The organism is Cobetia sp. ICG0124 (assembly GCF_004006355.1).
GTDB classification, from domain to species: domain Bacteria; phylum Pseudomonadota; class Gammaproteobacteria; order Pseudomonadales; family Halomonadaceae; genus Cobetia; species Cobetia marina.
In genome coordinates, this window is sequence record NZ_CP024893.1 from 1204018 (window position 1) to 1662829 (window position 458812).

Consider the following 458812-nt stretch of genomic DNA (forward strand, 5'->3'; position numbering starts at 1 on the left):
CCTGCCGCTGATCTATCTCTCGGCCTTCGGCTTCGTCAAGCAGCACGTGGCGATCGCCCTGTTCATGGTGGCGATGGCCTGTCTGGAGCGTGGCATGCGGCTGCCGGCGCTGGTGCTGATGCTCGTCGGCACCAGCTTCCACTACACCCTGGCGCTGTATCTGCCGTTGCTGGTGCTCTACCCGCTGCTGCGACGTGCCTATCCCTTCTGGGTCTATCTGGGGCTGCTGCCGCTGTGTTTCGTGGCAGGACCGCTGGCCAAGAGCGCACTCAGCGCGCTGGGGCTCTATGCCCACTACTTCGAGGATTTTTCCGGGGGCGGGCAGAAGCTCTATGTCATCTATCTGCTGATCTGCCTGGGGACGCTGGGACTCTGGAAGCATTTCCGCCTGTCACTGGACCCCTGGGCCTTCAATCTGATGTTCATCGGCGTGGCGCTCTACACCCTGTTCATCACCTATGGTGAGCACGTGGCCCGCGCCAGCTACTACTTCCTGCCGTTTGCCATCTTCGTCATCTGTGACGTCATCGAGCACTTCCGCGACAAGCTGCTGCCCAGTCTGATCAGCGGTGCGCTGATGATGGCGTTGTTCTTCATGTCGCTGAAGGTGGCGGCCGGCAATCAGGATCATGATTTCTTGAACAACTACCAATTCTATTTCTTGAGCGATGAAGCACTGGTGGTCGGCAATGGAGGTCAGTCATGAGCGAAGCGCTGATCTTCTCGCTGTTCAACCTGATGGCGCGTGGCCTGTCGTCCGCGGCGGGCCTGCTGCTGGCGCGAGCCGTGGCGCCCGAGGCCTTCGGGGAATATGCCCTGGCTCTCAACTATGCGGTGTTGCTGGGCGTGCTGGCGCGCATGGGCGGCAACGAGGTGCTGCTGGTCACCGAAGATGGTGCCAGTGGCGCGGCGCTGCGCCGCTGGATGGGCGTCGGCATCGGCCTCTACGCCTTGCTGTCCATCGCCTTCGCCGTGGGCATCGCGCCGCTGCTGGGGCTGTCTGCCTTCATTTTCGCCTTCTGTGCCCTGCGCGCCGGGGCGGAGCAGGTCGGCCTGCAGATGGTCAATTCGCGCCTGCAGCGTCAGGAGCGCCTGGGGCGCGTCAATCTGATGACGGTGCTGATCTCGCTGGCGGTGGCGATCGCGGTCGCCTGCGCGGCAGGTCCGGCGCTCTATCATCAGGGCGTCGCGCTGCTGACCGGCGCCGAATTCAGCGCCGAGCTGACCACGCCGTCCGGCATGTTCGGCCTGGCACCGGTGGCCACCTTCGTGATGGTCGGTGCCCTCGCGCTGGTCATCGTGATGCTGCTGGGCATGTGGCTGTCACATGACGCGGCGGCGGATGCCCGGGCGGCGGCTGCCAGCCGCGATGGCGCAAGCTCAAGTCGCCTGCCGAGCAAGGCGGACTTCGCGCGTGGACGCGGCTTTCTCTACAACAACCTGATGTCATTCGCCTACCTGCAGGCCTGGGTGATCCTGGCCGGGCTCGCCTTCGCGCCCGCCCAGGTGGCCAGTGTCTCGGTGGTGACTTCCATCGTGTTCGCGCTCTATGTCTTCCCCACCAGCCTGTATCGCTACTACCTGCCCAAGCTGACCCAGGGTGATGGCCGCCTCAAGGAATACCTGATCATCGCCAGCGGCTTCGCGCTGCCGGTGGCGGGCGGTCTGGCACTGGTGGCGCCGTGGCTGGCCGAGCACTTCCTGAGCGGCGCCTACCCGCGCCTGACCATGACACTGCGCGCCTTCGCGCTGGTCTACCTGGTGCACGCCTTCGTCACCTGCGCCTTCACGCGTCTGGCGGCACTGCGCCTGAATGGCAAGCGCCTGCTGTGCCAGAGCACCGGGGCCATTCTGGTGGTCGGTGGGGGCCTTTCGATCGCGGCGCTCAATCACTCGCTCGGCAACGCGTCCGGCGAGAGCGGCAGCCTTCTGGGCATCGACCTCTACCACCTCTTCCTGTGCGTGCCGGTCACCGCGGAGCTGGTGATGCTGGCGATGGCGATCCTCTCGAACAGCGACATTACGGACAGAAGGACGAACAGCATGGCCAAGATATGCATGACGCACGGATGGCATGACGACAACAAGGGCGACTCCGCCATCCTGATGGGCACCATCGACTTCCTCGACCAGCTGATCGATGCCGAACACGGCCGCAGCGATGTCTCCGGTGAAGGCGTGGCGAAGGCCGAAGGCCATCGCATCGATATCCTGCCCATCGATGATCAGGTGTTCGCCACCGAGCGCGGACCCTTCCGCCACATTCGTCGCCGCTACCGCGAGCGCGTCACCGTCGGTCAGCCCTTGATGCCGCCGATGCGTGACAAGCTGCGCTTCGTCACCTCGCTGCTGGGGCTGGGGGCCAAGATGGCGTTCGGCAAGCAGGGCAAGAGCGGCAACGATGTCATCGATGGTGCCGACCTGGTGGTGGTGAAGGGCGGTCATATCTTCCACAACGGCAGCTTCAAGAAGACCCTGTCTTCCTGGCTGGCGCTGATCGGCTATCTGGCGCCGGTGATGCTGGCGCGCAAGGCCGGCAAGCGCGTGCTGTTGCTGGGCCACTCCTTCGGCCCGTTCAAGACCCCGGCCCAGGAGCGCTTCTTCCTGCGCACCCTGAGCGACTGCCTGGTGGTCTCGCGTGAGGAGATCACCCACGCCATGACCCAGAAGGCCGACCCGAAGCTGCCGCATGCGCTGCTGGGCACCGACATGGCCTTCGCCATGGCCCCGCGGGCGAGCGATGAACATGCCGAGGTCAAGGCACCGGGCGGCGTGGCCTCACCCTATGCCGTGATCACCCTGCGTGACTGGTGGGGGCTGGATCAGCAGGCCTTCGCCGAGCGTGTCGAGGTGCTGTCGCGTTCACTGCTGGAATCCCGGGAGCGTCTGGGCATCGAGCGCCTGATGATCGTGCCGCACGTGCTGGGCCCGACCGATATCGAGAATGACCAGCGCATCTCCCAGCTGGTGTTCGATCACCTGCAGAAGGCACTGGCCGCCGCTGACGGGGGCCAGGAGCTCGCCACGCGCATCGAGCTGGTGCAGGGCGACCCGAGCCCGGATGCGCTGGTGGATCTCTACCGCGACGCTGAATTCCTGGTGGGCACGCGTTTCCACTCGGTCATCTTCGCGCTGATGTCCGGCACGCCGGTCTACGCGCTGTCCTACTGTGGCCCCAAGGCGCCGGGCATCATGCGTGACTTCGGGCTCGGCGACAGCGTTCAGGACATCGAGAACTTCGACCCGGCACGCATCGTGGCCGACATCGAGGCGCTGGTCGCCGACAAGGCCTTCCCGGCGCTTGCCGAGCGCGTCATCGCCGACAAGCTGGCGATCACCGCCGACATCACGCGGGACTTCCTGCGCCGCGCACCGGGACGCGCCGGTGTCTGGGGCCAGCGTGAGCTCAAGCTCAATGATGACGCCTATCCGGCGCCGACGGCTGCCAAGGCACCTGACGCGACGGACCCCGTGGCCACGGATGCTCCGGCCGCTGAGCACGCCACCCACGACAGCGCCACCCACGACAGCGAGCCTGTCGTGCGAGGAGTCTGACATGGCCCATGTCGCTCTGTTGATCCAGGACATCAGCGCCTGCGGTGGCGTCGAGAAGGTGATGCACGGCCTGGCGCGTGATCTGCGCGACAGCCATCAGGTCACGCTGGTGTCGGTGCGTGAAGGCGAGCCCTACTGGGGCCGTCTCGAGGGTGTCGAATACCGCACTCTGGGACTGCCCGCCACCGGTACGCGCAAGAACTTCCGCCACTGGGTGACGCATCTGCGTCGTCTGATGCTGGAGGCGCGCATCGAGGTGATGGTCAGCGGCTACTTCGCCTTCCATCTGGCCGCCCAGCTGGCGGCGCGTGGCACCGGAGGCCGTGACGAGGCGGGCAATTCGCGCCCGCTGACCCGCGTCATCGCCCAGGAGCACAGCGCCTATCATCACGATCGTCGCGCCAAGCGCGTCATCAAGCACCTGCTCTATCGTCATCTCGATGTCCTGCAGGTGCTCAACGAGGTGGATGCGGAATGCTGGCGGCGGCGTGGTCTGCAACCGACGGTGATCCCCAACTATCTGGATGATCTCGCGGAGCGCGAGACGCGCGCCGAGTGCGAGCGTCAGGCCGACGTGGTGATGGTGGGGCGTCTGGCGCCGATCAAGCGTGTCGATCTGGCGATCCGTGCCTTTGCCCATTCGGGTTACCGCCGCGGGCGTCTGGTGCTGGTCGGGGATGGTCCGGAACGTGAGTCCTTGCTGGCGCTGTGCCACGAGCTGGGGCTGAAGGTCTTCCAGGGCGCCAACGACGACAGCGTGCCGGATGATACCCGGGTGCTGTTCACCGGCGCGCTGCAGGACGTCTCGCGTGAGTTGCGCCGAGCCCGTCTGCTGTTGCTGACGTCCGAGCGTGAATGCCTGCCGATGAACGTGCTGGAAGCCAAGCGTGAGGGCCTGCCGTGCCTGTCACGCCCGGTGCGCTCAGGCCCGCTGGCATTGATTCGCCACGATGTCGATGGCGTGCTGAGTGCCGAAGCGGACAGTGCCGGTGAGGTGGAGATCGTGCAGGAGCTGGCGCACGAGCTGGCGCGTCTCGAATTTGACGACCATCGCCTGCTACATCTCTCGAAGGCCGCACGCGAGAGCTTTGCCCACTACAGCCGTGATGCGGTGCTGCCGGACTATCAACGCCTGATCACGCGCCTGGTGCCGAGGAGAAGGCCCATGGCTGATGTGTCCGTCATCATGCCCAACTACGGCTATGACCGCCGCCTGCATGCCGCCGTCGATTCCGTGCTGGCCCAGAGCGAGCCGGTGCGCGAGATCCTGATCAGCGACGATGCCTCACCCGATGGTGCCGCCGCGCGACTGCGCGAGGATTTCGCGGCACTGGAGACCGGCGACGTCGAGATCCGCATCCTCGAGACCGACACCAACGGCGGGCCGGGGCGTGCCCGCAACCGTGCCATCGCCGAGGCCCAGGGCCGCTACATCGCCTTCCTGGACGCCGATGATGCCTGGCTGCCGGAGAAGATCGAACGCCAGATCGCCTTCATGCAGGAGACCGGCGCCGGACTGTCCTACACCGGCTACGAGATGGTGGATGAGCAGGGCAACCATGTCTCCCACTTCGCACCGCCGGCGCGTCTGACGCGTGACGACATGCTGCGCTCCAACTCCATCGGCTGCCTGACCGCCATCTATGACGCGGGGCGCTTCGGGCGTTTCTACATGCCGACCATCCGCAAGCGTCAGGACCTGGCGCTGTGGCTGATCATCATCGGTCAGCTGGGCCCGGCGCAGGGCATGCCCGAGCCGCTGGCGCGTTACACGCGTCGCGAGAGCAGCGTGTCCTCCAACAAGTTCAAGGCCGCCGCCTACCAGTGGCGTCTGTATCGTGAGGTGCTGGGGATGGATGTGATCAGCGCCAGTCGCAACTTTGTCCATTACGCGGTGAACGGTTATGCAAAACATCGTTAACGTCAGGTGGAAGACAGCGCCCGTCGTCAGGTGCCGGAACTGACCTTCCTGATCTCGACCCTGGATGCCGGGATCTACAGCGTGCCGCGTTATGACGAGCTGCCCGGTGCCCGCTTCCTGATCGTGCATCAGCTGTCGGAAGCCCATCAGGACGAGGCGCAGCGCGATATCTTCCGCGAGTACGTGCTGGCCCATTTCGACAGCCGTTTCGAGTATCTGGCGGTCGCGGGGCGTGGTCTCTCCAAGAGCCGCAACATCGCGCTGGCGGCCTGCCCGACACGCTACGCCTACATCCTGGACGACGATGTCCAGCTGCATCCCCAGGCCGTGTCGCTGGTGATGGAAGCCTTCACCTGTACCGAGGCGGCGGCGATCAGCTTCCCGCACGTCAAGGCCTTCCCCTTGCACGAACGGGACCCGGATCGTCCGGCACCGCCGGTCGCCTTCAAGGCCCACACCCTGATGTCACTGGCTCGCGTGCGCTCGGTGGACATGGCGCTGGATCTCTGTCAGTTCCATGCCCGCTTCGATGAGCAGTTCGGGCTGGGCACCGACCAACCCTCCGGCGAGGAATTCATCGTGATGAGCGATGCCCGCCGTCAGGGCGCGCGCCTGATGCGCGCCAATCTGGGCATCGTCGCCCATGCGGGGGTCACCTCCGGCAGCGACTTCTACAGCTCGCCCGCCAAGGCGCGCACCAAGGGGCGGATGTTCGCTCGGGTCACTGGCAGTCGCTTCTCGCCGCTGGCACTGGCCTTCCTGGTTCGCAAGGCCCCGATCGCTTTCAAGCGCGGCTATCTGGCGACCTTCGTCGGCAATTTCTTCCGCTAGTCGCCCGCGCGACACTCAATGAAGATCACGATTTTCGGAAGCGGTTATGTAGGCCTGGTCACCGGTACCTGCCTGGCCGATGTGGGACATGATGTGGTGTGCATGGACGTGGACGCCGCCAAGATCGAGCGCCTCAAGCAGGGCGAGATTCCCATCTACGAGCCGGGACTCGAGAGCATGCTGCTGCGCAACGTGGAAGCCGGCCGTCTGAGCTTCACCACCGACCCCCGCGAGGCCGTCGCGCACGGCGTGCTGCAGTTCATCGCCGTGGGCACGCCGCCGGATGAAGATGGCAGTGCTGACCTCAAGTACGTGCTGGCGGTGGCCGAGAGCATCGGTGAGTACATGGATGACTACAAGGTCATCATCGACAAGTCCACCGTGCCGGTGGGCACGGCAGACCGCGTGCACGCCCGCGTGGCTGAGGTGCTCAAGCACCGCGGCGTGAGCGTGGATTTCGATGTCTGCTCCAACCCGGAATTCCTCAAGGAGGGCGCGGCGCTGGAGGACTTCACGCGTGGTGCCCGCATCGTGGTCGGCACCGATTCCGAGAAGGTGCGCGAGCGCATGCGCGAATGCTACGCCCCCTACAATCGCAATCATGAAAAGCTGATGTTCATGGATGTGCGTGCCGCCGAGCTGACCAAGTACGCCGCCAACGCGATGCTGGCCACCAAGATCAGCTTCATGAACGAGATCTCCAACCTGGCCGAGCGTCTCGGGGCGGATATCGAGGAAGTGCGCCGCGGGATCGGCAGTGACCCGCGCATCGGCTACCACTTCATCTACCCGGGCTGTGGCTACGGTGGCTCCTGCTTCCCGAAGGATGTCCAGGCGCTGGCGCGTACCGCCAGCCAGATCGGCTATGAGGCCGAGCTGCTCACCGCGGTGGAATCCGTCAACAAGCGTCAGAAGGTCACGCTGTTCGAGAAGCTGTCACGCGCCTTCGATGGCGATCTCGCCGGCAAGACCATCGCCGTCTGGGGGCTGGCCTTCAAGCCGAACACCGATGACATGCGCGATGCGCCGAGCCGCACGCTGATGGAAGCGCTGTGGGCGGCGGGCGCCAAGGTGCAGGCCTATGACCCGGAATCCATGCGTGAGACACGCCGCATCTACGGCGAGCGCGATGATCTGGTGCTGGTGGCGGATCGCATCCAGGCGGTCAAGGGCGCGGATGCGCTGGTGATCTGCACCGAGTGGAAGGAATTCCGCACGCTGGATGCCGGCTGGCTCAAGACCCAGCTGGCCTTCCCGGTGGTGGTGGATGGCCGCAACCTCTTCGAGCCGTCCGCCATGAAGTCTGCCGGCCTGATGTATTACGCGGTCGGCCGTGGCGACACCCTGGCGCTGAGCAGACAAGGAGCTTTCCATGTGTGGCATCGTTGCCGGCCTGGCTCAGCGTGACATCAGCAAGATTCTCATCGAGGGGCTGCATCGCCTCGAATACCGGGGTTACGACTCCGCTGGCGTGGCCGTGATCGACCCCGCCGGTGAACTGCGCCGTGCGCGTGCCGTCGGCAAGGTCCGCGCGCTGGAGGACGAGCTGCGTGAAGCGCCGCTGTCCGGTGCCATCGGCGTCGCCCATACCCGCTGGGCCACCCACGGGCGTCCGGCCCAGCACAACGCGCACCCGCACCTCTCGAGCGAGCGCGTGGCCGTGGTGCACAATGGCATCATCGAGAACCACGAGGCGCTGCGCCGTGAGCTGGAGCAGGAGGGCTATGACTTCACTTCCGAGACGGACACCGAGGTGGTCGCGCATCTGGTCGACCGCGAACTGCGCGCTGGCCGTGCGCTGCCGGAGGCGGTCAATGTGGTCACCGCGCGTCTGGATGGCGCTTTCGCGCTGGCGGTGATGGAACAGCAGAATCCCGAGCTGCTGGTCGGCGCCCGTCAGGGCAGCCCGCTGGTCGTGGGTGTGGGAATCGAGGAGCACTTCATCGCTTCTGACCCGCTGGCACTGCTGCCGGTCACCGACCGCTTCATCTATCTGGATGAGGGCGACATGGTGGCCATCAGCCCGAGTGGCATCCAGGTGCTGGAACGCGGCGCCGAGCAGGATGAGCTCACGCCGGTGACCCGCGAAGTGGTGCGCTATGAGCACAGCGTCGAAGCGGCGGGCAAGGGTGAGTATCGCCACTTCATGATGAAGGAGATCATGGAGCAGCCCACCGTGCTGTCGCGTACCCTGGCCGAGCGTCTCGACCCGCAGGGCGTGCGCCTGGAGGCCTTCGAGGTCTCGCGCCATTCCTTCCTGGCCGCGGATGATGGCGCCGAGAAGGGCAGGGAAGTCGTCGATGTCGAGCGACTGACGCAGCTGCTGGCCGATGTGCGTCAGGTGCAGATCATCGCCTGCGGGACCAGCTATCACGCCGGCATGGTGGCGCGTTACTGGCTCGAAGAGGTCGCCGGCATTCCGGCGCAGGTCGAGGTGGCCTCGGAGTTTCGTTACCGCGAGCGTGTCGCGGCCCCGGGCACGCTGTTCATCACCCTGTCGCAGTCCGGCGAGACCGCCGACACGCTGGCGGCCCTGCGGGATATCCAGAAGCTCAACCGCGAGGGGCCGCAGGCAGGGCATTACCTGGCGAGTCTGGCCATCTGCAACGTGGCGGGAAGCTCGCTGGTTCGTGAGTCGGATCTGTCACTGCTGACCCATGCCGGGCCGGAGATCGGGGTGGCTTCCACCAAGGCCTTCACCACCCAGCTGGTGGCGCTGATGCTGACCACGCTGGCCCTGCGCCAGAGCCGTCGACAGCCGCAGGACGAGGAAGATGACCTGCTCACGCGTCAGCTGCTGATGCGTCTCAAGGACCTGCCGCATGTCATCGAGCAATCGCTGGGGCTGAACGGGGAAATCGCCCAGTTGGCCGAGAAGTTCATGCATCGCCATCACACCCTGTTCCTCGGGCGCGGCAGCCAGTACCCGATCGCGATGGAGGGTGCGCTCAAGCTCAAGGAAATCTCCTATATCCACGCCGAAGCCTATGCGGCGGGTGAGCTCAAGCACGGCCCGCTGGCCTTGATCGATGAGGACATGCCGGTGGTGGCGGTCGCGCCGATGGATGACCTGATGGAGAAGCTGAAGTCCAACCTTCAGGAAGTCCGCGCGCGTGGCGGCCAGCTGTTCGTGTTCGCCGACCCGGAAGTCAGCCTCAAGGCCGGTGAGGGCGTGCACGTCGTCACCGTGCCGGGGGTGTGTCGCTTCCTCGCGCCGATCGTCTATGCGGTCCCGCTGCAGCTGCTGTCCTATCACGTCGCCGTGCTCAAGGGTACCGATGTCGATCAGCCGCGCAATCTCGCCAAGAGTGTCACGGTAGAGTGATCGCATGAGATGCAAGGAGTTTGCGACATGAACCCTCATGAATTCGGTTTTTGGCGACATGTCGCCTTGTTTGAATATCAGCAGCTTATTAGTCTGTGGTGAACAAGGGGGCATGAAGTGTCGCCATTTGCGGCCACATGATGTCGCTTGGTACTGTGCCGCAATGCCGAGAATCTCGGGCCCGGGCCGACCCGCAACCATGGCCTGAGTCTGGCACGTGGCCGCTATGTGCTGTTCTGCGATGCGGATGACACCTTCGTGGCCGGCGCCCTGGATACGCTCAAGGCGCAGATCGTGGCCTTCGATTGCCCGCAGGTGGTGGTGTTCCGTTATTGCCTGCAGGGGCCACAGGGAGAGCGGGAGAGCACGCCACTGTGCAGCCAGCCCCTTGAGCGCACCCAGATGCAGGCCTTCACCGATTTCATGCACGACCGCATCGTCTCCGCTCCCTGGGGCAAGGCGATCCGTGCCGATCTCGCCTGTGCCCTGAGCTTTCCTGATCTTCCTGTTTCCCAGGATGGTCTCTACAACCTCGAGCTGTTCGGTCGGGCGGCACGCGTTCTCTATCTGCCCCAGGTGCTGTATCGCTTCGACAAGCGCAGCGACGGTTCTCTGACCCGCAAGCCCTTCGGCAATCGCGAGCTGGCCCGATTTCACCGCAGCTGGCAGGTGTTCGATTCCCGCTACCGCGAGCAGTTCGCGGCCGCCCACGGCCTGGCACTGCTGGAGATTCGCGCCCTGCGCTTCGTCGGTGTGAGCTTCATCATGCGCCAGGCCATCAACAAGACCCACGACGATGACCAGGTGAGGCAGGTGGTGATGTCTCAGCTGCGCCAGTCATCCTGGGCGGCATTGCGTCAGCTGTCGTTGAAGGAAAAGGCGTTGCTGATGAGCTATGCGTTCAGTCCTTCCCTGTCCCGGCAATTGATTCGGCGGAGCCAATACGCGTCATGAGCACTCGCAAGCATATCCTGTTCTACACCGGCGCCCAGTCGCGCACCGGCGGCACCGAGCGTGCCTGCGCCGATACCGCCAACATGCTGGCGGCCAGCGGTGACTATCAGGTGGAGGTGGTCAGCGAGCATGGCCCTGCCGACAGCCCCTATCCCCTGCACGAGGATATCGTGCATGAATCGCTGTATCCAAAACGTCAGCATCTGGGGGCGCTGCGCGGCGTGCTGCTGTTCCTGCGGCTTTTCTGGATGGTGCTGCGCAAGCGACCGGACGTGGTGATCGTGGTCGAGAGCATCGGTTTCCTGCCACTCTTGCTGCCCAGCTATCTGCTGCGGCGCACGCGCTATCTCTGCTGGGAACACTTCAATGCCACCTCGGATCTCGGCGTGCCACGGCGCAATGTCGCGCGGCGTCTCGCGGCCAGGCGGGCCGATCGTATCGTGGTGCTTTCCCATGAGGACCGCGAATACTGGGAGCAGCTGCTCCCCCAGTCCAGCGAGCGTCTGAGCGTCGTGCCCAACCTCAATCCGCTGGAGCACGAGATCCTCCAGCGTCAGGCCCGGCCGCCGAAGGTGGCGGTGGCGGTGGGGCGCCTGACGCACCAGAAGGGCTTTGATCTGCTGCTGGAGGCATGGGCGGCGATTCCCGCCGAATCGCGTGATGGCTGGGTGCTGCGCATCGTCGGCGAGGGTGATGCACGCGAGGCGCTGGAGGCGCAGGCGGAGCGGCTTGGCATCACGCGCCAGATTCAGATGCCCGGCCAGTGCAGCGACATCCGGCGCGAGTACGCCGCGGCAGACCTGTTCGTGCTGTCATCACGCTTCGAAGGCTTCGGGCTGGTACTGGTCGAGGCGCTCAGCTGTGGCGTGCCCTGCATCAGCTTCGCCTGCCCGGCCGGGCCCCGCGAGATCCTCAAGCATGGCATCAATGGCTATCTGGTCGAGCAGGGCAATGTGGCAGCGTTCAGTCAGCAGCTGGGCGCCGTGCTCGGTGATGATGAAGTGCTTGCGCGCCTGCGTGCCAATGTCGATTACGGCCTGGAGCGGTTTTCGCGCCGTACCGTCGAGGCCAGTTGGCAGGCCGTGCTGGAGGGACTGGAAGCCCCGGCACTGCTACGTGTCATCTGATCTTCAGGTACGACAGCAGGAGGCTATCGCCGTGAGAATCATGCATGTCATCTCGACCCCCGCATCAGGAGGTGCCGAGGTCTACGTCAAGGACCTGAGCCTTGCCATGGTCGCGGCGGGGCACAGCGTTCATGTCACGTTTCTGGAAACCGCTGAGCAGTGCGGGCGAGATCTGGACTATGAAAGGCACTTCCTGGCCCAGCTGAGTCAGGCGGGCATCAGTCATTCGTTTCTGGGCGCCGACACGCGTCGCCGTCCCTGGCGGGGCGGCACGCGGCTGCGCGCGGAAGTGAATCGATTCGCCCCGGATGTGGTGCATTGCCATCTCTACTACGCGCTGATGTTCGCCTTCCTGCTGCCACGAAAGCTTGCGGTGATCATGACCGTGCACAGTATCGAGCTGGGGGCGCCCAACTGGCTGTTTCGACTGTTCGATCGTCGCGTCAGCGCCTATGTCGGCATCTGTCACGCCTGCACGCGCAAGCTTGCGCCGCTGGTCAGGCGGCCGGTGGTCCAGATCGACAATGCCGTCTCGGGGGCACGCCTCAAGCACAGCGGCTGGCAGATGACGGCGCTGGATACCCCGGTGAAGCTGGCAGCCATCGGACGTCTCACCGAAGCCAAGCAGTATCCCTTGATGCTCGAGAGCTGCCGCCGCCTCAAGGCACAGGGGTTGAATGTCACGCTCAGCATCGCCGGGGAGGGGCCGCTCAAGGCCGAGTTGGTCACGCAGATCCGTGACGCCGGGCTCGAGGATCAGGTCACCTTGCTGGGCAACATCTCGGATGTGGCGGGGCTTCTGGCCTCATCGGACATCTTCCTGATGTCGTCTGCCTGGGAAGGACTGCCGATCTCGCTGCTGGAAGCCACGCTGAGCGGGCTGCCGGTGCTGGTCACCAACGTCGGTGGCTGCGCAGAAGTCGTGCATCGGGTCGGCAACGGGCTGGTGGTGGATGAGCAGACGCCGGCGCGCTATGCCGATGCTCTCACCCGCCTGGTGGCTGACGAGGAGCTGCGACGCAGCTGTGCGCGCAACGCGCGACGCCACGGCGGCAGCTACCACATCAACACGGCGCTGGCCGGGCATCTGGAGCTCTACACCAGCCGGCTTACAGGGGATGACAGAGGTTATGAAGAGATCGACCAGATCGACGCTGCGGGGAGTTTCCCTGGCGATAATGCTGGCCGCCTTGGGAGGCTGTGCCTTCGCCCCTGGCGGCCATATGGACTATGAGGTCGAGACGGCGCCGCTGTCGGACCATGTCACGGTCAGCCCGATCACGCCGGCCTTGATCAGCAGTTATCGCGCACTCCCGGCTCAGACAGCCCCGGCCGATGACGCTCTGGTGGATGACATCAAGCGCTACGTCTACCGCGTGGGTGGCGGTGACATCCTGGCCATCAATCTGAGCACGCCGCTGGATCTGGCCCAGGAGACGGGTGTTCAGCGCCAGACGGTGGAAGCGCTGACCTACATCGTGCAGCCGGATGGCACGCTGTATTACCCCTACGTCGGGCGCATCAACGTCAAGGACATGACCGTGGATGAGGTGCGCGCCTCGCTGGTGCGTGGCCTGTCACGCTTCATCACCGACCCGCAGGTCAACGTCTCCGTCGCCCAGTTCCGCTCGCAGCGCGTCTATCTGAGCGGCGCGGTCCGTGAGCCGGGCTTCGTGCCGGTCACCGATGTGCCCCTGACCCTGATCGATGCCATCAGTGCCAGTGGTGGCGTCACCGAACTCGCCAATACCCACGACATCACCCTGACCCGCGACGGCCACCAGGAGCACCTGAGCCTCTATCAGCTGCTACAGCAGGGCAACATGCGTGAGAACCGCCTGCTGCACGATGGCGACGTCATCAACATCCCGGTGGCGACCGACCAGAACGTCTTCGTGCTGGGGCAGGTCCTCAAGCCCGGCAACATGCCGGTGGGCAACGAGCGTCTGAGTCTGACCGATGCCCTGTCACGCGCCGGTGGCGTGGATGAGGACCGTGCCGACCCCTCCGGTGTCTTCGTGGTCCGGGAGAACGGCCCGGACGCTGACAAGCTCGCCACCGTCTATGTGCTCGATATCTCCGATGCCACCTCGCTGATGCTGGGGGCACGCTTCCCGCTGCAGCCCAGGGATGTGGTCTATGTCACCGCGGCGCCGGTCAGCCGTTGGAACCGCGTGCTGAGTCAGTTGCTGCCGTCGGTCACCAGTACCGGGGCCTTCGTCTCGGTCATCGACGACATCGAGGGCCATCTTCCGGTGACGCTGGCCGGGACGCGACGCGTCGCCTGGACTTCAGCACCCTGCTGGCACTGCTCTGGCATCGTCGCTGGTGGTTGATCGCCAGCACCGTGCTGCTGACGTTGATCGGCATCTATGTGGTCGGCAGCCAGCAGCGCATCTATCTGGCTGACTCGCTGATCCAGATCGAAGACAAGGGCGGCAGCGCCAGCCTGCTGGGCACGCTGACGGGTCAGTCCGGAGGCCCCGAGGAGGGCAGTACCAGTGACGAGCTGGAGATCCTGGCCTCGCGGCTGGTGCTCGGGCAGGCCGTGGCGCGTGAGCGTCTCAACATCGTCGTCACACCGGTGCGCTACCCCGTCATCGGCGACTGGCTGTCCCATCGCGGAATGCGTCTGCCGGAGAGTCTCGGCGGCAATGAATATGCCTGGGGGGATGACGTCCTGAAGGTCACCACGCTGGAGCTTGGCGGCCAGTGGCAGGGACAGACGCTGACCTTGGAAGTGGTCGATGAGCAGCACTATCGCCTGCTGGACGCCGAGGGCAACCTGCTGATGCATGGCACGGTGGGCGAGAATGCGCTGTCCGGTGACATCAAGGTCTTCGTCCAGCGCATGGAGGCCAGCCCCGGGGCGCGCTTCGCGCTGACCAGCATCTCGGACCTCAGTGCCATCAACTCCATCAAGTCGCGTTTCACCGCCGAGCGCAACGGCAGCGATACCGGCGTGGTGACCCTGAGTCTGTCCGGCAGCGACCAGCAGGCCATCGTCAGCACCCTGGACACCATCACCGACGTCTTCCTGCAGCAGAACATCGAGCGCGAATCCGCCGAGGCCGACAATCAGCTGGGCTTTTTGGGTGACCAGATCCCGACGCTGCGCGGCCAGCTCGATGAGGCGGAATCCGCCCTCAACGACTATCGCCGCCGCCGCGATTCCGTGGACCTGACCGCCGAGAGCCAGCAGGTGATGGAGAACCTGGTGGGGCTGGACAACCAGCTGACCGAGATCAAGCTGCGACTGGCGGAGCTGTCGCGTGCCTACACCCATGAGCACCCGGCCTATCGGGCACTGGTGGCGCGTCGTGACTCCCTCAATCAGGAAAAGGCGCGGGTCCAGAAGCAGGCGGAACAGCTGCCGGCGGCGCAGCGCGAAGCGCTCAATCTGAACCGCAACGTCAATGTCAGCCAGGAAATCTACGTCGCGCTGCTCAACAAGCGCGAAGAAGTGCGCCTCAAGAAGGCCGGTACGGTCGGCAACGTGCGGATTCTGGATCCCGCCGTCCTGCAGCCTGGCCCCATCTCGCCGAGAACCTCGCTGATGATGGTGGTCTTCGCGATGGCCGGTTTCCTGCTGGGCGTGCTGGGCATCCTGCTGCGGCATTCCATGCGCAAGGGCATCGACAGCGCCGAACAGATCGAGTCCCTGGACCTGCCGGTCTACGCCACCATCCCGCTCTCGCCGCTGCAGCAGGGCATGATGCGTCGCGTGCGCCTCAAGGGCGAGAAGTCCGGGCGCGAGATCTATCAGGGCGTGCTGGCGACCTCGCAGCCTTCCGACATCAGCATCGAGGCGCTGCGCAGCCTGCGCACCAGCCTGCACTTCGCGCTGCTGGACAATCAGCGCAAGTCGGTGATGTTCACCGGCCCGAGTCCGGGCATCGGCAAGAGCTTCGTGAGCCTCAACCTGGCCGCGGTGAGCGCCGAGGCCGGCCAGCGCGTGCTGCTGATCGATGCCGACATGCGGCGCGGACATCTTCACCACGCCTTCCAGCGCACCTCCGAGCAGGGCGGCCTCTCGGATGTCCTCAGCGGCGCAAGTCCTCTGGAAGAGGTCATCTATCACACGCGCATCGACAACCTGGACTTCCTGGGCCGTGGGGTGGCACCACCGAATCCGTCCGAGCTCCTGATGCAGGAAAACTTTGCCCAGTTGCTGGAGCAGCTGGGAGAGCGCTATGACCTGATCATCATCGATACCCCGCCGGTACTCGCCGTCACCGAGGCGCTGATCATCGGGCGCCATGTCGGCGCGAGCCTGATGGTGGCGCGTTTCGGCATGAACCAGGTGCGTGAGCTGGAACATGCTCGCAAGAAGCTCGAGAACAACGGCATCCACGTCAAGGGCGCGATCTTGAATGCCATCGAGCAGCAGGCCGGGGATAAGCAGCACTACGGGTATTACAACTACAGCTATACCTGATGCCGTGTCGCGGCACGGCTCTCATGACGCTTGAATCACGGAGGAGATGGCACGATGAGCGGTTTACCCTTATCGATGGAGCACCAGCGTCGTTACTCGCATCATTACGAGCGCTTGATCGCCAGCAAACGCCTGCAGCTGGTCTTCGGCATGCTGGTGGTGGTGATCGCGCCGGCACTCTACCAGGCGGGGCTCAACGAGCTGGTACCCGGTGACCACGGCTGGTGGCTGACCAGCGATGCCCAATGGCACGCCATGATCGGCACGGGGGTGGCCTATACGCTGTCCATCACCGCCGTCAATCGCCTGTCGCGCCTGCCGGGGACCCGCTCCTACCTCTACGTGGTACCCACCATCGTCATCTGCTATCTGATGCTGATGCTGGCGCTGGGGGTCTTCGATCTCGACTACTCTCGTCATCAGGTCGGCCTGTCCTTCCTGCTCGCCGTAAGCCTGTGCACGGCCTACTACTACATCGACACCCATGTCCGGCGTATGCGCTTTGCCGTGGTGCCGTTCGGCAAGGCGCCGGCGCTGTGTCAGCGTCGCGAGGTCGAGTGGCTGACGCTCAAGGGGCCGGACCTCGTGGGCATGCGGCGCATCGATGGCGTGGTGGCAGACCTGCGTGCCGAGATGCCCCGTGAGTGGGAGAGCTTCCTCGCTGACTGCACCATCCACCGCATTCCCGTCTATCACGCCACCCAGGCCCACGAGATGATCACCGGCCGCGTGCTGCTCGATCACCTCTATGCCAATGAATTCGGCTCGCTGATGCCACGTGAGGATTACGAGGTCATCAAGCGCTGGATGGACTTCAGCGTGGCGCTGGTGCTGCTGCCGCTGCTGGCACCGGTGATGTTGCTGACCGCGCTGGCCATCCGACTGGACAGTCCGGGCCCCGTGGTCTTCCGTCAGCCACGCATGGGCTTTCATTGTCGTCCCTTCACCGTCTACAAGTTTCGCAGCATGTATGACGGCATGAAGGGGGCCGGCTTCACCCAGGAAGGCAGTGACCCGCGCATCACCCGGGTCGGGCGCTTCATCCGCAAGTGCCGTCTCGATGAACTCCCGCAGCTGTTCAACGTGCTCAAGGGTGACATGAGCCTGATCGGGCCGCGTCCGGAATCGATGAATCTGGCGGACTGGTATCGCAAGGATGTGCCGTTCTTCCATTACCGCCATGTGGTACGCCCGGGCATCACCGGCTGGGCGCAGGTCGAGCAGGGCTATGCCGCGGAAGTCGAGGGCATGATCCGCAAGCTTGAATACGACTTCTTCTACATCAAGCACTTTTCCTTCTGGCTGGATCTGCTGGTGGTGATTCGCACCATCCGGATCGTGATCAGCGGGAACGGGTCGCGCTAGCCGACCCTAGGAGTCGAGATCATGATCACGGTGACGCGCCCCTATTTTCCCGAGCGGAAGAATTTCGATCGTTATGTGGATGCCATCTTCCAGAGCCGCTGGTTGACCAATCATGGCCCGCTGGAGCAGGAGCTGACCCGGCGCCTGGAGACCTATCTGGGCGTCAAGCATCTGCTGCTGGTCAGCAATGGCACCCTGGCACTGCAGGTGGCCTATCGCGCGCTGGGGATCAACAACGTGGTCGGGCAGCGCGAACCCGCCGAGGTCATCACGACTCCCTTCACCTTCATCGCCACGGCCAGCAGCCTGAAGTGGGAAGGGATGCAGCCGGTCTTCGCGGACATCGATCCTGCCACCCTGTGCCTGGACCCCGCACAGGTCGAGGCAGCCATCACGCCGCGTACCCGCGCCATCGTGCCGGTGCACGTGTTCGGCAACGCCTGTGACGTGGAAGCCATCGATGCGCTGGGGGAAGAGCACGACCTCAAGGTCATCTATGACGGCGCCCATGCCTTCGGCGCGACCTACCGTGGCAACAGCCTGCTGTCGTACGGGGATGCCAGCACCCTGAGCTTCCATGCCACCAAGCTGTTCCACAGCATCGAGGGCGGCGCGATCATCTTCAAGCGCAAGGAAGACCTGGAGCGTGCCCGCAAGATGATCAACTTCGGCATCACTGGCCCCGAGTGCATCGAGGAGCTGGGCATCAATGCCAAGATGAACGAGTTCCAGGCCGCCATGGGGCTGTGCGTGCTCGACGAGATCGAGGGCAACCTCGAGAGCCGCGCGCTGGTCTGGCATGCCTATGCCCAGGCGTTTCAGGGCAACGTGCAGCTTCAGGCACGTCAGCCAGGCGTCAGCCTCAACTACGCCTATTTCCCGATCATTCTGGAAAGCGAAAGTGTCCTGCTGGAGGTGATGCAGCGTCTGGAGCGGGAAGGCTACCAGCCGCGGCGCTATTTCTGTCCGTCGCTGGAGTCACTGGCATTTCTGGGGCGACCGGCGGCAGACCTGCAGGACGCGGACTTCCAGCAGCCCGAGATCGTGCATTCCAGAGACATCGCCAGCCGTATCCTGTGTCTGCCGTTGTTCTCGGGACTTCAGGTCAGCGAGATTCTCGCCGCGGTGCGCGTCATCGTCGATCGGCATCAGAAGGCAGCCTGAACGATGAACATCGCGATCATGCAACCCTACCTGTTGCCGCATCTGGGCTACTTCCAGCTGATGCACGCCTGTGACGAATTCCTCATCTATGACGACGTCGCCTACATTCCGCGTGGCTACATCAACCGCAACAGCGTGCTGCTGGGGGGCAAGGCCCATCGCTTCACGCTGTCGGTGCCGGATGCCTCACCCAATCGGCGCATCAGCGAGCTGTCGTTCGCGCCGACCCCCCAGTCACTGTTGACCACTCTGCACCATGCCTATGCCAAGGCGCCGCATTACGCAGAGGTCATGCCGCTGCTGCAGACGATTCTCATGCATGAGGATCGCCGCATCGGGGCACTGTGCCAGTTCAGCTTCGAGACGATCTGCCGCTATCTGGGGCTCGAGTGTCGCTTCGCGCTGACCAGCGAGATGGATTACGAGCGCAGCCAGTCGGCGCAGGACCGTCTGATTGAACTTTCCCGCCAGCGCGGCGGGCGCGGCTACGTCAACAGTATCGGCGGGCGCAAGCTCTACCGGGGGGAGGCCTTCGCGCGAGGGCGAGTTCGTCGGCAGTCTCTCGATCATCGATGTGCTGATGTGGTGCTCGCCCGCCGACGTCGTCTCGCGGCTGGCGGAGTACACCCTGCTGTCGGGAGAGGAGGCGTCGCCGCGTGTCACTGACCCACAAGACGACCATCGGCATCCTGTGGAATTTCATGGATCAGCTGTTGCGCCGTGGCATGGCCAGCATCGTCACCTTGCTGCTGGCCCGTCTGCTGCTGCCGGAAGACTTCGGGCTGCTGGCCATGGTGCTGGTCTTTCTGACCATCGCCTCGGCCATGATGGATTCGGGCCTGCAGCAGGCCATCCTGCGTCTGCCGACTCTCGGCCCGCGTGATGCCAGCACCGCCTTCTTCAGCAACATCGGCTTCGGGGTGGTGGCCTATGCGCTGCTGTACTTCAGCGCCCCGTTGATTGCCGATTTCTACGCTGAACCACGACTTGTCGTGCTGGTGCGTATCGGCGGGCTGGTGGTGCTGATCAACGCCTTCGAGGTGATCCAGGGCGCGATGCTCAACCGGGCGCTGGATTTTCGCACCCGCATGAAGGCCGGCATCCCCGGCAGCGTGATCTCGGGCAGCGTCGCGGTGTTGCTGGGCTGGCTGGGCTTCGGGGTCTGGGCGCTGGTGGGCCAGATGCTGACGGCGGCCTTCGTGACCACGGCACTGATGTGGTGGTGGGGCAGCTGGCGTCCGCACCTGACCTTCGACATGGACGCCTTCAAGGCCATGTTCAGCTTCGGCTACAAGATGTTCCTGTCGCGCATGCTGGACGTGGTGTTCGTCAATCTCTACGTGCTGGTGATCGCCAAGCTGTTCGCGGCTTCGGTGGCGGGGCTGTTCTTCTTTGCGGATCGCCTCAAGGAGCTGGTGCTCAATCAACTGGTCGCCGCGATCCAGAACGTGACCTTCCCGGCCCTGGCCAGCATCCAGCATGACCCGGTGCGGCTGAAGGATGCCTATCGACGCATTCTGCAGCTGATGGTCTATCTGCTGTTCCCCGGGGTGCTGCTGATGGCGGCGCTGGCCCGTCCGCTGTTCGAGGCACTGTTCCCCGACCGCTGGCTGGACGCCGTGCCCTATCTGCAGTTGATGTGCATTGCCGCCGTCATGTATCCGCTCAGTTCGCTCAACCTCAATGTGCTCAAGGTCAAGGGGCGCTCGGACCTGTTCCTGGGGCTTGAGGTGATCAAGAAGCTGCTGATCTGCGTGGTGCTGGCGCTCACCTGGCAACACGGCGTGATCGCGATCCTGATCGGTCAGATCGTGGTGGCGGTGCTGTCCTACATCCCCAATGCGTGGTTCTCGCGAACGCTGATCGATTACAGCATCCGCGAGCAGTGCGTCGACTTCCTGCCGAGCCTGATGCTGGAATTGAGCTATTCCCAGGCGCAGGGTACCCCGGTCACGGGGGGCACCCTCGAGGAAGGGCCGATTCCGGTTCCCCCGGCACCGGCGGATGAAGCCACCATCATGGCGGACTGGGAGGGGAATCTCTCCACGCCGCGTGTCTCGGTGATGTGCTTCGCCTTCAATCACGGCGACTACATCGCGATGGCGCTGGATGGTTTTCTGATGCAGCGCACGCGGTTTCCCTTCGAGATCGTGGTGCATGATGATGCCTCCACCGACGGCACGCGCGAGATCATCGAGGACTATGCCGCGCGTTACCCCTCCATCATCCGGCCGATCCTGCAGGACGTGAACCAGTACTCGCAGCACGTGTGGCCCATCACCTTCTGCATGCCGGTGATGCGCGGCGACATCATCGCCTACTGCGAAGGGGATGATTACTGGGTCAAGGCCGACAAGCTGGCGCGTCAGGTGGCGCTGTTCGATGCCAACCCGCGTGCCACCGTGTGCTTCCACCCGGCCATCGAGTATGACGAGCATCGCGATGAGCATTCGATCATCTGCCGCTATGCCGACAGCGTCGCGCGTCTCTCCCCCGAGGCCATCATCGGGCTGCGGGGCGGCTCCATTCCGTCACCGGCGCTGACCTTCCGCCGCGTGGAGTCGCATGTGGACGCCATGCTGGAATCCTACCGTGGTGCGCCGATCATGGACTTCTTCCTGCAGGCCTACATGGCGCTGCTGGGTGAGACGCTCTATTACGAGGATGCCGCCTGCGTCTATCGTCGCAACGCCAAGGGCTCCTGGACCTCCCAGCAGCAGGATCATGAGGTCGAGCAGCGCTACCAGCGCGACATGCTGGCCGCCATCGACACCTTCTATGGCGCCACGCGCACGCTGCCGGAAGCCGACACCCTGTATATCCCGCTCTATCACTACTTCAAGCAGTACGTGATGGCGCCCGGCACCACCCAGCAGCGCCTCGCCAACTTCCGCCGCGGGCACGGAGGCAGCGGCATGAACTATCGCAGCTACGGCGATCTGGGCCGTGACATCGCCAGTCAGATCTCACGCCTGCAGGCAGGGGACTTCGACCTGATCGTCGGCATTCCGCGCAGTGGCATGGTGCCGGCCTACATGATCAGCGCGATGCTCAATCGCGCCTGTACCGATCTCGATACCTTCCTGGCGGATGGCGTGCCCGGCAAGGGCATCACGCGCAAGTTGCGCGAGCGCCTGGGCCTATCGTCGCGTGCTGCTGGTGGATGACAGCCTCAACAGCGGTGCCTCGCTCAAGGCCTCCCTGGCGCGCATCCCGGCGGATTGCCCCTGCGAGATCATGACCTGCGTGATCTACGCCAACCCCGGGGTCACCAATGAAGTGGATCTGGCGCTCGTCGAGCTCGAACACCCGCGCGCCTTCCAGTGGAACCTCTTCCACCATCCGGCACTGGAGGATGCCTGCGTGGATATCGATGGCGTGCTGTGTCTCGATCCTTCTCCCGAAGACAACGATGACGGCCCGCGCTATCGCAGATTCCTGCTCGAGGCGACCCCGCTGCATCTGCCCACCTACCGGGTGCACTCGCTGGTCACCAACCGTCTCGAGAAGTACCGCCCCGAGACGGAGGCCTGGCTTGCGCGCCATGGCGTGACCTATGAGCGACTGATCATGCTGGATCTGCCGAGCAAGGAAGCGCGACTGAAACTGGGCTGTCATGCCAGCCACAAGGCCGGCTATTACCGCGAGTCGGGCTGTCGGCTGTTCATCGAGAGTGAAGTGGGGCAGGCCAGCAGCATCGCGCAGATGACCGGCAAGCCGGTCTACTGCGTGGATGCCCAGCAGATGGTCAACCCCGAATGGCTGGCCATGCTGAAGTTGCAGCGTGGCAAGTGGATGACACGCCAATGCAAGCGTGGCATCCGCCGGGTGATGAAGCTGCTGCCGGCTTCCTGGGAGCGTCAGGCACGGGGCGTCTTCCAGCGAGTGGCATGAAACACCGACGTCAGGGACTGAGCCGTTTCATGGAAGCCATACTGCTCGACCTGCCCAATCTGCTCGTCTGTCTGGTACTGGTGATGGTGGGCTTCGTGCGCGGGTGGGTGACCCGCAACGTCGCGATCATCCTGAGTCTGAGCAGCCTGGTGCCTTACCTACTCAACAATGTGCTGTTCTCGCCGGAATACATGCCGGACCAGTTCCGTTACTGGGAGCAGGTACTGGCCATGCGCAGCATGGACTGGGACTCGATGGATCACTCGCTGACCGTCTCGTTCTCCTCGAGCCTGCTGGCCCTGCTGCCATTGCCGCTGGTGGAGACGATTTCCAGTCTGGGATTCTTCAACAAGTTTCTCTACATCGGCGGGCTGATGGTCATGCTGCGCCGCGGGATCATCTCGCATGCGGTGCTGCTGTTCCTGCTCTGCTACCCGAGTCTGGTGCTCTACAGCTCGCTGAGTCTGCGCGACACCCTGGTGACGGGCTTCATGCTGGCCAGCTTCCTGCTGGCCATCGAACGGCGACCGGGCTGGGCACTGCTGATGCTGATGCCGCTGTGGCTGATCAAGTTCCAGAACATGCTGATCATGCTGGTGTTCCTCGGCGTCTACGTGGTCTACGACGTCAGCCGCCGTGGCCTTTCCACCAAGCGCTTCTGCTGGTTGCTGGTCGGTCTGGTCGCCAGCGTACTGATCATCTATCCGCTGGCGGTGGACCAGATCAACTTCTTCCGCGCGGCCATGTACATCGAGGATGGCGGCAAGAAGGAGGATGTCGAGATCATCCAGGGCTTCGGCGACTTCGTGGTCACGGGCATCCAGGGGGCGCTGTACTTCCTGATCAAACCGCTGCCCTGGGAGGCGGCCAACCCGCTGCAGCTGATCCAGGCCGGCGAGAATCTGCTGGTGGTGGTCTTCCTCGTCTGGCTGACCCTGCAATGCTGGCAGGTCCAGCGCGAGAAGACGCTCTTCTGGCTGCTGTACCTGATCGGCGCCTTCACCATCTATGGACTGGTGGTCTTCAACTACGGGACGGCAGTGCGCTACCGCTTCCCGTTCCTGGTCATCTACGTGGTCTGCATGGCCTACGACACCGGGCTGATTCGCCGCTGGCAGCAGGAACGCCGCCCGGCCTTGCTCGACTGACCAAGGATAGCCACATGCCGACATCAGATTCCCGGCCCGCCACGGTGGTGCTGGTCTCCAACTCGTCCTTCTTCCTCTACAACTTCCATCGCGGTGTCATCGAGGGCCTGCGCGACACGGGCTATCGCGTGGTGTGTCTCGCTCCTACCGATGCACACAGTGCGCGCCTGGTCGATGAGCTCAAGGTCGAGCATCGGCCGCTGGGGATGGAAGGCAAGGGCACGTCACTCGTGGGTGAGGGCAAGAGCCTGATGGCGCTGTTGATGACGCTGCTCAAGCTCAGGCCACGCTATGTCCTCAACTTCACCATCAAGGCCAATATCTACTCGGGGCTTGCCTGTCGCCTGCTCAACATCCCCTACACCAACAACGTCTCGGGACTGGGCACCGCCTTCCTCCACGACAGCTGGCTGTTCCGCCGGGTACGGGCGCTCTACGGCATCGCCAATCGCGGCGCACGCTGCGTGTTCTTCGAGAACCGGGATGACCAGGCGCTGTTCCTGCGCATGGGGCTGCAGAAGTCGACACCTTCCGTGGTGCTGCCCGGAGCGGGGATCGACCCTGAACGCTTCGCCTTCACCGAACAGCCCCAGAGCCCGCCGCTGACCTTCGTGATGGTCGCGCGGCTCATTGCCGACAAGGGCGTGCGGGAGTACGTGGCAGCGGCGGAACGCCTGCATGAGCGTTATCCCCAGGCACGCTTCTGGCTGATCGGGCCGTCGGGCATCAGCAACCGCACCGCGATCAGTGACGAGGAAATCGCCCAGTGGCGTGCGCGGGGCGTGCTGCATTATCTGGGGGAACAGCGTGATGTCAGGCCGTTCCTGGCCGAGTCCAACATCCTGGTGCTGCCGTCCTACCGAGAAGGCATGCCGCGTACGGTACTCGAAGCGGCCTCGATGGGACGTCCCGCCATCGTCAGCGACGTGCCCGGCTGTCGCAGCTCGGTGCTGCCGGGGGCCACTGGCTGGCTGTGCGAGGCCGGCAGCATCGACTCTCTCGAGCAGCACATGCAGGCCTGCCTGGAAATGCCCCGCGAGGCCCTGGAGGCGGCGGGGCTGGCCTCACGGGAGCGTATCGAGCGCGAGTTCGATCAGGCCATCGTGGTACGGGCCTATCTCGGGTGCATGCAGCACACCCTGGCGCCGCCATCGACACTCGTCGGTGGCGGGTTTTTTCTGCGCCGGAGATTGTCATGTCGCATCGCGCACCGTGCTGGCCGTCGGCCGCCTCACCGAGCAGAAGGGATTTGATGTCCTGCTGGAGGCCTGGGCCAGGGTCGCCCGTCAACATCCGGACTGGCGACTGCGCATCGTCGGCTGGGGAGAGGATGAGAACGCCCTCAAGGCTCAGGCCTGGACGCTGGGACTGAGCGAGAGCGTGGTCTTCGTCGGTCGCACCTCCCGGGTGGAAGAGGAGTATCAGCGGGCGGCGCTGTTCGCGATGAGTTCGCGCTGGGAGGGATTGCCGATGACGTTGCTGGAGGCGCAGTCCTTCGGTCTTCCCGTGGTCTCCACCAACTGCGAGACCGGCCCGGCGGAGATCCTTCAGGGCGGCAGTGGCGTGCTGGTGGATGTGGAAGATGCTGCGGCACTGGCGCGTGAGCTCTGCCTGCTGATCGAGGACGCGCCGCGGCGCCAGCAGATGTCCCTGCTGGCGCGCGAGAACGCGGCACGCTTCGATGCCGACGTCCTGTGTGACGAGTGGCAGCAGCTGCTGGCGCGCATGCTGCCCGGCCTCGCGCAATATCAGAAACGTGCCGGGGAGCAGGGTGCCAGCCAGTCAGGTAAGCCTTCGGCTAAACACTCGCTGACAAGTCGCCCGGTCACGCCCGCCAGGGTCACGCCGATATGCTGGTGGCCATAGGCATGGATCACGCGCGGCTCGTTGGGTGACGGGCCGATCACCGGCACGGAGTCCGGCAGGGTGGGGCGAAAGCCCAGCCAGCGCCGGGCTACCGGGGCATCCAGTCCCAGCACCCTGCGCACTCGGGTTTCCAGATAATCGAAGCGGGCCGGGTTGGCGGGCCCCGCAAGCGAACTCAACTCCACGGTGCCTGCCACTCGCAGACGCGGCCCTTCGGCGCCTCGCAGAGGCGTCATGTAGAAGGCACTCTCCACCGGACAGGTCGGGCGGTTGAGCGGCGAGTGCTCGAGATCGAATTCGATGTGGTAGCCACGCTCGGTATCCAACGGAATCCTGTCGCCGATCTGGCGGGCGAGATGTGCCGACCAGGCCCCGGCTGCCAGTACCACGCGGTCCGCCATCAGCCGTCTGCCGTCGGCGTACTCCAGCAGCATGCCGGAGGCCTGAGAGCTCAGGCGGGTGACCTCGGCGGTGACGAGTCGGCCCTCCTCACGCAGCGGAGCGGCCAGGGTATCGATGAACACCTGCGGGTCATCCAGATGACAGGAAGAGGGGAACAGCACGCCGCCGGCGGTATGGCCTGCCATGGCGGGTTCCAGCGCGATCAGCTCGTCCGCTGTCAGTACCTGCTGCTGGATGCCGAGCTGGTCACGCAGCCGGATATCGCCCTGTGCGGCCTGCAGGTTCTCGGCCTTGCCGTAGGCATATAGACAGCCCTTGCGCTGAATCATCCCGGCCGCCGCCGGGGCAGCGTCCAGCAGCGGCTGATAGTCCTCGTAGGTGTGACTGAGCAGACGCGCCAGCATCTCGCTGTTGGCTCGAAAGCGCGTGGCGTTGCACTGACCCATGAAGCGCATCAACCACGGCGAGAGCCTCGGCAGGCACTTCCAGTCGATGACGAAGGGGGAGTCAGGTGACAGCAGCAGTGAGGGCATGCTGCGCCAGATCTCGGGGCGAGCGATGGGCAGGCAGCCATAATCCGCGAGGGTACTGGCATTGCCGAAGGAGGTGCCGCTGGCGATGCCCTCGCGCTCGATCATCGTCACCTCGTGGCCGCTGCGCCGCAGCCACAGGGCGCAGGCGACACCGACGGCGCCCGCGCCGACCACGGCCACTTCCGTGTGTTCGCTATCACTCATCGAATGCTCACCATGTTGTCTTGTCGTTGTTGTCGGGGTGCTTGCGGTTCAGGAGCCGTTCGGCTCCTCGAAGGGCAGCGGGATGTCATCGCCACGCCGCACGGCGAAGACATTCAGCGTCATCGCCACCAGAGCGTAGTAACCCAGTATGCCAACCAGTTCGACCACGACCGTCTCGCCGAACATCGCGACGGCCTCGGCATACAGCGCATCATCGATACGCCGCTCGGCGTAGAGCGCGCGGGTGAATCGGTGGATCAGCCGCTCATCATCGCGGTCGAACTCAGGCTCCCGCTCCTCGCGCAGTGCCGTGATGACATCCGGCGAGAGACCGGCCTGCTCGGCGATCGGCGCGTGGATCTGCCATTCCGCCTGGGACTTCCACCACACCGCCGTGGTGAGAATCGCCAGCTCGCTCAGGCGCAGCTCAAGGCCGGTAGCGTAGCGGCAGAAGGCGCCGAGTCGCTGGGCGTGATTGGCAAGCTCCGGACTGTGGACCCAGGCCAGAAACGGGCCATCGAGGTTGCCGCGCGGGCCGCTGAGAATCTCGGCGATCACCTCGCGTTGGGCTGCGCTCATGCTGGCCTCATCCAGTTCGGTCAGGCGCGATGTGATCGCCATGAAAGTCACTCCATTCAAATCCATTCAAAGATCGTGGGGTAGGCAATGCGCCTGCAGCTGAGCCGTCACAGGCTGGCAAGGGTGGTGTCGATGGCACGCCCCAGCCTGTCGGTGATCTCGTCCAGATGTGAGTCTTCCAGCATGAACGGCGGCGCCAGCAGGATGTGATCGCCCTGGCGGCCATCCAGGGTGCCGCCCATCGGGTAGCACATCAGGCCTTCGGCCATGGCGGCCTTCTTGAGGCGTGCGTGCAGCTTGAGGGCAGGGTCGAAGGGGCGCTTGCTGTCGCGATCCGCCACCAGCTCAAGCCCCTGGAAGAGACCGCGACCGCGGATGTCGCCGATGTGAGGATGGTCCGCGAAGCGCTCGTTCAGGCGTGCCTGCAAGCCATTGCCCAGCCGCGTGACCTGCGCCAGCAGCTCGCGGGACTCGATGGCCTGCTGGACGGCCAGTGCCGCGGCACAGGCGGTGGCATGGCCGATGTAGGTATGGCCGTGCTGGAAGAAGCCGGAGCCATTGGCGATGGCGTCACGAATGCGCTGGCTGACCAGGGTCGCGCCGATCGGTTGATAGCCGGCGCCCAGCCCCTTGGCGATGGTGATCAGGTCCGCCGTGACACCTTCCTGCTCGGCGGCGAACAGGCTGCCGGTGCGTCCCATGCCGCACATCACCTCGTCGAGAATCAGCAGCACGCCGTAGCGGTCACAGACCTCGCGGATGCGCGTGAAGTAGCCCGGCACCGCCGTGACGGCCCCCAGGGTGGCACCCACGACGGGCTCTGCCACGAAGGCCATCACGTTCTCACCGCCCAGCCGCAGGATTTCCGCCTCAAGCTCGGCGGCGAGACGCACGCCCATCGCCTCGGGCGTCTCGTCGGGTTGCTGGTCCCGATAGGCGTAGCAGGGGCTGACGTGACTGACGTTGATCAACAGCGGCTCGAACTGCTGGCGGCGCCAGGCGTTGCCGCCAGTGGCCAGCGCGCCCAGCGTATTGCCGTGATAGCTCTGGCGCCGCGCGATCAGATGCTTGCGCTGGGGCTGGCCGATCTCGACGAAATACTGGCGGGCCAGCTTGAGTGCCGCCTCGACCGCTTCCGAGCCACCGGAGACGAAGTAGACGGACTCTAGCCCCTCGGGGGCGCGCTCGATGAGGAAGTCGGCCAGCTGCTCCATCGGCTCGCTGGTGAAGAACGAGGTATGCGCGTAGGCCAGTCGGCTGACCTGCTCCTTGATGGCCTGCGCCACTGCCTCGTCGCTGTGGCCCAGGCATGACACGGCAGCGCCACCGCTGGCATCCAGATAACGGCGACCCTCTCGGTCGACGATGTAGGGACCATCGCCCTGCACGGCGGTGGGGTAGTCCTGATGGAGATTGCGATGGAAGACGTGGCTCATGGGGGCTCCGTGGGGCGGGTGCGCGAAGGCGTAATGCAAATATGTAGTGCATTTGTCGTTTGTGCAATCAATAATTGCATACGGTCGTTTGTGCCTTCGGACTCGACCCGCCAGAGATGCTACCGTTGCCGCCATCTGTCCTGTCCCTTGCCAAGGAGGCATCCCATGCCCCCATCCTCCCGAGCCCCCGGGCCCGCATCCCCTGACTCGCCGCCGGAGACCCTGGAAGGGTTGAAGCAGCTGCTGGTGGCGATCGATCGTCGTGAGGTGGAGATCCGCCTCGGGGCGAGTTCCCGGCGTGTGCTGGCCGTGCTGATCGAGTCCCCGCAACGCACGGCGGTGTCTTCCATCAGCCAGCTGGCGGAGATGACCGGCGTGAATGCCTCGACCTTCTCGCGTCTGGCGCAGCGCCTGGGTTACGAGGGCTTCAGCCGGTTTCAGGCTGTCTTCCGTCAGGCCGTGACGGATGGCCAGCATTTCTACAGCGCCCAGGCGGCGCAACTCTCGTCACGTGATGCGGATAGCACCGCCATGGCGCAGCTGGCGCGGTTGGGGCGACAGGAAAGCGCCAATATTCTCGGCATGTTGGAGAGGGTGGACGCCGCGGCCTTCGAGGCCGCGACCACCTTGCTGGCAGAAGCCCCGCGCGTGCGCCTGCATGGCATGCGCCAGTTCAATTCCTTGGCACTGTTCATGGCCTATGGACTTGGCATGCTGCGCCCGGACGTGGCGCCGCTGGATGCCAGTCGTCAGGGCGTGGCGGATGCGCTGGCCCAGCTGGCGGCCGGCGACGTGCTGGTGGTGGCCAGCTGCTTCCCCTACACCCCAAGCGTGGTGGCCTGCGCCGAGGTCGCGGTGAAACGCGGAGTCGTGGTGATCGCGTTGACCGATTCGGCCAGCTCCCCGCTGGCGCCGCTGGCGCGCCACAGTTTCCATGTGCCCAATCACAGCCTCTTCTACAGCAACAGTATGAGCGCCTTCATGTTTCTCGCCGAAGGCCTGCTCAGCGAGGTGGCCAGCAAGCTGGGAGCGGCAGGCGTGGCCTCGCTCAAGCAGCGCGAGGCGATCATCACGGAGCTGGGAGGCGCACGTCGCTGATAGGCATGTGCAGGACCAAAGAGGGGCCTGAAGAAATTGGCGTGATTCCTGCAAAACGACTGAGATGAAATGACATCTGTCAGTGCAAGGAATCACCCATGAGTCGCGAATACCGTTACACCCTGGGCAGTCAGGTCCATCGCTTCGCCAGTCTGGCCGAGCTGATGGCCAAGGCGACCCCCGCCCGCTCCGGAGATCGCCTTGCTGGCGTGATCGCGGAAACCGCCGAGGAGCGAGTGATCGCTCAGCTGTGTCTGGCCGAATTGCCCCTCAAGACCTTCCTGAACGACGTGCTGATTCCCTACGAACAGGACGACATCACCCGCCTGATCATTGATGAGCATGATCCGGTAGCCTTCCTGCCGATCGCCCATCTCACCGTCGGCGACTTCCGCAACTGGCTGCTGAGTGATCTCGCGACGCCTGCGGTGCTGGCGCAGGTGCGTGCCGGCATCACCCCGGAAATGGCTGCGGCGGTCAGCAAGCTGATGCGCAATCAGGACCTGATTCTGGTCGCGAAGAAGTGTGAGGTGGTCACGGCCTTTCGCAATACCATCGGCAAGAGCGGCCATCTCTCCACGCGCCTGCAGCCCAACCATCCCACCGATGATGTCACCGGCATCGCTGCCAGCATTCTCGATGGCCTGCTCTACGGCAACGGCGACGCCGTGATCGGCATCAATCCGGCCACCGACAACGTGGCCCAGAGCATCAAGCTGATGCGTCTGATGGATGAAGTGATCCAGAAATACGAAATCCCCACCCAGTCCTGCGTGCTCACCCACGTCACCAACACCATTGAATGCATCGAGCAGGGCGCTCCGGTGGATCTTGTCTTCCAGTCCATCGGCGGCACCCAGGCCACCAACGAGAGCTTCGGCGTCGAGCTTTCCGTGCTGGCGGAGGCGCAGCAGGCCGCGCTGTCACTCAAGCGCGGCACGGTGGGCGACAACGTGATGTATTTCGAGACCGGCCAGGGCAGTGCGCTGTCCGCCGATGCCCATCACGGCCTGGACCAGCAGACCTGCGAGGCACGCGCCTATGCGGTGGCCCGCAAGTACTCGCCGTTGCTGGTGAACACCGTGGTCGGCTTCATCGGTCCCGAGTATCTGTTCAATGGCAAGGAGATCATCCGCGCGGGGCTTGAGGACCACTTCTGCGGCAAGCTGCTGGGCCTGCCGATGGGCTGCGACATCTGCTACACCAATCATGCCGATGCCGACCAGAACGACATGGATACCCTGCTGACGCTGCTCGGGGTGGCGGGCTGCAACTTCATCATGGGCATCCCCGGCTCCGATGACATCATGCTCAACTATCAGACCACCTCCTTCCACGATGCTCTCTATGCACGACGGGTGCTGGGCCTGGGCCCGGCGCCGGAATTCGCCGCCTGGCTCGAGGAGATGCAGATCTTCACCGATGTCGCCCAGCAGAAGCTGCCCGCTGACATGCCGTCCTGCTTTGCCGATTCCCTGCGTCAGGTATCCGGAGGTGATGCATGAGCCATGACTCTTCCCCCAGTGATGCGCGAATCGCCCGCCATCGTCACGCCCAATGCCTGGCAGTTGCTGGGACAGTTCACGGATGCGCGCATCGGCCTGGGCCGCGCCGGCATCAGCCTGCCGACCCAGCGCTCGCTGGAATTCCAGCTGGCGCATGCCCGCGCGCAGGACGCCGTCCATCTGCCGCTGGAGATTCCCCGACTGATCGAGGATCTCAATCAGCTACCTGCACTCGAGAACGCCCCTGACCTTCAGCGCCTGCACAGTCGCGCCGTGGATCGCACCACCTATCTGCAACGCCCCGACTATGGGCGACGTCTCGATGCGGCCTCGTGTGAGCAATTGTCCAGCCTCGCACCGGAGCCTGCGGATCTGGCCATCGTGATCGTCGATGGGCTGTCGTCTCTGGCGGTCCAGAACAACGCCGCGCCCTTCATCGCGGCATTGCTGGAAACGCTTGCCGAGGAGGGTCCGGATGCCTGGACGCTGTCACCCATCAGCGTGGTGGAGCAGGGACGGGTCGCGATCGGCGATGAAGTCGGTGAACTGCTCAGGGCGCGGGCGGTGCTGGTGATGGTCGGCGAGCGCCCCGGTCTCAGCTCACCGGACAGCCTCGGCCTCTATCTCACCTGGCAGCCGCGCGTCGGACTCAGTGATGCCAGTCGCAACTGCATCTCCAACGTGCGCCCGGCAGGGCTCGACTTCGCCATGGCCGCCCAGCGGCTGCATTACCTGCTGCGCGAGGCCCGCAAGCTCGGCCTCACCGGGGTGGGGCTCAAGGACAGAAGTGGTGACAACTCGCTGGAGAGCGGGGGCGGTATCCAGAACTTCCTGCTGTCCTGACGGGATGGCAGCGCATCAGCGGGAATCTCCCGATCCAACAATGACAAATGCTTGACGGAATCAAGGCGGCACCATGACTCGCGACACGAATCACGACATGAATCACGACACCAACGAGCAGGACTATCTGGCCAGACGGCAGTTGAAGAAGGGCACGGCGGGCTGGATTCTGCTGGCGGGACTCGGGGTCTCCTATGTGATCTCCGGCGATTTCGCCGGCTGGAATTTCGGTATCGCGGAGGCGGGCTGGGGCGGCTTCGCGATCGCGGCGCTGCTGATGGGCATCATGTATCTGGCGCTGGTGCTGTCGCTGGCGGAAATGTCAGCGGCGATACCGGCCGCCGGCGGCGGTTACAGCTTCGCGCGTCAGGCCATGGGCCCGGCTGGCGGCTATCTCACGGGCCTTGCGGTATTGATCGAATATGCGCTGGCCCCCGCAGCCATCGTCATCTTCATCGGCAGCGCGGTGGAGTCGCTGCTGGGCATCAATGGCCCGATCATCTACGCCATCTTCTACCTGATATTCATCGGTATCCACCTGGCGGGGGTTGGCGAGGCGCTCAAGGTGATGATGGTGATCAGCGGCCTGGCGGTGTTCGCGATCATCGCCACCGCGGTCGCGCTGATCGGTGACTTCGACAGCAGTCGCCTGTTCGACATCGCGCCGACGGATGCCTGGGGCGCCAGCGATTTCATGCCCAATGGCTGGTATGGCATCTGGGCCGCGCTGCCCTTCGGCATGTGGCTGTTCCTGGCCGTGGAAGGGGTGCCGCTGGCGGCAGAGGAATCGCGCAACCCGGCCCGTGATGTCCCGCGTGGCATCATCGGCGCCATGCTGTTTCTGATGTTCACCGCCGTGCTCGTCGTCTTCCTGCTGGCCGGTGCCGCCGGTGCCGAGGCGATCGGCAGCAGTGCCGTGCCGCTGGTGGATGCGCTGAACGCGACCGGCAGCGAAGGGTTGGCGACGCTGGTCAACGTGCTGGCACTGGCCGGGCTGGTGGCCTCGTTCTTCTCGATCATCTACGGCTACAGCCGTCTGGTGTTCGCGCTGTCACGGGCCGGCTATCTGCCCAAGACGCTGTCGCTGACCAGCAAGCGCAAGGCGCCGACCTGGGCGCTGGTGGTGCCGGGCATCTTCGGTTTCCTGGTCTCGCTGACCGGTGAAGGCGATCTGATCCTGGGCATGGCGGTGGTGGGGGCGACCGTCTCCTACGCACTGATGGCCGCCAGCCACATCCTGCTGCGCCTGCGCCAGCCGCAGATGGCGCGCCCCTATCGCACGCCGGGTGGCATCGTGACCTCCTCCATCGCGCTGGTGCTGTCGCTGATCGCGCTGACCGGGGTCTATGCCTTTGACCCGCGCGCCTTCAACTACACTCTGGTGCTGTTCGTGGTGGGCATCGCCTACTATGCCATCTTCAGCCGCCATCAGCTGGTGGCGAAGACCGCCGAGGAAGAGTTCGCGCTGGTGGCCAGTGCCGAGAGTGATCTCGCGGCCAGCTGATTCGCTCAGACAGACCCTTGCTCAGACAGACCCTTTAGCAAAGACGACAACGCCCGCCATGGCTGACCATGGCGGGCGTTGTCGTCTCTAGTTGATGGGCAGGATCCGATCAGAAAGGATACTGCGCCAGAAATTGCTGCGCGGCGGCGGCGGGGTCCTCGGCACAACACAGCGCCGAGACCACGGCGAGGCCGTCAGTGCCGCTGCTCATGACGTCTCCCGCATTGGCCAGCGAGATACCGCCGATGGCCACCGTCGGCAGCGGGCTTGAGCGCACCAGCTGGGTGAGTCCTTCGATGCCCAGCGGTGCGGCGTGATCGGGCTTGGTCGCGGTGGCATAGACCGGGCCGAGGCCGAGGTAGTCGATGCGCTCGACATCGACGGCCTTGAGCTGCTCAAGCGTCTGGACCGACAGGCCGATCAAGGCATCCTCGCCCAGACGGCGACGCGCCTCGACCGGGTCGCCATCGCTCTGGCCGATGTGCAGGCCATCGGCGCCACTGGCCAGCGCGACCTCGATGCGGTCATTGATGATCAGCGGCACCTCGTACTCGTCCAGCAGCGCCTTGAGGCGGATGGCCTGGGCGATCATCTCCTCGTCGCTGGCGTGCTTGTCGCGCAGCTGCACGACACTGACGCCGCCGCGCACGGCGGCCATCACGGTGGCTTCCAGGCCGCGCTCGGCGCACAGCGCGGGGTCGGTGACCAGGTAAAGGGATAGATCAAGTGACATCGGTCAGCTCCAGACGAGAGGCAAGCAGGGTGGAATCGGCGTCGAGAGTATACAGGGCATCCAGGAAGCGTGGCACGAAGCTGCCCGGGCCCTCTACTGACTGGCCCGCCGTCTCACCGGCTTCGGCGTAGCAGGCCAGCGCGGCGGCGGTGGCCTGCAAGGTGTCGTCATGTCCGTCGAGTGAGGCGCGAGAGGCGGCGAGGAAGGCGGCGACCACGCTGCTCAGTGCGCAGCCCATGGCGGTGACGCGGCCCATCAGCGCATGGCCGCCCTGAATCGTGATTTGCCGCTGGCCATCGGTGACGACATCGACGTGGCCGGTCATCGCCACCACGCAGTTCTGCGTGCGCGCCAGGGCGACCGCGGCCCGGCTGGCGCGCTCCAGCGCATCCTCACCGTCATCGCCGCTGTCCACGCCACGGCCCTGATTCATCTCGCCGGCCAGCGCCAGCACTTCGGAGGCATTGGCACGTATCACGCTGGGGCGATATTCCAGCAGCGCGCGGCACGCGTACTGGCGCAGGCTGGAGGCGCCGATGCCGACGGGGTCCAGCACCCAGGGTTTGCCATCGCGGTGGGCGCACATCGCCGCCAGCTGCATGGCCTCGATCCAGCTGGGCGACAGGGTGCCGATATTGATCGACAGCGCCGCACTGATGGCGGAGATCTCCTGGATCTCCTGCTGCGCATGCGCCATCAGCGGCGAGGCCCCGATGGCCAGCAGGGTATTGGCGGTCGGGGTCATGGCGACATGGTTGGTGATGTTGTGCACCAGCGGGGTGGTCTGACGCAGACGGCGCAACGCGTTGCCGGGGGAGTGGGATGGCGATGTCATCATGGAAGCTCGTGGTGAAAGACAGGGACCCGGTAGTCATCGAAAGTCGCGCAAAGGGTAATAAATAACATCATGGTTCTATAAACCTTGACGACAAGTCCATAAGATACAGGGTCTTACGGTCTTTTGTGTACGAGTCATCAGTCAAGGGTCATGCAGTGATACGCACAGGTCATCGCGGTAGCGTCAGCAATTCGAGCAGCAGTCACTCAAATATCGCTAGCAACAGCAGCACGAGTAGCATCAGCAAGAACACGCGCGGCCGGCAGCCCTCTGATGGCTCTCGGCTTGAGCGGATTGTCAGGCGGGTGGTGACGGCGCTGGCAGTCCCCGTGCTGTTGGGCGCTGCGGCCACCAGTCAGGCGAATGCGGTGATTGCCAGCTGGAATCTGAAGCATGCCGGCTGGAACAACGGCAAGCATCTCGAGCAGGTCGCGGCGGTGGCCAGCCACATGGATCTGATCGGCCTGCAGGAGGTGATGAAGGAGGAGGTCGTCAGCGAGCTCGAGCAGCAGCTGGAGGCCCTGACCGGCGACGAGTGGGACAGCCTGGTCAGTCATGCGGTGGGGCGCAGCACCTATACCGAGCGCTACGCCTATCTGTATCGCGACAAGACGATCGCCTATCAGGGCGGGGCTACCGTCTATCTCGATCCCGAGGATGTGTTCTCGCGCGAGCCGCTGCTCGCCACCTTCGTCGAGAAGGACACTGGGCGGGCCTTCAGCGCCGCCAACGTGCACATCGTCTATGGCGACAGCAAGGCGGATCGCTCGCCGGAAATCCGCGCGCTGGCGGATATCTATGACCTGATGAAGGAAATCTCGCCCGGCACTCCGGCGATCATCATGGGCGACTTCAACATGGCACCGACCGAGCCTGCGTGGGGAGATCTGCGTACCCTCGGCCTGCGCCCGTTGATCACCGAGGGTGCGACGACGCTCTCCAAGACCGATGGCCGCTATGCCTCGCTCTACGACAACATCTGGTATGTGCCGAGCGAATGGCCCAAGGCCAATGGCGATGTGTTCCGCTTCCCGGACTATCTGGGCATCAGTCATGAGACAGCGCGTGCCGATGTCTCGGACCACGCCCCGATCTATCTGTCGGTGACCGGCGAGACACTGGCGTTGCTACCGCTGGAGGGTGGCCAGCCGCAGGCAGCCGGGGCAGAGGTCGCCTCACACGAAAATGACGAAGCCAGCCATCACGCAATCCAGGTGATGGCTGGCTTCGTCGTATTGAGGCTGGTGGGCAGTTTCCCCGGTGCCGCCTGAGGTCAGCTCAGATACTTCTCGAACCAGGCAAGGGTTCTGTCCCAGGCGAGCTTGGCGGCCTGTTCGTCATAGCGTGGGGTCGAGTCGTTGTGGAATCCGTGGTGGGTGCCGGGGTAGAGGTAGGCCTCGTAGGTCTTGTCGTGTTCCTTCAGCGCGGCTTCATAGGCGGGCCAGCCAGCGTTGACGCGCTCGTCATGCTCGGCGTAATGCAAGAGCAGCGGCGCCTGGATGGCGGCGACTTCCTCGGCGCGTGGCTGGCGGCCATAGAACGGCACGGCGCAGGCCAGTTCCGGATAGGCGACGGCGGCTGCATTGGAGACGCCCCCGCCGTAGCAGAAGCCGGTGATGCCGATCTTGCCGGTGGTGCGATTCTCGGCCATCAGGTAATCGATGGCGGCAAAGAAGTCGTTCATCAGCTTTTCCGGGTCTACCTGTGCCTGCAGCTCCTTGCCTCTGGGGTCGTTGCCGGGATAGCCGCCCACCGAACTGAGGCCATCCGGCGCCAGCGCGACATAGCCGGCCTTGGCCACACGCCGCGCGACATCCTCGATATAGGGGTTCAGGCCGCGGTTCTCGTGCACCACCACCACGCCGGGCAACGGCCCGCTGGCATTGGCCGGTGTCACTCGATAGGCGCGCACCTCGCCGTGGCCTTCGGGAGAGGGGTAGGTGATGTACTCGGCCACGATGTCGGGGTCGGTGAACTCGACCTGTGAGGCCAGCGCGTAGTTCGGGCTTAGGCTGGCCAGTATCGAGGTGGCCGTCATGCCCGCGACGGCAAAGGCTGCCGCGCGATCCAGAAACTGGCGGCGGGTGATCTGGCCATGCACATAGCCGTCATACAGCTCCAGCAACTCGGGGGCAAAATCCTTTGCGGTCAGGCGGGTCATGTCAGACTCCTGAGGAGGCCACATGTCCAGGACACGCATGGTGACCCAGTTCGGTATGGGCACTTCCATTCGCAGCCAGAACTACACCGAGGCGGCGGCCCGCGGGATTCGTGATGCCCTGTGGCACAACTCCCTGAATGTGGCGGATGCCTTCGGCTTTCCCAAGGAGGCGATGCTGATCGAGGTCGAGATCGGCGTGCAGCAGCCCGACAAGGTCGACAGTGACGCCCTGCTGGGGATCTTTCCCTATGGCCAGCCCAGCGTGAAGGTGGTCAAGGGCGGGTTAGACGTGGCCAAGCCGGATGGTAGCGGGGTGAGCGTGATCGCCAATGTCGCCCTCATCGTGTCGTTTGACATGCTGGCGAGCGGTACCCCGCCATCCGTCAGGAGGTCAGGCATGAGCGAGCAGCGCATCATTCTCGAGATGGGCACCGGCAATGATCTCTACGGAGAGGACTACACCAAGGCCGCCTGCCGCGCAGTGCAGGATGCCCTGCATCATTCCTCCATCGTGCTGTTTCAGTCCCTGGGCATCGACCATCGTCAGATGCGTGTCGAGGTCACCATCGGCGTACAGACACCGGAGGCCGTGGATGTGGATGCCGTGACACGCGAGTTGCCACGCGGGCGCGCCGAGGTCACGGTGGTGCACGGTGGGCTGAATGTGCATGATGAGGCCAATGGCCAGACCCATGTCATCGCCTCGGCCGCCATCGCGGCAATGCTGGAGATCGAGCACGACGACTGGCAGCTGTGCTCGCCATAGGCGTCCCGAGTGGTGACGTGAGTGATCACCGACATGCCGATGCGCACCTTGTCGAAGTCGGGTTGATCGGGGTCAAACGCGATCTTGACCGGCATGCGCTGGGTGATCTTGGTGAAGTTGCCGGTGGCGTTCTCGCTGGCCACTGCCGAGAAGGCGTTGCTGGAGGCCGGTGCGATGCTCTCGACATGACCGTGGAAGGTCTTGCCCGGCAGGCTGTCCAGCGTCATCTCTACCGGCTGGCCCGGCGCCATCTCGGCCATCTGGGTCTCGAGATAGTTGGCGACCACGTAGGCTTCCTTGTGTGGCACGATGGCCAGCAGCGAGGAGCCCGGCTGCACGTACGCACCGACACGCAATGAGCGCTGGGTGACGATGCCATCCTTGGGGGCGCGGATGGTGGTGTAATCGACGTTCAGCGCTGCCTGCTCAAGCGTGGCGCGCGAGCGCTCGACCTCGGCGCGGGCCTCGACGCGTTGAGCCTGCAGGACACCGATCTGTTTCTCGGCCGAGCGCTGAGCGGCCTGATACTGCACGAGTCGTGCCTCCCAGATGCCCTGTTCCTCATCGGCCTTTTCCTTGTCCTGCTGGGAGGCGGCATTGGTCATGCGCAGGCTGCGATAGCGTTTGGCATCATTGCGTGCGTAACGCAGTGACGCCTCGGTCGCCTTCACTTCGGCGAGGGCTTGCTGCACCACCGCGCGCTGACGTTCGATGTTGGCGTCCAGATCTCCTACCGCCGCCTGACTGGCGGCGAGATCCGCCTGGGCGGAATGCAGGGAGGCCTGGTAATCACGGTCGTCCAGCGTGGCCAGTATCTGCCCCTCGTGAACCACCTGGTTGTCTTCCACCCGTACCGTGTCGATCTGGCCGGCCACCCGTGGGGTGACCATCACGCTATCGGCACGCACGTAGGCGTTGTTGGTGGCCTCGCGGCCATCGTGACCCTTCCAGTAGAGCGCTGCATAGAGAATCAGCAGCAGCAGGGCCAGTCCGCTCAGCAGCAGAGTCGTGCGTGTCTTGTTCATGGCAGTATCGTGTGCAGGTGCCGGTTGCGGCGGGTAGGCGCGCACCGGCAACACCATGACCAGCACCAGCAGGGCCACCACGAAGGGAATGATGGCGAGGTAGGCATCCGCGTAGCTCATCACCGCGGCCTGCTCGGAGAGGCGCGTGGCGATATCGCGCGCGGCGTCCAGCGGGATGAGGCCGGCAGGCTGATTGCCCTGCAGGCCCAGCGCCTCGCTCAGGCGGGTCGAATGCAGGGCATCACGCTGGACGATGAAGCTGCCATAGACGGTGGCGGCCACCACCGTGAACAGCGCCCGCAGCGAGTTGACCATCGCGGTGGCAAAGGGGCCGTCCAGCGGACTGATGGCGCCGGTGGCATTCATCAAGAGCGGCACGACCACCATCGGTTGGCCCAGGGTATTGAGCACCTCGATGAGCAGGAAGTTGTCACGGTTCCAGTCGCTGGTGAGCTGCGAGCCCAGCAGGCAGCTGATCAGGATCAACACCAGGCCCGTGGCCATCACATAGCGGCTGTCGATGCTCCTGCGGTTGATCAGTGTCGCCACCAGCGGTGCCAGCACGAGCTGCGGCAGAGCCATGGTCAGCATCACCGGGAACAGCTGCATGGGGCGATAGCCCTGTACCTCGCCCAGGAAGGCGGCGGGAATGGTGCCGGCGGCCAGGGTCAGGAACATGAAGGTACACAGGGTGAGAATGCCGAAGGCGAAGTTGCGATGGGCCAGGAGCTGCAGCTTGTAGAGCGGCAACGGGTGGAACCATTCATGGATCAGGAAGGCGGCGAAGGCCAGTCCGCCCGTGCCCAGCAGGGCGATGATCACGGGGGAGTTGCCCCAGTCGAGACGCTCGCCCTGGGTCATGCCGGCCACCAGAGCACAGAGACCGGTGACGCCAAGCAGGGCGCCGAGCCAGTCGAACTGCTTGAGGCGCTCCAGCTTGAGCGGGTCCTGTGGCAGTCCCCAGGACACCAGCGCCGCCGCGATGAGACACATCGGCGCGGTTTCCCAGAACACCAGATTCCAGTCGCCCAGGTCGCCATAGAGCGCGGCCAGCGGTGCCGACAGATAAGGGCCGAAGGTGGCCGTCATCGCATAGGCCGACAGGCCATAGAGCTTGCTGTGCCACGGCAGAAAGCGCAGCGCCGACATCATCAGCAGCGGCAGGATGCTGCCGGATGCCAGCCCCTGGGCAACGCGCAGCCCCGCCATCAACGGGAAGCTGTCGGCCAGTGGCACCAGAAGCGAGAACACTGCCAGTGACAGGCAGGCACCGATGGCGAAGCGGCGCAGGCTGAAGGTGACGGCCAACCAGCCGGCCAGCAGCATCATCGAGACTTCAGCGGCGCTGTAGAGGGTGGTCAGCCAACTGCCTTCATCATGGGAAAAGCCGAAATGACCGATCACATCCGTCAGCACCGTCTGAGTGACTCGCTCGCCGACACCGGACATCAGCGAGGCGAGCAGGATACCCACGAGGCCGAGAGCGATTCGTAGATTGAAGGGTTGAGCAGCAGCCACTGGCAGGTTCTCGTGACCACACGTGAAGGCGGTGGCGTACAGGTCGTGGCCAGGGTCGCGGCGATTCTCAAGAGCCTGGAAGGCAATGAGCGGGGCATGAGTCTGGGGGAGATCGCGCAGCGCAGTGAGCTGCCGCGCTCCACCGTCAAGCGGCTGGTGGACGCGCTGGCGCAGGAGGATCTGCTGGAGATTCATGGGCATGGCGGTATCCGGCTGGGGTCTGCCTTGATGCGACTGGCGCGGCATAGCCAGCTCGACATCACCACGCACGCCAAGTCATTTCTGGAAGCCTTGAGTGTCACCACCGAGGAGACGGTGGTGCTCTGCAGCCTGAGCGGCAACGAGTTGCTGATACTGCATTCCGTATTGTCCCCGCAGCCCCTGCGGGTATCGCCGATGGCCGGCAATTTCCTCTCACTGCACGCGACGTCCAGTGGCAAGGTCCTGCTGGCACACCTGCAGGACGCGCAGGTCAAGCACTTGCTGGGAACCGCGCTCACGGCTTACACGGAGAAGACCGCGAACATGCCCGAGCTGCTCGAGCAGCTGGCGGAGATTCGTCGCTGCGGATACGCATACGACGCCGGTGAGCACACCCGCGGGGTCGCGGCCATCGCCATGGGTCTCGAGACCAGTCAGGGGCATTACGCCATCTCGGTACTGGGACCGGAATGGCGCATTGCCAGCCGGCATGACGAGATCAAGACGGCCCTCGGCCAGACCCGTGACGAGATGCTCAAGACGTTCCGGTCGCTGGAGTGAAGACGTCTCAGGCGTGTCGGGTGGCGATCAGGTGATCGGCCAGGGTCATCAACTCATCGGCCACATGGTCCGGTGTCGGGACATTGCTTGCCGGCAGCACGGCATTGTGCGGACGCGTCAGGAGTGCACCCTGCATGCCGGCTGCCTGGGCGCCGATGGTATCCCAGACGTGACAGGCGACCATGCACATGTCATCGAGCTTGACCTCGAGTTGCTCGGCCACGTGCTGGTAGGTCGCGGGCGCCGGCTTGAACTGTTCCACGGCTCCGACACTGAAGTGCTGCTCGAAGGCCTCGCTGATGCCGGCCTTTTCCAACGGTGTCGGTGAGGCACCGGCGGGAGAGTTGGTCAGGGTCACCAGACGGAAACCGGCCTGCTTCAAGCGCTCAAGCGCCGGTGCGACGTCGGGGTGAGCCGGCATCTCGGCCATGCGCGACTTGAGCTCATCGATATCGCTGTCCTTGAGCGTGACCTGATGGATATCGGCGACCATCTTCAGGACACCCACGCCAAGCTCACCGAAGGGGGTATAGCGATGCGCAAGCGTCATGGTCTGGGAATACAGCACCAGTTGCGCGAACCATTCACGCAGCACGCCTTCATCGCCGAAGACGCGCCCGAACAGCGGTGAAAGGGTGGTGATGTCGAGCAGGGTCTCGTTGACGTCGAATACCAGAACGGAGACGGGCTTTGGGGTGGACATGAACACTCCTGGGTTCTGATAGGCACCGGCGGCATAGGTCATTTCATAGCTGTGGCTGTAGACCTCGAGGATGTTGCCGAACGGGTCTTCCATGTAGACCATGCGGAACGGCTTCTCGCCCGGGAAGTACTCGCGTACCGGCATGCGCTGCTTGCCGCCGGCGGCCACGATGCGTTCGGCCAGCCCTTCGACGTCCGGGTCCTGAACGCAGAAGTGGAAGATGCCGGTCTTCCAGTACTCGAAGTTGTTCTCCGGCGTCTCGTGGTTCGGGAATTCGAAGATCTCGACCCCGATACGATCACCGGTGGACAGGTGGGCGATGCGGAAGCTGCCCCAACCCGGACCGAAGACATCGCTGCACATCACGCCGATGGCGGAGTCGTCTTCGGTGATGGTGGTCGGCTCCATCACCACGTACCACCCCAGTACCTCGGTATAGAACTTGACGGCGGCTTCCACATCACCGACGGACAGGCCGATGTGGGAGAAGGTGCGCGGATACGGTGTGTGCTTTTCGCTGCTCATGATTCACCTCGTGAAGGGAGTCGTGAAGGGAATTGGCTCAGTCACTGTCTGCGTGACGTTGGATGCCATCTTGGGTGTCATGAGCAATAATGAAAACTACGTAGCTGTTATGATAGTGATAAGAGTTCGTTATGGCGGACCGGCGTCGTCGCCGAGGAGCCGACATGCTGCAACCCCAGTGGTTACGTACCTTCCGCACTCTGGTGAGTGTCGGCAATTTCACGCGCACCGCAGAGCAGCTCGATCTGACCCAGGCCGCTGTCAGCCAGCATGTGCGACATCTGGAAACCCAGCTGGGCAAGCTGTTGATTCGACATCCTCGCAAGCTCGAGCTGACACCGGCCGGCCATGCGTTGCTGGATTACGCGCGCGAGATGGAGACGGCGGAGCAGCGCCTGGCCCAGCGCCTGGCCGGCAATGAAGACAGTCACGGGGATATTCGGCTGATCACGCCGGGTAGCATCGGACTGGCGCTTTACCCCCGCTTGCTGGCGCTGCAGCAGGCGTCACCCGGTCTCAATATCCATCATCGCTTCGCCCCCACGCGCGAAGTGGTGGAGTCAGTGCTTGAGAATCGCTTCGAGCTGGGCATCGTCACCCAGAAGCCGGATGACCCGCGCCTGAGCGTGACGGAGCTGACCCGCGAGCCACTTGAGCTGGTGGTGCCGGCGGGTGTCGAGATCCATGACTGGCGCGATCTCGAGACGTTGGGCTTCATCGATCATCCCGATGGCCAGGACATGGCGTCACGACTGCTCAGTCGGCGTTTCCCGGGCAATCCGGGCGTCCGCTCATTGCCGCGCAGTGGCTCCACCAATCAGATCAGCCTGATTCTGGAACCGGTGGCCTGCGGGCTGGGCTTCAGTGTCGTGCCTCGCCATGCCCGTGAGGCCTTCCAGAATCCTCAGGCCATCAAGGTGGTGGCACCCGCAGACGGGGATGTCGAGGTGGTGGATACGCTGTGGTGGATCACGCGGGCGGAGTGGCCGCTGTCAGCGCGCGCCAGACGGGTTCAACCAGCGGGTGATGGGCTGGATCACGGCGCTGTTGGGATGGCGGACACTCATGCGATAGCCATGACGGTCACGCGAGATATGCGGCGTCAGGGCGATCAGCGAGCCGTTGTCGAGCAGGTCCTGAATGACGTGACTCCAGCCCAGCGCGACTCCCTGATGGTTGACGGCGGCGTTCAGCGTCAGCGGGAAGTTGTTGAAGGGAAAGGCCTTGTCGAGACGCGGTACCGGCAGTCCCGCATGACGACACCAGGTGGCCCAGTCCAGCCAGCGGCTATCGCGCATGTCCAGATGCAGCAGCGTGATGCGCGACAGCGCCTCGGCATCCAACCCCTTCTCCAGCCCATGACGCCGCGCGTAATCCGGGGAGCAGACAGGAAAGGCGCGCTCCGCGACCACCAGCGTATCGCGATGATCGCCCGTCAGCGGCGGGCCGAAGCGGATCGCGATATCGGCCTGCTGCATCTGCGGGTCTTCATCGCGATCGATCGGCAGCAGCGTGAAGTGACACTCCGGAAAGGCCTGCTCCAACCGCTCCAGCCGCGGGCGCAGCCAGACGTGGGCGAAACCGGCACCCGCGGCGATGGTGATGCGCGGTGTCGGCTTGTGCACCTTGCGACGTGCTTCCGTGACGGCGCTGCAGACCTGGCCAAGTCCGCCTGCCAGTTCGGTATGGAAGGTCTCGCCGTAGTGGTTGAGGATCAGCCTGCCGCCCTGGCGATCGAACAGCGGATGGCCCAGGTGCTCCTCCAGCGCGCGGATGCGCTGGGAGATGGTGGGCTGGGTGGTATCCAGCTCATTGGCCGCAGCCGTCATCGAGCCCAGGCGAACCGTCACGTCAAAGGCGACCAGCCCGCGCAGGGAGGGCAGGTCATCCAGAGGGCTGGCGGTATCGTCTGGCGCAGGGGAGCGTGTCTTTCGGGCCGGCACGGGAGTCCTCGCTGTGATGCACTGTCACGGCGATCCTGTCCAGGCAAGAGCGCCGCCTTGTATAGGCGGCACTTATACGCGACGCAGCGAGTGACATCAACGCTCAGCCCGGCGAATCAGGGCGCGAGGTCGCACCTGATCCTGACCAGGGTCGCACCTGTTCCTGTTGGAGGGCGTTCCTGAGCTTACTGAGTGCCGCGCTCGGCAATTCGCGCATGCCAGGCCGCGATGCTCTCGTCGGGATACTCGGCGTGATGGGCATCACGCGCCTCGTGCGCGACTTCCACCCAGTTGGCCTTGCTGTCGAGCATGATGTGGACATGCTCCGGTGGCACGGGCAGCGGGGTGTCGATCGCCCCCGCCTGCGGGTGGATCAGTTCTGGCCAGCGGGCATCGTAGAGCCACAGTGCACTGCCGCAGTGCTTGCAGAAATGACGTTCCGCCGGGCTTTCGACCCCGTCGATCACCGCGTGATAGATCGAGATGTGCTCGCGGCCTTCCACCTTGAGGGTGCCGGCGTCGCCCGCCAGGTTGATCGCATGGCCGCCGCTGCCTGCCGTCTTGCGACAGATCGAGCAGTAGCAGCGCTGGTACGGGTAGGGATGCGGCGACTCAAGCTGGAATGTGACGGCCTTGCAGTGGCACGAACCTTCAAGCTGCATGAGAAATCCTCCTTGTGATGCCCTGCCTGCCCGGCAGGAGATTCTCACATCGCCAGCGCATAGACATAGACCTCGAGCTCACGATTGTCGTCGAGAATGACGGTGGTGACGCGACGCTGATAGATGGGGCCCTCGAAGTCATCGAGAGCGTCCCAATGCTCGGGCAGCTGCGGTGAGGAAAAGACGTGGCCGCGTATCACCTGCCCCGTGTTGTCGACCACCAGCCCGGGGAAGTTGTGCTCGGTACCCTGATCGCTGTTCTCGAGTCGGCCGCGCAGATAGGCCGGGCGCCATTCGCCATCGATGTTGGCGATGACATGTTCGTTGAGTCCGCCTGGCCCCAGCGGGCCATAGATGAAGAGGTGTTCCATGTGTCTGCCTGTCGGGTCGGGGAGGGGGAATGCGTCTCAAGGAGCGAGACTGCCGCATCATCAGGGACAGTCTTCATGGATACTTGCCTTGCCCCACGATGATGAAGGCTGAGTGGCGAGGTTCAACCCCCTGTTGGCGTGGTGCGCTCAACGCAACGCCCACAAACCACATTGCCCCCACTGGGCGGGCCAGTGGGGGCAATGGTCAATCACAGGAGTGGAGCAGGTCAGGCGCGATTCATGCGCCCGCCATCCACACGTTCAGACGCGGCTGTCGAAACCGCCGGCGGGCTCTTCGCCGATCACGTCCGGATCGAAGGGCTTGCGTGCGAAGACGCGACGCAGAGCCGGCTCGAAGTGCTCCAGCGGCGGGGTCGGATAGTCGGGGTCGAAGGCCGCCTGATCATAACGCTCGCAGAAATCCACACACTTCTGATACCAGGGGTGATCCTTGTAGATCTCGCGCTCGTTGCGGTCTTCGCCGTAGAAGTGACCGTAGTAGAACTTCTGGAACAGTCCATGGTGGTGGATGATCCAGGTGACCTCGGCACGCACATACGGGCGAATGATGGCGGCGGCCAGCTGCGAGTGATTGTAGGGCGCCAGCTCGTCACCCAGGTCATGCAGGAGGGTCGCGACGACGAGATCATCATCGCCACCGTCGGCTTCGGCACGTGCCGCTGACTGCAGGGAGTGCTCCAGACGGCTGACCTTGTAGCCGCTCAGACCATCATCGAGCTTGCGCAGGGCAAGCTTGAGGCGCTCCACCAGCCCTTCATTGAACTGATCCTCAAGACGCTCGAGCAACGCATAGTCTTCTGCGGTGCCGTCCTTCATCTGGGTGAATGAAACCTGATCCATTACGCCATTTCCTCACGGTTTTCTTGTTGTGCCTGCTGCTGACGCTGACGCATCAGGGTCGTGGCGAAGCGCTCACGCGGGCCGTCGCTGTCCATGTAGCAGCCCTGCAGGTGACGATGCCCCTCATTGGTGTCGAACGCCGTACGGCCATGCAGCACGCGGGTGTTGTCGAACATCATCAGCTCACCGGACTCGAGCTGGAAGCGAATCTCGTTGGCCGGGTCCTGGAACAGCTGTCCAAGACGCTGACGGGCCTGATGGTAGCGGCGCGTGTTCTCCAGCGACATGTGCGGCAGATGATCAAGACGCGGGCTGTAGTTGACGCCGATCGGCTCACCATCGGCGCTCTCACGGATCACGCAGCGACGGGTGGTCAGCTCGGTACCGGCATCCAGGAAGCGGAAGCCCACCGGGGTGGTGCGCAGCAGTTCATAGCCTTCCGGCATCTCGGCCTTGAGCTGCTTGAGCGCATTCAGGCTGTCGACCAGCGTGGACAGGCCGCCAGTGGTCTCGTTGACCAGGCAATGCAGCATCTGGATGCCCGGCACCGGATCACGATACGGATTATCGGTGTGCGGTCCAAGTGCCACGCTGCGATAGGCCAGATCGTTGCCGGTCGGGCGCGAATACACCTCGAAGTAGCTGCCGAAGTTGGTGTCCTTCACGTAACCGAAGTGACCGGCCACTTCCAGAATGCGCTCCGGATCGGTCGGCACGTTCTGCACGATGATGTAGCCAAAGCGCAGATAGGCCTCCAGTGCCTTCTGGAAGTCCTCATTGTTGCCCATCTTCTCCCAGTCGACGCGCTGCGCCTGCTGATCGATGCCCGCATCCCAGCTCTCGGCCTTGGGGAACGGCGTGATGCCCTGCAGCTCATGCGCCAGCAGGGGGAGGTCATACACCTCGCAATGCCCGTCACTGAAAGTGAATTCCACGTGCGTCTCATCGACCGGGCGCGCCGCGGTCAACTCGAGATTGACGTCGATGGCATGCGAATCGAACAGACGCTGGGTGGTGACTTCATCGAGCTGCTCCGGGTCCTGGGTGCGCTCGCGCAGCCACAGCGGGCTGACCGGCTCGAGGCCTTCAGCGGTGATCAGGTTCAGTGACAGCGGCGACTCGCTCAGGCTCAGCGGCAGCGCGTCGGACAGGGCATTGGTCAGGGACATGCAGGCATCTCTCCATTAGCACGGTTGTATATCGTGGCCATTATGGGAGCGAGGCATGGGACCTAAGTAGGGGGTGAGTGTTATTGGAGGGTATGCATTTTTCTTATGGAGCCATCCCGTAGCTTCCTGGAGTCTGACGCTATCAGTCATATGTCAGCGGGTTTGCGGAGAAGGGGTTGGATGAGGTTCGGGTGTTCATGGCATTCGTTCCCCCAGAATGCCTGCGCGCTGGATGATCTCCGGCACAGACGCTTCCTGACGATGCGCCATGATATGCACGCCACTCACACCCTCGATCTCACGCAACTGCTGGATCATCTCGATGCAGATGTCACGGCCTTCCGCCTTTTGATTCTTGGCACCCTTGAGGCGTTCGATCACCTCGTCCGGGATATGCACGCCGGGGACATGGCGACGCATCCACTCGGCGGTACGTGCCGAGGCCAGCGGGCCGACGCCGGGCAGGATGAAGCATTTTTCCACCAGGCCCAGATCACGAGCGCGATGCATGAAGTCCTGAAAGCGTGGGAGGTCGAAGCAGTACTGTGTCTGGATGAACTGAGCCCCGGCGGCGATCTTCTTGGCCAGACGATGAGGGCGAAACGCGAAGGGCGGGGCGAAGGGGTTGGCGGCGGCGCCCAGAAATACCTGAGGCGCAGAGGTCAGTGACCGGCCGCTTGCGAAGGCGTGCTTGTCACGCAGTCCGGCGACGATTTCCAGCAGCGACAGGGAATCGAGGTCGAACACCGGCTTGGCCTCGGGGTGATCCCCGACCTGCACACCATCGCCGGTCAGACACAGCAGGTTGCGGATGCCCAGCGCCGAGGCCCCCAGCACATCGCCCTGGATGGCGATGCGGTTTCTGTCACGACAGGAGATCTGCATCACCGTCTCATGGCCTTCGCGGGCCAGCAGGGCACACATCGCCACGCTCGACATGTGGCAATTGGCGCCCGAGCCATCGGTGGCGTTCATGGCATCGACATGGCCGGCAAACAGCTGCGCGCGTGCATGGACGTCCCGTGGGTCAGCCGAGTCGGGAGGCGCCAGCTCGGCGGTAACGGCGAACTGACCGCTTCTGAGCACTCGCTCCAGGTGACCGACGTTGCCATGGCGCTCGGCAGGTGGCGCCTGGGTGTTGTCCGGGATAGTGAGTCTGGAGGTCATTTCAGGCTCTCTCGACGCTCAGCGGCTTGCCGAGCCACACGCAGCCAGGATGAAGTGCCCTGCAGGCGGTGGTCCACCGGCAACTGCACGACCTGGATCGCGTCGCTGTCCTTCATTCGCTGGCTGCCTTCCCAGGCTTCCACCCAGACACAACGCTTGTCCGGTTCGACTTCACAGTTGCCATTCTGCATGACACCGCCGCAGGGACCGTTGCGCAGATTCTTGGGGCAGTTCATGGAGCAGGACATGCCGGTCGAACTCAGAATGCACTGGCCACACATCTGACAGTCAAACAGCAAACCCTTGCAGGCTTGCTCCAAGCTGGCGACGGGCTTCTCGGCACGTGCGTAACCGACAGACTTCCACAGCGGCTGCAGTTTGATGATCACCGGCTCGACGGCCCGATAGGTGAGCTCCAGCAGTCGCGCGTAACGTGCGGCCCACAGACGAATCGAATACACGCATGCCTCCTGTCAAACACTGGCGGGGGTAACGCCATGGGCGTTCTGGAGCGCTATCTTCGCATGGCCGCCACCCGGGCCGACATCCCGTGGGCGACAGCGTCACTATCGAAAGGCGCACAATAAGCGGGAGAGGCATCGTTGCTTGGCTGAAGCCAAAAAGCCTCCGTAGCCCTGAAAGCCCCCGAAACCTAGAAAGACGCCGGAGCATTCGCTGCTCCGGCGTCTTTTTGTGTCTACGTGATGTCTTCTTTCGCTGCTTTCATGGTGTAAGGCCCGCGGCCTGCATGAAGCGTCGCAGTGTTAGAGAGACGAGGCCCAGCGCGCTGACGCTGCCTCCCCAGATGACCACCAGCCAGCCGACTTTGCTGAGCCAGCTGGCCGGGCGCGCAGGCGTCCCGGATGGCTCGATGCTGGGCCTGGCTGTGGGGGCGTGCAGTGGCACTGAATGTGACTCGCGTGTCGGGGATGTCATGTCAGTACCTCTCAATGGTAGCCATCGGTGTGACGGACCTTGCCCTTGAACACGAAGTAGCTCCACGCCGTGTACACCAGGATGATCGGCAGGATGAAGAGCGTACCGACGAGGGCAAAGCCCTGGCTCTGTGGCGGAGAGGCCGCTTCCCAGATCGTCACATGACCGGGAATGATGTCAGGCCACATGCTGATGCCGAAACCGCTGTAGCCCAGGAAGATCAAGGCCAGCACCAGCAGGAAAGGCTGGGCATGATATTCAAGGGCGACGGCGCGGATCAGCGCATAACCGGCCAGTACTACCAGCACTGGCACCGGCAGGAACCAGAACAGCTGCGGCAGCGTGAACCAGCGCTCGGCGATGGCGGGGCGCGCCAGCGGAGTCCACAGACTGACGGCCGCGATCATGATCAATACCCACAGCGTCAGCGGGCGCGTCAGGGCAAACATGCGCGCCTGGAGAATGCCTTCGGTCTTCATGATCAGCCAGGTGCTGCCGAGCAATGCATAGGTGAACAGCAGCGCCACACCGCAGAACAGCGGGAAGGGTGACAACCAGTCCAGCGAACCGCCGCTGAAGTGAACCCCATCGAAGGCGATGCCCTGGATGTAGCCTCCCAGTGCGACGCCTTGACTGAAGGTGGCCAGCACCGAGCCGCCCACGAAGGCCTTGTCCCACCAGTGGCGACTCGCGTCCGAGGCCTTGAAGCGAAATTCGAAGGCGACACCGCGGAAGATGAGGCCGATCAACATGGCGACAAGGGGAATGCTCAGGGCTTCCAGCAAGACGGCGTAGGCCAGCGGAAAGGCTACAAATAGCCCGGCGCCGCCCAGCACCAACCATGTCTCGTTGCCATCCCACACGGGGGCCACGGTATTCATCATCACATCGCGGTCCACCTTTTCCTCCACCCACGGGAAGAGAATGCCGATGCCCAGATCAAAGCCGTCCATGATCACATACATCATCAGGCCGAACAGGATGATGCCCGCCCAGATGACAGAAAGGTCGATACCCATAGCGTTCATCGCTCCGGTCAGTGAGTGGTGCCGTCGAGAGATTCCTCGATGGCCGACAGTGGGCGGGATGGCGTGCGTGGCTTGCCGGGGCCGCCGCTGGGGGCGTGGCTGTCATCACCCGCCGGCCCTTTCTTGATCAGCTTGAAGAGGTAGTTGATCCCCGTGCCGAAGACGATGAAGTACACCGTGACAAAGGCCGTCAGGCTGATGCTGAGGTGAACGGCGCTGTGGGCAGAGACGGCATCTTCCGTTCTCATCAAACCGTAGATCACCCACGGCTGGCGGCCGACTTCGGTGGTGAACCAGCCCGCGAGTATCGCGATCAGACCGGCCGGCCCCATGGCGACGGCCAGCCTCAGCCAGCGCCGCGAGATAAAGAGCCTACCCTTGCGAGCCAGATAGACACCCGAGAGGCCGAGCAGAATCATCGCAAGGCCCAGGCCAACCATCAGGCGGAAGCTCCAGAACACGATGGTCGAATTGGGACGGTCCGCGGCGGGGAAGTCCTTGAGCGCCGGTACCTGCTTGTCGATGTCATGCATCAACAGCAGGCTGCCGAGAGCCGGGATCTCGAGCGCGAAGCGCGTCTCTTCGCGCTGCATGTCGGGCACACCGAACAGGATCAACGGCGTCGGTTCCCCATGGCTGTTGTCCCAATGACCTTCGATGGCCGCGATCTTGGCCGGTTGGTGCTTGAGCGTATTCAGGCCATGCATGTCGCCGACGAAGGCCTGCAGCGGGGCGGTCACCATCAACATCAGCACCGCCATGACCAGCATCTTGCGCACTTCCGGGGTGTCGCGTTTCTTGAGCAGCAACCAGGCGGCGGAGGCAGCGACGAACAGCGAGGTGCTCAGGAAGGAGGCCAGTGCCATGTGGGCCAGGCGATAGGGGAAGGAGGGGTTGAAGACGATCGCGAACCAGTCGACCGGCACGACGATGCCATCAATGACCTCGTGCCCCTGTGGGGTCTGCATCCAGCTGTTGGACGACAGGATCCAGAACATCGAGACCAGGGTGCCGAGTGCGACCATGCAGGTCGAGAAGAAGTGCAGGCCGCGACCGACGCGATTCCAGCCAAATAGCATCACGCCGAGGAAGCCGGCTTCGAGGAAGAAGGCGGTCAGCACTTCATAGGTCAGCAGTGGCCCGGTCACGCTGCCGGCAAAGGCCGAGAAACCGCTCCAATGCGTGCCGAACTGGTAGGCCATGACCAGTCCCGACACCACACCCATCGCGAAGTTGACCGCGAATATCTTCGACCAGAAATGATAGAGATTGCGGTAGACCTGTGTGCCTGTCTTCAACCACATGCCTTCCAGCACCGCCAGATAGCTGGCGAGGCCAATGGTGATGGCCGGGAAGATGATGTGAAACGAGATGGTGAAGGCGAACTGTATCCTGGCCAGGTCGATGGCCTCGGTGCCGAACATGGCAATGTCTCCTGAGTAGGCGGCAAGGGGGACGGCCCTGCCTGAATCTTCGCCGCTACTCTAGGGAGCCGCCTGATCCCATAACAGGCTCAGTTGTGCGAGAAAAAACCATATCAGTTGCGAGCTGAACCTTGGCTTGGCGTGAAATGCCCGTGAGCCAGTCAACCCGCCAGCCAGGCGGTATGGCAAGAATCCAGCAAGGCGAGCCGGACAGGAGGGGCCTCATCGCCCTAGGCGGCAGGCCCCGCCATGGCGGGCTCTGGCGCACTCTGCAGGGGCACACATGCGGCATCAGGGCAGGCAATCAAGGTGAGTAAAACGGTGCGCAATCAAGGCGTGGCAAGCGGCTCTCGAGCGAGTGATATGCACCGCAAAAGACTGTTTTGACGCAGCGGATAACGCGTGAAGACTGTGTGGCAAGGCGGCAGCAAGGACTGCGGTATTTGCGCGCACTCATGCGCACATACTCAAGGCGCTTCTCGCATCCTGCATATCGCATATCGCATATCGCATACAACCTGAGTGGTCCGCGTGTCAGGCTGCCTTGAGCAATTCACCCAATGTTTGCATGGCGCGCTCTGACGCCGCGTCCCACGGGTGGCCGTAGCTCAAGCGAATGCAATGCTTGAAGCCCTGGGTGGCCGAGAAGATGGGCCCCGGCGCCAGGCTGATGCCGTGGGCCAGTGCCTGCTGAAACAGGGCCAGCGAGTCGATGTGCTCGGGAAGCTCGCACCACAGGAAATAGCCCCCGTGGGGATGGGTAACGCGGGTGTCTGCAGGGAAGTAGCGATCAATGGCTGCCAGCATGGCCGTCTGCTGGGTCTCGAGCGCCAGGCGTAGCTTGCGCAGGTGGCGGTCGTAGCCGCCATGCTGGAGGTAGTCGGCCAGGGCCACCTGGGCAGGCAGCGATGGCGAGATGGTCGTCATCAGCTTGAGGCGCGAAATCTCCCGGGTATGCCGCCCCGCGGATATCCAGCCCACCCGATAGCCCGGCGCCAGGCACTTGGAGAACGACCCGCAGTGCATCACCAGGCCCTCGACATCCAGCGCCTTGACGGGCTGCGGGGGCGACACCTCGGCACGTTGATCGAAATAAAGCTCCGCGTAGACATCATCCTCCAGCATCGGCAGCTGATGACGGCAGAGCAGCGCATACAGTTGCGCCTTGCGCGCATCGCTCAAGCTGGCCCCCAGCGGATTCTGCAGATGGCTCATGAACCAGCAGGCCTTGATGGGCAGCGTCTCCAGACGATTCTCGAGCACCTCGAGATCGATCCCGTCGCGCGGGTGTACCGGAATTTCCACCGCGCGCAGCTTGAGCCGCTCAAGCACCTGAAGCGTGGCATAGAAGGCCGGCGCCTCGATGGCGACCAGGTCCCCGGTCTGGGTGACACATTGCAGGCCAAGATTGAGCGCTTCCATGGCGCCATTGGTGATCACCAGCGCCTCTGTCGGCAGCTGCATGCCGTTGACCATGTAGCGCTGAGCGATCTGTCGGCACAGGTCAGGATGGCCTGTGGTCATGTCGGAGATCACGGCATGCGATGACAGCTGGCGCAGCCCACGCGTCATGCTGGTCGCAAGCCGCGCGAGCGGAAAGAGCTCCGGGCTCGGGAAGGCAGAGCCGAAGGGCACGGTGTCGTTGTCGCGCAGTGAGCCCAGCACCGAGAACACCAGTTCACTGACGGCGACATCGGAAGGGGCTTGCTGCTGCAGGGCGACATGCGGCTCATCAAGTATCCGTGAGGCATTGTCGCGCACGAAATATCCCGAGCGCGGCCGCGCACTGATCAATCCCTGATTCTCCAGCAGGTAATACGCCTGGAAGACGGTAGAGGGGCTGATGCCATGCGCCTTGCTGGCCTGACGCACCGACGGCACGCGCTCACCCGGCGCGAGAATGCCGGTTCGAATCAGGTTGGAGATCTCGGCGGCAAAGCGTTCATAACGCTTCATGAGGGCTTTCCTGGAGGAGTCGGGGAGGCAAGGAGCTGGCACATCAATTGCACTACCTCAGTCGGGATAACAAGTACAACAAGATACGAGGGAATGTCGTGAACAAGAAAATTGCTGCCGCAATGCTGTCCGCCTGTGTCGGTTTCTCGCTGGCCAATGTCGCCCAGGCGGAAGAGGGGCCGATCAAGGTCGGCATCCTGCATTCACTGTCCGGCACCATGGCGATCAGTGAATCGACACTGAAAGACACCATGTTGATGCTGATCGAGAAGCAGAACGAGAAGGGCGGGCTGCTGGGACGCAAGCTGGAGCCCGTCGTGGTCGACCCGGCCTCCAACTGGCCGCTGTTCGCCGAGAAGGCGCGTGAACTGCTGGCGCAGGACAAGGTCGACGTGATCTTCGGCAACTGGACGTCCGTCTCGCGCAAGTCGGTGCTGCCGGTGGTCGAGGAGCTCAACGGCCTGCTGTTCTATCCGGTGCAGTATGAGGGCGAGGAGTCCTCGGAGAATGTCTTCTATACCGGGGCGGCGCCCAATCAGCAGGCGATTCCGGCAGTGGATTATCTGATGAACGATGTGGGCGTGGAGCGCTGGGTGCTGGCAGGCACGGACTATGTCTATCCGCGTACCACCAACAAGATCCTGGCCGCCTACCTCAAGTCTCACGGTGTGGCCGACGAGGATGTGATGGTCAATTACACGCCCTTCGGTCATTCCAACTGGCAGTCCATCGTCTCGGACATCAAGTCCTTCGGCAGCGCCGGCAAGAAGACGGCCGTGGTGTCCACCATCAACGGCGATGCCAACGTGCCGTTCTATCGTGAGCTGGCCAACCAGGGCATCGATGCCGAGGACATTCCGGTGGTGGCCTTCTCGGTGGGCGAGCAGGAGCTCTCGGGCATCGATACTGCACCGCTGGTCGGGCATCTCGCGGCCTGGAACTACTTCATGAGCGTGGACAGCGACACCAACTACGACTTCATCGATGAGTGGATCGCCTACACCGGCAAGGAAGATGCGGTCACCAATGACCCGATGGAAGCCCACTACATCGGCTTCAACATGTGGATGGAAGCCGCTCGCAAGGCAGGCAGTGTCGAGGTCGATGCGGTCAAGGACGCCATCATCGGCGTATCCGTTCCCAACCTGACCGGCGGCTACGCCACCATGATGCCCAACCATCACATCACCAAACCGGTGCTGATCGGCGAGATCCAGGACAACGGCCAGTTCTCCGTCGTCTGGCAGACCCCCTCCACCGTGGCAGGCGATGCCTGGTCGGACTATCTGGAAGGTTCCAAGGACCTGATCAGCGACTGGCGCAAACCGATGGAGTGCGGCAACTACAACGTCGTGACCCATTCCTGTGGGGCTCAACAGAACGTCGCCACGCAATGAGGCGTAGCACGTTCTGAGAGTGAGGCGGCGCGCATGTGAGCCTGCGTGCCGCCTCGCTGAGTGTCAGTCTCCGAGGTCGCGACGCCCTCGGAGACTGATGACGCCTTCGCGCGTTCACCATGGATGGCCTTCTTGATGTCTATCTCCGTTGCAACGATGTTCCGCTGGTGCTGGCAGAGGATGCTGCTGATCTGTCTTCTGTCATTCCCCCTGTTTGCCGCTGCCCAGTCCGAATCCGCGACTGGGCAGTCAGCGCGTCTGTCTGACGGCGCTGCCCAGACCTTGCTGACCCGACTTGCCGAGGCGCGCAATCCCGCCAAGCCGGCCGTGATCGATGAGATCGCCGTGAGCGGCGATGAGCGCGCGCGTGGCTGGCTGGAAGCCTTCTCCTCAAGCAAGCTGGCTCGCCTCAAGAGCGGCGAGCGCTTCCTGATCATCGACAGCAATCGCGGCCGCGAATGGGCCGTTTCCGACGCCCTGTCCGGCGACTCCGCCGGCAAGGTCTCGCGGCGTGAGCTCGAGACACTGCGCAGCAACAACTCGCTGCGTGGCCATATCGATGGTGTGTTGTCGATGATCGACCTGTTGTCCCCGGAGGCCGAGGTCCGGCTCGCGGCGGCGCGCGGCCTGCGCGGCAGTGTCGATGAGACCATGGCCGAGCGGCTGCCAAGCCTGATCGAGCAGGAAGCCGATGCTGATACCCGCGCCACCCTGGCGGAGGCGCTCGCCATCCAGCAGCTGGAAGCCAATGGCGACCCTGCGGCGCTGGAGACGCTGTCCGGCAGCCTGAATGCCGCGGCGATCGCCGCCATCAATGGTGCCGCGGCCAGTGATGACCCGCAGCTGGCCAAGGCCGCCCGGGTAGCACTGGCCGGTATCGAGCAGAAGCTCAAGCTCAACAGCGGGCTCGAGACGCTCTACTTCGGCCTCTCGCTGGGCTCGGTACTGGTGCTGGCTGCCATCGGGCTTGCCATCACCTTCGGTGTCATGGGCGTGATCAACATGGCGCATGGCGAACTGATCATGCTGGGCGCCTACACCACCTGGGGCATGCAGCAGCTGCTGCCCGGGCAGCCGGGGCTGGCACTGCTGCTTTCCATTCCCGCAGGCTTTCTGGTCGCGGCGGCGGTGGGCGTCATCATCGAGCGCAGCGTCATCCAGCACCTCAAGGGGCGTCCGCTGGAGACCTTGCTGGCCACCTTCGGCATCAGCCTGATCCTGCAGCAGCTGGTGCGTACCACCATCTCGCCCCTGAATCGCATCGTGGTCACGCCGGAGTGGATGAGCGGCTCGCTGATGATCAATGAGGCGCTGTCATTGACGCTCAATCGCCTCTACATCATCGGCTTCGCGCTGTTCGTGTTCGCCGGTTTGATGCTGATCATGCGCCGCACCCGTCTCGGGCTCGAGGTGCGGGCGGTGACCCAGAACCGTGCCATGGCGCGCTCGATGGGCATCAAGGCGACGCGTGTCGACATCATGACCTTCGCACTCGGCTCCGGCGTTGCCGGCCTTGCCGGTGTCGCGCTCTCGCAGATCACCAACGTCGGGCCGAACCTGGGCCAGAACTACATCATCGATTCCTTCATGGTGGTGGTGTTCGGTGGGGTCGGCAATTTGTGGGGCACGCTGGTGGCCGGCATGTCGCTGGGGCTGCTCAATCAGTTCCTCGAGCCCTGGGCGGGTGCGGTCCTCGCCAAGATCGTGGTGCTGGTGTTCATCATCCTGTTCATTCAAAAGCGCCCGCGGGGACTCTTCCCGCAGAAGGGCCGCGCCGCGGAGGGTTGATCCATGCCTGATTCACGTTCCTGGCTGGCGCGCCCCTTCACGGAGCGCTCCACCCAGATATTCCTGGCAGTCCTGACACTGTCGGTACTCGCGGTCACGCTGCTGCATGTGCTGCTGCCCGAGAGTAACCCGTTGCATGTCAGCACCTTCACCGTCACCTTGCTGGGCAAGTACCTGTGCTATGCGCTGCTGGCGGTGGCGGTGGATCTCGTCTGGGGCTACCTGGGCATCCTCAGCCTGGGCCACGGGGCCTTCTTCGCGCTGGGCGGTTACGCCATGGGCATGTACCTGATGCGCCAGGTGGGCGACCGCGGCGTGTATGGCAATCCGGAACTGCCGGACTTCATGGTCTTCCTCAACTGGCAGGAGCTGCCGTGGTTCTGGCAGGGCTTTGACATGCCCGGCTTCGCCTTCCTGATGGTGCTGCTGGCACCGGGGCTGCTGGCGCTGGTGTTCGGATTCCTGGCCTTCCGCTCCCGCGTCACCGGTGTCTATCTCTCCATCATCACCCAGGCGCTGACCTTCGCCTTGATGCTGGCGTTCTTCCGCAATGAGATGGGCTTTGGCGGCAACAACGGCCTGACCGACTTCAAGGACATTCTCGGCTTCGATCTGCGCACGGATGCGGTACGCATCGCGCTGTTCATCGCCAGCGGTGTGGCGCTGGGACTCGGTTATCTGCTGTGTCGCGGCATCGTCGGTTCCAAGCTCGGACGCGTGAGCATCGCCTGTCGCGACGCCGAGGCGCGCACGCGCTTTCTGGGCTATCGCGTCGAACGTGTCCAGCTGTTCATCTTCGTGGTCTCGGCGATGCTGGCCGGAGTGGCGGGAGCGCTGTATGTGCCGCAGGTCGGCATCATCAATCCCGGCGAGTTCTCGCCGCTGTTCTCCATCGAGGTGGTGGTGTGGGTGGCGCTCGGCGGCCGCGCGACGCTCTACGGCGCCGTGCTGGGCGCGCTGATCGTCAATTACGCCAAGACGGTGTTCACCGGCATCATGCCGGACGCCTGGCTGTTCGCTCTCGGCGGTCTGTTCGTGCTGGTCACCGTGCTGTTGCCCAAGGGCATCGCCGGCCTGTTCGCCCAGCGTGGCTGGGGCAGGCGCTCGTCGTCAGGAGGCCACGGCATGAGCCTGTTGAAAGAGATGGCCACGCGGGATCGCGTGTTCGACTTCCTGACCCCACGTGTCTCGCCGGTGGATGTGACCCACGGGCCGATCCTCTATCTGGAGGATGTCAGTGTCAGCTTCGATGGCTTCAAGGCGATCAACGACCTCAACCTGACCATCGACGATGGTGAGCTGCGCTGCATCATCGGCCCCAACGGCGCCGGCAAGACCACGATGATGGACATCATCACCGGCAAGACGCGCCCCGACAGTGGCTCGGTGTGGTTCGGTAGCCGCCACGATCTGCTGCACATGAGTGAGCCCGAGATCGCCACCCTGGGCATCGGCCGCAAGTTCCAGAAGCCCACCGTCTTTGAGGCGCTCAGCGTGTTCGAGAATCTCGAACTCGCGATGGCCACCGACAAGCGCATCTTCCCGACCCTGACCGCGCGCATGACCGGCGAGACTCGGGATCGGATCGAGGAAGTGCTGCAGACGATTCATCTCAAGGAATGGCATGCGCGCGAGGCGGGCATCCTGTCCCACGGCCAGAAGCAGTGGCTGGAGATCGGCATGCTGTTGATGCAGAAACCGCGTCTGCTGCTGGTCGATGAGCCGGTGGCCGGCATGACCGAGCAGGAGATGGAGCGCACCGCGGAGCTGCTGACCAGCCTGGCGGGACGCCAGTCGGTGGTGGTGGTCGAGCACGACATGGGCTTCGTGCGCTCCATCGCGCGCAAGGTCACGGTGCTGCATCAGGGCTCGGTACTGGCGGAAGGCAGCATGGATGAGGTATCGAGCGACCCCAAGGTCGTCGAGGTCTACCTGGGAGAGAGTGACGGATGACGCAAGCGCAGGACATCCCGGCGAATGACGTGGCGCCGCTGCTGAGCATCGAGTCGCTCAATCAGTTCTACGGCGAGAGTCATACGCTGTGGGATCTCACGCTGGAGATTCCCGCCGGCCAATGCACCTGCGTGATGGGCCGCAACGGTGTCGGCAAGACCACCTTGATGAAGTGCATCATGGGTGAGGAGAGTGTCCGTGACGGCAAGCTGCTGTATCGCCGGCGAGCGTGGGAGCCGCTTGATCTGACACGCCGCAAGCTCGAGGAGCGCGCCCGCCTGGGCGTCGGCTATGTCCCCCAGGGGCGTCAGATCTTCCCGATGATGACGGTGGAAGAGAACCTGCGCACCGGCCTGGCCGTACGTCGTGATGGACTGCGTCAGATTCCCGAGCGCATCTATGAGCTGTTCCCCGTGCTCAAGGAGATGCGTCACCGGCGTGGGGGTGACCTGTCCGGCGGCCAGCAGCAACAGCTCGCCATCGGCCGCGCGCTGGTGATCGAACCGCGCCTGCTGATCCTCGATGAGCCCGGCGAAGGCATCCAGCCCAATATCGTCGCCCAGATAGGCGAGGTCATTCGGCGCCTGATCAAGGAAGACGGCCTGACGGTGCTGCTGGTCGAGCAGAAGCTGCCCTTCGCGCGCAAGTACGCCGATCGCTTCGTGATCATGGATCGCGGCCGGCGGGTGGCCGAAGGCGAGATCGCGGCGCTGTCCGATGAATTGATCAAGCAGCACCTGACCGTATGACCATCCAGCGCATGATTTCCGCAGACGGCGCGACGGATGTCGCGTCCGGCGACACCCGCGATGGCGCAGGCCCCATCACGCGACTGACGCGTCGTCGTCATCACGGCCCGCTGCGCGTGCAGCGCCCGTTCTATCCGGAAGGCCGCCACGGATGCTGCCATGTCTATCTGCTGCACCCTCCCGGCGGGCTGGTCAGTGGTGATGCGCTGCATATCACGGCAGAGATCGAGGAAGGCGCGCAGGTGCTGTTGACCACGCCGGCGGCGGCCAAGCTCTACAAGGCGGATCGCAACGGCGTGGCCTGGGGCCAGCATACGCATCTCAAGGTCGCCGACGGCGCCACGCTGGAATGGCTGCCTCAGGAGACGCTGGCCTTCAATGGCTCGCGCGGCGAGCAGACCACCACCCTCGAGCTTGAGGGCAATGCTCGCTGTCTGGGCTGGGAAGTGCTGGCACTCGGCCGGCCCGTCGGTGAGCTGCCCTTCGTCAGCGGCCATCTGGAACAACGCTTCCGCCTGACGCGTGACGGTAAGCCAGTGTGGATCGAGCGCCAGTCGCTGGACCCGCTGCATCCGCGCTTCATGGGGCGCTGGGGGCAGGGCGGCTGCAGTGTCCAGGCCACGCTGTGGGCGGTGGGACTTAACGATGAGGCGGCGGCCATCGAGGCCCTGCGCGAGGCGATGCCTGCCACTCCGCGATGGGCGGTGACGCGCCGCGAGGGCGTGTTGCTGCTGCGCTATCTCGGCCATGAACGCAACGAGGCCTGGGCACTGTGCCAGCAGGCATGGCAGATCCTGCGCCCGATGATGACGGGGCTTGAGGCACAGGTGCCGCGTATCTGGCTGACCTGACCTCGAGAGCCCCCACGCAATGACAACCACAAGAGCCACGACATGGAACTGACGCCAAGAGACAAGGACAAGCTGTTGCTGTTTACCGCAGCACTGCTGGCCGAGCGCCGCAAGGCCAAGGGCCTCAAGCTCAACTATCCGGAATCCATCGCGTTGATCAGCGCCGAGATTCTGGAAGGCGCACGCGAAGGATTGAGTGTGGCTGAGCTGATGGGGCGCGGGGCAGAGGTGCTGACCCGTGATGACGTGATGGAAGGCATCGCCGAGATGATTCCCGAGGTGCAGGTCGAGGCGACCTTCCCGGATGGCACCAAGCTGGTGACCGTTCACAACCCCATCGTGTGAGGTGAGCAATGATGATTCCCGGTGAATATCAGGTGGCGGACGGCGAGATCTCTCTCTGTGAGGACCGCCTGCGCACCACGCTCTCGGTCGGCAATCGCGGCGACCGACCGATCCAGATCGGCTCGCACTATCACTTTGCCGAGGCCAATCCGGCGTTGGTGTTCGATCGCGAGGCCGCCCTCGGACAGCGCCTGGACATCGCCTCCGGAACGGCGATTCGCTTCGAGCCCGGGCAGACGCGTGACGTCACGCTGATCCCCTTCGCCGGCAGTCGCCATATCTATGGCTTCCGTGGCGAGGTGATGGGACAGCTCAAGGATGACGGCAGTGTCGAGCGCTGAGCGAGTGACAACCTTTCCGTCAAGGCGTCAGGCAATGGCGCCGACAGGCATTTATCTTGGAGCTCATTCAGAGACTGCGGCTCAGGGATCAGAGACTGCGGCTCAGGGATCAAGAGGCAACCCATGAAGATAGCGCGACAGGCCTATGCCGACATGTACGGCCCGACCACCGGTGACCGCGTGCGTCTGGGCGACACGGCACTGTGGATCGAGGTGGAGAAGGACTTCACCCACTATGGCGAAGAGGTGAAGTTCGGCGGTGGCAAGGTGATTCGCGATGGCATGGGCCAGAGCCAGCGCGCTGATGAGAGCGTGATGGATACCGTGATCACCAATGCGCTGATTCTGGACTGGTGGGGCATCGTCAAGGCGGATGTCGGTCTCAAGGCCGGGCGCATCGCGGCCATCGGCAAGGCCGGCAATCCCGACACCCAGCCTGACGTGGATATCGTGATCGGCCCGGGCACCGAGATCATCGCCGGCGAGGGCAAGATCCTGACTGCCGGCGGTGTCGACCCGCATATCCACTTCATCTGCCCCCAGCAGGTGGAAGAGGCGCTGATGAGCGGCATCACCACCATGCTCGGCGGTGGGACGGGGCCGGCCACCGGCACCAATGCCACCACCTGTACGCCGGGGCCGTGGCATATCGGCAAGATGCTGCAGGCGGTGGATAGCCTGCCGATGAACATCGGCTTTCTCGGCAAGGGCAATGCCTCGTTGCCCGAGGGGCTGGAGCAGCAGATAGAGGCCGGCGTGATCGGCCTCAAGCTGCATGAGGATTGGGGCACGTCGCCGGCCTCCATCGACAACTGTCTGACAGTCGCCGATGCCTACGACGTGCAGGTGGCGATCCATACCGACACCCTGAATGAATCAGGCTTCGTCGAGGATACCCTGGCGGCCTTCAAGGACCGTTGCATCCACACCTTCCACACCGAAGGCGCCGGTGGCGGCCATGCGCCGGACATCATCACCGCCTGTTCGCGGCCCAACGTGCTGCCGTCCTCCACCAACCCGACGCGTCCCTACACCGTCAATACGGTGGATGAGCACCTCGACATGCTGATGGTCTGCCACCACCTGGACCCGAGCATTCCCGAGGATGTCGCCTTCGCCGATTCGCGTATTCGTCGCGAGACCATCGCCGCCGAGGACATCCTGCATGACCTGGGTGTCATCTCGATGATGTCCTCGGATTCCCAGGCGATGGGCCGCGTGGGCGAGGTGATCTGTCGTACCTGGCAGACGGCGCACAAGATGCGCGAACAGCGCGGCCTGCTGGCAGAAGACAGCGAGCGCGGCACCGACAACTTCCGCGCGCGTCGCTATATCGCCAAGTACACCATCAACTCGGCCATCACCCATGGCATCGCCCATGAAGTCGGCTCCATCGAGGTCGGCAAGCTGGCGGACCTGGTGCTGTGGTCGCCGGCATTCTTCGGAGTCAAACCGGCCTGCATCCTCAAGGGCGGCATGATTGCCGCCGCACCCATGGGCGACCCGAATGCCTCGATTCCTACACCGCAACCGGTGCATTACCGGCCGATGTTCGGCGCCTTCGGCAAGGCGGCCAGTGCCACGCGCCTGACCTTCGTCAGTCAGGCGGCGCTCAAGGCCGGTGTCGGGGAAGCGCTGGGGCTCGACAGTCCGCTGTCCGCCTGCCGCGACGTGCGTCAGGTGCGCAAGTGCGACATGAAACTCAATGACGCCTGCCCGGAGCTCAAGGTCGACCCCGAGACCTACGAAGTCTTCGCCGACGGTGAGCTGCTGACCTGTGAGCCAGCCAGCGAGCTGCCACTGGCCCAGCGCTACCACCTGTTCTGAAGGCCTGTTCTGAGGGCCTGTTTCAAGTGCCTGTTCTGACTCCCTATTCGAGATTGACGCCATGATGGAACTGATACATCGCCTGCCAGACGCCAGTGGATCAGGCGACCCAGCGAGCGCTCACACCGAGGCAGAGCCTCTGGATATCTTGACTCTGCCGCTGGAGCTGCGCATCCGTGGGCGGCTGCGTGCCACCACGGACGGCGGGCGCGAGGTCGGCCTGTTTCTGGATCGCGGACCGGTGCTGCGTGACGGCGATCGGCTGGCCTCGCGCGAGGGCGAGGTAATCTGCATCCGCGCCGCGGATGAGCCGGTAGTGACTGCCCACATCGCCGCCGGGCGTCCGATGGCGGCGCTCTGCTATCACCTGGGCAATCGCCATGTGCAGCTGGCGATCGGCATGCAGGATGAAGGGACCGACACGGAAACCGGCTGGGTGCGCTTCCCGCCGGATCACGTGCTGGAAGCGCTGGCCGAGCGCCTTGGCGCGACCCTCACCCATCACGAGGCGCCCTTTGATCCTGAGTCGGGCGCCTATGCCCAGGCGGGACAGGGGGCTCATTCTCACGATCATGGTCATTCGTACGGGCATGAGCACAGCCACGATCATTCTCACAGCCACGCCCATGAGCACACGCATGAGCACTGATGCCATGGCGAGCCTGCCGGCTCAGGAGGACCTGGCACTGCTGGGGCTCCTGCAGCTGGTGAGTCCGGCCTTGCCCATCGGTGCCTTTGCCTGGTCCCAGGGGCTGGAAAGTGCCTTCGAACTGGGGTGGGTCACTCAGGAGCAGGAGCTTGGCGAGTGGATCGATGGCGTGCTGGAAGACGGGCTCGGCCGTTGCGAACTGCCGTTGCTGGTGCGCCTGCAGCAGGCATGGGCCGAGGAGGATGCGGCGGCGCTCAATGAGTGGGATGGCTGGCTCAAGGCGACACGCGAAACCGCCGAACTCAGCGATGAGGACGCGCGTCTCGGGGCGGCGTTGCTGCGCCTGCTCAGAAGCCTCGCGCTTGAACCACCAGCGGCGCTGATGCCCGAGACACCGGGCTACGTCACGGTGTTCGCCTGGGTGGCGCATCAGCGTGGGGTGCCACTGCGCCAGACCTTGATCGGCTTCGCCTGGGCCTGGCTGGAAAACCAGCTGGCGGTGGCCTGCAAGGCCATGCCGCTGGGGCACACCGCCGCGCAGCGCCTGACCGAGCAGTTGCGACCCCGCGTGGTGGAGGTTGTCGCACAGGCGCTTGAGCGCCCGGATGCAGCGCTTGGCCCGATACTGCCGGGGCTGGCACTCGCCTCCGCCCAGCACGAAACCCAATATTCCCGTCTGTTCAGGAGTTGAGTGAACGCCGCCTGTCCTGAGGCGGCGGCGCCTGAACCGACCGACACGAACGCCTGATATCTCACGAGAAAGGAAGCTGTCATGAAGCATTGTCTACGCGTAGGAGTGGGTGGGCCGGTGGGCTCCGGCAAGACGGCGCTGTTGCGTCAGCTGTGTCTGGCCCTGCGCGATCACTACGACATCGGGGTGGTCACCAATGACATCTACACCCGCGAAGATGCCGATTTCCTGCTGCGCCATGAAGCACTGGAGGCGGACCGCATTCTCGGCGTCGAGACCGGCGGCTGTCCGCATACCGCGATCCGCGAAGACGCCTCGATGAATCTGGCGGCCATCGATGATCTCCAGGCCCGCCATCCGAACATGGAGCTGGTGCTGGTGGAATCCGGCGGTGACAACCTGTCCGCGACCTTCAGCCCCGAACTTTCCGATCTCACGCTCTATGTGATCGACGTCTCGGCAGGCGACAAGATTCCGCGCAAGGGCGGGCCGGGCATCACCAAGTCCGACCTTCTGATCATCAACAAGATCGACATCGCCGAGCAGGTGCATGCCTCGCTTGAGGTGATGGACCGCGACTCGCGCAAGATGCGTGGCGAGCGGCCCTTCGTGTTCGCCAACCTGTATGACGGCGTCGGCCTGGAAGAGATCATCGCCTTCATTCTGGATCGCGGCATGCTGCCGGAGCGCCGCCCGGAAAAGCTGGCGGCACAGGCCTGACGGCGCAGCGTTTTCTGCCGCTTGCCAGGAATCCATTGTCTCCCGGTAGTCGACACATGACGGATATCGGGTGAATTCATCATCATCTTGTTCAGGAATGACACATGAAGCGTTCTCACTCCGCACTGCTGGCCACCTCGCTGCTGCTGGTGGCGACCTCGGCCTCCGCACACCCCGGCCATGATGCCCACGGACTGATGGCCGGCCTGACGCATCCCTTCACCGGGCTGGATCACCTGCTGGCCATGCTGGCCATCGGCATCTGGAGCGCGCGCCAGTCACGGGCCTTGAGGTTTGGCACGCCGCTGCTGATGGTCATCGGCATGCTGGCGGGGGCGGGCATCGCGCTTCTCAGCGGTGGACAGGCGCTGCATGCGCTGATCGCGGAGCAGGGCATCCTGCTCTCGGTGCTGGTGTCCGGTGCGCTGGTGGCGCTGCTGCTGCGTCTGCCGACTCTGGCTGGCGCCGTCATGGTGGCCGGCTTCATGGCCTTCCACGGCTTCGCCCACGCGCTGGAAATGCCCGCGGCTGGCAGTGCCATGGGTTACATGGCGGGCTTCGTGGTCGCGACACTGGTCCTGGCGTTGCTGGGCCGTGCAGTGGGTCAGCGCCTGATGGGCGTGCCAACCATCGCGTCTCGTCTGGTGGGTGGGGCAGTGATGGCCTCTGCCGTGATGATGGCGGTCTGATCGTCACCTGACATTCTGCCACAATCCCTGCCAGTCACTGTGCTGTCCGGTTTTCTGGGCGCCGGCAAGACGACACTGCTCAATCACATCCTGGCCAACCGCGAAGGGCGGCGGGTGGCGGTGATCGTGAATGACATGAGCGAGGTCAATATCGACGCCGCCATGGTGCGTGGCGCACCCGGCACAGGCAGCGAGGTGGCGCTCAATCGCGCCGAGGAGCAGCTGGTGGAGATGAGCAATGGCTGCATCTGCTGCACGCTGCGCGAGGACCTGCTCATCGAGGTCCGCCGGCTGGCCGAGGAGGGGCGCTTCGACTGCCTGGTGATCGAGTCCACCGGCATTTCCGAGCCACTGCCGGTGGCGGAAACCTTCACCTTCGAGGATGAGGATGGCCAGTGCCTCTCCGATGTCGCGCGCCTCGACACCATGGTCACCGTCGTGGATGGTGCCAACTTCCTTGCCCAGTATCGCGAGGCGCAGTCACTGGCCGAAGCCGGGGAAAGCCTCGGCGAGGACGATGAGCGCAATGTCGCCGACCTGCTGGTTGACCAGATCGAGTTCTGCGATGTGCTGTTGATCAGCAAGACGGACATGATCGAGGCAACCCAGCTGGATGAGCTGACGGCCGTGCTGCGCTCGCTCAACCCGGAGGCCGAGATTCTGCCCATGGCGCAGGGCGCCGTGCCGCTTTCCAAGGTGCTGGATACCGGTCGCTTCAGTTTCGATCGTGCACAGCAGGCACCGGGCTGGCTGAAGGAGATGCGCGGCGAGCACGTGCCGGAGACTGAGGAGTACGGCATCTCGAGCTTCTCCTACCATGCGCGCGTGCCGTTCCATCCCGAGAAATTCCACCAGCTGCTCCACGGGGACTGGTTCGGTGGCAAGCTGTTGCGCTCCAAGGGCTTCTTCTGGCTGGCCACGCGCCCGCAGTTCGCGGGGCAGTGGAACCAGGCCGGTGGCATCGCCCACTACGGATTCGGCGGCATGTTCTGGAAGGCGGTACCGAAGGTCGAATGGCCTGAAGACCCCGAGTATCTGGCGTCGATCCATGAAAAATGGCAAGAGCCCTTCGGCGACATGCGCCAGGAGCTGGTGTTCATCGGCCAGAACCTGGAGGAAGCCCGTATCCGCCAGGCGCTGGATGACTGTCTGCTCGATGACGCCACGCTGCTGGCGGGCAAGGAAGCCTGGCGTGACCTGCCGGACCCGTTCCCCGCCTGGGAATGAGTGATGGGGGGCTGTGCGGGAGGCCAGACGCGAGAGCTTTGCCGATACGCTGCTCAGGGCAAACAGCAGGGCGGCGAGACACACGATGGTCGGGCCGGTGGGGGTATCCAGCCAGTAGGCCGCCTGCAGACCGCCCGTGGTGGAAATCCCGCCGATGATGGCAGCGGTAACCGCCATGAGTTCTGGGGTGTGGCAGAAGCGGCGTGCCGTGGCCGCTGGAATGATCAGCAGCGCGGTGATCAGAAGCGCCCCGACCACCTTCAGGGCGACCGCGACCACCACGGCCAGCGACAGTGTCAGCACCAGCTGCTCGCGTCGCGGGTTGATGCCGCTGGCGCGCGCCAGGTCTTCATTGAGTGTCGCAGTGAGCAGGGCTGACCAGCGCCAGCGAAGCAGCCCGAGGACCAGCAGGCCGCCTGTGGCGATGATGGCGAGATCCGTCTTGCTGACGGCCAGGATGTCGCCGAACAGATAGGCCATCAGGTCGATCCGTACGCCAGGCAGGAAGGAGACGGCGACCAGCCCGAAGGCGAGCGAGGAGTGCGCCATGACGCCAAGCAGGGTGTCCATGGCATAGCCGCGTCCGCTGAGCAGGGTTACCAGCGTCGCCATGATCAGCGAGACGATGAGCACGCCTGCCAGCATCGAGGTGGACATCAACAGTGACAGCGCCACCCCGAGAATTGCGGCGTGGGCCGTGGCATCGCCGAAATAGGCCATGCGCCGCCAGACGACGAAACAGCCCAGGGGCGCTGCCGCAAGCGCCACGGCAATGCCTGCCAGAGCGGCGCGGACCATGAAATCGTCCAATGGTCATGTCGGTAGAAGGCGAGGGCGTCAGCGGTATCGAGTCCGAACAGATCCTGATAGGCCGGTGAGGCCATGACGCGCTCTGGCGTGCCCTGACAGCAGACGTGCCCATGCAGGCAGACGACGCGGTCCGAGGCGCGCATCACCACATGCAGTTCGTGGCTGACCATCAGCACTCCGCAGCCGAGGGTGTGACGGACACGGTCGATCTGACGATAGAAATCCGCGATGCCTCGGTGATCCAGGCCTTGGGTCGCCTCATCCAGCAGCAGGAGATCAGGCGAATCCAGCAGTGCACGGGCCAGCAGAATGCGCTGGAACTGACCACCGGAGAGACTGGCGATCTGCTGAACCTCGGCACCGGGAATGCCGGCCTGCAGGAGGGCATGCGCCACGGCATCCAGCGAGTGTCGATGTGGCAGGTTCAGGAAGCGTTCCACCGTCATCGGCAGCGTCGGGTCAAGGCTCAGACGTTGAGGGACATAGCCGATCTTGAGTCCCGGCTCTCGTTGTATCCGACCGTGCGATGGGGCAATGGACCCGATGATGCTGCGAAGCAGCGTGGACTTGCCGGACCCATTGGGGCCTACGAGGGTGACGATTTCACCGCGTTCCACCTGTAGCTCGATCTCCTCGAGAATGCGGTGCTTGCCGAGGGTGACGCAGAGGTTCTCGATCGATAACAGCGGCATGGGGAGCGGGCCCTTGAAGAATGACAACGTTGACGGTTCAGTGACCGTAAGTGTTATGTTATAACATATTGAGTCGAGGCGGTAGCGTCTCCGAACTTCCTTCCGTGTCATCGCATCTTCTGGAGAACCGTCATGCGCAATCGGTTGCTGCCCTTACTCTCGCTGCCAGTGTTGATGCTGCCCGCCGTGGCCATGGCGGAGGTGCCATCCGTCGCGGTGGACATCCCGCCGGTGCATTCACTGGTCTCGCGCGTCATGGGGGAGCTGGGCAGTCCCGAGCTTGTCATCCAGCCTGGAGCCTCGCCGCATGGCTATTCCATGCGGATCTCGGAGGCCAGGTCACTGGCCGACGCGGATATCGTGTTCTTCGTCAGTGATGATCTGACGCCCTGGCTTGCCAAGGCGCGTGCGTCGCTGGCCGCGGATGCCGACACCCTCGAGCTGATGGAAGTGCCCGGCACCCTTCATCTGCGCTACCGCCAAGGGCCTACCTTCGAAGCGCATCATCATGATGACGAGGTGTCTTTTGAACATGATGAAGCGCATGGCGATCACGAAGAGCATCACGATGGTGATCATGAAGAGCACGGTGACCATGACGATCATCATGATGGCGGACATGACGAGCATCATGAGCATGCCCACGCTGGCATGAACCCGCATGGCTGGCTGGACCCGATGAATGCGCGTCTCTGGCTGGCGGCGATCGCGGAATCGCTGGCAGCGCAGGACCCGGAGCACGCCGCGACCTATCGCAGGAATGCCCAGGCGGGCCAGCGGGAGCTCGAGACGCTGACTGAGTCACTCTCAGCGCGTCTGGCGCAGGTGCAGGGCACTCGCTATATCGTCTTCCATGATGCCTACCAGTACTTCGAGCACCGCTTCGATGCTCCGGCCTCCGGTGCCATCTCGCTAGGGGATGCCTCCACGCCCAGCCCGGCGCGCGTCAAGGAGATCCAGGCGCGCGTGGCGCGGGACAACATCCAGTGCGTCTTCCGTGAGCCACAATACAACCCGGCGTTGATCGAGAGTGTCTTCGAGGGGACCGGCGTCAAGACCTCCATCGTCTTCGAGCCGCTGGGGGTCGGGCTGCCGCTGGGCGAGACACTCTATCCGCAGCTGATCGAGCGTTTGGGGCAGGGCATCCTGCGGTGCGCCGACGCCTGAGCGTCCTCAAGAGCCTCATCCTCAAGGGAGAGCCACTGCATGCCCCATCCGACGTCCCCACCATTGACGGAACGTGACGCTGAATTCTGCATCAATGCCGCAACGCGCACGCTCGAACGCTGGGCGATCGCCGTCACGCGTGGGGAAAAGGAAACGCTTCTCTCGCTGTATGCCGAGGACGCGATTCTGGTGCCGACGGTCGCCGATGATGTGCGTGAGAATCGCCAGCAGCGGCAGGCCTATTTCGATGGTTTTCTCGCCAATGAGGCGCTGGCCTGCGAGCTGGGTGAGTACTCGCCACGGGTCAGTCGCAAGCTGGGCACCGTGGTGATCGGCGGGCATTACACCTTCGAGTATCGCGTCGCTGACGAGACGGTCACGATTCCGGCCCGCTTTCTGTTCACCTTCGAGGAGATCCTCGGCGAGTGGAGGATCACCGGCCATCACTCCTCGCGACTGGCGGGATGATCCTGCGCTGACGGCGAGCCGTCCGCGCTGTGTTCTGCCTCCCACCGGCGTGAGGAAGGCGGCACTGATGAGAGCCGCTCTGGATATCTGACGAATGACCGCAATACTCCCCGACGTTTCCCTGACCGAGCGCTCCCGTTCCCTGAGCCCCCTTCAGTGGGTGGGCATGCAGGGCATTGATCTGCCCGTGCTCATCGAGGAGGGCGATTACCGCCGTGAATTGCATGCCCGCGTGGATGCGCAGGTCGACCTGCCGATGCCGCACACCAAGGGCATTCACATGTCGCGCCTCTACCGTCTGCTGGATGGGCTGGCGGAGGGCAAGGCGCTGACCCCCGGCAGTCTGCGGAATGTGCTCGCTGCAATGGTCGAAAGTCATCATGACTGCGCCTCGCGCAATGCCCGCGTGAAGATGACGTTCGCACTGCTGGTGAAGCGTCCGGCGCTAGTCACGCCGGCACTCTACGGATGGAAGTCGTATCCCGTCACGCTGGAGGCCAGTCTGCACGAGGGCAGGTTCACGCTGCAGGCCAGTGTCACGGTTGGCTATTCCTCCACCTGTCCCTGCTCGGCGGCCCTGTCGCGTCAGCTGATCGAGCAGGCATTCCTGGAGGCTCACCGCCATGATGCAACGCTGACCCCAGAGCAGGTCGCCGAGTGGCTCACCCACCATGCCACCCTGGCCACGCCCCACAGCCAGCGCAGTGAAGCGATTGTCCGGGTCACCCTCAAGCCTGAGGCCGAGGATCTGGGACTGATCGCGCTGATCGATGCCATCGAGCAGGCCGTGGCGACGCCTGTCCAGACGGCCGTGAAACGCGCCGATGAGCAGGCGTTTGCCGCGCTCAATGGTCAGAATCTGATGTTCGTCGAGGACGCCGCGCGCCGCTTGATCAATGGCCTGGCGGTCTCACAGGGTGAGGCGCATGTCCATGTGCGGCATATCGAGAGCCTTCACCCCCATGATGCCGTGGCTTGGGGATGTGGTTTGCAAAACAGGCCAGATGTTATGGTGTAGAGCGATATATTGCGTATTTGTCTAGACAAAGGTCTATTTCTGCGCCAATTGGATTGACCCTTGAGTCGGAAGGCGTCTAAGTTCTGCTCTATCTGGTATGGTTTGCAGTCCACTTGAGGAAGTCAAGCGTCATGCCAGACGCGATACGTCCATACCCATAATCAGAACAATCAAAGGGATTCGACAATGAAGCGAGTCATGCTTGCCGCCACGCTGTTAGCCGCCGCCTTGGGTACCACGACCGCGCATGCCGAGAAGATCGTGTTTGCCATCGGGGGAAGTCCCAACAGTCTGCAGGGCCAGACCGCGCAGTACTTCGCCGATAGCCTGCAAGCCCGGCTCGGCGATGAGCATCAGGTCGAGTACTACCACAGTGGGCAGCTGGGGGATGAGCGCCAGCTGATCCAGAAGCTGCGCCTGGGTACGGTCGACCTGGCCGCGATTTCCTCGGTGATGTCGTCCGTGTCACCAAGCTTCGCCCTGTTCGACATGCCGTTCATGGTCAAGGACCGCGAGCACCTCAAGCGCATCGATGACGAGATCGTGATGACGGATCTGGCCGAGGATGCCAAGTCCAAGGGCCTCAAGCTGGTCTCCACCTGGAAGAACGGCTTCCGTCAGATCACCAACAACGAGCATCCGATCGTTGCGCCAGAAGACCTAGACGGGCTGAAGCTGCGTACCCCACAGAGCGAATGGCGGACCGGCATGTTCAACGCCTGGGGCGCCAACCCGACACCGATGGCCTTCTCGGAAGTCTTCGTGGCGCTGCAGACCGGGGTCGTCGATGGTCAGGAGAACCCGTTGTCCAACATCGATGGCGCCAAGTTCCAGGAGGTGCAGAAGTACCTGTCACTCTCCAATCATGTCTATTCGCCCATCTGGTTGACCAGCAGTCAGGCCGGCTGGAAGAAGATGCCCGAGGACGTGAAGGCAGCGATTGCCGAAGTCTCCGCCGAGACCCAGAGCTGGGCCTTCGCCAAGGGTGCGGAGCTTGATGACAAGCTGCTGGCAAGCCTCAAGGCGGGTGGCATGGCCGTCAACGAGGTGGACCGGGATGCCTTCGTCACTGCAAGTGCGCCGGTCTATCAGGCGTTCTCCGACAAGGTCGATGGCGGCCAGGCGCTGGTTGACCGGGCCATGGCACTGGCCAAGGAGTAAGTCATGAGCTCGCATTCCCATGCGGCCAAGGCAACCTTCCCCACCGAGAGTGGGGAAGGACTGACGCCCAAGGCTGACTTGACAGTGCTGGACAGAATCAACCGTGTGGTAGAACGCTGCCTTGAGGTATTTACCGTCAGCCTGCTGTTGTCGCTGACGGTGATCGTGCTGGCGGCAGTGGCCTTGCGTACCTTCGGTGGCTCCTTGCCGTGGTATGACGAGGTCGCCTCGATCAATCTGGCATGGCTCAGCTTCTATGGCGCTTGTCTCGCGGCCTTGAAGCGTTCGCACATGGGCTTTCCCGGCTTGATCACCAAGGCGCCCATCGCACTGCGCAGTACGCTGTTCATTACCTCTGAGCTAATCGTGATCGGATTCTTTGCCGTGGTGGGCTGGTTTGGGTATCAGGTGCTGGACGTGCTGGCCTGGGATGCCTTGATCGCCTTGCCGAGCATCGGCCTGGATGTCACCCAGTCGGTGATCCCGCTCAGTGCGGCACTCTTCATCGTGTGTGAGCTGCTGAGCCTGCCCCACGCATGGCGCAAGATGTGTGAAGGGGTCAACAGCGAAGAGGAAGAGATCGCGGAAGCCATCCGCCTGGCCGAGGAAGACCTCAAGGAGCACCGTTCATGACGCTACTGATCATTATCGCGGCCCTGTTCGCACTGGTGCTGATCAACGTGCCCATCGCGGTTGCCATCGGCACGGTGGGGGTCGTGGGGGTGGTGATCTTCATGGGCGTGGACGCGCTGGTGAACGTGCCGCTGACGCTCTTCAATGGCGCGACCAAGTTTCCGCTGATCGCGATTCCGCTGTTCATCCTCGCCGGTGCGCTGATGAACACGTCAGGCATCTCCATGCGGCTGATCAATCTCGTCACGGCGATGGTGGGGTTCGTGCGCGGTGGCCTGGCCATGGTCAATGTCGGGGTGTCACTGTTCTTTGCCGAGATTTCCGGCTCGGCTGTCGCGGACGTGGCAGCCACGGGGTCGGTGTTGATTCCCGAGATGAAGAAGCGCAAGTACACGCCAGAGTTCTCGGCGGCCATCACGTCATCCTCCGCGTCATTGGCGATCATCATTCCGCCGTCGCTGTCGATGATCCTGTATGGCGCCATCGCGGATACCTCCATCGTCAAACTGTTCGTGGCAGGGATCATTCCGGGCCTGTTGGGGGGATTCGGCCTGGCAGTGCTCTGCTACTACTATGCCCGCAAGTACGACATGCCGCGTGAGGCTGCCTTCTCGCTGTCGGCGCTTGGCAAGGCATTCCGGGAAGCCTTCTGGGCGCTGACGTTGCCGGTCATCATCCTGGGCGGAATCTTCGGCGGCTTCGTGACCGCCACGGAAGGAGCGGGCATCGCTGTGCTGGCGGCGCTGGTCATCGGGGGGCTGGTCTATCGCGAGTTGAATCTGCAGGTGCTGTATCGGGCGGTGATCGATGGCGTGATCCAGACTTCCGTCGTCATGCTGCTGGTCGCGACTTCAGCCGTCCTGGGGCTGTTCCTGACCGAGATGCAGCTGCCGCAGCAACTGGCGCAGGAAATCACCTCACTGACCACGGACCCGGTGGCGGTGCTGGCGTTGCTCAATATCCTGCTGCTGTTGCTGGGGATGTTCCTGCATGGTGCAGCGGCCATCATCCTGGTCGTGCCGATCGTGATGCCGCTGATCCAGCAGATCGGGATCGACCCGATCCACTTCGGCCTGATCCTGACGCTCAACCTCGCCATCGGTCAGCAGACACCCCCCGTCGCCTCGGTGCTGGCGACCTCCTGCTCGATTGCCAGAACGGACATGTGGGAAACCACCAAGGTCAATCTGCCGATGATCTTCGTGCTCTTCCTGGTGCTGATGCTGGTCACCTACGTGCCGGCGATTCCCATGAGCCTTGTCGAGCACTTCTATGGGTGAAGGGCAGTGATGGAGACTGCTCACCAGACACGCCAAGGCCGCCCTTTGAGGCGGCCTTGGCGTGTCTGAAGCCAGCAAGCGACCCCCGAGGTGCATGCCCCTCAGGCAATCCACGCTGCATCAGGCGGGGGATTTCACTTTTCCGGTCCAGCAACCGGCACGCCTTGTGCTATCTGGCGGGGGCCGGACACATGCTGTTCGGCACGGAGAATCCAGGTGACACCTCCAGGCATCAGCAGCATGCCCAATACTTCGTTGGTCAGGGGCCATTGCCATGCCAGCAGGTATCCGTAGAGCAACACACAGCAGGTCTCGAAGACGGTCATCTGCCCACCCACGGAGACCGGCAACCGCTGGGCGGAGGAGTTTCACAAGGCATTGGCAATCCACGAACCGCCCACCGACATGAAGACGACTGCGGAACCGAAAGCCCACCAGCGCTCTGATGACAGCACCAGCGGCAGTATTCGCGGCTGCAAGACGGCGACATATCGTTATTATTATATGCCGCTTTACAATTTGTCTTGCCAAACACTCAAGAAGTGATGGAACGAGTCTTGGCATTTTCGGGGCTTGTCGCATTCTGTGTATACGGTAAAGGCTTGCGCAAGGCCCCCCTCTTACTATTGCTGGGGTTTCTCTGCGTACAATTGTTTTCCTGGAGCCTGGGATTATGGCAGTACCCGCAATGGGCGATAGATGACCCAAGGCTCCAGGATCTGGCCAAATTGTTTATCTTCATCAGTGTGGCGTGGTGGTTGAACGGAAGTACACGAAATACTCTCATCGTGTGGGGACTGGCAGTCGGCGGGGTCTTGGTCACGACGCTATTTGCACCAGGTGACGACGGATGGCTCACCGGGTTTACTGGGGAAAGAGTGGGATTCGGAATCCGTAATAACCAGCATGCATCCATGTTGTTTGGGGTTTCGCTATTGGGTTTGCTCTGTTTTGCTCGTCGCTTTTGGAGCGACGGTAACGCGCGGTATTTGAGAATAGCGCTTTGGTGCCTGGCGATGGTGATGGTGGTGACTGGCATCGCCGTTGGTCAGACAAGAGCCGTCTGGCTCAGTGCAACGATTGCGAGTGGCATCGGTCTGATACTCTGGGTTATCAAGTCCGTACTGGAGGGTAGAACCAGACATTTGACAAAGTATCTCGTCACAATTTCATTATCCATAGTAATCGGGGCAGGGGTACTGGTCTCTACACTGGGAGACTCTCTCAATCATCGCTTCCATAAAGAGAGCAGTGTGATATCTCAGTTGGTAGATGGCGAAATCACGGAAGTTCCTTATACAAGCATCGGCATTCGTATCAATAGCTGGATCGCGGCGAGCCAGTGGATTGCGGAACGCCCGATGACAGGGTGGGGACCTGAAGGGCGTCAGTTGGTCATGTCGAAAACGACCTGGCTGCCAGATTGGGTACTGGCAAAATATGGCCACCTGCATAATTACTTCCTTGAAACCTGGGTCGAATATGGGATTGTTGGACTTGTCGCGATGTCTCTATTGGCATTCTGGATTGGCCGTGCCACCTGGCTCGCGTGGCGGGGTAATGCGATGCCTGATGACATTGCCTGCTTCGGCCTGATGTTCTTCATCTATTGGATGATAATCAGTAACTTTGAATCCTATAATTCATTCCCGACAGGCCTGTTTGTCCATAATCTGATTGTCGGTGGTTTGATCACGCATTATTGGCGTTGGCGTTTAAGTCACCAGACTGCGTAATCGAATCTGTAAAGAAGTATGAATAAAGCGTGTCAGAAAATTCTGGCGCGCTTTATTTTTGAATACAAGATTATTGAATGTCACCTAATATGAGCAAGAGGTGCCAGTAAGCTGAAAGGGGACGAGTGAGTCCATGCTTCTGATACGGTGCATCATTGAAATATTTATGAATAATGATCCGGGTCTCTGATTTGAGGTATCTCAAGCGGTCATCAGATAGACACGATCTGCTACGCATCACCATCTGGTGATATCCTCTAGACTTTCCTCCACTGTTGCATCGATAGATAAATACAGTGAGTGTTGGAGTAATGCAAATGAATAATTCAGTGAAAACATGAGCTGGGGAGTGGCATACGATGGAAGCGATCAATTACTGACCAAGCTAGAAGGCGGGAGGTTAAAGCCAGAAAAATATCTGAAGACTGAGACGCATTACTATCGTACTGAGAGCCGCTCTCATGATAAATAATTAACATGATCTGATGCTTGCGAGTCTGCTCTGTCCCATCCGGTGCCGGGTGCATTTCACAAGAACAGCACCGTTCCTGTCGATCCCTTGGTCGCGTCATGCCTACGATGGACACTAAGGTGATGATTATCCGATGTTTTCTTGATCTTGCACCTGCAGGAAGATGGGCTTCATTGCCCTGAATCTAGCCAAATATGACGAAAATATGTATAATCCATGAAGCTTTCAATAAAAAACCTCGCTATTTTATCCAACAGGGCACCGTGCTCTCACTACGGCGCCCTGTTTGTCGTCTGGCCTCAGGAATTGCCCCAAAATCCTGGGGCGGTAGCGTGCCTTGAAAACGGTTATTACCTATGGCACGTTTGATATGTTCCATATCGGGCATCTCAATCTCCTGAAGCGTCTCAGTGAGAGAGGTGATCGTCTGATAGTCGGTGTGTCAACTGATGAGTTCAACTTGCTGAAAGGCAAGAAGACACTGATTCCCTACGATCAGCGTGCCAAGATCGTGGAAGCGATCGATTGTGTAGATCTCGTGATTCCTGAAAACGACTGGGAGCAAAAAGTACGCGACGTCAAGGAATATAATGTCGATACTTTCGCAATAGGGGAAGATTGGAAAGGGGAGTTCGACTTTCTGCAGGAATATTGTGAAGTGCTGTATATGGAGCGCACCAAGGATATATCCACGACGGATCTGAAACGCTCACTGAAGCGGTTCTTGTCAATTCCTCATGAAGATCTCATCAAGGCTTTCGAAGTCTTGGAATTGCTCCGTAGAGATCTTGAATAATGATGATGTTACAAACGCTATGAAAGTTCAAAATCGCGTCTTGAGTGGCTATACCATGTATACCACTGAATTGGTACGCCTGGTCGATTTCTGTATTATCTTTCTGGCAGGGTTCAGTGCACACTGGTTCCATTTTGGGGGACTGGATGTTTCCGAGAGATATGGTTGGGGCATGTTGCTGGGGGGGATATTAGCTCTTCTGGTACTGCCGCATTTCAATATCTATCGTTCCTGGAGAGGACAAGTCCGCTTCCGCCTGGTATTCCAGATCATGGCCGGATACATGATGTTGGGAGGGCTGTTGGCGCTGGTCATGTTCATGACCAAGACAGGTGACAAGTTCTCCCGGCTGTGGGTTGGCTATTGGATGGTAAGTGCTACGACATACTCCATCCTGATTCGTGCGATTGCTTATCCTGTTCTCAACCATCTGCGAGCCAAGGGCAAGAACCGCAAAAGCGTCCTCTTGATTGGTGATGCCTTGACCTGTGTTGGTGCAGTGCGTCAGCTGGCCAAGATCCCGACAGCAGGCTTTGATGTAGAACGAGTCATCTTGACTGGGGGGATTGAGCATTGGGGGTGGAGCGCAATTGAGCCAGAGCGCTACCAGCCTGACCAACAGATCGTCCATCAGGAGCAGGAAGTCTGGATCTGTCTCCCATTGACGCAAGGTAACCTGGTTCGTGATATCCAGTCAGAGTTGAGCCTGACGACCTGCAATGTGCGTTACATGCCCGATATGCGTGATTTTCGCCTTATCAACCATGATGTATCAGATGTTGCCGGTCTGTTCATGCTTGATCTGAGTTGCAGTCGCATGTCGCTGGGGGCAAAGCTTCTCAAGTGGATCGAGGATCGCCTGCTGTCATTGATCATCGTGATTCTGCTGTCACCTTTATTGGCGCTTATCGCGCTATTGGTGAAATGTACCTCTGCGGGCCCGGTGTTCTATACCCAGGAAAGGGTCGGGTTGAACGGAAAGCCCTTCAAGATGCTGAAATTCCGCTCGATGCCAGTCGACAGTGAAAAGGGTGGGGTGCAGTGGGGAAATGCCCAGGCGAAACGAACTACCCTTGTGGGCAGGTTCCTTCGCAAGACCAGCCTGGATGAGTTGCCGCAGTTCCTCAACGTGCTCAAAGGTGACATGTCAATCGTGGGGCCGCGTCCGGAACGCACGATCTTCGTCGAAAAACTTCGTCACGAAATTCCTGGTTATATGCAAAAGCACATGGTCAAGGCCGGTATCACGGGCTGGGCACAGATCAATGGTTGGCGAGGCGATACGGACCTGGCCAAGCGAATTGAATGCGACCTGTGGTATGTAGAGCATTGGTCATTATGGCTGGACTTACGTATCATCATGCTGACTCTCTTCAAGGGTTTGATCCATAAACATGCGTACTGACACATTGGTGAAAGTGAAATGAATATCGAAGTCGAAAAATCCTATCGGCTTCTACGGTTTTTGAATAAACCACGCCACCCATTACTTCGTTATCCTTTGGCCTTGTTATCCGGCATTGGTGTGTGGATGTTGGGTGCGCCTCTGGCCGTAGCGGCAGACAGTATCAAGCTCGCATCGCGAAGCAATGGACTGAAAATCGTCGTGCGGCGAGGCATCTGGTTTGCGCATACCGGGTGGCTGCCAGTGTCGACCAGGTCTGATTTCTTTTTCGATATTTCTGAAGAAATGTCTACCAAGGCGGCCGACTGCCTCATTGCCTGGTTGGCTGACAACCAGCGCATCACTGACTTTGAGCGCCATATCTGGCAGGCTGATCTGCATGGTGGGAAGCTGGAAAAAGCCGATTTCTCAGAGTGTGATAATGATCGTGATACGTCTACCAGCAGTCTGGTCATCTCTCCGCAAGACTCACTCTGGCAATATGACAAATCCTTCTGCGCCAGCGTCAATCATGCATTGTCGATCATCAGCGCTGACTTGGACAATCCGACAGCAGCGCCTGTCGTGGCGCATAAGTTCCAGAAGTCAGCGCAGTCGTTTGACAAGAATGATGCCTATCGCACGATCAAGGATTGCGATAGTTTGATGGGTAGCCTTGAGTGGCCCTGGTATGTCATCAGTGGCACGCTTCTTGGAGCCGTGAGAGAACAGGATTTCCTGGGACATGACTACGATATTGATATCGGTGTCGACGCCAAGGACTTCGATATCAAGCAACTTCGAGATGCTGTTGCTGGATCCGACAATACCTGGTTCATAAAGTCAGAAAGTTATTGTACTTTCCGGGAAGTCGTATCCGAGCGTGCCGTGCGATATTCCAGATTGACTCAGCCGATACTTGTCAAACTCGTGCACCATACCGGCCTTGTCGCTGACCTTTTTGTTCATGTGCAAGAGGGGAGCGTCGTCTGGCATGGCTCCGCTATCCACCGGTGGGACAACTCGGAGTTTTCGTTGACTGACTACACCTTGGGCAGTCAGGTAGTCAAAGGTGCTGCAGATGCAGATCGTTACTTGACTGAGAACTATGGCGATTGGCGTACCCCCGTGACGCGTTTCGATTGTAGTATTGATCCTCCCAATATCCGTTATTCTCGAACTGCGCGTTCAATCACGTACTTGAGCAAGGTCATTTATCGCTATCTGCTTGACGGTGATGTCGAGAAGGCACGTCAATACCTTTCTGCACTGGAAAGCGATGGGATGATCCTCAAGCAAGACGGTGTCTATCGTTATTGTTAGAGGATCGCGAAGATTCGGCTTCTCGCATCGTGGGAAGGCTGACGGTATCAAGGATATGAATGACAGAAGCCCGCCAAATTGGCGGGCTTTTTTGTTTGTCATCGCATGACCTCCCGCTCCCCACTCACCAGTCGGCTAATGCCTTCTGCTGGAGCATGCTTGAGCTCCGGCGGGAGCAGGGCATCCGGCAGGTCCTGATAGCAGACCGGACGCAGGAAGCGGTGAATGGCGGCGGTGCCGACCGAGGTGGTGCGGCTGTCGGAGGTGGCCGGCCAGGGGCCGCCGTGCACCATGGCGTCACAGACTTCGACCCCTGTCGGCCAGCCATTGACGAGGATGCGGCCTGCACGACGCTCCAGCACTGGTAGCAAGTGGCAGGCCGCGGTGATGATCTGCCTCATCGAGATGCAGCGTGGCGGTCAGCTGGCCTTCGAGGTGCACTGCAGACCTGCTTGCAGCTGAGCGAGATCCACGACATTCGATGATCAGCGAACTTGAGCCGAAGACTTCCGCCTGCATGGCCTCATTGGCTAAGAAAGTCACTCGCCTGTGGTGCTGAACAGCTGTGTCTGACACGGGCTGGCGATGGGGGAGTCGCTTTCACCGCTGGCCAGACTAGGTGATGCCTGGGGCTGTTCGGACAGGCTCGCGACGCCACTTGGGCATAGGCCTTGTGGATGCCGGGTGTCAGCATGGTCTGGCACCGGGCTTGCCTGGATGGCAGGGATGGCCGCCTGCTTGAGGAAGCGTTCCAGCGCTGCGCCTTTCACTGCCAATACCAGGCCCGGGTTGGTGCAGAACTGCCCGGCGCCCATGTTGAGCGAGCCGACGAAGGCCTCGCCCAGCAATTCGGCGCGGGCTTCCAGGGCCGCTGGCATCAGGATGACCGGGTTGATGCTGCTCATTTCGGCGTAGACTGGAATCGGCTGCGGACGCGATTGGGCAAGCGTCAGCAGGGCGGTGCCCCCACTGCGCGAGCCGGTAAAGCCGACCGCCTGGATGCTCGGGATGCTTGACCAGTGCCTGACCGACCTCATTGCCGGGGCCGAACAGCAACGAGAAGACGCCTTCCGGCAGTCTGACAACGCTGTGGCGGCGCGAGCGACGGCGCTGACCGACCAGTTCCGAGGTACCCGGGTGGGCCGAGTGTCCCTTGACCACGACCGGACAGCCTGCAGCCAGTGCGGAGGCGGTATCGCCGCCGGCCACCGAGAAGGCCAGCGGGAAGTTGCTGGCACCGAAGACGGCGACCGGGCCAAGCGGGATCTGACGCTGGCGAAGGTCTGCCCGCGGCAGGGGAGTGCGCTCCGGCAGTGCAGGATCGACGCGCACATCCTGCCACTCACCGGCGACGCACGACACCTTGGCAAAGAGCTTGAGCTGGCCACAGGTGCGACCGCGTTCACCGTTAAGGCGTGCCTCAGGCAGGCCGGTTTCCTGCATTCCGCGCTGGGTCAGGGTATCGCCGAGTGCCTCGATCTCCTCAGCGATGGTCTCGAGGAAGATGGCTCTTTCTTCTGGCGTCCGTGGCGCGATAGGCATCAAAGGCCTGGCCGGCCAGTCGGCAGGCCGTCTTCCACATCCCCTGCATTGGCCCCCGGGTAGCCGGGTGCCAGGCGCTCTGCGGTGGCCGGATTGATGGCGTGGATCGCCTCGCCCTTGGCGAGCAGAAGCTGCGCTGTCCGATGAGCTGATGGCCGTTGAGTGTCATGGTGCCTCCTGTCTGGCATGTTGGGTGGGTCTGGCATCGTGGGTGATAGCGGCAATCGGCAGCCGATACCAGTGAATGGCGTTGTCGTGCAGAACCTGGTCGAACGCGATCTGGCGTTGGTCGTGAGACGCCGTCTGCGCAATGGCACCGGTCACCAGTGATAGCCAGTCGCCATAGCTGACCTTGAGGCCGGAGACCGGGAAGTTGCTGGCGAACAGGCAGCGACGGGGGCCGAAGACGTCCAGTACCTCGCAGAGCAGCTCGTGATTGGCGCTGGTATCCCAGGCATGCCAGGGCGTGCCCAGTTCCGAGAGCTTGACGGCGACATTCGGGTTCTCAGAAAGCGCCCGCATGCCTGCGCGCCACTGGGCGAGGCCTTCCGGCGTGCGATCCCACGGCAGGCCGCTGTGATTGAGCATGACGCGCAAGCCGGGGTAGTCCTGAAGCGTCGTGGCCGCCTCTTCGAGATGCCAGGCGGGCACGCGCAGGTCCCAGCTCAGGTCACGCGCTTTGAGCAGCGCCAGTCCCTCGCACCAGCGTGGGTCCTGCAGACTGCCGCTGGTTCCCGTTACCGACTGGCGGGTCTGAGGTGTGGCGGCGGTGACCGGCTTGGCACGCACGCCACGAAACAGCGCTGAGTCACATTGCGCGTCCAGCTGTTCGGCGCACGCCTCAGTGCCGAAGGCCGCCCAGCCGACATGCGCACTCGGCAGGCCATGAATGGCTGCTTGCTCGGTAATCCATCGCGTCTCTTTCTCAGCCTGTGGGCGTGACGCTTCGGCTTCGCAATGCACGCTGCCTACCAGTTCGAAGCCCTCAGGCACCAGACGCTTGAGATCCGCGACCTGAAAGGGCTGGCGGATCGCGGCGTAATCGCCGAGAAAGAAGTTCTCCACCGGCGAGTCTTCCAGCCAGGGATACGCCACCTGGCCATCCAGCGCCCAGAGATGGTGGTGCGCATCGATCAGTGGCTGGCTTTGTGAAGGTTCGCGCTGTATTGGGGTATCCGTCATGACTGGCTCGTGTCCTGGCAAGAAGTATCAAGTGCCCACTGACTCAGTGGTCACGCACCAACAAGCAAGACACGTCCGGCTCGGCGCGCGTCGCGAAGCTTCGGCGTACCTGACCGCTCTCCAGATCCAGCACCGCGATGCGATCCCCCTTGAGCGAGACGAAGGCCTGCTCGCCATCCGGATGAAAGCTCATCGCGATGGGAACCGCCTCAAGCTGGATGGTGCCCAGCGGTGCCAGCGTTTCATCGAACAATGACAGCGAGCTTTCGCCGTAGTTGGTGGTGATCAGGCGGCCCCTGGGGTCACGGTAGATGCGATTGGGGTCACGTCCCGTGGTCGCCGAGGCGCGCACGGTCATCGATTCGGTATCCACCGCCACGATGCTGTCGTCATCGCGATTGCTGATGAACAGGGTGCGGCCATCGGCGGACAGGCTGTTGCCTTCCGGCTTGCGGCCCGGAATCATCGCGATGGGCGCGAAGGTGGCATCGTGCGGCTTGAACTTGGTGATGGTGTTGCTGAGCAGGTTGATGCCGTAGGCCCAGTCGCCTGCCTTGGTGAGCGCGAACAGGTGAGTCTTGTAGCCCCCGGAGGACACGGCCAGGTCTGGCGTGGTCTGGGTCAGGGGCGTGTTGAACAGCAAGAGGGTGTTGTGGCCCTCGCTCATCGCATACAGACGATCCTGCTCATCGATGCCCAGCCCATGGATGCGGTAGTACGGCCAGGTGCTGAGCGTGTTGACCAGCGTGAAGGTCTCGAGATCGACCACGAACACCGAGCAGCCGCCCTGATCGCCGATGCAGTCGGCGCCGAGGATGCCGTAGTGGCCCACGAAGGCGTAGCGGCCGGTGGAATCCACCACGAACTCATGCGGGTAGTCCGGCAGGCGCAGATGGTTGAGCTCCTCGCCGCTGGTGGCATCGTAAAGGCTCAGGGTGTGCGCGCATTTCTGGTTGAGCAGCAGAACATCTCGGGACATGACATTTCTCCAATCAGCGAGGGGAGTGACAGATAGGGAAAACGAAAAAGCGCTTGTGCGTTACTGAGTCACGGCGGCCGTGGTCTTCTGCGTGCCTTGCGGCTGGGCGTTGGTCGCGACATCGGCACCGGCCTGACTGGCGACCTGAATGGCATCGATCCAGTCACGGCCATTGGCGGCGATATAGCTGTCCCAGGTGGGTAGCACGACCTGCTGGAAGGCGGCGGTATCGACGTCGGTCTCGATCTTCATGCCCTTGGCGGCCAGTTCAGTGAGAATCTTCTGCTCGTTCTTCGCGTTCAGTTCGCGCTGATAATCACCGGCCTCGCGTGCTGCGTTCACCAGCACCTGTTGATACTCCGGTGACAGGTTCTCGAAGGTGTCGTCGTTCATCACCATCAACAGCGAGGTGTAGGCCTGGTTGGTCAGTGACAGGTAGTCCTGCACTTCGTAGAAACCCGCCGACCAGACGATGCTGATCGGGTGGTCCTGCGCATCGACCGTGCCCGTCTCCATCGCGGTGTAGAGCTCACCCAGCGGCATCGGTACCGGGTTCGCGCCGAGCAGGGAGAAGGCCTCGATCAGAGACTTGTTGGAGTTGGTGCGCATCACCAGGCCATCGACATCGGCGGGAGTCTTGATCGGATGTTTCGAGTTGGTCATCGCGCGGAAGCCGACCTCCCAGAAGGCCAGGCCCTTGAGGTTGTCCTGCTTGAGCAGTGCCAGGGCATCGTCGCCGACCTTGCCGTCCAGCACCTGATAGGCCGTCTTGCGGTCCGGGAAGATGTAGGGCAGATCGAAGGCGCCCAGCTCGCCGGCTGCAGGCCCGCTGAAGTTGGGGTTGCCGGACAGCTCGATATCGATGGTGCCGCTGCGCACGCCGGCGATCATCTGCTGGTCACCGCCGAGCACGCCGTTGCCGAAGATGTTGACGGTGATCTCGCCATCCGTGCCTTCCTTGACCAGACGTTCGGCGAAGCGCTCGGCCGCCTGTTGCTGGGTATCGGTGGTCGGGGCCGCGTGGGCCAGCTTGAGCACGGTGGCTGCATGCGCGGCGCTCATTGGCGCAAGGAGAAGCAGACTGGCGAGGGAGGTCTTGAGCATTGGCGTCATGGAAAGGCTCTCTTGTCGTTGTTGTCGTGAGTCAGTCGGTCATCCAGTACAGGGGCACGGTGATGATCTGCGGGAAGGCCACGAACAGCAGCAGGATCACCACATAGGCGAGGGCGAAGGGCGCGACACCACTGACCGCCTTCTCGAACTTGAGGTTGCCGACGCTGGTGATCACGTTGAGCACGTTGCCGACCGGCGGGGTGATCAGGCCGATGGCGCAGTTGAGGACGAACATGATCCCGAAGTAGACCGGATCGATACCGGCCAGCTTGACGATGGGCATCAGGATCGGCGTGAGCACCAGAATGGTCGGCGTCAGGTCCATCACCATGCCGACCACCAGCACGATGCCCATGATGGCGAGCATCAGGATGCGCGGATCATCGGCCAGCGGCTGCAGCAGACCGGCGACCATCAGCGGCAGCTGGGCGATGCTGATCAGCCAGGAGGCGACCATCGCGGCAGCCACCAGGAACATCACGATGGCGGTGCTGCGCGCGGCCTGGGCGAGGACGGCGTAGAGCTGGCTCAAGTCCAGTTCGCGGTAGACCACGGTGGCGACGAAGATGGCGTAGACCGCGGCGACCACGCCGGCTTCGGTCGGGGTGAAGATGCCGCTCTTGATGCCGCCGATGATGATGACCGGCAGCATGATGGCCCAGAAGCTGTCCTTGAGTGCCTTGAGGCGCTCACGCCCGCTGGCCTTCTTGGTGACGACCAGATCTTCCTTGCGGGTCATGAACAGCCACATCACCACCAGGGTCACGCCCATGATCAGCCCCGGCACGATCCCGGCGAGGAACAGCTTGCCGATCGAGATGCCACCGGCGACCCCGATGATGATCAGCGGAATCGAGGGCGGGATGATCGGCGCGATGATCCCGCCGGCGGCCATCAGGCCGGAGGAGCGGCCCAGCGGATAGCCCGCCTTGCGCATCATCGGCAGCAGCATGCTGGCAAGCGCGGCGGTATCCGCGACCGCGGAGCCGGACAGACTGGCCATGACGATGGCGGCGAAGATGGCCACGAAACCCAGTCCGCCCTTGCGGTGACCCACCAGCGACATCGCCAGCGTGACGATGCGCTGGGAGAGCCCGCCACGCGACATCACTTCCCCGGCGGTCAGGAAGAAGGGAATGGCCAGCAGGGTGTAGCTGTCGGCGCCGTTGACGAGGTTCTGGGCCAGGATCTGCGAGTTGAACAGATCCAGGTGCAGCATCAGCACGATGGCACTGACCAGCAGGGCAAAGGCGATGGGGAGGCTCAGGCCGATGGCGGCCAGCAGGGAGCCGAGGAAGAGCCCGATGGTCATGGCGTGTCTCCTTGCTGATCAGATGAGGGGCTGGCGGCATTCGGTGGCGTGATGCCATGCAGGGCAAGGGGCGTCAGCAGTCGCCACAGCAGGATCAGCGACATCAATACGCCTGCCATCAGGCCGGCGAGATAGAAGACGCCGACGGGAATGCCGCTGATGGGAGAGAGATTGCGCCAGTTGAGCACCGTCTGATCGAAGCTGCCCTTGAGCAGCATCAGGCAGCAGCCGAGCATCACCAGAGTGACAATGCGATCCAGCACCCTGCGACATGCCGCCGGCAGCTTGTCGGCGAAGGTGTTGACGCTCAGGTGCTCCTGACGGATCAATGCCGTCACGGCGCCCATGAAGGTGACCCAGACGAACAGGAAGCGGGACAGCTCGACGCTGATCGAGATGCCGCTGTTGAAGCCGTAACGCAGCACGACATTGACGAAGACCAGCGCGATCATCGCCACCAGTGCCAGTACCATCAGCAGGGTGAGGGCCTTCTCCAGTCCCTTGAAGATCGTCGTGATGCCGGTGGCAGTGCGGGTAGGCGCCGTTGACGCCAGCGGGGTGGCGTGGCTTCCCCGTGACTCGGAGGATGGCGCGATGGGCGGTTTGATCGACATGGATAACGGCATCTCTTGGGTCAGTTTGTTCATGGTGTTATCCCCGAAGGAAGCATCTCGATGACGGCGCGACAGTGCCTGGTCGCCGGGACTGGTTGTGTTGACTAACGGGCGTCGGCCAGCGCTGCCTGGAATTGCGTCACCACCGCCGGGTCCAGCGCCTGGGTGTGCTGCTGGATCACCGGTGCCAGTGCCTCACGCATGCGCTGACGTTCACTGTCCGCCACCACGTTGACGGTCATCTTGTCCTGCAGCTCGCTCAGCAGTTCCTCGTTCATGGCACGGCTCTGCTCACGCTGATACAGCGTGGCTTCACGAGCGGCCTCGCGGACCAGCTGGCGTTGGGCGTCATCGAGTGACTGCATGAAGCCTGCCGAGGCGACCAGCACCTGGGCGTCATAGGCATGCGCGGTACGCGACAGGTACGTCTGGACCTCGAAGAAGCGCTTGGCGTCGATCACGGTGTAAGGGTTTTCCTGACCATCCACCGTGCGGGTTTCCATGGCGGTGAACAGTTCATTGACCGACATGGGCACAGCGTTGGCATTCAGTCCGTTGAAGAGGTCGATGTAGAGGGCGTTCTGCATGGTGCGAATCTTGAGGCCCTCGATGTCCTCGAGCGTCTCGATGGGACGGCGGCTGTTGGTCATGTGACGGAAGCCGTTCTCCCAGTACTCGAGTGCCACCAGCTTCTTGTCATCGAGGCTTGCGAGCAGGGCACGGCCGGCCTCGCCATCCAGCACCGCATCGGCGTGTTCACTGTCATCGAACTGGAAGGGCAGGCTGACGATGTTGAAGTCAGGGTTGAGGCTGCTCAGCGTGGCGGTGGAGGGCGCGGTGAAGTCCAGGGTGTTGGACTGCAGCATCGAGGTCATGTTGACGTCATTGCCCAGAATGCCGTTGGAGAACACCGTGATGGTGATCTCGCCGTCCGACTTCTCCTCGACGAGCTCCGCAAACTTCTTGGCGCCCAGTGTCTGGGGATGCGCCTCCGGCAGGCTGGTGCCCATGCGCGCGGTGATCTCGGCGTGGGCGGTGGTCGCGAAGGTCAGCATCAACCCCAGGGTGGAGACCGTCTTGAGCAGGACGTTCGTATGCTGGGCGACGCTGGTGTCCAGCGAGTAGCAGCGCACGGCGTTGTCGCAGAACAGCGCGAGTCGCTGCTCGGGACTGAGCGAACGACTGAGTGTCTTGAAGCCTTGAAACAGCGTGTCGAGAGAGGTCACCAGCCCATCGACCGGGAAGTTGCTGGCGAACATCACGCGCTGGGCCCCGAAATGACGCAGCACGCTGTCGAAGACCTCGCGGTTGTCTTCCAGACGCCAGGCCTGACCCGCAATCCCGAGACCGGAGAACTTGATCATCACCTGCGGCCAGACAGCGACCCTGGCGAGGGCGTGTGACCATTCCCGCAGGGTGTCGGGATCACGATCCCCGGGCACGCCGGCGTGATTGATCACCACTGGCATCTCGGGATGGCGCTCCAGCAGCGGCAGCAGTTCCGCCAGGTGCCACCAGGGCACCTGCAGCTCGAAGATCAGCCCGTGGCGGGCGACGTCACTGACGCCGGACTGATAACGCGGGCAGCGCAGCGAGCCGGGCAAGGCATGGGTGGCAAGCGCCGGATCGTGACGCTCCAGTGCGGCCGGCTTGTGGCGGACACCCTTGACCATCCCTGATGTGCAAAGGCTCTCGAGCTGCTCGCCGATGTCATCCTGATCCAGCCAGGCCTGGGCGATCATGGCGTTGGGCCAGCCGCTCTCGCGGGCAGTCTCCTCGATCCAGCGCACTTCCTTGAGCGCATCGCCCCGCGCCCATTCCGCCTCCATGTAGACGCACCCCAGCACCCGGTGCGCCTCGCCCGCCGCCTGGAGATGCTCGGCGGGGAGGTAGGGGCGACGGATCGCGGAGTAGTCGCCGTAGCGGAAGAGGATCATCGGCTCATCACACAGCCAGGGGTGGTAGTTCCGCGTCGGGTCCCAGACATGCATGTGGGCATCGATGATCGGCAGATCTTCCTCCTGGCGGCTGGCCAGATAACGTGCGCGCTGCTCGCCGAGTTCCGCCAGAGGCACAGGCATTACCGGAAATTGGAGTGAGTCAGAGAGCATGGCGTGCCTCCTTGCATGGGCGAGTCAGGCGAGCGTGATCAGCGCGCGAGCGCGGTGTCGATGCGATCCAGCAGCTCGCTGCCGTGCTTAGCAGTGAACTCGGCGCGTACCGGCTCGGCGACCTTGGCACGCATGCTGGCGGTATCAGGCTCACGTACGACCTGCATACCTTGCTCCTCGAGGAAGGCCAGATCGCCCTGCTCATTGTCATGATTGAGCTGACGCTGATAGCGGGCCGCTTCCTGAGCTTCTTCCTTGATCAGCGTCTGCAGTTCGGGCGCGAGGCTGTCGAACGTCTGCTTGTTCATGATCAAGGGGGCGGCGGTGTAGGCGTGTGCGGTGAGCGACAGGTGCTCCTGCACGGAGTACAGGTTGGCGGAGCGGATCAGGCTGACCGGATTCTCCTGGCCATCCACGGTGCGGGTTTCCAGCGCGGTATAGAGCTCCGCGAAGGGCATCGGGGTCGGATTGGCGCCGAGTGCCTGGAAGGCGGCGATATGCGCCGGATTCGGGGTGGTGCGCAGGGTCAGGCCGCTGACGTCATCGGCGTTCTCGACCGCGCGTCGCGAGTTGGTCAGGTTGCGAAAGCCGATTTCCCAGAAGGCCAGTCCTTCGATCTGCTGCGGCTGCATGGCGGTCAGCAGGTCCTGACCGACCTCGCCGTCCAGTACCTGATAGGCCTGCTCGCGGGTGTCGGAACAGGAAGGGCAGATCCAGCACGTTCAGCTCGCCGACTGCAGGCCCGCTGAAGTAGGGATTGCCTGAGAGCTCGATATCGATGGTGCCGCTGCGCACGCCCGAGATCATGGCCTGGTCATTGCCCAACTGGCCGTTGGGGAAGATCTTGACGGTCAGTTCACCGTCACTGCGTTCCTTGACCAGACGTTCGGCGAAGCGTTCGGCGGCCAGGTGCTGTGAGTCGGTGACCGGATGCGCATGCGCGAAGGTCAGCGAGGTGGCGGCGTGTGCGGGGCCTGCCAGCAGCAGACTGGCAAGGGCGGCGGTGATGAGTGAGGCGGTGGCGTGGCGGGTCGAGAGTGTCATGGCGAAGCCCTTTTCTCGTTATTGTCGTGATGCTTCTGATGCGTACAGGCGGTGTTGCTGGTGGTGGTGGAGGTGCTGGTACTGCTAGCACCGCCATGGCGGATAGCTGCTCCGCTTGGTTGTCTTGGGTCTCGAACGCGACGGGATTGCGCAGTGCACGCCCGAAGGCGGGCAGTTCGATCTCGAAGCGATCGCCTTCCTGCACCTTGATCTGATCAGCGAAGCTCAGGGTGGCGGTGCCGAAGAAGTGCACGTGCAGATCCCCCGGCGCGCGGAACTGGGCGTACTTGAAGTGGTGGTGTTCCAGATTGGCCAGGCTGTGGGCCATGTTGGCCTCACCGGTCAGGAAGGGCTTCTCCCACAGGGTCTGGCCGTCGCGGGTGATGCGGCTGGTGCCTTCCAGGTGCTGGGGCAGCTCGCCGATCAGCAGTTCAGGGCCGTAGCTGCAGGCGCGCAGCTTGGAGTGGGCCAGCCACAGGTAGTTGGCGCGCTCGGTGATGTGATCGGAGAACTCGTTGCCTACCGCGTAGCCGATGCGATGCGGCTGACCGTTGGCATCGTTCACGTACAGGCCGACCAGCTCGGGCTCTTCGCCGGCGTCTTCGGCGAAGGCCGGCACGCTGATCGCGGTTTCCGGTGCCACCACGATGCTGCCGTCACCCTTGTAGAACCATTCCGGCTGCGCGCCGACCTGCCCCTCGGCGGGCTTGCCGCCCTCGAGCCCCAGGCGGAACATGCGCATCGAGTCGGTGAGGCTTGCGTCATCCTCCTGGCCTGTGCGGCGGCATGCATGGCGTCGCGGGTATCGGCGCTGCCCAGGTGAGTCAGGCCGGTACCGGTAACGGTGCAGCGCGCGCGATCCGGGTGGGTGACCGGCGGCAGCAGTTCCTGGCGATCGATGGCCTGCTTGTAGTCGACCAGCGTGTGCGAGTAGTGCTGTTCGATCAGCGCGCTGAGCCCGATGCCCAGCTCGATGGCGCGAGAGGCCAGCTCATAGGTGCCGCCCGGGAAGTCGAGCAGGCGCAGCTGGTCGCGGCTTTCGACCACGGCGACCCGCGGGCCGTTGGCGGTGCGAAGTTGGACGAGTCTCATGATGGCTTCCTCACTCGATGATGTTGAACTGATCGAAGTAGTCGCTGTTCAGCTCAAGGCCCAGCCCCGGGGTCTCTTCGTCGAGGTCGATGAAGCCGTTCACCGGCTCCGGGTCGCCCTTGAAGATGTAGTAGAAGAGCTCGTTGCCGATCTCGACGTCATGCACCGGGAAGTACTCACTCATCGGGGAGGCCAGTGAGGCCATGGTCAGGTGGTAGTTGTGCATCTGGCCGGCATGCGGGATGACCGGCACGCTGAAGGATTCGGCCAGAGCGTTGATCTTGCGCGCCGCGGTGATGCCACCGACCCGGTTGGTGTCGTACTGGATGACGGAGACGGCGCGCTTTTCCAGCAGCTGGCGGAAGCCGTAATGGGTGAATTCGTGCTCACCGCCGGAGATGGGGATGCTGGTCAGCTGATTGAGTTCGGCGTAACCATCGATGTCATCGGCGATCACCGGCTCTTCCAGCCAGCGCGGCTGGAAGCGCTCGAGCTTCGGCAACATGCGCTTGGCGTAGTCCAGGTTCCAGCCCATGTAGCATTCGAGCATCAGGTCGACATCCTCGCCGATGACTTCGCGCACGGCGGCGACGCTATCCAGGTTGGCACGCACGCCCTCGACGCCGTCACGCGGGCCATAGCCGAAGCGCATCTTCATGGCGGTGAAGCCTTGATCCAGATAGGACTGGGCCTCTTCCTGCATGCCCTTGAGGTCCGTGCGGTAGAGCTTGGAGGCGTAGCAGGGGATCTTGTCCTTGGTGCGTCCACCCAGCAGCTTGAAGACCGGCTTGCCGACCGCCTTGCCCATGATGTCCCAGATGGCGATATCCACGCCGGAAATGGCGGCCATGCCGATGCCCTTGCGGCCCCAGGCGTGGGTGGAGCGGTACATGCGCTGCCACAGGTATTCGTAGTCGAAGGGGTCCTGACCGATGATCAGCGGCGCGAGGTACTGATCGATGATCGCCTTGGCGATGCGCGGGGCGAGTGCCACGTTGCCAAGCCCCACCAGCCCGTTGTCGGTCTCGATTTCCACCACCGTCCAGCCGTGGAAGCGGAAGGTGCCCATCGAGTCGCCCTTGTCCCACAGCTCGTCCATGGCGTTGGAGCAGAAGTGGGCAGTGGGGGGGACGGTGTGGCCTTTCCATTCGAAGACGCGAGTTCTGACCTTGGTGATTTTCATCGGATTATCCTTGTTGTGGATGACGTTGGCGCAGATAGGTGAGCAAGAGTGGCAAGGCGTCAGGCCGAGGCGGTCTCGAGGCGCAGCGCGCGCAGGTTGGTGCCCATGCGCTTGGCGATCGCGAAGGCATTACGGGTCGGGTTCACGTCCGCCTTGCCTTGGCCTGCGATATCGAAGGCGGTGCCGTGGGCCGGCGTGGTGATGGGGATCGGCAGGCCGCCCTGGACGGTGACGCCGGACTTGAAGCCCAGCAGCTTGATCGCGATCTGCCCCTGGTCGTGGTACATGGTCACGATGGCGTCGTACTCGCCGTCGCGTGCCTTGAGGAAGATGGTGTCAGCCGGGAAGGGGCCTTCCACGGGATAGCCCTGGGTGCGGCACTCGGCGACGGCCGGCGCGATGACATCGATTTCCTCACGCCCGCAGGTGCCGCCCTCGCCACCATGGGGATTGAAGGCGGCCACGGCGATGCGCGGCTGCTCGACACCGGCCAGTGTCAGCGAGTCATGAATCAGCTGGCTGGCGGCGATGATGCGCTCCTGAGTGACGTACTCGGCGGCATCCTTGAGCGGGATATGCGAGGAGATGCGCGAGGTCCACAGCGTCCCCAGGGTGTTGAACTCGCAGAAGTAGCCCTTGACGCCCAGCGTCTCGGCGAAGAAGTGCAATTCATCTTCATGGCCAAGGCCGCCTTTCTTCATCGACAGCTTGTTGAGGGGCGCGAAGCAGATGGCGTCGACTTCCTCGTTCTGGGCCGCTTCCAGGCAACGAGACAGCACCGCGAGGGTCGAGGCGCCACAGGCGGCACTTTCCTCGGCCAGCGTCACCTCCTGCTGTGCCACGCTCTCCACCAGCATCAATGACAGGCCTTCATGTTCACGGGCTTCCGCGAAGCTTGTGACGCGTGGCAGCTCGGTGAAGAGCCCGGCCTGGCGTTGGCCCTGCTCCCAAAGCCACTGATCCCCGACCAGCACGCTGTGGGTCTCGGCGAACTGCTCGGGTTCCGCGATCAGGCGAGCGATCAGCTCCGGGCCGATACCGGCGGGATCACCGAGGGTCAGGGCAATGACAGGGCGTGTTGCGGACATGTGGACTGCTGGTTGGTTTACCGGACCAGTTGAGATGAAAACTAGCCGAGCGCACGATGATTGGTCAAGGATTTCTCGAAAATTGCGACCATGGTCGGTTTTCTGGTGCGTCTGATTCGGTTGTCAGTTATTCTGGTATGAAATCTATACCAGTGGGGGCCGCATGAACCAGACGCCTTTCGCCTTCGAGAAAGCGCTGAAGAATCAGACCAAGAAGGAAATTCTCGCCGACAAGCTCATCGAGATGATCCTGACCGGCCTGTTGCGCGATGGGGATGAGCTGCCCAGCGAGCGTGAGCTGGCGCAGCTGTTTGAAGTGAGTCGCGAGACCGTGCGCGGGGGGCTGGCACTATTGACGGGGTATGGCCTGCTCAATGTCTCGCATGGCAGCAAGTCACGGGTGTGTGCCAGCGAGGCGGTGATCGACAGCTTTCGCAATCATCCCGCACGTCAGCAGGGCGACGAGCTCAACAATCTGGACATCGAGAGCGTCTTCGAGAGCCGTATCGTGGTGGAGTCGGCCATCGCCCGCCGCGCAGCACGGCACATCGATGCCGCGGGCCTCAAGAAGCTGGATGCCTTGCTGGACGCCCAGTCCCAGCATTTCGACTCGCCGGTGAACTTCCAGCTCTCGGATCAGAACTTCCATCAGGTGATCGCGGAGTATTCGCGCAACGAGATCCTGATCCGCTACGCCCACGAGCTCTATACCTATGCGCTCAACATTCGTCGCCAGGTCATGGCCGAGCATGGCTCGATCAAGCGCAGCTATGAAGAGCACGTACGTATCGTCGAAGCGCTGCGCGCCGGCGACCCTGACGCCGCCGAACGCGCCATGCTCTCGCATATCGACAGCGTCTATTACACGACGCGGGACAAGATGATTCCTTTCCCAATATTGCCATCAGCTCTCCCGCTGGCATCGCTCTGGCCAGCGGGGCGCCCTGGCCCGCCCACTGTGCCCCGAAACCGGTGTCGCCCTGCGATCTGGCGGCAGCGTTGAGCGCCTTGCCGGCGGCGTAGGTGAGAGGGTAGTCCGGTGGTGTGGGGCATGATGGGTCTTCCATCAGGCGGGCAAATCGATTGGCGAGAATGCGTGCGGGGCGGCCCGAGACGATCGAGGTCATGCGGGTGTCATGCGCTGCCGGCCCTGCGAGTGCGTCTCGATAGGCGGCATCGGCGCTGGATTCCGGGCAGGCGATGAAGGCGGTTCCGAGTTGGGCTGCCACGGCGCCATTCGCGAGAGCGGCGGCAATGGCCTCACCATTCATGATGCCACCTGCGGCAATGATCGGCAGGTGCGTGGCGTCTACCAGCTGCCTGGTCAGGGCGGCAGTGCTCAGCTGGGTATCCGCGGCTTTAGGATCGAACATGCCGCGATGACCTCCCGCTTCGAACCCCTGCGCCACGATGGCGTCCAGGCCGGCCCGCTCGATGGCGCGGGCTTCCCCCGGGTGGGTCGCTGTCGCCATGAGCCAGATGCCTGCCTCCTTCAAGGCGCGGATGAAATCGCGTGAGGGTAGGCCGAAGTGAAAGCTGACGACGGGTGGGCGAGTCTCCAGCAACATCGCCTGCATGTCGGGGTCATCGGCGACGCTGGTATAGAGCGTGTCGAGTCTGGCGGGGGGCGTTGCCTCGAAGGCCTGGAAGTGCGGCGTCAGCCACTCCCGCCAGGCGCTCTCGCGAGCAGCGTCATGTGTCGGGGCCGGGTGCACGAAGACATTGACGTTGAAGGGCCTGTCGGTCAGCGCTTGCAGTTCCGTGATCATCCTGCGGGCGCCGTCGGCATCCGTGGCACCGACGCCGATCGAGCCCAGCCCGCCTGCCTTCGAGACCTCGGCTGCCAGACGAGGCGTCGAGACGCCTGCCATCGGGGCCTGAATGATCGGCCACTGCATTCCCATCATGCTACGCCGCACGCAACGCCGTGTGCCACTTATGCCTTGCGCCCTCACCATTGCATTTCCTCGGGTCATCCCAACGTCTTGTTTACTGTTTATTCGAATGAGTGAATGCATTGCTCATCCTTCACCGCAACTCAACGGAAAAGGAAAGCGCCCCCATGTCCAAGTCCCATTCTTCGGCCCATAGCGTCTCCGAGATCATCACCGAATCCCTGCTCGAGGCAGGTGCCAAGCGCTGTTACGGCATCGTCGGCGATACCATCAACCATTTCACCGACGCCATCCGGCGCTCCGAGATGGAGTGGGTGCATGTGCGGCATGAGGAGGTGGCCGGCTTCGCGGCAGGGGGCGAGTCCTTCATCAGCGGGGAGCTGACGTGCTGTGCCGGCACCTGTGGCCCGGGGAGCACCCACTTTCTCAATGGTCTGATCGAGTCGCATCGCAATGGCGCACCGGTGGTGTTCATCGCCTCGCAGATCGATACCGCCGAGATGGGCGTGGGCTTCCCGCAGGATGTGGACCAGAAGGCGCTTTATTCCCAGTACAGCGTGTTCTGTGAATACCTGACCAATCCCGAGAATGCTCGCCGCATGGTGGCCATCGCGGCGCAGAAGGCGCTGGCGGAAGGTGGGGTCGCGGTGCTGATCGTCCCGGGGGACCTTTTCCCGCAGAAGCCGAAGGCCTCGCTGCCCTGGCGTGCCCACCGCTTCTCGCCGGTGATCCGTCCGAGTGAGCAGGAGCTGGCCGCCGTCGCCGAGGCGCTCAATCAGCCGGGCAAGGTGTCGATCTACGCTGGGGTCGGCTGTCAGGATGCGCAGGAAGAAGTGCTGGCATTGGCACGTCGCCTCAAGGCGCCGGTGGCCTGGACGTCGCGTGCCAAGGACTTCATCGAGCCCAACAACGAGCAGGAAGTCGGCATGACCGGCGTGTTCGGTCTGCAGGGCGGCTACGAGGCCGTCGCGGAATGTGACACCTTGCTGCTGCTGGGCTGCAGCTTTGCCTGGTCCCAGTTCTATCCGGACAAGGCCACCGTGATCCAGGTGGATCTCGACCCCGGCAAGATCGGTATCCGTCATCCGGTGGATCTCGGTGTCGTCGGTAGCGTCAAGGACACCTGCGACGCGCTGCTGACCCGCGTGGACCCGCGTGATGACAGCGGCTGGCTTGACAGCTGCCGCAAGAAATATCTCGAGGCACGCGACGAGGCCGCCGTCACCTCCGACGATGAGCATCTGATTCACCCGCAGGAGCTGACCCTGGCGCTGGACCGCCATGCCAGTGAGGACGCCGTCTTCACCGCCGATGGCGGTAGCCCCATGGTGTGGTGTCTGCGTCACATCCGCGCCAACGGCAAGCGCCGCACGCTGCCAAGTCTGATGCATGGCACCATGGCCAATGCCTACCCTCAGGGCATCGGCATCCAGAAGGCCTACCCTGAGCGTCAGGTGATCGCCATGTGCGGTGATGGCGGTCTGTCGATGCTGATGGGGGACCTGCTGACTCTCAAGCAGGAGAAGATCCCGCTCAAGATCGTCATCTTCAACAACAGCACGCTGGGCTTCGTTGAGCTGGAGCAGAAGGTCGAGGGCATCCTGGATACCTACACCGAACTCGAGAATCCCGACTTCTCGCTGGTCGCCCAGTCCATGGGGCTGTGGGGACGGCGTGTCGAGGAGAAGCACGAGCTGGATGAGGCAGTGCAGAGCCTGCTGGCCCAGGACGGCCCCGGAGTGCTGGAGGTCAAGGTCAACCGCATGGAGCTGGTGATGCCGCCGCACATCGAAGCCGGGCAGGTCGCTTCCACCGCGCTCTACTCCGCCAAGGCGGTGCTCAATGGGCGCATGGATGACGTGGTCGATCTGGTGCGCAACAACTTCACCGGGCGGTGAGTCACTTCCATACCTGTGAGGCGAAACCGCGCCAGTAGTCGTCCATGTCGCGATAGCTGGTCATGTCATACAGGCTGAACTTGCGATTGAGGCGGGCGCCACCATCACGCGTCAGCGGATTCCACGCCAGGCCGACATTGTCGCGGGTGGAGTGCATGAAGAAGGCATCCAGCGGCAGCACGATGTAGAGGCCCTTGTCGAAGCTACCCTCACCGAAGTCGTCACCGGCATCGGTGAAGGTGGCCCAGGCACCCATGCGTGCGCCATTGGCGAAGCCGCGCGAGACATCCAGCGTCACGCCGACATCTTCTGCCAGATAGCGGCCGATACTGGCCTTGGCCAGCACATCCTCGTAGCCGGTATCCCAGTAGACGCTGGCATGGCCGGTGGTGGTGGAGTAGTCGCGCAACCCGAACTGCTGGTCGAATTCGCGCTGCTTGACCCAGTTCACATCGACCCCGTAGGCCAGTGGAGAGCCCAGCGGACGATAGAGCACCTCGGCGCCGACACCGGCATACATCATCTCCAGGATGCCGCCATAGGCCATGCCGTACCAGTCACGCCCGAACTGGTGGGTGCGGGTGTACTGCAGGTTGTCGATACCAACGTCGGTCTCTTCGATATAGCGCCCGATATAGGAGCGAACCCTCGGCAGCTTGGAGTCCGAGATGTAATCGAACTTGTCGAAGTTGTCGAACAGGGTCAGCTGCGCCGAGCCGGAGAGCCAGCCGTGGCGATCGGTACGCCAGGCGGCTGAGCCGCGCAGATAGGCTTGATAGAGATAGCCATCCGGGCCGCCGATGTTCTGGTTGAGGCCGGGGGAGAAGCCGGCGCTCCAGCGATCATCGGGATTCTCGAGCAGCACCTTCTCACCCGGGTAGCGCGCGGCACCTTGTGCCTCGTCACTGTCGGGTTCGGTGGCGGCCAGCGCATAGACGCCATGGGTATAGCGCAGCTGCTGGCGGGCGTCGTGACCGGCGTTGACGATATCGGCACGCTGGTGGACATCTTCGCGGGTATCCAGGCCGCCGGAGCGCAGGCGGTAATGGAAGCTCTCGAAATAGTCATCCAGGCGGTTGTGCAATACGCGGTTGGCACGCCCTTCGGCCTGTGCGGTCGAACGGAAACGCGTACTCTCGCCGCTGACGATCAGCGCCGTACCTTCGCGGGACAGGCTATCGACACGAATGCCGGATTGCGCCTGGATCTCGCGGGACAGCTCAGGCCAGCTGACCTGGTTGCGTGAGGGGGCTTTTGCCTGCAAGGCCTCCGGCGGGCGATCCAGCTTGGCCTGGGAGAGCCCAGCGAGATCCACCCCGAAGTTGACGCCCAGCATCGCGGTATTGCCCCGCTCCCAACCGGCCTTGAGGGTCAGGTTGTCGGTCACGCTCAGGCGAGCGCCCAGATTGATCGGGCTGTCCTGCGCTTGATCGTTGTCCTGTGGCTCGCTTTGATAGTCGTTGCCATCCAGCTCCACCATCATCACCAGCGGGTCCCACGGGGTCTGCCATTCCACGCCGCCGAACACGCCCATGTCGCCCTTGAACAGGCTGTTGAGGGAGAACTCGCCACCCTGGTCACCGCCGGTCTCGCCGCGACCGGGACGGTCGTTGTAGCTGTCGCGTATCCAGCCGATCGGGTTGGAGAGATCCCCGCGAGAGCCCAGATACCCCCAGCCCAGTCCCAGCGTGAAGTCCAGGTCATACCAGCGCTTGCTGGCGACCAGATATTCACTGCCGAACAGGCTGGTACCGCCCATGTCGCGCAGGCCGACCGCGAGCTGCGGCAGATAGCGGCTCTCTTCCCACAGGCGGATCTTGGCATCGACCCCCTTGTCCAGATAATCGCGGTCACCGGCGATGGATTCGCCATACAGACGGTTGGTGACCTCGGTATAGCGGAAGCCCACTTCCAGCCAGTCAAGCGGCTGCAGGCTGACGTTATAGCGCTGATACGGCTCGACCTGGCTGTAGGAGAAGTGGATGCTGCCCGGCTTCTGCATGCGCGCCGTCGGTGTCTGCATCAGCCCGACGCCGCCGAAATCCGATTGACCATGCCCCAGGCCGCTCAGGCGGCTCTCGACGGGCTGCGGGCCATCCAGCACGCCGGCGTGGCTCACGGGGGCCAGCATCACGCCCGCGCTGAGCAGCGCCAGCCTGCGGATGATGCGTGGCAGCGGTGCCAGACGCGGCCTGGCCTGCATGGCGGGAGAAGAGGGGAAATGATGCATGCTGTCTGCTGCCATCCTTTGCTTGCCTGAGCGCGAAGCGTGCGGCGGGTTCATGGACGCCTCGCTCATGGGGTCTCACTCTGCAGGTACTCCGGCGCCTGGGGCTGGCCCGTGATGGCATCCAGGCTGCGGCACGCCTTGCCCGGCCATTGCAGGCTCAACCATTCGGGAAGACTGCGATTGACCCAGGCTGCCGAGGGCGAGAGGCGCGGCAGATGGATCACGACACGATCCCCCGGCGCCAGCGTGTAGGGTTGCTCGTTCCAGGCGCTGATGCCGCGCTCGATCACTCGGCCGCTGAGCGTGATGACACTGGCGCTCTCGGCGCTGGTCCGTGCGCCCGGCAGGCCGGCGATGGCCTCGCGCAGGGTCAGCTCTGGCCGCCAGTCAAGCTGACGAACGCCCACGGCGCTCCATAGCTGCAGGCGTGTCTCGGGCTGGCATTGCCCGATCCAGTCATGCGTGCTGAGCGGGATATCCAGGCGCGGGAAACGCCACAGCGCGATGGGATCGATACGCCCCACCTGACGGCCGCCGATCGGCGTGCGCTTGACGATCTGCATCCAATGCTTGAGCCCGGCGGCGGGCAGACGCTCATCGAACACCGCCTGTGAACTCAGTTGACGCAATTCGAAGAACAGCCGACGCCCCAGCTGGCGGGAGTGCTCACGCGCCTGCCGAGTTGCCACGAAGGTGTGCGGCCATTCAATGCCGTGCTTACCCCTCAGTTCGGCGAGGTGACGTGACAGTGCCTCGCTGATGGTCAGCGTGTCTCAAGTGACGCCAGTACCACCATGCCCGTGTTGCCGTCGTAGCGTAGACGCAGCGACGCGTAGGGCAGGGCGCGCGCGCGCTCGGCATCGAATTGATCGCTGCCGAACACGGCACTCGCCGTCTGCCCCAGCTGCCCCTGCTCAAGCGCGGAACAGCCGCCAAGCAGCAGTGCGCCGGACACGAGCAAAGGGGCCGCCAGGCGACCCCCCATGCTGATGGATATCGAGATCATGATGATCAGAAAGTACCTGTCGTGCCGGTGGTGCCTGTCGTCCCGGTAGAACCGGTGGTGCCGGTCGTGCCCGTGGTACCTGTCGTGCCAGTCACGGTCGCCAGTGGTCGCCAGTGGTCATCCGGTGGTACCGTGCCATCGTCGGTACCGGTGGTACCTGTCGTGCCGTCACCATCGCCCGGCTCGGTACCGCCATTCGATCCGGGTTACTGCCATCGTCGGGATCGGTGGTGCCGGTCGAGCCGTCGCCGCCATCACCCGGATCGGTAGTGCCAGTCGAGCCGTCGCCATCGCCCGGATCGGTGGTGCCGGTCGAGCCATCGCCGTCACCCGGATCGGTGGTGCCGCCGTGGAGCCGAGAGCCATCGCCATCACCCGGATCAGTCGTGCCGCTCGAGTCGAGCCGAGCCATCGCCATCACCTGGATCAGTGCCGCCAGTGGAGCCGAGAGCCATCGCGCAGTCACCCGGATCAGTACCGCCAGTCGAGAGCCGTCGCCATCACCCGGATCGGTAGTAGTGCCAGTCGAGCCGCCGCCGTCACCCGGATCAGTGCCGCCAGTGGAGCCGCCACCATCACCCGGATCAGTGCCGCCAGTGGAGCCGCCGCCATCACCCGGATCAGTACCGCCGTCGCCACCATCACCCGGATCAGTGCCGCCATCGCCACCATCACCTGGATCAGTACCGCCGTCGCCACCGCTGCTTACTTCATCTTGCAGGTTTCGGGGGTTTTACATGATCAAGGTCACCATGTTTGGCAAGGGCTGTGCGCTGAAGCCGCGCCCCCGCCTGGCAATGACCACCGCGCTGTTGATTGCCATGTTGTCTACCACCGGCTGTGCCTTTGCCCCTGGTGGCAACATGGATTATCAAGCGGAAACGGCTCCCCTGGATGATGCGCTCGAGGTCCGGCCCATCACCTTTGGCATGGTAGATGCCCTGAAGGACAGTCACGGGAAGGCCCAGCGTGACAACGAGAAGCTGGAACAGCAGCTGGCCGATTACGATTACCGTATCGGCCGAGGGGATGTGCTCAACATCATCGTCTATGACCACCCCGAACTGACCATCCCGGCCGGCTCCGAGCGCAGCGCCATCGAATCAGGCAACAGCGTTCACAGTGACGGCACCATCTTTTATCCCTATATCGGGCGCGTGAAAGCGGCGGGGCTCACCGTCAAGGAATTGCGGGCCGTCATCGAGCGTCGTCTGTCCGGCTATATCGCCTCCCCGCAGATCGATGTGCAGGTGGCGGCATTCAAGTCCCAGAAGGTCTACGTCACCGGGCAGGTGGAAACCCCGGGAATCCTGCCGATCACCAATGTGCCGTTGACCATCCTCGACGCTGTCAATCAGGCAGGCGGCCTGTCGCCGCTGGCCAACTGGCACGACGTGGTACTGACACGTGATGACAGTGATGAGCACTTCTCGCTGTATGACCTGCTGCAGAACGGCGCGCTGAGCAACAACCGTCTGCTGCGCGACGGCGATGTACTGCACGTGCCGGATGTGGGCAATCAGAAGGTCTACGTGATGGGCGAGGTGCAATTGCCGGGCAGCCTGGCGATGGGCAATTCGCGTATCTCGCTGACGGATGCCATCGCTCAGTCTGGCGGTATCGATGAAGGTCAGGCAGATGCCAAGGGCATCTTCGTCGTGCGGCGCGCGGACACCAGTACCGGCAAGCTGGCGACGGTCTACCAGCTGGATGCGCGTGATTCGGCGGCCTTCGTGATCGGTGCTGAATTCATGCTGCAGCCTTCTGATGTGGTCTATGTCACAGCCGCGCCGCTCAGTCGTTGGAATCGTGTCGTCAATCAGCTGATGCCGACCTTGACCGCTGTCTATCAGGTGACGCGTTCCGCCAGTGATTTCGATGATCTGCGCAGTGACGATTGATCCGCGCCAGCCTCCTGTCTTCTTCCTCTCTACCTACTACCACTGGTTCTCACGAGAGCCGCAGCACTCGAAGGGTGTTTCATGAATCAGACCCCGCAAAATACAGCCACTGGGGCGATGTCGTCGGCTGCCACTCGCGATAACGATGATGATGCGATTGATCTGGGGCGCCTGTTCGGCATTCTGCTCGATCACAAGCAATGGATCATCGCGATCACTGGCCTGTTTGCCGTCATCGGGGTGGTCTATGCGCTGTTGGCGACGCCCATCTACAAGGTGGATGCCCTGATCCAGATTGATGATGCCCCTTCGACCAATCCATTGGCTGACGTCAATTCGATTCTGGGCAAGGAGCCGCCGTCCCAGTCCGAGATCGAGATCATCCGCTCGCGGATGGTACTTGGCCGCGCAGTGGACCTGCTCAACCTGGATGTCACCGTCACGCCGAAGCGACTGCCGCTGCTGGGAGATTTCCTTGTGCGCCGCGGGGTGGAGCGCCCGGATTTCGCCCAGGGTTGGGCAAGTACCTGGGCAGGGGAGAGCATCAGCGTCAGTGAGATGCCTGTCGATGACGCCATGCTGGGTAGCACCATTACCCTGCGTGTCGTCGATGATGCGCATTACGAGCTGATCCAGGACGGTGAGTTGCTGGGCAAGGGGCGCATCAATCAGCTGGACAGCTTTGCCGATGGTCAGCTGAATCTGCGTGTCACTGCCTTGAATGCCGCCACAGGCGCGGAATTTGAGCTGACACACATCAGCCGCATGCAGGCGATTCAAAATCTTCGAAGTACCTTCTCAGTGGCGGAGCAGGGCAAGGAAACCGGCATTCTCACGTGGTCGATGACGGGTGAGCAGCCGCGTGAGCTGCAGCGCACGCTGAATACCATCGCGGATATCTATTATTCACAGAATGTTCAGCGTCAGAGTGAGGAGGCGCGCAACAGTCTCGAGTTTCTCGATAACCAGGTACCCAAGGTGCGTGCCCAGCTCGATGAGGCGGAATCGCGCCTGAATGCATTCAGGACGTCACGTGACAGTGTGGATCTCTCACTGGAGACCCAGTCCGTGCTGGAGCGCATCGTGAATCTGGAGGCCCAGGTCAATCAGCTGGAACTGACCGAAGCCGAGATCGCCAAGCGTTATACGCCTAGCCACCCCACCTACGCGGCACTGCTCGAGAAGAAGTCTCAGCTCAAGCGCGAGATGGACAAGCTGAATGCTCAGGTGAAGGACCTTCCGGAAACCCAGCAGGAAGTGTTGCGCCTGACACGTAGTGTGGAAGTGACTCAGGCCATCTACGTGCAGCTGCTGAATAAAGTGCAGGAAATGGAGATCGCCAAGGCCAGTACGGTAGGTAATGTGCGCATCCTGGACGATGCCGGTATCTTGCCGCAGCCCGTCAAGCCGAAGAAGGCCATGATCGTGGTCATCATGACACTGCTCGGCGGCATGCTGTCCGTCGGTGTCATTCTGCTGCGTGCGGCGTTTAGGCGTGGCGTGGAATCGCCGGACCAGCTGGAAGCGCTGGGCCTGCCGATGTATGCCACCATCCCGCTTTCGGATGAGCAGGGCAAGCTGAGCCGCAAGGTGAAGCGCGCGACAGACAAGCATTCGCGCAAGATTCCCAACGGCCTGCTGGCGGAACGCAATCCTGCGGATCTCGCGATCGAGGCCTTGCGTGGCTTACGCACTAGCCTGCACTTCGCCATGCTGGAATCCTCATCCAACACCCTGATGATCACCGGCCCCAGCCCGGGGATAGGCAAGAGTTTCATCGCCGCCAACCTGGCGGCTGTCTGCGCCCAGGCCGGTCAACGCGTGCTGGTAGTGGATGCCGACATGCGCAAGGGTCACATGCACTCCATCTTCGATGAGCGCTCCGAGTGTGGCTTGAGTGACTACCTGGCAGGCAAGAAGTCGCTGGAAGACGTCATTCGCCCTGTTTCCGCGCTTGAATCACTTTCCTACGTCGCGCGTGGCATTGCGCCGCCCAACCCCTCGGAACTGCTGATGAGCGCGCGTTTCCAGGACTTCCTGACTGCGGTCAGCGAGCGTTATGACCTGGTCATCATCGATTCTCCGCCCATCCTTGCCGTCACCGATGCCGCCGTCATCGGCAAGCATGTGGGCACGACTCTGCTGGTGACGCGCTTCGAGGTGAACGCGCCCAAGGAAGTGGAAGTCTCTCTCAAGCGCCTGGCAGCTTCTGGCATTGCCGTGAAAGGCGGAATCCTCAACGCCATGGAGCGCAAGGCCGCCGGCGCCTATGGCGAGAATTATGGCTATTACAACTACAGCTATAAATGATCCCGCTGTATTCCGTCATCAGTCATATTGAATTCGAAGGGAACCAGACATGAAAGAGGTGAGCTCTACCATGGAGCATCAACGGCGCTATTCACGGCACTACGAGCGCTTGCTTGCCAGCAAGCGCCTACAGACATTCTTTGGCGTGCTGCTAGTTGTCGTACTGCCTGCCATGTACCGCTGGGGATTCGATTTCTGGAATACTTCCACCTTGGCACAATGGAATGCGATTCTGGGCACCGCCGCCGCTTTCACCTTGTCGCTGACGCTGATCAACCGCCTCTGCCAACTGCCGGGGACACGCTCCTTCACGTATGTCATCCCGACAGTTGCGGCTTCCTATACATTGCTCATCATCATCTGCGGTGTGCTGGAAGTCGAGGTGTCACGTCTGCAAGTCGGGATTTCCTTCGTGCTGGCCATCGTCTTCGGTGGGGCCTTCTATTATGTTGACAGCAAGTTGACCACCAAGCGCATGGCAGTGGTGCCCTTCGGGAAAGCACCGGCCTTGTGTGATCACCACAGCAAATCAGTGTACTGGTATGCGATGAAGGAACCGACACTGGTCGGGTTCAAGCGAATTGACGCCGTGGTTGCGGACCTGCGGGCAGATCTCCCCGAGGAGTGGCAGCGTTTTCTCGCTGACTGTACGATTCACCGTATCCCGGTGTACCACGCCACCCAGGCCCATGAAATGATTACCGGGAAGGTACTGCTGGATCACCTCTATGCCAATGAATTTGGCTCCCTGTCGCCACGTGAAGATTACGAAGTCATCAAGCGCGGCATGGACATTCTCGCCGCGTTAATCCTGATTCCTTTGCTGGCCCCTGTCATGCTGTTGACGGCACTTGCCATTCGTCTGGATAGCCCAGGCAAGGCGCTGTTCTGCCAGCCGCGTATGGGCTTCCATTGCCGTCCGTTTACGGTCTACAAGTTCCGTAGTATGTATACCGACATGAAAGGCACTGGCTTTACCCAGGAAGGCAATGATCCACGTATCACGCGCGTGGGGCGATTCATTCGCAAGTGCCGTCTGGATGAGCTTCCTCAATTGTTCAATGTCTTGAAAGGCGATATGAGCATGATCGGACCGCGCCCAGAATCCATGAGCCTCACGGAGTGGTATGAGAAGGATGTGCCGTTCTTCCACTACCGCCATGTGGTACGTCCTGGCATTACCGGTTGGGCACAGGTAGAGCAAGGGTATGCAGCAGAAGTCGAAGGTATGATCGAGAAATTGGAGTATGATTTTTATTACATTAAAAACTTTTCATTTTGGCTAGATTTGTTGATTATTGTAAGAACTATCAAAACGGTTGTTTTTGGCTCTGGGGCTAGATGATAGATGCTGGGAAAATTATTATTTTTATAATGAAAATTGCCATCGCAGGCACCGGTTATGTCGGTCTCTCCAACGCCATGCTGCTGTCTCAGCATCATGAAGTCGTCGCGTTGGATATCGTGCCGGAGAAGGTGGAAGGCCTGAACCGTGGTATCTCACCTATCGTCGATAATGAGATTCATGAGTTTCTGGCGCGTGGAGATCTGAATTTCCGCGCTACCCTCGACAAGGAAGAGGCCTACCGCGATGCCGATTTCGTGATCATCGCGACGCCGACGGATTACGATGCCACCACCAACTACTTCAACACCAAGAGTGTGGAAGCGGTGATTCAGGATGTGCGTGACATCAATCCTGACGCGGTGATGGTCATCAAGTCCACCGTGCCGGTGGGCTATACGGCTGAGGCGCGTGAGCGTTTCCAGACTCAGAATCTGATGTTCTCGCCGGAATTCCTGCGTGAAGGCAAGGCGCTGTACGACAACCTGCATCCGTCTCGCATCATCGTCGGTGAGCGCTCCGAGCGTGCCGAGGTGTTCGCCGGGCTGCTCAAGGAAGGTGCCATCAAGCAGGGTGTCGATGTGCTCTTCACTGACAGCACCGAGGCTGAGGCCATCAAGCTGTTCGCCAATACCTACCTGGCAATGCGCGTCGCCTACTTCAATGAGCTGGATACCTACGCCGAATCACATGGCCTGGATGCCAGGCAGATCATCGAAGGGGTGGGGCTGGATCCGCGCATCGGCCAGCACTATCACAACCCGTCCTTCGGGTATGGGGGTTACTGCTTGCCGAAGGATACCAAGCAGTTGTTGGCCAATTATCAGGAAGTGCCCAACAACATGATCCAGGCCATCGTCGATGCCAACACCACGCGCAAGGACTTCATCGCGGAATCCGTGCTCAAGCGCAATCCGCAGGTAGTGGGGGTGTATCGCCTGGTGATGAAGTCCGGCTCTGACAACTTCCGCGCCAGTGCCATGCAGGGCGTGATGAAGCGTATCAAGGCCAAGGGTGTGGAAGTGGTGGTGTACGAGCCGGTACTGGAAGAGGACACCTTCTTCGGGTCACGCGTCATGCGGGATCTCGAGGCGTTCAAGCAGGAAGCTGACGTCATTCTGAGCAATCGCATGGCGGAAGAGCTCGCCGATGTGGTCGACAAGGTCTACACCCGGGATCTGTTCGGCAACGATTGATTCAGAGCGCTGGTTCTTGATCGAAAATACAACGCCGCATCCTCGTGATGCGGCGTTTTCGTGTCAGTGGAGAGGACATAGGTGAAGACTTTCATGCTGCTTGCCTGATGCCAAGGAGGAGGGCAGTTGTGTCAGGCTATCCCTCCCATGGAGTCCTCAATAGCCCTCTGCAGCATGCGCCTGAGTGGCTCGTGCCATCCTTCATAGAGTCATCACTGGGTCAGGAAGGCCAGGTATGCCGTCATACGATTCCCTCGCTCGTTCAGCTTCATCCCCCATTGACGCCGATGATTCCTCGGTGACGTCGCGTCCCGTGTCCTGCGGCGTTTTCCTGTTCGGTCTGCTCAGTCTGGTCCTGCCCTCTGGCTATAGCATCGGGCCGGCACTGCTGGTGTTGCTCAGTGGCTATGGGTTGCTGCGCGAGCCGCGCACGCTGCTGCGCGCGCCTGGCAAGGAGGACGTGACCGTCATCGGCGTGATGGCGGGCCTCGCAGCCTTGTTGCTGGTGAGCATCCTGCTGCAGGGGGATGCGTGGCAGACGGCAGGCGTGCCCATCCGCCTGTTGCTGGCTGTGCCGGTGCTGTTGCTCGTGTTGTCGTGTCCTCCGTCGCTGGGGGCGATGTGGGGTGGGTTGATCCTCGGCAGCGTGCTGACCGGCAGCTGGGCGATGTGGCAGAAGCTGGTGTGGGGCGTGCACCGCGCCGGCGGCTTTACCAACACCATCAATTTCGGCGATATCTGCATGTTGATGGGGCTGATGTGTCTCGCGGGACTTGGCTGGGCCATGAGTCAGGCAGGTGCCCGGCGGCGCTATTGGATACTGGCGCTGCTGGTTGGCGGGGCGTTCGGTATCATCGGCTCGTTGATGTCGGGGACACGCGGCGGTTGGATCGGCTTTCCCTTCGCGGCCTGGGTGCTGTATCGCAGTTATGGTGAGGTGATTTCACGCCGTGTGCTCAGACTGGGCGTCTTCATGTGTGCCGGGGTGATCGCCTTGATGGTGATGACTCCGGCGACCGGTATCCAGCAACGTGTCGAAGCCGGTGTCTCGGATGTCACGAAGTACGTGGAGGACCGCAATGCCGGCACCTCTGCGGGGGCGCGTCTCGAGATGTGGCGGGGGGCTCTGCTGATGATCGCCGAGCAGCCGTGGCTGGGCAGGGGCGAGACGGGGTATGCCGAGGCGCGTGATGCGATGATCGAGCGGGGAGAGCTGAGTCGCCACGTCCAACCTTATGAGCATCCCCACAACGAGTTTCTCGACGCCTGGGTCAAGCGCGGAGTATTGGGCTTGCTGGCGTTGCTGGCACTCTATCTGGTGCCGCTGCGACTCTTCTACCGTCGCCTGGACAGCGACGACCTGACATTGCGCTCACTGGCTGTCGCCGGCGTGCTGCTGCCGCTGACCTTCCTCGACTTCGGGATGACCTGGGTGATGTTCTCCCAGGCCAGTGGCGTGATGGTCTACGCCTTCTGGCTGGCGATCGTGTGGGGCACGCTGCGCGCCCACGAGCGACGCCTCGAGACACTGCAAATTTGAGCAATCGCTCACGACTATTCACGTGGGGTGAAGGAGGCTGCTTCACCGCTCAGGAGAACTGACATGCAAGACAAGCTCAAGATCGACATCGTCTCCGACGTGATGTGCCCGTGGTGCGTGATCGGCTACAAGCGCCTCGAGAGCGCCATTCAGTCACTCGGCCTGGAAGATAGCGTCGAGATCGAATGGCAGCCCTTCGAGCTGAATCCGGACATGCCGGCACACGGCGAGAATCTGCGCGCCCATATCGAGCGCAAGTACAACACCACGCCCAAGGCCAGTGCCGAAGCACGTCGCAATCTGACCGCTCTGGCAGCCGAGGAAGGCCTGGTCTTCAATTTCTTCGACGACATGCGCATGGTGAATACCCTCGAGCTCCACGTCCTGCTCGAGTACGCCGCCGAACAGGGCATGCAGCATGACCTGATGATGCAGTTCTACGCCGACTACTTCACCTTGCAGAAGGACATGTCGGACCGCGCCGTGATGGCGGACTCTCTGGCTGCGGTCGGGCTGGATGCCACCGAAGGGCTGGCACAGCTGGACGACCCGGAGGCCCTCCAGCAGGTAAGGGCTCGCGAAGCCCATTGGCAGCAGATGGGCATCTCCAGCGTGCCGACCTTCGTCTTCAATCGTCGCAGCGCCTTGAACGGCGCCCAGCCTAAAGAGGTGTTCGAGCAGGTGTTGAGCGAACTTTCGGGAGATCAGGCTTGAGCCCGTGACAAAAACGCGGCCCCGCTGAAGAGCAGGGCCGCGTTTTTCGTTCCGGGGTCAGAGCCCTGCCTTGATGTCGCTCAGCTGCTGGATGAGGATCTCGAGGACGGCGTCCACCTGGGTTTCGGTGTGCTCGCAGGAGAGGAAGAAGCGCAGACGGGCGCTCTTCTCCGGGACGGCGGGGTGCAGGATGGGCTGGACGTTGAAGCCGGCCTCGAACAGCTGGTTGGAGAGGCGTGCCGCCACCAGGGAGCTGCCGAGGATGACAGGCACCACCGCGACCCCCAGGCTGTCGCCGACATCCAGCCCCAGCGCACGGGCGCGCGTGAGGAAGTAGCCGGAGACGGCATGCAGGCGAGCGATGCGCTGTCTGGCATCGTCGCCCTGGAGCAGTTCGAGGATCTTCAGCGACGGGGCGGCGACCTGCGCCGGCATGCCCACCGAGTAGAGGAAGCCCGGCGCGAAGTAGCGCAGCATGCTGACCAGTTCCTTGCAGCCGGCGATGTAGCCGCCGCAGCCGGACAGCGTCTTGCTCATCGTGCCCATCCAGATATCGACGTCACGCGCAGCGATGTCGAAGTGTTCCCTCAGGCCGAGCCCACGCTCCCCGAGCACGCCGAAGGAGTGGGCTTCATCGACCATCAGCCAGCAGCGGTACTGTTGCTTGAGGGCGATCAGGCGCGGCAGGTCCGGCACGTCGCCGTCCATGCTGTAGAGGCCTTCGGTGACGATCAGCACGCGCTCGAACTTGCCGCGCTGACTGCTGAGCAGGGCTTCCAGCGCGTCGGGGTCGTTGTGCGCGAAGGGCATGCGACGAGCGCCGGAGAGCTGGGCGCCGACCAGCGAGCTGTTGTGGATCCACTCGTCATGCAGGATGAGGTCCTTCGGGCCGAGCAGATAGCCCAGCGTGGACACGTTGGTGGCATGACCGCTGACGAACACCACCGCATCCTCGACCTCGTAGGTGCGCGCCACCGCCGCTTCCAGCTCGCGATGGATCGGACGCTCACCGGAGACGGCGCGTGAGGCCGACACCGAGGTACCGTAATGGGCCGCCGCCTCGGCCGCGGCCTTGATCACCTCGGGATGACGGGAATAGTCGAGGTAGTTGTAGCTGGCGAAGTTGACCAGCTCGCGCCCATCGATGCGCGTGGTGGCGCCAGCGCAGCCTTCATGCACGCGGAAGAAGGGCTCCGGCACGCCGAAGGCGGCACCGGCCTGCTGCATCATGCTCAGCTGCTGATAACCGGGCTGGCGATCGAAGCGCACGAAGTCATCGCTGATCTCCAGTGGGGCGGTTGTCCTGTGCGCGAAGATGTCGTCTTCCCGGCGGCTACTTGCTGACCATCTCGCCGCGCTCACCCTGGGGAATGGCATCGCCACCGTGCTGTTTGACCAGCTGCGCCATGGCCTGATCTTCACTGCTGCTCTCGGCGTCCTCGCCATCGGCCGCGCTCATCTTGTGCATCAGACGCTCTGCCAGACGCCACAGGGTGGCAGCCTCGCTGATCATCATCACCGGAATGCTGATGCCCAGACGCGCCTCCACCGCCGTCATCAGCTCGACCCCCATCAGCGAGTCGAAGCCCATGTCATAGACGCTCTTGTTGACGTCGATGGCGGCCACGTCGATCAGCAGAATCTTGCTCAGCTCGCCCTTGAGGATCTCGACGATGGCGGTCTGCAACGCCTCACCGCTCAAGCCCGCCAGGGCCGCGGCGATATCGTCCTGCTGCGCCTGACTGCCGTCATCGTCTCCGGCGCGCCGTGCGATCTCGTCAAAGCGCGGTGTCGCGGCCGTGGGCAGGAAGCGCGCCAGCGCTCCCCATTCCAGCTCCAGCACGCCCAGCGAGCGACCCGGCTGGCCGAGTGCCAGCGCCTGCTGATCCGAGACGATCATCTCGCCGAGACAGGCCAGGGCGTGATCCGCCATCAGCGCATCGCCGCCCAGACGATTCTTGAGCGCTTCGCGAGTCTTCTCGTTGCGCGCCAGGAAGCCGGCATCCTCGATCGCGCCCCAGCGGGCACAGGTGGCTGGCAGGCCACGCGCACGACGACTGGCGGCGAGCCCTTCCAGCCAGTGGTTGGCTGCCACATAGACACTCTGACCGGGATTGCCGAACAGCGTGGTCGCCGAGGAGTAGAGCACGAAGAAGTCCAGCGCATGCTCGGCACTCAAGCGATCCAGCAGGCGTGCGCCCTCGAGTTTCGGGGTCATCACTCGCTGGATGCGCTCGGCGTCCAGGTGACGGATCAGTGCATCGTCGATCACCGCCGCGGCATGGATGATGCCCTTGAGCGGCGCGATGGCATCGCGCTGGGTGACCACCACCTTGCCGATCTGACGGGCCTGCTGCATGTAGCGGAAGGCTTCCACCACCTGGCTGGCATCGAAGGTGGTGTAGGGCAGCGGCGCGAGGGTGCCATCCTCGAACAGCGCCATCATCTCGCGGAACAGGCGCGTGGTCAGGCCCGGGCATTCCTTCATCAACTGATCGGAGTCGATACCGAAGTAGCTCAGGTTGTTGCGGAATGGGCGCAGCCCCATCGGGGTGTTCTCGTAGAAGTCACGCTTGCCCAGCTCACAGAAGCGCCCGAAGGGCTTGAGCACGCGCAGATTCTGGACGATGGCCTCACCGGCCAGCGAGTTGAGCACCACGTCGACACCACGTGCATCCACGCTCGGATCGCGCTGCTGGCGGGCGGCGAGGTCGGCCAGGATGTCCTCCGCGAAGCCGTGGCTGCGCGAGTCATAGACGTTCTCGATGCCCATCAGCGCCAGGAAGTCACGCTTGGCGGGCGAACCGACGGTGGCGAACACCTCGGCGCCCAGCCACTCGGCGATCTGCAGCGCCGCGATGCCCACCCCCCCGGCAGCCCCGTGAATCAGCACCTTCTCGCCGGCTTCCAGACGCGCCAGATGCTTGAGGGCGTAGTAGACGGTGAAGAAGGTGGTCGGGATGGTCGCTGCCGCTTCCAGACTGACGCCCTGAGGCACGCGGGCCAGCGCGGTATCCGCGATCACCAGACGGTCGGAGAAGCTGGCGGGGCCGAAGCCGACCACCCGCTCACCGACCGCGAATTCGGCGTTGTCACCGGCGCGTGTCACCACACCGGAGAACTCGAGCCCCAGGCTCGGGCCGGAGAAGCCGTGCTCGATGGCTTCATCCGACAGCAGTCCCAGGGTGTACATCACGTCGCGGAAGTTGAGGCCGGTGGCCTCGACACGTACCTCGACGTCACCGCGTGCCACCTCGGGGAGGTGACGCGGCTGCCACTCGAGATTGCGCAGCTGGCCCGGCTGACTGAAGCCCAGACTCACGCTGCGGCGGCCTGTGCAGGGGCTGTCACCTGACGCAGGCGTGTCGCGAAGCGGGCGCCATTGGCATCCAGCACGACTTCCTGCTCGTGATCCGGGGCTTCGACTTCCTGTACCAGCGCGCTCATCAAGGCTGACGTGCTGACGACGTCGCTTCCCAGTACCGGCGTGTCCAGCAGGCGGATATCCAGTGCCTGGCTCTCGTTGGTCAGGCTGCGCGCAAAGCCCCAGCTGGCGGCATCGGCAGGCGCCGCCCATCGGCATGCCACGGTTGAGCCATTCGTCCAGGTGCAGATGCAGGCGACCTGCCGCATGCGTCAGCGGGAACTGCCCCGGATAGTCACGAACCAGCAGCTGCCAGATGTCGCGGGCCGCCGGCAGGTCCAGCGGGTGGATCTGCCAGTCGCCGCTCTCGCGGGATTCGGTCAGGCCCTGGGCACTCGCCCAGTCGAGCAGCACGCGGGTGAACAGCGGGCTGCGGCGCTGCCAGCGGGACAGCGCCTCGTGATCCAGATGCGGGGCTGCCGGATCGCCCGGCGCCGCGTGGCGCATCAGTGTCTCGTGCACGCTGGCCAGCATCAGGCTGTCGAGCAGCGGCTCCAGCTCATCACGGAAGCGGTGGCTGTCTTCCAGCGGCATCGCCTCGGCGACCAGCGATTCCAGCGCCAGGGCGGCGGCAGGGCGCGGACTCAACGGATGCGGCGCCGCCGTCAGGGCGATATCCAGATAATCGAGGTGGGCCGTGCCATCGCGACCCAGGCGCACGGCCCGGAAGCGCGCTTCCTCGGCCACGGCCACGGCGCGCCCGTCAGCATCGTACAGCTCGAAATCGGCACACAGCGAATGCGGGCCGCGCGAGCGCAGGACCACGCGGGCGGTAGTGATCTGTGAGGCACGTACCTGCTCACGCACCTGCAGACGGCCGACCCGCACCGGCACGAACGCCATGCCATCGCTGGCGGCCGTCTGGCCCTGAAGCACGCCCAGCAGCGGGATGAACAGCTGGAAGGCGCTGTCGAGCACCCCGGGGTGCAGGTGGAAGTCACCGTCCTGCATGAGCATTTCCGGGGTCAGCGCGAAGCGCGCCAGCACCTGCGGATGCGTCGACCCAGATCTGCTCGGCGGCGCGGAAGTGCGGGCCGTAGTGCAGGCCCAGCTGGGCGGCGGCCGCGATGTGGGCCTCGCGATCCAGGTCGGCGGCACGCGTGGGCAACGCCGGGGCGCGACGCTCCAGCAGACGGCCACGCGTGGCCGTAAAGGCGCGCGCTACCGCATGCAGGTTCCACTTGTCGGCATCTTCGGCGCGGGTCTCGCGGCTTTCCAGACGCATGGCACCGTTGCGGCTGTCGAGTGACAGACGCGTCAGGCGCAGGGTGGTGTCATCGAGCAGCAGCGGGGCGCGAATCTCGAAGTCCTCGAGATCCAGCACGTCGGGCAGGGAATCCTCCTCCGCGCTGGCGGCCTGCCATTCGTGGGCGGCCGCCAGACACTGCTCCAGATAGCCGGCACCCGGGAAGACGGCACTTTCGCCGACCTGGTGATCGGCCAGCCACGCGACCTTGCGGGTATCGAGCTGCGCCTCCCAGGTCAGCTGCTGCTGAGCGAGACGATAGCCGAGCAGCGGATGCACGTAATGGCGCTCCAGCAGGCGCTGGCCTTCGCTGGTGGTCTTCACCCAGCACGGCGTGCGCTGCCAGGGGTAGGTCGGCAGATCGACGAAGCGACCGGCCACCGGGAACAGACGAGTGAGATCCACCGCACCGGAGAGCAGCAGGCGGCCACGCAGGTGCTCCAGCGCCTCCAGGCCATCATGGCGGCGCTCCAGACTGGCCAGCACCTGTCCCGCCGGCGCCTCGTCACTGCGCGCCTTGAGGACATCATTCAGATAGCTGCGCAGAATCGGATGGGCACCGATCTCGACCAGCAGACGATGACGGCCAAGGCGTCCGCCTCGCTGGCGGACTGCCAGCTGACCAGACGTGTGACGGCGGCCTCGAACTGCACCGGCTGACGGATGTTCTCCCACCAGTAGCTGGCGTCCAGGCGTTCGCCTTCGATCACGCTGCCGGTGACGGTGGAGAGGAAGGGAATGCGGGTGGCGCGGGGCGTCAGCCCTTCGAGGGAGGCGAGCAGGCCGTCCTTGATCGGGTCCATCGCCGGGCTGTGGAAGGCATAGTCGAGCCCCAGCACGCGGGCGAAGGTGCCCTGTGCGGAAAGCTCGGCACTCAGGGCCTCGAGGCGTTCGCGGTCGCCGGCCAGCGTGGTGCCGCGCGGGCCGTTGATGCCAGCCAGTGACAGCGAGGCCCATTGTGGCTGTTCCAGCCACTCGCACATCTCGCTCTCACCCAGCCCCACCGCCATCATCGCGCCGCTGCCGCGGGTGCGTCCCTGATGGTGGCTGCGCTGGAAGATGACACGGGTCGCCTGCTCGAGGCTCAAGGCACCGCTGGCCCAGGCCGCCGCCACTTCGCCCACGCTGTGGCCGGTGACGGCCACCGGCTGGATGCCGCGTTCGATCAGCCATTCGGTGATCGCCACCTGCAGGGCGAACAGGGTCGGCTGGGCGATCTCGGTGGCGTCGAGGCGGTTCTCGCCGTCCTCGGCCAGACTGCCGTCCAGTTCCTTGAGCAGCTCGAAGCCATTGTACTCGCGGAAGGCCGCATCCAGTCGGGTCAGGCAGGCGCGCACGCTGGCGGATTCCTGCATCAGGGTGCGACCCATGCCGGCCCACTGACAGCCATTGCCGGAATACACGAACACCGGCCCACGCTCGCGAGTGAGGGAGGGCGCGCCGGCCGCCTTGCGCGGCGAGGCACCGTTGTCACTCTCGGCGGGCAGCGGGGCGAGGCGGTCCGCCAGGGTGATGCGCGGATGATCGCCAAGCGCAGCCTCACCGCCCAGGGTGTCGAGGTCCTCGATCAGCTGCTCCAGGCTGTCGGCACTCAGCAGCGCGCCGTGCACGTGATGCTCACGGCGGGCCGCCAGGTGCCAGGCGAGGTCGTAGAGGCTCGGGGCGGCATCGTGCGCCTGCGTCTCACGCAGGTGCTCGGCCAGCTCGCGCGCCATCTGTCTGAGCGCCTCGGGGGAGCGGGCGCTCAGGCGCAGCGGCGGCGTCTGGTCGCCGTCAGTCGTCGGTTGCGCTACCGCCGGTTCGGGGGCACTTTCCAGCAGCACGTGGGCGTTGGCGCCGCCGAAGCCGAAGGAGTTGACCCCGACCACCAGACGGCCGGAGGCCTTGAGCTTGCGCGGCTGGGTGACGATGTCGAGATTCCACTCGTCGCTGCGAATCTTCGGATTCAGGCGCTGGATCTTGATGGTGGCCGGCACCTCGCGGTGGGCGATCACACCCAGCGCCTTGGCCAGCCCCGCCACGCCGGAGGCCGTCTCCAGGTGGCCCATGTTGCTCTTGATCGAGCCGATCGGCAGCGGGCTTGAGCGCTTCTGGCCGATGGCGGCACCGATGGCGCGGGTTTCCAGTGGGTCACCAACGGCGGTGCCGGTGCCGTGGGCCTCGAGATAATCAATCTCGTCAGGCGTCACGCCGGCCAGTTCACAGGCGCGCTCCATCAGCTGGATCTGCGCGGCGGGGTTGGGCACGGTCAGGCCGGACTTGTAGCCATCGGTATTGACCACCGAGGAGGCGACGACGGCGAGGATGCGATCGCCATCGACGAGTGCCTGATCAAGGTCCTTGAGCAGGAAGATGCCGCCGCCCTCGGAGCGCGCGTAGCCATCGCCCGCCTCATCGAAGACCTGACAGCGGCCGGTCTTCGAGAGCATGGTGGCCTTGGAGAAGATCAGGAAGCCGTAAGGGTGCAGGTGCAGGCTGATGCCGCCGGTCAGCGCCATGTCGGTCTCGCCGCTGCGGATCGACTGGCAGGCCTGATGGAAGGCGACCAGCGACGAGGAACAGGCGGTGTCCAGCGACAGGCTCGGCCCATGCAGGTCAAAGGCATAGGACAGGCGGTTGGAGGCCACGCTGGAGGTGTTGCCGGTGGCGGTATTCGGGCCGATGGCGCTCAGGTCATCCGCCATGCGATAGGAATAGTCGAGACTCGCCACGCCCATGAAGACGCCACAGCGCGAGCCGCGCATCTTCTCGGCGGGAATGCCGGCGTGCTCGATGGCCTCCCAGCTCATCTCCAGCAGCATGCGCTGCTGAGGGTCCATGTTGGCGGCTTCGCGTGGGCTGATGCCGAAGAACGCCGGGTCAAAGCCCGAGATGTCGCCCAGCGAGCCGGCGGCGAAGCTGTAGCTCATCCCCGGCGCCTTCTTGTCCGGGTGCAGGAGGGAGTCCTTGCTCCAGCGGTCATCGGCGACTTCGGTCACCATGTCCTTTCCGGCCAGGAGGTCGTCCCACAGAGTGGCCTGAGTGGTGCCGGGGAAACGGCTGGCAGCGCCGATGATGGCAACGCGTCGGGTCATGAGAGGCTCCTGAACTTCTGAGTCGCGGCGCTGTGGCGAGCATGACGGGCGGTCGCCTCCAGCAGCGCACTTCCTAATGTGTCGATATTGGTGACGCGCGGGTCGCCCTTGCGGCATTGCTCGTCAGTCTTGAAAGGCCCATCGCAGTCGAGGGCCCACTCCATCAGCTCCGGGTCCTCGTCGCGCACGGTCGCCATGGTCTGGCGCGCGGTGTCGTCGGATTCCGGCAGGGCGCTGGACCAGATGAAGCCATCGGTCACGCCATTGGGTTCTCCCAGGGTCGCGTAGACCTCGGGCATGATCGGTACGTGATCCCCATAGAAACACAGCAGCCCGCCGCGCGGCAGTCTGGAAAGCGCCGTGGTCAGCTGGCCGATCATCGCATCGGCGTTCACCAGGTGACGCAGATAGATGCCGAGTTCCTGACAGTTGTCCGGCAGATCGCCGTCATGCCACTCCGACAGGCGAGCCGTGTCCAATGTCTCCAGATGCAGCGGCCCGTGATTCTCCATGGTGATCACCTGGATGAACAACGGGGTATCGCCCGCGGCCAGCAGACAGTCTTCCACCTTGGCGGCCACGGCGGCATCGCTGATGTACTGACCACACCTGTCGGCATCGCTGAAGTGCGCGATGTCGAGGAATTCATCGAAGCCCATGCGCTTGAGCACCTGATTGCGCAGATAGAAGGTGCCCGGATACGGGTGGATGCACAGGGTGCGATAGCCCAGCGCCTTGTAGCTGGCGGCCAGGTTGGAGACATCACGCCTGGCCAGCTGGTGGTAGGGGTTGAACATGTGCACGCCGAGCTGCTCGGCGGTCAGGCCGGTGAGGAAGGCCGTCTCGGTGCGCACGGTATTGGCGCCCCAGGCCGGTACGGCCAGTCGTCCGCAGGGCAGCCCCTGAGACAGGGCGGTGAAGTGACAGCGGTCCAGATTCGGCAGCAGGTCATCGCGCACCTTGGGGTAGACGCGGCGCGCATCGAAGAAGGATTCGCTCTGAACGCTCACCACGTGGGGCAGACAGCCTGGTGCATCTTCGTTGCCGACCTGCAGGGGATCGTGATCCGGCATCAGCGGGCGACGGGCCAGGCGAGCGTATGCCAACAGGTAGGCGACCATGCCGCGCTCACGCAGGTCATATTCCGGGAACAGCATGATGTCTCGAGTCAGTCGATTGCCGAGCGCATAGGTCATGGCGCCGCTCGCCAGCAGCAGGGCGATCAGCGGTACCAGCCAGGCGCCGGTGTCATCGGCGTAGCGCGCAGAGAACCCCAGTGCGGGTTCCAGCCACAGACCCGTCCCGATCGCCAGTGCGCCGGCGCAGAGGGCGGCAATCGTCAGGCCGATGCCGAAGAAGGGGATATACAGCCGGGGATGCTTGATGGCGTCGGTAAAATACTCGAAGTCCTGGCTCAGGAAAGGCTCACGCAGCGAGACGTATTTGGTGTGACTGACCTGCAGCACCACCAGCCACAGGGCATTGACGACCACCACGGAAAACCACGGGCGTTGCGTGATCAGGGTGCAGAGCGCCCAGCTCGCGCACCAATACCCCACATGGGCGAGCTGGGCGCTCCAGGACCGGCGCCAGAAGACCACCGGTGCCGAGTCCATCTGGCGCAGGATCAGATGCTCCAGCACCAGCGTGACCAGCAGCCCTGCCAGCAGCGGCCAGACCATGAAAGACACGAACGCAATGACAAACTCCATGTAATGCCGACCTCGTTAGCCCATTCAGTGAGTGTAATTGAACCATCCCAGCAGACGCTGTGAGATACCGGCTGGCAGCACGCTGAGCCACCAGCAGCCGAAATTGAGCGGGAAGGGGAAGCTGATGCGGGCCCGGTTGCGTGCCGCACCCTTGAGAATGCGGCGTGCGGCTTGCTCGGCGGGCATCTCGAAGGGTTTGGGGCCCGGCATCGCCTCGCACATCGGGGAGGTGACATAGCCGGGCATCACCACCGTCACGCCGACCCCGAACGGCTTCAGCCAGCTTCTCAGTCCTTCCCCGTAGGCCTTCACCGCCGCCTTGCTGCCGCTGTAACTCGGCGTGAGTGCCAGGCCGTGCCAGGCGGCAAGCGAGCTGAGCAGCACCAGCTGGCCGCTGCCCCGCGCCTTCATCGCCATGGCCAGATGATGCGCCATGCCGAAGGTGCCCACCACGTTGGTCTGCAGCAGGCGACGCGCATCTTCCCAGCGCTCGCCATTGCCCTGGGGGCCGATGTCGGTGTTCATGCCGGCATTGGCGATGGCGATGTCCGGCACTCCCTGTGCGCAGACCTCATCCAGCCAGGTGAAGAGTGTCTCTTCATCGCACAGGTTGAGTACCGTGCACTCCACCTCGGCACCCAGTGCGCGGCATTCGCCGGCAATGGCATCCAGCTTGCGCTGCTTGCGACCGGTGAGGATCAGCGTGGTGCCCCGGGCGGCATAGGCACGCGCGAGCGCACCGCCTATCTCGCCGGTCGCGCCCGTGATCAGCACGCGGCGCAGGGCAGGATCAGCAGCGACTCAACATCTGCTCCAGCGGTGAGCGCTCGGCACACAGTATCTTCGAGGCTCCCGTCACCGCGAGCTGCATGCCCGGCTTGCAATAGAAGCCGCCATTGAGCTGCACGGTATGGATGACGGTGTTGCGGAAGCTGCGAAACAGCGTGGTGTCCGGCTTCTCGCCCTGAGTCCAGAACTCGTGCAGGCTGCCCTGGAAGGTCAGGCCGGGCAGGTTGAAGATCGGGTCGCCCATGCAGTAGGTCGGGCAGCGATACTGCAGCGCGACATTGCCGGTGGTGCTGTTGACGGTGATCATGCCCTTGGCATGCTGCAGCAGCGTCTCGAGATTGCCGCTTTCCAGATAGACGATGCGGCCGATCACGTCATAGCGGCGCTCGAGCTCTCGGATCAGCTTCGGGTAATCCACCAGTCCCATGTCGAGCGGGTGGTTCTTGATCACCAGGCGCGCCCCGCGCGGAGCGTTCAGGGCAAAGCTCTTCATCACTCGCTGGATGACTTCCTGCATGTTGGAAAAGCGCGAATGATGACGGATCTGGGCATCGGTATTGAGCTGCAGCGGCAGCAGATAGAAGGGCGCGCCACTGTTCATCAGCTGTTCGATGCGTCCGGCATCCCGCCGCTTGTACCAGCGCATCAACGGCAGGCGCGTGGCATAGCCGCAGTATTCCTCCGCGGCATTGATGCTGTGCGGACGATAGCGCGGGAACAGCAGCGGATTGGCGGCACCGGCCAGATGATAGGTCATGTCATGACGGGCGCGCTCCCAGAAGGAGGCCTTGAAGCGCTGCGGCGTGGGCGCGTCGTCCAGTTGCCTACCGGCCTCACGGAACCAGTCGGGGTCACGCGGCAGCAGGGAGTGGCCATTGACCCCCTCGCGCTCCAGCGTCACCCAGAAGGGGCGGAAGTAGCCTTCCTCGAAGACATGGGTGCGAATCCCGAAGTATTCCGCCTTGAGCACGGCATCCCGGTGCACGGGACGACGATCCCCGAACAGCACCTGATCCGTGACGTGGTGCCTGCGCCACAGCTCGGCGATCCATTCGCCGAGGTCTTCACTCCGGCCGCGATAGGCGTAGGCCTTGTCGTGGCGCCAGTAGAAGCTGTCGCCACTGTTGAAGTTGACCTTGATGACCTCGTGCCCGTCCTGCTTCAGCTTGTGGGCAAGATGCAGGAAGAAGGGCGAGCAGACCCCTTGCAACAGCAGGAAGACACGCCGCTGTCCACCACCGGGAATGCGACGCGCGACAGAGGGGCCAGACTTCCTTGTTGCATAGGTCAGTGCCTTCCAATGAATAGCGCACGATAGCCGCGGTAGAGCCTTGTTTTCCAAGGCAGGGTGATCTTGCGGGTGCCATTTCTCAGCATGGTGCGTTGTTGTTCCAGAATCGTGACAACCGTCTCGGCGTTACAGTGATGCCCGTACACCGGGTCCACGTACAGCGGGTACTCGATCAGGGCACCCGCCACCAGCGCATCAAGACTCAGGCGCCGTGTGCGACGTTCACAGCTGACGCGATCATGGGTCAGCCCCCAGCCGGCATAGAAAGGCAGCCCGTGGGTCGTGACTTCCACTCCGCGCAACAGTGCCTCGAAGCCCGCCAGGGAACACAGCGTGTGGACATGATCGACCTGTTCGAGCAGCTGGCAGATATCGCCTGAGGTCAACACCAGGTCCTCTGGCGTGTTCTCGCCGGACATCTCCCCGCGCCGACCACCAGAGACAACGTCAGGGTGCGGTTTGTAGATCATGTAGGCATCAGGATGCAATTCCCGCGCCGCTTCCAGCAGCTCACGGTGGGTCTTGATGCCCGGGCAGGCATGACGGATCGAGGCGTCCGACTCCACCTGGCCGACCACCAGCACGATCTCGCGCTCGCCGGCCAGGGCCCGCAGGTCCGGCAGGGCGTCATGTTCTGCATTGTACTTGCTCAGCCCCAGCGCAATGATGCGCTCCCGTAGACGACGCGCCCGCGCAAGTTCGGCGTCGTCAAGCGCGTGGTGCTCAAGCCAGTCCTCCAGCGTGCTGGCACGCTGGGCATCGAAATGCATCGCCTTGTCGTCGACGATCAGCGACAGGGGGCGGGTGAGGTCCACTCCCAGGCCGACGGAGCGCAGGAAGCCGTCTTCCATCATCCAGAGCTCGCCGCCCGAAGCGAAGTTCCGACCATGGCCCCAGGAAGAAGCCGATGAACTTCTGTTTCCATCCGGAAAACTCCAGCCCTTGCCACTGTCCTGCCATGCGTGAAGCGACTCGTTTCTGGTCTGCCAGCAGCTGAAGGACCTCCTCCAGCGAAGCGCGCTCCCCGGTGTAGGGGTTGGCATAGCGTGAATACTCGAGGTACGCCGCGGCGAAGACCTGTTCCAGACGGCGTGATTCGCCGCGGCGCTCGCACGCCTGGCGATCCTCGGTCAGCCCCCAGCCGGCATAGAAGGGCAGGCCATGACAGGTCACCGTCAAGCCGGCCAGCAGTGCCTCGAAGCCCAGCTGGCTGGTCACCACATGCACGGCGTCCACCTGCTCGAACAGTGACCAGGGATTGATGTCGTCGCTGAGCAGGGTACACCCCAGTCGGCGCGCCTCTTCCACCAGATAGCCCTGCTTCTTGCCGGCGATCACATCCGGATGCGTCTTCACCCACACCTCGGCCTCCGGCTCGGCGCATGCCTCTCTCAACATGGCGAGAAAGGTCGCCTGCGTAGCCATGCCGCCTTCTATCGAGGCATCGCCAGATGTCTGGTCTACCACCAGCACACGCCGCGCCTTCGTCCTGGCGGGCAGCTGTCGCTCCGGCGCATGGTTGTACTTGCTCAGGCGCTGGTGGCGAAGACGCTGCATGGCAGTGCGGGCACGCATCAGAAGCGCCTCGTCCTGACGCTCAGGCGCCTCAAGAATCAGCTGCTCCAGGTCACTCGGCTGGCGGGCGTCGTAATAGATGCCCTGATGATCCACCACCATCGACATGGCGGGGTAGCCTGCACTTGCCAGCGTGAGTGAGCGCACGAAGCCATCTTCCAATGCGATATAGGGCAGCGCATGTCGCCGGGCATACGCGCGCGCCTGAGCCGCCGTTGCCTTGTGTCCCCATCCGACGACAACCGTTGACGCAGAGTCCGCAAATAGGGAAAGTACGCAAAGTGACGAATGAATTCAATCAAAGAAGCGGCAGGATGCCAAGGGAACATCTGTAGATGGATATTGCGCAGCACATGGATGCTGTCATTACACTCGTCGTCACGATAGGTGTGCTGGCAGGACTGATCTGGAACCGCTGGCCCGCTGAGTGGCTGATGATGGCCGCCGCCGTGCTGCTGATCCTGCTGGGTGTCATTTCTCCTACCACCTTCCTGTCCGGTTTCGCCAATCCGGGGATCATGACCATCGGCGCACTCTTCGTGGTGGCGGCCGGGGTCCAGGAGACCGGCGCGCTGCGCTGGATGCTGGAGCGTCTGCTCGGGCGTCCCACCTCACCGTCTTCCGCATTGGCACGCCTGATGCCGATCACCTCGCTGTTGAGTGCCTTCCTCAACAATACTCCCGTGGTCGCACAGTTCATCGGTCTCGTTCAGGGCTGGTGCGCGCGCATGAAGATCTCTCCCTCCCGTCTGCTGATGCCGATGAGCTACGCCGCCATTCTCTGGTGCTGGTCTACATCACCACGACGCTTTTCACCGAGATCATCACCAACAATGCCGCCGCCGTGCTCATGTTTCCGATCGCCATGACAGTGAGTGTGCAGTTGAAGGTCTCCTTTATGCCCTATGTGATTGCCATCATGTACGCGGCTTCGGCCAGCTTCCTCACGCCACCGGGGTGTCAGGGCAGCCTGATGGTGATAGGGCCCGGCGGCTACAAGGCGTCAGATTTCATGAGGATCGGGTTGTCGATGAGTCTCATCATCGGGTTGCTCTCCGTGGTTCTGAGTCCCGTAATCTGGCCCGTCGCGGGGTACCCCACGCGCGAAGTTGACCGCGCTAGAGTCGATTGCTCGCAAGGCCGGCGCCGCCATCATGGACATCTATGAGAGTGGCGACTTCACTGTCGACATGAAGGCGGATGACTCTCCGCTGACCACGGCAGACCGTGCGGCGCATGCCGTCATCGTCGAGGGCCTCAAGGAGATGGAGGCTGAGTTCGGCGCCACGCCGATCCTGTCCGAGGAAGATGCCGACATCCGCTGGGACGTGCGCAGCGAGTGGTCCCGTTACTGGCTGGTGGACCCGCTGGATGGCACCAAGGAATTCATCAAGCGCAATGGCGAATTCACCGTCAATATCGCGCTGATCGAGCAGGGCGTGCCGACGATGGGCGTCGTCTATGCCCCGGCCATCGAGACGCTTTATGTGGGTGCCCAGCAGAGTGAGGGCCAGGCGCCCATCGCCGAGAAGCAGGTCGGCGAGGGCGAGCGTCAGGCGATTTCCGTCGCTCAGGTGCCCGGTGAGCAGGACAGCTGGCGCATCGTCGGCAGCCGCACCCACCAGAGTGATGACTTCAAGGCCTTCGTCGCCAATTTCCATGCCTGTGACATCGTCGCCATGGGCAGCTCACTGAAGCTGTGCCTGGTGGCGGAAGGGGCGGCAGATCTTTACCCGCGTCTCGGCCCGACCTGTGAGTGGGATACCGGTGCGGCACATGCCGTCGTCGAGGCTGCCGGTGGGCAGGTGCTCAATGTCGAGACTCGCCAGGCGCTGCGCTACAACCAGCACGATAGCGTGCTGAATCCCTATTTCATCGTGTGCGCCAGACCGGCAGCCCCCTGGGCGTGAGGCAGGAATAACCAGCAGTGTGATCGCAAGGAATCTGTAATGACAGCATCGTCCACGGCTGAAAAACTCGGTATCACACCGGAACGTCAGACCCACCTCAAGCAGCTCGAGGCCGAGTCCATCCACATCATTCGTGAAGTGGCGGCCGAGTTCTCCAATCCGGTCATGCTCTACTCCATCGGCAAGGACTCCGCCGTGATGCTGCATCTGGCGCGCAAGGCCTTCGCGCCGGGCGTGCCGCCGTTCCCCCTGATGCACGTCAACACCACCTGGAAATTCCAGGAGATGATCAAGTTCCGCGATGAGATGGCCGCGGAAGTCGGCATGGAACTGATCGAGCACATCAATCAGGAAGGTGTCGAGGCGAACATCAACCCGTTCGAGCACGGCAGCGCCAAGTACACCGACATCATGAAGACCCAATCGCTGAAGCAGGCGCTGGACAAGCATGGTTTCGATGCGGCCTTCGGCGGTGCGCGTCGTGACGAGGAAGCTTCACGCGCGAAAGAACGTGTCTACTCCTTCCGTGACCAGTACCACCGCTGGGACCCCAAGAATCAGCGTCCGGAGCTGTGGAACATCTACAACTCCAAGATCAACAAGGGCGAGTCCATCCGCGTCTTCCCGCTCTCCAACTGGACCGAGCTGGACATCTGGCAGTACATCTATCTTGAATCCATCAAGATCGTGCCGCTCTACTACTCCGCCGTGCGTCCGGTGGTGAAGCGTGACGGCCTCGACATCATGGTCGATGACGACCGTCTGCCGCTCAAGGAAGGCGAAGTGCCGGAGATGAAGTCCGTGCGCTTCCGCACCCTGGGCTGCTATCCGCTGACCGGCGCCGTGGAATCCACCGCCGCGACCCTGCCGGAAATCATCCAGGAAATGCTGCTGACCCGTACCAGCGAGCGCTCCGGTCGTGCCATCGATCACGATCAGGCAGGCTCCATGGAGAAGAAGAAGCGCGAAGGCTATTTCTAAGGAGGCTCGCGCCGAACAGACCGGGTTCAGGGAGAATGACAGTGTCACACCAGTCAACGATGATCGCGGAAAACATCGAAGCCTATCTGCAAGGAACACGAGCAGAAAGATCTGCTGCGTTTCATCACCTGCGGCAGCGTGGATGACGGCAAGTCGACCCTGATCGGTCGTCTGCTTCATGACTCCAAGATGATCTACGAAGATCAGCTGGCCGCCATCACCCGCGATTCCAAGAAGAGCGGCACCACCGGTCATGAGGTCGATCTGGCGCTGCTGGTCGATGGTCTGCAGTCAGAGCGTGAGCAGGGCATCACCATCGATGTCGCCTACCGCTACTTCTCCACCGACAAGCGCAAGTTCATCATCGCTGATACGCCGGGGCACGAGCAGTACACCCGCAACATGGCCACCGGTGCCTCCACCGCGAGCCTGGCGATCATCCTGATCGATGCGCGCTACGGCGTGCAGACCCAGACCCGCCGTCACAGCTACATCTGCTCGACCTGCTGGGTATCCAGCATATGGTGGTCGCGGTCAACAAGATGGATATCGTCGACTACTCACAGGAACGCTTCGACGAGATCGTCGCGGACTACCAGGAGTTCGCCAAGGACCTGGAAGTCCCGGATATCCGCTTCGCGCCGCTGTCCGCACTGGAAGGCGACAACGTCGTCTCTCTCAGCGCCAATACCCGCGTGGTATACCGACGATGGCCAGCCTACGAAGCGCGTCCGCTGATGGACATCCTCGAGACCGTCGATGTCACTCGAGGACAGCAACCTGACCGACCTGCGCTTCCCGGTGCAGTACGTCAATCGTCCGAACCTCAACTTCCGTGGTTACTGCGGCACCCTGGCCGCCGGCACTGTCGTGCATCCGGGTGACAGCAGATCAAGGTACTGCCGTCCGGCAAGACCTCCACGGTCGAGCGCATCGTCACCTTCGACGGCGATCTCGACATCGCCTGGCCGGGCCAGGCTGTCACGCTGACACTTGACCGATGAGATCGACATCTCGCGCGGCGACATGATCGTGGCGGTGGATTCCGACATGGAGCCCTGCACCGCGCTTTACCGCGGACGTGGTGTGGATGCATGAGAATCCGCTGGTGGTCGGCAAGGAATACGAGCTCAAGCTCGGTACCTCCAGTGTCATCGGTCGCGTCGGGCGCATCATTCACCAGACCGACGTCAACACCATGGCGCGCAATGAAGCGGAGAATATCCCGCTCAATGGCATCGCCCGCGTGCAGGTCGAGCTGAACCAGCCGCTGGCGATGGACAGCTACCAGCGTTCGCCGCATACCGGCAGCTTCGTGTTCATTGACCGCCTGTCCAACATCACCATCGGTGCGGGCATGGTCAAGGAGACCCTGAGTGCCAGCAACATCGTGTGGCACGATATGGCGGTCACCAAGCAGCGCCGCGCCGAACGCAACAAGCAGAAGCCGTGCATCATCTGGTTCACCGGCCTGTCCGGCGCCGGCAAGTCCACCGCCGCCAACGCGCTGGAGCGTCAGCTGTTCGCCATGGGCTACAACACCTACCTGCTGGATGGCGACAACGTGCGTCACGGCCTGTGTGGGGATCTTGGCTTCAGTGAATCTGATCGTACTGAAAATATTCGTCGCATTGGTGAAGTCGCCAGGTTGATGGTCGATGCCGGCATGATCACCCTGGTCAGCTTCATCTCGCCGTTCCAGGCGGATCGTCAGACCGTGCGTGACATGGTCGGCACTGACGAGTTCATCGAAGTCTTCGTCAACACGCCGATCAGCGTCTGTGAAGAGCGGGATCCCAAGGGCCTGTACCGCAAGGCGCGTGCCGGCGAGATCAGTGACTTCACCGGCATCAGCTCCCCGTACGAAGCCCCGGAGAAACCGGAAATCGAGATCAACACCGGCGAGCTGACGCTGGAGCAGACCGCTCTTACGCTGGTCAGCCAACTCAAGCACTTCAACGTCATCAGTTGACGCCTTTACATCGATCATTCCCTGTTGAAGAGCAGGGAGTCTTGCATTATCAGGATATCAATATGATTTCGCCCTTTATCAAACAACATCGTGCATATGCAATACGGCTTACTGCAGCAGCAGGCATGGCTCTCATTCTCTCAGGCTGTGCGACTTCTTATCCGGCCTCCAGCGGCGCTGGCAGCACCAACCTGGCCAACCTCACCGGTGCTGCGTCACTGCCGGCGGATGTCTCGTCATTTCTCGACAGCTCTGCCCCCGGTAGCGTGATCGCCGTGCCTACCAGCCCCTGGGGCAGCGATGTCGAAGTGGTCGCCCATGAGCGCTACTTCGCCGCCAGTGGGCGTATCTGTCGCGAGTTGACGGTCTCCAATGCGCGTGACCTGCCGAGCAAGGAGCTGGCCTGTCGTACCAGCAACGAGGGCAAGGCCGGCGAGGGCACCTGGGTGACCCAGCGGCTGGTGACCGGCCTGCTGGAAGAGGCGCGCTGAGAGGTTTTTTTTTGCACTACGAGGGGCCTAGCCCAATGACAATTTCCAGATTCTTGCTCCGGGCCGGGTGCCTGGTGGCGGTAGCGTGCCTGAACGCCAGCCCTGCTATGGCAGCCGGCCTGGACAGCGGTTCCATCCTGTCCAGCAATGACCAGGCATCCAGCATTCCGCAGAAGACGGGCGGCGTGGAAGATAAGGCCCGTGCAGATTATCGCTCCGGCACTTATGGGCCGGTGACAGAGCAGGCACCGCAGGACCCAGACAGCCTGCCGCCATTCGGAGAAAACCTCTTCAGCGGCGGCTTCCGAGGCGTGATGGCCGATGGCCTCAACAGCAGCTATACCATCAAGCCAGGTGATCAGATCACCCTGCGCGTCTGGGGTGGTGTCGAGATGGAAAAGGTGCTGCCCGTCGATGCGCAAGGCAACATCTTCCTGCCGGGTATCGGCCCGGTGATGGTGCAGGGCACCACCAATGCCCAGCTGGACGGCAAGGTACGCGCGGCCATCCAGGAGGTGTATCCGGAAAATGTCAGCGTCTACACCAACCTGCAGGGCGTGCAGCCGGTGGGCGTCTTCGTCACCGGGTATGTCAAGAATCCGGGCCGTTATGCCGGCACCCCGAATGATTCCATGCTGTATTTCCTTGATCAGGCCGGCGGTATCGACCAGGCACTCGGCAGCTACCGCAAGATCATGATCAAGCGCAACGGCCGCGTCATCAATACGGTCGATCTCTATGACTTCCTGATCAACGGCGAGATCGCCCGTCCGCAGTTCCGCGATGGCGATACCGTCGTCGTCGAGGAGCGTGGCCCGGCCATCAGCGTGGTGGGAGATGTCGAGCGTGACTATCGCTATGAACTCACCGACTCGCGCCTGAGCGGGGAAGACGTGCTGAACCTGGCGCGCCTCAAGTCCGGTGTCTCGCACGTGCTGCTGCGCGGCTCGCGCTCCGAAGGCCCCATCTCGCGCTATCTGCCGGTGGCGGAATTCCGTGGCGCTGACGTACGTGCCGGGGATGAAGTGCTGTTTAGTGCCGACCAGCGCGACGAGACCATCGTCGTGCAGCTGGAAGGCAGCTTCTATGGCCCCTCACGCTATGCACTGCCGCGGGATGCTCATCTGGGCGAATTGCTCAACGCCGTCGGCGTGCCGAAAGGACTGACCGACTACCAGAGCGTTTCCATTCGTCGTGAGAGCGTCAAGGAACAGCAGGCGCAGGCACTGCATGATAGCCTCAAGCGTCTTCAGGCCACCTATCTTGGCGCGTCTTCCTCGACCACCGAAGAATCCGAGCTTCGTGTCCAGGAAGCCGCGATGATCGAGAAGTTCGTCGAGCAGGCCAAGAAGGAAGAGCCGACCGGACGACTGGTCGTGGCACGTGACGACGGCAACATCGCCGATGTGCGTCTGCAGGACGGCGATGTCATTACCATCCCGGAAGTCAGCGATTCCCTGCTGATCAGCGGCGAAGTCGTGGTGCCTCAGGCCGTGGTCTACACCCAGGGCATGACGGTGATGGACTATATCAACAGTGCCGGTGGTTTCACCCAGCACGCGGATGAAGACCAGATTCTGGTCGTGCGCCAGAACGGCGCCGTCCGCCGTGCCGAGGAAGTCGAGCTGCGCTCGGGTGACCAGATTCTGGTACTGCCGGAACCGCCGACCAAGAACCTGCAGCTGGCCACCAGCATCACGCAGATTCTCTATCAGGTCGCCGTTGCCACCAAAGTTGCGATAGACCTTTGATCATGGCCAATGACATGAACAGTGGCGAGATTCGTCAGTGTCGGCAGGCAGATACCTTGACCCGTCGCCGGGTGATGTCACCGGAAAATGTTGAAGCCTTGCCGGAAATGCAGGCCTTGATGCGTGACAGACGATTCCGCCGTCTCATGCGTTACTGCAGTGGTCATGCTCGCCAGCCCATCATGCATCTGGAGCGCATCCACAATGGTGTACTGGAAAGTCACGAGCGCGATCCTCAGAAATCACTGCACGTGGATACCTTCCAGCCCACCATGAAGTTCTGGCTATATCTGCAGGATGTGAATGGCACGGAAAGGCATTATTCTCGCGGGTGGTTCGGGTACACGGCTGCACCCGATCACGCTCGGCGTCTCCAAGCAGTTGTTGCCCATCTATGACAAGCCGATGATCTTCTATCCGGCCTCGGTACTGATGCTGGCGGGAATTCGCGACATTCTCATCATCTCGACGCCTGAAGATCTGCCGCAATATCAGCAACTGCTGGGGAGTGGAGAGCAGTATGGCGTGCACTTCGAATACGCCGTACAGCCCAGCCCGGATGGCCTTGCTCAGGCGTTTCTGATCGCCGAGGACTTCATCGGGGAAGACGATGTCTGCCTGGTGCTGGGCGACAATATCTTCCATGGCCCCAATTTTACCGGCCAGCTCAAGCACGCGGCGTCACGTGCTTCCGGGGCTACCGTATTCGGGTATCTGGTTCAGGACCCGGAACGCTTTGGTGTCGTGGAGTTCGACGAAGAGGGTCGGGCGCTGTCCATCGAGGAGAAGCCAGCTCATCCTCGTTCTCCCTTCGCGGTGACGGGGCTGTATTTCTACGACAACGATGTCGTGGAAATCGCCAAGCAGGTCAAGCCTTCTGCGCGCGGCGAACTGGAGATTACCTGCATCAACAATGCCTATCTGGAACGTGGGGATCTGCATGTCGAGCGCCTCGGCCGTGGCTTCGCGTGGCTGGATACCGGTACCCACGATAGCCTGTTGGACGCAGGGCAGTACGTGCAGACCATCGAGCATCGTCAGGGACTCAAGATTGCCTGTCTGGAAGAAATTGCCTGGGGTAATGGCTGGATCAGCGATGAGGAGTTGCAGGTGCTGGGCCAGCGTCTCAGCAAGACGGGCTATGGGCAGTACTTGCTCAAGCGTCTTGAGGACTAACGCATGTAACACGTTGATTACCTCCGCTACATGTTGGCAGCATTCGGGTGGTGTCTGGCTCAGAATTCATTAAGCTCAGAGGAAGCGTCCCAGAGACAATGTGTGCTCTTTCGCGCGCTTGCCTCCCTTTTTGGCCTCCGGGCCAGACGCGCCGGGACCATGAATGCCTCGTGTAAAGGAGACTGTCATGACCGCCTTCCCGACAACCCCACGCTGGATCGTACTCAGCGATGATGCTCTGGCACTGGAAGACATCTATTTCTTCCTGCCTGCCATGGGCGCCTTGCGCAAGGAAGGCACTCGCGTCGAGCGTTTCGAGACGCGTCGCTGGAAGTTCTCGCCCAGGCTGGCTCAGGCGCGCCTCGGCGGTGCCTGTCTGCTAATCGCCCGCACCCTGGGTGAGGAGTGGATCGAGATGCTGGAGGCTCACCGCGAGCAGCATGGCCGCATCTGCTATCTGCTGGATCATAGTTGCAGCAACGCCTGCTGGCGCTGGCGGATGAGGTGGTGGTGGTCAGCGAGCAGTTGCAGACCGCTCTGGCGGGCCTGCATCCCAAGGTCAGCCTGCTGACGCCGCCGCTGACAGGGGCGCTGCCGGACCTTCGCCATCTCGACAGTCAGGATTGGTGCATCGGCTTTCATGGCACCCTGGCGCATCGCGACGATATCGTGGCGCTGGCACCGGTACTGCGCGATATCCAGACGCGTCACGACGATACCGAGGTGGAGTTGATGATGGGGCGTCATCTGCCGCTGGCGCTGAGTGACATTCCGCGCCTCAAGTCCATGGAGGCGTTGGGCTGGGAGGCTTTCCAGGACTATTGCTCGCGGCGGCGGATCGCCATCGGTCTCGCGCCCTTGATGGCGGATTCGGTCAATCACGACATGTCGTGGCGGCGTTTTCTCGATATCACGCGCATGGGCGGGGTGGGGGTCTACAGTCGTCGCGCTCCCTATCATGAGCTGATCGAGGATGGCGTCGACGGCCTGCTGGTCGGGGATGACCCGGCAGAGTGGCTGGCGGCGCTGGAGCGTCTGTTGAGTGATCGGGATGCCACCCGCGCCATGGCGCACAACGCCCAGCACAAGGCCCATGAGGTGGGGGACCCCCTGCGAGTGCTGGATTTCTGGCGGGCCCGCAGCACGATGGCCCCGACACGCTCAGAAGGATGTCGCACTGGAGAACTCCCGACGGCTGGCAAGTCCCGCGGTCGAGCGCAATCGTGACGTGATTCTCGATGTCTTGCGTGATGTCCTCGCCGAGCGTGGTCAGGTGCTGGAGCTGGCCAGTGGCAGCGGCGAGCATGCCGTGCATTTCGCGCGTGGTCTGCCTCACCTTGAGTGGCAGCCCAGTGACGCCAGCCCACGTGCACTGGAGTCGATCGCGGACTGGTGCGAAGAGGTCGGATTGGCCAATCTCAAGGCTCCCATCACGCTGGATGTGCTGGCCGAGTGGCCTGAAGTGGCCTGCGATGCGCTGGTGGCGATCAACCTGATCCACATCTCTCCGTGGCGCGTCACGTCCGAGTTGATGGCACGGGCAGGGCGACTCCTCCCGGTGGGCGGCGTGCTGTATCTCTACGGCCCTTACAAGCGAGAAGGTCAGCACACGGCACCCAGCAACGAAGGCTTTGATATCCAGCTCAAGAGCCGCAATCCGTTGTGGGGCGTGCGCGATCTGGAAGCCGTGATCGAGGAAGCGAAGCGTAACGGCCTGACGCTCGACAGGGTGGTCGAGATGCCGGCCAACAATCTGAGTGTCGTCTTTCGGCGCTAGAACTTGAGGTTGCGCTCAGTTGGCGGTCAGGAGAGCGCCCGCGAGCGTCGGGTTCCCGCTCGGTATCATTCCAGTCGATCACGTGACTGATGATCTTCCAGCCGGCCTTGCGGGCGGCCTTTTCGGCCTGAATGCGCGCTTCCACCCGGGAGATGCTGTCGGTCTGCACCGTGAAGGGCTCTTCCATTGCCAGACGTTTCTGCTTGACGCCCAGCGTCACTCTGAGTCCCTTGAGCGGAGTGGTCGTCTTTCTGGCGCGTGGTGCCTCAGGGCGAACGCGCGGCGAGGTGCCGGGAGAGGTTGAGCCGGCGGGGGCAGTAGAGGAGCGGACATATCGCTCCAGCTCACGCTTCATGTTTTCTTCGAATTGTTGGATGGTGGTATCACTCATATCAGCAGTCTCATTTCAACACGCATGACGGGCAATGAGTCGTGAGATGTCGGTCAATGGCGTAGACCCGGTAAATTCAAATCTGACGGTGCCCAGGGCGGAGGAGAAGATCGTGAGCTCCGAGTCGAGGTCGAAGGTACCGGAGGTTTCAATCGAGAAGGCGTCAATCTTCCTGTAAGGGAGCGAGGTGAAGTCCTTCTTGCTCCCGGTAAGGCCCTGCACATTCACCGCTATGACGCGCTTGGTGGTAAAGATGACCCCATCACGCATTGATTTGTAGGCCGCGACAATCTCTTCCCCTTCACACAACAACGCTTCCACCTTTTCTGCGTATTCGGCGTGTGGCTTGAGCTTGAACACGCCCTTGTTCTGGAAGTCGATCATGGAATTCACTCTACCGGCCAGACATTGGCCAGGCTCTGCAATGCCGCCTGAACGCTGGGATCAGCGGCCTTGTCACGGCGCCATACCACGCTGAGTGCGCAGGGCAGGCGGGTGTCCGGCACGATATTGAGCCCACGCTCCTGACGCTCGGCCAGCGCCAGCACATCACGCGCCAGTGACAGCCCGACCCCCGCGCGTACCAGGTCCAGCATGCAGACTTCCTGATCCACCTGGGCGACGCGATGCAGCGTAGCCTCCACGCCGCGCATGGCATGTGCCAGCAGGCGGGAATGTACCGAGTTGGGGGGCGTGACGATCCACGGCAGGGCCGCCAACGAGGCCCAGTCGGTCGCGGTCAGCCGCGATGACCAGCCCGCCGGTGCCAGCACGTAGTACTCGAACAGCGCCAATTCCCGGTAGTCGAGGGCGCTGTCGCCCGGCCCTTCTCCCGGTGGGGCGAGATAGAAGCCGATTTCCAGCTCATCCTGCTTGAGTGCCTTGAGCACACATCCACTCATGCCATGTTGCAAAGACGTCTCGATCCCGGGTGCCTGTGCCAGCAGATGCCGCAGGAAACTGCCGAGACGAATGAATTCCGGGTCGATGATGGTGCCGATGCGCAGGGTGCCACGCAGGGTGCTGTGCAGGGCAGAGGCAGCCTGCTCGAACTGGCGGGCGCTGGCCAGCGTGCTTTCGGCGCTGGAGAGCAGTGCCTGACCATCGGCGGTCAGCTGCAATCCGTGGGGGTGACGATCAAACAGAGAGAGGCCCAGGCTTTCCTGAAGCTGTTTGAGCTTGAGGCTGACGGCAGGCTGGGTGAGGTGCAAGGCCTCGGCGGCTCGTGACACGCTACCGGTGCGCGCCACGGTGACGAAGGCGTGAAGACGGGACAGATCCTGCATCAACGCCAGCGGAGACGATTCACGCCATGACCACGCCCCAGCAGACCATCGCCCATTTCATCAACGGCCAGGTGACCCAAGGTGACTCCAGTGCCACACAGGATGTCTTCAATCCCGCCACCGGCCAGGTGACCGGCCAGGTCGCGCTGGCACGCGACAGCGACATCGATGCTGCCGTGGCGGCCGCCGACGCCGCCTTCCCGGCCTGGGCCGACACCCCGCCGATTCGTCGTGCCCGGGTGATGTTCAAGTTCCTCGCGCTGCTCAACGAGCACAAGGACGCGCTGGCGGAGGCAATCACCCGCGAGCACGGCAAGGTGTTCACCGATGCCCAGGGCGAGGTGGCACGTGGCATCGATATCGTCGAGTTCGCCTGCGGTATCCCGCAGTTGCTCAAGGGTGACTTCACCGACCAGGTCAGCACCGGCATCGACAACTGGACGATGCGCCAGCCGCTGGGCGTCGTCGCCGGTATCACGCCGTTCAACTTCCCGGTGATGGTGCCGATGTGGATGTTCCCGGTGGCCATCGCGGCAGGCAACTGCTTCGTGCTCAAGCCGAGCCCGCTGGACCCCAGCGCCTCGCTGATGATGGCGGACCTGCTCAAGCAGGCGGGCCTGCCGGATGGCGTCTTCAACGTGGTGCAGGGCGACAAGGATGCCGTCGAGGCGCTGATCGATCACCCCAAGGTGCGCGCACTGTCCTTCGTGGGCTCCACCCCGATCGCCAACCTGATCTATGAGCGTGGCGCACGCCTCGGCAAGCGCATCCAGGCGCTGGGTGGCGCCAAGAATCACATGGTGGTGATGCCGGATGCCAACCTCGACAAGGCGGTGGATGCCCTGATCGGCGCGGCCTACGGCTCCGCCGGCGAGCGCTGCATGGCGATCAGTGTGGCGGTGCTGGTGGGCGATGTGGCGGACACCCTGGTGCCGCGTCTGGCCGAGCGTGCCCGCGAGCTCAAGATCAAGGACGGCATGAACCTGGACGCCGAGATGGGCCCGATCGTCACCCGCCAGGCGCATGAGCGTATCTGCGGGTATATCGAGAAAGGCGTCGCGGAAGGCGCCGAGATGATCGTCGATGGGCGTGAGTTCACCGGCAATGACATCGGCGGCGACAGCACTGAAGGCTTCTGGATGGGCGGCACGCTGTTCGATCACGTCACGCCGGACATGACCATCTACAAGGAAGAGATCTTCGGCCCGGTGCTGGCCTGTGTCCGCGTGCCGGACGTCGCGACCGCCATCCAGCTGATCAATGATCATGAATTCGGCAACGGCGTGAGCTGCTTCACCGAGAGCGGCAGTGTCGCGCGTGAATTCGGGCGTCGCATCCAGGTGGGCATGGTCGGCATCAACGTGCCGATTCCGGTCCCGATGGCCTGGCACGGCTTCGGCGGCTGGAAAAGCTCCCTGTTCGGGGATACCCACGCCTACGGAGAAGAGGGTGTGCGTTTCTATACCAAGCAGAAGTCCATCATGCAGCGCTGGTCGGATTCCATCGATGCCGGTGCCGAATTCGCCATGCCGACGGCCAAGTAAGTCGCTCACACTTTCGGTCATCTGCACCGGCATCATCAGCATCGTCGCCATCTGTATTCCTGCCATTGGAAAGTATACGCCAGCTGTCTGGAGAGGGACGCGCCATGTCAGACAACAAGAACAATCAGCATCGACCCCCGGGGGGCGAGCAGGACGCTCGCCCCGTCAAACCGGGAGACGATCTGCCGGAATTCGATTTCATCATCGTGGGGGCCGGTTCCGCCGGCTGCCTGATGGCCAATCGCCTCAGCGCCAACCCTGACCACCGCGTGCTGCTCATCGAGGCGGGTGGGCGCGACAACTATCACTGGATTCACATTCCGGTGGGCTACCTGTACTGCATCAACAATCCGCGCACCGACTGGCTGTACCGCACCGAGCCGGACAAGGGGCTCAACGGACGTTCGCTGATCTATCCGCGCGGCAAGACGCTGGGGGGATGTTCCAGCATCAACGGCATGATCTACATGCGCGGTCAGGCGCGGGATTATGACCACTGGGCCGAGGTGACCGGCGACAGCGAGTGGCGCTGGGAGCAATGTCTGCCGGCCTTCATGCGCCATGAGGATCACGCGCGCCTCGACGAGGGCGGGGATGCCGGCCCCGAGCATCGCCAGTTCCATGGTCACGGTGGCGAGTGGCGAGTCGAGCGGCAGCGCCTCAACTGGGAAGTGCTGGACGATTTCGCCAGTGCCGCCGAACAGGCCGGCATCCCGCGCACCGAGGACTTCAATCGTGGCAGCAACGAAGGGGTGGCCTATTTCGAGGTCAATCAGCGTTCCGGCTGGCGCTGGAATACGGCCAAGGCCTTTCTGCGTCCGGCACTCAAGCGCGGCAACCTGACGCTGTGGCACTCCACCCAGGTCAATCGTCTGCTGTTCGCGGGCGGCGAGCAGGGCGCAGGGGATGGCACAGGAGCTGGCACAGGGGCGGACGCAGTGAAGGACGCCTCCAGTCTGCGCTGCACAGGGCTGCAGGTCGTGCGTGATGGCAAGCTCATCAACCTCACGGCGAAGCGTGAGGTCGTGCTGTGTGCCGGCGCCATCGGCTCGCCGCATCTGCTGCAGGTCTCGGGGGTCGGGCCCAAGGCATTGCTGGAGCAACATGGCGTCGAGGTGGTGAAGGACCTGCCCGGCGTCGGCGAGAATCTGCAGGACCACCTGCAGATCCGCTCGGTCTACAAGGTCACCAATGCCAAGACCCTGAACGCCATGGCCAGCACGCTGCTGGGCAAGATGGGCATCGGCATGCAGTACCTGTTCAAGCGTTCCGGGCCGATGAGCATGGCGCCATCGCAGCTGGGGGCTTTCACGCGCAGCAGCGAGGACTACGCCCATCCCAATATCCAGTATCACGTCCAGCCGCTGAGTCTCGAGGCCTTCGGGCAGCCCTTGCATCCCTTCCCGGCGATCACCGCGAGTGTCTGCAATCTCAACCCCACCAGCCGTGGCTCGGTGCGTCTGCAGAGCGCCGACCCGCGCCAGGCCCCGGCGATCGCGCCCAACTACCTGAGCACGGAGGAAGACCGCAAGGTCGCGGCTGACTCGCTGCGGGTCACGCGGCGCATCGCCTCCCAGCCGGCCTTCGCGCGCTACCAGCCTGAAGAGATCAAGCCGGGGGTCGAGTACCAGAGTGATGACGAGCTCGCCAGGCTCGCCGGCGATATCGGCACCACCATCTTCCATCCGGTGGGCACCACGCGCATGGGGCGCGCGGATGACCCGATGGCGGTGGTCGACAGTCGTCTGCGTGTGCGCGGTATCCAGGGATTGCGGGTGGCAGATGCCGGCATCATGCCGACCATCGTCAGCGGCAATACCAACTCGCCGACCCTGATGATCGCGGAGAAGGCCGCTGGCTGGATTCTGGCGTCTGCTGTCAGTACCGATTTGGCCGAGCCACTGCCGAGATCGGCCTGACAACGGCCATCTTCCTCCACCCATATCACGGCCTTGCCGATACGCCATGCATGGAGACCTTGCGATACGCCAATCGCAGGGAACTCCCCGTGTCTCAACACCGAACCGCATAACCACAATAACGGTGATCAACATGAGCAGTTCTGCGCCCAAGGCGGCTTCCGGTAGCGAAAGCCAGCCACGCGATTCCCGCGCCTCCCACACGGCCCGCGACGAGATTGACTGGCGGGTATTCCTGCCCTCGGTGCTCGTCATCGCCGGCCTGATCATTCCCATCATCCTGTTTCCTGAGTCCGGTGAGGCTGCCGATCAATACGGCCTTCGCCTTCGCGACCGGCAATTTCGGCTGGCTTTACCTGCTGGCGGGCTTCTCCGTGGTCGTGTTCCTGATCGGTCTGGCGTTCAGCCGCTACGGCAATGTCCGTCTGGGTGGCCCGCAGGACACGCCGGAGTTCTCGTATTTCAGTTGGGTGGCGATGATCTTCGCCGGCGGGATCGGCATCGCCATCGTCAACTGGGCGTGGGTCGAGCCGATCTACTATTTCACCGGCCCTCCCTATCGACGTCAAGGCCGGCAGTCGATGCGGCGGCCGAGTGGGCGCTGGCCTATGGGCAGTTCCACTGGGGGCTGACGCCCTGGGCGTTCTACTGCCTGCCGGCAATTCCCATCGCCTATTCCATGTATGTGCGCAACCGCCCGGGCGTGCGTCTTTCCGTGGCCTCAAGCGGCGTGCTCGGCAAGCGTGCCGAGGGGTGGTGGGGCGTGCTGCTGGATGCGGTGGTGGTATTCGGCATCGTCGGCGGTGTCGGCACCTCACTGGGACTGGCGGTGCCACTGGTTTCACGGCTGGTCAGCTGCATCTGCTCGGCATCGAGCCGTCCTTCGCGCTCAATCTGGGGGTGCTGCTGCATCTGGACGGCGATCTTCTCGGCCAGCGTGTGGTTCGGCTTGGCCAAGGGCATCAAGATTCTCTCCGACATCAACGTGATTCTGGCCATCGTGCTGCTGGCCTTCACCTTCATCGCCGGTGCCATCGCTGTTCATGGTCGAGGGCTGGGTCAACAGTCTCGGCACCATGCTGTCGAACTTCGTAACCATGAGTCTGTGGACCGACCCGGTGGGCGATTCGACCTTCTGGAAGGATTGGACCGTCTTCTACTGGGCCTGGTGGATCGCCTACGCGCCGATGATGGGGCTGTTCGTCGCACGCATCTCGCGGGGACGCACCATTCGTGAGCTGATCATCGCTGAGCTGGTGTTCGGCTCGCTGGGCTGCTGGGTGTTCTTCGCGGTCTGGGGTGGCTATGCGCTGGATCTGCAGGTCAGTGGCACTCTGGATGTCGCGGCCGTGCTCGAGCGACGGCGGTATCCCCGGTGGCGGTGTCCGCGATTCTCGCCGACGCTGCCGTATCTCAGAGCTGATCACCGCAAGCTTCATCCTGCTGTGCTTCATCTTCCTCGCCACCACCCTGGACAGCTCGGCCTATGTGCTGGCGTCGGTGACCACGCGTGAGCTCTCTGGCTATCAGGAGCCCAGGCGCAGCGTGCGTCTTGATCTGGGCCTTCCTGATCGCCGGTGTCGGGGTGGCATTGATCCAGTTGGGCGGCCTCAAGGCGGTTCAGACTTCCACCATCGTGGTCGCGCTGCCGATGATCCCGGTGCTGTTCATCCTGACCTGGTCGCTGGTGCGCTGGTTGCGCCAGGACTTCGCGCGCAAGGTGCTGGAACCGCATCTGGTGCTGGAGACCCCCAGCCCGCGCGATGACGCCAAGCCTCGCTGAGTGCACTTTTTCCTGTCTCTCTCAACACATGACGCTCACCGGGGCTGACGCAACCCGCATGCCCCCCGGACAGAAGGACCGCACCGATGACAATCCACTCCGAAACCCGCCTGCCGCTGACTGACGTCAAGGTCATCGATTTCGGTCAATACATGGCGGGCCCGGCCGTCGCCATGATCCTCGCCGACCTGGGCGCCACCGTGGTTCACGTCGACCCGCCCGGCGGGCCGATGTGGCAGTCGCCGGCCAACGCCACGCTCAATCGCAACAAGCTGATCGTCTCGCTGAACCTCAAGTCAGAGGAGGGCGTCGAGCAGGCGCTGGCGCTGATCGAGGAGGCCGACATCGTGATCGAGAGCTTCCGCCCCGGGGTCATGAAGCGGCTGGGCATCGATTTCCAGGCCCTGCGCGAGGAGCGCAATGAGCTGATCACGCTGTCGATTCCCGGCTTTGCCTCCAATGACACCCTGCGCCGCGACTGGCGCGCCTTCGAGAGCGTGATCGCCGCCAACTCCGGCGTCTTCACCGACATGGGCCTCAACCGGGTGCTGATGGGCATCAACCCGTCCTTCTCGCCGCTGCCGCTGGGCTCGGCCTACGGCACCATGCTGGCGGCCTCCTCGGTGGTACTGGCACTGCAGGCCCGCGAGCGGACCGGCATGGGCGACGAGATCGAGGTGCCGCTGGTCTGCGCGCTGATGGAAGGGCTCTGCTACAACTCGATCAAGATCGAGGGCCTGCCGGAGCGCTACAAGACCCAGCGCGAAAAGGAGATCGAGCGTCGGCGTATCGAGGGCCAGCCGATGAATCTCGACTACGACGAGCTGCAGGAGCTGCTCGATCCCTTCTATCGCAGCTACAAGTGCAAGGATGGCCGCATGTTCTATGTGGTCTGTCCGAGTCACCGCGAGCACGCCAAGCGCTGCCTGAAGGTACTGGGCCTCTACGATGAGCTGGTCGCCGAAGGCATGAGTGAGGAGCCGGATACCTATCGCCCGAGCAGCGAATGGCAATCCGACATGTCGCTGGGCGTCTATCCGTTGCCCAAGTCCTGGGCGGACCATATCGCGGCGCGCATGAAGGAAGTCTTCCTCACGCGCACCTCCAAGGAATGGGAAAAGATCTTCGGTAAGGGCAAGTTCCCCGGCGCGCCGCAGCGCTGGCTGCAGGAGTGGATCCACGATGACCACGCCGAGACGGCGGGCCTGATGGTCGAGGTCGAGGACCCGGAATTCGGGCTGATGATCCAGCCCGGCCCGATGGTGTGGATGGCCGACAGCGGCCAGGAGATGTTGACGCCAAGGCCGCGGCGCTGGGTGAGCGTCACCCATGCACTGTCGGTGCTGACCCGCATCGAGACCAAGCTGCCACGGGTGCGGGCACGCAATGCCCGCGATGGCTGGCTGGAAGGCGTCAAGATTCTGGACCTGTGCAACGTGATCGCCGGGCCGCACTCGGTGGCGTATCTGGCGCGCTTCGGTGCCGAGGTCATCAAGGTCGACCCGGCCAAGCCGTTCTATGACTGCTGGAATACCGTCATCTTCGGCCTGTCGCACATGCGTTCCAAGCGCTCGCTGCTGACCGACGTCAGACAGCCCCGCGGGCGCGCCATCCTGGATGAGCTGATTCGTCAGAGTGATGTGGTGGTCTGGAATGCCACCGACCGGCAGGTGGCCTCCATGGGGCTGAGCGAGGAGGCCATGCGTGAGCTCAACCCGGACGCCGTCTTCTGCCAGTTGGACTGCTTCAGTGGCGTGCTGCCCGGGCCGCGCACCAATTACCTCGGCTATGACGATCTGGTGCAGGCCACCACCGGCATCATGCTGCGCTTCGGCGGCAGCATGGATACCCCTGAAGAGCACGCCCACGTCGGCACCATCGATGTCATGTGCGGCTTTGGCGCGTCGCTGGGGATTGCCACCGCGCTGTATCGCAAGCTCAAGACCGGCCGCACCTCGCGCATCAAGACCTCGCTGTCGGCGTTGAGCGGTCTGGCACAGCTGCCGTTCTGCTACGACTATGAGCGCCGCAGTCTGTTTGATGAGCCCTCCGGTCGTGAGGCGACAGGCTATGATGATCTGGCGCGTTTCTATTCAGCCTCCGATGGTATCCTGCTGGTCAGTGCCTATGAGTCGGAGCTGGAGAAATTCCGCAAGGTCGAGGGATTGGAAGAATTGCCGGAAATCCCGCGTGAGGAGCGTGCCGCCTACCTGGCACCGCGTTTCATCAGCGCGCGAGCCAATGACTGGGTCGAGCGACTGCAGGCGGCGGATATCGCCGCGGCCGTGTGCGAGAACCTGGAGACATTGCGCTCCTACAACGTCCACCCGGCTGGCGAGCGGACCGGGATCGATGCCGGCAGCTATTCGTTCTCGGTCTACTCGGACCACCCCAGCGGTCACGAGATCACCCAGCTTGACCCCTACGCCATCCGTCCACGGCGTGGGCGCATCTACCCGCTGTCGCCGGCCGAGAAATACGGCGCCTCGACTCGCTCAGTGCTCAAGGGCCTTGATCACAGCGATGAAGAGATCGACCAGTTGATCGAGGAGGGCGTGGTGTCCGAAAGCTGGAGCGAGGAGTACCTGCCAAGCTGATCCCGCCATACGGTACCTGTCCACCGAGGGCCGCCGGCTGAAGGCAGTCGATAGCGCCCTGGACGTTCAAACGCCTCATCTCGTGATTCACGAGGTGGGGCGTTCTTGTGACTCAGCACGTCAGCCATTGCTGATCGCTCAAGGCCGACTCATCTGACTCTGAGCTTGCATGGGTCAGCTCGAGCCAGGTGCATGAGAAGTGCTCAAGCGCTGAGTGTCTTGTGACACGAGGTGAACGTCGAGGCTTCTGCTCATGAGAGTGGCGCATCGGCTGGCGAGACCCTCGCGATGCAAGGGCGGAAAGACTGCCGCGTCAGGTGCTGGCTTCTGCGGGACAGTCGCCGCTCATGAGCGTTTGAGACCCACAGGCCGCCGACATTGACGTGTCGGCGGCCTGTTCACGTCTGGCGGAAACTTGGTCGAAGAAGGCGCAAGGAAGGCGCGAGAAGAGGGCAGGAGGGGGGAGTGTGCAGCGCAAGATTGATGAATGAAATTCATGTGTGAATGAGAAAATACCGTGTCGCGATTCATGCTCCCCGCGGTTGCCGGGAAAGTATAATGCGCGTGGAATAAAAAAATGTATAATACCGCGCTCTTTTCATTACGAAAAATTATTGAACACAGCGAACTGCCCGAGCAAGAGCGACGTCTCGCCCCTCTTGCTCGGGCTTTCTCACTAAGGTGGTAGTCGTGCAAGAAGCCGTTCCCCCCGCCAGTGATGGCGATCATCTGGACCCCCGTGTCTTCATTCCCGCCGTATTGGTCATCCTGGCCTTCATCGGCCCCGTCATCCTGTTCCCGGAGGCCAGCACCGCTGCTGATCAATGCCGCCTTCGCCTTCGCGACCGGCAAGTTCGGCTGGCTGTATCTGGTGGCCGGTCTGAGCGTCGTCGGATTTCTCATCTGGCTGGCATTCAGCCGCTACGGCAACGTCCGTCTGGGTGGGGCAGAAGACACGCCCGATTTCTCCTACTTCAGCTGGGTGGCGATGATCTTCACCTGCGGGATGGGGATCGCGATCGTCAACTGGGCGTGGGTCGAGCCGATCTACTATTACACCTCGCCGGCCTATCGACGTGGCGGCCAAGAGTCGATGAGGCCGCGGAGTGGGCGCTGGCCTTCGGTCAGTTCCACTGGGGGCTGACGCCGTGGGCCTTCTATTGCCTGCCGGGTCTGCCGATCGCCTACTCCATGTACGTCAAGAAGCGTGATGGCGTGCGTCTGTCCGTCGCCTCGCGCGGCGTGCTGGGCCGCCATGCGGATGGCGCCTGGGGCGTGCTGCTGGATTCCATCGTCGTGTTCGGGATCGTCGGCGGCGTCGGCACCTCGCTGGGGCTGGCGGTCCCGCTGGTCTCGCAGCTGGTCAGCGGCATCTGCTGGGCGTTGAGGCCAACTTCGGACTGGAAGTCTGGCGGTACTGCTGCATCTGGACGGCGATGTTCTCGGCCAGTGTCTGGTTCGGCCTGGCCAAGGGCATCAAGATTCTGTCGGACATCAACGTGATTCTGGCGATCTTCCTGCTGGCCTTCACCTTCATCGTCGGTGACATCGCAGTTCATGGTCGAAGGCTTCGTCAACAGCCTCGGCAAGACCCTGGGCAACTTCATCCCGATGAGTCTGTGGACCGACCCGGCGGGGGATTCCACCTTCTGGAAGGACTGGACCGTCTTCTATTGGGCCTGGTGGATCGCCTACGCGCCGATGGTGGGGCTGTTCGTGGCGCGTATCTCGCGCGGCCGTACCATCCGTGAACTGATCATCGCCGAGTTGGTATTCGGCTCGCTGGGCACCTGGGTGTTCTTCGCGGTGTGGGGCGGTTACGCGCTGGACCTGCAGATCAGTGGTGCGCTGGACATCAAGGCGCTGCTGAGATAGCGGCGGTATCCCCGCTGGCGGTGGAAGGCATCCTCGCAGACCCTGCCGTATGCCAGAGCTGGTCACGGTGGCCTTCATCCTGCTGTGCTTCATCTTCCTGGCGACCACGCTGGACAGCTCGGCCTACGTGCTGGCCTCGGTGACCTCACGCAAGCTGTCCGGGTATCAGGAGCCCAAGCGCTGCGTTCCGCTTGATCTGGGCCTTCCTGATCGCGGCCGTCGGCGTTGCGCTGATCCAGTTGGGTGGCCTGCAGACCGTGCAGACCTCGACCATCGTGGTGGCGCTGCCGATGATTCCGGTGATGCTGATTCTGGCACTCTCCATGCTGCGCTGGCTCAAGAATGACTTCCCCAAGGAAGAGCTGAATCCGGTGCTGGTCATCGATGACATGCCGGCGTTCCAGCGCAAGTCGAAGAAGGCGAAGCGCCAGGCGTAGTGGCTGGAAACCACGCCACAGTCCTTGCTTTAGAGTGGAAGTGATTGGTGCTGATTCTGCATCATGTTAGTTTTTCGCTATTTCAGGGTTAGCTATTATTTATTTTTGCTATGGGAACTTCTCGCGAATACTCCTCGCCTCGTTACTCCCTGATTTGACGAGGAATTTCCGAGATGCTGAGCGTACGTTTTCCCATGAAGACCCTGACAGCCGTGATGGCGCTGGGGCTTTCTGCAAGCAGTCTGGCGCAGCAGGAAGTGATGACACGTTCCAATGGTGCGCCGATCGGCAACAACCAGGACTCCCTGACCGCTGGTCAGAATGGCCCGACATTGCTGCAGGATCACCACCTGCTGGAAAAGCTGGGGCACTTCGAGCGTGAGCGCATTCCGGAGCGCGTGGTTCACGCGCGCGGTATCGGGGCCTACGGTGAGTTCCGTGCCACCGCGGATCTGACCGACCTGACCGTCGCGGCACCTTTCCAGGACAAGGGCCAGGTGACGCCGGTCTTCGTGCGTTTCTCCAGCGTGATCAACAGCAAGGGCTCGCCCGAGACTCTGCGCGACCCGCGTGGCTTCGCCGTCAAGTTCTATACCGACCAGGGCAACTGGGACATGGTCGGCATCAACTTCCCGGTGTTCTTCATCCGCGATGCGATGAAGTTCCCGGACATGATCCATGCCCTGAAACCGGACCCGCGCACCAACCTGCAGGACCCGAATCGCTACTTCGATTTCTTCAGCCATATCCCGGAAAGCACCAACATGCTGACCTATCTGTACTCACCGCTGGGCGTGCCTGCCAGCCTGCGTGAGATGGATGGCTCCGGGGTCCACGCCTTCAAGTTCGTCAATGGCGAAGGCGACTGGAAATACGTGAAGTTCACCTGGAAGTCGCGCCAGGGCAACCATGGCATGTCGCCGGAAGAGATCGCCAAGGTGCAGTCCACCGACTTCAATCACCTGACGGATGATCTCTACACCCATCTGGACGAAGGCGATGACCCGGTCTGGGATCTCTATATCCAGACGCTGGACCCCAGACAGCTGAACAGCTTCGACTTCAACCCGCTGGATACCACCAAGCTGTGGCCGCAAGACCTGATCCCGGCACGCAAGGTCGGTGAGCTGACGCTGAATCGCGTCCCGGACAACTTCTTCCAGGAAACCGAGCAGGCGGCCATGTCGCCGGCCAACCTGGTGCCGGGCATCGAGCCGTCGGAAGACCGCATGCTGCAGGGGCGCCTGTTCGCCTACGCCGACGCCCAGCGTTACCGCCTGGGGGCCAACTACTCTCAGCTGCCGGTCAACGCCCCCAAGGTGGCGGTCCACAACAACCATCAGGATGGCGCGGGCTACTCCGCTCCGCGTTCCGGCTCCATCAACTACCAGCCGAGCCGCAACGCCGACTCGCTGGTGGACGACAGCCAGTACGAATACAAGCGTTACACCCTCAATGGCACTACCCAGCAGCAGCCCATCGGCAAGGAGCAGAATTTCGCTCAGGCCGGGGAGCTGTACCGCTCCTTCTCCGAGGAAGATCAGGATGACCTGATCGAGGTGCTGGGTGGGGATCTGGGCAAGGTCAAGAACGACGAGATCCGCAACATCATGGTCAGCTACTTCTATCAGGCCGACCACGAATACGGCGAGCGTCTGGCCAAGGTCGCTCACGTGGACATGGACGATGTCGAGGAGCTGATCGACGCGGACGAGGGCATGGACATCATGGATGCCGCGCGTGAGGGCGACAACGCCGCCATCGAACGCTACCACGACCAGGGCGGAGACCTGTCGATCACGGAATCCCACGGCTATACGCCGTTCATCATGGCTGCCTACTACGGGCATACCAGCACTCTGGCCCTGCTCAAGGGGTATGGGGTGGACGCCTGTGCCGTGGATGAAAGAGGCAGCAATGCCTTCATGGGCGTGGCCTTCCGTGGGCATGTCGAGACGGCAGACTGGCTGTTGGCCAATACCGACTGTGATGTGAATCATCGCAATGCCAGTGGCCAGACGGCGCTGATGATGGCCTCGCTGTTCGGGCGGGAAACCATCATCAGGCATCTACTCGATGCCGGGGCCGACCCCGGAATTGCGGATCAGCAAGGCAATACCGCCGAATCTCTGGCCGCCGCTCAGGGCCTGTCACGCATCGTCACCCTGGTGAAGTTCAACCTGTAAGGCGTGCAGAGATCTCTCTGATCAGCGCCGGAAGCTCGCGTGCACTGCGCATCTTCAGTGCCCCGGAGGGCGTGCCGAGGCCGTCCTCATGGTGGGCGAAGTGGATGACATGCATCCCGGCATCCAGCCCGGCTTTCACGCCGACGGCGGCGTCATCGATCACCACACAGCGCTGCGGCGCGAACCCCATCTGCTCGGCGGCGAGGCGATAGAGGCGTGGGTCCGGTTTCCAGACGCCCAGGGTGTAGGCACTGAATATGTGGCCGTCAAAGAAGCGCGCCAGCCCGGTGGTATCCAGTGCCAGGCGTACCTTGCGTTCCGGCCCGTTGGTGACCACGCCGCAGGGGTAGCCGGAGAGCTCCGCCAGTGCCTGAGGCATGCCGGGCATGGCCGTGAGGCGAGCCGTCATCAGGTCCTCGAGGGTGGCACGCATGTGGGCCTCCATAGAACCCGCAGGACCGGCGCAGTCAGCTGCTGCAGGTATCCGCAGCGGGGAGTGACATGCTGGAGCGAGTCAAGGTGCTGGAACAGGAGACGGCCCAGCGCATGGCCGGTGATCTCGGTGATGAGGAGATCGCGGCCTTTCTGAACACGGCGACTCGCATGATGGACAACGTCTCCGCATGCGGGGATTTCAGTGCTGATGTGCCCAATGGCAACGACGACAGGAGTGCGTGAGATGGCCAAGCCCGCGATGCGAGACCTCGAGGTGATTCGTACCCAGCGTGTCACCGAACACATGTTGCGCGTGACGCTGGGGGGCGAGAATATCGGCTCCCTTCCCGAAGGCCAGGAGAGTGCCTACATCAAGCTGGTCTTCGCGCGTGGGGAAGGTGAGCGACCGATGATGCGCACCTACACCATTCGTCATCAGCGCGCGACCGAGATCGATGTCGATTTCGTGCTGCATGAAGAGGCAGGCCCGGCGTCTGTCTGGGCGGCCAGTGCCAGGCCGGGTGACAGCATCACCATCGGCGGCCCGGGGCCCAGGAAGTTGATCAACATGGCGGCCGACAGCTTCCTGCTGGCGGGTGACATGACGGCGTTGCCGGCGATCAGCGTCAATCTGGCCGAACTGCCGGTGGATGCCCGAGGACACGCCATCATTGAAGTGCCGGATGCGGCTGACATCCAGACGCTTGAGCACCCGCCGGGAATCGAGCTGCACTGGCTGATCAACCCGCAGCCAGACCCGGAAGGCCAGCCGCTGCTGGAGAAGGTTGCCTCGTTGCCGAGACTGGAAGGTCAGATCTCTGTCTGGGCGGCCTGTGAATTCGGCAGCATGCGTGCGCTACGTGCTCACCTCAAGCAGGCCTACGAGATTCCCAAGTCCCACTTCTATGTCTCGAGCTACTGGAAGATCGGTCAGTCAGAAGATGGTCACAAGCTGGCCAAGCAACAGGACGCCGAGACCGAGCAGGCGGACTGACACCTCAGAAGCGGTAGCTGGCACCCAGCCGGATGTCACGACCTGGCTCCAGCATGCTGTCGCCACTGCTGAGCAGGTAGCTGCTGTGATCGCTGTAGCGCTTGTCGAACAGATTGTTGACCGCCAAGGTCAGAGTCAGATCCTGCCAGGCGGCCGGTGTCCACTGGGCGCGGATGTCGTGCGTCACGTAGCCCGGCTTTTCCTCATCGCCTTGTGCCACGCGCTCCAGGCGCTCCACCGCATTGAGGGTGTAGCCCAGCGTGATGTCGTGGTGCGCAAGACGGTACTGGTGATCCCAGGTCCACTTGTCGCCGGTGGAGGCACCGATGTTCATCTCGTCACCCAGCGGGTCGCCATCGTTGTTCTTCATCACCACCTTGGCGTAGCCCAGGCGGGTGTCATAGCCACCGACTCCCCAGTTCACGCTGGCTTCATAGCCACGACTCTCGACGTCGCCATCCAGGTTGTAGAGCACCGCCGGATCACTGCCGCGATCATAGGCCTGGTAGTTCTCGATATCGGTATGAAAGCCGGTCAGCGCGAAGCCGAGGCGATCGCCCTGGGTCAACGCATCCTGCTGGTGCCAATCGAGACCGATCTCGCGCTGGCGAGCGCGTTCCGGCTCCAGTCCTTCCGCGATGGTGACGTCATCCCCGATCAGGATCACTTCCCGCGCCTTGGCACCCCGGATGGCCTCGCCGTAACCGGCATGCAGGGTCAGGTTGTCAGTGGCATCGACACTCAGAATCGCGTTGGGGGAGACCTCGCTGCCACTGACGCTACCGGCCTCGCCGTAATCGCTGTCGTAGTCATCCAGGCGCGCGCCAACGGACAGAGCCCACGGGCCCAGTGTCATGCGGTTCTGGGCGTAGACCCCCAGGTTGCGTGAGGTGTCTTCGTTGTTGGGGCCAGAGCTGCCTGCGTCATCGGAGCGACGGGTGTCCTGATCATAGAAGTCCACGCCGGTCGTCAGGGCATGCGCCACATCACCCGTCTTGAGGCGGAAGGTGTTGCGAACATCCGCGCCGAATTCGCGGGAGCGGCTGGTGCTGCCACTTTCGACACGATCCAGTTCCTGGGTGGTGTGATAGAGGGTGGTCTTCGTATCGATCAGGTCATTGCCCGGGTGCCAGGCGTGATTGACGGTAAAGGTCTCACGCTCCATTTCCTGATAGGTCGGCTGCTGGCTGCTGAAGCTCGGCATGTGAGGGCGTGTGAAGTAGGTGCCGTGATCGGTCGTGCGCTCGGCACTGATGCGCAGGTCCTGATCATTGACGTCCAGCAGAGACATCTTGAGCAGGTAGCCGCGCTGCTGGCCTGCGGTCTGCTCCTGCTCACCGCCACCGCCGACCTCATAATCATCGCTGTTGCGACCACTGACATATCCCATCAGACCGAGATTTTCTCCCAGACGACCATAGAACGCCGTGGTGCCGGAGGTGGCGTCCGCCGCGCTCTCGGTACCGACGGAGACGCGCGCCCCCATATCCTGACCGGGCTTGAGCAGATCCTGCGCATCCTTGGTCTCGAAGCGGAGGCTGCCGCCAAGCGCCCCCGGGCCATCATCCGCCGTCGCAGGGCCGGTATCGACTTCCGCCTGCTTGAGCAGGGCAGGGTCAATGGTCAGTCGGCCGGTATGGTGGAAGAGATAGCCACCCTGACGCGCGCCATCGATGGTGACGTTCAGGTTGGTGTCTTCCAGTCCACGAACATAGACCTTCTGGCCGATGGCGATGCCGCCACCGACACTGACCCCCGGTTCGGCACGGAAGAGGTCTTCCAGGTCACGAGCCTGGCGTTCTTCGATCTCTTCGGCGCTGATCACGACATTCTGTTCAAGACGGTCTTCGCTGACGACAAGCGTGGACATGTCGCCGGCGAGCGCATGGCTCGTGGCGCCGAGAGTCAGTGTGCTGGCGGAAAGGACGGCGGCGGTAAGCGGATGGAGACGGAGATGCACGTGGATTCCCTTGCTTGTTCAGCCCGTCGAGCCTGCCTTCTCGGGGGCCGCCTGCTTCAACTGCACCGGCTTGCGGATACCGAGGAAGTAGACGAAGACCACCGTCAACACGACGAAGAACAGACTGTCCGGCGTGGTGATGAAGGTCATCGGGTTGCCGTTGGAGAGCGTCAGCGCGCGGCGCAGGAACTCTTCCAGATTCGGGCCGAGAATGAAGCCGAGCAGCAGCGTGATCACCGGGTAATCATGCTTGCGCATCAGGTAGGCGACGATGCCCAGCACCAGAGTCATCATCATCTGGAACACGGAGTAGGTGGCCACGAAGCTGCCGACGACGGCCAGCAATGCGATGGCGCCGTAGAGCACGTCCTTGCGGATGGTGACGATGCGCAGGAAGTAGGGCCCCATCAGATAGAGCGTCAGAGGAATCAGGATCAGGGCGCTGAACAGCAGCGAGGCCAGCATCGGCGCGATCAGTCCGGATTGTGACGCCATCAGTTGCGGCCCCGGCTGGATGCCGTTGATCACCAGTACGCCCAGCACGATGGCCGTGACCGGATCGCCCGGAATCCCGAAGGTCAGCATCGGCACCAGAGCGCCACCACAGACGGCATTGTTGGCACTTTCGGCGGCGGCGATGCCCTGGGGATTGCCCTTGCCGAAGCTCTCGGGCTTCTTCGAGGTGCGCACGGTTTCCACGTAGGCGAGGAAGCCGCCCATCGAACCGCCTGCGCCGGGCAGGGTGCCGACCATGTAGCCGATCAACGTCGACTTCAGATAGCAGCCGATGCCGATCTCGCGAATGGCGCTCAGCGGCGGAATGAAATCACGACGCTTGAGCTGTTGGCTGGCCTTGAGCTGCTGGCGGATGGCGGCGTCCTTCTTGCGATTGCCGACCTGGATCAGCAGCTCGCTGATGGCGAAGGTGCCGATGATGACCGGCATCAGGTCGATCCCGGCAGTCAGCTCACTGATGCCGAAGGTGAAGCGCGCCAGTGGCTGCATGGCGTCCAGCCCGATCGTCGCCAGCATCAGGCCCAGGCAGGCGGTGATGCCGGCCTTGCGGATGTTGCCGCGCTGGGCGACCACGATCACGATCAGCGCGAAGGCGATCAGCGCGCACTTGCCGGTGGTCTTGACCAGCAGTGAGGCCTCGGCGATGAACGGTGCCAGCACGATCAACAGCAATGCGCCGAGGCTACCGCCGACCATCGAACCGAAGGAGGCATGACCCAGTGCCAGGGCACCTTCGCCACGCTGTTGCATGGGATAGCCTTCCAGTGCCGTCATCATCGAGGAGGGGGCACCGGGGATGTTGATGGTGGTGGCGGTGATGCTGCCGCCACACATGCCGGCCATGTAGATGCTGGCACACGCCATCAGGGCGGTAGTCACGTCCAGGCTATAGGTCAGCGGCAACAGCAGGGCGAGCGCCAGGGTGGCGGTCAGGCCCGGAATGGCCGAGAAGATGGTGCCGATGACGAAGCCGGCGACCACGTAGAACAGGATGACCGGGTCCAGCAGCAGGGCGAAGCTTGAAAATACCTGAGCGATGAATTCCATGCGTCATCCTCCACTCGTGGCGACGAGAGCGGACAGCTCGAAGGTCGGCAGGTGGACATTGAAGAGTTGTTCGAAGAGCAGATAGCCCAGTGCGGAGATGGCGCAGGCGATCAATGCCTTGCTGATCCATTTCTCACGCCCCGAGAACAGCAGCATCACGCTGAAGACATAGAGCGCGGACGCTAGCAGGTACCCCAGGTGCGAAAACGCCAGGATATAGAGGGCGGTCACCAGCATCAGGCGCAGCGCCGGTGAGAACAGCGGTGCGCTGGCGTCGCCGTCGGTCGTGGAAGACTCCTTGCCGTCATCCGCTGCAGCGCCGCGGCTGGCGCGGTGCTGGCTGACCAGCTGGGCCACGCAGAGCACGAGCGCGATGCACCCGATGAGGGCAGGGAAGAACGAGGCCGTCAGACGGCCATTGTCCAATGGCGGCGCCATCTGGAAGGCGCTGATCAGATAGAGCGCACTGACGGCCGTCATGACCAGCGTCAGCGGTGTCGCCCCGCTGATCAACCAGTGGCGTCGGGGAGGGGAAGCGGATGAGGACATGACAGAATTCCTTGGCGGCGCCCGTTGCCGGACGCCGCTTGACGATGGAAGTGAAGGAGGACGGGTAGACGTCGAGTGGCATCGACACTCAGTGGTGCCGCTTGCCGGCACGTCTACAGGCCGAGTTCATCCATGGCGGTGAAGGTCTTCTGTTGGTAATCCTCGATCCAGGCATTGACCTCATCGCCGCCCAGCCAGCTGGGCGTGACGCCGACGCCCGTGATCCACTTCTGGAATTCCGGTGTCTCGTAGGCCGTGTGGTAGGCATTCTCCAGCGTGCTGACTACCTCATCCGGCGTGCCCTTGGGCACGGCCAGCACGATGAAGCTGCCGGTTTCCAGATTGCCACCCAGTTCACTCATCGGCGGCACTTCCGGGTAGGCGGGGTTCTGCTCTGACGAGAATTCGACGATGCCCTGGGCATCCCCGGATTCCAGAATGCCGGAGAAGTCTCCCAGGCTCGAGATGGCACCGTCGATCTCGCCGGACAGCAGTGCCTCGGCTTCGGCGGTGGAAGAGCCCGGATAGGTGATGACATTGAATTCGACACCGGCTGCGGCTTCCAGGCGGCGAACTGCCAGGTAGGGGCCGGAACCTCGCGGAGCGACACCGATACGCACGGTACCGGGGTTGGCGCGTGCCGCCTCGATCAGCTGCTCATAATTCTCGTAACCGGATTGCTTGGATACCACGATGGCGTCCGCTTCCTTGGTGATGCGAGCGAAGGGAATCATGCGGTCCAGCGAGTAGCCGGGCACCAGGTTGCCGCGAGGCAGGGTGATGATGCTGTCATAGGTCATCACGCCGACGGTATGGCCATCCGGACGGGCCTTGCTGAGTTGCATCAGGCCGGTGGCGGTGATGGCACCCCCGATGTTCTCGACGTAGATCGATTTCGGCAGGTCCTGCTCGGCCAGGTTACTGATCTTGCGGCTGATGGCATCGGCGCCGCCGCCGGCGGGCCACGGCACGATCAGTCGGATGTCACGCACCGGATAGTCGGCCTGGACACCGGTGCTGACGAAGGGCGAGGCCGCGACCATGCCGGACAGGGCAATCGGGGCGAGCAACGCCAGCAGTGAACGGGAGCGGGACGGGTGTCTTGGCGATTGTCTTGACAGAGCATGGCACGACTCCAGTGTTGTTATGGTTGTGGTCACTCGATACGCATTGATGCAGGAGGGGCGGTGGACGACAGGCCGGCGTGACCTGTCGTCCGGGGCTACCGTGGACAAGACGGTATGGGCGACATGCAGATTACTGCTTGGCTGCCATGTAGCGTTCGAATTCTGCGCGGGCCTCGTCCGTCGGCGGATACAGGCCGATCACGGGCGTGCCGTTACGGACTTTCTCCAGCACGTAATCTTCGAAATCTTCCATCTGACTGGCTTCCTCGGCGATCTCGTCGGCCAACTCAAGCGGGATGACCATCACGCCATCGGCGTCGCCCACCAGCACGTCGCCCGGGAAGACCGGCACGCCGCCGCAACCGATCGGCACCTGCAACTCTACTGCATGGTGCTTGGTCAGGTTGGTCGGGGCGCTGGGCTTGGCGCAGAAGATCGGCAGGTTCATCTCGGCAGCGGCGCCGGAATCCCGGATGCCGGCGTCGGAGACGAAACCGGCGCACTGACGATACTCCAGGCGGGTCAGCAGGATGCTGCCAGCACTGGCGGCCGAGGCATCCTGACGGCAGTCAGACACCATGACATGCCCGGACGGGACGGTTTCCACCGCCAGGCGCTGCGGGTGCTTGGGATCGCGGAAGGCGGCGACGGTGTCGATGTCTTCGCGTGCCGGGATATAACGCAGTGTGAAGGCCTGGCCCACCATGTGAGTCGTCTTGCGGTTCATCTGCACCACGTTCTGGATGAAGGTGTTTCGCAGGCCACGCTTGAAGAGCAGGGTGTGCAGAGAGGCGGTGGAAGCGCGCATCAAACGCTCGCGGGTCACGGAGGAGAGCTCGGCGTAGCTGGCGTGCTCGGTAGAAGTAATGGCAGTCATATGGCGTCCGTCGTCAGTCTATGGGTAAGGAGGCTCGGCTCTCGGCAACGTGCCTGGCCAGAGTGATCAGTCGACACGTGCGTCTGATGGGGTTTCCGAGATCACTATAGGGGGCTTGAGATGACTGATCAAACAAATATTGACAACTTTGGATGATCAATAAGTCTAGTGTCGGAAGCGAAAATGGCACTCATCACCATGGCTGACCGGCATGGCACGCGAAGGACGTCGTGGGGCACGCGCCTTTTTGACCGTCAAGGAGATGACATGGAAGCGACATGGCGCTGGTTCGGTCCCGAGGATCCCATCACGCTCGAGGAAATTCGTCAGACTGGCGCGACAGGTATCGTCACGGCGCTGCATGAGATACCCAATGGCGAGGTCTGGCCGTTGGCCGCCATTCGCGAGCGCAAGGCGCAGATCGAGGCGGCCGGTCTCAGGTGGTCGGTGGTCGAGAGCATTCCGGTGCATGAGAGCATCAAGCAGGCAGCGCCCGGCAGTGATCGCCATATCGCCAATTACCAGCAGTCGCTGCGCCATCTGGCGGAGTGCGGCATCACCACGGTGTGCTACAACTTCATGCCGGTACTGGACTGGACGCGCACCGATCTCGCCTGGCAGCTGCCGGAAGGTGGCACGGCCCTGCGCTTCGATCAGGATGCCTTCGCAGCCTTTGATCTCTATCTGCTGGAGCGCCCCGGTGCCGAGCGCGAATACACCAGCGAGGAGCAGCAGGCCGCGCGGCAGCATCTCGAAACACTGGATGATGCCGGTCGCGAGAGGCTGATCCGCACCATCATTGCAGGACTGCCCGGTGCAGAAGAGGGCTACAGCCTGGCGGAATTCCGCGCCGCACTGGCAGCCTATGACGGAATTGACGCCGCGCGCCTGCGCCAGCATCTGGCCACCTTCCTCAAGGCCATCGTGCCGGTGGCGGAAGAGGTCGGCATTCGACTGGCCATTCACCCCGATGATCCGCCACGGCCGATGTTTGGCCTGCCGCGCGTGGTCTCGAGCATGGTGGATGCCGACTGGCTGCTGGGTGTCGTGCCCAGCCCGGCCAATGGCCTGACATTCTGTACCGGCTCCTACGGTGCCAATCCGGATATTGATCTCAGCATCATGGCGCGCCGCTTTGCCTCTCACATCCACTTCGCTCATCTCAGAGCCACCGGGCGTGACAGCGAGGACAAGCGCTCCTTCCATGAAGCACAGCATCTCGAGGGGGATCTGGACATGGTGGAGATCATCCGTGTGCTGGTGGCAGAAGAGCGCCGCCGCCTGGCGTCTGGTGGAGCCCCCCTGCCGATGCGCCCGGACCATGGCCACCACATCCTGGACGATGCACGCCGCGAGACCCGCCCGGGGTACCCGCTGTATGGGCGCATGAAAGGGCTGGCGGAAATCCGTGGCCTCGAGATGGCGATCCAAAGACTGGCGCTAGACGAAATCAGGGGCGATCAGGCGCGGGATCGCAAGCACGAATTCCGGGAACAGGATCATCAACACGATCACGGCCAGCATCACGCCCAGGTACAGCATGGTGGTCGCCATGGCCTTGAGCAGGGGGATGCCGCCGATCTTGGCGGAAATCATCAGACATAGGCCGTAGGGCGGCGTGATCAGCCCCAGGCCCAGCGCCATGACGCCGATGACACCGAACTGCACGGGGTGCACGCCTGCCGCCATCGCCAGCGGGTAGAAGATGGGTGCCATGATCGCCATCGCGGGCAGGGCGTCCATGAAGGTGCCGATCACCAGCAGCACGATGGTCATCACGATGAGCAGCACGGTCGGGTCCGTGATGCTGACGCCCGCCATCAGCTTCGGCGGAATCTGATAGAAGCTGATCAGATACCCGAAGATGGCCGCGCCCACCAGACTGAACAGCGACAGCGAGCACAGCCTGACGGTGTCGGTGGAGGCATTGAGCAGCTTGGTGAGATCCAGCTCGCGATAGATCACGAAGCCCAGCACCAGTGCGTAGACCACCGCGATCACCGCGGCTTCGGTCGGCGTCACGATGCCCAGGGTGATGCCGCCGATGATCACGATCGGAATCCCTGAGGCCAGCAGACCATCCTTGCCGGAGCTTGCCAGCTCCTTGAGGGTGGCACGCTTGCGTACCGGCACGTTGTAGCGGCGCACGTAGCGGGTATTGAGCAGCAGCTGAGCCACGCCGATCATCACGCCGGGCAGAATGCCGCCGAGAAACAGGCCGGCGATCGACGTGTTGGTCAGCGCACCCCAGACGATCATGTTGATCGACGGCGGGATGATGGTGCCCATCACGGAGGACGCGGCAGTGACCGCGACGGCGAAGCTGACCGGATAGCCTTCGCGCTTCATGGCCGGAATCAGTACCGTGCCCACGCCGGCACTGTCAGCGGTGGAGGAGCCGGAGACCCCGGCGAACAGCATGCTGACCAGCACATTGACGTGAGCCAGCGCACCACGGAAGTGGCCGACCAGTCGCATGCACAGCGTGATCAGGCGGTCGGTGATCCTCGCGGCATTCATCAGGTTGCCGGCGAGCAGGAACAGCGGCACGGCCAGCAGCACGAAGGAATCCATGCCGTTGTACATGCGCTGGAACATGATCCAGTAGGTCAGACGCGGGTCCAGCAGGATCAGCGTGGTCGCCGTCAGCACCAATGCCATGGCGATGGGAATGCCGATCACGATCAGGATGCCCAGCACGCCGAACAGCAGCCAGGGCATCAGGTAGAGCCAGTCCATTGGCATCATGGCAGTGTTCTCCGGTCAGTGGCGTCATGCGCATGGCCGGCGATGACGGGGGACAGGACGGCCTGCGTCTCCTCCGGCGTCGCCAGTTCTTCCGCCTCGTTGGGCGTATTGAGTGCCGCCTCCATGGCGGTCATGCCGTAGAGCCAGGCATGCAAGAGTCGCTGCAGACTGAACAGCACGATGAAGACGCCACTGACGGTGAACACCGAATAGACGTAGATCATCGACAGCCCCGAGGCCATGGCACTGCGGCGCAAGCCCGACAGCGCGAAGTCCTTGCCGTGGACGATGAACAGTACCCCCAGCAGCAGGCAGGCGAGATCACGGATCCAGCGCGTGACGAGGTCGGCGCGACTGCCGCGAGGGAAGGCTTCGAGCACGAAGTGATCGGCATGCAGCACCCCGACGGCGGTGCCCAGCATCACCATCCACTGGAAGGCGAAGCGGCTGAATTCCTCGGTCCAGAACAGGCGAGGCAGGAAGGCCAGGTTGCGACTGGCGATCTGATAGATGATGAAGACGATGAAGCTTGCCAGCAGCACCAGCAAGACGAGATAGAGCAGACGTTCGAGCGTCCGGTTCAGGCGTGAGAGCCCTGCGAGCACAGAAGGCATGGCACTGTCCTCTCAAGAAGAGTGCGAGGGAAGGGCGCCCCGCCTGACATGCCTTATCTGACGGCGCGTACCTTGTCGTAGATGTCCTGCAGACCCATCTCGGCGATCACTTCCTTGAGCGGCTCGGCGACGATCTCCTGCATGCGCTCACGGTCGATCTCATGCAGCTTGGCACCCTGCTTCTCCAGCTCCGCGAGGGCTGCCGCGTCCTGCTCCAGCTGCACCTTGCGGGCGTAGGCCGCCGCTTCGTGCGCGGATTCCATCAATGTCTGCTGTTGCTGCTCATCCAGGTTGTCCCAGGACATCTTGGACATGGTCAGCAGGCGCACGGTGATGTCGTGCTCGGACAGCGCGATGTTGGGGGCGACTTCGTGGAAGCGCATGCGCAGTGTCCATTCCGGCTCATTGAGCAGGCCGTGGATCGCGCCCAGCTGGATGGCGGTGTAGATCTCCTTCCAGGCCACCACGCTCGGTTCGACCCCGAGTGCCTGCCAGGCGACGATCAACGGCTTGGTCGGATTGGTGCGCAGCTTGAGGCCCTTAAGGTCATCGAGTGAGGTGACTTCGCGCGAGCTGACGATGTGACGCTTGCCGCCACCGAAATAGGCCAGCACCTTCACATCGGTCTCGTCACTGATCTTCTGGGCGATTTCTTCCCCGACCTCGCCATCCAGCACCTTCTGCCAGTGGTCGACATCGCGATACAGGAACGGGATGGTGAACACGTTGGCGGTGGGCGAGAAATCCGTGATCAGCCCGGGGCTGACGATGGACATGTCCAGCGCGCCGGCCATCTGCTGCTCGAACATCTCGGTTTCATGGCCCAGTACCGAGTTGCCCATGATGGTCATGGTGATGTCGCCATCGGTCTTCTCGGCGAGCAGGTCTCGCAGGCGCTCGGCGCCGAGCTGGTAGGCGGTATCTTCGGTGCCGGCGTGGCCGAAGCGCAGCTCCATTGCCTGGGCGCTGGCCGAGAAGCCGAGCGTGGCGCCCAGCAGGGTGCCGGTGGTGGCCGCGACGGCCAGCCCCTTGCTCAGCCCTCTGGACAGTCGGGTGCCCACAGGTGAGCGCTGGGAAATGGCAGGGGTGGACGTAGTTGGATTGATCCAATTCAGCATGATGGCGTTTTCCTTGGCGTTGTTTGTTGTTGTGCCTTGCGTCTTTCTGTCTTTCCGTCTTGCAGTTTTGGCGTCAGTCCGGGCGAGGCATCTCGACGATGGCGTCGTCAGGACTCCCGCAGGAGCGGCGTATCTTGAGTTCCGGCGGCATGATGACGCTTTCTCGCTCGCCGCCGGGATTGGCGATCCGTCGCAATGCCAGTCGCGCCGCCTGCTCCCCGATGGCGTAGGGGTGCGTGGCGATACTGGTCAGGGGCGGGTCGCCCAGTTCGGCTTCCTCGACATCATCGGTGCCGATCACGGCACAGTCGCGACCGGGTTCCAGCCCCATCTGGCGCAGGCCCAGCATGGCACCGAAGGCCACGAGGTCGTTGTGGCAGACCACGGCCGTCGGGCGAGGGCTTTCCTGCATCAGGGTCTTGATCAGCTCATGGCCGACGCGCCGCGTCACGCCATTGCCGCGCACCAGGCGGCGATAGCTCAGGCCGTGATGATCCAGCGCGGCCTGATAACCCAGCCAGCGGTCATGACTGACCGAGTGGTCCGCGCCGCCGATGAAGGCGATGCGCTGATGGCCCAGGCTGACGAGGTGATTGACGGCCATCTCGGCCACGCGCCGGAAATCGGTACCGGCGTAATCGAAGGGCGGGGCGTCCAGATAGCGCATCACCTGGATGCAGGGCATGCCCCAGTCGGCCAGTTGATGGATCAGGTTCGGGTCTGAGTGTTCGGCGGGGCACAGCAACAGGCCATCGACACGATGTTCACGCATGCGCTCGATGAAGCGCTGCTGACGCTCAGGGGAATCCTCGCTGTTGGCGAGAAATGACACATAGCCTTCCTGATGCAGGGCGGCATCGATCCCCGCGACCATGGAGCCGAAGAAGGGGTTGGCGATGTCATAGACCACCACGCCCAGGGTCGCGGTGCGGCTGCCGCGCATGGCGGCGGCGCCACGGTTGTAGACGTAGCCCAGTGTCTTGATGGAGTCCTGGACCTTCTCGCGGGTGCGTTTCGCCACCAGCGGGCTTTCGCGCAGCACCAGCGAGACCGTGCTGCGCGAGACCTTGGCATGTGCCGCGATATCCTGAAGCGTGATGCTGCTCGAGGCGCTCTGTGATGACGGGACCTGTGATGACGGGGCCTGCGATGACACCGGTCTACCGGCGCGTCCAGCTGGCTTCATTGACCGCACTCAGCGGCGATTTCCCCGCCAGTGCCAACAGCAGGTTGTCCAGCGCACGTTGCGCCATGGCGCGGCGTGTCTCGTGGGTGGCAGAGCCGATGTGCGGCAGCGCCACGACCTGTGGCAGGCGCGTCAGCGGTGAACTTGCCGGAAGCGGCTCCTGCTCGAAGACATCCAGCCCGGCGCCGCGGATACCGCCACGCTCGAGACACTCGATCAAGGCCGCTTCATCGATGACACGCCCGCGGGCGATGTTGATCAGGATGGCGCTGGCGGGCATCAGTTCCAGCTCGCGTCTGCCGATCAGGCGTTCGGTCTGCTCGCTGAGCGGGACGGTGACGCAGACGAAATCGCTGGTCTTGAGCAAGGTGTCCAGTTCGACGCGGCTCGCGCCCAGTTCGCTCTCCAGCGCAGGCTTGGGGGAAGCATTCGAGTACTGGACCCGCATGCCGAAGCCGAGTGCACCGCGCCGCGCGATCGCCGCGCCGATACGGCCCATGCCCACCATGCCGAGTGTCTTGCCGTGCACGTCCGTACCGAAGTGAGGCGGTGTGAGGCCATGTGTCCATTGGCCGTCGCGCACCATGTTGGCCAGCTCCACCGCGCGTCGTGCCGTGGCCATGATCAACAGGAAGCCGACATCGGCAGTGGTCTCGGTCAGCACGTCCGGGGTGTTGCACAGCAGGATGCCGCGCGCGTCCATCGCCTCAAGCGGGTAGTTGTCATAGCCCACGGAGACCGTGCAGATCACCCGCAGAGCGGGGGCGGCATCCAGCAGCGCTTCCGTGATCCTGTGTCCAGAGCAGATGAGTCCGTGGGCATCGTGCAGGGCGTCGTGCAGTGCCGCATCCAGCGCCTCGGCGCTGTCATGCCCCTCCAGCAGCACGACGTCATGCCGCTCGCGCAGGGTGGCCATCTGCTCATCATCCAGCGCCTTGAGCACCACGACCTTGCGGCGGGTCACGCACTCGTCAGCGTCACTTGTCATATGGCTGCTACCTCGGGCCGAGTAGTGCTGTGCATGCATCCTTGCCTCCTTGAGAGCGTGGGCGATGAACTGACCTGACGGCATCACCCGCTTCGAGCGCCTTGAGCGTCGCGCGATCCGGCAGGCCCTCCATGTCCCCCCGCACCTGAACGGCACGGCTGCCGAGCAGATTGGCGCGATGCATGGCGTCTTTCGGCGAGAGCCCTTCAAGCAGTGCGCTGACGACACCTACCGCAAAGGCATCGCCTGCCCCCACGGTATCGACGACCTTGTCGACCCTCAGACCCGGGACGCTGAAGGCGGCTTCCTGGCCGCCGATCATCCCGCGGTAATAGCTGCCCTCAGGGCCCAGCTTGATGATGACGGCCTTGGCGCCTTGCTCGAGATAGTGGCCGGCGATGGCCTCAGGCGTCTTCTGGCCGGTCAGTCGCTCGCCTTCCGCAAGCCCCGGCAACACCCAGTCGGCGCGGCTTGCCAGCTGATTGAGGGTGTCGCGCATCTCCTGCTCGCTTGACCACAGGGTAGGGCGCAGATTGGGGTCGAAGGAGATGCTGGCACCGGACTGGCGGGCCTGTTCGAAGAGATGGAACGATAGTTCACGACAGCTGGGGGAGATGGCTGGCGGAATGCCGGTGGCATGCAGGTGACGCAGGGCGCTGAAGTCGATGCCATCGGCGTCACTGGCATTCATGCGGCTGGCGGCGCTGCCCTGACGGAAATACTCGACATGCGGATCTTCCCCCTGGCTGGCGCGTGCCTTGAACATCAGGCCGGTAGGGGCATCGCCGTCGCGGGTCAGGTGGCGACAGTCCAGCCCGTTGTCTTCCAGGGTCTGGCGCAGATAGCGCCCGAGGCTGTCGTCGCCCACGCGGCTCAGCCAGCCGACATGAAATCCCAGCCGGGCGAGGCCGATGGCCACGTTGGTATCGGCGCCGGCGATGCGTCGCTCGTAGTGCGAGACCTGTGCAAGATCGCCCTCGCTTTCGGCGACCAGCAGCGCCATGGCTTCGCCAAAGGCGAGGATTTCCAGTGGCGAGGAAGAAGAGAATGAGTATGGCGTCGATGACGCGTTGGCTTGCTCAGACATCATGGCGTGTCCTGTGTAGTTGGAGCCGTTCCTTGTGCTTGTCCTGCATGACGACACGGCTGGCGAAGCCGCGCCGTCATGGAAATGGTGCCGTCACGCAGGGTCGGGCTCAGCAGTGCCTCAGGCAGATCCTGATAGCACACCGGACGCAGGAAGCGTTCGATGGCCGCGCTGCCCACCGAGGTGGTGCGGCTGTCAGAGGTTGCCGGCCAGGGGCCACCGTGGACCATCGCCTGACAGACTTCGACACCCGTCGGCCAGCCATTGGCGAGAATGCGACCGGCGCGACGCTCGAGCACCGGCATCAGGGTGCGGGCGGCGTCGATGATCGGCATCGTCCAGGTGCAGGGTGGCGGTCAGCTGGCCTTCCAGGTGCTCTGCAGACCTGCACGCATCTCGTCCAGATCCGCGACAGGCGATGACCAGCGAGCTGGCACCGAAGACTTCTTCCTGCAATGCGGATTCACTGGCAAGGAAGTCGCTCGCCGGTGGTGCGGAACAGCGCGGTCTGACACGGACTTGCGTTGTCGCCATCCAGTGCGCCGCTGCGCAGACTTCCTGATACCTGGGGCAGGGCGGAGAGCTTCTCCACGCCACCCCGGCATAGGCATCGTGGATGCCCGGCGTCAGCATCGTCTGGCACGGCACTGGCCGCGACATTGTCGGGACGGCGGTCTTGAGGAAGCGCTCCAGCGCTTCGCCTTCGAGGGCCAGCACCAGTCCCGGGTTGGTGCAGAACTGGCCGGCGCCCATGTTGAGCGAGGCGATGAAGGCCTGTCCCAGCCCTTCGGCACGGGCTTCCAGCGCGGCCGGCATCAGCAGTACCGGGTTGATGCTGCTCATCTCGGCGTAGACCGGGATCGGCTGAGGACGTGCCTGGGCGGTCTTGAGCAGTGCGGTACCGCCACTGCGTGATCCGGTGAAGCCCACGGCCTGAATGCGCGGGATCATTGACCAGTGCCTGACCCAGGGTGTTGCCGCTGCCGTAGAGCAGCGAGAAGACGCCTTCCGGCAGGTTGACAACGCTGTCACGGCACGCTGGATGGCGCCGACCGACCAGCTCGGACGTCCCCGGGTGAGCGGAGTGTGCCTTGACGATGACCGGGCAGCCAGCCGCCAGTGCCGAGGCGGTATCGCCACCGGCCACCGAGAAGGCCAGCGGGAAGTTGCTGGCCCCGAAGACGGCGACAGGGCCGAGGCCGATGCGACGCTGGCGCAGGTCGGCGCGCGGCATCGGGCTGCGTTCCGGCATGGCCGGGTCGATGCGCACATCCAGCCACTCACCGGCGACGCACGACGCCATGGCGAACAGGCGCAGCTGACCGCAGGTACGGCCACGTTCCCCTTCCAGACGAGCCCGCGGCAGGCCGGTTTCCTGAAGGGCGCGCTCGGTGATCTGCTCGCCGATGGCCTCGATTTCCTCGGCGATGGTCTCGAGGAAGGCGGCGCGGGTTTCAGGCATCCGTTTCCCGGAAGCCGTCAAAGGCGTCGTGTGCCAGCTGGCAGGCCAGCTCCACCTCACGGGCACCACCGGCCGGATAGCCCGGCGCCAGGCGCTCACCGTTGGCAGGATTGATGGCGTGTACCGGCTTGCCGTCGGCCAGCAGACTCTGCGCTGTCCGATGATCTGGTGGCCGCGCAGTGTCGTCTGATCGGAAGGTGACATAAGGCGTCTCTCTTTTCGTGGGGCGTTCTTTTCGTGGGGGCGGTATGCCTCACGGGCACATCTGGCCGCCATTGATGTCGATCACCTGGCCCGTGATGTAGCCACTGGTGGCGTGGGAGGCGAGGAACAGGAAGGTCGGTGCACATTCCTCGGAGGTGCCGAAGCGGCCCATGGCGATGCTGCCGGCGATCTTGGCACGCAGCTCTTCGCTCTTGTCGGCGTGGAAGACGGTATCGATGGTGCCCGGCGACACGATGTTGAAGCGCACGTTGTCCTTGGTGAATTCCTTCACCCAGTTGCGGTGCAGGTTGTGCAGCATGGCCTTGGTGCCGCCGTACAGGGAGGCGCCGAGACCACCGCCCTCGCGACCCGCGATGGAGCCGGTGCTGATGACGCTGGCGGTGGTGCCGGAATCCTTGGCGGAGGCCTTCAGATGCGGCATGGCATATTTGGTCGTCATGATCGCGGAGCGCAGGTTCAGGTCCATCACCAGGTCGAAGGCGGCATCATCCAGGCTCTCGAGTCCGGCACGCACGCCCAGGCCACCAGCGTTGTTGACGAGCACGTCCATGCCGCCGAAGGCCTTGGTGAAGTCCTCGACCAGGGCGGCGCAGCCTTCGCTGGTGGACAGGTCGCGTGCGAAATATTCAAAGCGGGCACCGGTGGCTTCCATCTGGGCGATGGCGTCGCGAGCGGCGTCATCCTGCTGGCGGCTGTTGATGCCGACCACTGCCCCTTCACGGGCGAAGGCCACGGCGGCTGCCAGACCAATACCCTTGGTGGAGCCGGTGATGAGGACTTTCTTCTGCTTGAGATCGGTGAACATGTGGGATTCCTGACGGTGGAAAGCCGTACGCTCTTGGAGGCGGCATGGCGAATGAAAGGTGGAGGAAGTTGCGGCGAGCATTGGCTCCCTCTCGGCACGAGTCACCTTAGCCCAGGCAGACACGATCGACAAACAAATAATTACAACTGGCGAGTAGTGCTTTAGTGCAGTTCATTGCGGCCATTGGATAAGGGTCTCGCTAGCCCGGTTCGGCTATCCTAGAGGTAGATCCCGTCAGACCCCCACGACAGCCAACCCTTACCTCCCTCCTGATGCTCATTTTTGGATTGGTCTAAAGTTCAAGTTGTCATAACTTGTAAAATTCGTGCATCCCGCTGACACTGATCTCAGTGCCTGGGGCAGCCAACGCCAACCTTCATGACGGCTGTCCCACGCTGCAATGCCGCAACAGACATAGCCACGCAACGCCTCCATAACAAGACAACGAGAGAGTCTTCGCCATGCGTAAATTGTCACAAGTCCTCTGCGCCTCCGTGCTGACCCTGTCCGCTTCCGCGGTGATGGCAGCCGACTATCCCTACAAGCCCATCACGCTGATCGTGCCATGGTCTGCCGGTGGTGGCAGCGATGCGGTCGGCCGTCAGCTGGCGGCGGGTCTTCAGGAAGAGCTCGGTCAGCCTGTCAATGTGGTCAACAAGACCGGCGGTTCCGGGGTGGTGGGTCACATGTCCATGAAGATGGCGCGCCCCGACGGTTACACCCTGGGGCTTGGCACCGCAGAGATTGCCACCTACCAGCATATCGGTACCGCGCAGCTGTCCTATGAGGACTTCACGCCCATCGCGCTGCTGAATCTGGATTACGCCTCCTTCACGGTGAACGCCGATTCCGAGTGGAAGACCCTGGATGATGCGCTGTCGGCGCTGAAGGCCAATCCGAGCGATTACACCGTCTCCGGCTCCGCGCCCGGGGCTGCCTATCATCTGTCCTTCGCCGGCTTCCTGGATCAGCAGGGCATCAATCCGAATGACGTGACACTGGTGCCCAGTGAAGGTGCCGCGCCGGGTCTGCAGGAGCTGGCAGCCGGTGGTGTGGATATCGTGTTCTCCTCGCTTCCGGAAATCGAGTCCATGCGCAAGTCCGGACGCGTCAAGGCGCTGGCGGTGCTGGCCAATGATCGCGTCGATTCCTTCGAGGATGTGCCTTCTGCCAAGGAGCTGACCGGCTCCGAGTGGAGCCAGGGCTCCTGGCGTGGCCTGGTCGGGCCGAAGGGGCTGCCGGAAGAGGTGACCGCACGCCTGTCGGAAGCCACCGAGAAGGTCTGGAAGTCCGAGCAGTTCCAGGACTTCATGTCCGGTCGCGGTTACGGCACCGTCTGGGAAGATGCCGAAGGTTTCCGTGCCTTCATGAAAGATCAGGATGAGAAGAACGCTGCCACCATCGAAAAGCTGGGCCTGGCCAACTGAACGCGCGGGTCGCCGTGAGCGTCTGCCATTCAGCGTGTTCGACCGTTTCTTCCTGAGTCTTCATGAGTAACCGCACATGCGTACCAACGACAAGGTCACGGGTGTGGTGACGGCAGCCTTTGGGGCTGCCGTCATATATGCCTCCCTCGACTTGAAGAACCTGCCGCGCCAGGAATATGGGGCCGGTACCTTTCCCACGGTCATCGGCGCACTGCTGATGCTGTTCGGAGCCATCCTGCTCGTCCGTGGGCTGCGCAATCGTGAAGTCTGGTTTGCCTGGCAGCACCCTGTGCCGCTGATCACCTTCATCATGACATTGGCGGCCATCTGCGCCTCCATCGTGGCCTATATCTACCTGACGCCAGTCATCGGTTTCCCGGTGGTGTCCTTCGTGCTGCTCACGTTGCTGCTCTATGCCTTCCATCATCGTCGCTGGTTGCCTGCCGGGGGTATCGCGCTGGTGGCCACGGGAGTGATCTGGGAAGTCTTCGGGCAATTGCTGCACGTTCCGCTTGAGCTGGGCCTGCTGGAAAAGGTGATCTACTGATGAGTGACTTACTGCAAGCCGCCACGATGGTGTTCACGTGGGAAGTGATGCTGATCATTCTGGCAGCCTCCCTCTTCGGGCTCTTCATGGGCGCCATCCCTGGCCTGACGGCCACCATGGCCACGGCACTGCTGGTGCCGGTCACCTTCTTCATGGAGCCGCTGCCGGCCATCGCCGCCATCGTGTCCGCGACTGCCATGGCCATCGTGGCCGGCGACATTCCCGGGGCGTTATTGAGGATTCCCGGCACACCAGCCTCGGCGGTCTATACCGAGGAAGCCTATGCGATGGGCAAGCAGGGCAAGGTCGGGCTGGCACTGGGGCTGAACGTGACCTGCTCGATGATCGGTGGGGTGATCGGGGTGCTGATCCTGGCCTTCTTCGCGCCGCGCATTGCCGAGTTCGCCATCCAGTTCACCAGTGACGAATATTTCTGGCTGGCGCTGCTGGGGCTTTCCTGCGCGATCCTCGTCTCCGGCAGTGACCCGCTCAAGGGCGGGATCTCGATGCTGGCGGGTCTGGTCATCGCGATGGTGGGCATGGACAGCGTCTCGGGTCAGATGCGTTTCACCTTCGGCAACTATGACCTGCTGGCCGGTATCTCCATTCTGCCGGTGCTGATCGGACTGTTCGCGATTTCCGAGCTGATCCGTCGCATGCCGGAAACCCGCAATACCGCGCCGCTGGTGCCGCCCGTCATCAAGCGTCCCTTCGAAGGCGTTGGCGCAGCGCTCTGGAAATACAAGGGCGGTGTCGTTCGCGGCGGTGCCCTGGGGACCGTGATCGGGGCCTTGCCGGGCGCCGGTGCCGATATCGCGTCCTGGATCAGCTACGCCGTGAGTCGCAAGCTCTCCAAGACACCGGAGAAGTTCGGCAAGGGACATCCGGAAGGCCTGGTCTCGGCCAGTTCCGCCAACAATGCCTCGTTGTCCGGTGCCTATATTCCGGCCCTGGTCTTCGGGATCCCGGGGGATACGGTCACGGCGATCATCATCGGCGTCCTGATGACCAAGGGCATCACGCCGGGTCCTGACGTCTTCGTCGACCAGGCGCCGTTGGTCAATGCCATCTTCATGGTCTTCGTGCTGGCCAATCTGCTGCTGTTGCCACTGGGCTTCATGGCGATTCGCGGGGCGCGACACATCCTGTCGATTCCCACCGGTATCCTGTTCCCGCTGATCCTGATGTTCTGCATCGTCGGGGCGTTCGCAGCCAACAATGCGATGTTCGATATCTGGATCATGCTCGGTATCGGCCTGGTGGGCTTCTTCATGGCCGAGAACGACTTCCCCGTCGGGCCGATGATTCTGGCGGTGATTCTGGGGCCGATCGTCGAGAGCAACTTCATGCGCTCGATTCTCAAGTCCAATGGGGATCTGACGGCCTTCGTGGATCGTCCCATCGCCATGGTGCTGGCGATTGCCGCAGTGGCGGTCTGGACCATGATCATCGTCAACGGGGTGAAAGCAGGGCGTCGAGTACCGCAGACACCGGCATCGGAGCTCCCTCAGGATGCCTGAGCTGCCCCGTAGCCTTTCCTCATGCGGCAGGGTTTCCGGTAGAATCGCACACCATCTGACATGCCTGAAGGTGGACCAAGAGTGATGAGAAAGGGCGACATGACACGATGAGTGACGCAGCCAAGCATTCACTGTCGTTGGTGGTCTACGAGAAGATACTCGCCGCCATCATCAGCGGTGACTATCCCGTCAACAAGAAGCTGCCGACCGAGGCGCGCCTCTGCGAGCTGTATGAGGTATCCCGCCCGGTACTGCGGGATGCCCTGGCGCGTCTGCGCGAGGACAATCTCGTCGTGTCGCGGCGAGGGTCTGGCAGTTTCGTCATCAATCGGCCTGACAGTGCCGTGCTCGAGTTCGCTCGGATCTCCAGCATCGCCGACATACAACGCTGCTTCGAGTTTCGCACCAATGTCGAGGCCAGTGCGGCGGGCCTCGCCGCGCAGCGGCGCACGCCAGAGCAGCTGGAGCACATACGTCAGCGTTTCGAGGCCATCAATCAGGCCAACCTCAATCATGATCGCGCCTCCGAGGAAGACTTCGAGTTCCACCTCGCGATTACCGAAGCCGCCAGCAATCACTACTACGCCACCGTGCTGCGTTCGCTGAATCAGAGCATCAAGGAAGGCATGAACTTGACGCGCGGTCTGTCACTGCGTGCCTCCGAGGAGCGCCTGCGGATCGTCCAGGATGAGCATCAGGCGATCATCGATGCGATCGCCGGCAAGGATTCACCCGCCGCGGAAAGCGCCATGCGTGCCCATCTCGAGGGGGCGCGTCGGCGTATGTTCGAGGGGGTGCACACGCCCTAGTCTCACAGGGGGCGGGCGCTCCACCTGCCAGCCAGCGCCGTGCGACCGCGAAGGCGCGTGGCAGGTTGCGGCACCAGGTCAGCTCTCCCGTGCGCTTGCGAATGCCGGCCCGGCGCAGCTTAACGATCAGATGGCTGGGGAGCCCCGACAGGACCAGCGCCACGTGCTGGTGGCGCATGTCATCGATCAGTGACTGCAGAGCGACGATGGCCGTGCCGTCCATGCTGGGTACATCGGCCATGTCGAGAATCACGATCTGGACCTTGTCATCGACCAGGCGCAGCGAGGTCAGTGCCTTTTCCGCCACGCCGAAGAACAGGGGGCCGTCGATGTCATAGAGCGCAATCGCTCGGGTGTCTTCTCCCCGGGCATGCGTCTGGCGTGGAGGATCGCTCTCTGGCTCATCGTTCTCTGGCGTGTCTGTCTCTGGCATGTCAATGATCTGACGGGTCTGGGTGAGCTGCATCATGCGGCGGATGAACAGCGCCGCCGCCAGGCCGATGCCAACCGCCACCGCCAGTACCATGTTGAACAGCACGGTAAGGCCGAAGCAGATCAACAGGATCGCCACGTCACCACCGGGGGCAGAGCGCAAGGTATGCACGAAGTGACGAGCCTCGCTCATGTTCCAGGCGACGATGAACAGCAAGGCGGCCAGTGTGGCCATCGGCACTTTTCCCAGCAGTTCCGCCAGCGCGATCACCGCCAGCAGCACCACCGCGGAATGCACCACGGCGGCCAGCGGTGAGCGGGCACCACACCGGATGTTGGTGGCCGTGCGAGCGATGGCGGCGGTGGCGGTGATGCCTCCGAACAGCGGCGCCACCAGGTTGCCCAGCCCCTGGCCGATCAGTTCGGCATCCGGATCATGGCGTGTCCTGGTCAGTCCATCAGACACGACCGAGCACAGCAGGGATTCGATGGCGCCCAGCATGGCGATGGCGATGGCAGGCCCCAGCAATGCGCGGATCAGGGTGAAATCCAGTGGCAGTGGATATCCGTCCGCTCCGGGCAGGTGCCAGGGGGCCAGAAATGCCGGGGCAATCGGAGGGATGCCATTGCCACTGTCGTTCAGCGTTTCCCAGCTGAAGCGTGAGGCAATGGTCTGCACCAGCATTTCATGTGAGTCATCGCCCAGGCCGTGATTGACGGCGTAGGCGGCAAGTGCCCCGACGAACAGGCCCACAAGCGGCGCGGGAATCGGGAGGTGAAGTCGCGGCCATAGCAGCATGACCACCAGCGAAAAGACCCCGATGGACAGTTCGAAAGGATTCAGTGTCGGCAGGGCGGCCAGAATCTGACCGACGTTCTCCACGAAGTGCTCGCCGAGCTGACCGACACTCAGCCCCAGGAAGTCAGGCACCTGCAAGACAGCAATCACGACGGCGATACCCGCGGTAAAACCCAGCACGACGGGATAGGGCACGAACTGGATGAGTCGCCCCATGCGCGCCAGCCCCAGCATGACCAGTATGGCGCCCGCCATCATGGTGGCGATCAGCAGGCCACCGAGCCCGTACTGCTGAACGATGGGGAACAGGATCACCACGAAGGCCGCTGTCGGGCCGGAGACGTTGACGCGTGAGCCGCCCGTGATGGCAATGATCGCCCCCGCGACGATGGCCGTGTACAAGCCATGCTGTGGTGCGACGCCGGCGGCGATGGCCAGTGCCATGGACAGCGGCACCGCCACGGTGCCGATGGTCAGCCCGGCCAGGATATCCTGGCGGAGATCGGTGAGGCCGTAGCCTGAGTGCCAGGCGGAGCGCAGGCCGGTGGCGATGCGGGGGAGGCGCATGGGAGAGCGCTTGGGGGTCATGGTGGTGGGTCCTCGCGGAGGGAGACGCTACGCTGACTCTGGTGCTGGCACGATCTCATGATAAAGAGATGGTAAAAACATTAACATGTCATTGGCATGTTCGTCATCCGCCCCCCAGTGTCAGAGAGCTGGCCTGTCGGGATTGGCTTGTCTGTACCGGACCCTCGGTATTACCATCAGATGTTAATGGTTTCGGGAGAGCCGAGGATGGAAAAGAAGACCGCACGTCTGACCCTGATGATTGACCCCCACAAGAAGCAGGCCTTCGAGCAACTGTGTGCCACGCAGGACCAGACGCCCTCTCAGGTCGTTCGTCAGTTGATCCGCGAGTATCTGCAGGCACATGGTGTCGAGTACGCCTCCCAGCCCGGGCGTCCGCAACCGCCATCTTCCTGAAAGAACGGGTGTGAAGGGCTGCGCTGACGCAAGAGACAAGAAGCCCCTGACAGGCGAACCTGTCAGGGGCTTTCACGTTCATGGGCCAGGCCATTCACCCAGCTCTCTCAGATAGGCGAGATCATTGGCAGAACCTGACTGGTGACAGGCTGCGCGCGTAGTCCGGCAGGGGCTCGCCTGCCACCATCCGGGCCACGATATCCCCTGTCTCGGCCGAGAGTGTCAGGCCCAGATGGCCGTGCCCGTAAGCGAGAAGCAGGCCGGGGCAGCCAGGCATTTCGCCCACTACCGGCAGGCCATCGGGGGTGGAGTGGCGCACCCCCATCCAGTGGCGGGCGACGTCGAGGGGCTGACCGAAGAGTGTCTCGCCCCATCGTGTGAGGGCTTGCCAGCGCTGTGGCGAGGCGGGGCGCGACGGCGCACAGAACTCGGTGGTGCCCGCCAGGCGAATGCCTTCCGCCATTGGCGAGGCGTAGAAGTGATGCGCCAGCCAGCCTACCGGGCGTGAGAGTGGCAGCTGGGTGGCGAGTTCGATGTGATAGCCGCGCTCACTGACCACCGGCAGACGCTTGCCGAGTCCCGCCAGTAGTGTGTTGCTCGCGATACCGGCACAGACCACGACATGCGGGACCTCGTGGGAGGTGGTGGCGGTGTCGATGTGCCAACCACCACTGGTCAGCGGCGTGAGGGCGTCGACCTGCTGCGCCGTCCACTCAAGGCCACCTTCTTCCAGCTGTACGAAGAGTTGGTGGCTGAGTGACAGCGGGCTGGTGAGGTGGCGGGTGTCAGGGAAGAACAGGCCGCCTGCCAGCCCCTTCGGGTTGAGCGACGGTTCCATGTCCCGCAGCTGGCTCGCGCCCAGCGCCTGACATTCGACCCCGTCACGGCGCTTGGCCTGGGCCATCTTCTCCAGCGCCGGCGGGGTGATGGCGGTGTCGCGCTGGATCTGCAGGCAGCCTGTCTGGCTGGCCAGCGCAGTGGTGGCTTTGGTCTGCAGGTCATCGATCAGGGCATGCTGACGTTCGACGGCATTGGCCAGCAAGGCAATCAGATCTGCCTTGTGGCGCTGGAAATTGGTGGGCGTTGCCGCCTTGAGGAAACGCCAGCCGAAGTCCGCCAGGGCGGGGGTGTGGCGCAGGGCGATGGCAAGGGAGGGCTGCCTGCTCAGCAGGTGGCCCGGCAGCTGGCGCAGTGTGTCGCCGCTGGCCATCGGCGAGGTGGCGTAGTTGGCGATCAGACCGGCGTTGCCGAAGGAGGTGCCTTCACCGACGGGATTCGGGTCATACAAATGAACGTGATAGCCACGTGCCTGCAAGGCGCGGCAGGTCGCTAGGCCGATGATGCCGGCGCCGATGACGGCAATGCTGTCGTGGCTCGACACTCGGGCGGCGGGGGATTGCGGGGTCATCGCGCGTACTCTCTTTGCCGGTCATGCCGGGCGGATTGCCCGACATGATCAGCGTGATGAAGACGGTGTGAGGGTCGTGACAGGGCCATGACAGAGCTTGGAAAGCCTTGGTCGAGCGGCACAGACCCTGCCGATGGCTCAGTTGTCGCGGTAGAACTTCCAGGAGGCGATGGCGATGACCACGGCGGTGAGGATGCTCAGCAGACAGATGGTGTAGAGAGTGAATCCGAACATGGTCAGGTCCTCAGGAGTGGGTGGGCTGGATCGGGGCGTTCTTGCCGTTGTGGTCTGGCGCCGCGTTCAAGAACTGGTAGACGAGGGTGAAGACCACGATATTGACGATGACGCCAGCAATCAGTGGGGTGAGCCCGGTGAGGGCTTCCAGTTCCAGGCCACTCCATTTCCACATGCTGGTGGCCAGGGCGCCGGCGATCATCGCGGCCACACCAGCACGCTTGCAGCGAATCCTGAACAGCACGGCGAAGATGAACGGCAGCAGGATGGTCGGCGCCCACAGGGCGTAGCTCAGCAGCAGCGCATCGATGATCGAGGTGGCGTAAAGCGCGAACACGATGGCGCCCAGGCCGATGGCCAGATTGACGCCGCGCTCGATCCACAGCTGTTGCTTGCCGGACATGGCGGGGTTGATGAAGGGCTTGTAGATGTCGGTGACGAAGATGACCGCTGCCGAGTTCAGATAGGAATCCGCCGTTGACATCACCACCGCCAGCAGTGAGGCCAGCACCAGCCCGGTCAGCCCCAGCGGCAGAGCGTCGCGGATCAGTTCCGGCATGGCCTGATCCGGCGAGATCTGCGGATAGAGCACCAGCGCGATCAAGCCGATGGTGGAGCTGACGGCATAGAACAGCAGACCGAAACCACCGGCCAGCGAGTAGCCGATCCTGGCATGACGGGAATCCGGTGCGGACAGGGCGCGCTGGGTGTAGGGCGGGACGAGGGTCTCGCCAAGCAGGAAGGCGATGAAGATGCTGAGGAACATCGGCGGCGTGTAATCGCCCATGAGGCTGAAGTGCTCGCTGGGGAGCGCGGCGATCAAGGCCTCGGGGCCACCGATCTTGTCGAGCCCGACGATCATGGTGATGGGCAGGAAGACCGCTAGCATCACGAACTGCACCACGTCAGTCTGGATCACGGCCCACATGCCGCCGGCCGTGGAGTACACCAGTACCACTGCCATGCCAATCAGGATGCCGGTGCTGATCTCGATGCCCAGGATGGCATTGAAGACGGTGCCGATGGCCAGCGCCTGGGCGCCGAGGATGCCGATGCAGAAGATCAGCGAGAAGATGCCGGTCAATAGGCGAGCGCTGCGACCATAGTGATGCGCCATGATGTCGCCGACCGTCTGTGCCCCTGCATAACGCTTGAGGCGTGGCGCGATGTAGAGGCCCGCGATGATGGTGGCGATGGGGAAGGCGGAGGCCGCGAACATGAAGGCGTAGCCTTCGTCGAAGGCCTTGCCGGCGCGACCCATCGAGGCACCCCCGCCGAGGAAGGAAGCGGCGAGCGTGGCGAACAGCACCGGCCAGATGATCTTGTTGCCGGCGACAGCGAAGTCGGCACTGCTGGATGTCTTCCTGGCACTGCGATAGCCGATATACAGCAAGATGGCGAAATACAGCAGTAGCCCCATGAGGTCGATCGTGTGCATTGTCTGTGGCCCTTTGTTGTTGGTTATGAGGGTCTGGTCAGCTTCCTCCCGCTGGGGGTATAAGCACAACTAAAGGCTGTCTATTAAGTCATAAGAACAATTTAGAGCCTATTCACGAGAGGCTAGTCTTGAGCATCCAGTCCCAAGCGTCCGCCCCGCCACAAGAGCCCAGTTGTCATGAAACTCAGACATAACCTGCGTCAGTTGCAGATCTTCCAGGAAGTGGTGCGCACGGGCAGTCTCTCCCAGGCAGCGCGTCGGCTTGGCTTGACGCAACCGGCGGTGAGCACGGCGATCGCCAATCTGGAGAGTGACGTCGGGTTTCTGCTCTTTCGCCGCAACCACTATGGCACCCAGTTGACACCGGAAGCCGTCCATCTGGCGGAGGGTGTCGACAAGGTGCTGGCATCGGTGGGGCATCTGGATGAACTGACGGATGGTCTGCGTGATGGTCACGCCGGCAAGCTCACCGTGGCCTCGATGCCGGGGCTTTCGCCGACGGTGATGCCTCGAGTGATGTCACGCTATCTTGCCGACTTCCCCAGGAGCCGTCTGTCGCTGCAGACGTTCAGTTCACGCAAGATCGCCGAGTGGGTCGCCGAGGGCCAGTTTGACCTCGGGGTCATCGAGGCAGACGCCGCGGTCGAGGAGCTGGTGCTGGAGGAGTATCAGCTCTGCATGGCACTGGCCGTGCCTGCCCACAGGATCTGGCCGGGGAAACCATCATCACGCTGGATCAGCACCATCAGAGTACCTTGAAGCTAGCGCGTGCCTTTCAGCAGGCAGGCATGACGCTGCAGGCAAGCATCGAGACGCATCTGTTTCCCTCGGTCGCGATGCTTGTCAATGAAGGGATAGGCATTGCCTTGATCGATCCGGTGACGGCGGAGGCGATGCTGGCGCGGCGCGATTGCCAGCTGCGCGTGGTGCCATTCGCGCCGACCATCAACCTGGATGTCGCGCTGGTCACCTCGCGTTTTCATCCCGTCTCGCGTCAGGGGCAGCGCTTCATGCCCTATCTGACGGCGGAGCTTGCTGCCTGGCAGCAGCGCTCTCACTTACACCGCGGTTCTCGGCACCGTGCGCTGCCAGTCACGACGATGGACTTCCCTGTCATCTTCCCAGGCGATCTGTTCGGCTTCGAGATAGAAGTTCTCGGCATCACAGCGCATGCGGTAGTGACTCTCGACACGGATGTCGAACTGGCCCGGGGTGGTCTCGCCCAGCGCCGTGTCGCGCCCGTGCTGATCGCGTCCGGCGCGGTAGTGCCAGACGATCTCGGCACGCGTGCGATCGGCGTCTTCCGGATGCGTGGTATAGCGCTCGGTGCAGCGATGCTCGACACGCATGCCGGTATCCTCGAAGGTCATCGCCCCCAGGTCATCCGCGACGATGGTAGTGATTTCTCCGGTCGCCACGTCCTCGACCACGCTCCGGCTGGGCTTGGCCTCGCGCTGCTCGCTGATGTTGGCCGGTGGCGCGGACTCCGGTGCCTCGAAGGGATTGGCCACGGCCTCGCCGGTGAAGACCGGCAGCGCGAGTGACTGCAGGCCCGGCTGCAGGGTCAGTGCCGCACGCCTGGCCGCCGGCCATACCATCGGGAAGTTGGCGGTCGCGAGCGCCACGCGCAGACGGTGGCCGGCCGGAATCCGGTAGCCCGCCATGTCCAGTTCAAGCTCGACCTCGATGGGCTCGCCCGGTACCAGTGTCTGCGGATTGTCGTGATCGCGCAGGGTGAGGTTGAGCACGCCGTAGGTGATGCGTGCGACCTGACCATCCGGCTGCACGTCACTCAGGCGCACTGCCAGCTGGCCGCAGGCCTGGTCACTGGCCAGCGTCAGCGTGACCTTGGGCTTGCCGAGGATATCCAGCGGCGCTTCGAGCGGTTCACTGTCAAAGCACACGGCCAGCGCATCATCGAGACGCTGGTCAGCCGGCAGGTCAGGCCCGAACCAGATGGCGCAGTACTCGCCCTGATGACGGCCAGCAGTGAGCGGGGAATCCACCACGACCGGCCTGGCCAGTGGCTGCTGGCCCTGGCGTGCATTGTCGCTCAGGCCTGACTCGCTCAGAGACATCTGATGCATCTTGACATCGCTGGCCGGCCAGCCATCCGTCTGCACCCAACGCCCCGGACGCTCGGCATACATCGTCTTCGGCGGCAGGGAGTCCTGCAGGTAGAAGGTGGCGGACGGCTCGTCCATCACGCCGTTTTCCTCACCCTTCAGCCAGTGGTCCCACCAGCGCAGCGCTTCCTGCAGGAAGCCGATGGCCGGATTGGGCACCGCGAAGTGCGGATACTTGTGAATCCACGGGCCGATCAGCGCCTTGCGCGGGCAGCTCAGGTTTTCCATCATCCGCCCGACGGTGTTCTTGTAGGCATCTCCCCAGCCACCGATGGTATAGACCGCCGCTTCGATATCGGCGTAATTGGTGTTGATGGAACCCTGTTTCCAGTACTCGTCGCGGTGCTGATGCGACAGCCAGGTCTCGGCCAGCAGCGGCATCTCGTCGAGACGCTCCTGCCACATGGCGCGCCACTCATCACCCACCAGACGCGGGTCCGGCGGGGCCGCGGAGAAGCTGAGCATGGTGGCGGCCCAGGCCAGGTTCTCGTTGAGAAGGCACCCGCCCTTATAGTGGATGTCATCGGTGTAGCGGTCATCGGTGGAGCAGAGGGTGATGATGGCCTTGAGCGGTTCCGGCTTGTGCGCCGCCAGCTGCAGCGAATTGAAGCCGCCCCAGGAGATGCCCATCATGCCGAGCTTGCCGGTACACCACGGCTGATTGGCGATCCAGTCGATCACCTCCAGCGCATCGGACTGCTCCAGCGGCAGATATTCATCTTCCATCAGTCCATCAGACTCGCCATTGCCGCGCATGTCGACGCGCACTGAGGCATAGCCGTGGCCAGCGAAGTACGGGTGGGTGAGCGCATCGCGCGGGGCGGTGCCGTCACTCTTGCGGTAGGGCAGGTATTCGAGAATGGCCGGTACCGGCGCCTGTTCCGCCCCTTCCGGCAGCCAGATGCGCGCGGCCAGTCGGGTGCCGTCCGAGAGCGGAATCAGCATGTGTTCGATTTCGCGGACGGGATACGGGAAGTCGGTCTTGACCTGCATTATTCTAGGCTGGCACCGTAACCGAAGCTGGCGGCCGGTTCGGCGGCGGTCTCGACCCACACGCTCTTCACTTCGCTGTATTCGCGCAGCGCATCCAGCCCGGAGGAGCGGCCATAGCCACTCTCGCCGTAGCCCCCGAAGGGGGAGCTGACGTGAATGGTCTTGTAGCCATTGACCCAGAAGGTACCCGCGCGCACCTGACGCGCCACGCGGTGGGCGCGCCCGACATCACGCGTCCAGACGGCACCGGCCAGCCCGAAGCGACTGTCATTGGCGATGCGGATGGCGTCGGCTTCCTCCTCGAACGGTATGGCGACCACGACCGGGCCGAAGATCTCCTCCTGCGCGCAGCTCATGGCGTTGTCGCCCAGCAGCACCGTCGGCGCGACATGATAGCCGCCGGTGTCCGGGATGGGGTCTGCTGAGCCATCCGCCAGGCGAGCGCCGTCTTCAAGAGCACCAGCCAGCATCGACGTCACATGCTGGTATTGCTTGGCGTTGTTGATCGGGCCGATCTGGGTCGCCGGGTCCTGCGGATCACCGAGCGTGAATTGCGTGGCAGCCTCGGCCAGCGCGCTGGTGAACTTCTCGTAGATCGAGGCCTGTACCAGCAGGCGCGAACCCGACACGCAGCTCTGACCAGCGCCGGAGAAGATGGCCGCCTGAGCGCCGCGCAGTGCCACCTCGAGATCGGCATCCTCGAAGACGATATTGGCCGACTTGCCGCCCAGCTCCAGCACGCAGGGAATGCAGCGCTGCGCCGCGGCGGTGGCGATATGGCGGCCGGTGGCGGGGGAGCCGACGAACACCACCTTGCGGATATCGCCCTCGGCGATGAATGCCTGGCCAATGGTATGGCCGTAGCCTGCGATGACGTTGACCAGCCCACGCGGCACGCCGGCGCGCTCGATCAACACACCGAGTGCCAGCGAGGACAGCGCCGTCAGCTCCGAGGGCTTGAGAATCACCGCATTGCCGGCGGTGATGGCCGGGGCGATCTGCCAGCCGGCGGTGAAGATCGGCGCGTTCCACGGCGTGATCTGCAGCACGGTGCCCAGCGGCTCATAGGTCACGTAGTTGAGGTGTGAAGTCGGGACCGGAATCACCTCGCCGTGCAGCTTGTCCGCCCAGCCCGCGTAGTACTCGAACATCTCGGCGACCTTGGCCACCTCGACACGCGCATCGCGAATCGGCTTGTTGGCGCTCAGCGCCTCGAGCTCGGCCAGTGTCTCGGCCTGCTCACGAATCAGGCTGCCTATCTGGTAGATGACGCGCCCACGCGCCTGGGCGGTCATGGCAGCCCACTGCGGTTGCGCCTGGCGCGTGGCGGCATTGGCCAGCGCGACCTGAGACGCATCGGCATCCGGGAAGGACAGCATCAGACTGTCATCATGGGCGTTGCGTACCTCGATGGCGTCACCCGTGCCGGTGACGAACTCTCCGCCGATCAGGCTGCTGACGACAAAACTGTCGTCATGAGATTGGCTGCTGCTCTGAAACGCCTGCATCAGCTCGGCGATGCGCTGAGCAATCGGGGAGGTCGGGGTCATGTCCTGGGTCAGCATGGCTTATTCTCCGTGGCCAAAGAGGGTCGGGTCGGTGCGTTGCACGATGGCGCAGAAGTCTTCGTTGTCATCCAGCGTCGCACTGCTCTCGTCCCAGAGCTTTGCGACGGTACTGGAGAGCGGAAGCGCCAGCCCCAGTTCTGCCGTCAGATCACTGGCCAGCCCGACATCCTTGCGCATCAGGCCCATGGTGAAGCCGGAATCGTAGGCCTTGTTGATCACCCAGCTGGGGAACATCACCTGGCTTGCGCCGCTACGTCCCGAGCCCGCATTCACGCCTTCCAGCAACTTTTCTGGGGAGACACCCGCCCTGGCGGCCATGGAGACGGCCTCCGCCGTGCTGATCAGATGACAGGCCGCCAGCATGTTGTTGGCGATCTTGGCGACGTTGCCCGCCCCACAGCGGCCAACGTGCACGCGGCTGCCGCTCATGGCTTCCAGCACCGGCATGGCGCGTGCCAGCACTTCCTCTTCGGCACCGATCACCATCGACATGCTGCCACTCGCCGCGCCCTTGGGGCCGCCGGATACCGGGGCGTCGATGAAGTCGATGTCGCGTGTCGCCAGCGCCGCCGCGACCTTGCGGCTGGTCTCGGGAGTCGAGGTAGTGGTGTCGATCACGATCAGGCCGGGCTTGCCCTGCGTCAGCAGACGGGTGGCGTCTTGATCCTCTTCCTGTGCGCCTTCCTTGCCCAGACATAGCTGCTCTACATGCTCTGCCTTGGGCAATGACAGGATCACGATATCGATCCTGTCCAGCAGCTCTGCCAGTGAATTGACCGGCGTGACACCTGCCGCGGCAGCTTTGTCACGCGCAGCCTGTGAGAGATCGAATCCGAAGACGGGGAAGTCATGGCGAGCAAGTGTGGCGGCCATGCCGCCACCCATGTTGCCCAGTCCGATGACACCGACGGTTGTTGTCATTGTGTGATTCCTGTCGTGGTGAAAGGGGGATGGTCATCCGGTGACTCGAGTATGGACAGCGCTTCTGTGTTCCAGCAATAATCCGAAATTCACTTTAATGTTGCCTTCAAGGCAATGCTGGGGGCGTGATGAGTCTGGTGCAGGAACGACGTATCAGTCATTTCCACGAGGCCGCCAGACTGGGCAGCGTGCGGGCAGCGGCGGATTTCCTGAATGTGGCACCGTCTGCGGTCAGCCGGCAGATCACCCAGCTGGAGCATGAGCTGGGCATGCCGCTGCTTGAGCGTCATCGACGTGGGGTCAAGCCGACGGAAGCCGGCGAGCGGGTGCTGGAGTACTACCGTCAGCGTCTGGCGCAGCAGGAGGTGCTGCTGGAGTCGTTGCAGTCATTGAAGGGGCTGCAGAGTGGCTCATTGGTACTGGCCATCGGTGAGGGCTTCATCGAGGGACTGGCAGGGCCCTTGAGCCGTTTTTCCGCGCGTTATCCGGGCATCGAGCTCAAGGTGAATCTATGTGGCAGCAATGAGGTGATCCGTCAGGTCGTCGAGGACGAGGCGCATCTGGGGCTGGTGTTCCATCCGGCAAGTGATCCAAGGATTCGCGCGCACGTCTCGCGCCCTCAGCCGGTGTGCGCGGTGGTCAATCCGGCGCATCCTCTGGCGCGTCAGGCGACGGCGGCTGTGCCCGAGCCACTGTCGCTGGCGGCGCTCGACGGATATGCCCTGGCGCTGCCGGAGGTGTCGTTCGGTATTCGCCAGATCGTCGCGCAGGCGGAGCATCAGGCCGGGGTGATGCTGAGCCCGACGCTCACCTGCAACGCGCTGGCGATGCTCAAGCAGTTCGCGCTGCAGGGCGGCGTGACCCTGCTGCCGGATTTCGTGGTCAGTGAAGAAGTGGCAGCGGGCAGGCTATGTCGACTGTCGCTTCAGGAAGCGCCTTTCATCACGCCGCATGTGCAACTGATCAGTCGACTGGGTCGGCAACTGAGCGTCGGTGCCGATCGACTGCTTGGCCTGCTGCGCGAGGACATGACGGCCTTCCGAGCCTCGTGCAGCCCGCGGCCTGCTCGGCATCACAGACAAGGATTCCCTCGATGGCTTCATTTCGTATTCTGACGCACCCCGAACACGGGACGCGTGCCGTCAAGATCGGCTGGTCCTGGCCGGCCTTCTTCTTCGGCCTGTTCTGGGCACTCTACAAGCGCATGTGGTTGCTGGCGGCGAGCCTGTTCGGCTTCATCGTGCTCAGCTCGGTCTTCATTCCCGCGACGATGGAAGGGCAGCTGATTTCCAATGTCCTGTTCCTGGGGCTGAACCTGACCATCAGCATGAAGGGCAATCAGTGGTACGCGAGCCTGCTGGAAACCCAGGGCTATCAAGAGCAGGCACAGGTCTCGGCGCGCAATCCCGATGATGCACTGGCCGTACATGCCAACTCGCAGAAAGCCTCTGCTGCCGATATCCGTGATTATGAACAACGCGGCACTCACGAGCAGGACCTCCCCGTGGATCACCGTGATGAGCAGGAAAACAGGCGCGACCGTAATGATGGCAGGGATGATGACGATAACGGTGATGGTGGCGGTGACGCCGGTGGCAAGGGCGGCGGCAACACCTCTGGTACCTTCATCGGCTAAGGGCCGGAACAGAAAGAGATGAGACGATGAACCTTCAAGGACGATTGACGCGCTGGAACGATGACAAGGGCTTCGGTTTCATCACGCCTGAGTCGGGGGGCAAGGATGTCTTTGCCCACATCAGTGCGTACCAGGGGCGCGGGCGGCCGAAAGCCAGTGCGCAGGTGCAGTATCAGTTGGGCATGGATGAGAACGATCGCCCACGTGCCACACGCTTTCGCACGTTTGGGGCAGGGGCTTCCACTACTTCTGCTGGAGTGGGGCTTGCATGGTTGATGCTGCTGGCCGTGATGGTCGTGCTCGGGGCAGGCTGGCAGCAGGGGCGTCTGCCCTGGATGTTGCCAGTGGCGTATCTGGGCATGAGTCTGGTGACGTATCTGGCCTATCGAATCGACAAGCAGGCCGCGACATCAGGGGAGTGGCGCGTGTCCGAGGGGAAATTGCACTTCATGGAGCTGCTGTGTGGATGGCCGGGCGCGCTGATCGCCCAGCAGAGCCTGCGCCACAAGACGCGCAAGACAAGCTACCGGCTCGTGTTCTGGTGTGTGGTGTTGATCAATATCGCGGCCGTGAGCTGGCTGACGCTCTCGCCGGATGCCGCGACCCTTCGTGACCTGCTCGGCTTTCCCGTCATGGCAGGCGAGGCCATGATCAGGTGGTCATGAACGGATGATTGAGCGGCGTTATCGATCGCATGACAACGACAAAGGGGGCCTGAACCAGGCCCCCTTTGTCGTTTTTGCTTACTGGCGTGTGCCATCAGAACGCCATCAGAACGGTGCGTAATCATCCTGTTCGGCGCTTGTGGCGACCCAGCGCTCTCTGGCAGGTATCGCCCGACGTTGCGCGCCCTGTGGCGGTATCTGGCCTCGCTCACCATACAGCCACAGCACCATGTTGGAGCGCTGGCCGCTAGTGATCGGCTGCGCGGCATGCGGCACATTACCGCGATGCAGCATGGCCGAGCCGGGCGTGAACGAGAAGCGCACTGCGTCTCCGCTCGCGGCGTCCAGAACATCCAGTTCAGAGCCCTCGAAGGTCTCGTCGGGCAGGTTCATGTTGATGTTGAGGGTCACGGACGAGGCATCAGTATGCGGCCGAATCGAGGCGTCCGTGGTGGGCTGATAGTGGATCGAGAAGCCGAAGGACTGGCTGTCGTAGCCGATGATTTCCGGGAACAGCAGCCGCGAGATCGGACGCATGTAGGTATCCAGCAGCTGCTGATAGAACGCCTGGAAACTCGGTGCCGCCAGATAGCCCTGTGAGCGACGGTCGAGCATGGCGCCGCGCCGATTGAGCACGATGCCGTAGGGCGGGCGCAGCGGAATACCGGCATCCCATGCCTTTTCCAGCAGGTTGCGCAAATCAGCAATGCGCTCGACATCGAAGAGCTGGAACTGATAGACGTCAGTAGCGACTTCTGTCATCAGCGCCTTGACGTCCGTCTCGCGCTCGGGATTCTCCCACGCCTGCTTGACGGCAGTGCGCAGCGCCTTGTCGATCAATCCACTGTCGAGGATGGCGAGGTCGTCTTGCTCAACGGCTTCCCATTCACGCCAGGCGTCACTCAGCAGTTGACGGTGGCTGTCCCAGAATTGCTGGACGGAGGGGGCGCGCCGCAGCATGGCTTCGCGGGAAGGCAGTTCGAGCTCGCGGGCTTGCTGCAAGCGGGTCTGCTGTAATAAGGCTGCCGTTTCGGTGATATGGGGCAATTTATTACGCCGTGTCTTGTTGATAAACAGGCCCCTGGAGTAAACACATTCAATATTCTATTGATGATCTCCGTACGACAGCAGGCCCGCACACAATGCGGGCCTGCTGTCGTATGTCACAGTGATACGTGGCGCTCTGTCAGCGCATCAAGCCATCCACCACGCCCAGGCCATGGAAGGCGATCATGCCGATGATGCCGGCGAAGATCACGTAGTAGAGCGTCGGCAGGATCGTCTTGCGCAGGGTGATGCCTTCACGCCCCAGTAGCCCGACGGTCGCCGAGGCGGCGACCACGTTGTGGATGGCGATCATGTTGCCGGCAGCCGCGCCGACGGCCTGGAGGGCGACCATCATGGCGCTGGAGATGCCCAGCGCGCCTGCCACATTGAACTGGAAATCCGCCAGCATCAGATTGGAGACGGTGTTGGAGCCGGCGATGAAGGCCCCGAGGGCCCCGACGCTGGGGGCGAACAGCGGATAGATGTCGCCCACGCTGTCAGCGATGAACTGCGCCATGGCCACCGGCATCGAGACCAGATCTGCCTCGTTCACGCCGGAGTTGATCAGGATGCGCACCATGGGGATCGTGAACAGCAGCACGAAGCCTGCGCCCAGAATCGTGCGGCTGGATTCCGTGACGGCGGCACTGACATCCTGCATGCGCATGCGGTGCAGCACGACGGTCAGCAGCACCACGATCACCAGGATACCGCCGGGCAGATACAGTGGTTGCAGACTGCCGGAGATGTCACTCTCGCCCAGGATACCGCTCCAGCCGAAGCTCAAGGAGGTCAGCGCTTCCTTGAGCGGCTCGATGACGCGGGACATCACCAGCAGCACTGCCAGCAGTACGTAGGGCAGCCAGCCCATGCCGACCGAGAGCGGCGTGCGGCCCTCGACGGGCTCCAGCGTCATGTCCAGCTTGCCCACCCATTCCTCGGGCCAGTGGTCAGCGTTCGGGAAGTCCCAGGTCCGGCTGGGCAGCAGAAAGCCCTTGCGCGCCGCGGGTACCACGATGGCGAGGCCCACCATGGCGCCGATCATCGAGGGGAATTCCGGCCCGAGCAGCAGGCCGGCCAGTACATAGGGCACCACGAAGCAGATACCCGCGAACAGCGCGAAGGGAGCGACTTCGAGTCCCTCGCGCCAGGAGCGATTGGCCCCGAAGTAGCGGACCATCACCGCCACCATGATGAGTGGCATGCAGATACCGATGATGCCGTGGGTAATGGCGACTTCCGAGGTGATCAACTGGAAGTAGCTGTCCCAGCTTGACCCGTTCGCGGCCAGAGCGTCACTGACGCCAGCCTTGTCGAGTCCTCCCGAGACACCGACGACGATGGGGGTGCCGACAGCACCGAAGGAGACCGGAGTGGATTGCACCATCATGCCGACCACGACGGCGGCCAGTGCCGGGAAGCCCAGTGCCACCATCAAGGGGGCAGCGACGGCAGCGGGTGTGCCGAAGCCTGAGGCACCCTCGATGAAGCAACCGAACAGCCAGGCGACGATGATGGCCTGTACTCGCCGGTCCGGGCTGATGCCGGAGAAGCCATTGCGGATCGCGGCAATGCCGCCGGAGTGCTTGAGCGTATTGAGCAGCAGCAGGGCACCGAAGATGATCCACAGGATCGCCACCGTCAGTATCAAGCCCTGCAACGATGAGGCCATGACGCGTGTGAAGGTCATGTCCCAGGCAAGCAGGGCGATCAGGGCCGTGACCACGAAGACGATGGGCATGGCAATGCGGGCAGGGATTCTGAACCCTATCAGCAAGATACCAGCCAGTATCAATGGCGTGAACGCCAGAAGCGCCATCCATGATGCATTCATGTGGAGCATGAATGGCAAAACTGGGTAGTGTGTTGGTCGTATTGGCCGCTTTTCAATGGGGGCTGACAGGTGGGATTGGCAGCTTGCTGATGTCCTGGGGCTGGGAGGCTGAAGTCATTTCCTTCTGGCGTGCCCTTGTCGGGTTCATCTGCATGCTGGCCTGGATGGTATTGCTGGGCTACCACAAGGTGCCGGCCAGGAAACCGCTCGCGTTGATGGGGTGGTCGCTGCTGGCGGGGGTAGGGGTCGCCGGCAACTTCATGTTCTATTTCACGAGTGTCAGCATGAGTGGTGTCGCCGTTGCCGCGACTCTCATGTATAGCGCGCCGATTTTCGTCTATATCACGTCATTCCTGGCCCGGGTGGAACGCCCGACACCAGTGAAGCTGATTTCCATCGTCGGTGTGATGATCGGCATCGTACTGCTGACGGGGGTGCTGCAATCCGGGAGTGGCAAGGTGACTCCCCTGGGTGTCCTGTTCGGACTTCTGGCGGGTGTGTCATACGCCATCTTCATCTTTGCCTTCAAGTCAGCCACGCGTCATGGCAGCACCCCAGGGGTATTGGCCATCGCGTTGGGCGTGAGCAGTCTGGTGATGTTGCCGTTGACGAATCTTTCACAGGCAGTGGCGGTCCCCTTCGCCGATGAACTGTGGCTGATTCTGGTATTCGGCCTGGTGGGGGGAGGGTTCTCCTTCTATTGCTATGTGATCGGCCTGAAGAATACCTTGCCGTCGGTGGCTTCCATCATCGCCATGATAGAACCGATCACGGCCACCTTGTTCGGGGTGTTCGTGTTGGGAGAAGGCATGGACATGATGCAGCTGGCAGGGATGGCGCTGATTCTCGTGGCGATCACGACCCTGAGCCTGGCGCAGAATGGCCCTGAGGTATTGCTTCGCCTGCCGTTGGGCTTGCGGGTTGGCTGGCCTGGATGAAGAAGTCATTCATCGTCAGCTGAAGGTATTTCTTCATCATGTCGCGGGCAGGCATCAGCATGCGATCCCCGAGATCAAAGTTGCCGGTCTGATGAGGTACGGAGTCCTTGACCGTGTAATTCTTGCGATAGAGGAGTTGCTCATCCTTGTCATAGAGGCAGTACACCACCTCGAAATCGGCAATCACATCGAAGTCTTCATTGGCGATGCCGAAGGTGAGCAGATTCATCGGCAGGTTCTTTGCCATCAGATAGTCGAGATAGACGGGGCCACGGTTCTCGTGGGCCTGAATCTCGACCTTGAGGCGATAGTCCTTCTCGCGGGCATCATGCGTGATTACCGAGGTGCTGGGTAACTGTTCGCGCAGCAGCAGGTCGAAATTCTTCATGGGCGGTGAAGAGGCGCGCGGCAGTTTCACGCTGCCCAGTGGGCGCATGGCCTGGGTCGCGGCACCCGAGAACAGATTGGCCTGAGGCTGGCTGTAATAGATGTCGGGGTAGAACGTCTTGTGTTCATAGGCCAGAGACTGCACCGGCTGAATGTTGGGCATATCGATCTCGGCACGCGAGGCGCAACCGGTCATCAGCAGCAGCGCGAGACCTGCCGTGGCGAATTTCAACATTGTCATGGTCAATCGAACCAGCGCTTGAGCACCTTGTCCGCGCGTGCGCGATGTTCCGGCTTGATATGGGCCGCCACGATGGCCACCGCGCCCGCCATCAAGGTGATGTCGTCGGTGTAACCTAGCAGGGGGGTGAAGTCCGGCAGGGCATCGATGGGGGAAATGAAGTAGCCCAGCGCGCCATAGATGGTGGTTCTGGCCCAGACAGGGGTATCGGAATCCTGCGCCGCGAAGTACATGCGCAGGGCGGGATTGAGTGCTGTCTGGCCGGCCTTGCGGGCGACCGACGAGACCTTGTGCCAGAAACCTTCCTCGCTGTACTCGGAGGCGTGGGCCGTGAGGGGCTCAGCTCAAGCGGGCAGGTCGAACAGCAGCGCATGCAGACCTCGCGCCTCAGCGAGAGTGGCCTCGGGTTCATGATCCAGCGTGACGGCATCCCCCGCGGACAGGGGCAGGCTCTGCTGATCCTTACCCTTCAGTGTTGCCGTCCCGTCGATGACGTGCAGGTAGTAGCGGCGCTTTGCGTCCAGTGGCAGTTCCAGTGCTGTGGGCTGCTCGTCATCCCCTTGCAGGCCGATGCGATACATCCGGGCATCCTGATTGATGGACAGGATGCCGTCCACGGCCTCTTGTGGCGGGGCGATCAACAGGTCGAGTCCCTCGCGTGCCGTGAAGGGTTGCTGCTGATAGCGCGGCGTCAGGCCCCTGGCATCCGGGGTGATCCAGATCTGCAGGAAATGCAGTGGCTGGCGAGTCGAGGGATTGTACTCGCTGTGCTCGATGCCGCTGCCGGCACTCATCAGCTGGACTTCGCCCACTCCCAGGGTGCGATGTGAGCCCATGGTGTCACGATGCTCGATGCTGCCTTGCAGCACATAGCTGATGATTTCCATGTCACGGTGCGGATGCGTCTCGAAGCCTGCGCCGGGTGCCACGGTGTCATCATTGAGCACGCGCAGTACGGAGACGCCCATGTGATTCGGGTCATAGTAGCTGGCGAAGGAAAAGCTGTGGCGGCTCTCCAGCCAGCCAAATCGAGCATGACCGCGTTCTGCCGCTGGACGTAACGTGAACATGGCAACCTCCTCAGAGTGTCGTGGTGTCTGCCGGTGAGTGAAGCAGGCTTCAGTCTTCGCGCACGGCGTTGCTGCCCGGTTGCAGTACCCGATCAAGGGACAGCTTGCCGCCGCCGGTGATCATGAGGCTGGCCGCGATGGTCAACAGGGCCAGCGCGTACTCGAAGCCGTTGTTGCTCATGAACAAGCCATTGCCGATATGCACGGTCAGGATGGCGATCAGCATCGTGAAGACCAGCACGGCAGCTGCCGGGCGCGTCAGCAGGCCGATGAGAATGGCCAGTCCGCCGAAGAATTCACCGCTGCCGGACAACAGTGCCATCAGGTAGCCGGGCTCGATGCCCATGGAGGCCATCCACTGCCCCGTGCCTTCCAGGCCATAGCCGCCGAAGGCGCCGAACAGTTTCTGTGACCCGTGGGCCATGAAGATGATGCCGGTGGGCACGCGCAGCACCAGGCTTGCGAGGCTCGTGTCAGTGGACATCAGGCGAGAGAGGGCGGACTTGAACATGAGTGGCTCCAGGGATCAGGTAAGGGGTGGATTTTCAAATCAGTGTGTCTGATCGATGGCGCTACTATAAAATGCGGTGTCACAGAAAAATAACGGAGGATTCTGGTCTGATTGATCAGAATTTTTGAACCATGGTCTCACCCATCACGCTGGACGCGCTGCGCGTACTGGATGCCATTGACCGACGTGGCAGTTTCGCCGCAGCCGCCGAGACACTGCACCGCGTGCCCTCGGCGATTTCCTACTCGGTGCAGAAGCTGGAGGAAGAGCTGGGCGTGCCGCTGTTCGACCGTTCGCGCCGCAAGGCCGAACTGACCGATGCCGGACGCCTGGTGCTGGAGCATGGGCGACGCATTCTGCTGGCCACCGATGAGATGACGGCGCTGGCGCGTCAGGCGGGGGCGGGCTGGGAGGTCGAGCTGCGTATCTGCGTCGATACCATTCTTGATCCGGACGCGCTCTATCCGCTGTTGGAGGAATTTCAGGCCATCCAGCCGCGTACCCGGGTGGTACTGGGGGAGGAGGTGATGGGGGGCGCCTGGGAAGCGTTGCATGACAACCGCTGTGATCTGGTGATCGGAGCGCCCGGCGAGGCACCGGTATCGGGGTTGTCGAGCCGAGTGCTCGGGGCGATCGAGCCGGTCTTCGCCGTGGCAGCCGACCATCCGCTGACGCATCTGCCACAGCCGCTGTCCGCCGACGCCCTGCGTGACTATCCCACCGTCATCGTGGCCGACAGTTCGCGCAGCTTGCCCGGGCGCTCTTCGGGGTTGCTGGATGGTCGCAGTGAGATCATCGTCAAGACCACAGCGCAGAAGATAGACGTCCAGCGCAGGGGGCTTGGTGTCGGCTATCTGCCGTTGCACCGGATTCGTCAATCACTGGAAGACGGCAGTCTCACGGTGCTGCCACTGGAGACGGATCGTGCGCCGATCGATCTCTCCCTTGCCTGGCGCAGTGGCCGTCAGGGCAAGGCGCTCAAATGGATTCTCCAGCGTCTCTCGGCTCCCGGCATGGGCGAGGCCTTCGGGCTGTTGCCCCGCGAGGCGCTGACGGCGGGGAGCCATCGAGCAAACGCCCTCAGTCCCAGTCGAGCACCACCTTGCCCGACTGACCGGAGCCCATGATCTCGAAGCCCTGCTGGAAGTCATCGACGCGCAATCGATGCGTGATGATGGGCGAGAGATCCAGCCCTGACTGGATCAGGCTGGCCATCTTGTACCAGGTCTCGAACATCTCACGGCCATAGATGCCCTTGATGGTCAGCCCCTTGAAGATGACCTTGGTCCAGTCGATGGCCATCTCGCCGGGGGGAATGCCCAGCATGGCGATCTTGCCGCCGTGGTTGATGACATCGAGCATCTGACCGACGGCTGACGGCACGCCGGACATCTCCAGCACTACATCGAAGCCCTCATGCATGCCGAGCTCCGCCATCACCTCCTTCAGGGATTCGCGGCTGACATTGACGGTGCGGGTCGCGCCCATCCGCTCGGCCAGTGCCAGTCGATAGTCATTCACGTCGGTGATCACCACGTGGCGAGCCCCGATATGGCGGATGACCGCCGCCGCCATGATGCCGATGGGCCCGGCACCGGTGATCAACACGTCCTCGCCGACCACATCGAAGGCCAGCGCCGTATGCACGGCATTGCCGAAGGGGTCGAAGATGGCCGCCAGGTCATCGCTGATCTCATCCGGCAGCTTGAAGAGGTTGTAGGCGGGCAGGGCGAGGTATTCGGCGAAGGCACCCGGACGGTTGACGCCCACACCCTCGGTATTGCGGCACAGATGGCGACGCCCCGCGCGACAGTTGCGGCAATGGCCGCAGGTAATGTGCCCTTCGCCGGAGACCCGATCACCGATCTCGTAACCCCGCACCTCGCTGCCCAGCGCGACGATTTCCCCCGCATACTCATGACCGGTGACCATCGGCACCGGCACGGTCGCCTGTGACCACTCATCCCACTGATAGATGTGCATGTCCGTGCCGCAGATCGCGGTCTTGCGGATCTTGATCAGCACATCGTTGTGGCCGATTTCCGGCACGGCCGTCTCGGTCATCCAGATGCCGGGTTCGGGCTTGAGCTTGGCCAGCGCCTTCATGCATCACCTCCCGTCGCAGACCCGATCACGCCCATCTCGCGGCCGATGCGCGTGAAGGCCGAGACGGCCGTGTCGATCTGCTCCGGGGTATGCGCCGCCGAGAGCTGGGTGCGAATGCGCGCTTGTCCCCTGGGCACCACCGGATAGGAAAACCCGATCACGTAGATGCCGGCCTCCAGCAGCCGATTGGCGAAGTCACCTGCCAGGCGTGCATCGCCGATCATCACCGGAATGATGGCGTGGCCGGCGCCCGCGAGGGTGAAGCCGGCGGCCTGCATGCCGGTGCGAAAGCGTTCGACGTTCTCCCACAGCTTACGGCGCGGCTCGGCGCTGTCCTCGATTCTGTCCAGCGCCTTGAGGGTCGCCGCCACGATGGGCGGTGCCAGCGAGTTGGAGAACAGATAGGGGCGAGAGCGCTGGCGCAGCCACTCGACGATGGGCCCGCGTGCGGCCGTCACGCCTCCCGAGGCACCGCCCAGCGCCTTGCCGAAGGTGGTGGTGATGATGTCGATCTGATCCATCACGTCATGATATTCGTGGCTGCCACGCCCGTTGTCGCCGACGAAGCCGGTGGCGTGGGAGTCATCCACCATCACCAGCGCGTCGTAGCGGCGGGCGAGCTCGCAGATGCCCTTGAGATTGGCGATCACGCCATCCATTGAGAAGACACCATCGGTGGCGATCAGCTTGAAGCGTGCGCCAGCCGCGTCCGCCTCCTTGAGGCGGGCCTCGAGTTCACTCATGTCATTGTTGGCATAGCGATAGCGGCTTGCCTTGCACAGGCGCACGCCATCGATGATGGAGGCGTGGTTGAGCGCATCGGAAATGATGGCGTCTTCAGGGCCGAAGAGTGTCTCGAACAGGCCACCATTGGCATCGAAGCACGAGGAATAGAGGATGGCATCGTCCATGCCGAGAAAGGCCGCGAGGCGTTTTTCCAGCACGCGATGCTGGTGGTGGGTGCCGCAGATGAAGCGTACCGAGGCCATGCCGAAGCCATCACGCTCCAGCGCCTGTTGCGCGGCCGCGATCAGCTCGGGGCTATCGGCCAGGCCCAGATAGTTGTTGGCGCAGAAGTTGATGACCTGGGCGCCTTGTCCCTCGTCTTCATCACTGGCGGAAACCTGGATGCTGGCACGCTGGGGCGAGGTGATCTCGCGCTCCTGCTTGTAGAGGCCCTCTTCATGCAGCGCATTGATCTGACGGCTGAGGTGGTCGTGGAAACTGGCTGGCATGCGTCGCTCCTGTCTGTCGTGATCCTGTTCGCTTCCGATGGACGCTGTACGCCTGGGGGAAACGTGGTGACACACACTTGTTCAGCGCTGGGTAAGTGGCACCGATGCCGGGATGGTCTGGGAGGCGCGATCACGGCGTACGCGGATCACGAAGGCGATCACCAGGGCGAAGATGCCGAAGGCGACCGGTATCGCGGCGACCGAGATCAGGCTCAGCAGGGTCTTGTAGACGTCGCCGCCCAGCCAGCTGACCACGATGGCCAGGGCGGCCATGGCGATGATCCAGAAGGCGCGTGAGCGCTTGACGGTCAGCATCTCGCAGACCAGTCCTGCCGAGTCGGCACTGGTGATGAAGAACAGCAGGATGTTGAGCGTCAGTATCACCGAGAGGATGCCGGTGGTATCGATGGTATCGATCAGCTTGAACACGTCCTCGACGCCCAGGCTGAGACTGCCGAGACCGAACACCACGAACCACAGGCACGAGAACAGAGTCGGCACCAGCATCACCCCCAGCACCATGCCACGCAGGGTACGGCCCTTGGAGATGCGCGCCACGAAGACGCCGGTGAAGATGAACCAGCCGTACCAGGCAGCCTCGAAGGCATACAGCCAGTCGGCCAGCCACGCCTTGCGCTCCGGATCACCCAGGCCGATGTCGGTGGCCATCGCCGGGTACTTGAGCAGGTATTCCGGCACCAGACGCACGAAGGTGGAAAGGATGTCGCCGGGGACGGTCAGTACCAGCACGCCGATCATCAGAATGATGGCGAACAGGGTGTTGTAGTTGCTCAGCCACTTGATGCCGCGCTTGAGGCCAGAGGCGGAGGAGATGATGGCGCATACGGCCAGCACGCTGATGATCAGGGTCGGGCTGAACTCGATGCCGACCAGCTTGACCAGTCCCTGCTGGATCGGGGTGGTCGCGTAGGTGAAGGACAGCGACAGGCCGATGACGGTGGAAACGACGAGGCTGACCAGGTTGAGCTTGCTCCACAGGCCATTGCCCAGCAGTTCTTCGGCGGGCTTGGTCATCTTCATGTTGTACATGGCATGCGCGAACAGCGCGCCGATGGCCAGATAGCCCGCCCAGGCAAGCAGGCCCCAATGATTGAAGGCATTGAGCAGTGCCATGTCGGTGCTCTGTCCGGCATCGGTATGGTACTTGGGTTCCAGCACGCCCCAGGTGAGCAGGCCGATGCCCATGCCGGTGGCAAACAGCATGCCCATCCAGCTCAGGGTGTGGAATTCCGGTTCGCCTTCACCGAAGCGCAGCTTGCCCAGCGGCGTGAAGCACACCGCGACCATCACCAGCGAGATGGCGAAGGCCGGCCAGGTGAAGATGAAGCCGAGATTGCCGATCACCGAGGTCTTGACGGTGTCGAGGGCCACGAGGAATCCCGTCGGGAAGAGGGCGGCGGCGCCGATCAGCAGCATGATGACCGCCACGGTGGCGATCGAGGTCAGGTACTTGCCCTTGGCGGAGTCTGTGTCCCCCAGGCCGCAGACGGAATCCGTGGGGTTTCTTGAACCTTTTCAGTGCGTTGCCGGATTCCTGATAGAGCGCCACCAAAAGGCCCATCGTCATTGCCACGATCACGAAGCTCATCGGCAAGGCGGCGGCCATCAGGATGGTCTGCAGTGCCTTGAGGCCGCCTGCCATCAGCAAGGTACCGGCAGCGACCGAGTCCGATGCAGATGCCCCAGAAGATGCGGTGACGCGCCAGCGGCTCCTCATCGCCCAGCGACAGGATGGTGGTGACCACCAGGGTGCTGGAGTCGGAGCTGGTCACGAACCAGCTGATCAGCAGGAAGATCAACAGCGAGGAAAGGATGACTCCCAGCACGCCGTTGCCGGCCAGGGCATCGGCGGTGGCGAACAGGGCTTCCGGCAGGTTCCAGTTGCGCACCATGCGTCATCAGCTCGCCGGTCCCCGGGCCCATGGCGGCCGTCAGCTCCTGATGCAGACCGGTACCGCCGAACAGCGCCTGCCAGAGGAAGATGATCAGCGGTGGGGCGATCAGCACGCCGAGGATGAACTCGCGCAGGGTGCGCCCCTTGGAGATGCGCGCGATGAACAGGCCGATGAACGGGGCCCAGGCCAGCCACCAGGCCCAGTAGAAGATGGTCCAGCCTTCCTGCCAGCTGCTCTCGCCCGGGGTCTGGGCGACCCAGAGTCCCATCGGCACCACGTCGCGCAGATAGGCCAGCAACGTCTCGCCGAACATGCGAGATCAACCACAGGGTGGGGCCGCCGATCAGGAAGCTGCCGACCACGAGCACCGAGACGCCGATGTTGAGCTCGGAGATGAAGCGGATGCCGCGCTTCACGCCGGAGACGGCAGATGCGATGGAGATCACGCTGATGACGGCGATCAACGCCAGCTGAGTGCCGAGCCCGGCATCCAGTCCGGTGAGGCGGTTGAGCCCGACGGCGATCTGGCTGACGCCGAGACCCAGTGAGGTCGCGATTCCGAAGACACAGCCCAGTACGCCCATGATATCCACGGCGTGACCGATGGGACCGTAGATACGCTCGCCGATCAGCGGATAGAGCGCCGAGCGCAGCGCCAGGGGCAGGTGATGGCGGTAGGCGAAGTAGGCGAGTGTCATGCCGACGACGCCATACACCGCCCAGCCATGCAGGCCCCAATGGAAGAAGGCCACCTTGAGGGCCTCGACGGCGCGGGCATGGTCCATGTTGGTAGCGCCGGCCAGACCCGCGTGCGGGTTGTTGGGGTACCCGAAGCCACCGGAGTCGTCGAAGTAGAACAGTGGCTCGGCGACCCCGAAGAACAGGATGCCGATCCCGACGCCTGCCGAGAGCAGCATCGAGATCCAGGTAAAACGCGAGAACTCGGGTCTGCTGTCCCTGGGGCCGAGTCGCAGGCTGCCCCAGGGAGACACCACCATGACCAGTGCACAGGGCGATCATGCCCACGACCAGGATGAGGTAGTAGGTGCCGAAGGTGTTCTCGATCCAGGCGCGGGCGGCGCCGAACAGGCTCGCGGAAGAGGCCTGCGGACTCAGGCCCGGCACCGACCACGAAGGCCAGCAGCAGGCCGGCAGCGGTGAGTGTCATGCCCTTGTGCATGCCCTTGAGCGGGCCGCGGGTCTCGGCGACGTGCCTTGAGCGCCATGCGCGATTCCTCGATCAGGGCGATCAGAAGACCCAGTGTCATGAGCAGAATGACCAGGCTGACCGGCAATGCCGCCGCCATCAGCACGGTCTGAAGGGCTTTCAGGCCGCCGGCCATCAGCAAGGTACCGGCAGCGACCGAGTCCGATGCAGACGCCCCAGAAGATCCGGTGGCGCGCCAGCGGCTCCTCATCGCCCATCGACAGGATGGTGGTGATGACCAGGGTGCTGGAGTCGGAGCTGGTCACGAACCAGCTGATCAGCAGGAAGATCAGCAGTGAGGACAGGATGACGCTCAGAGTGTCATTGGCCACCAGTGTATCCGCCGTGGCGAACAGCGCCTCCGGCAGGTTCCAGTCGCGGATCATGCGCCATCAGTTCGCCGGTTCCCGGGCCCATGGCTGCGGTCAGTTCCTGGTGCAGCGCGGTGCCACCGAACAGCGCCTGCCAGATGAAGATGATCAGCGGCGGTGCGATCAGCACGCCCAGCACGAATTCACGCACGGTGCGGCCCTTGGAGATACGGGCGATGAACAGGCCGATGAACGGCGCCCATGCCAGCCACCAGGCCCAGTAGAAGATGGTCCAGGCATCCTGCCAGTCGCGTTCCAGCGGCGTGCCCGCCACCCACAGACCCATGGGAATGACGTCACGCACATAGGAGACCAGCGTCTCGCCGAACATGCGTGATCAACCACAGTGTCGGCCCCCCGATCAGGAAGCTGCCCACCACGATGACGGAGACGCCGACGTTGAGTTCGGAGATGATGCGGATACCCCGGCTGACCCCCGAGACGGCAGACGCGATGGAGATGGCGCAGATCACGGCAATCAGCACCACCTGGGTGTAGATGCCGGAATCCAGCCCGGTCAGACGATTGAGGCCGACGGCGATCTGGCTGACGCCCAGGCCCAGCGAGGTGGCGATACCGAACACGCAGCCCAGTACCCCCATGATGTCGACGGCGTGGCCGATGGGGCCATAGATGCGATTGCCGATCAGCGGATACAGCGCGGAGCGCAGGGCCAGCGGCAGGCCGCGGCGATAGGCGAAGTAGGCCAGGGTCATGCCGACGATCACATAGACCGCCCAGCCATGCAGGCCCCAGTGGAAGAAGGCCAGCTTGAGCGCATCCACGGCGCGCGCATGGGTCATGGCGGTGTGGCCGGCGAGGTCCGCGTGCGGGTTGTTCGGGTAGCCGAAGCCGCCGGAGTCATCGAAGTAGAACAGCGGCTCGGCGACCCCGAAGAACAGGATGCCGATGCCGACGCCTGCCGAGAGCAGCATCGAGACCCAGGTGAAGCGAGAGAATTCGGGACGGCTGTCCGGTGCGCCGAGGCGCAGGTTGCCCCAAGGAGAGAACACCAGGGCGAGTGCACAGCCCGATCAGTCCGACGATGGTGACGAGATAATAGGTGCCGAAGGTGGACTCGATCCAGGCGCGGGCGGCGCCGAACAGACTCGCGGACGATGTCTGGGTGCTCAGGCCCGTGGCCAGGACGAAGAGCAGCAGCAGGCCCGCTGAGGTCAGGGTCATGCCCTTGTGCATGCCGGTCAGCCAGCCTGAGGTCTCGACCTGCACGCTTCTCTTTCCCTGTCACGGAGGCTCCCGCGTCATGCGTCTCGACTATTCCGGCCCCTTGCCCGAAACGATCGGATTTCTGCTGCTGCCGCGTTTTTCGATGATGGCCTTCTTCGCGGCGGTGGAGCCGTTGCGCATCGCGAATCGCATCAGCGGCAAGCCGCTGTTTCGCTGGTTGCTGATCAGTGAGGATGGCCAGCCGGTCACGGCATCGAGTGGCATGACGCTGGTGACGGATCACAGCATTCTGGATATCCGCTCGCTGCCTTCGCTTGCGGTATGCAGTGGCTTCGAGCCGGAAGCTCACCTGAATCGCGCTCTCACTGGCTGGCTGAATCGCCTCGATGCCGGTGGCTGTGTGCTGGGCGGGCTGGATACCGGGTGCTTCCTGCTCGCCGCGGCCGGGCTGCTCAATGGTGAGCGCGTCACGCTGCACTGGGAGAGTCTGCCGGCGTTTCGCGAGCGTTTCCCTGCCATCAGCACCTCGGATGAATTGTTCGAGCTGGGCGCACGGCGTTTCTCGTGTGCCGGGGGAGCGGCGGCGATGGACATGGCATTGGACGTGATTGCCCGGCGGCACGGCACGGCCCTGGCAGTCGATGTCTCCGAGCAGCTTGTCCATGACCGCATGCGGACGCGAACCGATCAGCAGCGCATGACGCTGGCGCGGCGACTCGGCACTCACAAGCGCCAGCTGGTCGATGCCGTCGCCTTGATGGAGCAGCATCTGGACACCCCCCTGTCGCTGGAGGAGCTGGCCCGACGCTGTCGCATCTCGCTCAGACAGTTGCAGCGTCTGTTCGAGCAGGAACTCGCCACGTCGCCGCGAGCCTGGTACCTGAGGCTGCGGCTGGAGCGTGCTCGGCATCTGCTCAAGGAGACGGATCTCGATATTCTCTCCATCGGACTGTCCAGCGGCTTCACGTCGAGCTCAAGCTTCTCGCGGGCCTATCGCAATCACTTCGGGCATTCCCCGCGAGCCGAGCGCTAGGGCTTCGGTAGGGCTCGCCAGCCTGATCCCCGTGTCCGCGATGGCCCACGAGGGGGATGTCTCGGAGCGACTGGCGCAGATCGCATCCCTGTTCGATGCCCGGAGCATCGTGGCTGGCCCTGAGGTGGTGGATTGCACGCTGTCCGGTGGGACCGAGACCCAGTGCTTCAGCATCACGCTGAAGAACTCGCTGGAGTCCAGCGAGATGGGCCCCTGGTGTCCCGGCAAGCTCTCGGACGGTGCCGACAAGGGGGGTATCTGGGTGCGTGACGGCAAGCAGTACGACGTGGATGGTGCCTTCATCGAGAATCTGGCCACCTTCTATGATGACCCCGAGTGGCAGCTGTTCGACGAGGCCACCGGCAAGGTTCACGTCACGGATACCAGGACGGCCTGTGATCAGGCGGCGCGGCCGGATGTGGCCGAGGCGTACCACAACTACTGCGTGGAATGCCGCACGGAATACATGGATGAGGTCGTCGAGACCACCTATGTGCTGCCACTGGTTCCCGTTGCCCGTCAGGAAGCGGCATCAGGGCGCACTCCGCCAATTCCGCGGGGAATCGCCTTCAATGGCGTCAGATTCGATGCGGCAGCGCCTCAGGATGCGATTCTTGCCGCCCATACCCTGGCGCCTTTCGATGACTGCGGAGGGCATGTGAATCTGCATGTCGGCTATCACTATCACGGTGCCAATGGCTGCAGTCCCGCGAAGGAGAACGTCGCGGCGGATGCACCGATGATCGGCTTTGCCATGGATGGTTATCCGATCCTGGCCAGACTGACCGGTGACGAGGCCGAGGAGGCAGAACTCGACGCCTGCAGTGGCCATGTCGGTGCAGGCATCGGATACCATTATCATGGCAACAGCGCCGAAAAGAACGAGATTCTGGGATGTTTCCATGGCGAGATAGGCTGCGCACTCGACTCACCGGATGCTGTCTGCACCGCAGATGACGGCCTCCCTGTTGATGGCAGGGGTGGCCCATGCCGAAGTGGTGCCGGGCCAATTCTCCACGGCCGCGCTGGTCGAGGCGCCGGAAACCGTCAGCTGTACGCTGGAGAATGGCAGCGCTGCCCAGTGCACCCGACTTGTCGTGAAGTACCAGCCTGATGACCTGGAGATCGGCCCTTTCTGCCCACCGACGCTGGATGATCAAGGCGGTATCTGGCAGTGGGATGGCCAGCACCCCGGTCTATATCGGCTGGATCGTGCCTTCTTCGAGATGCTCGATACGCTCGGATTTCATTTTCATGATGAGGACGAGACGCTTCACATCATGACGGACCTGAGCAAGCGTCAGGAAGAGGCCAACAACTGCCTCAACGTGGCGGAAGATGACAGCGTCGAGATGAGCATTCTGCTGCCTGTCGTCCCGGTGCCGGCCGACTCGCCGACGTCGCTTGGCACTGTCGCCAAGGTAGGCCTGGCACTGGATGGCGTGCCCATCTTCGCCGATGCTCCCTCGGTGCTGGATACCGGCAATCTGCCGGCATTGGATACCTGCGGCGGTCATGTGGACCCGGGTGGCTGGTATCACTGGCACGCGACGGCCACGGATATCGATAGCGTCTATGACACGCAAGGCGTGGATGCCCATTGTCAGCAACCGCAGAGCAAGAGCGCCCAGTTCGCCTATGCCTTCGATGGCTATCCGATGTTCGGCAGTGAAGACCCGACGGGCGAGGTGCCGACCGATCTCGACCGTTGCAATGGTCACTTCGGCCCGACCGAGCGTCACCCGGAAGGCGAGTATCACTATCACGCCACTCAGGAATTCCCCAACCTGCCCGCATGTCTGAAGGGTGTGGTGGCGAAGGACAACTTCACTACCAATGCCAGGATGGGGATCGGCTCTCCACGCAAGCCGGGTCAGGGCCCCATGCCCGGGGCATGTTGACGGTGCTCTTCACCCAGACAGCCAGCGCGCATGTCGATACGGATAGCGTCGGCGGCTTTGCCGCGGGCTTCCTGCACCCCCTCACGGGTCTGGATCACTTTACCGCCATGGCAGCCGTGGGGCTGTGGGGGGTGATTCTGGGGCGTCCTGCTTCCTGGCTGTTGCCGGTGGTATTCCCGATGATCATGGCGCTGGGCAGTGTGGTGGGCATCGTGGGGGTGACATTGCCCGGAATCGAGATCGGCATTGCCTTGTCGGCTTTGGTGCTCGGCGGCTTCATCGCGGGGCGCGTGCGCCTGCCGCTGTGGATGGCCTGTGCGGTGATCTCCGTCTTTGCCGTCTGTCATGGCTACGCCCATGGGGCGGAGTTGCCCCTGGCGTCTGATCCCTTTGCCTTTGCGATGGGCTTCATGGTGGCCACCGGCAGTCTGCATGCCGCGGGTATCGGCGTTGGCATCATGGCGGAGCGCTTCCGTCAGGGCATGTTGCTGCGCGGATTGGGGATTCTGACGGCACTGCTGGGTGTCTACTTTCTGGTCGAGGCATTGTCATGATGTGGCCGGAACAGTGGATGATCGGCGTTCGCGCCGTCTGTGCCAGCCCGGTGATCCTGTATCTCATCGTCACGGCGGGTCTTGTCGGAGTCGCCAGTCAGGACGGGGACACACCGCAGACACGTGATGCGGCGCTGGGGGTGGCGGTCAATGGTGTGCCCATCTATGACTACACCGGCGGCGGAGAGATGTCTCAGGATGACCTCTCAAGTTATCAGGCCAAGAATGACACCCTGGCCACCAAACAGCTGGATGCCTGTGGCGGGCACGCCGGACGCGGCGATGATTACCACTATCATGTCAAACCCGTGTGCATGATCGACAAGATGAAGAATGCCGATGACAACCCCATCATTGGCTGGGCTTTCGATGGTTACCCCATCTATGGCGATGACAACCCGGATGGCTCCCCTATCGCGATGGATGTGCTGGATGTCTGCAACGGACAGCCTGATGACACCTTCGGGTATCGCTATCACACCTCCGAACAGGCGCCCTACATCATTCAGTGTCTGATGGGCGAGGTGCCAGAGGCGAAAGACCTGCCGCGTGTTCCGCCGCTGAAGGCCGCGAGTGGCGATACGCAGGCCGACAGTCGTGGGCGGCCTGCCGGCACTCCGCCGCAAGGGGGCGTGGAAGACCTGGTCTTTACCCAGCAGGCAGACGGCAAGCGCAGCATGGATTACACCTATCACGGTGAAGCCTATTACATTCGCTATACGCCCACCGATACGCCCAATTGCTATGACTTCGAGACGCGTACCGTGACGGATGGTGGCGACGTCAAGACCGGGGAGTACTGCCGATGATTCGGGCATGGTCGAGCAAGTTATCGAGCAATCGGCAATCTGGCGGGCAAGTTCTCAAGTGCATGGCAGACGCGTCTAGCACGTGGCTTGGTCGTCGGGCTTGGTGCGATGGCCCTGGCCACACCCCTGGCCACACCGGCGCTGGCACAAGGCGACTTCACGCTCACCAGCCCTGCCTTCAATGATGATGGCTGGTTGCCGGATGACCTGAAATGCACTCGTGACGGCGGCGATGGCGTCACGCCGCCGCTGACATGGGGTGATGTGCCTGACGGCACACAGAGCCTCGCCCTCATCATGCATCACTATCCCAAAGGCACCGTCGAAGGTCGTGATGCTCCCAGCCAGTATTGGCTGCTGTGGAATCTTCCGGCAGACACCCACGCCTTGCCGCGCGGCAACCCGGCGTCGCTGGGGGATGAGGGCGCCGACAAGGACAAGAAACGTATCGGGTATACGCCACCTTGTTCACCTCCCGGTCCTGAGGGCTCATATCACGACTACACGATCACGCTGTATGCCTTGAAGGCACCGCTGGAGGCGTTGCCGGATCATGACGACATGAGCGTGAACTGGGACACGATGACCGAGGCACTGCAGGGCAAGGTGCTGGATTCCTCCTCCATCACTTTCCGTAACTGAGCAGATGATGGACGCAAGACACCCCCCATGCGCACATTGCTGACCGCCGCCCTCATTCTGGCTGCCGCACCTGCCTTTGCCGATTCACATGCCAAGGATGAGCATGCAGCAAAGCCCAAGGCCGGCCCTCAGAGTGGCACCAGACTCAAGGCCGAGGTCTGGGTCGATAACTGGTTCGAGATGTACGTCAATGGCGAGAAGGCGATGCAAGACAGCGTGCCGATCACCACGGAGCGTTCCTTCAATTCAGAAACCGCCATCATCGAGACGCAATTCCCGGTGACGATCGCCATCAAGGCCAAGGACTTCAAGGAAAATGACACAGGCCTTGAGTACATCGGCACGGACCGCCAGCAGATGGGCGATGGCGGCATGATTGCCCAGTTCCGTGATGCCAGAACAGGCGAGGTCATCGGGGTCACCAACCGCGACATGCATTGCCTGGTGGTGCAACACGCGCCTGTCGAGGCTTCCTGTGCCGATGAGAGCGACCCACAGGCAGGCGAGGGCGCCTGTGACTTCGAGGAAACCACGGTGGACGGTGACTGGACGGCCCCGGACTTTGATGACAGCGCCTGGCCGGCTGCCATCGAGCATCAGTACAGCGATGTCAGCCCGAAGGACGGCTACGACGATATCGACTGGGATGACAGTGCCAGGTTCAAGGAATGGAGCACTTATGCAGTTCATGAAGAATGCCAAGGAACTGGCGCGCAATCCGCTCGGCATCATCGCGCTGTTCATCTCGTTGATCTACGGCTTCGCGAGCCTGTTGCTGAATTCATCCGCAGACAAGCTGACAGAGGTCGAGCGTTGGCCGCTGATCGCCTTCATCGTCATCTTTCCGCTATTGGTGCTGGGCGTGTTCTATCGTCTGGTGACCAGGCATCATGGCAAGCTCTATGCCCCCGGCGATTACCACAAGGACCGCTCCTTCATGCGCACCCTGTCGCCCGCCGAACAGGAGGAGCGCCTGACGGCCGAGGTACAGGACTCACTGGGCGCGTATCAGGCCGTCTTGCGACGGATACCGATACGCCGGCCGGCCGCCTTGGGCCAGTCATCGTCGCCTGCCGGCTGGGGCAGGGCGGCAATGCGCTCCGCCACCGCTTCCGGGCAGGGGGTCGGACGACCGCCACTGATGCTCATCGCCATCAACATCTGCTCGCTGGTGGCAATCTCGCCGCCGTCGGCATCGGTCAGAGTGAACAGCACGTGCTGACGCTTGGGGTCGTGATCCAGCAGCAGGACCTTGACCTTGAGTGTCTGGCCTTCGTGCGCCTCCGCCAGGTAGCACAGGTGCGTCTCCAGGGTGTAGATGGTCAGGTCGTGTTCGCGACGACCGTCGGCATCCAGGCCCACGTGTTCCATCAGCGCCTCGACTGCCATCGAGAAGGCGCGCGCGTATTCGGCATCATTCATGTGGCCGTTGTAGTCGACCCATTCATGCGGCACCGTGATCTTGAGCAGGTCCATCAGATACGCCCCTCGAGACCTTCGGCTTCCGGCCAGTACTTGCGCGTCAGCGTCAGCAGCTCGACCAGGAAGTCATCGCGACGACGATCCAGCTCGGCAACCGGGCGACCCGCTGCCTGGTATTCGCAGCCTTCCACGACCTTGTCGATCAGCTCGTCGGTCAGCTCCGGCGCTTCGAGCTTGGTCCACGGCAGTTTCAGGGCCGGGCCGAACTGCTCGAGCATGTGACGCATGCCCGGCTCGCCGCCGGCGAGGTGGAAGGTCAGGAAGGTGCCCATCAGCGACCAGCGCAGACCACAGCCATAGACGACAGCCGCGTCGATCTCTTCGGTGGTGGCGACGCCATCGTTGACCAGGTGCAGGGCTTCACGCCACAGCGCTTCCATCAGACGATCCGCGATGTGACCTTCGATCTCGCGACGCACGATCAGCGGACGCATGGCCAGTGCTTGATAGTCTTCGCGTGCGCCTTCCAGCAGCGCCGGGGAGGTGTGCTCGCCACCCACCAGCTCGACCAGCGGCAGCAGATAGACCGGGTTGAAGGGGTGGGCGACGATGACGCGGCCCGGCGCCTTCTTGCAATCCTGCTGCAGATCGGTCGGCTTGAAGCCGGAGGTGGAAGAGCCGATCACGACGTGCTCTTCGGCCGCGGCATCGATGGCGCTGAGGATTTCCTGCTTGAGCGGCAGACGCTCCGGCACGTTTTCCTGGATCAGATCAGCACCGACGACAGCTTCCTCGAGGGTCGCGGCGAAGCGCAGGCGCTCGACGGAAGCGCCTTCCGCCAGGCCATCCTTCTCCAGTGCGTGCCAGGCGTTCTCTACGAAGGCGCGAGTGCGGGCTTCGGTGTCCGGGGCCGGATCAAAGGCGACCACGTCCCAGCCATTGGCCAGCGCGCGGGAGATCCAGCCGTTGCCGATGACACCGGTTCCTACGACAGATAACTGGCTCATGCGACACCTCCTGCGGTTTCGAGGGCTGCCACGTCGCCGGCGGTCTTGCCGGTGGACGGATCACGCAGCTTGAGGAAGGCGCGAGTCTCGGCCGGGGTCATCACGCTGGAGCCCAGGTTCTCGATGATGCCAGAGGACTTCTCGACCAGCTGCGCATTGGTCGCCATCACGCCCTTGGACAGATAAAGGTTGTCTTCGAGACCGACGCGAGCGTGACCGCCCAGCAGCACGGCCTGTGCGACCATCGGCATCTGCATGCGGCCGATACCGAAGGCTGCCCAGTTGGAGTTGGTCGGCAGCTTGTTCTTCATGGTCAGCATGGTTTCGGTGTCGGCTTCCGCGCCCCACGGAATGCCCAGGCACAGCTGGAACAGCAGGTCGTCGTCGAGCAGGCCTTCCTGCTGCAGCTGGCGAGCGAACCAGACGTGGCCCAGGTCGAAGCACTCGAGCTCCGGCTTGACGCCAGCGGCCTGCACCAGACGAGCGTGCTCGCGCAGCCAATCAGCGGTGTTGATGTAGACCATGTCGCCGAAGTTCAGGCTGCCGCAGTCCAGGGTGCACAGTTCCGGCAGCAGTTCTTGGATCGGCGCGTGACGCTCGGCCGGGGTCTGAATGTCGGTGCCCGGGCCACCACGAGTCGGGTCGTTGACGTCCGGAATCCAGTCACCGCCGCCACCGGCGGTGATGTTCATGACGATGTCGGTGTCGGCGGAACGCACGCGGTCCATGACCTCACGGAAGTGCTCGGTGGAGTGGCTGATGCCGCCGGTCTCCGGATCACGCACGTGAATGTGGGCCACGCTGGCACCGGCCTTGGCGGCCGCGATGCAGTCATCGGCGATCTGCTTCGGCGTCACCGGGACATTCGGGTTCTTGCTGGCGGTATCACCCGCGCCAGTGATGGCGCATGTCAGGATAGTCTTGCGATTCATCGTCGAGCCTCACGTGTCAGGACACTTGTCTGCGGTAAGTCGCAGCGGCCATGTCACCAGACGTCAACCTGCACGTCACGGTCGCATCGCCTCTGCGCCTTTGTTGAACACAGTGTCGTGAAGTTGGGGGTAGCGAGATGATCAGAACGCGCCGGATACTTTGCGTTTTACGTCAACCTTCAGGTACTGTCGCCGACCCGCAGCGTGAATCCCAGGTCGTGACTCTGCTCACCCACGGGCTCGCCTTGGATGCGTGCCAGCAACTTGCGTGCGGCCACACGGCCGATCTGCTCTCGCGGTGAGACGATGGTGGTGAGACGCGGGGTGACGTGCTCACCGATGGGCAGGCCATTGAAGCCGGCGATGGCGATGTCGTCCGGGATGCTCACGCCGAGCCGCGCGGCGGCGAGAATCGCGCCACAGGCCATGTCGTCGTTGGCGAAGTGGATGGCGTCGCAGTCAGGGTGGCTCTCGCGGATGCGCTCGAGCGCCTGCGCACCGCTGGTCATCTGCTGGCGCACGGGCAGGTCGAGCAGGGGAGCCTCCTCGATGCCGGCGGCGGCCAGCGCCGCGCGATGCCCGGCGTAGCGCATCGCCGCGCGATAGTCGCGATCGAGCTCGGCACCGGCGAAGTGGATCGAGCGATACCCGCGTGCCAGCAGGTGCTCGGTCATGGCGCGTCCGGCGGCGACATGATCCATCCCCACGTTCAGATCCAACCCTTCCCCCAGCTCCATGATCTCCACGATGGGCTGATTCCAGTGCTCGAGTATCTGGCGCGTCGCCTCGTCATGGCGCAGTCCCGTCACCACCAGGCCCGCGGCCGACCAGCCCAGAAAGGTACGGATCAGCTGGGTTTCACGAGCCAGATCGTAATCCGTCTTGCCCAGCAGCAGCTGATAACCGTGCGCCTCGAATTCCTCCTGGAGCCCCTTGATCACGTCGATGAACACCACGTTGGACAGCGAGGGCACGATGACCGGAATCACGCGACTGGTGGCCGAGGCCAGGCTGCCGGCAATCAGGTTGCGCACGTACCCGACCTTCTCGATGGCCGCCTCGACCTTGAGGCGTGTCGCCTCGCGCACGCTGTCGGGGCTATTGAAGTAGCGCGAGACGGTGATCGACGAGACGCCGGCTTCCCGGGCCACATCATTCAGGGTCGGCTGCATGGCCCCCTTGCGGCTGCGTCGGGATGATTCTGATTGATTAGACATTTGTCGCGTTTTCTCATCTGCCGCTTGTCGTGGCTTGGAGCCTAATCTATTAATGATGTTAGCGCTAACATGGTAGCGCTAACATTCATGGAAGTGCAGATCGATGTCGCTGAAAGAGGCCGCCTTGATCGTCACTCGGAACAGGTTCAGCGGGAGACGCCAGATGACAGCAGTAACGACTTCACCAGTGATTGGCCTTGTCGGCCTCGGCGCGATGGGAATGGGCAGTGCGCGCGCCATGCTGGAAGCAGGCCTGGACGTGATCGGCTGTGATATCTCGCCTGGTGCCTGTCAGGCGTTTGACGCGGCAGGGGGGCGCACGGTGGCCTCGCCGCTGGAACTGGCGGCCGAGTGTCAGGTGGTGGTGCTGGTGGTGGTGAATGCCGATCAGGTCGAGCAGGTGCTGTTCGGGGCCCAGGGCGAGAGGGGGCTGGCCGAGCGACTCGCGCCGGGTAGCCTGGTGATCCAGTGCGCCACCGTGGCGCCGAGCTTCGCGCGTGAACTGGAAACCCGCTTGAACGACATGCAGCTGGAGCTGCTCGACGCCCCGATCAGCGGCGGTGCCGTCAAGGCACGCAGTGGTGAGCTGTCCGTGATGTCCTCCGGCAGTGACGCGGCTTACGTCAAGGCGGAACGCGTGCTGGCAGCGATGGCAGCCAATGTCTATCGGCTGGGCGACTGCGCCGGCCCGGGCTCGAGCGTCAAGCTGGTCAACCAGCACCTCGCCGGCGTACACATCGCGGCGGCGGCAGAAGCCATGGCGCTGGGCATGAGCATGGGGATTGACCCGGACACCCTGTATGACGTCATCACCCACTCCGCGGGCAATTCCTGGATGTTCGAGAATCGCGTGCCGCACATCCTCAAGGGCGATTACACGCCGCTGTCGGCCGTCGACATCTTCGTCAAGGACCTGAACATCGTGCACAGCACCGGGCGTGAGCTGAAGCTTGCCATGCCGGTGGCGGGCAGTGCATTGCAGCAGTTCACCGCTGCCAGCGGCGCCGGCTTCGGGCGTGAGGACGACTCGGCCGTCATCAAGGTCTATCAGCGTCTCGGCAGCTTCAGCCTGCCGGCCGCGAATGATGAAGGAGCGCAGTGATGGCGATCGTACTGGGCGGAATCGCCGACGACTTCACCGGCGCGACGGATCTTGCCAACAACCTGGTACGGGCCGGCATGCGCACCGTGCAGGTGATCGGGGTCCCCCAGGATGCGCCGCAGGAAGGGACGGGGAGCGGGTTGGATCTCAGCGAAGTGGACGCCGTGGTCATCGCGCTCAAGTCGCGTAGCTGCCCGGTGGATCAGGCGATCAGTGAATCGCTGGCGGCGCTTGAATGGCTGAAAGCCCAGGGGGCTCGCCAGCTGTTCTTCAAGTACTGCTCGACATTCGATTCCACGCCGGAGGGCAATATCGGCCCGGTCGCCGATGCGCTGCTGGAGGCGCTGGACAGCACTCAGACCGCCTTCGTGCCGGCGTTCCCCATCAACGGGCGCAGTGTCTATCAGGGGCATCTGTTCGTGGGTGACCGTCTGCTCAATGACAGCGGCATGCAACATCACCCCCTCAACCCGATGACCGATGCCGACATCGTGCGCGTGCTGTCACGCCAGACGCCCCATGGCGTGGGGCTGCTCAACCACGCCACGCTGAGTGAGGGAGCGCAAGCTGCTGGTGAGCGACTTGCCACGCTGAAGGCGCAAGGAGTGCGTCATGTGGTCTGCGACAGTCTCGATGAGCGTGATCTCGAGGTATTGGCCGAGGCGCTGGTGGAGCACGCGCTGGTCACCGGTGGCTCTGGCCTCGCGCAGGCCTTGCCTGCCCAATACCGCCGCAAGGGCTGGCTTGCGCAGATCGATGATGCGGCGGTGCTGGCCCCGGCGCAGGGCGCCGCGATGGTGCTGTCCGGCAGTTGCTCGCGCATGACGCTCAAGCAGGTGGCGCACTTCACCCAGCAGCATGCCGCCTTCGCGCTGGACCCCGTCAAGCTCAACGCGAGCGATGCCCACTTCGAGGCGGCACTCGACTTCGCCCGTGAGCAACTGGCGGCGGCGGACCCCAGGCCATTTCTGATCTATGCCTCTGCCGAGCCGGAAGGCGTCAAGGCGGCGCAGGCGTCACTGGGCGTCAAGCAGGCCGGTGAACTCATCGAGTGCGCCCTGGCCAGTCTGGCCAGCACGCTGGTCGCGGAAGGGGTCGGTCGCCTGCTGGTGGCGGGGGGAGAAACCTCCGGCGCGGTGGTCTCGGCACTCGACATCCGTGAGCTGCGCATCGGCGGTCAGATCGACCCCGGCGTGCCCTGGACACAGGCACCGCACCCGGCCGCCGGCCCCTCGCGACCGGAGGCGATGCTCTCGCTGACCCTCAAGTCCGGCAACTTCGGCGGCGAAGACTTCTTTACCCGGGCATTCGATGTCCTCGATGCCATGAATCCCCGCGAGGAGACCGCATGAGTCAGTCACGGCACGACATCAACGTGTTGCGCGAGCAGATCGCCACCTACGGCAAGTCACTGTTCGACCGCGGCCTGACCATGGGCTCCAGTGGCAACATCAGCCAGCGGCTGGAGGATGGCGGCTGGTTGATGACGCCGACCAATGCCTGCCTGGGGCGCCTGGACCCGGCGCGCATCTCGCGTCTCGACGCCCAGGGCGTGTTGATCGATGGCGACGCCCCGACCAAGGAGCACTTCCTGCATCGCGCCATGTATGACGAGCGCCCGCAGTCGGGTGCCATCGTTCACCTGCACTCGACCCACTCGGTGGCGGTGTCCTGCCTGCCGGATGTGAATCCGTGTGAGTGCATTCCGCCGCTGACGGCCTATTACGTGATGCGGGTCGGCAAGCTGCCGCTGGTGCCTTACTACATGCCGGGCGACCCCGCGCTGGGCGATGCCGTGCGTGGCCTGGCCGGCAAGCACTGTGCCGTGCTGCTGGCCAATCATGGCCCCGTCGTGGCCGGAAAGACCCTGGAAGCGGCGGTCTATGCCACCGAGGAGCTTGAGGAAACCGCCAAGCTGTTCCTGCTGCTGCAGGGCAAGAACCCGCGTGGGATGACCCCGGAACAGGTGGCGGAACTCGAAGCCAAATTCGGCCGCCCCTGAGTGATGACCTCTTCGTCTGTGACATCCAAGGATCTGACATGACCCGATTGGCCGCCAATCTCAGCATGCTGTTCACCGAGCATGACTTTCTTGATCGCTTCGCGGCTGCGGCCGACAGCGGTTTTCGCGGGGTCGAATATCTCTTCCCCTATGCCTATTCCCCGGAAGAACTGCGCGCAAGGCTCGATGCACACCAGCTGTCGCAGGTGCTGTTCAATCTGCCGCCGGGCGACTGGGAGGCCGGTGAGCGCGGCCTGACCTGTCTGCCGGGCCGCGAGGAGGAGTTCCGGGCCTCGGTGGCCGAGGCGATTCGCTATGCCGAAGCGCTCGACTGTCCGCGCGTGCATGCCATGGCGGGACTGGTGCCGGAGGGTGCGGATGACGCCATGCGGGCCCGTTGCACCGAGACCTACCTCAGCAACCTGCGTTACGCCGCCGCCGAGCTTGAGAAGGTCGGCAAGACACTGCTGATCGAACCGATCAACCCGCGCGACATGCCCGGCTTCTATCTGAGTGGCCAGGCGCAGGCACGCGAGATTCTCGCTCAGGTCGGCGCCACCAACCTCAAGGTGCAGTTCGATCTCTATCACTGCCAGATCGTCGAGGGCGACCTGATCCGCAATCTGGAAGCGCAGTTCGCACACATGGGCCATGTGCAGATCGCCGGCGTGCCGGACCGTCACGAGCCGGATGTGGGGGAGGTGCATTATCCGGCGCTGTTCGCCCGGCTGGAGAGCCTGGGCTACGACGGCTGGATCGGCTGTGAATATCGTCCACGCGGTGAGACGCGCGCAGGCCTGGGGTGGGGGGAGTCCACACGATGCACGTCATGATTACCGGCGCCGCCGGATTCCTCGGTCAGCGCCTGACCGAGGCCCTGATCGACAAGGGCAGCCTGAACGGCCAGCCATTGTCACGCCTGACCCTGCTGGATCAGATCGAGGCGCCACGTCCCGAGGCGGGTTCATGTCTGGCAGCCGAACCGGCCACCTCGCTGGATATCGAGATCATCGCCGGCGACATCGCCGATGCCGAGGTGCTTGATCGCTGCCTGGCGGGCGAGCCTGCGGTGATCTATCACCTGGCAGCCGTGGTCAGTTCGGCGGCCGAGGCGGATCTGGCACTCGGCATGCGCGTCAATTTCGACGCGACTCGCCTGCTGCTGGAAGGCTGCGCGGCGCGCGGGTTGAGCGATACCCGGCTGGTGATGGCCAGTTCGGTCGCCGCCTACGGGGGCGATCTCCCCGAGACGCTGAGCGACATGACTGCCCTGGTGCCGCAGAACTCCTACGGCACCCAGAAGGCGATGTCGGAGCTGCTGATCAATGATTACAGCCGTCGCGGTCTGGTGGATGGCTGCGTGCTGCGCCTGCCCACCATCATCGTGCGCCCGGGGCGCCCCAACGCGGCGGCCTCGAGCTTCGCCTCCTCAATCCTGCGCGAACCGCTCAATGGCGAAACCGCCATCTGCCCGGTACCGACCGAGCTTGAGATGTTCGTGATGTCGCCGCGTCGCGTGGTCGCGGCCCTGATCCAGGGCGCGGAAGTGCCGGCGGCTGATTTCGGCCTCTCGCGCTGCTTCATGCTGCCGGGCATCACCGTCAGCGTCGCCGAGATGCTCAAGGCGCTGGCAGATATCGCCGGCGAGCAGGCGCTGGCCCTCGTCAAGCATGAGCCTGACCCGCGGATCACCGCCATCGTCGGCAGTTGGCCGGCGCGCTTTGACACCCGCAAGGCGCGTGCGCTGGGCTTCGTCGGCGATGCCGACCTGCACGAGATTCTCAATGCGTATCGCGACGAGAGCGCCATCGCCTAGCCAGCGTTCGGGCATCTCATCCAGGACGAGCTCGCCAGACACCTTCGCCAGACCTGCTCGTCACACCCGTACGTCAATAACAACGATCGGTGACATGCCAGACGGCAGCGCCGACACCGCACGCCACACAATAACAATCGACAGGAGCATCACCCATGACAGACGCCGCCGTCGCGGGGCCACAGGTCATCATCGGCCTGGGTATCGCCATCTTCGTCATGATCTATCTGGTTTTGAAGACCCGCGTGCATGCCTTGCTGGCCTTGATCATCGCCGCCTCTCTGGCGGGGTTGATCGGTGGCATGCCGCCCAATGAGGTCATCAGTGCCATCACCACCGGCTTTGGCAAGACGCTTTCCACCATCGGTCTCGTGATCGGCTTCGGCGTGATGATGGGGCGTGTGCTGGAGGTGACCGGTGCCGGACAGCGCATGGCCTATGCCATCCTCAATCTGCTGGGCAAGAACAAGGAAGAGGCCGCGATGGCGCTGACGGGCTACATCGTCTCCATCCCGATCTTCTGTGATTCGGCCTACGTCATCCTCAACCCGTTGGTGCGTTCACTGGCGCGCAACAGCGGACGCTCGGTGATCGGTCTGGGCATCGCGCTGGCGGCTGGCCTGATCATCACCCACTCTAGCGTACCACCGACCCCGGGCCCGCTGGGCGTGGCGGGTATCTTCGGTGTCGACATCGGTCTGATGATCGGCTGGGGCCTGGTGATCACCGCTCCTGCGCTGATCGCACTGGTGATCTACGCCCGTATCATGGGCCCGCGCATCGAGGCGATGCTGGAGTCCCAGCCGGGTGGTTTCGAAGGTAGCGTCAAGCATGACACCGACAGCATGCTGCCTGAATCGGAGCTGCCTTCCCTGCTGATGTCCTGCATGCCGATCGGCCTGCCCATCGCGCTGATCTTCCTCAACACGCTGGTCAGTGCCGTGATGGGCGATACCAGCAATGCGCTCACCAGTACCATCGCCTTCATCGGCAACCCGGTGATCGCCGTGGGCATCGGCGTGCTGGTCGCCATCTATGGCCTGATGCCGAAGACCCCCAAACAGGAAGTGTTCGATCATCTGGAAAAGGGCGTCGAGACGGCGGGGATCATCCTGCTGGTCACCGGTGCCGGTGGTGCACTGGGCTCGGTACTGCGTGCCAGTGGCGGCGGCGATTACATCGCCATGCAGGTCGCGGCACTGGGGCTTCAGCCGCTGTTGATCCCGTTCATCATCGCAACGCTGGTGCGCTTCATCCAGGGCAGTGGCACGGTGTCGATGATTACCGCAGCCTCGATCTCCGCGCCTATCCTGATGGGCATGCCGGACGTCAACATGGTGCTGGCCGCGCAGGCCGCCTGTATCGGCGCGATGTTCTTCAGCTACTTCAATGACAGTTATTTCTGGGTCGTCAATCGCATGCTCGGCGTCAAGAGCACCAAGCATCAGATGCTGGTGCTGACATTGCCGACGACACTCGCCTGGGCCATTTCCATCATCACGCTGTTGATGCTCAACGCCATCGTCGGTTGAGCCAGTCAGGACAGTCTGCTGCAACAAGAACGCCGGGCCTCATCGAGGTCCGGCGTTGCTGTAGCGGCTACACTGCGCGCCGAGATTTTTCATTCACTCCCTGTTCATATCGGAGCTTGTCTTGGCTACGCCTGACACCTCGTCGTCTTCCTCTCCTTCCTGCCATGCGTCGTCATGCCTGCCAGCTGGCGGGGCTGGAGTCTCTTGGCGGTCTTTCTGCTGTTGATCGCGCTGGGTATCTGGCCGGTGATCGGCTGGGTCAATCAGCAGAGCTCGCTGTGGGGCATGCCGTCGTTGATCCTCTGGAGCTACCTGATCATCTTCGCCTGCAGCGGGGCCATGCTGCTGGGCAATCGTCTGTTGCGAGGGCGTCACATGAGTGAGTCACTGACCCTCACGTCCTGGCAGGGCAGCGTGCCGCTGATGATGACCCTGGGCTATATCGCGCTGGCGATGCTGATCGGCTTGGGCGCGCGCGGCGGCCGACGCATGGATTCGCTGGAGCAGTGGGGCGTGGCCGGCCGCTCGATGGGGCCGATGACACTGTATCTGTTGATCGCGGCGGGCAGCGTGAGTGCCTACACCTTCATGGGCGCGCCGGGCTGGGCCTACAGCAAGGGAGTGCCGGTCTTCTATGTCGCGATCTATCTGGCCTATCTGGCGCTGGTGGCCTGGTACTTCGGGCCCAAGGTGTGGAAGTTCGGTGAGCAGTTCGGGCATGTCACCCAGGCAAGCGCGATCGCGGATCGCTATCAGAGCCCCGCACTCGGCGCGCTCTCGGCGCTGGTGATGTCGATCGCCTCGGTGGCCTATGCGGTGCTGCAGACCATCGGCTCGGCCTACATCCTGCTGGTGATGAGCGGGGGGCGTATCCCGCTGTGGGCCGGCGTGCTGCTGGTGCTTGCGGCGATCGCCGTGTATCTGTTCGTCAGTGGTCAGCGCGCCATCGGGCGTACCAATGTCTTCCAGGGCGTGCTGATGGTGGTGGTGGCATGGGTCATCGGCCTGTGGGCGGCGCACCTGGCCACGGGGGAGTGGGGCTTCAGCGGAGTGTTCGAGCGCCTCGAGCGGTCACATCCCGAGTATCTCCGCCTGCCGGGGGCGGGGGGCGACATGAGCTTCAGCTTCTGGACCACCTCGATCATCGTCTCGATGCTGTCCTTCATGCCGCCGGTGTGGACGCAATGGATGAGCGCCTCCTCCGCGCAGACCATCCGCCGCAGCGCCAGCTGGCTGCCGACCTACTACGTGGTGATCCTGCCGCTGGTGGTGGTGGGCTTCATCGGCATCTTCAGCCTGCCCGAGCTTGAGCGTGCCGATACGGTGGTGCTGGAGTACGCGATGGCCAACATGCCGGTCTGGCTGGTGGGGCTGCTGGGGGCGGGGACGCTGGCTGCCTCGATGTCCTCCAGCGAGCCCTTCATCCATTCGGTAGCCCTGAGCCTGAGTCGGGATGTGCTGCAGCCCGGGCTCAAGCTCAGTGATGCACGCGCCGGCCAATGGGCACGGTGGCTCATCTTCCCGGTGATGTTTCTGATCATCGCGCCGCTGGCCATCATCGAACCGGGCAATCTGGTGATGATCCTGCTGATCGGGCTGGGCTTTGCCTCCCAGGTGCTGCCGGCGTTTCTCGGCATGTTCTTCTGGCCGCGTGCCTCGGCCGCCGGGGTGTCTGCAGGCATCTGCGCCGGCTTTGTCGTCACGGTGCTGTTGACCATCGTCTGGCCGCATCCGCTCGGGATTCATGCCGGTTTCTGGGGCCTGATGCTCAATCTGCCGGTCTTCGTGCTGGTCTCGCTGATCACGCGTCCCGTGGACGAGGCCGTCACGCGTCGCTTCTTCCGGATTGCCGCGCCGTGGCGCTTGTGAACGATTGTCACGTTTGGCCCGCATGCCTTATTCACCGGTGTCGCCTTGTATAGAGTGTGATCATTGATTGACTGTCCTCAAGGGAGGGGGCGTGGATGAATGATCTGATGGTACAGGTGGACAGGCAGATACACCGCAACGGCGGGCTGGGTATCGATTTCCCGGACGAGATCGAGGCGCGGTTCGAGCGGGACATCCACGCAGAGCGCAGTCACAAGCTTGTCTGCATGGGGGCGGTGGCGATCAGCATCTATGTGCTGTTTCTGATCAATGACTGGCGCTTTCGGCCGGATCACATGCTGGAAGCCATCATCATCCGGGTCGGAGTGATGACGCCCATCGCGTTGCTCTGCATCTACCTGCTCAAGCGCGGTGTGACGCCGGTGTTGCGCGAGATGCTGATGACCGCTCTCGTGTGCTTCGCAATGATCTTCACGGCCCTGTTGATCCAGTTGTCAGTGTCACCGCATTCCTTTCTGGATCTGTTCGCGCTCGGGCTCATCGTGCTGGTGGGAAATGTCCTGTTCCAGCTGCGTTTCTGGTACGCCCTATGTTCCTCGGCCTTCCATTTCTGCGTGATGCTGTACCTGGTCACCGCCCATCCTGCCCCCTATGAGTCGGCAGGGTTCATGGCGTTGATGGTGTTCTTCTCCATCACGCTGTTTTCCATCATCTCCAATCTGCGCAGCGAGAAGGCCGAGCGGCTTTCCTACCTGTTGCTGCTGCGCGAGCAGTTGCGGGTCGAGGAGTTCACGGAGAAGAATGAAGAGTTCCGGCGACTTGCCTCCATCGACCCCCTGACGGAAGTCTACAACCGCCGCCACTTCGACAGCCTGGTGAGTTCCCTGATCGGCAAGCAGGTCGATCGCCGACTCCAGTACGGCGTCGCCATGATCGATGTCGATCAGTTCAAGGCCTACAACGATCACTACGGTCACGTGAAAGGCGATGTCTGCCTCAAGCGCATCGCGACGGCCATCTTCGAAAGCGTGCACCCCGATGTCGACATCGTGGCGCGTTTCGGGGGGGAGGAGTTCGTGGTGCTGCTGCCATCCTGCTCCCCGCAAGCGGCGCTGGCGCGAGCGGAGGAGATTCGCGAGCATGTCAGCGGACTGGCGCTACCGCATGCGGGCAATCCGCAGCAGGGGATCGTCACCATCAGCGTGGGGGTCTCCGCCGCTGGCAGCGGGGAGGATTACGACTTCGAGAATATCCTGAATCAGGCGGATGAAGCGCTCTATCACGCCAAGGCCAGAGGCAGGGACCGCTGCGTGCTGTCACCTCGCTCGCTGCCCGAGACCCCGGTCACCGCTGACGCCTGATGGCGTACTTCTGCATCTTAGGCATTCGGCGGGCAGCATGTCCGTCGTGATGAGCGTCTGGTCGGTGGTGACGACCAGTCGCTCGACCAGGTTGATCAGCTCACGGATGTTGCCCGGCCACTGATGCGAGGCCAGCAGTTCCAGTACCTCGGGATCGAAGTGGCGAACGCGGGCATGGCGTTGGCAGAAGTGACCCAGATAGTGGCGTAGCAGCGGGATGACCTCACCACGGCGCTCGCGAAGCGGGGGCAGCGTGATGGGGACGACGCTGAGGCGATAATAGAGGTCTTCGCGAAAGCGCCCCTCCCTCACGCGAGCGGCCAGGTCATGATGTGACGCGGTCAGCAGGCGCACGTTGGTCCGCCTGAGCTCGGTCCCTCCCACGGGCATGAAACGTTGCTCCTCGACGACCTTAAGCAGCTTGGCCTGCAGCGAGAGTGGCAGGTCGCCAATCTCGTCGAGAAACAGCGTGCCACCATTGGCCACATCCAACAGCCCCTGTTTTCCCCGGGCATTGGCACCGGTGAAGGCCCCGGGCGCATAGCCGAACAGTTCCGCCTCCAGTAGTCCTTCGGGCAGGGCGGCACAGTTGAGTTCCAGAAACACGCCGGCAGAGCGCTCGCTGTGCTCGTGAAGATAGCGGGCCAGCAATGTCTTGCCCGTGCCCGTCTCGCCCTGGATCAGGACCTTCACATCGGTGGCGGCCACGCGTTCTGCCAGCGCGAAGCAAGCGGCCGTGGCCTCGCTGGTGACGAGTTCCAGTGCCTGCTCGTCGGTACCGGCGTTGACGCTGTAGGTCTCGTGCAGGGAGTGCAGCTGGCGAAGCTGTTCCTGGGCATGCTTGGCGCGCAGCAATTCGGTGATATCACGCACGCTGGTGACGACGTGACTCAAGGCGCCATCCCGCGCGTGCATGGGCAGGCCGCTGACCAGGATCTTGCGGCCATCGTGCAGGCTCTGGACCAGAGTGACGGGCTTGCCGTCCCGGATGACCTCCAGAGAGACCGACTTGGAGATATAGCCTCTGCGCACCAGTTCCTGCATGTGCCGGCCCAGCACATCACTGCGCTTGAGCCCCGTGATGCGCTCATAGGCCTGGTTGATGGCCACGGTCACCCCGAGGGCGTCGGTGATGTAGACCCCGTCGTGCAAGGCATCCAGCACTCGCTGCACCGGAACCTCGGCCAGCAGGTCCGTGGCGGTGTCCGGTGGGCCGTCCGGCCCGGCGGCGAGGGTGCGCTGATTCGACCGGGCGAGGCGTTCCTTGCGCTCGGCGGCGGATTCCACTTCCTGGCGCGTCAAGACGCCGATCACCTCGCCGCGGGTGTCGATGACCTCGACAGCCTCCAGTGACTGACGTTCCAGCAGTGCCAGCGCCGCTTCCAGCTTGAGATCCTGTTCCACGTTCTGCATTGAGGGTTCCCCTGACAGAAGCCCCCGCGCGCTCAGGCGGCGGGGGGCCATGGGGTTACGATACGTCAATGCGAGGATGTCGTGGAAACGGTTGGCGTCACGTCACTGGCGGGAGCGTCGATATCGCCCTTGCCGATATCGCGGCTGAAGGTCTCGTCGTTTTCCCCCGAGAAGAAGCGCTTGCCGTAGATCAACAGGCACAGGGCGATCCCGATTCCGAAGGCCCAGGCGGCGCCCTTGATCACCAGAACGGCGGCGATCACGCCGGCAATGCCGAGGTCACGCTGGCTGCGGGCTTCGAGAATCCCCAGTCGTACGCTGACATAGCCCTGGATCAACAGGGTCAGCGCCAGCGCGATCCCCAGAATGGGCTGGACCAGACTGACGATGGGCAGCAACAGCAGGCCGGTATTCGTGCCCCAGCGGAAGGAGCCTGAGCCCCCGAACAGCGAGTGCATCGCCTGCTTGCCTTCCTTGTAGCGCTCGACCACGACGACCTGCATGGCGGCCCACAGCGGCCCGCACATGGTGACGTCCGGACCGAACAGGCTCATCAGCGTATTGCGGCCACCGAAGATCATGTGGGCACGGTTGGCGTCGTAGTCGATCTTCTCGTCAGGCCGTGACTCATCGGCTTCCTCGACCAGCGCCTTGGATTGCAGGACATCGCCGAACAGCACGATATAGGCGGCCAGTACGGTGGGCAGGGCGGTCAGGAACATCGACAGCGGCGGCAAGCCCACGCCAAAGACGGTGTACTGGCTGAACATGGTCACGAAGTCCGGCTGACTGAAGCCCCACTGCACGTCAGGCCAGGCGGCCTCGCCGACCAGCGGTGCGACGATGATCGCCAGCAGGATGATCGGGAAGATCCCCAGCTTGCCCAGGTTGTCCCAGAACGGATTCGAGGTCTTCAGCCTTGCGAAGTGGCGCGAGAAGATGATGTAGAACGCCAGACCCACGGCGATGCTGATGGTGATGGGATAGGTGTCGAAGCGTCCGCCTTCCTTGAAGACCACGCTGATCGCGGCCAGGCCTGCCCCCATGATGATGCCGGCCTTGATGGCCGAGGGAATCAGGTTGACCACCTTGCTGGCCAGCCCCGTTCGTCCGAGCACGATGGCCAGTATCCCGAGCATCAGCTGGAAGGCGATCAGGGCATGCACCCGCGTCTCGCCCTCGGGGAAGGTGGCCACATAGGCCATCAGCAGAGGGATGGCCGGCGTGATCCAGCCGGGAATGACCGGGTCGCCCAGCAGATGGTGAACGAGATACAGCAGCCCGTTGAGCATCACGATGGCCAGGGCGGCTTCAAACGGCATGCCCAGCAGCTCCGTCATCAGCGGGATGGCGGCGAGATCCACCGCGCACATCAGAAGCCCCTGCAGATAGTCGGGCAGCTCGAATCGGTAGTGCAGGAAGGGCAGGCGAATCTTGAAAGGCCCCAGGGCGTAGTAGGGGCTTTCCTCTCCGGGTTGGCGGGTTTTCCAGTGGCTCATGATGGCGTTCCTGTTGTTATCGTTATTCATCTTCACCTGGGGTGGAGATGGTGTTCAGCTTCACCAGGCGGCGCGATAGATGCACTCGATGTCGTGCTGGGTCAGTTGACGCGGATTGTTGCGCAGCAGGCGTTCCACCTTGACGGCATCTGCCGCAAGCGAAGGAATATCCTTTTCGGAAATGTCGAAATGGCGCAGGCCACTGGGGATGTCCACGTCTCGGCACAGCTGGTGCAGGCGCTCGACGACCAGTTCGGCCGCGGCCTCATCCTTGAGTGCATGATGCGCAGTATCCAGTGCCTCTGCGATATCCCGGAAGCGTTCGACGCAGGCCAGCGCATTCCAGCGCATCACATGCGGCAGCAGCAGGGCGTTGGTCACGCCATGGGGCAGGTGGTAGCGCCCGCCCAGCGGGTAGGCCAGGGCGTGGACCGCGCCGACCCCCGCATTGCCGAAGGCCATGCCTGCCAGCAGACTCCCCGTGGCCATGGCTTCACGCGCCTCGAGATTGCCGGGATTGGCATAGGCCTTGGGCAATGCCTTGATGATCAGGCGCATGGCCTTGATGGCCAGCGCATCGGTGATGGGCGTGGCGAAGTTGGACAGATAGGCCTCGATGGCATGCACCAGAGCATCGACGCCGCTGGCGGCAGTGACATGGCGGGGACAGCTGACCGTCAGCTCCGGGGCGACGATGGCGACGTCCGGCAGCAGGTAGTCATTCACGATACCTTTCTTCATGCGTGCTTCGGTGTCAGACAGAATGCCGATGTTGGTGACTTCGGAGCCGGTGCCTGCCGTGGTCGGCATCGCGATCAGCGGTGCACCACGCACACGGGCCTTGTCTTCCCCGAACAGGCTTTCCAGATCGCCGTCATGGGTGGCGTACACCGCCACGCATTTGGCGATGTCCATGGCGCTGCCGCCGCCCAGCGCGATCAGGCCATCGCACTGCGCCTCGAGGTAGACGCTCATGCAGTCCTCCACGATGTGCACTTCCGGCTCGGCACTGACCTCGCTGAAGATGCGGTAATGGGTCAGCTGGCCATTGGCCTTCAGTACATCGAGCTGATCCGTGATCGGCTTGAGGGTACCCGATCCCAGCACACCGGGGTCGGTGACCACCATCGGGCAGCGCATGCCCAGGCGAAGGATTTCTTCACTGAGGCGTGATGAGGCCTGTTGGCCCGTTATCAGGCGGTGGGCGGATTTGAAGCTGGCGATGCTCATGGCGATATCCTGTCCTGGATGACATGGGGAAGGCCCGGATGCGCCTGATGGTGGTGTCGTCCTATGAGCCAGAAGCGAGTGTCGACAGTGAGTCGCGTGCCGTGCTGCGTTGGCTGGCGGCCCATGGTGCCTGGCTGGGGGGGCTGGATACCGCCCCCTTCATTCTGGCGCGGGCCGGTGTGCTGGCGGGGCATCCGGTGGCGTTGCACTGGGAAAGCGTGCCGGCCTTTCAGCAGGAGTTTCCTGAGCTGGACGTCAGCTCGGCCCCTTATGAATGGCAGGGTGAGCGTCTGACCGGCTCCGGCGGGGCGGCCAGCATCGACATGATGCTGGCCTGGATCGAGCGGCTCTATGGCCCTTCGCTGGCCGATGCCGTGGGGCGTCAGATCATGCACCAGCGCTCGTTGCCGCGCAGTGTCGTGCGGGCGCTGGCGGTGATGGAGGCCAATCTTGCCCAGGCCCTGCCCATTCCGGTGGTCTGTCGGCTCGCGGGGCAGTCACAGCGCCAGCTGACGCGCCTGTTCGTGGCGCAATTCGGCGAGACCCCCAAGCAATGCTATCTCGGCATGCGTCTGGATCATGCACAGCGGGTGCTCGCCGACAGTCGGGTCAGTGTCTCCCAGGCGGCCTTTGCCACGGGATTCACCCATCTGGCGCACTTTTCTCGTGCCTATCAACAGCGTTTCGGTGAGGCGCCCAGCGTGACGGCGCGTCGCGGACTGGCCGCATGGGTATGAACTGGATAACCTGGCTGGATCTGGCCGGTGTGATGATCTTCGCGCTGACAGGCGTCGTCGTGGCCTGTCGTTCGCGGATGGACCCGATCGGCATGCTGGTGCTCGGCGCCGTGACCGGTATCGGCGGCGGCACCCTGCGTGATCTGGTGCTGGGCATCAGACCGGTGTTCTGGGTCGAGCAGCCGGTCTATCTCTGGGTGATCCTGCTCACGGTGGGCGTGGCGACATTGGGCTTTCACTACATCCACCGCCTGACGCGGGTCTTTCTGCCCGTGACGGATGCCTTCGGCCTTGCGCTGTTCACCGTGCTGGGCGCTCACAAGGCCCGCATGATGGGGGTAGAGGGCATCGTTGTCGTGGTGATGGGCACCATGAGTGGCGTGGCAGGCGGCATGATCCGGGATGTACTGGCGCGCCGCGTGCCGATGGTGCTGCGTCAGGAAATCTACGCCTCGGCGTCGCTGGCGGGCGGGATTCTCTATATCGCGCTGCTCGAGCTCGGGATGCCGCTTGCCTGGGCGACAGGCGCGGCCATCGTGATGGTATTGATGATTCGACTTCCGGCCATCTACTGGAATCTGACGCTGCCGACCTTCGCCTGGGTCATCATCCCGCCACCCAGTCGCTTCAGCTCCTGCCAGCGGGTGGTATAGCGTGAGCTGCGATGCGCGCAGCGCAGCTGCCAGGCGGCATCCGGGCGCGCGACGCCCAGACGCACGGTGCCACGGCCCATCTTCTGATTCATCGCATCCAGTGTCGCCATCAGCTGCTGGTTGCGTTCTCGTCTGGCGATATCGGCTTCGCTGTCGAGCAACGAGAGCTGCTCTCGGGGCTGGTCGATGAGGTCCAGCAGCATCACGCCTGCCTTCATGAAGCGATAGCCGCGCAGATAGATACGCTCGAGCGCCTGATGGGCGGCGGCGAGTATCTCGCGGCTGTCGCTGGTCGGTTCGGGGAGTTCGATGATGGTGCTGGGCGAGTATTGCGGGAGATCCGGGCGGTGGCGGTTGCTCTTGAGGAAGACCAGCACGGCACGTGTCTGGCTGCCCTGATGGCGCAGCTTCTCGGCGCCGCGCTGGGCGTGCTGGCGAATGGCATCCTTGAGCTCATTCATGTCATCGGTCATGCGGCCGAAGGAGCGCGAGGTCATGATGCGCTGACGGGCATCATCGGGGTCGTTCATCTCGAAGCAGGGCGTGCCTTGCAACTCGCGCACGGTGCGCTCCAGCACGACGGAATAGCGCTGACCGATGGCGCGCGGGTCCGCACAGCGCAGGTCCCAGGCGGTATGCAGCCCTTGCAGTGCCAGCCGTTCGACCAGGCGATGGCCCACGCCCCAGACATCGCCCAGCGGTGTGTCTTCCAGCAGGCGCTGGGTGCCGACTTCGGCAGGTTCCAGCACGCAGACGCCGCCGAATTCCGGCCGCTTCTTGGCGGTACGGTTGGCCAGCTTGGCCAGGGTACGAGTGGGGGCCACGCCGACACATACCGGGATGCCGGTGAACTTGCGCACATTGCGGTGCAGGGTACGACTCAGCGCCAGCATCGCGTTGCGGTCAAAGCCATCGAAGCGCACGAACATCTCGTCGATGGAGTAGGGTTCGACCCCCGCGCTGTATTCCTCCAGCACGTCGCGCACGCGCGCCGACATGTCGCCATACAGCTCATAGTTCGAGGAGAGCAGGTGGATGCGTCCCTCGCGTACCAGGGATTGCAGCTGGTAGGCCGGGGTCCCCATCTCGATGCCCAGCGCCTTGAGTTCCTGAGAGCGCGCGATCACGCAGCCGTCATTGTTGGACATCACCCCCACGGGGCGGCCTTCCAGGCGCGGATCAAAGACTCGCTCACAGCTGGCGTAGAAGTTGTTGCAGTCGACCAGCCCGATCATCGGCGCGTTCATACCGCGTATTCGTGGATGACGGAGCGCACCACCCCCCAGACCTGACACTCGAGATCGACGATGGCCACCGGCGGATACAGGGCATTGCCGGAGCACAGATACGGCCGCTGGCCGATCAGTTCGTAGCGCTTGACCACCACCTCGCCCTCGACCAGCGCCACCACGATATGTCCGGGGCGGGCGTCGATGGAGCGATCCACGACCAGGGTGTCATTCTCGTAGATGCCGAAGCCTTCCATGCTGTCACCTGCCACCGTCATGAAGAAGGTCGCTGCCGGACGCTTGATCAGCCGCTCGTTGAGATCCAATGTCCGGCCAGCGTAATCCTCGGCCGGTGACGGAAAGCCGGAAATTCCCGCACGCCCCGTGATGTGGGGGTATGGCAGCTCACATGGCGCAGGAGCGGGATGAGGGCGAGCCAACGTCTCGTGAGTGGCAAGGGGGGCAGAGGCGGATTCACTGGGGAGAGCCATGAACGAACTGACCCAACGACTGCGCACCTTCCTCAAGGTGGCGGAGCATCAGAGCTTCAATGCGGCTGCGCGTGAGCTGGAGATCGCCAGCTCCACGGCGACGCGTCACGTCAATCATCTGGAGCGACAGCTGGGCGAGCCGTTGCTGGTGCGCACCACGCGCCATGTGCGGCTTTCGCCTGCCGGTGAGCGAGCCGTGATCCGTTTCCGTGCCATCCTGGGCGAGGTGGCTCAATTGACGGATGAGCTCGAGACGCTGAGTGAGCGAGTCGCGGGACCGCTGCGCATCTCGGTGCCGTGGCGATATTCGCGCCTCTATCTTGCGCCGCTGGTGAGTGAATTCATGCAGTGCTACCCCGAGGTGGCGCTGGATATCGTCAGCAGTGATCAGCGTGTGGATCTGATCGAGGAGCAGTTCGATGTCGCCATCCGCATCGGCCATCTGGAAGACTCGAGTCTGATCGCACGGCACATCAGTGACCAGCGTTTCGTGCTGGCCGCGGCGCCGTCCTATCTCAGTGCCCAGCCGCCCATTCGTCAGCCTGAGGACCTGGAGCGGCACCGCCTGCTGACCTTCAGCTATACCACCGCCAATCATCACTGGCGGCTGGTGCAGGGTGAGCGGGAGCACCGCATCTCGGCGCGAGCACGCGCGTTGCGTACCAACAACGCCGACATTCTGACCCAGGCAGCCCTCGAGGGAGCTGGTGTCGTGGTGCAACCGCTCTGGGCCATCCGTGAAGAACTGGACCAAGGACGCCTCGTGGCGGTGCTGGAGGACCATCAGGTCACGTCGTCGGATTTCGACACTGGCATCCATGTCGTCTTCGCGCGCGAGAATCAGCACAATCCGCGCGTGCGTGCCTGGGTCGACTTCCTGCTCGCCCGCCGCGAGTGGCTGGCCGGTCGCTAGCAGGTTCTCGGCAGGTGGTCATCAGTAGAGAATATCGCTGCGGATGATGTACTTGGCACCATCGCGGATCGGCTCGCCTGCGTGCACGCAGTGCTGCGGGTGCGAGCCATGCGGGAAGCACAGCACGCCACCCTTGGGCGTTGCGACCGAGACTGTCTGGATGTCGTCCCGTGACTGGGCAGGCCTTTCGGGGTCGCGACGGCTGACCAGAAACTCGGTGCGCCCGCCGGTATAGCCATCGCTCAGGAAGATGAGGAAGGTGTACTGGCTCATCAGGCCCGGATAGGCGTCCTGGACGATCTCGCCATTGATGACGCGACTGCCCGGCCAGGCACCATCGGTATGCGGCTTGAAGAAGTCACCGGCCTCGTAGCGATAGACACGAAAGCGCGCATTGATGCCTTTTGCGCCCTCGCCCTGGATCTGCTCGGTCACCAGTGGCGCCGAGCGCGCCCAGATGACCTGATCGATGGCGTCACTGACGACCCAGTTGACGTTGTGGTTGTGGCGCACCGAACGCGGCAGGGAGACGGGCGCATCCTCCTCGAAGCCCATTTCCTCCAGGGCGGCGACGAAGTTGTCGGCCTCGGCAGGCGTCAGCACATTGAGCAGCTGGAAGGCGCCCGGGACACCCTCGACCTCCTGACGGACCACCTCTGGCGTCGCCTCGGTCTCGAAGAGGTCAGACACGTCACCGTTGTCCGTCCAGATGGGCAGGGGCGTGGGAGAGAAGCCGCGCTCGTGACTGACGGCGTAGAAGGACAGGCTCATGGCAAGACTCCTGAATGGCTCAATGCCCGCCTGTCAGGTTGAGGCCGACGATCGACAGCACGATGAGGCCGATGCAGGCCATGCGGCGAAACGAGAAATGCTCCCGCCAGAACAGCACCCCGATGATGGCGCTGACCACGGTGCCGATGCCGGAGAATACGGCATAGGCGATGCCCAGGCTGATGGTGTCCATGGCCAGATACAGCAGGCTCAAGGAGGCGCTGAAGCCCAGCGCGATCAGCAGCACACCCCGTCGGCGGCGGTGGTTGGCGTATTGATTGAAACCGGTGACGCCGACGACTTCACAGCAGCCGGCGGCGATCAGATAGACCCAATCCATGTCATCCCTCCTGCTCATTCACTGACGGTGGTCTGTGGTGTGGCACTTGCGTGAGTCCGCTTGTGGCCGGGCGCGCCGGGGGCCGTCTTGAGCACGATGATGCCGATCAGCATCAGCACCACGAAGCCCAGCGTGGACCACTGGAACTCGAGATCGAAGAACAGCAGGTCAGTCACCACCGTCCCCAGCGTGCCCAGGCCGACGAAGATGGCGTAGGTGGTGCTGGCGGGCAGTGCCCTGGCGATCTGGGTGACCAGACTCAGGCTGATGATGACCAGCAGCACCGTCAGTGCCCATTCCAGGGGAGTGTCGGCGACCTTCAGGCCCGTGGCCCAGCCGATTTCGCACAGGGTCGAGATCAGGAAATAGAGCGTGATGCGCATGGTGATCGGGCGTCCTTGTGGGGTGTCGGGGAAATGAGGCGTTCAATCGCCAGCGAAAGACATGCGTTGCATGAATGCGAGTCTATATGAGCTTTTGTTGATATTTCTGGCCATGAAAAGGCGGAGGGAGCCCCTCCGCCTGGTGCCAGCGTCAGGAGGCCAGCGGCGTGGTCGTCGCCTGAGCAGCTGACTCCTCGTCGGATGGCGCCTCGGCCTCGGCCGGCTGGGCCAGATAGGCTTCCAGCGAGTCATCCATCGCCTCAAGCCACGGCGTGTGATGTCTGGGCGCCAGGGTGCCGGTCATCAAGGAGCGATAGCCGTGATCGCGGAAGGTCATGATGTTCTCGTGCTTGTGATGCTCCCACTCGAGGAAGGTACGATTCACGCCATCGATATCGAAGCTCGGGTAGTCGGTCTCGCTGATCAGCGATTTCACGTAGTCACCCTGGAAGACGATCATCGCCTCGTCGCTATCCAGCGTTTCCTCACGCTCGCGCCATGCCTGGCTATCGGCTTGCATCGCCGCTTTCGGCTCGGCAGTGTCTGGGTCGCCGAGAATCGCATCGCGCACCCACCAGGCCTGGGCATCGAACATGTTGAAGGTGTACCACTGGTCCTGCATGCCGAGATAGAACAGGCGCGGATTCTCTTCCCACACCACGCCCTTGTAGAGCCCCAGCGGCCACATGCGGTTGGCAGTCTTGAGGCGCAGCGACTCCTCGAGGAACGGGAAGTGATGCAGATAGCCGGTGCACAGGATGATGGCATCGACTCTGCTTGTGGCTGCCGTCACTGAAATAGGCGGTATCGCGATCGACCTTCACCAGCAGCGGCTTCTCTTCCCAGTTGTCCGGCCATTTGAAGCCCATCGGGGCGGTGCGATAGCTGGTGGTGATGCTGCGCGCGCCGTATTTGTAGCACTGCGAGCCGATGTCCTCCGCGGAATAGCTGCTGCCGAGCAACAGCAGATCCTTGCCCTTGAATTCCAGTGCATCGCGGAAATCATGCGCATGCAGAATGCGGCCATTGAAGGTCGCGAGAACCGCGGGAATTCCGGCACGTTCGGAGTCGAGAAATGCCCGGAAGCCACGATGACGTGATCGAATTCTTCGCTGGTCGACCAGATCCGAGCGCCTGATCATGCACGCTGACCGTGAATTGCTGGGTAGTCTCATCGAAGGTGACCTGGCGCACCGGGCAGCCGAAGCGGATGTACTTGCGCACGCCAGCCTTCTCGACACGCCCCTTGATGTAGTCGAACAGCACGGCGCGCGGCGGGTAGGAGGCGATAGGGCGCCCGAAATGTTCTTCAAAGGAGTAGTCGGCGAACTCGAGACACTCCTTGGGACCATTCGACCACAGGTAGCGATACATGCTGCCGTGGACCGGCTCGCCGTGGGCATCCAGGCCGGTGCGCCAGCTGTAATTCCACAGACCACCCCAGTCATCCTGCTTCTCGTAACAGACAATCTCGGGGATCTCGATGCCCTTGTCGGCAGCGGATTGAAAGGCGCGCAATTGAGCCAGTCCACTGGGGCCTGCGCCGATGATCGCGATACGTTGGGTCATGGATACCATCCTGTTCTTGTTGTGTCTTGATGCGTTACCTGAGGTTTCGTGACGTGATGACGTCGAGAAACACTGACAACGAAACAGGCTAGCGAGATGTGACCTGGCTGCACATTGCTCGGAAAGGGTAGCCATAAAGGAGTACCGAGGTGTCGACGGCGAAGATGATGCCTTCCACGGCCAGTGGCGTGCCGTCAGGTGAATAGATGCCATGGCCCTTTTCCTGTACCCGGCGCACGTCGCCATCGCGGTGACGAATGCGGTAGGCAAGGGTGAAGGGCGTGTGTGCCTGGAGGGCGGCCTGTACCTGGTCCCACACGCGGTCGGCATCCTCGGGGTGGATCATGTCGCCGTAGGTGAGGGAGGGATGATCGAGCAGGTCGCGCGGGCTGAGTCCGGTGATGGCCAGGCAGCCGTCACTGATGTACTCCATCGACCAGTGGCGGTTGTTGCGCGCGCGATAGACCATCGCGGGCAGGCCCTTGATCAGGCGCGTCAGGCTGCGCAGGTTGGCGGCGTCGATCTGCTCCTGCTGCACGCGCTCGCTGATGTCATGCAGAGTGAGCGTGGCGGGCCAGGGCGAGGCCAGCGAGAGCGACTGGCTACGGACTTCACACCAGCGATAGTGGTGGTCCGGCCCCAGAATGCGCAATCGCCAGCAGTCAGGCCGCTCACGGCGTGACACGTGGCGGGCGAGCACGTCCCAGCGGGCGTGATCTGCGGGGTGCAGTGCTTCCCGCAGGCGTTGAGGGGGCGCGACCAGCTCCGTGGTCTGCCCCCGGGAGATGGCTTTAGTGATGTCTCGCTGACTTTCCGGCAGGTGTCCGCTCAGGGCCTGCCAGCCACGCGAGGCATAGAGCAGCGTGCTGTCAGCATCCACCACGACCACGGCATCACTCAGGCTGTCGAGAATCGCCTGTGCGCTGAAGGGCGAGGCAGTCGAGGCGGGCGAGGCAGTCGAGGCGGAGGCGAACTGTTCGAGAAAGCGCATCATCTCAGGCTCTCCTTTTCGGCCCGTGTCATGGCCTCTTTGGCGCTTGTCGCGTCCTCGGCGGGCGCTCGGCTGGCATCTCTCGCTAGCGTCAGCGGGTGGGCGTAGACCCAGGCGGCCAGCTCCAGTCGCGAATGCAGATCCAGCTTGCGCAGCAGATTCTTGACGTAGACCTTCACCGTGCTGTCACTGATGCCCAGCTCGCGCGCGATCAGCTTGTTGCTGAGGCCGCGCCCGATCCATTTGAGGGTATCGCGCTCACGCTCGGTCAGGCCGCGATGCCAGTCCGCCGTCTCGGCGGCGGTGCATGTTCGCGTGCCGAGCGCTGGCGGTGGTCCTGCTGCAGGCGCCTGGCCAGCAGCAGCAAGGTCTCTTCCTCCAACCCCAGCTTGCCGTCGATGACGGCCTGCAGGCGCTCGAGAATGCGTTCGGGGGCGGTGTCCTTCATCAGGTAGCCATCCGCCCCTTGCTGGATGGCATCCAGCAGGTGACGGCTGTCGTCGGAGGCGGTCAGCAGTACGACCTTGAGAGCGGCATCACGCTGCTTGAGATGGCGCATCAGGGTCAGGCCATCAAGCTGCGGCATCTGCCAGTCGACGATCACCAGCTCGGGGGCGAGGGTGGGGAGGCGCTCGAGCAGATGCGCACCATCATCGAAGTCGGCCACGACCTCGAACAGGCCACCTTCACTCAAGAGCTCGGCAAGCCCGCGCCGAAACAGCGGATGGTCGTCGACGAGTACCACTCTTGTCGGGAGTGTCTGACGTGTCGGGTGCGTCGAGGGTGACGAGGGTGTCTGTCGTGTCGCGGTCATGTGTCGCGGCGCTCCCAGCTCAGTGTCACGCGGGTACCGCCCTGGCGGGGCTGGGTGATGGCGAACTCGGCCCCGAGGTGGCGCGCGCGATCCTGCATGATGCCCAGTCCGAAATGCGCGGCGGGGATTTCGGCGGGATCGAACCCGCAGCCGTTGTCCTCGATGGTCAGCAACACCCGCGCCGCCGGCTGCGGCCCAGAGGACTGATAGAGCAGTTGCAGGCGCAGGTGGGTGGCCCGGGCATGGCGCACGCTGTTGGTCATCGCTTCCCGCACGATGAACATCACCTGCAGGGACTGGGCATCGGGGAGGTGCAGTGACTGGATGCGGTTGTCGAGCTCGAACACCATGCTGGAACGGGTCTCGAATTCCTCGATCAAGGCCTCCAGCACACAGGCAAGCGGCGCGTCTCCCCAGGTGGCGTGCGCGCCATTGATCAGTTCACGGGTCTGGCGGAAGGTGCGCCGGGCCTGGGTATGCACCTCCTCAGCCAGTGCCTGCACCTCCTGTGGCGCATGGCGGGCGGCACGTGTCAGGCGTGCGCTCTGCATCTGCAGGTAACTCAATTCCTGGGCGAGGGTGTCGTGCAGCTCCGCCGCCAGTTGTCGGCGTTCGTTCTTCAGGGCCTGCGCCACCGCTGCCTGCCTGTCTTCGGCGTGACGCGCCTGTTGCTGCTGGGCTGGGGCTGCCGGCTCTCCAAGCCACAACCAGTCATCGCCCGTCGCCCCTCTGCCCGTCTCCCCGCTGTCAGCGGCGTCCGTGAGGGCGATCAGCACGCCACCTGGCGTGCCGGCTATGCCTGACGCCTGCTGTCGGGCGCCGGGATCGCGAGCGATATCCCTGACGACTTCCTGCAATCTCTGGCGCGCAGCGGCTGACAGAGCGAGGCCGACAGGGGAAATCACCGCATGGGTCGCCTGACCGGGTGCGCGATGCACGACACTGAGTTCGCCAGAGCAAGCTTCATGCCAGCGAATGGATTACTCCTTCATGGGTACCTCTCTTGATGGATTGTCGTCGTATCTACTGAGAGTAAATTTAATTAACCATGAAGAACGTGGTGCGCGACGCAAGGGGTCATGCACCATCCAGGCACATCTGATCCAGGCTTGCCCTTCGAGCACTTCCTTCGACTGGCTCGCCTGCCATGACAACAAGAGGTATCACCAGGATGGGACTTGCAGTCGAGATACCCGCTGCCACCCCGAGCCAGCCGTATCGTTACCGAATCGCCGGCCTGGAGGTGTTGGCACTTGATCTGTCGCCCGGCGATAGCGTGCAGGTGTCATCCGTGGACGGTGCGCAGTCCTGTGAGTGGCTGGCACTGGGAGTCCGCACACTCAGGCACGCCTGGAGGCGCTGGGAGTCGCGCATTGCCCGCCAGCGTACTGGCAGCGCCTGTCAGCGGCCGGATTGCCGGCCGAGATTCGCTGGCCGCTGGAAGCGCCTGCCGCACGCCTGATTCTGCTGGCCCCCGGCAGTGACATGACGATAGAAGGAGAGCGGCTGGCCACCGAGCTTGAGGTGTCCCATTTCTGCACCGGGCTTGTGGGGCTGGAACATCTGCCGGTGCCGCTGGCGCCGATCCGCCAGGAGACGAGAGTCGCGGCGGGGACGGTCGAGGTCTATGAGGTCAAGCAGGGCGAGTGGATCCAGATCATCGATGTGGCGGGGCGTCAGTGCTCCGACTTCGTGGCCTTCGACGCCACTGCCTGGGCACAGGGCGAGGAGCTGGGGCTGGATGCCGGCGCCACGCGCAGCCTGTCCGGGCATTGCATGCCCAATCCGGGACTGTATTCGGTGTTCTTTGATCAGCACCTGCATCCGATGCTCGAGGTGATTCAGGACACGGTCGGACGTCATGACAGCTTCATGCTTGCCTGCTCGCCGCAGTATTACGAACACCACGGCTACTTCGGTCACGACAGCTGCACGGTCAACTTCAACAATGCCCTGTCGGCGTCTCATGGTATCCGACAACGTGCCAGCTGGCCGGCCATCAACTTCTTCTTCAATACCTGGGTACAGCCCTGCGGCACCCTGGCGGTGGATGAGCCCTGGTCACGACCCGGCGACTATGTGCTGCTGCGCGCCGACCGTGACCTCATCTGTGCCTCATCCGCCTGTCCGGACGACATCGACGCCGCCAACGGCTGGGTGCCGACCGATATCCATGTGCGTATCTACGCCGCTGAACATGACTTCCCCCGCGGTATCGCCTATCGCAACCGGCCCGAGGAATTGCCGCGCATGACTTTGCCCACCGCCTTCCATCCCTGCACCTCCGCCTTGACCAAGCAGTACATCGATTACCACGGCTACTGGCTGGCCACCCATTACGAGGGATGGGGGGCCAAGGCGGAGTATCTCGCCTGTCGCGAACGGGTCGCGGTGATGGATCTCTCCGCATTGCGCAAGTTCGAGGTCGCCGGACCGGACGCCGAACGCCTGTTGCAATATGCGCTGACCCGCAACGTGCGCCGACTCTCCATCGGAGAAGTGGTGTATTCCGCCATGTGTCAGGAAACCGGCGGCATGCTCGATGACGGCACCCTGTTTCGCATGGGCGAGCAGACCTTCCGCTGGATCTGTGGTGATCCGGCCAGCGGCCAGTGGCTGCGGGATCTCGCAGAGCAGCAGGGCTATCGCGTCACGGTGCGCGACTCCACCCATCAGCTGCACAACATCGCGCTGCAGGGGCCGAAGAGCCGCGAGGTGCTGGCGCCGTTGATCTGGAATGCGCGTACCCAGCCGGAGGTGGAAACGCTGGGCTGGTTCCGCTTCATGGTCGGCCGTCTGGCGGGGCCGAATGGCATCCCGCTGATGGTGTCGCGGACCGGCTATACCGGTGAGCTGGGCTATGAGATCTGGTGTCATCCGCATGACGCCCCGGCCGTGTGGGAGGCGATCTGGGCGGCCGGTGAGCCGCATGGCATCGCGCCGCTGGGGCTGAATGCCCTCGACATGCTGAGGATAGAGGCGGGGCTGATCTTCGCTGGCCATGAATTCTGCCCGCAGACGTCTCCCTACGAGGCGGGCATCGGCTTCACCGTGCCGATGAAGAGCAAGGAGGATGATTTCGTCGGGCGTGCGGCCATGCAGCGCGAGACGCCGGAATCCCGCCATCGGATCATGGGCCTGAGGGTGGACAGCAGCGAGCTGGTCAGCCATGGCGATCTGGTCTATCACGGGCGCTATCCGGTCGGGGTGATCACCAGCGCGACCCGCTCTCCCTTGCTCAACCAGTCCATCGCCATGTGTCGTCTCGCCCCGGATTTCTCAAGCCCCGGAACGCAGCTTGAGATCGGTCAGCTGGATGGTCACCAGAAGCGTCTCGTCGCCGAGGTGGTGACATTGCCTTTCCATGATCCTGAGCGTCTCAAGGTGCGCAGCTGACCGGAAAAGGAGAAAAGACGATGGATGAAAAGACGTTGCAAAGCATATTGGATATGCACCAGGCGATGAACATCGAGGTGTTCTACTGGTGGTGTACCGCCATCATGTTCCTGATCCACGCAGGCTTTCTGGCCTACGAGATCGGTGCCTCCCGTTCCAAGAATGCCCTGGCATCCGGCATGAAGAACGTGCTGACGCTGGCCTCGATCATCCCCGCCTTCTACTTCGTGGGCTGGTGGATCTACAACGCCTTCCCCAACGGGCTGATTCCCATCGAGGCTTCCGCGGCACTGCCCTGGAGCGCGAGCATGCGCCCCGACGCCGATGACATGGGCACCGGTATCTTCTTCGCGGCCTTTGCCCTGTTCGGTGCGACCACGGGCTCGATTCTCTCGGGCGCGGTGATCGAACGCATCCGCCTGGGCGCCTTCCTGTTACTGGCGGTGATTCTCGGTGCGGGTGTCTGGATCCTGGCGGGCGCCTGGGGCTGGCATCCGGATGGCTGGATGCTGCACAAGCTGGGCTACCACGATGTCGGCGCGGCGGGCGTGGTGCATGCCGTGGCCGGCTTCTTTGCGCTGGGCGTGCTGCTCAATCTGGGCGCGCGCATCGGCAAGTACAGTGACGATGGCAAGCCGCAGGTGATCGCACCGCACAACATGCCGATGACCTTGATCGGGCTGATGCTGATCATCGTCGGTTTCTTCGGCTTCCTCGGTGGCTGCATCATCTTCAACACCGGTGACATCGGCTGGACCACCATCTACGGCAATCGCACCAACCTTTCGGCCTTCGCCTTCAATACCCTGATGGGCTTCGGTGGCGGCGTGATCGGCGCCTACCTGTCCTCGCGTGACCCCTTCTGGACCATGTCCGGTGCACTGGGCGGCATCATCACCGTCGCGGCGGGGCTGGATCTCTACAACCCGGGCCTGGCCTTCGTGCTGGCGGTCACCGGTGGCGCCTTGATGCCGAAGATCGGCGCGCTGCTCGAGAAGCGTGGCCTGGACGACTCCGTCGGCGCCTTCGCGGTACATGGCTTCTGCGGTTTCTACGGTGTGGTACTGGTGGGTGTCTTCGCCGCGGGCTTCCCGAATGTCGGCGAAGGCGTGCCGGACGTCTCCTTCACCGGGCAGCTGACAGGCGCGGTGGTGATGGCAGTGACGGGCTTCGTGCCGGGTTGGGGCGTTGCCTATCTGCTCAAGAAGTTCAACCTGCTGCGCGTGCCGCCGCATGTCGAAGTGCTCGGGCTGGACCTGTTCGAAGTGCCGGCCAAGGCCTACCCGGAGAGCATGGCAACCGAGTCATCTTCCAGCGTTCCGGCACGTTCCGGTGGGGTAGTGGCAGCACCGATGGACAAGCGTCCCGATATCAGCTGAGTCGGCCGATTCGTTTTCTTTCTTCTCCAGGAGTCTTGTCATGGAAACTGTCGATACTGCGGTACATGCTGCCAACTATGCGTTCTTCTTCAGCAATTCAGGGATGGTGGCGGTCAGTCTGTTGATCGCGGCTGGCGTCTGCATCTCGTTGAGCGTCAATATCCTGCGCCATGAGAAAGCGTCATTCCGCAGCAAGAAGACCCTCTGATCTCAGGCCTTGTCAGTCGCGAGGGAGCGTTCGGCGGCTGTCTGACTGCCTGCCTGGCGGGTGTCGCGTTCGGGCTGTGCCAGGAAGGCTTCCAGCGAATCATCCATCGCGTCGAGCCAGGGCGTGTGATGGCGCGGGGCCATGGTGCCGGTCATCAGCGAGCGGTAGGAGTAGTCACGGAAGGTCATGATGTTCTCGTGCTTGTGGTGCTCCCACTCGAGGAAGGTGCGATTGACGCCGTCGATATCGAAGCTCGGATAATCCGTCTTGGAAATCAGTGACTTCACGTAATCGCCCTGGAAGCGGATCATCGATTCATCGCTGTCCAACGTCTCTTCCCGGTCACGCCATGCCTGACTGTCTGCCTGCATCGGCGCTCGCGGCTGGGCAGCGTCGATCTCACCGAGAATCACGTCACGCACCCACCATGCCTGGGCATCGAACATGTTGAAGGTGTACCACTGATCCTGCATGCCGAGATAGAACAGGCGCGGATTGGCTTCCCAGGCAGCGCCCTTGTAGAGACCGAGCGGCCACATGCGGTTGGCTGTCTTGAGGCGCAGCGGTTCATCGAGGAACGGGAAGTGATGGAGGTAGCCGGTGCACAGGATGATGGCATCGATCTCTCTTGCGGGTGCCATCGCGGAAATAGGCGGTGTCGCGGTCCACTTTCTGCAACAGCGGCTTCTCTTCCCAGTTCTCCGGCCAGGCAAAGCCCATCGGGGCGGTGCGATAGCTGGTGGTGATGCTGCGAGCGCCATACTTGTAGCACTGTGAACCGATATCTTCGGCAGAGTAGCTGCTGCCGATCAGCAGCAGATCCTTGCCCTTGAACTCCAGCGCATCGCGGAAGTCATGTGCATGCAGAATACGGCCATTGAACGTCGCGAGAACCCCGGGAACTCAGGCACGTTGGGAGTCGAGAAGTGACCGGAAGCGACGATGACGTGGTCAAACTGCTCGCTGAACGACCGTGTCCGACTGCCTGGTCATGGACGCTGACGGTGAACTGCTGGCGGGTGTCGTCAAAGCTGACATGGCGCACCGGGCAATTGAAGCGAATGAACTTGCGCACGCCCGCCTTTTCGACCCGACCCTTGAGGTAATCGAAGATGACTGCGCGAGGCGGGTATGAGGCGATCGGGTGGCCGAAGTGCTCCTCGAAGGAATAATCCGCGAACTCCAGACATTCCTTGGGGCCGTTGGACCACAGGTAGCGGTACATGCTGCCGTGGACGGGTTCACCATTTTGATCGAGACCGGTGCGCCAGCTGTAGTTCCACAGGCCGCCCCAGTCGCTCTGCTTTTCAAAACAGACTATCTCGGGAATGTCGATACCCTTGTCAGCGGCAGATTGAAAGGCGCGCAGCTGTGCCAGGCCACTCGGCCCTGCGCCAATGATCGCAATGCGTTTTGTCATGGGTATTATCCTGTTGAGACTGTAATGAGACGTCGTGTTCCGTGAACCCCGCGTTGCGGGATGTCGTGTTGACCAGGTGCTTTTTCCTCTGTAGTGGATCGCGATAATAATGAGCATTATCCAGCGCTTGGGTGGCCTGGAAAGGTAAGGAATCCAGTTGACTGGCCACCTGTCATTTCGCTGAGCCTGAGCACGGAAGGCGTATTTTTTATTGCCTTGAGAGCCATCTACTGCTCGCGGAACGTGAGGCATCCTCGCAGAAATGATGCGTCATCTCAAATGTGAGGTGTTGATTCTGAGTGCATGAAGTGTACACGATCATGAGAGTGTTTAGGCTTTAGTGGCAAGATCCTTGTGGATTGTGTACAAAAAAAGAAGATTTACGTGTTGCAATTCCGCTTGGAAAGTGGATGATTTTCTGTCTCTTCAATGCGTAATTTGTCAAACGGGTGTTGGGCTAAAATATCCTCTTTGTCAGGCAGGTTGGCGCTCGTGATTTTGAGGTGTGGAGTAAATGAGGGTGTGAGAAGGATGTGAACGTAGTGTCGGAGTAGTGAGTGGCGTGAGAATGGAGAAAGAACAGAAATCAGAAGGGAAAAGGGTGCCAGATTATCGAATGATCCTCGCTGGAGGATTTTCTAGAGGATCTGCGGGGCTATTCACTCACCAGACCAGCGACGAGGGGGAAGCGGAGGTTGATCACTCTGCATGGCGAAAGGGCGTATACTGGGCCGGTGACAGAGAGGCCACAGGAGAAGACACCATGACTCACAAACGCAAGGTGCAGGACAACGCCCTCAAGGCAGTGCTGCGTACCCCGATGTTCAAGCAGCGTGTCGTGAAGGCGCGCAAGGGCAAGGGCAGCTACCAGCGCAATGGCAAGCAACAAGGGGGTAGCGGTGGCAGTGAGGCTCCTTCAGTCGGTGTGTATTGCGCCGCTTGAAGAAGCCTCATTGCCGCACATGAACGCCGCAGCATCAGCGCTGCGGCGTTCCAGTCGGCGAAGTGCGCGTTCCAGGTCTCGGCGCGTGCGGCGTCACGGGCTTCATAGTCGGCCAGCACCGTCTCCAGTTCGCCCAGTGACTCCTGCTCACGGTCCTCGCCCAACTGGGTCAGGCGCAGGGTATACCAGGCGGTCACGCCGCCTTCCGGCGGGGCGCTGAAACGTGGGAACTCTGGCGCGGGGCATTCTCCCGCTCGCCATAGCGTGGGCAGTGACGGGTGCAGCGCCAGTGGGCGGGCCAGGCCGACGAAGTCGACGGCGCCCTGTGCCACGGCGTCTTCGGCCTGCGCCAGAGTCTTGAAGCCGCCGGTCGCCATCAGCGGCAGGGTCGTCACCTCGCGTGCACGCCTGGCGAACTCGACGAAGTAGGGGCCGCTGGCACTGGCGTCCGGCGCGGAGCTGGCGCCGGGGAAGTAGGTGCCGCCACTGATGTCGATCAGATCGATGGGCAGCTCATCGAGCGCTGCTATCACTTGTAGCGCTTCGGCTTCCTCGAAACCGCCCTCAAGTTGATCGCTGGAGTTGAGTTTCACCATGACCGGGTAGTCGTGGCCAACGGCCTCGCGCACGGCAATGATCACCTCACGCATCAGCCGCATGCGGTTGTCGAGGCTACCGCCGTAGTCATCCGTGCGCTGATTGAAGAGGGGGGACAGAAACTGGCTGAGCAGAAAGCCGTGTGCGGCATGTACTTGAACCCCGCCAAACCCGGCGTCACGAGCCAGGCGCGCCGTGGTTGCCATGGCGGCAGGCAAGGCCTTGATGGCCTCCAGACTCATGGCCTCGCAACGTAGCCCGGGGATATCCAGCGCGCTGGGGCCATGTGGCGTACTGGTCGGCGGGTAGGCCATCGCGCCGGCGTGGCCGAGCTGCAGCCAGAGGTCTGCACCGTGCTGTTGACCGCGCTGGGCCAGTTGCGTGAAGGCTGCGAGATCCGACTGCGCGTTGAGCACCAGATTGCCGGGTTTCTCGGCATGCTGGTGGTCAGGCTGTACCTCACCGACTAGTGACGCCGCTACGCCACCCTCTGCCCAGCGCTCATAAAGGCGCAGCTGTGCCTCACTGGGATGTCCCGTGCCATCACCGAGGGAATCCGACATCGCAGCCTTGACGATTCGGTTGGCGAGCACCCGGCCGCTTGGCAACGTGAAGGGCGTGAACAGGGCGGAAGCTGTCGGCTGGTCTGTCATGGGGGATGTCTCTCTCCTGGCACGGGTTTGGCACTTTACCTGACACAGAATGTGAATGTGGCACTGAATCTGTCATTTCAGGAACTGATGTCATGGTGACACGCCTTGTGACTGCTGATAATCCGTTGTGCGCGCACAGTATTCGTGAGCATATGGAACATATGAAAACGCACACAGATCTCAACATCTTTCACGCCGTCGTCGACGCTGGCACCTTCACCGGGGCGGCGCGCCAGCTTGGCATTACCCACTCGGCGATCAGCAAGCGCATCGCGCAGCTGGAGCAGCGTCTTGGTGCCCAGTTGCTGATTCGCTCCACTCGGCGGATGCGCCTGAGTGAAGCAGGCCAGCTCTATGCCCTGGAGACGCGCGAGTTGCAGGAGCGCCTGCGCCATGTCGAGCAGGAGATTGCCGAAGGTAGTGGCGCGCTCAAGGGGCGCATTCGTCTCTCGTGTTCCAACGCACTGGGGAAATTGCAGGTAATGCCGTTGCTGATGCGCTTCATGGAGCGCTATCCCGAGGTCATCGTGGATCTGACCCTGACGGATGCCGTGGTCGACCTGGTGCATGAGGGGATGGATCTGGCCATCCGCAGCACCGCAAAGCCTGAGCCCGGCCTGATCGCCAGGCGGTTGGCCACCAATCAGCGTGTCATCTGTGCATCGCCGGAGTATCTGGCAAGACATGGCAGGCCGCGCTCAGTGGCGGATCTGGCGGAGCATGTCAGCCTGATCCTGAATCTCCCCGGTGGCTTCAACGCCTGGGGACTCACGTCACTGCCCGAGATGCGCTGCGGCTTCCTCTCCAACTCCCTGGAAACCCTGCACGCCGCCTGTCTGGGAGGGCGTGGCGTTGCCTGTCTGCCGTACTACCTGATCGCCGATGACCTGGCCTCTGGGCGCTTGATCCCGCTGCTGGAAGACATTCGTGGTGACGGTGCCGATACCAGCATCTTCCTCGTCCGCCCGGAGACGTCGATTCTGCCGCGCCGGGTGAGAGTGCTGATGGATGCCTTGATCACGGGGTTTGAACGATTTACCGAGTGATTGTCTTGCAGGATTCATGACATATTGACCCAAGGAGCGACCTTGAGACTCCTGTGACGTAGATCATGGAGCGAGACATGTCACCAACGGGAAAAGATCGATTTGCGGTACTGATTGATGCAGACAATGCCCAGGCCGCCGTCTGTGAGGAATTGCTGGCGGAGATCGCGAAACTGGGAATCGCCAGCATCAAGCGCGCCTATGGGGACTGGACCACCTCCAACCTGACGCCCTGGAAGGAGCCACTTCTGCACCATGGCATTCAGCCTATCCAGCAGTTCCGTTATACCCAGGGCAAGAACGCGACGGATTGCGCCTTGATCATCGATGCCATGGATCTGTTGTATGCGGGCAATGTGGAGGGATTCTGTCTGGTGTCCTCGGACAGTGATTTCACGCGCCTGGCGACACGTCTGAGGGAAAGCGGCATGCGCGTGCATGGCTTCGGGGAAGCCAAGACCCCTCAACCCTTCGTTTCCGCCTGTGACAGTTTCCTGCATACCGAGTGTCTGCGCAGGGAGCCGGATACGCCCGCCGTGGCGAAGCCCTCGAGCAAGTCGCCTGTCGTGAAGAAGCCCCCGAGCAAGCCGTCGAGGGGGCGGCACCGATGCGCTTGATCCAGCGCTGGCGGGCGAAGCGACGCAGATTGGCCACGTTGTCCGTCTCGTCGATGATGTCCTCGCCGAGAATCGTCTCCATCACGTCTTCCAGCGTGATGACCCCCAGCCAGTTGCCGAGATTGTCGTAGACGACACACAGGTGCTGGCGCTCGCGCTGCATGCGAGCGAAGGCCTGTTCGACGTTGTCTTCGGCGTGCAGTTCGCTGATCGGGCGCATCAGGTCCTTGAGCGGAGTGGTGGGTTCGGCCTGATGCGCATCGGCGCGGTGGATCATGCCCAGTGTCCTTTCATCGGCGGTCATCACCGGGTAGCGGCTGAAGGGCCAGACCGTCAACTGGTCATTGAACTCGGCCACGGTCATCTCGGGGCTGACCGTCTGGCAGACAGGACGTGGCGTGAGCACATCACGCACCTTCATCTCATGCAGGTTGAGGATGTTGGTGATGACGCGTTGCTCATCATTTTCCAGCGCCTTCTTTTCCAGCCCCAGTTGTGCGAGCGCCTTGATCTCGCCACGCAGATCAATGTCATGCGAGTGCTTGCCGATCCGCGAGGTGATCATTTCCGACAGCCAGATCAGCGGCTTGAGCGAGATGACCATGATGTTGAGCACGCCGGGCAGCATCGGGGAAAGCTGACGCCAGTAAGTGGCACCGATGGTCTTGGGGATGATTTCCGAGGCCACCAGGATCAGCAGCGTCATGACCGCCGAGGCAACGCCGACCCAGGCCTCGCCGAACACGACGGACACCTGTGCCCCCACGCCTGTCGCACCGACCGTATGCGCGATGGTATTGAGCGTCAGGATGGCGGCCAACGGCTTGTCGATATTGTCCTTGAGGGTGGCCAGCGCCGCATGGCGCTTGGGGTGTTGCTCACGCAGGCTTGCCACATAGCTTGGGGAAAGCGACAGCAGCGCCGCTTCCAGCACGGAGCAGATGAACGAGATGCCGATGGCGATGGCGGCAAAGAGAATCAGCAGAAACATGCAGCGTGCTCCTTGGGCCAGCAGTACGTGTCGGCATCTCGAGGCGGTGCGTCAGCGGCTGAAGATGGCGCCGGAGCGTCAGCATGCCTTGCCGGAACTGGCGCGGCTTGCCTGCATGAGCGCGTCGAGTCTGCGCCAGAAGTTTCGCGAGACCTATGGTTGCTCGCTGAGCCAGTATCAGCGCGAATGTCGCATGCAGCGCGCACGTCAGGCATTGTTGCAGGGCATGAGTGTGCAGCAGGTGGCGCATCGTGTCGGCTATGCGCATGCCTGCAACTTCGCGACGGCCTACCGGCGTCATTTCGGGCTCTCGCCCCAGGCTGTGCGGGCTCGGCCGCAGCGGGCTGACTGAGCACTGCTGACCGTCAGCCTCCGTCAGGCCTTACAGGAAGGGAATCATCGGCAGTACCACGTCATCCAGCAGTCCCGTCGGATAGTGAAGATTCATGGCCGCCTGCATCCCGAGCAGGAAGACCGCGACGCCCAGGGCGAAGAGTCCCGCGAACGCCGCTGACTTGCGTGCGACGATGAGCTGGAAGCCCAGACAGAACAGCACGGCAGTGGAGACGAAGCCCAGCAGTGCGCTGACGCCGATCAGCACGAAGAAGCCGAGTACCACACCCACTGCCTTGAAGGCCGGTTGCTGGACGCGAATCATGCCGCGACGCCAGCCGTTGAAGACCACGGCGATCACCGAGACCAGCGTGATGAAGGCGGCCAGGGTCGGGAAGGCCTTGCCGAGTGGCATCAAATCCTTGACGTCGTAGAGCGCCCAGAGGCCGGCGAGCCCCATCAGGCCCAGCAGCAGGAAGTCGACGCCACCGAAACCGCGTGATTCCAGCACATCCTCTTCTGGGGACGGCGCGGTCTCGACCACTTCATGGGTCTGGCGACGACGCATGATCGCCTTGCGGATCACCGGCAGGAAGAAGGCCAGCAGGATCAGGCCGAGGATGATCAGCACGCCCGGACGCAGGAAGGCTTCGGCGCCGTGGAACTGCATGCTCTGATAGAAGTAGTTCTCGGCACCCGGTGCCAGCACGAAGCCGATCAGGAAGGCCGGACGCGACCAGCCTGCCGTCTTGAACAGCACGCCCAGCATGCCGATCATGCCCAGCGCGGCCCAGTCACCCAGCGAGCGACTGGCCTGATAGGCAGCAAACAGGATCAGCACGGTGATGGCCGGCGCCAGAATGGCGAAGGGCACACGTGTCAGCTGCGCGACCGGACGCGCCAGCATCAGACACAGGCCCGCGCCCAGGATATTGGCCAGCGCCAAAGACCATATGATGGTGTAGGTCATGTCCAGATTGGTGGTGATCATCGACACGCCCGGCTCCAGGCCCAGCAGCAACAGGCCCCCCAGGAAGACGGCGGCCGTCCCGGAGCCTGGCACCCCGAACAGCAGGGTCGGCACCATGGCGCCACAGGCACAGGCATTGTTGGCGGACTCCGGCGCGATGACGCCGCGGATGTCACCCTTGCCGAACTGGCTCGGGTCCTTGGCGGTCTTGACCGCGAAGCCGTAGGTGATCCAGTCGACCACGGAACCCGCCAGACCCGGAATGGTGCCGATCAGGCTGCCGATCCCGGCGCAGCGCGCGACCAGCCACCTGTTCTTGACCACATCCTTGATGCCGGCAGACCAGCCCTTGCCCAGGTCCGTGTTGCCGTCCTTGGCGATGCTGCCACGTCCCAGCAGCAGCTCGACGATCTCCGGCAGGGCGAAGATGCCCAGACCCAGCACGATCAGCGGCACCCCGTCGTACAGATAATCGATATCCAGATTCATGCGGTACTCGCCGGTCGCCGGCGCGGCACCGATGGCACCGACCAGCAGGCCGAGGCCGCAGGCAGCGGTGCCCTTGAACAGGTTCTTGCCGGACAGCACCGCCACCATCGTCAGACCCAGCAGCGTCAACACGAACAGCTCTGCTGACGAGAAGGCCAGTACGAGGGGGCGTGCGACGAGGATGAAGCCGGTCAGAATGATGGCACCGATCACGCCCCCACACAGGGAGGACAGGAAGGCACTGGTCAGCGCACGCGCCGCCTGGCCTTTCTTGGCCAGCGGGAAGCCATCAAGCACCGTGGCCTGTGACGCGCTGGAACCGGGGATGCCCATCAGCACCGAGGCGAAGGTATCGCCGGTCGGGATGACCGCGACCATGCCCATCAGCATGCCCAGTGCATAACCGGGGTCGAGCCCGTAGAGGAAGGGCAGCAGTAGTGCCATGCCGGCGATGCCGCCCAGGCCGGGGATGATGCCGACCAGCAGGCCGACGAAGATGCCGATCATCATGAACAGCAGATGCGTCAGCGTGAAGACGTGTCCAATGCTGGACAGGAGGGTGTCGATCATGGCGTTGCTCAACCTCTTGTTCTTCTCTGGCTTGACCCATTCGTGCTGGGTTTCGCTCAGTTGCATGGCGTCTTGCAACCGCGCCGCTGCCGCCTTGCCGACCATCAGGCCATAAGGACCGACCTTCACCGCCGCTTCCTTGAGGAACTCGGGGTCCTTGGCCATGTCACGTGCCGCCTGACGGTATTGCTCCAGCAGTGCTGGATCGACACCCTTCGGCACCAGCAGCATCTTCTGCATGGCGTAACCGGAGGCGAAGAACTTGTGGAAGATCTGATAGGCCTCGTCATCGCGTGAATGGCCTTCCTGCGCCAGATACAGCTCGGAGAAGGTCGGCAGGTCCGGGAAGGACGGGTCGCGCTCGATGTGGCCTTCGTCATCCATCACGCCGAGACTGAACAGCGGCACGGCCTGGCCGGCGTCGACCAGCGGCGTGACGTTGCTCCTGTAGGCGGAGGTGGTCTGGAAATCGAGGGCGACTTCGCCACGCTCGAAGGCCAGGCGACCTTCACCACGGCTCTTCATGCCGAAGACCGGATCAACCTGGAAGTCGAGCAGATCGAACGCCATCAGCACCGGCATCTCGAGCCCGGTCGGGTTCTGGCCGGCGAACTTCACCGTCTGGGAGGCGAGGGCCTTGAGCGCACTGGCGCTGTCCTTGCCCAGCGAGCTTGAGGCATAGACGACACCGCCTGTCGGGGCGGCGAGGATCGGTTCCCAGTCGGCATAGTCGTAACGCACGCGGCGGTCGCGCAGCATGGCCGGATACTGGGTAGAGGCCGAGGTGACGACCATCTCGTCGCCGTCATCGCCGGCACGCTTGCTGAACAGGTTGACGCCGGTGATGGAACCGCCCCCCGGCACGTTGTCGATGACGACAGCCGGGTTGCCCGGCAGGTTCCTGGTCACCCAGTTGGACATGAAGCGTGCCCAGACATCGGTGCCGCCCCCGACCCCGAAGGGTACGGTCCAGGTCAGGGTGTCAGGGACTTCCGCCGCGGCGTGCACGGCGGAAGACAGCGGCAGAAGGCCCATGACGGGCAGCATGACGGCCAGGGCGGTGGTGCGGGCATGGCGCTTGAGGGCATGGCGTTTGGGCGTAGACACGATGAGGGACATGGTCTGACTCCTGATTATTGTTGGAATGCGTTGTCAATCAGTGATGCGCTAACTGCATGGCGGCGCAGAGAGGTCATTTCATTTCAATCAAATGCATTGTAAATCAATCTTCTGCAGTGCTTTCGTCGCGCTTGTCGATCAGGCGCGTTCAGGCATTTCCAGCGAGTCCGGGAGGTTCAAGAACACCTCGCCATTCATGATCTTGCGTGCCGTGCGCAGCAGGGACACACGGCTGGGGGTCATCGGGTCGCCATCGGCGTGTTCGACCTCGACGTCCAGGAACCCGGCTGGGTGCTCGAGCTTCACCTTCTCCGCCAGAGCCCCCGGTGTCAGGGTGCCGGCGGCCAGCGCCACGCGGTTGGCCAGAGTGCCCGGGAGACTGGTCGCGACGGCCAGCGTGATGGCCCCCGTGACGGCCAGCGCGCCATGGCAGCGATGCGGCACGAAGTAGCGTGCGCACAGGGTGCCGCCCTCGGTGCGCGGAGCGGAGAGAATCACCGGCTTGGGCAGCACCGAGTCACTGACGTCACCCATGCCCATCAATTCCCCCGCCTTGAGGCGAATCTTCTCGAGGCGTGCCATCGCGTCACGGTTGGCGTCCATCTCGGCCGGCGCTTCGTTGCCTGCCCAGCCCAGACTTGCCGCTTCGATCAGTACCACCGGCGTGGCGGAGTCGAGGCAGGTCACCTCCACGCCCTCGATCACGTCGATGACCTGACCGCTGGGCAGCAGCTTGCCGGTCTTGGCACCGACAGCGCCCAGAAAGCCCAGCTTGATGGCGCTGCCGGCGCCGGGCACACCACTGATGCGCGTGTCGCCCTGGTAGGCGACGCGACCATCGGGTGTCGGGACCTGGCTGTCGATCAGGGTGCCGGTGTTGAGGTTGTGAATCCGCAGACGGGTCAGGTCACCCTTTGCCGGGATCATGCCGGTCTCGATGGCATAGGGGCCGACCGCGGCCAGCATGTTGCCGCAGTTCGGCGAGAAATCGACCTTGTCGCCCTCCACATCGACCTGGGCGAACAGATAGTCGATATCCGCTTCAGGATGCGTGGAGGGGCCGACAAGGGCGACCTTGCTGGTCAACGAATTGCCGCCGCCCAGCCCATCGATCTGCAATGCGTGGCCGGAGCCCATGACCTGGCGCAGGACTTCGCGACGGCCGTCGTCATCGGCGGGGAGGTGATCCAGACGCAGGAAGGGGCCCCGAGAGGTACCGCCACGTAGGATCATGCAAGGAAGTGAATGCATCATGTTGGAACGCGCTCCTGTCTGTTTGCGCCTTTCTGAAGCATCACAGCCGATGATCTATGCATCAAATGCAAATAAAAACTATACTGTCACCATTACACGCATTAATCCGAATAATGAATCAATAGGATAGTTGCATGCATAGATTGGAGTTTCTGGATCTGTCGGCATTTGTCGAAGTGGCCGAGAATCATTCCTTCAATGAAGCGGCGGAGCGACTGCACATCTCGCAGCCGGCCCTGTCGCGCCGTATCCAGAAACTGGAGGAAGTGCTCGGTGCAAAAGTGCTGGAGCGTACGACGCGGAGAAGTCGACTGACGCCAATTGGACGTGATTTCCTGCCAAAAGCCCGCAAGTTGCTCGAAGATTACGAATCCTCTCTGGTGGGCGTTCGCGAGCTGGCCACCCACCGCAAGGGGGTGCTGACCATCGCCTGCCTGCCCACGGCAGCCTTCTACTTCCTGCCCAGCGTGGTGCGCGAGTTCAACACCGCCTACCCCGGCATCCGGATTCGCATCCTGGATGTCAGTGCCAATGAAGGGGTCGAAAGGGTGGTCTCGGGGGAGGCAGACTTTGGTATCAATATGGTCAGTGCCCACCACCCGGCAGTGGATTTCACCTCCATCTATCGTGATCCCTTCGTGTTGGCACTGCGTCGCGACCATCCGCTTGCACAGAAAAAGCGCGTCGAGTGGAGCGATCTGGATGATGTGCGCCTGATCACCGTCTCCCGCGATAGCGGCAACCGCATTCTGCTCGACAACACCCTGCTGTCCGCCGGATTGCATCTGGACGGCTTCTACGAGGTCCAGCATCTCTCGACCTCGCTGGGGCTGGTCGAGAGCGGGCTTGGCGTCGCCATCCTGCCGTCGATGGCGATGCCCGGGCCGGAGCACGAGGTGCTGTGTCAGCGTGAGCTGCCCGAGCCACGCATTGATCGCACCATTGGCCTGCTGCGGCGTCGCGGTGAGTCGCTGTCACCGATCGCGGAGCTGTTCATCGAGATTCTGCTCAAGCGCTGGAACTGAGGCCATTGATGACGTGGATACCTGCCCAACACAAGGATGCACATGCCCATGAGTACCCGCATAGCCACTCACGCCACCTCCCGTCAGACAGCCCTTGCGCTGGGCCTGGCGCTCGGGCTTGGCAGCGCGCTGCCTGTCAGCGCAGATGAGCCGATGGCAGCCGATGACACTGGCAAGCGCGCGCCGCAGGGCGAGCACACGCTCAAGCATGAGCAGCTGGCCAGTCTGGTCGAGCAGGGGCAGGAGACATTGGCGGCAGACTTCAACGGTTTCCTCAAGCAGGTCGCGGAACGCAATCAGGAAGACAGCGCGGTTTCCGGCGCCATTGACCACTATCTGGCCGGCGAGTCGCTGGAGGGGGATGACTTCGTCAACGTCTATCGCCTGCTGGGGGTCTACAACCGACTGCAGTATGGCGATGACGTCCAGGAGCTGCTCAAGGAAATGGTCGCGATCCCGACCTTCAAGGTCGGTGAGAAACCCCAGCATGAAAACCCCGAGATCTCGCGTTTCGGTGAGTTGATCAAGGACAAGGCCGAGGCATTCGGCTTGACGTTCCGCAACGTGGATGACCGTGTCTTCGAGGTGGAGCTCAAGGGGACGGGGGAGGATGTGTTCGGCATTCTCACCCACGGGGATGTGGTGCCGGCGGACCAGGAGGGCTGGACGCTTGAGGATGGCACCCACCTGGATCCGTTCGAGGTCACCGAGATCGATGGCAAGCTGTACGGGCGTGGCACCGAGGATGACAAGGCCTCCATCGCCGCGGCGCTGTATGCCATGAAGTCTCTCAAGGAGAACGCGGTGCCGGTCAAGCGCACCATTCGCCTGATGATCGAGACGACGGAAGAGACCGGCGGTGAGGGCTTCGCCTATTACAAGGCGCACAACGCGCTGCCCGAATACAACATCGTGCTGGACAGCGGCTACCCGGCAATCACTGCCGAGAATGGCTTCGGCACCATCGATGCGCGCTTCCCGCTGGCACGCGAGCACGCGAGACACAGACGGGGCAGGCGGCGGATGGCCTGCCGGCGATCACTTCCTTCAAGGGGGGACTTGCGACCAACCAGATTCCCGAGCGCTCCGTCGCCACCCTGCACGCCAGTGATGCCGCGGGCGCCAAGGCGCTCAACCACAAGCTGGAAGCGCTTGGCAGCCGTTACGTCAACGAGCACGGCAAGGATTTCAGCGTCGCCAGTGAAGTGAAGGGCGAGGATGTCATCGTCACGGTGACGGGCAAGTCGGCCCACTCATCGGCACCGGCCAATGGCGTGAATCCGGTGACACGACTGGCGGGACTGCTGGCCACCTCCGGTATCGATTTCCAGGACAGTGCCTATGAAGATGCCGTGCACTACCTGAATGACAATTACGGGCTGGATTATCACGGCAAGCTGCTGGGCATCGCCTACTCCCATGATTTCATGGGACCGCTCAAGGTGACGCCGACCTATCTGGAGAAGGAGGACGACGCGCTGCGTGTCGCGGTCAACGTGCGGGCTCCGGCGGGCGAGAAGTCGCCTGAGGAACTCAGCCAGGTGATCAAGGAAAAGCTCACAGCCTATGCCAAGGAGCAGGGCATGGACGTGGCGCTGAACGTCGAGATTCGCGACTGGATGCTGCGTGACCCCAGCGGTGCCTGGCTCCAGACGCTGCTCAACATCTTCGGCGATACCACGGGACTCGATGCCGAACCGCGTTCCTCGGCGGGGAGCACGACCGCCAAGCTGCTGCCCAATGCGATCAACTTCGGGCCGTCGATGCCGGGCGAGACCTATACCGGACATACCTCTGAAGAGTTCAAGCGTGTCGACAATCTGCTGCTGGACATCCAGATGTTCACCGAGATGATGGCCCGCATCGGCAATCAGGATTCGCTCAAGTAATCGGGTGAGTTCGCGGGGCCGTGGTCATGTGAATCGCCTTTTGCATGGCGTATTGAACTAGCCCCTTGAACCCTGATGAAGGGGCAGTGGCGGGCGTTGTCGTCTGTGAAGGTCGCCGATCACCCAGTGCGGCCGCGCGATCTCACCTCGGGCGGTAGGGCTCGGCGGGGTGCGCGGTCGGGTAGGCGTCCATATAGGCGGTGGCTGCTTTCAGGAGATGGACGTCAGCGTGCCTGGCGCCTGCCAGCTGAAAGCCGACCGGCAGTCCCTGCGAAGTGAATCCGCAGGGGACCGAGGCGGCGGGTTGGCCGCTCAGATTGAAGGGGTACGAGAACGGCGTCCATTCCTCCCAGTCGTGCCATTGGCTGGCGGGCGGCACCTGATGATTCAGTGCAAAGGGGAGGACGGCGACGCTTGGCGTCAGCAGCAGAGGGTAGTCCTGATGGAAGCGCTCAAGCTGCTGGGTGAGCCGGTGCCTGGCCTCGAAGGCCTCGAACAACTCAAGCGAGGTCCAGTCGCGGGCACGCATGGCATTCTCGACCAGGCCGGGGTCGAGCTGTTCGCGCTGGCGGGCATCACAGCCTTTCCAGACCCCTAGCGACGCGGTGAACCAGATCTTGCGGAAGATCTCGAGGCTTGAGTCGATGGGGGGATCGACCTCCACGATCTCGGCGCCAAGCCCTGCCAGACGCTCTGCGGCGCGTGCTACCCGACTGGCGATCTCGGGGTCGACATCGGCCTGCCCGAGGCGCGGGGAGTAGGCGATCCGCAGGCCTGTCAGTGGCGTGCCGATCTCCACGCCCCAATCCTCGGGTTGTCCGCGGGTGGCGTAGGGGTCCTGTGCATCATGACGGCCGATGACATTGAGCATGGCGGCGGCGTCGCGTGGGCTGCGGGTGAGCGGCCCGATACTGGACAGGGACGCGGCCTGGGCGGGAGGCCACTGGGCTGTCCAGCCGAAGGTGGGCTTGAAGCCGAAGACACCACTGAAGGCGGCGGGAATGCGAATTGACCCACCGGAATCCCCGCCCTGATGCAGGACTCCCAGGTTCAGGGCGGCGGCGGTGGCCGCACCCCCTGAAGAGCCGCCCGGGGTCAGCGCGGTATTCCAGGCATTGCCGGTGGCGCCATGCACGCGGTTGTCGGTGACGGCCTTCCAGCCGAACTCGGGGGTATTGGTCTTGCCCAGCAGAATCGCGCCTGCCTCGCGCAGGCGCCGCACCGGAGGGGCGTCCTGCTGACAGGGCGTGGCTACCGTGGTGAGCGAGCCCTCGCGCGCCGGCATGCCGGCGACATCGGTGAGATCCTTCAGCGAGGTCGGGATGCCATCGAGCGGGCTCAGGGGCTTGCCCGCCTGCCAGCGCTGTCTGGCGTGATGCGCCGCCTCCAGCGCCGTGTCATGCGCGACATGCACGTAGGCGTTGACCGCCGGATTGAGTCGCTCGATACGGGCTAGCACTGCCTGTGTCACTTGCAGCGGGTCGAACTGGCCACGTTGATAGCCGCGCGACAGCTGCTCGGCGTCCAGGGTGGTCAGGTCATCCTGGGCGGAATGTGGCGTCAGGTCGTGGGGGAATTCGGCGTTGGGCATGGCGGCTCTCCTGCGGGTGAACGGTCAGCGCTGGTCGTCCAGGCTCTCGTGAGGCGGTTGATGCGACTCGCTGTCAGGCGGTGTCGGGCCGCCATTGGCCTTCGGACTGACCTTGGGCATCGCGATATCCGCACGCTTCCGGCGGCGCTCCTCGGTGCTGATGCCCAGGCGTTCATCGCGGCGCTTCATCAGCTCCTCGTCGATCTGGCCGTCACGGGTGAAGGCCATCATCAGTTGCGGAATCCCGTAGGGGAAGTCGTCGCGGTCGATCTGCCAGGTGTGGAAGGTCTTGCCGTAGGTCGTGACCAGATCCTCGAAGTAACTGCGCTCGGCCAGTTCCGGGATGCCCGGAGCCACCAGGATGCCGGACTTCACCTCATAGTGATGGCTGTGCCAGAGCGGCTTCTCTTCTTCGGGGAGACGCTCGTAACGTTCGGCGCTGATGATGTACTCGATCCCGATCAGACGTGCGTCGCTGCGGTTGGAATCGAAGATGACGCACTGGTGGAGATCATGTTCCAGGTGGATGCAGAAATGACTGGCTTCCACCTGGCGGCCCATGTCATCGGCGTAATGGTGAAAGCCGTTGAGGTAGGTGCTCATCGCTTCCATCGGGTACTTGCGCTGCATGACCTGCGAGGCCGCGTCCAGCACCTGGTGCTTGAGCGGATGGCCACTGCTGACCTTGCGAGCACTGTTCAGACGGCGTCCCAGAAAGAAGGCGGTCGCCGCGGCCGCGCCAGCGAGCAGGCCAGTGCCGAAGCCGCGCGTGGAGTGTGAGGCGTGATGGCATGGGGTGGACGTACGATGATGCATACTTCCTCCTGCGTGGTCGTCTCGAGTAAGTGAGAATCCCTGTCATGGAGATTGAATGAAACAGCTGATATTTGATTGTGATGGAGTCCTGGTCGATAGCGAGATCATTGCCGACGGCGTGCTCAAGGAGAAGCTGCCGCTGTGGCTGCCGGATCTCGGCACGAGCGAGCAGATCGAGCATGAGCTGGATCGCTGCCTGGGGATGATGACGCGCGACATCCTGGTGGACCTGGAAGGCCGCAGTCAGCATCGCCTGCCGGCCGATGCCCTGGAGCAGGTTCGTCTGGAGGTGGACCAGCGTCTCGCCAATGGCCTCGAGGCCATGCCGGGCGTGGTGAAGACGCTCGAGTGGATTCGCGATCAGCGCCTGCCCCTGGCGGTGGTGTCCAACAGCTCCGCCTCACGCATGAAGATCAATCTCGAGAGCTCGGGACTGCGTGGCATTCTGGACGAGATCGCCGCGGCCAATGGCGACCGGGAACTGCCGATCTTCACCTCCGATGACGTCATCAACCCCAAGCCGGCGCCCGACCTCTATCTGCTCGCCCTCAAGACGCTGGGTCGTTCCGCCGAGGAATGCCTGGTGGTGGAGGATAGCCGCACGGGAATGCAGGCAGCCGTGGCTGCGGGTCTCAAGGTCGTGGGGCATCTGGGGGCCAGCCACATTCCGCCGGGCCACGCCGAGGTGCTGCGGGATACCGGCGCCTGGCAGCTCATCAAGCATTGGGAGGAATTCAAGCAGATCCGCGTTCCCCAGGCCAGCAATTCCTCCTGAGTGAGGGAGCGCGACACCATGCCGATCATCTCATCCCCCCACTGATCCGCCCAGGTCAGCACGCCGTGACTGATGCCCCGCGATCTCATGAGGTCGCGTATCTCTCCCGTGCCCTTGAACCACAGGGCCTTGCCATCAAGGCGAGTCAGATCGGAAATGCCATGGCAGTGGTGAATGCGCACCTTGTAGATGCCATCCAATGACATGACCTCGACGACCGGCACCATGCCCTGTTGCAGGGCGCGCGACAGGGAGTCGAGCGTCATGCTGGCCTCAGCCTGCCGCTCGGCGTCGCTGGCCCTTGAAGTTCTGGGGAATCAGAGTCATGTCTACAAGGCACTGCGAATATTCGTTGGCGATAGCGCTACTCGTTTCTCGCTGGTGCGCGATCCACCTCACCGCTGTCACAGCTAACAGGGAGTAGCGATATATGACATCTGGAGGAAAGCGCGTATTCAGCGCGTCAGTCATCATCATTCTGGGTCTGGTCGCGTTGGGGGCAGGATTCCCCACCCGTTTCGGTGAATTGGCTGATCAGGCGCTTGGCGCCGTGACCAGCATGTTCGGCTGGTTCTATCTGATTTCCGTCTTTGGTTTCGTGATCTTTCTGGTCAGCCTCGCGCTGAGCAAATACGGCAAGATCCGTCTCGGGCCGCAGGATTGCCGGCCTTCCTACAGCTTCTTTTCCTGGGTCAGCATGCTGTTGGCGGCGGGGTTCGGGGTCGGGCTGGTGTTCTACGGCATGGCAGAGCCCATGCAGCACTATCTGAAGCCTCCCTTCGGTGACATGCCGGGGGAGACGCCTGAGTCCGCGCGCTACGCCATCCAATATGCCTTCTTCAACTGGGGCGTCCATCAGTGGGCCGCCTTCTCGGTCGTCGGGCTGATCATCGCCTATTTCCAGTTCAGGAAAGGGCAGGCGGGGCTGGTCTCATCGGTGCTGTCGTCCGTGACGGCCAAGCACCCCAAGGTGCGCCGCTACGGGCCAGTTCTGGATGTCTTTGCGGTGGTGGCCACCGTGATGGGGGTCGCGACGTCGCTGGGGCTTGGTGTGTTGCAGATGAATGGTGGTCTGCACTTCGTCTTCGGAGTGGAGGAGAGCTGGCAGTGGCAGTTCATCATCATGGGGGTGATGTTCTGTGCCTACATGGCCTCGACCTGGTCCGGGCTCGACAAGGGCATCAAGCGGCTGTCCAACCTCAACATGAGCATCTGCATCGCGCTGATGCTCTATGTGCTGTTCACCGGGCCGACGCTGGATATCCTCAAGACGATCACGCTGGGGATCGGCGATTATCTGCAGAACTTCATCGGCATGAGTCTGCGCATGTCACCCTATGACGGCAATGACTGGAACAGTTCCTGGACCGTCTTCTACTGGGCATGGGTCATCGCCTGGTCACCCTTCGTCGGCACCTTCGTGGCGCGTGTCTCGCGGGGACGTACCATCAAGGAATATGTGGTGGGCGTGCTGATCGTGCCGCCGCTGCTGGCCTGTCTGTGGATCGGTGTCTTCGGTGGCGCGGCGCTCAACATGGAGCTGGGCGGGGATGTCGGACTGGCTGCCGCAACGGATGCCAACATCACGTCCGCGCTGTTCGAGATGTTCGATCTGATGCCCTTCAGCAATGTGCTGTCCGTTGTCGCGATATTGCTGATCTTCGTGTTCCTGGTGACGTCGGCGGATTCCGCTTCCTATATCGTGGCGCAGATGACGGACGCCGGCTCGATCAACCCGCCGCTCTACAAGCGTGTGGTCTGGGGCGTGCTGATCGCGGCCATCTGTCTGACGCTGATCTCGACGGGCGGTCTCAAGGGCCTGCAGTCGGCCTCGGTCCTCTCGGCCTTGCCCTTCACCTTCATTCTTTACGGAATGATCGTGGTGCTGGTGAAGGAGCTGCGTGCAGACCGCCGCCAGATGCTCAGCCAGCTCTATCGCCGTCATGGCGAGACACCGGTCGGTGCGGATGTCTTCGAGGCTGATAGCCTGGCCGAGGAAGACCGCATCCGTCGTGCACCGGACGTCAAGAATCGCCGAGTGAACCCGCGCGATCATCATTGAGCCGAGCCCGGTCAACGCCTGGCGACCTCGGCGAGTATCTCGTAGCTCTTCAGACGGTCCGCGTGGTCATAGAAGTCCGAGTTGAACATCAATTCGTCCGCCTGCGTCACTTCCAGCAAGTGCTCGAGTTCGCGGTGAATGCGCTCAGGCCCACCGATGATGGCGGCTGCAAGATTCTGGCCGACCATGGCTTCCTCACGCGCTGACCAGTCCAGCGTCTCGCGGGGTGGCAAGGCGCGCGTGCTCTCACCGCGGATCAGGTTCAGGAACTTCTGTTGCTGGGTGCTGGCCAGGAAGTGGGCGCGTTCATCGCTCTCGGCGGCGATCAACGGCAGGCCGAGCATCACGTAGGGCGCGTCCAGCACCGCGGAGGGCGTGAAGTTCTCACGATAGAGCCGGATGGCCTCCAGCATGTAGCCGGGCGCGAACTGGCCGGCGAAGGCGAAGGGCAGTCCCTTTTCGGCCGCCAGGCGTGCACTGAAATCACTCGACCCCAACAGCCACAGGGGCACATGAGTGCCCTGACCCGGCATGGCCTTGACGCGCTGAGCGGGGGAGGCCTCGCCCAGGTACTGCTCAAGCTCGGCCAGCCGCTGAGGGAAGTCGTGCACGCCGGCGGAGGGATCGCGGCGCATCGCCTGCATGGTGATGCCATCGGAGCCCGGCGCTCGCCCGAGTCCCAGGTCGATGCGGTCAGGATAGAGCGTGGCCAGGGTACCGAACTGCTCGGCCACCACCAGAGGGGGATGGTTGGGCAGCATGATGCCGCCGGAGCCGACTCTCAGACGTGATGTCTTGCCGGCGACATGGCCGATCAGCACTGATGTCGCGGCGCTGGCGATCCCATCGATGTTGTGATGCTCGGCCAGCCACAGGCGATGAAAGCCCAGCGCCTCGACATGCTGGGCGAGGCTGACGCTATTGTGGAAGGTTTCGGCAACACTGCCGGTGTCTCGGATGGGGGCAAGGTCCAGCACCGAGAGCGGTATCCTGTCCAGTCGTGAGGTGGATGCTGTCGTCATGTTCGCTCCTGAAATCGCGTTGCCGTGTAGAGCATGGACAGACCGCAACGCAAGGCAGGACGCAAGGGCCGGTGGGTCACGCTGATGTGCCTGGCAGTCATCCTGCTGGGCGTCGCGCTTCAGCGGGACATCCTCGTGCTGTCACGCTGGATACCCGCGCATCATCTGCCGTGGACGCCTCTGCAACTGGGCGACCCGCCCGGCATGCTGACCGGCTGGAAGCTCTCACGACTCGACGATGACCCGGCCGCCTGTCGCGCCTTTGTCGAGCGGGAAGCCCCGCAACGGGTGACCTTTCTGCCAGATCGCCCCAGTGACAGTGGCTGTGGGCTCATCAACAGCGTGCGCATGCATGCCGTGCCCGGGGACACGGACAAGGGGCAGGGCGTTCGCTTCAACCAGTCCTTCATCGCCAGCTGTCCATTGGCCGTGAGCTGGTTGCGTTTCGAGCGCCATGGCCTGCAGACGGCGGCGCAGGAGGTGATGGGGAGTAGGGTGACGCAGGTGACCCATCTGGGGAGCTATGCCTGTCGCAATATCTATGGGCGGGAGAACGCACGTCGCAGTGAGCATGCCACCGCAGATGCGCTGGATGTCTCAGGCTTCACGCTGGCGGATGGGCGTCAGGTCCGCCTGCCACGCGACTGGACGGCACCAGAGGATGAGGATGCCCCGGGGCGTTTCCTGCGCGCCGTGCAGGACGCTGCCTGCGAGAGCTTCGGCACCGTGCTGGGGCCAGATTACAACGCGGCACATCGTGATCATTTCCATCTCGGCACACGGGGCTGGCGATTCTGCCGGTGAACACCTCGGCTGATCACCGGCGCGCAGCGCTCGGGGTTGATGCTGACCACGCGCAGGCGATGCCCATCAGGCAACACACAGTCCAGGACCTGCCAGGCACAGCCCGGGGCGCTGCTGCCGTGGCTTTCCATCAAGTGTGCACCGTGGGCCTGCAGCAGGTACCTGACATGGGGGAAGTCATCGCGATCCACCTCCAGGGTCAATTTGCGGCTGTCCGGTTGCTCTGCGCTCAACTGCAACAACAGGACGCTGGTCTGCCCATCGGGTGCGTGATGCAGCTCGAGCGTCGCGCTGGTCGCGTTGCGCAGCAATGTGGGCAGGGCGAGAGTCTCCTGGAAGAAGCGGCAGGCGGCTTCCAGATCGCGCACCTCCAGAATGGCTGGGTGCAGGGACAGGCGTTGAATCATGGGGGACGCCAGACTCGAGATGAGTCCGTCTTCTTCCACCGTGCACTGTCTCGCCTGACGGCGGCCAATGGCCACGCGGTCTTCGTGATGTTGCTGGCGCTGGCCGCGATGCTGGTGATGCCACTGGCGGCGCCACGTGTGGTGATGGTGAATGATCACGCTGTCTTCGAGAGTCCCGGTGCGGGGCATTGGGTCAGCGGGGATAGCGACTGGATCACTCGCGCGGCACGCGAGAGTGGCTCCCAGGCGCAGATCACCCACAGTTCTGCCGCCTCGGATTGCCCATTGGCCAGCATGGCCGCCTTCACGCTGGCATTGATCGCCGCCGTGCTGGTACTGATGCTGGATGAAGACCGCAACAGACACTGGAACCGCCAGCCGCGCCGGGCGAGGGTTCAGCGATATCTACCGGGCAGTATGGCGCTGGCATTTCTATGCCGGCCTGTTGGTGCTGCCGTTTCTGGTACTGCTTTCCGTGACGGGAGGCTTGTACCTGTTCCGCGATGGCATCGATCAATTCGTCCATTCCGACCTGATGAAGGTCAATACGCCAGTTACGCAGAGTGCTCAGAATCCGGCAGTGACAAGCCTGCCGTTGAGCGAGCAGGTGGATCAGGCGCTCGCGAGTCTTCCGGGCACGCCGGTGCGCGTCGTGCCGTCACCCGCCCGTGACCTGACCACGGAAGTCGATATCGTGGCAGCCGATGGCAGTGGCAAGCAGGCCGTCTACGTCAATCCTTACAGCGGCGAAGTCCAGGGGCAGATGGCCTACCGCGACAGCATCATGTGGACGGTGCGTCGTCTGCATAGTCTCGCGATCATGGGGCCGATCGGTAACGCGACGCTGGAGATCGCTGCCGGGTGGTCGATCCTGCTCGTGTTCAGCGGGCTATTTCTGTGGTGGCCGCGGGGGCAGAAAGGGGGTGTGGTCACGCTGCGGGCCACGCCGGCGCGCCGGCTGTGGTGGCGGGATCTGCACGCCGTGTGTGGCATCATCGCGGCCGGCTTCATCGTGTTTCTCGCCGTGACCGGCATGCCGTGGTCGATGGTCTGGGGGGCCAAGGTCAACGAGTTGGCCAATGGACATAACTATGGGTATCCCGATGGCGTGCGCGTGAACACGCCGATGTCGGATGCACGCCTGGTGGATCAGGAATTGACCAGCTGGTCGCTTGAACAAGCCGTTATCCCGTTATCTTCCTTGCCGGGTGACGCCGCTGATCCCATTGTCGACGAGGGTGAGCACGCCGGTCACGGCGGCTCTGTCGCAAGTTCCGCGCCGGTGAAAGCGGCTGTGCCAGTGAGCGCTGCCGCGATTGCCCACGCCGATATCGGTCTCGACGAGGCAGAACGCATCTTCGCTCGCGAGGGCCTGGCACCGGGCTATGCCATCAATCTGCCGAGCACCGCTCAGGGCGTCTATACCGGCTCCGTGTATCCGGATGCGCTGGAGCGCCAGCAGGTCGTGCATGTGGATCGCTACTCCGGCGATGTGCTGCTCGACATGCATTACGCCGACTACGGGCCGCTGGGACGGGCGCTGGAGTGGGGCATCAATGTGCATCTGGGGCAGCAGTACGGCCTGATCAATCAGCTGATTCTGCTGATGGCGTGTCTCGCGATGGTGATGATGAGCGTCGGGGCAGGCGTGATGTGGTGGAAGCGTCGTCCGGTGGGCGGTATCGGTATCCCGCCGCTGCCCATGGAGCGCAAGCGTATTGCCGGTGTCTGGGGTCTGATGATGATCATCGGGGTGATCTTCCCGCTGGTCGGCCTCTCGCTGATCGTGATGGGCCTGCTCGATTGGCTGTGGATTCGTGTCACGTCGGGGTCTGCCAGTGACGGTCGCGGCGGTATTGGCGAGCAGTGCCTCATTTGGCGTCCACGCCGAGGAGAGCTCCGTCTCGCAACTGCCTCTGATGCATGTCGAGGCCGAGGCACCCATGGCTAGCCCCATCGTCGAGTCAAGCCAGGGGCATGCCAAGGGCAATCTGGATGTCGGTGAGCTGTTGCGTGAGGTCAACGGCGTCAGTGGCTCTCGTCTGGGCAGTCATGGTGTCTCGGCCATCTTTCGGGCGCAGGGCGGTGAACGCCTGATTCAGGAGGTCGATGGGGCGCCGCTCTATCCGGCCTGCCCCGGCGGCATGGACACCACGCTGGGCTATGCGACCACCGGCAGTCAGTCGGATCTCACCCTCTACAAGGGCGCGCAGAGCGTCAGTCGTGGTCCCAGCTTTGCCGCAGGCACCGTCGAGGTGACGCGTCACACGCCATCACGCACCGACGATGACGGCGTGCATGGCACCTTGGGGGCCGGCTGGCGCAGCAATGACGATGCCACCAGCGAGAGTCTGTCGCTGACCGCCAAGCAGGGTGATGTCTGGGCCGCGCTGGACGTCGAGCATTCCGAGCGCAACAACTATGAGGACGGCAACGGCGATACCCAGTCTGGTGCCTATCGCAGCGACAACGGCAGTGTCCGTGTCGGCGCCTTTGCCACCGAGGATGTCGCCATCGAGGCGGGGATCGCTGTCGTCAGGATCGACGATGCGCGCTATCCCACCATGGATGCGCCACGCAGTGACATGGACCGCCAGTACCTCAAGCTGACCATCGACAACGTCGGGCCTTTCTCGCATACCGAATCGCAGATCAACCATGCCCGCGTCGTGCACGACATGGACAATGTCACCCTGCGTGACGTTGATGACTCCAGAGATCGAGCATGGACATGAGTTCTAGCATGGACATGAGCGACATGGCCATGTTCTCCAGCGCGACCACCGAGACCTGGTATGCCAGCACCCAGGGGGATATCCCACTGACCGTCGCCGGGCGTGACGCGACACTGACATTGGGCGCTGACGCCGAGCGTCTGGAAAGCAACGCCGACTCCCGGATGGGCATGTCGCTGGACAGCCTCTCAGACAGTCAGACCTGGCCGGATGTTGTGCGCACGCGCGGTGGGGTGTTCGCGGAGCTGGATACCACGCTGGATCAGGACAATCGTCTGGTGACCGGTGCGCGCTATGACGTCTCCCTCAGCGATGCGCGAGATGCTGATGAGGTGGTGGGCAGCAATGCCTCGGCCATCTCCGCCTGGCGGGATCAGTACGGAGAGGATGTCGAGGCCAGTCAGCGGGATGGGGAATTCAGTGCGCTGGCGCGCCTGGAGCATCGCGTCAATGAAGCGGTGAAAGGCTACGCGGCACTCAGTCGCAGCGTGCGCTTCCCCACCGCCACCGAGCGCTATTACAACCGCCAGTCCGAGACTGACGGTTGGCTGGGCAATCCCGAGCTTGAGCCCGAGATCCATCAGCAGCTTGAACTGGGCGTGGCAGTCAAGCAGGGCGCCTGGCGTTATTCGGCGGACACCTACTACAACCGGGTGCATGACTGGATCGAGCTGACCGAAGGGGACTCGCTGACCACCTATGACAATGTCGAGGCCGAGATCTATGGTCTCGAGCTCGAGGCCAGCTGGCAGCAGCATGGCTGGCGGCATTCGGCAGGCGTCGCCGCCACCCACGGCACCAACCTGAGCGATGGCACGCCATTGTCCCAGGTGACACCGTTCAATGGCTATCTGGCGACACGCTATGACGCGGATCGTTGGTGGGCAGGTGCCCGATTCGATGCGGCCGCACGTCAGTCGCGTATTTCCGGCAGTGAAGACGCGACGGCAGGCTTCGGCATCGTCGGCCTGGAGGGCGGGTACCATGTCACTGACGCCATCGAGTTGAGCGCCGGCATCTCCAACCTGTTCGACAAGGCCTACGCCTACCACGTCAATCGCTTCTACGATGATCCGCTGCAGGGCGATGTACAGGTCAATGAGCCGGGGCGTATCTTCTGGACGCACGCCAGCTGGAGCTTCTGAGGTCAGTGTCACTGCAATAGTGGACGCTGGTCGCCGCTATTCGCTAAAACGTAAGAAGCCCGCCATCGGTCATGTCACCGGTGGCGGGCTTCTTGTATTACGAGCGGGCTCGAGTGCTTTCAGCGCTCGCAACTCATCTCTCGAGCCTTCAGGCGCGGCCGACGTGCTCGCGCAGGTGCGTGCGGTAGGCCTGGGTGTAGGCTGCCAGGTCAGGATTCTTGATCACATCAGTGGCCAGATAGGTCGGAAGTGCCGACATGCCCAGGAATTCCATCGCCTTGTGCACGGGATAGTAGACGGCGTCGATGCCTTTGCCTTCGAAGAAGTTGCCCGCTTCATCAAAGGCTTCGAGGGGCGCATTCCAGGTCAGTGACAGCATGTAGCTGCGGCCCTGCATCAAGCCACCCGTGCCGTAGCCCTGGGTCGGGTTGGTGCGGTGACGGCCATCGCTGGCATACAAGGCACCATGGCCTTCTGTCAGGACATCATCGAGATACTGCTTCACGGTCCACGGCAGGCCCATCCACCAACCCGGGGTCTGATAGATGATCAGGTCCGCCCACAGCTGTTTCTCCACCTCCGCCTTGGCGTCAAAGCCTTCCACGATGACGGTTTCGCGCACCTCATGGCCCAGCTCGGCCAGCTCACCGCGTGCCAGCTCATGCAGGGTCGCATTGAGCTCGCCATTGGAATGGGCAAAGGCCTTGCCGCCGTTGATCAATAGAATCTTCATGCCATGTACTCCAGAACTGTTGGCTTTTCAGCAATGGCGCACAGCATGAGCGTTCGCAAGTCATTGATAAAGCGGCGCTGCTGTAAAACACCTTTGCTGTAGGTGCAACAATCCGGATGCAGCGTCTCTTTATGCCATGAGAATCGACGACTCGTGGATCTCTCTCACCCGCGACGCAGGCCCCCAAAATCTGGATAATGGCGCCCATCGCGTAGCCGCCTCCGGCGTGCTGGCGCCCATACTCTTCAAAGCGGTGCATCGTTCATGGAAATCAAGGTCAACTTTCTCGACAACCTGAGGCTCGAGGCGAAATTCGATGACTTCACGGTCATCACCGATCAGCCCATCCGCTACAAGGGCGATGGGTCGGCGCCGAGCCCGTTCGACTACTTCCTGGCGTCCTCGGCGCTGTGCGCGGCCTACTTCGTGAAGGTGTACTGCGTGGCGCGCAACATCCCGACCGAGAACATCCGTCTGTCGCAGAACAACATCGTTGACCCGGAAAACCGCTACAACCAGATCTTCAAGATCCAGGTGGAGCTGCCGGAAGAGCTGTCCGACAAGGATCGCCAGGGCATCCTGCGCTCCATCGAGCGTTGCACGGTGAAGAAGGTCGTCCAGACCGGCCCGGGCTTCGAGATCGAGACGGTCGACAACCTCGACGAGGACGCCCAGGCCCTGCTGATGGCGGAGCCGCCGGAAGGACAGAGCACCTGGATCGAAGGCAAGGACCTGCCGCTGGAGCAGACCATCGCCAACATGACGGGCCTTCTGAATGATCTCGGCATGAAGATCGAGATCGCCTCCTGGCGCAACATCGTGCCCCACGTCTGGTCACTGCACATTCGTGATGCCGCCTCGCCGATGTGCTTCACCAACGGCAAGGGCTCGACCAAGGAGAGCGCGCTGTGCTCGGCGCTGGGCGAGTTCATCGAGCGTCTGAGCTGCAACTTCTTCTACAACGACCAGTTCTTCGGCGAAGCCATCGCTGACAGCGAGTTCGTGCATTACCCGAACGAGAAGTGGTTCCAGCCGGGCCCGAACGACGAGATCCCGGAAGGCGTGCTGGACGATTACTGCCTGGAGATCTTCAATCCGGACGGCGAGCTGGGTGGCTCCAATCTGATCGATACCAATTCCGGGCGTGCGGACCGTGGCATCGTGTCTCTGCCGTTCACCCGTCGCTCGGATGGCGAGACGATCTACTTCCCGTCCAACCTGATCGAGAACCTGTACCTCAGCAACGGCATGAGCGCCGGCAACACCTTGCCGGAAGCCCAGGTGCAGTGCCTGTCCGAGATCTTCGAGCGTGCCGTGAAGCGCGAGATTCTCGAGCAGGAACTGACCCTGCCGGACGTGCCGCAGGAGGTGCTGGCCAAGTACCCGGAAATCGTCGAGGGCATCGAGGCACTGGAAGCCCAGGGCTTCCCGATTCTGGTCAAGGACGCCTCGCTGGGCGGCCAGTTCCCGGTGGCCTGCGTGACCTTGATGAACCCGAAGACCGGCGGTGTCTTCGCCTCCTTCGGCGCGCATCCGAGCTTTGAGGTTGCCATCGAGCGCAGCCTGACCGAGCTGATGCAGGGCCGCAGCTTCGAGGGTCTCAACGACTTCATGCCGCCGACCTTCAACTCGCTGGCCGTCTCCGAGCCGAACAACTTCGTCGAGCACTTCATCGACTCATCAGGTCTCGTCTCCTGGCGTTTCTTCAGCTCGAAGACCGACATCGAGTTCGTCGAGTGGGACTTCTCCGGCAGCAATGAAGAAGAGGTCGCCAACCTGTTCGGTATCCTCGATGAGATCGGCAAGGAATCGTACATGGCGGTGCACGAGGACCTCGGCGCGCCGGTGTGTCGTATCCTGGTGCCGGGCTATTCCGAGGTCTATCCGGTCGAGGACCTGGTGTGGGACAACACCAACATGGCGCTGGATTACCGCGAGGACATCCTCAATCTGCATCGTCTCGATGACGATCAGCTGGCGGACCTGGGCGAGCGTCTCGAAGAGAGCCAGCTTGATGAGCACATGGACATCAAGACGCTGATCGGCATCGAGTTCGACGAGAACACCATCTGGGGCCAGCTGACGATTCTCGAGCTGAAACTGATGATCAATCTCGCGCTGGGTCAGCACGAGGACGCGCTGGATCGTGTCGAGATGTTCCTGCAGTACAACGACAACACCGTCGTGCGCGGCCTCTATTATCAGGCCATGAAGGCGGTGCTGGAGATCACCCTCGACGATGAGCTGGAGCTTGAGGACTACCTCTACAACTTCCGCCGCATGTTCGGTGAAGACACCATCGCTGCCGTGGTCGGCTCCGTGCAGGGTGAGGTGCGCTTCCATGGCCTGGAGCCCACCAACATGCAGCTGGAAGGGCTGGATCGCCACCTGCGTCTGATCGAAAGCTACCAGAAGCTGCACGCCCATCGTGCTGCCTTGGCGGCCGAGCAGGCCTGATGCTCGCCTGCTGAATCCTGTGGCATGACCTGTGGCATGACCTGTGGCATGAAAAGAACGGCCCCTCACTGGATGGTGAGGGGCCGTTTTCGTTTCCGGGTGCTTGCGTACGCGTACCAGTGGCTCAGGACAGCACCTTCTGATCCTCTGCCAGACGCTGACAACACGCGATGATCTGCTCCCTGATCCAGCGGTGCGCCGGGTCCTTCTGATAGCGGCGATGCCAGCTCAGATGGAAGGGGAAGGAGGCGAAGGCCACGGGTGGCGGCACGAGAGTGACGGCGAACTGACGACAGAAATGCTGGCACAGTCCGGTGGGCAGGCTCGCGATCAACGGCGAGCGTTCCAGCAGAGAGGGCACGGCCATGAAGTAGGTGACGGCCAGCGCCACCTCACGCTTCAGTCCTTGGCCCTCAAGCTGCTTGAAGATGCCGCTTTTCAGGCGGGCATGCGGTTGAACCAGCACATGGGCGTGGTGCTCGAAATCCGCCTTGGTCATGCGGCCTTCATGATCCAGACGCTCCAATAGCGGATGCCCGTTGCCCACCAGGCAGTCGATGCCTTCCGTGATCACCTCACGCACCACCAGATTCTCGGGCGGGTCGACCTGACGCCCGAAGGCGAGATCCGTCGTGCCGCTCATCACGCCAGCCTCGCTCATGTCCTGTGACAGTCTGCGTACCTGCAGCGTGATGCCGGGGGCCTGCTCACGCAGGATCGTCGCCAGTTGCGGCAGGATCAGCACCTCGAAGTAGTCGTTGGCGGCGATCTCGAAATGACGGCTCTCGGTGGTGTGGTCGAAGTGTCGCTCGCTGTTGATCAGGCCGTCGAGATCGGTCAGCGCCGCCTCGATGGTCGGGAACAGATGGTCGGCCTTCTCGGTGGGGCGCATGCGCTGGCGATCACGAATGAACAGCGGGTCATTGAACAGCTCGCGCAGTTTCGACAGCGCCGCGCTCACCGAGGGCTGACTCAGGTGCAGACGCTCGCCGGCGCGCGTGACGTTCTGCTCGAGATACAGCGCATGAAAGGTGCGCAGGAGGTTGAGGTCGTAATTGAGCTTCATGATGACTACCAGAGCAGGCGGAGTGTCGCGGCTGCACTCGGACGAGTGAGCACTATTTGTCTGGATGATAGCAGCTATCCGGACTATCGATTATCACGATGGGAGGCTCAGGCGGTAGGGTGGTCTCAAGGACACGGCGAGAGATCAATGCGACCCACAGGAGCGATCCATGAGTGATGTGAAGCAGATGCAAGCCGAAGGAGAGAAGATTATTCTGATCACCGGTGCCTCCAGCGGTATCGGTGAGGCCACCGCACGCACTCTGGTGAAGGCCGGGCACAAGGTCGTCGTGACCGCCCGCCGCAAGGAGCGCCTCGATGCGCTTGTCGAGGAGCTGGGCAGCGACAAGGTGCTGGCGATCGCCGCGGATGCGACGGACTACGATCAGCTCGCCAAGGTCGTCGAACAGGCCGTCGCCCATCATGGCCATCTGGATGTGGCGTTCGCCAATGCCGGTACCGGCGTCAGCCAGGCTGGCACCGAGAACGGCGATCCCGAGGAGTGGAAGCGGGTCGTCGACATCAACATCAATGCGCTGCTGTGGACCGCCCACGCGACCCTGCCGCATCTGAGAGAGCGCAAGGGCCACTTCATCCTCACCAGTTCCGTGGCCGGGCGCGCCAATCATGCGGGCTCCATCTACAGCGCCAGCAAGTGGTTCGCCTACGGTTTCGGCCAGAACCTGGCGATGGAAATGGCCGAGTGGCAAGGCCGCTGCACCACCATCACGCCAGGCATGGTCAACACCGCCTTCTTCGATGAGCCCAAGCCGGACAAGCTGGACCCGCAGGATGTGGCGGATGCCGTGCTCTACGCCATCAGTGCCTCACCGCGTGCCAATATCCGCGAAGTGCACCTGGTGCCGACCTGGTGAGCCGGTTCGCTCGACAGCGTGCTTCCGCCTTCGCTGAGCACGCTTTCGCAGGACAGCTATTTGTATGAGCGATAGTGGCTATCTGGACTATCGATTATGACGATGGGAGCAGTCCACGCGAGCATCACGTGGTGACCATCACCTCGCCGACAAAATTCGTGAAGTGACCGTTGCGGGCTATCCCGCACGTAAAGGAGAGCATCATGAGCAAGGTTCTGGTGGTAGTGACATCCCACGATACGCTGGGTGACACGGGCAAGAAGACAGGCTTCTGGCTGGAAGAGCTGGCGGCTCCCTACTACGTGCTGAAGGATGCCGGTGTCGAGGTGACACTCGCGTCTCCCAAGGGCGGTCAGCCGCCGCTGGACCCGGCAAGCCAGGGCGAGGACTTCCAGACGGATGCCACTCGCCGCTTCGACAAGGACACTGCCGCTCAGCAGGACCTCGCCACCACCGCCGTACTGGCAGACATGAAGGTCGAGGACTTCGACGCCATCTTCTACCCGGGTGGCCACGGCCCGCTGTGGGATCTGACCAACGACGCCGATTCCATCCGTCTGATCGAGCAGTTCCACGCGGCCGGCAAGCCGGTCAGCGCTGTCTGCCACGCCCCGGCGGTGCTGCTGAATGCCCGCAAGCCGGATGGCACTCCCTTCGTGGATGGCGTGCATGTCACCGGTTTCACCAATGGCGAAGAAGAGGGTGTCGGCCTCACTGACGTCGTGCCGTTCCTGGTGGAAGAGGCGCTGCAGCAGAAGGGTGGCATCTATGAGAAGAAGGACGACTTCACCTCCTACGCCATCCAGGATGGGCTGGTCATCACCGGTCAGAACCCGATGTCGTCTGAAGGCGTCGCGGAACTGCTGCTCAAGAGTCTCGAGCAATATCACCCGCGCTCCACCCAGGCCTTCCAGCCGCCGTACTCGCTGATGTCCGTCATCGGTACGCCACTGTCAGCGGAGACCGAGCAGATGAAGCCTGAGACCCAGCGGCCGTCCTCGAGCTCGATCTGGCCCAGTCCCAGCGGGAAGGGGATGCCGGCGAGGAAGCTGCCGACACTGGCGATGGGCAGTGACCAGACTTCCAGCGCGATGCTGGTACCGTCCTCTGGCGCGCGCAGCATGGCCGGTTTGGCGGGTGTGGCGTCATCCAGTTGATAGAGGCGGTAGCGGGGGGCGCTGTGAGTACGGGCGACCAGGCGGGCATCGCGCTGGGTGAGCTGGTGATTGAGCGGCATGCCAGTGAGATGCGCACCGCAGACCGCGATCTCGAGCCGGCCATTCTTCGCCATCGGCAGATCGCTGTCGGCGAGGCGTGCCTGGGGACGGGCAACGGCGCTGGCCCCCAGCGGCAGCGAGAATTCCTTCTCGAGCAGCCGCGCGATGCTCAGCAGTTGCAGGTCTTCGAAGGCGGGCGCGAACAGCGTCACACCGCCGGGCAGACCCTGGCTGTTGAAGCCGACCGGCACGGCCAGTGCGCTAAGATCCAGCAGGTTCATGAAGTTGGTCCAGGTGCCCAGTTCCGAATTGACCGCGATCGGTGCCTCGGCCAGCTCCGCCTTGGTCGGCAGGCGCGGCGTGGTCGGGGCCAGCATCACGTCCACCTGCGCGAGCAGGGCATCGGCCTGACGGCGGTATTCGGCCAGCTGATAGCGGGCATCGAAGGCATCCACGGCCAGCGGCGTGGCGCCGCCGAGGGTGATCTCACGCGTGACCGGATGCAGTGCTTCGGGGTTGCGCTCGATCAGCTCGCGCACCGCGTGATAGCGCTCCGCCACCCACGGGCCTTCATACAGCAGACGCGCGGCGGCCAGCAGCGGGCTGCAATCCAGCTCGACCAGCTCGGCGCCCAGTGCCTTGCACTGACGAATTGCAGCTTCCATGTAGCCGCTGTAATCGGCGTCGGTGTGCCACTGGGTACGCGGCGGCACGCCGATACGCAGGCCGGTAAGGTCCGGCAGCACACCATAGGCCTGGCCGTGAACGGCGAAGTCATGCTCGCGCGCCCAGCGGTTGTCGGCATCGAACTGTGCGGTGACGGACAGCACGCGCGCGGCATCATCACAGCCCAGCGCGAAGATCGAGATGGTATCCAGGGTCGCGCAGGCCGGGACCACGCCGCCCGCGCTGAGCAGGCCGAGGGTCGGCTTCACGCCGACCAGATTGTTGAAACAGGCCGGCACACGACCGGAGCCCGCCGTGTCCGTGCCCAGCGCGAAGCTGACCTGGCCCTGGGCGGTGACGACGGCGGAGCCACTGCTGGAGCCGCCCGGCACATAGGCGGGGTCGAAGGCATTGGCCGGAGTGCCGTAGACCGGCAGGGCCCGCTCACCGACCAGGCCGGTGGCGAACTGATCCAGATTGGTCTTGCCTATCGGGATGGCACCGGCCGCGATCAGCTGCTTGACCACGAAGGCGTCATCGTCTGGCGTGTAGGCGAATTCCGGGCAACCGGCGGTAGTGGTCACGCCGGCGAGATCGATGTTGTCCTTGATCGCGAAGGGGATGCCGTAGAGCGGCAGTGACTCGGGCGCCACGTCGTCCAGACGCGCGAGATAGGGTTCCAGCTGATCTGCGCTCAGGCGGGTGATCCAGGCGGCGTCTTGTTCGGGCTGCGCGGCCAGCAGTTCATTCACCAGCTGGCGTGGCGTCAGCTCTCCGGCCTGATAGGCCTTGCTCAGCGCCGTGATGCTCAGGTTGTGCGGGGTATGGGTCATCATCACAGCGTCTCCTCGGAGGACAGGGTCGATTGGGCGTTGTCTGGTGCGCTGGCATCAGCGGGATCCGTGGTTTCCACGGCGGTCGACAGCACGATCAGCGGCTGGCCGGGGGCGACGCCGCTGCCTTCCTTGATCGGCAGGCGAACGACACGGCCTGCGGTGTGGGTGCGAATCTCGACTTCCATCTTCATCGACTCGACCAGCGCCACCACTTGGCCGGCCTCGACGAGATCGCCCTCGGCGACCTCCAGCTTCCACAGGCTGCCGGTGACCGGTGTCTCGATCCCCAGCTCGTCATCGCTCAGGCTGTCGGCTTCCTGCACCTCGTTGATCTGATCCTCGAAGGTGAACTGGCCGCGTGCATGCCAGTCGTCGATTTCCTGCTGGAAGGCGGCCTGACGGCGTTCACGGAAGGCATCGGTCTCGGCCTGATGCTCGGCGATCTGCGCCTGATAATCGGCGAGGCGGAAGCGGGTCTTCTCGATCTTCAGGTCGTAACGCCCCTGAGGGTGATCACGACGGATCTGCTCAAGCGCCTCATGGCTGACCGGGTGGAAGCGCAGCTGGTCGAACACGCGCAGCAGCCACGGGCTGGTGAAGTGTTCGGTGCGGCGATAGCGATTCCACATCTGCAGCGTGCGGCCGACGAACTGATAGCCGCCCGGACCTTCCATGCCATAGACGCACAGATAGGCGCCGCCGATGCCCACCGAGTTCTCCGCGGTCCAGGTGCGTGCCGGGTTGTACTTGGTGGTCACCAGGCGCTGGCGCGGGTCCAGCGGCGTGGCCACCGGCGCGCCGAGATAGACATCGCCGAGGCCCATCACCAGATAGCGGGCGTTGAGCACCGTCTCGCGCACCGCCGCCTCATCGGCGAGGCCATTGATGCGGCGAATGAATTCCAGGTTGCTCGGGCACCAGGGGGCGTCCGGGCGCACCGAGCGTTGGTACTTGTCGATGGCCTGCTGACACGCCGGGTCATCCCAGGACAGCGGCAGGTGCACGGTGCGCGCCTCGATCTCGATGTCCTCGACATCCTTGAGCGCGACTTCGGCCTGTTCGAGGTGCGTCATCAGCGTGGCGAGGGCAAGCTTGCGCGGGTCGTAATGCAGCTGCAGAGAGCGGATGCCCGGTGTCATCTCCATCAGGCCGGGCAGCGGATGCTCCTTGAGCCACAGCATCCAGGCGTGGGCGCGAAAGCGCAGCGCGATATCCAGCTCCATCTGGCCGAATTCGATCAGCAGGAATTCATCCCCGGCGCGGCGATAGACGATCTGCTCGCCGCCTTGCTCGGCGCTCAGGCGCTTGAGTACTGGGGAGTCGTCCGGACGCGGACGTTGCTCGGCGATGGCGCTCAGCGTGGTGCTGTGCGCCGCCAGAGGTGACTCCAGTGCGTCGAGCTGGCCACTGGCGAGGGCCGCGATCACGGCGTCCTGCTGCACCTCGATGGTGCGGGCCTCATCCAGAGTCAGCGCGACGAAGCGGATGCGATCACCGGCGGCCAGCTGGCCCAGCTTCCAGCGTTCCGCGCGCACCACGGTGGCCGGACACACGAAACCGCCCAGCGACGGGCCGTCCGGGCCGAGGATGACTGGCATGTCGCCGGTGAAGTCGATGGTGCCGAAGGCGTAGGCGTTGTCGTGAATGTTGGAGGGATGCAGACCGGCCTCGCCGCCGTCGGCACGCGCCCACTGGGGACGCGGGCCGATCAGACGCACGCCGGTGCGGCTGGAGTTGTAGTGCACTTCCCAGCGGTGGCCGAAGAAGGTGCTGATGTCGTCTTCGGTGAAGAAGTCCGGCGCACCGTGCGGGCCGTAGAGCACGCCGATCTGCCATTCGCGACCTGAGGTCTTGCCCTGCGCATTTGCCCTGCGCATTATCGATAATGCTAGCGCCCTGCGGGATCAGCGCCTCGGGCAGCCGGGTCAGGGCGGGCTGGGGGCACTCGGCGAGATCAGCCAGCGGCAGGGTGTCGCCACTGCGCAGGGCACGTCCGGCATGGCCGCCGAACTGGCCCAGGGTGAAGGTCGCGCGCGAGCCCAGATACTGCGGGCAGTCGATGCCACCGGCGATCAGCAGATAGCTGCGCGCGCCGGCGGCCACCTTGCCCAGGCTCAGGGTGCTGCCAGCGGCGATCTCATGCACCTGCCACAGGGCAAGGTCGTGTGTCGCGGTGTCATCGGAGCCGCCTTCAAGTGCTGGAGCGGAAAGCGTGGCGGGCAACGGCGCACCGGCCAGCACCACGCGCGTGGCGCGGTGGAAGTGCAGCGTCGGGCCGTTGAGGGTGATCTCGAGACCTGCGGTATCGGCCGCGTTGCCCAGCAGCGCATTGCCGAGACGGAAGGCGTAGTCATCGAAGGGGCCGGAGGGCGGCACGCCCACATCCCAATGCCCCTGGCGACCCGGCATGTCCTGCACGGTGGTCAGGGTGCCGGGGACGATCACTTCAAACGTCGGTGCGGCCCACTCGAGACCTTCCAGCCAGCGGGTGTAGATCTCGACATTGCGGAAGCGCGGGTCTTCCAGCAGGTGCGACAGCCACTGGCGGTTGGTCTCGATGCCGTAGAGGCGAGAGGCGGCCAGTGCCCTGGAGAGATCGCCGCGTGCCTGCTCGCGAGTCGGGGCGTGCACCATCACCTTGGCCAGCATCGGGTCGAACCACGCGGGGACCTCGAAGCCGGCCTCGATGGAGTGATCCACCCGCAGCAGGCTGTCCTCGGCGAGGGCGGCGGTCACGGCGTCATTGGCGAACTCCACCTCGGTGAGCAGGCCGCTGGAAGGGCGGAAGTCGTGCTGCGGATTCTCGGCATACACCCGTGCCTGCATGGCGTGGCCGCGGGGCGTCAGCGGCGCGACCCGCTCGCGCAGGTTGCCCAGTTCGCCGGCGCCCAGCTTGAGCATCCAGGCGACGATGTCCACGTTCCACACCAACTCCGTGACACCGTGCTCGACCTGCAGGCGCGTATTGACCTCCAGGAAGTAGAAGGCCTGACGCTCGGCGTCATAGATGAATTCGACGGTACCGGCACTGCGGTAATTGACGGCTTCGCCCAGGCGGATGGCGGTGGCGATCATGTCGTCGCGAACGCGCTCGGGCAGGTCGGGTGCCGGGCATTCCTCGATGACCTTCTGGTGGCGGCGCTGACTGGAGCAGTCGCGCTCGCCCAGCGCGATCACCGTGCCTTCACCATCCCCGAACAGCTGCACTTCCAGGTGACGGGCGCGGGCGATGTACGCCTCCAGGAAGACGCCGCCATCCCCGAAGTTGCGCTCGCCCAGACCCTTGACCGAATCGAAGGCACGGCTGAGGGAGGCGTCATCCTCACACACCTGCATGCCGATGCCGCCGCCGCCGGCGGTGGACTTGAGCATCACCGGATAGCCGATACGGGCGGCCTCGCTCAGTGCGCTCTCGACATCGTCCAGCAGGCCGGTACCGGGTACCAGCGGCACACCGGCATTCTCGGCGATGGTGCGCGCTTCGTGCTTGAGGCCGAAGGCGTGGATCTGCTCGACGGTCGGGCCGAGGAAGACCAGGCCGGCGGCGTCACAGGCCTGGATGAAGCGGGTGTTCTCGGACAGGAAACCATAGCCCGGGTGCACGGCCTGGGCGCCACTCTCGCGGGCGATGGCGATCAGCTTGTCGATGTCGAGATAGGTCTCGGCGGCGGCACCTTCGCCGAGGCTGTAGGCGTCATCGGCCTCGCGCACGAAGGGGGATTCACGATCGGCTTCTGCGTAGACGGCGACGCTCTGGACACCGAGGGCACGCAGCGTGCGCTGGATTCGGGTGGCGATGGCGCCACGGTTGGCAATCAGGACCTTGTGGAACATGACGGAGTCATCCTTCCGGCGGCGGGTCGTCCCGCCTTCAAACTGTGAGCTGCCGGTCGTCCGGTAGCCGGGCAGAGCCTTGGGGGCTGACGAGTGATGCAAGAGAGATGACATCGTCAGGTCGGCGGCTCGGCCCAGTGGCTCAGCTCAGTGGCGAGTCGCTGATGCGGATGGCGACCGGTGTCGGGTCATAGCCGTTGCAGGGGTTGTTGAGCTGCGGGCAGTTGGAGAGCAGCACGTAGACGTCACGTTCGGCGACCATCTCGACGTACTTGCCCGGGGCGGACAGGCCGTCCTCGAAGCTCAGGCCGCCATCGGCGGTGACCGGCACGTTCATGAAGAAGTTGATGTTGTGGCCGATGTCGCGCTTGGTCAGGTCGTACTTCGGGTAGCGGGCGATGGCCAGCATCCAGTTGTCACGACAGGAGTGCATGTGACGCTTCTCCAGGTCGTAACGCACGGTGTTGGACTCGCTGGAACAGGCACCGCCCAGGGTGTCATGACGGCCACAGGTATCACCGGTGATGGTCAGCAGCGCACGGCCACGGGTGGAATACAGCACCGTGCCGGTGGTCAGGTAGACCTTGCCCTGCTCGCGCACGGTGTCCATCGCGCTGTAGCGCTCGGCGGTGTCGTCGGCCGAGAAGAACAGGGTGTCGGCGGCCTGATTGCCGTGCAGGTCAGTGATGCGCAGGTGCTGACCGGCGCGCACCAGGCCGATGAAGTGATCGCCGGCCTCGACGGTGCGCTCAAGCTCGCGCGGCTGCTGTGCGGGGTCTGCGTAGCTCAGCGGGGCGTCGTCCGTCGTGGCCGGGGTGTGGGCATGGGGGTGTTCAAGCGTCGAGGTGCACATGGGATTGTCCTTTGTCCTTGTCATCTTGGGCGTCGTTTCCAGTTGCCACTAGCCCGTCGGCGTGGCGTCCGTCTGCTGTCGGGGAATGCCTCAGCCCGCCAGGTGATAGAGCTGATTGTTGGCGTAGGCGCGGGCATTCTCGGGGCGCGACAGATAGCAGGCGTCGTGCTCGTCCATCGGTGTCGCGGTGCCGAAGGTCATGTCCACGCCGCGCAGCGGATATTCCTCGGCGGGGTCCAGCGGATGCGGACAGGTGTGCAGCATGACGAGGGTGTCCATCTCGAAGCGCAGGGTGACGCTGTCGCCGGCGGCGCAGTGGTCCGCGACGTAGTGCAGGTTGGCGTCTTCATCGGCGCGCACGCGGGAGAACAGATTGAGGTTGGCGCACAGGTCGCGCTCGCTCAGGCCGTACTTGGCCATCTCGATCAGCAGGCTGTCGTGGCCGCTGGGCGTGAAGTCATTGAAGGCCTGCTGGTAAGCCTTCTTGTGCCAGCCCTTGGCGGCGAAGTGCTGCTCCATCAGGTTGCCGCTGGCGCTGTCATGCCAGCCGAGATCATCCTGGATGATGGAGGCGAAGATGCGGCCCATGTCGGAATACAGGCAGTGCCCTTCGGTGAGGCGGAAGGTGTGCTGACCCTTGAGGGTGTCCGGCAGATTGAGGCGCTCAAGCAGATCCAGCGGGTTGTACATCACCAGGCCGACATTGGCGTTGGCCTCGCGGGCGGTCAGCTTGAGCGCGCTGCCACGCGGCATGCGCATCGACCAGTGATGGCCGCCGGGCAGATGGGTCTGATACTTCGCGGTGAAGCTGGCGCGGGCGGTGGTTGCGGCATCAAGCGGTATGTTCATTGATTTGGCCTCCGGTGAGAGTGGCTTGGGAAACGGAGTGGGCTGGCGTCGTCAGCGTTTCGTGCTCGGGCGTCGGTTGGTCAGCGCTCGTTTGGACAGAGCTCGTTTGGACAGAGCCCGGCTGCTGAGACGACACCTTGGTCTTGCTGCGCTCGGTGGGCAGGTCGTAGGTGATGGTCGAGCCATAGGCCTGCGGGGCCTGCGGGTCGACACGCACCTTGTCGAACACCCAGACGCGCGAGCCCAGCTCGAACGCTTCTTTCAGGTCGTGGGTGATCATGAAGATGGTCAGCTGCTGCTCTTCCCACAGGCGCAGGATGAGCTGGTGCATGTCCTTGCGGATGCCCGGGTCCAGCGCGCCGAAGGGCTCATCCAGCAAGAGGATGCGCGGCTTCATCATCAGTGCCTGGGCGATGGCGAGGCGCTGCTGCATGCCGCCGGACAGCTCATGCGGGTACTTGTCCAGCGCGTGGGACAGGCCGACTTCTTCAAGGCGCTTCTCGGCGGCGACCCGTGCCTCGCGACGTTTGGCCCCGAACAGCTTGCCGGTCAGCGGGGCGCGCGCCAGCTCCTCGGCCATGATCACGTTGCCCAGCACCGTGAGGTGCGGGAAGACGGAATACTTCTGGAAGACGATGCCGCGGTCCGGCCCCGGCTCGCCGGGGATGGGCTTGCCGTCCAGCAGCAGCTCACCGCGCGAGACGCCTTCGGTGCCCAGCAGCAGCTTGAGGAAGGTGGTCTTGCCGCAGCCCGAGGCGCCGACCAGGGTGATGAATTCCCCGGCCTCGACGGTCAGGTTCATGCGTTCCAGCACCACTTGCTGGCCGTAGTGCTTCTCGAGACCCTTGGCGTGGATCAGGCTCATGATTGGCTCTCCTCAGCGTGGTACCAGGGGAAGGCGCGGGTCGAGACGAGCACCAGCAGACGGTCGAGCAGGAAGGCCAGCAGCGTGATCCAGGCCACGTAGGGCAGGATGACGTCCATCGCCAGATAGCGGCGCACCAGGAAGATGCGATAGCCGAGGCCGTCCTGGGCGGCGATGGCTTCCGCGGCGATCAGGAACAGCCAGGCGCTGCCGAGTGCCAGGCGCGTGGCGCTCAGAAGGCGCGGGGTCAGCTGCGGCAGCAGCACGCGGGTCAGCACCTGCCAGGAGCTGGCGCCCAGGGTCTGGGCCTTGATCAGCTGCTCATCGGGCAGGCGCAGGGCCTGATTCTGCAGGTCGCGAATCAGGAAGGGCGTGATGCCGATGACGATCAGCGCGATCTTGGCCAGCTCACCCGTCCCGAAGGCGATGAACAGGATCGGCAGGATCGCCATCGGCGGAATCAGGGACAGCACGGTGATCAGCGGTGACAGCTTGGCGCGCAGCAGTGGCAGGCCGCCGGTGAGCAGGCCGACGCTCAGGCCAATCAGCGCACTGATCAGCACGCCGGCCAGCAGGCGTTCGAGGCTGGCGAAGGTGTCGGTCCACAGCGGCAGGTCACCGGTGCGCACGTTGACCTCGGTGGCCAGCTTGGCGAAGGACTCGCCCATGGACGCGAAGGACGGCAGCAGGCGGTCGTTGGGGTTGTCGAGCAGTCGCTGGTTGGACTGCACGATGTAGAGGATGGCCAGCAGCGCGAAGGGCAGGCCACCGAGCAGCCAGCGGCCACCACGGGAGGGTGTCAGATTGATCAGGCGTTTCATGCGCGGGCTCCACGGGTGCGAACGAGAGGTGCGGTCGAGGGAGGCGGTCGGTTCACCAGCCACAGAGACAGCTTTCCTGCGGCTGGTGCGCGTCATCCACCGCGTGGCGTTACTGGCTGTCGGCCAGTGCGGCGGTGTAGCTCGGGTCGAAGCGCAGCATCACGTTGCCCTCATTGCCGACGATGCCGGCAGGCGTCTCGATGCCGATGAAGCCGGCATCCGGCGCGCCTTCGCCCAGCAGCCCCTGCGCGAAGCTGAAGTCGGCGATGTGCTGCATGGTGTCCTTGAGGCTCGGCGCATTGAAGGCGGCCACGGCCTCGGCGGGGGTGTAGTACATGTGGGTCGCGGCCAGCTGGGACTGATAGCCGGCGAGGTCGGTGCCGGCGGCATCGGCCATCTGGGAGAGCGCGGCTTCATCGCCAGCCTTCATCTTCTCCATCACCTCATACCAGGCGCCGACCAGCGCATGGCCGAAGTCCGGGTTGTCCTTCAGCGTCTGGGTATTGACGACCATCAGATCGAGAATCTCGCCGGGGATGTCGCTGGAGTTGAAGACTTCGGTATAGCCGGGCATGTCCTTGAGGGTGGCCAGCTGCGGATTCCAGGTGACCACGGCCTGGGTATCCGGGTTGCTGGCCAGCGCCACGATATCGGCATCGCCGGTATTGGTGGTGGTGAGGTCGCGCTCGCTCATGCCGACGCTGTCCAGCGCACGTGCCAACAGGTAGTGGGAGACACTGAACTGCACCAGATTGACCTCACGGTCCTTCAGGGACTCGATGGAATCGCCGTCGCGCACCATCACGCCGTCATTGCCATCGGAGTAGTCGCCCAGAATCAGCGCGGTGGAATCGACGCTGCTGGCGGCAGGGAGGGTGAGGGCGTCCATGTTGGTCATGGCGCAGCCATCGACATTGCCGGAGGTGTACTGATTGATGGACTCGACGTAATCGTTGACCTGCACCACATCGATATTGATGTCGTACTTCTTGGCCCACTTGTCGACGATACCCTGGGTATCCGCGTATTCCCACGGCATCCAGCCGGCATATACCGACCAGCACACGCTGAAGGAATTCTGCGCCATGGCCTGCGGGCTCAGCGATGCGCCAAGCAGCAGCGCGCCGGCCAGCGCGGCATGTCGGGAGGTCTTGCTGGATACGACGGATACCGCAGGGGAATCAGATGCGACAGCAGCGGATGGCGCCTGAGCGCAGGCATCCGAGAGGGAAGTCGTAGACGGGGAAAGGCGAGTGGGCTGGGTCATTGTCGTTATCTCCGGCGGAAAAAGTGAGAGGCGCCGACCTTTTCAGGCGTTGCGTCTCCCGGGCTTTTGTCCCGCCGTGTAACCCCCAGCTTGGAGGTCGAGTGCTCTCGGACCAGTCGTGACGGCTATCAGCCAGTCACCGGAACCCTAGCGCTCCATTGGTGTAGATTTTCGATTGTTGTATGCCTATCGGTGCCTCGCTGAATGTTTAGCAGAAAGCGTGCCTCCCAAGGGGTTGCCATTGCTGTGGCTCATGGTTGCGTGATCCGGCGCGTCGGTTCGTTGTGCCTCTCACCAAAGTCTTATACTTTGGTGGTGCTTTATTAGCACATACAAAAACAACGGCTTGCTCCCGATTTCCCGTGTGGCTTCACACAAGGTAAAAGGGCAGCAGCGATAGATAAAGGACACACGATGACAGACGTAGTCGAGAAGGATCTGCAGGAGTCTTCTGTGGTTCAGGCGGTTGAGAAAGGCTTTCCCTCATCGCGTTCGCGTCGTGGTGTCCTGGGCATGAGTGGGGCGGCAATTGCCGGGGCGGCGTTGGGTCGGTACCTGCCGGGGATTCCCAGTGTTTAGCTGGTCAACATAGTCGTCGAGTACCCAGGGAATCGAGAGAGGTGTGGGGTTGGCGGCAGTGCCCATCGGGCCGTTCTCCAGCAGCACCACGGCGTCCTGCTGGATGGCGGGCAGGCGGGAGGTCAGCAGATGCTCGTTGAGGCGGTCGATCAGCGGCTGGCCACCGTAGGTCAGCACGATATCGACATCGGCCAGCTCATCGAGGCGCTCGGCGCTGATCTGACCGGCAAAGCGACCCTCGACGGCGGTCTCGCTGACGAATGGCGGCGAGACCATGCCCAGCTCGTGGAAGAAGCGCACTCGGGCATCGTTGTCGTTGTAGAAGGCGATGCGGCTCAGATTGGTGGGGTCGATGTGGCTGATCACGATGATCGACTTGCCCTGGATCTCGGGATGATCCGCGATGTTCTCGGCGATCCGGGCCTCGAGACGCTCGATCAGCGCCTCACCCTCGGTGGCCATGCCCATGCCGGCACTGTCGTGGCGGATCATGTCGCGCCAGCTGGAGGACCAGCGCGGCCCCGGACGTGCCACCACCGGCGCGATCTTGCTCAGTGTCTGATAGTCGGCCTCGCTCATGCCGGAATAGGCCGCCAGGATGACGTCCGGCTGGCTGGCGGCCACCGCTTCGAAATCGATGCCATCGCCCTCGTCGAACAGCGTGTACTCGCCGGCGTCAAGCTCCTCCAGGCGCGCCTTGACCCACGGCATCATGCCGTCATCGTCGTCATCCCCGAAGGCCTGGCGCGGAAAGCCCACCGGTACCACGCCGAGTGCCAGCGGCACCTCATGATTGGCCCAGGCGACGGTGGCGATGCGCTGCGGCTTTTCCTCGATGACCGTCGTGCCGAAGGCGTGCTGGAGGGTGGTCGGGTAGTGCATGATGGCCAGGCCAATGGCGCAGGAAAGTCGTGTGAGTCGCAAGGGAGAATCCTTGACGCGCCTGTCCTCAGAAGTCGTAGGTCATGCTCAGCAGGGCACTGCGCGGCGCACCATAGAGGTACTGGCTGTAGAAGCCTTGCTGGGTGTAGTACTCCTCATCGAAGAGGTTGGAGACGTTGAGCTGGGTACTGAAGTGGTCATTGATGCGATAGCGCGCCATGGCGTTGGCCAGGAAGACATCGCCCTGACCGACCTTGGCGGTGCCGGTCGGGGTATCGGCGTCACGATAGGTGTCGCCCTGCCAGGTGCCGCCGGCGCCCAGGGTCAGGCGTGACCAGTCACCGGGCAGCTGCCAGGTGGCGTAGACCTTGGCCTGCTGGCGTGGATAGCTGGTATTGAGCTGGGTGCCATCGGAATCCTCGGCATCCACCAGCGCGTAGCTGGCGGAGAGGTTGATGCCCGGGGCGACTTCACCGGCCACTTCCAGCTCGAACCCTTCCACCACCGCGCCGTCGGATTCGGTGTAGGCCTGATCGGTAGTGCCCGCGACATAGACGCCGGGGATCTCGACGGCCAGATTGTCCTGCTCGCTGCGGAAGACGGCGAAGGACACGTCAGCGCGGTCATTGAACAGCTCGGCCTTCAGGCCCGCTTCATAGCTGGTGCCTTCCAGCGGATCGAGCAGGGCGCCATCGGGGGCGCGTTCGCTCTGGGTGTTGAAGATCTGCGTGTAGCTGGTGTACGCGGTGAGGTTGTCGGTGATATCGACGATCAGGCCGGCATAGGGCGTGAACTCGTCGTTGTACTCATAGCTGCGCTCACCGCGGTAGTTCTGGTCGATCTCCCAATCCGTCAGGCGGGCACCGAGGATCAGATGCACGGGGTCTGCCAGCGAGAAACGCGTGACGGCGTAGAAGCCTTCCTGCCTAGTCTCGGTGTCATCGCTCAGGCCCCACTCGCCCCATTCGGGCTCGGCCAGTGCCGGGTCGTCACGATCGGTGAAGCTGCCCAGCGCCGGCACGCTGCTCGCCGGAGTGCGACTCCAGATCTCGTACTCTTCCTTCAGCTGCATATAGCCGAAGCCCAGTTGATGCTCGCGACCGAACAGCTCGAAGGGACCTTCGGCGCTCAGGTTGAGGTTCTTCTGGGTCCGGTCTCCGCGGTAGTCCAGCAGATAGGAGCCGGTGGGTACCTGGCGGTTGGTGTCGTAGTAGAGGATGCCGTTGTCACGGTCCACATAGCCGCCACGGTAGTTGTAGGTCAGCCCGTAATTGGCGTCGCCGTGGCTGTAGGCGGCGGTCGCCTTCCAGCCATTGGCGAAGTAGTGGGTCAGGTCCGCGAAGCCACGCGTGTTCTCGGTGAAGAAGTGGGCCCACTCGGTATTGTTGGCGACTGACTGATCGAAATCGGTCCGCGAGCCGTCGGTGTAGTAGAGCGGCACGCCCAGATAGGCGCCGTCCTGGTCGTAGCGCTGGTATTCGACGCCGACATTCAGTTCGGTATCCGGTGTCAGTTCCGCGGCGATCACGCCGTAGAGGGTCTCGCGGTCATTCTCCACGTCATCCATGAAGCTGTCGGAGCGGTCCTTGGCGGCCACGAAGCGTACGCCGACCTTGCCGGCGTCATCCAGCGGCGTGCTGACATCCACCACACCACGGCGGCGGTCCCAGCTGCCCACGGCACCGGTCACGCTGGCGGCGGCTTCCTCCAGCGGCTTCTTGCGCACGAAGTTGACGGTGGCGGAGGGATCGCCCACCCCGGTCATCAGGCCGGTGGCCCCGCGAATCACCTCGACGCGGTCATAGATGGCGGTGTCCCACTCGGCGTCACCGAAGGGCCAGAAGCTGCTGGTGTTGCTCTGCTGACCATCGAACTGGAAATTGCGGATCGAGTAGCCACGCGACTGGAAGTTGGTGCGCGTGCCATCGAGACGATTGGAGGACACCCCTGGCAGGCGGTTGACGGCTTCCGTGGTGCTGGTGAGCGCCTCATCCTCCATCTGCTGGCGGGTCAGGAAGCTGATCGACTGCGGTGTCTCGCGCGGTGACAGCGTCAGGCCATTGGCGCGGGTGCTGGCGCCGACCGTGTAGTCACGGGTCAACTCGGTGGTGGAGGTCTGCGCTTCACCGACGATGGTCATGGCTTGTAGCTCACGCGTCTCCGTCACGGCGCGGTTTTTTGGGCATGAGTGGCGCAGCGCTTGCCGGCGCGGCCCTCGGACAGTTCCTCCCCGGCATTCCGCAGGCCTTCGCCAAGGAGGCCCCCGCGACGGCGGCCACGCTCACGCCTTCGGCCAAGGCGCCGGTGCGACTCAACTACAACGAGAATGCCCTCGGCATGGCCCCCTCGGCGCAGCGTGCGGCCTCGGCGTCCATCGCGCATTCCAATCGTTATCCCTTCGCCCACATGGGCAAGTTGCAGTCACTGGTGGCGACGCATCACAAGGTGACCCCTGAAAGCGTGCTGTTCACGCCGGGCTCTTCCGATGCGATTCGGGCCAGCGTGCTGGCGCATGCGACTCCGGACACTCAGCTGGTCATCCCGGAACTCACCTACGGCGATGGTGCCTTGTACGCCGGCTTCTATGATCTGGCGATCAACAAGGTGCCATCCTCGCGTGAGGACTGGTCGTTCAAGCTCTCCGACATGCAGCAGGCCGTGGCGGACCACGCCGGCCCGTCCATCGTCTATCTGGTGAATCCCAACAACCCGACCTCGACCATCATCTCCAGCGATGCGCTCTACGCCTGGGTCAATGCCAGCCGCTCCGACACGTTGTTCATCATCGATGAGGCCTATGCCGAATTCGTCAATGACCCGGCCTTCCGCTCCGCGGACAGTCTGGTGGCGGGGGGCGCGAAGAACGTGCTGGTGCTCAAGACCTTCTCCAAGATCCACGCCATGGCGGGACTGCGGGTCGGCTATGCGGTGGGCGATGCCGAGCGTCTCGAGCATGTCTCGCATTACGTGGAAGATGACGCCATGACATTGTCCTACCCCGGGGTCATGGCGGCGACGGCCTCGATGCAGTCACCGGAGTTTCTGGCCCACAGCAAGCAGAGCAACGACGAAGCGCGTGCCATCTTCACCGCGACGCTCGATGAGCTGGGCTGGGAGTATCTACCCAGTCAGACCAACTTCGTCTTCCATCGCATTTCCAGGCCGCTCAAGGAATTCCAGGCGGACATGAAGGCGCGTCATGTGCTGATCGGCCGTGCCTTCCCGCCGGCAGACGGCTGGTGTCGCATGTCGCTGGGCACCCCGGCGGAAATGCACTACGTGTCAGCCGTGTTGCGCGAGCGATGACGATCTCCTCATCGGTGGCAATGATGTAGATGCCGATGCGTGACTCGTCACTGCTGATCTTGCGTTCATGGCGTGCATTGGCATCGGCGTCCAGCCTGGCCCCCAGCCAGCCAAGCCGCGAGATGATGAGCTGGCGCACCCGTGAGGAGTTCTCACCGATTCCGGCGGTGAAGACGATGCTGTCGAGGCCTCCCAGGGCGGTGGCGAGAGCCGCGATTTCACTGGCCGCTCGGTAGCAGAAGAGCGCGATCGCGGTGCGGGCCTCGGGCGCGGCATGTGCTTCAAGCTCTGCCATGTCATTGCTGATGCCCGAGACACCCAGCAGCCCGGATTGCTCGTAAAGCAGCTGTGAGACGTCCCGTATCGACATGCCCAGCGATTCCAGCAGATACAGCACGACACCAGGGTCCAGTGAGCCACAACGCTGTCCCATCATCAGTCCTTCCAGCGCAGTGAACCCCATGCTGGTCGCGACGCTCCTTCGCTCGCGCATGGCACACAGGCTGGCACCATTTCCCAGGTGGGCAGCAATGACGTCACCTCTGTCATGGCAGCGCATCCGTATGGTGGCTGAGATACAGCTGCGCCAGGGCGCAGGAGGCCAGACGGGCCAACAGGCTATCGGCGCGACTGGTGAGGATGATCGGTACGCGCGCGCCCAGCACGATTCCGGCGGCATCTGCGCCCGCCAGGTAGATCAGCTGTTTGGCGATCATGTTGGCGGCCTCGAGATCTGGCGCTATCAGGATGTCGGCATCACCGGCCACGAGAGACTGAATGCCTTTTTCGCTGGCTGCCTTGGCCGAGATGGCATTGTCGAAGGCCAGTGGACCATCGAGCAGCCCGCCGGTGATCTGGCCGCGATCCGCCATCTTGCACAGCGCAGCCGCATCCAGCGTGGAGGTGATGTGCGGATTGACGGTTTCCACGGCCGAGAGCAGCGCGACCTTCGGCAAGGCCACACCGAGGGATTGCATGAGGTCGATGGCGTTCTGAACGATATCGCGCTTGTCGATGAGGGACGGATAAATATTGATCGCGGCGTCCGTGACCAGCAATGGCTTGGGATAGGTCGGAACATCCAGCGCATAGACATGGCTGATGCGGCGTTCGGTCTTGAGCCCCAGATGGCTGTCGACCACGGCCTCCATCAGTTCATCAGTATGCAGCGACCCCTTCATCAAGGCGCCGACCGTACCGGAGCGAACCAGTGCGACTGCTGCCGCCGCTGCGGCGTGACTGTGAGGGACATCAATGATGTCAATACCGTCAAGCGACAGCTCGGCGGCGCTGGCGGCAGCCTCGATCTTCGTCCGAGGGCCGATCAGGATGGGCACGATGATCTCGCGGCCTGCAGCTTCCAGCGCACCGGTCAGCGACAGGGCATCACAGGGATGCACCACCGCCGTCACAATGGCGGGCAACTCACGTGTCGCGGCAATCAGGCGGGCATATTGCGCACCCTGCACATGCAGGTGTACCTCCGGCAGTACCACGCGCGGGCGGCGGATCTTCCTGTCTGGTGCGATGACGCGCGCTTCGCCCTCGATGACGATCTTGCCGTGCTGGTTGGTGCAGGTGCATGCCAGCACCAGTCGTCCCCGTGGCAGCTTGGCATTGACGGCAATGCGCACGTCTATCGTGTCGCCGACGCGCACCGGCGCCTTGAAGGAGAGGGTCTGGTCGAGAAATATGGTGCCGGGACCGGGAAGCTCGGTACCCAACACTGCCGATATCAGTGCGCCGCCCCACATGCCATGGGCAATGACGCCATGGAACATGGCAGAGCTCGCAAACTCCTCATCCACGTGCGCGGGATTGACGTCACCGGACATCACGGCAAACAGCTGGATATCTTGAGGCTTCAGTGTCCGGCTGAGCGTGGCGCTGTCCCCGACCCTGATCTCGTCATAGGTGCGGTTCTCGACATATTGCAGGCTTTCTCAGGTTTGCAGGACATAGCTGCCGGGGGCGTCGCACAGGGCAACGTAACGTCCTGTCGAAGCCCCCATCGGTGGCGGAGAGACAGGTGTGCCGGAATGCCCATCGAGCCAGCTCGCAAAGGCTGGCCACCATGAGCCGTCCTGCGGCGCCACGTCGGCAAGCCATTCGTCAGGGTCTCGGAAGGCAGCATTCGCCGCGGTATCGGCGATACGGAAGTGGCGATGTTGATGGCCAGGCTCAGAGACGATCCCCGCATTGTGGCCCCCGCTGGTGAGCACGAAGGTCATGTCCACATCGACGAACAAGTGAAGCTTGTAGACCGAATGCCAGGGGGCGACGTGGTCGTCCTCGGTACCGACTGCGAAGATCGGTGCGCGGATGTCCGAGATGCTGATCGCCTTGTCACCGACGTGATAGTGGCCCTCTGCCAGGTCGTTGTTCAGGAACAAGCGGCGCAGGTATTCCGAGTGCATGCGCGCTGGCATGCGGGTGGCATCCGAATTCCAGATCATGAGGTCGAAGGAATGACGGCGTTGTCCCAACAGATAGTGCTTCACTGCTGGCGTCCAGATCAGATCACGTGCACGCAGCAGGGCGAAGGTGCCGGCCATCTGGTCGGAAGACAGGTAGCCCTTGTCTGCCATCATGTCCTCGATCAGCGTGACCTGTGAGTCGCTGATGAAGAGGCGCAGTTCACCGGCCTCGGTGAAGTCGACCTGCGCGGCCAGAAGGCTGACCGAGGCCAGGCGATCATCTCCGTCACGGCTCATCGCCGCTGCGGCGATTGCCAGCAGCGAACCGCCAAGGCAATAGCCGACCGCGTGCAGCCTGGAGGCCTGGGTAATGGCCTGTATGGCGTCGACGGCATCCATGATGCCCAGTCGGCGGTAGTCATCCATGCCGAGGTCGCGCTTATCGGCGCCAGGATTGGTCCAGGACAGCATGAATACGCTGTACCCCTGTCCCACCAGGAAACGGACGAACGAGTTTCCGGGCGAAAGGTCGAGAATGTAGTACTTCATGATCCAGGCCGGCACGATCAGTATCGGCTCGGGGTGCACGCTACCTGTGGTCGGCGTGTACTGGATGAGTTCGATCAGTGCATTGCGGAAGATGACCTTGCCGGGCGTGACTGCCAGGGTATGTCCCACCTCGGGGGGAGGCATACCAAGGGCCGTATGCCAGATCGCCATGTTCCCTCTGAGGGCTGATTCCACCAGGTTGAGTTGCTTGCCCGGGGAAATGGCCAGGTGTATCGCCCAGTCCATCCAGGCCTCACCAAGCACTGACGGCGCCAGTCCCAGCGTGGATCTGGCAACGCCTGCGTGAACGATGCGGTCGATCGTCTCATAAAGGGTTGGCGCCGGTGCCAAGCTCGATGATTTCAGCGGTAATGGATTCTTGTCGTACCTGGCGCAGCGTGGCCTTGAAATCCTCCAGTTCACGTTCGATCTGAGTGGCTGCCGAGGTCATGGCCTCCATGCGCGCTTCATTCTCGGCCGCAAAGGCGTGCAGTGCGGCCTGACAGAGACGCGCATGTTGATGCTCCTGTCCCAGGCGCGTGACAAGCTGCTCGCGGGGCAACTGCATCAGCGAAGTCGCGCGTCGACAGCGTATCCAGCAGTCCGGCATGCAGGGCGCTCAGCAGTGCGACCTCGTCGATGAGACGCAGCGGTTGATGTTGAGGCTGGCGGAGAATCGCGCGAATGCACTCCCCCCTGCGAAGCTGGTCACGCACGTGACCATCCGGCATGCCGCCGAAACGCGTGAAGACTTCGAGTTCCAGAAATTGCGCGTAATCCAGCCGCAGCGTACCCGCGGCCTTGCGCAGTACTGGCGCTTGGGTCTTGCCGCCGACACGACTGACGCTCAAGCCGACATCCACTGCGGGTTTCTGTCCTTGATGGAAGAGCGCGGCGTCCAGCACGATCTGGCCATCGGTGATCGAGATCAGGTTGGTCGGAATATAGGCCGATAGATTGCCGGAGTCGGTTTCCGCGATGGGCAGCGCGGTCAGCGAGCCGCCGCCCTTGGCAGGAGATAGCTTGGCGGCGCGTTCCAGAAGGCGAGCGTGCAGATAGAAGACATCCCCCGGATAGGCCTCGCGGCCGGGTGACTGGCGTGTCAGCAGCGCAATCTCGCGGTGGGTGGCCGCATGCTTGGAAAGATCATCGATCACGATCAAGGCATGCTGGCCCGTGTCGCGGAAATGCTCCGCCATCGTCATGCCGGCATAAGGGGCAATCCACTGCAGGCCTGGCGCCGAGGCCGAGCCTGCGACCATCACGATGCAGCGCGCAAAGTTGCCCTGAGAGGTCAGCGCATCAATGGCACGTCGCACGCTGGACGTCTTCTGGCCGACCGCGACATACAGACAGATCATGTCACTGCTGCGCTGCGCGATCATCGTATCGATGGCCAGCGTCGTCTTGCCGGTGGCGTGATCACCGACGATGAGTTCGCGTTGGCCGCGGCCGAGGGCGAACAGCGTATCGACGGCAATGATGCCGGTCTGTACTGGCTCGGTGACCAGATCTCGCTCGATGATCGACGGTGCCGGGCGCTCGATGGGCCCTTGAGCAGGGCGCTGCGCTCTGCCGCGATGTTGGCATGCGCCGCGTTCAATGAGGCAAGACGTCTGTCCGCCTCGGTGTGCGCGTCATCGGCGGCGTCGAGCGTGGCCTGTGCCGTTGCGCGGCGCTGCTCGATGGCCTGTGAGACAGGCTTCCACAGCACGCGCGAGAGCAGCCAGATCAGGATGAGCACGTTGAGTGCCTGCAACCCGATTCCCCACCAGTCGATAGTCATCAGTTCACGCCAGCAATGGGTTGGCAAACAGCAGCAACAACGCGATCACCAGGCAGTAGATAGCAGTGGTCTCTATCATCGCCAGGCCAACGAACAGCGTACGCGAGATCGTATTGGCGGCCTCCGGCTGGCGAGCGATGGCGTCCATGGCGGCGGCCACGGCACGGCCCTCCGCGAGCGCTGGCCCTATGGCGCCGAACGCCACGGCAAATGCTGCGGAGATGACACTGGCAAAGGCGATCCAATCCATCATGAGTTCTGCGCGGCCTTCCTCGACCGTCGAGGCAATGAAGACCAGCGCCAGGATGGCGAAGATGTAGGCCTGTACCAGACCGGTCAGAAGATCCAGCGCCATCAGGGGAATCGGTACCAGCAGTCCTGCCAGTGATGCGACGATTCCGATGACGAAAACGCCACTCATCACATTGCCGAACAGGCGGACGAACATGGAGAAGGTACGGGTGAGACTCTCCAGAATGTTCAAGGGAATCATCACCACATTGGGCGCCGCGAACGACTTGAGATAGCCCTTGACGCCTGCGCCCCGAATGCCGAACCAGATGATGGACACGAAGACGAGCAGGGCCAGCGCGGCATCCGTTTCCATCTGGGCAGTCGGAGGTTCGACCCCGGGGAGAAGCGATGACAGGTTGGCGACCAGGATGAACAGGAACAGCGTGCCGATGAAACTGCGATACGGTGTTGGCTCAACGCCACTGGTCTCACGGATCTGCACATCGAGAGTCGATACCAGCAGCTCCAGTGCTGCCTGGCGTCTATCGGGTATCAGGGTCAGGCGGCGTGTCAATGTGACGCAGCGCATTGAGTTGGAGGCGCATGCTCTCGACGTGCTCCGTTCGCTGCGTATCGGCATCGGCGCGGAAACGGGCCAGTACCTCGCTGTCCAGCGTGTCCAGGTCATCACCCAATACGGCTTCTCGGGTGGCGATGTGGATCTCGCCGCGACTGACATTCAGCACGCCGCCTCGGATGGCGCAGAAATGCTGGGACTCGCCTTCACGCCAGCTGAGCGCCGAGATTTCCAGCGCTGTCAGGAATTCGCTGTGGCCCGTGAGGATGCCGAAGCTGCCACTGGCATCCTCGGCGCGCAGGCTGTCGATCTGTCTGTCAGCGATGAGGGTCAGTGGCGTCACGATGATGAGTCTCATGCTTGTGGCGTGCCTCCTCCAGCGTGCCGACCATGTACAGCGCGCTTTCCGGCCAATCATCTGTCTCGCCGGCGAGAATGGCTCGACAGCCTGCCAGAGTCTCGGTGAGCGCCACACTGGCGCCGGGTGTGCCGGTGAATGCCTCCGTGACCATGAAGGGCTGGGTGAGGAAGCGTTGCAGTCGCCTGGCACGGGTGACGATCTGACGATCGGCGGCACCCAGCTCCTCGACCCCGAGCAAGGAGATGATGTCGGCCAGCTCTCGAAAGCGGGCCAGCGTTCGGCGCACGGTATCGGCCGTCTCGTAGTGGATGTCGCCGACGACCAGTGGGTCCAGCAGCATCGATGAGGAGTCCAGCGGATCGATGGCGGGATAGAAGCCCTCTGCCGCCATGGCGCGCGAGAGCATGATGACGCAGTCCATGTGGCTGGAAATGGTGGTGACGGCTGGGTCGGTAAAGTCATCCGCCGGCACGTAGACGGCTTGAATGGCCGTGACTGCCGACCCGGCAACAGACGCGATACGCTCCTGCAGGGCAGCGACTTCACTGGCCAGTGTCGGCTGATAGCCCACGCGTGACGGCAGCCTGCCCAGCAGGCTCGAGACCTCCGCGCCGGCCTGTACGAAACGGAAGACGTTGTCCATCAGCAGCAGCACGTTGCGATGCTGTTGATCACGGAAATACTCGGAGATGGCCAGTGCTGTCATGGGCACACGCCAGCGAGCGCCTGGTGGCTCGTTCATCTGGCCATAGACCAGCACGCTGCGCGCCAGTACGCCGGACCCTGCCATTTCGGTCAGCAACTCATGACCCTCGCGTGAGCGCTCTCCAATGCCCGCGAAGACGGAGATTCCTGCATATTTCTCGACCATGGCGCGTATCAGTTCCATGACCAATACGGTCTTGCCCACCCCTGCGCCGCCAAACATGGCCGCCTTGCCGCCCTGTGCCATGGGCATCAGCAGGTCGATGACCTTGATGCCGGTCTCGAACATTTCGCTGGCCCCTATCTGCGATTCGAGCGGTGGGGCCGTGGCATGAATGGAGCAGCGTGGTGTGTCACCGGGCAGGGGCGGGCCGTCATCACGTGGCTCACCCACCACATCCAGCAATCGCCCGAGCACGGCTTCGCCGACCGGTACGCGTATGGGGCGACCTGATGCCTGTACTGCGACGCCCCGTGCGAGCCCCGCCGTGGATTGGAACGCTACGGCACGCAAGGTGGTCACGCTAAGGTGACTGTGCACCTCGAGTATCAATGTCGTCGGCTTGCTCCACTTCACGATGAGCGCCGAATTGATGGGTGGCAGTTCCACGGCCTCAAAGGTGACATCCACCACTCGTGAGGAGTTGCCCATGGAACTGGATCCCGTGATCCTGTCGCGAATACAGTTCGGATTTGTCGTGTCATTCCACGCCGTCTTTCCGGTGTTCACCATCGGATTGGCTTCCTATGTCGCCTTGTTGCACGGTCTTTATTACAAGACCGGCAATGCCGCCTGGGACCGACTTGCCGCCTTCTGGGTGAAGGTGTTCGCCGTCGTGTTCGCCATGGGGGTGGTCTCGGGCATCGTGATGGCCTTCCAGTTCGGCACCAACTGGAGCAACTTCAGTTATGCCAGCTCCAACTTCATCGGGCCGATGCTCAGCTATGAGGTGGTGACGGCGTTCTTCCTTGAGGCAGGCTTCCTCGGCGTGCTGCTGTTCGGGCGTGGCAAGGTGCCGGAAGGGATCCATCTGTTCGCGGCCCTGATGGTGGCGCTGGGCACCTTCATCTCCGCCTTCTGGATTCTCTCCACCAACAGCTGGATGCAGACACCGGCGGGAGTGGAGATGGTGGACGGCCACTTCTTCGTCAAGGATTGGGCCGCTGCCATCTTCAATGCCTCCCTGCCGTATCGCTTCGCCCACATGGCGATCGCCTCCTTCCTGACCGGTGGCTTCGTGGTGGCGGGGGTGAGTGCCTGGTATCTGCTGATCGGGCGCGATGTCGACGCCAACAAGCGTGCGCTGTCCATGTGCATGTGGCTGCTGCTGGTGCTGGCACCGGCGCAGGCGGTGGTGGGTGACATGCACGGCATCAACACGCTGGAGCATCAGCCGACCAAGGTCGCCGCGATGGAAGGCAACTGGGAGACCCAGTCGGGCGCGCCGCTCCTGCTGTTCGCCTGGCCGGACAAGGAGGCGCAGATGAACCACTTCGAGATCGCGATCCCGAAGCTGGCCAGTCTGATCCTGACCCACGACCCCGATGGCGTGGTGCCGGGGCTCAAGGAGGTCGCACCTGACAAGCAGCCGCCGGTGTGGTTCGTGTTCTGGTCGTTCCGCGTGATGGTGGCGATGGGGCTCTTGATGATCGCCGTGGCCTTCATCGGTGTCTTCCTGCGCCGCGATGGCAAACTCTATCGCTCGCGCCCCTTCCTGCAGACGTTGCGTCTGATGTCCATCGCGCCGTTCTTCGCCGTGCTGGCGGGGTGGTTCGTGACCGAGGCCGGGCGCTCGCCGTGGCTGGTCTACGAGATGATGACCCAGCAGGAGGCCGTCACGCCGTCACTCACCGGCTGGATGGTGCTTACCACGCTGATCGGCTATTTCCTGGTCTATCTGGTGGTCTTCGTGACCGGCAGTTACTACCTGACCCGCGTCATCCGTGGTGGCATGCAACCGGAACTGCCCCATGACGATGTCGAGACCGCGATGCGCCCGCTGTCCGCCGCGCACGAGAGTCTGGACGATGATGCCAGCCGCACGGTAAGGAGTTGAGCTGATGGAAATGATCAATCTGACAATGATCTGGGCGCTGATCATCGGCTTCGGCGTCATGATGTACATCCTGATGGATGGCTTCGATCTGGGGGTGGGCATCCTGTACCCTTTCGCACCCGATGAGCACGCCCGTGACGTGATGATGAACTCGGTCGCGCCCATCTGGGACGGCAACGAGACCTGGCTGGTGCTGGGCGGGGCCGGGCTGCTGGCGGCCTTCCCGGCGGTCTACACCATCCTGCTGCCGGCGCTGTATCTGGGGGTCTTCCTGATGCTGGCGGGGCTGATCTTCCGGGGGATCGCCTTCGAGTTCCGCTTCAAGTCCTCGCGCAATCGTCACTGGTGGAACATCGCCTTCAGTGGCGGCTCCTTCCTGGCGACCTTCTGTCAGGGCGTGGTGGTCGGCGCCTACATCCAGGGCTTCGCCACCGAAGGGCATGTCTACGTGGGCGGCGCCTTCGACTGGCTGTCACCGTTCACCGTGATCACTGGGCTTGCGCTGGTGGCGGGGTATGCGCTGCTGGGCGCCACCTGGACCATCATGAAGAGCGAGGGTGAGGTACAGGAATGGGCCTATCGCATCACGCCGAAGCTGCTGATCGCCGTACTGGTGGGCTTCGCGGTCATCAGCCTCTACACCCCGTTCGTGGATGAGTATGTGCGGGAACGCTGGTTCGACCATCTGGGCGTGTTCTGGGTCTTCCCGGTGCTGGCGCTGTGCTGTGCGGCGCTGATCTGGCGGGCGGTCAACAAGCGTCAGGAAGGGCAGCCCTTCGTCGCGACGCTGGGACTGTTCCTGTTCACCTATCTGGGGCTGATCTTCAGCAAGTGGCCGTATCTGGTGCCGCCGGACATCACCCTGTGGGACGCGGCCTCCGCGCCGGAGTCGCAGCTGTTCCTGCTGCTGGGCGTGCTGTTCGTCATTCCGATGGTGCTGGGCTACACCGCCTGGAGCTACTGGGTGTTCCGCGGCAAGGTACAGGGGGTCGGCTATCACTGAGCAGGCAGATGGCTCCGACAGCAGGCGACGCGAGAGCGTCGCCTGCTCGGGTTTTCGGCCTTGTCCGGGGTCGTGGCGGGTATCCTGACGGTCGCCCAGCTGGTACTGACGGCCTGGGTGATCACCGAAGCCATCGAGCATCCCGAGTCATTGGGGGCGCTGTGGTGGCCCTTCATCGGCCTGCTGGGGTTGCTGGGTGCGCGGGTGCTGGCGAGTGGTGGTCAGGAGCTGCTGGCCCAGCGTGCCAGCCAGCGACTGCGACAGGCCATTCGTGGCGAGGTACTGACGGCACTCGAGACGCTGGGGCCGGTGCGCGCCGCCCAGTATCACAGCGCCGATCTCGCCCAGCGCTGGGTGGAGCAGGTGGAGGCCCTGGAAGGCTACTTCGCGCGCTTTCATGTGCAGATGCGTCTGGTGGTGATCACGCCGCTGCTGATTCTGGCCATCGTGGTCAGTCTGGACTGGCTGGCAGCCATCCTGCTGGCGCTGACCGCGCCACTGATACCGCTGTTCATGGCGCTGGTCGGCATGGGGGCCGAGTCGCTCAATCGTGACCAGTTCCAGGCGGTCGCGCGGCTGTCGCGCCACTTCGTGGATCGCGTGCGTGCCATCACCACCTTGCGCCTGTTCGGGCTGGGGGAGCTGGCGACCCGCGAGGTGACGCTGGTGGCCGATGACTACCGCAAGCGCAGTCTGCGCACCTTGCGGCTCGCTTTCCTGTCATCCGCGGTGCTGGAGTTCTTTGCCTCGGTCTCCATCGCCGTGGTCGCCATCTACATCGGCTTCGGCCTGCTTGGTGACATTCCCATCGGGCCGGCCGATGAGCTGACCCTCTTCAGTGCGCTGGTGATCCTGCTGCTGGCCCCCGAGTTCTTCCAGCCGCTGAGAACCCTGTCCCAGTTCTACCATGACCGCGCCTCGGCGCTGGCCGCCTCCGAGACGCTGATGGAGATTCTCGAGGCTGCCGACATGACGCCGCCTCGGCGAGCTGATGTGTCTGACGGATGTCTGTCTGAGCCACCCCGAGCGCGGGCAGGTACTGGGCCCGCTGGAGCTGGCGCTGAGGCAGGGCGAGGTGCTGGTCGTCAGCGGGGCCTCCGGGGCGGGCAAGTCGACGCTGCTGCAGGTGATGGCCGGATTCGTCGCCCCGGACAGCGGGCAGCGTCAGATAGCCCCCGCCACGCGTCTGGCCTGGATGGATCAACGTCCGCTGCTGATGCAGGGCAGTCTCGCCGACAATCTGCGTATCACCGCGCCGCAGGCCAGTGACGCCGAGATCATCACCGCGCTTGAGCGCGCAGGGCTCAAGGCCGAGCTTGCCGCCTTGCCGCAAGGCATCGCGACACCGCTCGGCGAAGGCGGGCGCGGGCTGTCCGGTGGGCAGGCACAGCGGCTGGCGCTGGCGCGGGTGTTTCTGAGCGATGCCTCGCTGGTGCTGCTCGATGAGCCCACCGCCAGTCTGGATGCCGAGACGGAACGTTATCTGATCGCGGGCTTCGAGTGGCTGAGCGCTCAAGGGCGGACCCTGGTGATCGCGACCCACCATCCGGCGCTGATCGCCATGGCAACGCGCCATCTGGCGCGAGGCGCTCACGCGTCTGGCCCCCTGGTGGCGCCTGCATGATCAATACCGTCGCCGTCTGATACTCGGCGTGGTGCTGATGATGATGACGGCCTGTTCGGCGCTCGGCCTGCTGGCGGTTTCCGGCTGGTTCATCACCGCCTCCGCCCTGACGGGGGCTGCGCTGGCCGCCGGTGCGGGCATGACGCTGGATGTCTACACCCCGGGCAGCGGCATTCGGCTGTTCGCCGTCTCGCGCACCGTGTCGCGCTATCTGGAACGGCTCTACAACCACGACACCATCCTGCGTCTGCTGGCCAGCCTGCGCGGCACTGCCTTCGCCGCACTGGTGACGATGGACCCCGCGCGGGTGGCGGCGCGGCGTTCCAGTGACTGGCTCAATCGCCTCACCGCGGATATCGACACTCTGGATGCGCTCTACCTGCGTCTGGCGGCTCCGCCACTGATGGCGCTGGGCCTGATCGCGGTGCTGGTGGCGCTGGTCGCTGTCTGGCTGCCGACAACGGCGGCGTGGCTGGCGGGGTTCCTGGTGCTGGGCTGGGCCTGGCTGACGCTGGGGCAGGCGCGCTGGGGGCTGGTGGCCAGTCGGCGGCGCGTCACGACATTGGAGTCGTTGCGCTCGGCGCTGATGGAGACGTTGCGTGGTCAGGCGGAGCTTGAGGCCTATGCGGCGCTGGGCAGTGCCCGTCAGCGCCTGGATGAGATCGAGACCTGCCTGTTGAGAGATCAGTGGCGACTGGCGGTGATCACGGCCATCGGCAATGGCCTGGCCAGTCTGGTGATCGGCCTGTCGTGGTTGCTGTTGCTGGCGGCCGCCATGCATCAGTCCCAGTCAGGGGCGAAGTCCGGGTTGGCGATGCGCTCACCGCGATCCAGTTCGGCGATCTTCGCCATGTCTTCACCGGTCAGTGACATGGAGAAGGCCTCGAAGTTGCTCTTGATGTTCTTCGCCTTGGTGGAGGACGGGAAGGTGACGATGTCCTGCATCTTGAGCCATGCCAGGGCGATCTGCGCCGGGCTGGCGTCATGACGTTCGGCGATGGCCTTGAGGGTGTCATCGTCCATCACCTTGCCGACTGCCAGCGGCATGAAGGCAGTGACTTCGATGCCCAGCTCGTGGCACTTGTCGATCACCTTGCGGTTTTGCAGGAACGGGTGGACCTCGACCTGGTTGGTGAGCAGCTCGTCACGCCCCACGATGCCCACGGCACGTTCCAGCTGTTCGCAGGTGAAGTTGGACACCCCGATGTGGTGTGCCTTGCCCGCTGCCTTCAGCTTGGCCAGTACCGGCAGGTAATCTTCCATCGGCACTTCATCGTTGGGCGACGGCCAATGGATGAGCAGCAGGTCGACGTGATCGGTCTGCAGGCGTTCCAGGCTCTCCTCGACACTCTTCTCCATGTCACCCGGCACCAGGCGGTCGTGCCAGATCTTGGTGGTGATGAAGAGCTCTTCGCGCGGCACCTTGCTGTCGGCGATGATCTGTCCGACTTCCGCTTCGTTGCCATAGAACTGGGCGGTATCAATGTGGCGATAGCCGGTGTCCAGTGCGGTATTCAAGCTGTCACGCAGCGTCTCGCCCTCGAGACGGAAGGTGCCAAAGCCGGGATTCGGTAGGGTAGTCGACATGCAATAACTCCTGTTGAGTGCCTTCTGCCTTTCCGCTCATTCGTTGGCCGTGATCACGAATTTCAGCGCTCGGCGTTCGCCACGCTTCAGCTCGGCAAGGCAGGCTGGCAGCGCCGTGAATGATTCGATGCAGGGCGCCGGCTGGTTCAGGGTGCCATCGGCGATTGCTTCGAGCAGACCTTCCCCCGCCGCGACCAGGCGTGCCCAGTCCTCGTCGTCACCCGCCCAGTGCAGTGCCCCGAGTGCGACTTCGTGTTGCGAGATGGCGCGACCGAAGGCCGGCGCGGCCGCCTGCTCCAGACGGTCTTGAATGCAGACGATATGGCCGTTGGCCCCCAGGTGGCGGGTCATCTTGCGGGCGTGATCCCCATTGACGGTATCGATCACGGCGTAGACCGGGGCGTCCAGCTGCTCGGCGTCCGTCAGGGTCTCGTCGGCGCCCAGCGCCTTGAGGTCCGCGTGGCGCTTCTCGGAGGCGACGGCGATGACGTGGAAGTCGCGCTGTCGGGCCAGCTGGATCAGCCAGCGGCCCACGCTGCCGGAGGCACCGGTGATCAGCAGGCGTCGACCGGCCTTGACGGGCAGCTTCTCGATGGCGAGCCATGCGGTCAGCGCCGGGCAGGGGAAGGCGGCGGCGTCATTGAAGCCCAGGGTAACGGGCAGGCGCATCACGGCCCGCGCCGGAACCCGCAGGCGCTTGCTGAAGGTACCCGGCCCCGCCAGGGTGGTGTGGACCGCGATGCGATCTCCCGGGGAGACGTGGGTGACATTCGCGCCGCAGGCGATCACCTCACCCGAGGCATCGACCCCGGGAATCTGACCGGCTTGCCACAGCTCGCTGTCCATCGCCATGAACTTCCAGTCGACGGGATTGAGGCCGATGGCACGCGTGGCGACCAGTACCTCGTCGTCTCCCGGTGCGCCGATGTCCACCTCTGTCTGCTCGAGCGCCTCAGGCTCTCCCGGCCCCTGCCATACCCAGGCGGGCGCTCGGGTGGTGCCGTGACGGATGTCTTGCGGGGTGGTGGTTTCCGTGGAATCTGACATGGGATCTCCTTCAAGCGTGAATGGTGAATCCTTTCCGCCATGGCGGGGGCAGGTCAGTGCGACCCGTCAGCCCTCATGAAAAGTGCGGCAGCACCTCACGGCCCAGTTCCTCGAGGGTTTCCGTGAGCGGGCGGCGATTGCGGCGCAGGTGGAAGCCGATGTGATTCACTCCGGCATCCTGCATGGCTGACAGTTCTTCCATGAGGGCAAGGCGGCCACTCGACAACCCGAAGCGATGACGACGCACCGGGGCGTGAGGGTCGTCTTCCAGATTGAGGTGGATGAAACTGACGTAGGGCTTGTCGCCGGCGACCTGACGCCAGAGCGCCACGCGACGGATGTGATCCTGTGGCGTGCCCGGGTAGGCCAGCCAGCCGTCCATCTCGCGACCGATCCACTCGGGCGTCTGCTGGGAGAGCCCGGCGCTCAACAGCGGCGGACGCGTCGCGGCAGGCAGGATGGCCTGACCGTCGCGCAAGGCGTCGTCCGCCTGGCCCTTGATGATGTCCACCGCGTGGCGGAAGGCGGCACCGCGGGTGGAGAACTCCTCACCGAACAGCGGGTATTCCGCCGGTCGGTCGCCACTGGCGACGCCCAGCAGCAGGCGGTCTTCGCTCAGGGCCTGCACGCTGGCGGCGGCCTTTTTCACCAGCCACGGCTGGCGCAGCGGCAGCACCGCGGCGGCAGTGCCCAGCAGCAGGTTGTCGGTGTGACTGGCCAGATAGCCCAGATAGGTGAACAGCTCGAAGACCTGGCCGGCATCGCCGAAGGCGGGGTCGAACAGCGGCACGTCACGCAGCCAGGCGGCGCGGAAGCCGAGTCTGTCGACCTGGCCGATCAGCTCGGCATGGGCGCGCATGTCAGGGACGCCGAAGGGTGTGGAGGGGGCTCTGTCAGTGCGCACCCAGTCATTGTCCAGGGGCAGTTCGACGCCGATGGTCAGGGGGCCCTGGGTGAGGCGATCCAGCGGGCGGGTCGGGGAGATCATGGTGGACTCCTTCAGCAAGCAGGTGGGTAGACGACGGTGCCCCCGAGCCAGCAGGCTGAGCTGTCGGAATCGGGAGCACGTCGTGATGGCGGGAGGCTGCAGGGCGGATCAGGCGGTCGCGATGGAAGACGCGTGACGCTTGTCGAGGCGACCGGCCAGCAGGGTCAGCAGCAGGGCGGCGGTGACGATCAGCGCGCCGATCCAGGCGGTGTCGGTCAGGGCCATCCCGGAGACCACCTGGCCACCGACGATGGAGCCCAGCGCGATACCGATGTTGAAGGCCGCGATGTTGAGGCCGGAGGCCACGTCAACGGCCTGCGGCACGAAGCGTTCGGCCTGCTGCACGACGTAGACCTGCAGTCCCGGCACGTTGCCGAAGGCGAAGGCACCCCAGATCAGGATGGTGATCACGGCCGTGATCGGGTTGGCGGCAGTGAAGGTCAGCACGCCGAGGATGACGATCAGGCCACCGAAGATCAGGGTCAGGGCGCGAATCGGGCCCATGCGGTCAGCCAGCTTGCCGCCCTGGATGTTGCCGATGGCCACCGAGACACCGTAGACCAGCATGATCAGACTGATGGCGCCTTCATTGAAGCCACTGACGTCCTGCAGCAGCGGAGCCAGATAGGTGAAGGCCGTGAAGGTGCCGCCGTAGCCGAGAATGGTGATCAGGTAGACCAGCAGCAGGCGCGGATGGGTCAGCACCTTGAGCTGTTGGGCGAAGGTGGCCGGTACGTTCTTCTTGAGGTTGTTGGGCACCAGGATGGCGCTGCCGATCAATGCCAGCACGCCGAGCACCGAGACAACCAGGAAGGTGGCGCGCCAGCCGAAGTGCTGACCGATCCAGGTGCCCAGCGGCACGCCGGTGACCAGTGCCACGGTCAGGCCGGTGAACATGATGGCGATCGCACTGGCTTCCTTGTCCTTGCTCACCAGGCTTGTCGCGATGGTGGAGCCGATGGAGAAGAACACCCCGTGGGCGAGGCCGGTCAGGATACGCGCCGTGATCAGCGAGCTGTAGCTGGGTGCCTGCCAGGCCAGCAGGTTGCCGGCGATGAACAGCGCCATCAGTCCCAGCAGCACCAGCTTGCGATTGAAGCGGCCGGTCAGGGCAGTCAGCACGGGGGCGCCGATGGCGACACCGACGGCATACAGGCTGACCAGCAGGCCAGCGGAAGGCAGAGAGACGCTCAGATCCTGAGCGATGGTGGGCACCAGTCCGACGATCACGAACTCGGTGGTCCCGATGGCAAAGGCGCTCAACGTCAGCGCCAGCAGGGCAAGAGGCATGGCAGTTCTCCATCAGCAATGGGTGGGTCTTGGATGCTGTGCAGTCTGCCGTGGTTGAGTTTTGCGATAAACGGAGTGATTCGCAAAAGACCTTTGTGATTATTGAAAATATTTGCTGGCTCAGTCGTCCGTCGGCCAGACCTTGTAGATATGGTAGGGCGGCTGACCCTCGTCCTCTCCGCCTGCGAAGGGCGGCGTGCTGTCCAGCTGATTGACGGTGACATACAGCCAGCCGTCAGCGGCCATGCGCACGCCATCCGGCCAGTCGAGGCGCTCGTCGCGGACCAGTGGCGTCAGTTTGCCGTCGGCCCCCAGCACATCCAGCCCATGCTGATTGAGGTTGGTAAAGTAGTGGATGCCCCCGGCGGTATCCGCACCGTCCGAGATGGGCTTGTCGCCGACGCGCGTGATGGCGGCGGCAATGGTGTCGTGATTGGCACCTTCCCGCAGCAGTCTGGCCGGGACGCTGTACCAGCTGTGGCCGGTCATGGCACCGAAGAAGACCGTCTCGCCATCGCCGGACAAAGTGATCGGGTCGACGCCCACCTTGGCAGGCTTGCCATTGAACGGGATGTCACGGCCATCGATCTTCAGGGTGGCGTCTGGCTCGGCTTGCAGTGCGGCGTGTTGGCTGAATCGGGACGCCTCGCCGGAGGCCAGATCGACGGTGATCAGGCCCGGGTTGGCGATATCGGCCAGATACGCCACGCCGCGACTGCGATCCACTGCCAGGTCCTGCACGAAGCTGCCTTCAGGGGCGATATCAGTGGGCAGGGTCAGCTTGGTGATCAGCTTGCCCGAGGCAATGTCGAAGCCCCACAGGCGGGTCTTGCCCAGATGCAGGCCCATGTCGGTGATCCAAAGACCTCCCTGGCCGTCCTGATAGATGCCCAGCGGGGAGTCGATGGTGGCGTCGCTGTAGCGGCCGGCGTGGGTCTGGAAGGCGGGTGAGGGCCAGGCACGATAGCTGTTCTGTCCGGTGATCTCGACCAGCTGCACGTCGTGATCGCCATCCATCGGGTGAATGGTCGCGAAGACCCGTCCGGCAGGTGTCACGGCGACGTTGCCGGGACGTATCTGCATCACGGCCACCGAGCGCATCTCACCGTAGGCCGGGCCGGGTTTGAGTGATGAGGTGGTGGCGGGCAGGGTGGAATGGCCGGTGGCGCAGCCCGTCAGCAGGCCTGAGAGCAGGGCGAACACGCCCAGATATCGGGTCGAACGGACGGCGTTGTGCATCAATGCTTCCTTGTCGACCCGGCGCTGATGTGATCAGGCGTGACGCGCGATCATGGCATCGAAGTTTTCCTTCGGCTGCACGCCGGTCAGGGCTTCGATCTTCTCGCCGGACTTGAACAGGGCGATGGTCGGCAGGCCGCGGACGCCGTTCTGCGCGGCGAGATCCGGTGCATCGTCGACATTGATGGCAACGACCTTGAGGGCGTCACCCTGTTCTTCGGCGATGGATTCGACGATCGGGTCGAGCATCTTGCACGGGCCGCACCACGGCGCCCAGAACTTCACCAGCACCGGCTGCTCGCTCTCGATGACTTCCTGGGTGTAGTTGCTGTCTACCACTTGCGCAAAATCAGCCATTTGACTCTCCTGTGCACCCCTGAGGATGCGTGATTCAGATTGGCACCGCACGTGCCGGATGGGCACACACTAACGCCCCGGGACTTTCGTTCGCAAGCGCATTCTCTCATGCATCTCGCAGCCCAAGGTCTCGCGCCATCTCGCACAGCTGCGCGACTGCGGACTCCTGAGCAGCGAGCGACGCGGCCAGTGGGTGTATTACCGGCTGAGCCCCGCCATGCAGGGCTGGCGACACGCGATCCTGATGGCGGCCTGCGAGGCACAGCAGGAGGAGGTGGCGCGCTGGCGTCAGTGGCTGGTGACCATGCCCAATCGTCCCGAGCGCTGCCCTGCTCATGATGCTCCGTCCTACAGCGCTTCACTGACGCTGCCCGCTGGTCTGCCACCTCTGCGAATCGGCATCAATGGCTTCGGCCGTATCGGCCGGCTTGCGCTGCGCGCGCTGTGGAAGCTGCGCGAGGATGTCGCGCTGGATGTGGTGCGCATCAATGACCCGGGTGGCGATGCCGCGACCTTCGCACACCTGCTGGAATTCGATTCCGTGCATGGCCAGTGGTCGCCGGGCGCGGGAATCACCAGTGACGATGAGAGCGTCATCATCGATGGTCAGCGCACGGCGTTCTCCAGCCAGCGTGAGATCGGTGACACCGACTGGTCGGGCTGCGATGTGGTGATCGAGGCCTCCGGCAAGAAGAAGAGCACCGAGGTGCTCAATGCCTATCTTGAACAGGGCGTGGCGCGTGTCGTGGTCTCCGCGCCGGTCAAGGAAGCGGGCGTACTCAATATCGTCATGGGCGTGAACGATCATCTCTATGATGCCCAGACGCATCGCATCGTGACGGCGGCCAGCTGTACCACCAACTGTCTGGCGCCGGTGATCAAGGTGATTCAGGAGCAGTTCGGCATTCGCCATGGCTCCATGACCACCGTGCACGACATCACCAATACCCAGACGATTCTGGATGCGCCGCACAAGGATTTGCGCCGTGCGCGGGCCTGCGGCATGAGCCTGATTCCGACGACCACCGGCTCCGCCAAGGCGATCAGCGCCATCTTCCCGGAGCTGGAAGGCCGCCTGAACGGCCACGCCATTCGCGTGCCGCTGGCCAATGCCTCTCTCACCGACATGGTGTTCGAGCTCGATCGCGAAGTGACGGTGGAGGAGGTCAACCAGGCGCTGCAAACTGCGGCAAAAGGCGAGCTTTCCGGGGTGCTGGGGTATGAGACACGCCCGCTGGTGTCGATCGATTTCCGTACCGATTCCCGCTCCAGCATCATCGATGCGCTCTCGACCATGGTGGTCGCGGGGACCCAGCTCAAGCTGTACGCCTGGTACGACAACGAATGGGGCTACGCCAATCGCACCGCGGAACTGGCACTGAAAGTCGGCCTGGGTGATCTGACCGACCCCAGCACACAGGAGCGCTGACATGCTTGCCCGCCTGCGAGAGCTGCCCCGTGAGGTGCGTCAGTACCTGCTGGTGACGGGGAATTACTGGGCCTTCACGCTGACCGATGGCGCGCTGCGCATGCTGGTGGTGCTGCACTTCCACTCGCTGGGCTATTCGGCGCTGGACGTGGCGATGCTGTTCCTGTTCTACGAGGCCTTCGGCGTCGTCACCAATCTGGTCGGCGGCTGGCTCGGGGCACGGCTCGGCCTCAATCGCACCATGAATGCGGGGCTTGCGATGCAGCTGGTGGCGCTCGGCATGCTGCTGGTGCCGGAACCCATGTTGACGGTCATCTGGGTGATGATCGCCCAGGCGCTGTCCGGCATCGCCAAGGACCTCAACAAGATGAGCGCCAAGAGCGCCATCAAGGTGCTGGTGCCCAAGGGGCAGCCGGTGGAGGAATCGCAGAGCGCGCTGTATCGCTGGGTCGCGTTGCTCACCGGCTCCAAGAATGCGCTCAAGGGACTGGGCTTCTTCCTGGGCGGGGCGGCGCTCAGTCTCATCGGCTTCCAGGGCACCGTCATGGCCATGTGGCTGATGCTGGCAGGCGTGCTGGTGCTGTCACTGCGCAAGCTGTCGGCATCACTGGGGCAGAGCAAGGCCAGTCGCAAGCCGGCATTCCGTGAGATGTTCTCGACCTCGCGGGCGGTCAATGTGCTCTCGGCGGCTCGACTGTGCCTGTTCTCGGCACGTGACGTCTGGTTCGTGGTGGCCTTGCCGGTCTATCTGGCCGAGGTGCATGGCTGGCATTTCTGGACGGTCGGCGTGCTCATGGCCGCCTGGGTGATCGGCTATGGTGGTGTCCAGACCCAGGCGCCACGCATCACCGGTCCGCTCTCACGCCGCTTGAACGGCGCCACCGGCGTCCGCTGGGTCACGGTGTCGCTGGCGGCCGGCCTGGCACTGCTGCCGGCGCTGATGGCCAGCCTGCCGCTGGATGCGCCTCAGGCGGCCGATATCAGTGGTGCCATCCTGTTGGGGTTGGCGCCACTGGAATGGTTGATCATCGGCCTGTTGGTGTTCGGGGCCGTCTTTGCGGTCAATTCCAGCTGGCACAGCTATCTGATCGTGCGCTTCGCGCGCAGTGAAGGCGTGTCGATGGATGTCGGTTTCTATTACATGGCCAATGCCATGGGGCGTCTGCTGGGCACCTTGCTGTCCGGTTGGCTCTATCAGGCCTATGGCCTGGAAGCCTGCCTGTGGTGGTCGGCCGGATTGGTGGCGGCGAGTGCCGTGATGGCCCTTGCCTTGCCGCGATATCGGGACGTGCTGCTCACCTTCCTCACGCTGGGGCTGACCAGCTTCGGCGGGCCGATCGCGCACCTGGGCTACTTCCACGCGGAGCTGGTCCGCCGGCGCGGCTGGCTGAGTGATACGGCCTACGCCGAGCTGGTCGCGCTGTGCCAGTTCCTGCCGGGACCGGCCAGCAGTCAGGTCGGCTTTGCACTGGGCATGGTGCGTGGTGGCGGGGTGATGGGTGGGGTGCTCGCCTGGGTCGGCTTCACCTTGCCGTCTGCGCTGGCACTGCTGGCATTGGCGCTGGTGGCGGCCAGCCTCGAAGGACCGCTGGCTTCCGGGGTGATCCACGCCTTGAAGCTGGTGGCGGTGGCGGTCGTTGCCCAGGCGATCTGGGGCATGGCGCGCACGCTGTGCCCGGACCGACGGCGCGCCGGGCTGGCGCTGTTGGCCATGCTGGGCCTGGCGCTGGCGCAGAGCGCCTGGACGCAGGTCGGAGTGATCGCGCTGGGCGCGCTGCTCGGCAGCCTGCTGTGTCGTGATGACAGTGCGGCCCTTGTTCGCCAGCAGGCGGGGGCAGCGGGGCTGTCGCTGCCGGTCCCGACGCGCCTGGCTCGCGCCTGTCTGATCACCTTCTTCGCGCTGTTGATCGCGCTGCCGCTGCTGGCCTCCGGCAGTCTGGTCGAGATCTTCTACCGTGCCGGGGCGCTGGTATTCGGGGGCGGGCATGTGGTGCTGCCGCTGTTGGAGGCCTCCACCGTCGAGACGGGGCGTATCGCGGCCGATACCTTTCTCACCGGCTATGGGGCCGCGCAGGCGGTGCCGGGGCCACTGTTCACCTTCGCCGCCTGGCTGGGAGCGGGCATGGCCCAGGTGGGCGGGGATTCGGCAGTGCTCGGCGCCATCATTGCGCTGTTGAGTCTCTTCCTGCCGGGGATTCTGCTGTTGATCGGCGTGGCACCCCTGTGGGGGCGCCTGCGTGCACGGCCCGCAGCACGCGCTGCGCTCGCGGGGGCCAATGCGGCGGTCGTCGGCGTACTGGGCATGGCGCTGTATGACCCCTTGTGGACCACCAGTGTGCTGAGTCGTCTGGACGTCGTCATCGCGTTGGCGGCCTTCATCGCGCTGACCCGCTTCGCGCTGGCACCCTGGAAGCTGGTGCTGGCGATGGTGATTCTCGGGGCGGTACGTGGGGTGATGTAAGCCTCATGCCAGGCGGCGCGTGGCGGTCGTCATACCAGTGACAGCAGGGCGGTGACCAGCAGTTCGTTGTCGTAGTAGGGTGCGCTCTGCTCGCTGATCAGGCGAGTGTCGATCACGGTCAGCCCCATGCGCTCCAGCGCGGGGACAGAGACGCCGCCGGGGTAGTCGCCACGCTGACTGTCCAGCAGCACGATGTTGAGCAGATGCTCGTTGGGGCAGTCGTTGCGCGAGACATCCAGGTCCGCACACAGGGTATCGATCAGGGTCGCGACCAGTTGCTCGAGTGTCTTGCCGGTCTGCTCCGGGTCCGGACTGCAGTTGGGGATGTAGACCTTGGGACAGGGGTTGGCCAGTATCGCGCGTCCCACCCCGCTGGGCAGCAGGTTGGCGATGACGCTGGAGTAGAAACTGCCCGGCGGAAAGCAGATCAGTTCCGCGGAATCGATCAGCTGACGGTTGTTGAGGTGCAGCGCAGGGCCTCGACCAGCTGGATGCGCGCGATCGGGCTCTCCAGTGGCGCGACTTCCTTGCCGGTGATCTGGTGCTGGCCGATGATTCTGCGCCCATCTTCCAGGGTGACGGCCAGATGGCAGTCGGCATTGATGATGGCGCGCACCGTCCCGCGTACATGCACCAGCTTGGAGAACAGGAAGATGATCTGGTCGAGCTGCTCATGATGGTTCAGGTAGCCGCCGGCGATGATCAGATTGCCGATGCTGGCGCCGCGCAGATCGAAGCCTGCCGGCATGGCCTCGATCAGAAAGCCCAGCTGATGACAGATGAGCGTGCGCATGGGCTCCGCCACGGCCATGCTGAGCGGATGACGGCCCGCCGCCAGTTCCCGCAGGGTGGCCTGCAGCATCTCCGGGCGTGCTTCGGCTGGCAGACGGTGCGTGAACAACCGGTAGATCTCCGGGTGCCCCAGCACGCTGTCATCGGCCAGCGCCATCAGGCGTGAGCGAAGGTCGCCGATGGCCGGCATCGAGAAGGCGTCACGCAGCTTGGCGGAGCTGCCACCGGAATCGAAGGGCGTCACCAGATGGATGCTGTGATGGGTATAGCGCGTCAGGGTGCGCGAGATGCCCGTCAGCGCCGTGCCGCCGCTGAAGAACAGCACACGGGGGCCGACCTCCGGTGCCTTGTGATAACGCCTGACGCGTAATGGATCCGGGACCCTTGCGGTCCGACTGACCCTGACCTCTGCCATGTTGCGGCTTCCTTTTTGCCAACGCAGGCGCGGCCAGTGGCGCTGCGTGGCGATGGCTTCCAGGGTCGGGTCGGCACAGACCGCATGCGGGTGATCGACGAACTCCAGCAACGCCAGATCATTGCGTGAATCCGAATAGCCCCAGGTGAGGAGGCTGTGCCGCAAGCTTGCCATCGCGGAAGGTACGGATGCCCTGGGCGCGTCCCGTGTAGCAGCCATCCTTGACCTCCAGGCGAGTCGCCAGCGCGGCATCCAATGCCAGTCGCTCTGCCAGCGGTGCCACCAGCTGGGCTGTCGAGGCCGAGATGATCACGACCTGATGGCCCTGATCACGATGCCAGGCGATGCGCTCGCGACCCTCACGGTAGAGGCGCGGCAGCAGTTCGGTATCGAGGAAGGTGCCCACCTCGGCCTCGACCTCACTGACGGTGCGACCGGCCAGCGGGGAGAGCAGATGGCTCAGGTGCGCTTCCATGTCGAGTCGACCCGCGGCGTAGTCTGCCATCTGCTGCGCCCAGATGGCGCGATATCGCTCGGGGTCCGTGATCCAGCCCAGCTGGATCAGCCACTCGGTCCACAGTCCCGTAGCGTCGCCATCCAGCAGGGTGTCATCGAGATCGAAGATGGCCAGCCCATTTCATCCATTTGCCACCCGTGACCTGTCGCCAGTGTCGTGTGTGCCCAGCGCCTGGACTTCGTCGAGATCGGCATGCACCTGCACGCGCAGATGGTCGGGGAGCAGCTGGCGGGCACTGCGGTTGAGCACATCGACGTTGAGACGCAGTCCCTGACAATCCACCTCGTAGCGCACGATGTTGCCCAGCAATTGATGGCGCAGGATGACGCCGGGCAGCGCTGGCCCCACATTGGCCGGCAATGGCTGGAGCGGGAAGTCGTCCGGCTGCAGATAAAGCGCCTCCGGCCGCAATGCGACCTGCGGGCTATCGCACAGGTAGCCGAGCAGGGGGCGGGCAAGCTCGCTGCCGATCAGATTGTAATGGCCCATGAAGCCTGCGGCCGTGGCGTCTACCGGTCGGGTGTAGAGCGATGCTGCGTTGCCCTGCTGGAGAATGCTGCCCTGATGCATCAGGAAGATGCGATCCGAGAGCAGCAAGGCCTCTTCCTGATCGTGGGTGACGAACAGGGTGGTGAGGCCGAGGCTCTTCTGGATGTCGCGTATCTGGTCGCGCAGATGACGGCGGATGCGCGCATCCAGCGCCGAGAGCGGCTCATCGAGCAGCAGGATCTGGGGCTCGACCACCAGCGCGCGCGCCAGTGCCACGCGTTGTCGCTGGCCACCAGACAGCTGATGTGGATAGCGCTGTGCCTGGTCGGTCAGCTCCACCAGTCGCAGCACTTCGGTGACGCGGCGCTCGCGCTCCTCGGGGCGCACCTTCTTCATGCGCAGGCCGAAGGCGACGTTGTCCGCCACGCGCATGTTGGGGAACAGCGCATAGTGCTGGAAGACCATGCCGATGCCGCGCCGCTGGGGCGGCAGACGGGTGATGTCGTGACCATCGACGATGATCTCGCCGCTGTCCACGTCGTTGAGCCCGGCAATGGCGCGCAGCAGGGTGGATTTTCCGCAGCCAGAGGGCCCGAGCAGGGTGATGAACTCGCCACGGGCGATCTCGGCATCGATGTCGGAGAACACGCGCGTCTTGCCGAAACGCTTGGCCAGGCCCTTGAGCGTCAGGTACTGCTGGTCGGCGGCCTGTTCACGCAACGCGCTGGTCAGCAGGCCATCGCTGTCGTGGCGAGAGTGGGTCTGCGGCATATCGGTGGCAAGCATCAGCGGTGCCCAGGGCCAGCTTTTGCGGGCGTGGCGGGCAGACCTTCCGTCATGGCGGTGGCCAGCGCCTCCTCGGGGTCTTCTTCCGGCATCGCCTGCTCGGCAGGCTGGCGGTTGCCCAGCCAGGTCAGGATCAGGGTGAACACGAACAGCGTGATGACCAGCGCGCTGGTGAAGTGGCCGCTGGCCCCGCGAATGTTGTTCAGGTAGACCTGCAGTGTCTCGAAACGGGTGCCGACCAGCATGTTGGCGAACACGAATTCACCGGCCAGAAACGAGAAGGCCAGGAAGACGGCGATCTGGATGCCGACCCGGATATTGGGCAGGACCACCTGGAAGAAGGCCTGCAGCGGGCTGGCGCCCAGCAACTGGGCGGCTTCCATCAGCGATGCCACATCCAGCGCCCGCAGGCTGTTGGCCAGCGCTCGGTACATGAAGGGCAGCACGATGGTGAAATAGGTGGGAATCAGGATCCAGGGCGTGCCGATGATCGTCAGTGGGCCGCCGGCATATAGCTGCAGCAGGCCGACCGAGGACACGATGGGCGGCACGGCGAAGGGCAGCAGGATCAGGCCATTCATCCAGCCATCCAGACGCGGATAGCGGGTATGGGCCAGGAAGACCACCGGCACGATCAACAGCAGTGACAGGATCAGGGCGCCGACGGCGACCAGCAGGGAGCGCCCGAATGCGGCGAGAAAACGGGGGGTGGTCCACAGCTCCAGAAACCACTTCACCGTCAGGCCATCGGGCGTGAGGCTGGCGCCCCAGCGGGTGGCAAGGGCGTAGAACAGCGTGGCCACCAGCGGCAGTGCCAGCAGCGTGAAGACGCTGCCCACCACCACGCTGTAGGGATTGAGCCCGCGTAGACGGGCCATCAGGCTGGGCAGCAGCGGCTTGCCATGGCGATACGGCAGTTCAGCGGGAAGTGACATGGTAGCTCCTGCGCATGAGCCACTGCTGGATCAGCGTGACGATGACGAGAATGACCACCAGTACCATCGCCAGTGCGCTGGCCAGTTCCGGCTGCAGGAAGAGGTCGCCGGAGACCAGATTGGCGATGCGGATGGTCATCAGGTTGTAGCTGGTGTTCACCAGCGCATAGACGGTGGCATAGGCGCCCATGGCATTGGCGAACAGTACGGTGAGCGTGCCAGCCAGCGACGGCCAGAGCACGGGCAGGCCGATGTGCTGCCAGTAGGCCAGACGGTTGGCGCCGAGCAGGCTGGCGGCTTCGCGCCACTCGCCCTTGAGCGTGCTGAAGGCCGGGTAGAGCAGCAGGATGCCCAGCGGGATCTGGAACCAGGTGTAGATGACGATCAGGCCGGTGCGTGAATAGAGATTGAAGTCATCGATGATGCCCAGGCGCTCCAGCATCAAGGTCAGCATGCCGTTGGCCCCCATCAGGATGATGAAGGCGAAGGCCAGCGGCACGCCGGCGAAGTTGCTGGTCATGTTGGTGAAGGCGATCATCGCGCGCGTCAGGCCCGGCCCGCAGCGGTGCATGCTGTGACAGGTCACGGCGGCGATCGCCAGTCCCAGCACGCTGGACATCAGCGAGATCTCGAGACTGCGGCCGATGGCCTGGCGGAAGAAGGGGGAGGTGGCGATTTCCTGAAAATTGGCCAGCCCCCAGCCTGCGGGGATCTTGAAGGCGCTGATCATCACCCAGATCAGCGGGGCGATCTGGAAGGCGAAGAAGAGGATGGCGAAGGGCAGCAGCCACATCGCGGGACTGGTCAGCACTCGCCTGAGGAATGTCGGCATCACGCGTCCCCTCCAGGGCCTGCCAGCAGGGATGTGTTGCTGGCCTTGTCGTGCTCCAGTCCCAGCACGCTTGCCAGGGTGCCACAGAGCTCGCGCTGGCGAAGGTTGCGGGCGGGGCTGCGGGCGAAGGCGCTGCCGAAGGTCCAGAGCGGCACTCGGCGCTCTTCTTCGAGAAGCCCGGAATGTGAACGGTCGGCGTTCATGCCGTGATCGGCGGTGACCATCACCTGATAGCCGGCCTCCAGCCAGCAGGGCAGGTAGTCGGCCAAGGCGACATCGGCATGACGCGCCGCATTGCGATATTGCGCGGACTCACCGCCGTGGCGATGGCCGGCGTCATCGATGTTCATGCTGTGCACCAGCAGGAAGTCCGGGTCGTGACGCAGTCTCAGCATCTCGGCATCGCTGAAGACGTGGTCGTCCGGGTAGTGATCCTGCCAGTAGAAGATGCCCGCCTGGATGGCGGATTCGGGATTGTCGAGCAGTCGGTGTCTGGCTGGCACGAACGGGGCGGCGACGTAGAGTTCGCTGACCCAGTGATAGGCGGCTGCCGCGGTGCGTCGCCCCTGCTGACTGGCGAGATCGAACAGGCTCACGCCACGCGAGCGTCGCACGATGCCATTGTTGACGATGCCGGAGTCGACGGGCAGATCACCGGTCAACAGGCACTCATAGAGAGGTCGCGACATCGCTGGCAGTTCGCACTCCAGCGACTGGTACTGCCCGCGACCGGCCTCGACCAGGGCGCTCAGATAGCCCATGGCATGCCGGCCCACGGCATGGTTGAGGCCATCGAGCACGACAAGAATGACACGCTGGGACATGAAGACTCCGTGAAGCTCAAGACGGCACCGTGTGGACGGTGCCGTCTGTCAGGATGGTGCGCGCTCTATCCGCTCTGGACAGAGGCCGGGGGTCACTGCTGGTGGATCAGTACCTGGGACTGCCACTGACGCGGCAGCTGTCGGGCACTGGCTTCCCAGCCGGCGAAGTCCTGTACCGGGCGGGCATTGGCGTACTGCTCGTTGGGCAGCAGCTTGGCGGCGATGTCTTCCGGCAGGGTCAGGTGCTCGGCACGGATCGGGCGGGCGTAACCTGCCGCCAGGTTCAGCTGGCCGGCATCTGACAGGATGTACTCACGCGCCAGCTTGGCGGCGTTCGGGTGAGCGGCATGCTTGTTGATGATGGTGGCGTAGCCCGAGGTGACGGAGGCATCCGAGGGGATGACCACCTCGAAGGTGTCGCGGTTGATCTGATCGCGATAGTTGAGCGCGTTGAAGTCCCACAGCAGTGCGACCTCCACCTCGCCCTTCTCCAGGTTGGCGATGCTCGGCTCGGCCAGTGACAGGCGTCCCTGGCGGGCCAGTTCGGCGAACACTTCCAGACCCGGCGTCAGGTCTGACTCGCTGCCGCCATTGGCGAAGGCTGCGGCCAGGATGGCGTTGTTGGCCTGGGACGCCTTGCCGACCGCGCCGACGGAGACCTTGTAATCGCCATTGGCGAGATCCGCGAAGGAAGCGGGGCGCTGATCTTCACTGACGAGTGTCTTGTTGATCATCAGGGAGATGGTGCCGGTGTAGCCCAGCATCCATTCGCCATCTTCATCCTTGGCCCAGTCGGGGATCTCGTCCCAGGTGGTCGGCTTGTAGGCTTGAGTCACGCCCTGCTTGACCGCGATGGGGCCGAAGGCGAAGCCCACGTCACCGATATCTGCCGTGGCGTTCTCGCCTTCGGCCTTGAACTTGGCGACTTCCTCGGCGGAGCTCATGTCGGTATCGCTGTGCGCGATGGAATACTTCGACTCGAGGTCTGCCCAGGTGTCCTTCCAGTTGGCCCAGCTGTCCGGCATGCCGACGCTGTCGACGCGGCCTTCTGCCTGGGCGGCCTTGAGCAGTGCTTCCGGCACTTCAGCGGCACTGACGGAGGCGCTGCTCAGCAGGGTGGCCATGAGGGCCGAGACCATCAGGCCGGCGGTACGGGGCGAGGTAGCGGTGAACGACTTCAATGACAATCCTCCCAGACGGGGTAATCAACGGATGCGCCTTGTCATGATGGACACCTTGGATGACATGCAAGTGACTCGCCAGAAATCGCTCTCTTTCGTTATCTTTCAGGAACTTCGCATGCCTTCATCATCGATCGAGCCCACAGGTGACGACGCAACTTCCCTGATGCACACTGCGGATTTGCCCGTCACCGGGCTCAAGGGCAGGCTGCTGAACCATCTTGAAGCAGCGCCGCTGCATGCCTCGCAGCGTCTGCCGTCCGAGCGTGAGATGATCGAGCGGTTCGGCACCACGCGAGTCACCTTGCGAGATGCCTTGCTGCAGCTGGAAGCGGAAGGGCGAATCTATCGCGAGAACCGCCGTGGCTGGTTCGTCTCGCCGCCGCGCCTCAGGTATGACCTGCTGGCATGTCTGCCTTTTCACGAGATGGTGCATTCGCAGCAGCGGGTCGCTTCCACCGAGGTGCTGGCCGCTCAGGAAGTTCCCGCTGATGAGGTGATCGCCCAGCGTCTGGGAATTGCACGGGGTGCCGGGGTCTATCGCATCACGCGAGTGCGGCGCATCGATGGCCGGCGGGTGCTGCACGTCTGTCATCACCTGCGACGCGACTGCTTCCCCGGCATTCTTGATTTCGACCTCTCGGCGCATTCGCTGACGACGCTCTACTTTCACCAGTACGCCATTCGCATCCGGCGCGTGAGCTTCGAGCTGGCCTCCAGCGTGTTCGACGCCGAGACGGCCGTCGCCCTGAATGCGGCACCGGGTAGCCCGGCGCAGCGCATCACGCGGATCAACTTCGATCAGAATGGCCGCGCAGTGGACTGCGATGATGAACACTGGCGTCACGATGCCATCGAGTTGACGTTATCCGCCGCACCACAACGCTAGAGGGCAATCTGGGGCCTCAGCGCATCAGCAGCGTGTCATCTATCTCGCGGAAGTGATCAGCGCTGCGCATCAGGGCGAGGGCTGTGAGTGCCTCGACGCCGTAGACACGCGTCGTGACGGCATGGCGCGCTGCGACATGCTCCAGCAGCAGGGCGAAGTCACCATCGCCTGAGGCGAGGATGATCTCGTCGACGTCGGGAGCGGCTTCCATCACATCGATCGTGATGCCGACATCCCAGTCACCCTTGGCCGAGCCATCTCCTCGCTGGATGAAGGGTTTGAGCTTGACCTCGAACCCTATCTCACGCAGGCGTTGCTGGAATTGCTGCTGCTTGGGGTCACCACGGTCAATCGCATAGGCGTAGGCATGCGTGATGCTGCCCAGGGATTCCAGTTCGGCCCACAGTCGGCGGTAATCGAATTGCCGGCCAAAGGTGTCGCGGGTGGTGTAATAGATATTCTGAACATCGATGAAGACGGCGAGGCGCGTGGGCGGGGAAGCATCAGTTGCCGGCAGCGGGATTGGAGGGCTTGGTCGGCTTGTGGCCGATGATCTGACCGCTGACGCCGGATTCAATCACTTCAACCTTGCCGCCACGATCGAGGAAGGCTTGCATCTGGGCTTCCAGCGAGGCGGATGTTTCAACAGCAGCGGGTGCTTTCTTCTTGGCAGCAGTACGAGTGTTGGCCATGCGGGACTCCGTTCCGAGACGTGAGGGGTGGAAGAGCATGATAACACGACTGCGTTTTTCCTGCTTGATCGCGTCATTTGACGGCAACACCCGAAGCTACGCACTCAAGTCCGATTCCGCCGATCTGGCGCCATGGAATTTCGAGCGCCGTCAGCCGCGCCCGGATGATGTGGCCATCGAGATCCTGTATTGCGGTGTCTGTCATTCGGACCTGCACGTCGGCCGCAATGACTGGGGCTTCACCCAGTATCCCATCGTGCCGGGTCACGAGATCGTCGGGCGAGTCACCCAGGTCGGCGATGATGTCAGCCAGTACAAGGTGGGTGACATGGTCGGTGTCGGCTGCATGGTAGATTCCTGCCGTGAGTGCAGCGCCTGTCACGAGGGGCTCGAGCAATACTGCCTCGAGGGCATGACCATGACCTACGGCAGCCCGGATCGCCACGATGGCAGCCTCACGCAAGGCGGCTATTCCGACAGGATCGTCGTCAGCGAGCGCTTCGTGGTGTCCATCCCTGACAAGCTGGACCCGGCGGTGGCCGCGCCGCTGCTGTGTGCCGGTGTCACGACCTATTCTCCGCTGCGCCACTACGGCGTGAAGTCCGGCGACAAGGTCGGCGTGATCGGCATGGGTGGCCTGGGCCACATGGGGATCAAGTTCGCCAAGGCGATGGGCTGTGAAGTCACCCTGTTCACGCGCAGTGAAGCCAAGGTAGCGGAAGCGCGCGAGAATGGCGTCGATCACGTCATCGTGTCCAGCGACGATGAGCAGATGGCCGCCGCGACCGAAACCTTCGATTTCCTGCTCGATACGGTACCGGTGCCGCACGATCTCAACCCCTACCTCAATACCCTGAAGTACGACGGTACCCATATTCTCGTCGGGCTGGTACAGGAGGTGGACCCCGCACTGCAGGGCGGCAATCTGGTCATGAAGCGTCGCGTGCTGGCGGGCTCGCTGATCGGCGGCATGCCGGAGACCCAGGAAGTGCTCGATTACTGTGCCGAGCATGACATCACCTGCGATATTGAGATGATCGACATCCAGAATATCAACGAGGCGTGGGAGCGCATGCAGCAGGGCAAGGTGAAATACCGCTTTGTCATCGACATGCAGAGCTTGAAGAACGCCTGACATGCCGGGGGCTTTCGCGTCTGTCATGTCACAAAATTGTGATGGGGTGATTCCCGATCGAGGCGAAAACGCGTATAAGAACGCGATGAAAACGCCAAAGAGAATCCAGCCGCTCATAGATGACGGACTGGTCGATGAAGTGCTTCGCCCCTTGATGAGTGGTAAGGAAGCCTCGGTCTACGTGGTGCGCTGCGGAGAAGAGATTCGCTGCGCCAAGGTCTACAAGGATGCTGCCCAGCGCAGCTTCAAGCAGGCCGTGCTCTACCAGGAAGGCCGCAAGGTACGCAACAGCCGTCGTCAGCGGGCGATGGAGAAGGGCTCCGGTTTCGGACGCGATCAGCAGGAAGCCGCCTGGCAGAACGCCGAGGTGGATGCCCTCTATCGTCTGGCCGATGCCGGTGTGCGCGTGCCTCAGCCATACGGCTGCTTTGACGGTGTGCTGCTGATGGAGCTGGTCACCGACGACGATGGCAATGTGGCACCGCGCCTCAATGATGTCTCGATGTCGGCGGAGCAGGCGCGTGAAGACCACGCCTTGATGATGCATTATATCGTTCGCATGTTGCATGCCGGCCTGGTGCACGGGGATCTGTCCGAGTTCAATGTGCTGGTCGATGACTACGGCCCGGTGATCATCGATCTTCCGCAGGCGGTGGACGCAGCGGCCAACAACAATGCCAAGAGCATGTTGGCGCGCGATGTCGCCAACATCACCGCCTACTATGCGATGTTCGCTCCGGAACTTGCCCAGACTCGCTACGCTGATGAGATATGGGCATTGTTCGAGGCCGGTGACATGGACCCGGATGTCGAGCTGACGGGTCTCTTCGAGGATGACCCCGAGGCGCCGGACGTGGATGCGCTGCTCGAGAACATCATGGCCGCCATGGAAGAGGAGCAGGAACGCAAGGCGCGTCTGAAGAGTGCCGAAGACGGCGATGATGACTAGTCAGGCGGGGTCGACGGCGTGCTGCTCGGTCTCCGGGTCGTGGCGACGGTGACGCAGCTCGATGCCCTTGAGCAGATTGCGCAGGATCTGGTCCTTGCATTCGCGGTAGTGGCGATGGTCCGGCTTGCGGAAGAAGGCGGACAGTTCCGACTTGGTGATCATCTCGAAACCGGCCAGCGCCAGCAGATCCAGCATGTCATCGTCCTTGAGCTCGAAGGCGATCTTGAGCTTGCGCAGGATCAGATTGTTGTCGAGACGCTTTTCCGGTGCGGGCTGAGCACCCTCGCGCTTGCCCCGGCGCACGTTGATCAGGCCATTGAGGAAGCTGGCCAGATCGATGTCCTTGATGCGCTGCTGGGCATCGTCGTCATCGCGCTTGAGCCAGTCACTGACCTGGGCGCGGGTGACTTCGTGGTCGGCGGCGGCGAAGGTGTTGATCATGTCGCTGTCGGAGAGATTGAGTGCGTAGCGCAGGCGACGGATGATGTCGTTGTTGGTCACGGGCGTGGGTCCGGTCTTTGAGGATGTCTTGAAGTTGCGTGGCGCGCGTCTTCTGGTTCGGGGTCAGTGCCAGCTCCGTCAGCAGCGGGAAATGATCGGAGCCGAAGGCTTCCATGCGAGCCACGCGCACCACGCTGAAATGCCGGCTATGGAAGAGGTGGTCCAACGGCCAGCGCAGCAAGGGAATGCTGGCATGGAAGGTATTGAACATGCCACGGCCGACGCGTGGGTCCAGCAGGCCGGACAGTTTGCGGAACAGGCGTGTGGTGCGAGACCAGGCCACGTCGTTGAGATCTCCCGTCACGATGATGGGCTGCTCGCTCTCGGCCACGCTCTTGGCCACGATGACAAGCTCCGCGTCTCGTTCACTGGACTCCTCGTTTTCGGTCGGGCTGGGCGGCGCGGGATGCAGGAAATGAGCGCGTATGCGATCGCCGCTCTTGAGCTCCAGATGGGCATGCATCGAGGGCACGTCATCTTCGACCAAGTAGTCGATGCTGGCGTCGTGCAGGGGCAGACGAGAATAGACATGCATGCCGTAGAGGTTGTCCAGCGGGCACTTGAGCGTATGCCGGTAGCCATGCTCCGGCTCATCTCCCTCCAGGACATCCAGGCGGCTTTCCCACCAGCCATCGGACTCCAGGGTGACGAGAACGTCGGGTTGCTCGCGCCTGACGATCGCCAGCAGGGCGTCGCTGTCGTGGTTGCTGGTCAGCACGTTGGCGGTCAACAGACGCACATGACGTGCGGGGTCACTGTGCTGCGCGACGCCCGATTCACAGCGGGCGAGCCGGGTGTAGGGAATGATCCACTGCGCCTGGTAGATGAGCCCTGCCAGTGCGATGAAAGCCAGCGTTAGCCGCAGTCCTGTCGAGAGCTCGCCGACGAGAAGGTCGGCCACCAGCAGGGCCGCCCAGAGTACCGCCAGCTGCAGGCGGGGAAAGTCCATGATGCGGACGGACCAATGCCGCAGGCGCGTGAGTGGCAGCAGGGTGAAGGCTGCCATCAGCAGTGTGAGTACGCCGAGTAGCGTGGGGATCATGGGGGCTCCGGTGACAGGAATGGGGCGGGAAATCAAACGCTCAAGCGTCAGACATGGTGGCGACATGCCTGACACTCAAGTCAGGACGCTTTACTCACGAGGCAACCCGTCGCTGACGCCAGAGACGCGCGATCCATTGCCAGCGATTGATCAGCAGGGCCATGAAGATCAGTCCGCAGCCTGTCATCTGGATCAGGGTCATGCGCTCTCCGAACCAGGCCGCCGACATCAGGGCCGCCCAGACCGCTTCGAGCATCAGGATGACCGAGGCATGGCTGGGCGTGGTCAGGCTCTGTGCGTAAATCTGCAGGAAGAAACGCAGGGTGCTGGCGATCAGAGTGCTGGCCAGAAACCAGCTCAGGATGTCGAGACTGATGCCGGCCGGCCAGCTTTCGCTGATGGCCGACAGCACCAGGCAGGTGACGCCGGTGGTCATCAGCTGGATGGCCGTCAGCGGCAGGGCCGGGATATTGCGCACCAGACGCGAATTGAAGTTGAACACCAGGGCAAACAGGCAGGCAGCCCCGAAGATGAGCCATTGTGCCGGTTCGATATGAAAGCTTTCCGTAGCGCCGGGTTGTCCCATGCCCAACAGAGCGAAACCGAGCAGGGCGGTGGGCAGGGCGATCCAGGTGCTCATCGGCGGCCTGTCCTTGAACAGCAGGCGGGCGAGCACCGGTACCATCAGAATCCCGAAACTGTTGATGAACGCGATCACGCCGAGCTGCTCGGACAGTGCCACCCCCAATGACCAGCAGGCCATGGCACCGCCAAACAGGACGCCGACTCCACTGGCGCGCAGCTTGCGAGTAGTGGAGAGCTGTCTCAGCGAGCGAGCGTCGAAGATCGCCAGGATGAGGCCTGCCAGCAGGAAGCGACTGCCGATGAACAGTAGCGGAGGCATACCGGCCATGGCTTCCTTGGAGAAGATCCAGCCTGCGGCGGCGATGATGGTGACCAGCAGAAGCAACAGATCGGCCTTGAAAGGCGAGCGTGAAGGCGTCGTCTCGGTAGTGGTGCTCATGGGGCATCATGACCATGCACCTGAGGTGACCGCTGACAGCGAAAGGCGGGTCATGCTGGCGATGTGGCTGACCGGCGGGTTCATGCTGGCGGAGGTCGTCGGCGGGCTGGTGGCGGGCTCTCTGGCCTTGCTGGCGGACGCCGGCCATATGCTCAGTGATACCGTGTCGCTGGCATTGGCGTGGGGCGCGTTTCGCCTCGGACATCGCGCAGCGACCCGCAAGCTGACCTTCGGCTATGCGCGTTTTCAGGTGCTCGCCGCGTTCGTCAATGGCCTGACATTGCTGGTCATCGGGGGCGCGATCGTGATGGCTGCCCTCAAGCGCCTGTGGCTGCCGTCTGAGGTGCTGGCAGGGCCGATGCTGGCGATTGCCGTGCTCGGACTTGTCGTCAACATCGCGGCATTCTGGATATTGCACAAGGGAGATCAGGACAATCTCAATCTTCGCGGCGCCCTGTTGCATGTCATGGGCGACCTGATGGGTTCGGTGGCGGCCATCATTGCCTCGCTGGTCATCATGACCACCGGCTGGAATCAGGCCGACCCGTTGCTGTCGATGCTCGCAGCGGTACTGATACTGCGCGGTGCCTGGTCGCTGGTGAAACGCTCGGCGCATACCTTGCTGGAAGGGACACCGGAGCAACTTGACCACGAGGAAATCCAGGCGGGTCTGCTGACACTGGAGGGAGTGGATGGCGTGCATGATCTTCATCTGTGGGGCCTGACGCCTCAATCCCCGGTTGCCAGCCTGCATGTGGTGGTGGCCGATACCGGCATTCCCGGCGAGGTGCTTGAGCGGGTCCAGGCCTATCTGCTCGATACCCATGCGATCTCGCACGTCACGGTGCAGCTGGAAGGCGAAGCCTGTCTGCAGGGCTGCGTGTCTCGTTGATGCTTCTGACGCAAGACGCCCCGCTGAAAAGCGGGGCGTTGTTGATTGCAGCCCATGGGCTCTCAGTGCTTGGCGACATAGACGGTGCGGATGTTCATGAAGGCACCGAAGCCATATTCGCTTTGCTCACGACCATAGCCGCTGCCTTTGACACCGCCGAAGGGCAGTTGGGCGAAGGGCGTGGTCGGGCGATTGACGAAGCTCATGCCGGCTTCCAGCTGACGCGAGACACGCTCGCCGCGCTCGTCGTCCTTGGCCACCACCGTGCTGCCCAGACCGTAGGGGCAGTCGTTGGCGAGCTCGATGGCATGTGCCTCGTTGTCCGCGACCACCACGGAAGCGACCGGGCCGAACAGCTCTTCATTGAAGGCTGGATTGCCCTGGGTGACGTTGGTCAGCACCGTCGGCGGATACCAGGCACCCTCGCGATCCGGAATTTCGCCACCGCATTCCAGCTTGGCGCCGGCTTTGATGGCACGCTGCACCTGATCATGCAGGTCATCGCGCAGGTCCTTGCGTGACATCGGACCGATGTCGACCCCTTCGCTGAGCGGGTCATCCATGCGCATGTCCTTCACTTTCTCGATCAGACGTCTGGAGAAGTCCTCGGCGATCGACTTGTCGACGATCAAGCGCTTGGAGGCGGCACAGCTCTGGCCGGTATTGTCGAAACGTCCGGCGATGGCGAGATCCACCGCGCGCTCGATGTCGGCGTCATCCAGCACGATCAACGGATCGATACCCCCCAGTTCCAGCACGCTGGGCTTGAGCGCCGCACCGGCCTGCTCGGCGACCTTGCGGCCTGCCTCTTCGCTGCCGGTGAGAGTCACGCCCTGCACGACAGGATCATTGATGATGTCTTCGATCATCTCCGAGCCCACCGGCAGCCAGGTGAAGACGCCATCTTCGAAACCGGCCTCGTGGAACAGCTGGGTGATCAGCTCAGCGCAACCCGGAACGTTGGAGGCATGCTTCATCAGGCAGACGTTGCCACCTGCCAGTGCCGGGGTCGCGAAGCGGATGACCTGATAGAGCGGATAGTTCCACGGCATCACGCCCAGCACTGCGCCGATGGGGTCCTTGACGATCTTGGCTCTGACGGCACCCTCGACGTCGCGCTGCTCGGTTTCCATCAACGTGGGCAGGTTGTCGGCGTAGAAACGCGCGATGCTGGAGGAGATCTGTGTCTCGCTGATGCCCTGCTGATACGGCTTGCCCATCTCATGGGCGATCAAGGTGGCAATGTCCTGCTGGCGCTGATCTATCAGATCTGCCAGTGCGTGCAGACGTTTCGCACGTTCTTCCAGCGAGAGCTGACGATATTGCGGATAGGCAGTGCGCGTCTGTTCCAGTTTCTGCTGAACCTCGTCCTTGCTCAGCGTGGCGTATTCATTGAGAACCTTGTCATTGGCCGGATTGGTCGCGGTCAGTGTCTTGTTGCTCATCTTGCCTCCCTCGCAAGCCTGCCGCACGGGCTGCCGGCATGCGACAATGGCCCTCTGGTGTCCGGGCGCGGGAAAGCGTCTCCCCCCGGGCCATCGACATGAGTGCAAGCGTCACAAGGAAGAGGAAGTCAGCGTGTTCAACAATATTCTGGTGGTGTGTACCGGCAATATCTGTCGCAGTCCGGTCGGTGAGGCACTGCTGAAGCAAGCGTTGCCGGGCAAGACGGTTCACTCGGCGGGTGTGGGCGCATTGGTCGATCATCCTGTCGAACCCACGGCGGCTAGATTCGCTCTCGAGTCCGGTCTGGAGGTTGATGGGCATCGTGCGCGGCAGGTATCGGTCGAGATGTTGACGGCGGCGGATCTGATTCTGGTCATGAGCGATGGTCATCGTCGTGCCATCAACCAGATGGCCCCGCAAGTCAGTGGCAAGACGATGATGTTCGGCCGCTGGCTGGCGGGGGGGCAGGGCGAAGAGATTCCGGATCCCTATCGCAAGAGTGAAGAGGCCTTCCGGCACGCGCACCAGAAACTCGTGGACGCTGCGGCGCTGTGGGTCAAGAAACTGTCGTAACCAAGGTCCAGCTTTTGTCGAAATCCAAAAGATGACCTGTATAGTTTTTAGAGAGAGGCTAAGTGCGATGCGCTTAGTCTCTTTTTCATGTTGGTACAGTCACCATGGGACTGATCTGCGAGTACCTCTTGATCCAAGATCCTGAAATTTTGACTGTTTCAATGGATCGAATTCTCAAGCGTGGAAGGAACGTGAATTTTTGTTACGTTCCATTCGACGCAAGGCATAACGTATCTTTGTGTAACTGATAATTTCACAAATTTACAATGGTGCCCATCCATGCGCGAACTCGATCTCCAGGCTCTTGAGCCTCGTCTGTTGCTGGATGCCGCTGCCGCCGTGACCATTGCGGAGGGCGCCGATAGTCAAGGTGATCAGGTGAAGGCCACCGGCGATGGCGCCACGCTGTCGGGAACGGAGGATTCGAGCTTCAGTCTGTCGAGTCTGAGTGTCACGGACAGTGGCAATGTGGACGATGAAGGCAACGCCACGGATGAGTACTCGCTGACGCTGAATCTGGATCAGGCAGCGGCTGATGCCGGGGCAGCCTTCGATGATGGCGGCAGCAGCTCCACGTTGACCGGTACGGCTGAGGAGATCACCGCTCAGCTCGCGAATCTCGTGGTAACTCCCGGTGCGGATTACACCGACGATATCACCTTGAGCCTGAGTCTCACGGAAACCACGGACGGCGTCGTGGATCCTGACCGAGGCAGCCTCGATTTCGTCGTCACTCTGACGCCAGTGAACGATGACCCGGTATTCGGGGACAGCGGAGCGACGGTCACGGAAGCGGGGAGTTTCACCTTCTCCATCGAGGCGCTGGGTCTGAGTGACCCGGATATCGTCAGCGGTGAGCAGGACACCGACCAGCTGATCATCGAGATCGATAGCCTGCCGTCGGGCGGCTCGCTGACGTTCAATGGTTCGCCGGTAGCGATTGGTTCAAGTTTCGATGCCGACCAGCTCGGCAAGCTGATCTATACCCATGCCGGTGGCGATGTCGCCGTCGGGGACAATGACAGCTTCGCCATCACGGTGGTGGATGGCGCGGGTGGTGAGGCCTCCAATACTCTCAATATCGAGCTGATTCCTGACAATGCCGCGCCGACCATCACGGGCGACCCGCAGCAGTTCGAGGGCGAAAATGCTCGGCTTGGCCTGAGCTACACCGATGAAGAGTCCGGCCATGCCGATGCTGCCGAGAATGCCACGGTGGAGATCACCGACCTGGGCAATCTTGCGGACCGTGGCACCCTCTACCTGGATTTCGACGAGGACGGTATCGCGGATGCGGATGAAATCATCTCCAGCCCTTCGAGCGATGCCGCCAGCTTTACCGCGGACAAGCTCCAGTACCTGTCATTTGCCCATGATGGCGATGAACCGGACGTTGATGACTTGCCCAGTTTCACCCTCAGGGTGACCGACGCCGGCGGTGGCGAAGGGGCGGGAAATGAGCTTTCCAGTGACCGCACCGTCGAGATCAGCATTCTCGAGAATGACGATGACCCGACGCTGACGCCCACCACAGAGGTGCTGGATGCCACTGGCGAGGCGGTATTGATCGATGCATCTGCCCTGAACGCGATAGATCCTGACAGCACCGATGATCAGCTGAGCTACAAGATCGAGACCTTGCCGAGCTTTGGTGAGATCCAGATTCTCAATGGGACTGACTGGGTCAAGCTGCCGGTGGGTGGCACCTTCTCGCAGGCGCAGGTCACGGCGGGCGAGGTCCGCTATCAACAGACCCTCGTGGATGGCACTGGTGGCACCGCGGACGATTTCACCTTCACGTTGGTGGATTCCGAATTCAAGGCGTTTGAAGAGGCAGGAGACGCAGGGACCTGGGGCGGTACGGATTCACCGACCGTCGGCACGCTGAATTTCCTGATTGACAATGTGGCCGGTGGCCCCGGGGAGCAGCAACAGGAGACCATCTATGCCGAAAAAGTGAACAATACCGGCGTCACCGTGAGCGAAAGCACGTCCGATCCTGCTTCCTCTGCGGTGGTCATCTCAGACGCCATGCTCAAGTATGGCGCCGAGCTGGACGGCTACGTGCTGCCTGCGACCCAGATCGTCTACACCGTGACGAACATACCGACCAACGGGACGCTGTTCCTGGATGGTCAGGCGATTTCCGACTTCGGCAGCTTCACCCAGGACGATATCGATAACGGGCTGGTCACCTTCCTGCACGATGGCAGCGAAGGTCATGAGTCCAGCTTCACGTTCACCCTCCTGCCGACGGACCTCGACAAGGATCCCGCCACGCTTGACCCCATTACTGATGTCTTCACCATCGACGCAACACCCGTCAATGATGCGCCGGTCGTGGGTAACTCGAGTGTCAGTCTGCTCGAGAAGACCGATACGACGGACGGCATCGTTCGTATCACCAATCTGGTGATGTCGGATGTGGATGGCAGTCTGGAGGATCTGGTCGGCGAGGGTGAAAGTGATGACCTCTGGTTCCAGATCACCAGCACCGAACTGAGCGGAGGATCACTCGAGGTCTGGAATGGCGACAGCTGGGAGGCAGCCTCCACCGATGTCTGGTACTCCCAGGCGATTCTGACCGCACAGGCGGATGGCCAGTCAGGGGGATTGCGTTACGTCCACGATGGTGGTGAAAGTGTCGACTCCCTGAACGACAGCTTTACATTCATCGTGCGGGATGACCTGGCAGCGCCGTCTGATACCTTCGCGACGAACTCCTCTACACCGACTGACAACGGACTCGACACCAGTGTCGTGTCCAATATCGGCAACGTCACCATTGCCGTGACGCCTTTCAATGATGCGCCGTTGATCCCGCTCACTTCCGATGCTGCGGATCAGACCGTCGTCGATGCATTCGATCAATCGTCCACCTCCGCCAACAATGTGCTGACCTTGGGGGAAGGTGAGTCTTCTGTCATCGACAACAGCCTGCTGCAAGCCGTTGATAGCGACAACACCACGCGTCAGTCGACCTTCGTGATCAAGAGCCTGCCGGAAAACGGCAATCTGACGCTGAATGGCAAGATATTGCGTGTGGGTAGCTCCTTCACGCAGGCCGATATCGACAATGGTCTGCTGGAATATGTGCACGATGGCGGGGAAACTCGCGCCGACGACTTCACCTTTACCGTCAGTGATGGGCCGCTGACGACGGAAGTCGCGACGTTCAGTATCGAGATTACACCACTGAATGATTCGCCTGAGATCGCCTCAACGCAGCCATGACCGTGACCGAAGACGGCGGCTATCAGGATATCGGCACCATCACGGTGACGGATGCCGACAGCTTCGATACCGATATCACCGCCGTGCTGAGCGTCCCGAATGGCACGTTGCAGCTCACGGATGCGGGTGATGTGACTGTCAGCAACGATGGCACTGACACCATCACCCTGGTGGGAACTCAGGAAGAGCTCGCGACCGCCTTGGCAAACGTCCAGTACCAGCCGGATGCCAATGACAATGGCACTGTGACGCTGACCGTCACCGCGACGGATACCGACCTTCATGGTGACAGCACCGCTCTCACCACGGCCGCCACCTCAGATATCACCATCACTGCCGTCAATGATGAGCCGGTACTGACGGAACCCGTGTTGATGTTTCCATTTTTGATCAGAAAGGTATCTGGTCGGATGTCGCATCCGCCGCCACGCTCACCACCACCGTCAATGCCATCAATGATGCACCGGTGCTCACTGGTAGCACGGCGCCCCAAGCCTTTGCCATCTCTGTTGCAGAGAATGATGGCGCAGGCACCGGCAGTGCCGAGGTAGCGTTGGTATCAGGCGCGTCGCTTTCGGATGTCGATACTGCCTTGGTCGGCGACAACTTCGGTGGCGGCACCATCACGGTCAGCATCGATGCGGCGACGGATGCCGATGTGTTCTCGGTCGATGATTCTCTTGATGGCTTCGCCAGCGCGACTCTGGTCAACGGCACCCTGACGGTGACGCTCGACTCCGGTACCACGGCAGCTCAGGTCTCGGCATTGATCGATTCACTGACCTACCAGAACACCAGCGATGACCCCGACACCGACACACGCGCCTACACCGTGGTCGTCAATGACGGCAACAATGATGGACTGGCCGAAATCGACGGCGACTCGCTGGCCAGCAATACGCTGACCGGCTATCTGAAAGTCGTCGACAACAACGATGACCCGGTGGCCGTGGCGGATGCCGACTCAACCGATGAAGGCGTCGCGCTGTCCACCGCTGACACTACCAGTCTGCTCGACAACGACACCGACCTGGACACGCCCACTGCCGACTTCACCATCACTCAGGTGAATGGCAACACTGCCGGAGTCGGCAGCGCTGTCTCGGGCAGCACCGGTGGATCCTTCACGGTCAACGCCGATGGCACCTGGAGCTTTGATCCGGGCGCCGATTTTGATGGCCTCACTGAAGGTGAAAGTGCCGTCACCACCATTACCTATCAGGTCAGCGATGGCGAGGGTGGTGTCTCTACCGCCACTGTCAGCGTGACCGTCAATGGTGTGGATGACATTCCCACGCTGACCCCGGACACCGGCAATGTCACCGAAGACACCAATGTGTCAGCGGATGATGAGCTGACCACCAGTGGCACGCTGGATGCTGGCACCGGTGGCGACACCGGGGAAGACAAGTTCAGCGCTGAGACCGTGACCGGCACCTACGGCGAACTGACTGTCGATGCCGATGGCAACTGGACCTACAGTGCCGACAATACTCAGTCTGTCATCCAGCAGCTCAACCTGGGTGCCACCCTGACGGATACTTTGACGGTCACCAATGCGGACGGTGTCACCCAGACCACCGTCAGCATCACCATTACCGGCGTCAATGATGCACCGGTCGCTGTGGCGGATACTGGCGTCGCCATCGCCGCGGATGGCAGTTATGTCTTTGCGCCGGGCACCGACTTCGATGATCTCGCCGTGGGTGAGGCTGCGACCACCACCGTTGCCTACACCGTGCGTGATGACAACGGCGCTGAATCCAGCAATACCCTGACCATCACTGTCACCGGCGCTCAGGATGCTCCCGGATGACCAGCCGGAAGATCAATCCAATGTCGACGGTGAGGCCATCACGCCCTTCACGGTGGCTGACGCCTTCACGGACATCGATACCACCGCAACGTTGACCTACAGCGCTGATGTGCTGCCGGCTGGCTTGTCCATCGACTCCGCTACCGGTGAAATCAGCGGCACCCTGACCAGCGATGCCTCTCAGGGCGGTGTGGAGGGTGTCTACACCATCACGCTGACCGCCACGGATGAATTCGGTGCAGATGTCAGCACCACGCTGACCTGGACCGTTGCCAACGTCGATCCTGTCGCCGAGAACGATGCTGCCTTCATTGATGAAGGTGTCGCCAGCAGCGATGCCAGCGACGTCACCGGCAATGTGCTGGGCGCGACTGGTGCCGGTGCCAATGATGAGGCCGACAGTGATGGCGGTAACGATGATGATGCTCTGATCGTCAGTGGTGTCGCCTTCGGTGCAGTGCCGGCCGCGTTCTCGTCTGCGGGTGACAGTGTGTCCGGCAACTATGGCTCCGTCGTCATTCTGGACGATGGCTCCTATACCTACAGTCTCGACAACACCGATGAGGACGTTCAAGCGCTCGCGGTCGGTCAGGTGCTCAGTGAGACCTTCACCTATCAGGTATCTGATGGACAGGGTGGCTTCGATACCGCCTTGTTGACCGTCACCATCAATGGCACCAATGATGCCCCGGTCATTGCCCTGGGCGGTGATGACAGCGCGGAGCGAATCTCTGACCGAGACAGACGATACCCTCGCCACGTCTGGCACCTTGTCAGTCAGTGATCTGGATACCTCGGACAGCGTCACGCCGAGTGTCGAATCCGTGGCCACGACCGGCGATGTCGATGGCCTGAGCGATGCCGACCTGCTGGGCATGCTCTCCGTCGATGCCGATGCGATCATCGATGGCGTCAGCCAATGAGGGCACCCTGAATTGGGACTTCGATAGCTCGAGCGTCGCTGGTGAAGCCTTCGATCACCTCGCCGTCGGCGAAAGCCTGGTGCTGGATTACACCGTCCTCGTGACTGACAGCCAGGGTGCGACCGCCGAGCAGGTCGTCTCGATCACCATCAATGGCACCAACGATGCACCGATCATTGCCATCGAAGGTGATGACTCCGTTTCCGCTGCACTGACCGAGTCTGTTCTCTGCGGACAATCTGCCGGACGGAATCGCGATTGATCCGACCACCGGTGAGATCAGCGGCACGCTGTCTGCGGATGCCTCCATCGGCGGTGACAATGCTGATGGCACCTACACCGTCACCCTGACCGCGACGGATGAAAATGGTCGCCACCGTCACCACGACCTTCACCTGGACCGTGGCCAACGTCGCGCCGGAAGCCTACGACAATGTGGCGGACCTCGAAGAGGGCGTCGCGACTGGCGATACCAGCACCACCACCGGCAATGTCCTGACCGATGCGGACACCAAGGATGACGTCGATGTGCACGTCGATGGCGGCAATGACAGTGATGCTCTGATCGTCAGTGGTATCGGTGCTGGCGCCAACGCCGGGACTGACACGAGTGCCGTTGACACTGATGTGACTGGCACCTACGGCAGCATCACCATTGCAGAAGATGGCAGCTACACCTACACGCTGGACAACACCAACGCGGATGTTCAGGCGCTAGCTGTCGGGGAAAGCCTCAACGAGACCTTCACTTACCAGATCTCCGATGGCCAGGGCGGCTTTGATACCGCGCTGCTCACCATCACCATCAACAGCACCAACGACGCCCCGGTTATCGACATTGATGACGGATGACAATGCATCCGCTTCGCTTGACGGAAACCGATGCGACTCTGAATGCACGTCTGGCACGCTTGTCGGTCAGTGATGTCGATACCACCGATGAAGTGACCCCCAGCGTCGCCTCCGTCGTTTCTACCGGTGACACCAATGGCCTGAGCAATGCTGAACTGCTCGAGCATGCTCTCTGTTGATGCCGATGCCATCATCGGTGACGCCAGCCACCGAGGGTACGCTGAACTGGGAGTTTGACAGCAGCAGTGCTGCGGGCAGCAGTGTCGAAGGTGCAGTGTCGGGGGTGACGCGCTGATGCGGATGCATCTCGACTGTCTGGCAGAAGGTGAGACGCTCGAACTCGATTACACCGTGTTGGTCACCGACAGCCAGGGCGCGACGGCCGAACAGGTCGTGACCATCACCATCACCGGCACCAACGATGCGCCGGTGCTGGTGACTGACGAACAGCCGGCAGGATCAGAGCGACAACGATGGCGATACCATCACGCCGTTCTTCGTCGCGGATGCCTTCACTGACGTCGACAACGATGCCGTGCTGAGCTTACTCTGCGGACAACCTGCCGGACGGTATCGCGATTGATCCGACCAGTGGCGAGATAAGCGGCACGCTGTCTCCGGATGCCTCCATCGGCGGTGACAACGATGACGGCATCTACACCGTCACCCTGACCGCGACGGATGAGAATGGCGCCATTGTCACGACGACCTTTACCTGGGCCGTGGCCAATGTCGCGCCGGAAGCCTACGACAACGTGGCGGACCTCGAAGAGGGCATCGCAACCGGTGATAGCAGCACTACCACCGGCAATGTCCTGACCGATGCGGAACCGGATACCGATACGGATGGTGGCAATGACAATGACGGCACGCTGAACTGGACCTTCGACAGCAGCAGTGTCGCTGGCGAAGCCTTCGATCACCTCGCTGTCGGCGAGAGCCTGGTGCTGGACTTCACCGTGGTCGTCACCGACAGCCAGGGCGCAACCGCCGAGCAGGTCGTCTCAGCATCACCATCAATGGCAGTAACGATGCGCCGGTCATCGCCCTCGAAGGCGACGACAGCGCGGCCGAGTCGCTGACCGAGACGGACGATATGCTCACCACCTCACGGCACGCTCTCTGTCAGCGATCTGGATACCACCGACGAAGTCACGCCGAGCGTCACGGCCGTGACCGCCACCGGTGACACCGATGGCTTGAGCAACGATCAGCTGCTGAGCATGCTCTCCGTCGACGCCGATGCCATCATCGATGGTGTCGAGCCAATGACGGCACGCTGAACTGGGCCTTCGACAGCAGCAGTGTCGCTGGCGAAGCCTTCGATCACCTCGCCGTCGGCGAGAGCCTGGTGCTGGACTACACCGTGGTCGTCACTGACAGCCAGGGCGCCACTGCCGAGCAGGTCGTCCAGCATCACCATCAATGGCAGCAACGATGCGCCGGTCATCGCCCTCGAAGGTGACGACAGCGCGGCCGAGTCGCTGACCGAGACGGACGATATCGCTCACCACCTCACGGCACGCTCTCTGTCAGCGATCTGGATACCACCGACGAAGTCACGCCGAGCGTCACGGCCGTGACCGCCACCGGTGACACCGATGGCTTGAGCAACGATGCCGAGCTGCTCGAGCATGCTCTCCGTCGACGCCGATGCCATCATCGATGGTGTCGAGCCAACGACGGTACGCTGAACTGGACCTTCGACAGCTGCAATGCGTCGCCGGTGAAGCCTTCGATCACCTCGCCGTCGGCGAGAGCCTGGTGCTGGACTACACCGTGGTCGTCACCGACAGTCAGGGTGTGACCGCTGAGCAGGTGGTCTCAGATCACCATCAACGGCAGCAACGATGCGCCGGTCATTGCCATCGACGGCGACGACAGCGCGGAGCGAGTCGCTGACCGAGACGGACGATACGCTCTCCACGCTACACGGCACGCTCTCTGTCAGCGATCTGGATACCACCGACGAAGTGACGCCGAGCGTCACGGCCGTGACCGCCACCGGTGACACTGATGGCTTGAGCAACGATGCCGAGCTGCTCGAGCATGCTCTCCGTCGATGCCGATGCGATCATCGCCAATGCTGCGTACAGCCAATGACGGCACGCTGAACTGGACCTTCGACAGCAGCAGTGTCGCTGGCGAAGCCTTCGATCACCTCGCCGTCGGCGAAAGCCTGGTGCTGGATTACACCGTGGTCGTCACCGACAGCCAGGGCGTAACGGCTGAGCAGGTCGTCTCAGATCACCATCAACGGCAGCAACGATGCGCCGGTCATTGCCCTCGAAGGCGACGACAGCGCGAGCGAGTCGCTGACCGAGACGGATGACACCGCTGACCACCTAGCGGCACGCTGTCTGTCAGCGATCTGGACACCACCGATGACGTCACGCCAAGCGTCACTACCGTGACCGCCACCGGTGATACCACTGATGGCTTGAGCAACGATGCCGAGCTGCTCGAGCATGCTCTCCGTCGATGCCGACGCGATCATCGCCAATACCGAAAGCCAATGACGGCACGCTGAACTGGACCTTCGACAGCAGCAGTGTCGCTGGCGAAGCCTTCGATCACCTCGCAGTGGGCGAGAGCCTGGTGCTGGATTACACCGTGATCGTCACTGACAGTCAGGGCGCCACTGCCGAGCAGGTCGTCCAGATCACCATCAATGGCAGCAATGATGCGCCGGTGTTAGTGGAGGGTGCTCAACCGGCAGATCAAAGCGGTAACGATGGTGACCGCATCACACCGTTCTCTGTCGCGGATGCCTTCACTGATATCGATAACGGAGCAGAGCTCAGCTTCTCTGCTGACAACCTGCCGGACGGCCTGGTGATCGATCCGACTACCGGCGAGATCAGTGGCACGTTGTCCCCGGATGCCTCCACTGGCGGTGACAACGCTGACGGCATCTACACCGTCACGCTGACCGGCACCGACGAGAACGGTTTGGATGTCACCACGACCTTCACCTGGACCGTGGCCAACGTCGCGCCGGAAGCCTTCGACAACACCGCCGAGCTGGATGAGGGCGTCGCGACCAGCGACACCAGCACCACGACCGGCAACGTGCTCAGCGATGCGGAACCGGACACCGACATGGATGACGTCGATGTCGATGGCGGCAATGATACGGATAACGACACGGATACGCTGACCGTCAGTGGTATCGGTGCTGGCGCCAATGCCGGTACTGACACCGCCGCAGGCACGCCGGTCGCCGGTACCTACGGCAGCGTCACCATCGCCGAAGACGGCAGTTACCGTTATGCGCTGGATAATGCCAACTCGCAGCGGTACAGGCGCTGGCGGAAGGCGAGGTGATCACCGAGACCTTCACCTACGAGATCTCCGCTACGGCAGCGTCACCATCGCCGAAGACGGCAGCTACACCTACGCACTGGATAACGGCAACTCGCAGCGGTGCAGGCGCTGACGGAAGGCGAGGTGATTACCGAGACCTTCACCTACGCGATCTCCGATGGTCAGGGCGGCACCGACACGGCGCTGCTCACCGTCACCATCAACGGCACCAATGATGCGCCGGTGTTGGTCGATGGGGCGCAGCCGGCCGATCAGAGTGCCAATGACGGCGATACGATCACACCGTTCACCATTGCCGGCGCCTTCACCGACGTCGACGAGGGTGCGGAGCTGACCTACAGCGTCGACAACCTGCCGGACGGTCTGGTGATCGACCCGATCACCGGCGAGATCAGCGGCACGCTGTCAGCGGATGCTTCCACCGGCGGTGACAACAACGACGGCATCTACACCGTCACGCTGACTGGTACTGACGAGAATGGCTTGGTTGTCACCACGACCTTCACCTTCGAGATAGGGAATCCTGCGCCGCAGGCATTGGATCAGAGCGCTGACGTCTCCGAGGACCGAGAGACCACCGCTGAGGGCAGCCTGCTGGTCGATGCTGATGGCGAGCCGGTGACTGTCGATGGCGATGGCGATTCACTGCTCATTGCGAGCGTCAATGGTAAGGCCGTCGCTGACAGCGACACCGTGATCCAGGGCACTTACGGTCAGTTGATCATCGCTGCCGATGGCACGTGGAACTATGTGCTGGACAACGCGAGTGATGTCGTCCAATCCCTCGACGATGGTCAGCAGGTGACGGATGACTTCAGCTACGTGGTCAGTGATGGAGAAGGGGGCACGGCAGTCGGTGAGTTGACGATCCGAGTGGCTGGTCTCAGCGACAACATTGTACCGGAGCCCGTGGTGACGGTGGCGCCAGTGCAAGGCTTCTCTGGTAACGGTTCCCCGGCGGGCGGGGCAAGTGCTGGATCGGATGAGGGCGAAGCAACCTTCCTTCCGGAGTCTGATGGAGAGCTCTTCCAACCGCTCAGCGATTCCACCTTGGTGGATATTCCGAGCATTCAACCGGTTCAGTTGACCATCATCCTGCGTGATGTCGTGGCCAATGAATCCGTGTATGAATTTGCGCTGCCGGCGGGCGCGTTTGAAAGCACCAACAATGAAGAGATCAAGGTTGAAGCGACGAGAACTGATGGGTCGCCGTTGCCCGACTATGTCGCGTTCGACAGTGATTCCCTCAACTTCCGTGTCAATCGGGCGCTGGCCTTGTCTCTCGGCGTTGAGCGAGTCGACGTCAAGGTCATCGGTCGCGATGAGTCCGGCAACGAGGCCAGTACCACCTTTGTCATCTATCTGACGCCTGAGCAGGAAGAGGAAGAGAGCCTCGAGTATTACCGCAACCTCGCCAACGACGGTGAAGAGCAGCCGCCGGCAGAAGGGCATCAGGAAGATGAAGCAGAGCCGAGCACTGAAATCACTGGTACACCTGCTCCCGACAATGGTGAGGATCAGGCCAGCGTACCTGGTGCCGTGCCACTCTCCGAGATGCTCAAGGTGGCCGGACGTGACGGGTTCAGTCACGACCATGCAGACGTGCTGGCCGATCTGATGGCGTTGTTGAGTGATGATTCAGAAATTTCTTGATTATCGTTAACAGAATAAACCGCACCAAGCTCTCGATAGCGCGAAAGTGAGCTTATCTAATACAAGGTGTCTGCCTGCCCCATACCAAGGGGTGGGTGAACAAGAGCAAGGGAACAAGGCGATATCATGACGGGATACAACACAGCTGGATCCACCCGAGCACTGCCTGAACCACGCGGACAGGGTCGTCTCAAGACTCTGGCGACGATGGTTGCCATCAGCGCGGCAGGCTTGGCGCTGTCAGCCTGCGGCACCGTACAGCCTGAGCCTCTGGATCGTCAGGATATCGCGACCGCCATCCAGAGTGATGAGATGCTCTTCGAGCAGATGACACCGGCCATCACCGAGCCACTTGATCTCAATCACGCGATGGCGCGCGCGCTGAAGTACAACCTCGACAATCGCGTCAAGCTGATGGAACAGGCGTTGGCCGAGCAGAGCTTCAATCTGGCCAAGATGGACATGCTCCCGGTATTGGCGGCAAATGCCGGTTTCACCAGCCGCAACAATGAAGATGCCTCCTCGAGCGAGAACGTGCGTACCGGCGTGCAGAGCCTTGCCCAGTCGACCTCTGTCGACAAGGACCGTACCGATGCCGATCTACGTCTTTCCTGGAACGTGCTGGATTTCGGTGTCAGCTACCTGAAGGCCAAGCAGGAGGCGGACCGCTTCCTGATCGTCAAGAATGCCCGGCGTGACATCATGGCCAAGCTGCTTCAGCAGACGCGCAGCGCCTATTGGAAGGCCGCGGTGACGCAGAAGTTGAAGCCGCGCATCGATGCCTTGCTGATAGACACCGAAAAGGCGCTCGCCCAGCTGGATCAGATCCAGCGCGAACGACTCCGGGCGCCGTTGGATGTCCTGCAGGAGCAGCGCCAGCTGCTCTCCATCATGCGCAATCTCAAGAGCTTGCAGCGTTCCGTCGAGACTTCGCAGATCGAACTGGCCAGCCTGATCAATCAGGCCCCCAATGTCGAGATCCCCTTGCAGGCGCCGAGCCAGTTGCCGGCACTTCCTCCGTTGCCTTCCAATGACCTGGATGTGCTGGAGCGTGTCGCGCTGGCCAACAGTGGGGAATACGTCGGCCAGCTCTACAATGCCCGTATCGCGCAACGTGAAGCGCGCAAGAGCATGGTGCGACTGTTGCCGGGGCTGGAGTTCTCCTACAGCGCCAATTACGACAGCAACAGCTATCTGTACAACGATACCTGGGCACAGGCAGGGGTGAGGATCAGCTGGAATATCTTCCGTCTGTTTGCCATCGATGAGATCAAGGCTCAGAACGAGGCGCGTGATCAGATGGTGGAGGCTCGTCGTCTGGCCAGCAACATGGCGACGTTGGCCCGCGTCAATCTTGGCTGGCAGCAATACCATAATTCGCTGGAAAGTCTCAGTATCGCCCAGCGATTCCAGGCACTGGATGAGCAGATCGCGGACTTCAGCAAGCAGGCGCGGGCAAGCCGTGCGATCTCGGGGACGCAATCCCTGCTAAACCAGGCCAAGGCATTGAACTCGGTGTTGAGCAATTCATTGGCCTATGCCGATGCGCAGGATGCCTATGGAGGTTTCCTGTTCAGTCTGGGCTTCAATCCGGTGCCCGAGGATTATCAGCGTTATGACGTGGATACCCTGGCCAGCAATCTGGATGCCTCCTTCCAGCAATGGTCTGGTGGCAGTCTGCCGTTGCAGGATCCGGCCCTCTGGCTGGAAGTCCAGTCCGAGACAACCAATGCACAGGACGGTCAGGCCAGTCTCTGAACTAGCCTCCCATCTTGTTTCAACAGGGATGCTGATGATGACTGATGGGTCAGGCTCACGCCGCGGAGCAACCGACCGTTCGCGGGCAGGTCAGTGCCGTCAACTCCACCATGCTGGCAGCGCCGCTGTCGGGGCGCTTGCTGGAGGTCAATCGACGCGTTGGGGAAGAAGTGAAGCAGGGCGAGGTCCTGGTGCGTTTTGATTGCCGCTCCCTGAAGGCCGAGCGAGCGGTTGCGAGTGCGCGCCTGTCGGGGGCCAGCTCACAGTACAAGGTCAACAAGCAGTTGGCGCGTTATGACAATGTCAGCCAGCTGGATGTCGATCTCTCACGAGCGGCAGTCAATGAGGCGAGTTCTTCCGTCAAGCTCTCTGATGTCTACCTGAGCGACTGCACCATCACTGCACCCTTTGATGCCGAAGTCATCTCGCGCGTCGTCAACCCCTATCAATTCGTCTCCAATGGAGAGCCGATGCTGGAACTGGTCAGCTCCGACGAGCTGGAGATCGAAGCCGTGATACCTGCGATGTGGCTGGGGCAGGTAGGAAGCGACACGCCCATGACGTTCACCGCAGATGCGACGGGCGCCGAGCTCTCCGGCAAGATCGTCCGGGTCGTGGACAGCATCGACCCTGTCAGCCAGACCCTCAAGGTGATCGCGAGGCCGGATGCCAAGCCGGGGGTGGGTATCAAGCCCGGCATGAGTGGTGAGGTGCGCTTTCCCTCTCTGAATCCATCAGGCCTTGATGCCGAAGAGAGCGGAGAGGCATCACGATGAATCGGCGGGTCGAGATGCCAGGCAGTGTCACCACGGATCGCCTGGCCGGCCTCATCACGCTGCAAAAGCGTCTGATGAGCGCCAAGGGGCGCAAGGAGGCCGAGTATGTGCTGGTCAACGACACCGGTTATCTGTTTCCGGCGCGCCAGATATTGCTGGTTGCCAATGGCAAGCTTTCCGCTCACTCAGGCGCGACGGATGTCGAGCAGCAGAGCCCCTATCTGCATTGGGTGAGGCGAGTCCTCAAGACGTTCGAGCTTGATCGGCGTGATGTCTCCAGACGCGTCGATGACGCCTCTGCTTCCTCGCCGGATCAGCTGATGCTGCTGACGCCCGAGCGTCTCGCCGAGCGGGATGCTGCATTGGGGGCCGACTGGAGTGAATACTGGCCGCGCGAAGGTGTCTGGATTCCCATGGTCTGGCGAGGCCGGCTCGAGGGCGGTTTGTTGCTGTTGCGGGAAAAGCCGTGGAACGAGGCGGAGCAGCGACTGCTGACCCACTGGGTGCAGGGGGCTGAGCATGTGCTTGCGCGTCATGCCGGGCGCAAGCGCTCTCCGGTGGGCAAGCGCCTGCTGACGGGAGCCATCGTGGTGATGCTGGGTTTGCTGATGTTGATTCCGGTGCGACTGTCGGTACTGGGGCAGGCCGAGATCGTTCCTCAGGTCAGCAGCCTCATTCGTTCACCGCTGGATGGCGTGCTGAAGGAATTGGCCGTGGCGCCCAATGATCCGGTGGAGAAGGGCCAGTTGCTGGCCAGGCTGGACGACGCCGAACTCAAGGGACGGCTTGCGGAAGCCCGGCAGGCACTGGCCGTGGCGCAGGCGGAATATGCCCGTGCCCGTCAGCGCGCCTTCACTGATCGGGATGCCAGCGCGGAAGTGCCACTGTTGCTGGCACGAGTGGAGCAGACGCGTGCCGATGTCGACTTTCTTGAGCAGCAATTGACGCGAGTCCGTGTAGAGGCGCCTCGAGCCGGTGTGGCGATCATCGGGGATGCCAGCGATTGGGCAGGGCGGCCTGTCCAGTTGGGCGAGCGTCTGCTGGAAGTCGCCGACACTCGCGGGGCTGAGGTGGAAATCTGGCTGCCGAGTGCCGACAACATCCCGCTGCCGGAAGGCGCGAAGGTGTCCTTGTTCCTCAATGTCGACCCCTCCCAGGTCCGCGATGCCAGTCTGACGCATGTCAATTATCGCGCAGAGCTCGCACCGGACGGTGAGCTTGCCTACCGCGCGCGTGCCCTGTTGAACGATGCCGAGAACCTGCCACGCGTCGGTTGGCGCGGGACAGCCAAGGTGGAAGGCGAGCAGGTCACGCTTGGCTATTACCTCTTCCGTCGCCCCTGGGCCACGCTGCGTAGCTGGATCGGGTGGTAGATCATGATCTCTCAGACTCCCCCCCTGGCGGTATTGCGTGAGGACCTCAAGCTTCATCCCGTCGAGCAGGATCGGGATGGAAAGCGTCGCTGGTTGCTGCATGACCCGGTAGCACAGCGCTTCTACCGGTTGGGAGAAGCGGCCATCGAATTGTTGCCGTTCATACGCGGCGGCCGGGAATCGGTCGCCGCGAAGCAGGCCAGCGAGAGTCTGGGGCGTGACGTTCCCGGAGAGCAGCTGCGTGCCCTGTCGGACTTTCTGCGGCAGCACGATCTGGTGCGGGGCGATCCAGGACAGCAGGAGCGATACCAACGGCGTCTCGAATCTCGCCCCAAGGGCCTCAAGTGGTTGATGCATCACTACCTGTTCGTGCGCATCCCGCTGGCAAATCCTGATCGCTGGTTGAGTCGCCACGTCAACAAGGTACGTTGGCTGGGCAGCAAGGGCTTCTTCTGGAGTCTATGCGTGCTGTGGCTTCTCGGCGTGTGGTTGACGATTCGGCAGCTGGATACGTTCATCGCGAGCTTCTCCGCGCTGGGCGCTGTCGGAGGATGGCTGACGCTCGGGGCGGCATTGGTCTTCGTCAAGGTGTTGCATGAACTGGGGCATGCCTTCGTGGCCAAGGCCAAGGGAGTGCGCGTTCCCACCATCGGGGTGGCCTTCATCGTCGGCTGGCCGGTGCTGTATACCGACACCAGCGATGCCTGGCGCCTCACCGATGCCAAGGATCGCGTCAAGGTGGACGTCGCGGGCGTGGCGGTAGAGCTATCCATCGCGGTGCTGGCCCTGCTCAGCTGGCATCTGTTGCCCGAGGGGATGGTGCGCACTCTGTGTTTCTGGCTGGCGACGACGACCTGGATCATGTCGGCACTGGTCAACTTCAATCCCCTGATGCGATTTGATGGCTATTACCTGCTCTCCGATGCCTGGCGTCAGCCCAATCTTGAACCCCGCTCACAGGCGCTGGCACGTTGGCAGCTGCGTGAGTGGCTGTTCGGGTTCAAGGAAGTGCCTCCGGAACGTCCGCAACGTGCGTTGGTCGGCTTTGCCATGGGAGTCTGGGTATATCGCCTGCTGCTGTTTCTCGGGATCGCGTTGGCGGTCTATCACTTCTTCTTCAAGCTTCTCGGCATCGTATTGTTCGCCGTCGAGATCTGGTACTTCATCATGCGGCCAATCGTGAATGAAATTAGGCGCTGGTTCAGTGAAGGTCGCAAGCCACGTGCCAATCTGGCGTTGTTGAGGACCTGTGTGATCTTGATGGCGCTCGGCGGACTGCTGGTGTGGCCGTGGCAAGGTGAATTGGGTCTCCCGGGCTGGCTGGAGCAGCCCTCGACACGCCTCGAAGCGCCCTTTGGTGGTCGAATCAGCCTGGAGGTCGCTCAGGGAGATGATGTGACCGTCGGTGAGTCTCTGGCGGTGGTCAGTGCGCCGGAAGTCGCCCAACGGCTTGCCACTGCCAGGCGTCGCGTGCAACAGCTCGACTGGCGTCGCTCTGCCAGCGGGCTGGATCGCAGGTTGTTGCAGGAGAGTCCGGTCATCCAGGCCGATCTTGACGTTCAGCGCCAGCGTGTCAGTGCTCTGGAGGCCGAGCAGGCGACAGGGCAGCTGGTGGCCTCATTCACCGGCAAGGTCCATTCGCTCAATCCCGCCTTGAGGGAGGGCGGCTGGGTTGGAGAGGGGGAATGGGTGATGACGTTGCGCAACCCTGAAAAGGTGACGCTCACGGCCTGGGTAGAGGAAGAGGAGGTGTTGCGCATTGCACCGGATGCCAGCGCCTGGTTCTACCCCCTCGCGCCAGTGGGGGCGCCGATCGAGATGCGTGTCGTCGGCGTGGACCCCCAGTCGGCCGCGATTCTGGAGCAGCCCGAGATGGCGGTGCCCTACGGTGGGGAGTTGAAGGTACGTGAGGGAAAGGAAGGTCAGCTGGAGCTGGTTCGCAGTCTGTATCGAGTGACACTGGCGCCGGTGGATGCCGCGAAGGCACTTGCCCAGTCGATTCCCGGACGCCGCGGTGTCGTCAAGGTCAAGACTCAGGCCCGCAGTCTGTTGAGTCGGACCTGGCGTGAGGTGGTGGGGGTCTGGCGCCGCGAATCAGGCTTCTGATGCCACCAGCGGTGAAGGCTTGCCGATGGCATAGCCCTGGACGTGGTCGACCCCGATGGACGTCACGCATGCCAGTACCTCCTGGCTGCCAACGAATTCCGCGATGGTCTGCATGCCCATTTCGCGGGCCACCTCGGCGATGGCGCGCGCGATGGCGTAGGAGACACGATTGGTGTCCATGTCACGAATGAAGGCACCATCGATCTTGAGATAATTCACCGGCAGGCTCTTGAGATACCCGAAGGACGATACGCCGCTGCCAAAATCATCCAGTGCGAAGTAGCACCCCAGCTCTCCCAGAGTATCGAAGAAGGTGCGAGCATCGCCCAGGCGAGTGATGGCCACGCTTTCCGTAATCTCGAAACACAGCTTGTGGCCGGGAATCCCGCTGTCACGTACCAGGCTGACCAGCATGTCGCGGAAATTGGGACTGCTGATGGAGTGACCCGAGAGGTTGAGCGACACCCGTGTCAGGCTGGCCAGGTGGGCAGGTTGCGACTGCAGCCAGGCCAGATAATGCCGGATGACGTATTCATCGATGGTGGCAGCCAGCCCATAACGCTCTGCCGCGGGCAGGAAGGCCCCGGGGGCGATGATGCTGCCGTCACGCCCCAGCATGCGCACCAGCACCTCATAGTGCTGCTCATCAGGGGTGCCCGGCCTGGTGCGTGTGCTGGCGATGGGCTGATGATAGAGCACGAGACGTTGCGCTTCCACCGCGGCGGTGATTTCGGCGACCCAGTGCATTTCCTCCATCCGCTGAGTGACTTCGTCTCCGCTCACGCTATGACGATGCACGCGGTTGCGCCCAGCGTCCTTCGCTTCATAACAGGCGGCATCGGCAGCGCTGAGCAGATGATGCGGATCACTCTGGCCGTTGCTGATGCTGACCAGGCCGATACTGGCGCTGACGCTGAACAGCTTGTCGTCCCACATGAATCGGAAATTGGCCACGCTCTGGCGCAGTCGCTCCAGCAGCGGTTCCGCTTCGTCCAGTGTCATGCCGGGCATCAACAGACCGAATTCGTCGCCCCCGAGACGGGCCAGAAGATCCTGTGGGCGCAGATCATTGCCGATGACGTCAACCAGCTGGATCAACAGGGCATCGCCCGCGGAATGTCCGCAGGTATCATTGACGACCTTGAATTGATCAAGATCGATATAGGCGAGGCAATGTTGCGAGTGGTCCTCGCGCACGACGTCACAGAACTGCGTCAATCTGCGACGGAAGGCGGCGCGGTTCAGAAGTCCTGTCAGGCTGTCATGGTTGGCTTCATGGATCAGTCGCTGGGACATGGTGTGACTATGGGTCTTGTCGACCAGAGCGACCAGCGTATAGCCGTCCTGCACCGGGGTGGTATCGACGGAGGAGACGCTGACGTCGGCATGCACCGTGTTGCCCCGTGCATGAAGGAAGCGGCAGCGTTGGGTGAAGTGACTGATACCGCCCTCGATCAAGGCAAGGTGGCGTCGTTGCAGCGATGCCAGGTCTTCCGGCTCGATCAGTTCGCGGATGTCGCATCGTGCGGGGCAGGCAGTTCACCGTCGTGTACATGACTCAGTGACAGCCGGGTTCCCTCGGGATTCATCTTCCAGAAACTGACCTTGCGTACCTGCAGGGCATCCGCCACCTGCTGGCAGATCCATGGCATCAGGTCTTCGAGCCCAGCGCCCTCGGCATGGTGGGCGTTGCCGAGTCGTATCAGCACGGCCTGCTGACGTTCGTAGCGACATAGCTTGTCGGCCTGTGCCACGGCGGCCATGTGCTGCTGATGGATGTCGAGCAGAGAGCCGATGAAACGATAGGGCGCGTCATCACGCACCTGGAACTGCGCACGCAACTTGAACCAGCGGTAGTCTCCCTGGCGGGTGCGGATGCGCAGTTCGATGCTGAACGGGGTTTCCTGCAGGCGCTGTATCGCGAGAAGCGCCTGGAACTCTTCGCGCATCTCGGGGGCGACTCTTTCATGCAGCGCCTCGAGTCGGCTGTCCAGGGTTCCGGCGCTGTAGCCCAGCTGCATTTCCAGGCGTGGCGATATCGTCAGGCGTTCATTGCCTAGCTGCCATTCGATGATGCCATCGGAAATGCTGCGCAGTATCCAGTTGGCGCGGGTATAGCTGTCGCGCAAGGCTGCACTGAGCTGGGCACTCTGCATGAGGCGCTTCAGCGCCTCGCTGATCATTCCAGCGAGCTGATCAAGCCGCGCCAGGGTGTCATCGTCGGGCAGCGACTGGCGTGGAGAGGTGTCGAACATGCTCATGCATCCGACCACAGCGCCAGTGGCATCATGCAGTGGCAGTCCGATATAGAAGCGTATGCCATCCCCCTTCACCGAACCGGACAACGATGCCGGTCAACGTCAGCTGCTCCGCGCCATGTTGCGTGAACGAGTGCCCGGCAGTCTCAGGCTTGCCAGCAATGGCCTGCTGGCACATCTCTCGCTGTTGTTCGTCCCGGCAGGCGTCGGGGTCATGGTGCATCTGGACCTCATCGCTCAGGACCTGCTCGCCATCGCGGTGACCCTGGTGGTGTCCATCGCCGTGACGCAGTTCGTGACAGCCTGGCTGTTGCAGCGGCTGATAGATCGTCGTTCTGAATCTCGCCCCTCTGGATGCTCTCTGGGTCTATCTCAGTGCCTCTCCGCTGCTGCACCTGTTGCTGACGCTGGCGGCCTTTCTGCTGGCGACCGTGATCAACCGCCTGGCTCGTGGCGCGTCTCTTGCCCATCCGGTGCTGGTGTCGATTGCCTTGATCATCGGCTTTCTCTGGCTGACGGATACCGACTACGCGACCTATTTCGAAGGCGCCCAGTTCATTCACTTCCTGTTGGGGCCGGCGACGGTGGCACTGGCGGTGCCGCTGTTCGATCATCTTGACCGCGTCAAGCAGATGCTCTGGCCTCTGCTGACGGCCTGTTGCGTCGGTATCACCACTGCAGTGACCACCACGCTCGGTCTGGCACTGGTCCTGGGGGCGCATACACCGGTGGCGCTGAGCCTGGCACCCAAGTCGGTGACCTCGCCGATCGCCATGGGGATCGCGGAAAAGCTCGGCGGCATTCCCTCACTCACGGCAGGACTGGTGTTGTTGACCGGGACGCTTGGCTGTGTGATCGGACCGCTGATGCTGCGGCTGTCAGGTGCGCGTGATGATACCGTCAAGGGCTTTACCATGGGCCTGTCTGCCCATGGGATCGGCACGGCTTACTGCTTCTCTTCACTCAGCACCCTGGCCGGTGCCTTCGCGGGCATGTCCATGGGTCTGACGGGACTCCTGACGGCCTTCATTCTGCCGCCGCTGGTCCATCTGTTCGGGTTGTAAGCCTTGGGAGGAGACCCCATGCGCGTGCTGCTCGTGGAAGATGATCCACTGTTGGGTGAAGGTATCGGTCATGCCTTGAGTCGTGAAGGCATGAGCAGTGAATGGTTGCGGGTGGGGGGCGATGTCGTGGCCACTCTCAAGCATTCCTCCTTTGATGTCCTGGTGCTGGATCTTGGCTTGCCGGACATGGACGGTCTCGAGGTGCTGACCGCGCTGCGCCGTCGGGGCCACACTCTGCCGGTGCTGATTCTGACGGCACGAGATGATATCAGTGACCGAGTGCGTGGCCTGGACAACGGGGCGGATGATTATCTGGTCAAGCCCTTTGACATTGCCGAGCTGGTGGCCCGATTGCGCGCGCTGGTCAGGCGTCATGCGGGTCAGGCCAACGGATGCCTGCAACTGGGGGCCCTGAGCATTGATCAGGCCGGTCGTTCCGTCACCCTGGCCGGCGCCGAGGTGACGCTGGGGCGGCGCGAATTCGATCTGCTGGAGTTTCTTCTCCTCCATCCCAGTCGTGTCTTCAGTCGGGACCAGCTCGTCGAGCAGCTATACGGTTGGGATGGGGATGTGGAAAGCAATGTCATCGAGGTGCATGTGCATCATCTTCGCCGCAAATTCGGGGCCGGCGTGGTGAAGACCGTACGCGGGGTCGGCTATCGACTGGGGGAGTCCGCGTGAAGTCGATACGCAGTTTTCTGCGGCGCAGCCTCATCGGGGGGGTGATCATCGTGCTGGGGGCAGCTGCCACCTGGAGCTACTTCGATGCCCGTGAGCAGATCGATGAGCTGTTCGATGCACAGCTGGCCCAGAATGCCCGCATGCTGGGCCGCCTCTATCAATCCGAGCTGGCCTCGCTGTCGCCGGTGGCGCGTCAGCAAAGACTTCAGGAGATGACCTCGGGGCAGTTCAGTCTGCGACCGCCATCCCTGAGCTTCGCGGATGGGCACGAGAAGTCGCCCCTCGGTCATGTCTATGAAGACAAGCTGGTCTTCCAGATGTGGGATGCACTCGGTCAGCCCTTGCTGGGGCTGTCCACCCCCTCGGTCATGCTCGACTATCTGCCGTTGCCCGGTTATGCCAAGCAGCATACCGATCATCACGACTGGTTCACCTTCACGCTGTATTTCCCTGACAGCGGCATCTGGGTCACGGCCGCTCAGCGGGAAGACGTACGAGATGAATTGACGGGGCAGATCGCACTGCACAACGTGCTGGCGCTGGTGGTCGGGTTGCTGGTGATCGCCTTGCTGATCGGTGTCGCCGTCTCTCGGGGATTCCGTCCCGTGCTGCGTATCAGCCGACAGATCACCGCCCGTCAGCCCGGCTATCTAGAGCCACTTGATGCCAGTGAGGCGCCGGACGAGATTCGCGGGATGGTGGATGCGCTCAACGGCTTGCTGAGACGCTTGGCCGACACGCTCGACAAGGAACGTCGCTTCACTGCCAATGCGGCTCACGAGTTGAGAACGCCCCTGGCCGGCATCAAGGTGCATGCCCAGAATGTCGAGGCGGATGCCACCGATGAGAACTCGCGGCGTTCGGCGCGCATGATCGTCGATGGTGTCAATCGCATGACGCGTGTCGTGGAGCAACTGCTGACGCTGTCGCGGCTGGAGAGTGGTGCCGAGGTGCCGCGCAGTCACGTCGATCTCGGGCATCTGGCGCATGAACTTGCGCGGGATCTCGGCCCCATGGCACGCCAGCGTGGCGTCGGGATGTCCGTCGACGTCACGCCCGACGCGCAGTTGATCAGCCACGAGAACGGCCTCTATGTGCTGCTGCGCAATCTTCTCGACAACGCGCTGCGCTATACGCCCAAGGGGGGGAAGAGGAGACCTTCATGAGTGAACAACAGTCAGCCCCGACCCGCGTCGCCCTTGTCACGGGGACTGCCAGTGGTATCGGCGCCGCCATCATGGAAGCGATGTGCCAGGCCGGTCATCAGGTCCTTGCCGTGGATTTCAGTGACGATGGGGCAGAGGTCGCCGATAAGGCAGGCGCTGCATTCTTCAAGGCAGACCTGACGGATGGCGAGCAATGTCGGGCCGCTGTCGAGGAAGCGGTGTCACGCTTCGGTCGCCTGGATATCCTGGTCAACAATGCCGGTATCCAGCACGTCGAGCGCATCAAGGAGTTCCCGCAGGCCAAGTGGGATCAGATCATCGCGCTGATGCTGACGGCACCTTTCACGCTGATTCAGGCGGCCTGGCCGCACATGGAGAAGAATGGATATGGCCGCATCGTCAACATGGCCTCCATTCACGCGCATGTCGCCTCGCCCGGCAAGGCGGCCTATGTCAGCGCCAAGCATGGTCTGATGGGGCTGACCAGGACGGCGGCACTGGAAGGCGGCGAGAGTGGTATCACGGCCAATGCCATCTGCCCGGCGTATGTGCGCACTCCGCTGGTCGACAAGCAGATCGCCGAGCAGGCCAGGCTCAATGACATGCCCGAGGATGAGGTGATCGAGAAGATCATGCTCAAGGGGGCCGCCATCAAGCGCATGATCGACCCCGCTGAAGTCGCTGACATGGCGGTGTGGCTGGCCTCCGACAAGGCAGGCTCGGTGACGGGCTCCAGTTTCAACATGGATCTCGGCTGGACGGCACAGTAAGCCCTGCTGGCCCGAATGAAGCGCTAGCGCTTCACCGGTCGCTTCTGCAGTTTGCGCTGCAGCGTGCGGCGGTGCATCCCTAGGGCGCGAGCCGTGGAAGAGATGTTGCCGTCGTGCTCGTTGAGCACCTTCTGGATGTGCTCCCAGGTCAGGCGATTGACCGAGGGCGGGTTGTCGGAGATCTCGGCTTCCGGATCACCTCCCTCGCGCTTGAAGGCGTGAAGTATCTCGTCGGCATCGGCGGGCTTGCACAGGTAGTTCACGGCACCCAGCTTGATGGCTTCCACTGCCGTGGCAATGCTGGAGTAGCCCGTCAGCACCACGATGCGTGCTTCCGGCAACAAGGCGATCAGCTCGGGCAACAGTTTGAGGCCGGAGCTCTGTTCGAGCTTCAGATCCAGCGTGATCAGCTCGGGGCGATGGCTGCGCGCGATACTCAGCGCCTGTGCTTCGTCCCGGGCAACCTCCACGGCATAGCCGCGGCGTGTCATGGCACGTGCCGTCACCTGGCAGAAGAATTCGTCATCGTCGATGATCAGCAGTCGGGTTTCTTCGCTCATCAGGGGCTCACTTGGGCGGTCTTTGCCGCCATCAGTTCAGATAAAGAGGGAGGCGCACTTCCGTCAAGGTGCCGCCGTCTTCGTGGTTGTACAGGCTGACGCCACCACCGAAACGATTGATGGTGGCGTGGGTCAGGAACAGGCCGATGCCCATCCCCTTGGATTTGGTGGAGATGAAGGTCTCACCGAGCTGGTCCGCGACCGCCATGGGAACGCCTGCACCATGGTCACGAATGTCGATGGTGACCTCGTCATCCCGCCGTTCCAGGGTGATCTCGATGTCATCGGGGCAGGCATCCGCGGCATTGTTGAGCAGGTTCATCAGCGCCTGCTCAAGCGTGGTATCGACCAGGATCTGAGCCTTGCGGGCGGAGGCATCCACTTCGACGCTATGTTGCACATCCGGGCGTACCACCAGCCAGCGCTGCACGATTTCCTCCAGCCAGCGCGCGGCGTTGAGCGCCTGGGGCTGCTCCATGCGACGACGGTCGGCCGCGGCCACCATCGCTTGTAGGCGCTGCTTGCAGGTGTCGACCTGGCTGCGCAGCAGTGCGAGATCCTCCTCCAGCTGCGGGTCGTTCTTGTCCTTGGCATCCTCGCGCATCTCGCTCAACAGTACCGCCATGGTCGAGAGCGGGGTGCCCAGTTCGTGCGCGGTGCCGGCGGCCTGGCTGGCGACTGCCAGCACCTGTTCGCTGCGCAGAGCCGCTTCTCGTGTGGTGGACAACGCCTGGTCTCGCGTGCGCAGGGCATGAGCCATCTTGAAGATGAAATAGGTCACCAGCGATGCCGACAGGCCGAAATTCAGCCACATGCCGATGACGTGCAGACTGATGCGCCCGCCGAGTTCGTAGGTGGCCAGCTGCGGTACGGGTTCGTAGAACACCATCAGGAAGCTGTAGCAGCCCATGCCGACGGCCGCGATGATCCAGGCATAGCGCCAGGGGAGGGTGGCGGCCGCCATGGTCACCGGTACCAGATAGTAGGGCACGAAGGGGTTGGTGGAGCCGCCGGTATTGAAGAACAGCATCGTCAGACCGGCGATATCCACCAGCAGATGCAGCAGGTTCTCGGTGTCAGTGACCGGATGCGTCTGACCCAGACGCCACCAGCTGGCGACATTGACCAGGCCCATCGCGATGATGATCGAGATGACGGGGAGGACATTGAGCTGAAAGCCGATGATCTCGATCCCGAAGATGATCAGGATCAGGAAGCCTGTCCAGGTGATGCCGCGCGCGATGGTCAGACGAATGAGATTGCGGTGCGGTGTGGACAGTGGCGGCGGTAGCGGCTGATTCATGACGACTCCTGCAAGGAATGCGGCCATGATAGTGAATAAGGCCGGTAAAGTGCAGTCCTGACGGCCAGTTAGCGTCAGTGACCAGGCAATCCAGGGAGCATGGCGTTGCATGCCGGCCGGCAGCGTTTCCAGTTCGGGTATCCAGCGGGTGACGTGATGGCCGAGCGGGTCGTGCTGGCGAGCCTGCTTCATCATGTTGAAATGACGGTCCGCACGTGGATCGCGTCCCACGCCTGCCAGGTAGCGCCAGTTGCCCCAGTTGGACGCGACATCATGATCCAGCAGCTGATGTTCGAACCAGGCGGCACCCAGCCGCCAGTCCACGCCAAGATCCTTGATCAGATAGCTCGCCACGTTCTGGCGCATGCGGTTGCTCAGCCAGCCGGTGGCGGCCAGCTCGCGCATGCCGGCATCCACCCAGGGCACGCCGGTCATTCCGGCCTGCCAGCGTGCAAGCGCATCCGGTATCCCAGAAAGACCTGTCTCCCCAGCTGGCGGGTATCCCAATGAAAGTACTCCCGCCACAAGAGCTCGACGCGAATCCAGTCGCTGTCCTTGAACGCTGCCTGTGGGGTCTCGCAGAGCTCAGGCAGTGTCTTCTGGAAAGTGTGCAACCTGTCGAGTATGCGTCGTGGTGAGAGGCACCCCAGCGCCAGCCAGGCAGAGAAACGGGTCGAGAAATCTGCCCCGCTGAGGCGATTGCGGGTGGTCTTGTACTGACCGGCATGTTCAGGACTCAGATAATGCTCGAGTCTCTGCAGCGCTGCGGGCTCACCCCCAAGGAAGGCATGCTCTCCCCGCGGGTCGCTCTGCCAGTCCCTGGCTGCATGGAGTCGTCTGGCGCTGCCCTGCATGCCACGCGGCGCCTGTGCCGGCCAGCTCGGCAGTGCGCAAGGCGCCTCCATCGGAGCGGGCATGGCCTGGATATCCGGATAGGCCTTTTCCAGCTTGCGACGAAAGGCGCTGAAGGTTTCAGGGAGCTCATTGAGCGTGAAGGGCAAGTCGTCCTCGTCCAGGAGCAAGCCGCTATTGACCTGCCGCAGGCGACAGCTGGCGGCCACTGCCTGCTGCTGGCGTCGCTCCACCAGACCTGTGGCGCGTCGCGCGATGACGCCTCGGCACGCATGCTGCCTGGCGAGTTCGGGTATCAGATGCGCAGCGTCACCCTGGAGGATCAGCAGATCACTGCCCAGGGTCTGAAGCCCTGCCTGCAGGGATTCGAGGCTCTCCAGCAGGAAGCGCTGACGTGCAACGCTGAGTGGCTGCAGCCTGGCAGCATCAGGGCTGACACTGCCAATGGGCTGGAAGGTCGTCTCCGGCAGGATGTATACCACCAGCAGATGCGCCGGGTGTTCCTCGAGCGCGGCCTGCCACAGGGAGTTGTCATCGAGACGCAGGTCATCGTCCAGCCAGACAAGCCAGGTATCAGTGCTGGTCATGGTGTGTCTCCCGGGCTGCCTGACGCGCATTGCGTCGACAGCGTTGACTGCAGTGACGTACGTCTTCCCAGCAGTCCTGCCACTTCTTGCGCCATGTGAAGGGGCGCTGACAGGTCTGACACAACTTGCTTGGCAGGTGCGGTTTGCGATGCATGCGGGGACGACTCCATAAAACCAGTACGTTATTTATACCATACTTGTACGTCTCAGTCGTTGCCTGGCAGCTGATCCAATTGACGCTCCAGGGTCTGCATGGTGAGCAGCAGATCCCGGTATTGGCGTGCATTGACGGCGCTCAGCAACTCATCCTCGAAGCGCTGGGCCTCGGGGATCAGTTCGGCGAGCATGGCCTCACCCTCGGCGGTGAGGGCGAGCAACTGCGCACGCTGATCCTGCTCGCTCGGCCGGCGCAGGATCAGTTCACGGGCTTCCAGTGACTTGACGGCCCGAGAGACGCGCACCTTGTCCATATGAGTCCGTTGACTGATTTCCCGGGCCGTCAATGGCGAGCCACGGCTCAGCCAGGCCAGCAGACGCCACTCGGCGACATTGATGGCGAAGCGCTCACCATAACGGACGAACAGCGCCTCACTGGTTCGCTCTGCCAGACGGTTGAGGCGATAGGGCAGGAACTGGTCAAGATCCAGCTCGCAGCGGGGTGTGTCCTGTGGGGGTTCCCCGTCAAGGGCATCGCGAGCTTCGGGAGTGTCATCAGTGCGTTGCATCGAAAGTTACCTGACTCGGTGAGAGGGTTGGCATACTGAGTCGCATTGAAACGTTTCAGGTGAATCAGGTTACCGATGTTACCACCTTCGAGAGCGAGCAAGACAAAAGTCTAGCAATTCGGCGATTGTCAGGGTGTGGGTCTGTCTATATGGTTTCAGATGTAACCAGTTAGGGCGTTGGCGGTATGTCGTGCCGTGGATGCCCCAGATCTTCAGGAGCCGCGAGCCCACAAGGAGATGAATCGTCATGCGCGAGCGCAACGCTGAGTGCCATTATCACGCCGGTTTTCGTAATCATGTCTCCACCGAGGCGTTGCCTGGCGCCTTGCCGCAGGGCCAGAACTCTCCCCAGCGTTGCCCCTATGGCCTGTATGCGGAGCAGTTGAGCGGCTCGGCCTTCACGGCACCGCGCAGTCACAATCTGCGCAGCTGGCTTTACCGCATTCGGCCCTCGGTCGTGCAGGGCGCCTACCAGCCCATGGAGATGCCGCAGGTCGCCACTGCACCGTTGGCCGAGAGAATGCCGGATCCCAATCCGATGCGCTGGGACCCCATCACATGCTCGACAGGGGACTTTCTGGACGGCCTGATCACGCTGGCGGTCAATGGGGACGCCCAGGCGCAGCAGGGCTGTGCCACGCACCTCTATGCCTTCTCTCGCGGCATGCAGCAGCGCTTTTTCTACAATGCCGACGGCGAATTGCTGATCGTGCCGCAACAGGGTGCCATCGAGGTGCGCAGCGAGCTGGGCCTGCTGGAAGTCGCCAGCGGCGAGATCGTGGTGATTCCGCGTGGTATCAAGTTCCAGCTCAATCCGCTGGCGGGGCACGCGGAGGGCTGTCGAGGCTATGTGGCCGAGAACTATGGCGCGCCTCTCGAGTTGCCCTCTCTGGGGCCCATCGGCAGCAATGGGCTGGCCAACCCGCGTGATTTCCTCGCACCTTCGGCGCGTTTCGAGGACGAAGCCGGTGATTTCACGCTGGTGGCCAAGTTCGGCGGGCGTTTCTGGTGCGCGAGTCTGGATCACTCACCACTGGATGTCGTGGCCTGGCATGGCAACTACGCGCCCTACAAATATGATCTGGCGACCTTCAATACCCTCAACACGGTCAGCTTCGATCATCCGGACCCCTCGATCTTCACCGTGCTGACATCACCCTCGGACACTGCCGGGGTCGCCAATCTCGACTTCGTGATCTTCCCGCCGCGCTGGATGGTCGCCGAGAACACCTTCCGCCCCCCATATTTCCATCGCAATCTGATGAGCGAGCTGATGGGACTGATCCATGGTGAATATGACGCCAAGCGCGAAGGCTTCCTTCCGGGAGGCGCGAGTCTGCATAACGCCATGACCCCGCATGGCCCTGACGCTGCCACCTTCGAGGCCGCCACTCAGGCGGAACTCGCCCCCCGCTATCAGGGCAATACGCTCGCCTTCATGTTCGAGAGTCGCTATCTGTTCCAGCCCACCCCACAGGCCCTGTCGTCGAGCGCTCGTCAGCGCGACTACGGCTCGGTCTGGCAGGGGTTGGCGTCTCATTTCACTCCCCGCTTCTCAAGGAGGCAGTCATGAAATTCGCCACTCACCAGGATGGTTCCCGCGATGGAACACTGCTGCTGGTCTCCCATGATCTGACCCGCGCCGTGAAGGTCGCGGATGTCGCCACCACCTTGCAGGCGCTGCTGGAGGAATGGGCCTCGCTGGCGCCAGCGCTCGAGAAGCGTTACGCAGCGCTCAATGATGGCACCTTGGCTGATGCGTTCGATCTGGACATGAAGACTCTGCATTCGCCGCTGCCACGCGCTTATCAATGGGCAGACGGCTCGGCGTATCTGAATCATGTCCAGCTGGTGCGTCAGGCACGCGGCGCCGAGATGCCCGAGACCTTCTGGCACGACCCGCTGATGTATCAGGGCGGCAGCGACAGCTTCCTGGCCCCCAACGCCGATATCGTGTGTGTCAGTGAGGAGCATGGCATCGATTTCGAAGGCGAGATCGCCGTCATTACCGACGATGTGCCGATGCAGGTCAGTCCGGAGCAGGCCGAGAGCCACATCCGCCTTGTGATGCTGGTCAATGACGTCAGTCTGCGTGGGTTGATCCCCGGTGAGCTGGCCAAGGGCTTCGGCTTCTTTCAGGCCAAGCCGTCGTCTAGCTTCTCGCCCATCGCCGTGACGCCGGATGAGCTGGGGGATGCCTGGCAGCAGGGGCGCGTGCATCTGCCGCTGAGCGTGCATCTCAATGGTGAGACGTTCGGTGAGCCAGAGTCCGGGCCAGACATGATCTTCAGTTTCCCGCAGCTGGTGGCACATGCCGCCAAGACTCGCCCCCTGGGGGCCGGTGCGATCATCGGTTCCGGCACCGTATCCAATCCCGGCAAGGATGGCGGGCCCGGCAAGCCGATCAGCGAAGGGGGCGTGGGCTACAGCTGTCTGGCGGAGGTGCGCATGGTCGAGAAGATCCTGTTCGATGAGATTCGCACGCCCTTCATGCGTTTCGGTGATCGTATCCGCATCGAGATGTTCGATCGCGATGGCCAGAGCATCTTCGGCGCCATTGATCAGCAGGTGACGCCGTTGGACGCCTGAAGGCGGCCTCATCAGGTAGAACTTCTCAGAGACACGTCTCGGGAAGACGTCGTGTGCCGGTAAGCCTTAAGCCAACTGGGTGCGAGGCAGTGCGAAGGAGCGGCCGGCTTCCAACCGCGTCACAGGGGAGTGCAGCATGAGTTCAATGAGCCTGTATGGCTATTACCGTTCATCTACCAGCTATCGAGTAAGAATCGCGCTGGCGCTCAAGGGGATTGAGGTCGCTCAGGTGCCGGTCAACCTGCTCAAGGGCGAACAGCGCAGCGAGGAGTATCTGGCCATCAATCCCCAGGGTCTGGTACCGACCCTGATGGTGGGAGATACGGAAACATCTGCGGCCCTGACCCAGTCGCTCGCGATCATGGAATATCTGGAGGAGCGCTGGCCCACCCCGGCGCTGCTGCCCTCAACGCCGGAGGCGCGTGCGAAGGTGCGCTCACTGTGCCAGTTCATGGCCTGCGAGATGCATCCGCTCAACAATCCGCGCGTGCTCAATTATCTGACAGATTGCCTTGAGGTCACCCAGGCGCAGCGCCTTGAGTGGTATCGACACTGGGTTGCCGAGGGTTTCACACGCCTGGAAGTGTTGCTGGCGGAAAGTGCAGGGCGCTTCTGCCATGGCGATAGCCCGGGCATGGCAGATGCCTGCCTGATGCCCCAGCTCTACAATGCGCGCCGCTTCGAGTGTGAACTCGAGGATTACCCGAGGATTCTGGCCATCGAGGCGGCCTGCCAGTCACTGGACGCTTTCCAGCAGGCGCATCCTGAGCGTCAACCAGATTGTCCGGCCCCCTGATCCTGGCGATATCCAGACACTAAAGCGCCCCGATGCCTGATCGCTGGCTGCCTGCTCATCTGATGCCTGCGCGTCTGTGGCCTGTTTCGCCTCGCGCAGCTCAACTCGCGCATCGCGAATCACCTGCCAGGCGGATTGCAGGAAGAGTGCGGCGATCGCAGCGCCCAGCAGCACGTCCGGCCAGCGGGAGCCCGTCCAGCCCACCAGTATCGCAGCGCCGAACACTGAGACATTGGCGATGATGTCATTGCGTGAACACAGCCAGGTGGAGCGCATGTTGAGATCATCCGACTTGAAGCGCCACAGCAGGCCGAAGCAGATGAGATTCACGGCCAGCGCCAGCAGGGCGAAGGCGCCCATCCCGTGGGCGGCCGGTGCCACTCCATTGAGGGCTTGATAGCCTGCTTCGCCAAGGACGATCAGGCCCAGCACCAGCATCACGATGCCCTTGATCAGCGCGCTCATTGCGCGTTCACGCACACTGCGGTGCAGGACGTAGAGGGTCAGGGCGTAAACGCTGGCATCGCCGAACATGTCGAGGGAATCCCCCAGCAGCGCGGTGGAACCCAGCCACCAGGCCGCGGTGAATTCAACGAAGAACATGCTGGCATTCAGTGCCAGCAGAATCTTCAACACCTTGCCCTGAGAGGCTCTGAGCTCTGCCAGTTCGCCGGATTTGCTTTCGCAACAGCTTTTCATGGGGGGCAATGAGCATCGGTCAGCTGGCCAGCGCCTCTGACGTTCAGGCGGTGACGATCCGCTATTACGAGAAGCAGGGCCTGTTGTCTCCGACGCGGCGGGCCGCCAACGGGTATCGCGAGTATGGCAGTACGCAACTGCGGCGGTTGACCTTCATCCGCCGCTGTCGGCGGCTGGGGTTTTCGCTGGATGATATCCGCGCCTTGCTGGGGCTGGCGGATCAGCAGGCGTTGCCGTGTCATCAGGTCGATGCGCGTATCGAGGCGCAGCTGGCCGAGGTACAGCAGCGCCAGCGAGATCTCGCTGCCATGGAAGAGGAATTGCAACGTCTGACACACTGTTGTGCCGGGGGAGTGATCGCGCAATGCCGTATCGTCGAGCGCTTGTCGGCCGTCGCGGAGGCCCGCCTCTGTTGCCGAGCCTCGCCAGCCGCTACAATGCGCGCCATTCGTTTCGTTCTGCTATTCACCTAACAGTGCGCGCGGCGTGCCTCACGTCGAGCCGGATGCCTTTCAGCCCATGTCAGATTCCCAGATTGCCAAGGCGGCGGATGTTCGCCGTACATTCGCCATCATCTCTCACCCGGATGCGGGCAAGACCACCATCACCGAGAAGCTGCTGCTGTTCGGGAATGCCATCCAGATGGCCGGCTCGGTCAAGAGCAAGCGGGCCGATCGCCACGCGACCTCCGACTGGATGAAGATGGAGCAGGAGCGTGGCATCTCCGTGACCACCTCCGTGATGCAGTTCCCCTACAAGGACCGCATGGTCAATCTGCTGGATACGCCCGGGCACGAGGACTTCTCGGAAGATACCTACCGGACGCTGACGGCCGTCGACTCGGCGCTGATGGTCATTGACGGTGCCAAGGGTGTCGAGGACCGTACCATCAAGCTGATGGAAGTCTGTCGCCTGCGCACCACGCCGATCCTGACCTTCGTCAACAAGATGGACCGCGAGACGCGTGATCCCATCGAGGTAATGGACGAAGTCGAGACGGTCCTCAACATCCAGTGTGCCCCGATGACCTGGCCGATCGGCGTCGGCAAGGGTTTCAAGGGGGTCTATCACCTGCTCAATGACGAGATCCATCTCTACAAGCAGGGCCAGGGCAACCGCATCCCCGATGACGTGCGCATCAAGGGCCTCGACAGCCCCGAAGCCATTGAAGTGCTGGGCGAAGATCTCATCGAAGAACTGAGCATGGAAGTCGAGCTGGTGCGCGGCGCCTCTCACGAATTCGATCTCGAGGCCTATCGTCGCGGTGATCTGACACCGGTCTACTTCGGGACCGCCATGGGCAACTTCGGCGTACGCGAGATGCTGGATGGCTTCGTCGAATACGCGCCGCCGCCCCAGTCGCGTGATACCGATACCCGTGAAGTCACGGCCCATGACGAACGCTTCACCGGCTTCGTGTTCAAGATCCAGGCCAACATGGACCCGAAGCACCGTGACCGCGTGGCCTTCCTGCGCGTCTGTTCCGGCAAGTACGAGAAGAACATGAAGATGCGTCACGTGCGCATCAACAAGGACGTCAAGATTCCTGATGCCCTGACCTTCATGGCGGCGGACCGCTCCCACGTGGAAGAGGCCTGGCCGGGTGACATCATCGGTCTGCACAACCACGGCACCATCCAGATCGGCGATACCTTCACCATGGGGGAAGACATGCGCTTCACCGGCATCCCTCACTTCGCGCCGGAACTGTTCAAGCGGGTGCGCCTGAAGGACCCGCTGAAGATGAAGGCGCTGCAGAAAGGGCTTCAGCAGCTTTCCGAAGAGGGGGCGACCCAGGTCTTCCAGCCGTTCGACAACAATGACCTGATCGTCGGTGCCGTGGGGACGCTGCAGTTTGACGTGGTCGCTCACCGTCTGAAGGAAGAGTACAAGGTCGAGTGCATGTATGAAGCGGTGAACGTGCAGACGGCGCGCTGGATCTATTGCGATGACACCAAGATGCTTGAGGACTTCAAGCGCAAGGCCAGCGCCAATCTCGCCTACGATGGCGGCGGCTTCCTGACCTACATCGCGCCGACTCGCGTCAATCTGCAGTTGACGCAGGAGCGTTGGCCGGACATCACCTTCCGCGCCACCCGCGAGCACTGAGACGGTTATGGCCGGTTTCATGAAGGAATTCCGCGATTTCGCGGTCAAGGGCAATGTCGTCGACATGGCGGTGGGCATCATCATCGGGGGGGCGTTCACGCTGATCGTGAAGAGCCTGGTGGGTGACATGCTCAATCCCTTGATCGGACTCTTGATCGGGGGCGTCGATTTCTCCAACTTCTTCTTCGTGCTCAAGGAAGGGGCTCAGGCGGCTCCCTATGTCAGTCTGGAGGCTGCGAGGGATGCGGGGGCCGTGACACTGAACTATGGACTGTTCATCAATGCCATCATCAGTTTCGCGCTGGTGGCGCTGGCCGTCTTCGTGTTGATCCGTCAGATCAACAAGCTCAAGAAGGAAGCCGAAGAAGCGCCGGAAGAGATCACCGACAAGGACTGCCCGTACTGTCTTTCCAAGGTGCCGCTGGCGGCGACCCGTTGTGGCCATTGCACCTCCGAGCTGGCGCCGGTAGCGCCGGTGGAGGCGGCCTAGGCCATCTGTGCCAGTCACGATGGCTGACAGAGCGACATCGACAAACGAAGGGACCGGCCACCAGGCCGGTCCCTTCGTTTGTCTGTCACTGGCTGATATAGCACGATGGCAGTACGACCATCACCGGGATATTGCATGTTGATCGACAGCCATTGCCATCTGGATTTTCCCGTCTTCGCTCAGGATCGTGACGCGGTCATCGCGCGCGCCGTGAATGAGAGTGTGTCGAGGTTCGTGGTGCCATCCACCACGGTGGCCAGCTTCGCGGACGTGCTGGAACTCGTGCAGTCATCCCCGCGTATCTTCGGTGCCCTGGGGCTGCATCCCTATTTTCTGTCCGAGCATGGCGAGAGCGCGCTGGCGGCGCTTCATCAGGCCCTCGATCAGCATGCTGGCGACATCGTCGCGTTGGGCGAATGCGGCTTCGATGCGCGACTGGCCGATCATGACGCCCAATGGCAGCTGTTCGAGGCCCAGCTGAGCATGGCACGCGAATTCTCCCTGCCTGTCATCGTGCATTGCGTGCGTGCCAATGACGAAGTGGCCAAGCGGCTCAAGAACGCGCGCCTCACCCGGGGCGGCATCATTCATGCCTTTGCGGGCAGTCAGGTTCAGGCTGAGCGCTTTCTCGAGCTCGGTTTCGTGCTGGGGCTGGGCGGCAGCGTGACCTACCCGCGTGCCCGCAAACTGCGGGGAGTCGTGGCGTCACTGCCGGAGGATGGCTTCGTGCTGGAGACCGACAGCCCCGACATGCCATTGCAGGGCTTTCAGGGGCAACGCAATGAACCGGCCAGGGTGGCGGAGGTGGCAAGGAGTGTGGCATCGCTGCGTGGAGGAGAGTGCCCAGCTGCTGTGTCAGCGTCTCGGGGCGACCCAGCTGCTGGGCTATTCCGTCTCGCCGCATCCCGGTCGCAGCGAGCTGCTGCTGGTCGCCAGTCGTGGTCAGGCGCTGGAGGAAAGCCTGATGATGCCGGTGCTGGACAGAACCCTGAATGCCTTGATCATTCGTGGACTGGAGCAGGAGCGCTTGCTGCTCCAGCAGCAGGTTCTGCAGGAGCGCGAGACGGATACCGACACCGGGCTATTGAGTCGTGAAGGCATGCTGCGCTTGATCAAGCTGCGTATCGATCAGTTGGGTCGTGTCTCGGGGCTTGATGGTTTCGTGCTGATGGCATTGCGTATCGGCGGGCTGCAGGAGCTCTATGAGCATGCGGGGCCGGAGGCGGGCAATCGCCAGCTGGAGTTGCTGCAACGTCGACTGGACCCCTTGCTGGGCACATCAGGCCATGTCGCACGTCTGGAGACGGATCGTCTCTTGATCATGGTGCCACGACGGCTGCTCGAGGCCGCGCGGGGCGGCATCTGCGGCTGGCTGGATATGCTGCTGGTGGCGGTACGTCACAAGGTGTCGCTCAACGGCGAGGATATCTATCTGCTGCCCAGCCTCGGCATCAGTCGCTTTCCCGAGGATGGTGAGCAGATGGATGCGCTGGTCTACCGCTGTGAGCGCGCATTGCACGACACGCTTCAGCTCAATCGCGAGTGGCACTTCTTCGATGAAGAGGCCGAACGAGAAGTCAGGCGTCTCAAGCAGCTCGAAGCGGAATTCGTCGAGGGATTGCAGCAGGACCAGCTGCGGCTTCATCTGCAGCCGATCGTCGATGGACGGGATGGATCCCTCGTGCTTTCCGAGGCGCTGGTGCGTTGGCAGCATCCGGAGCATGGTCTGCTGGGCTCCGGCGACTTCATGCCGATCATCGAATCCGCCAACCTCGATGTGGCCCTGGGGCGCTGGGTCATCAAGGAGAGCATTGCCACCCTGATCCGTGTGCATGACGCCGGTCATGCGCTGCATCTCAGCGTCAATGTCACGGTCAGACACATGATGGACGAGCGATTTCTGGCGGATCTCAAGAGGCTGTTCCAACGGCCTGAGCTGTGTCGCCAACTGACCATCGAGCTGGTGGAGAGTCAGCTGCCGGAAGATATCCAGAGTCTGGCCATCCTCTTCCAGCGCATTCGCTCACAGGGTGTCGCCCTGGCACTTGATGACTTCGGGACCGGGTACTCGTCCCTGTCGCAATTGCAGCAACTGCCGTTCGACAAGGTGAAGATCGATCGGCAATTCGTGGTCGCGATGGATACCGACAAGGGGCGGGCGATGATTGATGCGATGCTGGGACTGGGGGAGGCCTTCCATCTGGCCGTGGTGGCGGAGGGTATCGAGACCCCTGAGCAACGCACGGCGCTTCTGGCACGCGGCTGTCATCTTCATCAGGGCTACCTCTATTCGCGTCCCCTGCCGTCCGAGCAGCTGATCCAGCATCTCAAGGCCGGCAAGCACTGGTTGCCGGTTCATGCCTTGAGCTGTTCCGGGTCACGTCGCTCCAGCGGATAGGGCAGCGGGGCGCGGTGCAAGGGCTCCCCAGTCTCGAGGGTCAGGGGGGCTTCCTCATCGCGCAGGCTCACCACCGCCAGCACTTCCAGGCTGCCATCGGCATTGTTGGCGACCCGCAGGATCTCACCCATGGCCTTGCCTTCTGGCGAGACCACCTTGCCGCCCGGCTGCGGCAGAGGAGTGACCGGCTCCGCCGTCAGGCGCTGCAGGCGCTTCTTGACCTGACCACGGAAGTGGGCGCGGGCCACGACTTCCTGACCGGTATAGCACCCCTTCTTGAAGCTGATGGCCGCCAGCGCTTCCAGGTTGAGCATCTGCGGCAGCCAGGCATCCGTCTGCTCCGAGTCCACCCACTGCAGGCCGGCACGAATGTCCTCGCGCGCCCAGTGATTCTCGTCACGGGTATTGATGCCGCCATCGAGCAGTGCCCTTTTTATCCAGCGAGACAGGAATCACGAGATGGCCAGCTTTTCCCTTACATTGATCGGTGTCGAGAGCGTCAAGGATGTCAACAAGGTCACCACTGCCTTGATGATGATGGACGGGGTCAAGGAGGCCGAGGTCGGGCGTGGCTTTGCCGAGGTCGAAGGGCAGGTGCGGTATGACGCCGTGGTCAAGACCGTCGAGAAGGCGGGTTACAAGGTGAAGTGAGCGCTCTGCTCCACGACAAGGAGGTAGTGCATGAGCATCGAGGTGATTACCCGCAAGGCTGGCAGCTTCGTCCATCGGGTTCAGGTCGCGAGCTTCGAGGAACTGCTGGTGGATGTGCCCACCGTGGTGGGTGGCGAGGACAGTGCGCCGGACCCGCACGACTACTTCGATCTCTCGCTGGGTGCCTGCAAGTCGATCACCGTGTTGATGTATGCGCGGCGCAAGGGGCTGCCACTCGCGTCCATCGTGACCACGGTGGACCGTGATGACAGTGATGAGCGTCGCGCAGGTGAGAACGCGGAGTATCGTCTGAGCGTCAGCATGCACTTCCAGGCCGAGGATGGTGCGGAACTCGATGAGGCGACGCGTCAGCGCCTGCTCGAGATTTCCGAGCGTTGCCCCATCCATCGACTGATGACCAGCACCCGGGTCAGTGTGACGAGTCGCGACCACCGTCAGTTGAAGAGCGGCATGACCGCCACCATTGAGAGCGCATGAGCAAACCATTTCGCATCAATTCCAAGTTCAAGCCAGCCGGTGATCAACCGGCTGCCATCGAGAAGCTGATCACTGGCCTGGAAGCGGGTCTTGCGCATCAGACGCTTCTGGGTGTGACCGGCTCGGGCAAGACGTTCACCGTCGCCAACATCGTGGAGCGTCTGCAGCGACCCGCGATCGTGATGGCGCCCAACAAGACGTTGGCAGCCCAGCTCTATGGCGAGTTCAAGTCGTTCTTCCCTGACAACGCCGTCGAGTACTTCGTCTCCTATTACGATTATTACCAGCCCGAAGCCTATGTCGCGTCCTCGGATACCTTCATCGAGAAGGACGCCTCGATCAACGACCACATCGAGCAGATGCGCCTGTCGGCGACCAAGGCGCTGCTGGAGCGGCGCGATGCGATCATCGTGGTCTCCGTCTCGGCGATCTACGGCCTGGGTGACCCGGATCAGTACCTGAAGATGCGTCTGCACTTCAATCGTGGTGAGCAGATCGACCAACGCGGCTTTCTCAGGCGCCTGGCGGAGCTGCAGTACACCCGCAACGACATGGATTTCCGGCGCGGTACCTATCGCGTGCGTGGCGACGTGATCGACATCTTCCCGGCGGACTCCGAGGAGCAGGCCGTGCGTGTCGAGCTGTTCGATGACGAGATCGACTCCATCCGGCTGTTCGATCCGCTGACCGGTGAAGTGGCCGAGTCGGTGCCGCGCATGACCATCTACCCCAAGAGCCACTACGTGACGCCGCGCGAGACCATCGTCGCCGCGGTCGATCACATCAAGGAAGAGCTGGTCGAGCGCCTCGATTACCTGCGCAAGCACGACAAGCTGGTCGAGGCGCAGCGTCTGGAGCAGCGTACCCTCTACGACATCGAGATGATGATGGAGCTGGGCTACTGCAACGGCATCGAGAACTACTCGCGCTATCTGTCCGGGCGTGATCCCGGCAATGCGCCGCCGACCTTCTTCGATTACCTGCCCAAGGACGCGCTGGTCTTCATCGACGAGTCCCACGTCAGCGTGCCTCAGGTCGGCGGGATGTATCGCGGTGACCGTTCACGCAAGGAGACGCTGGTCGAATACGGCTTCCGTCTGCCATCGGCGCTGGACAATCGCCCGATGAAATTCGAGGAGTGGGAAAGCATCCTGCCGCAGACCGTCTTCGTCTCGGCGACACCCGGTACCTATGAAGAAGAGCATGCCGGGCAGGTGGTGGAGCAGGTCGTCCGTCCCACGGGGCTGCTTGATCCGGTCATCGAGGTGCGCTCTGCCTCGACCCAGGTCGATGACGTGCTCTCCGAGATCAAGGCGCGCACCGAGGTCGGTGAGCGCGTTTTGATCACCACGCTGACCAAGCGCATGGCGGAAGACCTGACCGAGTATCTGGGAGAGCACGATGTTCGGGTGCGCTATCTGCACTCGGATATCGACACCGTCGAGCGCGTAGAGATCATCCGGGATCTGCGTCTTGGCAAGTTTGATGTGCTGGTCGGCATCAACCTGCTGCGTGAGGGCCTTGATATCCCGGAAGTCTCGCTGGTGGCGATTCTGGATTCCGACAAGGAGGGCTTTTTGCGCTCCGAGCGCTCCCTGATCCAGACCATCGGCCGTGCGGCGCGCAACGCCAACGGCAAGGCGATTCTGTATGGCGATCGCATCACCGATTCCATGCAGCGTGCGATAGCCGAGACGGAGCGCCGCCGTGAGAAGCAGATGGCCTTCAATGAAGAGCACGGCATCACGCCGCGTACCATCACCAAATCGGTGGCGGATATCATGGAAGGTGCCCAGGCACCGGGACGCAAGAGCAGTCGTCGCAAGGGCAACGAGCGACAGGTGGCGGAAGAGACGCCGGACTATGCGGCTCTGGCGGCTCAAGGCCCTCAGGCACTCGAGAAGGAAATCAGCCGGCTGGAAGATGCCATGTTCGCGGCGGCCAAGAATCTCGAATTCGAGGAAGCCGGTCGACTGCGCGATCAGATCAATGACGTGCGCAATCGCCTGCTCGCGCTGGGCTGACGCTACTCTCCATCCCCCAGCATTCGCGTTGCTAAAGGCATGACCCTGCGCGCCCGACGATGTCACCCATCGTCGGGCGCGTGGCGTTCAGGGCTGGCGGGTATCTGACGGGGAGGTGCCATCAGCAGGTTATCCCGTTATCTTGTCTATTGCGTTGCAGATCATCATATTGCAGCTCAGTGCATGGCTCAGGGGCAACCGGTTGCCTCGGGAGGGCGGCAGGATTGCTTTTCCTACAACCTTGGGCGTAGCCGGGGTGGGTGCAGCAATGCGACCTGATGGTGCAAGTGAAGAGGGAATTCCTGTCAACTGCGTCTTCACATACGCCAATGACTGGCTTTCATCGTCAATGCCAACGATTGTCTGGCCAGAATGGAAAGCGCAGTCTTTTTCGCTATTGGTAGGGCCTTGGCCTGCATTCATGAGCGCTCAAACGGTCGCTTTACATGCGTATTCGCTGCTGCCAATAATGCTTTCAAGGCATTCCTGGCGTCGCGAGTCGCCTGCCTGATGGCTGGCGGCGGCGGACAAGGTCAGCGAATGACAGCGATTGTCGCCAGTCCTTTTCGGGCGGCGCAATGCTGCCGCAAGGCACCCGTCAGGTCTGCCCGGCCGTAGTACAACAATAATCGGGAACAGGAATTCTCATCATGATGCGCAGGTCTCTTCTCGCTCTCGGTATCGCCGCGGCGATGTCCACCCAGGCTCAGGCAGATATCACCATCGCCATGGCAGGCCCGGTCACGGGGCCGGTCGCCCAGTACGGTGACATGCAGTTCATCGGTGCCGAGATGGCCATCGAGCGGATCAATGCCGCCGGCGGCGTCGACGGCGAGATGCTCAAGGGCGTCAAATACGACGACGCCTGTGATCCCAAGCAGGCGGTGGCGGTCGCCAACCAGATCGTCAATGACGGCGTCCAGTACGTGATCGGCCACCTGTGCTCCAGCGCGACGCAACCGGCCTCGGACATCTACGCCGAGGAAGGCGTGATGATGATCACGGCGGCGTCCACCAGTCCGACCATCACCGAGCAGGGCTATGAGCTGGTCTTCCGCACCATCGGCCTGGACTCGCTGCAGGGGCCGGTTGCGGGGCGCTATATCGCCGAGACGATCAAGCCCAAGCACATGGCCGTGATCCACGACAAGCAGCAGTACGGGGAAGGTATCGCCACCGGCGTGCGCGATACCGTCGAGGAAGCGGGTATCGATGTGGTGCTGTTCGAGGGCATCACGGCGGGTGACAAGGATTTCTCGGCGCTGATCTCCAAGCTCAAGAAGGAGAACGTCGACTTCGTCTACTACGGCGGCTATCACCCGGAACTGGGCCTCTTGCTGCGTCAGTCGCGTGAACTTGGCTTCGACGCGCCCTTCATGGGGCCGGAAGGGGTCGGGAATCCGGACATTTCCAAGATTGCCGGCCAGGCCTCGGAAGGCCTGTACGTGACACTGCCGCCGGCCTTCGAGAATGACCCGAAGAACGCGGATCTGGTCGCGGCCTTCAAGGACAAGGAGCAGGACCCTTCCGGTCCGTTCGTCATGCCCGCCTACACCGCAGTGGAGCTGATCGCCGATGGCATCAAGGGCGCCGACTCCACCGACCCCTATGATGTCGCGGAATATCTCAAGGCCAACAGCTTCGACACGCCCATCGGCAAGGTCGAATACGATGAGAAGGGCGATCTGAAGGACTTCAACTTCGTCGTCTACAACTGGCACGCCGACGGTACCAAGAGCGAAGCGGCACATTGATCAGCGGCTGATATCAGCTCCCGTCATGCCGCGTGGCATGGCGGGCCTCTCCGTTCGGTCGAGTTCATGGCGATGCAACATCGCCGTGCCTTCCCGTCGTCGTCGCGCATGCGGCATTTCCCTGACAGTTTCCGGCCACAAGCCGAACACTGTCGCGGCCAAGGGTCGTTTCAATGGAAGACATCCTCTACTTCCTGCAGCAGGTCATCAATGGCCTGACCATCGGCAGTACCTATGCCTTGATCGCCATCGGCTACACGATGGTCTACGGCATCATCGGCATGATCAATTTCGCCCACGGCGAGATCTACATGATCGGCACCTACGTGACCTTCATCGTCATCGCGGCGCTGGGCATGCTGGGCATCGCCAACCCCTTCTTTCTGATGGCGGCCGCCTTGCTGGTGGCGGTGCTGGTGTCCTGTGCCTACGGTTTCGCCGTAGAGCGGGTGGCCTATCGCCCGGTACGTGGCTCCAAGCGTCTGATCGCGCTGATCTCGGCGATCGGCATGTCGATCTTCCTGCAGAATTACATGCGTCTGGCCCAGGGCTCGCGGGACATGGCGATCTCCAGCCTGATTCCGGGCGGCTGGGAGTTCGGGCTGGAAAGCTTCGCGGTCAATCTGTCCTACATGCAGGTGATCATCTTCAGCGTCACGCTGGTGTGCATGCTGCTGCTGTCATCGTTCATCTCGCGCTCGCGCCTGGGGCGTGCCTGTCGTGCCTGCTCCCAGGATGCCGGCATGGCGCGTCTGCTGGGCATCAATACCGACATGATCATCTCGATGACCTTCGTGATCGGGGCGGCGCTTGCCGCCGTGGCGGGACTGCTGCTCGGCATGTACTACGGCGTGGTCAATCCCTACATCGGCTTCCTGGCCGGGCTCAAGGCGTTCACGGCGGCGGTGCTGGGCGGTATCGGCAGTATCCCCGGCGCGATGCTGGGTGGCCTGCTGCTGGGCGTCGCGGAGGCGCTGACCGGCGGCTATCTGTCCACGGAATACAAGGACGTGGTGGCCTTCGGACTGCTGATCCTGATTCTGCTGTTCCGTCCCTCCGGGATTCTCGGCAAGCCCGAAGTGGAGAAGATCTGATGCCCAAGCTTGCGAAACAGACTCTGAAGACAGCGGGCACCTCGCCCGCCGAGACGATTCCGCCACAGCCTTCCTATCGTCGTCCCTGGTGGTCGGCACTTGCGGCCGCCGTGTTGACTCTCGTGCTGGGTGGCTCGGTACTGGGGGTGCAGCTCGAGTCCACCGGTATCACCACCACGGTACGCTTGATGGGCATGGACACCTGGGGCTGGTTGCTGGCCGCGTCACTGGCCGTCTTCCTGCACCAGCTGGTGCGGCCACAGATCGAGGAATGGCGTGCGCGTACCCGCAAGCCATCACGTTTCCGCGTCCCCGACGTGATGAGCGGTCAGAAGCGTCAGCTGTGGATCATGCTGGCCATCGGTGCGTTGCTGATCTTCCCGTTTCTGTCCAACCGCTCGGCGGTGGATCTCGCGACCCTGACGCTGATCTACATCATGCTGGGCCTGGGGCTCAACGTGGTGGTGGGTCTCGCGGGGCTGCTGGATCTCGGTTACGTGGGCTTCTATGCGGTCGGAGCCTATACCTACGCACTGCTCAACAGCTATCTGGGCTTCAGCTTCTGGGAAGCGCTGCCCATCGCGGGGTTGATGACGGCGCTGTTCGGCTATCTGCTCGGCTTCCCCGTGCTGCGGCTGCGGGGTGACTACCTGGCCATCGTGACGCTGGGCTTCGGCGAGATCATCCGTATCCTGCTCAACAACTGGACGGAGCTGACCGGCGGCCCGAATGGCATCGCGCGCATACCCAAGCCGACCTTGTTCAATCTCGAGTTCTCGCGGCGAGCCGATGAGGGCAACATCGCCTTCCATGAGTTCTTCGGCATCGACTACGACCCGGCCTTCAAGGTGATCTATCTGTACCTGCTGGCCTTGATCCTGGTGCTGATCACGCTGTTCGTGATCTATCGTCTGTTGCGCATGCCCATCGGGCGGGCGTGGGAGGCGCTGCGCGAGGATGACATCGCCTGCCGTTCACTGGGCATGAATCCCACCGGCATCAAGCTCTCGGCCTTCACGATCGGGGCGAGTTTCGCGGGCTTCGCCGGTGCCTTCTTCGCCGCGCGTCAGGGCTTCATCAGTCCCGAGTCCTTCACCTTCATCGAGTCGGCGATCATTCTCGCCATCGTGGTGCTGGGCGGAATGGGCTCGCAGCTAGGCGTCATCCTGGCGGCGATCGCCATGACGCTGTTGCCGGAGCTGGCCCGTGAGTTCAATGAATATCGCATGTTGCTGTTCGGGCTGATGATGGTGCTGATGATGGTGTGGCGTCCTCAAGGCCTGGTGCCGCTCAAACGACCGCAGATGGAGCTCGACCGTGGCTGACGCACATGACAAGCAAGCATTCGACAATGAGGCATGACAAGCAAGCATTCGACAATGAGGCGCCAGCCGCTTCCTCACACCGCCAGGCACGCGCCGAGGGCGGGGCACCGCTGCTGGACGTACGTGATCTCACCATGCAGTTCGGTGGCCTCAAGGCCGTGGACGGCGTGACGCTTCAGGTACATCCGGGCGAGGTGGTATCGGTCATCGGGCCGAATGGTGCGGGCAAGACCACCGTCTTCAACTGCATTTCCGGCTTCTATCAGCCCACCGGCGGCGAGGTGTATTTCCAGAATCGCGCCATGCATCGCCTGCCGGGGTACCGGATCGCCCAGGCTGGCATGGTACGCACCTTCCAGAACGTGCGGCTGTTCAAGGAGATGACGGTCATCGAAAACCTGCTGGTGGCGCAGCACATGCACGCTGAGCGCAATCTTCTCAAGGGCCTGTTCAAGACGCCGGGCTATCGCCGCAGTGAAAAGGCGCTGATGCAGCATGCCGGTGACTGGCTGGAGCGTGTCGGTCTGCTCGAATTCGCCAATCGCGAGGCCGGCAATCTGGCCTATGGCCAGCAGCGGCGACTCGAGATCGCGCGATGCATGGTGGCCAGGCCACGGCTGCTGATGCTGGATGAGCCGGCGGCCGGCCTCAACCCCAACGAGACCCGGGATCTCGATGACCTGATCGTCAGCCTGACCCGCGATGAGGGCATCTCGGTGCTGTTGATCGAGCACGACATGAGTCTGGTGATGGGCATCTCGGATCACATCTACGTGGTCAATCAGGGTCAGCCGCTGGCGGATGGCTGCCCGGATGACATTCGACGCAACGATGCCGTGATCAAGGCCTATCTGGGAGAGGAATGAGCATGAGTGAGCATGTTGATGCAGTCATGCCAGAGACCGTGCCTGCCAGCGAGGCACTCGCGCCGCGGGATGCCATGCTGGCGCTCGAGCACCTGACGACACATTACGGGCCGGTGCAGGCGCTCAATGATGTCTCGCTGGCCGTGGGGCAGGGCGAGATCGTGACGCTGATCGGTGCCAACGGCGCCGGCAAGACGACGCTTTTGATGTCGATCTGTGGCGATCCGCGCCCGACCAGCGGGCGGGTGTGGTTCGAGGGCGAGGAGATCACCGGCACACCCACGGCGCGCGTGATGCGTGGCGGGCTGTCGGTGGTGCCCGAAGGTCGCCGCATCTTCACCGGCATGACGGTGGAGGAGAATCTCGCCATGGGCGGCTATTACCAGAGCAAGGAGGAGAACGAACGCAGCATCGAGCATGTGCTGGGGCTCTTCCCGCGCCTCAAGGAGCGCTTCCATCAGCGCGGCGGCACCATGTCCGGTGGCGAGCAGCAGATGTTGGCCATCGGGCGTGCCTTGATGAGTCGGCCGCGACTGTTGTTGCTCGATGAGCCTTCGCTGGGACTGGCGCCCATCGTGATCGGGCAGATCTTCGAGATCGTCGAGCAGCTGCGCGAGCAGGGCACCACCATCTTCCTGGTGGAGCAGAATGCCCATCGCGCCTTGTCGATCGCCGATCGCGGTTATGTGCTGGAACACGGTCGCGTGGTGCTGGCGGACAGCGGCAAGGCGCTGCTGGCCAATGACGAGGTCCGCCGCGCCTATCTTGGCGGCTGATTACGCCGAGAGAGGTGTCACGAATTCTTCCGGAGCATAGGCGACGCCGTCATGGATACGATAATGATCGGTAGGGCCGGAGACCTGGCAATTGCTGACGCAGGCCTGGCTGGCCGGAAGCTGGCGCAGCGGATAGCGCACACCGGATTGACACAGTTCCAGCATCTTCTTGAGCGCGCTGCGCTCACAGAAGCCGCACAGGCATTCAAGGGCATTGTCGAGACAGTCTTCCTCGCTCATGCCTGCCCCATAGATGCGCTTGTCATCACAGACCACGAATCCGAGCGCGCCGGGGGATGTGGCGGGTGTTGTCATGTCTGCTGCCGTATCAGGTACTGCACTGAGAATGTTATCAGCCATGATGAACCTCATTGGAATGGGGCTGACAGGGCGTCGATTGGCGATAGCGCGTGTTGAGGGCCAGCAGGATCGCGGCGCTTTCCGCATCAAACTGGCCACTGATGGCCCCGGGGCGAAAGTGCGCCTGAAACGCGGCGATCGCCATCCAGGGCCGCTCGGCCTCCACTGGATAACCATAGTGGGCGAGCGCCGCGATCAAGGTCTTCTCCGCGGGCAGTCCATCGCTGGCCATCTGTTGTCGAAAGCAGCTGACGTCGGCATCCCGTGGCCAGGCCCCGATGCCGGCTTCATGCAGACGGCGCCAGGGGAAGCGCGGGCCCGGGTCGGTCTTGCGGTCCGGGGCGATGTCGGAGTGTCCGACGACATCCACTGCCTTGATGTCATGGCGGTGCACAATGGGGGAGGCCAGCGCGATCAAGGCCGCGATCTGCTGCTCGTTCCAGGCCGCGAAGTGGCGATCAGGGGACCAGCGCCTTGCCACCCAGGGGCGTGAGCGCTTCGGGCCCGGCATTGACCATCTCGATGCCGATGGAAGTGTCATTGAGGTGGCCGCGTTCACCCCAATGGCTGACGCCGGCATGCCAGGCGCGGCGCGCTTCCGGCACCAGCGGATAGACGCGCGGCAGGCCGGTCGCGGGCATCGGCGACGACAGCAGATAATGCGCGCTGACGTCAGCGCCGGTGAGGCTGATCAGAGAGCCTGTGAGGTCATCATCGGTGTAATGCAGTACCAGATGGCGCACGCGAGAATTGCTTTGACTCTCGGTGCTGGCCTCCATCCGCTGGGATGTCCTGACATGCGGGTTGCAGGATTCGCTCTGCCGCCGCGTGCTCGCTTGAGGTATAATCCCGGCCACCTGACCCGGCGCCCGCCCCATGGTGGCGCGATTTCTGTCCCTGACAACAGTAATCGGCCTGACGCCCTGGGCGCCAGTGTGCCTGTCTTTTCCATCGCTTGCCCTTGAGGAGCCGATCCTGATGACCGTGATCCGCCAGGATGACCTGATCCAGAGCGTCGCCGACGCGCTGCAGTACATCTCCTACTACCATCCAAAGGACTTCATCGACGCCATGAACGCGGCGTACGAGCGTGAAGAGAATCCGGCCGCCAAGGATGCCATCGCGCAGATTCTGATCAACTCCCGGATGTGTGCCCTGGGTCATCGTCCCATCTGTCAGGACACCGGTATCGTCACCGTCTTCGTTCATGTCGGCATGAACGTGCGCTTCGAGGCCGAGATGAGCCTGGATGACATGGTCAACGAAGGCGTCCGCCGCGCCTATCTGCTGCCGGACAACGTGCTGCGCGCCTCCGTGCTGGCAGACCCGGACGGCAAGCGTGCCAACACCAAGGACAACACGCCGGCCATCATCCACCACAAGCTGGTGCCGGGGGATACCGTCGAGATCCACGTCGCGGCCAAGGGCGGCGGCAGCGAAGCCAAGTCCAAGTTCGCGATGCTCAACCCGTCCGACTCCGTGGTCGACTGGGTGCTGGAACAGATTCCGAAGATGGGCGCTGGCTGGTGTCCGCCCGGCATGCTGGGCATCGGCATCGGCGGTACCGCCGAGAAGGCGATGCAGCTGGCCAAGGAATCCCTGCTCGAGCCGATCGATATCCAGGAACTGCAGAAGCGTGGTGCCTCCAACCGCGCCGAAGAGATCCGTCTCGAGCTGTTCGAGAAGGTCAACGCGACGGGTGTCGGCGCACAGGGCCTCGGTGGTCTGACCACCGTGCTCGACATCAAGGTCATGGATTACCCGACCCACGCGGCCAACAAGCCGGTGGCGATCATCCCGAACTGCGCGGCGACCCGTCACGTGCACTTCACTCTGGATGGCAGCGGCGCGGCAGAGCTGCCGGCACCCAAGCTCGAGGACTGGCCGGAAATCACCCGTGAAGCGGGCGACAGCGTCAAGCGCGTCAACCTCGACACAGTGACGCCCGAGGAAGTGCAGAGCTGGCAGCCGGGCGACACCCTGCTGCTCAACGGCAAGCTGCTGACCGGCCGTGATGCGGCCCACAAGCGCATGACCGAGATGCTGGCACGTGGTGAGCAGCTGCCGGTGGATCTGAAAGGTCGCTTCATCTACTACGTCGGCCCGGTCGATCCGATCCGTGACGAAGTCGTCGGTCCGGCTGGCCCGACCACCGCGACCCGCATGGACAAGTTCACGCGTACGCTGCTGGAAGAGACCGGCCTGTTGGGCATGGTCGGCAAGGCCGAGCGTGGCCCGACCGCGATCGACGCCATCCGTGACAACAAGTCCAGCTACCTGATGGCGGTCGGCGGCGCCGCCTACCTGGTCGCCCAGGCGATCAAGAAGTCCCGCGTGCTGGCGTTTGAAGACCTGGGGATGGAAGCGATCTACGAATTCGAGGTCGAGGACATGCCGGTCACCGTGGCGGTCGATAGTGCAGGTGTCTCCGTGCACCAGACCGGCCCGGCCAAGTGGAAGGAAATCATCGCCAGCCGCGCCTGAAGGCCGTCACGCCGAGGCATCGTTGCCAGCGCAGCTGTGGCATAATCTGGCGACCCTGACGCCTGCAATGGAGCTGCAATGACCGCCTGGTTACTTGGCTTTCTGCTGTTGAGCAGTCACATTCTGGGTGCGATGACCGCCGTCATGGCCCTGATGTCCAGTCGTACCTCACAGGGTGCGATTGCCTGGATTCTGTGTCTGCTGACCTTCCCCTACGTCGCCCTGCCGCTTTACTGGGTATTCGGGCGTCCCCGTTTCTATGGCTATGTCAGTGCCCGCGAGGAGCGTGACTCGACGATGCGACGCGTCTTGATGCGTTTTCGTCCCAAGCTCTCCCCCTGGCTCTCGCGTCCGCTGGGCGGCAATCCCACGCACCTGGATGCCATCGAGCGTCTGGCGATGATGCCGGTGACCACCGGCAATCGCGCCAAGCTGTTGATCAATGGCGAGGAGACGTTCGATGCCCTGTTCGCGGCCATCAAGGCGGCCGAGGATTACATTCTCATCCAGTTCTTCATCGTGCGGAATGACGAGCTCGGTGTGCGACTCAAGCAGGCACTGATGAAGCGTGCCGAACGTGGCGTGCGGGTCTGTTTCCTGTATGACGAGATCGGCTCGCGCAAGCTGCCGGATGGGTACCTCAATGATCTGCTGGAATCCGGCTGTGAGGTGAGTGCCTTCAACTCTTCGCGGGGCTGGCGGCACCGCTTCCAGATCAACTTCCGCAATCACCGCAAGATCACCGTCATCGATGGCCGAGTGGGCTTTGTCGGCGGGCTGAATGTGGGCAATGAGTATCTGGGCCATTCCGAACGCTACGGCGCCTGGCGCGATACTCACCTCAAGCTGGAAGGACCCAGCGTGATGGGGCTGCAGGAGGCCTTCTGGGAGGACTGGCACTGGGCGACTGGCGAGGTGCTGTCGCTGGAGTGGGAGCCCCGCATCAGCTGTGAAGAGTGTCAGCACGTGGTGATCGTGCCTTCCGGCCCGGCGGACCGTCGCGAGACGGCCAGTCTGCTGGTTCAGCAGGCCATCCACTCCTCGGTCAGCCGCATCTGGATCACCAGCCCCTATTTCGTGCCGGACCAGGGCGTGCAGGATGCCTTGAAGCTGGCAGCGCTGAGAGGCGTGGATGTGCGGGTGATGATCCCCGAACGTCCCGATCATCTGCTGGTGTTCCTGTCGGCCTTCTCGTTCCTCTCCGACATGATTCGCTCGGGCGTGCGCGTCTTCCGCTATCAGCCGGGCTTTCTGCATCAGAAGGTGATGTTGATGGACAGTCACACGGCGACCATCGGGACGGTCAACCTCGACAATCGCTCCTTCCGTCTGAACTTCGAGGTCACCGCCTTCGTGCCGGATCACCAGTTCGCGGCAGAGGTGGAGGCCATGCTCGAGGAAGACTTCCGTCATTGTCGCGAGATCAGCTGCGAGGAGCTGGAGGCGCGGCCCATGTGGCGCAAGCTGGTGTCGCGGGCGGCCTATCTGCTGGCCCCGATCCAGTGACCCCGCGCACTGCATGAAGCACTGCATGAACCTGCCGCCTGCCGAGTTGAACGAAACTCACTCGGCAGGTCTTGTCATTCGTGGCCATTGCAGGCATCTTCTCGCTATAACTGATCGCCTGTTTATTTCTTTTTGGAATAAACTGAGAGCCTGGAGATACTTCTCTCGCCATGCATTGGAGAGGGCATCCAGGACGGCGGCTTCATGATTCCGCGCTGAGACCTGCCATGACTGTTCAAGATCTCCACGCCACGACGGTGAGTGACACTCCCTCCACGGCGCCTTCCATCGAGTATCAATTTCGCGATGACGCGGATGTGATCGCCTTTGCACGCCTGCATGTCGGCGATCAGTTGCCTGCCTTCACTATGGCCAGTGAGCTTCAGGTCGAGGAGATCGGCGATGGCAACATCAACTATGTCTATCGCGTCTGCACGCCGGACCGCTCAACCTCGGTGATCGTCAAGCAGGGGCTGCCCTGGGTGCGCATCATCGGCGAAAGCTGGCCGCTGTCGCTGGTGCGGGTACGCATCGAGGCCGAGACGCTGCAGTTCGAGGCCGATTGCGCGCCTGAACTGGTGCCGGCGCTCTATCACTTCGAGGAAGCCCGCTCGGCGATCGTGATGGAAGATATCGGCGATCACCGCAATCTGCGACACGCCTTCCTGGAGCGTGCGTCACTGCCGCAGCTGGGTCAGCAGATGGGGCATTTTCTGGCCACGACGCTCTATCGCAGCAGTGATCTGGCACTCGATGCCCACGACAAGAAGGCGCGCGTCGCACGCTTCACCAATCCCGATCAATGCAAGATCACCGAAGACCTGTTCTTCGTGGACCCTTTCTGCGATCACGAGCGCAACAGCATCAATCCGGCGCTGCGCAGCGATGCCGAAGCCCTGTGGCAGGACGCGGCACTCAAAGTGGAAGTGGCGGAGCTCAAGCAGCGCTTCCTGTCCACGCCCGAGGCGCTGCTGCATGGCGACCTGCATGCGGGCTCGATCTTCGTGCGTGAAGACAGCACCAAGGTCATCGACCCGGAATTCGGCTTCTTCGGTCCGGCGGGCTTCGATATCGGCAGCTGGCTGGCGGCGCTGTGGCTGGCAGCCTGCGCGCATACCGAACTCGAGGGTGAGGAGGGCGACAGGCGTGACTACGTGGCGCAGTTGCGTGCCCAGGCGGTCGCCAGTTGGGAAAGCTTTGCCCGCGAGTATCGTGAGCAGGCCGCCCACACGTCGGATGCCAGCTTTGCGGCACCCGGGGTGGCGGAACGATTGCTGAGCCGTATCCTGCGTGATGCGTTGGGTTATGCGGGCTGTGAGTTGATTCGTCGCACCATCGGGCTTGCGCACGTGCTGGAGCTTGAGTCGATCAACGATGATGCCGTGCGGGCGCGTGCCGAGCGCCGTGCCCTGGCACTCGGGCGTGAGCTCATCCTTGCGCGTGAGTCGCTGGAAGATCTCTCGGCGGCGGATGGCGTGGTCGCGCGTCTGCTGGGGTGAGGCATGCAGCGTCAGGGCTTTTCAATAAGAGACTTTCATGGCCCTGTCTTCCACGCCTTACAAGGTTGATCTCTCGCTGACCGACCTTGATCGTGGTGTCTACGAGACCCTGCGTTTTACCGTTGCCCGTCACCCCTCTGAAACCGAGCTGCGTCTGTGTGTTCGCCTGTTGGGCCATGCGCTGTGGTACAGCGAGAACATCGCATTCGGGCGTGGTCTGTCAGACGTCGATGAACCGGCGCTGTGGGAGAAGAGTCTGGATGGCCGCGTGCTGCACTGGATCGAGGTGGGCCAGCCGGATGCCGAGCGCCTGACCTGGTGTTCGCGGCGCACCGAGCGCACCTCGCTGCTCGCCTACGGTAGCCTGCGCGTCTGGGAAACCAAGGTGGTGCCGGCAGTGGCTGGACTGTCCAATCTGAGCATTGCCGCGGTTCCTGAGGGCGCACTGGACGCCATCACCGAATCCCTGCCACGCAACATCAAGTGGACCATGATGATCTCCGAGGGCACCATCTTCATCACCGATGACAATGGTCAGCACGAGATCAATCTGGAGTGGCTGAAAGGGGAGCGGGCCTGGCCTCACACCATGCTGATGTCGTGATCGACGATGAGTTGATCACGGCCGCTGGCCTTGGCGTGGTAGAGCGCCTCGTCGCTGCGTTGCACCCAGCTGCTGAGGGTATCCGGATGGCGCCGTTCACTGACCCCGGTACTGAAACGGATCACGCCGTGGGCCAGGGGAGACGCCTCACAGCTTTCACGCAACTGGCGATCGAATTCTCGGGCCACGGCAAGATTGCCCGGCAGCAGGATCATGAATTCCTCTCCCCCATAACGCCCGGCCTTGCCTGAGTATTCTCGGCTCAACGTCTGGATGTGCATCGAGAAGTGCGCCAGGACCTGGTCGCCGTAGGGGTGGCCGTGGGCATCATTGATCTGCTTGAAGTGGTCCAGATCACAGATCAGCAGACAGCTGATGTCGCGTCCGCTGAGGTGGTGTTCGGCGTGTTCATGGATCGTGCGGTGATTGTAGAGTCCGGTCAGACTGTCCAGTCGGCTCAGGCGTTCAAGCTTCTTTGCATAGGCGCGAGCCAGATCACGCTCCTCTCGAATGCGCTTGGCGTAACCGGCGATCACGAGGCTCAGCAGTCCGAACGCCAGGGTATAGCTGACCCCCATGTCCAGGCTGCGCATCGCGGTACTCGCGTAGGAGGAGACCAGTTGCGGGTTGGCCATCTCCCCCCACAGCAGAATCCAGGGCATCAGCATCAGGCCGCTGATGATGACGCCACGACGCAGACGGTCCGGCGGGAGAACCCCCAGCACGTAAGCGGCGGCCATGAGATAGAACAGCAGCGTCGGGCCCGAGGCGCCGTGATTGAAGACCCAGTTGCCCGGCAGCATCACGAAGGTCACCAGCGTGCAGAACAGCCAGGACATGCGGCTGAACTCCCCGTGGAAACGTGAGCGATACCACATCACCATGACCATCAGACTGATGACGGCAAGCGCCACGCTGTACGCGGGGACCGTCAGCTCCATCAGATAGTTGAAGACAGCGGAAAACAGGCCGATCAAAACGGCGGATACCAGAAACCCGTGGTGCAGAATCTGTCGTGCGGAGCCATTCTCGCCAACCAACCAGCGCCAGCTGGTGCCTACCATTTTTGCAAGACGAGTCATGGTACCTCGCGCGACGAATGACAAGAAATGTTCATATCGGGCTTTTCTTTTTGAGATCAATGCGGTACATTACGTCTCGTCTTGAGGGGGAAGCCTTTCAAGGACGAAGTCGGGACGTGGCGCAGCTTGGTAGCGCGCTGCAATGGGGTTGCAGAGGTCGCAGGTTCGAATCCTGTCGTCCCGACCAGAGGAGGTGAGAATGAAAACGGTTAACATTTACATGGAGAGTCGGTTCAACCCGGAGCGTTCCATCCTCAAGGAAAGCCTGGGGGATGGCTACGTGGCAAGGACCTGTGCGGCGCAAGCCCCCAACTTCCTGTTCGAGGTACATCAGGGACAGGACTTCGTGCTGGGGATAGAGGTCGCGGGGGCACGCAGTGCCGAATTCCTGTCGATCATCACGGAGGATTACGTCTATCAGCATCCCAGCATCGAGCCGAAGACGCTGGCGGAGTATCTCAAGAGTCGTGCGCAGCACCCGATCCGACGTCACGCGTAGCCCAGCACTCGTTGCAGTCGTGCGGCGTTGTCGGCGACCCATTGGGCATTGATTGGCCCCCAGTCCCGAATCACGTAATGACCGATGTTGTGACGTTGACCTTCCGCATGCTGGAATTCACAGACAATCTCGAGTTCGGCAAGTGCCGAGATGGTGTCCTGGGCGGTGCGCCTCGGCATGCCGGTGGCCTCGATGATGTCCGGCACGCTGTCGATCTCGTGGGCGATGAGATGCGCCACGAACAGGCGACGATAGAAGCTGGTCTGGGTCTTGCTGAGAACGGTGTCGGACATGCAGGCTCCGGAGGTCAGTGACTGAGCGTGTAGTCGATGGTGGTGACGACCCTGACCTGCTTGATATCGGGGGTATAGCTGTCGAGGTCCGAGATCGAGAAGTAGCCCTGGCTTGCATGCTTGATATGCCCCACCTGACTGCCGGAATCCTCGGCGAACTGTTGCGCGGCACGCCGTGCATCCGCGGTGGCGGCCGCGATCATCTCCGGCTTGAGAGCGGCAAGCCTCGTGAACAGGAATTCGGTGCGGTAGGCATAGTCCGCCGACAGCAGAATGCCGTCACGCACCAGCTCGCCGGTACGGGAAGCGCTCTGCTTGACGAGGTCCACCTCGGGCGAGCGCACCAGTACCGTGGCCTCGGCGCGGTAGCGCTCGTCAGGGCGCTGTGCGTTGTAGCTGTTGGCATGCAGGTCGGTTACCTGCGGTGACGTCACGCTGATCTGCTCGGACGGGAAGCCGCGAGCGGTGAGAAAGTCCCGAATCTTGCGTTCATCATCAGCCAGCGCCTCGTGCAGATCGGACAGGTGGTTGGCATTGACGCTGAAATGCAGTGGCCAGAGAGCCAGGTCTGCCTTGACGTCGCGCTCCGCCAGGCCCTTGACCGTCACCACCCGGTTGGACGCCTCCCAGACCTGTGCCGCTTCCTTGAGATAGCTGCCACTCCAGACCATCCCCACGGCCAGCAGGCCGCCCAATACCAGTGAGCTTGCGAGAGTGCGCATGTCACATCTTCCTTGAGCCGGATCAGTCCTGAACCTTGCCGCGCATCGCCTTGATCTTGCCCTTGCGAGTCTTGCTGTCGACCCGCCGCCGTTTGGCGCCCTTGCTGGGGCGAGTGGCGCGGCGTGCCTTCTGTACCTTGACGGCATCGAGGATCAGCGCCTTGAGGCGTGCCAGAGCATCTTCCTTGTTGAGTTCAAGGGTACGGTGGCTCTGGGCCTTGATGATGATGATGCCGTCCTTGCTGATGCGTTGATCCGACAGCTGCATCAGGCGTTCCTTGTAGAACGAGGGCAGGGTGGAGCGTTGCACGTCAAACCGCAGGTGGACGGCTGACGCCACCTTGTTGACGTTCTGGCCGCCATTGCCCTGAGCACGAACTCATGGATATTCCGCATCAACGCCTCGTCTATTTTCAGGTCACCATTGAAGCGGGGTCGATCCGGCAGGCTGCCGCTCGACTGGATATCGCGCCGTCAGCGGTCAGTCGCCAGATCGGATTGCTGGAAGAGGCGATGGCCGCCACGCTCATCGAGCGAACCCGTGATGGCGTACAGCCGACACGAGTGGGCGAGATGCTGCTGGACTACATTCAGCAGCGCGAACAGTTGGATCAAAGCTTCGGTGAGCGTCTGGATGCCTACCAGCGGCTGGAAACCGGCGAGATTCGCCTGATCATCGGCGAAGGCTTCGTGGGCGATCTCGTCAACATCCCCCTGCGCGCCTTCCGGGCCCAGTACCCGGGGATCACCCTCAAGGTCAATACCGGCAGCATGCAGAGCATCATCGACCGTGTGGTCGAGGATGAGGCGGATATCGGCCTGATGTACCACGAACGCGTGCACCCTCAATTGCGCTTCTGGCATTCAAGCCCACAACCGCTGGTGGCGATGATGTCCCCGGAGCATCCGCTGGCGGCGGTGAACCATGCGCTGACCCTGGAAGAGGTGGCAGCGCATCCCATGGCGTTGTGGGGCCCCACCCATGGAGTGCGTCAGCTGATGGATGACGGCTTTCGTGACGCGGGCGTACGTCCCCACATGGTGATGCAGACCAATTCCATGGAAGTGCTCAAGCAGGCTGCACGCTCGGAGCTGTGCATCACGCTGCTGCCGGCCTTCGCGGCTGCGCGCGAGCTGGAGGAGGGCGTATTGATCGCTCGTGATGTGGAATGCAGCGCCTTTCGCCAGGCACGCGCCCACATCATCACGCGGATCGGACGGCGCATGCCACGGGCCAGTCTGCAACTTCTGCGCCACCTGGAGCGCTGGATCACGGCCTTCAGTGGCCCCCGTCAGGAGTAGTTGAGCGGGAATATCGCTGAGCCAGCGATCACACAGATGATGGATGTCATCCTCATCCGCCGGGCACAGTTCGGGGGGTTGCCAGCGATCGAAGACCGCCTTCATCAACCCGGAAGGCAGCTTGAGGGTGGTCACGTAGCTGCGCGCCAGGCGCAGGTCGCGGCGCAGGGCACCGGTGGAGATACCGGAATCATAATCTCCCGGCAGCACCCAGCGCGGGAAATTCACCTCGCTGACGGCGCTGCGGCCGGCCCCCAGATTGATGGCATCGATGCAGGCGTGAGGCCGCACCCCGGCGCGATAGGCCATCGCGATCGCCTCTGCCGTGGTGATGAGATGGGCGGCGTGGAGATAGTCATTGGCCAGCACGGCCGCATGCCCACAGCCGGCATCCCCGACGTGCAGGTGGCGGGTAGCGATGGCCTCGAGCAGGGGCGTCATGCGTTGTACGGTGGCGTCATCACCGCCGACCAGCAGCGTGAGATGGCCTTCGCTCTCATCGCGAGGGTCGCGACTGGAAGCCGCTTCCAGCCAGTGATGGCCAGCCAGCCGGGTCTGCACGGCCAGCTCACGGCTGATGTTTACATCGCCCCGGCAGAGATCGACGATGACACTGCCCGGCGGTGCCAGTCGCAGCAGGCCTTCCTTGCCGGTCAGTACCTTCTGCACCTGTTGGGAGGTTGCCAGCGCCAGCAGGTAGACCTCGCTGGTGAATCAATCGCGCGTCAGCAACTCGCGCACCAGTGACGTCCAATAGCTGACCCCGATGGGGGTGGCAGCGTCGTTGAAGTCGTAGTTGGGGTTGTGCAGTGAGGCGCTGTCCTCGCCGTTGCCCAGCCAGATATAGGCGCCGGGGCACTCCTGCAGCAGATAGGCGAAGTCTTCCGAGGCCATGGAGGGCGGCAGATCGCGATGGACCTTCTGGATGCCGGGCAGTTGCGCCAGGACATTGGCACAGCGTTCGGCGTGTCCCGGAGTATTGAGGGTCGCCGGGTAGCGTGGCTGATAGTCGAACTCGACCTTGAGGCCATGGAAGGTCGCCATGGCATCGACGGCATCATGGAAGCGCTGCTGCAGGTGCGCCCGCAGTGCCGGGTCGAAACAGCGCAGCGTGCCACGCAGCTCGACCACTTCCGGCATCACGTTGAAGGCATCGCCGGCATGGAACTGGGTGATGCTGAGAATCGCGGTCTTGTGGGCCGGCGTCTCGCGGCTGATCAGCCCCTGAAGCTGGGTCACCAGCTGGCAGGCCGCCAGGATGGTGTCCTTGCCCAGATGCGGCATGGCCGCATGACAGCCATGACCGCTCAAGGTCAGGGTGAAGACATCGAAGGCCGCCATCACCGCCTCGTCATGCACGGCGGCTTCGCCCAGCGCCAGTCCCGGCCAGTTGTGCAGGCCGTAGATGGCCTCCATCGGGAACTGCTCGAACAGGCCATCCTCGACCATGCGGCGTCCGCCGCCTTCGTTTTCCTCGGCGGGCTGGAACACGAACACCACGCGCCCGGCGAAGTCCGGATCACGCGCCAGCATGCAGGCCGCGCCCAGCAGCATGGTGGTATGGCCATCGTGGCCACAGGCATGCATCTTGCCGGGTGTGTGCGAGCAATGTGAGACGGCGTTGGCCTCGGTGACATCCAGCGCGTCCATGTCGGCACGCAGACCGATGGTACGTCCCGGCCCCAGATTGCCATCCAGCACCGCCACCACGCCGGTCTCGGCAAGTCCGGTGGTGACCTCGAGACCCGCCGCACGCAGGATCTCGGCGACGCGCGCCGAGGTGCGGTGCTCCTCGAAGGCCGTCTCGGGATGCTGATGAAACTCATGACGCCAGCTGCGCAGCAGTGCCTCGTCGATGTTCTCGGGTAGTTGCATGCTGAATTCCTGTGGAAACCGGCACCCTGGAGTGCCGGCTTGAATGTGTTGAGAGGGGGGGGGAAGCAACGTGCGAAGCCCGTGTGATCAGAGCAGTGCCTGCGCCACGACCGCCGAGCCGATATAGGTGCCAGTGAAGACCAGCAGCGAGATGATCACCAGCTTCCAGCCTGCCTGGCGGAACATGCTGAACTCGCGCTTGCTCAGCGCCAGACCCGCGTAGCCGAGTACCGGCGTGACGATGGCAAGGAAGTTGACGAAGCTCAGCTGCTCGGTGATCCAGCCGCTGCCCGGGAACCATGGCAGCGTCATCAGGATACTGACCAGCGACACCCAGGCGATGGCCGGCAGATAGAAGGGCATCAGGCGAGCGACGCCAAGGCCGAGCATGGTCATCACGTAGAGGATCAGCATGCCGGGGGCGGCGTCGATCAGGCTGGCACCGTTGATGGTGTTGACCACCCAGCCGACCACACAGACCGCCGCGACCACCAGTGCCGTCTTGCCCAGCTGGTTCTCCGGGCGATCTTCAACCAGCGCCTCGGAGGCCAGCGTGGCTTCCTCGTCATTCATGGCGCCATTGTCGCCGGCTCGCTTGCGGCTGAAGAAGGTGAACAGACGCTCGGCGACCGGCAGGGCGATGAACAGGGACACGTAGAGGCCGGTGGCGTAGGTCAGCAGGTTGCTGGCGCCGGCAAAGGCCAACAGCTCTTCGCCCATCTCCGGCAGGGCACCGGCGATGGCGCCGGAACATGCCGCCACCATGCTGCCGCTGCCGACACCACACGCCATGGCCAGCGCACGCGGGTCGAAGATGTCCAGCGAGGTCAGGTAGCCCGCCATCAGCGCGAACCACAGGGTGCCGAACATGGTACCCACGACATAGACGCCCATCACGCCGACACCTTCCGGCCCCTTGAGGCCATATTTGTCGGAGATGATCGCGATATTGGGTTCCCGCGCGATGGAGTAGGTCGCGCCGATCGCCTCACGGCCCATCTTGAGCACCACGACCGCGATCGGCATCGCGATCAGCATGGTGCCCAGATTGCCCAGCTCCTGCAGGATCAGCGCCGGACCTGCCGAGATCAGTTGCTCGATGGCCGGGCCGATGGTGGAGCCGAAGCGGGCGATGAACGGCATGATCGACAGCAGGATGACCGGTCCTGCCGCCGCGCTGATCACCGGCGGGATGACGCGTTTCGTGCCGCTGAACAGGTGCGGATTGCACAGCACGGCCGCAATGAAGGCATAGAACAGGGGCAACAGCAGCAGGGTGCCGGGGCCGAGGGGGAACTTGAGGATACCGATCAGTTCGGCGCCGAGAGATAGCACCACGACCAGCAGATGCAACCGCCAGTCCAGGAGTTGAGCGAGGGGCATGTGGGACTCCGCTTGTTATTGTAGTTCAGTCGTCCGTGATCACGCGCAACAGCTCATGGCAGGCACCGAGGCTGTGATAGTCACACTTGGCGCCGGGCGAGCTCTTGAGGTCATCGAAACGCTGGTTGTCGGCATTCAGCAGGCGATACCAGGCGCCGTAGCGATGGTCGATGAAGTGCTGCCAGGCGTAGCCCCACAGGCGTTCATACCACTCGGCGTAGTGCGACTCGCCGGTGGCCTCGTTCAGCAGCGCTGCGGCCACCAGGCTCTCGGCCTGCACCCAGAAGTACTTCTCGTCGTCGCAGATGGTGCCATCCGGCGCGAAGCCGTAGTAGAGCCCACCACGTTCGCCGTCCCAGGCCAGATCCATCGCCGTATCGAACAGACGCTTCGCGGTCGGCAGCAGCCAGTCGTCATCGCGGTGACGCTTGAGCATCAGCAGCAGCTTGGCCCATTCGGTCAGGTGGCCCGGCTGGAAGCCCCAAGGACGATAGAGGTTCTTGGGGTCGTCGCGGTTGTAGTCCCAGTCGACGTTCCAGTCGCGATCGTAATGCTCCCAGATCAGGCCATCGGCCTTGGCGGCCTGACGCTGGCAGATGTTGCGGGCCAGGGTCATGGCCCGCTCCAGATAGCGTTCGTCATCCGTGGCTTCAAAGGCGGCCAGCATGGCTTCACAGGCGTGCATGTTGGCGTTCTGGCCACGGTAGTCGGATAGCGTCTGCCAATCGGCGCTGGCTTCATCGGCGTACAGACCGTGATGCTCCGACCAGAAATGCTGCTCCATCAGGGCGTGGGTCTCGTCCAGCCAGCCGCGGGCCTCCTCGATACCGGCGCGCCAGGCCGTCGCGTAGGCCAGCATCACGAACGCCAGTCCGTAGCACTGGTTGGTATGATCCGCCTCGCCTTGCTCGCTCAGCGACCACAGGTAACCACCGGTCTGCGGATCGAGATGCACCTCGCGCAGATAATCGATGCCATGACGAGTCGCGGCCAGACACGCCTGGTCACCGGTGCGCAGATATTCCATCGCGAAGTTGAAGATCATCCGCGTGCTGCTGACCAGATGACGCGCTGCGGGTGCATACACGCTGCCGTCATCACGATACGCCTGGAAGTAGCCGCCGCGTTCCTGATCCACCGCGCGCGGCAGATAGAAGTCCATGATCGAGCGGATATGCGTGTCCAGAAAGCCGCGGCTGGCGAACGTTGCCGGCATGGGCGGTACCGCCTGGCGTGACAGCGGTGCCTTCTGCGGCGCCTGCGCCAGTGGCGTGAGTTGTTGAGGCTGTTGCTGAGAAGTTTGTGGAGAGGCGTGCTGAGTCATCAGGAGACCTCCTCGACGCCGGACGCCGCCTTGCTGGCGGTGAAGCTTTCCAGCGGGTTGAGCCAGTAGAGGTCCATCGCTGCCGTCCAGGAGAAGTCGCGACCGCCACAGCCTTCGCCGGTCACCGAATTGAAGTATTCATAGTAGCCTGCCGCCGCGATGCACTGCTGGCTGGCCTGCTTGATCCGGTCGGCCTCGCGGGACATGCCATATTCCTCACAGCCGATGGCCAGCATCCAGTTGATGTGCAGCCAGCTCGGCCCGCGCCAGTAGCGCTTGGGTTCGAAGCGGGTGCTGGCCGGGTGGGTGGAGGCGACACCGAAGGGCGCCTGTTCCAGCCAGTCCTCGAGCAGGCCGCCCATGCGCTGCGCCTGGGCACCGCTGGCGACCCCGGCGAACAGCGGCAGGATACCGGCGGTGGTGACGTGCTCCAGCAGCACATTGGCACGCGCATCGCGGCTGAGGAAGCAGCCCAGCTCATCGCTCCACAGCGCCTGCACGCCTTCCTCGGTGCGCGCCAGCGACTGCTTGAGGCTGTAAAGCGCCTCGCCGTGGGTGTTGACCAGGCCAAGCCCGGCGGCATCCTCTTCGCACAGCGCGATCAGGTCGCGCGTGCCACGGTGCAGGATGGAGATCAGGCTGATGTCCTCGACGCGGTACGGGCAGTCGCGATACAGCACCTCGGCGTCGTGCTCGTTCTGCTGGAAGAACTTCACCAGATAGATGTAACGATCATATTCGTACTTGTGCGGGCGCTCGGACGGATCGACCAGCCCCGTATCGCGACGCACGTATTCGGCATCGACCGGCGGCACGCCAGCCAGCGGGCCATCCCACTGGGGGCTGTTGTCCATGCCGGACTCCCAGGGGTGATAGCTGCACACGCGGCCGGTATGTTCCGGATCACGGTCGCGGTAGAACCACAGGTGATAGCGGATGACGCCAGGCAGGGTGGCGGCCAGTTTCTCCTCGGCAAGCCGGCGGTCACGGCCTTCCTCGAACAGCAGCTTCATGACGCTGGCCAGCACCGGCGGCTGGGAGATGGCGCTGGTCGCCGGGCTGCGCTGGACACCCCAGACTTCCGGCCCCGGGAAGTAGGTTTCCGCATCCCCGTGGAAGACGATGTGCGGCACCATGCCGTTGTCCCACTGGCCTTCCAGCAGACGCTCGATCTCACGCCAGGCACGTGCCTCGTCACCGGCGGCCAGCCAGCCCAGCGCGGTGATGGCGGCGTCCCAGTTCCACTGGAAGGGGTAGAGGCCACGCGTGGGGACGGTGTAGCCGCCCAGGTCGTTGAGCTTGAGAACGTCGTGAGCGCTGAGCGCGTCGAGCTTGGCATTCATGTAAGTCGGCTCCGTTCGGGATGACAGGTTCGAAATCAAAGGTTCTGGATCAAAGGTTCTGGATCAAAGGTTCGCAATCAAAGGCTCGCAATCAAAGGCTCGGGTCGAAAGGGATCAACACGCCTCACGCCGACATCAGCTGGCCGCTGTGGTCATAGAAGCGCATCTTCTCGGCCAGCGGCCGGATGTGGATGTCACTGCCATTGGCGATCTCCAGGTCACTCGGTACGTTGACGCGCAGCATCTCGTCCCCGAAGCGGGCAGTCAGCTGCTTGTGGGAGCCCAGCAGCTCCGTGACCAGCACACGGACCGGCGCGAAGTCCTCGGTGGGCTCGAAACGCACCTCGAAGTCCTCGGGGCGGATACCGCACCTGTGGATCTGGCTGGCGGCCGGGGCGGCCTGGTGCCAGCGCGCATCCGGGGCGATGAAGTTCATCGGTGGATTGCCGATGAAACTGCCGACGAATTCGGTCGCCGGATAGTGGTAGATCTCGGAGGGCGGCGCGTACTGCTCGATCTGGCCTCCCTTCATGACCGCGATGCGGTCGGCCAGGCTCATGGCCTCGACCTGATCATGGGTCACGTAGATGGTGGTGGTGTCGGAGGCGGCGAGGATGGTCTTGAGCTCGGCGCGCATCTCCAGGCGCAGCAGCGCATCCAGATTCGAGAGCGGCTCATCCATCAGCAGCACTTCCGGTTCCATCGCCAGGGCACGCGCGACCGCGACCCGCTGACGCTGACCGCCGGAGAGCTGGCCGGAGTAGTGATCCAGACGGTCCTCGATGTGCATCAGCTCGGCGGTTTCCTTCACCTTGCGCTGGATGTGCGCTTCGCTGTCCTTGCGCACGCGCAGGCCGAAGGCGATGTTCTCCGCCACCGTCATGTGCGGGAAGACGGCGTAGTTCTGGAACACCATCGCGATGCGGCGATCCCGCGGTGCCAGTGAGGTGATCTCACGCTCGCCGATGCGGATCGAGCCGCTGCTCTCGTACTCCAGCCCCGCGATGATGCGCAGCAGGGTGGACTTGCCGCAGCCGGACGGGCCGAGCAGCACGGTGAATTCCTTGTCACGGATCTCGAGATCGATGGACTTGAGGATTTCCTGCTTGCCGAACTGCTTGCGTACGGCACTGATCTGGATGGCTGACATGGTCGGACTCCTTGGTGACCACCGTCGTCATGCATTGGCCGGTTGAAGGGCCGTACGCTAGCGGTTGGAAATGCCCCACATGCTGAACAGGTACTTGCGGATCGCGAACAGGAACAGCAGCGCCGGGACGACCAGGATCAGACCGCCGGCGTATTTGATCTCGGCGGGCGACTCGGAAAGGCTCTGGACCAGAAAGGCCGTCAGGGTGCGGTTCTCGACGGTGAGAATCGCCGAGGCGAACACCTCGTTCCACGAGATCACGAAGGCGAATACCGCAGAGGCGGTGATGCCCGGCGCGGCCAGCGGCAGCACCGCGCGGCGGAAGGCCTGCCAGCGGTTGCAGCCCATCAGCCAGGCAGCTTCCTCGAGTTCCACCGGGATGCCCATGAACAGGCTCGAGGTGATCAGCACCGCGAAGGGCAGTGCCAGGGTGGCGTGGACCATCGCCAGCCCCAGGATGGAGTCATCGATGCCCACCTGGATGAAGATGACGGCCAGCGGCAGCGCCAGCAGCGGCATCGGGAAGGCACGCGACAGGATGATGATCAGACGAAAGGCGTTCATGCCCGGAAACACGAAGCGGGCCAGCGCATACCCGGCGGGAGCGCCGAGCACGATGGCGATCACCATCGTGAAGGCGGCGGCCAGCAGCGAGTTGCCCAGCGCACTGATCACGCCCTGGTAGTGCCAGAAGAAGTCGAGGGTCTCGAAGCTCAGCGCTGGGGTCAGGGTCTTGGGCCAGCCGCTGATCTGCTCCGGGGTGCTGACACTGTTGAGCATCAGCAGGCCGATGGGCACCAGCACCCACAGCACCAGAATCGCGACACCGGCACGGAACAGCCATTTCCAGGCCATGTCATGACGGCGTGGCTTGTGTGCGCTCTGCGCCTGCGCCGGGGCCTGGGAATCGGAACGAGAAGACACGGGAGCCGGCATGATGGCCTCGGATGTCGTGGATTTCATCAGCGTGCCTCCTTCGGAACGTTGAGGAACTTGAGGTAGCAGCCGGTGATGACCACCGAGATCAGCATGATCAACACCGCGTAGGCGGAGGCGGCGCCGGTCTGCTGATAGAGGAACTGCCAGTCGAAGGTCTCGCTCATCAGTACCGGCATGTCGCTGCCGCCCAGCATCATCACCACCGCGAAGACTTCCAGCGCCAGCAGGGTGCGCAGGATCAGTGCCGACTGGATGCTCGGGCGCAGCATCGGCAGGGTGATCTTCCACAGGCGCTGCCAGTAGCTGGCGCCGAACACCTGACCGGCCTCGTCATATTCCTTGGGGATCAGCCCCATGCCCGACACCAGGATCACCAGCACGATGGCGGTGCCGCGCCAGATTTCCGCGACCACCACTGCCAGGAACAGCGCGAAGGCGTTCTGATAGTTGAGCCACGAGGTTGGCGCATCGATCACGCTGACCGCGCTCAAGAAGCTGTTGAGAAACCCGAACTGTTCCAGGATCGCCAGCCAGATGATGCCGGCGGCCAGATCGGAGATGCCCAGCGGGATGGTCCAGATGTAGAGGATGCTGTCGCGCCCCTTGTTCATCTTTGTGACCATCAGCGCCATGCCGATGGCCAGCACCAGCTGGACCGGCACCACGACACCGGTGAGCAGCAGGGTGTTCTTGAGCGAGGGCCAGAAATTGAAGTCCTGATAGATGCGCGTGAAGTTGGCGAGACTCACGCCGCCGTCAGGCTGGGTGAAGGCCTGGGCGAAGATCTCCAGAAAGGGGTAGAGGAAGAAGGCGCCCATGAACAGCAGGCTGGGGGCGATCAGGTAATAAGGTAGCCAGCGATCGTGCTTCATCTTTGCTCACCTTTGACGTTGTTGTGATGGCGTGTCGGAAGGGTTTCGTGGCACCGGGTCGGCATGACAGGGGTTGGCGTACCGTCATGGCGACCCGTCGAGGGCTCGTGTGAGCGAATTACTTGACCGGGCAGGGGCCGTCGCTGGGCGTGTCCGGCAGCCAGCAGCTGGCCCCTGCGGTGTCGATCAGCGTCTGCAGGCGTGGGGCGAGAATATCCAGCGTCTCCTCGATGTCGGCGTCGCGCAGCACGATCTGCACGAAGGCATCGCGGTAGATCTTGTTGAACAGGCCCGCCTGTTGCCCCAGGCCGCTGGGCAGCAGGGACAGCACGGCATCCTCGGCGGAAGACTGTGTCGCCACCGCCTTGCCGGACATGCGAATGCTGGCGGGCAGATCATCAGGCAATTCAGCGGTGACCACGGGGAAGAAGTTGGTGGCGCGCAGGGTGCGAATCTGGGCGTCGGGCGTCATCAGATAGCGGATCAGCTTGCGACTGGCTGCGGGGTCGGAGGCATTGGCCGGCATCGCCAGTCCTGCCACCACCGGCATGTAGCCGCGACCGCTGGGGCCTGCCGGCGCCGGGAAGGCCACGAAGTCATCGGGACGCTTGTTGAAGGCATCCTTGAGGCGCGCGGTGTGATCGAACGCCACCCATACCTCACCATTGAGCAGCGGTTCCTGCATGAAGCCGTAGGCGGTGGAGCGTGGATTGGTCACCGCCCAGATCTCGCGGAACTTCTGCCACATGGCCACGGCATCGGCGCTACGGAACTCGCGCACCACCGAATGGGTGAAGGACGGGTAGAGATAGCCTTCCAGGAAGCGGTGGATCAGCCCCTTGCGACCGGCCGGGAAGCCCAGCTTGGGCTGGCCGGTGGCGGTCTCGAGATTGCGCCCCCAGGCCAGCAGCTCGTCATAGCTCAGTGCATCGAGATCCGCGCCTTCGGGCAGGTAGGGCAGCGCCTTGCGATTGGCCGCCATGATGTAGGTGGCCTGCATCCAGGGGATGTAGCGCTGCTGCTCGCCGCCCAGCTTGCCCAGCGTCAGGTATTGCTCGCTGATGCCCTTGTCCTTGAGCGTGCTTGCCAGCGTATCCAGTGGCGCGAGAATGCCGGGCGTCAGCGAGCCCAGCTCGCCATGCAGGCCGCCGAGCAGGTCCAGCGCGCCTTCGGGACTCGACTTCTCCGCCTCCAGTCGTGACAGGAAGGTACCGGTTTCCTGCGGCATGTAATCGATGGACTCGGCGTAGGGGGCCAGGGCGATCTCGCGCATCTGCTGGGCCTCTTCCAGCGGTCTGGCCTGGGTGCTGAAGAAGGTGATGTCAGCGAGGGCGGACGTACTGCCCAGCAGCGCCAGCAAAGCGAGGGCGGTTGGCATCTTGCGCATGGAGGTCTCCCCGGTCGGGTGTTGTTTTTCTGGCGTCACGCTGACCACGTTCTGGCGATGGCGTTTTCAGATCAGGCGTTTTGCGGTCAGGCGTCTGTCGTCGTGAGGTCAGGCGATGGTTCTGTGTGATCAGGCATGTGTGCTCAGGCATGTGTGATCAGGCATGTGTGCTCAGGCAGTGGTATCGCGCAGCAGCAGGTCGTAATCGAAGCAGCGATGGCGTGGCGCGCCCTCCTGCGGGGCCAGCACCAGTTCGATCAGCGCCTGACTGACGGTCTCGAAGGAGATGTCCAGCGTGCTCAGGCTGGGCTGCTGGTACATCAGCGGTGGCAGGTTGTCCGCCCCGATGATGGCGATATCCCGGCCGGGCGCCCGCCCGCTCTCGCTGACGGCTTCCATCACGCCGTAGGCGAAGATGTCGCTGGCGCACACGAAGGCGGTGGGGGCATCGGCACTCGCCAGCACCTCTCTGGCGACCTGATAGGCGCTGGCGTAACCGTGGGGGCAGTGGCGCGAGCTGGGGGCGAGACTGGCCTCGCGCATGGCCTGCAGGTAGCCGGTCTCACGCTCCACCGCGGTATAGAGATCGCTGAAGAAGTTGAGGAACAGGATGTTGCGATGTCCCTGCTGGATCAGATGGCGAGTGGCGCGCAGGAAACCATCGGCGGCATTGATGTCGACCCAGTCGTGCTCGTCGGCGCGGCCGGTGCGACCGTGGGTGACGAAGGGGACACCGCTGTCGAGCAGGAAATCGACGCGCGGGTCCTGGATGCAGGTACGCGCCACCACGAAGGAGTCCACCTTGCCGCCATCGATGAAACGCTTGTAGGTCTCCAGCTCGTCGCGGTCTTCCGGCACCGTGGTGACGATGAGGTCGTGCTCCGGTGCGGCATCGTGCAGTGCCTGCCCCAGCGCCACCAGCAGGCGGGTGTTGAACTGGTCACGAAAGTCGCCCTGGGCGCCGTTCATGATGTAGCCCACCGAGGAGGTGCGCCCGGTCTTAAGGCGGCGTGCGCTCTGGTTGGGTTGATAGCCCACGTCGTTGGCGAAGGCCTGGACTCGTTCACGCGTCGCTACGCTGACATCCTCGAACCCCCCCAGGGCGCGAGAGACGGTGGTCACCGAGAGCCCCAGTTCAGTGGCGAGATATTTCAGCGTGATCTTCGGTGGCATGGTGCCGGGTGGGACGAACCAGGCGGCCCTGAAGTTCCTCAAGCGAGACGCCCTTGGTTTCGGGCATGAAGAACAGCACGAAGATCAGCTGCAGCAGCATCATGAAGGCGAAGAAGGCGAATACCGGCCCACCGCTGAACTGGCTGAGGATGGTGGGCATCAGCAGCGCGATCAGGGCCGCGAAGATCCAGTGTACGGAGCTGCCGAAGGACTGGCCCATGGCACGGACCTTGTTGGGGAAGATCTCGGAGATGAATACCCAGATCACCGTGCCCTGACTCATGGCGTGCGCCGCGATGAACACGCCCAGCAGGATCGGCACGCCATAGCCGCCCATGGCGGAGAAGTCCTCGAGATGGAAGGCCCAGGCGATCAGGCACAGCGACAGCAGATAGCCGGCCGAGCCGATCAGGATCAGGGTGCGGCGGCCCAGCTTGTCGATCAGTGACATCCCCAGCATGGTGAAGACCAGATTGATGACCCCGATTCCGGCCGTCGAGAGCAGGGCGGCGCTCGATTCCAGCTGCGCCTCGGCCAGAATGCGCGGCGCGTAGTAGATGATGAAGTTGATGCCGGAGAGCTGATTGAAGGCCGCGATCAGGAAGGCGAACAGGATCGGCAGACGATAGCGCCAGGCGAACAGACGGGTGTGCTGCTTGGCACTTTCCTCGCTTTCGGTGCCACGGATGATGGCGATTTCCTCGGCGATGTCGGCCTTGGGATTGATCAGTCGGATGATCTCGGCGGCGGCCGCCTCGTCATTGCGCTTGAGGATCAACCAGCGCGGGCTGCGCGGTACCTTGCAGATCATCAGCAGGTAGAGCGCGGCCGGCACGGCTTCCACCCCCAGCATCCAGCGCCAGTTCTCGCCGTCCATGAAGCCGATGAAGTAGTTGGAGACGAAGGCGATCACGATCCCGAACACCACGTTGAACTGGTAGAGCCCGACCAGCGCGCCCCGGCGCTCGCGGGGGGCGATCTCGGAAATGTAGATGGGCGCTGCCACGGAGGACGCGCCAACACCCAGACCCCCCAGCAGGCGGAAGAACGAGAACAGGTAGGGGTCGGTGGCCAGCGCCGAGCCCAGCGCCGAGACCAGATAGAGGATCCCGATCCCGATCAGGGTCGCGCGGCGGCCGAAGTGATCTGTCGGCCAGTTGCCGAAGATGGCACCGATGACCGTGCCCCACAGTGCCATCGACATGATGACCAGGCCGTGCATGAGGTCGCTGAGACCCCACTGGCTCTGCAGAGAGGTGTCCGCACCTGAGATGACAGCGGTATCGAAGCCGAACAGGAAGCCGGCGAGAGCGACCGTGATCGACCATTGAAGAATGCGTGGCATGGCGTAGCTCATCCAATGAGGCGTGAAGGAAAGACATTCACCCTTGATTGACTCAGGAGGCCGAAGGATGGCAACCCCGACACTGCAGCCCCATGTCGAGAGCTTCTTCGACGAAGACAGCAATACCTTCACGCATCTGGTGCGTGACCCGCACTCCCGGCGTTGCGCGATCATTGATCCGGTACTGGATTTCGATTACCCCGCAGCCCGCACCACCACGCAGTCGGCGGATGCCCTGCTGGCCCACATCGCGGACGAGTCGCTGGAGGTGGAATGGATTCTCGAAACCCACGTCCATGCCGACCACCTGTCGGCGGCCGCCTACCTGAAAGACAAGCTTGATTGCCAGCTGGCGATCGGGGCACGCATCCGTGAGGTGCAGGACATCTTTGCGGACATCTTCGCGGCCGAGGCGGGTTTCGCGCGTGACGGACGTCAGTTCGACCGCTTGCTGGAAGAGGGCGACAGCCTGGCCATCGGCGGGCTTGAATGCCGCGTGCTGCATACTCCGGGCCATACGCCTGCCTGCGTGAGCTATGTGATCGGTGACGCCGTCTTCGTCGGCGATACGCTGTTCATGCCCGATTACGGCACCGCGCGCTGTGACTTCCCTGGCGGTGATGCGCGCACCCTGTACCGCTCGATCCACAAGGTGCTGGCGCTGCCTGACAGCACCCGCCTGTATCTGTGTCACGACTATTCCGCCGAAGGGCGCGAGGGCTTCTGTTGTGAGACCACGGTCGGGGAGCAGCGCCAGCACAATATCCACGTGCACACCGGGATTGATGAAGCGGCCTTCGTGGCCATGCGTTCGAAGCGCGATGCCGGGCTTGGCATGCCGCGCCTGATGCTGCCGGCGGTCCAGGTCAACATGCGGGCCGGCCAGATGCCGCCTGAGGACGCCAATGATCAGGCCTATCTCAAGATTCCGCTCAATCTGCCCCCCAATGCCCACAAGGTGGTGATTCTGGGAGGAGGGGCCGGCGGGATTGCCGTGGCAGCCAGCCTGCTCAAGCGTCAGGCCGGCATGGATATCGCCATCGTCGAGCCATCGGAGCAACACAGCTATCAGCCGGGCTGGACGATGGTCGGCGGCGGGATCTTCACCCCGGAGTCCACTCGCCGGCCGATGTCCACGGTGATGCCCAAGGGCGTGCACTGGTATCGCGAGTCCGTGGTGGGCATCGACGCGGACGCGCATGAGGTCACGCTGGGGGATGGGCGCAAGCTTCGCTATGAGCGTTTGGTGGTGGCCATCGGGCTTGAGCTGGACTGGGCGGCCATCGAAGGCCTCGAAGAGACCCTGGGCAAGAATGGCGTCACCTCCAACTACCGCTATGATCTCGCGCCTTACACCTGGCAGCTTGTGCAGTCCCTGCGCAGCGGACGTGCGCTGTTCACCCAGCCACCGATGCCGATCAAGTGTGCCGGCGCCCCCCAGAAGGCGATGTACCTGTCCTGCGATCACTGGCAGCGTGAAGATGTGCTCGGTCAGCTGGAGGTCACCTTCCACAACGCCGGGGGCGTGATGTTCGGCGTGCCGGCCTATGTGCCTGCGCTGGAAGAGGCCGTGAAGGGCTATGGCATCGAGGTGCAGTTCCATCAGCGTCTGATCGCCGTGGATGGGGAAGCGCAGACGGCGCGTTTCGAGGTGGCGGCGGCCGAGGAAGGCGGTGAGCCGCAGATCGTCGAGCAGTCCTTCGACATGCTGCATGTGGTACCGCCCCAGAAGGCGCCGGCCTTGATCAAGGACTCGGGGCTTGCCAACGCCGCTGGCTGGCTGGAGCTTGAACCCGAGACCCTGCAGCACATCACCCATCCCGACATCTTCGGTCTGGGAGATATCAGCGGCACCTCTAACGCCAAGACCGCCGCGGCCGTGCGCAAGCAGGCGCCGGTGGTGGTGGAGAATCTGCTCGCGACCCTGGCCGGCGACTCGCTGGCGGCGGGCTATCGTGGCTATGGCTCCTGCCCGCTGACGGTGGAGAACGGACGCATCGTGCTGGCGGAATTCGGCTACGGCGGTGAGCTGCAGCCGACCTTCCCCAAGTGGCTCAATGACGGTACCCGCCCGACGCGCCTGGCCTGGCAGCTCAAGGCACGGGGCCTGCCGTTCATCTACTGGAACCTGATGCTCAAGGGCCATGAGTGGCTGGCGCGTCCGGCGTCACGCGATGTCTGAGCCGTCCGAGCTGACCAACGCACGCTCGCGCGGCGCGCTGGCCCGCTGGCTGCCGCTGGCGGGTTGGCTTGCCCAGTATGATCGCCAGAGCCTCGGGCGAGATCTGCTCGCGGCGGTGATCGTCAGTGTCATGCTGGTGCCGCAGGCACTCGCCTATGCGCTGCTGGCGGGGCTGCCGGCGCAGGTCGGCCTGTATGCCAGCATGTTGCCGCTGGTGCTGTATGCGCTGTTCGGCACCAGCAGCACGCTGGCTGTCGGGCCGGTGGCGATCATCTCGTTGATGACGGCGTCCGCCATCGCAGGCATGAGCGGTGCCGATGGTGCCGCGCTCTCGACGCCCGAGATGCTCGCCGCTGCGCTGCTGCTGGCGCTCATCTCCGGTGCCATGCTGGTGGCGATGGGGCTGTTGCGGTTGGGGGCGCTGGTGAATTTCATCAGCCACCCGGTGATCTCCGGGTTCATGACGGCCTCCGGTGTCCTGATCATCGCCAGCCAGCTCGGGCCCATGAGCAGCCTGCGCCTGAGTGGCGGCAATCTGCTCGAGATGGGGGAGTCGTGGCTGTCATTGCCGCAAGGGGCCGGCGTGCATTGGCCGACACTGGCCCTCGGGCTGGGCTGCTGGGCCGCCCTGACGCTGGCGCGTCGTCATCTCAAGCAGGGCCTGATGGCCCTCGGGATGCGCGAGAGCGCGGCGGGCATGCTGTGCAAGACCACGCCGATCCTCGCCGTCATCCTGTCCAGTCTGCTGGCCTGGGGGCTGCGGCTTGGCGAGCAGGGCATGGCACTGGTCGGCAGCGTGCCCGGCGGCTTGCCCACCCTGAGCCTGCCGTCCCTTGTCAGCAATGACTGGTCGGGACTGCTGGTGTCGGCGCTGCTGATCAGCGTGGTCGGCTTCGTCGAGTCGCTGGCACTGGCCCAGACCCTCGCCGCGCGTCGGCGTCAGCGCATCGACCCCGACAAGGAGCTGATCGCGCTGGGGCTCTCCAACATGGGCGCAGGCGTCAGCGGCGGCATGCCCATCTCGGGCGGGCTGTCGCGCTCGGTGGTCAACTTCGATGCCGGGGCCGCCACGCCACTGGCGGGGGCCTTCACGGCCATCGGCATTCTGCTCGCCAGTCTGTGGTTGACGGACTGGCTGGCGTGGCTGCCACGCGCGACGCTGGCGGCCATCATCATCGTCGCCACCAGCAGTCTGATCGACCTCGCGGCGATCAGGCGCACCTTCCGCTACTCGAAGGGCGATGGGACGGCCCTGATGATCACGCTGATCATCACCCTCGTGCAGGGGGTGGAGAGCGGCATCATCGTCGGCATCCTCGTGTCACTGGGGCTCTATCTCAAGCGCACCAGCCAGCCGCACAGTGCGCTGGTCGGACGCGTGCCGGGCAGTGAGCACTTTCGCAATGTCGAGCGACATGAGGTCGAGACCGACCCGGAGCTGGCGATACTGCGCATCGATGAGAGCCTGTATTTCGCCAATGCGCGCTATCTGGAAGACACCGTGCTGGCGCTGGTAGCACAGCAGCCGTCGCTCAGGCATCTGGTGCTGGCCTGCCAGGCGGTCAACCTGATCGATGCCTCCGCGCTGGAAAGTCTGGAAGTCATCAATGAACGCCTGACGGCAGCCGGGGTGTCGCTGCATCTGAGTGAAGTGAAGGGCCCGGTGATGGATCGCCTCAAGCGCTCTGAACTGCCGGCCAATCTCGGCGGCGAGATCTATCTCAGCACCTTCGATGCCTGGCAGGCACTGAGCATCCACGGCAGCCATTGTGGCCAGTGCTGCGCACGGGATGGGGTCAGCCAGACGGCTGCGGCCGGCTGATAGGAGAAGGCGCTGGTTTCATGGGAAAGCCGTGAAGAACGCCCCGCCTCGGGGATTGCCGAGGCGGGGCGTTTTCGTCATCTGATCAGGCAAGACGCTCAGCCAATACGTTCAGTCAAGTACCGGCCCGATGATGTGCTTGACCTCCAGATAGCCCGCCAGGCCCCACGGGCCCAGTTCACGGCCGATGCCGCTGCGCTTGAAGCCACCCCAGCTGGCCTGTACCAGCGGTAGCTGCTCGCTGTTGTACCACACCACGCCTGCGCGCAGACGGCGGCCGACCTGCTGGGCGCGCTTGGCATCACCACTGACCACCGTGGCCACCAGCCCGAAATCGCTGTCGTTGGCGAGGCGAATCGCCTCGGCCTCATCCGCCACGCGACGTGAGCACAGCACCGGCCCGAAGATCTCCTCACGCCACAGACGGCTTTCCACCGGGACATCGGTGTAAAGCGTCGGCGCCACGAAGTAGCCCTTGGTCGGCAGGCTGCGATGGGTATCATCGCGCAGCGCCGTCAGACCTTCCTCGCGCGCCACATTGAGATAGCCCAGCACGGTGTCACGTTGACGGGAGCTGGTCATCGGGCCCATCTGGGTCGCGGCGTCCAGCGGGTCACCCAGCACCAGCGCGTCGATACGACTGGCCAGGGCGGTGTGCAGGTCATCGGCGATGGCCTCATGCACCAGCAGGCGCGAGGTGGCGGAGCAGATCTGCCCGGCATTGAAGTAGATGCCGGCCATCACCCAGTCAGCGGCGTCGTCGATGTCGGCATCTTCCAGCACGATGATCGCTGACTTGCCGCCCAGTTCCAGTGACACCCCACGCGTACCGCAGGCCGCCGCCTGCATGACCTTCTCGCCGACCACATTGCTGCCGGTGAAGGATATCTTGTCGATGCGCGGATGACGCGTCAGCGGCGCGCCGATGCCTTCGCCATCGCCGTGCAGCAGGTTGAACACGCCTGCCGGCAGTCCGGCTTCCAGGGCGATCTCGGCCATCACCTGCTCCGGCAACGGCGTCACTTCAGACGGCTTGATCACCAGGGTGCAGCCCGCGGCGAGCGCCGGCGCGACCTTCCAGGCGCTGGTGACCAGCGGGAAGTTCCACGGCGTGATCAGTCCCACCACGCCGGCCGGCTCCTGATAGCTGTGCGCCGCATAGCCTTCGACATCATGCGCTACCACCGCGCCCTGACGGGCATCCAGCGCGCGTGCCTGCTCGGCGTAATAGCGGTAGCAGCCGATGGCGTCATCGAGATCGATCTCGGTCTCTGCGCGAATCTTGCCATTGTTGCGGCATGACATTTCCACCAGCGCTTCCCGGCGAGATGTCAGCCCCTCGGCGAAGGCCTCCAGATAGACGGCACGCTCGGCGCCACTCAGTGCCTGCCAGCCCTCGAAGGCATTGGCAGCCGCCGTGACGGCGGCCTCCACATCACGCGCATCCCCCGCCGTCACCTCGGCGATGACGGTTTCCTCGAAAGGATTGGTGACCGCCAGACGGCGCTCGCCGTGGGACTTGACCCACTCGTTGTTGATGAACTGCTGATCGAGCTTGTGCATTGAAGTAGCTGACATGGGAGTTCCTTGCCGCCACCCGGCCGCGTCGATTTCCACCAGCAGCGGGGCGCTAGCGTCGCGCTCGTCCAAGGCGACCTGCAGCGCCTGCGGTGAATCGATGGCGACGGCGGCGCAGCCGAAGCCGCGGGCCAGCAGCTGGAAGTCGGGGGCCTGGATGTCGACGCCCAGGCGCGTGACGCCGGCGTTGTCCATGAAGCGGCGAATCTCCTCATAGCCTTGGTTGTGCCACAGCACGATCACCACCGGCAGCTGTTCTTCTACCGCGCAGGCGAGTTCCGACAGCGTGAACATGATGCCGCCATCGCCGACCAGCGCGATCACCGGCAGGTCCGGGCGGCCGAGTGTCGCGCCCATCGCGGCGGGCAGGCCGTAGCCGAGCGTGCCGTAGCCGGTGGAGGCATTGAAGTAACGGCGCGGTGCCGGCTGGCTGAGCAGGTGGTTGGCTGCGTAGACCGTGGCGCAGGAATCGCCGACCCAGATGGCCTCCGGCAGCGCTTGCTGGAGGGTGTCGAACAGCGGCACGTAGGGCGCGAAGGCCGGGTCGGTCGGCAGGGCAAGCGCTTCCAGCGTCGCGGCGGTGATCTGCGCGCCGCGACGTGTGCCTTGGGGGCTGCCTTCGAGGTCAGTCAGTCGATCGGCGAGCGTCTCCAGCGCCAGGCTGGCATCGGCGACGATACCCAGCGCGGCGGCATGATTGCGCGCCAGCTGCTCGGGGTCGATATCGATGCGGATCAACTCGCCGCCGATCACGAAGCCATCATCAAACACCACGTCGTAATCGGTCTCGCCAAGCTCGGTGCCGATCGCCAGCACCACATCGGCGTCGCGCGCCAGCTCGCGTACCGCAGGCAGTGCGGCATTGGCGCCGAGATCCAGCGGGTGGGCGCTGCCGAGAAGGCCCTTGGCATTGATGGTGGTGACGGTGGGGGCATCCAGCGCCTCCACCAGTTGACGCGCGGCCTCGGGCGCGGCGACACAGCCACCGCCCAGCAGTACCAGCGGGCGCTCGGCGCCTGTCAGAAGGGCCACGGCCTCGTCGATCAGCGTCGGGTCCGGCGCGAGGCGCCCGATGCGTGAGCGCGTGACGTCATGGGTGCTACGACCGGCAGGCAGTGGAATCTCGGCATTGAACAGGTCAATGGGAATCTCGAGATGCACCGGGCCGGGGCGGGCACCTTCGAACAGCGCAAAGGCACGGGCCAGCACTTCCGGCAGCGCGGACGGGTCGAGCAGGGTGTGGCTGAAGCGCGCCACGCCCGAGATCAGCTGCTGCTGGCTCGGCAGCTCATGCAGACGCCCCTGGCCACGCCCGAGGGTGTCGGAGCGATTGACGCTGGAGATCACCAGCATCGGGATGGAGTCGGCCAGCGCCTGGCCCATCGCGGTGGTGATGTTGGTCATCCCCGGGCCGGTGATGATGAAGCACACTCCGGGCTTGCCGGTGCTGCGGGCATAGCCATCGGCCATGAAGCCGGCGCCCTGTTCATGGCGCGGGGTGACGTGGCGAATGGTGCGCGCAGCGGGATCGGCATCCGGCTCCAGGCCCCGGTAGAGTTCGACGGTATGTACGCCGGGAATACCGAAGACGGTATCGACGCCGTAGGTGTCACGCAGCAGTCGGATCAGGAGTTCAGCACAGGTCATGGCAGGCTATCCGGCAGACGGGAGCGCCGTGGCGCCCCCGGAAGTCATGAGGAAAAGGCTCGGCTCAGAACACGAAGACGTGGGCGATACCGGCGATGATCGGCAGGGTGATCAGCGTGCGCAGCACGAAGATGGCCACCAGTTCCCAGATCTTGAGCGGAATCTTCGACTTGAGCAGCAGGGCACCGATCCGATCTTGAGCGGAATCTTCGACTTGAGCAGCAGGGCACCGATCTCGGACATGTAGATCAACTGGGTCAGGGACAGGCAGGCGATCACGAAGCGGGTCAGTTCGCTGTCGATGTCCTTGGCCAGCACCGCCGGCAGGAACATGTCGGCAAAGCCGACCAGCGTCGCCGGGGCTGCCTCTGCCGCGTGGGGAATCTGCAGCAGTTCCAGCAGCGGAATCATCGGGTAGGAGAGCCAGGTGAAGACCGGCGTGAACTCGGCCAGCATCAGCGCCACGGTCCCGATGGCGATCACCACCGGCAGCAGACCGAGGAAGATGTCCGCCACGTTGAAACCGGCCGATTTCACCAGCTTGAGCGGGCCCGGCGCATGCTCGGCGCGCGCGACGGCCATGCCGAGTGAGTAACGCAGCACGCCACAGTCGCTCTGGTTCTCTTCACTGATCTGGCAGCCGACCGGCTCGTGGTAGTCATCACGCTTGCGCGACAGCGGCGGCAGACGCGGCACGATGACGGCGGCGATCAGGCCTGCGATGACGACGGTCAGATAGAAGGGCACGAACAGGTGATTGATGTTCATGAAGCTGGTGACCAGCAACGCGAAGGCGATCGAGACCACCGAGAAGTTGGTGGCGATCACCGCCGCTTCGCGCTTGCTGTAGAAGCCCTGCTCGTACTGCTGCGTGGTGATCAGCACGCCGACGGTGCCGGAGCCCATCCACGAGGCGGTGGCATCGATGGCGCTGCGACCGGGTAGATTGAAGATGGCGCGGAACGGACGGCGCACCAGGCTGCCGATGAATTCCATGAAGCCGAAGTCGACCAGCAGCGGCAGCAGAATGGCCGCGAAGAAGAAGAAGGTCAGCAGGACAGGGGCGAGATCATTGAGCATCACGCCGCCGGTGAAGGCCGCCGTGACGGCGGCTGGCCCCCACTGGAAGTAGGTCATCAGCGCGAAGATGGCGCCGAGGGCGCGCATGGCAAACCACACCGGCGCGACATCGAACAGCTCATGTGCCGCGCCCTGACGTGCCCAGTTCGGCTTGGCGAGCTTGACGAAGCCGGTGAGGATCACCGACAGACACAGCACCGCGACGGCGATGGCGGGCAAGGCGCTGCCGAGCGTGGCCTTGAGCCAATCGGCCATCAGGCCCATGCCGATGTTGATGGTGTCGCCAACGCTGAACGGCACCAGGAAGAAGCTGACGCCGAGCAGTGACGGCACCAGGAATTTCATCAGCCCCCTGGCCGTCAGCGGCACCGGGCGGGTGGCGATCAGGTCCTTCTTCGGGGACGGTGCGTGCTCCGCCGTCGGGTCGATGCTGGTTGTCATTCGGGTCACCTTGATCTTGTTGTAATGGTCAGGCTCTGATCGGTCATTGCGACTCAGTCGCGCTGTTGCACGCCCGGCAGTACGCAGAGCATCTCGTAGAGCAGGGTCGCGCCCATCAGCGCGGTGTTGCCGCTGGTGTCGTAGGGCGGGGAGACTTCCATCAGGTCACCGCCGACGATATTGAGGCCACGTGCGCCGCGCACGATTTCCATGCCCTGGGGCATGGTCAGGCCGCCGGCTTCCACGGTGCCGGTACCGGGGGCGACGGAGGGGTCCAGTCCGTCGATGTCGAAGGTGATGTACACCGGGCGATCGCCCATCATGTCTCGCACTTCGGCCATCAGCGGGGCGAGTGACTTGAACCAGCACATCTCGGCGGTTTCCACACGGAAGCCCTGCTGACGGCACCAGTCGAAGTCATCGGCGGAGTAGCCGGTGCCACGCAGGCCGATCTGCACCACGCGGTGGCTGTCGAGCAGGCCTTCTTCCTGGGCACGACGAATCGGCGTGCCGTGGGCGATGGGCTCGCCGAACATGTGGTCATTCACGTCGGCGTGGGCATCGATGTGGATCAGACCGACCGGCCCGTGCTTCTTGGCGATGGCGCGCAGCACCGGCAGGGTGACGGTGTGGTCACCGCCCAGGGTGAGCGGCACGCAATCGTGGCTGAGCACTTCATCGTAGAATTTCTCGATGATGTCCATGCTCTTGGGCAGGTGGAAGGTGTTGATCGGCACATCGCCGATGTCCGCCACCTGCAGGCTGTCGAAGGGCGCGGCGCGGGTGGCCATGTTGTAGGGGCGCAGCATGCGCGATTCATCACGGATCTGACGCGGGCCGAGACGCGCGCCCGGACGGTTGGAGGTACCGATGTCCAGCGGAATGCCGATGAAGGCGGCATCCAGGCCTTCCGCGGTTTCCTGAGCCGGCAGGCGCATCATGGTGGCCGGGCCGCCGAAACGTGGCATGTCGTTGCCGCCCAGTGGCTGATTGAATTCGCTCATCTGTCTCTCCAGGGTCTTGAGTCGCTCGCGATACGCTGACGGCGAGCGGGGTATTGTGATGGTTCGCCTGATCGCCTGGCCGGACGGTGTCATGAAAGCCGGCGATTCTCCTTGGCGCATACCCCAGCATTGCAGTAACCATGCCAACTTTCAGTCGATTGATTTTATTGGATTTTTTAAAGAGGTGGTTGTCGAGTGATTCATTTGTGGATCACTCGTGCGCCAATACTGATTCAAAAATGGATCACTGATTCATTTGTGGATCACATTCAGGCATCATCGAGAGTGTCTTCAGCGCAGTGCGAGAAAGAACTGCTGAAAGGAACTGCTGGAAAGCCCCGCCCCGATTCACAGGCTCGACCATGAGGTGCCCGCCATGTCAGAGCTCGACCACCAGATTCTCAAGACCATCATCGACACCGCCCATGACCACTACTTCGTGGTGAGCGCGGATGGCCAGGTGATGGATGTCAGCCCCGGCGCCGCGGCGGTCTATGGCATGACGCGTGAGGCGCTGTGTGCCGCCAACGTGCATGACCTGGAAGCCAGCGGGGTGCTCAAGCCCTCCATCAGCCTGGAGGTGTTGCGCACGGGGCGAACGCTCCAGATGATGCAGCTCACCGCCACCGGGCGGCGGGTGGTGGCGCAGGCGCATCCGGTATTCGTCGAGGGCAAGCTTGAGTGCGTGGTCAGCCGCTCGATGGATCTCACCGATATCCAGCTGCTGCAGCAGGAATATGCCGTGCTCCAGCAGCGCTTCACGGATCACCTGCGCCGCAACTCGCGGGGCAGTGAGCTGGGCGGGGGGAGTGCGGGGGAAAGTGATTGGGGGGCGGTGGGGAGTGCGCGCTCGGGCGAGCAGGCCGCGCGTGAGCAGGCCGAGTGCGAGGACGCCGCGCTGGAACTGGGGGAGCTACAGGTCAAAAGCCCCGTGATGCGTGAGATAGCGCTGCTGCTCAAGCGGGTCGCGCCCACCAACGCCACGGTACTGATGCTGGGCGAATCCGGGGTCGGCAAGACGGCCTTCGCCCATCAACTGCATCGCTGGAGCCAACGCGCCGACGGCCCCTTCATCGAGGTGAACTGCGGCGCCATCCCCGAAAGCCTGTTCGAGTCCGAGATGTTCGGCTATCAAGCCGGTGCCTTCACCGGCGCGGGCAACCGTGGCAAGGCGGGCCTGATGGAACAGGCCGAAGGCGGCACCCTGTTTCTGGATGAAATCGGTGAGCTGCCGCTCGCCACCCAGACCAAGCTGCTCAAGGTGATTCAGGACGGAATGATCACCCGCCTGGGCGACACCACCACCCGCCGCGCCGACTTCCGACTGGTCGTCGCCACCAATCAAGACCTCGCCGCCCGCGTGGAGCAGGGACAATTCCGCCTCGACCTCTACTACCGCATCAATGTGCTCCCCGTCAGCCTGCCCCCGCTGCGCGAACGCCGCGAAGACATTCCCGCCCTGATAGAGCAACACCTCTCACGCCTCAATCAACGTCACGGTCGTCGCAAACTCCTCGACGCTACCTTATGGCCCATCCTCATGCGCCAGAGGCGTTACTGAAAGTTTTACCACTGCTGATACCTTACATAGTGACAACTCCCTCTCAGAGCCTACCGCTGAGGGGGCGGTAGCCATGCCAATCCCGAAACTCGGCCCCAACGAAACGCTCAAGGAAGGCTTGGCACGTATCGAAGCGCAATGGCTCCAAGAGATGGCTGCCGAGTTACCCAGTACTTATGCGATAGCGAAGAGAGCAGGGATTAGTCAGCCGTCGGTAGTAAGGAAGTTGAAGCATATGTTATTAAAATAATTACCATGTGTTCCGACCTCTACTACCGCATCAGAGTGCTCCCCGTCAGCCTGCCGCCGCTGCGCGAATGCCGCGAAGACATTCCCGCCCTGATCGAGCAACACCTCTCCCGCCTCAATCAACGTCACGGTCGCCGCAAACTCCTCGACGCCTCGTTATGGCCCATCCTCATGCGCCAGGACTGGCTCGGCAATATCCGCGAACTGGAAAACTGGCTGGAACGCGCCTGGCTCAGCGCCCCCAGTGATGTCATCGACAGCGACTCAGTGAAAACACTGCTCAACACTTGTTCCACGAATAACGCTAATGGACTAGGCAATTCATTTGGCTTCAGTAATGACAAATCTAATGGAATAGGCGTTACTGAAAGTTTTCCCACTGCCGATAACTCTCATAGTCCCAATTCCCTCTCAGCGCCTGCCGCTAAGGGGGCGGTAGCTATGCCAATCCCCAAGCTCGGCCCTAACGAAACTCTTAAGGAAGGCTTGGCTCGCATCGAAGCACAATGGTTACGCGAGATGGCGGCGGAATTGCCCAGTACTTATGCGATAGCGAAGAGAGCAGGGATTAGTCAACCGTCGGTCCCTCCATCACCACCAGACTCCCCATCACCCCTTCACACAGCGGTTTGATCTCGTTGAAGCCTTCCTCGACGGTGAGGTCTGTCTTGGCTTTGGCGTAGGCGGTGCCGTCGGCGGCGGGGTGGTAGCTGGTGCAGTGCAGGCGGATCAGCTTGTCATCGAGGAAGAGGCCGTATTCGCGGGTCTGCGAGGTGATGGGCATGCCCCGGTGCCGCTGTGTCATGGCGATATCGAACCAGTAGGCCTGACGGTGATCCACTCGGGTCAGGCCGGAGTCGAGCATCTGACTGTTGATGGGCGCCCACTGGGCCAGCGTATTGGTGGAGGCCATCACCTTGAGCTGCGCATCACTGACGGTATCACCATGCAGGTCATAGATCTCGAGGATGATCATGTCGGTGCCGGTACCGGCCTGACTCTGCCACTTCTGCACGATATGCGGCAGGCGACCTTCGGCGGCAGACCACGAGGCGGGCAGGTGCAGCGCAAGGTTGATGCCAAGCGACTTGGCATGGCCCTTGGAATGGAATTCCTGGAAATAGCCGTCGTACAGTTCGTACACCGGCTCTATCTGGTACTTGGTCGCCAGCAGGAATTCCTTGAAGGGTGAGGGCAGGTATTCGCCCTCGGCACGCAGGCGGATGGCCTCGATGAAGCGGGCGGCGAAGTCGCTGGTCAGCTTGTCGGCGGTCAGTTGTGGGGCCAGTTCCTTCTGCATCTGCCGGCGAATCCCGTCGAGCACTTCGCGTGCATGCTCGCGCCCCATCAGGCTTTCGAGGTTGTCCGCGAGACGTGTGGTGATATCGGGGAAGGCATTCGCAAAGTAGGCGGAGGCAAGGTCAGCGTCATGCGCGAGTTCAGGATAGGTCTCGGCGATGCGCGCCAGCGTGATGTCCTGAGCGATGACGAAGCCGTAGGTGCTGCTCAGGGTATTGATGACCCGAGGCGTGGGGCGGAACTGTGCGGCGTCGGCGCGTGCCGAGGCACCGGGCGTCATGAGACATAAGCCCAGGCCGAGCCCGACTGTCAGGGCGGCGATTGCCAGCCCGGGAATCCCGGTAAACCGTCGTCCAGCTGCAAACGCCATGCGTGACATCCTGTCAGAGTGCGAATGTGCCAATCCTATCATCGGGGTGTGGGGACTTCTTGCTTCCCCTCCTTGATTGGAAGACTAATCATGCGGAAGTATCAGGCGGCACGTCATGCCAGACAATGACGTCCAGACAACACCATTATTCGGTTGATCTCGAGTGGACTGGCAATCGCGGCGAGGGCACCACGCATTACACCGCCTATGAGCGAGATTTCGAGGCCCGTGTCAGTGGCAAGCCGAGCCTTGAAGGCTCCGCGGACCCCGCCTTTCGGGGTAACGGTGCGCGCTGGAATCCTGAAGACCTGCTGGTGGCCTCCGTCTCGGCCTGCCACAAGCTGTGGTATCTGCATCTGTGTGCCGACGCTGGCATTCGTGTCATGACCTATCTCGATCACGCCGAGGGTACGATGCGGGAAGGCACCAGTGGCGGCAAAGGCGATCCAGCTGCCGAGTCAGGCCGCTTCACCGCCATCGTGCTGCGACCTGAGATCACCCTGGCCGCCGGCGACGATATCGCGCTCGCCCTTGAGCTTCACCATCGGGCGCATGCGCTGTGCTTCATCGCCAACTCGCTGAATTTCCCGGTCAGCTGCGAGGCGGTGATCACCCATCAGTGATGGGCAGCCCGTGTCAGAACCCGAAAGGCCACCAGAGCAATCTGGTGGCCTTTTTTGCTTTCAGCACATCAAGCGGGGGGATCAGCCGCGTGCGTTCACTTCCTCGATCAGCTGGCTTGCGCCAGTGAGGTCGGGCAGGCAGGCACCCTCGGCGATCTTTGCCAGCAGCACGTCTTCCGCTTCTTGCACCTCGATGGCGTGGGTGGCGATGGCGGAGACTTCTGAGGGGGCCATGACGATGACACCGCTCTCGTCAGCGAGGATGGCATCGCCCGGATTGACGACCACGCCGCCAATGCTGACCGGCACGTTGAGCGCGCCGCCGATTCCGGCGAAGCGGGTGGTGAGCGAGGCGACCCCGCGACTCCACACCGGGAAATGCTTGTCGCGAATGGTCAAGGCGTCGGTGGCCATGCCGTCGATCACCACGCCGGCCACGCCCAGACGTGAGGCGACCGTGGTCATCACGCCGCCCCAGCAGGCGCGGTGGCGATCGCCCTGACGATGCACGATGAGCACATCGCCCGGGCGCACCAGACGCATCAGGTGGTTGAGCAGGGTGCCATCTTCCGGCGGCAGCGAAACGGTGACGGCGGTACCGGCAATCCGTACCTGGGGCAGCATGCAGGCAATCGCCGGTTCGACGAAGCCGTGGGTGTGGAAGTGGCCGATGGTGGCCGTCTCGCACTGGGTGAGCTGTGCCAGCAGCTCCGGCGCGACCTGGTCTGGCATGTCATTGAGTTGGTACATGGAAGTCTCTCGGCGTGGTCGGTCAGATCAGGCTGGGCAGGAAGGTGGTGAGTGCCGGTACCCAGTAGAGCATCAGCATCGCGAACAGGAAGCAGATGACGATGGGCCAGGCAGCGGCGTAGATGGTCTGCATCGGGGTCGCGGGGGCGGCACCTTTTACCGCGAACAGGTTGTAGCCGAAGGGCGGGGTGAGACTGCCCACCGAGATGTTGATCAAGAACAGCGTCCAGAACCACACCGGGTCAAAGCCATACAGCTTGACCAGCGGCGCGTAGATGGGGATCACCACCATCATGAAGGCGATCTGGTCGATGAACATGCAGGCGATCAGCGGAATCAGCATCAGGATCAGCAGCATCCATACCGGGTCGAGATCCAGCCCGGTCACGCTGCTCACCAGCCCGCTGGTCGCGCCGGTGAAGCTCAACAACTGCGAGAACAGTTTCGAGCACGCCAGGATCAGGATGATCATGGTGCTGACCTTCAGCGACGACATCACCGCTTCGCCCGCCATCTTGAAGGAGAACTTGCGGTAGTAGGCGGCGACCAGCAGTGAGCCCAGCACGCCGGTGGCGGCGGACTCGGACGGTGTGGCGATACCGAGCAGGATCAACCCGAGCACGGCGAAGATGATGATGCTGAACGGCAGCATGTTGATCAGGGCGCGACGCTTCTCCTTTGCCGTGCCGCCACCGCTTTCATCGACCGGCGGCGCGCGGCGAGGGTCCAGCGTGATGCGCACCTTCACGTAGAGGATGAACAGCGCAGCCAGCAGGATACCCGGCAGAATGCCGGCGATCAGCAGCCGCGCGATGGAGACATCCACCATCGAGCCGATGATGATCACCAACAGGCTCGGCGGGATGATCGGCGCGAGACTCGCCCCACCCAGAATCAGGCCGATGGAGAGCTTGTCGTCATAGCCGCGCTCCTGCATGGTCGGCAGCGCCGAGCGGCTGAGCATGGCGGTCACGGCCAGTGCCGAGCCGGACAGGGCGCCGAAAAGGGTCGAGAGGGCGACGACGAAGAAGTAGAGGCGGCCTTTCATGCGGCCCATCAGGGCATCCAGCGAGTCGAAGATCACATCGATGGAGCCGGAGCGGAACAGCAGCTCCCCCATCAGCACGAACAGCGCGATGGTGGTCAGCGTCTCCGAGGTCATGCTGTCGTAGACACTGTTGGCGAACATGCCGAAACCGGCGGTGCCCATCAACCACAGCGTGCCCAGCACGTTGATGGTCAGGAAGGCGGCGAAGACGGGGATGCCGAGGGCGAACAGGCCCATCAGCAAGGCGATGGCCAGGCCCAGAGAGAAATACCATTCCATGACTCAGGGTCCTTTTCTGGCGTCGGTGGCCGGGCGCGGCGCGCGTGAAGGCGTGGCGCAGGAAGTAGAGGGCCGCATTGATCAACGCGTAGGCGATGAAGGAGGACACCCAGACCTTGGGGATATCGAGCCCCATGGCGGTGGTGGTGTGGTACTGGAACTGACGCAGGCTTTCCTGCAGGCAGATCCAGCCGGCCACGGCGCAGACGCCACCGGTGATCAGCGCCAGCAGGCGGTCATAGAGGGCGCGGGTGGCAGGGCTGAGGCGTTCCGGCAGCACGGTGATGGCGATATGGCCATGGGTACGAGCCAGTTCCGGCGCGGCCAGCGAGATGGAGAGGCACAGCAGGTAGGCCACCATCGCGCCGGACCACAGGGTGGGCGAATTGAAGAAATAGCGCGCGATGACTTCCAGCCAGAAGCACAGGACGATGCCACACAGGGTGACACCGCCCAGAAGGAAGCCTGCTCGCGTCACGCCGTCATGCACACGTGCAAGCAGGGTTGGCATGGTGGATTCCTTACTCGCTGACGGTGGTCAGGTGCTTCTCGATCGCCAGCTCGCGCATGGCGGTCACGGCTTCCGGCGACTTGTCGATGCCCAGCTGCCAGATACCGTCGGTGACCAGGGCATCCAGACGCTCGGCGTCTTCCGGGGCGAATTCGGTGGCCTGCATGCCAGCCTCGTTCAGTGCCTTCCATTCCTCGATCGCCAGTTCATCCAGCACCGGGACGATCTCGGTCTCCAGCTGACGGCCCTCGTCAAGCAGCACCTTCTGCTGCTCTGGGGTCAGGCTGTTGAAGGCGTTGAGGTTCATCAGCACGAAGTTGTAGGTCTGACCGAAGGTCGGCTTGGAGTAGTAGCCGGCGACTTCCTGCCAGCCCATGTCCTTGACGCCGTTCAGGCCCCAGGCCGCGCCGTCGATCACGCCACGGTCCATCGCCGAGTAGACGTCGCCACTGGACATCAGCACCGGCGTACCGCCCAGCCCCTTGGTGACATTGGTATAGGTGGGGCTGCCGCGCAGACGACGCCCGTCCAGACCCGGCGTGCCGGTGATCGGCTCCTTCAGCACGTACTGGAAACCGTGGCTGCCCAGCGGCGGAATCGCGATCAGCTTGAGGCCCAGGCCGTTGTAGTGCTCATCGACCATGTCCCACAGTCCGGATTCACGCGTCTGCTCCGGATTCACCGCCACGCCATCCATTGCCGCGCCGACGCCAGTGGTGTTGGTGTGGTAGGCGGCGTGGGTGTAGAGCAGCTGGAAGACACCGGCAGCGACAGGCTGCAGCTGCTCGAAGGGCGGCACGACGTCCGGGCCGGTCAGCTGGATGGTGAGGTCGGCGGCGTCATTGGCTTCGACTTCCTTGATGAAGCGCTGGGCGATTTCACGGGAATAGGCGGTGGTCTGGTCGTAACTGGACAGCATGCGCAGTTCGGTGGCCATTGACTGGGTGGCCGGGAGCAGTGCGAGCAGCGGGAGCAACAGAGCGGGCTTGAGGGTTTTCATAGCAGTTTCCACTTTATCGTTATTGTGTGATGGTACGTCTTCAATCTATGAGCCGCCTTGGCTGCGGTCAACGAATCATCAGCCTTTTGGGCTTTCAAATTTCAATATGCAGTATTTGCGAGATTTATGTAAGAAAACCTGTGTGTTTGGTCCAGTGACTCAGCGCGTGGCGGTGTCGGTCGCGAGGTTCAGACTCGGCTTGCGCAGCGCCAACGGCATCAGTGCCAGCGAGACAGGCAGGCCGATCATCACCGGATGCAGCCCGAAGGGATGGCCCAGCAGCTGCCAGAGAATGGCGGTGGCAAGCCCGCCCCACATCATGATCACCCCGCCGCGCGGGTCTGGCGAGCGGCGACACAGGGCCACCACCGTCGGCACCAGTACCCCGCAGACCAGCATCGCGCTGCCGAGAATCCAGATGTCCAGCAGGCGCGGGGCGTAGAGTGCCAGACCCAGCGAAATCAAGGACATGGCGATCACCGAGTGACGGCTCATGCGCAGCATGAAGGCATCATCACGGCCCTTCATGCGCGGCTTGATCACGTCATTGGCAATCGACGAGGCGCCGGCGATGAAGAACGAATCCGCACACGAGATGATGGTCGCCAGCAGCACCACGACCATGCTGACCATCAGCGGCAGTGGCAGGGTGGCCTTGATGATGGCGTAGAAGGACAGGTCCGGATTGGCCACCGCGATGTCCAGGCCCAGCCTGGCGAAGGCGCCGATCAACACCACGGCTCCACCGACCAGCAGCGTGAAGACGATGGCCACGGCGTAGCCGGTGCGTGCCGCCTTGAGGCTGCGCGCGGCCCAGAAGCGCTGCCACAGGTCCTGGCGCACGAACTGATAGGCGCCGATGGTCAGCATGTAGACCGCCAGTTCATGGCCGGAGATACCGGTCAGGCTCAGGAAGTCAGGGCTGCCCTGTGGCGTGGGCGATGCACTGATGATCTCCCAGCTGCCGCTGGCGTAGTAGACGGTGACCAGCAGGAAGAAGATGCCCAGTGTCTGCAGGGTACCGAGAATCGCATCCGACCAGATGACCGCCATCAGGCCGCCCAGCCATGTCTTGGCGGTCAGCAGCGCCCAGGTCAGCAGGATACCCACCGGCAGCGCCAGGCCGAACACCAGCTTGAGCACCGTGGCCACCGCCACGAACTGCATGCCGGTGATGGCCGCGTAGGCGCACAGGATGCTCAGCAGAGTGGGGAGTCTGACCCCCTCGCCGAAACGGCTGACCAGAAAGTCGGCCAGTGTCACCATCTCCAGGCGCCGGCCTTCGGCGTGAATCTTGCCGATGAAGAAGTACAGCGCGATGCCGGCGACGGTCATGCCCACCGGCAGCCACAGCTGGCCCATGCCGAAGGTGTAACCCTTGGAGACGAAGCCCAGCAGGGTGGAGCCGCCGACGGCAGTGCCGACAAGCGTGCAGATCAGCGGAAAGGTCGCGGTGGAACGGCCGGCGACATTGTAGTCATCATAGGTCTTGATACGGCGAAAGAAATACAGCGAAAGCCCCATCAGAAATAGGCCACATGCTATGATCATGATCGAGAGAATCTCGGTTTCTCGGCTATCGAACATTGTCATTTTTCCGCCGGGTGCGTCATTTTCTGGACAGGAATCCTCGCCATGCGACCCATCCATGACACTCTGGACTGGAACCTGCTGAGAACCTTCATCGTCATCGTTCAGGAGGAAAGTGTCAGTCGAGCGGCAGCCCGTCTCTATCTGTCCCAGCCGGCGGTGAGTCTGTCACTCAAGCGTCTGGAAGAGCGCCTCGGGCAACGGTTGATCGAACGAGACAGTCACAGCTTTCGCGTGACGGGGGCGGGGCAGGTGGTCTATCGCGAGGCCGTGGAGATCTACGCCAACGTGGCGCGTCTCGCCTCTGAGGTGGGCAACAGTCATACGGAGATTTCCGGGCATGTCTCGCTCCTTTTCATTACCGGCATCGAGTGCCGATTCCTTGATAGCGTGTTCGCGCGCTTTCATCGCTGTTTCCCCCAGGTCACCTTCTCGATCCAGGAGATGTCCAGTCACGAGGTGCAGCAGGGCCTGTTGCAGCGCCAGGGCGCTCTGGGCATCTGCCTGGCGCAGCAGACACCGGAGCCACTGATGTCCCAGGTGCTGGCGCGCCAGAACTACCGCTACTTCTGTGGTCGCATGCATCCGCTCTTCGGTCAGCAGAATCTGCCGCTGGAGGCGCTGCGCAATGAGCGTTATGTCTCCTTCGGCAGCGAGCAGCTCGATGGCGTGCTGTCTCCGCTGGCGATGTTCCGCGCCCGCGAGGGCTTGCAGGGCCCGGTGATCGGTCAATCCAGCAGCCTGCAGGAAATCCGCCGCATGGTGCTGGCCGGCTGGGGCATCGGCTGCATGCCGGAGCACATCGTGCGGCGTGAGGTCGAGGAGCAGCAGCTGTGGCCCTTGCCACCCTACGGTGGCGTGGCCGATATCGACCTGCACCTGATGTGGCACCGTGAGGCGCGTTTCAGCGCTGCCGAATCCACCTTCGTCGACTTCCTGCACAACGCGCTGGCCAAGGTGCCGCTGGGGCCGACCGACAGCTCAATAGGCCAGATTGATCCAGGTGGTCTTCAGGTCGGAGTACTTGTCCAGCGCGTGCAGTGACTTGTCACGCCCGAATCCGGACTGCTTGACGCCACCGAAGGGCACGCTGATATCGCCATCGGCGTAGCAGTTGACCCACACCAGCCCCGCCTTCAAACGCCGCGAGACACGATGGGCACGCGCCAGATCCCGCGTCCACAGCCCAGCGCCCAGCCCGTAGATGGAATCATTGGCCAGTTCGATGGCTTCTTCCTCGCCGTTGAAGCGGGTCACGCCCAGCACCGGGCCGAAGATTTCCTCGCGCATCACGGTGCTGTTCTGGCCGCCTTCCACGATGGTCGGCTCCAGATACCAGCCGCCGGAGGTGGCGTCGCTGGGGGCGATGGCGCGGCCGCCCTGATGCAGCGTCATGCCTTCCGAGAGCGCCGTCTCGACGAAGCCGAGCACCTTCTCGTGGTGGTCCGCGCTGACCAGTGCGCCCATGCGCGTGGCCGGATCGAGCGGATCACCGGCCGGCATGGCGCGGGCGCAGGCGATCAGGCGCGGCATGAAGTCATCGAAGATGGCCTCATCGACATACAGGCGGGAGCCAGCGATGCAGACTTCGCCCTGATTGATGAAGATGGCGTCTGCCGCAGCGCGTGCGGCCATGTCGAGATCCGGGCAATCGGCGAACACGATATGCGGCGACTTGCCGCCACACTCCAGCCACACCCGCTTCAAGTTGGAGTCGCTGGCGTAGCGCATGAAGCGCTTGCCGGTGGCGGTGGAGCCGGTGAAGGCCAGCGCATCGACTTCCATGTGCAGGCCAAGCGCCTGGCCCGCCACCGCGCCCAGCCCCGGCGTGACGTTGAAGACGCCCGCTGGAAGGCCGGCTTCATCGGCGAGTGCCGCCAGACGCAGCGCGCTCAGGCTTGAGGATTCGGCCGGCTTGAGTACCACGCTATTGCCCAGCGCCAGCGCCGGGGCGAACTTCCAGGAGGCGATCATCAGCGGGAAGTTCCACGGCACCACCGCTGCGACCACGCCCAGCGCTTCACGGGTAATGGTGGCGTGCACGTTCTCGCCGGTGGGCGCGATCTCGTCGTAATGCTTGTCGATGGCCTCGGCATACCAGGCCACCGAGCGCGCGGTTTCCGCCAGATCAAAGCCCAGGCTGTCGCCGATCGGCTTGCCCATCTCCAGTGTCTGCAGCAGCGCCAGCTCTTCGGCATGCTCGCGGATCAGCTGGGCAAAGCGTTGCAGAACGGCCTTGCGCGCCTGGGGTGACTGGCGCGACCACACGCCGGAGTCGAAGGCACGCCGCGCCGCCATCACGGCGCGGTCGATGTCCTGCTCGGTGCAGGCGGTGACATGCGCCAGTACGTCGCCGGTGGCCGGATTCCAGGCCGGGAAGGTATCGCAGCCGGTGCTTTCCACATAGGCACCGTCAATGAAGGCACGGGTCTCGAAGGTCAGCGCTGCCGCGCGCTGCTGCCAGTCGGCATGGGTCAGCGGGGCGGCAGTGGTCGAAGCAGTGGCAGTGCTCATTGGGCGTTCTCCGCGGTCGTGGTGTTGGCGCTGTCGGCGAGAGAGCCGCGGCTGACGACACCGGCGCGCTTGAGCATCGCCAGCAGCAGCACGTTGGCGCCGGCTTCGAGATCGGCAGGCTCGGCGTTCTCGCTCTCGTTGTGACTGATGCCGTCCTCGCAGGGCACGAAGATCATCGCCACCGGATTGATGCCGGCGATCTGCACGGCGTCGTGACCGGCACCGGTTTCCATGTCGCGGATGCTGAGGTTCAGTTCCTGACTTGCACTGCGCACCATCTCGATCAGTTCCGGCGCGAAGGGCGTCGGCGGAATGTGCTGCACTTCGATCAGCTCGATGTCCACGCGTTGCTTGTCGCTCTGGTTGGCGGCGTGATGCTTGAGGCACAGCGCCTTGAGCTGGTCGTGCATCTCGGCCATTACCGCCGGTTCCAGGTGGCGCAGGTCGACACTGAAGCGCACCTGGCCTGGAATCACGTTGCGCGAGTTGGGATGCACATTGAATTCGCCACAGGTGACGCGACCGTTGGGCTGGTAGTCATCGGCCAGCGTCAGGATGTCGCTGACCAGCGCGCAGGCGGTCTTGAGCGCATCGCGACGGTAGGGCATCGGCGTCGGGCCGGCGTGGGCTTCCTGACCGCTGACCACCACGTCGAACCAGTGCAGGCCGAGGGAGCCGGTGACGGCCCCGATGGTGATCTCCTCCTGCTCGAGTACCGGGCCCTGCTCGATGTGCTCGAAAGGCGCATTGCGACCCGGCCATAGCCGTGTCAGCGCGCCGTCGCCTCGTCTAGCCAGCTTCAGAGGCCGATGCACGCCGGACCCCATCATGGCCAAGCGCGCCTTCCTCGTTGGTCCAGACACCACTCCACGGGGTCTGATGCGTGTATAGGCGCAACTTCCAGCCGCCACACCCGAAGCAGCCTCGAACTTGCCGCCGTGGGCTGGGTTCGATGTGGCTGCCGGTACGCGGGTCGGCCGACGCGGCGAAGATGTTGCCGATCTCGACGACGTGCCCGGCCTCCACGTAAGTCGCGCGCGGTCTTCGGTAGCCGCGGGGCCGCCCTTGGGCGTCGCGCCGATCTCGGCCAGTGTCATCAGCGCGTCCCACAGACGCTTGCCATCGACGCGCAGGGCGAGGGAGTCCAGTACGTCTTGAGTCCGTGTCAGGGCGTCTTCGCGGATGCCGCTCAGCAGCTTGCCCGGGGCAATGCCGTCCGGGTCATAACGCAGCTCGATCAGGGCCGGCAGATGCTCGCGGTCGGCGAATTCCAGCGCGCGCGTGAAGCTCGCCTCGAAGTCCTCGTCCTTCTCCACCACCTGACCCAGGCCGCCGTAGGCGGTGACCAGCGCGGCGAAGTCCGGGTTGGTGAAGGTCAGGGCGATCTCACGGCCCGGGAAGTCGTTTTCCTGGTGGGCGCGGATGGTGCCCCACATGCCGTTGTTGAACACCAGCACCACGATGCCGAGGCGGTACTGCAGTGCCACGCCCAGTTCCTGCAGATTCATCTGGAAGCAGCCATCACCGGCGTAGCAGACGGCGGGGCGTTCCGGGAATTCGAGCTTGCTGGAAATGGCGGCGGGCAGGCCGTAACCCATGGAACCGACGGTCGGGGCCAGCGAGCTGCCCAGGCCACGGAAGCGCACATAGCGGTGGGCGTAGAGCGCGTAGTTGCCGGCGCCGACGCTGATGCAGCCCTTGCCATCGAGGATGCGGTCGACGGTCAGGCTGACCTTGTCCAGGCTCAGCGGGCCCGGCGACGGCTGTTCCTCAAGCGTGGCCAGATAGGCGGCGCGCGCCTCGCGGGTGATGCCGGACCAGCGCGGCGTGCTGTCCGGTGACAGGGTGGAGAGCGCCAGCGCGAAGCCGTTGACGTCGGTATTGATGGCCAGCGTCGGCTGATAGACACGCCCCAGCTCTTCCGGGTCGGCGTAGACATGCACCAGCTTCTGGGTCGGCACCGGTGACTGCATCCAGCTATAGCCTTCGCTGGTGGCTTCGCCGATACGGGTACCGACGGCGATCACCAGGTCACTCTCGACCAGCTGCTGGCGCAGCTCGGCGTGCATGCCCATGCCGACGTGACCGGCGAATTGCGGCAGTTCGGCATTGACACATTCCAGACGGCGCCAGGCGACGCCGGTGGGGATGTCGAAGCGCTGGGCGAAGCCTTCCAGCGCGACCTGGGCGTCGCGGGTCCAGCCGCTGCCGCCGACCAGCAGGAAGGGGCGCTCGGCGCTGGCGAGCAGGCCCTTGAGCTCATCCAGCTGCGGCTGTCCCGGATAGGTCATCAGGCGCGGGTGCGGCTTGACGTCCGCGACCTGCGCCTCGCCCCACAGGGTGTCTTCCGGCAGTGCCAGCACCACCGGCCCTGGACGACCGCTGCGCGCCACCTGATAGGCGCGGGCGATGTATTCCGGAATGCGCGAGGTGTCGTCGATCTGCGCGACCCACTTGGTCATCTCGCCGAACATGCGGCGGTAATCGATTTCCTGGAAGGCTTCGCGCTCGATGAAGTCGCCACCGACCTGACCGATGAACAGGATCATCGGCGTGGAATCCTGATAGGCGGTGTGCACGGCGATGGAGGCGTTGGTGGCGCCCGGGCCACGCGTGACGAAGCACACGCCCGGCTCGTTGGTCAGCTTGCCGTAGGCTTCGGCCATGTAGCCCGCGCCACTTTCCTGGCGGCAGACGATGGGGTCGATGGCGCCCTTGTGCTCATTGAGTGCATCGATGCACGGCAGGTAGCTTTCGCCGGGCACCAGGAAGACACGCTTGGTGCCGTGCAGTCGGATCTGGTCGACGAGGATCTGCCCGCCATTGCGCAGCGGCAGAGTGGAGCGGGCATCAGGTCGTAGAGCGCTTCGAGCTGATCGGGGTGGATGACACACCGCGCATGCAGTCCCTGCTGGTTGGCCCAGTGCTGGTCGGTGCCCAGTCCGTGCTGCCAGCGCCACGGACCATCGATGGCCAGTCGCTGATGTGTCCTGCAGGCCACGGCCAGTCGCTGGCGCCACGGCTTGAGTGTCTCGGTGATGGTGGCGGCGGGCTGGTCCGGCATCAGGCCCAGATCCGTGGCCAGGTCCCCGGTACCGATCAGTGCTCCCAGCAGGCGTGGCGTGTCATCGCCCGCGGCGAGCAGTTCCTCGGCGGCCAGCAGTCCGGCCTGGCTTTCCAGCGTCGCGACGCTCTTCAGACTGCCCGCGGGCAGGGCATGCAGGCGTTCCTGCTCGGCGAGCGCCTCATCCAGTGCGGCCAGCTGACTGCGCTGCTCGACGGCGGGCAGAAAGACCGCGGCAGGTGTGCCGGCCAGTTCGCCCAGTGCGGTCTGCATCAGCGCGGCCAGCTCCTCGCGTCCACCCTGCTCCAGCAGGTTCAGGCGTACCGCCGGCCACAGATGCAGGCGACGGGCACGTCTGGCGAACTCGGCGAAGCGACTGATCGCCAGTGCACGGCCTTCGGGGGCGGTGAATTCCTCGAGATCGACCACGATGGCATCGGCACCGCTGGTGAGCGCGGCTTCCAGTCGTGCGGCGTCATCCCCGGGCACGAACAGCCAGCGCTGCGGGAGGGGCTGAGTGGCAAGAGAGGTCATCGCTCAGCCCTCCATCAGGTTGGGCAGGAACAGCACGAGTTCCGGGATGAAGGTGATCAGCATCAGTACGGTCAGCATCGCGCCCAGCATCAGGCCCAGCGGACGCAGCGAGTCGCTGACGTTGATCCCGGCGATGCGACACGCGGCCATCAGGTCGATCCCCAGCGGCGGCGTGTTGGCGCCGATGGCCAGATTGACGGTCAGCAGCACCCCGAAGTGCACCGGGCTGATGCCGTATTGCGCCAGCAGCGGCATCACGATGGGCGTCACGATGATGATGATCGCCACGCTTTCCATGAAGGAGCCCAGCACCAGCAGCACGGCGGTCAGCAGCAGCAGGACGCTGATGCGGCTGTCGGTGAATTCGCCGATCAACTGGGCGATGGCCTGCGGCACCTGCTCGTAGGTCAGACCCCAGGCGAACATGCCGGCCGCGCCGATGATCAGCAGGATGGCGCCGGTGGTCTCGGCGGTCGCGCGGACGCTGTCCAGAAAGCCCTGCCAGGTGAGGCTGCGATAGACACAGGTACCGATGATGATGGCGTAGAGAATCGCGGAGGCGGCGGCCTCGGTGGGCGTGAACACCCCGAAGCGGATACCGCCGATGATCATCACCGGCACCATCAGCGCCGGCATGGCACTGAGCAGCGCGCGGCGACGCTCGCCGGGCACACGGGCCGCGACACCGCCCGACCAGCCATGCTTGCGTGACAGGTAGAGGGCGACGCCGACCAGCGCGACCGTCAGCATCAGGCCGGGGATGATGCCGCCCATGAACAGCTGGCCCACCGAGGTATTGGAGGTGGTGCCGTAGACGATCATCACGATGCTGGGCGGAATCACGGTGCCGATGGAGCTGGCGGTGCCGACCAGCGCACTGCTGAAGCCCTTGTCATAGCCATTGCGGGCCATGGTGGGCAGCAGCATGCTGCCGATGGCGATCACGTCCGCCACACCGGAACCCGACAGCGCGCCGAACATCATGCAGGCGAGCACCGCGACCACCGCCAGGCCGCCGCGGATATCACCGACCATCGCCATGCACAGGCGTACCAGGCGCTCAGTGAGGCCAGCGCGGTTCATCAACTGGGCGGCGAGCACGAACAGCGGAATCGCCAGCAGGGTGAAGCTTTCCATTCCGGCCACGAATTGCTGCGCCGAGACCATCATGGGCGCGGCACCGAAGGCCAGCAGGTAGAAGAGGGCCGACATCAACAGCGCGAAGGCGATGGGAATGTCGATGAGGATGCCGAGCGCGAATACGCCGAGCAGAGCCAGGGCGCCGAGAGTCATGGGGCATCTCCTTGGCGAGAGGATCAACAGATGCTCAAGCTGGATCAGAGCCATCGCGGTGCAGCACAGCGGCACGGACAGGTAGACGATGCCGGCGGGAATCTGCAGCGCGGTGGTGGTCTGGCGCATCGTGATGGCGCTCAGGTCCATGCCTGCCTTGGCCAGCAACAGCAGCATGATCAGGATCATCGCGTCAGTGATGCGTCCGGTGATGCGCTGGACACGCACCGAGCGCACCAGCAGCGGCAGCAGGCCCGCACTCAGGTGAGTGCGGTTGCGGGTGCAGGACACCGCGGCCAGCAATGTCGTCCAGACCAGCACCAGCTGCGGCAATTCCTCTGCCCAGTGCGGCGGCTGACCCATCACCCAGCGCATGAAGACCGTCCAGATCACCAATGCCGACAGCGCGGCGACTCCGCTGGCTGCCAGGGCCAGACAGCCCCGGCAGCACCAACGTGAGAGAGTGATCATCAAGGTGCGCACGGCGCACAGCACTGCCAGCGGTTTGACGGAGGGAGCGGCGGAAGACATCGTCACTCGCCCTTGCGGTATTGCTCGACCAGGCCCATCAGCTCAGGCCCGAAGACGTCGGCGTAATCAGCCCACACACCCTGCACCTTGGCATTGAAGGGCGCGGTATCGACCTCGTTGACCTGCATGCCGGCTTCTTCCAGCTTGGCGACCAGCTCGGCGTCATCCTTCTGGGTCATCGCGCGCTGCTTGTCACGCCATTCGTCGGCGCTCTTCTGCACAGCGGCCTGATCCTGCTCGGAGAGCTGATTCCAGGTGAAGTTGGAGATGGTCAGGCACGCGGGTGCCCAGACGTGACCGGTAAGGGAGACGTAGTCCTGCACTTCGCTGAACGAGGAGGAATAGATGATGGCCAGCGGGTTTTCCTGGGCATCGAACACGCCCTGCTGCAACGCGGAGTAGAGCTCACCGAAGGACAGCGGTGCCGGGCTTGAACCCAGCGCGGTGAAGGTGTCCAGACGCATCTTGTCCGGCGTGACGCGAATCTTGAGGCCCGCGAGGTCTTCCGGGCTGGTGATGGGGCCGCGATTGTTGGTGACGTGACGGAAGCCGTTCTCCCACCACGACAGGATCTTCATGTTGTGCTCGTCGGCGATGTCCTCGAGCGCATCGCCCAGCTTGCCGTCATAGGCGGCGTAGGCGTGTTCGCGGTCCGGCCAGGAGTAGGGCAGTTCGACGATGCCGAATCGCGCATCCAGCGGCTGGAAGGAACCACAGCCGATCACGCCGGCCGGCACGCTGCCGATCTGCATGCCTTCGACGACGGTCTTCTCATTACCGAGCTGGCCACTGGGGAAGACCTGGAAATTGACGCGGCCCTCGGTCGCCTCGGCGACATCCTTGGCGAAGCCTTCCGCCGCGATGTTCCAGCTATGGGTCGGCGCCAGCACGTGGCCGAGCTTGATATCCTGAGCCTGGGCGGCGCTCAGCGCGGCGCAGGCAGTCAGCGGCGTTCATCGGGACACCTCTTGGAGTTGTTATGGTCGTGACAGGCGTCTCTGTGTACGCCTTGACCCAAGAGTGTGTTCTGCTCGTGTATTTCGGTAGTTGCGAATTCTTATTCTTGGTATTAATCAGATTTATGATGGGTCTGGATGTCCCGCCCACCTGACCGCCCAGTTCTTTTATATACCGTTATCTTCTTTGGTACCCATTTCAGTTCCGGCAAGCCTGAGAGAAGCAGCAGTCATCGGGACACGCAATGCAAGGCGCCCGCGAAGAGGCATGTCTTCGCGGGCGCTGATGTGTCGCTGAGGCGGCCTGGTTGGCGCCTGAATGGCGCCTGACTGTCGTTTAAGAGCCGCGCTCGCGTCAGGCCACCGCCTTGTCCAGCGCCTGGCTGACATCGGCGATGATGTCGTCGATATGCTCGATCCCCACCGAGATGCGAATCAGGTCAGCCGAGACCCCGGCCATGGCGAGTTCTTCCTCGTTGAGCTGGCGGTGGGTGGTGGAGGCCGGGTGGCAGGCCAGCGACTTGGCATCGCCGATATTCACCAGGCGCAGAATCATCTGCAGCGCATCGATGAACTTGCCGCCGGCGATACGCCCGGCTTCGGCCTGATCAGCCCCTGTCGCGTCCGTCTTGATGCCGAAACTGATGATGCCGGAGGCCTTGCCGCCGGTGATCTTCTGGCAGGTGGCGTGATAGGGGCTGTCCGGCAGGGCGCCGTAATTGACCCAGCTGACGCTCGGGTGCTGCTGAAGGTATTCGGCCAGCGCGAGCGCATTGCTGCAGTGGCGTTCCATGCGCAGGGCGAGTGTCTCCAGCCCCTGCAGCAGCAGGAAGGCACTGTGCGGGGCGAGCGCGGCGCCGGTATTGCGCAGCGGTACCACGCGACAGCGACCGATATAGGCGGCCGGGCCGAAGGCTTCGGTGTATACGACGCCGTGATAGGAGGGGTCTGGCTCGTTGAGGATCGGGAAGCGGTCCTTGTGGGCGACCCAGTCGAACTTGCCGGAATCGATGATGATGCCGCCCACGGTGGTGCCGTGGCCGCCGATGTACTTGGTCAGCGAGTGGATCACGATATCGGCGCCGTGATCGAAGGCGCGACACAGCACCGGGGTGGCCACGGTGTTGTCGACGATCAGCGGCACGCCATGCCTGTGGGCGATCTCGGCCAGACGCTCGAGATCGACGATGTTGCCGGCAGGATTGCCGATGGACTCGCAGAACACCGCTTTGGTCTTGTCATCGATCAGCGCTTCGAGTGCGGCGAAATCATCAAAGGCCGCCATGCGCACCTCGACCCCCTGACGCGGCAGGCTGTGGGCGAACAGGTTGTAGGTGCCGCCATACAGCTGGCTGGTGCTGACGATGTTGTCACCGACTTCCACCAGCGCCTGGATGGCATAGGTGATCGCCGCCATGCCGGAGGACACCGCCAGCGCCGCGATCCCGCCTTCGACGGCGGCCATGCGCTGCTCCAGCACGTCATTGGTCGGGTTCATGATGCGGGTATAGATGTTGCCCGGCACCTTGAGATCGAACAGGTCCGCGCCGTGCTGGGTGTCGTCGAAGGTGTAGGAGGTGGTCTGGTAGATCGGCACCGCCGCCGCCTTGGTGGTGGCTTCCGAGGTGTAGCCGTGATGCAGGGCGAGCGATTCCAGCTTCATGTTGTCGACTGACATGGCAGTGTCCTTGTGCGAGAGCGTGGCGAACGCCGTCACGACAGGCCGCTGGCTGGGCGGCACGCCGAACTGGCGACGAAAGGCGGTGGCGAAATTGGCCGCGCTGCGATACCCCGCCATCTCGGCGGCGGCCTCCACCGTGACATTGCGGTCCTGCAGCAGGTGCGCCGCGCGGAGCAACTGCCGCCGCCTCAGGTCCCTCGCCATGGTCTGGCCGTAGGCGTCGCGATAGCGGCGCTGCAACTGGCGCACGCTCATGCCCAGCCGGGCGGCGATCTCTGCCTGACTCAGATAGGCCACTTCCCCGCTGGAGATCCAGTCCTCGAGCCTCGCCTGCCAGGCCGCCAGGCACTCGCTGATCACCTCAAGCGCCACTGACTCGATGCCGAGTCTAAGCGCCAGCGTGCCCGGCCGTTGGCGACTGAATTCCTCCAGGCGCTCGACCAGACGCGCAGACGGCTGCCAATGGTAATGCGCCAGATGCCGCGCCTCGGGCATCACCTCGCTGGCGCTTGAGATCCCCAGATGCCACGTCAGCCAGGCTGGCGTCAGCGTCAGGATGGCGCTGTGCTCATAAGCCCCCTTGGGGCTTTGCAGCCGGAATTCGGTGGGCTCATCGAGGGCGATGCACAGCGCTCGGCCCGGCTTCAGCGCATGGCGCTGTGGCCCGAAACTGACCCTGGGCTCGCCACGCCATACCACGGCGATCTTCAGCGATGGCTCGATGCGGGAGCGAATCATCAGATCCGCCCGCTTGCGGATGCGGTTGAGGCGCATGAACAGGCCCGGCTGCACTTCCTGCAGGTGCATGTTGCCGATCAGCGCGCCATCGGCTGACTGGCCCTCGGCGGGCTGGCATTGGTGGTCGCTGGTCAGTGCCCGCGCCATGCGGTGCACGTGATCGAGCTCGATGATCCGGTGGCGTGCGCAAAGGTTTTTGTCGTCATGGAGTGCCAAAATGCCCCGTCAGTCACACAGATGCAAATAATTATCATTAGTAGCGATAGCCAGAGACACAAGAGGCAAGGGGACACGATGAACAAGGTGACGGTACGGGGACGCGGTCTGTGCGGGGCAGGCACGCGTCGCTTGATGATCGGGGCGGGCGTGGTGCTGGTCAGTCTGCCGGCACAGGCGGAAGACGCGACGATGGTGCTGGATACCCAGCGGGTGACGGGGCTGCGCCTGTATGACATGGCGTCCAGTGAGCAGAGCGGCGGCTACAGCGTTGACGCTGCCACGGTGGGCTCGAAGGTACCGGCCTCGCTGCGCGACATTCCGCAGTCGGTGAGCGTGGTGACCCATGATGCCATCGAGGACCAGAACTTCATCACGCTGGATCAGCTGGCGGCACGTACGCCAGGCGTGCGGGTGCTGAACAATGACAGCGGTCGCTCGTCGATCTTCGCGCGCGGCTATGAATACGATGCCTACAGCATCGATGGGCTGTCCGCGCCGATGTCGAGTCTGACGGGCTCGGTGCCATCCCTGACTGCCATCGACCGGGTCGAGGTCATGCGTGGGCCATCCGGTCTGTTCAACAGCACCAGTGAGCTGGGCGGGGTCATCAATCTGGTGCGCAAGCGCCCGACCGATACCTTCCAGGGCGCCATCAGCGGCAGCGTCGGTACGCTGGAAGACCGAAGCGTCAGTGTCGATCTCTCCGGGCCCATCGATGAGCAGGGCCGCATCCGTGGACGCCTGGTGACCCGCTCCACCGAGCAGGCGCAGTGGGTGGATGACAACGACAACACGCTGAATGATTTCTATGGCGCGCTGGAAGTCGACCTCGATGAGAACACCGAGCTGTCATTGGGGGTGATCCACAACACCAAGGACATCAGCGTCAATCAGGGTCAGCCGGTCGATGGTGACAACAACTTCACCTATGGCCGCCGTTCGGCATTCTACGGCGCGGACTGGAACAGCTTCGAGAGCGATGCCACCGATGTGATCGCCGAGCTGACCCACCGTTTCAGCTCACGCGGCTATGGTCGACTGGCGGCGCGCTACAGTGATCGCAATGCGGATTACGAGTACGCCTACAGTGGCTCGGCACTGAGCGATACCGGCGACTTGAGCAGTGTCGCGGGCTATGCCGGTTTCACCGATGAGACCTCGGTGAGCGTGGATGCCAGCTACACCCAGGGCTTCGATGCCTTCGGCAACCAGAACGAATTCGTGGTCGGGGTCGATTACAAGACATCGGACTCGGATACCACCGCGGCGCGCACCGGCAACCTGACCGGCTCCAGCGCCAGCATCAGCGAGCTGAACAACCTGGCCTATGTCGACATACTCGGCAATGCCCGGGATGGCGTGAGCGGCTACAGCCTGTCGCGCACCGAGACCACCCTGGAAGAGCAGGGCCTGTACGGCAAGGTGACACTGCGGCCCGTGGCACCGCTGGCAGTGATACTGGGCGCGCGCGTCAGCCAGTTCTCGGCCGAGACAGAAGACAAGCTCAATGGCGGCAGTAGCGACATGCAGGACACCGCCGTCACGCCCTATGGCGGACTCGTCTATGACCTGGACGCCGACCACTCCCTCTATGCCAGCTACTCCAGAGTCTTCGAGCCGCAGACCCGCGAAGGCGAGGATGGCGACCTGATCGACCCGCGCGAAGGCGAGCAATACGAGATCGGGATCAAGGGCAGCTATCTGGATGGCGCACTGAATGCGCGTATCAGTGGTTTCCAGTTGACCGACAATCACCGTGCTGCCTCCTCGACCGACGGTAGCGTCAGTTACTCGGTGGATTCCGGCAAGATGCGCATCACCGGTGCGGAGCTTGAACTGGCCGGCAACATCACGCCGCAGTGGGATGTCATCTTCGGCTACACCTACATGGATTCCGAGGTGCTGGAGGCCGGCAGCTCCGATGCACTGCTGATGCTGATGCCCAACAACATGGTCAATCTGTGGACCCAGTATCGCTTCGAGGGCAACCTGCTGGATGGCGTTTCCGTCGGTGCCGGGATGACGGCACTGAGCGATTTCGACAGCACCCAGGGCACCATCCAGGCACCGGGCTATGCGGTGTTCGATGCCATGCTCGGCTATCAGTTCACGCCCAAACTCAGTGGCCAGCTCAACGTTTACAATCTGTTCGATCGTGAATATTACGTGCGCGCCGGTTCCGCCAGTGTCTTCAACTTCGTGGGACGTCCGGCCAGCGCCGTCGCGACCCTCAAGTACGAGTTCTGAGCATGACACTCGCCTTTATCTCTAAAGCACGCTTCAAGGATTTCACGCCACCGCTCACCACCGGCACGGCGCCAGAGGGTACCGGCGGTGGCGAGGATTTCCTCGCCTATCTGACCCAGGCTCTGCCGCCTGCACTGGCCTCACGCTATCCGCTCGATCTCGAGCGGCCTGCGCTGGTCGGCCACTCACTCGGCGGCCTGTTCGCGCTCCATGCCCAGCAGAAGGTGCCCGAGGCCTTCGGGGCCATCTTCGCGATCAGCCCTTCGCTGTGGTGGCGGCAGGAGAATGACCCGGCCAGCTGGCCGCTGCGTCTTGCCTGCTCCGAGGCGGCGGGCCCGGTGTACATCGCCGCTGGCGGGCGCGAGCAATCGCCGCAGCCCAGGCGACAGGACCCTGAACGGGACAGGCTGCGTGTCCAGCGCGCGATGATCGACAACGCACATGAGCATGCACGCCAGCTGCGCGAGCACTGTCCGCAGGTAGCCGTCCAGTGGCGACTGTTCGAGGGCGAAGACCACGGCAGCGTGATGTGGCCCGCCGCGCGGGCAGTGATGGAACGATTGATGAGGCCACGCTGATCTTACATCACCGCACGTACCGCGAGGAACAGCACGGTCGGGGCGAGCAGGATGCCCAGGCCGGTGTAGAAGGTGGCGGTCATCGCGCCGTAGGGAACCAAGCGGGCATCGGTGGCGGCAAGGCCCGCCGCGACACCGCTGGTGGTGCCGATCAGGCCACCGAAGATCATCGCGGAGCGCGGATTGTCGAGCCCGATCAGGCGCGCCGTCATCGGCGTGGCCACCATGGTCAGGATCGACTTCACCAGGCCGGCGGCGATCGACAGCGCGACCACTTCGGAGCTGGCCCCGAGCGTGGCACCGGTGACCGGGCCGACGATATAGGTGACCGCGCCCGCACCGATGGTGGTGATATCGACAGGATCGGTATAGCCGAAGGCGATGGCGACACCACCACCGGCGACGAAGGAGATCAGCACGCCGACGAACAGCGCGATGACACCCCGAAAGCCGGTCTGACGGATTTCCTTGAGATTGACCCCGTAGGCGGTGGCGATGATCGCGAGATCACGCAGCATGCCGCCCCCCATCAGGCCCAGCCCCGAGAACAGCGTGACATCCGAGAGCCCCTTGCTGCCGCCGGTGGTCGCGCCACCCACGTAGGCCAGCACCAGGCCGAGGATGATGGCGATGGCGGAGCCGTGCAGCTTGCCGCGTGTCAGGTTGTTGCTGATCCAGTAGGCGACATACATCGCCAGTCCGATCACGGCGAAGGCAGCGACCAGATGATACTTGTCGAACAGGTGGACGAGTGACTCGATCATGGGTCAGCCCTCAGTGTTTGTGAGCAGGAGTGGGGGAGGCATGGCGACTGCGATCCAGCACCGGGGCGCCTGTCGTCACTGAGGTTCTGGTGGGGCGGTTCTCGTCGGGCAGGGGAGCCTCTTCCAGTGCGGTTTCCGGCCGCTTGCCGGTCAGCAGGGGCACCAGTGCAAGCCCCAGCACCACCGCCAGCACGCCCGCGACCAGCGCGACCATGCCGCCGCTGAAGGCCGCGACCACGTTCTGGCTGGCGGCCATCGCGACCACGATGGGGATGTACATCGCGTTCCAGAAATTGATGCCGCTGGAGGTGCTGTCGGCCATCTTGCCGCGGTCCTTCAGCACACCGGTGATGAAGATGAGCAGCAGCATGGCGATGCCGACACCGCCGAGATTGGAATCGATATTGAGCATTTCTCCGAGCAGATCACCGATCACGAGACCGGCCATCATGCACCCTGCCAGCAGGGCAACTCCGTAGATCACCATGGCGTATTACCTTCTTGTTGTTGTGGTGAAGTGGTGGTGAAGCAGTGTGGCGTCTTGTCGTCTATCTGATGTGTCCTTGCAAGGAATCGGGGTGAGTGAACCCACCGACATGACGTGATGGCGTCACGCCATGCCGGTGGCACGAAGGTGTCGGGTGTCAGGCCTGACAGTGGTGGCTCAGCCGTGTGAGCGGGCCGGCTCAGGGGCAAACAGCTGTGCATATTCCTCGCGCAGCTGTTTCTTCTGCACCTTGCCCATCACGTTGCGCGGCAGGCCATCGATGAAGAACACGCGCTTGGGCTGCTTGTAGCGGGCGAGCTTGTCGCTGAGGGCGGCAAGCACCGCCGCTTCATCGAGACTGCCCTGGTGGCCGGCCTGCATGACCACCACCGCGCAGACACCTTCGCCGAAGTCCGGGTGGGGCACGCCGAACACCGCCGATTCGTTGACGCCGGGCATGTCATCGATCAGCAGCTCCACCTCCTTCGGGTAGATGTTGTAGCCGCCGGAGATGATCAGGTCCTTGTCACGGCCGCTGATGCACAGGTAGCCATCGGCATCGATATGACCGAGATCCCCGGTGATGAAGAAGCCATCCTCGCGGAACTCGCTGGCGGTCTTCTCCGGCATCTTCCAGTAGCCCTTGAAGACGTTGGCACCGCGCACCTCGATCAGCCCTGTCTCGCCACGCGGCAAGGTGGCACCTGTCTCGCGGTCGGTGATGCGGACTTCGCTGCCGGGCAGCGCCATGCCCACCGTGCCGGGACGCCGCTCGCCGTCGTAGGGGTTGGAGGTGTTCATGTTGGTCTCGGTCATCCCGTAGCGCTCGAGAATCGCGTGGCCGGTGCGTGCGCTGAATTCGCTGTGGGTCTCGCTGAGCAGCGGCGCTGAGCCCGAGACGAACAGCCGCATGCCGGCGGTCGTCTCGCGATTGAGGCGCTCGGATTCCAGCAGGCGGGTGTAGAAGGTCGGCACGCCCATCAGCACGCTGGAGCGTGCCATCAGATCCAGAATCTGCTCGGCATCGAACTTCGGCAGGAAGGTCATCGAGGCGCCCACCGTCAGCACGATGTTGCAGGCCACGAACAGGCCGTGGGTATGGAAGATGGGCAGGGCGTGGATCAGATGGTCATCACGGGTGAAGCGCCAGGTCTCGGCCAGCGCCTGACAGTTGGAGGCCAGATTGGCGTGGGTCAGCATCGCGCCCTTGCTGCGCCCGGTGGTGCCGGAGGTATAGAGGATGGCAGCGAGGTCATCGGCGGCGCGCGGCTCGACCTCGTAACTTGCGCTGCACTGACGCGCCTGCTTCATCAGAGTGCCGTCCTGCTCGGTGCCCAGGCTCTCGACACGCGGCACATCACATTCCTTGCCCAGCGCGCGTGCCGTCTCCAGCACCTTGGGCTGGCAGACGTACAGGTGCGGGCCGGCGTCGCCCAGGAAGTAGCGGATCTCCTCGCCGGTGTAGGCGGTATTCAGCGGCAGATAGACCGCGCCGACCTGCAGGCAGGCCAGATACAGGATGACGGTCTCGCAGCTCTTGTCGATCTGCACCGCGACGCGGTCGCCCGGTGTCACGCCCAGCTCGCGAAGTGCGGTGGCCATCTGACCGGCGGCGCTGCGTGCCTCGGCGAAGGTGTAGCCGTGGCCTTCGACGGTATCGAGGAAGGTGGCATCCGGGCGCTCATCGAAGTTGCGCGCGAATTGCAGATAGAGGTTGGCGTGGTTGGCGTGAGGCATCGTTGGCTCCAATGGCGTTGTTCTTGTAATGAGGCGTTGTCTTGTCATGAGGACAGGGTATCGCTTTCCTTCCTGGCCTCGCGCTTCGGCGCCTTGGCCAGCTCCTTGTTGGCTTTCGACTCCTTTTTCACCTCACTGCTGCACACCACGCTGTCGTTGCGGCTGAAGGCCTCGTGGTTCTGCTCGATGCGGTGCGGCTCATAGAGGTAGTTGACCATCAGGCCGTGGGCCTGCTGGCGGCCATTGGGGGAGGTGTCACCCGGCCAGTTGAGGCGATGCAGGCTGGCACCGTTGCCGAGGTGGAAGCGGGCGACCGGGTCCATCGGCTGGCCGCTGCGGTGCTTGACGTTGACCAGGTAATGGGCGGCGAGGGCGCGCAGTTCCGCTGCCATCTTCTGCTGGGCCTCCTCGTCATTCATCCAGTCGTCGTGCTGCAGGTGATGGGCCAGCAGCTCGGAGACTTCCAGGCCTTCCTCATCACGCGCGCGTGTCAGCCACTGACTGAAACCGGGCACCGGCGAGAGGGTGACGAAGCGGCTCAGATTGGGCAGTTCGCGTTGCAGCTCCTGCACCACCTGCTTGATCAGGAAGTTGCCGAACGAGATGCCTTTCAGGCCCTTCTGGCAATTGCTGATGCTGTAGAAGACGGCGGTGTCCGCCTCGCGTTCGGTGGTCTGGCCGCTGTTGGCGAGCAGATGCTGGATGTTGTTGGGCACGCCCTTGCACAGCGCCACCTCGACGAAGATCAGCGGCTCATCGCCGATGGCCGGGTGGAAGAAGGCGTAGCAGCGGCGGTCCTCGGGGTCGAGACGTCCGCGCAGGTCGCTCCAATCCTGAATGGCGTGCACCGCCTCGTAGCGGATGATCTTCTCCAGCACCGCCGCGGGGGTGTTCCAGTCGATGGCCTCCAGCATCAGGAAGCCGCGATTGAACCAGGAGGCGAACAGATGCGCGAAGTCGGCATCCAGCGGCTTCAATTCCGGATGCTGCTTGATGAGCTTGAGCAGGTCGGCACGCATGCGCACGATTTCATAGGTGCCGCCGGGGCACAGGTTCAGGCGGCGCAGCAACGATTGGCGTCTGGGTTCACTGGCGGCGAACAGCGCACTGAGATTGGCGTTGTCCGGGGAGTCGCGATAGGCCGCGTAGGCAGCGTGGATACGGTCTTCATCGGCGGCGTAGTGCTCGGCCAGCAGCTGGAAGAAGGCGAGACGCTGCTCGTGATCCAGCTGCTGATAATCCTCCAGCGCCCGCTGGGCCATCATGATGCGCGAGGCTTCACCGCTGCTCTCGGTGAGGTTGTGGCAGCTCTCGGTCAGGCGGGCGAGGGCGGTGTCTTCATTGCCGGCGCCGGGCGAGAGGCCAACCTGCTGACGGGCACGCTGGCCGACATGGGTCAGCAGATCCTGCAGAAAACTCAGATTGATGTTCATGGCGGTTTTGCGTCGCCTTGTTGTATACAACAGATAGGCGCATCGTGTGGTAGCGTCAAGGAATCCCATGCATGACTAGACTAAAGTCAGTTTCCTGCACGGCCACTTCCCCAGTACAAGGACGACGATGATGATCAAGATGTCTCATGCGCAACGCCTGCGAGACCTGCTGGAAGATGCCATCGTCGAAGGGCGCTTCCCGCCGGGCACCAAGCTCGACCCCGAAGCGCTGGGCCGCGAGTATCAGTGTTCCCGCACGCCGATCCGCGAGGCGCTGCAGCAGCTGGCGGCCTCCGGCATGGTGAAGGTGGTGCCCAAGCGCGGCACCTTCGTGACGCAGCTGGGCGTCTCGGAGCTGGTGGAACGCTTTGAAGTCATGGCGGAACTGGAAGCCATGTGCGGCCGACTCGCCGCGCGGCGCATCACCACGCAGGAGCTTTCGGAACTCAAGGACGCCCACGCCGCCTGCCGAGAACGCCTGGAAGCCGACGACGCCAATGGCTACTACTACGAGAACGGCCTCTTTCATCACTGTCTCTACCGCGCCAGCCACAACGCCTTCCTCACCGAAGAAGCCACGCGACTGCACGCCATCCTCAAGCCCTATCGCCGCCTGCAACTTCACGTCCGCCACCGCATGCACAGCTCCTACGCCGAACACGAAGCCATCGTCGCCGCCATCGAAGCCGGCGATGCCACTGCTGCCGAGCAAGCGCTGAAGGATCACGTGCATATCCAGGGGGAGAGATTCACCGATCTAGTGGCGAATATTGAGAGATTGCATGAAAGAGCGCCTCACTCAACCCTTATACAACTGATTGAAGCCTTTCACGCTGAATCCCTTCAGGAACTGATCGCCAATCTTCAGGACAGGCACGCTGCGAAAGCCGGTCTTGGCGAATTCCTTCTGTCCCGCAGGGGATCTGACATCCACCAGGCGGAAGCCGATCTTCTGCTGCTCCAGATACTGCTTGGCTGTCTGGCAGTGAGGGCAATTCGCCATGCTGAAGAGTGACACCCGTTTCATTGCTGTTGCTCCCGTGTTGATCGATCCCGCGTGTTGTAGGCACCTGGCCTGAGGTGATGGCGTGAGGTGATGGCCTGAGCCGTCGGCTTTCTCTCATACCACCAGTCGCTTTCGCGCTATACCAGCTCTTCGCGCATCAGCTCTCCACAATGCACTCCCAAAAGATCAGCCCTTGCGAGGGATATGGCTCATTGCATGTTCCGCCAGGGCGGTGATGGTCAGGCTGGGATTGACGCCCAGGTTGGCAGCGAGCATCGAGCTGTCACAGATCAGCATGTTGCGGTAATGGAAGACGCGGTTCTGGCCATCGCAGACGCCGTCCTCGGGGGAGGCCGCCATGGCGGCACCGCCCATGCAGTGCGCTGTGGTCGGGATGTTGAAGAGTATCTCGGGGATGCTGCTGCCGGGGATGGCGCCGATGGCCTTGGCGCCACGCGTGACGAAGTCATTCGCCTCGGGGATGAAGGTGGGAATGTGCTTGCCCTCGGTGACCAGCGCCTTGCGAAATGGCCAGTACCACAGGCGTTTGAGCGTCATGTCGAGGTGGCCCTCTGCCGTCTGCATGCACAGGAAGATGATGGTCTCCTTCGCGAAGCCCCACGGCAGCTGGAATCTCAGCGCGCGCAGTGGATTGGCAAGGAAGAGCTTCGCCATCGCGCTCAGCCAGGAAAAAGGGCGTGTCCAGCCGGGCTTGCCCCTGGCCATCGCGGTGAACAGCAGCCCCATGAAATCGGAGCCCGCCGGATAGCGCGTGGCTTCGATATGGGTGTGCTCATCGATATGGATGCCGGAGCCGATGGCGATGCCTCGGGACATGTCATCGCGACTTCCCGGCATGCGACAGCTGATCAAGGACTCCGCATTGGTGCGCACCCGCTTGCCCAGCGCATCCGAGAGGTTCGGCAATGCGCCCTTGTCCTTGAGGCGGAACAGCAACTCCTGGGTGCCGAGCGAGGAGCCAGCGAAGACGATGGACTGACAGGTGACACGGCGCTTTCCCAGACCAAGATAGAGCCCGGCAAAGGTGGAGGGCACCGTCGTCACCGCATAGCCATCGGCCCCATCCGTCTTGCCATTGAGCGGCACGACATCGATCACCTTGGTCTCGGCGTGCACCTGGGCACCGTGCTTCTCGGCCAGATACAGATAGTTCCTGTCGAGTGTGTTCTTGGCGCCATGGCGGCAACCCATCATGCAGCCACCGCAGCCGATGCAGCTTTTTCGTTCAGGCCCTTCGCCATCAAAGTAGGGGTCTGGATGGGGGCTACCGGCGTCGGGCGTGGCGCTTTCGCCCTCGGGGCCGAAGAAGATGCCGACCTCGGTGGGGTACCAGGTGTCCTCACAGCCGGCGACCGCTGCCATGCGTTTCAGGGCGTCATCCGCCGGTGCGATGATCCGATTGGTCGTCACGCCGAGCATCTTCTGCGCCGTGGCGTAGTGCTCTGGCATCACCGCATGCCAGTCATTGAGCCCCGCCCACTGGCCGTTGTCCCAGACCTTGTCAGGCGGCACCAGCAGTGTCTGCGCATAGGTGATGGAGCCGCCGCCCACCGCGTTGCCATGCAACACGATGACGTGACGGAAGAAGCTCATGGTGAAGAAGCCGCGCAACCCCGGCATCGGCCGCCACAGCCAACGGCTCAGACGCCAGTTGGAGCGCGGCATGTTGTCCGGCGTCCAGCGCTTGCCCTGTTCCATGACCGCCACGCGATAACCTTTCTCGGTCAGGCGATGCGCGCACACCGAGCCGCCAAAGCCCGAGCCGACGATCAGGTAGTCGTGGTCGTGCTCGTGCTCTTGATAGTGCTTGAGCTGTTGCGCGATCAGGTCAACGAAACCCTGGCGGTCGATATCGAACAATACCTTGGCGTTGTGCGGCTTGCCGGTGAGCTGGTAACGATCGACCACCGTCATGCCCTGGGTATGCTCGCCCTGTGTCTCGACCCCGACCCAGCACTCGACAGCGGTGAACAGCTCAGGCTTCAGCAGCCAGGCGATGGTGCAGGGGTCATGCAATGGTGCACCGCTGAAGCCCCACTTGGGGTCACGGTGGTAGATCATGAAGAAGTCGAGCAGCTCGGCGACACACTGGGCGACGGGATTGTCGATGGCGCGGATACGCTCGATATCCTCATCCATGATCTGCGCCTGATGGGTGACATCCAGCCCGCACATCACGATGGGCAGGCCGGACTTGAACACCATGTCGGCGGCTTCGGGGTCGACGAAGATGTTGAACTCTGCGGCGGGGGTCCAGTTGCCGACACCTGCCGCGCCCCCCATCAGCACGATGCTGTCGATCTTGTGGTGTAGCTCCGGGTGGGTTGAGAGAAACAGCGCGATATTGGTCAGCGGGCCGGAGGGCACCAGCGTGACCTTCTGCTCACAGGCACGGACCTTCTCGGCCATCAGCTCGATGGCGCTCTGCGTGACGGGGGCGAAGGCGGGGTCCGGCAGTTTGGGGCCATCCAGGCCACTTTCGCCATGCACGCTGTCGGCAATGATCAGCTCACGCGCCAGCGGTTTCGGCGCGCCACCGGCGACCGGAATGTCATGCCGCCCCAGCAGGGTGAGCACGCGCAGCGCGTTGTTGAGGGTCTTGTCGGGCGTCTGATTGCCGGCGCTGGTGGTGACGGCCAGCACGTCGAGCGCGTCTGAACTCAGGGCCAGAATCAGCGAGATGGCATCGTCGTGGCCGGGATCACAATCGAGAATGATGGGGCGCGGCATGCAGCAGTCCTTGTCGTGAGTCGTATTGTTGTCGTGACTTGCCTCAATCAGCCTTTCCTTTATGCCTGAACGCAAAACGACACGCCATCCTTGCGAAGGGCGTGTCGTCTCCAGCACTTCCACCGGCTGGGCGCCGGGCACGTAGTACTGACCGACGATGGTGCTGGGCACCGACTGGATACCGGCGTTGCGCAGCGCTTCCTGCTGGGCGGCGACTTCCTGCTCGCCCGCGCCGGATTCGAGGAAGGTCAGCGCCTGTTCGACGCTCAGATTCTCATCGTGCAGGCTTGCGATCTCGGCCAGCACCTGACGGTCACCCACATCCTTGCCATCGTGGAAGTAGGCGCTGAACAGCGCCTCCAGCAACGGGCGCTCCGCCAGGCCCACGGACTGCTGGCGCCAGACGATGCGCTGGGCATCGGTGGAGTTGGGCGTGCGCTCCATCAGGGCGTGGCGGAAGGTGACGCCGCTCTGCGCGCCTGACTGGGCCACCTGGGCATCCAGCTCCGCGCCACGCTCGACACTGCCGAACTTCTGCGCTCGGTAGTCGACCCGCAGCATGCCTTCACGTGGCACCCACGGATTGAGCTGGAAGGGCAGATAGCTGACGCGCACTTCATCCTTGAAGTCGAGTTGCGCGATGGCGTCATCAAGATGACGCTTGCCGATCCAGCACCAGGGGCAGACCACGTCGTAGGCGACCTGGATATCGAGCTGTGACATGGGGATTCTCCTGCTGATCTCTCACGCGCTCTTCAATGGGAGCCTAGGGCCATCTTGAGAGCACGTCGGAATGATTTTGAGCAATCGCTCATCAGTGTCTTGCCATCCTAGAGATTTTGGGCCTGGGACGCTACCGAAAACGCCCTGGCCGATCATGTGTCATGACCGGACAGGGCGTTCGTGTTCAGCGCTAATAATTCAGTACTTGGAGTTCAGCTCACTGCACCGGACTCAGCAACTCAATCAACCCAGCGCCTTGCGTAGATCCGCCAGCGCGCGGATATCGTCCGGGCCGGTGCGGCAGCAGCCACCGATGGCCGTGGCACCTGCGGCCAGCCAGCGTGGTGTCCAGCCGGCGAGGTCATGGTCGTGGTCAGAGCCGTGGCCATCAGAATCTACCGAGACGGCGCAGGCGGCGGACCAGGTCTTGGTGACCGGGTCATAGACCTCACCGGAGTTCGGGTAGATGACGATGTTCTTGTCCGTCTCGCCGCGAATCTCGCGCACCAGCGATTCGATGTGCTCAAGCGCGGTGCAATTGACGCCGATGGCGACCACCTGCTCGCAGTCGTCGATGGCGCGCACGGCCTCTCGGATCGGCGTGCCGTCGCTCAATTCGGTGGCGTTGCGCGCGCTGAAGGCGATCCAGGCACGCGCCGTGGGGAAGTCATCGCGCAGCAGGTCACACACGGCCTGGGCTTCCTCGGCACACGGCAGCGTCTCGACGGCGAGCACGTCCGGTTTGGCATCCAGCAGCGTGGCGAGGCGGGCACGGTGGAAGTCGCGCAGGCCGGCGCGGTCCAGCGCGTAGCCGCCACGGTATTCGCTGCCATCGGCGAGATATGCGCCATAGGGGCCGACGGAGGCCGCGACCAGCGGCGGGCAGTCCAGGCGCTCCGGGTGTGCGGCCAGGTACTCGCTGCGGGCCTGGGCGGCCAGGGTGACAGAGCGCTGGATCAGCGCGCTGGCCTGGGTCTCGCTCAGGCTGCGCGCCATCAGGCCCTCGAGCGTGGCCTGGTAGCTGGCGGTGGTGGCGACATCGGCACCGGCCTCGAAGTAGGCGCGGTGCACATCGACGATCGCCTGCGGCTCATCGGCCAGCACCCTGGCCGACCACAGCGAGTCGTTGAGATCGAATCCGGCACGCTCAAGCTCGGTGGCCAGGGCGCCATCGACGATCAGGAAGGGCTGCTGGGCGGTGATGGCGCTCAGCGGATTGCGGGTGGCATCAGCGGGCATCGAGGGCCTCCTGCGGGGTCGGAGTCGGGGAATTGGCGGCGTCGGTAGACGAGCGATGGGTCAGAAAGTGGACCAGATAGCACAGCGCCACGAAGGGCACGCCGAAGTAGAGCGCGATGCGCTGGTTGGGGTCAAAGGCGATGCCGATGCAGGCCAGCGCGCAGAACAGGAAGGCGGCAATCGGCACGATGGGGTACAGCGGCGCGCGGTAGGTCAGCTCGCTGGCGCTGTGGCCGGCCTTCAGCCACTGGCGGCGGAAGCTGAACTGGCTGGCGGCGATCGCCATCCATACCAGCACCACGGCAAGCCCGGAAATCGACACCAGCGCCAGATACAGGGTGTCCTCGGCATAGACGCTCGAGAGCAGCGACAGCAGACCGCCGAGCATGGTGATCAGCAGCGCGGGCACCGGAATGCCACGTTGATTGACGCGGCTGAACACGCGGGGCAGCGTCTTCTGGTCCGCCAGGGTCCACAGCATGCGCGAGGCGGCGTAGAGACCGGAATTGGCCGCCGACAGCAGCGCGGTGATGATCACGAAGTTCATGATGTCCGCCGCGTAGGGGATGCCGGTGAGCTGGAAGACCGCCACGAAGGGGCTTTCCTTGAGACCGGCGCTGTCCTGCGGCAACAGGGCGGCGATGACGATGATGGTGCCGATGAAAAAGATGATCAGTCGCCACAGGGTCGCGCGGATCGCCAGGGGCACGTTCTTCTCGGGATTCTCGCTTTCGCCGGCGGCGATGCCGATCAGCTCGGTACCGGAGAAGGCGAAGCTGACGGCCAGCAGTGTCATCAGGATCGGCATCACGCCGTGATCGAACACCCCCTCCTGCAGGATGCGCGTGACGCCCGGCGCCTCGGTATTGCCCGAGAGTGACGTGAAGCCGAACATGGCGGCGGCGCCCACGGCGATGAACACGATCACCGCGGCGACCTTGATCAACGACAGCCAGAATTCGGATTCGGCGAAGAAGCGTGCCGAGACGATGTTCATGCCGAACACGATCAGCGAGAAGAGCCCGCACCAGATCCAGGGTTCGACATCGGGGAACCAGCGCCCCATGAACACGGCGGAGGCGGTGAATTCCGAGCCCAGTGCCACGGCCCAGGTCAGCCAGTAGAGCCAGGCGACGGTGTAGCCGGTGGCCGGGCCCAGATACCGGGTGGCGTGGGCACTGAAGGCGCCGGGTTCGGGGTGGTGCACGGCCAGCTCGCCGAGACACATCATCACCAGATAGACCACCAGTCCGCCGATCAGATAGGCGAGTACCGCCCCCGCCGGACCGGCCTGTTGAATGGTATAGCCGGAGCTGAGAAACAGGCCGGTGCCGATGACACCGCCGAGGGATAACATCACCAGGTGGCGCTGCTGCATGCTGCGTTTGAAGTCGTGGGCGTTGCTGTCAGTCATGGTAGGGGTCACTCGAGGTGCTGCCGATGAGAAAGGCAACCGATCAGACGAGGCTTTCCAGCGCCTTCTCGACGATGTCGAGACCTTCTTCCAGCACTTCCGGCTCGACCGTCAGCGGCACCAGCACGCGAATGGAGTTGGAGTAGAAACCACAGGACAGCAGGATCAGCCCCAGCTCCTTGGCCTTGGCACACACGGCCGCCGTCGCGGCGGGGTCCGGCTTGCCATCGGCGTCCACCAGCTCGAAGGCCGCCATGGAACCCTGGTTGCGTGAGTGCGCGACATGCGCGAAGCGTTCTTCCCACTGGGCGAAACGCGCGGCCAGTTGCTCGCCCATCTGGGTGCTGCGCTCCAGAATGTTCTCTTCGCGGATGACGTCGATGACGGCCAGGGCCGCGGCGCAGGACAGCGGGTTGCCGCTGTAGGTGCCGCCCAGCGACCCCGGGCCGGAGGAATCCATCACCTCGGCGGTACCGACGACGGCCGACAGCGGCATGCCGTTGGCTAGACTCTTGGCCATGGTCATGATGTCGGCTTCGACGCCGCTGTGCTCCATCGCGAACAGCTTGCCGGTACGCGCGAAGCCGGACTGCACTTCATCGGCGATCAGCAGGATGCCGTGCTCGTCACACAGCTCACGCAGCGCGGTGAGGAAGCTCGGCGAGGCGATGTAGAAGCCGCCTTCGCCCTGCACCGGCTCGATGACGATGGCGGCGGTGCGGTGCGGTGCGATGTCAGTCTTGAACAGGGTGCGGATGGCGTTCAGGGACTGCTCTTCGCTGATGCCGTGAATCGGGTTCGGGTAGGGCGCACGGAAGATGTCACCCGGCATCGGGCCGAAGTCGTTCTTGTACGGCAGCACCTTGCCGGTCATCGCCAGGGTCATCATGGTGCGGCCGTGGAAGGCACCGTCGAAGGTGATGACACCGCTGCGGCCGGTGGCGGCACGTGCGATCTTGATGGCGTTCTCGACCGCTTCCGCGCCGGAATTGACCAGGAGAGTCTTGCGTTCCGGGCCACGCACCGGCGTCAGTTCGGCCAGCTTCTGGCTCAGTTGCACGTACGGGGCGTAGGAGATGACGCCCGCGGCAGTGTGCATGACCTTGTCGAGCTGCGCCTTGACGGCGGCGACGACCTTCGGGTGACGGTGACCCAGGTTGAGCACGCCGATACCGCCGGCGAAGTCGATCCAGCGGTTGCCGTCCGCATCCCAGATCTCGGCGTTCAGCGCGGTGTCGGCGAACTGCGGCGTGGCGGTGACGGCACCCTTGGCGACGTACTTGTGCTTGAGGACGTCGAGTTGTTCGTTGCTCAGCTTCAGAGACCGCCGATGCAGACGTACTTCAGCTCGGTGAACTCTTCCAGACCGTGGTGAGACCCTTCACGACCCAGACCGGACTCCTTGATGCCGCCGAAGGGCGCCAGCTCGGTGGAGATCATGCCCTCATTGACCCCGACCATGCCGTATTCCAGCGCTTCCAGCGTGTGCCAGATGCGACGGTAGTCGGTGGCATAGAAGTAGGCGGCCAGGCCGAAGGGCGTGTCATTGGCCATCGCGATGGCGTCTTCATCCTTGTGGAAGCGGAACACCGGTGCCAGCGGCCCGAAAGTCTCCTCATCCGCCACCACCATCTCGGTGGTGACATCGGCCAGCACGGTGGGCTCGAAGAAGCTGTGGCCCAGGGCGTGCGGCTTGCCACCGGTGACCAGGCGCGCGCCCTTGCCGATGGCGTCATCGACGTGGCTCTGCACCTTGCTGACGGCAGCGCCGTTGATCAGCGGACCGATGGTGTTGCCATCGACCAGGCCATCGCCGACCTGCATGGCGGCGACCCGCGCCGCGAGCTTCTCGACGAAGGCATCGTAGACGCCGTCCTGGACGAGGAAGCGGTTGGTGCACACGCAGGTCTGGCCGGCATTGCGGAACTTGGAGGCGATGGCGCCGTCGACGGCGGCATCGACATCGGCGTCATCGAAGACGATGAACGGCGCGTTGCCGCCCAGCTCCATGGCGGTCTTCTTGACGGTGGAGGCACACTGCGCCATCAGCGTCTTGCCCACCGGGGTGGAGCCGGTGAAGGAGACCTTGCGGATGCGCGGGTCGGTGGTCAGCACTTCGCCGATGGCGATCGGCTTCATGGCGGTGACGACACTGATCAGACCTGCCGGCAGGCCGGCTTCCAGCGCCAGATCCGCCAGTGCCAACGCGGTCAGCGGCGTGGCTTCGGCCGGCTTGATGACCACGGCACAGCCTGCGGCGATCGCCGGCGCGCACTTGCGGGTGATCATCGCCAGCGGGAAGTTCCACGGCGTGATGGCTGCCACCACACCGATGGGCTCGCGCAGCACCATCAGGCGCTTGTCGGCACCGTGGGACGGCAGGGTCTCACCGGCCATGCGCTTGGCTTCTTCGGCGAAGAATTCGATGAAGGAGGCGCCATAGGTCACCTCGCCACGCGATTCCGCCAGCGGCTTGCCCTGTTCCAGGGTCATCAGCTGGGCGAGGTCTTCCCGGTGCTCAAGCACCAGGTCGAACCAGCGGCGCAGCAGCGCAGAACGCTCCTTCACCGGCACCTTCTTCCAGGCGTTGCCGGCGATCTCGGCGGCGGCGACGGCGTCACGGGTATCCTCGGCGCTGACTTCCGCGACACGGGCCAGTTGCTCGCCAGTCGCCGGATTGGTCACGTTGAAGGTGGTACCGGTCTCGCGGCGCTCGCTGCCGATCAAGGCAGGGACGAAGACGTCGCGGCTGTTCTCCGAGTTGACGTAGCGCTTCAGGAAGTCGCTGGTCGGGAGTGCAATACGGGACATGTGGAGCTCCTCTGGCGGTCTGGCGTGCAGTGCATTCATTGAGTGGACAGCTGCTCAGTGAGCGGTGAAGGCCGGTGCCATGATGCGGTCGCTGTATTCACGGCCGAATTGCTTGAGGGCGATGGCGTACATCACCAGGCCCAGTGCCATCCAGGCGCCGAAGATCATCCACTCGGTGCCGGTCAGTGCGGAAGGGCTGCCCGGCAGGTACAGACAGGCCATGGCGAAGGACAGCAAGATGGCCAGCACACCGCAGAGCTTGCCGTGACGCACGCGGAACGGACGCGGCATGTCCGGCTCACGGATGCGCAGGATCAGGAACGAGATCGCGACGAACAGATAGGCGATGACGATACCCAGCCCGCCGGCATCCACGATCCACACCAGTGCCGGACGACCGAAGAAGGGCGCGATGCAGGACAGCAGGCCGATCAGCAGTACGGCGTTGGTCGGTGTCTTGTGTTTCGGGTGCAGCTTGCCGAGGGCGGCCGGCAGCATGCCGGCATGCGCCAGGGCGTAGATGGCGCGCGAGCCACCGATGTAGAAGGCGTTCCAGCTGGTGATGATGCCGGCGATACCTGCCAGGATCATCAGCTTGCTGGCCCAGGGCGTGTTGAACAGTGCCTGCATGGCATCCGGCACGCTCAGTGAACTTGCCAGCAGGGAGTCGTGATCCAGTGCCAGGCTGGTGGCCAGGATGATCAGGGCATACCACACCACTGCCAGTACCACGGACATCATCAGCACCTTGCCGATGGCGTTGTAGGGAAGATTGATCTCTTCGGCGGCCTGGGGGATGACATCGAAGCCCACGAACAGGAAGGGCACCAGCACCAGCACCGCGATGATGCCAGCCGTCACGCCACCCTCAGACTGGGTGAACAGCGGCGTCATGTTGGCGACATCGCCTTCAAACAGTGCACCGGTCACGAACAGGACACCGGCGATCAGGATCACGCCGGTCACGACTTTCTGCAGCAGCGCTGCCGTGGTGATGCCGACGTAGTTGATCGCCATCATCGCCAGAGACCCGCCGACACCGACGGCGACCCAGGTGGCCTTGACGTCCCAGCCGGCGATGGTCCACATGTGACCGACGGCATAGCCGGGTGCGAGGTTCTCGATGACGGTCGGCAGGGCCACCGCCTCGAAAGACACCACGCTCAGGTAGCCGAGAATGATGGTCCAGGTGCACAGGAAGGACGAGAAATGTCCCATGGCACGGTAGCTGTAGACGTGTTCGCCACCCACCTTGGGCATGGCGGCGGCCAGTTCGGCATAGGTCAGGCCGATCAGCACGACGGCGATGCCGCCGATGATGAAGGCGATGATGGCACCGATGCTGCCGGCATTCTGGATCATGCCACCGGTCAGGACGATCCAGCCCCAGCCGACCATGGCACCGAAGGCGAGGGCCAGAACGTCGCCGCGGGCGAGGACTCTGACAAGTTGTTCTGCAGGGGGAGTTGTTTGGGTCATGGGGCTGTGAGCATCAGTCAGTAGGCAGCGCCTGAGGGACACGCTATCAGCGCCAACTGTTCAGGCGAATAGACCAATTGAGCGTTTGACTGGACCAATCTTGGTGGACTGCGGATAATCAGGGATGAATGGGCGCTGTACCCCGCCAGCCAGGCTGGTTGCTCACGTGATCTATGCAGCGTATGGACGTTATGGCTACATGAACGATATCGGGAGACCTGCATGGAACTGGCCACGCTTGAGCCATTGATCGAGTGCTATCGCCGCCAGTCGCAGGCCCTGGGCAAGCAGGTGCGGCTGGAGCAGGCATTGCTCGAGATGATTCGTGAGCAATGGCCGGTGGGGGTACGTCTGCCTGCGCATCGCAAGCTGTGCGAGGCTCTGGGCGTGGCACGCAACACCCTGTCATTGGCCATCAAGTCGCTGATCGAGGAAGGCTATTTGCACACCGGGCAGGGTCAGGGCACCTGGACGCGCCGCCCGCATGCGCACGCCGGGTGCTGGGCGGGCAGGGTGCCAGCCTGATCCAGAGTGGCGCCTTCGTGCCGGGCATTCCGGATATCGCGCGCTTTCCGATGCGCAAGTGGCGTCAGCTGTATGCCAGCGTCACGGTGCCCCACAACGCGTTGCTGCTGTCGTATTCCAGCGGTGGCTATGGCCCGCTCAAGCGGGAGATTCGGGATTTTCTGCGCCGCTGGCGCAACATCGATTGCGATACCCAGCAGATCATCATCACCGAGGGCACCCACCACGGCATCGAGCTGTGTGCGCTGGCGCTGGCGGACGCCGGCCAGCAGGTGGTGATGGAGTCTCCCTGCTACTGGGGGGCACGCAATGTCTTTCTGGCCGCCGGACTCGAGACCCAGCTGATTCCCTGGCGGCCCCGGGATGACACGGATGACACCGCCGATGCCCCGGGCCACGAGCTCGCCCTGCTGGCGCGTCGCCCGGTGCAGATCGCCTATTTCACCGGCTCGCATCACTATCCCTTGAGTGTTCCTACCTCACGGCGTGACAAGCTGGCGCTCTGCGAGGCCTGTCAGCCCGCCTATATCCTCGAGGATGACTACGAGTTCAGTGGCGATGACCATGATCAGCTGCTGTTTGACCCGGACGCCGACAATCGCCTGTTGGTGGGCTCGTTCTCCAAGCTGATGTTTCCTGGCCTGCGGCTGGGCTATCTGGTGGTGCCTCGCGCGCTGGCCGGGCCGATGAATCGGCTGCGCAGCGAGGTGTTTCGCGAGGGGCGCATGCTGGATCAGGCGGTACTGGCGCAGTTCATCGCCGATGGGGATCTCGATGCCTGGTATCAGCGCATCCAGCGCGATTATCTCGGCCGACAGCAGGTGGTGCATGACCAGCTGTGTCAGGTGAAGGGCGTGATCAGCGTCTCGCCGCCCTCGCGCGGCATCAGCCTGTGCGTGCAGTTCGCCCCCGAGATCGATGACAAGCGTGTCGCGCAACTGATGGTCAAGGAACATCTGATCGTGCGGCCACTGAGTATGGTCTGCAGCAGCGAGGACTCGCGGCGCGGCCTGGTGCTGGGGGTCGGCATGCTGGCGGGCGAGAGTCTGGTCAGTGAGGTGGCCCGCCTCAGACGCACGCTGGAGAGCATATTGACCATGCGCGACATCTGGCCAGCAGGGCGAAGGCGTGATATCGACACTGAACGCGAGTGCTACTTTGCCTGCTGCATGCGCTCGGTCAGCTTGCGGAATTCCTCACGCATGGCGCTGTTCTCGAAGCTGGTGGCAACCGGTACCTGCAGGCCGGCGAGGGTATCGAAGGTCTTGACGCCCTGGCGGATCAGGTCGGCGACATGCGCGCTGAGCTTGACGGTGCGATAGGTATTGGTCGCCACTGCAAGCTCACGCTGGCTCTTGGTGAGCGATGTCTTGACGCGGTCGCGCTGCTCGCTCACCAGCGAGCGATACAGGTTGATCGTCTTGAGCGTCAGCGCATTGGCGCGGATGTTGTTCTCCAGACTCTCACGTGAGCCGCCTTGCTTGATCAGCGTCCGCGCATCCCGCGTGGTGGCTTCGGCTTCGTCGGCGAACCCTTGCAGCTGCGGCAATACCTCGTCATCCACGCGGGCGATGAAGTCCTGCTGCATGGTGACGATCATGCGGTGGAGCATGACGACCATGCCGTAGTAGCGACGCGCGTACTCCAGATTCTCGCCACTGTCGCGGGTCAGCTCGGCGAGCTGCTGGGCCACCGACTTGATGCTGGCGAACACGACACTCATGGTCAACACGTCGTCGCCGACCACCGAGGACAGCCACACCTGGACCTGGTCCGGCGTCAGGGTGATGCCGATCTCCTCGAGCCGCGCGGCCAGCTTGCCTTCCAGCGTGGTCAGCTCGCCTTGATAGGCGGTGATGTTCTTCTCATGCGCGGCGATCAGCAGGTCATAATCGCCGCGCGTGCTGGCGGTGAATTCGCGCAGGGTATCGGTAGGCGTGAAGCGGGTCAGCGTCGAGACCTCGGTGTCGGGCGCCAGGATACGCTTCTCCTTCAACTCGGAAATCTCACGGCGCGATTCACGTATCTTGTCCTCGACCTGTCGATAGGTGCTGCGCAGTGTCGAGAGTTGTGGCACGTCGAGGGCCTGCATGGCTTCCTCGATCATCTCGTCCATATCGCTGCGCGCGGAGGCCTGATCGCGGCTGATCCAGGCCTCTTCCGGCAAGGTGTCCATCTCATCGAAATAGCCGACCGCCTTCTTCAAGGTGGCGAAGGCTTCCGGCTGGTCAAAGTGCATGTCGTCGGCTGCCAGGGCGATAAGCATGGCAGCGCAGAGTAGCAAAATCGCTGACAGGCGTCTCCGAGTTCGCGTCGCGCCAGGCGTGCTCAGTGAGGCTCATAGGCCTCGGGCTTGCCGGTGGCGGGGTCGATGCGGTCCAGCGACGGGCCACGATAGTGGTCCATGATCAGCGCCACCGCTGCCTCGCCGTACTGCGCGAACCAGAAGTCGCCCATGCCCTTGAGGCGCTGGATATTGGTGACGCTGATGTCGTCCATCGCATCGTCAGGCGCCCTGGGCAATCCCGGTTGCGGGCGCATCTCGGCGTTGACGCGGATGTAGCTGCCCGGCGGCGAGATGGTGATGGCCTGATAGCCGACGACCTTCTCGTCGGAGAGCACGTCGATCAGACTGCCTTCCAGCATCCACTGCACCGCGCCCCAATGCTGGGAATCCGGGCCGTTGATCTTGCGCGTGCGCGTCCCGGTACCGATCGACAGCACGCGCCGGGTGTCCTGCGGCCACAGTCGACAGGCCTCGGCGATGGCGCACATGGTCGGGTTGTTGGCGATCACGCCACCATCGATCAGCCAGGTCTGCTCATTGTCCGTCCCGAGTTTCATGTCGCGGGTCGGGAAGTAGGTGGGCGCGGCGCTCGAGGCATCCGCCACCTGCCAGGCCAGCAGCTTGTGGTGCTCGCACTTGCTGGACTTCAGCACATGCGGGCGGCGTCTCTCGATCCCGTAGGTGACGACGAGGACCTGCTTGCCGTCAGGGACATCCCGGAGCTTGGCCTGGCCGAGATGCTTCTTGAGCATCGCGCTCTTGCCTTTGGCCTCGTACCTGGGCGCATTGATGCCATCGAGTTCGAACCAGCCACGATTGTCGACGAAGATCTTCCTGGCATTGGTTGCGCTGTAGAGCCCGTTGATGTCTTCGAGGCTCATGTCGGTGGTAGCCAGCGCCAGCGCGATCAGGCTGCCGGTAGAGGTGCCTGCGTAGAAATCGACGCAGGCGCGCAGTGTGGTCTGATGGTCGCGCTTGAGTGTCGCATCGACATGCATCAGAAACCGGGCGGTAGCTGCCCCACGTATGCCGCCACCATCCAGCGAGAGAATCAGCTTGGACATGCAGGCCTCCTGCAGCGCGAGTGACGTTCGTGATCAGGTGTTGAGCACGACGCCACCATTGAGGTGGATCGTCTGTCCCGACATGTAGCTTGAATCGTCGCTGGCCAGATAGACGTAGGCCGGGCCCATCTCGCTGGGTTGCCCGGGGCGCTCCATCGGCACCTGCTTGCCGAATTCGGCGACCTTGTCATCCTCGAAGCTGGCGGGGATCAACGGGGTCCAGACCGGGCCGGGGGCCACGGCATTGACGCGGATGCCGCGGTCCATCAGCGTGCCGGACAGCGAGCGTACCAGCCCCTGGATGGCCCCCTTGGTGGCGCTGTAATCGATCAGGCTGTCATTGCCCTTGAAGGCGTTGACCGAGGAGGTGGCGATGATGGAGTCGCCCTTGGAAAGATGCGGGACGGCGGCCTTGATCAGATAGAAGTGACTGAAGAGATTGGTCTTGAAGGTGCGTTCGAGCTGCTCGTCATCTATCTCGGTCACGTCATTCCAGTCGTACTGCTCGGCGGCGTTGTTGACCAGGATGTTGAGCTTGCCGAATTCCTCCAGCGTGCCTTCTATCACCTTGCGGCAGAAGGCCGGGTCACCGATGTCACCGGCGATGCGGCTGGCCTTCTGACCTTCGGCCTCGATCAGTCGGAGGGTTTCCTCGGCGTCCTTTTCCTCGCTGCCGACGTGGGTGATCATGCAGTCGGCCCCTTCGCGCGCGAAGTGGACGGCGGCGGCGCGCCCGATGCCGCTGTCGCCTCCGGTGATGACGGCGACCTTGCCCTTGAGCTTTCCGCTGCCCTGATAGCCTTCTCGGATATATTCGGGGCGAGGCTGCATGCGATGTTCATCACCCGGTTGATGATCCTGATGCTGCGGGGGTTGTAGTTGACTCATGCTGTCACTCCTTGTCCGTGAATCATGAATCTCTTCTAGCCTGGATATGCCATGAAACGTTTTGTGCTGCTCGATACCGCCCCGATCCCCGGTACCACGGATTCGCTCTGTCTGTTCGAGTATGGCGAGGACTTCGTCATCAAGATCGAGAGCGGCAAGGGGGGGCAGCTGATGAATACCCGCATGCATGGCTCGGAAGACGCGCTGGCAGAGATTCCTGCTGGCCTGCTGAAGAGTCGCGGAACGCCGTCGGCGCCGCAGCGTGTCCTGATCGGCGGTCTGGGCATGGGCTTCACGCTGGCCTCGGCGCTTGCGCACTTCAAGGCAGATGCCGAGGTGGTGGTCGCCGAGCTGGTGCCGGGCGTGATCACCTGGAATGACGGCCCGCTGGGGGCCAAGGCGGGGTATCCGATCCGCAATCCGCGCACGACCGTCGAGAATCGCGATGTGGCCGAGGTGCTGCGCGAAGCACCTGGCGGTTTCGATGCCATCATGCTGGATGTGGACAATGGCCCGGAGGGGCTGACCGCTGACGACAATGATTGGCTCTACAGCGCGGAAGGGCTGGCGGTATGCGCCAGGGCACTGCGTCCTGCCGGCATTCTGGCAGTGTGGTCGGCCACGGCCGATGCGCGCTTCTCTCAGCGTCTGTCGCGGGCCGGTTTCAAGGCCGAGGCGCGTCAGGTGTATGCCCATGGCACGTCCGGAGCCAGGCATACGATCTGGATCGCACGTCATGTCGGACGTTCAGCGACCTCCGAGTCCGGGCCAGGGGCGGGCAAGGGAGAGAAGAAGGGCTCAGGCCGCTTCGCGTGCCTTCATGTCCTTCAGGTACTCATCGGCGAGTCGCTGCTTGGTGGCGTCGTCGAAGACGCGACCGGCCAGCTGGAAGACTTCCTGCTCTTCCTCGTCCAGATGGTGAGTCACCAGATGCTCGAGCTGCTTGGCGGCGGCCAGCCAGCCGGGTGAGCTGTAGTCCGTCGTCTCGAGTTTCTCGACCAGCTCATCGATTTCATGGTGCTCGGCCACGCTGTGACGCGCCTTTTCCTGCGTCATGTCGTGTTCCATCATCGGGATGTAGAGCGCGCGCTCCTCAGCTCCCGCATGGTTGGTGAGCGATTCCTTGAGGCGCTTGAACAGGTCATCGCGAGGCTCGCTGTCACCTTCAGTCTTGAGCAGCATGTCCAGCAGGCGGCGTTGTTCGTCGTGGGTCTCGCGCAGGGCTTCAAAGATGGTCATGTTCGGGCTCCTCATCAGCGTCAGCTTGTCGAGTGGCTGGGCGACGCGCCCACGTCCCGGCCCGCTTCTTCCAGCACCTTCGGCCACAAGGGGTCCCATGCGCCTGACCTTTCCCGCGAGCTTTCCGGCAGCCAGCTTGATCGTCCGCCGGGCGGCGGCTGGCCATCGCTCAAGGCAGTGGAGACATTCCTCTGGCAGGAGCACCTGCCGATCGCCGGGCATGTCAGCCTGATGAAGATGAACAAGCCGGATGGCTTCATCTGTCCGAGCTGCGCCTGGCCGAATGGTGACAAGCCCAAGGGGGCCAATTTCTGCGAGAACGGTGCCAAGGCGCTCGCGTGGGAGGCGACGCGTGAGCGCGTCAGCGATGAACTCTTCGCTCAGAACACCGTGAGCCAGCTTCGCGAGTGGACGGATCATCATCTGGAGAAGGAAGGGCGCCTGACGCACCCGCTGCGCTACAACGCGGCTGAGGATCGCTACGAGGTCACCAGCTGGGAGGCGGCCTACGCCGAGATCGGTGAGCGTTTCAAACAGTATGAGGACCCGAACCAGGTCGAGTTCTATACCTCGGGGCGCACCTCCAACGAGGCGGCCTTCCTGTTCTCGCTGTTCGGGCGCATGTACGGCACCAACAACTTCCCCGACTGCTCGAACATGTGTCACGAGACCACCTCGCGGGCACTGCCGGAGTCCATCGGCATCGGCAAGGCCACGGTGAATCTCGAGGACTTCAAGCAGGCCGATGCCATCTTCATCTTCGGTCAGAACAGCGGCACCAACAGTCCCCGCATGCTGGGCGATCTCCACGAGGCGCGTGGCCGTGGTGCCGAGGTGGTGAGCTTCAATCCTCTGCGCGAGCGGGCGCTGGTGAGCTTTGCCGACCCGCAATCGCCCAGGGACATGCTGAGCGGCAAGGGCGTCGAGATCAGCACCCAGTACCATCAACTGCGCATCGGCGGTGACCTCGCTGCCGTGCAGGCGATGTGCAAGTACGTGATCGAGGCCGACGATGCACTGCGTGAGCGCAATCCGCATGCGGTGGGGCTGCTGGATCATGACTTCATCGCGCAACACACCCACGGCTTCGAGGCCTTCGCCGATCACTGCCGCAAGCTTGACTGGCAGGATCTGGTCGAGATGTCCGGCCTGTCGCGGGAGTCACTGGAGCAGGCGGCGCAGACCTATCTTGAGGCCGAGCGCGTGATCTGTTGCTGGGGCATGGGCATCACTCAGCATGCGCGGGGTGGCGATACCATCCAGCAGATCGTCAATCTGCTGTTGTTGCGCGGCAATATCGGCAAGCCGGGCGCCGGGCCTTGTCCGGTGCGCGGCCATTCCAACGTGCAGGGGGATCGCACCGTCGGTATCGAGAACCTGCCCAACGGCGCGATGCTGGATGCCTTCGATCGCGTCTTCGACATCCAGTGCCCACGGGACAACGGCCATGATGTCGCCGAATGCTGCGAGGCGATTCTGCGCGGTGAGACACGGGCCTTCATCGGCATGGGCGGCAACTTCTTCCGCGCGATTCCGGACCAGAAGCGCATCGTGGAGAAGGTGCACGAGCTGGACATGACGGTGCATATCGCCACCAAGCTCAATCGCAGCCATCTGCATCCCGGCAAGCACGGCTGGGTATTGCCGACGCTGGGTCATAGCGAGCGGGATCTGCAGGCCGGCGCCGATGGCAAGGGCGCGGAGCAGACCACCAGTGTCGAGGACGGCATGTGCAACGTCTCGCCCTCGCGCGGCGTGATGGCGCCGGCGGATGCCAGCCTGCACTCCGAGATCGCTATCACCTGTCAGCTGGCCAAGGCCACTCTGCCGGCGCATCCCACCCTGGACTGGGACTGGTTGCAGGCGGATTACGCGCGCATTCGCGACCGTATCGAACAGGTCTTCCCGCAGATCTTCCCGGACTACAATGCCCGCCTGGCGCAGGGTGGCTTCCACATCCGCATCGCCCCGCGTGAGCGCATCTGGCACACCGACTCCGGGCGCGCCAACTTCCTGTTCCCCGAAGGCCTGGGCACCGATGAGCAGGGGCTCGACAAGGTCACCCATGAGACGCTGGACATGGACAGTACCTTCCTGCTCAGCACCATGCGGGGCCATGATCAGTTTAACACCACCGTCTATTCCAATGATGACCGCTATCGGGACGTCTACGGGACGCGCATGGTGGTGATGATCAGCCCGCAGGATCTGGAAACGCTCGGCCTGTCCGAGGGCCAGCGCGTGCGTATGGAAACCGTGAGTGAGGATGGTGTCGAGCGCAGCATGGCCGGCTTCAAGCTCAAGGCCTACGATATCCCGAGCGGCTGTCTGGCAGCGTATTACCCGGAAACCAATGACCTGATTCCGCTGGATCACCGTGATGCGCGCAGCAATACGCCGGCCTCGAAATCGGTGCCTGTCAGATTGCGTCTGATGGACAGCGAAGAGGTCAATGCCAGTGAAGGAGTGCTGGCAAGCGCTTGAGGCCCCTCTGACCGGGAATGTCTGAAAAAAATTTGCATCCTGCACTTGGCGTCAGGTTATGACGTGAGGGAAGGACGATGCGATCAACGCCACGCGCTGCACTGAAAGAGTGCGCCGCGTGGCGTTTTTGTGGGCAATGACTATCCCTTGAGCGAAGTCCCCGCTTCGGCACGACGTGGGCTGCTCTCCACTTCAATGGTGCTGCTCGGCTTCACCTTCTTCACCGCCACCATGTGGGCCGGTGGGTCACTGGGCTCGGCCTTCGCGCTCAATGAGCTGATGTGGGTCATCGTGATCGGCAATCTGCTGCTGGGGAGCTATGCGGCGGCGCTGGCCTACATCGCCTGCAAGAGCGGCCTCAACTCGGTGTTGATGGGTCGCCTGTGCTTTGGCGAGAAGGGCAGCCGTCTGTCGGACTTCGTGCTCGGCTTCACCCAGATCGGCTGGTACGCCTGGGGCACCGCGACCATCGCCATCGTGCTGGTCAAGACACTCGGCTTGCCGGAATGGCTGACCACGCCGCTGATGGTCATCTTCGGTTTCGCCTTCTGCCTGACGGCGATGATCGGCTATCGCGGCCTGGACATGCTCTCGCGCGTTGCCGTGCCGGCCATGCTGCTGTTCATCCTGTTCAGTCTCTATACCGGCATGGTCGATGTCGGTGGCATGGCGGGACTCGCGGCACTGACGCCCACGGATTCCATGAGCTGGACAGCCGCCATCACGGCGGTGATCGGTACCTTCATCAGTGGCGGCACCCAGGCGACCAACTGGAGTCGCTTCGCACGCTCGCCGAAGATCGCCGTGATCGCCACCCTGGCGGCCTTCTTCGTCGGTAATGGCCTGATGGTGCTGACCGGTGCGCTCGGCGCGATGATCTATCAGCAGGCCGATATCGTCGATGTGATGATTGCCCAGGGGCTGGTCAGCCTCGCGGTGTTGATGCTGTTTCTCAATATCTGGACCACCCAGGACAACACCATCTACAACTTCGCCATCGCCGGCTGCAATCTGCTGCGCACGCCGCATCGTCAGCGTGTCACCCTGGGCGGCGCGGCCATCGGCACGGTGCTGGCGGTACTCGGCATGTATGAGTGGCTGATTCCGTTCCTGATTCTGCTCGGCACCTTCATTCCGCCGATCGGCGGCGTGATCATGGCCAACTTCTGGCTCGGCCACAAAGGCCAGTATCCGCGTCTCGCCAAGATGCCCAAGGTGGATTACCACTGGCCGGGCCTCGCCGCCTACGCCATCGCCTGCCTGTGTGCCTGGAGCTCCCCCTTCATGCCGCCGGTCGTGGGTGTCGTGGTCGCCTTCGTCGTCTACGGCGGGCTGATCAAGCTTGCCAAGGTCGAACTGGCCGACAAGACGGCGGCGTGAGTGACTGATCGCCTGATATGAAGGGTCGTTTTCGGCCTCACTTGAATCACCAGGCAGACGGCAATCAGTACCATGCCGAGCCAGCCGAGCGGGGCGATATGCTCGCCGACGATGGTGACGGCGAGCAGCGCAGCGACCAGCGGCTCGAACAGCGTGAGCAGGGTGGCCTTGCTGGCGGCGATGGTCTTGAGGCCATAGCCGAAGGCGAGATAGCCGAGGAACATCGGTACCAGTGCCATGTAGAGTGCCACGCCTGCGTTGCCGGCAGTGGCGAACAGGCGCGGGTCTGCCACCAGCATGCTGAGGCCCAGGCCTGCGATCAACGCGATGCCGGCGACGCCGAACAGGCTGCCCATGGCCGCGCGAGCGTGGATACCACCTTCCATCATGCGCCGTGCGATCAGCGAGTAGGCGGCGTAGGTCACCCCGGCGATGATGCCCAGCGCGATACCCGCCAGGCGCGCCCTGATGGCCCGTTTCGCCCAATGCCATCATCACCACCCCGGCGATGCCCAGTGCGAGGCTGAGATACCAGCTCGGCGTGAGTCGATGGTGACCGAACAGGCGCTCCAGTATCGCGGCCGCCAGGGGCGCCGTGGCGATGGTGATCACCGTGCCGATGGCGACGCCCGCCAGGTGCATCGAGGTATAGAAGGCCAGCGGGTAGATGACGACACATACGGCGCCGAGCAATACCCGGCACTTCTGCGCCATCAAAAGGCCCAGGCAGCCCAAGATATTGGGCCGTGCGATCACTGCCTGAAGCAGGCCACCAACGCCCATGGCGAAGGCACCGGTCGCCAGCGGACTGACATTCTGATTGAAGTGGGCCGCCGTGCCGGTGGTGCCCCACAGCAGCGCCGCAAACAGCACCGCCAGGCTGCCCAGCACTCCCGACTTCGAGGGTTGGGAGGTCAGAGGAGAGATCGTTGTCATGGCCCTTGCCCATGCGGTGGGCGCTGGCTGCGGACTGGCCGTCGGTGTCCTGGGGGCGCGGGAGCGAAGCTGCAGCATCAGGCAGGTCATGATCAACAGCATGCCGACCGCCCCCATCATGGTGAACTGCTCGCCGACCACCACGACCGCCAGAACGCCTGCCACCAGCGGCTCGAACATGGTCAGCATGGTGACGCGACTGATGGGCACGCTGGCCAGCCCACGCCCGAAGACCAGACTGGCCAGCAGCATGGGAATCAGCGCCATGTAGATGGCGACACTGGCATTCACCGGCGTGGCGAACAGGCGCGGGTCGTGGATGAGGCTGGCGGTTCCGAGGCCGAGCAGCAGCAGCACACCGGCGGTGCCGAACAGGCAGCCCATCGCCGCACGTCCGTGGGTGCCTTGCAACATCATGCGTCTGGCGAGCAGCGAATAGGTGGCGTAGCTTGCGCCGGCCACGATCCCCAGGGCGATGCCGATGAGCTTGCGGTCTCGCCGATGGCCATCAGCGCGACGCCGATCATTCCCAGCGTCAGCGCGGCATACCAGCTGGCAGTGACCTTCTTGCGGTCCAGCAGATATTCCAGTGCGGCGGCCGCCAAGGGGGCCGTGGCGATGGTGATGACGGTGCCCATCGCGACACCGGTGTATTCCATGGCCGAGTAGAAGGCCAGGGGATAGCAGATGATGAACAGAGCGCCCCAGGCCACCAGGTGTTTCTGTGCGAGCAGCTTGTGTGCCTCGGCGCGAAGATGGCGGCGTGACAGGATGGCCTGGAGTACGCCGCCCACCCCCATGGCGAAGGCGCCAGTGGCCAGCGGGCTCACACCCTGATTGAAGTGGGCGGCCGTGCCGGTGGTTCCCCACAGGCAGGCAGCCAGCAGCACGCACAGGTTGCCGGTCTGACCTTGGAGCAGCGGGGAGAGCGAAGCGTTCGCGAAGCGGTGTTGCATGGTTGATGGCTCGCAATGAAAGGTGATTCGGTGACCACGAGATTACGCTTCATTGCGAATCGATATTGTGCTGAAACTACGCTTCGTTCTGCTGGAGACAGCCAAGTGGTCAGGCTGGAGTACTGGCGAGTCATCTCGCGCGGCGTCATGCCGAAATGGTGAGAGAAGCGCCGCGTGAAGGCCGACAGGTTCTGATAGCCCACTGCCTCGGCGACCTGCTGGACACTGAGGTCGGAATGGATCAACTGCGCACGGGCGCGCTCCATGCGCCGGGCTGTCAGGTACTGCTTGACGCTGACGCCCAGGTTGTCACGAAAGATCTTGTGGAACTGGGTAGGACTCAGATGCGCCAGGGCCGCCAATGATGCTACGTCATGCGGCTGATCCAGCTGCTCGTTCATGACATCCAGCACTCTGAGCAGACGCCGATCGACACGCTTGTCGCAGGTCTGCCTCTCCAGCAGGCCCAGAAACAGCTCGATGGCCAGTCGGTCGATCCGGGCATCGACCTTGCCCTGCAGCTGGGCTTCGAGAAACAGCAGATAGTTCATCAGCAGGGTGCTGATGGAGAACACCACGCGCCGAGTGGCGGCGAGATTGTCGGGCAGGTAATCCAGGTCCGCGACGATGAAGCGTGCCGCGTCATGGGCCTGGAACTGATGGATCTCGCCCGAGCGGATGATCACGCATTCGCCGGTGACCACGGTACCGGTGTAGCCGCCGACCTGGATGTCGAGATGGCCCCGGATCGGCAGCACCAGCTGCGGATACTGGTGATCATGCACATCGGCGCGTGGCGTGTAGGAACGTAACGAGAGTGCCGTCATGGTGTCGTGGTCATTCAGCGGCTCAGTTCGATGTTGCGTGTCTGACCACGCCCGACCTGGACCTGGCTCAGGATGAGGGGGCTGCGGGTGCCATCGGGCAGTTTGATGACGCCGGCGACATAGAAGGTGCCGGCGGGCAGGCCGGTGGCATTGAAGTAGCCATTGCTGTCGGTGCGCACGATATGGGTATAGGCCTGGGCACGCGGGTCGGCGCGCTCTGCCGTCTTGCCGGCCAGCGCCAGTTCCGCGGCTTCCGCGGAGTAGGTGGTGACCGGCGCGATCGAGATGCCTGCCTGGTTGGCATGAATCGTCTGACCCTGCCAGTCATAGGACATGCGGCCCTTGATGACTGAGGTTCCCGTCTTGTCGAGCTTGGCGTACTCCGCCTCCGGGAAGGCCACTGTCCGCTTGACGCGCTGATCGCCGTCCTCGGAAGACGGATGAGGATGGCGCCTTTGCCGCCTTCATGTCCCTCTCGGCATGGCTCTTGAGTGACAGAGTCCTCAATGAGCGCCTCGGGCAGCGGTTCTTCGAGGCACTGGCGCGCACGCCCGTCGATGGCGTGCCGGGCCTTGGCACGCTGGTGGACCTGAGAGATCGTCTCCTGGCGCTGGGGGAGCAGCGTGAATATCTGCGCGAGGATGACGTGAGAGAAGCCGAGATGGCGCTGGTGCGCCGCGTGCTGCAGGCCTGGATGCTGGGGACGGTGGGGCAATCTGCCACCGACCCGCAGGCCGAGGTGATCGCCTTTGAACATGCCGGCATGTATGCAGGCCCCCGCGATGTCCAGGTCGTGCGGACCTATTGCCCGAATCGCCCCGGTTTCTGGGCCGAGCTTGAGGAGAACCCCGCATGGCTGAGGAAGCTCGTACGTATGACGCTGACGTGATCGTGGTGGGCTCCGGCGTTGCCGGTGCCCTGATCGCGCATCGTCTGGCCGAAGCCGGCAAGGCGGTCATCATGCTGGAAGCCGGCCCGCGCCTGGAGCGCTGGCAGATCGTGGAGCGCTTTCGCAATCAGGCCGACAAGATGGACTTCATGGGGCCGTATCCCGCCAGCAAGGCGGCACCGCATCCCATGCTGCACGGCGACAATGCCGACTATCTCGTCCAGAAGGGTGAGCAGCCCTATGACGCGCAGTATATCCGCGCCGTCGGCGGTACCACCTGGCATTGGGCGGCCTCGGCCTGGCGCTTCCTGCCCAGCGATTTCCGTCTCAAGAGCGAATATGGAGTAGGTCTCGACTGGCCGATCGCCTATGAGGACCTGGAAGACTACTACTTCCGGGCCGAGGTGGCGCTGGGTGTCTGGGGGCCGAATGATGTCGATCTCGGCAGCCCGCGCAGCGCCGAGTATCCGATGGCGCCTCTGCCGCTGTCGTGGAACGAACAGCGGGTCAGCGAGCGCATCAATCCCCACGGTTTTGACATGGTCACCGAGCCGGTGGCGCGCAACAGCCGCCCCTACGATGACCGCCCGACCTGCTGCGGCAACAACAACTGCATGCCGATCTGCCCGATCGGGGCGATGTACTCCGGCATCATTCACGTCGAGAAGGCGGAGCGCGCCGGTGCCCGACTGATCGACAATGCCATCGTCCATCATCTGGAAAGCGATGCCAGCGGCAAGATCCGCGAAGTGCGCTATCTCGACCCGCAAGGCAAGCAGCATCGACTGAGCGCACCCAAGGTGGTGCTGGCGGCCAATGGCATCGAGACGCCCAAGCTGATGCAGATGTCGGTGAATGCACATACCCCCGACGGTGTGGGCAATCAGAACGACATGGTCGGCCGGCATCTGATGGATCACCCGGGTACCGGTGTGAGCTTTCTGGCCGATGAGGCACTGTGGGCCGGCCGTGGCCCCCAGGAGATGACGTCCATCATCACCTGGCGTGACGGGGATTTTCGCCGTGAATTCGCCTCCAAGAAGCTGCACCTTTCCAACATCGCCCGGACTCAGCAGATGACTACCGAGGTGCTGGCGGAGACTCCCCTGAGGCTGGGCGCGGACCTGCAGGCGCAGATCGACAATCGTGCCAGCCGTTATGTGCAGTTCGACAGCTTCCATGAGCTGCTGCCCGAGCCAGCCAATCGCATCACGCCGTCAAAAAAACGTGACGCACTTGGTCTGCCGCGCCCGGAATTCCGTTATGCTATCGATGATTACGTCAAGCGCAGCGCCGTGCATACGCGGGAGCAATATGCACGCATCGCCAAGCTGATGGGAGGCACGGACATCGCGTTCCGTGATGAGTTCTCCAACAACCAGCATATCTGCGGTACGACCCTGATGGGAGATGACCCGACGCAATCCGTGGTGGACCGCGATTGCCGAGTGCATGGCCACGACAATCTGTTCGTCGCCAGCTCCGGCAGCATGCCGACTGTCGGCTCGGTCAACTGCACTCTGACGATTGCCGCCTTGTCTCTTCGTATTGCCGATCTGCTCGAACAGGAAATATAAGCATGGTCCCGCACGCCCGTACTGCTGGCATTCGTGATGCCATTGATGAGAATGCCCGAGGTGCCCGCCTCACGGCCCGTCCCGCGCGTCTGGCCCGTGCAATACGTCTTGCTGCCATTGCCGGTTCCAGTGCGCTGTTGCTCAGCGCCTGTGGCAGTGGTGAAGATGAGCACGCCAGGCAGGTGGAGGCCGACAAGGCCGCCACCAATGATCCGGCGTTGATCGAGAAAGGCCTGTACATGGCACGCGCCAGTGATTGCGCTGCCTGTCATAGTACGCAAGACGGTGATGAGTACGCCGGCGGCCTCGGTTTCGAGACGCCGGTCGGCAAGATCTTCGCCACCAACATCACCCCGGACACCGAACACGGCATCGGCAACTACACTCTCGAGGAGTACACCCGTGTACTGCGCGAAGGTGAGGCGGCCGATGGCCACAATCTCTATCCGGCGATGCCGTTCCCGTCCTATGCACGTCTGACCGATGACGACATCAAGTCACTCTATGCCTGGAACATGCATGACGTGACGCCGAGCGCCACGCCGAACCGTGAGAGCGAGATTCCGTTCCCGCTCAACATGCGTTGGCCGATGGCGCTGTGGGAAGAGATCTTCTCGCCGCTGGAGCCCTGGCAGGATGACCCCGAGAAGAGCGCCGACTGGAACCGTGGCGCCTATCTCGTCCAGGGGCCGGGACACTGTGGCAGCTGCCACACCGAGCGTGGCATCGCCTTCCAGGAGAAGGCGCTGACAGGCGATGAGGACGGCTATCTCGGTGGTGCGATGATCGAAGGCTGGCGCGCCTTCAACCTGACGCCGGATATGCAGGATGGTCTGGGCAGCTGGAGTGAGCAGGATATCCAGACCTACCTCGCCACTGGCAACCTCAAGGGCAAGGCGCAGGCCGGCGGCCCGATGGCGGATGTCGTCACGCACTCCATGCGTCACATGAGCGAAGATGATCTGCGTGCCATTGCCGTCTATCTGAAGTCCATCCCGGCCGTGAATGGCAAGGGTGAGCAGGGCGAGGCGATCAATGATGGCGATCGCCAGGCGGAAGCTGAGCAGGCCAGCGAGCCTCAGGTCGCCACGCGGTTCAATCAGGGGGCACCGGCTGACGATGTCCTGTTGCTGCGCGGTCAGCCACTCGACAAGCGCCCGGATGACGAAGCGCTGATCGGCCAGCTGACGGATGCCACCCCGGGTGTGCGCCTGTATCTGGGCCACTGTGCCATGTGTCACGGGGCGGATGGCGCCGGCACCCAGGATGGTTACTACCCGTCGCTGTTCCACAACAGCGTGACCGGCAGTGTCTATCCGGACAACCTGGCGCAGGCGATTCTCAATGGCGTGCAGCGCGAGAACAATGGTCACAGCGTCTTCATGCCGGCCTTTGATGACAACCTGACCGACGGCGAGCTGATCAACCTGATGGACTACCTGGAGAATCGCTTCGGGGAAGGTCACCAGAGTGCCTCTCTCGCGGCACCTGATGCGCGTCGCCAGCAGTTGGCGGACAAGCTGGAAGAATGGCGCAAGCACTGAGGTTGCGCTCAAATGCAGCACAAACTGAAGAACTGCGGTAGAATGTGCGCCCAGACTTTAGCTCTTTATCAATTATTCGAGGCAACATAGCAGTATGACCGACGCTACTCTTGACGATCAGCTTGCATCCCTGTTTCAGGAGCAGGACACCAAGCAGGACCAGAACGCCCGCATCAAGGAGCTGGAGCGTCAGCTGCGTGAAGCCAGCAAGGAAGCCGACAAGCTCCGCAATGCCCGTGACAAGGCAAAGAAGGAAGTCGAGGACCTGCGTGCTCGCAACGAGCGTCTGAGCGAGAAGGCAGCAGCCTCTGACAAGCACCGCAAGCAGGTCGAACACGAGTTCAACCAGAAGCTGGTGCAGTACAAGGCGCGTCTGGCCCGTGAACAGGCCATCGCCCAGTCCCGCATGATGCCGATGGCAGCCGCTGAAGAGCAGGCGGAGTCCGAGGACACCGCAGACGCGGCTTCCCTGGAAGACCTGGGTCTGAACGCTGCAGCTATCCGCGCGCTGACCGAAGCCGGCTACGATGACGTCGCCAAGGTCCGCAAGGCCCACGCTGACGGCGTGATCGCTGAGGTCAAGGGTATCGGTCCCAAGGCTCAGTCCCAGATCGCGGAAGCGCTGGACGCCTGATCGTCTCTGATGAATGAAAAAACCCGCCAATTGGCGGGTTTTTTCGTGTCTGGCTGGAGTTCGGGCCAGGTGACCTTGGCCTGCTGCTCGCCCAGCCAGTAATTGAGCGCCTGACGCATGTCACTGACGGCAAGCGCATTGCCATTCAGCGCATGTACCACCTGGGGCAGGCTTGGCGCTTCACCGGCCTGGGCCGGCCACTCCTGCTTGAGCATGAAGGCCGCCTTCGTCGGGTCTTCCTGATGCAGGGTGCGTTGTGCCGCGGCGTGGGCCTGGCCCAGCTGTTGAAGCTCGGCATCGAGAGCGTCATCGGCGATGTCGGCGCGGCTGACCAGCAGCATGCGCGGAAGATCCAGCATGTTGGCGCGCGGCAGCCAGTCCTTGGAGAGCGGGTGCAGGGCCACCAGACGGGAGGCGTCATCGCCACCCAGGAAGGCGGCATGCATCTTGCGACTGTTGATCAGCGCCTTGGGCGCATCGCCGGCGTACTCATCACCTTCCAGCGCTTCCAGCGAGCGCGGGCTCACCAGCTGCATGCTGGAACCGACCTTGACCTCGATCCACTGCTTGAGCGCCAGATGCGAGCGCGCATCACTGTCGCTGATCACCACCCGCACTGCACGCGTGGTGTCATTCAGGAAGCGGATCAGCATTTCCTGCGGCTCGAACAGCTTGGTATAGCGGATCAGCTCATCGCGTGCGACCAGGCTGACATCATCCAGGTCCGCGCCATCCAGTACCCGCAGCGGCACGCCGCTCTCGGCCAGTGCCTTGAGGTTCCAGGGCGTCAGGTAGGCGGCGTCCAGAGTGCCATCACGCAGCCCCTTCATCACCTCATCCGCACTGGCGTATTGCGTCAGGGTCAGCGGCTCGCGCAGTGAGTCCTCGAGGGTACCTTCGGCTTCCAGCACGACGGCAGGGCTGGCGCTGACACCGGCGTCGGCAGGCATGCCGATCTCCAGGGCGCTGGCCTCCTGTGCCAGCATCAAGCTGCCACCGGCGAGGCACCAGGCCGCCAGTGTGCGTCGCAGGGGCAGGCGTTGGGCACGCGGGGGAGGGGGAAAGAGTCAAGCAGGGACATCTGGCACTCCGGCAACGGTAACAGAGAGGCGGTAACTCACCGCCATGACAGCGCTCACGCGTGGGCGCTCATGGTAGCCGTTGCGACGACGCCATCGCGGCGGGCGAAGTGGTCAACCCACAGCGCGATCACGCCGTCGCCGGTGACATTGGTGGCGGTGCCGAAGCTGTCCTGTGCCAGATACAGCGCGATCATCAGGCCAAGTTCCGCCTCGCCGAAGCCGAGCATGCTGCCGAGTACGCCCAGTGCGGCCATCACGGCGCCGCCCGGCGCACCGGGCGCGGCGATCATGGTCAGGCCCAGCATGATCAGGAAGGGGACGACTTCGCCGAGACTGGCGATGGCCAGGTCATGGCTCATCATCATCACGGCGGTAGCGCAGGTCACGATGGTGATGGTGGAGCCTGACAGATGGATGGTGGCACACAGCGGCACGCTGAAATCCGCCACTTCATCGCTGACCCCGTTGGCCTTGGTCTGACGCAGGCTGACCGGAATGGTCGCGGCGGAGGACATGGTGCCCAGCGCCGTCAGATAGGCGGGCAGCATGTTGCGCAGGAGTCCCAGCGGCGAGCGACGCTGGACGAGCCCGGTGATCAGATAGGCCGTGCTCAACCAGATCCAGTGCATCACGATGGCCAGCACCAGCACCTTCCAGAAGGTATCCAGTGTCGACAGCGCCTTGCCCTCATAGGCCATCTCGGCAAAGGTACCGGCGATGAACAGCGGCAGCAGCGGGATGATGACGCTGTTGAGGAACACGTCGACCACTTCACGTGATTCAAATACCGCGCTTTTCAGGGTCGGAAGCTCCCGACGACTGATGACGACACCGAAGACGAAGGCCAGTACCAGCGCCGTCATCACCGGCAACGCGGCCGGAATCTCGAGATCGAGGAAGGGGGCCAGTGCGTCGCGGCCTTCGGCCACGGGCGCCATGCCGGACAGCATGCCCGGCAGCAGATTGCTGGCGACCAGGAAGGCGAAGATGCCAGCGAGAATGGTGGAGCCATAGGCCATGCCGACGGTGCGTCCGAGCATGGCGCCTGAATTCTTCGGCAGAGAGGCGATGCCACTCATCACGTAGAACAGGATGATCAGCGGGATGGTGAAGTTGATCAGCTGGCCGATGATGACCTTGGCGGTCAGCGCCGCGCGGACCACGATATCCGGGGCCATCAGACCGATCAGAAGACCGGCGATGATGCCGAGGACAAGTTTGACGATGAGCTTCATGTGGATCTCGAGAGTTTGACGGGTTCTTGCCCTGAGTACAGGCCGTGAATCGCGTACCATCTCGGCCACGCACCGAAATGGCGCGCAGAGTGTACCTGAATCGGCTGGCCGGCGCTGTCTGAGCAGGTGATGCCCGAGCGCCAGCGCCCCGAGCGTCAGCCCGAACACTGCCATGCCCTGCCAACCGAAGAGGCTCATCATCTTGACCCCGACGGCCGAGCCCAGGCCGGCACCGGTGTAATAGCACAGCATGTAGACGGCATTCATGCGGCTCTGCGCCTCGGGGTCGATGGAGAAGACGCGCACCTGATTGGGAATCTGGGCGGCGAAGACCCCGAGATCCAGCAGGATGATGCCGATGATCAGCCCCGTCAGGCTGTCTCCCCAGAGGCCGAGTACCGCGAAGGCGGCCACCACCATCGTGAGCGCGAGGCTGATCAAGGGGCCTGCGCCGACGCGATTGACCAGACGTCCCGCCGCCTTGGCCCCGATGATCCCCGCCAGTCCGATGATGCCGAACAGTCCGGCTTGCTGAACGCTGTAATCAAAGGGCGTGTCGGTGACATGAAGTGCCAGTGTCGCCCACATGGCGTTGAAGGCCGCGAACCACAGTGCGCCGGTGAGCGCGGATTCGCGCAGCAGCGCATGGCGTTTCAGCAGCGTGAACATCGAGGCGATGAGCCTGGGATAGGCCATCTGCACCGCAGGGGCACGACTCGGCAGCTGACGATACAGTGACACACCGATGACGATGGCGAGGATGGCGGCGACCAGAAAGACGCTGCGCCAGCCCCAGTACTCGGCGATGCTGCCGCTCAGGGTGCGCGAGAGCAGGATGCCGATGGTCAGCCCCGTCATCAGCGTGCCGATCACCTTGCCGCGCCTCTGCGGAGTGGAGAGTGACGCGGCAAGCGGGATCAGCTGCTGGGTGATGTTGGCGCCCAGACCGACCACGAAACTCGCCACCAGCAATGGCCAGAGACTCGGGGCAAGAAAGACGCCCAGCGAGGCCACGGCCAGGGTGATGGACAGATTGCGGATCAACTGGCGTCTGTCCATGGTGTCGCCCAGCGGCGAGATCAGCAGGATCGCCACGGCATAACCGAACTGCGTGGCCGAGGGAATCATGCCGATGGTGCCCTGGCTGACGCCGAGTGAGGCCGCCATGTCGGCCAGCAGCGGCTGGTTGTAATACAGGTTGGCTGCCGTGGCGGCCACGGCAATCGCCATCAGCAACAGCAGGCCGCGACTGATGGGGGAACGCTCTCGCGCACGACCAGCGTGGGGGCCAGCTGGGTCTGACCCGGGAAGGGGGAACCCTCCAGGCGGGCGATGAGCTGTTCCACTGCCGTGGTGCCGAGTTCATAGATCGGCTGGCGGATGGTGGTGAGTGCCGGGTTGAGGTAGGCGCTGATCTCGATGTCGTCGTAGCCGATGATCGACAGCTCGCGTGGGACCTCGAGACCGAGATCCTGCGCGGCGCGCAGACAGCCCAGCGCCAGCAGGTCATTGAAGGCGAAGATGGCGTCCGGTCGATCCCCGGGGTCCGCCAGCAGCAGGTGAGCGGCGCGATGGCCATCTTCCAGCATCAGGTCGGTGGCGACCTGCCAGTCCTCCGGTACGCCCAGGCCGGCGGCCTTGAGCGCCCCGAGTGCTCCGCACAGGCGCTCCCGCGAGCGGGCGTGATCGCGTGGGCCGGTCAACAGCGCGATGCGCTCGAGTCCGCGGGATATCAGATGCTCGATGGCAAGCCTGCCCCCCAGGCGCGAGTCATCGTTGACCACCGTCATGTCCCAGCCCGGCTGGGGTTCGGCGTCCATCATCACCGTCGGCAGCGGCAGGGCGCTGAGAGCCTGCAGAAAGCCCTCGCCGTTCTCGGCGGTCATCACCACCAGCCCATCGATGCGGCGATCGCGCAGTGTCTCGAGATAGCTGAGCTGCTTGGCATCGATGTCATCGCTGTTGCACAGGATCAGGCTGTAGCCTGCCTGATAGCAGCGGTCCTCGACTCCACGGATCACCTCGGCGAAGAACGGGTTGTGCGCGCTGGTGACTATCATCCCCAGCGTGCGGCTGCGATTGGATTTCAGCGCGCGTGCCACGCTGTCCGGCCGATAGCCGAGTGCCGCGATGGCCTCGCGCACCCGCGCTTCGGTGTCCCTGGCGACGGGCCGAGTGGCATTCACCACATGTGAGACGGTGGTGACGGAAACGCCTGCCCGTGCCGCCACATCCTTGAGTCGAATCACCGCTTACTCGGTGATCAGCTTGAGCGGCACGTCGGTGGTCTTGTCGACATCCTCGCCCTTGAGCAGCTTGTCGGCGACTTCCACGCCGAGACTGCCGATCAGTGACGGTTGCTGCGCGATGGTCGCGTCCATCTTGCCGGCCTGAACCGCCTTGATGCCTTCATCGGTGCCGTCGAAACCGACCAGCAGGATGTCCTTGCCGGCCGCCTGCAGCGCGCGCTGTGCGCCGAGGGCCATTTCATCGTTCTGCGCGAAGACGGCATTCACCTCAGGATGCGCCTGGAGCAGATTCTCCATCACGTTGAGGCCCTGGGTGCGATTGAAGTTGGCCGGCTGGCTGGCGATCAGGCTGATGTCCGAGTGACCCTCGATGGCCTTGAGGAAGCCTTCCCCACGGTCACGTGTCGCGGAGGCACCGGCCACGCCCTCTAGCTGTACGACCTTGCCTTCTCCGCCGAGTTTCTCGGCGATGAAGCTGCCGGCCAGTTCGCCACCCGCGACGTTGTCGGAGGCCACGTGGGCGGCGATCCGGCCGCCGTTGGCGCTACGATCCAGCGTCACCACCGGCACGTTGCGTGCATTGGCGGTACGCACGCTGGAGACGACGGCGTCGGAGTCGGTCGGGTTGACCAGCAGCAGGTCCACGCCACGTGACAGGGCGTCTTCCACGTTGGACAGCTCACGTGCGGCGTCATTGCTGGAATCCAGCACGATCAGCTCATGGCCGAGCTCCGCCGCCTTGTCCTTGGCACCCTGCTGCAGGCTGACGAAGAACGGGTTGTTGAGTGTGGACACGACCAGCGCGATCTTGTCCGCCATGGCGGATTGCACCGGCATCATGCTCAGACCGGCGGCGGTGATGGCGGTGGTCAGCGAGGAAACGAGCAGTTTTCCCCGTGGTTGGCGCACGGGATCGAGGGTCTTCGATGCTGCCGGGAATGAAATCGCTATTTCTGGGCGCGGCTGTCGATCAGTACCGCGAGCAGGATGACGGCGCCCTTGGCGATCATCTGGAAGTAGCTTGAAACCCCCATGATGTTCAGCGCGTTGTTCAAGACCCCGATCACCAGTGCGCCGATCAAGGTGCCGAAGATGCGGCCTCGACCACCCATCAGGCTGGTGCCCCCGATGACGACGGCGGCGATGGCGTCGAGTTCGTATCCGGTGCCGGCATTCGGCTGTGCCGAACCCAGACGGGCGGCCAGGATGGCACCCGCCAGTGCCGCGAAGGCACCCGCGATGGCGTAGACGCTGATCTTGATGCGATTGACGTTGATGCCGGACAGGCGTGCCACCTTCTCGCCACCGCCGACCGCATAGACGTGACGGCCGAAGCGGGTGTGATGCAGCACGCCCCAGCACAGCACATAGACGAAGAACATCATGTAGATGGGAATCGGGACGCCCATCCAGTAGCCGCCGCC

At 63.1% G+C, this 458812-nt stretch carries 408 protein-coding genes, 1 tRNA gene, 35 pseudogenes and 1 riboswitch (2 of these 445 running past the window's edge); of the genes and pseudogenes, 212 read left to right on the plus strand and 232 right to left on the minus strand.

Annotation, left to right across the window (positions count from 1 at the left end):
* The 19 genes from CU110_RS05570 to CU110_RS05660 all read left to right on the plus strand — a co-directional run.
* Positions 1-706, plus strand: the 3' portion of a protein-coding gene (locus tag CU110_RS05570) for an EpsG family protein (protein WP_077374117.1). Its footprint begins 362 nt before the window's first position; the window shows 706 of its 1068 coding nt (coding positions 363-1068); its start codon lies off the left edge, out of view; it ends in the stop codon at positions 704-706.
* On the plus strand, positions 703-3555 hold the full coding sequence (locus CU110_RS05575; protein WP_127734836.1) for a polysaccharide pyruvyl transferase family protein: 2853 nt from the start codon (positions 703-705) through the stop codon (positions 3553-3555). The genes CU110_RS05570 and CU110_RS05575 overlap by 4 nt, the downstream gene beginning before the upstream one ends.
* Before the next feature lies 1 nt (position 3556).
* On the plus strand, positions 3557-5476 hold the full coding sequence (locus CU110_RS05580) for a glycosyltransferase (RefSeq protein ID WP_164850282.1): 1920 nt from the start codon (positions 3557-3559) through the stop codon (positions 5474-5476).
* Between the two features lie 6 nt (positions 5477-5482).
* Positions 5483-6307: a glycosyltransferase family A protein gene (locus CU110_RS05585; protein ID WP_127734842.1), complete on the plus strand. Its 825-nt coding sequence runs from the start codon at positions 5483-5485 to the stop codon at positions 6305-6307.
* Positions 6308-6325: 18 nt separating this feature from the next.
* Positions 6326-7714 carry a UDP-glucose/GDP-mannose dehydrogenase family protein gene (locus tag CU110_RS05590; protein ID WP_127734845.1) on the plus strand — a complete coding sequence of 463 codons (1389 nt, stop codon included), beginning with the start codon at positions 6326-6328 and terminating at the stop codon, positions 7712-7714.
* Positions 7680-9632, plus strand: coding sequence for a glutamine--fructose-6-phosphate transaminase (isomerizing) (glmS, locus tag CU110_RS05595; protein WP_084208238.1), 1953 nt, complete (start codon positions 7680-7682; stop codon positions 9630-9632). The genes CU110_RS05590 and glmS overlap by 35 nt, the downstream gene beginning before the upstream one ends.
* Positions 9633-9779: 147 nt before the next feature.
* Entirely contained in the window at positions 9780-10586 is an 807-nt protein-coding gene (locus tag CU110_RS05600) for a glycosyltransferase family 2 protein (protein WP_127734847.1), read from the plus strand.
* Positions 10583-11713 carry a glycosyltransferase family 4 protein gene (locus CU110_RS05605; RefSeq protein WP_127734850.1) on the plus strand — a complete coding sequence of 377 codons (1131 nt, stop codon included), beginning with the start codon at positions 10583-10585 and terminating at the stop codon, positions 11711-11713. Before CU110_RS05600 ends, CU110_RS05605 begins: the two co-directional genes overlap by 4 nt.
* 40 nt (positions 11714-11753) lie before the next feature.
* On the plus strand, positions 11754-12947 hold the full coding sequence (locus CU110_RS05610; RefSeq protein ID WP_240665538.1) for a glycosyltransferase family 4 protein: 1194 nt from the start codon (positions 11754-11756) through the stop codon (positions 12945-12947).
* The gene (locus tag CU110_RS16625; RefSeq protein WP_240665487.1) at positions 12892-14049 is read left to right on the plus strand and encodes a polysaccharide export protein; all 1158 of its coding nucleotides are present in this window, start codon (positions 12892-12894) and stop codon (positions 14047-14049) included. Before CU110_RS05610 ends, CU110_RS16625 begins: the two co-directional genes overlap by 56 nt.
* Positions 14046-16151 (plus strand): polysaccharide biosynthesis tyrosine autokinase, encoded by a 2106-nt coding sequence (locus CU110_RS05620; RefSeq protein ID WP_240665488.1) that lies wholly within the window; start codon positions 14046-14048, stop codon positions 16149-16151. The genes CU110_RS16625 and CU110_RS05620 overlap by 4 nt, the downstream gene beginning before the upstream one ends.
* Positions 16152-16205: 54 nt before the next feature.
* Complete coding sequence (locus tag CU110_RS05625) at positions 16206-17516, plus strand: exopolysaccharide biosynthesis polyprenyl glycosylphosphotransferase (RefSeq protein WP_240499685.1); 1311 nt, start codon at positions 16206-16208, stop codon at positions 17514-17516.
* Positions 17517-17537: 21 nt separating this feature from the next.
* Positions 17538-18680 (plus strand): DegT/DnrJ/EryC1/StrS family aminotransferase, encoded by a 1143-nt coding sequence (locus CU110_RS05630; RefSeq protein ID WP_077374068.1) that lies wholly within the window; start codon positions 17538-17540, stop codon positions 18678-18680.
* A gap of 3 nt (positions 18681-18683) precedes the next feature.
* Complete coding sequence (locus tag CU110_RS05635; RefSeq protein ID WP_127734860.1) at positions 18684-19346, plus strand: WbqC family protein; 663 nt, start codon at positions 18684-18686, stop codon at positions 19344-19346.
* Positions 19337-21847, plus strand: coding sequence for an oligosaccharide flippase family protein (locus CU110_RS05640; protein WP_127734863.1), 2511 nt, complete (start codon positions 19337-19339; stop codon positions 21845-21847). The genes CU110_RS05635 and CU110_RS05640 overlap by 10 nt, the downstream gene beginning before the upstream one ends.
* Positions 21831-22574, plus strand: coding sequence for a phosphoribosyltransferase (locus tag CU110_RS05645; protein ID WP_164850284.1), 744 nt, complete (start codon positions 21831-21833; stop codon positions 22572-22574). The genes CU110_RS05640 and CU110_RS05645 overlap by 17 nt, the downstream gene beginning before the upstream one ends.
* 29 nt (positions 22575-22603) lie before the next feature.
* Positions 22604-23722 (plus strand): hypothetical protein, encoded by a 1119-nt coding sequence (locus CU110_RS05650; protein WP_077374048.1) that lies wholly within the window; start codon positions 22604-22606, stop codon positions 23720-23722.
* 14 nt (positions 23723-23736) lie between these two features.
* The gene (locus tag CU110_RS05655) at positions 23737-24975 is read left to right on the plus strand and encodes a glycosyltransferase family 4 protein (protein WP_127734869.1); all 1239 of its coding nucleotides are present in this window, start codon (positions 23737-23739) and stop codon (positions 24973-24975) included.
* Positions 24935-25588: a glycosyltransferase gene (locus tag CU110_RS05660; RefSeq protein ID WP_164850285.1), complete on the plus strand. Its 654-nt coding sequence runs from the start codon at positions 24935-24937 to the stop codon at positions 25586-25588. Before CU110_RS05655 ends, CU110_RS05660 begins: the two co-directional genes overlap by 41 nt.
* Here CU110_RS05660 and CU110_RS05665 read toward each other — a convergent pair.
* The 3 genes from CU110_RS05665 to CU110_RS05675 form a co-directional block, all read right to left on the minus strand.
* Positions 25471-26727 (minus strand): FAD-dependent oxidoreductase, encoded by a 1257-nt coding sequence (locus tag CU110_RS05665; protein ID WP_127734872.1) that lies wholly within the window; start codon positions 26725-26727, stop codon positions 25471-25473. The genes CU110_RS05660 and CU110_RS05665 overlap by 118 nt on opposite strands.
* Before the next feature lie 48 nt (positions 26728-26775).
* On the minus strand, positions 26776-27348 hold the full coding sequence (locus tag CU110_RS05670) for a 4-carboxymuconolactone decarboxylase (protein WP_084208250.1): 573 nt from the start codon (positions 27346-27348) through the stop codon (positions 26776-26778).
* A gap of 65 nt (positions 27349-27413) precedes the next feature.
* Positions 27414-28742: an aspartate aminotransferase family protein gene (locus tag CU110_RS05675; RefSeq protein WP_084208251.1), complete on the minus strand. Its 1329-nt coding sequence runs from the start codon at positions 28740-28742 to the stop codon at positions 27414-27416.
* Positions 28743-28907: 165 nt separating this feature from the next.
* Here CU110_RS05675 and CU110_RS05680 point away from each other — a divergent pair, with 165 nt between their 5' ends.
* From CU110_RS05680 to eat, 4 genes are all read left to right on the plus strand, one after another.
* Complete coding sequence (locus CU110_RS05680; protein ID WP_084208252.1) at positions 28908-29840, plus strand: MurR/RpiR family transcriptional regulator; 933 nt, start codon at positions 28908-28910, stop codon at positions 29838-29840.
* 98 nt (positions 29841-29938) lie between these two features.
* Positions 29939-31345 carry an ethanolamine ammonia-lyase subunit EutB gene (locus CU110_RS05685; protein ID WP_084208253.1) on the plus strand — a complete coding sequence of 469 codons (1407 nt, stop codon included), beginning with the start codon at positions 29939-29941 and terminating at the stop codon, positions 31343-31345.
* Between the two features lie 3 nt (positions 31346-31348).
* Positions 31349-32188 (plus strand): ethanolamine ammonia-lyase subunit EutC, encoded by an 840-nt coding sequence (gene eutC / locus CU110_RS05690; protein WP_240665489.1) that lies wholly within the window; start codon positions 31349-31351, stop codon positions 32186-32188.
* 73 nt (positions 32189-32261) lie between these two features.
* A complete protein-coding gene (gene eat, locus CU110_RS05695) occupies positions 32262-33692 on the plus strand; it encodes an ethanolamine permease (protein WP_240499686.1) in 1431 nt (476 codons plus the stop codon).
* Positions 33693-33801: 109 nt separating this feature from the next.
* Here eat and thiE read toward each other — a convergent pair whose 3' ends face one another.
* Positions 33802-34425, minus strand: coding sequence for a thiamine phosphate synthase (gene thiE / locus CU110_RS05700; protein ID WP_084208256.1), 624 nt, complete (start codon positions 34423-34425; stop codon positions 33802-33804).
* Positions 34415-35263 (minus strand): hydroxyethylthiazole kinase, encoded by an 849-nt coding sequence (gene thiM / locus CU110_RS05705; RefSeq protein WP_346427164.1) that lies wholly within the window; start codon positions 35261-35263, stop codon positions 34415-34417. Before thiM ends, thiE begins: the two co-directional genes overlap by 11 nt.
* 329 nt (positions 35264-35592) lie before the next feature.
* Here thiM and CU110_RS05710 point away from each other — a divergent pair, with 329 nt between their 5' ends.
* Positions 35593-36534: an endonuclease/exonuclease/phosphatase family protein gene (locus CU110_RS05710; protein WP_164850286.1), complete on the plus strand. Its 942-nt coding sequence runs from the start codon at positions 35593-35595 to the stop codon at positions 36532-36534.
* Positions 36535-36536: 2 nt separating this feature from the next.
* On the opposite strand, the gene yghX is transcribed toward CU110_RS05710, so the two are convergent.
* Positions 36537-37424: a YghX family hydrolase gene (yghX, locus tag CU110_RS05715; protein ID WP_084208257.1), complete on the minus strand. Its 888-nt coding sequence runs from the start codon at positions 37422-37424 to the stop codon at positions 36537-36539.
* Between the two features lie 22 nt (positions 37425-37446).
* Here yghX and CU110_RS16630 point away from each other — a divergent pair, with 22 nt between their 5' ends.
* Positions 37447-38190: a Lin0512 family protein gene (locus CU110_RS16630; RefSeq protein ID WP_240665490.1), complete on the plus strand. Its 744-nt coding sequence runs from the start codon at positions 37447-37449 to the stop codon at positions 38188-38190.
* A gap of 41 nt (positions 38191-38231) precedes the next feature.
* Here the strand turns inward: CU110_RS16630 and CU110_RS05730 are convergent.
* A pseudogene (locus CU110_RS05730) lies at positions 38232-40733 on the minus strand (MFS transporter); the annotation flags it as partial.
* Between the two features lie 12 nt (positions 40734-40745).
* On the opposite strand from CU110_RS05730, the gene CU110_RS05735 reads away from it, so the two are divergent.
* On the plus strand, positions 40746-41495 hold the full coding sequence (locus tag CU110_RS05735) for an IclR family transcriptional regulator (protein WP_167592947.1): 750 nt from the start codon (positions 40746-40748) through the stop codon (positions 41493-41495).
* Positions 41496-41502: 7 nt separating this feature from the next.
* On the opposite strand, the gene CU110_RS05740 is transcribed toward CU110_RS05735, so the two are convergent.
* Both CU110_RS05740 and CU110_RS05745 read right to left on the minus strand, forming a co-directional pair.
* A complete protein-coding gene (locus CU110_RS05740; RefSeq protein WP_346427185.1) occupies positions 41503-42240 on the minus strand; it encodes a haloacid dehalogenase type II in 738 nt (245 codons plus the stop codon).
* A pseudogene (locus CU110_RS05745) lies at positions 42217-42723 on the minus strand (lactoylglutathione lyase family protein); the annotation flags it as partial. The pseudogene CU110_RS05745 and the gene CU110_RS05740, both read right to left, overlap by 24 nt.
* A gap of 164 nt (positions 42724-42887) precedes the next feature.
* Between CU110_RS05745 and CU110_RS05750 the strand changes: the two are divergent.
* Positions 42888-43673, plus strand: a pseudogene (locus CU110_RS05750) (LysR family transcriptional regulator); the annotation flags it as partial.
* Between the two features lie 42 nt (positions 43674-43715).
* On the opposite strand, the gene CU110_RS05755 reads toward CU110_RS05750, so the two are convergent.
* The 11 genes from CU110_RS05755 to CU110_RS05805 all read right to left on the minus strand — a co-directional run bounded on the left by CU110_RS05755 (position 43716) and on the right by CU110_RS05805 (position 54240).
* Positions 43716-44666: a LysR substrate-binding domain-containing protein gene (locus CU110_RS05755; RefSeq protein ID WP_127734883.1), complete on the minus strand. Its 951-nt coding sequence runs from the start codon at positions 44664-44666 to the stop codon at positions 43716-43718.
* 185 nt (positions 44667-44851) lie between these two features.
* On the minus strand, positions 44852-45328 hold the full coding sequence (locus CU110_RS05760; RefSeq protein WP_077373983.1) for a GFA family protein: 477 nt from the start codon (positions 45326-45328) through the stop codon (positions 44852-44854).
* Positions 45329-45372: 44 nt separating this feature from the next.
* Entirely contained in the window at positions 45373-45699 is a 327-nt protein-coding gene (locus CU110_RS05765) for a gamma-glutamylcyclotransferase family protein (protein ID WP_077373980.1), read from the minus strand.
* Between the two features lie 261 nt (positions 45700-45960).
* Positions 45961-46560 carry an HD domain-containing protein gene (locus CU110_RS05770; protein WP_077373977.1) on the minus strand — a complete coding sequence of 200 codons (600 nt, stop codon included), beginning with the start codon at positions 46558-46560 and terminating at the stop codon, positions 45961-45963.
* A complete protein-coding gene (locus tag CU110_RS05775) occupies positions 46560-47729 on the minus strand; it encodes a TauD/TfdA family dioxygenase (RefSeq protein WP_084208263.1) in 1170 nt (389 codons plus the stop codon). Before CU110_RS05775 ends, CU110_RS05770 begins: the two co-directional genes overlap by 1 nt.
* Positions 47730-47924: 195 nt before the next feature.
* A complete protein-coding gene (locus tag CU110_RS05780; RefSeq protein WP_084208268.1) occupies positions 47925-48896 on the minus strand; it encodes a methylenetetrahydrofolate reductase in 972 nt (323 codons plus the stop codon).
* Positions 48893-49357, minus strand: coding sequence for a methylenetetrahydrofolate reductase C-terminal domain-containing protein (locus CU110_RS05785; protein ID WP_084208269.1), 465 nt, complete (start codon positions 49355-49357; stop codon positions 48893-48895). Before CU110_RS05785 ends, CU110_RS05780 begins: the two co-directional genes overlap by 4 nt.
* Positions 49358-49619: 262 nt before the next feature.
* A complete protein-coding gene (locus CU110_RS17530; protein WP_084208270.1) occupies positions 49620-49832 on the minus strand; it encodes a DUF2474 domain-containing protein in 213 nt (70 codons plus the stop codon).
* Between the two features lie 11 nt (positions 49833-49843).
* Entirely contained in the window at positions 49844-50851 is a 1008-nt protein-coding gene (cydB, locus tag CU110_RS05795; protein WP_084208271.1) for a cytochrome d ubiquinol oxidase subunit II, read from the minus strand.
* Between the two features lie 17 nt (positions 50852-50868).
* Positions 50869-52284: a cytochrome ubiquinol oxidase subunit I gene (locus CU110_RS05800; RefSeq protein ID WP_084208272.1), complete on the minus strand. Its 1416-nt coding sequence runs from the start codon at positions 52282-52284 to the stop codon at positions 50869-50871.
* Positions 52285-52818: 534 nt separating this feature from the next.
* A complete protein-coding gene (locus CU110_RS05805) occupies positions 52819-54240 on the minus strand; it encodes a PLP-dependent aminotransferase family protein (RefSeq protein WP_084208273.1) in 1422 nt (473 codons plus the stop codon).
* A gap of 122 nt (positions 54241-54362) precedes the next feature.
* Between CU110_RS05805 and urtA the strand changes: the two genes are divergently transcribed.
* From urtA to zigA, 14 genes and pseudogenes are all read left to right on the plus strand, one after another.
* Positions 54363-55637: an urea ABC transporter substrate-binding protein gene (gene urtA / locus CU110_RS05810; RefSeq protein WP_084208274.1), complete on the plus strand. Its 1275-nt coding sequence runs from the start codon at positions 54363-54365 to the stop codon at positions 55635-55637.
* A 135-nt stretch (positions 55638-55772) separates the two neighbouring features.
* Positions 55773-57425, plus strand: coding sequence for an urea ABC transporter permease subunit UrtB (urtB, locus tag CU110_RS05815; protein WP_240499688.1), 1653 nt, complete (start codon positions 55773-55775; stop codon positions 57423-57425).
* Between the two features lie 3 nt (positions 57426-57428).
* Positions 57429-58505, plus strand: a pseudogene (urtC, locus tag CU110_RS16005) (urea ABC transporter permease subunit UrtC); the annotation flags it as partial.
* A gap of 45 nt (positions 58506-58550) precedes the next feature.
* A complete protein-coding gene (gene urtD, locus CU110_RS16010; RefSeq protein ID WP_084208277.1) occupies positions 58551-59378 on the plus strand; it encodes an urea ABC transporter ATP-binding protein UrtD in 828 nt (275 codons plus the stop codon).
* Between the two features lie 38 nt (positions 59379-59416).
* Positions 59417-60127: an urea ABC transporter ATP-binding subunit UrtE gene (urtE, locus tag CU110_RS05825; protein WP_127736743.1), complete on the plus strand. Its 711-nt coding sequence runs from the start codon at positions 59417-59419 to the stop codon at positions 60125-60127.
* A gap of 11 nt (positions 60128-60138) precedes the next feature.
* A complete protein-coding gene (locus CU110_RS05830; RefSeq protein ID WP_127734889.1) occupies positions 60139-60978 on the plus strand; it encodes an urease accessory protein UreD in 840 nt (279 codons plus the stop codon).
* Positions 60979-61020: 42 nt separating this feature from the next.
* Positions 61021-61323: an urease subunit gamma gene (ureA, locus tag CU110_RS05835; protein WP_024952521.1), complete on the plus strand. Its 303-nt coding sequence runs from the start codon at positions 61021-61023 to the stop codon at positions 61321-61323.
* A gap of 11 nt (positions 61324-61334) precedes the next feature.
* Entirely contained in the window at positions 61335-61664 is a 330-nt protein-coding gene (locus tag CU110_RS05840; RefSeq protein ID WP_084209655.1) for an urease subunit beta, read from the plus strand.
* Positions 61665-61787: 123 nt separating this feature from the next.
* The gene (ureC, locus tag CU110_RS05845; RefSeq protein ID WP_084208278.1) at positions 61788-63491 is read left to right on the plus strand and encodes an urease subunit alpha; all 1704 of its coding nucleotides are present in this window, start codon (positions 61788-61790) and stop codon (positions 63489-63491) included.
* Between the two features lie 61 nt (positions 63492-63552).
* Positions 63553-64140 carry an urease accessory protein UreE gene (locus CU110_RS05850; protein ID WP_084208279.1) on the plus strand — a complete coding sequence of 196 codons (588 nt, stop codon included), beginning with the start codon at positions 63553-63555 and terminating at the stop codon, positions 64138-64140.
* Positions 64130-64831 carry an urease accessory UreF family protein gene (locus CU110_RS05855; protein ID WP_084208280.1) on the plus strand — a complete coding sequence of 234 codons (702 nt, stop codon included), beginning with the start codon at positions 64130-64132 and terminating at the stop codon, positions 64829-64831. Before CU110_RS05850 ends, CU110_RS05855 begins: the two co-directional genes overlap by 11 nt.
* Positions 64832-64912: 81 nt before the next feature.
* Entirely contained in the window at positions 64913-65551 is a 639-nt protein-coding gene (gene ureG / locus CU110_RS05860; protein ID WP_054556181.1) for an urease accessory protein UreG, read from the plus strand.
* A gap of 104 nt (positions 65552-65655) precedes the next feature.
* Complete coding sequence (locus CU110_RS05865; RefSeq protein WP_084208281.1) at positions 65656-66240, plus strand: HupE/UreJ family protein; 585 nt, start codon at positions 65656-65658, stop codon at positions 66238-66240.
* Positions 66241-66252: 12 nt separating this feature from the next.
* On the plus strand, positions 66253-67467 hold the full coding sequence (zigA, locus tag CU110_RS05870) for a zinc metallochaperone GTPase ZigA (protein WP_127736746.1): 1215 nt from the start codon (positions 66253-66255) through the stop codon (positions 67465-67467).
* 39 nt (positions 67468-67506) lie between these two features.
* On the opposite strand, the pseudogene CU110_RS05875 reads toward zigA, so the two are convergent.
* Together CU110_RS05875 and CU110_RS05880 are read right to left on the minus strand one after the other, a co-directional pair.
* A pseudogene (locus tag CU110_RS05875) lies at positions 67507-68235 on the minus strand (metal ABC transporter permease); the annotation flags it as partial.
* Entirely contained in the window at positions 68124-68969 is an 846-nt protein-coding gene (locus CU110_RS05880) for a metal ABC transporter ATP-binding protein (protein ID WP_240665491.1), read from the minus strand. The gene CU110_RS05880 and the pseudogene CU110_RS05875, both read right to left, overlap by 112 nt.
* A gap of 132 nt (positions 68970-69101) precedes the next feature.
* Between CU110_RS05880 and CU110_RS05885 the strand changes: the two genes are divergently transcribed.
* From CU110_RS05885 to CU110_RS05910, 6 genes are all read left to right on the plus strand, one after another.
* Positions 69102-70136, plus strand: a complete 1035-nt coding sequence (locus CU110_RS05885; RefSeq protein WP_084208286.1) for a zinc ABC transporter substrate-binding protein — start codon at positions 69102-69104, stop codon at positions 70134-70136.
* A 39-nt stretch (positions 70137-70175) separates the two neighbouring features.
* Positions 70176-70604, plus strand: coding sequence for a DUF4440 domain-containing protein (locus tag CU110_RS05890; protein ID WP_084208287.1), 429 nt, complete (start codon positions 70176-70178; stop codon positions 70602-70604).
* Positions 70605-70698: 94 nt separating this feature from the next.
* Positions 70699-71622, plus strand: a complete 924-nt coding sequence (gene folE2 / locus CU110_RS05895) for a GTP cyclohydrolase FolE2 (protein WP_127734895.1) — start codon at positions 70699-70701, stop codon at positions 71620-71622.
* 186 nt (positions 71623-71808) lie between these two features.
* Positions 71809-72783, plus strand: a complete 975-nt coding sequence (locus CU110_RS05900; protein WP_084208289.1) for a TRAP transporter substrate-binding protein — start codon at positions 71809-71811, stop codon at positions 72781-72783.
* Positions 72784-72786: 3 nt separating this feature from the next.
* Positions 72787-73416 (plus strand): TRAP transporter small permease, encoded by a 630-nt coding sequence (locus CU110_RS05905; protein WP_084208290.1) that lies wholly within the window; start codon positions 72787-72789, stop codon positions 73414-73416.
* Positions 73413-74696 (plus strand): TRAP transporter large permease, encoded by a 1284-nt coding sequence (locus CU110_RS05910; RefSeq protein WP_084208291.1) that lies wholly within the window; start codon positions 73413-73415, stop codon positions 74694-74696. Before CU110_RS05905 ends, CU110_RS05910 begins: the two co-directional genes overlap by 4 nt.
* A gap of 134 nt (positions 74697-74830) precedes the next feature.
* Here CU110_RS05910 and CU110_RS05915 read toward each other — a convergent pair whose 3' ends face one another.
* Positions 74831-75022, minus strand: a complete 192-nt coding sequence (locus CU110_RS05915) for a hypothetical protein (RefSeq protein ID WP_127734898.1) — start codon at positions 75020-75022, stop codon at positions 74831-74833.
* A 231-nt stretch (positions 75023-75253) separates the two neighbouring features.
* On the opposite strand from CU110_RS05915, the gene CU110_RS05920 reads away from it, so the two are divergent.
* From CU110_RS05920 to CU110_RS05935, 4 genes are all read left to right on the plus strand, one after another.
* The gene (locus tag CU110_RS05920; protein WP_240665492.1) at positions 75254-76432 is read left to right on the plus strand and encodes an O-antigen ligase family protein; all 1179 of its coding nucleotides are present in this window, start codon (positions 75254-75256) and stop codon (positions 76430-76432) included.
* An 809-nt stretch (positions 76433-77241) separates the two neighbouring features.
* Positions 77242-77700 carry an adenylyltransferase/cytidyltransferase family protein gene (locus CU110_RS05925; protein ID WP_127734904.1) on the plus strand — a complete coding sequence of 153 codons (459 nt, stop codon included), beginning with the start codon at positions 77242-77244 and terminating at the stop codon, positions 77698-77700.
* A gap of 55 nt (positions 77701-77755) precedes the next feature.
* Positions 77756-79105, plus strand: a complete 1350-nt coding sequence (locus CU110_RS05930; RefSeq protein WP_127734907.1) for an undecaprenyl-phosphate glucose phosphotransferase — start codon at positions 77756-77758, stop codon at positions 79103-79105.
* Positions 79106-79123: 18 nt separating this feature from the next.
* On the plus strand, positions 79124-80407 hold the full coding sequence (locus tag CU110_RS05935; protein ID WP_084208299.1) for a hypothetical protein: 1284 nt from the start codon (positions 79124-79126) through the stop codon (positions 80405-80407).
* Between the two features lie 98 nt (positions 80408-80505).
* Here CU110_RS05935 and CU110_RS17860 read toward each other — a convergent pair whose 3' ends face one another.
* The 13 genes and pseudogenes from CU110_RS17860 to CU110_RS05990 form a co-directional block, all read right to left on the minus strand.
* Positions 80506-80808 carry a hypothetical protein gene (locus CU110_RS17860; protein ID WP_346427165.1) on the minus strand — a complete coding sequence of 101 codons (303 nt, stop codon included), beginning with the start codon at positions 80806-80808 and terminating at the stop codon, positions 80506-80508.
* A 138-nt stretch (positions 80809-80946) separates the two neighbouring features.
* A complete protein-coding gene (locus CU110_RS17865) occupies positions 80947-81444 on the minus strand; it encodes an aldehyde dehydrogenase family protein (RefSeq protein ID WP_346427166.1) in 498 nt (165 codons plus the stop codon).
* A gap of 25 nt (positions 81445-81469) precedes the next feature.
* Positions 81470-81949 (minus strand): annotated as a pseudogene (locus CU110_RS17870) (aldehyde dehydrogenase family protein); the annotation flags it as partial.
* Positions 81950-82114: 165 nt separating this feature from the next.
* Positions 82115-83131 (minus strand): amidohydrolase family protein, encoded by a 1017-nt coding sequence (locus tag CU110_RS05945; RefSeq protein WP_084208301.1) that lies wholly within the window; start codon positions 83129-83131, stop codon positions 82115-82117.
* A gap of 43 nt (positions 83132-83174) precedes the next feature.
* Positions 83175-84110: a YncE family protein gene (locus tag CU110_RS05950; protein ID WP_084208302.1), complete on the minus strand. Its 936-nt coding sequence runs from the start codon at positions 84108-84110 to the stop codon at positions 83175-83177.
* A 60-nt stretch (positions 84111-84170) separates the two neighbouring features.
* The gene (locus CU110_RS05955) at positions 84171-85223 is read right to left on the minus strand and encodes a DctP family TRAP transporter solute-binding subunit (protein ID WP_127734909.1); all 1053 of its coding nucleotides are present in this window, start codon (positions 85221-85223) and stop codon (positions 84171-84173) included.
* A 31-nt stretch (positions 85224-85254) separates the two neighbouring features.
* Complete coding sequence (locus tag CU110_RS05960; RefSeq protein ID WP_084208304.1) at positions 85255-86535, minus strand: TRAP transporter large permease subunit; 1281 nt, start codon at positions 86533-86535, stop codon at positions 85255-85257.
* Entirely contained in the window at positions 86532-87182 is a 651-nt protein-coding gene (locus tag CU110_RS05965) for a TRAP transporter small permease (protein ID WP_127734912.1), read from the minus strand. Before CU110_RS05965 ends, CU110_RS05960 begins: the two co-directional genes overlap by 4 nt.
* 71 nt (positions 87183-87253) lie before the next feature.
* Entirely contained in the window at positions 87254-89260 is a 2007-nt protein-coding gene (locus CU110_RS05970) for a DctP family TRAP transporter solute-binding subunit (RefSeq protein ID WP_127734915.1), read from the minus strand.
* Positions 89261-89298: 38 nt separating this feature from the next.
* Complete coding sequence (locus tag CU110_RS16015) at positions 89299-89973, minus strand: DctP family TRAP transporter solute-binding subunit (RefSeq protein ID WP_276317912.1); 675 nt, start codon at positions 89971-89973, stop codon at positions 89299-89301.
* 464 nt (positions 89974-90437) lie between these two features.
* Positions 90438-91396: pseudogene (gene araD1 / locus CU110_RS05980) on the minus strand (AraD1 family protein); the annotation flags it as partial.
* 10 nt (positions 91397-91406) lie between these two features.
* Positions 91407-92579 carry an L-rhamnonate dehydratase gene (locus CU110_RS05985; protein ID WP_077373800.1) on the minus strand — a complete coding sequence of 391 codons (1173 nt, stop codon included), beginning with the start codon at positions 92577-92579 and terminating at the stop codon, positions 91407-91409.
* Positions 92580-92638: 59 nt separating this feature from the next.
* Positions 92639-93667 (minus strand): 4-hydroxythreonine-4-phosphate dehydrogenase PdxA, encoded by a 1029-nt coding sequence (locus tag CU110_RS05990; RefSeq protein ID WP_084208309.1) that lies wholly within the window; start codon positions 93665-93667, stop codon positions 92639-92641.
* 163 nt (positions 93668-93830) lie between these two features.
* Here CU110_RS05990 and CU110_RS05995 point away from each other — a divergent pair, with 163 nt between their 5' ends.
* Positions 93831-94670 carry a FadR/GntR family transcriptional regulator gene (locus tag CU110_RS05995; RefSeq protein WP_205694071.1) on the plus strand — a complete coding sequence of 280 codons (840 nt, stop codon included), beginning with the start codon at positions 93831-93833 and terminating at the stop codon, positions 94668-94670.
* Here CU110_RS05995 and CU110_RS06000 read toward each other — a convergent pair.
* A pseudogene (locus CU110_RS06000) lies at positions 94621-95685 on the minus strand (nitronate monooxygenase); the annotation flags it as partial. The gene CU110_RS05995 and the pseudogene CU110_RS06000 sit on opposite strands and share 50 nt — an antisense overlap.
* Before the next feature lie 44 nt (positions 95686-95729).
* Between CU110_RS06000 and CU110_RS06005 the strand changes: the two are divergent.
* Positions 95730-97460, plus strand: a complete 1731-nt coding sequence (locus tag CU110_RS06005; protein ID WP_084208315.1) for a thiamine pyrophosphate-dependent enzyme — start codon at positions 95730-95732, stop codon at positions 97458-97460.
* Position 97461: 1 nt separating this feature from the next.
* Here the strand turns inward: CU110_RS06005 and CU110_RS06010 are convergent, their stop codons facing one another.
* The 5 genes from CU110_RS06010 to CU110_RS06030 form a co-directional block, all read right to left on the minus strand.
* On the minus strand, positions 97462-99690 hold the full coding sequence (locus CU110_RS06010; RefSeq protein ID WP_240499692.1) for a YjbH domain-containing protein: 2229 nt from the start codon (positions 99688-99690) through the stop codon (positions 97462-97464).
* A 65-nt stretch (positions 99691-99755) separates the two neighbouring features.
* Complete coding sequence (locus CU110_RS06015) at positions 99756-100379, minus strand: hypothetical protein (protein WP_346427167.1); 624 nt, start codon at positions 100377-100379, stop codon at positions 99756-99758.
* Positions 100380-100453: 74 nt separating this feature from the next.
* On the minus strand, positions 100454-100696 hold the full coding sequence (locus CU110_RS06020) for a hypothetical protein (RefSeq protein WP_127734922.1): 243 nt from the start codon (positions 100694-100696) through the stop codon (positions 100454-100456).
* 91 nt (positions 100697-100787) lie between these two features.
* A complete protein-coding gene (locus CU110_RS06025) occupies positions 100788-101162 on the minus strand; it encodes a hypothetical protein (RefSeq protein ID WP_127734925.1) in 375 nt (124 codons plus the stop codon).
* 5 nt (positions 101163-101167) lie between these two features.
* The gene (locus CU110_RS06030; RefSeq protein WP_127734928.1) at positions 101168-101395 is read right to left on the minus strand and encodes a hypothetical protein; all 228 of its coding nucleotides are present in this window, start codon (positions 101393-101395) and stop codon (positions 101168-101170) included.
* A 38-nt stretch (positions 101396-101433) separates the two neighbouring features.
* On the opposite strand from CU110_RS06030, the gene CU110_RS06035 reads away from it, so the two are divergent.
* The 6 genes from CU110_RS06035 (at position 101434) to CU110_RS06060 (ending at position 109702) form a co-directional block, all read left to right on the plus strand.
* Positions 101434-102597, plus strand: a complete 1164-nt coding sequence (locus tag CU110_RS06035; RefSeq protein ID WP_276204874.1) for a polysaccharide export protein — start codon at positions 101434-101436, stop codon at positions 102595-102597.
* Positions 102598-102714: 117 nt separating this feature from the next.
* Positions 102715-104907 (plus strand): polysaccharide biosynthesis tyrosine autokinase, encoded by a 2193-nt coding sequence (locus CU110_RS06040; RefSeq protein WP_084208320.1) that lies wholly within the window; start codon positions 102715-102717, stop codon positions 104905-104907.
* Positions 104908-104956: 49 nt separating this feature from the next.
* Positions 104957-106252, plus strand: coding sequence for an exopolysaccharide biosynthesis polyprenyl glycosylphosphotransferase (locus CU110_RS06045; RefSeq protein WP_084208321.1), 1296 nt, complete (start codon positions 104957-104959; stop codon positions 106250-106252).
* 29 nt (positions 106253-106281) lie between these two features.
* Entirely contained in the window at positions 106282-107448 is a 1167-nt protein-coding gene (locus CU110_RS06050) for a nucleotide sugar dehydrogenase (RefSeq protein WP_084208328.1), read from the plus strand.
* Positions 107449-107746: 298 nt separating this feature from the next.
* Positions 107747-108988, plus strand: coding sequence for an O-antigen ligase family protein (locus CU110_RS06055; RefSeq protein WP_205694072.1), 1242 nt, complete (start codon positions 107747-107749; stop codon positions 108986-108988).
* A 63-nt stretch (positions 108989-109051) separates the two neighbouring features.
* Positions 109052-109702 carry a DsbA family oxidoreductase gene (locus CU110_RS06060; protein ID WP_084208330.1) on the plus strand — a complete coding sequence of 217 codons (651 nt, stop codon included), beginning with the start codon at positions 109052-109054 and terminating at the stop codon, positions 109700-109702.
* 57 nt (positions 109703-109759) lie between these two features.
* Here CU110_RS06060 and CU110_RS06065 read toward each other — a convergent pair whose 3' ends face one another.
* The 9 genes from CU110_RS06065 to CU110_RS06105 are packed head-to-tail and all read right to left on the minus strand — an operon-like array spanning position 109760 to position 123107.
* Positions 109760-111079 (minus strand): aminotransferase class I/II-fold pyridoxal phosphate-dependent enzyme, encoded by a 1320-nt coding sequence (locus tag CU110_RS06065; protein ID WP_127734934.1) that lies wholly within the window; start codon positions 111077-111079, stop codon positions 109760-109762.
* A complete protein-coding gene (locus CU110_RS17875) occupies positions 111036-114077 on the minus strand; it encodes a KR domain-containing protein (RefSeq protein ID WP_346427168.1) in 3042 nt (1013 codons plus the stop codon). Before CU110_RS17875 ends, CU110_RS06065 begins: the two co-directional genes overlap by 44 nt.
* A complete protein-coding gene (locus CU110_RS17880; RefSeq protein WP_346427186.1) occupies positions 114064-114858 on the minus strand; it encodes a hypothetical protein in 795 nt (264 codons plus the stop codon). Before CU110_RS17880 ends, CU110_RS17875 begins: the two co-directional genes overlap by 14 nt.
* Positions 114859-114902: 44 nt before the next feature.
* A complete protein-coding gene (locus tag CU110_RS17885; RefSeq protein ID WP_127734939.1) occupies positions 114903-117446 on the minus strand; it encodes a type I polyketide synthase in 2544 nt (847 codons plus the stop codon).
* Complete coding sequence (locus CU110_RS06085) at positions 117443-119158, minus strand: LTA synthase family protein (protein ID WP_127734942.1); 1716 nt, start codon at positions 119156-119158, stop codon at positions 117443-117445. Before CU110_RS06085 ends, CU110_RS17885 begins: the two co-directional genes overlap by 4 nt.
* A gap of 24 nt (positions 119159-119182) precedes the next feature.
* Positions 119183-119932, minus strand: coding sequence for an SDR family NAD(P)-dependent oxidoreductase (locus tag CU110_RS06090; protein ID WP_346427169.1), 750 nt, complete (start codon positions 119930-119932; stop codon positions 119183-119185).
* Between the two features lie 16 nt (positions 119933-119948).
* On the minus strand, positions 119949-121289 hold the full coding sequence (locus CU110_RS06095) for a capsular biosynthesis protein (RefSeq protein ID WP_346427170.1): 1341 nt from the start codon (positions 121287-121289) through the stop codon (positions 119949-119951).
* A complete protein-coding gene (locus CU110_RS06100) occupies positions 121235-122053 on the minus strand; it encodes a hypothetical protein (RefSeq protein ID WP_346427171.1) in 819 nt (272 codons plus the stop codon). Before CU110_RS06100 ends, CU110_RS06095 begins: the two co-directional genes overlap by 55 nt.
* Complete coding sequence (locus CU110_RS06105) at positions 121962-123107, minus strand: hypothetical protein (protein WP_240665542.1); 1146 nt, start codon at positions 123105-123107, stop codon at positions 121962-121964. Before CU110_RS06105 ends, CU110_RS06100 begins: the two co-directional genes overlap by 92 nt.
* 59 nt (positions 123108-123166) lie before the next feature.
* On the opposite strand from CU110_RS06105, the gene CU110_RS16640 reads away from it, so the two are divergent.
* The 11 genes and pseudogenes from CU110_RS16640 to CU110_RS06160 all read left to right on the plus strand — a co-directional run bounded on the left by CU110_RS16640 (position 123167) and on the right by CU110_RS06160 (position 132871).
* Entirely contained in the window at positions 123167-123682 is a 516-nt protein-coding gene (locus tag CU110_RS16640; RefSeq protein WP_240665493.1) for an SLC13 family permease, read from the plus strand.
* A gap of 240 nt (positions 123683-123922) precedes the next feature.
* Complete coding sequence (cysQ, locus tag CU110_RS06115) at positions 123923-124723, plus strand: 3'(2'),5'-bisphosphate nucleotidase CysQ (protein WP_276317889.1); 801 nt, start codon at positions 123923-123925, stop codon at positions 124721-124723.
* A 39-nt stretch (positions 124724-124762) separates the two neighbouring features.
* Positions 124763-125704: a sulfate adenylyltransferase subunit CysD gene (gene cysD, locus CU110_RS06120; RefSeq protein WP_084208340.1), complete on the plus strand. Its 942-nt coding sequence runs from the start codon at positions 124763-124765 to the stop codon at positions 125702-125704.
* A gap of 41 nt (positions 125705-125745) precedes the next feature.
* Positions 125746-127676, plus strand: a pseudogene (gene cysN, locus CU110_RS06125) (sulfate adenylyltransferase subunit CysN).
* 125 nt (positions 127677-127801) lie between these two features.
* Complete coding sequence (locus tag CU110_RS06130; protein WP_127734959.1) at positions 127802-128167, plus strand: DVU3141 family protein; 366 nt, start codon at positions 127802-127804, stop codon at positions 128165-128167.
* A 107-nt stretch (positions 128168-128274) separates the two neighbouring features.
* On the plus strand, positions 128275-129918 hold the full coding sequence (locus CU110_RS06135) for a polysaccharide biosynthesis/export family protein (RefSeq protein ID WP_240499696.1): 1644 nt from the start codon (positions 128275-128277) through the stop codon (positions 129916-129918).
* A gap of 2 nt (positions 129919-129920) precedes the next feature.
* Positions 129921-130316 carry a hypothetical protein gene (locus CU110_RS06140; protein ID WP_127734961.1) on the plus strand — a complete coding sequence of 132 codons (396 nt, stop codon included), beginning with the start codon at positions 129921-129923 and terminating at the stop codon, positions 130314-130316.
* A complete protein-coding gene (rfbA, locus tag CU110_RS06145; protein WP_127734964.1) occupies positions 130222-131094 on the plus strand; it encodes a glucose-1-phosphate thymidylyltransferase RfbA in 873 nt (290 codons plus the stop codon). Before CU110_RS06140 ends, rfbA begins: the two co-directional genes overlap by 95 nt.
* 187 nt (positions 131095-131281) lie before the next feature.
* A complete protein-coding gene (locus CU110_RS06150; RefSeq protein WP_127734967.1) occupies positions 131282-131665 on the plus strand; it encodes a hypothetical protein in 384 nt (127 codons plus the stop codon).
* A complete protein-coding gene (locus CU110_RS16650; protein WP_127734969.1) occupies positions 131566-132321 on the plus strand; it encodes a glycosyltransferase in 756 nt (251 codons plus the stop codon). Before CU110_RS06150 ends, CU110_RS16650 begins: the two co-directional genes overlap by 100 nt.
* 1 nt (position 132322) lies before the next feature.
* Complete coding sequence (locus CU110_RS06160; RefSeq protein WP_240665495.1) at positions 132323-132871, plus strand: DUF938 domain-containing protein; 549 nt, start codon at positions 132323-132325, stop codon at positions 132869-132871.
* Between the two features lie 406 nt (positions 132872-133277).
* Here CU110_RS06160 and CU110_RS06165 read toward each other — a convergent pair whose 3' ends face one another.
* Both CU110_RS06165 and CU110_RS06170 read right to left on the minus strand, forming a co-directional pair.
* Positions 133278-133646 (minus strand): PH domain-containing protein, encoded by a 369-nt coding sequence (locus CU110_RS06165; protein ID WP_084208355.1) that lies wholly within the window; start codon positions 133644-133646, stop codon positions 133278-133280.
* Positions 133647-133651: 5 nt separating this feature from the next.
* Positions 133652-134548: a LysR family transcriptional regulator gene (locus tag CU110_RS06170; RefSeq protein ID WP_084208357.1), complete on the minus strand. Its 897-nt coding sequence runs from the start codon at positions 134546-134548 to the stop codon at positions 133652-133654.
* A 26-nt stretch (positions 134549-134574) separates the two neighbouring features.
* Between CU110_RS06170 and CU110_RS06175 the strand changes: the two genes are divergently transcribed.
* The 3 genes from CU110_RS06175 (at position 134575) to CU110_RS16025 (ending at position 138643) form a co-directional block, all read left to right on the plus strand.
* Positions 134575-136092, plus strand: a complete 1518-nt coding sequence (locus CU110_RS06175) for a CoA-acylating methylmalonate-semialdehyde dehydrogenase (protein ID WP_084208358.1) — start codon at positions 134575-134577, stop codon at positions 136090-136092.
* Between the two features lie 104 nt (positions 136093-136196).
* Positions 136197-138011 (plus strand): GMC family oxidoreductase N-terminal domain-containing protein, encoded by a 1815-nt coding sequence (locus CU110_RS06180; RefSeq protein ID WP_084208359.1) that lies wholly within the window; start codon positions 136197-136199, stop codon positions 138009-138011.
* Positions 138012-138307: 296 nt separating this feature from the next.
* The gene (locus tag CU110_RS16025; protein ID WP_205694073.1) at positions 138308-138643 is read left to right on the plus strand and encodes a BCCT family transporter; all 336 of its coding nucleotides are present in this window, start codon (positions 138308-138310) and stop codon (positions 138641-138643) included.
* Between the two features lie 40 nt (positions 138644-138683).
* Here CU110_RS16025 and CU110_RS16655 read toward each other — a convergent pair whose 3' ends face one another.
* On the minus strand, positions 138684-138974 hold the full coding sequence (locus CU110_RS16655) for a hypothetical protein (RefSeq protein ID WP_240665496.1): 291 nt from the start codon (positions 138972-138974) through the stop codon (positions 138684-138686).
* A gap of 65 nt (positions 138975-139039) precedes the next feature.
* Here CU110_RS16655 and CU110_RS17535 point away from each other — a divergent pair, with 65 nt between their 5' ends.
* From CU110_RS17535 to CU110_RS06200, 8 genes are all read left to right on the plus strand, one after another.
* On the plus strand, positions 139040-139525 hold the full coding sequence (locus CU110_RS17535; protein WP_276317890.1) for a BCCT family transporter: 486 nt from the start codon (positions 139040-139042) through the stop codon (positions 139523-139525).
* Entirely contained in the window at positions 139522-139794 is a 273-nt protein-coding gene (locus CU110_RS17540) for a BCCT family transporter (RefSeq protein ID WP_276317891.1), read from the plus strand. Before CU110_RS17535 ends, CU110_RS17540 begins: the two co-directional genes overlap by 4 nt.
* A gap of 86 nt (positions 139795-139880) precedes the next feature.
* Entirely contained in the window at positions 139881-142391 is a 2511-nt protein-coding gene (locus CU110_RS06190; RefSeq protein WP_084208361.1) for a CoA transferase, read from the plus strand.
* 739 nt (positions 142392-143130) lie between these two features.
* A complete protein-coding gene (locus tag CU110_RS17545) occupies positions 143131-143535 on the plus strand; it encodes a BCCT family transporter (protein ID WP_205694076.1) in 405 nt (134 codons plus the stop codon).
* Positions 143424-143894 carry a BCCT family transporter gene (locus CU110_RS17550; RefSeq protein ID WP_205694077.1) on the plus strand — a complete coding sequence of 157 codons (471 nt, stop codon included), beginning with the start codon at positions 143424-143426 and terminating at the stop codon, positions 143892-143894. Before CU110_RS17545 ends, CU110_RS17550 begins: the two co-directional genes overlap by 112 nt.
* 39 nt (positions 143895-143933) lie before the next feature.
* Positions 143934-144266 carry a BCCT family transporter gene (locus tag CU110_RS17555; protein WP_205694078.1) on the plus strand — a complete coding sequence of 111 codons (333 nt, stop codon included), beginning with the start codon at positions 143934-143936 and terminating at the stop codon, positions 144264-144266.
* Between the two features lie 164 nt (positions 144267-144430).
* On the plus strand, positions 144431-144703 hold the full coding sequence (locus CU110_RS17560) for a BCCT family transporter (protein WP_276317914.1): 273 nt from the start codon (positions 144431-144433) through the stop codon (positions 144701-144703).
* A 173-nt stretch (positions 144704-144876) separates the two neighbouring features.
* Positions 144877-146889 (plus strand): catalase, encoded by a 2013-nt coding sequence (locus CU110_RS06200; protein ID WP_164850290.1) that lies wholly within the window; start codon positions 144877-144879, stop codon positions 146887-146889.
* Here CU110_RS06200 and CU110_RS06205 read toward each other — a convergent pair.
* Positions 146879-147322, minus strand: coding sequence for an HAD-IA family hydrolase (locus CU110_RS06205; protein WP_164850291.1), 444 nt, complete (start codon positions 147320-147322; stop codon positions 146879-146881). The two genes, CU110_RS06200 and CU110_RS06205, sit on opposite strands and share 11 nt — an antisense overlap.
* 68 nt (positions 147323-147390) lie before the next feature.
* Here CU110_RS06205 and CU110_RS15705 point away from each other — a divergent pair, with 68 nt between their 5' ends.
* The gene (locus CU110_RS15705) at positions 147391-147567 is read left to right on the plus strand and encodes a hypothetical protein (RefSeq protein ID WP_164850292.1); all 177 of its coding nucleotides are present in this window, start codon (positions 147391-147393) and stop codon (positions 147565-147567) included.
* 1 nt (position 147568) lies between these two features.
* Entirely contained in the window at positions 147569-148318 is a 750-nt protein-coding gene (locus tag CU110_RS06210) for a siderophore-interacting protein (RefSeq protein ID WP_084208367.1), read from the plus strand.
* Between the two features lie 4 nt (positions 148319-148322).
* Here the strand turns inward: CU110_RS06210 and CU110_RS06215 are convergent, their stop codons facing one another.
* The 5 genes from CU110_RS06215 to CU110_RS06235 form a co-directional block, all read right to left on the minus strand.
* Positions 148323-150278 carry a TonB-dependent receptor gene (locus CU110_RS06215; RefSeq protein WP_084208368.1) on the minus strand — a complete coding sequence of 652 codons (1956 nt, stop codon included), beginning with the start codon at positions 150276-150278 and terminating at the stop codon, positions 148323-148325.
* A gap of 18 nt (positions 150279-150296) precedes the next feature.
* Positions 150297-151841, minus strand: coding sequence for a tripartite tricarboxylate transporter permease (locus CU110_RS06220; RefSeq protein WP_084208370.1), 1545 nt, complete (start codon positions 151839-151841; stop codon positions 150297-150299).
* Positions 151842-151844: 3 nt separating this feature from the next.
* The gene (locus CU110_RS06225; RefSeq protein ID WP_077377607.1) at positions 151845-152390 is read right to left on the minus strand and encodes a tripartite tricarboxylate transporter TctB family protein; all 546 of its coding nucleotides are present in this window, start codon (positions 152388-152390) and stop codon (positions 151845-151847) included.
* 113 nt (positions 152391-152503) lie between these two features.
* Complete coding sequence (locus CU110_RS06230) at positions 152504-153460, minus strand: tripartite tricarboxylate transporter substrate binding protein (RefSeq protein WP_240665497.1); 957 nt, start codon at positions 153458-153460, stop codon at positions 152504-152506.
* Positions 153461-153647: 187 nt separating this feature from the next.
* Entirely contained in the window at positions 153648-154394 is a 747-nt protein-coding gene (locus CU110_RS06235) for a ribonuclease activity regulator RraA (RefSeq protein ID WP_077377604.1), read from the minus strand.
* 267 nt (positions 154395-154661) lie between these two features.
* Between CU110_RS06235 and uxuA the strand changes: the two genes are divergently transcribed.
* On the plus strand, positions 154662-155999 hold the full coding sequence (gene uxuA, locus CU110_RS06240; RefSeq protein ID WP_127734978.1) for a mannonate dehydratase: 1338 nt from the start codon (positions 154662-154664) through the stop codon (positions 155997-155999).
* Here uxuA and CU110_RS06245 read toward each other — a convergent pair.
* The 8 genes and pseudogenes from CU110_RS06245 to CU110_RS06280 all read right to left on the minus strand — a co-directional run.
* Positions 155922-157142: pseudogene (locus tag CU110_RS06245) on the minus strand (TRAP transporter large permease); the annotation flags it as partial. The gene uxuA and the pseudogene CU110_RS06245 sit on opposite strands and share 78 nt — an antisense overlap.
* Positions 157139-157756: a TRAP transporter small permease subunit gene (locus CU110_RS06250; protein WP_077377595.1), complete on the minus strand. Its 618-nt coding sequence runs from the start codon at positions 157754-157756 to the stop codon at positions 157139-157141. The gene CU110_RS06250 and the pseudogene CU110_RS06245, both read right to left, overlap by 4 nt.
* Before the next feature lie 53 nt (positions 157757-157809).
* On the minus strand, positions 157810-158874 hold the full coding sequence (locus CU110_RS06255; protein ID WP_084208373.1) for a TRAP transporter substrate-binding protein: 1065 nt from the start codon (positions 158872-158874) through the stop codon (positions 157810-157812).
* Between the two features lie 73 nt (positions 158875-158947).
* Positions 158948-160030 carry a LacI family DNA-binding transcriptional regulator gene (locus CU110_RS06260; protein ID WP_240665498.1) on the minus strand — a complete coding sequence of 361 codons (1083 nt, stop codon included), beginning with the start codon at positions 160028-160030 and terminating at the stop codon, positions 158948-158950.
* Positions 160031-160034: 4 nt separating this feature from the next.
* Complete coding sequence (locus CU110_RS06265) at positions 160035-161048, minus strand: D-glycerate dehydrogenase (protein WP_084209670.1); 1014 nt, start codon at positions 161046-161048, stop codon at positions 160035-160037.
* Between the two features lie 7 nt (positions 161049-161055).
* A complete protein-coding gene (locus tag CU110_RS06270) occupies positions 161056-162135 on the minus strand; it encodes a sugar kinase (protein ID WP_127736755.1) in 1080 nt (359 codons plus the stop codon).
* A pseudogene (locus CU110_RS06275) lies at positions 162135-163801 on the minus strand (aldehyde dehydrogenase (NADP(+))). The gene CU110_RS06270 and the pseudogene CU110_RS06275 overlap by 1 nt, the downstream one beginning before the upstream one ends.
* A 49-nt stretch (positions 163802-163850) precedes the next feature.
* Positions 163851-164627 carry an SDR family oxidoreductase gene (locus tag CU110_RS06280; RefSeq protein WP_054557138.1) on the minus strand — a complete coding sequence of 259 codons (777 nt, stop codon included), beginning with the start codon at positions 164625-164627 and terminating at the stop codon, positions 163851-163853.
* Between the two features lie 461 nt (positions 164628-165088).
* On the opposite strand from CU110_RS06280, the gene CU110_RS06285 reads away from it, so the two are divergent.
* The 4 genes from CU110_RS06285 (at position 165089) to CU110_RS06300 (ending at position 168930) form a co-directional block, all read left to right on the plus strand.
* A complete protein-coding gene (locus CU110_RS06285; protein WP_084208376.1) occupies positions 165089-166054 on the plus strand; it encodes a tripartite tricarboxylate transporter substrate binding protein in 966 nt (321 codons plus the stop codon).
* Positions 166055-166130: 76 nt separating this feature from the next.
* Positions 166131-166601, plus strand: coding sequence for a tripartite tricarboxylate transporter TctB family protein (locus CU110_RS06290; RefSeq protein ID WP_084208377.1), 471 nt, complete (start codon positions 166131-166133; stop codon positions 166599-166601).
* Positions 166601-168121, plus strand: a complete 1521-nt coding sequence (locus tag CU110_RS06295) for a tripartite tricarboxylate transporter permease (protein WP_240499699.1) — start codon at positions 166601-166603, stop codon at positions 168119-168121. The genes CU110_RS06290 and CU110_RS06295 overlap by 1 nt, the downstream gene beginning before the upstream one ends.
* Positions 168122-168228: 107 nt before the next feature.
* On the plus strand, positions 168229-168930 hold the full coding sequence (locus CU110_RS06300; RefSeq protein ID WP_077377578.1) for a FadR/GntR family transcriptional regulator: 702 nt from the start codon (positions 168229-168231) through the stop codon (positions 168928-168930).
* Here CU110_RS06300 and dauA read toward each other — a convergent pair.
* A complete protein-coding gene (dauA, locus tag CU110_RS06305; protein ID WP_127734984.1) occupies positions 168824-170749 on the minus strand; it encodes a C4-dicarboxylic acid transporter DauA in 1926 nt (641 codons plus the stop codon). The two genes, CU110_RS06300 and dauA, sit on opposite strands and share 107 nt — an antisense overlap.
* A 207-nt stretch (positions 170750-170956) precedes the next feature.
* On the opposite strand from dauA, the gene CU110_RS06310 reads away from it, so the two are divergent.
* Entirely contained in the window at positions 170957-171145 is a 189-nt protein-coding gene (locus tag CU110_RS06310) for a CopG family transcriptional regulator (protein ID WP_084208379.1), read from the plus strand.
* A gap of 121 nt (positions 171146-171266) precedes the next feature.
* Here CU110_RS06310 and CU110_RS06315 read toward each other — a convergent pair whose 3' ends face one another.
* Together CU110_RS06315 and CU110_RS06320 are read right to left on the minus strand one after the other, a co-directional pair.
* Positions 171267-172553: an FAD-binding oxidoreductase gene (locus CU110_RS06315; RefSeq protein ID WP_084208380.1), complete on the minus strand. Its 1287-nt coding sequence runs from the start codon at positions 172551-172553 to the stop codon at positions 171267-171269.
* A gap of 244 nt (positions 172554-172797) precedes the next feature.
* The gene (locus tag CU110_RS06320; protein WP_164850293.1) at positions 172798-174207 is read right to left on the minus strand and encodes a sodium:solute symporter family protein; all 1410 of its coding nucleotides are present in this window, start codon (positions 174205-174207) and stop codon (positions 172798-172800) included.
* 195 nt (positions 174208-174402) lie between these two features.
* On the opposite strand from CU110_RS06320, the gene CU110_RS06325 reads away from it, so the two are divergent.
* Entirely contained in the window at positions 174403-174984 is a 582-nt protein-coding gene (locus tag CU110_RS06325; RefSeq protein ID WP_127734986.1) for a LysR family transcriptional regulator, read from the plus strand.
* A gap of 2 nt (positions 174985-174986) precedes the next feature.
* On the opposite strand, the gene CU110_RS16670 is transcribed toward CU110_RS06325, so the two are convergent.
* Genes CU110_RS16670 through CU110_RS06345 form a run of 4 tightly spaced genes read right to left on the minus strand, consistent with a single transcriptional unit; the run spans position 174987 to position 179833 of the window.
* Complete coding sequence (locus CU110_RS16670) at positions 174987-175283, minus strand: hypothetical protein (RefSeq protein ID WP_240665499.1); 297 nt, start codon at positions 175281-175283, stop codon at positions 174987-174989.
* Complete coding sequence (locus tag CU110_RS06335; protein ID WP_084208384.1) at positions 175284-177344, minus strand: CocE/NonD family hydrolase; 2061 nt, start codon at positions 177342-177344, stop codon at positions 175284-175286.
* A complete protein-coding gene (locus tag CU110_RS06340) occupies positions 177344-178909 on the minus strand; it encodes an aldehyde dehydrogenase family protein (protein ID WP_240499700.1) in 1566 nt (521 codons plus the stop codon). Before CU110_RS06340 ends, CU110_RS06335 begins: the two co-directional genes overlap by 1 nt.
* A gap of 3 nt (positions 178910-178912) precedes the next feature.
* Complete coding sequence (locus CU110_RS06345; protein WP_084208386.1) at positions 178913-179833, minus strand: NAD(P)-dependent oxidoreductase; 921 nt, start codon at positions 179831-179833, stop codon at positions 178913-178915.
* Positions 179834-179961: 128 nt separating this feature from the next.
* Between CU110_RS06345 and CU110_RS06350 the strand changes: the two genes are divergently transcribed.
* From CU110_RS06350 to CU110_RS16675, 3 genes are read left to right on the plus strand one after another with little or no spacing between them, the layout of a single operon-like run.
* On the plus strand, positions 179962-180948 hold the full coding sequence (locus tag CU110_RS06350) for a LysR family transcriptional regulator (protein ID WP_127734989.1): 987 nt from the start codon (positions 179962-179964) through the stop codon (positions 180946-180948).
* On the plus strand, positions 180927-181469 hold the full coding sequence (locus tag CU110_RS06355; RefSeq protein WP_127734992.1) for a DUF2628 domain-containing protein: 543 nt from the start codon (positions 180927-180929) through the stop codon (positions 181467-181469). The genes CU110_RS06350 and CU110_RS06355 overlap by 22 nt, the downstream gene beginning before the upstream one ends.
* Positions 181470-181495: 26 nt before the next feature.
* Complete coding sequence (locus CU110_RS16675; protein WP_084208389.1) at positions 181496-182134, plus strand: cold shock and DUF1294 domain-containing protein; 639 nt, start codon at positions 181496-181498, stop codon at positions 182132-182134.
* A 105-nt stretch (positions 182135-182239) separates the two neighbouring features.
* On the opposite strand, the gene CU110_RS06365 is transcribed toward CU110_RS16675, so the two are convergent.
* Both CU110_RS06365 and CU110_RS06370 read right to left on the minus strand, forming a co-directional pair.
* Positions 182240-183136: a 2OG-Fe(II) oxygenase gene (locus CU110_RS06365; RefSeq protein ID WP_240665500.1), complete on the minus strand. Its 897-nt coding sequence runs from the start codon at positions 183134-183136 to the stop codon at positions 182240-182242.
* A gap of 184 nt (positions 183137-183320) precedes the next feature.
* A complete protein-coding gene (locus CU110_RS06370) occupies positions 183321-185015 on the minus strand; it encodes an L-lactate permease (protein WP_084208391.1) in 1695 nt (564 codons plus the stop codon).
* Between the two features lie 11 nt (positions 185016-185026).
* Here CU110_RS06370 and CU110_RS06375 point away from each other — a divergent pair, with 11 nt between their 5' ends.
* Complete coding sequence (locus CU110_RS06375; protein WP_127734995.1) at positions 185027-185953, plus strand: DMT family transporter; 927 nt, start codon at positions 185027-185029, stop codon at positions 185951-185953.
* On the opposite strand, the gene CU110_RS06380 is transcribed toward CU110_RS06375, so the two are convergent.
* The 4 genes from CU110_RS06380 to CU110_RS06395 all read right to left on the minus strand — a co-directional run bounded on the left by CU110_RS06380 (position 185871) and on the right by CU110_RS06395 (position 188162).
* Positions 185871-186581: a hypothetical protein gene (locus CU110_RS06380; RefSeq protein ID WP_127734998.1), complete on the minus strand. Its 711-nt coding sequence runs from the start codon at positions 186579-186581 to the stop codon at positions 185871-185873. The two genes, CU110_RS06375 and CU110_RS06380, sit on opposite strands and share 83 nt — an antisense overlap.
* A gap of 2 nt (positions 186582-186583) precedes the next feature.
* Entirely contained in the window at positions 186584-186814 is a 231-nt protein-coding gene (locus tag CU110_RS06385; protein ID WP_127735001.1) for a YkvA family protein, read from the minus strand.
* Positions 186815-186925: 111 nt separating this feature from the next.
* Positions 186926-187651 (minus strand): pirin family protein, encoded by a 726-nt coding sequence (locus tag CU110_RS06390; protein WP_084208394.1) that lies wholly within the window; start codon positions 187649-187651, stop codon positions 186926-186928.
* Positions 187652-187700: 49 nt separating this feature from the next.
* Positions 187701-188162, minus strand: coding sequence for a DoxX family protein (locus CU110_RS06395; protein ID WP_084208395.1), 462 nt, complete (start codon positions 188160-188162; stop codon positions 187701-187703).
* A 131-nt stretch (positions 188163-188293) separates the two neighbouring features.
* Here CU110_RS06395 and CU110_RS06400 point away from each other — a divergent pair, with 131 nt between their 5' ends.
* Complete coding sequence (locus CU110_RS06400; RefSeq protein WP_127735004.1) at positions 188294-189289, plus strand: LysR family transcriptional regulator; 996 nt, start codon at positions 188294-188296, stop codon at positions 189287-189289.
* Here the strand turns inward: CU110_RS06400 and tdh are convergent.
* From tdh to CU110_RS16705, 11 genes and pseudogenes are all read right to left on the minus strand, one after another.
* Entirely contained in the window at positions 189243-190268 is a 1026-nt protein-coding gene (gene tdh / locus CU110_RS06405; RefSeq protein WP_084208397.1) for an L-threonine 3-dehydrogenase, read from the minus strand. The genes CU110_RS06400 and tdh overlap by 47 nt on opposite strands.
* Entirely contained in the window at positions 190265-191503 is a 1239-nt protein-coding gene (locus tag CU110_RS06410) for a glycine C-acetyltransferase (protein ID WP_084208398.1), read from the minus strand. Before CU110_RS06410 ends, tdh begins: the two co-directional genes overlap by 4 nt.
* Positions 191504-191584: 81 nt before the next feature.
* Positions 191585-192940, minus strand: coding sequence for a BCCT family transporter (locus CU110_RS06415; RefSeq protein ID WP_127735006.1), 1356 nt, complete (start codon positions 192938-192940; stop codon positions 191585-191587).
* Positions 192941-193115: 175 nt separating this feature from the next.
* A pseudogene (locus tag CU110_RS17890) lies at positions 193116-193241 on the minus strand (hypothetical protein); the annotation flags it as partial.
* Between the two features lie 7 nt (positions 193242-193248).
* Positions 193249-193416, minus strand: a pseudogene (locus CU110_RS17565) (BCCT family transporter); the annotation flags it as partial.
* A gap of 94 nt (positions 193417-193510) precedes the next feature.
* Positions 193511-193732: pseudogene (locus tag CU110_RS17570) on the minus strand (BCCT family transporter); the annotation flags it as partial.
* 55 nt (positions 193733-193787) lie between these two features.
* Positions 193788-194417, minus strand: a pseudogene (locus tag CU110_RS16690) (BCCT family transporter); the annotation flags it as partial.
* A 114-nt stretch (positions 194418-194531) separates the two neighbouring features.
* Positions 194532-194837, minus strand: a complete 306-nt coding sequence (locus CU110_RS17895; protein WP_346427187.1) for a BCCT family transporter — start codon at positions 194835-194837, stop codon at positions 194532-194534.
* Between the two features lie 7 nt (positions 194838-194844).
* Positions 194845-195012, minus strand: a pseudogene (locus tag CU110_RS17575) (BCCT family transporter); the annotation flags it as partial.
* Complete coding sequence (locus CU110_RS16700) at positions 194948-195328, minus strand: BCCT family transporter (RefSeq protein WP_276317892.1); 381 nt, start codon at positions 195326-195328, stop codon at positions 194948-194950. The gene CU110_RS16700 and the pseudogene CU110_RS17575, both read right to left, overlap by 65 nt.
* Positions 195294-196010 carry a BCCT family transporter gene (locus CU110_RS16705; RefSeq protein WP_240665502.1) on the minus strand — a complete coding sequence of 239 codons (717 nt, stop codon included), beginning with the start codon at positions 196008-196010 and terminating at the stop codon, positions 195294-195296. The genes CU110_RS16700 and CU110_RS16705 overlap by 35 nt, the downstream gene beginning before the upstream one ends.
* Before the next feature lie 251 nt (positions 196011-196261).
* Here CU110_RS16705 and CU110_RS06430 point away from each other — a divergent pair, with 251 nt between their 5' ends.
* The 6 genes from CU110_RS06430 to CU110_RS06455 all read left to right on the plus strand — a co-directional run bounded on the left by CU110_RS06430 (position 196262) and on the right by CU110_RS06455 (position 201124).
* Entirely contained in the window at positions 196262-197218 is a 957-nt protein-coding gene (locus tag CU110_RS06430) for a GlxA family transcriptional regulator (protein WP_084208404.1), read from the plus strand.
* Between the two features lie 40 nt (positions 197219-197258).
* Positions 197259-198332 carry a YHYH protein gene (locus CU110_RS06435; RefSeq protein ID WP_127735009.1) on the plus strand — a complete coding sequence of 358 codons (1074 nt, stop codon included), beginning with the start codon at positions 197259-197261 and terminating at the stop codon, positions 198330-198332.
* On the plus strand, positions 198316-199119 hold the full coding sequence (locus tag CU110_RS06440) for a YHYH protein (RefSeq protein WP_164850294.1): 804 nt from the start codon (positions 198316-198318) through the stop codon (positions 199117-199119). Before CU110_RS06435 ends, CU110_RS06440 begins: the two co-directional genes overlap by 17 nt.
* The gene (locus CU110_RS06445; protein ID WP_127735016.1) at positions 199113-199673 is read left to right on the plus strand and encodes a HupE/UreJ family protein; all 561 of its coding nucleotides are present in this window, start codon (positions 199113-199115) and stop codon (positions 199671-199673) included. Before CU110_RS06440 ends, CU110_RS06445 begins: the two co-directional genes overlap by 7 nt.
* Positions 199670-200482, plus strand: coding sequence for a YHYH protein (locus tag CU110_RS06450; protein ID WP_127735019.1), 813 nt, complete (start codon positions 199670-199672; stop codon positions 200480-200482). The genes CU110_RS06445 and CU110_RS06450 overlap by 4 nt, the downstream gene beginning before the upstream one ends.
* Before the next feature lie 108 nt (positions 200483-200590).
* The gene (locus CU110_RS06455) at positions 200591-201124 is read left to right on the plus strand and encodes a YbhB/YbcL family Raf kinase inhibitor-like protein (protein ID WP_127735022.1); all 534 of its coding nucleotides are present in this window, start codon (positions 200591-200593) and stop codon (positions 201122-201124) included.
* A 128-nt stretch (positions 201125-201252) separates the two neighbouring features.
* Here CU110_RS06455 and CU110_RS17580 read toward each other — a convergent pair whose 3' ends face one another.
* From CU110_RS17580 to CU110_RS06485, 6 genes are all read right to left on the minus strand, one after another.
* Positions 201253-201387, minus strand: coding sequence for a hypothetical protein (locus tag CU110_RS17580; RefSeq protein WP_276317893.1), 135 nt, complete (start codon positions 201385-201387; stop codon positions 201253-201255).
* Positions 201371-201868 carry a hypothetical protein gene (locus tag CU110_RS06460; RefSeq protein ID WP_164850295.1) on the minus strand — a complete coding sequence of 166 codons (498 nt, stop codon included), beginning with the start codon at positions 201866-201868 and terminating at the stop codon, positions 201371-201373. Before CU110_RS06460 ends, CU110_RS17580 begins: the two co-directional genes overlap by 17 nt.
* 264 nt (positions 201869-202132) lie before the next feature.
* Positions 202133-202600, minus strand: a complete 468-nt coding sequence (locus tag CU110_RS06470) for a thioesterase family protein (protein ID WP_084208415.1) — start codon at positions 202598-202600, stop codon at positions 202133-202135.
* Positions 202600-203553 (minus strand): L-carnitine dehydrogenase, encoded by a 954-nt coding sequence (locus CU110_RS06475; protein ID WP_084208416.1) that lies wholly within the window; start codon positions 203551-203553, stop codon positions 202600-202602. The genes CU110_RS06470 and CU110_RS06475 overlap by 1 nt, the downstream gene beginning before the upstream one ends.
* A complete protein-coding gene (locus CU110_RS06480) occupies positions 203550-204485 on the minus strand; it encodes a 3-keto-5-aminohexanoate cleavage protein (RefSeq protein WP_024952191.1) in 936 nt (311 codons plus the stop codon). Before CU110_RS06480 ends, CU110_RS06475 begins: the two co-directional genes overlap by 4 nt.
* 179 nt (positions 204486-204664) lie before the next feature.
* The gene (locus CU110_RS06485; RefSeq protein ID WP_084208425.1) at positions 204665-205702 is read right to left on the minus strand and encodes a LacI family DNA-binding transcriptional regulator; all 1038 of its coding nucleotides are present in this window, start codon (positions 205700-205702) and stop codon (positions 204665-204667) included.
* Positions 205703-205865: 163 nt separating this feature from the next.
* On the opposite strand from CU110_RS06485, the gene ltnD reads away from it, so the two are divergent.
* The 8 genes from ltnD (at position 205866) to CU110_RS06525 (ending at position 215345) form a co-directional block, all read left to right on the plus strand.
* On the plus strand, positions 205866-206804 hold the full coding sequence (gene ltnD, locus CU110_RS06490; protein WP_127735028.1) for an L-threonate dehydrogenase: 939 nt from the start codon (positions 205866-205868) through the stop codon (positions 206802-206804).
* Positions 206804-208156: a 3-oxo-tetronate kinase gene (otnK, locus tag CU110_RS06495; RefSeq protein ID WP_084208427.1), complete on the plus strand. Its 1353-nt coding sequence runs from the start codon at positions 206804-206806 to the stop codon at positions 208154-208156. Before ltnD ends, otnK begins: the two co-directional genes overlap by 1 nt.
* On the plus strand, positions 208153-208806 hold the full coding sequence (gene otnC, locus CU110_RS06500) for a 3-oxo-tetronate 4-phosphate decarboxylase (protein WP_084208428.1): 654 nt from the start codon (positions 208153-208155) through the stop codon (positions 208804-208806). The genes otnK and otnC overlap by 4 nt, the downstream gene beginning before the upstream one ends.
* Positions 208807-208844: 38 nt before the next feature.
* Complete coding sequence (gene otnI / locus CU110_RS06505) at positions 208845-209639, plus strand: 2-oxo-tetronate isomerase (protein WP_127735031.1); 795 nt, start codon at positions 208845-208847, stop codon at positions 209637-209639.
* Positions 209627-210622, plus strand: a complete 996-nt coding sequence (gene denD / locus CU110_RS06510; protein WP_084208430.1) for a D-erythronate dehydrogenase — start codon at positions 209627-209629, stop codon at positions 210620-210622. The genes otnI and denD overlap by 13 nt, the downstream gene beginning before the upstream one ends.
* A gap of 155 nt (positions 210623-210777) precedes the next feature.
* Entirely contained in the window at positions 210778-212154 is a 1377-nt protein-coding gene (locus CU110_RS06515; protein ID WP_084208431.1) for a gluconate:H+ symporter, read from the plus strand.
* A gap of 375 nt (positions 212155-212529) precedes the next feature.
* Positions 212530-214023 (plus strand): sodium:solute symporter family protein, encoded by a 1494-nt coding sequence (locus tag CU110_RS06520; protein ID WP_127736764.1) that lies wholly within the window; start codon positions 212530-212532, stop codon positions 214021-214023.
* A 95-nt stretch (positions 214024-214118) separates the two neighbouring features.
* Positions 214119-215345, plus strand: a complete 1227-nt coding sequence (locus CU110_RS06525) for a diguanylate cyclase (protein ID WP_084208434.1) — start codon at positions 214119-214121, stop codon at positions 215343-215345.
* On the opposite strand, the gene CU110_RS06530 is transcribed toward CU110_RS06525, so the two are convergent.
* The 3 genes from CU110_RS06530 to CU110_RS06540 all read right to left on the minus strand — a co-directional run bounded on the left by CU110_RS06530 (position 215301) and on the right by CU110_RS06540 (position 219487).
* On the minus strand, positions 215301-216758 hold the full coding sequence (locus CU110_RS06530; RefSeq protein ID WP_127735034.1) for a sigma 54-interacting transcriptional regulator: 1458 nt from the start codon (positions 216756-216758) through the stop codon (positions 215301-215303). The two genes, CU110_RS06525 and CU110_RS06530, sit on opposite strands and share 45 nt — an antisense overlap.
* Positions 216759-216823: 65 nt before the next feature.
* Complete coding sequence (locus CU110_RS06535; protein WP_084208436.1) at positions 216824-218257, minus strand: hypothetical protein; 1434 nt, start codon at positions 218255-218257, stop codon at positions 216824-216826.
* 60 nt (positions 218258-218317) lie between these two features.
* Positions 218318-219487 (minus strand): iron-containing alcohol dehydrogenase, encoded by a 1170-nt coding sequence (locus CU110_RS06540; protein WP_077371205.1) that lies wholly within the window; start codon positions 219485-219487, stop codon positions 218318-218320.
* Positions 219488-219510: 23 nt separating this feature from the next.
* Between CU110_RS06540 and CU110_RS06545 the strand changes: the two genes are divergently transcribed.
* Complete coding sequence (locus tag CU110_RS06545; RefSeq protein WP_127735037.1) at positions 219511-220224, plus strand: helix-turn-helix domain-containing protein; 714 nt, start codon at positions 219511-219513, stop codon at positions 220222-220224.
* Entirely contained in the window at positions 220221-220877 is a 657-nt protein-coding gene (locus CU110_RS06550) for a trimeric intracellular cation channel family protein (protein WP_127735040.1), read from the plus strand. Before CU110_RS06545 ends, CU110_RS06550 begins: the two co-directional genes overlap by 4 nt.
* On the opposite strand, the gene CU110_RS06555 is transcribed toward CU110_RS06550, so the two are convergent.
* Positions 220793-222112, minus strand: coding sequence for a Y-family DNA polymerase (locus CU110_RS06555; protein ID WP_127736767.1), 1320 nt, complete (start codon positions 222110-222112; stop codon positions 220793-220795). The two genes, CU110_RS06550 and CU110_RS06555, sit on opposite strands and share 85 nt — an antisense overlap.
* Positions 222113-222120: 8 nt before the next feature.
* Entirely contained in the window at positions 222121-222597 is a 477-nt protein-coding gene (gene umuD, locus CU110_RS06560) for a translesion error-prone DNA polymerase V autoproteolytic subunit (protein ID WP_127735043.1), read from the minus strand.
* On the opposite strand from umuD, the gene CU110_RS06565 reads away from it, so the two are divergent.
* A complete protein-coding gene (locus CU110_RS06565; protein ID WP_084208440.1) occupies positions 222596-223510 on the plus strand; it encodes a LysR family transcriptional regulator in 915 nt (304 codons plus the stop codon). The two genes, umuD and CU110_RS06565, sit on opposite strands and share 2 nt — an antisense overlap.
* A gap of 21 nt (positions 223511-223531) precedes the next feature.
* Here CU110_RS06565 and CU110_RS06570 read toward each other — a convergent pair whose 3' ends face one another.
* From CU110_RS06570 to CU110_RS06605, 9 genes are all read right to left on the minus strand, one after another.
* Positions 223532-224281 (minus strand): 2OG-Fe(II) oxygenase, encoded by a 750-nt coding sequence (locus tag CU110_RS06570; RefSeq protein WP_084208441.1) that lies wholly within the window; start codon positions 224279-224281, stop codon positions 223532-223534.
* Between the two features lie 19 nt (positions 224282-224300).
* Positions 224301-224621, minus strand: a complete 321-nt coding sequence (locus CU110_RS06575) for a multidrug efflux SMR transporter (protein ID WP_084208442.1) — start codon at positions 224619-224621, stop codon at positions 224301-224303.
* A gap of 14 nt (positions 224622-224635) precedes the next feature.
* On the minus strand, positions 224636-225004 hold the full coding sequence (locus CU110_RS06580) for an SMR family transporter (RefSeq protein WP_084208443.1): 369 nt from the start codon (positions 225002-225004) through the stop codon (positions 224636-224638).
* A 151-nt stretch (positions 225005-225155) separates the two neighbouring features.
* Positions 225156-225797, minus strand: a complete 642-nt coding sequence (locus tag CU110_RS16710; protein ID WP_240665503.1) for a hypothetical protein — start codon at positions 225795-225797, stop codon at positions 225156-225158.
* Between the two features lie 209 nt (positions 225798-226006).
* A complete protein-coding gene (locus CU110_RS16715) occupies positions 226007-226573 on the minus strand; it encodes an NAD(P)/FAD-dependent oxidoreductase (RefSeq protein WP_240665504.1) in 567 nt (188 codons plus the stop codon).
* A gap of 88 nt (positions 226574-226661) precedes the next feature.
* A complete protein-coding gene (locus tag CU110_RS06590) occupies positions 226662-227567 on the minus strand; it encodes a PAS domain-containing protein (RefSeq protein ID WP_127735046.1) in 906 nt (301 codons plus the stop codon).
* Positions 227564-227836, minus strand: a complete 273-nt coding sequence (locus CU110_RS16720) for a LuxR C-terminal-related transcriptional regulator (RefSeq protein WP_127735049.1) — start codon at positions 227834-227836, stop codon at positions 227564-227566. The genes CU110_RS06590 and CU110_RS16720 overlap by 4 nt, the downstream gene beginning before the upstream one ends.
* Positions 227833-228378 carry a response regulator transcription factor gene (locus tag CU110_RS06600; RefSeq protein WP_127735053.1) on the minus strand — a complete coding sequence of 182 codons (546 nt, stop codon included), beginning with the start codon at positions 228376-228378 and terminating at the stop codon, positions 227833-227835. Before CU110_RS06600 ends, CU110_RS16720 begins: the two co-directional genes overlap by 4 nt.
* Complete coding sequence (locus tag CU110_RS06605) at positions 228375-229316, minus strand: histidine kinase (protein ID WP_127735055.1); 942 nt, start codon at positions 229314-229316, stop codon at positions 228375-228377. Before CU110_RS06605 ends, CU110_RS06600 begins: the two co-directional genes overlap by 4 nt.
* Before the next feature lie 376 nt (positions 229317-229692).
* Here CU110_RS06605 and CU110_RS06610 point away from each other — a divergent pair, with 376 nt between their 5' ends.
* The 3 genes from CU110_RS06610 to CU110_RS15710 are packed head-to-tail and all read left to right on the plus strand — an operon-like array spanning position 229693 to position 233361.
* Entirely contained in the window at positions 229693-231774 is a 2082-nt protein-coding gene (locus CU110_RS06610; RefSeq protein WP_240665505.1) for an aminomethyltransferase family protein, read from the plus strand.
* A gap of 20 nt (positions 231775-231794) precedes the next feature.
* Positions 231795-233153: an ammonium transporter gene (locus CU110_RS06615; protein WP_077371230.1), complete on the plus strand. Its 1359-nt coding sequence runs from the start codon at positions 231795-231797 to the stop codon at positions 233151-233153.
* Positions 233154-233193: 40 nt separating this feature from the next.
* Positions 233194-233361, plus strand: coding sequence for a hypothetical protein (locus CU110_RS15710; protein ID WP_157109453.1), 168 nt, complete (start codon positions 233194-233196; stop codon positions 233359-233361).
* A gap of 2 nt (positions 233362-233363) precedes the next feature.
* Here CU110_RS15710 and CU110_RS16725 read toward each other — a convergent pair whose 3' ends face one another.
* The gene (locus CU110_RS16725; protein WP_240665506.1) at positions 233364-234002 is read right to left on the minus strand and encodes a hypothetical protein; all 639 of its coding nucleotides are present in this window, start codon (positions 234000-234002) and stop codon (positions 233364-233366) included.
* A gap of 212 nt (positions 234003-234214) precedes the next feature.
* Positions 234215-234898 (minus strand): NAD(P)/FAD-dependent oxidoreductase, encoded by a 684-nt coding sequence (locus CU110_RS16730; RefSeq protein WP_240665507.1) that lies wholly within the window; start codon positions 234896-234898, stop codon positions 234215-234217.
* A gap of 646 nt (positions 234899-235544) precedes the next feature.
* On the opposite strand from CU110_RS16730, the gene arfA reads away from it, so the two are divergent.
* Positions 235545-235724: an alternative ribosome rescue factor ArfA gene (gene arfA, locus CU110_RS06625; protein ID WP_077371234.1), complete on the plus strand. Its 180-nt coding sequence runs from the start codon at positions 235545-235547 to the stop codon at positions 235722-235724.
* Here arfA and CU110_RS06630 read toward each other — a convergent pair.
* Positions 235646-236974 carry an oxidoreductase gene (locus CU110_RS06630; RefSeq protein ID WP_127735058.1) on the minus strand — a complete coding sequence of 443 codons (1329 nt, stop codon included), beginning with the start codon at positions 236972-236974 and terminating at the stop codon, positions 235646-235648. The genes arfA and CU110_RS06630 overlap by 79 nt on opposite strands.
* 161 nt (positions 236975-237135) lie before the next feature.
* On the opposite strand from CU110_RS06630, the gene CU110_RS06635 reads away from it, so the two are divergent.
* Both CU110_RS06635 and CU110_RS06640 read left to right on the plus strand, forming a co-directional pair.
* Positions 237136-238020: a LysR family transcriptional regulator gene (locus tag CU110_RS06635; protein ID WP_127735061.1), complete on the plus strand. Its 885-nt coding sequence runs from the start codon at positions 237136-237138 to the stop codon at positions 238018-238020.
* Between the two features lie 77 nt (positions 238021-238097).
* Positions 238098-238637, plus strand: coding sequence for an NYN domain-containing protein (locus CU110_RS06640; protein ID WP_127735064.1), 540 nt, complete (start codon positions 238098-238100; stop codon positions 238635-238637).
* Positions 238638-238716: 79 nt separating this feature from the next.
* Here CU110_RS06640 and CU110_RS06645 read toward each other — a convergent pair.
* Positions 238717-239628, minus strand: a pseudogene (locus CU110_RS06645) (CNNM domain-containing protein); the annotation flags it as partial.
* Between CU110_RS06645 and CU110_RS06650 the strand changes: the two are divergent.
* Positions 239627-239980: a helix-turn-helix transcriptional regulator gene (locus CU110_RS06650; RefSeq protein WP_205694081.1), complete on the plus strand. Its 354-nt coding sequence runs from the start codon at positions 239627-239629 to the stop codon at positions 239978-239980. The pseudogene CU110_RS06645 and the gene CU110_RS06650 sit on opposite strands and share 2 nt — an antisense overlap.
* Positions 239981-240010: 30 nt before the next feature.
* On the opposite strand, the gene CU110_RS17900 is transcribed toward CU110_RS06650, so the two are convergent.
* Together CU110_RS17900 and CU110_RS06660 are read right to left on the minus strand one after the other, a co-directional pair.
* Entirely contained in the window at positions 240011-243109 is a 3099-nt protein-coding gene (locus CU110_RS17900; RefSeq protein WP_346427172.1) for a tripartite tricarboxylate transporter permease, read from the minus strand.
* A 138-nt stretch (positions 243110-243247) separates the two neighbouring features.
* Positions 243248-244363 carry a 4-oxalomesaconate tautomerase gene (locus CU110_RS06660; protein ID WP_205632751.1) on the minus strand — a complete coding sequence of 372 codons (1116 nt, stop codon included), beginning with the start codon at positions 244361-244363 and terminating at the stop codon, positions 243248-243250.
* A 134-nt stretch (positions 244364-244497) separates the two neighbouring features.
* Between CU110_RS06660 and CU110_RS06665 the strand changes: the two genes are divergently transcribed.
* From CU110_RS06665 to CU110_RS06675, 3 genes are read left to right on the plus strand one after another with little or no spacing between them, the layout of a single operon-like run.
* Positions 244498-245388 carry a LysR family transcriptional regulator gene (locus tag CU110_RS06665; protein WP_084208457.1) on the plus strand — a complete coding sequence of 297 codons (891 nt, stop codon included), beginning with the start codon at positions 244498-244500 and terminating at the stop codon, positions 245386-245388.
* A gap of 48 nt (positions 245389-245436) precedes the next feature.
* On the plus strand, positions 245437-246597 hold the full coding sequence (locus tag CU110_RS06670) for a M20/M25/M40 family metallo-hydrolase (RefSeq protein WP_164850296.1): 1161 nt from the start codon (positions 245437-245439) through the stop codon (positions 246595-246597).
* Positions 246594-247277: a peptidase dimerization domain-containing protein gene (locus CU110_RS06675; protein WP_127735073.1), complete on the plus strand. Its 684-nt coding sequence runs from the start codon at positions 246594-246596 to the stop codon at positions 247275-247277. The genes CU110_RS06670 and CU110_RS06675 overlap by 4 nt, the downstream gene beginning before the upstream one ends.
* Positions 247278-247419: 142 nt before the next feature.
* On the opposite strand, the gene CU110_RS06680 is transcribed toward CU110_RS06675, so the two are convergent.
* Together CU110_RS06680 and CU110_RS06685 are read right to left on the minus strand one after the other, a co-directional pair.
* Positions 247420-248868, minus strand: coding sequence for an amidase (locus CU110_RS06680; RefSeq protein ID WP_084208458.1), 1449 nt, complete (start codon positions 248866-248868; stop codon positions 247420-247422).
* A 24-nt stretch (positions 248869-248892) separates the two neighbouring features.
* The gene (locus CU110_RS06685) at positions 248893-249684 is read right to left on the minus strand and encodes an OBAP family protein (protein WP_084208459.1); all 792 of its coding nucleotides are present in this window, start codon (positions 249682-249684) and stop codon (positions 248893-248895) included.
* Between the two features lie 55 nt (positions 249685-249739).
* Between CU110_RS06685 and CU110_RS06690 the strand changes: the two genes are divergently transcribed.
* Together CU110_RS06690 and CU110_RS06700 are read left to right on the plus strand one after the other, a co-directional pair.
* Positions 249740-250459: an HAD family phosphatase gene (locus CU110_RS06690; RefSeq protein WP_127735076.1), complete on the plus strand. Its 720-nt coding sequence runs from the start codon at positions 249740-249742 to the stop codon at positions 250457-250459.
* 430 nt (positions 250460-250889) lie between these two features.
* Entirely contained in the window at positions 250890-252521 is a 1632-nt protein-coding gene (locus CU110_RS06700) for a BCCT family transporter (protein WP_077371258.1), read from the plus strand.
* A gap of 11 nt (positions 252522-252532) precedes the next feature.
* On the opposite strand, the gene CU110_RS06705 is transcribed toward CU110_RS06700, so the two are convergent.
* On the minus strand, positions 252533-253543 hold the full coding sequence (locus CU110_RS06705; protein ID WP_084208463.1) for an LLM class flavin-dependent oxidoreductase: 1011 nt from the start codon (positions 253541-253543) through the stop codon (positions 252533-252535).
* Positions 253544-253576: 33 nt separating this feature from the next.
* On the opposite strand from CU110_RS06705, the gene CU110_RS06710 reads away from it, so the two are divergent.
* Positions 253577-254347 (plus strand): extensin family protein, encoded by a 771-nt coding sequence (locus CU110_RS06710; protein ID WP_084208464.1) that lies wholly within the window; start codon positions 253577-253579, stop codon positions 254345-254347.
* Here CU110_RS06710 and CU110_RS06715 read toward each other — a convergent pair.
* Together CU110_RS06715 and CU110_RS06720 are read right to left on the minus strand one after the other, a co-directional pair.
* On the minus strand, positions 254305-254754 hold the full coding sequence (locus tag CU110_RS06715; RefSeq protein ID WP_127735079.1) for a VOC family protein: 450 nt from the start codon (positions 254752-254754) through the stop codon (positions 254305-254307). The two genes, CU110_RS06710 and CU110_RS06715, sit on opposite strands and share 43 nt — an antisense overlap.
* Before the next feature lie 155 nt (positions 254755-254909).
* Entirely contained in the window at positions 254910-255113 is a 204-nt protein-coding gene (locus CU110_RS06720; protein WP_127735082.1) for a hypothetical protein, read from the minus strand.
* On the opposite strand from CU110_RS06720, the gene CU110_RS06725 reads away from it, so the two are divergent.
* Genes CU110_RS06725 through CU110_RS06735 form a run of 3 tightly spaced genes read left to right on the plus strand, consistent with a single transcriptional unit; the run spans position 255101 to position 258634 of the window.
* Entirely contained in the window at positions 255101-256705 is a 1605-nt protein-coding gene (locus tag CU110_RS06725) for a PepSY domain-containing protein (RefSeq protein WP_127735085.1), read from the plus strand. The two genes, CU110_RS06720 and CU110_RS06725, sit on opposite strands and share 13 nt — an antisense overlap.
* Positions 256698-257489: a hypothetical protein gene (locus CU110_RS06730; RefSeq protein ID WP_127735088.1), complete on the plus strand. Its 792-nt coding sequence runs from the start codon at positions 256698-256700 to the stop codon at positions 257487-257489. Before CU110_RS06725 ends, CU110_RS06730 begins: the two co-directional genes overlap by 8 nt.
* Positions 257486-258634 carry a TonB-dependent receptor gene (locus CU110_RS06735; RefSeq protein WP_164850297.1) on the plus strand — a complete coding sequence of 383 codons (1149 nt, stop codon included), beginning with the start codon at positions 257486-257488 and terminating at the stop codon, positions 258632-258634. The genes CU110_RS06730 and CU110_RS06735 overlap by 4 nt, the downstream gene beginning before the upstream one ends.
* 148 nt (positions 258635-258782) lie before the next feature.
* On the opposite strand, the gene CU110_RS06740 is transcribed toward CU110_RS06735, so the two are convergent.
* Complete coding sequence (locus CU110_RS06740) at positions 258783-259367, minus strand: NAD(P)H-dependent oxidoreductase (protein ID WP_084208477.1); 585 nt, start codon at positions 259365-259367, stop codon at positions 258783-258785.
* Between the two features lie 264 nt (positions 259368-259631).
* Between CU110_RS06740 and CU110_RS06745 the strand changes: the two genes are divergently transcribed.
* Positions 259632-261824: an OsmC domain/YcaO domain-containing protein gene (locus CU110_RS06745; protein ID WP_084208482.1), complete on the plus strand. Its 2193-nt coding sequence runs from the start codon at positions 259632-259634 to the stop codon at positions 261822-261824.
* A gap of 124 nt (positions 261825-261948) precedes the next feature.
* On the opposite strand, the gene CU110_RS06750 is transcribed toward CU110_RS06745, so the two are convergent.
* A complete protein-coding gene (locus tag CU110_RS06750) occupies positions 261949-262890 on the minus strand; it encodes a LysR substrate-binding domain-containing protein (protein ID WP_084208483.1) in 942 nt (313 codons plus the stop codon).
* Positions 262891-263059: 169 nt separating this feature from the next.
* Here CU110_RS06750 and CU110_RS06755 point away from each other — a divergent pair, with 169 nt between their 5' ends.
* Positions 263060-263764: an SDR family oxidoreductase gene (locus tag CU110_RS06755; protein WP_084208484.1), complete on the plus strand. Its 705-nt coding sequence runs from the start codon at positions 263060-263062 to the stop codon at positions 263762-263764.
* Between the two features lie 203 nt (positions 263765-263967).
* A pseudogene (locus CU110_RS06760) lies at positions 263968-264645 on the plus strand (type 1 glutamine amidotransferase domain-containing protein); the annotation flags it as partial.
* Between the two features lie 5 nt (positions 264646-264650).
* Here CU110_RS06760 and atzF read toward each other — a convergent pair.
* The 10 genes and pseudogenes from atzF to CU110_RS06810 form a co-directional block, all read right to left on the minus strand.
* Entirely contained in the window at positions 264651-266483 is a 1833-nt protein-coding gene (gene atzF, locus CU110_RS06765; RefSeq protein ID WP_240499706.1) for an allophanate hydrolase, read from the minus strand.
* Positions 266483-268360, minus strand: a complete 1878-nt coding sequence (locus CU110_RS16735) for a carboxyltransferase domain-containing protein (RefSeq protein WP_276317894.1) — start codon at positions 268358-268360, stop codon at positions 266483-266485. Before CU110_RS16735 ends, atzF begins: the two co-directional genes overlap by 1 nt.
* 109 nt (positions 268361-268469) lie before the next feature.
* Positions 268470-270431: pseudogene (locus CU110_RS16740) on the minus strand (biotin carboxylase N-terminal domain-containing protein); the annotation flags it as partial.
* Positions 270432-270459: 28 nt separating this feature from the next.
* Positions 270460-271170: an urea amidolyase associated protein UAAP2 gene (locus tag CU110_RS06775; RefSeq protein WP_084208487.1), complete on the minus strand. Its 711-nt coding sequence runs from the start codon at positions 271168-271170 to the stop codon at positions 270460-270462.
* A gap of 90 nt (positions 271171-271260) precedes the next feature.
* Positions 271261-272019, minus strand: coding sequence for an urea amidolyase associated protein UAAP1 (locus CU110_RS06780; protein WP_084208488.1), 759 nt, complete (start codon positions 272017-272019; stop codon positions 271261-271263).
* Positions 272003-272884, minus strand: coding sequence for an ABC transporter ATP-binding protein (locus CU110_RS06785; RefSeq protein ID WP_084208489.1), 882 nt, complete (start codon positions 272882-272884; stop codon positions 272003-272005). The genes CU110_RS06780 and CU110_RS06785 overlap by 17 nt, the downstream gene beginning before the upstream one ends.
* Positions 272881-273705: an ABC transporter permease subunit gene (locus CU110_RS06790; protein ID WP_077371317.1), complete on the minus strand. Its 825-nt coding sequence runs from the start codon at positions 273703-273705 to the stop codon at positions 272881-272883. The genes CU110_RS06785 and CU110_RS06790 overlap by 4 nt, the downstream gene beginning before the upstream one ends.
* 109 nt (positions 273706-273814) lie before the next feature.
* Positions 273815-274972 (minus strand): putative urea ABC transporter substrate-binding protein, encoded by a 1158-nt coding sequence (locus CU110_RS06795; protein WP_205694082.1) that lies wholly within the window; start codon positions 274970-274972, stop codon positions 273815-273817.
* A gap of 53 nt (positions 274973-275025) precedes the next feature.
* A riboswitch (guanidine-I (ykkC/yxkD leader) is annotated at positions 275026-275134 on the minus strand.
* 321 nt (positions 275135-275455) lie between these two features.
* A complete protein-coding gene (locus CU110_RS06805; protein ID WP_240665508.1) occupies positions 275456-276475 on the minus strand; it encodes an iron-siderophore ABC transporter substrate-binding protein in 1020 nt (339 codons plus the stop codon).
* A gap of 25 nt (positions 276476-276500) precedes the next feature.
* Positions 276501-278573 carry a TonB-dependent siderophore receptor gene (locus tag CU110_RS06810; protein WP_127735097.1) on the minus strand — a complete coding sequence of 691 codons (2073 nt, stop codon included), beginning with the start codon at positions 278571-278573 and terminating at the stop codon, positions 276501-276503.
* Between CU110_RS06810 and CU110_RS16745 the strand changes: the two genes are divergently transcribed.
* Complete coding sequence (locus tag CU110_RS16745) at positions 278477-279739, plus strand: histidinol-phosphate transaminase (RefSeq protein ID WP_276317895.1); 1263 nt, start codon at positions 278477-278479, stop codon at positions 279737-279739. The genes CU110_RS06810 and CU110_RS16745 overlap by 97 nt on opposite strands.
* A 49-nt stretch (positions 279740-279788) precedes the next feature.
* Here CU110_RS16745 and CU110_RS16750 read toward each other — a convergent pair.
* The 10 genes and pseudogenes from CU110_RS16750 to atpD all read right to left on the minus strand — a co-directional run.
* Positions 279789-280298 (minus strand): annotated as a pseudogene (locus CU110_RS16750) (acetate kinase); the annotation flags it as partial.
* Complete coding sequence (locus CU110_RS06825; protein WP_127735108.1) at positions 280285-281676, minus strand: bifunctional enoyl-CoA hydratase/phosphate acetyltransferase; 1392 nt, start codon at positions 281674-281676, stop codon at positions 280285-280287. The pseudogene CU110_RS16750 and the gene CU110_RS06825, both read right to left, overlap by 14 nt.
* Before the next feature lie 6 nt (positions 281677-281682).
* Complete coding sequence (locus tag CU110_RS06830) at positions 281683-282951, minus strand: alpha/beta fold hydrolase (RefSeq protein WP_240665509.1); 1269 nt, start codon at positions 282949-282951, stop codon at positions 281683-281685.
* Positions 282952-283030: 79 nt separating this feature from the next.
* Complete coding sequence (locus CU110_RS06835; RefSeq protein ID WP_127735110.1) at positions 283031-283273, minus strand: F0F1 ATP synthase subunit gamma; 243 nt, start codon at positions 283271-283273, stop codon at positions 283031-283033.
* Positions 283173-284309, minus strand: coding sequence for a F0F1 ATP synthase subunit alpha (locus CU110_RS16755; RefSeq protein WP_346427188.1), 1137 nt, complete (start codon positions 284307-284309; stop codon positions 283173-283175). The genes CU110_RS06835 and CU110_RS16755 overlap by 101 nt, the downstream gene beginning before the upstream one ends.
* Positions 284288-284491: pseudogene (locus CU110_RS16760) on the minus strand (hypothetical protein); the annotation flags it as partial. The pseudogene CU110_RS16760 and the gene CU110_RS16755, both read right to left, overlap by 22 nt.
* Positions 284492-284495: 4 nt before the next feature.
* On the minus strand, positions 284496-284741 hold the full coding sequence (locus tag CU110_RS17905) for a F0F1 ATP synthase subunit C (protein ID WP_084209684.1): 246 nt from the start codon (positions 284739-284741) through the stop codon (positions 284496-284498).
* Positions 284742-284807: 66 nt separating this feature from the next.
* A pseudogene (locus CU110_RS17910) lies at positions 284808-285365 on the minus strand (F0F1 ATP synthase subunit A); the annotation flags it as partial.
* Positions 285268-285660: a F0F1 ATP synthase subunit epsilon gene (locus CU110_RS06855; protein WP_127735116.1), complete on the minus strand. Its 393-nt coding sequence runs from the start codon at positions 285658-285660 to the stop codon at positions 285268-285270. The pseudogene CU110_RS17910 and the gene CU110_RS06855, both read right to left, overlap by 98 nt.
* On the minus strand, positions 285620-287020 hold the full coding sequence (gene atpD / locus CU110_RS06860) for a F0F1 ATP synthase subunit beta (protein WP_127735119.1): 1401 nt from the start codon (positions 287018-287020) through the stop codon (positions 285620-285622). Before atpD ends, CU110_RS06855 begins: the two co-directional genes overlap by 41 nt.
* Between atpD and CU110_RS06865 the strand changes: the two genes are divergently transcribed.
* From CU110_RS06865 to CU110_RS06880, 5 genes and pseudogenes are all read left to right on the plus strand, one after another.
* The gene (locus CU110_RS06865; RefSeq protein ID WP_084209685.1) at positions 287019-288425 is read left to right on the plus strand and encodes a cytochrome ubiquinol oxidase subunit I; all 1407 of its coding nucleotides are present in this window, start codon (positions 287019-287021) and stop codon (positions 288423-288425) included. The two genes, atpD and CU110_RS06865, sit on opposite strands and share 2 nt — an antisense overlap.
* Before the next feature lie 4 nt (positions 288426-288429).
* Positions 288430-289428, plus strand: coding sequence for a cytochrome d ubiquinol oxidase subunit II (gene cydB / locus CU110_RS06870; protein ID WP_077375744.1), 999 nt, complete (start codon positions 288430-288432; stop codon positions 289426-289428).
* A gap of 72 nt (positions 289429-289500) precedes the next feature.
* Positions 289501-290214 (plus strand): annotated as a pseudogene (locus CU110_RS17915) (ABC transporter transmembrane domain-containing protein); the annotation flags it as partial.
* A 205-nt stretch (positions 290215-290419) separates the two neighbouring features.
* Positions 290420-291052 carry an ATP-binding cassette domain-containing protein gene (locus tag CU110_RS17920; RefSeq protein WP_346427173.1) on the plus strand — a complete coding sequence of 211 codons (633 nt, stop codon included), beginning with the start codon at positions 290420-290422 and terminating at the stop codon, positions 291050-291052.
* Positions 291053-291191: 139 nt separating this feature from the next.
* Positions 291192-291791: pseudogene (locus tag CU110_RS06880) on the plus strand (ABC transporter transmembrane domain-containing protein); the annotation flags it as partial.
* 41 nt (positions 291792-291832) lie between these two features.
* On the opposite strand, the gene dkgB reads toward CU110_RS06880, so the two are convergent.
* From dkgB to trxA, 6 genes are all read right to left on the minus strand, one after another.
* Positions 291833-292639, minus strand: a complete 807-nt coding sequence (gene dkgB / locus CU110_RS06885) for a 2,5-didehydrogluconate reductase DkgB (protein ID WP_084208508.1) — start codon at positions 292637-292639, stop codon at positions 291833-291835.
* A 36-nt stretch (positions 292640-292675) separates the two neighbouring features.
* Positions 292676-293686 (minus strand): alcohol dehydrogenase catalytic domain-containing protein, encoded by a 1011-nt coding sequence (locus CU110_RS06890; protein WP_084208509.1) that lies wholly within the window; start codon positions 293684-293686, stop codon positions 292676-292678.
* Positions 293687-293759: 73 nt separating this feature from the next.
* On the minus strand, positions 293760-294674 hold the full coding sequence (locus CU110_RS06895) for a TIGR03571 family LLM class oxidoreductase (protein WP_084208510.1): 915 nt from the start codon (positions 294672-294674) through the stop codon (positions 293760-293762).
* Between the two features lie 108 nt (positions 294675-294782).
* Entirely contained in the window at positions 294783-295964 is a 1182-nt protein-coding gene (locus tag CU110_RS06900; protein WP_024952175.1) for an MFS transporter, read from the minus strand.
* 120 nt (positions 295965-296084) lie between these two features.
* Positions 296085-297203 carry an L-dopachrome tautomerase-related protein gene (locus CU110_RS06905; protein WP_084208511.1) on the minus strand — a complete coding sequence of 373 codons (1119 nt, stop codon included), beginning with the start codon at positions 297201-297203 and terminating at the stop codon, positions 296085-296087.
* Positions 297204-297236: 33 nt separating this feature from the next.
* Positions 297237-297560, minus strand: a complete 324-nt coding sequence (gene trxA / locus CU110_RS06910; RefSeq protein WP_077375765.1) for a thioredoxin — start codon at positions 297558-297560, stop codon at positions 297237-297239.
* Between the two features lie 217 nt (positions 297561-297777).
* Here trxA and CU110_RS06920 point away from each other — a divergent pair, with 217 nt between their 5' ends.
* The 3 genes and pseudogenes from CU110_RS06920 (at position 297778) to chrA (ending at position 301450) form a co-directional block, all read left to right on the plus strand.
* Positions 297778-298989: an ArsJ-associated glyceraldehyde-3-phosphate dehydrogenase gene (locus CU110_RS06920; RefSeq protein WP_240665510.1), complete on the plus strand. Its 1212-nt coding sequence runs from the start codon at positions 297778-297780 to the stop codon at positions 298987-298989.
* Between the two features lies 1 nt (position 298990).
* Positions 298991-300268: pseudogene (gene arsJ / locus CU110_RS16765) on the plus strand (organoarsenical effux MFS transporter ArsJ); the annotation flags it as partial.
* Positions 300248-301450 carry a chromate efflux transporter gene (gene chrA / locus CU110_RS16770; protein ID WP_240665547.1) on the plus strand — a complete coding sequence of 401 codons (1203 nt, stop codon included), beginning with the start codon at positions 300248-300250 and terminating at the stop codon, positions 301448-301450. The pseudogene arsJ and the gene chrA, both read left to right, overlap by 21 nt.
* Before the next feature lie 29 nt (positions 301451-301479).
* On the opposite strand, the gene CU110_RS17590 is transcribed toward chrA, so the two are convergent.
* From CU110_RS17590 to CU110_RS06960, 8 genes are all read right to left on the minus strand, one after another.
* Positions 301480-301920: a 2-phospho-L-lactate transferase CofD family protein gene (locus CU110_RS17590; RefSeq protein ID WP_346427189.1), complete on the minus strand. Its 441-nt coding sequence runs from the start codon at positions 301918-301920 to the stop codon at positions 301480-301482.
* The gene (locus CU110_RS17595) at positions 301896-302822 is read right to left on the minus strand and encodes a GAK system CofD-like protein (RefSeq protein ID WP_276317897.1); all 927 of its coding nucleotides are present in this window, start codon (positions 302820-302822) and stop codon (positions 301896-301898) included. The genes CU110_RS17590 and CU110_RS17595 overlap by 25 nt, the downstream gene beginning before the upstream one ends.
* Positions 302776-303288, minus strand: a complete 513-nt coding sequence (locus CU110_RS06935; RefSeq protein WP_127735122.1) for an HAD-IB family hydrolase — start codon at positions 303286-303288, stop codon at positions 302776-302778. The genes CU110_RS17595 and CU110_RS06935 overlap by 47 nt, the downstream gene beginning before the upstream one ends.
* Before the next feature lie 6 nt (positions 303289-303294).
* Positions 303295-304449, minus strand: coding sequence for an ABC transporter ATP-binding protein (locus tag CU110_RS06940; protein ID WP_205694085.1), 1155 nt, complete (start codon positions 304447-304449; stop codon positions 303295-303297).
* Complete coding sequence (locus tag CU110_RS06945) at positions 304449-305384, minus strand: ABC transporter permease (protein WP_240665511.1); 936 nt, start codon at positions 305382-305384, stop codon at positions 304449-304451. Before CU110_RS06945 ends, CU110_RS06940 begins: the two co-directional genes overlap by 1 nt.
* Positions 305368-306216, minus strand: a complete 849-nt coding sequence (locus CU110_RS06950; RefSeq protein ID WP_084208518.1) for an ABC transporter permease subunit — start codon at positions 306214-306216, stop codon at positions 305368-305370. Before CU110_RS06950 ends, CU110_RS06945 begins: the two co-directional genes overlap by 17 nt.
* Entirely contained in the window at positions 306216-307040 is an 825-nt protein-coding gene (locus CU110_RS06955; protein ID WP_084208519.1) for an alkaline phosphatase family protein, read from the minus strand. Before CU110_RS06955 ends, CU110_RS06950 begins: the two co-directional genes overlap by 1 nt.
* A gap of 92 nt (positions 307041-307132) precedes the next feature.
* Positions 307133-308221, minus strand: coding sequence for an extracellular solute-binding protein (locus CU110_RS06960; RefSeq protein WP_240499713.1), 1089 nt, complete (start codon positions 308219-308221; stop codon positions 307133-307135).
* 166 nt (positions 308222-308387) lie between these two features.
* Between CU110_RS06960 and CU110_RS06965 the strand changes: the two genes are divergently transcribed.
* On the plus strand, positions 308388-309110 hold the full coding sequence (locus CU110_RS06965) for a UTRA domain-containing protein (protein ID WP_084209689.1): 723 nt from the start codon (positions 308388-308390) through the stop codon (positions 309108-309110).
* Between the two features lie 16 nt (positions 309111-309126).
* Here CU110_RS06965 and CU110_RS06970 read toward each other — a convergent pair whose 3' ends face one another.
* Positions 309127-309687: an NYN domain-containing protein gene (locus CU110_RS06970; RefSeq protein WP_346427174.1), complete on the minus strand. Its 561-nt coding sequence runs from the start codon at positions 309685-309687 to the stop codon at positions 309127-309129.
* Positions 309614-309802: a hypothetical protein gene (locus CU110_RS06975; protein ID WP_077375800.1), complete on the minus strand. Its 189-nt coding sequence runs from the start codon at positions 309800-309802 to the stop codon at positions 309614-309616. The genes CU110_RS06970 and CU110_RS06975 overlap by 74 nt, the downstream gene beginning before the upstream one ends.
* Before the next feature lie 37 nt (positions 309803-309839).
* Here CU110_RS06975 and CU110_RS06980 point away from each other — a divergent pair, with 37 nt between their 5' ends.
* Positions 309840-310937 carry an NAD(P)-dependent alcohol dehydrogenase gene (locus tag CU110_RS06980; protein WP_127735124.1) on the plus strand — a complete coding sequence of 366 codons (1098 nt, stop codon included), beginning with the start codon at positions 309840-309842 and terminating at the stop codon, positions 310935-310937.
* 85 nt (positions 310938-311022) lie between these two features.
* The gene (locus tag CU110_RS06985; protein ID WP_084208521.1) at positions 311023-311886 is read left to right on the plus strand and encodes a PA4780 family RIO1-like protein kinase; all 864 of its coding nucleotides are present in this window, start codon (positions 311023-311025) and stop codon (positions 311884-311886) included.
* Here CU110_RS06985 and CU110_RS06990 read toward each other — a convergent pair whose 3' ends face one another.
* The 3 genes from CU110_RS06990 to CU110_RS07000 all read right to left on the minus strand — a co-directional run bounded on the left by CU110_RS06990 (position 311887) and on the right by CU110_RS07000 (position 314453).
* The gene (locus CU110_RS06990) at positions 311887-312327 is read right to left on the minus strand and encodes a DUF1456 family protein (RefSeq protein WP_346427175.1); all 441 of its coding nucleotides are present in this window, start codon (positions 312325-312327) and stop codon (positions 311887-311889) included.
* Positions 312272-313429 carry an endonuclease/exonuclease/phosphatase family protein gene (locus tag CU110_RS06995; RefSeq protein WP_127735127.1) on the minus strand — a complete coding sequence of 386 codons (1158 nt, stop codon included), beginning with the start codon at positions 313427-313429 and terminating at the stop codon, positions 312272-312274. The genes CU110_RS06990 and CU110_RS06995 overlap by 56 nt, the downstream gene beginning before the upstream one ends.
* 94 nt (positions 313430-313523) lie before the next feature.
* Complete coding sequence (locus tag CU110_RS07000) at positions 313524-314453, minus strand: DMT family transporter (protein WP_084208522.1); 930 nt, start codon at positions 314451-314453, stop codon at positions 313524-313526.
* Between the two features lie 52 nt (positions 314454-314505).
* Here CU110_RS07000 and CU110_RS07005 point away from each other — a divergent pair, with 52 nt between their 5' ends.
* On the plus strand, positions 314506-315345 hold the full coding sequence (locus CU110_RS07005) for a cation diffusion facilitator family transporter (protein WP_240499716.1): 840 nt from the start codon (positions 314506-314508) through the stop codon (positions 315343-315345).
* A 62-nt stretch (positions 315346-315407) separates the two neighbouring features.
* On the opposite strand, the gene CU110_RS07010 is transcribed toward CU110_RS07005, so the two are convergent.
* A complete protein-coding gene (locus tag CU110_RS07010; RefSeq protein ID WP_084208524.1) occupies positions 315408-316790 on the minus strand; it encodes an NAD-dependent succinate-semialdehyde dehydrogenase in 1383 nt (460 codons plus the stop codon).
* A gap of 133 nt (positions 316791-316923) precedes the next feature.
* Between CU110_RS07010 and CU110_RS07015 the strand changes: the two genes are divergently transcribed.
* From CU110_RS07015 to CU110_RS07060, 11 genes are all read left to right on the plus strand, one after another.
* Positions 316924-317364 carry a phosphotyrosine protein phosphatase gene (locus tag CU110_RS07015; protein WP_077375822.1) on the plus strand — a complete coding sequence of 147 codons (441 nt, stop codon included), beginning with the start codon at positions 316924-316926 and terminating at the stop codon, positions 317362-317364.
* A 279-nt stretch (positions 317365-317643) separates the two neighbouring features.
* Positions 317644-320598, plus strand: coding sequence for a cadherin-like domain-containing protein (locus tag CU110_RS07020; protein WP_127735130.1), 2955 nt, complete (start codon positions 317644-317646; stop codon positions 320596-320598).
* Between the two features lie 44 nt (positions 320599-320642).
* Entirely contained in the window at positions 320643-321149 is a 507-nt protein-coding gene (locus CU110_RS07025; protein WP_127735133.1) for a hypothetical protein, read from the plus strand.
* A gap of 41 nt (positions 321150-321190) precedes the next feature.
* Positions 321191-322414 carry a VCBS domain-containing protein gene (locus CU110_RS07030; RefSeq protein WP_127735136.1) on the plus strand — a complete coding sequence of 408 codons (1224 nt, stop codon included), beginning with the start codon at positions 321191-321193 and terminating at the stop codon, positions 322412-322414.
* Positions 322401-323198: a putative Ig domain-containing protein gene (locus tag CU110_RS07035; protein WP_127735138.1), complete on the plus strand. Its 798-nt coding sequence runs from the start codon at positions 322401-322403 to the stop codon at positions 323196-323198. Before CU110_RS07030 ends, CU110_RS07035 begins: the two co-directional genes overlap by 14 nt.
* Positions 323185-323337, plus strand: a complete 153-nt coding sequence (locus CU110_RS15720) for a hypothetical protein (protein WP_164850299.1) — start codon at positions 323185-323187, stop codon at positions 323335-323337. The genes CU110_RS07035 and CU110_RS15720 overlap by 14 nt, the downstream gene beginning before the upstream one ends.
* A complete protein-coding gene (locus tag CU110_RS07040; RefSeq protein ID WP_164850300.1) occupies positions 323321-323599 on the plus strand; it encodes a VCBS domain-containing protein in 279 nt (92 codons plus the stop codon). The genes CU110_RS15720 and CU110_RS07040 overlap by 17 nt, the downstream gene beginning before the upstream one ends.
* Positions 323600-323697: 98 nt before the next feature.
* Entirely contained in the window at positions 323698-324189 is a 492-nt protein-coding gene (locus tag CU110_RS07050) for a VCBS domain-containing protein (protein WP_127735144.1), read from the plus strand.
* A gap of 2 nt (positions 324190-324191) precedes the next feature.
* Positions 324192-324368: a hypothetical protein gene (locus CU110_RS15730; RefSeq protein WP_164850301.1), complete on the plus strand. Its 177-nt coding sequence runs from the start codon at positions 324192-324194 to the stop codon at positions 324366-324368.
* 115 nt (positions 324369-324483) lie between these two features.
* Positions 324484-324708: a VCBS domain-containing protein gene (locus CU110_RS07055; RefSeq protein WP_127735147.1), complete on the plus strand. Its 225-nt coding sequence runs from the start codon at positions 324484-324486 to the stop codon at positions 324706-324708.
* Between the two features lie 203 nt (positions 324709-324911).
* Positions 324912-325271 (plus strand): hypothetical protein, encoded by a 360-nt coding sequence (locus tag CU110_RS07060; RefSeq protein WP_240665512.1) that lies wholly within the window; start codon positions 324912-324914, stop codon positions 325269-325271.
* A gap of 425 nt (positions 325272-325696) precedes the next feature.
* On the opposite strand, the gene CU110_RS17600 is transcribed toward CU110_RS07060, so the two are convergent.
* Entirely contained in the window at positions 325697-325825 is a 129-nt protein-coding gene (locus tag CU110_RS17600) for a hypothetical protein (RefSeq protein ID WP_276317898.1), read from the minus strand.
* A 29-nt stretch (positions 325826-325854) separates the two neighbouring features.
* On the opposite strand from CU110_RS17600, the gene CU110_RS07065 reads away from it, so the two are divergent.
* Positions 325855-326091, plus strand: coding sequence for a hypothetical protein (locus tag CU110_RS07065; RefSeq protein ID WP_127735150.1), 237 nt, complete (start codon positions 325855-325857; stop codon positions 326089-326091).
* Positions 326092-326117: 26 nt separating this feature from the next.
* On the opposite strand, the gene CU110_RS17605 is transcribed toward CU110_RS07065, so the two are convergent.
* A complete protein-coding gene (locus CU110_RS17605; RefSeq protein ID WP_276317899.1) occupies positions 326118-326240 on the minus strand; it encodes a hypothetical protein in 123 nt (40 codons plus the stop codon).
* 32 nt (positions 326241-326272) lie between these two features.
* On the opposite strand from CU110_RS17605, the gene CU110_RS07070 reads away from it, so the two are divergent.
* The 7 genes from CU110_RS07070 to CU110_RS07105 all read left to right on the plus strand — a co-directional run bounded on the left by CU110_RS07070 (position 326273) and on the right by CU110_RS07105 (position 335182).
* On the plus strand, positions 326273-326521 hold the full coding sequence (locus CU110_RS07070) for a hypothetical protein (protein WP_127735153.1): 249 nt from the start codon (positions 326273-326275) through the stop codon (positions 326519-326521).
* A gap of 149 nt (positions 326522-326670) precedes the next feature.
* The gene (locus CU110_RS07075) at positions 326671-327516 is read left to right on the plus strand and encodes a putative Ig domain-containing protein (RefSeq protein ID WP_127735156.1); all 846 of its coding nucleotides are present in this window, start codon (positions 326671-326673) and stop codon (positions 327514-327516) included.
* 99 nt (positions 327517-327615) lie between these two features.
* Positions 327616-329169: a VCBS domain-containing protein gene (locus tag CU110_RS07085; protein WP_127735161.1), complete on the plus strand. Its 1554-nt coding sequence runs from the start codon at positions 327616-327618 to the stop codon at positions 329167-329169.
* A 207-nt stretch (positions 329170-329376) separates the two neighbouring features.
* A complete protein-coding gene (locus tag CU110_RS07090) occupies positions 329377-330927 on the plus strand; it encodes a TolC family protein (protein WP_164850302.1) in 1551 nt (516 codons plus the stop codon).
* Positions 330928-330971: 44 nt separating this feature from the next.
* The gene (locus CU110_RS07095) at positions 330972-331703 is read left to right on the plus strand and encodes an efflux RND transporter periplasmic adaptor subunit (protein WP_127735165.1); all 732 of its coding nucleotides are present in this window, start codon (positions 330972-330974) and stop codon (positions 331701-331703) included.
* The gene (locus tag CU110_RS07100) at positions 331700-333076 is read left to right on the plus strand and encodes an HlyD family efflux transporter periplasmic adaptor subunit (protein ID WP_084208527.1); all 1377 of its coding nucleotides are present in this window, start codon (positions 331700-331702) and stop codon (positions 333074-333076) included. The genes CU110_RS07095 and CU110_RS07100 overlap by 4 nt, the downstream gene beginning before the upstream one ends.
* Positions 333077-333079: 3 nt before the next feature.
* Entirely contained in the window at positions 333080-335182 is a 2103-nt protein-coding gene (locus CU110_RS07105; protein WP_127735168.1) for an HlyD family efflux transporter periplasmic adaptor subunit, read from the plus strand.
* Here the strand turns inward: CU110_RS07105 and CU110_RS07110 are convergent.
* Positions 335171-336640 carry an EAL domain-containing protein gene (locus CU110_RS07110; protein WP_127735171.1) on the minus strand — a complete coding sequence of 490 codons (1470 nt, stop codon included), beginning with the start codon at positions 336638-336640 and terminating at the stop codon, positions 335171-335173. The two genes, CU110_RS07105 and CU110_RS07110, sit on opposite strands and share 12 nt — an antisense overlap.
* 44 nt (positions 336641-336684) lie before the next feature.
* Positions 336685-337437: a PAS domain-containing protein gene (locus CU110_RS07115; protein WP_164850304.1), complete on the minus strand. Its 753-nt coding sequence runs from the start codon at positions 337435-337437 to the stop codon at positions 336685-336687.
* A gap of 121 nt (positions 337438-337558) precedes the next feature.
* On the opposite strand from CU110_RS07115, the pseudogene CU110_RS16775 reads away from it, so the two are divergent.
* The 5 genes and pseudogenes from CU110_RS16775 to CU110_RS07140 all read left to right on the plus strand — a co-directional run.
* Positions 337559-337738: pseudogene (locus tag CU110_RS16775) on the plus strand (CidA/LrgA family protein); the annotation flags it as partial.
* A 100-nt stretch (positions 337739-337838) separates the two neighbouring features.
* On the plus strand, positions 337839-338504 hold the full coding sequence (locus tag CU110_RS07125) for an LrgB family protein (protein ID WP_346427176.1): 666 nt from the start codon (positions 337839-337841) through the stop codon (positions 338502-338504).
* Between the two features lie 18 nt (positions 338505-338522).
* Positions 338523-339185 (plus strand): response regulator, encoded by a 663-nt coding sequence (locus tag CU110_RS07130; RefSeq protein WP_077375836.1) that lies wholly within the window; start codon positions 338523-338525, stop codon positions 339183-339185.
* Positions 339182-340351, plus strand: coding sequence for a histidine kinase dimerization/phospho-acceptor domain-containing protein (locus tag CU110_RS07135; protein ID WP_127735177.1), 1170 nt, complete (start codon positions 339182-339184; stop codon positions 340349-340351). Before CU110_RS07130 ends, CU110_RS07135 begins: the two co-directional genes overlap by 4 nt.
* A complete protein-coding gene (locus tag CU110_RS07140) occupies positions 340348-341121 on the plus strand; it encodes a 3-hydroxybutyrate dehydrogenase (RefSeq protein WP_077375843.1) in 774 nt (257 codons plus the stop codon). The genes CU110_RS07135 and CU110_RS07140 overlap by 4 nt, the downstream gene beginning before the upstream one ends.
* Before the next feature lie 23 nt (positions 341122-341144).
* Here the strand turns inward: CU110_RS07140 and CU110_RS07145 are convergent, their stop codons facing one another.
* From CU110_RS07145 to CU110_RS07165, 6 genes and pseudogenes are all read right to left on the minus strand, one after another.
* Complete coding sequence (locus tag CU110_RS07145; protein ID WP_077375848.1) at positions 341145-341684, minus strand: response regulator transcription factor; 540 nt, start codon at positions 341682-341684, stop codon at positions 341145-341147.
* Positions 341685-341712: 28 nt separating this feature from the next.
* Positions 341713-342984: an ATP-binding protein gene (locus CU110_RS07150; protein WP_084208537.1), complete on the minus strand. Its 1272-nt coding sequence runs from the start codon at positions 342982-342984 to the stop codon at positions 341713-341715.
* 147 nt (positions 342985-343131) lie between these two features.
* Positions 343132-343419, minus strand: a pseudogene (locus CU110_RS16780) (FAD-binding domain-containing protein); the annotation flags it as partial.
* Entirely contained in the window at positions 343416-344423 is a 1008-nt protein-coding gene (locus CU110_RS07155) for a deoxyribodipyrimidine photo-lyase (protein WP_164850305.1), read from the minus strand. The pseudogene CU110_RS16780 and the gene CU110_RS07155, both read right to left, overlap by 4 nt.
* On the minus strand, positions 344410-344709 hold the full coding sequence (locus CU110_RS17925; protein ID WP_346427177.1) for a DUF2256 domain-containing protein: 300 nt from the start codon (positions 344707-344709) through the stop codon (positions 344410-344412). Before CU110_RS17925 ends, CU110_RS07155 begins: the two co-directional genes overlap by 14 nt.
* Positions 344630-345148, minus strand: a complete 519-nt coding sequence (locus CU110_RS07165; protein ID WP_084208539.1) for a MarR family winged helix-turn-helix transcriptional regulator — start codon at positions 345146-345148, stop codon at positions 344630-344632. Before CU110_RS07165 ends, CU110_RS17925 begins: the two co-directional genes overlap by 80 nt.
* 247 nt (positions 345149-345395) lie before the next feature.
* On the opposite strand from CU110_RS07165, the gene hmgA reads away from it, so the two are divergent.
* The 3 genes from hmgA to maiA all read left to right on the plus strand — a co-directional run bounded on the left by hmgA (position 345396) and on the right by maiA (position 348533).
* On the plus strand, positions 345396-346721 hold the full coding sequence (gene hmgA / locus CU110_RS07170) for a homogentisate 1,2-dioxygenase (protein WP_127735186.1): 1326 nt from the start codon (positions 345396-345398) through the stop codon (positions 346719-346721).
* The gene (locus tag CU110_RS07175; protein WP_084208541.1) at positions 346718-347737 is read left to right on the plus strand and encodes a fumarylacetoacetate hydrolase family protein; all 1020 of its coding nucleotides are present in this window, start codon (positions 346718-346720) and stop codon (positions 347735-347737) included. Before hmgA ends, CU110_RS07175 begins: the two co-directional genes overlap by 4 nt.
* A 145-nt stretch (positions 347738-347882) precedes the next feature.
* Entirely contained in the window at positions 347883-348533 is a 651-nt protein-coding gene (gene maiA, locus CU110_RS07180; RefSeq protein WP_084208542.1) for a maleylacetoacetate isomerase, read from the plus strand.
* Here the strand turns inward: maiA and CU110_RS07185 are convergent.
* On the minus strand, positions 348474-349166 hold the full coding sequence (locus tag CU110_RS07185) for a cation diffusion facilitator family transporter (RefSeq protein WP_240665513.1): 693 nt from the start codon (positions 349164-349166) through the stop codon (positions 348474-348476). The two genes, maiA and CU110_RS07185, sit on opposite strands and share 60 nt — an antisense overlap.
* 74 nt (positions 349167-349240) lie before the next feature.
* On the opposite strand from CU110_RS07185, the gene CU110_RS07190 reads away from it, so the two are divergent.
* The 5 genes and pseudogenes from CU110_RS07190 (at position 349241) to CU110_RS07210 (ending at position 354229) form a co-directional block, all read left to right on the plus strand.
* Positions 349241-349705: a MerR family DNA-binding protein gene (locus CU110_RS07190; protein WP_127735192.1), complete on the plus strand. Its 465-nt coding sequence runs from the start codon at positions 349241-349243 to the stop codon at positions 349703-349705.
* 46 nt (positions 349706-349751) lie between these two features.
* Positions 349752-351341: a peptide chain release factor 3 gene (locus tag CU110_RS07195; protein WP_077375880.1), complete on the plus strand. Its 1590-nt coding sequence runs from the start codon at positions 349752-349754 to the stop codon at positions 351339-351341.
* Positions 351342-351348: 7 nt separating this feature from the next.
* The gene (mscL, locus tag CU110_RS07200; RefSeq protein ID WP_077375883.1) at positions 351349-351831 is read left to right on the plus strand and encodes a large conductance mechanosensitive channel protein MscL; all 483 of its coding nucleotides are present in this window, start codon (positions 351349-351351) and stop codon (positions 351829-351831) included.
* Between the two features lie 135 nt (positions 351832-351966).
* Positions 351967-352605 (plus strand): annotated as a pseudogene (locus CU110_RS16785) (TatD family hydrolase); the annotation flags it as partial.
* A gap of 40 nt (positions 352606-352645) precedes the next feature.
* Positions 352646-354229, plus strand: coding sequence for a GGDEF domain-containing phosphodiesterase (locus tag CU110_RS07210; protein WP_240665514.1), 1584 nt, complete (start codon positions 352646-352648; stop codon positions 354227-354229).
* Here the strand turns inward: CU110_RS07210 and CU110_RS07215 are convergent.
* The gene (locus CU110_RS07215; protein ID WP_127735200.1) at positions 354187-354678 is read right to left on the minus strand and encodes a hypothetical protein; all 492 of its coding nucleotides are present in this window, start codon (positions 354676-354678) and stop codon (positions 354187-354189) included. The genes CU110_RS07210 and CU110_RS07215 overlap by 43 nt on opposite strands.
* 10 nt (positions 354679-354688) lie before the next feature.
* Between CU110_RS07215 and CU110_RS07220 the strand changes: the two genes are divergently transcribed.
* The 8 genes from CU110_RS07220 to CU110_RS07255 all read left to right on the plus strand — a co-directional run bounded on the left by CU110_RS07220 (position 354689) and on the right by CU110_RS07255 (position 363217).
* Positions 354689-354880: a hypothetical protein gene (locus CU110_RS07220; RefSeq protein WP_077375895.1), complete on the plus strand. Its 192-nt coding sequence runs from the start codon at positions 354689-354691 to the stop codon at positions 354878-354880.
* Positions 354881-354910: 30 nt separating this feature from the next.
* Positions 354911-355378 (plus strand): OsmC family protein, encoded by a 468-nt coding sequence (locus tag CU110_RS07225; RefSeq protein WP_127735203.1) that lies wholly within the window; start codon positions 354911-354913, stop codon positions 355376-355378.
* Entirely contained in the window at positions 355375-357402 is a 2028-nt protein-coding gene (gene uvrB, locus CU110_RS07230) for an excinuclease ABC subunit UvrB (protein ID WP_077375901.1), read from the plus strand. The genes CU110_RS07225 and uvrB overlap by 4 nt, the downstream gene beginning before the upstream one ends.
* 650 nt (positions 357403-358052) lie before the next feature.
* Entirely contained in the window at positions 358053-359156 is a 1104-nt protein-coding gene (locus tag CU110_RS07235) for a branched-chain amino acid ABC transporter substrate-binding protein (RefSeq protein ID WP_084208548.1), read from the plus strand.
* Positions 359157-359329: 173 nt separating this feature from the next.
* Entirely contained in the window at positions 359330-360250 is a 921-nt protein-coding gene (gene livH / locus CU110_RS07240; protein ID WP_043336883.1) for a high-affinity branched-chain amino acid ABC transporter permease LivH, read from the plus strand.
* A complete protein-coding gene (livM, locus tag CU110_RS07245) occupies positions 360250-361575 on the plus strand; it encodes a high-affinity branched-chain amino acid ABC transporter permease LivM (protein WP_084208549.1) in 1326 nt (441 codons plus the stop codon). The genes livH and livM overlap by 1 nt, the downstream gene beginning before the upstream one ends.
* 26 nt (positions 361576-361601) lie before the next feature.
* Complete coding sequence (gene livG, locus CU110_RS07250; protein ID WP_127735206.1) at positions 361602-362441, plus strand: high-affinity branched-chain amino acid ABC transporter ATP-binding protein LivG; 840 nt, start codon at positions 361602-361604, stop codon at positions 362439-362441.
* Between the two features lie 74 nt (positions 362442-362515).
* On the plus strand, positions 362516-363217 hold the full coding sequence (locus tag CU110_RS07255) for an ABC transporter ATP-binding protein (protein ID WP_084209692.1): 702 nt from the start codon (positions 362516-362518) through the stop codon (positions 363215-363217).
* On the opposite strand, the gene CU110_RS07260 is transcribed toward CU110_RS07255, so the two are convergent.
* Genes CU110_RS07260 through CU110_RS16790 form a run of 3 tightly spaced genes read right to left on the minus strand, consistent with a single transcriptional unit; the run spans position 363218 to position 364356 of the window.
* Positions 363218-363532, minus strand: coding sequence for a hypothetical protein (locus tag CU110_RS07260; protein WP_127735209.1), 315 nt, complete (start codon positions 363530-363532; stop codon positions 363218-363220).
* 37 nt (positions 363533-363569) lie between these two features.
* A complete protein-coding gene (locus tag CU110_RS07265; RefSeq protein ID WP_240665516.1) occupies positions 363570-364088 on the minus strand; it encodes an N-acetylmuramoyl-L-alanine amidase in 519 nt (172 codons plus the stop codon).
* A complete protein-coding gene (locus tag CU110_RS16790; RefSeq protein WP_240665517.1) occupies positions 364036-364356 on the minus strand; it encodes an N-acetylmuramoyl-L-alanine amidase in 321 nt (106 codons plus the stop codon). The genes CU110_RS07265 and CU110_RS16790 overlap by 53 nt, the downstream gene beginning before the upstream one ends.
* 199 nt (positions 364357-364555) lie before the next feature.
* On the opposite strand from CU110_RS16790, the gene CU110_RS07270 reads away from it, so the two are divergent.
* The 4 genes from CU110_RS07270 to CU110_RS07285 all read left to right on the plus strand — a co-directional run bounded on the left by CU110_RS07270 (position 364556) and on the right by CU110_RS07285 (position 369670).
* A complete protein-coding gene (locus CU110_RS07270; RefSeq protein WP_077375915.1) occupies positions 364556-366061 on the plus strand; it encodes a fumarate hydratase in 1506 nt (501 codons plus the stop codon).
* A gap of 78 nt (positions 366062-366139) precedes the next feature.
* Positions 366140-367567, plus strand: coding sequence for a cardiolipin synthase (gene cls / locus CU110_RS07275; protein WP_077375918.1), 1428 nt, complete (start codon positions 366140-366142; stop codon positions 367565-367567).
* A 227-nt stretch (positions 367568-367794) separates the two neighbouring features.
* Positions 367795-369066 (plus strand): S-methyl-5-thioribose kinase, encoded by a 1272-nt coding sequence (gene mtnK / locus CU110_RS07280; RefSeq protein WP_084208552.1) that lies wholly within the window; start codon positions 367795-367797, stop codon positions 369064-369066.
* A gap of 37 nt (positions 369067-369103) precedes the next feature.
* Complete coding sequence (locus CU110_RS07285; RefSeq protein WP_127735212.1) at positions 369104-369670, plus strand: YaeQ family protein; 567 nt, start codon at positions 369104-369106, stop codon at positions 369668-369670.
* Here CU110_RS07285 and CU110_RS07290 read toward each other — a convergent pair.
* Positions 369649-370752 (minus strand): GGDEF domain-containing protein, encoded by a 1104-nt coding sequence (locus CU110_RS07290; protein ID WP_127735216.1) that lies wholly within the window; start codon positions 370750-370752, stop codon positions 369649-369651. The two genes, CU110_RS07285 and CU110_RS07290, sit on opposite strands and share 22 nt — an antisense overlap.
* A 110-nt stretch (positions 370753-370862) precedes the next feature.
* Between CU110_RS07290 and CU110_RS07295 the strand changes: the two genes are divergently transcribed.
* Positions 370863-370939 (plus strand) — tRNA-Pro (locus CU110_RS07295).
* Positions 370940-370951: 12 nt separating this feature from the next.
* On the plus strand, positions 370952-371251 hold the full coding sequence (locus CU110_RS07300; RefSeq protein WP_127735219.1) for a hypothetical protein: 300 nt from the start codon (positions 370952-370954) through the stop codon (positions 371249-371251).
* On the opposite strand, the gene CU110_RS07305 is transcribed toward CU110_RS07300, so the two are convergent.
* The 3 genes and pseudogenes from CU110_RS07305 to arfB all read right to left on the minus strand — a co-directional run.
* The gene (locus tag CU110_RS07305) at positions 371242-371544 is read right to left on the minus strand and encodes a winged helix-turn-helix domain-containing protein (protein ID WP_084208558.1); all 303 of its coding nucleotides are present in this window, start codon (positions 371542-371544) and stop codon (positions 371242-371244) included. The two genes, CU110_RS07300 and CU110_RS07305, sit on opposite strands and share 10 nt — an antisense overlap.
* Before the next feature lie 14 nt (positions 371545-371558).
* Complete coding sequence (locus CU110_RS07310; RefSeq protein WP_084208559.1) at positions 371559-372266, minus strand: SIMPL domain-containing protein; 708 nt, start codon at positions 372264-372266, stop codon at positions 371559-371561.
* A gap of 22 nt (positions 372267-372288) precedes the next feature.
* Positions 372289-372645, minus strand: a pseudogene (arfB, locus tag CU110_RS07315) (alternative ribosome rescue aminoacyl-tRNA hydrolase ArfB); the annotation flags it as partial.
* A gap of 2 nt (positions 372646-372647) precedes the next feature.
* Between arfB and CU110_RS07320 the strand changes: the two are divergent.
* Positions 372648-373568 carry a LysR family transcriptional regulator gene (locus CU110_RS07320; protein ID WP_084208561.1) on the plus strand — a complete coding sequence of 307 codons (921 nt, stop codon included), beginning with the start codon at positions 372648-372650 and terminating at the stop codon, positions 373566-373568.
* Positions 373569-374315, plus strand: a complete 747-nt coding sequence (locus CU110_RS16795; RefSeq protein ID WP_240665518.1) for a hypothetical protein — start codon at positions 373569-373571, stop codon at positions 374313-374315.
* On the opposite strand, the gene CU110_RS07330 is transcribed toward CU110_RS16795, so the two are convergent.
* The 10 genes from CU110_RS07330 to CU110_RS07375 form a co-directional block, all read right to left on the minus strand.
* Positions 374283-375443, minus strand: a complete 1161-nt coding sequence (locus CU110_RS07330; protein WP_084208563.1) for a M20 aminoacylase family protein — start codon at positions 375441-375443, stop codon at positions 374283-374285. The genes CU110_RS16795 and CU110_RS07330 overlap by 33 nt on opposite strands.
* 87 nt (positions 375444-375530) lie before the next feature.
* Positions 375531-376826: a DUF3100 domain-containing protein gene (locus tag CU110_RS07335; RefSeq protein WP_084208564.1), complete on the minus strand. Its 1296-nt coding sequence runs from the start codon at positions 376824-376826 to the stop codon at positions 375531-375533.
* 25 nt (positions 376827-376851) lie between these two features.
* A complete protein-coding gene (locus tag CU110_RS07340; RefSeq protein ID WP_346427178.1) occupies positions 376852-378150 on the minus strand; it encodes an AGE family epimerase/isomerase in 1299 nt (432 codons plus the stop codon).
* Positions 378150-379493, minus strand: a complete 1344-nt coding sequence (locus CU110_RS07345; RefSeq protein ID WP_084208565.1) for a trehalase family glycosidase — start codon at positions 379491-379493, stop codon at positions 378150-378152. The genes CU110_RS07340 and CU110_RS07345 overlap by 1 nt, the downstream gene beginning before the upstream one ends.
* 124 nt (positions 379494-379617) lie before the next feature.
* Entirely contained in the window at positions 379618-380643 is a 1026-nt protein-coding gene (locus CU110_RS07350) for an ABC transporter ATP-binding protein (RefSeq protein ID WP_077375967.1), read from the minus strand.
* 57 nt (positions 380644-380700) lie between these two features.
* On the minus strand, positions 380701-381606 hold the full coding sequence (locus CU110_RS07355; RefSeq protein ID WP_205632754.1) for a carbohydrate ABC transporter permease: 906 nt from the start codon (positions 381604-381606) through the stop codon (positions 380701-380703).
* Positions 381606-382454: a sugar ABC transporter permease gene (locus CU110_RS07360; protein ID WP_077375970.1), complete on the minus strand. Its 849-nt coding sequence runs from the start codon at positions 382452-382454 to the stop codon at positions 381606-381608. Before CU110_RS07360 ends, CU110_RS07355 begins: the two co-directional genes overlap by 1 nt.
* Positions 382455-382572: 118 nt before the next feature.
* Positions 382573-383841: an extracellular solute-binding protein gene (locus CU110_RS07365; protein WP_127735225.1), complete on the minus strand. Its 1269-nt coding sequence runs from the start codon at positions 383839-383841 to the stop codon at positions 382573-382575.
* Between the two features lie 171 nt (positions 383842-384012).
* Positions 384013-385014, minus strand: a complete 1002-nt coding sequence (locus CU110_RS07370; RefSeq protein ID WP_127735228.1) for a substrate-binding domain-containing protein — start codon at positions 385012-385014, stop codon at positions 384013-384015.
* A complete protein-coding gene (locus CU110_RS07375; protein WP_127735231.1) occupies positions 384977-386533 on the minus strand; it encodes a sugar porter family MFS transporter in 1557 nt (518 codons plus the stop codon). Before CU110_RS07375 ends, CU110_RS07370 begins: the two co-directional genes overlap by 38 nt.
* Here CU110_RS07375 and CU110_RS17930 point away from each other — a divergent pair.
* Together CU110_RS17930 and sulP are read left to right on the plus strand one after the other, a co-directional pair.
* Positions 386427-388541, plus strand: coding sequence for an MBL fold metallo-hydrolase (locus CU110_RS17930; protein WP_127735234.1), 2115 nt, complete (start codon positions 386427-386429; stop codon positions 388539-388541). The genes CU110_RS07375 and CU110_RS17930 overlap by 107 nt on opposite strands.
* Positions 388534-390363, plus strand: a complete 1830-nt coding sequence (sulP, locus tag CU110_RS07385; RefSeq protein ID WP_084208570.1) for a sulfate permease — start codon at positions 388534-388536, stop codon at positions 390361-390363. Before CU110_RS17930 ends, sulP begins: the two co-directional genes overlap by 8 nt.
* A gap of 111 nt (positions 390364-390474) precedes the next feature.
* Here sulP and CU110_RS07390 read toward each other — a convergent pair whose 3' ends face one another.
* The 4 genes and pseudogenes from CU110_RS07390 to speB form a co-directional block, all read right to left on the minus strand.
* Complete coding sequence (locus tag CU110_RS07390; protein WP_084208571.1) at positions 390475-391926, minus strand: aldehyde dehydrogenase family protein; 1452 nt, start codon at positions 391924-391926, stop codon at positions 390475-390477.
* Positions 391927-391950: 24 nt separating this feature from the next.
* Positions 391951-393588: pseudogene (locus CU110_RS07395) on the minus strand (5-guanidino-2-oxopentanoate decarboxylase); the annotation flags it as partial.
* A 64-nt stretch (positions 393589-393652) separates the two neighbouring features.
* A pseudogene (locus CU110_RS07400) lies at positions 393653-395055 on the minus strand (YjiH family protein).
* 107 nt (positions 395056-395162) lie between these two features.
* Positions 395163-396113, minus strand: coding sequence for an agmatinase (gene speB, locus CU110_RS07405; protein WP_077376000.1), 951 nt, complete (start codon positions 396111-396113; stop codon positions 395163-395165).
* Positions 396114-396489: 376 nt separating this feature from the next.
* Between speB and CU110_RS07410 the strand changes: the two genes are divergently transcribed.
* Entirely contained in the window at positions 396490-397674 is a 1185-nt protein-coding gene (locus CU110_RS07410; RefSeq protein WP_164850306.1) for a sigma 54-interacting transcriptional regulator, read from the plus strand.
* A gap of 255 nt (positions 397675-397929) precedes the next feature.
* Entirely contained in the window at positions 397930-398556 is a 627-nt protein-coding gene (locus tag CU110_RS07415; protein WP_127735237.1) for a hypothetical protein, read from the plus strand.
* Here the strand turns inward: CU110_RS07415 and CU110_RS07420 are convergent.
* Positions 398492-399592, minus strand: a complete 1101-nt coding sequence (locus tag CU110_RS07420) for a hypothetical protein (RefSeq protein WP_127735241.1) — start codon at positions 399590-399592, stop codon at positions 398492-398494. The genes CU110_RS07415 and CU110_RS07420 overlap by 65 nt on opposite strands.
* A gap of 125 nt (positions 399593-399717) precedes the next feature.
* Here CU110_RS07420 and CU110_RS07425 point away from each other — a divergent pair, with 125 nt between their 5' ends.
* Positions 399718-400215 (plus strand): OsmC family protein, encoded by a 498-nt coding sequence (locus tag CU110_RS07425; protein ID WP_084208576.1) that lies wholly within the window; start codon positions 399718-399720, stop codon positions 400213-400215.
* An 81-nt stretch (positions 400216-400296) separates the two neighbouring features.
* Here CU110_RS07425 and CU110_RS07430 read toward each other — a convergent pair whose 3' ends face one another.
* Positions 400297-400965: an RraA family protein gene (locus tag CU110_RS07430; RefSeq protein ID WP_164850308.1), complete on the minus strand. Its 669-nt coding sequence runs from the start codon at positions 400963-400965 to the stop codon at positions 400297-400299.
* Between the two features lie 22 nt (positions 400966-400987).
* Positions 400988-402292: a TRAP transporter large permease subunit gene (locus tag CU110_RS07435; protein ID WP_077376018.1), complete on the minus strand. Its 1305-nt coding sequence runs from the start codon at positions 402290-402292 to the stop codon at positions 400988-400990.
* Here CU110_RS07435 and CU110_RS16090 point away from each other — a divergent pair.
* A complete protein-coding gene (locus CU110_RS16090; protein WP_205694126.1) occupies positions 402291-402824 on the plus strand; it encodes a hypothetical protein in 534 nt (177 codons plus the stop codon). The genes CU110_RS07435 and CU110_RS16090 overlap by 2 nt on opposite strands.
* On the opposite strand, the gene dctP is transcribed toward CU110_RS16090, so the two are convergent.
* Together dctP and CU110_RS07450 are read right to left on the minus strand one after the other, a co-directional pair.
* Positions 402814-403803, minus strand: coding sequence for a TRAP transporter substrate-binding protein DctP (dctP, locus tag CU110_RS07445; protein ID WP_084208578.1), 990 nt, complete (start codon positions 403801-403803; stop codon positions 402814-402816). The two genes, CU110_RS16090 and dctP, sit on opposite strands and share 11 nt — an antisense overlap.
* 159 nt (positions 403804-403962) lie before the next feature.
* Positions 403963-405390: a sodium:solute symporter family protein gene (locus tag CU110_RS07450; protein ID WP_164850310.1), complete on the minus strand. Its 1428-nt coding sequence runs from the start codon at positions 405388-405390 to the stop codon at positions 403963-403965.
* Between the two features lie 48 nt (positions 405391-405438).
* Here CU110_RS07450 and CU110_RS07455 point away from each other — a divergent pair, with 48 nt between their 5' ends.
* Positions 405439-406437: a LysR family transcriptional regulator gene (locus tag CU110_RS07455; protein ID WP_127735247.1), complete on the plus strand. Its 999-nt coding sequence runs from the start codon at positions 405439-405441 to the stop codon at positions 406435-406437.
* On the opposite strand, the gene CU110_RS07460 is transcribed toward CU110_RS07455, so the two are convergent.
* The 7 genes and pseudogenes from CU110_RS07460 to CU110_RS17935 form a co-directional block, all read right to left on the minus strand.
* On the minus strand, positions 406375-407907 hold the full coding sequence (locus CU110_RS07460; protein ID WP_084208582.1) for an aldehyde dehydrogenase: 1533 nt from the start codon (positions 407905-407907) through the stop codon (positions 406375-406377). The genes CU110_RS07455 and CU110_RS07460 overlap by 63 nt on opposite strands.
* A complete protein-coding gene (locus CU110_RS07465) occupies positions 407904-410927 on the minus strand; it encodes a M20/M25/M40 family metallo-hydrolase (protein ID WP_346427179.1) in 3024 nt (1007 codons plus the stop codon). The genes CU110_RS07460 and CU110_RS07465 overlap by 4 nt, the downstream gene beginning before the upstream one ends.
* Positions 410885-411505, minus strand: a pseudogene (locus CU110_RS16805) (aldolase/citrate lyase family protein); the annotation flags it as partial. The pseudogene CU110_RS16805 and the gene CU110_RS07465, both read right to left, overlap by 43 nt.
* Positions 411506-411508: 3 nt before the next feature.
* Complete coding sequence (locus CU110_RS07475; RefSeq protein WP_127735256.1) at positions 411509-413329, minus strand: TRAP transporter large permease subunit; 1821 nt, start codon at positions 413327-413329, stop codon at positions 411509-411511.
* Positions 413330-413331: 2 nt separating this feature from the next.
* The gene (locus CU110_RS07480) at positions 413332-414219 is read right to left on the minus strand and encodes a DctP family TRAP transporter solute-binding subunit (RefSeq protein ID WP_240665520.1); all 888 of its coding nucleotides are present in this window, start codon (positions 414217-414219) and stop codon (positions 413332-413334) included.
* A 421-nt stretch (positions 414220-414640) separates the two neighbouring features.
* Positions 414641-415948 (minus strand): aminotransferase class I/II-fold pyridoxal phosphate-dependent enzyme, encoded by a 1308-nt coding sequence (locus CU110_RS16810; RefSeq protein ID WP_084209700.1) that lies wholly within the window; start codon positions 415946-415948, stop codon positions 414641-414643.
* A gap of 75 nt (positions 415949-416023) precedes the next feature.
* A pseudogene (locus CU110_RS17935) lies at positions 416024-416851 on the minus strand (helix-turn-helix domain-containing protein); the annotation flags it as partial.
* A 147-nt stretch (positions 416852-416998) separates the two neighbouring features.
* Here CU110_RS17935 and CU110_RS07490 point away from each other — a divergent pair.
* Together CU110_RS07490 and CU110_RS07495 are read left to right on the plus strand one after the other, a co-directional pair.
* Positions 416999-419170 carry a TonB-dependent siderophore receptor gene (locus CU110_RS07490; RefSeq protein WP_084208589.1) on the plus strand — a complete coding sequence of 724 codons (2172 nt, stop codon included), beginning with the start codon at positions 416999-417001 and terminating at the stop codon, positions 419168-419170.
* Positions 419171-419172: 2 nt separating this feature from the next.
* Entirely contained in the window at positions 419173-419748 is a 576-nt protein-coding gene (locus tag CU110_RS07495; protein WP_127735265.1) for an alpha/beta hydrolase-fold protein, read from the plus strand.
* Between the two features lie 2 nt (positions 419749-419750).
* Here the strand turns inward: CU110_RS07495 and madM are convergent, their stop codons facing one another.
* From madM to CU110_RS07515, 4 genes are all read right to left on the minus strand, one after another.
* Positions 419751-420512 carry a malonate transporter subunit MadM gene (madM, locus tag CU110_RS07500; protein ID WP_084208591.1) on the minus strand — a complete coding sequence of 254 codons (762 nt, stop codon included), beginning with the start codon at positions 420510-420512 and terminating at the stop codon, positions 419751-419753.
* Between the two features lie 10 nt (positions 420513-420522).
* Complete coding sequence (gene madL / locus CU110_RS07505; protein WP_127735268.1) at positions 420523-420999, minus strand: malonate transporter subunit MadL; 477 nt, start codon at positions 420997-420999, stop codon at positions 420523-420525.
* Between the two features lie 177 nt (positions 421000-421176).
* Positions 421177-422736, minus strand: a complete 1560-nt coding sequence (locus tag CU110_RS07510; RefSeq protein ID WP_084208592.1) for a malonyl-CoA synthase — start codon at positions 422734-422736, stop codon at positions 421177-421179.
* A 44-nt stretch (positions 422737-422780) separates the two neighbouring features.
* Positions 422781-424169, minus strand: a complete 1389-nt coding sequence (locus CU110_RS07515; protein ID WP_127735271.1) for a malonyl-CoA decarboxylase — start codon at positions 424167-424169, stop codon at positions 422781-422783.
* Between the two features lie 130 nt (positions 424170-424299).
* On the opposite strand from CU110_RS07515, the gene CU110_RS07520 reads away from it, so the two are divergent.
* Positions 424300-425184 carry a GntR family transcriptional regulator gene (locus CU110_RS07520; protein WP_346427180.1) on the plus strand — a complete coding sequence of 295 codons (885 nt, stop codon included), beginning with the start codon at positions 424300-424302 and terminating at the stop codon, positions 425182-425184.
* A gap of 177 nt (positions 425185-425361) precedes the next feature.
* On the opposite strand, the gene rihA is transcribed toward CU110_RS07520, so the two are convergent.
* From rihA to CU110_RS07555, 6 genes are all read right to left on the minus strand, one after another.
* Positions 425362-428649 (minus strand): pyrimidine-specific ribonucleoside hydrolase RihA, encoded by a 3288-nt coding sequence (rihA, locus tag CU110_RS07530; RefSeq protein ID WP_127735274.1) that lies wholly within the window; start codon positions 428647-428649, stop codon positions 425362-425364.
* Positions 428650-428892: 243 nt separating this feature from the next.
* A complete protein-coding gene (gene mmuM / locus CU110_RS07535; protein WP_127735277.1) occupies positions 428893-429888 on the minus strand; it encodes a homocysteine S-methyltransferase in 996 nt (331 codons plus the stop codon).
* Positions 429878-431302, minus strand: coding sequence for an amino acid permease (locus tag CU110_RS07540; protein ID WP_084208601.1), 1425 nt, complete (start codon positions 431300-431302; stop codon positions 429878-429880). The genes mmuM and CU110_RS07540 overlap by 11 nt, the downstream gene beginning before the upstream one ends.
* A gap of 43 nt (positions 431303-431345) precedes the next feature.
* Entirely contained in the window at positions 431346-432617 is a 1272-nt protein-coding gene (gabT, locus tag CU110_RS07545) for a 4-aminobutyrate--2-oxoglutarate transaminase (protein WP_084209701.1), read from the minus strand.
* A gap of 2 nt (positions 432618-432619) precedes the next feature.
* A complete protein-coding gene (locus CU110_RS07550; RefSeq protein ID WP_084208602.1) occupies positions 432620-434113 on the minus strand; it encodes an NAD-dependent succinate-semialdehyde dehydrogenase in 1494 nt (497 codons plus the stop codon).
* Between the two features lie 54 nt (positions 434114-434167).
* Positions 434168-435592: an APC family permease gene (locus tag CU110_RS07555; RefSeq protein WP_084208603.1), complete on the minus strand. Its 1425-nt coding sequence runs from the start codon at positions 435590-435592 to the stop codon at positions 434168-434170.
* Positions 435593-435814: 222 nt separating this feature from the next.
* Between CU110_RS07555 and CU110_RS16820 the strand changes: the two genes are divergently transcribed.
* Both CU110_RS16820 and CU110_RS07560 read left to right on the plus strand, forming a co-directional pair.
* Entirely contained in the window at positions 435815-436117 is a 303-nt protein-coding gene (locus CU110_RS16820; protein WP_240665521.1) for a GntR family transcriptional regulator, read from the plus strand.
* Positions 436090-437439, plus strand: coding sequence for a PLP-dependent aminotransferase family protein (locus tag CU110_RS07560; protein WP_240665522.1), 1350 nt, complete (start codon positions 436090-436092; stop codon positions 437437-437439). Before CU110_RS16820 ends, CU110_RS07560 begins: the two co-directional genes overlap by 28 nt.
* 1006 nt (positions 437440-438445) lie before the next feature.
* Here CU110_RS07560 and CU110_RS07570 read toward each other — a convergent pair.
* Entirely contained in the window at positions 438446-439468 is a 1023-nt protein-coding gene (locus CU110_RS07570; protein WP_084208605.1) for a patatin-like phospholipase family protein, read from the minus strand.
* 33 nt (positions 439469-439501) lie between these two features.
* Positions 439502-440356, minus strand: a complete 855-nt coding sequence (locus CU110_RS07575) for an SDR family oxidoreductase (RefSeq protein ID WP_084208606.1) — start codon at positions 440354-440356, stop codon at positions 439502-439504.
* A gap of 51 nt (positions 440357-440407) precedes the next feature.
* Between CU110_RS07575 and CU110_RS17940 the strand changes: the two are divergent.
* A pseudogene (locus CU110_RS17940) lies at positions 440408-441088 on the plus strand (hypothetical protein); the annotation flags it as partial.
* Between the two features lie 66 nt (positions 441089-441154).
* Here the strand turns inward: CU110_RS17940 and CU110_RS07585 are convergent.
* Positions 441155-441595, minus strand: coding sequence for a hemerythrin domain-containing protein (locus CU110_RS07585; RefSeq protein ID WP_077376112.1), 441 nt, complete (start codon positions 441593-441595; stop codon positions 441155-441157).
* Between CU110_RS07585 and CU110_RS07590 the strand changes: the two genes are divergently transcribed.
* Entirely contained in the window at positions 441563-444079 is a 2517-nt protein-coding gene (locus tag CU110_RS07590) for an FdhF/YdeP family oxidoreductase (protein ID WP_276317901.1), read from the plus strand. The genes CU110_RS07585 and CU110_RS07590 overlap by 33 nt on opposite strands.
* Positions 444080-444226: 147 nt before the next feature.
* A complete protein-coding gene (gene codB / locus CU110_RS07595) occupies positions 444227-445459 on the plus strand; it encodes a cytosine permease (RefSeq protein WP_127735283.1) in 1233 nt (410 codons plus the stop codon).
* On the opposite strand, the gene CU110_RS16095 is transcribed toward codB, so the two are convergent.
* Positions 445402-445884 (minus strand): EamA family transporter, encoded by a 483-nt coding sequence (locus CU110_RS16095; protein WP_205694086.1) that lies wholly within the window; start codon positions 445882-445884, stop codon positions 445402-445404. The genes codB and CU110_RS16095 overlap by 58 nt on opposite strands.
* Before the next feature lie 509 nt (positions 445885-446393).
* Between CU110_RS16095 and CU110_RS16825 the strand changes: the two genes are divergently transcribed.
* Complete coding sequence (locus tag CU110_RS16825) at positions 446394-446666, plus strand: hypothetical protein (protein WP_240665524.1); 273 nt, start codon at positions 446394-446396, stop codon at positions 446664-446666.
* A 142-nt stretch (positions 446667-446808) separates the two neighbouring features.
* On the opposite strand, the gene CU110_RS16105 is transcribed toward CU110_RS16825, so the two are convergent.
* Genes CU110_RS16105 through CU110_RS07615 form a run of 3 tightly spaced genes read right to left on the minus strand, consistent with a single transcriptional unit; the run spans position 446809 to position 448579 of the window.
* A complete protein-coding gene (locus CU110_RS16105; protein ID WP_205694087.1) occupies positions 446809-447285 on the minus strand; it encodes a DMT family transporter in 477 nt (158 codons plus the stop codon).
* Positions 447222-448178 (minus strand): AraC family transcriptional regulator, encoded by a 957-nt coding sequence (locus CU110_RS07610; RefSeq protein ID WP_127735286.1) that lies wholly within the window; start codon positions 448176-448178, stop codon positions 447222-447224. The genes CU110_RS16105 and CU110_RS07610 overlap by 64 nt, the downstream gene beginning before the upstream one ends.
* 14 nt (positions 448179-448192) lie before the next feature.
* The gene (locus CU110_RS07615) at positions 448193-448579 is read right to left on the minus strand and encodes a carboxypeptidase regulatory-like domain-containing protein (RefSeq protein WP_127735289.1); all 387 of its coding nucleotides are present in this window, start codon (positions 448577-448579) and stop codon (positions 448193-448195) included.
* Between the two features lie 41 nt (positions 448580-448620).
* On the opposite strand from CU110_RS07615, the pseudogene CU110_RS07620 reads away from it, so the two are divergent.
* The 4 genes and pseudogenes from CU110_RS07620 to CU110_RS07635 form a co-directional block, all read left to right on the plus strand.
* A pseudogene (locus CU110_RS07620) lies at positions 448621-449067 on the plus strand (sugar dehydrogenase complex small subunit); the annotation flags it as partial.
* Entirely contained in the window at positions 449031-450644 is a 1614-nt protein-coding gene (locus CU110_RS07625; RefSeq protein ID WP_084208614.1) for a GMC family oxidoreductase, read from the plus strand. The pseudogene CU110_RS07620 and the gene CU110_RS07625, both read left to right, overlap by 37 nt.
* A 2-nt stretch (positions 450645-450646) precedes the next feature.
* The gene (locus CU110_RS07630) at positions 450647-452188 is read left to right on the plus strand and encodes a cytochrome c (protein ID WP_205632757.1); all 1542 of its coding nucleotides are present in this window, start codon (positions 450647-450649) and stop codon (positions 452186-452188) included.
* 94 nt (positions 452189-452282) lie between these two features.
* Positions 452283-452822 (plus strand): hypothetical protein, encoded by a 540-nt coding sequence (locus CU110_RS07635; protein ID WP_077376142.1) that lies wholly within the window; start codon positions 452283-452285, stop codon positions 452820-452822.
* Here CU110_RS07635 and CU110_RS07640 read toward each other — a convergent pair.
* From CU110_RS07640 to rbsC, 5 genes are all read right to left on the minus strand, one after another.
* A complete protein-coding gene (locus CU110_RS07640) occupies positions 452789-453808 on the minus strand; it encodes a hypothetical protein (protein WP_127735295.1) in 1020 nt (339 codons plus the stop codon). The genes CU110_RS07635 and CU110_RS07640 overlap by 34 nt on opposite strands.
* 149 nt (positions 453809-453957) lie before the next feature.
* Positions 453958-456369, minus strand: a complete 2412-nt coding sequence (locus tag CU110_RS16110; RefSeq protein WP_205694088.1) for a cation:dicarboxylase symporter family transporter — start codon at positions 456367-456369, stop codon at positions 453958-453960.
* The gene (locus CU110_RS07655) at positions 456369-457388 is read right to left on the minus strand and encodes a LacI family DNA-binding transcriptional regulator (RefSeq protein ID WP_127735298.1); all 1020 of its coding nucleotides are present in this window, start codon (positions 457386-457388) and stop codon (positions 456369-456371) included. Before CU110_RS07655 ends, CU110_RS16110 begins: the two co-directional genes overlap by 1 nt.
* A gap of 3 nt (positions 457389-457391) precedes the next feature.
* Positions 457392-458297 carry a ribose ABC transporter substrate-binding protein RbsB gene (gene rbsB, locus CU110_RS07660; RefSeq protein ID WP_240665526.1) on the minus strand — a complete coding sequence of 302 codons (906 nt, stop codon included), beginning with the start codon at positions 458295-458297 and terminating at the stop codon, positions 457392-457394.
* A 38-nt stretch (positions 458298-458335) separates the two neighbouring features.
* A protein-coding gene (gene rbsC / locus CU110_RS07665) for a ribose ABC transporter permease (protein ID WP_084208619.1) crosses the window boundary here: on the minus strand, positions 458336-458812 show its 3' portion. It continues 501 nt past the right edge of the window; 477 of the gene's 978 nt are visible here — the last part of the coding sequence; its start codon lies beyond the right edge, outside the window; it ends in the stop codon at positions 458336-458338.

What these genes read in the sequence shown, in the direction of transcription:
- CU110_RS05575 (WP_127734836.1), top strand. Translation starts at nt 703, where the DNA reads ATGAGCGAAGCGCTGATCTTCTCGCTGTTCAACCTGATGGCGCGTGGC.
- CU110_RS05580 (WP_164850282.1), top strand. Translation starts at nt 3,557, where the DNA reads ATGGCCCATGTCGCTCTGTTGATCCAGGACATCAGCGCCTGCGGTGGC.
- CU110_RS05590 (WP_127734845.1), top strand. Translation starts at nt 6,326, where the DNA reads ATGAAGATCACGATTTTCGGAAGCGGTTATGTAGGCCTGGTCACCGGT.
- glmS (WP_084208238.1), top strand. Translation starts at nt 7,680, where the DNA reads ATGTGTGGCATCGTTGCCGGCCTGGCTCAGCGTGACATCAGCAAGATT.
- CU110_RS05605 (WP_127734850.1), top strand. Translation starts at nt 10,583, where the DNA reads ATGAGCACTCGCAAGCATATCCTGTTCTACACCGGCGCCCAGTCGCGC.
- CU110_RS05610 (WP_240665538.1), top strand. Translation starts at nt 11,754, where the DNA reads ATGCATGTCATCTCGACCCCCGCATCAGGAGGTGCCGAGGTCTACGTC.
- CU110_RS16625 (WP_240665487.1), top strand. Translation starts at nt 12,892, where the DNA reads ATGCTGGCCGCCTTGGGAGGCTGTGCCTTCGCCCCTGGCGGCCATATG.
- CU110_RS05625 (WP_240499685.1), top strand. Translation starts at nt 16,206, where the DNA reads ATGAGCGGTTTACCCTTATCGATGGAGCACCAGCGTCGTTACTCGCAT.
- CU110_RS05630 (WP_077374068.1), top strand. Translation starts at nt 17,538, where the DNA reads ATGATCACGGTGACGCGCCCCTATTTTCCCGAGCGGAAGAATTTCGAT.
- CU110_RS05635 (WP_127734860.1), top strand. Translation starts at nt 18,684, where the DNA reads ATGAACATCGCGATCATGCAACCCTACCTGTTGCCGCATCTGGGCTAC.
- CU110_RS05650 (WP_077374048.1), top strand. Translation starts at nt 22,604, where the DNA reads ATGGAAGCCATACTGCTCGACCTGCCCAATCTGCTCGTCTGTCTGGTA.
- CU110_RS05655 (WP_127734869.1), top strand. Translation starts at nt 23,737, where the DNA reads ATGCCGACATCAGATTCCCGGCCCGCCACGGTGGTGCTGGTCTCCAAC.
- CU110_RS05665 (WP_127734872.1), bottom strand. Translation starts at nt 26,727, where the DNA reads ATGAGTGATAGCGAACACACGGAAGTGGCCGTGGTCGGCGCGGGCGCC.
- CU110_RS05670 (WP_084208250.1), bottom strand. Translation starts at nt 27,348, where the DNA reads ATGGCGATCACATCGCGCCTGACCGAACTGGATGAGGCCAGCATGAGC.
- CU110_RS05675 (WP_084208251.1), bottom strand. Translation starts at nt 28,742, where the DNA reads ATGAGCCACGTCTTCCATCGCAATCTCCATCAGGACTACCCCACCGCC.
- CU110_RS05680 (WP_084208252.1), top strand. Translation starts at nt 28,908, where the DNA reads ATGCCCCCATCCTCCCGAGCCCCCGGGCCCGCATCCCCTGACTCGCCG.
- CU110_RS05685 (WP_084208253.1), top strand. Translation starts at nt 29,939, where the DNA reads ATGAGTCGCGAATACCGTTACACCCTGGGCAGTCAGGTCCATCGCTTC.
- eutC (WP_240665489.1), top strand. Translation starts at nt 31,349, where the DNA reads ATGACTCTTCCCCCAGTGATGCGCGAATCGCCCGCCATCGTCACGCCC.
- eat (WP_240499686.1), top strand. Translation starts at nt 32,262, where the DNA reads ATGACTCGCGACACGAATCACGACATGAATCACGACACCAACGAGCAG.
- thiE (WP_084208256.1), bottom strand. Translation starts at nt 34,425, where the DNA reads ATGTCACTTGATCTATCCCTTTACCTGGTCACCGACCCCGCGCTGTGC.
- thiM (WP_346427164.1), bottom strand. Translation starts at nt 35,263, where the DNA reads ATGATGACATCGCCATCCCACTCCCCCGGCAACGCGTTGCGCCGTCTG.
- yghX (WP_084208257.1), bottom strand. Translation starts at nt 37,424, where the DNA reads ATGACCCGCCTGACCGCAAAGGATTTTGCCCCCGAGTTGCTGGAGCTG.
- CU110_RS16630 (WP_240665490.1), top strand. Translation starts at nt 37,447, where the DNA reads ATGTCCAGGACACGCATGGTGACCCAGTTCGGTATGGGCACTTCCATT.
- CU110_RS05740 (WP_346427185.1), bottom strand. Translation starts at nt 42,240, where the DNA reads ATGACCTATGCCGCCGGTGCCTATCAGAACCCAGGAGTGTTCATGTCC.
- CU110_RS05760 (WP_077373983.1), bottom strand. Translation starts at nt 45,328, where the DNA reads ATGCAGCTTGAAGGTTCGTGCCACTGCAAGGCCGTCACATTCCAGCTT.
- CU110_RS05765 (WP_077373980.1), bottom strand. Translation starts at nt 45,699, where the DNA reads ATGGAACACCTCTTCATCTATGGCCCGCTGGGGCCAGGCGGACTCAAC.
- CU110_RS05770 (WP_077373977.1), bottom strand. Translation starts at nt 46,560, where the DNA reads ATGGATCAGGTTTCATTCACCCAGATGAAGGACGGCACCGCAGAAGAC.
- CU110_RS05775 (WP_084208263.1), bottom strand. Translation starts at nt 47,729, where the DNA reads ATGTCCCTGACCAATGCCCTGTCCGACGCGCTGCCGCTGAGCCTGAGC.
- CU110_RS05780 (WP_084208268.1), bottom strand. Translation starts at nt 48,896, where the DNA reads ATGACCTCCAGACTCACTATCCCGGACAACACCCAGGCGCCACCTGCC.
- CU110_RS17530 (WP_084208270.1), bottom strand. Translation starts at nt 49,832, where the DNA reads ATGACATCCCCGACACGCGAGTCACATTCAGTGCCACTGCACGCCCCC.
- cydB (WP_084208271.1), bottom strand. Translation starts at nt 50,851, where the DNA reads ATGGGTATCGACCTTTCTGTCATCTGGGCGGGCATCATCCTGTTCGGC.
- CU110_RS05800 (WP_084208272.1), bottom strand. Translation starts at nt 52,284, where the DNA reads ATGTTCGGCACCGAGGCCATCGACCTGGCCAGGATACAGTTCGCCTTC.
- CU110_RS05805 (WP_084208273.1), bottom strand. Translation starts at nt 54,240, where the DNA reads ATGAAGCGTTATGAACGCTTTGCCGCCGAGATCTCCAACCTGATTCGA.
- urtA (WP_084208274.1), top strand. Translation starts at nt 54,363, where the DNA reads ATGCTGTCCGCCTGTGTCGGTTTCTCGCTGGCCAATGTCGCCCAGGCG.
- urtB (WP_240499688.1), top strand. Translation starts at nt 55,773, where the DNA reads ATGTCTATCTCCGTTGCAACGATGTTCCGCTGGTGCTGGCAGAGGATG.
- urtD (WP_084208277.1), top strand. Translation starts at nt 58,551, where the DNA reads ATGAGCCTGTTGAAAGAGATGGCCACGCGGGATCGCGTGTTCGACTTC.
- CU110_RS05830 (WP_127734889.1), top strand. Translation starts at nt 60,139, where the DNA reads ATGATTTCCGCAGACGGCGCGACGGATGTCGCGTCCGGCGACACCCGC.
- ureA (WP_024952521.1), top strand. Translation starts at nt 61,021, where the DNA reads ATGGAACTGACGCCAAGAGACAAGGACAAGCTGTTGCTGTTTACCGCA.
- CU110_RS05840 (WP_084209655.1), top strand. Translation starts at nt 61,335, where the DNA reads ATGATTCCCGGTGAATATCAGGTGGCGGACGGCGAGATCTCTCTCTGT.
- ureC (WP_084208278.1), top strand. Translation starts at nt 61,788, where the DNA reads ATGAAGATAGCGCGACAGGCCTATGCCGACATGTACGGCCCGACCACC.
- CU110_RS05850 (WP_084208279.1), top strand. Translation starts at nt 63,553, where the DNA reads ATGATGGAACTGATACATCGCCTGCCAGACGCCAGTGGATCAGGCGAC.
- CU110_RS05855 (WP_084208280.1), top strand. Translation starts at nt 64,130, where the DNA reads ATGAGCACTGATGCCATGGCGAGCCTGCCGGCTCAGGAGGACCTGGCA.
- ureG (WP_054556181.1), top strand. Translation starts at nt 64,913, where the DNA reads ATGAAGCATTGTCTACGCGTAGGAGTGGGTGGGCCGGTGGGCTCCGGC.
- CU110_RS05865 (WP_084208281.1), top strand. Translation starts at nt 65,656, where the DNA reads ATGAAGCGTTCTCACTCCGCACTGCTGGCCACCTCGCTGCTGCTGGTG.
- CU110_RS05880 (WP_240665491.1), bottom strand. Translation starts at nt 68,969, where the DNA reads ATGCCGCTGTTATCGATCGAGAACCTCTGCGTCACCCTCGGCAAGCAC.
- CU110_RS05885 (WP_084208286.1), top strand. Translation starts at nt 69,102, where the DNA reads ATGCGCAATCGGTTGCTGCCCTTACTCTCGCTGCCAGTGTTGATGCTG.
- CU110_RS05890 (WP_084208287.1), top strand. Translation starts at nt 70,176, where the DNA reads ATGCCCCATCCGACGTCCCCACCATTGACGGAACGTGACGCTGAATTC.
- folE2 (WP_127734895.1), top strand. Translation starts at nt 70,699, where the DNA reads ATGACCGCAATACTCCCCGACGTTTCCCTGACCGAGCGCTCCCGTTCC.
- CU110_RS05900 (WP_084208289.1), top strand. Translation starts at nt 71,809, where the DNA reads ATGAAGCGAGTCATGCTTGCCGCCACGCTGTTAGCCGCCGCCTTGGGT.
- CU110_RS05905 (WP_084208290.1), top strand. Translation starts at nt 72,787, where the DNA reads ATGAGCTCGCATTCCCATGCGGCCAAGGCAACCTTCCCCACCGAGAGT.
- CU110_RS05910 (WP_084208291.1), top strand. Translation starts at nt 73,413, where the DNA reads ATGACGCTACTGATCATTATCGCGGCCCTGTTCGCACTGGTGCTGATC.
- CU110_RS05915 (WP_127734898.1), bottom strand. Translation starts at nt 75,022, where the DNA reads ATGACCGTCTTCGAGACCTGCTGTGTGTTGCTCTACGGATACCTGCTG.
- CU110_RS05930 (WP_127734907.1), top strand. Translation starts at nt 77,756, where the DNA reads ATGTATACCACTGAATTGGTACGCCTGGTCGATTTCTGTATTATCTTT.
- CU110_RS05935 (WP_084208299.1), top strand. Translation starts at nt 79,124, where the DNA reads ATGAATATCGAAGTCGAAAAATCCTATCGGCTTCTACGGTTTTTGAAT.
- CU110_RS17860 (WP_346427165.1), bottom strand. Translation starts at nt 80,808, where the DNA reads ATGAGGCAGATCATCACCGCGGCCTGCCACTTGCTACCAGTGCTGGAG.
- CU110_RS17865 (WP_346427166.1), bottom strand. Translation starts at nt 81,444, where the DNA reads ATGAGGTCGGTCAGGCACTGGTCAAGCATCCCGAGCATCCAGGCGGTC.
- CU110_RS05945 (WP_084208301.1), bottom strand. Translation starts at nt 83,131, where the DNA reads ATGACGGATACCCCAATACAGCGCGAACCTTCACAAAGCCAGCCACTG.
- CU110_RS05950 (WP_084208302.1), bottom strand. Translation starts at nt 84,110, where the DNA reads ATGTCCCGAGATGTTCTGCTGCTCAACCAGAAATGCGCGCACACCCTG.
- CU110_RS05955 (WP_127734909.1), bottom strand. Translation starts at nt 85,223, where the DNA reads ATGACGCCAATGCTCAAGACCTCCCTCGCCAGTCTGCTTCTCCTTGCG.
- CU110_RS05960 (WP_084208304.1), bottom strand. Translation starts at nt 86,535, where the DNA reads ATGACCATCGGGCTCTTCCTCGGCTCCCTGCTGGCCGCCATCGGCCTG.
- CU110_RS05965 (WP_127734912.1), bottom strand. Translation starts at nt 87,182, where the DNA reads ATGAACAAACTGACCCAAGAGATGCCGTTATCCATGTCGATCAAACCG.
- CU110_RS05970 (WP_127734915.1), bottom strand. Translation starts at nt 89,260, where the DNA reads ATGCTCTCTGACTCACTCCAATTTCCGGTAATGCCTGTGCCTCTGGCG.
- CU110_RS05985 (WP_077373800.1), bottom strand. Translation starts at nt 92,579, where the DNA reads ATGAAAATCACCAAGGTCAGAACTCGCGTCTTCGAATGGAAAGGCCAC.
- CU110_RS05990 (WP_084208309.1), bottom strand. Translation starts at nt 93,667, where the DNA reads ATGTCCGCAACACGCCCTGTCATTGCCCTGACCCTCGGTGATCCCGCC.
- CU110_RS05995 (WP_205694071.1), top strand. Translation starts at nt 93,831, where the DNA reads ATGAACCAGACGCCTTTCGCCTTCGAGAAAGCGCTGAAGAATCAGACC.
- CU110_RS06005 (WP_084208315.1), top strand. Translation starts at nt 95,730, where the DNA reads ATGTCCAAGTCCCATTCTTCGGCCCATAGCGTCTCCGAGATCATCACC.
- CU110_RS06010 (WP_240499692.1), bottom strand. Translation starts at nt 99,690, where the DNA reads ATGCATCATTTCCCCTCTTCTCCCGCCATGCAGGCCAGGCCGCGTCTG.
- CU110_RS06020 (WP_127734922.1), bottom strand. Translation starts at nt 100,696, where the DNA reads ATGATCTCGATATCCATCAGCATGGGGGGTCGCCTGGCGGCCCCTTTG.
- CU110_RS06035 (WP_276204874.1), top strand. Translation starts at nt 101,434, where the DNA reads ATGATCAAGGTCACCATGTTTGGCAAGGGCTGTGCGCTGAAGCCGCGC.
- CU110_RS06040 (WP_084208320.1), top strand. Translation starts at nt 102,715, where the DNA reads ATGTCGTCGGCTGCCACTCGCGATAACGATGATGATGCGATTGATCTG.
- CU110_RS06045 (WP_084208321.1), top strand. Translation starts at nt 104,957, where the DNA reads ATGAAAGAGGTGAGCTCTACCATGGAGCATCAACGGCGCTATTCACGG.
- CU110_RS06050 (WP_084208328.1), top strand. Translation starts at nt 106,282, where the DNA reads ATGAAAATTGCCATCGCAGGCACCGGTTATGTCGGTCTCTCCAACGCC.
- CU110_RS06060 (WP_084208330.1), top strand. Translation starts at nt 109,052, where the DNA reads ATGCAAGACAAGCTCAAGATCGACATCGTCTCCGACGTGATGTGCCCG.
- CU110_RS06065 (WP_127734934.1), bottom strand. Translation starts at nt 111,079, where the DNA reads ATGCCATTCCCCAGGGTGAGCGCGGCGAGATGGTCAGCAAGTAGCCGC.
- CU110_RS17875 (WP_346427168.1), bottom strand. Translation starts at nt 114,077, where the DNA reads ATGCAGGACGGTGACTTCCACCTGCACCCCGGGGTGCTCGACAGCGCC.
- CU110_RS17885 (WP_127734939.1), bottom strand. Translation starts at nt 117,446, where the DNA reads ATGACCCGACGCGTTGCCATCATCGGCGCTGCCAGCCGTTTCCCCGGC.
- CU110_RS06085 (WP_127734942.1), bottom strand. Translation starts at nt 119,158, where the DNA reads ATGGAGTTTGTCATTGCGTTCGTGTCTTTCATGGTCTGGCCGCTGCTG.
- CU110_RS16640 (WP_240665493.1), top strand. Translation starts at nt 123,167, where the DNA reads ATGGATGCTGTCATTACACTCGTCGTCACGATAGGTGTGCTGGCAGGA.
- cysD (WP_084208340.1), top strand. Translation starts at nt 124,763, where the DNA reads ATGACAGCATCGTCCACGGCTGAAAAACTCGGTATCACACCGGAACGT.
- CU110_RS06130 (WP_127734959.1), top strand. Translation starts at nt 127,802, where the DNA reads ATGGCTCTCATTCTCTCAGGCTGTGCGACTTCTTATCCGGCCTCCAGC.
- CU110_RS06135 (WP_240499696.1), top strand. Translation starts at nt 128,275, where the DNA reads ATGGCAGCCGGCCTGGACAGCGGTTCCATCCTGTCCAGCAATGACCAG.
- CU110_RS06140 (WP_127734961.1), top strand. Translation starts at nt 129,921, where the DNA reads ATGGCCAATGACATGAACAGTGGCGAGATTCGTCAGTGTCGGCAGGCA.
- rfbA (WP_127734964.1), top strand. Translation starts at nt 130,222, where the DNA reads ATGGCACGGAAAGGCATTATTCTCGCGGGTGGTTCGGGTACACGGCTG.
- CU110_RS06150 (WP_127734967.1), top strand. Translation starts at nt 131,282, where the DNA reads ATGACCGCCTTCCCGACAACCCCACGCTGGATCGTACTCAGCGATGAT.
- CU110_RS06165 (WP_084208355.1), bottom strand. Translation starts at nt 133,646, where the DNA reads ATGATCGACTTCCAGAACAAGGGCGTGTTCAAGCTCAAGCCACACGCC.
- CU110_RS06170 (WP_084208357.1), bottom strand. Translation starts at nt 134,548, where the DNA reads ATGCAGGATCTGTCCCGTCTTCACGCCTTCGTCACCGTGGCGCGCACC.
- CU110_RS06175 (WP_084208358.1), top strand. Translation starts at nt 134,575, where the DNA reads ATGACCACGCCCCAGCAGACCATCGCCCATTTCATCAACGGCCAGGTG.
- CU110_RS06180 (WP_084208359.1), top strand. Translation starts at nt 136,197, where the DNA reads ATGTCAGACAACAAGAACAATCAGCATCGACCCCCGGGGGGCGAGCAG.
- CU110_RS16655 (WP_240665496.1), bottom strand. Translation starts at nt 138,974, where the DNA reads ATGCCCTTGGCCAAGCCGAACCACACGCTGGCCGAGAAGATCGCCGTC.
- CU110_RS06190 (WP_084208361.1), top strand. Translation starts at nt 139,881, where the DNA reads ATGACAATCCACTCCGAAACCCGCCTGCCGCTGACTGACGTCAAGGTC.
- CU110_RS06200 (WP_164850290.1), top strand. Translation starts at nt 144,877, where the DNA reads ATGCTGAGCGTACGTTTTCCCATGAAGACCCTGACAGCCGTGATGGCG.
- CU110_RS06205 (WP_164850291.1), bottom strand. Translation starts at nt 147,322, where the DNA reads ATGCGTGCCACCCTCGAGGACCTGATGACGGCTCGCCTCACGGCCATG.
- CU110_RS15705 (WP_164850292.1), top strand. Translation starts at nt 147,391, where the DNA reads ATGCTGGAGCGAGTCAAGGTGCTGGAACAGGAGACGGCCCAGCGCATG.
- CU110_RS06210 (WP_084208367.1), top strand. Translation starts at nt 147,569, where the DNA reads ATGGCCAAGCCCGCGATGCGAGACCTCGAGGTGATTCGTACCCAGCGT.
- CU110_RS06220 (WP_084208370.1), bottom strand. Translation starts at nt 151,841, where the DNA reads ATGGAATTCATCGCTCAGGTATTTTCAAGCTTCGCCCTGCTGCTGGAC.
- CU110_RS06225 (WP_077377607.1), bottom strand. Translation starts at nt 152,390, where the DNA reads ATGTCCTCATCCGCTTCCCCTCCCCGACGCCACTGGTTGATCAGCGGG.
- CU110_RS06235 (WP_077377604.1), bottom strand. Translation starts at nt 154,394, where the DNA reads ATGACTGCCATTACTTCTACCGAGCACGCCAGCTACGCCGAGCTCTCC.
- uxuA (WP_127734978.1), top strand. Translation starts at nt 154,662, where the DNA reads ATGGAAGCGACATGGCGCTGGTTCGGTCCCGAGGATCCCATCACGCTC.
- CU110_RS06250 (WP_077377595.1), bottom strand. Translation starts at nt 157,756, where the DNA reads ATGCCTTCTGTGCTCGCAGGGCTCTCACGCCTGAACCGGACGCTCGAA.
- CU110_RS06255 (WP_084208373.1), bottom strand. Translation starts at nt 158,874, where the DNA reads ATGCTGAATTGGATCAATCCAACTACGTCCACCCCTGCCATTTCCCAG.
- CU110_RS06265 (WP_084209670.1), bottom strand. Translation starts at nt 161,048, where the DNA reads ATGACAAGTGACGCTGACGAGTGCGTGACCCGCCGCAAGGTCGTGGTG.
- CU110_RS06270 (WP_127736755.1), bottom strand. Translation starts at nt 162,135, where the DNA reads ATGTCTGAGCAAGCCAACGCGTCATCGACGCCATACTCATTCTCTTCT.
- CU110_RS06280 (WP_054557138.1), bottom strand. Translation starts at nt 164,627, where the DNA reads ATGTTCACCGATCTCAAGCAGAAGAAAGTCCTCATCACCGGCTCCACC.
- CU110_RS06285 (WP_084208376.1), top strand. Translation starts at nt 165,089, where the DNA reads ATGCGTAAATTGTCACAAGTCCTCTGCGCCTCCGTGCTGACCCTGTCC.
- CU110_RS06290 (WP_084208377.1), top strand. Translation starts at nt 166,131, where the DNA reads ATGCGTACCAACGACAAGGTCACGGGTGTGGTGACGGCAGCCTTTGGG.
- CU110_RS06295 (WP_240499699.1), top strand. Translation starts at nt 166,601, where the DNA reads ATGAGTGACTTACTGCAAGCCGCCACGATGGTGTTCACGTGGGAAGTG.
- CU110_RS06300 (WP_077377578.1), top strand. Translation starts at nt 168,229, where the DNA reads ATGAGTGACGCAGCCAAGCATTCACTGTCGTTGGTGGTCTACGAGAAG.
- dauA (WP_127734984.1), bottom strand. Translation starts at nt 170,749, where the DNA reads ATGACCCCCAAGCGCTCTCCCATGCGCCTCCCCCGCATCGCCACCGGC.
- CU110_RS06310 (WP_084208379.1), top strand. Translation starts at nt 170,957, where the DNA reads ATGGAAAAGAAGACCGCACGTCTGACCCTGATGATTGACCCCCACAAG.
- CU110_RS06315 (WP_084208380.1), bottom strand. Translation starts at nt 172,553, where the DNA reads ATGACCCCGCAATCCCCCGCCGCCCGAGTGTCGAGCCACGACAGCATT.
- CU110_RS06320 (WP_164850293.1), bottom strand. Translation starts at nt 174,207, where the DNA reads ATGGGGCTACTGCTGTATTTCGCCATCTTGCTGTATATCGGCTATCGC.
- CU110_RS06325 (WP_127734986.1), top strand. Translation starts at nt 174,403, where the DNA reads ATGAAACTCAGACATAACCTGCGTCAGTTGCAGATCTTCCAGGAAGTG.
- CU110_RS06335 (WP_084208384.1), bottom strand. Translation starts at nt 177,344, where the DNA reads ATGCAGGTCAAGACCGACTTCCCGTATCCCGTCCGCGAAATCGAACAC.
- CU110_RS06340 (WP_240499700.1), bottom strand. Translation starts at nt 178,909, where the DNA reads ATGCTGACCCAGGACATGACCCCGACCTCCCCGATTGCTCAGCGCATC.
- CU110_RS06345 (WP_084208386.1), bottom strand. Translation starts at nt 179,833, where the DNA reads ATGACAACAACCGTCGGTGTCATCGGACTGGGCAACATGGGTGGCGGC.
- CU110_RS06350 (WP_127734989.1), top strand. Translation starts at nt 179,962, where the DNA reads ATGAGTCTGGTGCAGGAACGACGTATCAGTCATTTCCACGAGGCCGCC.
- CU110_RS06355 (WP_127734992.1), top strand. Translation starts at nt 180,927, where the DNA reads ATGGCTTCATTTCGTATTCTGACGCACCCCGAACACGGGACGCGTGCC.
- CU110_RS16675 (WP_084208389.1), top strand. Translation starts at nt 181,496, where the DNA reads ATGAACCTTCAAGGACGATTGACGCGCTGGAACGATGACAAGGGCTTC.
- CU110_RS06370 (WP_084208391.1), bottom strand. Translation starts at nt 185,015, where the DNA reads ATGAATGCATCATGGATGGCGCTTCTGGCGTTCACGCCATTGATACTG.
- CU110_RS06375 (WP_127734995.1), top strand. Translation starts at nt 185,027, where the DNA reads ATGGCAAAACTGGGTAGTGTGTTGGTCGTATTGGCCGCTTTTCAATGG.
- CU110_RS06380 (WP_127734998.1), bottom strand. Translation starts at nt 186,581, where the DNA reads ATGACAATGTTGAAATTCGCCACGGCAGGTCTCGCGCTGCTGCTGATG.
- CU110_RS06385 (WP_127735001.1), bottom strand. Translation starts at nt 186,814, where the DNA reads ATGTACTTCGCGGCGCAGGATTCCGATACCCCTGTCTGGGCCAGAACC.
- CU110_RS06390 (WP_084208394.1), bottom strand. Translation starts at nt 187,651, where the DNA reads ATGTTCACGTTACGTCCAGCGGCAGAACGCGGTCATGCTCGATTTGGC.
- CU110_RS06395 (WP_084208395.1), bottom strand. Translation starts at nt 188,162, where the DNA reads ATGTTCAAGTCCGCCCTCTCTCGCCTGATGTCCACTGACACGAGCCTC.
- CU110_RS06400 (WP_127735004.1), top strand. Translation starts at nt 188,294, where the DNA reads ATGGTCTCACCCATCACGCTGGACGCGCTGCGCGTACTGGATGCCATT.
- tdh (WP_084208397.1), bottom strand. Translation starts at nt 190,268, where the DNA reads ATGAAGGCGCTGGCCAAGCTCAAGCCCGAACCCGGCATCTGGATGACC.
- CU110_RS06410 (WP_084208398.1), bottom strand. Translation starts at nt 191,503, where the DNA reads ATGCCAGCCAGTTTCCACGACCACCTCAGCCGTCAGATCAATGCGCTG.
- CU110_RS06415 (WP_127735006.1), bottom strand. Translation starts at nt 192,940, where the DNA reads ATGCTGCTGATCGGCGCCGCCGCCCTCTTCCCGACGGGATTCCTCGTG.
- CU110_RS17895 (WP_346427187.1), bottom strand. Translation starts at nt 194,837, where the DNA reads ATGAGGAGCCGCTGGCGCGCCACCGGATCTTCTGGGGCGTCTGCATCG.
- CU110_RS16700 (WP_276317892.1), bottom strand. Translation starts at nt 195,328, where the DNA reads ATGTTCGGCGAGACGCTGGTCTCCTATGTGCGTGACGTCATTCCCATG.
- CU110_RS06430 (WP_084208404.1), top strand. Translation starts at nt 196,262, where the DNA reads ATGCGTCTCGACTATTCCGGCCCCTTGCCCGAAACGATCGGATTTCTG.
- CU110_RS06435 (WP_127735009.1), top strand. Translation starts at nt 197,259, where the DNA reads ATGGCCCACGAGGGGGATGTCTCGGAGCGACTGGCGCAGATCGCATCC.
- CU110_RS06445 (WP_127735016.1), top strand. Translation starts at nt 199,113, where the DNA reads ATGTTGACGGTGCTCTTCACCCAGACAGCCAGCGCGCATGTCGATACG.
- CU110_RS06450 (WP_127735019.1), top strand. Translation starts at nt 199,670, where the DNA reads ATGATGTGGCCGGAACAGTGGATGATCGGCGTTCGCGCCGTCTGTGCC.
- CU110_RS06455 (WP_127735022.1), top strand. Translation starts at nt 200,591, where the DNA reads ATGGCCCTGGCCACACCCCTGGCCACACCGGCGCTGGCACAAGGCGAC.
- CU110_RS17580 (WP_276317893.1), bottom strand. Translation starts at nt 201,387, where the DNA reads ATGATGGCGGTTTCTGAATTGAAGGAACGCTCCGTGGTGATCGGCACG.
- CU110_RS06460 (WP_164850295.1), bottom strand. Translation starts at nt 201,868, where the DNA reads ATGAACAGCGCGATGATGCCGAGCGGATTGCGCGCCAGTTCCTTGGCA.
- CU110_RS06470 (WP_084208415.1), bottom strand. Translation starts at nt 202,600, where the DNA reads ATGGACCTGCTCAAGATCACGGTGCCGCATGAATGGGTCGACTACAAC.
- CU110_RS06475 (WP_084208416.1), bottom strand. Translation starts at nt 203,553, where the DNA reads ATGAGCCAGTTATCTGTCGTAGGAACCGGTGTCATCGGCAACGGCTGG.
- CU110_RS06480 (WP_024952191.1), bottom strand. Translation starts at nt 204,485, where the DNA reads ATGAATCGCAAGACTATCCTGACATGCGCCATCACTGGCGCGGGTGAT.
- CU110_RS06485 (WP_084208425.1), bottom strand. Translation starts at nt 205,702, where the DNA reads ATGTCTAATCAATCAGAATCATCCCGACGCAGCCGCAAGGGGGCCATG.
- ltnD (WP_127735028.1), top strand. Translation starts at nt 205,866, where the DNA reads ATGACAGCAGTAACGACTTCACCAGTGATTGGCCTTGTCGGCCTCGGC.
- otnK (WP_084208427.1), top strand. Translation starts at nt 206,804, where the DNA reads ATGGCGATCGTACTGGGCGGAATCGCCGACGACTTCACCGGCGCGACG.
- otnC (WP_084208428.1), top strand. Translation starts at nt 208,153, where the DNA reads ATGAGTCAGTCACGGCACGACATCAACGTGTTGCGCGAGCAGATCGCC.
- otnI (WP_127735031.1), top strand. Translation starts at nt 208,845, where the DNA reads ATGACCCGATTGGCCGCCAATCTCAGCATGCTGTTCACCGAGCATGAC.
- denD (WP_084208430.1), top strand. Translation starts at nt 209,627, where the DNA reads ATGCACGTCATGATTACCGGCGCCGCCGGATTCCTCGGTCAGCGCCTG.
- CU110_RS06515 (WP_084208431.1), top strand. Translation starts at nt 210,778, where the DNA reads ATGACAGACGCCGCCGTCGCGGGGCCACAGGTCATCATCGGCCTGGGT.
- CU110_RS06520 (WP_127736764.1), top strand. Translation starts at nt 212,530, where the DNA reads ATGAGTGAGTCACTGACCCTCACGTCCTGGCAGGGCAGCGTGCCGCTG.
- CU110_RS06525 (WP_084208434.1), top strand. Translation starts at nt 214,119, where the DNA reads ATGAATGATCTGATGGTACAGGTGGACAGGCAGATACACCGCAACGGC.
- CU110_RS06530 (WP_127735034.1), bottom strand. Translation starts at nt 216,758, where the DNA reads ATGCAGAACGTGGAACAGGATCTCAAGCTGGAAGCGGCGCTGGCACTG.
- CU110_RS06535 (WP_084208436.1), bottom strand. Translation starts at nt 218,257, where the DNA reads ATGAGCCACTGGAAAACCCGCCAACCCGGAGAGGAAAGCCCCTACTAC.
- CU110_RS06540 (WP_077371205.1), bottom strand. Translation starts at nt 219,487, where the DNA reads ATGAGCATCGCCAGCTTCAAATCCGCCCACCGCCTGATAACGGGCCAA.
- CU110_RS06545 (WP_127735037.1), top strand. Translation starts at nt 219,511, where the DNA reads ATGGGGAAGGCCCGGATGCGCCTGATGGTGGTGTCGTCCTATGAGCCA.
- CU110_RS06550 (WP_127735040.1), top strand. Translation starts at nt 220,221, where the DNA reads ATGAACTGGATAACCTGGCTGGATCTGGCCGGTGTGATGATCTTCGCG.
- CU110_RS06555 (WP_127736767.1), bottom strand. Translation starts at nt 222,112, where the DNA reads ATGATCGGGCTGGTCGACTGCAACAACTTCTACGCCAGCTGTGAGCGA.
- CU110_RS06565 (WP_084208440.1), top strand. Translation starts at nt 222,596, where the DNA reads ATGAACGAACTGACCCAACGACTGCGCACCTTCCTCAAGGTGGCGGAG.
- umuD (WP_127735043.1), bottom strand. Translation starts at nt 222,597, where the DNA reads ATGGCTCTCCCCAGTGAATCCGCCTCTGCCCCCCTTGCCACTCACGAG.
- CU110_RS06570 (WP_084208441.1), bottom strand. Translation starts at nt 224,281, where the DNA reads ATGAGCCTGTCCTTCTACGCCGTCAGTCACGAGCGCGGCTTCTCTCCC.
- CU110_RS06575 (WP_084208442.1), bottom strand. Translation starts at nt 224,621, where the DNA reads ATGGATTGGGTCTATCTGATCGCCGCCGGCTGCTGTGAAGTCGTCGGC.
- CU110_RS06580 (WP_084208443.1), bottom strand. Translation starts at nt 225,004, where the DNA reads ATGCGCATCACGCTCTATTTCCTGATCTCGACCCTGTGCGAAATCGGC.
- CU110_RS16715 (WP_240665504.1), bottom strand. Translation starts at nt 226,573, where the DNA reads ATGACCCAACGTATCGCGATCATCGGCGCAGGCCCCAGTGGACTGGCT.
- CU110_RS06590 (WP_127735046.1), bottom strand. Translation starts at nt 227,567, where the DNA reads ATGATGCGCTTTCTCGAACAGTTCGCCTCCGCCTCGACTGCCTCGCCC.
- CU110_RS06600 (WP_127735053.1), bottom strand. Translation starts at nt 228,378, where the DNA reads ATGACCGCGACACGACAGACACCCTCGTCACCCTCGACGCACCCGACA.
- CU110_RS06615 (WP_077371230.1), top strand. Translation starts at nt 231,795, where the DNA reads ATGGATGAAAAGACGTTGCAAAGCATATTGGATATGCACCAGGCGATG.
- CU110_RS15710 (WP_157109453.1), top strand. Translation starts at nt 233,194, where the DNA reads ATGGAAACTGTCGATACTGCGGTACATGCTGCCAACTATGCGTTCTTC.
- CU110_RS16725 (WP_240665506.1), bottom strand. Translation starts at nt 234,002, where the DNA reads ATGGCACCCGCAAGAGAGATCGATGCCATCATCCTGTGCACCGGCTAC.
- CU110_RS16730 (WP_240665507.1), bottom strand. Translation starts at nt 234,898, where the DNA reads ATGCTCATTATTATCGCGATCCACTACAGAGGAAAAAGCACCTGGTCA.
- arfA (WP_077371234.1), top strand. Translation starts at nt 235,545, where the DNA reads ATGACTCACAAACGCAAGGTGCAGGACAACGCCCTCAAGGCAGTGCTG.
- CU110_RS06630 (WP_127735058.1), bottom strand. Translation starts at nt 236,974, where the DNA reads ATGACAGACCAGCCGACAGCTTCCGCCCTGTTCACGCCCTTCACGTTG.
- CU110_RS06635 (WP_127735061.1), top strand. Translation starts at nt 237,136, where the DNA reads ATGAAAACGCACACAGATCTCAACATCTTTCACGCCGTCGTCGACGCT.
- CU110_RS06640 (WP_127735064.1), top strand. Translation starts at nt 238,098, where the DNA reads ATGTCACCAACGGGAAAAGATCGATTTGCGGTACTGATTGATGCAGAC.
- CU110_RS06650 (WP_205694081.1), top strand. Translation starts at nt 239,627, where the DNA reads ATGCAGCGTGCTCCTTGGGCCAGCAGTACGTGTCGGCATCTCGAGGCG.
- CU110_RS17900 (WP_346427172.1), bottom strand. Translation starts at nt 243,109, where the DNA reads ATGTCCCTCATCGTGTCTACGCCCAAACGCCATGCCCTCAAGCGCCAT.
- CU110_RS06660 (WP_205632751.1), bottom strand. Translation starts at nt 244,363, where the DNA reads ATGATGCATTCACTTCCTTGCATGATCCTACGTGGCGGTACCTCTCGG.
- CU110_RS06665 (WP_084208457.1), top strand. Translation starts at nt 244,498, where the DNA reads ATGCATAGATTGGAGTTTCTGGATCTGTCGGCATTTGTCGAAGTGGCC.
- CU110_RS06670 (WP_164850296.1), top strand. Translation starts at nt 245,437, where the DNA reads ATGAGTACCCGCATAGCCACTCACGCCACCTCCCGTCAGACAGCCCTT.
- CU110_RS06680 (WP_084208458.1), bottom strand. Translation starts at nt 248,868, where the DNA reads ATGCCCAACGCCGAATTCCCCCACGACCTGACGCCACATTCCGCCCAG.
- CU110_RS06685 (WP_084208459.1), bottom strand. Translation starts at nt 249,684, where the DNA reads ATGCATCATCGTACGTCCACCCCATGCCATCACGCCTCACACTCCACG.
- CU110_RS06690 (WP_127735076.1), top strand. Translation starts at nt 249,740, where the DNA reads ATGAAACAGCTGATATTTGATTGTGATGGAGTCCTGGTCGATAGCGAG.
- CU110_RS06700 (WP_077371258.1), top strand. Translation starts at nt 250,890, where the DNA reads ATGACATCTGGAGGAAAGCGCGTATTCAGCGCGTCAGTCATCATCATT.
- CU110_RS06705 (WP_084208463.1), bottom strand. Translation starts at nt 253,543, where the DNA reads ATGACGACAGCATCCACCTCACGACTGGACAGGATACCGCTCTCGGTG.
- CU110_RS06710 (WP_084208464.1), top strand. Translation starts at nt 253,577, where the DNA reads ATGGACAGACCGCAACGCAAGGCAGGACGCAAGGGCCGGTGGGTCACG.
- CU110_RS06715 (WP_127735079.1), bottom strand. Translation starts at nt 254,754, where the DNA reads ATGATTCAACGCCTGTCCCTGCACCCAGCCATTCTGGAGGTGCGCGAT.
- CU110_RS06725 (WP_127735085.1), top strand. Translation starts at nt 255,101, where the DNA reads ATGAAGACCGCAACAGACACTGGAACCGCCAGCCGCGCCGGGCGAGGG.
- CU110_RS06730 (WP_127735088.1), top strand. Translation starts at nt 256,698, where the DNA reads ATGGCTAGCCCCATCGTCGAGTCAAGCCAGGGGCATGCCAAGGGCAAT.
- CU110_RS06735 (WP_164850297.1), top strand. Translation starts at nt 257,486, where the DNA reads ATGAGTTCTAGCATGGACATGAGCGACATGGCCATGTTCTCCAGCGCG.
- CU110_RS06740 (WP_084208477.1), bottom strand. Translation starts at nt 259,367, where the DNA reads ATGAAGATTCTATTGATCAACGGCGGCAAGGCCTTTGCCCATTCCAAT.
- CU110_RS06745 (WP_084208482.1), top strand. Translation starts at nt 259,632, where the DNA reads ATGGAAATCAAGGTCAACTTTCTCGACAACCTGAGGCTCGAGGCGAAA.
- CU110_RS06750 (WP_084208483.1), bottom strand. Translation starts at nt 262,890, where the DNA reads ATGAAGCTCAATTACGACCTCAACCTCCTGCGCACCTTTCATGCGCTG.
- CU110_RS06755 (WP_084208484.1), top strand. Translation starts at nt 263,060, where the DNA reads ATGAGTGATGTGAAGCAGATGCAAGCCGAAGGAGAGAAGATTATTCTG.
- atzF (WP_240499706.1), bottom strand. Translation starts at nt 266,483, where the DNA reads ATGATGACCCATACCCCGCACAACCTGAGCATCACGGCGCTGAGCAAG.
- CU110_RS16735 (WP_276317894.1), bottom strand. Translation starts at nt 268,360, where the DNA reads ATGCGCAGGGCAAATGCGCAGGGCAAGACCTCAGGTCGCGAATGGCAG.
- CU110_RS06775 (WP_084208487.1), bottom strand. Translation starts at nt 271,170, where the DNA reads ATGTGCACCTCGACGCTTGAACACCCCCATGCCCACACCCCGGCCACG.
- CU110_RS06780 (WP_084208488.1), bottom strand. Translation starts at nt 272,019, where the DNA reads ATGAACATACCGCTTGATGCCGCAACCACCGCCCGCGCCAGCTTCACC.
- CU110_RS06785 (WP_084208489.1), bottom strand. Translation starts at nt 272,884, where the DNA reads ATGAGCCTGATCCACGCCAAGGGTCTCGAGAAGCACTACGGCCAGCAA.
- CU110_RS06790 (WP_077371317.1), bottom strand. Translation starts at nt 273,705, where the DNA reads ATGAAACGCCTGATCAATCTGACACCCTCCCGTGGTGGCCGCTGGCTG.
- CU110_RS06795 (WP_205694082.1), bottom strand. Translation starts at nt 274,972, where the DNA reads ATGACCCAGCCCACTCGCCTTTCCCCGTCTACGACTTCCCTCTCGGAT.
- CU110_RS06810 (WP_127735097.1), bottom strand. Translation starts at nt 278,573, where the DNA reads ATGACCATCGTCGGTGAAGCGCAGACCTCCACCACCGAGTTGACCCGT.
- CU110_RS06830 (WP_240665509.1), bottom strand. Translation starts at nt 282,951, where the DNA reads ATGGACTGGGCGATACACCTGGCCATTTCCCCGGGCAAGCAACTCAAC.
- CU110_RS06835 (WP_127735110.1), bottom strand. Translation starts at nt 283,273, where the DNA reads ATGCAGTTGCCCCGCGAGCAGCTTGTCACGCGCCTGGGACAGGAGCAT.
- CU110_RS17905 (WP_084209684.1), bottom strand. Translation starts at nt 284,741, where the DNA reads ATGGATTGGATCGCCTTTGCCAGTGTCATCTCCGCAGCATTTGCCGTG.
- CU110_RS06855 (WP_127735116.1), bottom strand. Translation starts at nt 285,660, where the DNA reads ATGAGACTCATCATCGTGACGCCACTGACCCTCATCGCTGACAGACAG.
- CU110_RS06865 (WP_084209685.1), top strand. Translation starts at nt 287,019, where the DNA reads ATGGAACTGGATCCCGTGATCCTGTCGCGAATACAGTTCGGATTTGTC.
- atpD (WP_127735119.1), bottom strand. Translation starts at nt 287,020, where the DNA reads ATGGGCAACTCCTCACGAGTGGTGGATGTCACCTTTGAGGCCGTGGAA.
- cydB (WP_077375744.1), top strand. Translation starts at nt 288,430, where the DNA reads ATGGAAATGATCAATCTGACAATGATCTGGGCGCTGATCATCGGCTTC.
- CU110_RS17920 (WP_346427173.1), top strand. Translation starts at nt 290,420, where the DNA reads ATGTGTCTGACGGATGTCTGTCTGAGCCACCCCGAGCGCGGGCAGGTA.
- dkgB (WP_084208508.1), bottom strand. Translation starts at nt 292,639, where the DNA reads ATGTCGACTACCCTACCGAATCCCGGCTTTGGCACCTTCCGTCTCGAG.
- CU110_RS06890 (WP_084208509.1), bottom strand. Translation starts at nt 293,686, where the DNA reads ATGTCAGATTCCACGGAAACCACCACCCCGCAAGACATCCGTCACGGC.
- CU110_RS06895 (WP_084208510.1), bottom strand. Translation starts at nt 294,674, where the DNA reads ATGATCTCCCCGACCCGCCCGCTGGATCGCCTCACCCAGGGCCCCCTG.
- CU110_RS06900 (WP_024952175.1), bottom strand. Translation starts at nt 295,964, where the DNA reads ATGCCTCTTGCCCTGCTGGCGCTGACGTTGAGCGCCTTTGCCATCGGG.
- CU110_RS06905 (WP_084208511.1), bottom strand. Translation starts at nt 297,203, where the DNA reads ATGCACAACGCCGTCCGTTCGACCCGATATCTGGGCGTGTTCGCCCTG.
- trxA (WP_077375765.1), bottom strand. Translation starts at nt 297,560, where the DNA reads ATGGCTGATTTTGCGCAAGTGGTAGACAGCAACTACACCCAGGAAGTC.
- CU110_RS06920 (WP_240665510.1), top strand. Translation starts at nt 297,778, where the DNA reads ATGCAGGGCTGGCGACACGCGATCCTGATGGCGGCCTGCGAGGCACAG.
- chrA (WP_240665547.1), top strand. Translation starts at nt 300,248, where the DNA reads ATGGCCCTTGCCTTGCCGCGATATCGGGACGTGCTGCTCACCTTCCTC.
- CU110_RS06940 (WP_205694085.1), bottom strand. Translation starts at nt 304,449, where the DNA reads ATGCTTGCCACCGATATGCCGCAGACCCACTCTCGCCACGACAGCGAT.
- CU110_RS06945 (WP_240665511.1), bottom strand. Translation starts at nt 305,384, where the DNA reads ATGTCACTTCCCGCTGAACTGCCGTATCGCCATGGCAAGCCGCTGCTG.
- CU110_RS06950 (WP_084208518.1), bottom strand. Translation starts at nt 306,216, where the DNA reads ATGCCGACATTCCTCAGGCGAGTGCTGACCAGTCCCGCGATGTGGCTG.
- CU110_RS06955 (WP_084208519.1), bottom strand. Translation starts at nt 307,040, where the DNA reads ATGTCCCAGCGTGTCATTCTTGTCGTGCTCGATGGCCTCAACCATGCC.
- CU110_RS06965 (WP_084209689.1), top strand. Translation starts at nt 308,388, where the DNA reads ATGCACACTGCGGATTTGCCCGTCACCGGGCTCAAGGGCAGGCTGCTG.
- CU110_RS06975 (WP_077375800.1), bottom strand. Translation starts at nt 309,802, where the DNA reads ATGGCCAACACTCGTACTGCTGCCAAGAAGAAAGCACCCGCTGCTGTT.
- CU110_RS06980 (WP_127735124.1), top strand. Translation starts at nt 309,840, where the DNA reads ATGATAACACGACTGCGTTTTTCCTGCTTGATCGCGTCATTTGACGGC.
- CU110_RS06985 (WP_084208521.1), top strand. Translation starts at nt 311,023, where the DNA reads ATGAAAACGCCAAAGAGAATCCAGCCGCTCATAGATGACGGACTGGTC.
- CU110_RS06990 (WP_346427175.1), bottom strand. Translation starts at nt 312,327, where the DNA reads ATGATCAACACCTTCGCCGCCGCCGACCACGAAGTCACCCGCGCCCAG.
- CU110_RS06995 (WP_127735127.1), bottom strand. Translation starts at nt 313,429, where the DNA reads ATGATCCCCACGCTACTCGGCGTACTCACACTGCTGATGGCAGCCTTC.
- CU110_RS07000 (WP_084208522.1), bottom strand. Translation starts at nt 314,453, where the DNA reads ATGAGCACCACTACCGAGACGACGCCTTCACGCTCGCCTTTCAAGGCC.
- CU110_RS07005 (WP_240499716.1), top strand. Translation starts at nt 314,506, where the DNA reads ATGCTGGCGATGTGGCTGACCGGCGGGTTCATGCTGGCGGAGGTCGTC.
- CU110_RS07010 (WP_084208524.1), bottom strand. Translation starts at nt 316,790, where the DNA reads ATGAGCAACAAGACACTGACCGCGACCAATCCGGCCAATGACAAGGTT.
- CU110_RS07020 (WP_127735130.1), top strand. Translation starts at nt 317,644, where the DNA reads ATGCGCGAACTCGATCTCCAGGCTCTTGAGCCTCGTCTGTTGCTGGAT.
- CU110_RS07035 (WP_127735138.1), top strand. Translation starts at nt 322,401, where the DNA reads ATGCTCCCGGATGACCAGCCGGAAGATCAATCCAATGTCGACGGTGAG.
- CU110_RS07040 (WP_164850300.1), top strand. Translation starts at nt 323,321, where the DNA reads ATGGCGTCAGCCAATGAGGGCACCCTGAATTGGGACTTCGATAGCTCG.
- CU110_RS07050 (WP_127735144.1), top strand. Translation starts at nt 323,698, where the DNA reads ATGAAAATGGTCGCCACCGTCACCACGACCTTCACCTGGACCGTGGCC.
- CU110_RS15730 (WP_164850301.1), top strand. Translation starts at nt 324,192, where the DNA reads ATGCATCCGCTTCGCTTGACGGAAACCGATGCGACTCTGAATGCACGT.
- CU110_RS07055 (WP_127735147.1), top strand. Translation starts at nt 324,484, where the DNA reads ATGCGGATGCATCTCGACTGTCTGGCAGAAGGTGAGACGCTCGAACTC.
- CU110_RS17600 (WP_276317898.1), bottom strand. Translation starts at nt 325,825, where the DNA reads ATGCTCGAGCAGCTCGGCATCGTTGCTCAAGCCATCGGTGTCACCGGT.
- CU110_RS07065 (WP_127735150.1), top strand. Translation starts at nt 325,855, where the DNA reads ATGGTGTCGAGCCAACGACGGTACGCTGAACTGGACCTTCGACAGCTG.
- CU110_RS17605 (WP_276317899.1), bottom strand. Translation starts at nt 326,240, where the DNA reads ATGCTCGAGCAGCTCGGCATCGTTGCTCAAGCCATCAGTGTCACCGGT.
- CU110_RS07070 (WP_127735153.1), top strand. Translation starts at nt 326,273, where the DNA reads ATGCTGCGTACAGCCAATGACGGCACGCTGAACTGGACCTTCGACAGC.
- CU110_RS07075 (WP_127735156.1), top strand. Translation starts at nt 326,671, where the DNA reads ATGCCGACGCGATCATCGCCAATACCGAAAGCCAATGACGGCACGCTG.
- CU110_RS07090 (WP_164850302.1), top strand. Translation starts at nt 329,377, where the DNA reads ATGGTTGCCATCAGCGCGGCAGGCTTGGCGCTGTCAGCCTGCGGCACC.
- CU110_RS07095 (WP_127735165.1), top strand. Translation starts at nt 330,972, where the DNA reads ATGGGTCAGGCTCACGCCGCGGAGCAACCGACCGTTCGCGGGCAGGTC.
- CU110_RS07100 (WP_084208527.1), top strand. Translation starts at nt 331,700, where the DNA reads ATGAATCGGCGGGTCGAGATGCCAGGCAGTGTCACCACGGATCGCCTG.
- CU110_RS07105 (WP_127735168.1), top strand. Translation starts at nt 333,080, where the DNA reads ATGATCTCTCAGACTCCCCCCCTGGCGGTATTGCGTGAGGACCTCAAG.
- CU110_RS07115 (WP_164850304.1), bottom strand. Translation starts at nt 337,437, where the DNA reads ATGTTCGACACCTCTCCACGCCAGTCGCTGCCCGACGATGACACCCTG.
- CU110_RS07130 (WP_077375836.1), top strand. Translation starts at nt 338,523, where the DNA reads ATGCGCGTGCTGCTCGTGGAAGATGATCCACTGTTGGGTGAAGGTATC.
- CU110_RS07140 (WP_077375843.1), top strand. Translation starts at nt 340,348, where the DNA reads ATGAGTGAACAACAGTCAGCCCCGACCCGCGTCGCCCTTGTCACGGGG.
- CU110_RS07150 (WP_084208537.1), bottom strand. Translation starts at nt 342,984, where the DNA reads ATGAATCAGCCGCTACCGCCGCCACTGTCCACACCGCACCGCAATCTC.
- CU110_RS07155 (WP_164850305.1), bottom strand. Translation starts at nt 344,423, where the DNA reads ATGACCAGCACTGATACCTGGCTTGTCTGGCTGGACGATGACCTGCGT.
- CU110_RS17925 (WP_346427177.1), bottom strand. Translation starts at nt 344,709, where the DNA reads ATGCACGCCAATACCGGGATCTGCTGCTCACCATGCAGACCCTGGAGC.
- CU110_RS07165 (WP_084208539.1), bottom strand. Translation starts at nt 345,148, where the DNA reads ATGCAACGCACTGATGACACTCCCGAAGCTCGCGATGCCCTTGACGGG.
- hmgA (WP_127735186.1), top strand. Translation starts at nt 345,396, where the DNA reads ATGCGCGAGCGCAACGCTGAGTGCCATTATCACGCCGGTTTTCGTAAT.
- CU110_RS07175 (WP_084208541.1), top strand. Translation starts at nt 346,718, where the DNA reads ATGAAATTCGCCACTCACCAGGATGGTTCCCGCGATGGAACACTGCTG.
- maiA (WP_084208542.1), top strand. Translation starts at nt 347,883, where the DNA reads ATGAGCCTGTATGGCTATTACCGTTCATCTACCAGCTATCGAGTAAGA.
- CU110_RS07190 (WP_127735192.1), top strand. Translation starts at nt 349,241, where the DNA reads ATGAGCATCGGTCAGCTGGCCAGCGCCTCTGACGTTCAGGCGGTGACG.
- CU110_RS07195 (WP_077375880.1), top strand. Translation starts at nt 349,752, where the DNA reads ATGTCAGATTCCCAGATTGCCAAGGCGGCGGATGTTCGCCGTACATTC.
- mscL (WP_077375883.1), top strand. Translation starts at nt 351,349, where the DNA reads ATGGCCGGTTTCATGAAGGAATTCCGCGATTTCGCGGTCAAGGGCAAT.
- CU110_RS07220 (WP_077375895.1), top strand. Translation starts at nt 354,689, where the DNA reads ATGGCCAGCTTTTCCCTTACATTGATCGGTGTCGAGAGCGTCAAGGAT.
- CU110_RS07225 (WP_127735203.1), top strand. Translation starts at nt 354,911, where the DNA reads ATGAGCATCGAGGTGATTACCCGCAAGGCTGGCAGCTTCGTCCATCGG.
- uvrB (WP_077375901.1), top strand. Translation starts at nt 355,375, where the DNA reads ATGAGCAAACCATTTCGCATCAATTCCAAGTTCAAGCCAGCCGGTGAT.
- CU110_RS07235 (WP_084208548.1), top strand. Translation starts at nt 358,053, where the DNA reads ATGATGCGCAGGTCTCTTCTCGCTCTCGGTATCGCCGCGGCGATGTCC.
- livH (WP_043336883.1), top strand. Translation starts at nt 359,330, where the DNA reads ATGGAAGACATCCTCTACTTCCTGCAGCAGGTCATCAATGGCCTGACC.
- livM (WP_084208549.1), top strand. Translation starts at nt 360,250, where the DNA reads ATGCCCAAGCTTGCGAAACAGACTCTGAAGACAGCGGGCACCTCGCCC.
- livG (WP_127735206.1), top strand. Translation starts at nt 361,602, where the DNA reads ATGAGGCATGACAAGCAAGCATTCGACAATGAGGCGCCAGCCGCTTCC.
- CU110_RS07255 (WP_084209692.1), top strand. Translation starts at nt 362,516, where the DNA reads ATGCTGGCGCTCGAGCACCTGACGACACATTACGGGCCGGTGCAGGCG.
- CU110_RS07260 (WP_127735209.1), bottom strand. Translation starts at nt 363,532, where the DNA reads ATGACAACACCCGCCACATCCCCCGGCGCGCTCGGATTCGTGGTCTGT.
- CU110_RS07265 (WP_240665516.1), bottom strand. Translation starts at nt 364,088, where the DNA reads ATGCCGGGCCCGAAGCGCTCACGCCCCTGGGTGGCAAGGCGCTGGTCC.
- CU110_RS16790 (WP_240665517.1), bottom strand. Translation starts at nt 364,356, where the DNA reads ATGGAGGCCAGCACCGAGAGTCAAAGCAATTCTCGCGTGCGCCATCTG.
- CU110_RS07270 (WP_077375915.1), top strand. Translation starts at nt 364,556, where the DNA reads ATGACCGTGATCCGCCAGGATGACCTGATCCAGAGCGTCGCCGACGCG.
- cls (WP_077375918.1), top strand. Translation starts at nt 366,140, where the DNA reads ATGACCGCCTGGTTACTTGGCTTTCTGCTGTTGAGCAGTCACATTCTG.
- mtnK (WP_084208552.1), top strand. Translation starts at nt 367,795, where the DNA reads ATGACTGTTCAAGATCTCCACGCCACGACGGTGAGTGACACTCCCTCC.
- CU110_RS07285 (WP_127735212.1), top strand. Translation starts at nt 369,104, where the DNA reads ATGGCCCTGTCTTCCACGCCTTACAAGGTTGATCTCTCGCTGACCGAC.
- CU110_RS07290 (WP_127735216.1), bottom strand. Translation starts at nt 370,752, where the DNA reads ATGACTCGTCTTGCAAAAATGGTAGGCACCAGCTGGCGCTGGTTGGTT.
- CU110_RS07300 (WP_127735219.1), top strand. Translation starts at nt 370,952, where the DNA reads ATGAAAACGGTTAACATTTACATGGAGAGTCGGTTCAACCCGGAGCGT.
- CU110_RS07305 (WP_084208558.1), bottom strand. Translation starts at nt 371,544, where the DNA reads ATGTCCGACACCGTTCTCAGCAAGACCCAGACCAGCTTCTATCGTCGC.
- CU110_RS07310 (WP_084208559.1), bottom strand. Translation starts at nt 372,266, where the DNA reads ATGCGCACTCTCGCAAGCTCACTGGTATTGGGCGGCCTGCTGGCCGTG.
- CU110_RS07320 (WP_084208561.1), top strand. Translation starts at nt 372,648, where the DNA reads ATGGATATTCCGCATCAACGCCTCGTCTATTTTCAGGTCACCATTGAA.
- CU110_RS07330 (WP_084208563.1), bottom strand. Translation starts at nt 375,443, where the DNA reads ATGCAACTACCCGAGAACATCGACGAGGCACTGCTGCGCAGCTGGCGT.
- CU110_RS07335 (WP_084208564.1), bottom strand. Translation starts at nt 376,826, where the DNA reads ATGCCCCTCGCTCAACTCCTGGACTGGCGGTTGCATCTGCTGGTCGTG.
- CU110_RS07340 (WP_346427178.1), bottom strand. Translation starts at nt 378,150, where the DNA reads ATGACTCAGCACGCCTCTCCACAAACTTCTCAGCAACAGCCTCAACAA.
- CU110_RS07345 (WP_084208565.1), bottom strand. Translation starts at nt 379,493, where the DNA reads ATGAATGCCAAGCTCGACGCGCTCAGCGCTCACGACGTTCTCAAGCTC.
- CU110_RS07350 (WP_077375967.1), bottom strand. Translation starts at nt 380,643, where the DNA reads ATGTCAGCCATCCAGATCAGTGCCGTACGCAAGCAGTTCGGCAAGCAG.
- CU110_RS07355 (WP_205632754.1), bottom strand. Translation starts at nt 381,606, where the DNA reads ATGAAATCCACGACATCCGAGGCCATCATGCCGGCTCCCGTGTCTTCT.
- CU110_RS07360 (WP_077375970.1), bottom strand. Translation starts at nt 382,454, where the DNA reads ATGAAGCACGATCGCTGGCTACCTTATTACCTGATCGCCCCCAGCCTG.
- CU110_RS07365 (WP_127735225.1), bottom strand. Translation starts at nt 383,841, where the DNA reads ATGCGCAAGATGCCAACCGCCCTCGCTTTGCTGGCGCTGCTGGGCAGT.
- CU110_RS07370 (WP_127735228.1), bottom strand. Translation starts at nt 385,014, where the DNA reads ATGCCACCGAAGATCACGCTGAAATATCTCGCCACTGAACTGGGGCTC.
- CU110_RS17930 (WP_127735234.1), top strand. Translation starts at nt 386,427, where the DNA reads ATGGCAACCCCGACACTGCAGCCCCATGTCGAGAGCTTCTTCGACGAA.
- CU110_RS07375 (WP_127735231.1), bottom strand. Translation starts at nt 386,533, where the DNA reads ATGATCGCGCAACGCCGGGAGTGCGGGTCACGCACCAGATGCGTGAAG.
- sulP (WP_084208570.1), top strand. Translation starts at nt 388,534, where the DNA reads ATGTCTGAGCCGTCCGAGCTGACCAACGCACGCTCGCGCGGCGCGCTG.
- CU110_RS07390 (WP_084208571.1), bottom strand. Translation starts at nt 391,926, where the DNA reads ATGCACAAGCTCGATCAGCAGTTCATCAACAACGAGTGGGTCAAGTCC.
- speB (WP_077376000.1), bottom strand. Translation starts at nt 396,113, where the DNA reads ATGAGCGAATTCAATCAGCCACTGGGCGGCAACGACATGCCACGTTTC.
- CU110_RS07410 (WP_164850306.1), top strand. Translation starts at nt 396,490, where the DNA reads ATGTCAGAGCTCGACCACCAGATTCTCAAGACCATCATCGACACCGCC.
- CU110_RS07415 (WP_127735237.1), top strand. Translation starts at nt 397,930, where the DNA reads ATGTGTTCCGACCTCTACTACCGCATCAGAGTGCTCCCCGTCAGCCTG.
- CU110_RS07420 (WP_127735241.1), bottom strand. Translation starts at nt 399,592, where the DNA reads ATGGCGTTTGCAGCTGGACGACGGTTTACCGGGATTCCCGGGCTGGCA.
- CU110_RS07425 (WP_084208576.1), top strand. Translation starts at nt 399,718, where the DNA reads ATGACGTCCAGACAACACCATTATTCGGTTGATCTCGAGTGGACTGGC.
- CU110_RS07430 (WP_164850308.1), bottom strand. Translation starts at nt 400,965, where the DNA reads ATGTACCAACTCAATGACATGCCAGACCAGGTCGCGCCGGAGCTGCTG.
- CU110_RS16090 (WP_205694126.1), top strand. Translation starts at nt 402,291, where the DNA reads ATGACTCAGGGTCCTTTTCTGGCGTCGGTGGCCGGGCGCGGCGCGCGT.
- CU110_RS07435 (WP_077376018.1), bottom strand. Translation starts at nt 402,292, where the DNA reads ATGGAATGGTATTTCTCTCTGGGCCTGGCCATCGCCTTGCTGATGGGC.
- dctP (WP_084208578.1), bottom strand. Translation starts at nt 403,803, where the DNA reads ATGAAAACCCTCAAGCCCGCTCTGTTGCTCCCGCTGCTCGCACTGCTC.
- CU110_RS07450 (WP_164850310.1), bottom strand. Translation starts at nt 405,390, where the DNA reads ATGTTCGATAGCCGAGAAACCGAGATTCTCTCGATCATGATCATAGCA.
- CU110_RS07455 (WP_127735247.1), top strand. Translation starts at nt 405,439, where the DNA reads ATGCGACCCATCCATGACACTCTGGACTGGAACCTGCTGAGAACCTTC.
- CU110_RS07460 (WP_084208582.1), bottom strand. Translation starts at nt 407,907, where the DNA reads ATGAGCACTGCCACTGCTTCGACCACTGCCGCCCCGCTGACCCATGCC.
- CU110_RS07475 (WP_127735256.1), bottom strand. Translation starts at nt 413,329, where the DNA reads ATGTCTTCCGCCGCTCCCTCCGTCAAACCGCTGGCAGTGCTGTGCGCC.
- CU110_RS16810 (WP_084209700.1), bottom strand. Translation starts at nt 415,948, where the DNA reads ATGAAGCTGGAATCGCTCGCCCTGCATCACGGCTACACCTCGGAAGCC.
- CU110_RS07490 (WP_084208589.1), top strand. Translation starts at nt 416,999, where the DNA reads ATGAACAAGGTGACGGTACGGGGACGCGGTCTGTGCGGGGCAGGCACG.
- CU110_RS07495 (WP_127735265.1), top strand. Translation starts at nt 419,173, where the DNA reads ATGACACTCGCCTTTATCTCTAAAGCACGCTTCAAGGATTTCACGCCA.
- madM (WP_084208591.1), bottom strand. Translation starts at nt 420,512, where the DNA reads ATGATCGAGTCACTCGTCCACCTGTTCGACAAGTATCATCTGGTCGCT.
- madL (WP_127735268.1), bottom strand. Translation starts at nt 420,999, where the DNA reads ATGGTGATCTACGGAGTTGCCCTGCTGGCAGGGTGCATGATGGCCGGT.
- CU110_RS07510 (WP_084208592.1), bottom strand. Translation starts at nt 422,736, where the DNA reads ATGCCTCACGCCAACCACGCCAACCTCTATCTGCAATTCGCGCGCAAC.
- CU110_RS07515 (WP_127735271.1), bottom strand. Translation starts at nt 424,169, where the DNA reads ATGAACATCAATCTGAGTTTTCTGCAGGATCTGCTGACCCATGTCGGC.
- CU110_RS07520 (WP_346427180.1), top strand. Translation starts at nt 424,300, where the DNA reads ATGATCAAGATGTCTCATGCGCAACGCCTGCGAGACCTGCTGGAAGAT.
- rihA (WP_127735274.1), bottom strand. Translation starts at nt 428,649, where the DNA reads ATGTCACAGCTCGATATCCAGGTCGCCTACGACGTGGTCTGCCCCTGG.
- mmuM (WP_127735277.1), bottom strand. Translation starts at nt 429,888, where the DNA reads ATGCCCGCTGATGCCACCCGCAATCCGCTGAGCGCCATCACCGCCCAG.
- CU110_RS07540 (WP_084208601.1), bottom strand. Translation starts at nt 431,302, where the DNA reads ATGACTGACAGCAACGCCCACGACTTCAAACGCAGCATGCAGCAGCGC.
- CU110_RS07550 (WP_084208602.1), bottom strand. Translation starts at nt 434,113, where the DNA reads ATGTCCCGTATTGCACTCCCGACCAGCGACTTCCTGAAGCGCTACGTC.
- CU110_RS07555 (WP_084208603.1), bottom strand. Translation starts at nt 435,592, where the DNA reads ATGACCCAAACAACTCCCCCTGCAGAACAACTTGTCAGAGTCCTCGCC.
- CU110_RS16820 (WP_240665521.1), top strand. Translation starts at nt 435,815, where the DNA reads ATGGAACTGGCCACGCTTGAGCCATTGATCGAGTGCTATCGCCGCCAG.
- CU110_RS07570 (WP_084208605.1), bottom strand. Translation starts at nt 439,468, where the DNA reads ATGTCCAAGCTGATTCTCTCGCTGGATGGTGGCGGCATACGTGGGGCA.
- CU110_RS07575 (WP_084208606.1), bottom strand. Translation starts at nt 440,356, where the DNA reads ATGAGTCAACTACAACCCCCGCAGCATCAGGATCATCAACCGGGTGAT.
- CU110_RS07585 (WP_077376112.1), bottom strand. Translation starts at nt 441,595, where the DNA reads ATGACCATCTTTGAAGCCCTGCGCGAGACCCACGACGAACAACGCCGC.
- CU110_RS16825 (WP_240665524.1), top strand. Translation starts at nt 446,394, where the DNA reads ATGGCCCTTGCCCATGCGGTGGGCGCTGGCTGCGGACTGGCCGTCGGT.
- CU110_RS07610 (WP_127735286.1), bottom strand. Translation starts at nt 448,178, where the DNA reads ATGACGGCACTCTCGTTACGTTCCTACACGCCACGCGCCGATGTGCAT.
- CU110_RS07625 (WP_084208614.1), top strand. Translation starts at nt 449,031, where the DNA reads ATGGCTGAGGAAGCTCGTACGTATGACGCTGACGTGATCGTGGTGGGC.
- CU110_RS07630 (WP_205632757.1), top strand. Translation starts at nt 450,647, where the DNA reads ATGGTCCCGCACGCCCGTACTGCTGGCATTCGTGATGCCATTGATGAG.
- CU110_RS07635 (WP_077376142.1), top strand. Translation starts at nt 452,283, where the DNA reads ATGACCGACGCTACTCTTGACGATCAGCTTGCATCCCTGTTTCAGGAG.
- CU110_RS07640 (WP_127735295.1), bottom strand. Translation starts at nt 453,808, where the DNA reads ATGCTGGCACAGGAGGCCAGCGCCCTGGAGATCGGCATGCCTGCCGAC.
- CU110_RS16110 (WP_205694088.1), bottom strand. Translation starts at nt 456,369, where the DNA reads ATGGCGATTGCCGTGGCCGCCACGGCAGCCAACCTGTATTACAACCAG.